We start from the raw sequence: 461,373 nt of genomic DNA, 5'->3' as shown, positions 1-461,373 counted from the left end.
AAGATAGGCGAGGGAGGATGTACGTTCTGTAACAACGGGGCGTTCACTCCCTCGTACTGCATACCGGCCAAAAGCATCGGACGGCAGATCGCCGAGGGGATCGAATTCCACGGCAGGCGCTACCGTGCGGCGTCGCGCTACCTGGTTTATTTCCAGTCTTTTTCGAATACATACGCCCCGCTCGAAAGGCTCAGGGCGCTCTACGGCGAGGCCCTCGCATATCCCGGCGTGGCGGGTATCGTCATCGGGACGCGCCCCGACTGCGTGGACGCCGAGAAGCTCGATTATCTGGCGGAGATAGCGCGCGACCGTTACGTGGCGGTCGAATTCGGCATCGAATCGACCTGCGACGAGACGCTGCGCGCCGTGAACCGCGGCCACGACTTCGCCTGCGCGCGCAGGGCCGTGGAGATGGCCGCCGAAAGGGGGTTGCACGTGGGGGCGCATTTCATCCTCGGGCTGCCGGGCGAGACCGACGAAATGCTGTTGGAACAGGTCGCAACGATCAATTCACTGCCGCTCACGACGGTGAAATTCCACCAGCTGCAGGTTTTCCGCGGCACGCCGATGGCCGCCCAGTACGATGCCGACCCCCGCAGGTTCCGTTTCTGGGAGGTCGGCCAGTACATCGACCTGTTCGTCGAGATACTGCGGCGGCTGAGGCCCGACCTGGTCGTCGAACGCTTTGCCAGCGAGGCGCCGCCCCGCTACCATTACGGCCGCAACTGGGGATTGATCCGCAACGAAACCCTGCTGGCGATGCTCGAAAAAAGATTGGAGGAGCGCGGTGCATACCAAGGCGAAATTTTTATACCTTTGTGCTCGAATCACTAATACCCGTCGCTATGAAACCCATCACTATGGAGCAGGTGCTGAAAACCTTCAAGGAGTACTTCCTGATGACGGTCGGCATGATGCTGTACTCTTTTGCATGGATCGGATGCATCATGCCCGCCGACGGTACCGGAGGCGGTGCCACGGGCCTTTCGCGCGTGCTGTGCCATGCCGTGGAACATTGGGCCGGCATAAGTATCCAGATCGGTACGATGGCTTTCTTGATCAACGGCGTGCTGCTGCTCGTGGCGGGGTTCATCATCGGATGGAACTTCGGCGTGAAGACCGTGTTCTGCGTATGCGTCATATCGCTGGGGCTGAATTTCTGGCAGTCGGTGCTGCCCGAGGGGGATTTCCTCCATCTGGAACGGATCCTTTCGGTGATCCTGGGCGGCATCCTGGCGGGTATCGGCGTGGCGATATGCTTCATGCAGGGCGGCTCGACGGGCGGCACGGACATCGCCGCCATGATTATCAACAAGTACCGCACGATCAGCTACGGCAAGATCGTCATCTATTCGGACTTCGTGATCATCGGCTCGTCGATGCTCGTGGGGTTCCATATCGACACGGTGATCTACGGCTACGTGATGACCGCGGTCTTCGGCTATACGGTCGACATGATCATGGCCGGGAACCAGCAGTCGAGCCAGGTATTCATCGTCACGCACGACTATGAGAAGATGGCGCAGGCCATCGTCGACAATATCCACCGCGGCGTGACGCTCATCGACTCGCAGGGGTGGTACACCAAAAAGGAGTCGAAGATCGTGATGGTGGTCTGCCGCAAGCGCGAGACCACGATGATCCTCAAGTTCGTGAAGACGATCGACCCCGAAGCCTTCATGACCGTGGGATCGGTGATGGGCGTCTACGGCAAGGGGTTCCAAGCCATCAGTAAACCCTGATGCCCCTCTATGCCGATATAGTCCTGCCGCTGGCGCAGCCCGCCTATACGTTCGCAGTGCCCGAAGGGATGCATGTCGAGGCGGGGCAGGCCGTGGCCGTACAGTTCGGCGCCCGCAAATTCTACACGGGGATCGTGTGGCGCGTGCATGACCGCCGCCCCCCGTTCAAAACCGTCAAATCCATACAGCGCGTCCTGTACGGCGCACCCCTGCTCTCGGCGCAGCAAATGGCCTTCTGGGAGTGGGTCGCCGCATACTACATGTGCACGCCGGGCGAGGTGATGCGCGTGGGGTTGCCGTCGCTGATGAAGCCTTCGGGCGACACGGAGGAGGAGTTCACCGAAGAGGAGTTCCGCCCCCGTACGGAGTGCTATGTGGCCCTGGCGCCCGGGCTGCACGACGAAGGACGGCTGCACGAAGCCTTCGAGAAGCTCGAAAGGCGTGCGCCCAGGCAGTACGAAGCGCTCCTCGAACTGGCCTCGGCCGGGGACGGGGAGCGGATCCCGACGGGCGAGGTGGCACGGCGCCTGCTGCGGGCCGACTATGCCGTGCTGCATGCCCTCGAACGCAAGGGGTACATCGTCTCGGCGGAGCGCGAACGCACCGTCGAGCGCGGCGGATCGGCATTCCGCCTGCCGGAGCTGACCCCGGCGCAGCTCGCGGCGCTGGAGTCGCTGCGGGGGCAGTTCGCCCGGAAGCCCGCGGCGTTGCTGCACGGCATTACGGGGTCGGGCAAGACCGAGGTATACATCCACCTGATCGCCGAAGTGCTGGCGCGGGGCGGCGACGTGCTGCTGCTGGTGCCCGAGATCGCCCTCACGGCGCAGCTGATCGAACGCATGGAGCGTATTTTCGGCAGCCGTGTGACCCCTTACCACTCGAAACTTACGAACCGCCGCCGCACGGAGACCTACCTGCGCCTGAACCGCTCCCAGGGGGGCGAGTTCGTGGTCGGCGTGCGCTCGTCGATATTCCTGCCGCTCAAGCGGCTGCAGCTGGTCGTCGTCGACGAGGAGCACGATGCCAGTTACAAGCAGGCCGACCCTGCGCCGCGTTACAACGCGCGCGACTGCGCCGTGGTGATGGCGCGGCTGTGGGGCGGGCGGACGCTGCTGGGAAGCGCCACGCCTTCGCTCGAGACATGGGTCAATGCCGGAAGCGGAAAGTACGGGTTCGCCTCCCTGACGGAGCGGTACGGGGAGGCCCGGCCGCCCGAAATATTCGTTTCGGATACGATCCGTGCCGCCAAACGCGGCGAACGGCATGCGCATTTCAACAAGTTGTTGCTCGACAAGATGGAAGCGGCGCTCGGGCGGGGCGAGCAGGTGATGCTGTTCCAGAACCGCCGCGGGTTCGCGCCCTATGTCGAGTGCTCGGAGTGCGGGTGGACGGCACGCTGTCCGCACTGCAACGTGACGCTCACCTACCACAAGGGAGGCGGGAAGCTCGTCTGCCATTACTGCGGCTATACGGCCCCCGTGCCGGCGAAATGCCCGTCGTGCAAGGTGACGGACGTGGTTCCGCGCGGCTTCGGCACCGAAAAGGTCGAGGAGGAGATCGCACGGCTGTTCCCCGCGGCGCGCGTGGCGCGGCTCGACCGCGACAGCGTGACTTCGGAGCGGGCGTTCAACGCCATCATCGCCGACTTCGAGGCCCGCAAGACCGACATCCTGGTCGGAACGCAGATGATTACCAAGGGGTTCGATTTCGGCGGCGTGTCGCTCGTGGGTATCCTCAATGCCGACAATCTGCTGAACAACCCCGATTTCAGGGCCGCGGAGCGGGCGTTCCAGCTGATGATGCAGGTCGCCGGCCGCGCCGGCCGCCGTTCGGACGGCGGGGAGGTGGTGATCCAGACTTCGGAGCCGGGGCATCCCGTGATCCGGCGGGTCGCCGCGGGCGATTACGACGGCATGGCGCGGGCACAGCTCGCCGAGCGCGAAGCCTTCTTTTACCCGCCTTACGCGCGGCTTACGTCGCTGACGCTGCGCCACCGCGACGTCGCCCTGCTGCGGCGCGGCATCACGGAGCTGGCGGCGCGCCTGCGCGGCCGTTTCGGCCGCCGTGTACTGGGGCCGATGACGCCCCCTGTTGACCGCATCCGCGGCGAATACCTCGCCGGGCTGCTGCTCAAGGTCGAAAGCGGCGCCTCGTCGGCGCGCGCCCGGGAGTTGTTGGGGGCGGAGCTGAAGGCTTTTTCGGAGGATCCCGAGTTCAGGAATATTACCGTCGTCGTCAATGTCGATCCTCAGTAGCCTGTTGCGTGACGTGGCGGCGCTCTTTTTTCCGCCTCGCTGCCCTGTGTGCGGCCGGATGCTGGCGCAGGGCGAGCACACGGTCTGTACGTTGTGCCGGGCGACGGCACCCCTGACGGGGTTTTGGCGCCAGGCCGACAACCCCGTGCTGGGGCGGTGCCGCGACATGCTGCCCGTGGAGCGGGCTTCGGGGCTGCTCTATTATGTCCACGGCAGCGGGTGGCGGGAGCTGATCCGGGGGTTCAAGTACCGCGGGGCATGGCGCACGGCGCGGGCGATGGGCGAGTGGTACGGCCGCTGCCTGAAGGAAAGCGGATTGTACGACGACGTGGAGGTGGTCGTGCCCCTGCCGCTGCACCCCGTCAAGCGCTGCCGCCGCGGGTACAACCAGTCCGAATATATCGCCGAAGGGATTGCCGCGCAGCTGGGCGTGGAGGTCGACCGCCGCAGCGTGCGCCGAAAACGCAATACGGAGAGCCAGGCCCTCAAGGCGCGCCGAGACCGGGCCCGCAATGTCGAGGATGCGTTCGCCGTCGGCCGTCCCGGGCGGCTTGCGGGGCGGCACGTCCTGCTGGTGGACGACGTGTTCACCACGGGCAGCACGATGCTTTCGTGCGCCGGGGAGATTCTGCGCTCGGCGCCCGGTTGCCGCATCAGCATCGCCGCACTCGCCGTCTCGCGGCACGCTCTGGGCGAGAAGGGGTAGGGTGCGGAAATTATTTTTCAACGGGCCGGACGTTCCCGCAGGGGCGGGTGCCGGGCCGAAACTATGTTAAAACATAGTTTTCGGCAGAATATCCCCCGGCGGGGTTTTGAATTCTCCCGGCTTATTGCTACTTTTGGCCTTTGAACGAAAGCGTATATCATGGCAAAAGATTATAACCCCTCCCGGCGCAACAGGGAGGCATTCGAGGCGCTCACCGAGACCCCGGGGAACGTACCCCCGCAGGCGGTCGAACTGGAGGAGGCCGTACTCGGCGCGCTGATGCTCGAAAAGGACAGCATCATCGCCGTGCAGGAGTATGTGACGCCCGATGCGTTCTACACGGAGGAGCACCGCACGATCTACAAGGCGATCGAGGAGCTGTCGATGGAGCTCAAACCGATCGACCTCTATACCGTGACCGAGCGGCTGAAAGGCAAGAAGGAGCTCAAGAAGGTGGGCGGGGCGTCGTACCTGGCGCAGCTCACGCAGAAGGTAGGCTCGGCGGCCAACGTCGAGTTCCATGCCAAGATCATCGCCCAGAAATACGTGCAGCGCGAGCTGATACGCTCGGCGACCGAGATACAGAAACGCTCGTACGACGAATCGACCGATGTGACGGAGCTGATCGGGTATGCCGAAGGCGAGATATTCAAGGTCGCCGAGGGGCATGTGAAGCGTTCGGTGCAGGTGTCGAAGGATATCCTGGCGCGGGCGCTGATGCAGATCGAGGAGGCGTCGAAGAACACGAGCGCCTTCAACGGCGTTCCGTCGGGTTTCATGGCCATAGACCGTGTGACGCTGGGCTGGCAGCTCTCCGATTTGATCATCATCGCAGCCCGCCCTTCGATGGGTAAGACGGCCTTCGTGCTCTCGATGGCGCGCAATATGGCCGTAGACCACGAGCAGGGCGTGGCGTTTTTCTCGCTCGAAATGTCCTCGGTGCAGCTGATGATGCGTCTGATCATCGCCGAGACGGGGCTCAACGGCAACGACGTGAAATCGGGCCGCCTGACGCCCGAGCAATGGCGCCACCTGGAGTCGGCGACCAAACCGCTGGGTGCGGCGCCTCTGTTCATCGACGATACGCCGGCGCTCTCGGTCTTCGAGTTCCGTTCGAAGGCGCGCCGCCTGAAGATACACAACGACATCAAGATCATTATCATCGACTACCTGCAGCTGATGACCGGCAACCAGGATTCGAAGGGGAACCGCGAGCAGGAGGTGGCCTTCATTTCGCGTACGCTCAAGGCCATCGCCAAGGAGCTGAACGTGCCGGTGATCGCCCTGTCGCAGCTGAGCCGTGCCACGGAGATGCGCGGCGGGTCGAAGCGCCCCCAGCTCTCCGACCTGCGTGAGTCGGGCGCCATCGAGCAGGACGCCGACATCGTGGCCTTCATCCACCGTCCGGAGTATTACGGCATCAACCAGGACGAGAACGGAATGCCTACGGCCGGCATGGCCGAAATCATCATCGCCAAGCACCGTAACGGCGCCGTGTGCGACGTGAACCTGCGCTTCCTGAAGGAGCAGGCGCGTTTCGCCGACATGGACGATTCGATGCTGCCGCCCGCGCAGGCTTCGGACAGTCAGCAGGCCTACGACGATTACGCCAGCGGTTCGAACGGCGCCACGGGGGCTGCCGCCGCGCTGGGTTCGGGGATCGGCGGCGGGGAGTTCGACCTGACGCCCCGGGCGCTGGACGAAGAGGCGCCGTTCTGAGTGGCGGCACGATGCGGCCGAAAGGGAGCTCCCGCCACGCCGGAAGACGGGCGGGGATTATGTGAAACGAACAGTTAAATTTCCGATATATGTTTGTCCGGACTTATGCGGGTGCGATCGTGGGGATCGACGCCGCGGCGGTGGCCGTCGAGGTCAACATCGCGGGCGGGGGCCTCGGCATGTACCTGGTGGGGCTGCCGGACAATGCCGTCAAGGAGAGCGAGCAGCGCATACGTGCGGCGTTCGAGAACTCGGGGGAGCGGATGTCCGGCCGTAAGGTGGTCGTGAGCCTCGCCCCGGCCGACCTGCGCAAGGAAGGCGCTTCGTTCGACCTGCCGATCGCCGTGGGGATACTCGCGGCGATGGGGCGCGTGGATGCCGGGGCGCTCGGCGGGACGATGTTCGCGGGCGAGCTGTCGCTCGACGGGACGCTGAAACCCGTGCGGGGCGTGCTGCCGATGGCCGTGCGGGCCCGCGACGAAGGGTTGCGGAGGCTGGTGCTGCCGGCGGTCAATGCCCGGGAGGCGGCCGTGGTGGAGGGCATCGACGTGCTGGGCGCCGGGAGCCTGAAGGAGGTGATGGCGCTGCTGAACGGCGAGGCGCAGATCGAGCCCGCCGTGCCCGGGGCGGCGGAGCCGTTCGAAGTCGCCGCGGGGCGTTACGAGGAGGATTTCGCCGACGTGAAGGGGCAGGCGCTCGCCAAGCGGGCGCTGGAGATCGCCGCGGCGGGAGGGCACAACGTGCTGATGATCGGCGCACCGGGTTCGGGAAAGACGATGCTGGCGCGGCGTATGCCGACGATCCTGCCGCCTCTGTCGCCCGGGGAGGCGCTGGAGACGACCAAGATACACTCCGTGGCCGGGAAGGCAGGGGCTGCCGGCGGACTGATGGTGCGCAGGCCCTACAGGGCTCCGCACCACACCATTTCGCAGGTGGCGCTGATCGGCGGCGGGCAGTCGCCGCGGCCGGGCGAGGTGTCGCTGGCGCACAACGGGGTGCTGTTCCTCGACGAACTGCCCGAGTTCGGGCGCAGCGTGCTGGAGGTGCTGCGACAGCCGTTGGAGGAGAAGAAAATAACCGTGTCGCGGGCCAAATACAGCGTGGAATACCCGGCGAACTTTACGCTCGTGGCGGCGATGAACCCCTGTCCGTGCGGGTATTATAACCACCCGGCCCGGGAGTGCGTCTGCTCGCCGGGGTCGGTGCACCGCTACATGAGCCGGATTTCGGGGCCGCTGATGGACAGGATCGACATGCATGTCGAGGTGACGCCCGTCTGCGCGGCGGAGCTTTCGGCGGCGGCGCCCGGGGAGTCCAGCGCTACGATCCGTGCGCGGGTCGTGCGGGCGCGGGAGGTGCAGGCCGTGCGGTTCCGCGGTGCGCAGGGGGTACATACCAATGCGATGATGAACGCGGCCATGCTGCGCGAATACTGCCGCCCGGATGCCGCTTCGGCGGCGCTGCTGGAGCGCGCGATGGAGCGGCTGAACCTTTCGGCGCGGGCTTACGACCGTATCCTGAAGGTGGCGCGCACGATCGCCGACCTGGCGGGGCGCGACACGGTCGCGGCGGCCGACGTGGCCGAGGCGATCAATTACCGGTCGCTGGATCGGGGTAACTGGGGACGGTGATGAAAAAATGGCTGAAGACAATGGCATGGGCGGCCGCCGCCGGGGCGGTGCTGGCTACTGTGGCGGTATCCGCCGCCGGGTATGCCGTGCAGCGGGCGACAGACGGCCGGGTATACGCCTCGCCCGGGGAGGTGCCCGCCAACCGGGCGGGGTTGCTGCTCGGGACTTCGCGGACGGTGCGTTCGGGACGTCCGAATGCGTATTTCTACAACCGGGTCGATGCGGCCGCGGCACTGTACCATGCCGGCAAAGTGGAGTACTTGGTCATCAGCGGCGACAACGGCCGCAAGGGTTACAACGAGCCGCAGGACATGAAGGAGGCGCTCGTCGGACGGGGCGTGCCGGCGGAGGCGATATACCTCGACTATGCCGGGTTCCGGACGTACGATTCGGTCGTTCGCATGGAAAAGGTATTCGGGCAGGAGAGCTTCACGGTAATCTCACAGGAGTTCCATAACCGCCGTGCGGTTTACATTGCGCAGGCGTTGGGGCTCGATGCCGTAGGGTACAATGCCGCAGACGTGGCGGCGTACGGTGGCATGAAGACCAGGCTCCGGGAAAAGCTGGCGCGGGTCAGGATGTTCATGGATTTATGGACGGGAAAAAACCGAAATTCCTCGGAGAACCCGTCGAAATAGGAAAATAACGGGATATGAAGAAGATCATACTTTCGGGCGGCGGAACGGGCGGACATATCTATCCGGCCGTGGCGGTTGCCGAGGCGCTCGAGCGGCGGTTCGGCGACGATGTGGAACTGCTGTTCGTCGGCGCCGAGGGCAAAATGGAGATGGAGAAGGTGCCGGCGCTGGGCTACCGCATCGTCGGGCTGCCGATTGCGGGGTTGCAGCGGCGCATGGACTGGCACAACCTCGCGGTGCCGCTGAAGGTGCTCCGGAGCATCCGGATGGCGAAAAAGACCATCCGCGATTTCGGGGCCGATGCGGTGGTGGGCTTCGGGGGCTACGCCAGCGCCCCGGTGTTGTGGGCTGCACAGCGGCTGGGGGTGCCGACGGTGATTCAGGAGCAGAACTCCTATGCCGGGCTGACCAACAAGATACTGTCCAGGCGGGCGAAGCGGATCTGCGTCGCCTACGAGGGCATGGAACGCTTTTTCCCGGCCGACAGGATCACGATGACGGGCAATCCCCTGCGGGGCCGCTTCTCGAAAGAGGGAGCCGACCGGGGCGAGGCGTTGGCCTATTACGGCTTTAGAGCGGAGCTCCCGGTGGTGCTGGTCGTGGGCGGGTCGCTCGGGACGCGGTCGCTCAACGAGATGATGAAGGCGTGGATACTCTCGCTCGGAGGCGCCGACGCCCCGGTGCAGGTGATCTGGCAGACGGGGAAATACTACGAGCGCGAGATGCAGGCGTTCCTGGCGGCGCACCCGACGGGGAATATCTGGCAGGGAGCTTTCATCGACCGCATGGACTACGCCTATGCGGCGGCCGATCTGGTCGTGTCGCGCAGCGGCGCCGGAACGGTCTCGGAGCTGTGCCTGGTGGCCAGGCCCGTGTTGTTCGTGCCTTCGCCCAACGTGGCCGAGGATCACCAGACGAAGAATGCCCGGGCGCTGGAGGCCAAAGGGGCTGCGGTGGTGGTGCCCGATGCCGAGGCCCGCACGCGGGCGATGGCGCGGGCGATGGCGCTGCTCGCCGACGGGGAGGCGCTGCGCAGGATGAGCGAAAACCTCGAGAAGCTGGCGCGACCCGACGCGGCGGAGCGGATTGTGGATGAAATCGAAAAGGTAATGAAGTGACCGCACGGCCGTGAAGCCGTAGGGCGCAGGCGGCACCTGTCTTCACGGGACGGGCTGCACCTGCACGGCGGGCGGCGGTATGAAAATCAAGAATCGAGCAGATGGAGTTTCAAAAAGTATATTTTCTGGGTATCGGCGGCATCGGCATGAGCGCCCTGGCCCGCTATTTCCTGCACGAGGGTAAAAAGGTGGCCGGTTACGACCGTACGCCTTCGCACCTGACGGACGAGTTGTCGGCCGAGGGGGCGGCGATCCATTTCGAGGACGACGTGCGGCTGATCCCCGCGGAGTTCCTCGACCCGGCGGCGACGATGGTGGTTTATACCCCGGCCGTGCCGCAGGAGCACGGCGAGTACCGCTATTTCGCCGACCACGGGTTCCGTATCGAGAAGCGCTCGCAGATGTTGGGGCACCTCGCCGAAGGCAAGTACGTGATGGCCGTGGCGGGGACGCACGGCAAGACTACGACGTCGACGCTCGTGGCATGGCTGAACCGCGCCCTGACGGGTGGCGGCAGTGCTTTTCTGGGCGGTATCTCGAAGAATTTCGGCGGCAACCTGGTGCTGGACGGCTGCGGGGGGCAGGGGATGCGCCCGCCCGCGGGGGAGGGATGCGCCGCTGCCGGATCCCGCCTTTCGGGCGGGCGGCTGGCCGTCGAGGCCGACGAGTTCGACCGTTCGTTCCTGCGGCTCTATCCCGATGTGGCGGTGGTCACGTCGGCCGACGCCGACCACCTCGACATTTACGGGACGCACGAGGCGGTGAAGGAGGCTTTCGCGCAGTTCGTGCGGCAGATACGCCCCGGCGGGTTCCTCGTCATCAAGCAAGGGACGGACATCGTGGTGGACAATCCGCAGATTACGGTGTACCGCTATTCGTACGACGTGCCGTGCGACTTCTATGCCCGTAACGTGCAGTTGCTCGAGGGAGGCCATTACAGGTATGACATCGTAGTGCCGGGCGGTGCGATCGAAGGCTGCACGCTGGGCATTCCGGGCTGGGTCAACATCGAAAATTCGGTGGCGGCCGTGGCCTCGGTATGGTGCGCGGCCAGGGCCGAAGGGGTTGCGTTGGATGCGGACGCCCTGCGCGGGGCGCTGGCGTCGTTCTCGGGCGTGAAGCGCCGTTTCGAATTCTATGTCAACACCCCCAGGCAGGTCTACATGGACGATTACGCGCACCATCCGCGCGAACTGGCAGCGACGCTGACCTCCGTGCGGAAGATGTTCCCGGGACGGCGCATTACGGCGCTGTTCCAGCCCCACCTCTACACCCGCACGCGCGACCTTTACGAAGAGTTCGCCGAGTCGCTGTCGCATGCCGACGAGGTGGTGCTGCTGCCGATCTACCCGGCGCGCGAGGAGCCGATCCCCGGCGTCACGTCGGAGCTCATCGCCCGGCGCGTAGCCGTGCCGTGCCGCATCGTCGGCAGGGAGGCGCTGGCCGATACGGTCGCGGCGATGGATACGGACGTGGTGGTGAGCTTCGGGGCGGGCAATATCGACGCCTGCTGCGGGGCGCTGGCCGAAAAACTCGAAGCTAAAAGCTGACGCGCGATGAACCGCTACCTCCGATACGCATTGCTGGCCCTTTTGTGGGGCGCTGTGGCCGCATATATCCTCTATGCGGGCACCACGGCGCAGCGTCTGCGTGCCGCGAGGACGGTCGGGAAGGTCGAGATTGAGGTCGTCGACAGCTCGTCGATGGGCTATCTGGTGTCGGGGCGCATGGTGCGCGGGTGGATCGCGCACAGCGGGATCAAGACGAAAGGCACGGCAGTTGATAAGGTGCCCTTGACGCAGATCGAGGAGATGATCGCCAGGAACGGGTTCGTGGAGCGGGTGGACGCCTATGTCACCTATGACGGGGTGCTGCACGTGGATATCAGCCAGCGAAGGCCGCTCGTGCGGCTGCTGGTGGACGGCGTGGATTCGTACGTCACGGCGGAGGACTATGTGTTCGCCGCGCCGCGGGCATCGTCGCTTTACGTGCCGGTCGTGACGGGCAGCTACCGCCCGCCGTTTCCCGCGGGGTATGCCGGTTCCGTGCGGGCGCATATCGACACCGAGTCGGCGAAGGTGGACAAACGGATCGCGGAGCTGGAGCGGGAGAAGTACCCGCTTTACAGGCGCGAACTGCAGAACGACCGCAACCTGTCGGCGCTGCGCCGTATGCGGGTCAAGAAACAGTGGTGGCGGCTGGAAAGCTCGGCCGAGTTCGACAAACGGGTCGGCGAACTGCGCCGCCACAAGGTCGAAATGCGCCGCAAATACCGCTACGAGGCGCGTATGATCCAGGAGGGGATCGACCGTATCGCTCGGCAGCAGGAGGCCGAGCGGCTGAAACAAAAAAAGTTGGAGAAAAGCTACGAAGATTTCATGAAACTCCTTACCTTTGTAGAGTTCGTCGAAGAGGACGACTTCTGGAGGTCGGAAGTGGTGCAGATTGCGGCCCGGACGACCCCCAGCGGAGCGTTGGAGGTGGAACTGGTGCCGCGAAGCGGACGCCACACCATTCTTTTCGGGCGCATCGAGCAGGTGGAGCGTAAGTTCGACAAGTTGATGCGCTTCTACCGCAGCGGGTTGCAGAACATCGGCTGGGATGCGTACAGGACGATAGATATCAGATACAAGGATCAGGTGGTTTGCAAGAAATAAAAAGGAAATATACCGTGGAAAGAAAGAATTATACCGTTGCCGTCGACCTGGGCTCGTCGAACGTCGTGGTGGCTGTCGGCGAGAAGGTCGCCGAAGGCCGGATGGATGTGGCGTCGATCGTGTCGAAGCCCGTCGAGGGCGTCAATGCGGGCAAGATCGAGAATATCGAACTGGTGAGCCGTGCCATCCGCGAAGCCATGTCCGAAGCCGAAGAGCAGCTGGGTATCCGGATCACGGAGGCCTATGCCGGTATTTCGGGCGATTTCGTGCGCTGTGCGCGCCATACGGATCATGTCTTCGTCTACGATCCCCAGAACGGTGTCAACCAGAAGGACGTCGACGCGCTGTTCGACCGCATGCGGAACGTGCAGGCGCCCGACGACGAGACCATCATGGAGCGTGTGCCCCAGAACTATGTGGTCGACGACAACCAGGAGGTCAAGAACCCCGTGGGGTCGTTCGGCAAGAAACTCTCGTCGACGTTCAATTTCATCCTTTGCCTGCGCACGCCGATGCAGCGGCTCGACATGGCGCTCAAGCGGCTCGGCATAAAGATGCTGGGCGTGACGTCGAATGCCATCGCCACGGCCGAGGCCGTGCTGCTGCCCGACGAGAAGGAGGAGGGCGTAGCGGTGGTCGACATCGGCGGCGGCGTGACGGACGTGGCGGTTTATTACCGCAACGTGGTGCGTTATATCGCCACGATCCCGATGGGGGCCATGGCCATCAACCGCGACATCCGCACGATGAGCGTGCCCGAGAAACATGTGGAAAGCCTCAAACAGAAATACGGTTCGGCGGTGGCCGACCTGGCCCCGGAGGACAAACTGATCCGCGTCAACGGCCGCACGGCCCGCGAAGCGAAGGACATCCTGCTGCGCAACCTGGCGACGGTGATCGAAGCCCGTGCCACGGATATTGCAGAGTTCGTATTGCAGGAGATCCGGGATTCGGGGTATGCCGGCAAGCTGGCCTACGGCATTGTCCTGACGGGAGGTTCGGCCAAGCTGAAGGATGTGGACGAGTTGTTCCGCCGCGTGACGGGCATGGACGTGCGCATCGCATCGGCCGAGACCGGCGTTGCGGAGGAGTCGAAGGAGAAGGTCGCAGACCCGGCCTATGCCACGGCGGTCGGTATTTTGCTCAAGGGCGCCGAGCAGGGTGCCTGCGCGGTGATCGAGCGTCCGGCCTCGCCGGCGTCCCGGCCTGCGGAACCCCGCCCGGGATTCCAGCCCCAGCAGCCCCAGGCCGCACCCGAGTTCCGCCATACGCCGCGGTTCCAGCAGCCCGCACAGGGGCCGGCTTCCGCGGCGGCACAGCCTGCGCCCGATGAGGATGCCGCGGCAAGGGGGCAGGAGCGGGAAGATGAGCAGCTGAAGGCCCCCGTGATCGAACCCAAGCGCAAGCGCGACTGGGGGTCGATCTTCCAGAAGACCTTCGACAAGATCAACAAGAGCTTTACGGCCGCCGAGGACGAGGAGATCTGATGCTGAGGGCTGCAACCGGTTCTTTAGGCGGCCGGGCGTGAGGAGGATTTGCGGGTGTTAGCCCCGCGTGGGAATTAATCAGAAGAAAGGAGTAAAGAGATATGACAGACGAATTGATGTCGGAAATCAAAGCCCCGAAAACGGACGGGTCGATCATTATGGTGGTCGGTGTCGGCGGTGCCGGCGGGAATGCCGTGAACCATATGTGGAACCTGGGTATACGGGGCGTGACGTTCATGGTTTGCAATACCGACCAGCAGGCGTTGGATAAGAGCCCCGTGGAGCTGAAGATACGCCTCGGCGCCGAGGGCCTCGGTGCGGGGAACGACCCGGAGAACGGCCGCCGTGCCGCAGTCGAGTCGCTGCCCGAAATCCGCCAGCACCTCGAAGAGGCCGGGACTCGGATGCTGTTCATCACGGCCGGCATGGGCGGCGGTACGGGTACGGGCGCTTCGCCCGTCATCGCCAAGCTGGCCAAGGAGATGGGGCTGCTGACTGTGGCGATCGTCACCTCGCCGCTGGCCGTCGAGGGTAAGATCCGCTACGAACAGGCTTTCCGCGGGATCGAGGAACTGCGCCAGAATGTCGATTCGCTGCTGATTATCAACAACGAGAATATCCTCGAAATATACGGGCGCCTGTCGCTCAAGCAGGCGTTCGGCAAGGCCGACGACATTCTGTGTTCGGCGGCGAAGGGCATCGCCGAGATCATCACGGTCGAGAGCGACCTGGTGAACGTCGACTTCGCCGATGTGTCGAAGGTGATGCGCGACAGCGGCCGCGCGCACATGGCCGTGGCTACGGCCGAAGGCGACAACCGCGCCGAGACTGCTGCCGAGGCTTCGCTGCGTTCGCCGCTTCTGGATCACAACCTGATCTCGGGTGCGAAGAATATCCTGCTGAACATTTCGGTGTCGAACGCCGACTCGCTGATGTACGAGGAGGTGGTGCGCATCCTGGAGTATATCCAGGCGCATGCCAGCGTGCAGGACGACAACGGCGTGATACACAACGCCAATATCATCTGGGGTACGAGCGAGAAGCCCCAGCTGGGCAACGCCATCGAACTGGTGGTGGTGGCCACGGGGTTCTCGGGCGATGCGTCCGTCGACGTGATGAAGCAGATCATCCCCCCGGCGCGTATCACGGAACCGGTGAAGGAGCCTGTGGCTCCCGTGCTGGAGCCGATCAAGCCCGTTGCGCCGCCGCAGCGGCCGCCCGAGCAGGTGATGCTCGGCGCCAAGTCGACCCGCTACAACAACATCGAACTGCTGCTGGCCAAACCGGCCTACCAGTCGCGCAACTCGAAGTTCATCGTGCAGATGCCCGGCGGACGCAAGGAGGTGCTGCGCGAGGAGTCCGAAAACAGCCAGCAGGCTGCCGATTCGCAGGGCGGATCGCTTTTTGACTAACTAAATCCGCGCAAGTTTGGAGAGTACCGCTTCATGGATCGCATTCAACGGGTTTTCGGGCCATATCGCCGTGCTGTGCGCGGTGACGTTGGGACTGCTGTGCGTTTCAGCGCTCGTATCGGGGGCTGAAACTTCGTTTTTCTCCCTGTCGCATAAGGATATCCGCCGCCTGCAGACGCGCACGACTGCTTCGGCGGAGGCGGTGTTGCACTTGCTGACGAATGTCGACGTGCTGCTGGCGACGATTCTGGTGGTCAACAACCTGGTGAATATCTGCATCGTCATCCTCGTGTCGGGTATCATCGACTCGGTTTTTACGTTCCTGCGTTTCGAGTTCCTGTTCAAGACCGTACTGGTGACTTTCCTGCTGCTGCTGTTCGGCGAGATACTGCCCAAAGTATTGGCGCAGACCATGCCGGTGCGTTTCGCGCAGTTCGCGGCACGGCCGCTCAGGGTGTTGCGGTGGATTTTCTATCCGCTCTCCTACATCCTGGTGCGCACGAGCAGCCGCATCAGCGAAAAGGCGGCGCACAAGAGCGAGATTTCGCTCGACGAACTGGCCGACGCCGTGGATATGACCCAGAGTTCGAGCCCCGAGGAGCATGTGATGCTGTCGGGGATCGTCAACTTCGTGAATACCGAGGTGCAGGAGATCATGAAACCCCGCGTGGACATTACGGCGCTCTCGGTGACGGACGATTACGAGACCGTCAAGCAGACGATCATCCGGTCGGGTTTTTCGCGTATCCCGGTATACGAAGAGGATATCGACAATATCAGGGGGACGCTCTATGTCAAGGATCTGCTCCCCTATATCAACCACGGCAACGAATTCGGCTGGCAGCAGTTGGTGCGCAAGCCCTATTTCGTGCCCGAGCATAAGAAGATCAACGACCTGCTGGGCGACTTCCAGTCGAACAAGGTGCACATGGCGATCGTCGTCGACGAGTACGGTTCGACGCTGGGGCTGGTGTCGCTGGAAGATATCATCGAGGAGATCGTGGGCGAGATTTCGGACGAAAGCGATGCCGACGAGAGTTTCTTCACGCGTCTCGACGAGAAGAGTTACCTCTTCGACGGCAAGAGCCACCTGGGCGATTTCGAACGGGTGCTGGGAATCGACGAGGAGACCTTTGCCGACGTGAAGGGCGATGCCGAGACCCTCGCCGGGCTGATGCTCGAACTCAAACGCGACTTCCCCCGCAAGGGCGATGTCTTTACGTCGCACGACATCCGTTTTACGGTGCAGGAGATGGACGGGCACCGTGTCGATAAAATCCGTGTGGACTTGCAGTGAACGATGGGAAAGGCACTCTTCATAGAGCCGCCGATGGACGAGGCCGGGGTAGCCGGGTGGGTGACATCCGACGAATTGGCCGAGGCCCGGCGTTTTGTGCGGGAGGGCCGGCGCCGGGAATACCTCACGTGGCGAGCCGTCGTCCGCCGGGAACTGGGGGCAGATGTGCGGATTGCCTATGATGCCGCCGGGGCCCCGGTCGTCGACAGGGACGGGGTGTACGTCGGGGTTTCGCATTGCAGGGGGCGTGTGGCCGTCTGTCTGTCCGATGTCCCCTGCGCGGTCGACATCGAGCCCGAGACGCGGGATTTCAGCCGTGCCGCGCCGCGTTACATGTCCCCCTCCGAGCTGGCGCTGTCCGGCGATCCGTTGCTGCCTGCCGCCGTTTGGTGCGCCAAGGAGGCGCTCTACAAATATGCCCGGCGCCCGGGGCTGGACTTGCTGCACGACCTGCGGGTGGAGGCGGTGGATTTTGCGGCCGGAACCGTTGTCGGGCGCATCGGCGGCGGGGAGGCGATCCGGCTCACGCTGCATCGTGCCGACGGGTTTATCACGGTATATACGGTATAGTCCCGACGGGATTACCGCATGGGAAAGCCCCTCCCGAGGAGGGGCTTTCCCATATGTGTCCTGTTCGCGCGGCGCAGGCTCTTAGAAGGCTTCGGAGGCCGTGAAGAGGAAGGCCGAGGAGCGTTTGCGATCCCACGGCAGGTTTTGGTTGCCGTAGACGCCCCAGCCGTAGTCGAGGCGGATGTTCATCCGGTTCTTGAACTCGAACCGGTAGCCGCAGCCGAAGCTGTAAAGGGTGTTGTCCCAGCGGAATTTGTCGGTGCCCCAGACCTGTCCGCCGCCGATCCAGGCTACGACGCCGTGGCGGCGGTAGATTTTCTGGCGCAGCTCGATCTGCGTCTCGACGAGCCTTTTGTCGCGGTAGCGCCCTTCGTAGTAGCCGCGCATGCGTTCCATGCCGCCCATCTTGGCGTACATGTGCCACGAAGGGGTGCCGGCCGTGAAGTCGGCGTAGAGGTCGTAGGCGAAGATGGCGCCTTTCCAGAGTTTCCGGTAGAAGTCGAAGGTCAGGGTGAAGCGTCCGAAGTTGCGGCGCGTATTGCCCAGCCATTCGGGGTACCACTTGGCTTCGGCCTTGATGAAGATACCCCTCGAAGCGTTGAATGTCACGTCGCGCGTGTCGTATTGGGCGAAGAGGCCGAGGCTGGTGTTGAAGGCGTTCGGATTGTCGCCCGATTCGGTAATGTAATTCGAGAAGGGATCCTGCTTGGCCGGGTCGTAGCGCCCCTCCTGCCAGAGGGTGTAGAGTTCGCCCATCCTGCCGCCCGGAACCGGCTTCCCGGCGTCTACGTCGGCTTTGACATTATTCATATAGGCGACCATGCCCGTGTCTTTGTACTTCGCCCCGGTGTAGTCGATGCCCCCGCTGACGCCGATGTAAAAGCGTCCGGCGAGCGCCGTGCAGTAGGAGATGCGGAAGATGCCCATCGTGGTGGTGAGCTCCTGTGCGTAGCCCTCCGCGCCGGCGTTGTAGCCCACGCCGTAGAATGCACCCGGAAAATAGACGAAGGCCCCGGCGTAGCTCAGGCGTTGTTTGTTGTGGTTGAAGATGTTGTCGCCCGAGAAGCGGAGCAGGACGAATTTTTCGGTCGTGACGTTGCCGTAGATCGAGATATTCGACGGGGCGGTCACGGAGTCCGTGCGGTCTATCCGGTAAAGCCCCGCCACGAGGAACCCGATGCCGAAGCCGACATCCGACGAATAGTTCGGGCCGGGGGCGATGCTCCAGTCGATTTTCTTTTCGAACGTACGGTCGATATTCGAACGGCTGTAATAGTCGATGATGCGGCGTATGAAGCCTTTGCGTTGGGCAGGCGATGTGAGGGCTGCGGTGTCGGCAGGCTGTTTCGGGGAGCGGGCTGCGGCGCTTCCGATCTGGGACAGGGCTTCCTCGGTCGAGGGGAAGGCGTCCATGTCCTTCTCGGGTTGCTGCCCCGCGGCGGTATATGCTATCAACAGCATACAGGCCGTCAAAATGGTTCTGTATCCCTTTTTCATGAATCGTTCGGGTGAAAGGCGACCCAAAGATAGGAATTATTTTCCGTATGCGCAAAACGGCGCGAGCGTGGCGGAGAAGGGCGCGGCCTTCCGGGATAAATTCTTACCTTTGCTGCGGCGACCCTTCCGTACGCGGCTTTGCAGGCGGGGATACGGGTGGCCGTTTACTGAACTTAAAGATGCAGATAACCAGACCAGTCCCGGCCGCCGATCCCGTGGAACATACCGATGGCAGGGCGTTGACCGAAGGCGAAGAGATTGCCGGAGGCATTTTCCGCAGCATTGTTTTCCCGCACCTTGACCGGGAACATATCTGGGTGCAGTCGTGCCTTTTCGCGGGCTGCCTTTTCCCGGCGTGCACGCTGCGCGGATCGCATTTCACGGATGTGACCTTCCGGAACTGCGACCTGTCGAACGCCGACCTGACGGGGTGCAGTTTCCAGCGGGTGGAGTTCCTGGATTGCAAGCTCATGGGGACGAACCTCTCCGAAGCGACGATGCAGCATGTGGCCTTCGAGCGCTGCAAGGCGGAATTCGCCAATTTCGCACTGGGGCGCTTGCGTTTCGTGGCGCACGGGCAGGGAGTCATGCGGGGTGCCGTGTTCGACGAGTGCCGCCTGGAGAAGGTCGCCTTTTCGCGCTGCGACCTGACGCAGGGCGAATTCCGCGGCACGCGCCTGCGCGGGCTTTCGTTCGCCGATTCCGACATCCGCGGCATGCGGGTCGGCGAGGTCGGTTCGTTTGAATTAAAGGGTTTGAAGATCAATGCATTGCAGGCGGTTGACCTGGTGCGGCTGCTGGGGGTAGAGGTGGAGGAATAGAGGGTTTATTCAAAAAATTTACATATTTCTTAAAAAATCTTAATAAAATATTTGGAAGTTTGCTTTTGCCGTAGTACTTTTGCCTTGTCTTAAATGATAAAATATTTTAAGAATTATTTAAAATTATTTAGTATGAAAGCAAGGATCAATGAGTGGTTACGCACCGCCCTGATTATGTTGGGAGAGAGCATCAAGCTGCGCGAGATGTAATATCTCCCTTTTATTTTCGGAAAAGAGTTAAAACTTCGATATACGAAAGCGGCCCGACTGTCAAAGTCGGGCCGCTTTTCATTTCGGGCTCCCTGCCGCCATGCGGCTGAGGCTTCTCAGGGGCGGTCGTTACGCCCGGGTTATTTGATGCCCAGTTTCTTGGCGATCTCCTTGGGCAGGGCGTGCTTGTTGACCATGACCGAGGTTGTCTTGTAAGCGACGAACGGGCGCGAGAAATACCAGAATCCGTCGTAGGGCGGACGTACGTCCCATGAATTCTGCACCTTGTAGTAGTGGTTGCCTGCCTGGTCGGTGGCCGTACCCATGATGACCATGCCGTGGTCGTCGGTGGTTTCGTAGTTGTCGAAAGCCACCTGACGCATCTCCTGGGTGATGTCGAGCTCCTTGCCCGGCTTGTCGAACTTGTAGAGTGCGTCGTCCTTCTCCTTCTGCGTCAGTTTGCCCCAGCGCTCGGCTTCGGTGCCGCCCATGCCTTCGAGGTCGGCGGCCGGTACGATGCCGATCGCCTTGGTGCGGCTGAATCCCTTTTCGCTTACGTCAGTGCCCCACGCGACGGGATAACCGTTCTCCAGTGCGTTGTCCACGACGGCCATCATTTCGTCGAGCGGAAGGTTGTAGACCGTGCCCCACATCCAGTTATCGGGCACCTCGATGATGAATTGCGTATAGAAGGGGTGGTGTGTGAACGAACTGATGTCGATATAGTCGTCGATGTCGATCGGCAGCGAGGCGGCGAACGTCCGGGGCGTGTATTCCTTGCCCTGATAGGTGAAGGTCTCGGGCATCGGGCCGAAATATTCGTTCAGAATGGCGTTGAAACCCCGTTTCCAAGCCGTCGAGAGCGGCTTGTTCGAAGATTTGGTGCTGGCCTCCATCACTGCGTCGAGGTAGGCTTTCAGCACGCGCGAGAGTTCGTGGAAATCGGCTTTCTCGGTGCCGTAGTTGAAGCCCGGGTAGGCTTCGAACGGGACGATGCCGTAGTTGCGGATGCCTTCCGTCACGTCGCGCGAGGCCCCGCCTTCGGCGAAGTTGATCTCGCCGTGCATGCGGATGTATTTCACGGCTTTCTCCATGAACGTATGGCGGACGATCCACATTTCGGAGAGGTGCACGGGGGCGCCTCCCGCACGCAGGATTTCACCTTCGAGGAACGAAAGGGTCGAGTAGCACCAGCAGGTGCCGCTACGGCTCTGATCCTTGACCGGGGTCATGGGGATCAGTTTGACGTCGGTGAACCGGTAGCCTTCGGCGGCGGTCGTGTCGGGGGCCTGTGCCGCAGCCGTAAATGCGGCGCAGAAGGCAACGAGGGTCAGCAGGAGTTTCTTCATTGCGTTACAGTTTAGTTATAGGTTCTGTTATTTCTTCGAGTCGGCGACGATCTTCAGGCAGTCGTCGAGCGTGAGTTCTTCGGGTTTGCTGCCCTTGGGCAGGCGGTAGTTCTTGCCCTTGTAGGCGATGTAGGCCCCGTAACGGCCGTTCTTGACCAGCATGTCGGGCTCTTCGGGGAAGCTCCGCAGCGGAGTGTTGGCCGCGGCGGCCGCAGCCTTCTGGGCATGGACGATCTCTACGGCCCGCTCGTAGGTGAGCGTGTAGGGGTCGTCGCCCTTTTGCAGCGATGCGAACGATTTGCCGTGGCGCACGTAGGGCCCGTACTTGCCGATGCCCACCGAGAGTTCCTCGCCGTCGAGCTGGCCCAGGTCGCGGGGCAGCGCGAAGAGCGCCAACGCCTCCTCGAGCGTGATCGACTCGATCAGCTGGCCCTTTTTGAGCGAGGCGAAGCGCCCTTTCTGGCCCTCTTCGCCTTCGATCTCGACCATCGGGCCGTAACGGCCGATGCGGGCCTTGACGATATGTCCCGTTTTGGGGTCGTTGCCCAGGATGCGTGCCTGGCTCTTCTTGTCGGTCTGCGTGCCGATGGCCGTGTCGACCATCTGGTGGAAGGGGCCGTAGAAATCGTGGATCATCTTCACCCACGTGATGTCGCCGTCGGCGATGCGGTCGAATTCCTTTTCGACGCTGGCCGTGAAGTTATAGTCCATGATCGGCTTGAACTGCGTTTCGAGGTAGTCGTTGACGACCATGCCGATGTCCGTCGGCGAAAGGCGGTTCTTCTCCTTGCCGTAGCTTTCCGAGAGGTTTTTCGTGGCGAGCTTGTCGCCCGTGAGGGTCATCTGTACGTAGCTGCGTTTCTGCCCCTCCTTGTTTTGCTTGACCACGTAGCCGCGGTTGATGATCGTCGTGATGGTCGGCGCATAGGTCGAGGGGCGTCCGATGCCCAGTTCTTCGAGGCGCTTGACCAGCGAGGCTTCGTTGTAACGCGCCGGGGCCTGCGTGAAGCGTTCCGTGGCGGTGATCTGCGTCGAAAGCAGTTCGTCGCCCTGGGCCATCTTCGGGAGCAGCCCTTCGCCGCTTTCGGCGGCCTGGTCGTCGTCCGTGGATTCGGAGTAGAGGCGCAGGAAGCCGTCGAAGCGGACGACTTCGCCCGTGGCGACGAATTGCTGCGACGACCCCGACATGTCGATCACGATGGTCGTGCGGTCGAGTTCGGCGCAGACCATCTGCGAAGCTACGGTGCGCTTCCAGATCAGGTCGTAGAGTTTCTTTTCGGCCGGGGTGCCTTCGATCGACTGGCGGTCGATATACGACGGGCGGATGGCCTCGTGCGCCTCCTGGGCCCCCTTGGTCTTGGTCTTATAGTTATGCCATGACGAATATTTTTCGCCGTAGAGTTTCGTGATCTCCTCCTTGCACTGGGCCAGTGCCTGTTGCGAGAGGTTTACGGAGTCGGTACGCATGTAGGTGATGAGACCCTGCTCGTAGAGGTGCTGGGCGACGGACATCGTCTGCGAAACGGACATGCCCAGCTTGCGGCCCGCCTCCTGCTGGAGCGTCGAGGTCGTGAACGGAGGTGCCGGGAAACGCTGTGCGGGTTTCTCTTCGGCTTTCGACACGGTGAATGTGGCGCCGATGCAACTGCGGAGGAATGCCTCGGCCTCGGCCTGCGTTTCGAAGCGCGACGGGAGTTCGGCCTTGAAGATGGTCTTTTCGGGGTCGTTGGCCGCGTAGAACTGTGCCACGACGCGGAAATAGGGTGCCGAGCGGAAGGCGATGATCTCGCGCTCGCGCTCGACGATCAGCCGTACGGCGACGCTCTGCACGCGGCCGGCCGAAAGCGACGGCCGCACTTTCTTCCACAGCACGGGCGAAAGCTCGAAGCCGACCAGGCGGTCGAGGATACGGCGTGCCTGCTGTGCATTGACCAGATCCATGTTGACCGTGCGGGGGTTCTCGATGGCTTCGAGAATCGCCCGCTTGGTGATTTCGTGGAAGACGATGCGCTTGGTCTGGTCGACGGGGAGCCCCAACACTTCGGTCAGGTGCCATGCGATGGCTTCTCCTTCGCGGTCTTCATCGGACGCCAGCCATACGGTCTTGCTCTTGGCAAGTTTGGTCAGTTCGTCCACCACTTTCTTCTTGTCGCCCGGGATTTCATAGACGGGCTTGAACTCGTCGTCGATATTGATGCCCAGGTCTTTTTTCGACAGGTCGCGGATGTGTCCGAAACTCGACTTGACGATATAGTCCTTGCCGAGGAACTTCTCGATGGTTTTGGCCTTGGCGGGGGACTCGACGATTACTAAATTTTCCTGCATGCGTTCTTTATGGCTTTTCTGAAATGCGAAAACCTAAGCATGAGTACTTAGGTTTCGCATTCCGTGCTGTTGATCCTTTATTTGACCAGGGTATAGGCGATGTCGATCTTGATCGGGGCATCCTCCTTGGTCAGCGACCCGTCCGAGGGCGTCATACCCTGCATCACACTGTAATTCTGGGTGTAGAGGCCGTATGCCTCGGGCCCCATGTACATAGTCCTGGTTTTGATTCTCTCCGCGATCTCTTCCCACGGGGCGTTCTCGCCCAGCTCCTTCACGGCCTCCTGGTAGTAGTTCCACATGCTCTGCACGTGGCCCGTGATGTCCATCACGTAGCAGCCCCGGCTGCGGTTGATGTAACCGCCGTAGGTCAGCGTCGTGCTGTAGGTCTTCTCGTAGGCATAGGCGTAGTCGGTGATGCCCGAGAGCTTTTTGTAATTGGTATAGAGGCCCAGGCGGCTCTGCGAGGCGTCCATCTGCTCGATCATGTGCTTCACGTCGGTCAGGTTCTGCCAGTCGTAGTTGCTGCCCGCGAAATAGACCGACATCCGGGCCTGGTTGATGGCCAGGGTGTTGAACTCCTTGGCGGAAGCGGCGTTCTCGTCCTTGATGATCTGCGCCAGCTGCCTGAAGAACTCCTCGGTGAAGGTCATTTCCGTTACGACGCCGCCCATGCCCTCGACGTAGACCTGCTTGCTGAGCGGACGGTTCTCGTTGGTCTCGACCGCATCCGCAATGTCGAACCTCTGCGGAGAAGTGGCTTTCGAGTAGTCGTGGCGGATGGTGTTGACCGACACGTTGCCGTAGTCGACCGAAGAGTCGTAGAAAATGTAGGGGATCGAAATCGTGTCGGCGATCAGCGTAGGGTCGCTCTCCAGGCGGTTACGCCCGTAGATCGCGAAGCCCGAAGCGTCGAGCGACGTGGCGTAGATGTTGCCCTTGTTGGGGGTCGTCTGGTCGACGGCCGGGACGATGTAAAGCCCCTTGAACTCGGCGACCCACTGTTCGAGGCTGTCGAGGCTGTAAATCGAATAGTCGCCCTTGTACGTGCCCTCCTGAAGCATCAGGCGGTTGATGAATTCCCGTCCCTTTGGGGTCGGTTTCATGGTGGTGTACGTGGTGGCAGGGCCTGTCGTCTTTCCGTCGGGGAAGGTGAACGTGAAGAGCACGTCGTCGCCTACGACACCCGCCTTGACGGGGTCGAAATTGAGGTAGAAGGTCGTGTCGCGCTCGGACTTTCCGCTTTCGACGGGTTTCTCGGTCAGGTATTTGTTGCTGACGACCTCGTATACGTTGTACTCCTGCGAGGTGAGCGTGTCGCTGCCGTAGCTGGAGATGGAAAGCAGGATGATCGCCGAGTCGAGGATCGGGCGGAACCCGAAATAGCCCGAGTCGATTTCATAGGGGACGTATTGCGTGAGGAACCCTGCCGTGCGCAGTCCGAACGTATCGCTGAGCATCGAACCCATGTACCCGTAGGTGAGGTTCGACGTGATGAGCGAGTCGGTCTGGTAAAGCCGCGTCTCGACATAGCGCCTGGGGTTGAGATCCCCCGTCAGCGTCAGGGCGCCGAATGTCTGGTAACCCGCTTTCATCTGCTGGTTGTCCGGCACGAGGTTCGACCCCAGTGTGTCGTCGACCTTGGTGCAGCCCGCGAATGTCATCGCAGCGACGGCCGTCACGACGGCGGCGGCGCGGAGCAAACGGCGGAAATTATTGAATCGCTTCATAGAATCGGTTGTAATTATCGAAAAAGTCCGCTGCCTCGGGCGACTGGTATTCGAGCATCGGTTTCCCGCTCGCACGGGCGATCTCCAATACCTTGGGGTCGGCATCTGCGGAAGCTGCGACCACACCGTCGGCATATTCCATAACGAAGCGGCAGAGGTTTTCGTATGACGGGACGTCGAGAATTGCGAGATTTTTATCCTTGACCCCCTCGCCGGCGATCTTCGCGGCGAAGCCCTTGTCCAGTTCCCCGGGGAAGCCGTCGGCGTAGAGCGAGACGACGACTTTCACGTCGCGGAAAATCGGGTCGTCGGCGAAGACACGTTTCAGGTAGACCGGGATCACTCCCGAGAACCAGCCGTGGCAATGGACTATGGTCGGCGTCCAGCGCAGTTTTTTGACCGTTTCCAGCACGCCGCGGGCAAAGAAGATGGCCCGTTCGTCGTTGTCGGGGAATTCCGCCCCTTCGCTGTCGGTCAGCACGGCCTTGCGCGAGAAATAGTCGTCGTTGTCGATGAAATAGATCTGCACGCGCGCCGCGGGGATAGAGGCCACCTTGATGATGAGCTGGTGGTCGTTGTCGTCGATGATGAGGTTCATGCCCGAAAGACGTATTACCTCGTGGAGCTGGTGCCGGCGTTCGTTGATACAGCCGTAGCGCGGCATGAAGGTACGGATTTCGTTCCCACGCTCCTGCATCGCCTGCGTGAGAGCGCGGCAAAGTCCGGAAGCCTCCGTCTCTGGAAGATAGGGTGTAATCTCCTGACAGACGTACAGAATCTTATTTGCCATGGTTCGAGTATTTGATCTTTCGCGGTCTATTGTGCAAAGATAGTGAAAAAATCTTAAAGAATGAGCATCGCGTCCCCGTAAGTGCCGAATCGGTACCCTTCTTCCTTGGCTATCTTATAGGCGTTCATGATCGTTTCGTAGCCGCCGAACGCCGCAACCATCATCAGCTGGGTGGAGTAAGGCAGATGGAAATTGGTCACCATGGCGTCGGCCACCGTGAACTCGTAGGGCGCGAAGATGAACTTGTTCGTCCATCCTTCCATCGGCTTGATCATGCCGTTGGTCGAGACCGCCGTTTCGAGGGTGCGCATGACGGTCGTGCCGATGGCTGCGACCTTGCGCCCGTTGCGCTTGGCCTCGTTCACCGCCCCGGCAGCCTCTTCGGTCACGAAGAACTGTTCGGAGTCCATCTTGTGCTTCGAGAGGTCTTCGACGTCGACCGTACGGAAGTTGCCCAGCCCGACGTGCAGCGTGACGAACGCACGGTCGATGCCCTTGATCTCCATGCGCTTCATCAGGTGCTTCGAGAAGTGCATGCCGGCCGTCGGGGCGGCAACGGCGCCTTCGTGCTCGGCGAAGATCGTCTGGTAGCGCTCGGCGTCCTCGGGTTCGACCTTGTCGCGCACCCATTTGGGCAGCGGTGTCTCGCCCAGGCTGAAAAGCGTCTGCTTGAACTCCTCGTAGGAGCCGTCGAACAGGAAGCGCAGCGTGCGCCCGCGCGAGGTCGTATTGTCGATCACCTCGGCCACCAGCAGGTCGTCGTCGCCGAAGTAGAGCTTGTTGCCGATGCGGATCTTGCGGGCCGGGTCGACCAGCACGTCCCAGAGCCGCAGTTCGCGGTTCAGTTCGCGCAGCAGGAAGATCTCGATCTCGGCACCCGTCTTCTCCTTGTTGCCGTAGAGGCGTGCCGGGAAGACTTTGGTGTCGTTGAATACGAAGAGGTCTTTTTCGTCGAAGTATTCGATGATGTCTTTGAAAATACGGTGTTCGATGGTGCCTTTGGCGCGGTCGATGACCATCAGGCGTGAATCGTCCCGGTTTTCCGTCGGGTGTTTCGCCAGCATTTCGGGGGCGAAATCATACCCGTATTGCGATAATTTCATAGGTGGAATACTCTATTTTACGTTCGAAATAAACAACACAGATTAATTTCTATACGCAAAAAAGCCTATTTTGTTTCAAGTTCCTGCAATTTTTTTAGAAAATCATCGAGACTGTGGGCGTTTTCGACCCTGAAGCCGCCGCTGCGCGTCCGGCAAAGGGAAGTCAGGTGCGCGCCGCTTTCGAGCGCCTGCCCGATTTCGTGGGCCAGCGAACGGATGTAGGTGCCCTTGCTGCATCGTACGCGGATGCGGATGCGCGGCAGGTCGTACTCTTCGAGCTGCATTTCGTAGATGTGGACGAGCGCCTTGCGCATTTCGACCTCCTCGCCCGCGCGAGCCAGTTCGTAGGCGCGCATGCCGTCGATCTTTTTGGCCGAATAGACCGGCGGCGACTGGAGGCGTTCGCCCGAGAGTGCGGCGAGGGCTTCGAGTACCTTCCCGCGCGTGATGTGCTGCGTGGGGAAGGTCGCGTCGACGGGATGCTCGAGGTCGTAGCTGGGGGTCGTGGCACCCAGCATGACGTCGGCCACGTACTCCTTCTCCTCGGCCTGCAGGGCGTCGACCATCTTGGTGGCGCGGCCGATGCAGACCAAAAGGACGCCCGTGGCCAGCGGGTCGAGCGTGCCCGCGTGGCCGACCTTGATCTTGCGGTAGCCGAGCCTGCGGAGCGCGGACTTGATCTTGCGTACGACGTCGGTGGACGTCCAGCTCAGGGGCTTGTCGATGACGGCGATGTAGCCCTCCTCGAAGTTGATGCCCCGCAGGTCGAGTGTCTCCTTCATCAGCAGAAATAGCTTAGGATGGATACCAGGCCGGCCAGCGCGCAGTAGAGCGAGAACCAGATGAGCTTGCCCCGCTTGACGATCTCGATCATGAATTTGCAGGCCAGGCACCCCGTGACGAACGAGGCTGCGAACCCGGCGGCGAGCGTGCCCGTGGCGATGCCGGCCGTGAGGTCGCCGCTTGCGGCTTCGAGCAGCGTTTCGCCCAGGATCGGCGCCAGCACCATCAGGAACGAGAATTGTGCCACGGCGGCCTTTTTGTTGCCCAGCAACAGTCCGGTGGCGATGGTCGTCCCCGAACGCGATAGCCCCGGCATGGCGGCGCAGGCCTGCGCCAGGCCGATGATCAGGGCGTCGCGGTAGGAGATGGTCTCCTTCTGGCGCGGCTTGGCGTAGTAGGCGAAGGCCAGCAGCGTCGCGGTAAGCAGCAGCATGGCGCCCACGATCACCAGGATGTAGGGGGCGTCGAGCATGGCGTTGATCCGGTCTTTGAAGAGGAAGCCGATGACCCCGATGGGGATCATCGAAAGTACGAGCTTCAGCACGTAGGCCTGCTCGGCGTTGAAGCGGCGCGAAAAGAGCCCCTTCAGGAGGCGCCAGACCTCGCTCCAGAGCACCACGATAGTGCTCAGTACGGTGGCGGCGTGGAGCGCCACGTCGAACGTGAGGTTTTCTTCCAGTTCCACGCCGAGCAGCTCCTTGGCGATCTGCAGGTGGCCGCTGCTCGACACGGGCAGGAATTCCGTAATGCCCTGCACGATACCGAGCAGGATGGCTTGTAAGGTGTCCATAACTGATTTAAGCGGGTATATCTCCTGTGCCGTCGCGCCGCACCGGGAGTCCCGGTGCGGGGGCGCGCTGTGCCTCGGCCGGAACGGGCCGCCGGAGGCCGGGCGCCGGGACGGCCGGGCGGATTATTTTTCGAAGCGTTTCATGATGGCGTAGATCTCGATGACGAAACCGCCGATGACCAGGATCGGGGCCAGCGTGATGCGGCGCCACGAGAACATGGCGTAGTTGAATTCGTCGGGCGAATCGCTGCCGCCGCCGGCCATCAGCACGAAGCCCAGGAGGATGACGGCGAACCCGACGGCCAGCAGAATGTAGTTGCGGCGGGTCAGGGGCATACGGGGATTTTCCTGTTCCGGAGGGGTGTTATTGGCTTTTTTCATTTAATAAAGGTATATCTTGTTCGACTTCATGTTGATGAATTTGTTCAGCGCGAGGATCGTGAAAAGCCCCGAGATTACGATGCCCCCGGCAATCATCGCGCCGAGGATGATGGCGACCTTGCCCGCCTCGGCGATCGTCAGCAGTTCGGGGACGGCTTCGTTGAGCCCGTAGACCGAAAGCCCGAACAGCAGCGAGGCTCCCAGTCCGGCCAGGATGCCCTGCGTGATGCTGCTGCCGAGGAAGGGCTTCATGATGAACCACTTGGTGGCGCCGACGAGTTTCATGGTATTGATCAGGTAGCGCTTCGAGAAGATGGCCAGCCGGATGGTGTTGCCCAGCAGGATCAGCGAAATGACGAGCAGCGCCCCGCCGAAGAGCACCAGCACCAGCCGGATTTTGCCTACCGTGGCGTGCAGCCGTTCGGCCATCAGCGCCGGGTAGCTCACCCGTTCGACCCCCGCGATCTTCGAGATGCCGGCGATGAAGCCGTCGAGCAGCTCCTTGTCGGCCGAGGCGGCCGTGAGGGTCAGCTCGAACGAGTCGAGCAGCGGGTTTTCGTCCAGGATTTCCTCGAATTCGCTGGCGAACATCTTGCGGAACTCGGCGTCCTCGATCTTCTCCTCCTTGCCGACGTAGGCGATCGTCGCCACGAGGTCTTCGGCCGTGAGCTGCCGGTTGACTGCGTCCTTCTGTTCGTCCGAAAGCCCGTTTTCCAGCTCCACGGTCACGGCGATGCTCTCCTGCAGGGTGTCGGCGACCTTCATCGCCGCGACCATCAGGTAGCCCACCGAGCCCAGCAGGAACAACACGAGGGTGATGCTCACCGTCGATACGATGTAGGAGTTGCGGACTTTTCTCTTTAGCCTTTTATCGTCTTTCATTTTCGAACGTCTGTTTTTTATTGTGGAAAGGGCCGCCGCCCGATCCTGAAATGAAGCCTATCGGCAATCCTTCGGAACCACCCTTCGAAACGGGGGACTTCATTGCCCGGAATTCCGGCCGCGTCTTCATTTGTTTTTGAATGTCTGCTCTTATGATGACAATCGGGTTTGTGGCTTTGCTTTTTTCACTCTTTTTATTCCTCCCCGTTCCCTCTTTTCTCTCTCTTCCTGAATCTGAAACAGCAGACCGCCGCAGCGATGGCGCCGAGCAGGATCGTGAGCGACGAGACGAGCGTCACGGCTTCGGCCGCCTTCCAGCCCGGGGCGCGGAATTTCCATTCGACGGTATGTTGCCCGGCAGGCAGCCTCATGGCGCGGAGCACGTAGTCGGCCCGGAAACAGGGGGCTTCCGCGCCGTCGACGTAGGCCGTCCAGCCGTAGGGATAGAAGATTTCGGAGAATACCGCCACGCCCTCTGCGGGGGCGGTGTATTCGTACCTGAGGTAGTTGGGACGGTATTCCGTGAGGGCGATGGTGCGTTGGGCCGCCGTGTCGGCGGGATTCGCCGTCCAGCCTTCTGTGTACGGCTTGTCTTTTTCTGCGATTACGGCGGTTCGTTTCAGGTCGGTTTCCCCGAGCAGGTCGATCTCCTGTTGCGGACTCCCCGCCACGGCGACCGCGTCGACGAACCAGGCGGCGCCGTTGGCCGTCGGGCGGAGCACCGCTTCGGGCTGTCCGCCGTCGCCCGGCACGATCAGGTAGCGCGTGTTGAGCATGTCCAGAACGGCGTCGTTGCGGTAGCTCAGGTAGCGGTCGATCAGATCCTGGTAACGGGCCAGCTTGGCGCCGTGGTAGCCGCCCACGGAGCGGTGGAAATAGGAGGTCGTAGCGTCCTGGAAGGGGCTGACCGTGAGGTTGAAGACGCGGAACCCCGGCTCCTTGTCGGCCATGATCGCCTTGTCGGCGGCCGTGGCCGTGACCTGGTTCCGGCGCGCCGAAATGAAGTTGTCGTGCGAAATGAACCGCAGGTCGACCGGCACCAGGTCGAGCAGCATCACGGCGGCGAGCAGTGCCGTGAGCACGTATTTGTTGATCCGGCGCAGGGCGAACAGCGCCACGCCGCCCGCTGCGAGCAGGATCATCAGCAGCGAGCGCCATGCGTCGGCCTGCATCATGGAGGCGCGTTCGGCAGCCATGGCATTGCCCGTGGCGATGCCCATTTCGGCATCCATGCCGCGCTGGAGGTAATCCTGCATGTTGTTGGCCTCGAACAACTGGCGGAACTGTTCGGTCATCATCCCGGTGCTTTCCGCGCGGCCGAAATCGAAGAACGCGCTGCCGGCGACGGCCAGCAGCAGGCAGAGCCCGCCCGTGACGCCCGCGGCCCATGCCAGTGCCCGCAGCAGCCTCTGGCGCGGGATTTCCCCGCGCCACAGCCGCATGAGTGCCAGTGCTCCCAGCAGCGGCACGGCCCATTGGACGACGACGAGCGCCATCGAGACGGTGCGGAACTTGTTATAGCCGGGCAGCAGGTCGAAGGCCAGTTCGGTGAACCACATCAGGTTGCGTCCCCATGCCAGCAGGAGCATCAGCACCGAGACGGCGACGATCCACCATTTGTTGCGTCCGCGTGCCAGGGCGATGCCCAGCGCTGCGAGGAAAATGGCCGCGGCGCCCAGGTAGGTCGGGCCGCCGGTGTAGGGCTGGCTGCCCCAGTAGGCCGGCAGCTGCTGTGCGGCGCCGCGCAGCCCGTATTCGTTCAGCACGGCCGCCACCTCGCCGTCGGGCGAGAAGGTCGTGGCCGATTCGCGCCCCATGAAGTCGGGGATCAGCAGGTTCAGGCTCTCCGTGCGGCCGTAGCTCCAGGCCGTGGCGTAGTCGAGCGCCAGCCCGTCCTGCGAAGTCTCGGAGGTCGAGGCCAGTTCGGAGCCGCCGCGCATGGTCTCTTTGGAGTGGCTGGCGGTGTACCACAGGGGCGAGAAATTCGACCCTGCGGCGAGTATGCCTGCGGCGGCGAGTACCGCCGTGCGTTTCCAGAAGTCCCCGAGGCGTTTGTCCCGCAGGGCCGCGATGCCCTCGCTGATCCAGAAGGCGGCCATGGCCAGGAGGAAATAGTAGGTGATCTGCGGGTGGTTGGCGCCGATTTCGAGCGACGCCGTGAGTGCCGTGAGCGCCCCGCCCGCCCACATGTTTCCCCGCAGGGTCATCCACGCACCGCCCATCATCAGCGGGGCATAGACCAGCGCCCACATCTTGGTGATGTGCCCGGCGCCTATGATCAGCAGGAAATAGGTCGAGAGCCCGTAGGCCAGCGCCGGGACGATGCCGACCCAGGGGTCGACGCCGAAGACGAGCAGCATCAGCCACATGGCCGTCATGGCGAAGAAGAGGAACGCCGCGGGCGTGTCGATGAGTTTCACGACCTGCCCCACGGTGCGTTTGACGATCTGCGCGGGGTAGGCCACGTTGATCAGGAAGGCGGGCATGCCGCCGAACATGCCGCCCGTCCACTGGGGGTCTTCGCCCGTGGTCGCGCGCATGTCGCTGATGTCCTTGGCCATGCCTTCGTACTGCACCACGTCGTGCTGGGGCAGTACTTCGCCGCGGAATTGCGGGGCGAAATAGGCCGCGCTCACTACGAAGAAGACGACGAGCGCCGCCGCAGCCGGCGCCAGCCGGCGTATGATCGTTTTCGAAAAATCCATTTTCCCTGTCGTTAACCGTTGCCAAGGATAGTGCAGGGCGGGAGGAATGTCGAACCTGTTCCGCGCATTCCCGGGCCGCAGCCTATCCAAACCGAAGTTTCTTTTGCGGTAAAGATAGTGCAGGGCGAAAGGAGTACCAAACTTGTTCCGTGTATTCCCGGGCCGAGCCTATCCGAGCGAAATATCCAAGTTTCGCAAAGGTACGAAAAAACATTTACTTGACGAGTCGTGATTGCGAAAAATCACTATCTTTGCCAAAGATATGCGGCGACCCGGTGTGCGGGATGTCCGGATTATCCGGGCCCGTCCCGGGCGATGTTGCGTCCGTTGCCGCTGGGTTAAGTTTGTTTTTATGATTACACTCGATACGATCCGCAAACCTGTGACTGCGGAACTGGAGGCGTTCGACGAGTTCGTCGACCGTCAGTTTACGGCCGAAGGGGAATTGCTTGCCGACATGTTGCGTTATGCGCTTTCCTCGCGCGGAAAAGGCATACGCCCGCTGTTGGTGATGCTGTCGGCGGCGATGAACTCCCCGGTGGAGGGCGCGGCCAAAGGGCGGAGGGTGCATCTGGCCGCGATGCTCGTGGAGATGATCCACGTGGCGTCGCTGATCCACGACGACGTGATCGACGAGTCGGATACGCGGCGGGGCCGCCCGTCGGCCAATGCCCGCTGGCAGTCGCACAAGGCGGTGATACTGGGCGATTTCATCCTTGCGAGGAACATGAATATCGGTCTTTCGAGCGGCCAGTTCGACCTGGTGACGCATGTATGCGGTTCGATGGCGGCGTTGTGCGAGGGCGAGGTGTTGCAGAGCGAGTGTGCCGAGAAGCACACCATGACGCGCCAGGCGTACCTCGACATTATTTATAAGAAGACCGCATGTCTGATCGGGGTCAGCGCATCGGCCGGGGCGATGGCCGTGGGTGCCCCGCGCGAAAAGGTGGCGCTGATGCGCCGTTTCGGCGAGGCGGTCGGCATGGCGTTCCAGATACAGGACGACATCCTCGACTACATGCGTACGGCGCATACGGGAAAGCCCGCCAACAACGACCTGCGCGAGGGGAAGATCACCCTGCCGCTGTTAGCGGTGCTGGACAAGGCCGAGCCCGAACGCCGAGAGGAACTGCTCGGGCGGCTGGCCCGCTGCCACGACGACGAGGAGTCGGTGGAGTACCTGCAGGACGCGGTCGAGACCGGGGGCGGACTGACTTTCGCCGCCGAGGTGTTGCGCAGCTACGTCGCACGGGCCGTCGACATGCTCTCCGAATACGAGCCCTCGGAGTACCGTACGGCGCTTGCCAACCTCTGCGCCTACATCGCCGAAAGGGACAGATAACCGGGAAACTCATTAACCTAAATTTAGATAAAATCGTATGGAACAGAAAAAAAATTACACGCTGCCCATCATCATGATGTTCTTGCTCTTCGCAATGATCTCATTCGTGACGGGGCTTTCGAATCCGTTGGGCGTAATCGTCAAGAACCAGTTCGCCGTGGCGAACTGGATGTCGCAGCTGGGCAACTTCGCCAACTTCATCGCCTATGCGGTGATGGGTATTCCGGCCGGTATAATGCTCAAGCGCATCGGCTACAAGAAGACGGCGCTTGCGGCCGTGGCTATCGGGTTCGTCGGCGTGGGTATCCAGTACCTCTCGGGCGAGGCCGGCAGCTTCCCGATCTACCTGGTCGGCGCATTCATTTCGGGTTTCTCGATGTGTATGCTCAACACGGTGGTCAACCCGATGCTCAATACGCTCGGAGGCGGCGGCAAGAAGGGTAACCAGTTGATCCAGTTCGGCGGTTCGCTCAACTCGATTTCCGCGACGATCGTTCCGGTGCTGGTGGGTTACCTGATGGGCAACGCGGCCAACGCCACGATCAGCGACGCGGCTCCCGCACTGTGGATCGCAATGGGCATCTTCGCCGTGGTATTCGTCGTGCTCTACATGGTCAACATTCCCGAGCCGTTCGCCATCCAGGAGAAGAAAGCCGAGGTCAAGGACAAGCACAGCGCCCTTTCGTTCCGCCATTTCCTGCTGGGTACGATCGCCATCTTCATTTACGTAGGTGTCGAGGTCGGTATTCCCAACTTCATGAATCTGTTCCTGACGTCGGCCCCCGATGCTGCGACGAGCGGTATGGGCATGGCGGCGGCCGCTGCCGGCTCGCTGGTGGGTACCTACTGGTTCCTGATGATGTGCGGCCGTCTGCTGGGCGGCCTGCTGGGCGGTAAGATTTCGAGCAAGGGACAGCTTTCGTTCGTCGCCTCGCTGGCGCTGATCTTCGTGCTCGTGGGCATCTTCGCCCCGACGGACGTGAAGGGCGCGATGCCCGTGTTCACCGGAACCGGCTTCGGCATGGTGGAAGTGCCCGTCGGCGTGATCTTCTTCACCCTTTGCGGCCTCTGCACCTCGGTGATGTGGGGTACGATCTTCAACCTCGCGGTCGAAGGCCTCGGCAAGTATACCTCGATGGGTTCGGGGATCTTCATGGTGATGGTTTGCGGCGGCGGTATCCTCCCGCTGATCCAGGGCGGCGTAGCCGACTTCGCAGGTTACCTCTCGAGCTACTGGGTGGTTGTCGCAGGTCTGGCCTACATGCTCTTCTACGCGCTGGTAGGTTCGAAGAACGTCAACAAGGACATTCCGGTCGAAGAGTAATCCGCAGAACCGGTTGCGAGTTACGGGAAACCCGGCGTTCGGAGAACGCCGGGTTTCTTGCGGCATGTTGTCAGCGGCGCTTCATGACGGGATGCCCAATAATTCGAGGTTCCGCCCGCCGTCTTTCCCGGTTTTGCCGGATCGTGCGGCGGAGAACCTGCGCCGGGAGGGGAGTTCGGGGCGGCGGGCCTGTAAGCGCGGACGGCAGGCTGGCGCGGGCCGCGGCCGGGGCGGAATTCCGGGCCGGAACTTCTGTTGCTGTCGAAACAGGCCGTCGAAGATGGCCGCCTGTACGGGCCGTTATCCGGGCGGCGGGGGTTTTCCGGGGCGGGCACAAAAAAACAGGAAGGGGAACCTTCCTGTTTTTTCTTGCTGACGGCCCGGACTATTTCTTGTCCGCGCTGGTCATGCGCTTCTCCTTGATGCGGGCCTTCTTGCCGGTCAGGTCGCGCAGGTAGTAGATGCGTGCACGACGTACGACACCGATCTTGTTGACCTCGATCTTGTCGATGTGGGGCGAATAGAGGGGGAAGATACGCTCGACACCCACGCCGTTCGAAACCTTGCGGATCGTGAACATCTTGGTCTTGCCCGAACCCTTGATCTGGATAACCACGCCGCGGAAACTCTGTACGCGCTCCTTGTTACCCTCGATGATTTTGTAGGATACGGTGATCGTGTCACCGGCCTTGAACGACGGTACATCGGCATCCGTCTTTGCCCACATCTGCTCGTTGACGAGCTTGATGATTGCGTCTTTGTTCATTGTTGCAACAAATTTAATGTGTTTCGCACCCAACATTCCCGCTGCGCCCGCCGTACCATACGGATACCCTGATCCGTAATCCCGCGTTCCCGGCACGCCGGACGGGCTGTGCCGTCCTATGTCCCCGCAACTGCGTAGCGCCCAATGAAAGAGGTTGATATACGCCCCGTAAGGGACTGCAAATATACGAAGTTTTTTTCATTCGGTGCAAGTGCGGCATGAAAATATCTTCCGTGAGCGTGATTTATTGTTATCTTTGCAGGTAAAATACCGACTATGAAAGAAGAAAAACTGATACTCGTAACCAATGACGACGGGTACGATTCGAAGGGGCTGGCGGCGGCCGTCGAGGTCGCGCGGGCCTTCGGCCGCGTGGTGGTCGTGGCACCCGAGACGACGCAGAGCGGCATGAGCCAGGCCATCACCATGTACAATCCCCTCTACCTGCGCTGCGTGCGGAAGGAGGAAGGGCTGGAAGTGTATTCCTTTTCCGGTACGCCGGTCGACTGCGTGAAGATGGCCTTCGACTACCTGTTGCGTGACGAGCGCGTCGACCTGGTGATTTCGGGCATCAACCACGGTTCCAATTCGGCCGTGAACGTGCTCTACTCGGGGACGATGGGGGCGGCTATCGAAGGCAGTTTCTACGATTGCCCGTCGGTCGGGCTGTCGCTCGACGACCACGGCGCAGACGCCGATTTCGAGGCGGCGGTGGTCTACGGGAAGCGGATCGTGCGCAGCGTCCTGGAAAAGAAGGTCGAACTCCCGTTGTGCCTCAATGTGAACGTCCCCGTAGGCAAGCCCGGCGAACTGCACGGCATCCGCCTCTGCCGCCAGAACCGCGGGTTCTGGCGCGAGGAGTTTTACCGCCACGAAGACCCGCGGGGCCGTGCGTATTTCTGGCTCACGGGCGATTTCGTCAACGGCGAGCCCGGGGCGGAGGATACCGACGAGTGGGCGCTCGCGCACGGCTATGTTTCGGTCGTGCCGGTGCAGGTCGACCTGACGGATTACCGCCAGCTCGCAGCCCTTGCCAATGTGCTGGAATAATACTATATTTGTAAAAAACCGGGACGCCTATGTTGATTAAGATACTGCTTGTCATCGCCATCCTCATCCAGTCGGTCGCGACGGCATATGCCCTCAAACTGGTGCGGGCTACCAAGTACAATTCGGTATGGATTCTCTTCATCGTGGGCTTTTCGCTGCTCTCGGTCGAGCGGTTCGTGCAGCTGCTGATGGCCAGCGGGCAGTATGTCCCCCGGTGGTGGTTCGCCTATCTGGGGATCGTGATCTCGATCTGTCTGTCGATCGGCGTGATGTACGCCCACAAGCTCTTCAAGTACATCGGCAGGCTCAACCGCCAGCGGCAATTGCTCAACAAACGCATCCTCACGGCCGTGCTCCGCACCGAGGAGAAGGCGCGTTCGCGTTTCTCGAAGGAACTGCACGACGGGCTGGGGCCGCTGCTCTCGTCGGCGAGGATGTCGCTTTCGGCACTGGCACGCGACGAACGCAGCCCCGAGCAGAAGGAGATCATCGACAATACGACCTATGTGATCGACGAGGCGATCCGTTCGCTGCGCGAGATTTCGAACAACCTTTCGCCCCACGTGCTCAACGATTTCGGGCTGGCGCGGGGCGTGCAGAACTTCATCGACAAGAGCGCCGCGATGCACGACGTGAAAATCCGCTTCACGACCAACCTCCGTGCGGAGCGGTTCGATACGGACGTCGAGGTGATCCTCTACCGGGTGATCTGCGAGCTGATCAACAATTCGCTCAAGCACGCCGCATGTTCGTCGATCAACCTTTCGCTGTCGCAGAACGGGACGGAACTGGCACTGGACTATACGGACGACGGGCGGGGGTTCAATCCGCAGGCCATGATGGACTGCGGCATGGGGCTTTCGAACATCTCGTCGCGCATCAATTCGCTGGGCGGCGTGTTCGACATCGCCAGCGCCAAGGGCCGGGGGATGCGCGCCGCGATCCGTGTCAATACGCAGGAGGAGCAGGCATCGCAGAGGCTTCGCCGCCGCAAACGCAAATGATATGGAACGCACGATAGTACTTGTAGACGACCATTCGCTTTTCCGCAACGGGCTCAGGGGGCTGCTGGAGCATTGCGCCGGGTGCCGCGTGGTGGGCGAGGCGGCCAGCGGCGAGGAGTTCCTCGCCATGCTGCCGGAGTTGGAGGCCGACATCGTTTTCATGGATTTCGCCATGCCCGGTATCGACGGCGCGCAGGCCACCGAGCGGGCGCTGGCGCGGCGTCCCGACCTGAGGATCATCACCCTTTCGATGTTCGGCGAGGAGAGCTACTATACGCGCATGGTGCAGGCCGGGGCACGGGGTTTCCTGCTCAAGGACTCGGACATCGGCGACGTGGTCGAGGCCATCGACACGGTGATGGCGGGGGGCAGCTATTTCAGCCCGCAGCTCCTGTCGTCGCTCGCGGGGCGTATGCGTACGCGCGAGGACGTCCCCGACGAGGAGCTTTCGGCCCGCGAACGCGAAATCCTGGTGGCCGTATGCCGCGGCCTGTCGAACCAGGAGATCGCCGACGAACTGTTCATCTCGAAACGTACGGTCGACAAGCACCGCGCCAATATCCTCGAAAAGACCGGCTGTAAAAACACCGCCAGCCTGGTCGTCTATGCCATCCGCAAGGGGATCGTGGAGATCTGACACCCAACCTAAACCCCATACCGATGAAAAAAATCCTTTGCCTTGCCATGTGCGCCGTGTTTGCCGCGGCGCTGCCTGCCCGTGCGCAGTCGGACGAATACCGCGATGCGGTCGCCGAGATGATGGAGCTGACCGGGGCGCTCCGGAATGCCGATGTGGTCGTGACCCAGATGATCGGGTACCTGAAGACCTCCGCCCCGTCGGTTTCGGAAGCCGTCTGGGAGAAGATAATCTCGAAATTCAATGAGAAGATGCGCGCCCGCATGGTCGATATCTATGTGCCGATCTATTCCAAATACCTGACGCTCGCCGATCTGCGTGAGCTGAATGCCCTTTACGCCAAGCCGGTCATGCGGAAGGCGGTCGGTGCGACCCCTGCGATCATGCAGGAGAGCATGTCCGCCGGTGCGGCGCTGGGACAGGAGATCATGACCGAATTGCAGCGGGAACTGCAGGCCGAAGGATACGAATAGCCGCCGTGCGGCATGTGGAAAAGGGGCTGCCTGCGACTTGCCGGGCAGCCTCATTTTATTCGCACAGCTTGCGGGCGTGTTCCCGGATATGCGATTCGCGGTGGGTGAAAGACTTGGCAGGCATCCTCTCTTTTGTTTGGCGGCGGAGGGCGGACGATTGGCGGGAACGGGCGGCCTTGTCGGCAGGCAGGGGCGGCCGGCCGCGTCGGAAATTTACAGCAGCGGCGAAAAGACGCGCATAAGCGATTCCGCGACGCGGCGGGTGCGCGGGCGGGTGAACCATTCGCCGGGGGTGACGGTATGGCAGTGTGCCAGGTCGTCTTCGAATATGGCGGCCATGCGGCTTGCGAATTCGCGGTCGTAGACGAAGGCGTTGATCTCGAAATTGTGCTCGAAGCTGCGGAAATCCATGTTCGCGGAGCCGATCACCGAGAGCATGTCGTCGATGATCAGCAGTTTGGAGTGCAGGAACCCCGGGGTGTAGAACGAAATTTTCACCCCCGCCTTCATCATGTCGTCCAGGTAGGAGTGGGTCGCAAGGTCGACGACTTTCGAGTCGGAACGGGCCGGGAGCATCAGGTGTACGTCGATGCCTGCGAGCGCAGCCTCGTGCAGTGCCGTGTTGAGTACGTCCGAAGGCAGGTAGTAGGGGGTTTGGATCCAGATCCGCTGCCGGGCGCGGGCGATGGCGTAACTGTCGGCCTGCAGCAGGGCGCGCCACTTGCCGAACGGGCCGCTGGGGGCGATTTGCAGGATGTCGTCGGTGAAGTGTCCGGCGGGCGGGTAGTAGTCCGGCCCCGAAATATGCGTTTTCGTAGTCGCCGACCAGTCGCTCAGAAACGAGGCCTGGAGCCCGGCGGCACCGCTGCCTTCGATGCGGAAATGGGTGTCGCGCCATGTGCCCCATTGCGTGCCGCGGACATAGCGGTCGGCGATGTTCATGCCGCCGATGAATCCGACGCGGCCGTCTATCACGACGATCTTGCGGTGGTTGCGGTAATTGACCTTGCTGGTGAAGAGCGGAAATTTGACGTGCAGGAAGGCGTATACTTCGATCCCGGCGTCGCGCATCCCTTTGAAAAAGGAGTTCTTTGCACCCCGGCTGCCTACGTCGTCGTAGAGGATGCGAACCCGGACGCCCTCGCGCGCCTTTGCGACCAGGGCATCCCGCAGGCGGCAACCCGTCTGGTCGTCGTTGAGGATGTAATACTGGATATGGATGTGGTGCCGTGCGCGGGCGATCTCCTCCATCAGCGCCTCCATCTTCGACTTTCCGTCGGTATAGACGGCGATGCGACTGCCGTAGAGCGGTACGGAGTGCAGCGTATTGAGCAGCAGCGAGGCGAGCGGCCGGTAGCGGGGCGGGATGCCGGGGCCTTCGGTGTGTTCGGGCTCTTCGAGCTGCATGGTGATGCGCTTGCGGGTGCGGCGCGAAATGATGCGCTGCTTGGAGAGGTTCTGCCCGAAGAAGAAATAGAAGACCAGCCCGACCACGGGGGCCAGTACCAGTACGATGATCCACGGCAGGGTCTTCAGCGGATTCCGGTTTTCGGTGATGATGACCAGAATGATGCCGAGGATCGTGATCGAGTATACAACCAGGAAGAAGTATGTCAGTATTTGTTGCATACGGGTTTCTCCTTCGGTGCGAACCGCTGCCGGGCGGGCTCTATTGCCGCTGCTCTTCCTGCGGGGCTTCCGCGGCGGGGAATTTTACCAGGTAGAGCAGGTGCTCCACGCCGCGCATGTAATTGCGTTTGGGGTTTTTGGGCGAGTAGATGTAGCAGTCGAGCGTGAAGACGCGGTTGGTCGCCGTGTCGACGGTCGTGTAGCTTACGAACGGGCCGCCCATGAAATCGCCGTGCACGTCCCAGAAGCCGCGCATCTCGCACCAGAGGCGCCCCTCCATGCGGAACATGCGGAAATCGGGCGCGAAGGCGTCGGAGGTGGTCATGTATGAACCGTCCGACGGGCCGGGAATGCGGGCGGCGAACTTGTTGCGGGCGGCGAGCAGCGCCCCGGGCGAAAGCGACTCCTTGCCCTCGTAGGGGTAAGAGTAGATGAAGAAGCCCTGGCTGGCCGTGGGGTATTCGTAGCGCGCCCACAGGAAATCGGGTTCGTTCGCAGCCAGCGCATAGCCTTTCGGTACGTTCATCTCGACCCCGAAGTTTTTCAGGACGGCGTCGTGTATGCCCTTCTCGTTGAATTTCTCCGCGTATTTGATGGCGCGGTCGCGCTCGGCATTTTCGAGGGCGAGGACGATGTTCCCGCGGTTGGCCGAGAGGAACGCCGTGATCGACTTGTCGTTGGGCCCCATGAGCGTCATCACGATCTGGGGGTCGGACGTCACGTTGTACTGGACGGCGACGCTGGACTCGGTGAGCGTGGGGTCTTTGAGTACCTTGAGGATGTTGCGGTGGTCGGCGACCATGCCCGTGAACCCGCGTTCGGTGACGCGCAGCACGTCGAACAACGGTTCGGTCTGGTTGAGGTAGGGGATCGGTGCCGTGAATATCGCGCGCAGCGTATCGCCCACCTCGCCTGTCCACTCCTGCTGCGGGCAGACGACGATCAGCTCGTAGGGGGCGCCTTGTGCGGTTTTGAGCCGCGAATCGGTCAGTGTCCTGAATGCTTTGCAACCTGCCATCGTTGCGACGACGGCCGCGGCCAGCGCGATACGGAAGATAGTTTTCATAGCCGGTCTGGAATTGAATCTACTACAAATATAGTTATATTTTTCGGAAAAGCGCGGAATTTCACTATTTTTGCCTGGAATAAGCAGCCATGCGTTTAAAACCACCGAAAATAATCCGGCGCCTGATGCCGGATCTGATCTGGGAGATCGACGACCAGGACGGCGTGTTCCTCACCTTTGACGACGGCCCCACGCCCGGTGTCACGGAGTGGATACTCTCCACGCTGGACAAGTACGATGCCAAAGCCACGTTCTTCGTGCTGGGCAAGAATGTCGAAATGTACCCCGACCTTTACCAGCGCATCCTCGATGCCGGGCACAGGGTCGGCAACCACACCTACTCGCACCAGAAGGGATGGGGGATGAGCCTCGAACGCTACACGGAGGATGTGGATTTTGCCAACGATCTGGTTCACAGCGAACTGTTCCGGCCTCCGTATGCGCGGATCACCCCGGCGCAGGCGCGTTTCCTGGGGCAGCGCTACAAGCTGGTGATGTGGGACATCATCTCGCGCGACTACAACCGTAAGCTCTCGCCCCGCACCTGCCTGCGGAACGTGACTAAATACCTTGCCCCGGGGGCCATCGTGGTATTCCACGACAGCGAAAAAGCGTTCCGCAACATGCGTTACGCCCTGCCCCGCACGCTGGAGAAGATCCGGCAGATGGGGCTCAAATGCAAAGCCATCGAATTCTGACATGAGGTTCGTCGTCGCCATAACCGCCGCCAGCGGCGCCATCTATGCCCGCCTGACGATAGAACGGCTGCTCGCCTCGCCGTGCGTGTCGGAGATCGCGCTCGTGTGCAGCCGCCACGCCCGCGAGGTGATGGCGCACGAGGGAGTGTCGCTGCCCGTGGACGCGCGCATCCGCGAATATGCGAACGACGACATGTTCGCCCCTCCGGCGAGCGGCTCGGCGCGTTACGACGGCATGGCGGTCGTGCCGTCGACGGTAGGTACCGTGGGGCGTGTGGCCGCCGGTACGGCGCAGAGCCTGATCGAGCGGGCCGCCGACGTGATGCTCAAGGAGCGGCGCCGGCTGGTGTTCGTCGTACGCGAAACGCCCCTGTCGCTCATACACCTGCGCAACATGGCGGCGCTGACCGAGGCCGGGGCGGTGATCCTGCCCGCATCGCCGTCGTTCTATGCCGCGCCGCAGGGCATCGAGGAGCTGTGCGGTACGGTCGCCGACCGCGCCGCAGCATTGCTCGGGGTCGATATACAGCGCTATGAATGGGGGAAATAGGATATTCCGGATTTTTTTCATAACTTTGCGCCCACGAAAAAATCAATTCAAAACAATACCTTATGGCAACTACAGCTGACATCAAGATCGGTATGTGCATCGAAATGGATGGCAAGACCTTTCAAATCGTGGATTTCCAGCATGTGAAGCCGGGCAAAGGCCCCGCTTTCGTACGAACCAAACTCAAGAACCTCGAATCAGGCCGCGTGCTGGACAATACGTTCTCGGCAGGGGCGAAGATCGAACCCGTACGCGTGGAACGCCGTCCCTACCAGTTCACCTACGAGGATGACCTGGGGGCGCATTTCATGCACACCGAGACTTTCGAGGAGATCAACATCGACAAGAACCTGATCACCAACTACGACCTGATGGCCGACGGCCAGATCGTGGAGGTGATGTTCCACACCGAGAAGGAGACCGTGCTTTCGGCCGAGCTTCCCCCGATCGTGGACATGGAGGTGACCTATACCGAGCCGGGCATAAAGGGGGACACCGCTTCGACCAACTCGCTCAAACCCGCTACGGTCAACACCGGTGCGACGGTTCGCGTGCCTCTGTTCATCAACACGGGCGACAAGATCCGCGTCGACACCCGCACCCGCGAGTATTACGAGCGCATCAAGTAAATTGAATTGCTCGGGCAATCGGTTCCAAAGCCGGAAATGCTCGGATCGAAAAGAAACGGAGACTGCTTTCGAAAGCAGTCTCCGTTTCTTTCTTTGCGCGGCGGTCAGTCGCCGACTTTGTACATGACGTAAAACAGTTCCGTCGAACTGCGCCACATGTTGTCGTAGAACGAATCACGTCCCGGTTCTCCGGCGGCGCTGGGCAGCAGGAAGCGGAAAAGCCTGTTGCTGCCTTCCGTGCCGAAGATCATGGTGGAAGAGACGTTGTTCTGCGTGATTTTCATCTGGTTCGTGGTCAGGTCGAGAGTCCACTGCGATTCGCCCGGCGGAAGCAGGTGACGCAGACGCGGGTTCATGTCCAGCGGGGATTCGACGCTGTAAGGGGCGTAGACACCCCAGAAATTGCCGTATGCCCCGTCGTCGCCGGCCGAATGGACGAGCGTTCCGGTGAGTTCGTTGTCGGAAATCTCGCCGAGCGTGATCGTCACCCGGTCGTCGTATTCGGGAAGTCCGTAGGTGCCGAACTCGCCGCTGCTGAGCTGCGTCGTCCAAGCTCCGTCGCCGACGCCGCTGACCCGCTGGTTGCACGCCAGCTTGACATCGACGATGCGCCATGTGCCGAGGAAGAACGGATCGTAGGTTTCGAGATAGATCCACCAGTCGAGCGTGTGTCCCGACTGTGAGGTCACGGTGATGCGGGCACGGCGTTCGGGGTTACTGAAATTGAGCACGTCGCCGATCCCTACGCTGGCACTGGCGCCGTTCGATACGACGATTCCTTTGACAGGTACCCGGTCGTAGGCGAAGCCGGGAGTTTCGAGGATATAGACCGTTGCGGTGGCCCGGCTGCCGTCGCGGTCGATGATGGCGGTTCCCATCTGTCCTTCGACACGCAGTTCGAGCAGTGAGCGTTCGTTGCCGGAAAGGTCTTCGTCGATGGTCTTCGTACACGACGATAGGGCCATGATAAACAGAAGGGCGGTCGGTATGAGGTAGTTTTTCATCTTCGTAGTGTCTATTTAACGTTCGGATTCAAATCGAGTTCGCGCTGCGGGATCGGGTAGAAGGCCGCCTGCTCTTCGGAGAGTTTCGTGGCCTCGGGAACCGTAGTGGTGACCGATGCCGTGCGGCGCAGGTCGTAGAGACGGTTGCCTTCGAACGCCAGTTCGAGGGTGCGCTCCTGAATCACGGCTTTGCGGAATTCGGAAAGACTCATCCCTTCCGGCAGATCCGGGATTCCGGCGCGCCGGCGGATTTCGTTGACCAGAGCCAGTCCTTCGTCGGGACCTGCCGCTTCGGCGAAGACGAGTGCGATATCCGAGTAGCGGATCAGGAAGGGACGGGCGCTGGTACGTTCGCCGATGAAGTCGGGATCGACGTATTTGGCCGAAAAGTAGCCGCGTACCGGGGAGGGGGTGACGAGTTTGCCGGTTTGGTCGTAAATGTCCTTGTGGATCAGTTCAGTGCGTCGTTTGTCCGTGGCAAGGAACGTCTTCTCGACGAAGTTGTCCTCGATCAGGAAAACGCCCCAGCCGTTGCCGTTGCCCTTCTGGAGGCTTCCGTCGCTGTAGCGAATGTAGATCGGCGCGGAGCCGTTGTTGGGCAGGAACTGGAGCGGGATTTTCGAATACATGCCTTCGTGCGTGCCGCTGCGGTCGATACCCATGATGAAGATGTGTTCCGGCCCGTCGGGTTTCGTAACGTCGTAGATGCTGCGCAGGTCGTTGTCGAAGTTGTACGTCTCCTTATAGTCGAATACCACCTTACGCGACCAGTAGGCGGCCTGCGTGTACATTTCGTCGGGATTGTGCGGCGCCGAGGCGTAACCGGGCGCTTCGCTTGCGATGCTCGATGCGAGCGTCAGGTAGACTTTCGAGAGCAGGGCCTGCGCACCGACCTTGTCGATGCGGCCGAACACCTTGTTTACTGTGAGCATCTTTTCAGCCGCAATCAGATCCTCCAGAATACGTTCGTAGATCTTGTCGATAGATGCGGCCATTTGGGGCGTAGTCTGGTCGAGCGATGCGATCGGTTCGGTGTAGAGCGGAACCCGGCCGTATGCCCGGACGAGGTTGAAATAGTTCCACGCCCTCAGAAACAGGGCCTCGCCGACCACGCGGTTTTTCACCGTCTCGTTCAGATTGCCTCCCGAAACGCGGTCGATGACCGTATTGGCGCGGTTGATGCCTATGTAGCAGTATTTGAAGTAGTACATCGTCAGTTCTGTTTCCGAATTGACGGTCCATTGTTGCAGCATGTGAATGTCGCCCGGCTCGTCCGATTTGGGATACATCGTTTCGGTCGGGATGTCGCCCAGATACCAGATTCCGCGGAGGTATTCGAGGTAGTTCAACGCATTGTAGGCGTACATAAGGCCCGATTCGGCATCCTCTTCCGTTTTGTAGAAGTTGTCGCTCGAATAGAAGCCGTAGGGGGTCTCGTCCAGAGAGCAGGCCGAAAGCATGCAAACCGCAGCGAGCGTGAATATGATCTTTTTCATGGCTTGTCTGAATTAGAAGTTAAGGTCGATTCCGACGGTGTATTTGCGGAGTTTAGGATATCCGCCCCAGTAAATGCCGTCGAGTCCCACTTCGGGGTCGTACCCGTCGAATTTGCTGAAGGTGTGTACGTTGTCTATGTTGGCGTAGATGCGCATGCCCTTGAGGATCCTGCGGTTGAAATGGAGATTGTAACCGAGGGTGATGTTCTGGATGCGCAGGAACGAGCCGTCCTGAAGGAAGTAGTCCGACAGCCAGTATTGCCGGGCGTTGTTCAGCCGCGGGAAATCGTTGGTCGGATTGTCCGGAGTCCACCGTTTGGCCTTGACGCGCGGGCTGAACGTATAGTTGTTGTACAGCACGTCGTTGCCGTAGACGCCGTAGAGGAATACGGAGAGGTCGAGGTTCTTCCAGCGCAGCGAGAGGTTCAGACTGGCCGTGAAATCGGGATTCGGGTCGCCGATAATGCACCGATCCTCGGGGGTGATGGCATAGTCGCCCGTCAGGTCTACGTATTTCAGCTCGCCGGGGCGGTCTTTCAGCCCGTCGGGGTCGATGAATCCGGGATCCTGTCCCTCCTGAATGATTCCGTCGACACGGTAGCCGTAGAATACGTTCATCGGGTGGCCCACCGCATAGATGCTGGCGTTCTGGTTGAACATGGAGACCGGCTGTCCGGTCACTTCGTAGTACATACCCGTCAGGTAATCCTGCGAGAGACCGCTCGAAATGGCATCGCCCAAGCTTACGACCTTGTTGCGGTTCATCGAGTAGATGAATGTGGCCGAGAAACTCCAGTCCCTAGTGTGGACGATGTCGCCTTCGAGGCTCACTTCGAAACCTTTATTCGTCACTTCGCCGTCGTTGACCCATATTTTGTCGTAGCTCGACGACAGGGGCAGGTATTTTTCACGCAGCAGGTCGGTGGTCTTTTTGTAATAGACGTCGGCGGTCAGCCGCAGGCGCCGGTCGAAGGCTGCGAAATCGACGCCGAAATCGAGCTGCGAGGTCGATTCCCATTTCAGATCCGGATTGGCGATGCCGCCCCATACCATGTACCGGTCGTTTGCGCCGGTGCGTCCTACCTCGTAGCCGGGACCAATCACGGTCGCCCACTCGCCGTTGTGCCAGAATTTTTCCATGCCGTAGCGGTCGAGGGTCTGATAGCTGCTGATACCTTGATTACCAGAGGCTCCGTAGCTCAACCGCAGCTTCAGTTCGCTCAGCCAGCGCGATTGTTTGAGCCACGGCTCGTTGTGCATTTTCCAACTGACAGCGCCCGAAGGGAAGTAGCCCCACTTGTTGTTTTTGCCGAATTTCGTCGAGCCGTCGGCGCGCATCGTGGCCGTCAGCAGGTATTTGTCCTTGAGCGAGTAGTTAATACGCCCGTAGAAGGAGAGCAGTTTGCTCAGGTAATACCCGTCGTTGTATATCTGGCGCAGGTTGGGGTTGCCGGCGTTCATGTTTTCGTTCTTGAGAACGTCGTTGACGAATCCACGGGCGGTCGTGTAGAGTCCGCGGCCCGTGTCCCAGTTGTAGGAATGGCCGGCCATGACAGTCAGAGAGTGATTCTCGTTGAACGTACGGCTGAACGTCAGGTAGGTTTCCGACATGAGGTTCTGGTTGAACGAATTGTTGATCTGGGCGATGCCGCCGTTGTCGTTGGCATCCTGCGAAGTATTACTGGCGCGGTACACGTCGCCGACCGAGGTCTGGTAGCGGTAGTCCAGCTGCGAGTGGATCGTCAGCCCCTTGACCAGTTCCCAGTCTACGGCCAGCGAGGTGACGAAGTCCCGGCCGGTGGTTTTGTTCAGCACGTTATCCAGAATGACCAGCGGATGGCCGAAGTCCTGCGCCCCGGCAAGATAGTAGTTGCCTTCCTTGTCGTAGACGGGCCAAAGGGGATTGCGGCCGTATTCGAGTCCGTTGCTGATGTTGCGGTTGGTGATGGAGAGGACGTTGTAGGAGGTCAGTTTCAGGTTCTTGTAGAGGTTGTAGGTGACACCGAGGTTGGCATTGATACGCTCGTAGGAATCTTTTTTGTACAATCCCTGATTGTTGTGGTAGTTGACGTTGAGGTTGATCGAGGCGCGGTCGTTGGCGCTGCTGATGGCTGCCGTCGTGCTGTTCAGGACGGGGGTTCTCAGGCAGAGGTCGCGCCAATTGGTATTGGCCCATTCGCCATTCTGTATTTCGAGCAGCGAGGGATAATAGATGCCGCCTATGGTCTGCCCGATGTAAATGGGGTTGAGTCCGGCGTTTACCTGCTCCTCGTTGGTGACCTGAGCCATGAGCATCGGGTCGTACCAGATGTCGAGCGGGTCGGAGAGCTGGCTGATGACCGTCTGGTGCTTGACCGAAATGTTGGTCTGTCCTTTCGCGGCCGACTTGGTCGTGACGAGGATCACGCCGTTGGCACCCCGCGATCCGTAGATTGCCGATGCCGAAGCGTCCTTCAGAATCTCGATCGATTCGATGTCCGAGACGTTGATCTGCGAGAGGTTGCCCGCATCGCCCATCGGGAAGCCGTTGACTACGACAAGCGGAGTGTTGGAACCTTCGAGCGAGCTGTTGCCGCGGATACGGACGATCGCTCCCGCACCCGGATCCTGCGAGGTATTCAGCACCTGAAGACCTGCGGCCCGGCCCTGAAGCAGGCCGTCGACCGAAGTGGAGGAGAGGTTGTCGAGCGCGCCCATTTTGACGGAAGCCACCGAACCGGTGAGGTCGCTTTTCTTTACGGCACCGTAGCCGACCACGACCACCTCGTCCACGAGTTTCGAATCGTCTTCGAGCGTGATCGGATAGAAGGTCGCCGTGGTGACGTCCTTTTCCGCCGTTTTGTAGCCGAGCATCGTAATTTGCAGGGTAGTCCCTTTTGCGGCGTTGAGTTCGAACGTTCCGTCGGCTTTGGCGGAGGTGCCGTTGGTCGTCCCTTTGACGATGACGCTGGCCCCCACAACGGGCTGCCCGGACGAATCCGTGATTTTTCCCCGGATGTTCTGGGGCTGGGCCCAGACCGTCCCGGTGGCCAGGAGTAGAATGGTTCCCAGCAGGAACCGGCCCAAGTTGGTTCGTAAGTTTGGTTTCATAGGGTTGTTATTTTGTTGGTTGTCAGTAGCTCATGTATTCTGTGGGCAGCGGGTCGGGCTGCATCTCCCCGGCCAGATAGTCATCCAGACAGATGAAGGTGCCGGCGGTCCAGCCCAGCATCGCGGGCATCTCGTATTCGTTGCTGACATCGGTAGTTCCCGTTTCCACGTTGTACTTTTCCCACAGGTTGCCTGTCGTTTTGAACGATTCGGTGACCGCTTTCATCCATTTGACGGCGATGCGTTCGGCCTCCTCGCCGTATCCGTAGCGTGCCAATCCCATTACCGTATAGAAGCAGACCGGGGGCCACGTGTTGGGATAAGACCACTGATAGGGATAGTCGTAGGGTTTGTCCTCGCAGGCGGCGATGCCGTAGGGGAATTCGAGCCGTAGGAGTACCTGCACGATGTGTCCGGCATATTCTCGGGGTACGGCACCTGAGTAGAGGAGCGCGAAGACTGCTCCCGAAAGCACGTCGGATCGTCGGCCGTTGACATAGTCGTAGTCGTAGAACTGTTTCGCTTCGGGGTCGTAGCAGTATTCGAGTATCCGTGCCCGGCGAAGCTCTGCTTTTGCGATCCATTCCCGCATCTCTTCCGTCCGGCCCAGCTCCTGCGCGAAACGGGCGAAGTTCACTTCGTACATGAACAGGTTGGCGTTAAGATCCAACGGACAGAAATCCGTGCACCGGCGGTCGTAGCGCGGGTTGAAGTCCCATCCGGATTCGGCTTCGGCGACGAAGTCGAGACCCAGTTTGTGCAGCCGTTCGGGGGTGTAACCTTTGTCGAAGAGATCGGTTCCGAGGCGTTTGCTGCCGGTGACCAGAAATTCGTCGACCAAAGCGTCCGATGCGGAACTTCCGTAGCGGTTCAGCCCGGTGGGTGTCAGGCGTTCCCGCATCCAGAATCCGTATTCGTCCTTCAGGGTTTCGTATGCGTCGGCAAGCCACTGCTTGTCGCCGGTCAATCGGTAGATACGATCGACCATCATGGAGAGATAGGGCGTCTGCGACCGCGCTTCGTAATAAGTTCGGCTGCCGTTGTAGACCTTGCCGAAACGGCGAACCATATGGAGCAGGTTGTCGGTATTACCTTTGGCCAGCTCGGGATGGCCGTCCCGGACGAGTCCTTCGTTGGTGAAGAAGGTATCCCAATAGTACATCTCACGGAACATTGCTCCGGCCGTGGGAACCGTGTAGGGATGAGGCAGGCCGATGAGGGTGGCGGTGTCGGTCGTGCAGTGCTGGACGGTCGTGTGCCAGTTGTTGCGGATAAACTCCCGCACGGCCGGCACATCGGGGTTCTGCGGACGGCAGCTGGCGAGGCCTGCGGCGACTGACATGACGATAAGTATCTTTTTCATGGGGATATGTTTTTCGGGGTTAATAGGTGTCGGCCAGCGACATCGATTTCAGGCGTCGCGCGAGTTCTTTGGCGTTCAGTTTCGATGCCACGCGGACGGTGCGTGTTTCGCCCGGCATGAGGTCGAAGAAGTTGTCGGAGAAGTGCACCGTTTCTCCTTCGACCGACAGGTAAACGCCCCGGGCGAAATTATCCGATCGGACGGTGACGTCGTATCCCGTGCCGATCCGGGCGATCTTGCAATGCAGGGTCGTTTTCGGATAATTCATCATTTTCTGCTGTACGAGGAAGTAGTTATTGCGGTATGTTTTCCCCGCAGCGGTAAATGTTGCCTGAATGACGACGTCCTCCGGAGCGGCTCCGTTCAACAGCGCCTGCGTGTCGATGGATGCGACTTTCGTGCTGGCGTTGGCCGGGATCGTGATTTCCTGTTCGAAATCTCCGGTTGGGCCACCCGTGAGACGCACCGTCCGGATGCACAAGGTGCCCTTTTCCGGGGAGAGCAGGTCGGAAACGGCGTAGATGTCGAGCCGTCCGCCGTCGAGAATCGGGGATATCAGTATGTCCGCGAATGCGTAGCGGGCGAAATAGTGCTGCGCCTTCCATACGCCGTACCAGTCGCGGCTCGACCACGAAGCTACCGGCCAGCAGTCGTTATGCTGCCAGTAGAGCGATCCCCAACAGTAGCCTTTGTCGCGCCGGTGCGCTTCGATCGCCGTTTTGATGGCGTCGCCCTGCAATATCTGGGAGGCGTAGAGGAACGATTCGAAATCGCGCGGTTCGTGGTATTCGTTCAGCAGGTAGCTTTTTATCAGGTTGTTGGCGTGTTCGCCGCCCCGCTGGTGGGACATCATGACTTCCGATGAGATATCTTGGTCTTCGGGCAGCGGTGCGTAGCGCTTCACCGTTTCGAAACACGGGAACGACTGGAAACCGTATTCGCTGAAGAAACGGCTGCGCTGGCGGTTGTACTCGGCGATGGGCTTTTTTGCGTGCCATACTTCCCAGTAGTGTCGGTCGCCCTCGTGGTCGTTGCTCATCGCTCCGTAGTCAGAGAAGGGCGAGGTAGGCTGGTAACCCATGCCGGGCGCATATTCGGCAACCACCTTGGCCAGCATGCGGTAATACTGCTCCTCGTACTGTTTCCAGATGATGCCGGAATATTTCGGATCGACTTTGTCGACGTCGTACTTCCAGCCGCTCAGCCACGAATCCTGATTCTCGTTGTTGCCGCACCAGTAGACCACGCAGGGGTGGTTGCGCAGACGCTTGACGTTGTCGATGGCTTCCATGCGCATGTTCTCCAGCAACGCCCCTTCGGCCGGGTAGACCGCACAGGCGTACATGAAATCCTGCCAGATCAGGATGCCCTGACGGTCGCAAAGCTCATAGAAATAGTCGTCTTCGTAGATGCCGCCGCCCCAGACCCGGAGCATGTTCATATTGACGTCGACCGCGTCCTGGATCGTGCGCTCGTAGGTTTCGGGAGTGATGCGGGGCAGGAAGCAGTCGCAGGGTATGTAGTTGGCGCCTTTGCAGAAGACGGGTTCGCCGTTGAGCAGGAACCGCAGGCTGCGTCCGTAGGCGTCGGGTTTCTTTTCGACGGTGACGGAGCGCAGTCCGACCTGTGTGCTGTGTTCGGCCAGCACGCGGCCGCCCTGCTCTACGGCGGTACGGAAAGTATAGAGGTCCGATTCGCCCATGCCACGGCACCACCATAGTTTGGGGTTGTCGATTGTGAACGGCACGCTGACCCGATTCATGCCGACGTGAAGTTGCACGCTGCGCGAACCGAGCACCCGTTTGCCGTCGGAGACGGTGATGACAGCGTTTTCGACGGGTGCCGCCGCTTCGATCTCCACCTGTGTCTCCACACGGGCGGTTTCCTGCGAGACTTCGTGCTGGTGATGGAATACGTCTTCCAGACGCAGGCTGTTCCAACCCTGCAGTTTTACCGGACGCCAGATGCCCGATGTAACCAGCCGCGGCCCCCAGTCCCAGCCGTAATGATAGCCCGCCTTCCGGGTGAAAGGGCTGAGCTTTTTCCCGGCAAGTCCCCCGTTGTCCGCCTGATCGTTCCAAGCCTCGTAACGGTAGGGGAGGGATTCGTACTGCGGCAGGGCCTTTTTGATCGGGGAGTGGAAATAGATGCGCAGCACGTTGCCACGCTCCTTGAGCAGGGGTTTGACTTCTGCGGCCCAGCGGCGGAACATGTTGTCCGCCGTCAGTATCTGCGTTTCGTTCAGGAAGACGTCGGCATAGGTGTCCAGACCGAGGAATTCCAGCCGGATGTGTTCGTAGCCGCGCGTCAGTGCGCCGGCGTCGAAGGAGACTTCATAGATCCAGTCTTCCTTGTCGATCCATTGCAGGGAACGTTCGTTGAGCCGGTAGTAGGGATCCTCGATCAGCCCGTTGTCCATCAGGTCGGTGTGTACTACGCCCGGTACTGTCGCTGGATGCCATTCGCTGTGGCCCGCCTGTCTGAACTTCCAGCCGGAGTGAAGCAGCATCGTGTCATTGCCGGCCAATCCGATTGTCGCCGATCCCGAAAAGAGTAATGCCATAATTGCCTTGAGAGTTTGTTTGTACATGACTAATTCTCTTTAGTGAGGGTAAGGGTCATCGTGTTCAGGTTCAGGTTGATGGTGTAGGTGCCCGACGTATACCCGAAGCGCGACGGATAGAACTGCGGGTCGCCCTTGGCATCGCTTGCGGCCTGATCTTCGATGCGGATCACCGTGCCGAACGGTGCGTCGGGGGTCTGTCCGTACCAAGGCCACCAGCCGTCGGACGAAGCGAATATCTTGAATCCCTTGTAATCGCCGTCGAAATTCATGGCGATACCCGTGGCTTCCCATTCGTTATCGCCCTTCTTGGGCAGGTACGTGCGGCTGTCCCAACCGCCCGGAGTGGCTTCGCCGGTCATCGAATAGGCGGTCGAGTAGTCGATGCTTTTCGAGGTGAGGGTCATCTTCATTGTGTTGAGGTTTACCTCGATGTCGTATACGCCCTTGCCGTAGCCGAGTTTGCCGGGGTATACCTGCGGCGCATCTGTATCGGTAACCAGCTGCAGCGAGATGTCATCGGCAGTCGCATCGTCGGTCATGGCGTAGTAGACGCTCCAATTGTCGCGTTCGGTGAACATCTTGAAGCCCACATCGCCGTTGTCGCCGAACGTCATGTCGATATTCTGACCGCGGTAGATTCCCTCCTCGGCTTTGGTGAGCTGTGTGCCGTCCCACGTCCAGCCCCATGTGAAGCAGTCGCCGAGCAGGTACAGCTGTTCGGGGAACGGCGTTTCGGGCAGGTCGCCCGTGCGGGTGAGGGTGAGCATCTTCGTGTTGAGGTTTACTTCAATGTCGTACATGCCGTTCTCGTAGCCGAATGATCCCGGCTGGAACTGCGCCTCTCCGCTTTTATATACGGCGATCTTTCCGAACGTCTCCGCCGAAAGATCCTGTGCGGCGAAACGGGGGTCGTCCGTGTCGTTGATATTGCGCGAGAAGTAGAACTTGAAGCCGTTGTTCAGACTCATGGGCTGCACGTGCAGTTCGACATCCGATGCCAGATACAGGCGGGAGCCTTCGCTGCTCTCGGGCAGTTCGAGACCTGCGTTCAGATCCCATTGCCACGGAGTGGCTGCGCCCACCATGATCAGCGAGGGCGGGAAGTTCGGATAGGTCGTCTTCGGCGTTATTTCGCAGCTCCTGATCTCCGACAGCTGTGCGTCGAACTCTTCGTCCGCGTTTTTCGCATATACGGCGAACCGCACCGGCACTTCGGTGCCGGCTTCAAGATCGAAGGTGTTGAGAAGCAGCTGATTCAGCTCGCCGTGTGTGAAGTCGTGCGTCAGGGCCGTGCCCTTGTCGATGATGACCGGATCGGAGAACATGTCGCGGTCGGTCAGGTTGACGTAAAGCGTGTAGGCGACCTCTGTTTGCTCGTCATCGGTCGCGGCGGTCCATTCGGCATGCAGGGCGAGCTGGTCGGAATGCTCCGGGTCAATTCGCACGGCGTCGGCCGAGAGGGTCAGTGCGGGGGCTGTCAGGGTTGCGGGTTCCGGTACAGGCTTTTCGGCCGGGTCATCGGAACTGCAGGCAACGGTTAAAAGGAGGGCGGCGGCGAGGCCTGCGGTCAGATAGTAGAGTTTTCTTCGCATATAGGTTGGTTTTTGATTGGATTGATCGGGTGTCGTATATGCCGAAAACAAAATTATTGTTTTGTCCGAGCCTGCAATAGAAAGGTTCGAAAAGCAAAAAAGTTTGATCGAATCGTATTAATTCGACGCTTTTTCCAGGCATGAAAAAGCCCTGAAAAGTGTGTTGTCTGAATCTTAAATATTATTAAAAATGATGAAATGGAATATGTATGGATTGATTTGCTGGTATTGTGTGATCTTTTTATTGTATTATTCGATTGAATTGTGTTGTAGCTCTTGGAAAATACTTTCCCGCGATGTAATTTTACATAAAACCATGTAGCCGAATATATAATAAGATGATAATCATGAATATAACCTAAAATCTATAGGCCTATGAGAAATTTCTCCCTGTTTTTTCTGCTTCTGGTTCTGCTACCGGGTGCCGTTTTGTGTCGGGATAAAACTTATACGATTCAATCACCCGATTGTTCGTTGACCGTCACGATCGGATGTGGTGATCGAATCGTATATTCCGTTCGATCGGATACAAATCAGATTTTGACACCTTCGCCCTTGGCTGTCAGGCTCGTTTCCGGTGAATGCTGGGGCGAACGGAGCCGGGTGGCCGGAGTGAGGCGCTACCGGATCGACGCGGTACACGATGCACCTATTTATAAAAAGCGGAAGGTAGAAGATCGCTGCAATGGGATCGAGATCGATTTCCGGGAGGGATTTTCGCTGGAGTTCCGGGCCTATGACGATGCGGTGGCCTACCGCTTCGTCGCGCGGCAATCCGGCGAAGTGCTCGTCGCGGGTGAAGAGGCCCGGTTCCGGTTCGCCCCGGGGGCCGTCGCATTCGTGCCCTATGTGCGCGACACCCCTTACAGACACGATGGCCTGGCTTTCGGCGAGCAGTTCATGCAATCGTTCGAGAATACCTATACCCGGACGCCGCTATGCGAAATGGACTCCGCCCGCTTGGCGTTCCTGCCGCTGCTCGTACAGACGGCCGGGGGAATGAACGTCTGCATTACGGAGGCCGACCTCGAGTCCTATCCGGGCATGTTCCTGCACCGAAGCGGTGCGGATGAACTCGAAGGTGTTTTCGCACCTTGTCCGCGGAAGGTCGTACCAGGCGGTTACGACCGCATGCAAGGAGTGGTCGAAGAATATGAGCCGTTCATAGCATCCGTCGCGCCGGGATGCCGGCTGCCTTGGCGGGCGCTCAGTATCGTGCGGTAGGATACCCGGCTGGCCGATAACGATCTGGTATGGAAACTCGCTTCTCCCTGCCGGCTCGACGATATTTCGTGGATCGAACCCGGCAAGGCCGCGTGGGAGTGGTGGAACGACTGGGGACTTTCCGGTGTGGACTTCGCGGCGGGAATCAACCAGCCCACCTATGAGCATTACATCGATTTCGCATCCCGCAACGGGCTGCGCTACCTCGTTCTGGATGACGGTTGGAGCCGAGATCACCATTCGCCGCTGGAGACCGCCCCCGGACTCGACCTGCCGGCATTGGTGAAGTACGGGGAAGAACGGGGTGTCGGACTGATCCTCTGGCTCGGTTACCTTCCCTTTGCCGAACATATGGAAGAGCTTTGCGAACACTATTCCGAAATGGGCATCAAGGGATTCAAAGTCGATTTCATGGACAGGGACGATCAGCAGATGGTTCGGTTCGTTTACGATGCCGCCTGTACGGCCGCACGGTATAAATTGCTGCTCGACCTGCACGGCATATTCAAGCCTGCGGGAATTCAGCGGACGTATCCCAACGTCATCAATTTCGAAGGCGTGCACGGGCTGGAACAAGTCAAATGGTCGCCCGTCGAGGTCGATCAGGTCACCTATGACGTGACGGTTCCCTTCATACGGATGATGGCCGGGCCGATGGATTACACGCAGGGCGCCATGCGCAATGCCGCGAAAGCGAATTTCCGGCCGGTGAATTCCGAGCCGATGAGTCAGGGAACCCGCTGCCGGCAGCTGGCGGAGTATGTCGTGTTCGATGCTCCGCTCGCGATGCTGTGCGATTCCCCGTCGGCTTACGAACGGGAGCCCGAATGCCTGCGCTTCATCTCCGGCGTGCCTACTGTCTGGGATGCGACGGAGGTGCTGTCCGGCGAGGTCGGCGACCATATCGTGACGATGCGCCGTTCCGGCGACGTGTGGTATGTCGGGGGACTTGCCGGCTGGGACGGACGTTCGATCCGGGTCGATCTCTCGTTGCTGCCCGAAGGGACGTATGCGGTGGAGCTGTTCCGCGACGGAGAGAATGCGGCGCGCATCGCCCGGGACTTTGTCCGGGAAGAGTTCCTGCTGGCTCCCGGTAAATCGTTCGATGTGAAGATGTTCCCCGGAGACGGTTTCGCTGCCCGGATAACCAAACGATAGCGTATGGCCATGCGTCTTGGGGAAAAGATTGGTTACGGACTCGGCGATACGGCGTCTTCGATGCTGTGGAAGCTCTTCAGCGTCTACCTGATGTTCTTCTATACGGACATCAGCGGCATCGACGCATGGGTGGTCGGCGTCCTGTTTTTAGTGACGCGGATCTGGGATTCACTGCTCGATCCCGTCGTCGGGCTTCTGTGTGACCGCACACACAGCCGTTGGGGAACCTTTCGGCCGTGGTTGCTGTGGGGTGCCCTGCCTTTCGGGGTATTGGGCATCCTGACTTTCTATATGCCGGAGTGGAGTTCCGGCGGAAAGGTGGTCTATGCGACCGTGACCTATTCGCTGATGATGATCGTCTATTCGTCGGTCAACGTGCCCTATGCCGCACTGCTCGGTGTCATGTCGGCAGATCCGCACGAACGCACGGTGCTCGCCGCGTTCAGGATGGCCTTTGCCGCCGCAGGCAGTATGGTGGTCGTGCTGGCAGTCGAAGCGCTGGTGAAGGCTTTCCGGCCGTGGGCGGGTTCATCGGGGAGCTGGACCGCGGCGGTCGCCGTCGTGGCCGTTGTGGCCGTCTTGCTGTTCTTTGTGACGTTCGCGACGACGCGGGAGCGGATCCGGCCCGTGCGGACGGAACGGCATCCGGTATTGGGCTCGCTGCGCGACCTGCTACACAACAAGCCGTGGCTGATCCTTGCCGGTGCTGCCGTATGCCTTCAGGTGTTCAATGCGTTCCGGGAGAGCGGTACGATCTATTTCTTCAAGTATTGCGTGGCTGGCGAAACTGTCGGGACGATGTCGTTCGCAGGGGTTGCCCTGACCGGATCGGCTCTGTTCCTCGCTGTGGGGCAGCTTTTCAATATTGCGGGCATCGTGCTGATTCCCTTCGCTGCGGATCGGTTCGGCCGCCGGCGGACGCTGGTATGCGCTTTGCTGCTCACGGCCGTTTTTAGTTTCGCCTTCTATTTCGTGCGTCAGGGAGGTTATTCCCTGCTGTTTCTGGCGCAGGCGCTCATCAGCCTGAGTGTCGGCGGGGTACTTCCGCTGCTCTGGGCCATGTCCGCCGATACGGCGGACTATGCCGAACAGCGTTCGGGCCGTCGGGATACGGGGCTGATATTCTCCTCCTATTCGATGGCGCAGAAGATGGGCTGGGCGGTCGGAAGCGCCGCTACGGCGTGGATACTGTCGCTGTCTGGATTCGAAGCGAATACCGTTCAGTCGCCGGCTGCGCTTACAGTTATTGGCTGTCTGCAAAGCATCTTCCCGGCTTTGGCCGCTCTGGGGACATGCGTCTTTATTCTGTTTTATCCGCTGGCCGATTCCCGGCCGAAATAAAGATTCGTTATGCCCAATCCTGACATATTGACCGAGATACCGCCTATTTCAGGGCAAGATTGCTTCGTCGTGTTCGACCGTTACAAACGCGAATTCTGCTTCCCCGTACATATCCACAAGGAGTACGAGCTGAACCTTGTGTGCGGGGCACGGGGGGCGACCCGCATCGTGGGCGACTCCGTCCGTGAAATATCCGACAAGGATCTGGTTCTGATCACGGGTTCCTACCTTGAGCACGCATGGCTGAACGGCAATTTTTCGAGGAATGCCGATATCCATGAAATTTGCGTGCAGTTTTCTCCCAATCTGTTCGAATCGGGGTTTATCGACAGGAAACAATTCTATCCGATCAAGAAGATGTTCGAGTATGCACGCCGCGGTATCGCATTCTCCGAAGAGACGGTCTCCCGTGTCGAGCCGATCATAGAAAACCTGATACGCAGCGGAGACCGGTTCGATTCGGTGCTTAACTTCCTGATGCTTCTCAACTGTCTGGCACGGGAGAGCGATTACCATATCCTCGCCCAGCGTTCCGTGTCGATAGAGAACAACGTCAACTATGACATGCCGCGCATCCAGAAGGTGATGCAGTACCTGAACGATAATTTCCACCGGGATATATCCGTTGCGGAGGTCAAGGCCCTCGTGAACATGAGCGAACCAACGTTCAGGCGTTTCATCAAACGGCACTCCGGAAAGAGCTTCGTGAATCTGCTCAACGATATCCGGTTGGGAGCGGCTTCGCGCATGCTGATCGAAAACCCGACCAAAAACATTTCGGAGATCGCCTACAAATGCGGATTCAATAACCTTTCGAACTTCAACCGGATATTCAAGAAGGGAAAGGGTTTGACTCCCAGTGTGTTCAAGACGTTCTACACCCAGAAGAAAATATCCGTATAAATTCAACCTAAAACTCAAAACGACATGAAAAAGAATTTGCTGTTCTCTGCGTGCGCCTGCATGGCTGTTGTCCTCAGTCTCGGATGTTCCGAGGTGAACGGTGTGCCGAGCCGCGCTCCTTCGGGATATCCCGAAGGGCCTAAGACCATGGTCGATGCCGGTGCCACGGCCATTACCAGGACTCTTTACGAAAATCTGTTCGTGCTGGCCGAGCGGGGAACGATGTTCGGTCATCAGATACCGACCCTGTACGGTCTGGATAACAACAGGAAGTGGTGGGCCGGTGACGACACCGACCTTTCCGACACGAAATACCTGACGGGAAGCCATCCGGCAGTCTGCGGCTGGGAACTTTCCAACATCGAGCTGGACATGGAGACCAATATCGACGGCGAGCTGTTCACCGAAGTACGCAAGCACATCATCGCGGCTTTCGGACGCGGAGCCGTCAATACGATTTCGTGGCATTGTGCCAATCCCGTCTCGGGCGGAAACTCATGGGATGGGACGCGTGCTGTCTATTCGATCATCCCGGGCGGCGAGAACCATGAAAAGTTCAAAGGCTGGCTCGACAAGGTCGCCGATTTCATGCTGAGCCTGAAATCGCCCGAAGGCGAACCCATTCCGCTGATCTTCCGTCCGTGGCATGAGCATACCGGCTCGGGTTTCTGGTGGGGCAAGGGAAATGCGACGGCGCAGGAGTTCATCGCCCTGTGGCAGTTTACGATTTCGTACCTGCGGGATGAAAAGGGGCTGCATAATCTGATTTGGGCCTATTCGCCCGATATGATCCATCTCAATTCGCGCGACGCTTATCTCGAATACTGGCCCGGTGACGAATGGGTCGATATTCTGGGACTCGATGCTTACGACCGCAACGGTGCGGATTACGACCATAAGGGATTGCAGATGATCCGCCTGATGAAGAATATCGCCTATACGAAGAACAAGCCGTTGGCGCTGACCGAAACGGGACTTGAGAACAACAACCCCGAGGATTCGGACTACTACAATAAGAAATGGTGGACGTCGATGCTCTACAAGATTATCGAGAATGAGCCTGTTTCGTTTGTGCTGTTGTGGCGCAACGGCGATTTCCCTGCAAACGGCGGCCACTATTTCAGCGCTTTCCGCGGATGCTATTCCGAAAAGGATTTTCTGGATTTTTCCCGAAAGGATAAGGTTCTTTTCGAGGACGACCTGCCGGATATGTATAAGCCTCTTGAGTAGCGGATCGGTGAATGAAAAAAGGATGCCTTTCGGGCATCCTTTTTTCGGTATGGCAGGGCAGTCCGGTTATTCGAATTCGGACATCACGCGCTCCATCTTCCGGCGGATTTGGGCGGTGCAGAGGTTGCCGATGCTGCCTTCGTGGGTGTGGTGAACCTCGCGCGTCGGACGGTACCGGCCGTGTTGTACGGCCATGCCCACCTGCTTGTAGGCTTCGCGGAACGGGACGCCTGCGAGTACGAGGCGGTTGACGTCCTCGACCGTGAAGAGGTAGTCGTATTTCCGCTCGTTGAGGATGTCGGTGTTGACCTTCAGGTGCGCGAGCATGAAGTCGCACATCGAGAGGGTGCGTTTGATTTCGGTCGTCGCCGGGAACAGGATGTCCTTGAGCAACTGCATGTCGCGGTGGTAGCCGACGGGAAGGTTCGCCGTGAGCAGGGCGATCTCGTTCGGTACGGATTGCAGGCGGTTGCAGCGTCCGCGCATGATCTCGAAGACGTCGGGGTTCTTCTTGTGGGGCATGATGCTCGACCCCGTGGTGAGGTTGTCGGGCAGCGATACGAAGCCGAAGTTCTGGCTCATGAACAGGCAGACGTCCATCGCCATGCGGCCGATGGTCGCAGCGACGGCCGCGATGGCGTTGGCGGCGGTGCGTTCGCTTTTGCCGCGGCTCATCTGTGCCGCCACGACGTTGTAGTGTAGCGCTTCGAAACCCAGCAGGCGCGTGGTCATCTCACGGTCGAGCGGGAACGACGAGCCGTACCCGGCGGCCGAGCCGAGGGGGTTCTGGTTGGCGATGTGCCATGCCGCGGCGAAGAGCCGCATGTCGTCCACCAGCGTTTCGGCATAGGCGCCGAACCACAGGCCGAACGACGAAGGCATGGCGATCTGAAGGTGGGTGTATCCCGGCATCAGTATCTCCTTGTACTGTTCGCTGAGCGTTTGCAGGCGGTCGAAGACCGTTTTTACGGCTTCGGCGGTCTGGCGCAGTTCGTCGCGCAGGAACAGTTTGAGGTCGACCAGCACCTGGTCGTTGCGCGAGCGGCCCGAGTGGATTTTCTTGCCGGCATCGCCCAGGCGGCGGGTGAGCATCAGCTCCACCTGCGAGTGGACATCCTCGGTGCCGGGTTCGATTTCGAAGCGCCCGGCCTCGATCTCGGCGGCGATCTCTTTCAGTCCCGCCGTCAGCTTTTCCAGTTCGCCGGCCGTCAGCAGCCCGATCGTTTCGAGCATGGCGATATGCGCCAGCGAGCCCTGGACGTCGTAGCGCGCAAGCCGCATGTCCAGTTCGCGGTCGTTGCCGACGGTATATTCCTCGATCATCTTGTCGGGCTCGAAGCCCTTGTCCCAAAGTTTCGTTGCCATATTGTGTATATTCGTTTCTCTCTTTGTTCCGGCTCCCTATTGCCGTCGGCCGTCGGCTTGCGGCGGTGCGCCGCGTTTGCCGGGCTGCCATCTGCCTCGGAGGGGGTTCTTTCGCAGCGGGGTTGCAGCCTCCTGCCGCGGGCATCAGAGGATTTCAGCCAGTTGTTTTATGAATTTTTCGTAAATTCCGATGCCCTCTTCGATCTCCGAAAGCAACACGAATTCGTCGGCCGTATGCGAGCGCGAGGATTGCCCCGGCCCCATCTTGAGCGACGGGAAAGGCATCAGCGCCATGTCCGACGTGGTGGGCGATACGTAGCTTTCGCGCCCCGTGGCGGCGGTCGCCCGTGCGAGCGGATGGGCGGCGTTGAGCGCCGAGGCACGGATGCGTGTCGAGCGGGGCGTCACCTCGCTGCGCAGTGCCCGACGCAGGATTTCGACCGTTTCCTCGTTGGTGTAGGCATCCGTGGTGCGGACGTCGGCCACGAAACGGCAGGTGTCGGGAACGACGTTATGCTGCGTGCCGGCCGCGATCTGCGTCACGGCGATGCCGATGGGGCCCAGCAGGTCGGAGCGGCGGTCGAAGCGGAAGTCGCGCAGGCGGGCGATGTCGTCGAGTGCGATATAGAGCGCGTTGACGCCCTCGTTGCGGGCCGCATGGCCGCTTTTGCCGCGGGCTTCGCAGTCGAGGACGACCAGCCCCCGTTCGCCGACGGCGGCCTGCATCCCCGTGGGCTCGCCCACGATTGCCATGTCGATCCGTCCCAGCTGCGGCAGCAGGGTGCGCATACCGTGCTCGCCCATGCACTCCTCTTCGGCCGAAAGCGCCAGCAGGAGGTTGAACGGCAGGGGGCGTGTGCGCTGCGTCAGGAAAGTCTGCGTGAGGCTCACCGCCGAAGCCCCGGCGTCGTTGCTCCCCAGGCCGTAGAGGCGGTCGCCTTCGACGGTCGGGGCATACGGGTCGCGGGTGTAGCTGGCTGCGGGGCGTACCGTGTCGTGGTGGGAGTTCAGGAGCAGCGTCGGGCGCGCCGGGTCGAAGCCTGCGGAGCGGGCGAAGACGTTGTTGTGCAGTCTTTCGGGTACCGCGCCGTGTTCCGCCAGGTAGGCGAAGATGAGGTCGGCCGTGCGGCTTTCGTCGCGCGACGGGGAGGGCGTTGCGATCAGCGTCCTGAGCAGGTCGATGGCTTCCTTGGTTTTTGCATCCATGTCGTTTGTGAGCTGGCTGTCCGTTTCCCTGTGGCCGTGCGGCCACAAGGATCGGGCGTATTACCTGATTACCGTTCCGGTGTCGTTCAGCAGGTTCTCCGAGTGTTTGATCGTGACGCTCCGCACGCCGTTGGCAACGGCTTTCAGTGCGTTCTCGACCTTGGGGATCATCCCTTTGCTGACGATGCCGCCGGCTTTGAGCGCGGCGTACGACTCGGCCGTGATTTCGCGGATGAGCGTCGTCTCGTCGTCCGGGTCGTGCAGCACGCCGTTTTTTTCGAAGCAGAAGACCAGCTCCGTGGGGGCGATCCGGGCGGCGCCGAGTGCCACGGACGAAGCCACGCTGTCGGCGTTGCAGTTGAGCAGCGTGCCCTGCCCGTCGTGCATGATGGCGCAGAATACGGGCGTGACGCCTGCCCCGAGAAGTTCCCCGAGCAGCGTGTGGTTGACACTTTCGATGTCGCCCACGAAGCCGTAGTCGATCGGTTCGGGTGCGCGGCGGCGCGCCATGACGGCGTTGCCGTCGGCGCCCGACAGCCCGAGTGCATTGCATCCGGCCGCCTGGAGCCCGGCGACGAGCTGTTTGTTGACCAGCCCGGCGTAGACCATCGTCACGATGTCGAGCGTGCCCTTGTCGGTGATGCGGCGCCCGTCGACCATCTGCACCTGCAGTTCGAGTTTCTGGGCGAGGCGCGTGGCGAGCTTGCCGCCTCCGTGGACGAGGATCTTCGCCCCGGGCAGCGAGGCGAAGTCCGCGAGGAAGCCTCGCAGGGCCGCGGGGTCGTCGATGACGTTGCCCCCGATCTTTACTACCGTGATTTTTTCCATCACTTCAACCCCTCCAGCAACCTTTTGAGTACTACCTGTGCCGAGATCTCGCGGTTGGCGGCCTCGGGGATCACCAGCGAGCGCGGCGATTCGATCACTTCGTCCGTGACGATCATGTTGCGCCGCACGGGCAGGCAGTGCATGAAATAGGCGTCGTGGGTGAGCGCCATCTTTTCGGCGTCCACCGTCCAGCTCCGGTCGCGGCTGAGCACCTTCCCGTAATCGGGGTCGGCATAGGCCGCCCAGTTCTTGGCATAGACGAAATCCGCCCCTTCGAGCGCTTTGCGCTGGTCGTATTCGACGCGGGCGTTGCCGACGAACTGCGGGGCGAGCTCGTAGCCTTCGGGATGGGTGATGACGAAGTCGTAGCCGGCGGCGTTCATCCACTCGGCGAATGAGTTGGGCACGGCCTGCGGCAGGGCGTTGGGGTGCGGTGCCCAGGTCATCACGACCTTCGGGCGCTCCGTGGTCTTGTACTCCTCGATGGTAATCAGGTCGGCGAAGCTTTGCAGCGGGTGCCGCGTGGCGGCCTCCATCGAGAATACGGGGCGCCCCGAGTAGCGGATGAACTGTTCCAGTACGCGTTCCTCGTAGTCTTCGGCCTTGTCGTGGAAGCGGGCGAACGACCGTACGCCGATCACGTCGCAGTACGATCCCATGACGGGGATGGCTTCGAGCAGGTGTTCGGCCTTGTCGCCGTCCATCACCACGCCGCGCTCGGTTTCGAGCCTCCAGGCGCCCTGGTTGACGTCCAATACCATGACGTTCATGCCGAGGTTCATCGCCGCCTTCTGCGTCGAGAGCCGCGTGCGGAGGCTCGAATTGAAGAACAGCATCAGCAGGGTTTTGTTGCGGCCGAGCCCCGTGAATTGGAACCGGTCGCGTTTGATCTCCATGGCTTCGGCGACGGCTGTCGGCAGGTCGCCGATGTCTGCTACGCAGGTAAATTTATGCATGTCGTTTTTGTTTTGGCTTTAGTTTGTTTTATCCGTCGTGTTGCTTGCGGGGGCTTTCGTCCGCGGCGGAACACCGCGTGTACGAGTCTGCCCTCCGCTGAATCCCCTCCGCTAAGGGGTCTTGCCGCGATGGGGAGCGGGATTACTCATTTCCCGCGGAGCGTCGCATCGAATGCGTCGAGGAACCGGTCTGCATGTTCGCGCGTGAGGCACAGTGCCGGCAGCAGCCGCACGGTCGAGGCGCCTGCCCCGCCCGTGAAGACATGTTTCCCGAAAAGCAGCCGCTTGCGGAACTCCGCGCCGGAACCGTCGATTTCGATGCCGATCATCAGTCCGCGGCCGCGGACTTCTTTCAGCCCGCCGGTCTTATGCAGTTCCCCGAGCAGGTATTCGCCGACCGTGGCGGCGTTCTCGACGAGCCCGTCGCGCTCCATCACGTCGAGTACGGCGATGGCCGCCGCGCAGGCGAGGTGGTTGCCGCCGAAGGTCGTGCCCAGCAGCCCGGGGCGCGCCTCGAAATGGGGCGCGATCAGCACGCCGCCGATCGGGAAGCCGTTGCCCATGCCTTTGGCCGTGGTGATCAGATCGGGGCGGATGCCGGCTGCCTGGTGGGCGAAGAAGTGTCCCGTGCGTCCGTAGCCCGACTGTATCTCGTCGAGGATAAGCTGCGTGCCGGTTTCGGTCGCCGCCTTGCGCAGTCCGCGCAGGAAATCGTCCGTGGGACAGTGGATGCCGGCCACGCCCTGGATGCCTTCGATGATGACGGCTGCGAACTCGCCCATGGCGAGTTTCGCGCGCGCGGCAGCGAGGTCGTTCAGCGGTACGAATTCCACGTTGGCCGTGCGGTTGAAGGGGGCGCAGATCGCGGGGTTGTCCGTTGCGGCGACGGCGCCTGCGGTACGGCCGTGGAATGCCTTGGAAAAGGCCAGCACCTTCGTGCGGCCGGTGTGGAACGAGGCCAGTTTCAGGGCGTTCTCGTTCGCCTCCGCTCCCGAGTTGCAGAGGAAGAGGCTGTAATCGTCATAGCCCGATGCGCGGCCCAGCTTTTCGGCCAGCGTGGTCTGGAGCGAGTTTTCGACCGAGTTGGAATAGAACCCCAGCCGTGCGGCCTGCTCGGAGATTGCCCGTACGTAGTCGGGCTGGGCATGGCCGATCGAGATGACGGCATGTCCGCCGTAGAGGTCGAGGTATTCGGTGCCTGCCGCGTCGTAGACCAGGCAGCCCTTGCCCCGGACGGGCTCTACGGGATATAAGGAATATACGTTGAATAGTGTCATTGTGTAAAGTTTTTATCCGCATGTCGTTCTCTGCGGGGCGGCAGGAAGGCTGCGCTAAAACGGGCGCCTTCGCGGGCTTGCGGGCAAACCGCCCCCCCCCGCTTTTTTTGACGCCCGGCCTTTATCCCGCCGGGTTCCCTCCTCGAACGGCAACGCGGAATTGCCTGTCGTTTTTTGCCGCAAAAAGGCGGCTTTGGGTGCAAGGCGCTTTTTAAAAGGCGCTTGCCTTCAGTCGCAACCCTGCGGTTTCGTCGAGCCCGAACATCAGGTTCATGTTCTGCACGGCCTGTCCCGAAGCGCCTTTGAGCAGGTTGTCGATCACCGAGACGATGTGCAGCTTGTCGCCGTATTTCGACACGCCCACGAGCGCCTTGTTGGTGTTGACGACCTGTTTGAGGTCGATGTTGCGCGTCGTGGCGTGCGTGAAGGCTGCCGCGGCGTAATAGTCGGCGTAGAGTTTGCGCGCAGCCTCTTCATCGAGCGGACAGGCGGTGTAGACGCTTGCCAGGATGCCCCGCGTGAAATCGCCGCGCATTGGCACGAAGTTCACCGCCTGGTCGAACGAGGGTTCCAGCTGCCGCAGGTTGCGTCCGATTTCCACGAGGTGCTGGTGCGTGAAGGCTTTGTAGACCGAGATGTTGTCCGAACGCCAGCTGAAATGGGTCGTGGCCGAGGGCTTCACCCCCGCGCCCGTCGAGCCGGTCACGGCCGTCACATGCACCTCGTCCGTCAATAGTCCCGCCGCTGCGAGCGGGAGCAGTGCCAGCTGGATCGCCGTGGCGAAGCAGCCCGGGTTGGCGACGCGCTGTGCCGTGCGGATACGGTCGCGGTTCAGCTCGGGGAGCCCGTAGACGAACCCGTCGCTCTCGTCGCGGAAATCCTGCGCGAGGTCGATGACCTTCACGCCTGCGGGTACTGTGTTCGCCTCCATCCATTTGCGGCTCTCGCCGTGTGCCGAACAGAGGAACAGCACGTCGATGGCCCGGAGGTCGTATGCGTCGCTCAGACGCATTTCGGTGTCGCCCTCCAGTCCCCCGTGTACGTCGGCCAGGCGGTTGCCCGCGTTGCTCGTGCTGTGGACGAAGACGATTCGGGCCTGCGGGTGGGCGAGCAGCAGGCGGATCAGTTCGCCGGCGGTATACCCGGCGCCTCCGATGATGCCGATCCGGATCATTTCTTGTTGCGTTTCTGGACGTTGTGGTAAATCTTGATCTGGTTGCCGAGGATCTTCGTGAAGCCCTTCACGTCGTCGGCCGTCCAGGCCTTGTTGACCTCGCCGTATTCGCCGAAGTCGGTCTTCATCAGGTCAAAGGTCGAATCGACGCCCACGAGCGTGTAGCTGTACGGACGCAGGATCAGCTCGACCGTACCCGTGACGTTGCGCTGCGAGGAGGCGAGCATCGCTTCGATGTCGCGCATCACCGGTTCGAGGTATTGCGCCTCGTGCAGGAACATGCCGTACCAGTTGGCGACCTGCTCTTTCCAGTAGATCTGCCATTTGGTCTGGGTGTGTTTCTCAAGCATCCTGTGTGCGGCGATGATGAGCATCGGGGCGGCGGCCTCGAAGCCTACGCGGCCCTTGATGCCGATGATCGTGTCGCCGATGTGCATGTCGCGGCCGATGCCGAATTTCGAACCGATGGCCTCGACGGCGCGGATGGCCTCGACCTTGTCGGCGTAGGGCTTGCCGTTCACGGCGGCGATCTCACCCTCGTGGAAGGTGATCTTCAGGCGCTCCTCGGCGTGGGCCGTAACCTGGCTCGGGTAGGCCTGCTCGGGCAGCGTCTGCTCCGAGCGGAGCGTCTCCTTGCCGCCGATCGACGTGCCCCAGAGCCCCTTGTTGATCGAGTATTCCATCTTCTTGAAGTCGGCCTCGAAGCCGTGCTCGCGGAGGTAGTTGATCTCGTATTCGCGCGTCAGGGTCATGTCGCGCGTCGGGGTGATGATCTCGATTTCGGGAGCGAGCACCTGGAACGTCAGGTCGAAGCGCACCTGGTCGTTGCCGGCGCCCGTCGAGCCGTGGGCCACGCAGTCGGCGCCGATCGACTTGGCGTATTCGATGATGGCGATGGCCTGGAAAATACGCTCCGAGCTGACCGAAATGGGGTAGGTGCCGTTGCGCAGGATGTCGCCGTAGATCATGTATTTGATGCTCTTTTCGTAGTATTCCTGCTCGATGTCGAGCGTGGCGTGCTTCACGGCGCCCAGCGCCAGGGCGCGTTTTTCGATGTTCGCAAGCTCCTCCTTCGAGAAGCCGCCCGTGTTGGCGATGGCCGTATAGACATCGTACCCTTTATCCTCGGAGAGGTATTTCACGCAGAACGAGGTGTCGAGACCTCCGCTGAATGCCAGAACTACTTTTTGCTTTCCCATTTTCTTATATCGTTTTGTTTATTTCAGGTGGAATAATTTTTTGAACTTGTTTTTGAAGAACATGACGTAGGGCGCCATGCGCGACTGTACCTGCGGGGGTTCCTTGGCAGGGTCGTAGAGCATACCCGTGCAGAGGCACATGCGCCGGTTGTTGCGTTGCAGGATGTCGTAGTTGCAGCACCCCTGGCAACCCCGCCAGAACTCCTCGTCCTCGGTGAGCTCGGAAAAGGTTACCGGAGTGTAGCCCATGCGCGAATTGAGTTTCATCACGGGCAGCGACGTCGTAATACTGAATAACTTGGCGTACGGGAATCGTCGTCGGGCCAGCTCGAATGTTCGTCGCTTGATCTGCTCCGCGAGTCCCATATGGCGGTACTCCGGGTCGACGATAAGTCCCGAGGTCGCGACGAAATCGCCGTGTCCCCAACACTCGATGTAGCTGAAACCGATAAGTTTCTCACCGTCCAGCGCCACGACGGCCTTGCCACCGGTCATTTTTGCGGCGATGTATTCGGGCGAACGCTTGGCGATGCCCGTGCCACGCTGCAATGCCGACTCGTAGATCAGATCGCAGATACGCTGGGCGTAGTGCGCGTGTGACGAGTCGGCAAATACGACGCTGATAGAGTTGTTATTCATTTACTTTTATGTGGGTAAAATTGTGGTATGAATCAGTTGTTGATACGGAAGGCGCGCTGCACGCCCTTGATCCGCATGATGGAGTGGATGAGCGTGTCCACGACGCCCGCGCCGGGCACCTCGACGCTCACCGTGCCCCCGATGCACCCGTTGGCGAGCGATGAGAAGTTGATCGAGCGGATGTTGAGCTTCAGGTCGCGGCTGATGACCTCGGTGATGTGGTTGGCCATGCCCGTCGTGTCGGCCGCCACGATGCGGATCGAGACGCGGAAGGCACCCTCGGCTGTCGAACGCCAGCGCGCTTCGATAACCCGGTAGGGGTAGTTCTCGCGCATGCGCTTGGCATTGGGGCAGTCGTTGCGGTGGATCGTGATGCCCGAGTTGATCGTCACGAACCCGAAAACGTCGTCGCCCTTGATCGGGTTGCAGCATTTGGCCAGCTTGTACTGGATCTTCGAGATGTCGTCGTCGATCACCAGCGCGTCCTGCGGCGCGGTGCTCTCCTTGACGTTGTGCACCTTGTTGCGCTCGGCTTCGGCCGCGGCGGCACGGCGCTGTTCGTCGGCCTCACCCGAAATATGGCGGGCGAGGATCTCCTTGATCGTGCCCAAGTCGACTTTCTGCGTGGCGATCAGTGCGTAAACCTCCGTGCCGGTGCGAACCTTGAAGTATTTGACCAGGTAGGCCACCGCCTCGTCGATGGTCAGCGTGAATTTCCAGTTCTTGAGCTTGCGTTCGAGCTCTTCGCGTCCCATGCGCGTATGTTTGGCCTGCTCTTCGCGCAGGTAGGACTTGATCTTGTTGCGGGCCTTCGACGTGACTACGAAGTTGAGCCAGTCGGACTTGGGCGTCTGGTTCTTCTGGGTCAGGATTTCGACGATGTCGCCGTTGTGGAGCTGTTCGCGGATCGAGACCGCCCGGTTGTTGACCTTGCCCCCCACGCACGTGGAACCCAGCGAGGTGTGGATGTCGAACGCGAAGTCCAGGAGCGAAGCCCCCTCGGGCAATTTCCGCAGGTCGCCGTTGGGCGTGAAGACGAAGATCTCGCCCGAGGCCGGCTTGGCGTCGAAGCGCTGCGCCAGCGAATGCGTGGTGTCCTCGAGCAGTTCGCGCAGGCGTCCCAGCCACATTTCGCTGGTTTGGGCTCCCTGGTTGACCCCCTTGTAGCGCCAGTGCGCCGCGATGCCGCGTTCGGCCACGGCGTCCATGCGTTCGGTGCGGATCTGCACCTCGACCCACCGGCCGCCGGCCGACACGGTGGTGTGCAGCGATTCGTACCCGTTGGATTTCGGGATCGAGATCCAGTCGCGCATGCGGTTGGGGTTGGGCGTGTAGAAATCCGTGACGATGGAATAGGCCGTCCAGCACTGCTGTTTCTCCTGTTCCTTGTCGCAGTCGATGATGATGCGGATGGCGAAGATGTCGTAGACCCCTTCGAACGGGACGTTCTGCTTGTGCATCTTCGTCCAGATCGAGAAAATCGACTTGGTGCGGCTCTTGATGTGGTATTTGATGCCCAGCTTGCCGAGCCTCTCCTCGATGGGCACCAGGAACCGCGCGATGAAAGCCCTGCGCTCCTCGGCGCTCTCTTCGAGCTTGGTGACGATATGTTCGTAGTCCTTGGGTTCGAGGTATTTCAGTGCGATGTCCTCCAGTTCGCTCTTGAGGCTGTAAAGACCCAGTTTATGGGCGATCTGGGCGTAGAGGTTCATCGACTCCCAGCTCTTCTTGCGCCATTTTTCACGCGGGAACATTTCGAGCGAGCGCATCACTTCGAGCCGGTCGGCCAGCTTGATGAGGATCACGCGCGGGTCTTCCGAATAGGAAACCAGCAGGTCGCGGAAATTGTCGGCCTGTTCCTTGGCGACCTTCAGTTTCAGTTCGGAGATGTTCGCAAGGCCCATTGTGAGGCCGACGACCTGTTCGCCGAAGCGGTCGCGGATGTCGGCGGTCAGGGCGAGGAACTCTTCGGCGGGGAGCTGCTTGTGGGCCAGGCGCACCACGTCGTGCAGGATGGCCGAGACCGTGGAGTTGCGGCCGAGGCCCACTTCCGAGATTACGACCATAGCCACGGCTACGGCATGGTCGAGCAGCGGCGTGCCGTCATAGCGGCACAGGCCCGTGAGCTTCCCGTCGGCGTAGACGAGCGCCTCGTCGACGAGGGCCCGGGTCTGCTCCGAGAAGTTCGCGCGCACGAGCGTGCGGAGATTTTCATACCGTGAAAAGTCCATTTTTGCCTAACCGCTTAACCTTGCTGGCAAAGATATGAAAAAATTTCATAAATTTGGCACGTCAGACCAATACACAGCGTTATGGCAAATAAAAAGGATGTTTATATTCCGACCGTGGGCGAGGAGATCGCCAACACGGTTACGCACGGAGTGATGTCGCTCGTGGCTCTCGTGGCGCTCCCGTTTGCCGCCGTGTGGGCCTACGTGCATGACCCCAACCCGGTTACGGCATCGGTTTCGGTGAGCATTTTCGTGATCTCGATCTTCCTGATGTTCCTTGCCTCGACGCTCTACCATTCGATGAACCCGGCGTCGAAGCACAAGGCCGTTTTCCATATCCTCGACCATATCTTCATCTATGTGGCGATCGCCGGCAGTTACACCCCGATCGCCTTGTCGGTCATCGGCGGCTGGCAGGGGATATTCATCACCATCCTGCAGTGGGCGATGGTGCTGTTCGGCATCTTTTACAAGTCGTTGTCGCGCAACTCGATCCCGGCCATCAGCCTGACGATTTATCTGGTGATGGGGTGGACGATCATCTTCTTCCTGCCGCTTTTCGTGCGGCAGGCCTCGACGGCGCTGCTGGTGCTGATCGCAGGGGGCGGCGTGCTCTACACGCTCGGCGCCTGGTTCTATGCCCGGCAGGGGTTTCGCTACCACCACATGGTATGGCATCTGCTGATCAACCTTGCGGTCGTGGCGCATTTCATCGGGATCGTGTTTTTCCTCTACTGACGGGGCCCGCATTGCCGTGCGTTTCGGCCTAAGCAGGGAACCCCGGAAAATATTCCGGACACCTCGGACACCTCGGACACTTCAGACACCCCGGGCGTCCCAGGCTGCCGGGCGAGGCTGCGGGCACCGTGTCCGGTTGCCGGGTCAGTGCTTATAGACGGCGTAGATGTGATCCGCGGGCAGGGCGTACAGTTTCCGCTCTGCGTCGGTGAAGCTCGCGGCGTAGTCGATATCCGCGGCCTCGAAGCCCGCGGCGCGCAGCCGGTCTGTGTAGTCCGCGCCGTAGATGCGGCGGTGGTCGTATTGCCCGAAGATGCGCGTGCGCTCGTCGGGGTCGGTGATCGTGTCATCCTCGAAGGTCTGTTCGTAATCCGCCTCCACGGGCGAGAGCAGGATGCCCCAGCCGCCGGGTTTGAGGATGCGGTAGAGTTCGCCGAGCGCCTTGCGGTCGTCGGCGACGTGTTCGAGCAGGTGGTTGCAGAGGATGACGTCGACCGAATCGTCGGCCAGCGGGATTTGCTGTACGTCGAAATGCAGGTCGGCCAGCGGGCTTTCGAGGTCGGCCGTGACGTATTGCCCCGGATGCCCCGCAAAATGGGGTTTCAGGTGGCGCATGATGCAGACCTCGGGCGCGATGTGGAGCGTGCGGGGATAGCATTTGAGCAGGTCAGTCTCGCGCGTGAGGTAGAGCCACAGCAGCCGGTGGCGTTCCAGTGACAGGCATTTGGGGCAGAGTGCATTGGCGCGTGTATGCACGTAGCCGTAGGGCAGGAATTTCCGGTATTTGGCTCCGCATACGGGGCACTCGGCGCCGCGTCCCCTGTAAAACAGGCCCGCCATCGGCACGGCCCAGCCCGCGATGCGTTGCAGGAGCGGCCGTGGCACGTGGTTAAGCGTCCATTTGATCAGTTTTTTCATCGTCATTCCAGAATCTTCGATACTTCCTCTTCGGCCTTGTGCAGGCGCGCTTTGCAGCTTGCGATCAGCTCCGTGGCGCGTTTCACCTCGGCGGCGAGGCTGTCCACATCCATCTCTTCGCTGCGGAAGCGGGCGAGGATTTTCTCGATCTCGGCGATCGCCTCGGCGTAGGCCGGTTCTTTTTTCTTTGCCATATCTCTCGTGGTTTAACAACTGTTTCTCATCGTGCCCTTACCGTGCAGCCTTAGTTCCCTGCCCGAACAGGATTTCGCGGTAGCGGGCGATGTCCAGCCCGTCGTCGAACTTGCGGGCGAAAAGCGGGGAATTTCCCCCCCCCTCGACTTGAGCACGGACAGTTGGGACAAGTCGCTTGTGGACAATGTTTTCGGGTGTGCCCCGGGGTGCGACCAGTCGGCATGGACAAGCGAATAATTCGCGTTGTACCCGGCAAATGGGGAGTCGCCGAGCAGCGTATGGAAGAACATTTCATCGGCTGCATGGCTGTACCGAAATGCAGGGATAAAGTCCGGGTGTGCAGCGAGGTAATCGAAGATGAAATCGCGCATACGATCCGTAATCGCAATCCACTGGCTGCCTTTCTCCAGCGGCGGGAGCCGGTCGAAAAAAGGGTTGTCCGCACGCATGGTGCATTTCATGGCGATCCGCAGCAAGCGGCGGGCGAAGGTCGATTTGTCGGGGCAGAACCTCCTCCGGCGTATCCGGTCGGCCTCTTCGGGGGTGATGGACGGATTGGCCGAAATGAACTGCCGTCCCCGGGCATAGGCTTCCCGGAGTACCGTACGTATCGTTTCGGCAGGGTATAACGGCAGGGTGTCGCCCGAAATCAGGACGACGTAACGGAAACCCCCGTCGCGTGTCGCCGAGAAAAGCCGGAGCGTACTTTCTACCATGCCGAATCCGCCCCAGTAGACTTTCGTACGCGGTTCGACGAAACAAACGCGCCCGGTCTTGCCGAGTGCGGCGAAGGCCCCGATGTCCGCCTTGCCGTCCACATGGATGAACAGCCCGTTGCCGGGTGCATCGAGCTGGTGCACGAGTTCCGCCAGCACGGGCGTGTACTTGTGGCACAGCACGCAGAACGCGATCCGGAAAGGGGTGTCCTCTTTCATGGCGGGGTCATTTCGTTTCGGTGTATTGAACGGTGCCCTCGATGCGGCCGTCGGCGACCTCGATGTCGAGCGTGTCGCCTTTTCCGACTTGTGCGGCGGAGAAAACGGCTTTGCCGTCCGTGCGGACGATGGCGAAGCCCAGCCGCAGGATACGCTCCGGGGAGCGTCCGGCGACCAGTTCGGCCGCATTGCCGAGCCGGGACGCCTGGCGTGCGAGGAAATTCCCGGCACTGGCCGCGAGGGTTTCGCGCATCTGCTCCAGGGCCATCCCCCGTTGTCTGAGCAGCCCCTTGGCATGGAAGAGCAGGTGGCTGGACAGCTCCTGAAGCCGCAGTTCCTGTGCCCGCGAGGTGACCAGTACGTTGTCGCGCAGTTGCAGGGCGGCGTTGTCGAGCCATGCGTCGATCGTGTCCATCCGCTCCACCAGCCACCCGGCCACCGCCGTCGGGGTTTTGAGCGCCGTATGCGCCACCATGTCCGCCACGCTCGTATCCTTGTCATGGCCGATACCCGTCAGCACCGGCAGCGGGAACTGCGCCACGTGGGTGCAGAGCCGGTAGGCATTGAAGCAGTTGAGGTCGCTGGCCGAACCGCCGCCGCGGATGATGACCACGGCGTCGAACTCCTCCATGCGGTCGGCCACGGCGCACAGCGCCGCAACGATCGACTCCTCGGCCGCCGCACCCTGCATGAACGCATCGAAGAGCGTGAGACGGAACCGGTAGGGGCTTTTGCCGATCTCCTTGCAGAAATCTTGGTAGCCGGCGGCATTGGCGCTCGAAACGATGGCTATGCGCTGTACGACGGCGGGCATCCCGACCTCGCGGTTCATGTCCCACACGCCCTCCTTGCGCAGGCAGTCGATGGTCTGCTGCCGCTGCCGCTGCATGTCGCCCAGCGTGTAGGCAGGGTCGATGTCGGTGATCTGGAGCGAGAATCCGTAGAGTTCGTGGTAGTTGACGGCGACTTTGGCCAGGATCTTGATCCCTGCGGCGAGCCGCTGCCCGGTTTCTGCTTCGAAATAACCCGCAATGCGGGAATAGGCCGTGCGCCAGATCACGGCGCGCGACTGTGCCAGCGGCACGCCGTTATCGCCTCCTTTCTCGACGAGTTCCAGGTAGCAGTGCCCCGAATAGTTGACTTTGACCTCGGAGATCTCGGCGCTCACCCAGACGGGCAAGGCAAAACGCTCGTGGAGGGTCTCCTTCACGAGCCGTTGTAATTCCGACAGGGTGATATGGGCGTGCGGCAGCATGGGTCAGCGCCAAACCAGTTCTACGGGACGGGGCATCCGCTTGCCCTTGGGGAGCTGGATGTGCAGCACCCCTTCGCTTGCGACGGCGACGCCGTTTTTCTGCGCCGGGTGCCAGTGCGGGGCTTCGGAGAGTGCCTTCAGCACGCGCCGCTTGAGGCGGTTGTCCGTCGATTCGAGTTCCTGCGCCAGGACGGCCTTGCCTTCGGGAGTTACGGTGTAGCGCAGTATGATGCGGGCTGCCGGTTCGTCGTCGTCCCATTTGACCTGCCCGGCGATGTACTCGTCGAAGGTCGTGCCGGCCTCGAAGATAGCGGGTTTGTCGTAGCGGAGCGAGATGAGTATTACCCCGTTGGCGGCTTTCTCCCCGTATCGGGCGATGGTTTCCTCGTCGGCCGGCAGGGATTCGATATTTTCGATGTCGTCGGGCGGGATCGATTCGATCTCTTCGGTTTCGACGCCGTTGACGATATACAGGGGACGCTGCGCCACGGCGGAGAGTGTCGCGGCGAAGAGGGCGGATAGGATCAGGATGTATCTTTTCATGCGGTGCTTTTTCCCGATAAACGCATCCCCGGCGGGGAATATTGCCCGCCGCAGTATGTCCGGAGCGTATGCGGGATGATGCGAAGATAACGGTTTTGGTGCGGAATGCCAAATTTTTTCCGGCGATATGTTGCCGCGGCCTGCCGGGCGATCGTGTCCGGCGGGGTGGGGCGAATGCCCTTCCCGGCGGGGCTCCCGGTGCTCTCCCCGGCTGTGCCGGATATGGGTGCCGTGCGGTTTACAGGATTTCCTCCCACATGAAGCGGGCGATGTCGGCGCAGCCGTTGGCCTTGAAGCGGACGCCTTCCTTTTCGAGCAGCTCCCGCTGCCGGGGCCAGCCGGGGGCGGTGCGCCCGGCGCTGTTGACCACGCGGTGGCAGGGGAGCCCTGCCGGGGCGGAGGCCATGGCGCGGCCTACGCGGCGGGCGTGGTCGGGCATGCCGATCAGCCGGGCGATCTGCTTGTAGGAAACGATCTTCCCGGCGGGGATTTGCGCCACGACGGCATATACCTCGTCGTCGAATGCCCGGCCTGTCAGTTTGTCGGTTTGCAATGGTTTTCGGTCGATAGCGGTTTGCGACAGGTTCCCCGTCCAAGCCCCGTTGGCCATGGAAGGCCGGGGTTGCCCCGATGCTGCCGGCCCGGGGGCAGTACGCATGCGGGGATGGGGGCTCCCATGGGGGCAGTTTTACAACTCGCTTTCCTTCAGGCGCTCGGCGTTCTCCGCCACGATCAGGTGGTCGATCACGTCCTGAATGTCACCGTCCATGAAGGCCGAGAGGTTGTAGATCGTATAGTTGATGCGGTGGTCGGTGATGCGTCCCTGTGGATAGTTGTAGGTGCGGATCTTGGCCGAGCGGTCACCCGTCGAGACCATCGTCTTGCGCTTCGAGGCGATCTCGTCGAGGTATTTCGAGTATTCGAGGTTGAATACGCGCGTACGCAGTTCCTCGAAGGCCTTGTCGAAGTTCTTGAGCTGTGATTTCTGATCCTGGCACTGTACGACGATGCCCGTGGGGATGTGCGTCAGGCGGATGGCCGAATAGGTCGTGTTGACCGACTGCCCGCCGGGCCCCGAGGCGCAGAAGATGTCCTTGCGGATGTCGTTCATCGAGATCTCGACGTCGAATTCCTCGGCTTCGGGCAGTACGGCCACCGAGGCGGCCGATGTGTGGACGCGGCCCTGCGTCTCGGTCTGTGGCACGCGCTGTACGCGGTGTACGCCCGATTCGTATTTGAGCGTGCCGTAGACGTTCTGCCCCGTGACTTTGAGGACGACCTCCTTGTAGCCTCCCGCAGCACCGTCCGAGAACGATGTCATTTCGTAGCGCCAGCCCTTCGACTCGATGTATTTGGTATACATGCGCAGCAGGTCGCCGGCGAAGATGGCCGCCTCGTCGCCGCCCGTGCCGCCGCGGATCTCCATGATGGCGTTCTTCGAGTCCTGCGGGTCTTTGGGGATCAGCAGCAGTTTGATCTGCTCTTCCATCTGCTCGATGGCCGGCTCCAGTTCTGTGATCTCGCCGCGAGCCATTTCGCGCATCTCCTCGTCCTTGTCGTTGGAGAGGATGTCCTTGGCTTCGGCCAGGTTGGCCAGCGCCGTGCGGTAGCGTTCCGAGGTTTCGATGATCGGCTCCAGCTCCTTGTACTCCTTGTTGAGCTGCACGAACTGTTTGACGTCGGCGATGACTTCGGGGTCGGTGAGTTTCTGCCCCGTCTCCTCGTATTTGAGTTTCAGGCCGTCGAGACGGCTCAAAATGCTGTTGTCTGCCATAAATCCTTATTTTGTCGGCAAAGATACGCAATAATCGTCAAACGGCAATGCGCGGTCTGAAAAAACGGGACTGCGCCTCTCCGTGGGGAGATTATTGCCCCGCAGGCCAATCCGACTCCCGGCGGGAACGCACCTGTTGGCCGAACTCCTGTACGGCTGCCTGCACTACGGCTTCCGCGAGTTCCCTCCCTGCGCTTTTGCGGCTTGTGGCCGGTCGTATCCCGACATCCACGCAGCCGGGCAGGCCGGGCTGCCGCAGGAGCACGGAAGCAGTATTGCGATCATCGTTCAGCTCTTTCAGCCAGTCCAGCGTTGCCTGTTGCCACTGTTCCTTGTATTTGAAGCGGTCGCGGATGCCCCAGCCGTGTCCGCCGGTGGGGTAGATGTGCATGGAGGCTTTTACGCCGTGCTCCTTGAGGGCGTTGTAATAGAGGATGCCGTTGACGGGCGGCACGACCTTGTCGTCGTCCGAAAGCAGCAGCAGCGTCGGCGGGGTCTGTGCCGTCACGCGGTTCTGGAGCGAATACCACGTGTCGCTCTCCGCATTGCGGCTGCCGCCCAGCAGGGCGTTGAACGACCCCTGGTGCCCTTTGCCCTTTTCGGCCGTGATGACCGGGTAGAAAAGGATCGAGAAGGCGGGCTTGGTCTCGGCCAACGTCGAGGCCGAGGCCGCGAGGTGCCCGCCTGCCGAGCTGCCCACGATGCCGACCTTGCCGGCCGTGAACCCGGTGGCGCCCGCTTCGAGCCCCATCATGATGCGCAGCGCCTGTTCGACGTCCTCCAGCGGCACCTCGGGGTGGCCGTTGGGCATGCGGTATTTGAGTACGGCGGCCGTGATGCCGTTGGCGGCGAACCACTTGGCCATGTCGTAACCTTCGTAGTCTATGCACAGTTTCACGTAGCCCCCGCCCGGGCAGATCACGACGGCCTGCCCCGTCGCTTTTGCGGGGTCGGCCGGGAAGATGTAGAGCACGGCCTGCGAAACGTCGGCAATCCGGTTCGGCTCGGGTTCCCGTTCGGGCGTGGCGATGCCGTTGCTGTGGGGCGCCGTCGTGTTGTCCCAGATTTTCAGCGTCGCAGCTTGTCCGTAGTCCTGTGCGGCCGCCGTGCCTGCGGCGAGCAGGAGGGCGGCGAGCAGTGTGTGTGGTCGTCTCATGGTCTTATCGTTTTTGTCCCCGCAGGGCGGGGCGGGTTGTCCGGGAATGCGGGCGCGGATTCGACCGCATCCGCCGTGTCGGGGGCGTCGGTGGCGCCTTGCGCCGGGGTGCGTCAGATCACGATGTTGATGATCTTGCCCGGGACGACGATGACTTTCTTCGGGGCCTTGCCTTCGAGCCATTTCTGCGCCTCGGGCTGCGTCACGACGTCGGCCTGGATCTGGGCGGGCGTCATCGACGTGGCGTACTCCTTCTTGAAACGGAGTTTGCCGTTGACCGAAACCGGGTATTCGAAGGCGCTCTGCGCGAGGTGTTTCTCATCGTAGGCGGGGTAGCTTGCCGTGCAGACCGAGGTCGTGTGTCCCAGCGCTTCCCACAGTTCCTCGGCGATATGCGGAGCGAAGGGTGCCAGCAGGACGGTCAGCGGCTCAAGCACCTCGCGCTTGTTGCATTCGCCCAATTCGTTGAGGCAGATCATGAAGGCGGCGACGGAGGTGTTGAACGAGAAGTTCTCGATGTCCTCGCTGACCTTCTTGATCGTTTTGTGCAGCGTGCGGAGCTCCTTTTCGGTCGCCTTTTCGTCGGTGACCGCCAGTTTGCCGTCGCGGTCGTAGAACAGGCGCCAGAAACGGCGCAGGAACTTGTAGACGCCGTCGATGCCGTTCGTGTCCCAGGGTTTGGACTGTTCGAGCGGGCCGAGGAACATTTCGTACATGCGCAGCGTGTCGGCGCCGTAGTTGTCGACGATGTAGTCGGGGTTCACGACGTTGTAGAACGACTTGGACATCTTCTCGATGGCCCAGCCGCAGACGTACCTGCCGTCTTCGAGGATGAATTCCGCGTCCTTGTATTCGGGCATCCAGGCGCGGAAGGCGTCCAGGTCGAGGATGTCGTTGCGGACGATGTTCACGTCGACATAGAGCGCCTGGGTCTGGTATTGGTCTTTCAGGCCGAGCGACACGAATTTGTTGGTGCCGACGATACGGTATACGAAATTCGAGCGCCCCTGGATCATGCCCTGGTTGACGAGTTTGCGGAACGGCTCCTCTTCGCAGACGACGCCCAGGTCGTAGAGGAACATGTTCCAGAACCGTGAGTACATGAGGTGTCCCGTGGCGTGCTCGATGCCGCCCACGTAGAGGTCGACGTTGCGCCAGTATTCGTCGGCTTCACGGCCGACGAGCGCCTCGTCGTTGTGCGGATCCATGTAACGCAGGTAGTAGGCCGACGACCCGGCGAATCCGGGCATGGTCGACAGTTCGTAGGGATAGCCCTTCGGCGTCGCCCAATTCGCGGCGCGCGCCAGCGGCGGCTCGCCCTGCTCCGTGGGGCCGAAGTCGGCGATCGGAGGCAGCTCGAGCGGCAGTTTGTCCTCTGCGAGCGGGCAGGCCACGTCGCCCTTATAATAGATCGGGAACGGCTCGCCCCAGTAGCGCTGGCGCGAGAAGATGGCGTCGCGCAGGCGGTAGTTGATGCGTTTGCGGCCCAATCCGCGCCGCTCGATTTGGTCGAACATGATCCCGATCGCCTCCTTTACATCCTTGCCGTCGAGGAAATCCGAGTTGATTACTTTGCCCGATTTGGCGTCGTACGACTCCTGTGAAATGTCGCCGCCTTCGACTACCGGGACGATCTCCAGCCCGAAATGGCGGGCGAAGGCGTAGTCGCGCGAGTCGTGGGCGGGGACAGCCATGATGGCCCCCGTCCCGTAGCCGGCCAGCACGTAGTCCGAGATGTAGATCGGGATGGCCTTGCCGGTGAAGGGATTGATGGCGTAAGATCCTGTCGCCACGCCGCTTACGCGTTTGGTCTCGGCGATGCGCTCACGCTCGGAGCGTTTCTTGGCCTGGCAGATGTACTCCTCGACGGCCGCCTTGTTGTCGGGCGTGGTCAGTTCGCCCACCCACTCGTGTTCGGGGGCGATGACCATGAACGTCACGCCGAAGATCGTGTCGGGGCGGGTGGTGAATATTTCGAGTTTGCGCGCCGAATCCTTTATGTCGAAGAAGACCTGGGCCCCCTCCGAACGGCCGATCCAGTTGCGCTGGATCTCCTTCAGGGAGTCGCTCCAGGCGAGCCTGTCCAGCCCGTCGAGCATGCGCTGGGCGTAGGCCGTCACGCGCAGGAGCCACTGTTTCATCCGTTTCTGTTCGACCGGATGGCCGCCGCGTACCGAAAGCCCGTCGTGCACTTCGTCGTTGGCGAGCACGGTTCCCAGCTTCGGGCACCAGTTGACCATCGTGTCGGCACGGAACGCGAGGCGGTAGTTCTGGAGCGTCCGTTCCTTCTCCTCCTCCGGCATGGCGCGCCATTCTTCGGCCGTGAAATGCAGTTCCTGCGTGCAGGCCACGTTCAGCCCCTGGGTGCCGCCCTGCTCGAAGGCCGCGGTCAGCTCTTCGATCGGGCGCGCCTGCTGCTTGTCATAGCAGTAATAGGAGCCGAACATCTTGAGGAACGCCCACTGCGTCCATTTGTAATAGGCGGGGTCGCATGTGCGCACCTCGCGGTCCCAGTCGAACGAGAATCCGATCTTGTCGAGCTGCTCGCGGTAGCGGGCGATGTTCCGCTCGGTGGTCACGGCCGGGTGCTGGCCGGTCTGGATGGCGTACTGCTCGGCGGGCAGGCCGAAAGCGTCGTAGCCCATCGGGTGCAGGACGTTGAACCCTTTCTGGCGTTTGTAGCGCGAGTAGATGTCCGAGGCGATATAGCCCAGCGGGTGACCCACGTGCAGGCCGGCGCCCGACGGATAGGGGAACATGTCGAGCACGTAGAATTTGGGCCGCGACGGGTCGGTCTCGACCTTGTAGGTTTTATTTTCCTGCCAGCGGCGCTGCCACTTGGGCTCGATCTCCTTGAAATTGTACTCCATAGCTCTTCGTAACGGTTTGTTTCGGATTTTCCTGCAAAAATAGCAAAAGTTTCTTGTTTTGTCGTCTTTTTTGGCTGCGCAGCGGCATAAAAAACGGGACGCAGCCGTTTTGGCCGTGTCCCGTCGCTGTTTTGGCGCTGTTGCCGGTCAGTCGTAGCGCGGTACGACGTACATCGAATAGGCTTCGCCGTGGCCGCTGCCGTCGGTGAGCGTGTAACGGATATCCTCCCCGTGCCATACGACCGCCGTGCGCGTGGTGCCGAAGAGGGTGCCGGCCGTGAAGATATCGCCGCCATAGACGGCGATCGCATAGGGCTGGCAGCCGCTGGCCTGTCCGTCGGAGAGGTCGAACAATTCCTGCCCGTTTTTCCAGACCACGCCCTCTTCCTTGAACCCGTCCATGTAGTAGCCTGCGGCGTACAGGCTGTTTCCGGTGCGGAACAGGGCGGTCGCTTCGGCGTAGGAACTGCCGTCGGTGAGCGTGTAGAGCAGGTCGCCGTCCCGCCATACGAGGGCTTTGCTGCCGCCGCTGCCGGCGGCGTAGAGGGCCCGTCCGTCGTGGCAGAGCGCATTGGCCCCGGCAGCGGATTTGCCGTCGCTGAGCGTGAAGTGCGCCTTGTCGTTTTTCCAGATTTGGGCGGTCGGCTCCGACGTGCCGCTGCTCAGGCTGCCGGCGGCAAATAGGTCGCTGCCCGTGGCGGCGATGGCCTTGGCCTGCGAGGTGGCGGGGCTCACCGAATAGGCGTAGAGCTCCGTGCCGTCCTTCCAGACCTTGGCCGTCAGGGCGCCGCCGTCCTCTTCGCTGCCGGCCGTATAGACACTGCCCCGGACGGCGGTGACCGCATAGGCATAGGAGTTGCCGCCGCCGCTTCCGAGGGTGTATTTCAGGGTGCCGTTCTCCCATAGTTTCGCCACGACCCCGTCGGGTTGTTGTTCGTAGCCTGCCACGTAGACCGTGCCGTCGGCCACGCAGACCGAGCGCGCCCAGGCGTCGTTCGTGCCGTCGGTGAGCGTGTAGAGTTCCGTGCCGTTTTTCCAGACCGTCGCCACGGCTTTCCCGCCCGGTGTTTTGTAGCCTGCGGTGTAGATGTCGTAGCCCGTGGGCGTCGGCCGGGTTCCGCCATCGTCGTCGGAACTGCACGACGGGGCGAGGAGCGTCGCCGCGAGCAGCAGCGGCAAAATGCTGTGTGATAGGTATTTCATGGTATTTGTCGTTTTTTCGCGGCACGAATTGCCGCGGGTTGTCATGTCCTGCCCCCGGACGGGCGGTGGCCGCCGCGGAGATCCGCATCCGCTATGCGGGGCAAAGTCCGTGCCGCTCTTCCCTGCTGTCTGCGAAGCCGCTATCGTGCTGATGGAAAACCGGTTGTTGAATTTTGCATAACCGATGTTTATTGTTTTGTGAATTGTATAAGCAAAAAGAATCGCAAGCCGGCTAAAATGCTGGAAAAAGGCGAAAAAAGATGTGCATATATATTGTATTTCCGAAAAATTGCGTACCTTTGCAGTCCATTTTGGACAATGGAGATAGATTTTTTAACAATTAAAGGACAGTTTAAGAAATGCCAACTATTCAACAGTTAGTGAGAAACGGTCGAGTGAGCATGGAGGACAAGAGCAAGTCCCCGGCACTCGCAGCGTGTCCCCAGCGCCGAGGCGTATGTACCCGTGTGTACACTACGACCCCGAAGAAGCCTAACTCGGCTATGCGTAAGGTTGCGCGTGTAAGATTGACCAACGGCAAGGAGGTCAACGCCTACATCCCCGGTGAAGGCCACAACTTGCAGGAGCACTCCATCGTGCTCGTCCGCGGCGGTCGTGTGAAAGACCTCCCCGGTGTACGTTACCACCTCGTGCGCGGTGCGCTCGACTCGGCAGGTGTCGACGGTCGTCGCCAGCGCCGTTCGAAATACGGTGCGAAACGCCCCAAGGCAGGTAAATAATCACGAGAAACATTAATTAGACAATTTTCGAATAAACAATGAGAAAAGCTAAGCCAAAAAAGCGAATTCTACTTCCGGATCCCAAGTTCGGCGACGTGGCTGTGACCCGTTTCGTCAACAACCTTATGTTGGACGGTAAGAAGAGTATTGCCTACACCATTTTCTACGATGCGTTGGAACTGGTGGGCAAGAAGATGAAGGATGCTGATAAATCTCCCCTGGAAATCTGGAAACAGGCCCTGGAGAACATCACACCCCAAGTCGAAGTGAAATCGAAGCGTATCGGAGGTGCGACGTTCCAGGTTCCTATGGAGGTTCGTCCGGAGCGCAAGATTTCTATTTCCATGAAAAACCTTGTCCTCTATTCTCGCAAGCGCGCCGGAAAGACGATGGCAGATAGGCTCTCAGCAGAGATAATGGATGCCTTCAACCAGCAGGGTGCCGCCTTCAAACGCAAGGAGGAGATGCACCGCATGGCCGAGGCCAACAAGGCATTCGCACACTTTAGATTCTAATAAGGAGACCGAACAGATGGCAACCAGAGATTTACATTACACTCGCAATATCGGTATCATGGCACACATCGATGCCGGTAAGACCACCACGTCGGAGCGTATCCTTTTTTACACGGGTAAAACCCACAAGATCGGTGAGGTACACGAAGGCGGCGCTACGATGGACTGGATGGTTCAGGAGCAGGAGCGCGGTATCACCATTACCTCGGCCGCTACCACCGCATTCTGGAACTATAAGGACAAACAGTACCAGATCAACCTGATCGACACCCCGGGACACGTCGACTTTACGGTCGAGGTGGAGCGTTCGCTCCGCGTGCTGGACGGCGCCGTTGCGACGTTCTGTGCCGTAGGCGGCGTAGAGCCCCAGTCGGAGACCGTATGGCGCCAGGCGGACAAGTACAATGTCCCCCGTATCGGCTACGTCAACAAGATGGACCGTACGGGCGCCGATTTCCTGGCAGTCTGCGCACAGATCAAGGAGCACTTCGGTGCTACGGCCCTTCCGGTCGTCCTGCCGATCGGTGCCGAGGACAAGTTCGAAGGATTGGTAGACCTTATATATAATAACGCGATCTATTACTACGACGACAAGTCCGTCCGCGATAACTTCGAACTGAAGGAGATTCCCGCCTCGATGGCCGAGGAGGCTGCCGAATGGCGTGCGAAACTCATCGAGGAGGTCGCTTCGACCGACGAGGCGCTGATGGAGAAGTTCTTCGAGGATCCCGATTCGATCACCCCCGAGGAGCTGCTCGCAGCCATCCGCAAGGCTACGATCTCGATGCAGGTCGTTCCGATGCTCTGCGGTTCGTCGTTCCACAACAAAGGCGTACAGAAACTGCTCGACTATGTCATTGCGTTCCTGCCCTCGCCGCTGGATGTGCCCGCCGTGACGGGTATCAACCCCAAGACCGAGCAGGAAGAGGTGCGCCATGCATCGGAGAACGATCCGTTCTGCGGTCTCGCATTCAAGATCGCCACCGACCCCTTCGTAGGCCGCCTGTGCTTCGTGCGTATCTATTCGGGTAAGCTCGACGCAGGTTCGTACGTGCTCAACTCCCGCAGCGGCAAGCGCGAGCGTATCAGCCGTATTTACCAGATGCACGCCAACAAGCAGAACCCCATGGAGACCGTATCGGCCGGCGACATCTGCGCTGCCGTAGGTTTCAAGGAGATCCATACGGGCGACACGCTCTGCGCCGAGAACGCACCGATCGTTCTGGAGCAGATGACCTTCCCCGAACCGGTGATCGGCCTGGCCGTCGAGCCCAAGACCCAGAAGGATCTGGACAAGCTCGGCATCGCCCTGTCGAAACTGGCTGAGGAAGACCCCACCTTTACGGTTCACACCGACGAGGATTCGGGCCAGACCGTCATCAGCGGTATGGGTGAGCTGCACCTCGACATCATCGTCGACCGTCTGCGCCGTGAGTTCGGTGTCGAAATCAACCAGGGTGCCCCTCAGGTCAACTACAAGGAGTCGCTTACCAAGACGGTTCAGCACCGCGAGGTGTTCAAGAAGCAGACCGGTGGCCGTGGTAAGTTCGCTGACATCATCTTCGAGATCGGCCCTGCCGACGACGGTGCGATGGGCCTTACGTTCGTTGACCAGGTCAAGGGCGGTAATATTCCCAAGGAGTTCATCCCTGCGGTGCAGAAGGGCTTTGCTTCGGCGATGACCAACGGTGCGCTGGCCGGTTACAAGATGGACTCGATGAAGATTACGCTGCTCGACGGTTCGTTCCACCCCGTGGACTCCGACCAGCTGTCGTTCGAAATCGCTGCCCGCAACGGTTATCGCAACGCTGCCCCCAAGGCCGGCTCGGTGATTATGGAGCCCATCATGTCCGTGGAGGTCGTGACCCCCGAGGAGAACATGGGCGACATTATCGGCGACCTGAACAAGCGCCGCGGCCAGATCACCGGCATGGAGTCGAAAGGCACCGCCCGCGTGGTGAAAGCCAAGGTTCCCCTGTCGGAGATGTTCGGCTATGTGACCGTACTGCGTACGATCTCGTCGGGCCGTGCAACCTCGTCTATGGAGTTCTCGCACTTCGAGGAGGTTCCTGCCAACCTGGCTAAGGAGATCATCGAGAAAGCGAGTGGTAAACGTAAGGATATAGAATAAGCAAACATATGAACCAGAAGATTAGAATCAAGTTAAAGTCATTCGATCACAATCTCGTGGACAAGTCGGCCGAGAAGATTGTGAAGACCGTGAAGAGCACGGGCGCCGTTGTAAGCGGCCCGGTGCCCCTTCCCACGCGCAAGCAGATTTTCACGGTGAACCGCTCGACTTTCGTCAACAAGAAAGCCCGCGAGCAGTTCCAGCTCTGCACCTTCAAGCGTATCCTCGACATCTATTCGTCGACGCCCAAGACGATCGACGCACTGATGAAGCTGGAACTCCCCTCGGGTGTGGAGGTCGAAATCAAAGTGTGATAACGGAAGGCTTGTACCTATATTAGTATAGCACGAAAGATCACTTTATTTATAACAAACAATCGACAACAAATGTCAGGACTTATTGGAAAGAAAATCGGAATGACTTCCGTTTACAGTGCCGAGGGTAAGAATATACCATGCACTGTCATTGAGGCTGGGCCGTGCGTTGTTACGCAAATCAAGACCGTGGAGAAGGATACCTACGAAGCGGTACAGATTGCCTATGACGAGAAAAGTGAAAAGCACACCAGCAGCAGTTTGTTAGGTCACTTCAAGAAAGCCGGCACTACCCCCAAGCGCAAGATGGCTGAATTCAAGGGTATGCCCGAAGTGAATCTCGGCGACACGCTCACCGTAGACCTCTTCTCGGAGGAAGACTGGGTCGACGTGACCGGGATATCGAAAGGTAAAGGCTTCCAGGGCGTTGTGAAACGCCACGGTTTCGGCGGCGTGGGCGGCCAGACCCACGGCCAGCACAACCGTCAGCGCAAACCCGGTTCGCTGGGTGCGTCGTCCTATCCCTCGCGTGTCTTCAAGGGCAAGCGTTTGCCCGGCCAGATGGGTGGCGAGCAGGTCAAGGTTTTGAACCTGCGTGTTTTGAAAGTTATTCCCGAAAGCAACCTTATCCTCGTGAAAGGTTCGATCCCGGGTGCAAAAGGTGCTTATTTAACAATTGAGAAGTAGTATGGAATTAGCTGTTTTAAACACACAAGGAAAGGAAACGGGTCGTAAGGTAGTCCTTTCGGATGCCGTTTTCGGCGTGGAGGCTAATGACCACGCTATCTACCTGGACGTGAAGCAGTATCTCGCTGACCAGCGCCAGGGTACGCACAAGTCGAAGCAGCGCAACGAGGTTGCCGGTTCGACGCGTAAGCTCAAGCGCCAGAAAGGCACCGGCGGTGCCCGTGCCGGCAGCATCAAGTCCCCCCTCTTCCCGGGCGGCGGACGCATCTTCGGCCCCCAGCCCCGCGATTACAGCTTCAAGCTCAACAAGAAGCTCAAGCAGCTGGCCCGCCGCAGCGCACTGACCTACAAGGCACAGGCCGGCGTCATCAGCGTAGTGGAGCCCATCTCGATGGATGCCCCCAAGACCAAGGCCGTCGTTGCCCTGGCCGATGCGCTGAAAGTAGCCGACAAAAAGGTGCTGCTGGTTCTCCCGGAGTCCAATGCAAACCTTCAGCTCTCGTGCCGCAACCTCCCCTACGTACAGCCCGTGCTGGCGCAGAACGTCTGCACGTACGACGTGATGAACGCTTCGGCGATCGTGATGGTGGAAGGCGCTGAGAATGTATTGAATACGATGTTAGCTTAAAAACGCAAGACACACAATGGAAATTATTATTAAGCCGGTTTTGACCGAGAAAATGACGATTCAGGGCGAAAAGTTGAATCGCTACGGTTTTATCGTTGACGTGAGGGCTAACAAGCTGCAGATTCGCAATGCCGTAGAACAGATGTACAACGTCGTCGTGACGGATGTGAACACCGTGAACTACATGGGCAAACTCAAGAGCCGCTACACCAAGGCCGGTCTCTTGGAGGGTCGCGCTAACAACTTCAAGAAGGCTATCGTCACCTTGAAGGACGGAGATAAGATAGATTTTTACAGTAATATCTAACGGAGATGGCAGTAAAAAAATTTAAACCTGTTACCGCAGGTACGAGACATAAGATTATCGGTACGTTCGAGGAAATCACGACGAACAAGCCTGAGAAATCGTTGCTCAGCCCCAAGAAGAGCTCGGGTGGACGTAACAACTCTGGTAAGATGACGGTTCGCTATATCGGCGGCGGTCACAAGCAGATGTATCGTAACATCGACTTCAAGCGCACGAAGGACGGCATTGCTGCAACTGTAAAATCTGTCGAGTACGACCCCAATCGTACTGCACGTATTGCACTTCTGGTATACGCCGACGGTGAGAAAAGCTACATCATCGCACCGAACGGCCTCCAGGTGGGCCAGACCGTAATGAGCGGCGCAGGCGTTGCTCCCGAGGTCGGAAACACGCTCTTCCTGAGCGAGATTCCGCTGGGTACGGTCATCCACAATATCGAACTCTACCCCGGCCAGGGAGCCGCCATGGCTCGTTCCGCCGGTTCTTACGCCCAGTTGCTGGCTCGTGAGGGCAAATTCGCCATCATCAAGCTGCCCTCGGGCGAGACTCGTATGGTACTCGTAACTTGCCGTGCTACGGTAGGCGTCGTGTCGAATGTCGACCACAGCCTCGAAAGCTCCGGCAAGGCAGGTCGTGAGCGTTGGCTCGGCCGCCGTCCGCGCAACCGCGGCGTGGTGATGAACCCCGTGGATCACCCGATGGGTGGTGGTGAAGGCCGTGCATCCGGTGGTCACCCCCGTTCGCGCAAGGGTCTGCTGGCTAAGGGTTACAAGACTCGCAACCCGAAGAAGACGACCTCGAAGTTTATTATTTCCAAGAAGAAAAAATAATTAAATAAGAGTACATAATGAGCCGTTCATTAAAAAAAGGACCGTTTATCGACCCCAAGCTCGAAGCGAAAGTAGTCGCCCAGGCGGAAGGCAACAAAAAGTCGGTCATCAAAACTTGGTCGCGTGCAAGTATGATCTCGCCTGATTTCGTAGGTCAGACGATCGCTGTCCACAACGGAAACAAGTTTATTCCGGTGTATGTAACAGAGAACATGGTAGGGCACAAGCTCGGTGAGTTTGCCCCCACCCGTAACTTCCGCGGTCACGCAGGTAACAAGAAAAAATAGGTAGAAAATGGGTGCAAGAAAAGCAATAAAAGCCGAGAAAATCAAGGCTGAAAAGAAGCAGAAGGCAATCGCTATTCTGCGTGATTGCCCGACCTCTCCCCGCAAGATGCGCCTGGTGGCCGACATCATCCGCGGCGTGGAGATCAACAAGGCATTGGGCATCCTTCGTTTTTCGAAGAAGGAGGCGTCGATCCGCATGGAGAAACTTCTCAAGTCGGCAATCGCCAACTGGGAGGCCAAGAACGAGAACGAGCGTCTGGAAGACACGAAACTGTGTGTAAAAGAGGTGTTCGTAGACGGCGGCCGCATGCTGAAGCGTATTCAGGCTGCGCCCCAGGGCCGCGCTCACCGAATCCGCAAGCGTTCGAACCACGTGACGATCGTAGTTGACAAAATGGTAACCGTAGAAAACAAGTAATCAGATGGGACAGAAAGTTAATCCGATAGCAAATCGTCTTGGTATCATCCGCGGTTGGGATTCCAACTGGTTCGGCGGCAAGGACTTCTCCGAGAAGCTGGTCGAGGACGCCAAGATCCGCAAATACCTGAATGTCCGTCTGGCCAAGGCAAGCATCTCGAAGATCATCATCGAGCGTACGCTGAAGCTGGTTACGGTGACCATTTCCACCGCTCGTCCGGGTATCATCATCGGCAAGGGCGGCCAGGAGGTCGACAAACTGAAGGAAGAGTTGAAGAAGCTCACCGGCAAGGAGATCCAGATCAACATCTTCGAGGTGAAGCGCCCCGAGGTGGATGCCGTGATCGTCGGCCAGAACATCGCCCGCCAGCTGGAGGGCCGCGTATCGTTCCGCCGCGCCGTGAAGACGGCCGTAGCGTCGACCATGCGCATGGGTGCCGAGGGTATCAAGATCCAGGTTTCCGGCCGTGTAGGCGGCGCCGAAATGGCCCGCAGCGAAACTATAAAGGAGGGTCGTATTCCGCTGCACACGTTCCGTGCCGACGTGGATTTCTGCCTGACCGAGGCGCTCACCAAAGTGGGTATCCTGGGTGTGAAGGTCTGGATCTGCCAGGGCATCGTGTACGGCAAGCGCGACCTGTTCGAAATCGCAGGCGCATCGGCGCAGGCTCCCTCGGGCGACCGCGGTGAGCGTGGCGACCGCGGCGACCGTCGTGGCCGCGGCGACCGTCGCGGAGACCGGCGTGACCGCGGCGATCGTGGCGGTGACCGTCGTCGCAACAACAATAATAAGTAAGTCGGACCTTTTTAAAGCAAAACAACAATGTTACAGCCGAAAAAGACCAAATTTAGGAGAATGCAGAAAGGTCGCATGAAGGGTATTGCTCAGAGAGGAAACCAACTTGCAACCGGTTCGTTCGCAATCAAAGCACTTGAATCCGCATGGATCACAGGTCGTCAGATAGAGGCGGCGCGTCAGGCCATCACCCGTTACATGAAGCGTGAAGGCCAGCTCTGGATCCGCATCTTCCCCGATAAACCCATCACGAAGAAGCCCGCCGAGGTGCGTATGGGTAAGGGTAAGGGTAATCCCGAAGGGTTCGTGGCGCCCGTTACTCCCGGCCGTATTCTCTTCGAGGCAGAGGGCGTGCCCCTGGAAGTGGCGCAGGAAGCGCTCCGCCTGGGTGCCCAGAAACTGCCCATTACCACCAAGTTTATCGTAAGGCGTGACTACGTCGAAACCACAATCTAACGAGACGACAAGATGAAAAGTGCAGAAATCAAGGATATTTCGATCAAAGACCTGCAGGAGCGCATCGAGACTGAGAAGGCTCAGCTTGCAAAGCTGAAGGTGCAGCACGCGGTGTCCCCCGTCGAGAACCCTTCTATCATTAAGAAAAACCGCAGAGATATAGCTCGTATGCTGACAATCCTGCGTCAAAAAAACGCCTAATAAGGAATAGCTATGGAAAGAAATCTTAGAAAAGAGCGTATTGGGGTGGTTGTCAGCAACAAGATGGAGAAAACCATTGTGGTTGCAGTAGCACGTAAGGTGAAGCATCCGATCTACGGCAAGTTCGTCAACAAGACGACGAAGTTCGTCGCCGAGTCACTCGACGAGACCTGCAAGGAAGGCGACACCGTCCGTATCATGGAGACCCGCCCGCTGAGCAAAACGAAGCGTTGGAGATTAGTACAAATTATTGAAAGAGCTAAGTAATTATGATACAGCAGGAAAGTAGACTCGTAGTAGCTGATAACAGCGGTGCAAAGGAAGTTCTCTGCATCCGGGTGCTGGGCGGTACCAAACGCCGCTACGCATCTATCGGCGATAAGATTGTGGTGGCTGTCAAGAGCGCGACTCCTTCGGGCGATGTCAAGAAGGGTGCCGTGTCGAAAGCAGTCGTCGTAAGGACGACCAAGGAAATCAGACGTGCCAACGGTTCGTACATTCGTTTCGACGACAACGCCGTGGTGCTGCTTAACAACCAGGGTGAAATGCGCGGTACTCGTATATTCGGCCCCGTAGCTCGTGAGCTGCGCGACCAGTATATGAAGATTATCTCCCTCGCACCCGAAGTATTGTAATCATAAAAACAATTTCGGATATGTCAGTGAAATTACATATTAAGAAAGGGGATATGGTGCAGGTCATCGCCGGTGACAACAAGGGCCAGCAGGGCAAAGTCCTGAAGGTCGAAGCTGAAAAGCAGCGTGCCATCGTCGAGGGGGTGAACCTTTGCAAGAAGGCCACCAAACCCAATGCGCAGAACCCCCAGGGTGGTATCGTCGAGAAAGAAGCGCCGATCCACGTATCGAACCTGCAGGTGCTCGACCCCAAAGGCGGTAAACCCACCAAAGTCGGTCGCAGGCTCAATGCAAAAGGTAAATTAGTCCGTTACGCTAAAAAGTCAGGGGAGGAGATCAAATAATGGCATACGTACCTACACTCAAGACACAGTATAAGGAGCAGATCGTAGCTGCCCTTATGAAGGAGTTCGGTTACTCGAGCGTTATGCAGTGCCCGAAGCTCACGAAGATCGTTATCAACCAGGGTATGGGACAGGCTGTCGCCGATAAGAAACTCATCGACGTGGCCGAGGCCGAGCTGACGCAGATCACGGGTCAGAAAGCCGTGCAGACGCGTTCGCGCAAGGACATCTCCAACTTCAAGCTGCGCAAGGGCATGCCGATCGGCGTGCGCGTGACGCTGCGCGATACGAAGATGTACGAATTCCTCCAGCGCCTGATCGCCGTGGCACTTCCCCGTATCCGCGATTTCAAGGGTATCAATGAGAAGTTCGACGGCCAGGGTAACTATACCCTCGGCATCACCGAGCAGATCATCTTCCCGGAGATCGACATCGATAAGATCACCAAGATCTTCGGTATGGAGATTACGTTCGTTACCACGGCCAAGACCGACGAGGAGGCGTATGCCCTGCTCCGCGAATTCGGCCTCCCTTTCAAAAACGCTAAAAAGAATCAATAAGCTATGGCAAAAGAGTCAATGAAGGCACGCGAGGTAAAACGCGTGAAACTCGCAAACCGCTATGCTCACAAGCGCGAGGAGATTGCTGCCAAGGTGAAGAGCGGTGAGATGGATCACGAGGAGGCTTGGATCGCACTGTCGAAACTGCCCCGCAACTCGAACCCCATCCGCCAGCACAACCGCTGCAAGATCACGGGCCGTCCCAAAGGCTACATCCGCCTGTTCGGCATCAGCCGTATCCAGTTCCGCGAGATGGCTTCGAAGGGCCTGATTCCCGGCGTGAAGAAAGCAAGCTGGTAATATTTTCGGATGCCGGGAATCCCGGTATCCGAAAATCCGTTTTTCTGCCGGGAGGCGAGTCCGTGGCCGCAGGGCTGCGGCCGGCGCAGGAGGTGCGGGTGCGCCGACCTGCGCGGCGGCGGAGAATCCCGGAAACGAGTCTGGATGCTGAGGGCGTATGCCCGTGGGAAAAGGCCGGACAGGAGCAGTTCCTGTACCGGGCGGTGAAATGCCGGGACGATGGTGCGGCCGCCGGGCTGCCTGCCGTTCCCTCTTTCCGAAGGAATCGGGGCTTATATGGGTGCAGAACCCGAGTAGTTACGTCGCAATGTCGAGGAAAGTGCCGCCGCAAGCGGTAACTTCTCGGCGGCGGGGCGGAAATCGAGGGGTTAGGCATTTGGTTACAAATTTCTCGACCGAAGGGCCGGGGAGGGGTATCGCCGATTGCGGCGGCTCTCTTCCGAAGGGTCATCGGCAGCATTGCCGAACGGGGATTTGTACGGGTTATGTTAGCAACGCATCCGTGCTAACATTGTCCGTATTCCGGGGCCGGGGCCTAAAAACGCCGAAAACAGGGCGTTAGCTTGGTTTTTTGAGAAATTATACGTATATTTGCGCGCTTTATACCCCGGGCGTAACCCCCGTGCGAAGGGCGCGAAGGCGCTGGGAATGAGGCGCAAAACAATGAAACATCCGAGGCGGCGGTGAATCCGGGTGGATTCCAAGGTGCTGAAGAACAAATAATTAACTTATTACTTTAATTTTTAACTTCTATTCGTTATGACTGATCCTATTGCGGACTTTCTGACCAGAATTAGAAACGCAGTGAAAGCCAACCACAAGGTGGTTGAAGCTCCTGGCTCAAAAATTAAGCAGGAAATCACTAAGATTCTTTACGAGCAGGGTTACATCCTCGCTTACAAATTCGACACCGACGAGAAAGGTCACCCGTCGATCAAAATCGCGCTCAAGTGGGACGCTGCCACCAAGGGCAACGCCATCAAAGACCTGAAGCGCGTGAGCCGTCCCGGCCTTCGCCAGTATGTCTCGGTGGGGGATATGCCCCGCGTGCTGAACGGCCTGGGCATCGCTATCCTGTCGACTTCGAAAGGCATCATGACCGACGCCAAGGCCCGCAAGGAAAACGTGGGCGGCGAGGTGCTGTGCTACATCTACTAACGGAAATTTTTAAACGCAAGAACAATGTCAAGAATTGGTAAATTACCTGTAAACCTGCCCGCCGGCGTTACCGTAGAGGTTTCGGCCGACAATGTGGTAAGCGTGAAAGGGCCACTCGGGACGCTGAGCCAGAAAGTTGACTCGGACATCAAGGTAGAGGTCGGCACGCACAAGGACGTTCACACGGGCAACGAGGCTCCCGCCGTGCTCGTATCGCGTCCTACCAACCAGCCCCGCCACCGTTCGCTGCACGGCCTGTACCGTGCGCTGATCAACAACATGGTCGTCGGTGTGTCGAAGGGTTATGAAATCAAACAGGAGCTCGTGGGCGTCGGTTTCAAGGCCGAAGTCAAGGGCCAGATCCTCGAAATGAGCCTCGGTTATTCGCACGATACGCATTTCATGCTTCCCAAGGAGGTTACCGCTACGGCCGTGACGGAGAAGAAGGGCAACCCGATCGTAACGCTGAAGAGCATGGACAAGCAGCTCGTCGGCCAGGTCGCTGCCAAGATCCGTTCGCTGCGCAAGCCGGAGCCGTACAAGGGCAAGGGTATCAAGTTCGTCGGCGAACAGCTGCGTCGCAAGGCGGGTAAATCAGCAGGTGCTAAATAGTAAATAGTTTAGAGTTATGTCACTGAACAAGATAGAAAGAAGAGAGAGGATCAAGATGCGTATCCGCAAGATCGTGAGCGGTACGCCCGAACAGCCTCGCATGACTGTATATCGTAGCAACAAGCAGATCTACGTGCAGTTTATTGATGACCTCGCAGGTGTGACCCTGGCCACGGCATCCTCGCTGGACAAGGAGGTGGCGGAAGCCGCCGCCGGCAAGAACAAGTGCGACGTGGCCGCCCTGGTGGGTAAACTGGCCGCCGAGCGCGCTGCCGCCAAAGGCATTTCTACCGTAGCGTTCGACCGCAACGGCTACCTGTATCACGGAAGAGTTAAACAGCTGGCCGAAGCAGCACGCGAAGGCGGTCTTAAATTCTAAGCGATTATGTCAAATACCAACATAAAGAAAGTACGCACCAGCGACCTCGAGCTTAAGGACAGACTCGTAAGCATTCAGCGTGTTACCAAGGTAACCAAGGGAGGTCGCACATTCAGTTTCTCGGCCATTGTCGTCGTAGGTAACGAGGACGGTGTCGTGGGCTACGGCCTGGGCAAGGCTTCGGAGGTTCAGTCGGCCATCGCCAAGGGCGTGGAGGACGCAAAGAAGAACCTGGTGAAGATCCCCGTTATCAACGGTACGATTCCCCATAAGCAGGAGCTCCGTTACGGCGGTTCGCTCGTCATGATCCGCCCGGCCGCCCCCGGTACGGGTATCATCGCCGGCGGTGCCATGCGTGCCGTGCTGGAGTCGGTGGGCGTGAAGAACGTGCTTGCCAAGAGCAAGGGTTCGTCGAACCCCCACAACCTGGTGAAGGCAACCATCGGCGCCCTGTGCGAACTGCGTGATGCACACAGCATCGCCCGTCTGCGCGGCATCTCGATGGACAAGGTGTTTAACGGTTAATTTTGTAGAGACAAATGGCAAGATTGAAAATCACCCAGGTCAAAAGCCGCATCGGCGCTACCGAGCGCCAGTGCAAGAACCTCGACGCGCTGGGGCTGAAGAAGATCAACGCGAGCGTCGAGCACGACGACTCGGCGATCATCAAGGGTATGATCGAGCGCGTGAAGCACCTCGTCAAAGTAGAGGAGGTAGCCGTAAAGAAGGCTGCAGCACCCAAGGCCAAGAAAGCCGAAGCTGCCGAGGCCGCAGAATAAGTTTAACAGCTAAGAAGTAATTTTTACGATGGAACTCAATAATCTCAAACCTGCAAAGGGTTCAACGCACCACGACAAGCGAATCGGTCGCGGTGCAGGTTCGGGTCACGGTGGCACGGCCACGCGTGGCCATAAGGGTGCGCAGTCGCGCTCGGGTTACTCGCGTAAACTGGGCTTCGAGGGCGGTCAGATGCCTCTTCAGCGTCGTCTTCCCAAGTTCGGTTTCACCAACCTGAAGCGCGTCGAATTCAAGGCTATCAACCTCTCGACGCTCGAGGAGCTGGCAGCCAAGAAGTCGCTCTCCGAGATCACGGTCGACACGCTCGTGGCCGCAGGTTTCATCTCGTCGAACGACAAGGTGAAAATCCTCGGTAACGGTGCGGTTACCAAGGCGCTGAGCGTAAAGGCTCACGCATTCTCGAAGAGCGCCGAGGCGGCTATCGTGGCAGCCGGCGGCAGCGTCGAAAAACTGTAAGAACCCTAGAAACCGAAAATTATGAATCAGTATCTCGTTGTTGGTATCGTCTTTTTAGTGGTAATCGCTCTTTTGGCGACCAACAAGAAATTGGTTGAAACGCTCAAGAATATCTACAAGATCGAGGAGCTGCGCAAACGTGTGATCTACACGATCGGGCTGCTGCTGGTCTACCGCTTGGGTAGTTTCGTGGTGATTCCGGGTATCAACCCCAACGCCCTGGGCGAGGGGTCGGCGCTTGCCAGCCAGCTCGACGGCAACGGACTTCTGGGTCTGTTGAACGTCTTTTCCGGCGGTGCATTCGGCAATGCGGCCATCTTTGCACTCGGAGTCATGCCGTACATCACCGCCTCCATCATCATCCAGCTCATGGGTATGATGATCCCGTATTTCCAGAAGATGCAGAAGGAAGGTGAAAGCGGCCGCCGCAAAATGAATCAGTGGACGCGCTTCCTTACCATCGGCGTGCTGATCCTCCAGGGCCCGGCGTACATCGCCAACCTGTACCATCAGGTGCCCTCTGCATTCGTTTACGGCAACTCGTTCGGCTTCGTAGCCTATGCGACGACGATCCTCATCGCCGGTACCATGTTCATTATGTGGCTCGGCGAGAAGATCACGGACAAGGGTATCGGCAACGGTATCTCGCTGATAATCATGATCGGTATCGTGGCCCGTCTGCCCCACGCCCTGTTGGCCGAGGTCAACGCGCGTTTCCAGACCGCCAGCGGTAGCGCCATCATGCTTATCCTCGAGCTGGTGTTGCTGTTCCTGGTCTTCATGGCTACGATCGCCCTGGTACAGGCTGTCCGCAAGGTGCCTGTACAGTATGCAAAGCGTATCGTCGGTAACAAACAGTACGGCGGTGTACGTCAGTACATCCCCCTGAAGATGAATGCTGCGAATGTGATGCCCATCATCTTCGCGCAGGCTCTGATGTTTATCCCGGCGTTGTTCTCCGGTACGGCCTTCGCAGCTGCTTTCAGCTCGATGACCGGTTTCTGGTACAACTTCACGCTTGCAGTGCTGGTAATCGCGTTCACCTACTTCTACACCGCGATTATCATCAACCCCCAAATGATGGCCGATGACATGAAGCGAAACGGCGGCTTTATCCCGGGTGTGAAACCGGGTAAGCAGACCGTGAACTACATCGACACCATCATGACGCGTATCACGCTCCCCGGCTCGTTCTTCCTGGCCATCGTGGCGATCCTGCCCGCGCTGGCGATGAAGTTCCTGGGCATCCAGCAGGCGTTCGCCTACTTCTACGGAGGTACGTCGCTGCTGATCATGGTCGGCGTGGTGCTCGACACTCTGAAGCAGATCGAGAGCTACCTGCTGATGCGTCATTACGATGGTCTGATGAAGACCGGACGTATCCAGGGTCGTCATTAGGAGTTTTTCCCGAAGAGTTCTTAACGAAGAGAATGATATATTTAAAGACAGGCGAGGAGATAGAGCTGCTCCGCGAGAACAACATCCTGGTGTCGAAGACACTGGCGGAAGTGGGTCGCCACATCCGGCCGGGTGTCACCACCAAGTTTTTGGACTCGGTTGCCGAGGATTTTATCCGCGCACACGGAGCAGTTCCCGCCTTCCTCGGGTATCAGGGATTTCCCGCTTCGTTGTGTATATCGGTAAACGAACAGGTAGTTCACGGTATCCCATCCTCGAAATGCGTCCTCAGAGAGGGCGACATCGTTTCGGTCGATTGCGGTACGTTTATGAAGGGGTTTGTTGGTGATTCGGCGTATACGTTCGCCGTTGGAGAGGTTGCCGGGGAAGTTAGGCAGCTGATGGAGGTCACCAAAGAGGCTCTTTATAAAGGTACGGCACAGGCTAAGGCCGGCAACCGCGTAGGCGACGTGTCGGCAGCCGTGCAAGAGTACGCCGAAAGTTTCGGCTACGGTGTGGTGCGGGAATTGGAAGGACATGGGTTGGGTCGGAAAATGCACGAAGACCCCGGTGTCCCCAATTACGGAGCACGCGGCAGGGGGCCGCTCCTCAAGGAAGGAATGGTCATCTGTATCGAGCCCATGATAAATATGGGTACCAAAGCGGTGGTTTTTGAAAGGGATGGCTGGACAGTCCGCACGCGCGACCATAAACCCGCGGCGCACTACGAGTTCGCCGTTGCGGTTCGTAAGGACGGGCCCGACGTGCTGACGGACTTTAGTATCATCGAACAGGCAATAAACAAGTAAGACTCTATGGCAAAACAGGCTGCTATTGAAAGGGACGGTACGATTATCGAAGCCTTGTCCAACGCGATGTTCCGCGTCGAGCTGGACAACGGCCACGTGCTCACCGCCCACATCTCGGGGAAGATGCGTATGCACTACATCAAGATCCTTCCCGGAGATAAGGTAAAAGTGGAGATGACGCCCTATGACCTGACGAAGGGGCGTATATCTTTCCGGTACAAATAACATTAGATTGCTTGAAAATCATGAAAGTAAAAGCATCCATCAAGAAAAGAAGCGAGGATTGCAAGATTGTGAAGCGTAAGGGGAAACTCTACGTCATTTGCAAGAAGAATCCCAAGTTTAAAATGCGCCAAGGGTAATGTTTAAACGGTTTAGTAAAAAAGAAAAAGATTTTATATGGCACGTATAGTCGGTGTAGATTTACCAAAAAATAAAAGGGGCGAGATCGGCCTGACCTATATCTACGGTATCGGTCGTTCGACGGCCCGCAAGATTCTCGAGGTCGCTGGCATCAGCTACGACCTCAAAGTCCAGGATTGGTCGGACGACCAGGTCGGTGCGATCCGTTCGACGATCGCTGACCTGGGTATCAAAGTCGAGGGCGAATGCCGTTCGGCCGTCCAGCTCAACATCAAGCGTCTGATGGATATCGGCTGCTACCGCGGCATCCGTCACCGCCTGGGTCTTCCCGTTCGCGGTCAGTCGACCAAGAACAACGCACGTACCCGTAAGGGCCGCAAGAAGACTGTCGCAAACAAGAAAAAGGCAACAAAGTAATCTTTAGAGAATTATGGCAAAGAAAACTGGAACAGTTAAGAAAAAGGTTGTTAAGGTCGGTGCCGTTGGCAATGCCTACGTTCACTCCACTTTCAACAACGTAATCATCACCATCACCAACGAGGTGGGTGACGTCATCAGCTGGTCGTCGGCCGGTAAGATGGGTTTCCGTGGTTCGAAGAAGAATACTCCGTATGCAGCACAGACCGCTTCGGCCGACTGCGCAAAGGTCGCTTACGACATGGGCCTGCGCAAGGTGAAAGTGTATGTCAAGGGCCCGGGCGCCGGACGTGAGTCGGCCGTGCGCACCATCCACGGCGCCGGTATCGAGGTGATGGAGATCATCGACGTTACGCCGCTGCCGCATAACGGTTGCCGTGCTCCTAACCGCCGCCGCGTATAATTTGCGTCGTGGTAAGGAATATTTCTAAGGTTTTAAAAAAGTCAAAACAATGGGAAAATACATAGGACCAAAATCGAAGATCGCCAGAAAGTTCGGCGAAGCTATTTACGGGGCGGACAAGGTGCTTGAGAAACGCAACTTTCCTCCCGGACAGCACGGTCTGGCGCGCAAGCGCAAGAAGGTGTCGGAGTACGGCACGCAGTTGAGCGAGAAGCAGAAGGCAAAGTATACGTACGGCCTGCTCGAAAAGCAGTTCGCACGCACCTACGACCAGGCTGCGCGTATGGGCGGTATCACGGGCGAGAACCTGCTGAAGCTGCTCGAATGCCGCCTGGACAATGTTGTTTACCGCTTGGGTATCGCCCCGACGCGTGCAGCTGCCCGCCAGCTCGTTTCGCACTGCCACATCTGCGTGAATGGCAGCGTCGTGAACATCCCCTCGTACTCGCTGCGTGCGGGTGACGTGGTGTCCGTTCGCGAGAAGTCGAAGAGCCTGGAAGTGATCTCGGCATCTCTGGCCGGCGGTTCGAAGAGCCGCTATGCTTGGCTTGAGTGGGACAATGCCTCGATGAGCGGCAAGTTCCTGCAGAAGCCTGAGCGCGAGGAGATCCCCGAGAACATCAAGGAGCAGCTCATCGTCGAGTTGTACTCGAAGTAGTAATCAAACAAACTGAATATATTATGGCAATATTAGCATTCCAGAAACCTGAAAAGGTTATTATGCTTGAATCCACTTCGTCGTTCGGGAAATTCGAATTCCGACCGCTGGAGCCCGGATTCGGTATGACTGTCGGTAACGCTTTGCGTCGTATTCTGCTCTCCTCGCTCGAGGGTTACGCGATCACGACTGTCAAGGTAGCCGGTGTCGACCACGAGTTTGCCGCTATCCCCGGCGTGATGGAGGATATGTTGAACATCATCCTCAATCTGAAGCAGGTTCGTTTTATCCGCACAGTCGATAATCAGGATGCCGAGAAGGTTTCCATTAACGTTGCGGGTGTGACGGAGCTGACTGCCGGATATATTTCAAATTACCTTTCGTTCTTCAAGGTGTTGAACCCCGATCTGGTGATCTGCCACCTCGCGCCCGGCACGAAGCTGCAGATGACCCTCACGATCGGTAAGGGGCGCGGTTACGTTTCGGCAGAGGAGAATACCCCCGCCGAGTGCGAGTTCGGCACCCTTCCGATCGACTCGATCTTCACGCCGATCAAGAACGTAAAGTATTCCATCGACAACTACCGTGTCGAGCAGAAGACCGACTACGAGAAGTTGAACCTGGAGATTACTACCGACGGGTCGATTCACCCCAAAGAGGCTCTGAAAGAGGCTGCAAAGATCCTTATCCAGCACTTCATGCTCTTCTCCGACGAGAAGATCACCGTCAACATGGAGGATACCAACGGTACCGAAGAGTTCGATGAGGATGTACTCCACATGCGCCAGCTGCTGAAGACCAAGCTTTCGGATCAGGATCTGAGCGTCCGTGCCCTGAACTGCCTGAAAGCCGCAGATGTGGACACCGTGGGAGACCTCGTGAAGCTCAACCGCAATGACCTGCTGAAGTTCCGCAACTTCGGTAAGAAATCGCTGACGGAGCTCGACGAGCTGCTGACCTCGCTCAACCTGAAGTTCGGTATGGACGTATCAATCTACAAACTTGACAAAGATTAATTATGAGACACAATAAGAATTTCAACCACCTTGGCCGCCAGGCAGGACACCGTAAAGCGTTGATGTCGAATATGGCTTCGTCGCTCATCCTGCACAAGCGTATCGAGACCACCGTTGCCAAAGCCAAGGCCGTTCGCCAGTTCATCGAACCGCTGGTGACCAAGTCGAAGGACGACTCGACGCACTCGCGCCGCATCGTCTTCTCGTACCTCAAGCAGAAAGAGGCCGTAACCGAGTTGTTCCGCACTATCGCTCCGAAGATCGCCGAGCGTCCGGGCGGCTATACTCGCATCCTGAAGACCGGCTTCCGCCTGGGCGATGCTGCCGACATGTGCATCATCGAGTTCGTTGACTTCAACGACGCTTACACGCTGGGCATCGCTCCCGCAGCAGCTGCCGAAGCCAAGCCCAAGACGCGCCGTTCGCGCAAGCCCGCAGCCAAGAAGACCGACGCGGTCGAGGAGGCTACGGTCGTGGAAGGCGAAGCCAAGAAGGCCGCACCGAAAAAGGCTGCCGCTCCGAAGGCTGCAAAACCCGCGGCTCCGAAGGCTGCCAAGGTTGCAGCCCCGAAGGTTGCCAAGAAAACCAACGTAGGCAAGAAGATGTAAATTCGCGTCTGCAGTCAGAAAAAGGGACGCCCCACATCGGGGGCGTCCCTTTTTTTTGTCCGGGATGCCGGGTCTTGCCGTGAGCCCTGCTTTTTGGCCGGGCATCGGTTGCTTGTTTGCCGGGGAGGGCGGTTGCCTGCCGGTTCGGACGGACGACCGGGGCTTTTCGATCCCGTAGTCGACCGGCATCTTTATGTTTTCGACCTTGGGTATCTGTGCCCGGAGGTGCGGGAGTACCGGGCGGAGCAGATAGACTTGGGCAAGGGTGCCCTTATCGGGACTTTCCGCTTTCATGTCCCTCTTCCGGCTTCGTGCGGGCCAATAGTTTTCAAGGAAAGTTTGAAAAAATCCCCGGAACTTGCAACGTTCCGGGGATTCGTTCTGTGTGTCGGAGTCGGTTTATTTTGCGAAGCCTTTGCCGATGCCGAGGAAATCTTCTGCCTTGAGGGCTGCGCCGCCGATCAGGCCGCCGTCGACGTCTTCCTTGGCGAAGAGCTCCGGTGCGTTCGAGGGCTTGCACGAACCACCGTAGAGGATGGCGGTATCCTGTGCTGCTGCGCCGAATTTGGCTGCCAGCACCTGGCGGATGTAAGCGTGGATTTCCTGTGCCTGCTCGGCCGAGGCGGTCTTGCCGGTGCCGATAGCCCATACGGGCTCGTATGCGATCACGAGGTTCTTGTACTCCTCTTCGGTGAGGTTGTAAACCACCTCCTCGATCTGGGCCTTCACCACGTCGAAGTGTTTGCCGGCCTCGCGCTCTTCGAGGTTCTCGCCTACGCAGTAGATCGGGGTCAGGCCGTTGGCGTAAGCCTGCGCCATCTTCTTGTTAAGCGTAGCGGAGGTTTCGCCGTAGTACTGGCGGCGCTCCGAGTGGCCGAGGATCACGTATTTGCAACCCAGCGCCGCGATCATCGATGCGGCGATCTCGCCCGTATAGGCGCCTTTGGCCTCCGTGGCGCAGTCCTGTGCCCCGAGGGCGATGTCCGAACCCTTGAGTGCTTCGGCGACCTGCGAAAGGTGCGTGAAGGGGGGGCACACGATGAAGTTGACGCACGAGCACACCTCGCCGCGGCCGGCTACGATGCCTTTGGCCAGTTCTACACCTTCGGCGGGAAGCGTATTCATCTTCCAGTTGCCGGCAACAATTTTCTTTCTCATTTTCTTAGGTTTTTATTGTTAAAATCCGAATTGTCACGTTATTCCTCGCACCATCTTTTGACCTCTTCGATCGAGGGGGCCTTCAGGCCGAGCTTGTTCTTTTTGTTGAAGCCGCACAGGTCGTTGAAGAACTTGCCCGGGGCGAGTTTCTTCAGTGCCTCGACCGTGATGTAACCCATTTTCTGGATGACGGGCACCCACTCTTCGGGGATGCCGGCGGCGGTGTATTTCTCCACGGGGTCGTTCACGACCTTTTTTTCGGGGCGCATCTGCGGGAAGAAGAGCACGTCCTGGATCGAAGCCTGGTCGGTCATGAACATCGTGAGGCGGTCGATGCCTATGCCCATGCCCGAGCACGACGGCATGCCGTATTCCAGTGCGCGTACGAAATCCATGTCGATGAACATGGCCTCGTCGTCGCCCTTTTCGCTCAGCCGCAGCTGCTCCTGGAAGCGTTCCAGCTGGTCGATCGGGTCGTTGAGCTCCGAGTAGGCGTTGCACAGCTCCTTGCCGTTCACGAACAGTTCGAAACGTTCCGTGAGGTCGGGGTTCGAGCGGTGACGCTTGCATAGCGGCGACATTTCGCGCGGGTAATCGCACACGAACGTGGGCTGGATCAACTCCTCCTCGCAGTACTGCCCGAAGATGGCGTCGATCAGCTTGCCCTTGCCCATCGTGTCGTCGATTTCGACGCCGAGGCGCTTGCAGGCTTCGCGGAGCTGCTCCTCGCTCTGCCCCGTGATGTCGTAGCCCGTTTTCTCGCGGATGGCGTCGGTCATCGTCAGGCGGCGGAACGGTGCCTTGAACGAGATCTGCTTGCCGTCGAGCGTCAGCTCCGTCGTGCCGTTCACGGCCACGGCCACCCGTTCGAGCATCTGCTCGGTGAACTCCATCATCCAGAGGTAGTCCTTGTAGGCCACGTAAATCTCCATGACGGTGAATTCGGGGTTGTGCGTGCGATCCATGCCCTCGTTGCGGAAATTCTTGCCAAACTCGTATACGCCGTCGAATCCGCCGACGATCAGTTTCTTGAGGTACAGCTCACTGGCGATGCGCAGGTACTGGTCGATGTCGAGCGCATTGTGGTGCGTGATGAACGGGCGTGCCGAGGCGCCGCCCGGAATCGGCTGCAGGATCGGGGTCTCCACCTCGACGTAGCCGCGCTCGTTGAAGAACTGGCGCATCGTGGCGACGATCTTGGCGCGCCGGACGAATACGTCGCGCACCTGCGGGTTCACCACCAGGTCGACGTAGCGCTGGCGGTAGCGGACTTCGGGGTCGGTGAAGGCGTCGAACGTCTGGCCGTCCTTGGCCTTGACGACGGGCAGCGGGCGGATCGACTTCGAGAGCACCGTGAACTTGCGGCAGTGCACCGACAGTTCGCCCGTGTTGGTGTGGAACGCGAAGCCCTCGACGCCGATGAAATCGCCGATGTCGAGCAGTTTCTTGAACACCGTGTTGTATAGCGTGGGGTCTCCTTCGGGGCAGACGTCGTCGCGGCGGATGTAGACCTGGATGCGGCCCGTGTGATCCTGCAATTCGAAGAACGAGGCGCTGCCCATGATGCGGCGCGACATGATGCGGCCTGCGATGCGGACGTCCTGGTAGTTGCCTCGGGCCTCGTCGTAGTTGTCGGCGATCTCCCGTGCCGTGGCCGTCACCTCATAGCGGGCGGCGGGATAGGGGTCGATGCCGAGCTCGCGCAGGGCTGCAAGCGACTGCCTCCGGAGCTGTTCCTGTTCACTGAGTTCGATACTCATATCCTGTGTTTTTGAATGTTTGGACTATTGACCGTGCAAAGTTAATAAATTCTGCGCAAATATGCTTCACCGGGGGTGGGTGAATCGTCTGTTCCGGCTCTGTGCCAGCCTGCGGTAGCCCCGCAGGGCGGCGTAGCCCAGTACGGAGCCCACGAGCGTGCCCCATACGAGATCCATCGGGAAATGCTTGCCCAGGTAGATGCGCGAATAGCAGATGACGACGGTGCAGACGACCATCAGGGCGGTGAACCACTTGCGGCGGATTGCGCCGCATGAAAGCACGGCCACCGCGACGATCGTGGCCGCGTGTGCCGAGACGGTGCCGTACATGCCGCTTACGGCCTCGGGCGGGACGTGTACCGCCCAGTCGTGCGGCACTGCCGCACTGCGAAGGGCGCGCAGCGAGTCGGGCGTGATCTCCAGCCCTTCGAGCGTGGGGGTGAACATCGGCCGCGGCCGCGGTTCGAGCTGCGGCAACAAGTCGCCCAGCAGGCCGTTGTGCTTGAAGATGCCCGAGACTATGTCCGACAGCCCCAGGGCGAGGAGCATCAGCACCAGGAAAACCGACATGCCCCGCCAGCCGCTGCGGCGCCATACCAGCCACAGGATCAATGCATAGAGCGGCAGCCACATCGCCGTGCCCGAGACGGTGAGCATTACGCGGTCGAACAGGGGGCCGCCGTCGAAATTGAGGGCCATGAACAGGCCGTGGTCGAAAGTATACATGGGTCGATGGATTTGTCGTAAATGGCTGTGGGTTGTTTTTGCCGCATTGCGGGAAGCCCTCTCTCGGCAGGGGCTTGGGGTGGGGTCAGACTTGCAAACACGGCCGTCGGCCGCGGGAAGAACATACCGGGATGCAAGGCGGCCGTCATACGCATTTTAAAACTGAAAGTATATGAACGGTTGTATGTCGCTCGATTTGATCTGCATCACGCACCAGATCATCGCGGCGGCCATCACGATCTGCAACACCAGCGGGGCGTTGGCTACCAGGCGCTGTGCCGCGCGGTCGACGCAGCCCGGCATGAGGTGGAGCAGGTAGCCCGCACCGATCAGGGCGAAGACACCCGCGTAGCCCGCGATGACCTGCGGGATCATCGGGACGTTGAAGTTGGAGAAGATCTGGTGCAGCATCAGTTCGACGGTCTGCATCGACTCGGCGCGGAACATCAGCCAGCCCAGGCAGACGAGGTTGAACGTGAAGAAGACGCCCGCCGCACGGCTCCACCAGTGCATCTGCGCCCCGGTGGCCTTGGCCCCCGGGACGACGGCCATCCACAGTTTATGCAGCGCCAGCGCTACGCCATGCAGCGTGCCCCAGAGGATGAAACGGATCGCCGCACCGTGCCACAACCCACCCAGCACCATCGTGACGAGCAGGTTGCCGTAGGTGCGCAGTTTGCCTTTGCGGTTGCCGCCCAGCGAGATGTAGAGGTAATCGCGCAGCCACGAGGAGAGCGAGATATGCCACCTGCGCCAGAATTCGGTGATGGTGGCCGACTTGTACGGGGCGTCGAAGTTCTTGGGAAAGCGGAAGCCCAGCAGCAGGGCGATGCCGATCGCCATGTCGGAATAGCCCGAGAAATCGCAGTAGATCTGCAAGGCATAGCCGTAGATGCCCGCCAGGCACTCGAAGCCCGAATAGAGCAGCGGCTCGTCGAAGATGCGGTCGACGAAATTGAGCGAGATGTAGTCCGAAATGATCGCCTTTTTGAAGAGTCCCGTAAGGATCAGGAAGACTCCCGTGCCGAACATTTCGCGCGTCACGACGACCGGGTTGCGGCGGATCTGGGGGATGAAGTCCCGGGCCCGGACGATCGGGCCTGCGACCAGCTGGGGGAAGAACGAGAGATAGAACAGGTAGTCGCACCAGTTGCCGAGCGGTTTGAGCTGCCCGCGGTAGATGTCGATCGTGTAGCTCATCGACTGGAACACGAAGAACGAGATGCCGACCGGCAGGAAGATGTTCTGGAATTGGAGGAACCCCTGCCCGAACATCTGGTTGGCGATGTCGACCAGGAAGTTGGTGTATTTGAAATATCCCAGCATCCCGAGGTTCACCATGACGCTCAGTACGACGAGCCACCGTTTCGCGGCGCGGCTCCGCACGCGGTAGATGCCCTGCGCTATGAGGAAGTCGCTCGTGGCGGCGAAGATGAGCAGCAGGAAATAGATGCCGCTCGATTTGTAGTAGAAATAGAGCGAAAAGAGGATGACATAGACGATGCGGGCCATCGGCGCACGGCGGAAGGCATTGTATATGAGCATGAACCCGGCGAAGAGGAACAGGAACAACCCGCTGCTGAAAATCAGCGGCGAAGAGGCGTCGTACGAGAGCAGCGCCTGCAGTTTTTCCATGATGCCGTCCGTTGCGGGGAGTGTCATTTCCGGGGTGCGTTGAGGTTTTCGATTGCACGGACGGGCAGCATCTCCCGGTCGATCTTCAGCAGCCTGGTGCTGTCGAGTACGGCCTGCTCGGCCTGGCGGCGGATGCGTGCGGCTTCAGCGGCGGCATGGGCTTCGTACGTCCCGGCGTTGATCGCATCGACGAGCGACCAGGCCACGCGGCGCCCGCCGGCGTAGTTGATGTGCGTGTAGTCCTTGCCGGCCCAGCCGTTGGCGACGAACTGTTCCATGCCGCCCAGCGAACGCATGGCATCGCACGTGGGCCAGAATGCCGCGCCCGTGTTTTCCGCAGCCCCGCGCTGGTAGTCGAGCATGTAGGGGATGGCATCCATGGGTTCGAAGCCTGCGTCGGTCTTCACCGAACGGTCGCTCACGCCCAGTACCAGCACGGCCGCCGTGGGGAAGCACTGCTGCACGTAGACGACCATTTTCTCGATCTGTCGGGCGTAGTTGGTGTAGTTGTGTACCCCCGTCTGCATGATGTTGAGCCCGTATTGCAGGATTACCAGGTCGTAACCCGCGTGGGCGTTGATCTGCGCATTGACCGACGGGTTTGTCCAGAACATCGCCTGCCCGTTGTTGCTGCGCACCGAGTAGTTGTCGACCACGACGCCGTCGGCTTCGAAGACGGCGCCGTAGCCGATGAACCCTTCCGTCCCGGAGTTCACCTTGAATGCCAGCGAACGGATATGGGGCGCCGTGACCGTGACCTGCCGGACGGCGGCGGCTCCTTCGACCTCGAATTCGCGGCGGAGCGAATCGTTGAGCGTCAGTTCGATGCGGCTGTCGCCGGGGCTGATGAAGAACACCCGTGCCGCGGTGCAGGAGTCGAGCCGCTGCCGGTAGTCGGTGTTTTCCCACCGCGTGGAGGCGCCCTCCGAGGGCTGGCACACCCAGCCCGAGACGAAGAAGTGCCCGCGCAGGTTCTGGGGCGCCGCTTTGCGCTGCATGATGTTGTATGCCGTCCAGCCTTTCGACTGGGTTTTGATCGTGCGCCGGAAGGCCGTCAGGGGCGATGCCATCGGGGCGAAGCCCGCGCCGCCCCCGCCGTAGGCCTGTTGCAGTTTCTCGCGCAGGTCGGCCGTGAGGATGTCGCCTTCGATGAACGAGTCGCCCAGTACGGCGATGCGCACCGGACGGCGGGCATAGAGCAGCGTGTCGTAGAATGCCCTGAGACGTCCCGAATCGGCCGGGGCGAACTGCTCGATCGCCACGAGCGCCGGGTTGAGCCGCACCGTGTCGGGGACTACCGCCCTGCGGCCGGAGCTGTCCTGTCGCAGCAGCCATTCGAAGGTGGTTTGCACGGGGCGGGGCGCTGTGTCCGCTTCGATGCGCTCGGCCTCGATGCGCCGGGCGACCTGTGCCATGTCGACGTGGAAATCGTCCTCGTCGAAGAGCGCCGGTTCGGCGGCTTCCGCCGCGGCGTCCTCGAACGACAGGATGTCCGACAGGATGTTGGCCCGGCGGAGCTTGACGCCGCCGAGGCTTTGCGGGGGGATAAAACTCACGGCCCCAAGCACTGCGATCAGCGCCAGGGCCGCGATCCATCCCCGGTGGGAGTAGTCTTTTTCGGGGGTATTCATCGGCCGTTTAGTCGCGTCGTCCGAGGATCAGGAAGACGTAGTAAAGCACCGAGGCGATGGCGCTGAGGGCTGCTACGAGGTAGGTGCGCGCTGCCCACGAGAGGGCTTCCCGGGCTTGTGCGAGCTGTGCGCCCTGCATCGTGCGGCTGACCTGCAGCCATTCCAGCGCGCGTGCCGAGGCGTTGTATTCGACGGGAAGCGTCACCAGCGAGAAGACCGCCGACATGGCGATCAGCCCCACGCCGATCCAGCACAGCAGTTCGTTCTGCGTCGTGGCGAGGATCACCAGTCCGAGGATGATGACCCACGTGGCGGCGGTCGAGGAGAACTGCACGATGGGTACCAGCTGCGAGCGCAGCGTCAGGGGGGCGTAGCCCCGGGCATGTTGCACGGCGTGCCCGCACTCGTGCGCCGCCACGGCTGCCGCTGCGACGCTCGTCGACGAATAGACGCTGTCGCTCAGGTTGACGGTCATCGTCTGCGGGTTGAAGTGGTCGGTCAGGTTGCCGCCCACGTGCGTCACTTTGACGTTATGGATGTTGTTGTCGCGGAGCATCTTCTCGGCCACCTCGGCGCCCGTGAGGCCGCCGGGGAACTGCACCTTCGAATATTTGCGGAATACCGATTGCAGGCGTGCCTGCACGGCGTAGCCGGCGATACCGATGACGATGATCAGGACGAACATTCCCATCGTCGCCGCCGAATAGTGTGCCGCACCGGAGGCCGGTTCGGCGTAGTATCCTGCCTGGAGCAGGGTGAAAAGCATGTGTGTCATAGTCATTTAGTTTTTTCTGTGTGTGTAATATGCGCCCGCCTGCTGCGAGGGCATCAGTACCATTTCATTAACGGTCATATGGGCCGGTAATTGTGCCGCCCATGCGATCGCCTCGGCGATGTCATCGCCGGTGAGCGGCTCGACGCCGTCGTAAACCCGGTCGGCGCGCTCCTTGTCGCCGTGGAAGCGCACCTCGGAGAACTCTGTCTCGACCATGCCTGGACGGATCTCCGTCACCTTGATGCCGCTGGCGAGCAGGTCGGCGCGCATGGCCTGCGAGATGGCGTGCACGGCGTGCTTCGAAGCGCAGTATACGGCGCCGTTCTCGTAGGGTTCCGTGCCGGCGATCGACCCGATGTTGAAGACGTGCCCGCCGCCTGCGGCCACCATCTTGGGGGTGATGACGCGCGTGACATAGAGCAGCCCCTTGACGTTGGTGTCGATCATGGCGTCCCAGTCGGCCGTGTCCCCCTTGTCGATGTGTTCGAGCCCGGCCGCAAGCCCGGCGTTGTTGACCAGCAGGTCGACGCGCCCGAGCGGTTCGAGATTGCGGCGCACGGCCTCTTCGCTGCGGACGTCGAACGTGAGCGTCGTGCAGCGGCCGCCTGCCGCCTCGATTTCGCGGCGGAGCGATTCGAGCCTTTCGCTACGCCGTCCCGTCGCTATGATGTCGTAGCCTTCCGCCGCGAGCCGGAGCGCCGTGGCGCGTCCGATGCCCGATGTGGCCCCTGTGACCAAAGCCTGTTTTTTCATCCGAATAACGTGAATATGTTTGTGTCGCCCCATGTCGGAAGCCGTCCCTCGGGGGGCGGTTTGCCCCCGGCTGTTTCCGGAACTGCAGGGTTTCGTGTCCGTACCCCCCCCCGGATCCCGCCTGCACGAAGCGGAGCTTCCAATTTAATTGGGTTATTTCGGACAAAAATACGAAATAATTGTGTTTCTTTGCATAAATTTTCCAGCAAAATCAGCAGCCGTGAACCTCGCCTTTTTCATCGCCCGCCGGACGGCGCAGCACACCCCGGATAACAAACCCGGGGTGATGGAGCGTATCGCCGTGATTTCCGTGGCGTTGAGCGTGGCGGTAATGATCCTGGCCATGGCCGTGATCATGGGGTTCAAGCACGAGGTGGCACGCAAGGTAACGGCCTTTGTGGCGCATGCCGTCGTGACCGACGTGCGGGGTGTCGGGACGCTCGATTCGGAGCCCGTGCACCGCAGCGCCCGCACCGAAGGGCTGATCCGCTCGACCCGGGGATTCGCTTCGATGGCTCCGTACGCCGTCAAGGGCGGCATCGTCCGTACGGCCGACGCCGTGGGAGAGGTGATGCTCAAGGGGGTGGATACGGCCTACGACTGGTCGGCCTTCCGCGGATGGCTCGTCGACGGGGATTTGCCCCGCGTGGGGGATTCGATCCGCACGAAGGACATCCTGCTTTCGCGCAGCCTGGCCGACCGGCTGATGCTCGGCGTGGGCGACCGCGTGGAGATGCTCTTCGTCGAGGCCGGCGACACGCCGCGCCGCGACCGGTTCAAGGTGGCGGGGATTTACTCGTCGGGGATGGACGAGATGGACAACACGGTCATCCTGACCGATCTGCGCAACGTGCAGCGCCTCTCGGACTGGGCGCCGGACGAGATTTCGGGATACGAGGTCTTTACCGACGACCTGGCCGGGGCGGACGATTTCGCCCGCAGGCTGGGGCATACGCTCCTCTACGACGAGGACGACGCCACGGCGAACCTGGCCGTCACGAGCGTGACGGAACTTTATGCCAGCATCTTCGACTGGCTCAAGGCGCACGACGTGAATGCCGCCGTGATAATCGTCATCATGCTCGTGGTGGCTTTTTTCAACATGACCTCGGCGCTGCTGATCCTCGTGCTCGAACGCACGCGGATGATCGGCCTGCTCAAGGCCTTCGGCATGCGCAACGGCCAGCTGCGGCAGGTGTTCCTGTGGCGGGCGTCGTTCATCACCCTGCGCGGCCTGGCGTGGGGGAATGCCGTGGGGCTGGGGCTGTGCTTCGTGCAGCGGTATTTCCATGTCGTGCGGCTCAGTTCCGAGGGGTACCTGCTCTCCGAAGTCCCTATTTCGCTGGGGTGGGGCTGGTGGCTGGCGCTGAATGCCGGTGCCGTGGCGGCGATCGTCGCGCTGCTCGTGGTGCCGACCTATATAGTATCGACCGTGAAACCCGACGAATCAATCCGTTACGAATGACCGTGAAACCCTATAACACCGGACAGACCAAGAAGGAGGAGGTGCGCGAAATGTTCGACAACTTAGCACCCAAATACGACCTGCTGAACCATACGCTCTCGATGAACATCGACCGCATCTGGCGCCGCCGCGTGGTGCGCATCGTGCGCCGCAGCCGCCCGCACCGTATCCTGGACGTGGCGACCGGTACGGGCGACCTGGCGATCGAGATGGCACGCCGCATACGGGACGTGCATGTGCTGGGCGTCGACCTCTCGGAAAAGATGCTCGACGTGGCGCGCTGCAAGGTCGCCGCCCGCGGCCTCGACGAGCGGGTCGTGCTCGATGTGGGCGACGCGGAGCACCTGCGAGTCTCGGACGCTTCGGTCGACGTGGTGACCGTAGCGTTCGGCGTGCGCAACTTCGGCGACCTGGAGGCCGGCCTGCGCGAGATGGCCCGCACAATAAAACCCGGGGGCAAGGTCGTTATACTGGAGTTCTCGCGTCCCCGCAACCGGCTGTTCCGGGTGCTGTACGAGTTCTATACCTATAAGATACTGCCGCGCATCGGCGGCATGGTGTCGAAGGATAAGCGTGCCTACGAATACCTGCCTGCCTCGGTCGGGGAGTTCCCTGCGCCCGCGGAGTTCATGTCCATGATGGAGCGGGCGGGGTTCCGCGGCTGCCGGGCCCGGAGCCAGAGTTTCGGGATCGCGCAGATATATACCGGCCAGCGATGAGGAAATGGTTATACTGCATATTGCTCACGGCGATGGTGCTGCCGATGGTTTCGTGCCGCCGGGCGGTCGAGAAGGCCCGGCGCAATATCCGTCTGGAAGCGGTCGAAAAGGTCGAACGCAAGGGGATGGGCGGCGCCGAGGCCGTAGTGCGCGTGAAGAACGGCACGGGGTACAAACTGGTGCTGGAGCGTGCGAAGGTCGATCTCTTCTACGCCGGGAGCCGCGTGATGAGCATCACCCTCCACGGCCGTGTCGAGGTGCCGCGCCGGACGACCGGCAGTTTCACGTCGCTGTGGCGCGTGAGGACTACCGACCCGATGGCCTATTACGTGATGGTGAAAAAAATCCGCGAGGACGATATTTCGCAGGTCGCCGTTTCGTTTGCGGTCGAGGGGCGCGGGGGGCCGGCTTCGGTAAAAAATTCGGAAGAGATGGTGCCGTTGTCGGAATTTTTGAATATCTTTGGGCTGTCCTTGCAGGACGTGAAAAACTATCTGGACGAGTAATGCGCAGACTGACGACTTTCATAGCGGTGATTTTCGCCGCAGCGGCTTTCGCTCCGCTGCGGGCGCAGTCGCTCGATGCCTTCAAGGAGCGCCTGGCCGCCCCGGTGGTCTCCGACGCTGCGTTCGGCACGGCCAGGGTCACCGTCACCGAGTACGGCGATGCGGAGAAGGCCGTCGACGACGCTTCGCGCGTGGGGCAGCGCCTGCGGCTGCGCGGTTACAGGGTCTGCATCTTCTTCGATAACGGGCAGGATGCCCGCGCCGGGGCCTTTGCCGCGGAAGCCCTCTTCAAGGAGACCTATCCCGGGATCATGGTATACCCGGTGTACGAGAATCCCTATTTCAAGGTCGCGGTGGGAAACTGCCTGACGGCCGAGGAGGCCATCATCCTGAAAGGCAAGATAGCATCGACTTTCCCCAAGGCCTTCGTCAAGAGCGAGGAGTTCTCCATGGCAGACCTTTTGAACTGAAAAGTTGAATTCCCTTCTTCGTTTTCTGCGCCTGGCATAGTCTGCAGGCAGCCGCTGTCCCGGCTTGTCGAAAACATGCGAACACCTTGAAAATATTGAAATTTTTTATTTGCAATATTCTTGCGAATATATATCTTTGCGACGTTACGGAATAACTAATTATTAAACCTTTGACGCTATGAAAAAGATCTTTTCCTTTATTGTCGTAATGGCTGCCGTTGCAATGGTAAGCTGCTGCGGTAATTCGAACAAGAAGGCTGCCCAGGGCGAGGCTGCCGCCGTTGCGACCGAAGCTTCGGCTTGTGCCGGCTGCGACGCGAAGTGCGATGCCGAGGCATGTGACTCGTCCAAATCCTGCTGTGCCGAGAAGTGCGATTCGACCAAGTCGTGCTGCGCCGAGAAAGCCGAAGGAGCGTGCTGCAACAAATAATTTTGTCGGGCATGAGAGTGAGGGAGATTCTTGCGGGAATCCCCTTTTTTTGTGCCCGGTTTTCCCGTCCCGGCCGGAACCCTGCGAAAGGACGGCAGTGCCTTGCAACCGCTTCTGACGACAGGCGGCTGCGGCTTGTTTATTATTTCTGACATGGGATCGTGTTTTTTCATAATTATGGTTATATTTGTGTAATTTTGATTTTTACGGGTTTTAATTGTGCGTCGGCTTAATCTCAAATTTAGAATTATGAAAAAACTGATCGGCATCGTCGCCGCGCTGGCGGTGTTTTTCGCCCAACAGGCGTGCAGCGAGGGCGACGACCCCGCTCCCGGAATACGGTTATCTACGGAAACCCTTGATTTCCCGGCCGGGAAATCGACCCTCGACCTGGTGGTTTCCAGCCCGCAGCAATGGCGCCTCCGGGTCAGTGCCGAGTGGTGCTACGTGCTGGGCGCGGATGTCCTGAACGAGCCGTGCGAGGGAAAGACCTTCAGGGTCGGCGTGGATGGCAACAACGCCCTCAAGGGGCGCGAGGCGCTAATCACGTTGACGGGGGCGGACGGGACGGTGAAAACCGTTACGGTGACGCAGGGGGCCGCGGAAGAACTCTCGCCCGTCATCAAGTCGTTCCGGTTCCTGACGGCGGCGAATGCGGCGAAATTGCCGCAGGATGTGGTGCTGGAGGTCGGTGACGGCATTATTTCCGGCAGGACTTCATTCGTGGTGGAGAACAAGGTGCTCGTCCCCGAGTTCGAATTCGAAGGCGAGGGGGTTTATATGGGGTCGCAGGAGATCGCCAGCGGAGAAACCGAGGTGGATTTTTCGGGCCCGGTCGTGCTGACGGTCAGGAACAAAGGCGGCGAGGAGCGGGAATACAGGGTCAGCCTGGTCAGCTTCACGGGGCTGCCCGTGGTTTATATCGACACCGGCGGAATACCGGTCGTCTCGAAGGAGGAATATGTGGCCGCGTCGCTTAAAGTCGTGGATAACAACGGGCTCCGTCCGCCGGGCGTTTTCAGGGGCGATGTCAATATCAAAGGGCGCGGGAACAGTACGTGGGGCATGCCGAAGAAACCTTACCGGCTGAAATTCGACAAGAAACAGTCCCTGTTGGGCGAACCCAAGGACAAGTCGTGGGTGCTGCTGGCCAACTATATGGACAACGCCTGCGGGATACGCAATGCGACGGCCTATGCGATCGGCCGCCTGAGCTGTCTGGAGTTTACGCCGACGACCCATTTCGTCGATGTTTTCCTCAATGACCGTTACAACGGCACCTACCAGCTTTGCGAGCACATGAAGATCTCCGAAGACCGGGTGAACGTGACCGACGAGGGATACCTGCTCGAGGCCGACCAGCTCGACCGCCTGGATCCGGACGACGTTTATTTCCGCACGGAGCGTATCCTGATGAATATCAAAGACCCCGATGTGGAGCCCGGGAGCCCGCAATACGAATGGATCAGGAATTACGTCAACGAAGCGGAGAATGCCCTCTACGGTGCGGATTTCGCCGATCCCGAAACGGGGTATGCCAAGTACCTGAACGTCGATACGTATGTGGACTGGTACGTGATCAGCGAGATCACCAAGACCAACGACGCGTCGCTCTATACGAGCTGCTATATGAATATCGCGCCCGGCGGGAAGCTGAACATGGGGCCGATCTGGGATTTCGACATCTGCATGGGCAATACGAAGTGGAACGGTACGGACGGGCGCGGCCCCGAAGGGTACTGGAACCGCGAATCGCCGTGGTTCGAGCGGATGCTGCAGGATCCGGCCTTCGTGCGGAAAGTCAAGGAACGCATCGGCTATTTCAAGTCCAACCTCGCCGTCATCCTGGCGCAGGTGGACGGCGAGGCCGCCTATGCCGAGGCTTCGGTCGTCGAAGATAACCGGCTGTGGCATAACCTGAAACCGGAGGGAGCGGCGGACAGCGAGGTGAAAACCGCGTTCCGGCAGGAGGTTCGGGCGATGAAGGAGTGGCTGACGGCGCGCCTCGACTGGCTCGACCGGGCCTCTTTCCAGGATTAGGGCAACGGACAGGGCGGCACAGGATGCCGCCCTGTTTTTCCCGGGGCATCCCGGCTGCGGATTGCTGCCTGTGGAGCTCCTCCCCTCCCGATGCGCAGGGTGCGATATGCCGGGCGCATTCCGGGCGGGGAATCCCCTCCGGCAGGGAACATGCAGCGGTGTAAGTTATGCCAAAAAAAAAACTATCTTTGCATGGACACAAACATTACCACTATGAACGTATTGCTTATAAACGGCAGCCCCCACAGGGAGGGGAACACTTTTATCGCCTTGTCCGAGGTTGCCCGGACGCTCGAAGCCCAAGGCATCGGGACGGAGATCGTCCACATCGGGACGAGGGCCATGCAGGGTTGTATCGCCTGCGGGAAATGTGCGGAACTGGGGCATTGCGTCTTTTCCGATGCCGTGTATACCGCCGTGCGGGAGAAGCTTGCCGAGGCCGACGGCCTTGTGGTCGGCTCGCCGGTCTATTATGCTGGGCCGAACGGTTCGCTTTGCGCGCTGCTCGACCGCGTGTTTTATTCGTGCGGCCGCGATCTGGCCTACAAGCCTGCCGCTGCCGTGGCTGTCTGCCGCCGTGGCGGGGCGAGCGCGACGTTCGACCGCCTGAACAAGTATTTTACGATTTCGAATATGCCCGTCGTGCCGTCGCAGTATTGGAACAGCGTACACGGACGGGTGCCGGGCGAGGCGCACGAAGATGCCGAAGGCTTGCAGACGATGCGGGTGCTGGCGAGGAACATGGCGCAACTGCTGAAGGCCGGCGTCGGCCCCCGTCTGGCCCCGGAACCCGAAGAACGGGTGTGGACGCATTTCATCCGCTGACCGCCGCGGGGCTGGATTTCAGGATGGAGCAGAGTGCACAGAAAAGGGAATTGGCAACGACCGTTAGTCGTTGCCAATTCCCTTTTTTATGATATAGTTGTCGAGGATTTCCTGGCCGGCAATGTCGGCTCCCATCTGCTAATAGGCGGTTATGACCCGGCTCGTTTCGCTCGTCGTCGTACCTCCGGCACCCGTGGCTCGGCACTTTACGTAATAGGTCGTCCCGGCTTTCAGTCCGCTGATCGTCGCTTTGATGAGGGTGCCGTTTACCGAGGCGTTCTTACCCGTTGTGGGGTTGGAGGAGGTGCCGTAATATATCTTGGCGTCCGAAACCTTCGCTTCATCCTTGTTGTAAATCTTATAGGTTACGGTTACCGAGGTTTTGGTCGCCGTAAAATCGTAAAACCCGATATCGGGCTTTTCTGCCGGGGAGCCCGGATCCGATCCGCTTCCGGAAGTTGACACATAATAGAAATAGTTGCTATGCGTGTCGTAGTCGGCTATCATTACCAGTTCCGAGTCCGTCATTTTTCCGATGCGGCTGTGTCCGAAGCCGAAGGCCATGCTGTATGCTCCGTTCGTCTTGGGGTCTCCCGTGTCCCATTGGCAACGGATCATTTCCCCGTCGATCCACCACCAGCCTGAATGGGTGTTGTTCAGGTACAGGTAGTGCCATGCACGGTCGGTTTCGCCCGAAAATGTTATTGTATTCAATACGTAGGGGTTATTCAGAACTTTTTCAGTGCCGTCTTCTACTTTGGTTTCCCTGGCCAGTTTCCAATGTGTGTCCAGGAGTTGCCGTTCGAGTTCCTGGCCGGTTGCCTGCGGCCCATTGCCGCTTTCTCCACCTTCGTCGCTGCTGCACGATACAAGCATGACGTATCCGATTACCAATATGGATCTGGCAATATTGATTAGTTTCATCGGTTCCGTTTGTTTATGATTTCCGGGGTGTTTGAGTCGTTGGGATTTCGGCTTTCGATAAATTGTTACATTGTTTCGGAGCTTCGACCCGGGATTATTCCCCTGCCGCTTCCGGGGGCGGCAGGGGATGAGGCCAAACATCCGGCTGTTGTCGTACGTATCAGAAATAGTAATTGAATGCGATCGTCGCACCGACGTTCAGGCCGAGCGAGAAGTCCCGGTTGGATACTTTGTTGTCGCCGTCTTGTTTGATGACGGTAGTCTGATAGCCCAGATCGCCTGCGTTGAACATGATGCCGATGCGGTCGGCCGGTCGGAATTCGAAGTTGAGAGCTGAAATTCCGACCCGGAACCGCGACGCGTCTTCTTCGGAGACCTCTTTACTGGTGAGTTCCGATTTGTTTTTGCCAAAGCCAAAGCCGATGTAGAAGCGGGGTACATAGTAGAATTTCTTGCCCAGTGGAATGTAATAGCTGGCCACCGGTTGGAAATAGAACAATCCCTTCTTGTCGAAGAGTTGTTCGTCGTCGCCACCGGTTCGTCCGTTCGGGTCTTTTTCGAGCGAGTAACCGATTCCCAAACCTACGGAGAGCTTGTTGATCACGAAATAGTGGAACTGGGGTGCGAATTCGAAGCTTCGAGAGCCTTTCGTTGTTTCCGAAGTGGAGGAAACGGTGGTTTTCGTACTGGACGAACTCCACGAAAGCGATCCGGAAACGAGCATGTCGCCGCGTTCTTGTGCACATAGTGTCGATGCCATTCCCACCAGTGCGAAACAAAGAAATAGTTTTTTCATAATAAACTGAATTTAGGTAGATAATGGATGTTTTTGTTTGCGATGCTAATATATTGTTTATCCGTTCGTTTGGAACGGAGGGTTTTCTGTTCATTTCAGGTTGCCGTATGTTTTTTGTGCGGGAACGACGTCGGACGGATCGGTAGTCTGACAGGTCTGAAATGAAAAATCGCCTCTATTACAGATGATAGAAATCTGTAATAGAGGCGATTTTATAAAAGCACAGACTTGCCGGTCGGTCTTTGTCTGTCGATCCTGCGGTCAGGCGGATCATCCTGCGGAGAGGAGGGGATTCGAACCCCTGAAACCCTTTAGGGGTTTACTCGCTTTCCAGGCGGGCCAGTTCAACCACTCCTGCACCTCTCCTTTCGGTTCGCAAAGGTAATAATTATTTTCAGATTTTACCAAAAATTGCCGTTTTTCCTTCGGCGGGACGGGCGGCCTGTCCCTGGGTGGGTGCAATGCGGCGGTTTGCCCGCAGCCGGCCGGGTTATTGCTGCCAGACGGTCTGGAGCAGTATCCAGAATGAAAACCGGAGGAAGGAGCCGGCCAGCGCCAGGAGTGCCGTCGTCCGGGGGCGTACCTTGTATACCCCCAGGGCGATCATGCAGACCATGCCGATGAAGGGGGCCCAAAAGACCATCGCAAGCCATACGCCGTATTTGTCGACCCGTTCCTGCTGCCTGCGGAGCGTGTCGGGCTTTATCCTGAACCATTTTTCGAGCCATTCCCACTTGGCATACCATCCGAGCCAGTAGGAAGTCATCGCTCCCAGCCAATTTCCGACGGCCGCCACGGGCAGGCATATCAGGGGGGCGGCTTTTGCCGCGAGCATCCCGACAAGCAGTATGTCCGAGCTGAGCGGCAGCACCGTGCCGGCCAGGAAGGTGCCGAGAAACAGCCCCAGGTATCCTAAGTTGAGCAGCCAGTCCATAACCGTGTTTGCGAGGTTCCGTTCTTTATCCCCGGCAAAGATCGTCATTTTAAACCGTATCTGCAATATTTATCCGGGCAGGGTTCGTCAGGGCCGGGTGAATGAAAACGGGACTGCCTAAAACATGTTAGGCAGTCCCTTGCGACACACTATCGAAGAACAAATTGCATTGTTAGCGATTGTCCTGCGATTTTTTCGTGTACTGGTTATGGCCTTCGGGATTGTTGCTGCGCGAAGTGCGCCCTGAACCGGACGACTGGCTGCTTGCGGTTCCCCGGCTCGCCGAGCTGGTGCGCGAAGTGGTCGTACGCGACGACTTTTCCGCCGATTTGCTTTGTCCGGACTGTGTATGGCCGGAGGTTTTGTTGTTAGACTCTTTCATGACTTTTAAAGAATTAAGTGAGACATAAATGCTGCCCGCCAGCCGAAGGGCCGAAGCCATGCGGTTGAAAGCCAGCCTGTACCGCATCTCCCCGCCGGGATGTACGGTATAGCTGACAACACAAAATAGATACCGAATATTTACGGAATATTTACCGGAGCCCGAAGTGGATGATGCTCAGCCGGGAAATGCTATGCGAATCAATCCTTTTTTCGTACCCAAACGGCTAATTTGCCTCCGTGTACTTTGAAAAGGGCCTTCCCGTCGTCGCCGATGGTCAGTTCGTCGTCGTAGCTTCCGGTGATCTCATGCCACGTTTCGTTGGCATGCATTACGCCTACGGACATCACTTTTTCGCCGTCCTCGCCGTTGGAAAGGAGCAGTGCCAGGCCGGAATCCGGATGTTGTGCGTCGCCCGAGCGGGTGAAACCTACCGTATTGGGATGGTCGAAATAATCCGTCTGTTCGCCGAAGGCGCGGGAGCGACGGGCATCGAGCAGAATATCGAGGATGGGACGGTGGGGCGACCCTTCGCCTTTCATGCTGTAATAATCGCCGTAGAAGACGCAGGGGTACCCCTCTTTCATCAGCAGGATCAGTCCGTACGCCAGCGGTTTGAACCACGATTTGACCTGCGATTCGAGCGAGCTGCCGCGCTGCGAGTCGTGGTTGTCCACGAACGTCACGGCCAGCGTGGGGTATTTCTGCACGAGCGTGTCGTCGAGCAGCGTCCGCATGTCGAAGTCGAGGCCCTGCTGCGATGCCGTGAAAAGTTTGAAGTGAAGCGGCGCGTCGAACAGGTCGATCTGGTGGTCTACGGCGTCGAGGTAGGCCTCCAGCGACTCGAAATCGCCGCTCCAGTACTCACCGACGGCGTAGAACTCTTTGCCCCGCGAAGCCCGGACGTTGTGCATGAAGTCGGCGATGAAGGCATTCTTGATGTGTTTGAGCGCGTCGAGGCGCATGCCGTCCGCGTCGAGCGTTTGGGCGATCCATACGCCCCAGCGTTTCATTTCTTCGGTCACTTCGGGATGGTCGAAGTCCACGTCGTTGAAGATCAGGAAATCGTAGTTCCCGTTCTCGCCGTCGACGCCTTCGCTCCACTTCTTGCCTTCGCCCTGGATGAGGTAGATGGCCCGTTTGCCGGTCTCGTAAACCTGGTCGGTTCCCGAGAAGTGGTACCAGTGCCATTTGAAGGGAGAATATTTGTCGCCGCGTCCCGGAAAGGAGTATCCCGTCCACCCCTCGACTTCGACGGGCGCGCCGATCACCTGCTCGCGGTTCTCGGGATCAACCTCGCAGGCCATGAATTTCTCGGTATAGTCGGCACCTGTCTTCTGGTTCATCACCGTGTCGAGGTAGACTGCTATCCCGTTCTCGTGGAGCGCCGCGACCGCTTCTTCCAGTTCGTGCCGCGTGCCGTACTTGGTGCGGACAGTCCCTTTCTGGTCGAACTCCCCCAAATCGTACAGGTCGTACACGGCGTATCCCTCGTCCTGTTGTTCGTCGGCCTTGTAGGCCGGCGGTATCCAGACCGACGTGATGCCGATGTCGTGCAGGTGTTTGGCATCCTCTTTCAGGTGCACCCATAATTTACCGTCGTTGGGCAGATTCCATTCGAAATACTGCATCATTACTCCGTTTTTCATAAAGCCGATATATGTTTAATGTTTACGCGTTTTCGTTGCAAAGGACATGCTAAACAGGATGAACGCCCCGGGGAAATTCCGGGGCGCTCTCACCTGCAGGCCGGCGGGGGCGTCACTCCTGCCCGACCGGCTGGCGCCGGGGTGCCTTGGCGTCCTGCGAACCGTACTGGCTCCACTGGAGGTTTTTCTCCGGCGTCGCCTTGCGGATTTCGCTGCTGCGCTGCCTGCTGAGCTTCTTGTCCGCGCTGCGCACCGAAGCCTCCGTGCGGGGCGTGCCCTGCGGTTCGAGGTCGGTGAGCCCGTCGGTTTCGAGTACTTGCTGGCGCGGATTTTCGACATACAGCCACTCTTCGCCCAGGCCGGTGCTTTCGCCTTCGTTCCACGGCCCGCGGGCATCCTCGCCCATCGAGTGGTTGGAGTAGATGTTGCTGTAACGCGGGTCGCTTTGCAGCACACCGGGCGGGAAATTGGGCTGGATGGTGTCCAGTGCCGCCTCGAACTGCTGGAAATGCGCCACTTCGCGTGTCATCAGGAAATTGAGTGTCGCGAGCACGTCCTTGTCGTCGGTGAACTGCATCAGGTATTCGTAGACGATCTTGGCGCGCGATTCGGCGGCGATGTCCGAACGCAGGTCGACCGTCAGGTCGCTGTTGGCATTGACATAGGAGCCTTGCCAGGGGACGCCGTTGCTGTCGGTGAGGCGCGGCCCGCCGCCCGTCAGCACGCCGAACTGAGGGTTGACCGAAAAGGCCGAATGGATGAAGTCGTCCTTCGAAATGCCTTCGCCGAAGACGTCGTTTCGCTCGGCCGCATCTTTGAGGTTGCCGTTTACGCCTGCGAGGAGCATCTGGATCGTGGCCCCGACGATTTCGAGGTGTCCCAGCTCTTCGGTGGCGATATCCATCAGCATATCGTACTTGTCCGGATAGGGATTGTGGCAGGCGAAGGCCTGCACGAAGTACTGCATCGCAGCTTTCAGCTCGCCGTTGCCGCCGCCGAATTGTTCGAGCAGCAGCCGTGCGAAGCGGGGATCGGGTTTCGATACCCGCGCTTTGAACTGGAGTTCTTTGGAGTGGTAAAACATAGATTCGTTGTTTTAAGTTGAACATGTCGGATGCCGGGTTTCCCCGGGAGGGGCGTCGCAGCCCCCCCCCCTCCCCGGTTGCCTTTCTCCGGGAGGGGAGGGCCTTCTGCGAGCGTCCCGTTCCTGCCGGCCGCATTGCCGGCGTAACTACTGCCGTTTGTCCGGATCCTGTTCGTTCATCCGGTTTTCGGCGCTATGCTCCCTGTCGGAACCTTTTTCTTCCCAGTACGAGCCTGTCTTGGATCCGTATTGCGACGGATTCTCCGGCTGCTGCCGCTGATAGGAACTCCCTGCGGTGCCGCCAGCGTGCATGCCGCTGTTGTCGCCGCTGTTGCTCCGGCTGTCCAGATCGTTCGTGTTGGCGTTGGTTCTCGAATTGTTCTGCATTTCGTTTTTCTGCTCACGGCTCTCGCCGTAGATGTTGTCATTCTTATTCATAATCGTAATATTTTAGTGATTCGGTTTGATAGGTGTTTCGGTTGCGGATCCGTCGTGCCCTTCGGTCTTGACGACCTTGTTGTAAAGCCCCATGATCAGCAGCGGGGCGGCCCACTGCCCGACCAGCAGCGCGGTGGATTTCCGGCCGCGGCACATCATGCAGGCAGAGGCAGCCAATGCGCTCAGACCGGCACACAGATAGACCATCGAGGGGATTTTGGACGTCTTTTTTTCTACGGCAACAGTGGCGTTGCCTTCTTGCGGTTTATTGTTCGACATGGTTTTGCGGGTTTAAAAACCGGAGCAGGGAACTGCTCCGGATGTAATTGACACACACGACGATCCTTTAATAGATCGTTATCTTGACGATCCCGTCCACGGCGGGAACCGGGAAGGTATCGCCCACAGCGCTGATGGCTTTGTCCTCGGGCATCCGGGTTCCGCCGAATACGAACTGGGCGTTGCCGGCTCCGGGATACTGGCTTACGGCCGTACCGTCGTCAAGCAGGACGGTCTTGCTCGTCACCTCGCCTTTGGTCAGGGCGTTGAGTTCGGGGCCGTTGGCAAAGAACCAGTCGTTCGAATAGCCGAACATCGTTGCGAACGCCACTTTTTCGTTGGCCGCAGCCTCATAGGTGCATTCCATGCTCTTGCCCGGCAGGACGGTGTCCGTAAGCGTGTAGATCTTGCGTACCTGCGGGACTTTTTCGAGCGAAGCTTTCAGCTGCGCCGGATCGCCGCGCTGTGCGAGCGCTGAGAGACCCAGCTGCGCATCCTTCTGCCCCAACTGGTAGATCGGGTTGGTGTTGCCCGTGTAAACCACTACGATGGCACCGTGCAGCGTGGTGATGATTCCCGTCTGGTCGGCGACAAGCGATTTGAGGGGATCGACATTGCCCGCTTCGGCCAGTTTGGTCAGCTCCACGCTCGACTTTTGGTCGACGCTGAAGAACGGCTTGTCCATCACCAGGTCGCCGTCGAGCAGGTTCGATACGACGAATACGCCGCCCGAGAACGGGGTTTCATTCGCCGTGCCGGCCGAAATATTGGAGATCGTACAGGTGAACAGCGACTGTGCGGCATCGAAAGTCAGGCTCACCTGGAGCAGGCTCGATGCGGCCGGATAGTTGTGTCCCTCGGAGTCCGTGCCCTTTACTTCGGTCACTACGCCGGCCTGGGCTACGCCCGGATGATTGACATTGGGGCCGGGCTGTTCGTTTACGCGGGTTCCGTTGTCCCAGAGTTTCACGGCATCGGCAATGATGCCGGTATAAGGCACTCCCGAATCGTTGAAGAGCTGGATGCCCGGATTCTCCGGGGCGAAGAACAGGTCGTTGGAATTGGAATACATGGCGGCGAACATCAGGCGCTGCCCTTTGGCGGCGTAGAAGGTGAACGACGTCGTTTTCCCGGGGGCGACGGCGGCAAAGCTGCCACTCTGGACGTAATTCTTCGTCGGGATGACGTTCTCGAACTTGATTGTCGGCTTTGTGCCGGGGGCGCTGTTGTCGTCATCGTCGTCGCAAGCGGTAAAGGCGAATCCTGCGAAAAGCAAAGCCGCAGCGAATGCGGGGTAAAAGTACTTTTTTTTCATAGTGGAATTGATGATTAAATTAAGTTAATACTCGGTTAAACCGTTATTGTTCTTTTATATTAAGGTATATGCTCGTATTTGTTGCCGGGCACCCTTTCCAATGCAGTTCCGTGCATCATTTATGCCATGAAAAATACTTTTGGATGGATTGAAAAAGCGGGAGGATGGATATTCCTGCAAAACACGCAGTAAGGCGGGGATGGATTTTTTTTCGACCCCGTCCGTCGAGGTAAAACCTTCTTCCTGCGGAGGTTCGGACGCTGTTTCGGCAAATTTTTTGCGGATTGGGGGACTGTGAAGCCCGCCACTCCGCAGCGCCGGAGGCTTTGGGCGGAATTACCCCGCAAATATGGATGCAATGGCAAAAAACCTTTTGAACCTTCAACGGGACGAGAGCACCTTGTGCGAAGTCTACCGCCGGCTGGCCGAACTGGAAAAGGATCCCCATCGCCGGCAGACCCTGATGCGTATCATGCACGACGAAAAACGGCATTGCGCGATCCTGGAAAGCAGGACGGGACGCGAAATGGCTCCCGATCCGAAGCGGGTTTTCTGGTATGTGGGGATAATGCGGGTGCTGGGGCCGGCTTTTGTCGTCCGGCAGATGGAGTCGTGTGAGAAGGGTACGGAGGCGGGGTATTCCCTGTACGCCGAGGGGGAGGAGTTCATTCAGATCGCTTCGGAGGAAAAGCGTCACGGGGAGGAGCTGACCAACCTGGCCGGCGCAATGCGGCTGTCCTATATGAGTTCGGTGATATTGGGCCTGAACGATGCTCTGGTCGAATTCACGGGGGCGCTGGCCGGGTTCACGCTTGCGCTGAACGAACCGCGGCTCGTGGCGCTTACGGGCAGCATCACAGGTGTCGCCGCCGCCCTTTCGATGGCCGCTTCCGAATACCTTTCGACCAAATCGGACGCTGCCCGGGAGAAGCATCCGCTGCGGGCCGCCCTCTGTACCGGAACCGCCTACCTCGTGACAGTCGCCATTCTGATAATTCCCTATCTGCTCTTTTCGAATGCCGTCATGGCACTGGGCGTTATGCTTCTGGCCGCATTGACCGTGATCGCGCTGTTTAATTACTATTACGCCGTGGTGCGCAGCGAAAGTTTCAGGCAGCGTTTTTTTGAAATGGCACTTTTGAGTTTCGGCATCGCCGGGATCAGTTTTCTGATCGGCTATGGGCTCAAATATTTTACGGGCATAGACATTTAGAATAATCGGCCGTGCGGGAAAAACCGGCCCGCCGATCCGGATCCAGGGTGTCCGGCTGCACGGCGGGGGCCATTAAGTATTTGATTCCCAATATGGAGATTATTTTTTTAATGAATTCATCCTCAATGGAATATCGTTTGCAGGTAGTCCGTATGTCAATCATCACTTAAATTCTTTATACTATGAAAAAAATTCTTTTACTCATCGCATCGGCGGCTATCGCTTTGGCCGTGAATGCAGCTCCCCAGAAGGTGGATTTCGGTAAGTTGCCGAAGAATTCGCAGGAATTCATCCAGAAAAATTTCCCGGGCGAAAAAGTGAAGGCCGTGGAAATGGACCGCGAGGCGTCGTGGGACAAGTACACCGTCTATTTCAACAGCGGTAACCAGGTTTCCTTCGAAGGCGGCAGCGGAGATTGCAGCCAGATTATCATGAAGAACGGTTCGGTTCCGATGTCCGTGATTCCCGCCAAGGTCAAGACCTACGCAGGCAACACTTATCCGGGGCAGCGAATCGTCATGATGGAGACGACTGCCGACGGCTACAAAGTAGCGCTTTCGGACAAGACGGTTCTCGATTTCGACAAGGACGGTAACTTCACGAAGGCAACGAAATAACTTTTGCAGTGTGAAAATCGCAGGGAGTGGCCGCAGTTGTGCTCCCTGCTTTTTTTTGCTGTCGGCCCGGCGGGGCCGTAACAGGATAAACCAGTGTGTCATGTGTTATCATATCTCCCTTGCCGCCGGGGCCGAAGAACTGGCCCGGCGTTTCGACCGTAAAACCGATCTGATCAGAAAATTCCGGCCTGCATACCATGTCTGTGCATTTTCACACCTCCCGTACCCGGTCGTCACCAGGGACGAACAGATACAGTATTTCCGCTGGGGGCTGATCCCGTATTGGATCGGGAAAGCCGCCCAGACCGTGACGGTCCGTAACCAGACGGTCATCGCCCGTGCGGAAACTATTTTTGAAAACGCTTCGTTCCGTGTCCCGATCCGCCGGAGGAGGTGCCTGATCCCCGTGAGCGGGTTTTTCGGTTGGCGCCACGGGCAGGCGCAGAAGACCCCCTACTACGTGACGGTAAGGGATCGGCCTATTGTCGCCCTTGCGGGCGTTTTCGACTGCTGGATCGACCGGGAGTCGGACGAGGTCGTGATGACGTATTCGGTCATAACCACCGAAGCGAATCCGATGATGCGCCATATCAACAACCGGGATTGCCGGATGCCGGTTATTCTGCAAGACGGCGACGAAGAGTGCTGGCTGCACCCCGAGCTGTCCGACAGCCAGATCGCCGCGTTGCTGAAACCCTATCCGGAGCAGGCGATGGACTGCGAACCCGCACAGCCCGATTTCATGCGCAAAGTCCCCGGCGATCCGGGCATCCTCATGCCGGCATAGGTTCCCGGTGGCGGCCTTTCCCCGAAATATTGCGGCAAAAAAAAGAGAAGTCTCAGACTTCTCTTTTTCGATGTCGGGCCATCGGGCTCAGTGCACCTTCTCCTTGATCCGGTTGGAGGCTTGCGTGGCCGTCTCCTTTACTTTGTGTGCGGCTTTGGTCATGCCCTCTTTGGTCGCATTTTTGGCCTTCGTGCCGGCCTCTTCGATTTTGCCGGCCATTTTGCGGACACCCGTCCTTGCCTCATTTTTCGCCTCGATGGCGGTCTCCTGGGCGTCGTCCTTCAGCTTCTGCATGTTTTCCTGCAGGTCGTGCCTGGCCTTTTGGCCGTGTTCTTCCGCCTTGTGGACTGCTTTTTCCTCATGTTCCCGGAGCGTGCCGGGCTCTTCTTTCGAGTAATTTTCCATAATTATAATGTTTTAACGGTTTTGCGCCGTGTGAACAGCGATACGATCCACAGCAGCACGATAGCCCCGATGACCGAAGCTATGAAGGTGCCGAAAGTACCTGTCGGTACCCAGCCGAACAGCGAAACGAGCCAGCCGCCCAAAAAGCCGCCGACAAGGCCGACGATCAGATTGACCAGCAATCCGGAGCCGCTGCCTTTAAAGATCAGGCTGGCGATCCATCCGGCCGCCAGGCCAATGAGTAAATACCATAAGAAATACATATGTTTTTTAATTTTGGTTGACAATCAGGATAATACAAATTCTGTACCCGGGAGGATGAACTGCCCGGAAATTATTCGCGGTATGCGATAATGGCCGAGGAGGCCGCTATACGGGTGTTGCCGCCGGGCAGGCGGTCGCGGCTGTCGGGGTCGATCCGGCCGTCGCGGCAGACTACGATCCAATCCGCTTCGGGAATGTGGAACTCGGCTTGGTGGCGGTTGCCGTTATAGGCCACCAGGATCTCTTTCCACGCATCGCCGTTCGCATATTCTCCCAGCGTATAGGCGATCACTCCGGAGTCGCCCGTGTCAAGGAAATGAAGCCCCTGCTGCAGCCCCTCTGCCGTCGGGATCCGGAATGCCGGATGTGCTTTCCGAAGTGCGATCAGCCCCCGGACATAATCGAACAGATCCCGGTTTTTGGCTTTCAAGGCCCAGTCGATCCTGTTGACGGCGTCGGGCGAACGGAAACTGTTCGGTTCCCCCTGTTTGTCCTGCATCATCTCTTCGCCGGCGCGGATGAAAGGAACCCCCTGTGCCGTGAGCAGAATGGTGTGTACCAGTTTGTCGATAGGCGGCAGCTCGTCGTCGGCATGGTCGCCCTTGACGGAAAATCTCAGTTTGTCGATCACCGTGTAACCGTCGTGGCTGGCGACGAAATTGACTGCCTGCGAAGGGGCGGATGCGTATGGCACAGAGCTGTATAACAGTCCGTTATAATCCACTTGCGGATGCTGCGTGGCGCCGGCGATCCCGAATTTTACGGGTTCGTAATGCCCGACGATATTCCCGGAGGCATAACCGGCGGCCTGTTCGTCGAACGTGCTGCCGCGCACGGCGTCGCGGAAATCGTCGCAGAAAACGGCGATGCCCTCCATTTCACCGACGTGATCCCGTACCGCCCGTTTTTCCGGAGGCAGGGGAGAGTCGGCCGCAAGCCATCCTTCGCCGTATATGAAGATCGTAGGGTCGATCTTCGTCAGTTCTTCCCGGATGCGGTTCATCGTGTCGATATCGTGTATTCCCATCAGGTCGAACCGGAACCCGTCGATATGGTACTCCTGTACCCAGAATTTGACGGATTCGACGATGTAATGCCGTACCATTTCGCGTTCCGAAGCCGTTTCATTGCCGCAGCCCGAGGCGTCCGAGTAGGAACCGTCGGCATTCTGGCGGTAAAAGTAGCCCGGGACGGTAAGGTTGAAGTTCGAACGATCGACCGAGGCGGTGTGGTTGTAGACGACGTCGAGGACGATGCGCATCCCGTTCTGATGCAGGCTTTTCACCATTTCCTTAAACTCGCGGATGCGCGTCACGGGGTTGGCCGGGTCGGTGGAGTAACTGCCTTCCGGAACGTTGTAGTTCTTCGGGTCGTATCCCCAGTTGTAGGTCTTGTCCGCCAGCCTTGTCTCGTCCACCGTCGCATAGTCGAAGGAGGGGAGGATGTGTATATGCGTTACGCCCAGTTCCTTGAGGTGATCCAGACCGGATGCCTCGCCTTCGGGGGTTTTGGTGCCGGTTTCGGTCAGGGCCAGAAATTTGCCCTTGTTGCGGATTCCGGAATCCGGGGCGATGCTGAAATCGCGGTGGTGCAGTTCGTAGAGAATAATGTCGGAATACATTTTCAATTCGGGCGCACGATCCGATTCCCAGCCTTCCGGATTGGTCTGGTTCCAGTCGATCACGGCCGCCCGATCGCCGTTTATGCCGACCGCCTTCGCCCAGATGCCGGGTGTTTCGGCGAGCCATTTCCCCTCTTTTTCTATCTGGAAGGTATAGAAGGAGCCATTCAGGTCGCGTTCGACGGCAATGCGCCAGGTTCCGTCGTCCGAGGGCTCCATTTCCAATTGCTCCTCCGGATTGCCTCCCTCGCCCGAGGAGTAGATATTGAGCCGGGTTTTGCTCGCGGTGGGCGCCCAGAGCGTAAAGACGGAGCGTTGGGGCGTATACGCCAGTTCGAGGTCTTGGCCGTAGTACGGCGGATATTTGTCGAACGAATCCAACTGGTCGGGTGCGGGGTGGTTTTTGATATTATCCATGGTGGTCGTATTTTATGAATTGGGCGTTTGCGGGGCGTTTCCGGGGACGGATTCGTCTCCGGATCCGGCGTCCTCCCCGCCCCGTTGCACGAGCAGCGTGCGTGTCGGGAAGGCGAAATTGAGCCCGGCCTTGTTGAAGGCGGCCAGTATGGCCAGGTTCATGTCCGAGGTCACTTTCAGAATATCCCCCTGTTTTTCGATGTAATAGTAAAATGTGATGACCAGCGCCGAATCGGTGTAGTCCGAAAAGTAGGCCGTTATGTCCGACGGATTTTCGGAAACGTTCTTTACCTTCGCCGGGAGGCCCCTCAAAATATCCAGCGCCTCGTTCATCTTGTCTGCGCCGGTGTCGTAGGTCAGCCCCACCTTAACCATGGCGCGGCGCATCGGTTCCGACGAGATGTTGACGATCGAGGCGTCCGTAATTTTGTAATTCGGATAACTGGTGATGCGCCGGTCGTAACCCATGATTCGCGTACTGCGCATGCCCACGTCGACCACCGTCCCTTCGAAGCCGTTCACGTTGATCGTGTCGCCGATGCCGAAGGGCTTGTCCGTGAAGATGGTGAACGCGCCGAAGATATTCTTCACGGTATCCTGCGCCGCCAGGGCGAAGGCGATACCGCCGATGCCCAGCGTGCCCCATAACGCATTGATGTCGACCCCTACATTGCTCAGGGCTGTTACCAGACCGACGATCCAGATCAGAACCAGGATCGTCCGCCTGACTACCGGCATCATTTTCAGCGCATGGCCGTCCGACCGCTGCCCCCAATATTGCTGGAGCAGGGCCGTGGAGAGGCGGGCCAGAACCCAGGTGATGTCGAGTATGATCAGTATGCTGTAGGCATTGTCGACGTATTTTACCAGATGATCCGGGTAGACCAGCCGATGGATGGCGATCCAGATGCCCAGCAGCATCACGGCGAATTTCAGGGGCGACTCCAGGGAATAGTATATGATGTCGTCCACCCGGTTGCTTGTGCGCCCGATAAAGGGTTTTATAACCTTCCTGCCCAGCAGGGACAGCAGTTTCACGACGATAAACGCTCCTGCTATGATGAGTAGGGAGACGATCCATGTCTGGACGCTGTTTCCCCAGATTTCGTAATTTAACATTTTTCGGCTGTTTTTTAATTATACATTTGTTATTTGTGTTTCCTCTTTTGCCATCCGGTTTTTAACATCGGCGCATAATGCACGGTTTTTTTCTTATCCCGGCTTTCAAATTCTATGCCTTTGGAGAAGAATTTGCACGATCCCGAAATGAAAAATCAGGTTGAGGATGAAGATGATAGTGCATAAATCCAGGAAAAAGGCAGTGTGTATCACCGTCGCCGGGTTCCTTGCGGGGATTGCCGGCGGCCTTATCCTGTACTGTGTCCGCGATGTCGTTCTGGGATGGTGTTTCGTGGCGACGGCGGGTTTTACCCTGTTGTACGGTATCGGCTCGCTGTACGACCGCCGACCCTATATCGTCCTTACCGAAGACGGCATCACCGAGATGTTCACGATCCGCGGGCAGATCGAATGGGAGGCCATCCTTTACGCGGACGATTTCTATTTCCGGGGACAATACTGGGTGCGGTTGCTGCTCGAGAGCAACTACAAGCCGCAGCTCATACGGCCGGCCTGGTTCTGGCGGTTCGACCGCCTTTACGAATCGAAGGGCGTAAAGGCGGTTTATCTGCGCACGATGGGGCTGGAGATCGATTCCATGCAGCTGGTCGCCCTGATCCGGCGGATGAAGGAAGCGGATGTGCCCGGGAGGATCGAGCTGCTGAACGGCTGCCTGTTGAAATAAAATCCGCCGCAGGAGCGCCGCGCCCCGGCATTCCGTCCGCGGCCGTCGGAGAACGTACCGCCCGTGCCTTTCCCGGGGTAAGGACAGCGCCCGTCCGCACGGGATGGGCGGGCAGGCTGGGGATCTGCTCCCCGTCATCGTATGATTTCGCCCCCGCCTTCGTTGGCTCCGTCCCATGTCGTGTCGACGTCGACCGAGAACTCGATTTCTCCCCGGAAATCGCCCTCTTCAAAACGTGCCGTAAGGTCGATCAACTGGTTGCATTCGATCCGCAGGGTGTCGGTGACTACCCGGTCGTAGAGCGGTGCGTCGTCCTCGCCGTAGAGTCTGAGCCGCCACGATGTCCTTTCGCCCGGCAGCGTGCAGAACGTGCCGAGCGTGAACGACCCGGCGGCGCGTGCCCTCAGCTGCGCTGCGGTGACGCGTTTGGAAACCTCGCACCCCTGGTCGGGTTCCCCGCAGAGCGGCATACGCTGGCCGACGTTGTCGAGCACCACCTCGACGGAGGCGATTTGGGCGGGAATATTCTCGAACCGGAAGCGGGTTATGCCGTGTACGCGCTGAAGGACGGCTTCGAATTCATTGCGGCAGGGGCAGGTCACTTCGAACGGCACGTCGGCGCGGAAATGGTCGTCACCGTTCTTTTCTCCCTGGTAAACGATGTAACGTGCCTCCGGAGCATCGGTCGTCCCCGTCATCATGCGCGCCGCAGCGTTGGCCACGAACGCCAGCCGGTACGTTCCGAACGGAAGCGTGCCCATGCGGAAGAGGCAGTCCCCGCCGGCAGCGGTCTGTAGGTCGTCCGCGCGGCCTTGCCCGATCAGCTGCCCGTCGGCATAGAGCAGGTAGTCGAGCGAATGGATGCGTTTCCCGAATTCCTGTTCGAAATCCGACGGACGGTAGGGCGGCCGGGCCTGGAATTTCTCGACCCGGAGTGCGACCGTAACTTCTCCTCCCTGGGGTGGACACGGGTCGAGTTTCTCTTCGATGCACGACATTGCCGACAGCAGGCACAGGAACGCGAACGGTATGTAAAGTGATTTTTTCATGACTTCGTAATTTTAGTAGGGCGAGGCGTTCCACTCGAAAAAGGAGTCGAAGAGCGCCGCCGCATTTTCGGGGTTTCCCGCGTCGTCCGTCGCCTCGACGACATCGATCCGGATTTGCGACGAGGAGTCGTCATAGGTGTCGGTGGTTTCGAAAACGATGCCGGAGATTTTGCTTGCGGTGAGCGTGCGTGCGAACGTCTGGTCGGTTTTATACGTATATCCGCCGCTGGCGCCGGAAATGTCGATATCCACGATCCCGATAGGCAGTTCCGAGGCCGGGTCGGCGAAGACGAAGGGCGAAAAGACCGTCGAATTGGTTTGGCACATCTGGTAGCGCTCCGTACCCGAGGAATGGAAATCTCCCATCGTCGACATGCAACACGGCAGTTCATAGAGTGCGGGATCGCCGTAATACATTCCTCCGAGTGCGTCGATGCCTTCGGCAAAAGGTTCGGTCTTGGACGTGAGAAGCATCTGGACGGTATGGGCTGTCATGTCGAACGAAAAACCGTTGACGGGCGAAGGTTTGTCTTTGAGCAGCACGCGGAACTTCGCCACACGCCGTTCGGCCCGCAGGGTTACCGGCGGAACGCCTGCCGAATGGAGATCGCCGCTTTTGGGCACCGGGAAATCGGCCACGGCAACAAAAACTTCGCGGCTCAGCTGCCGGTAACCGTTGTTCATCCAGTGCGTCGAGATCGTGTAGGTAAGCAGCGGCGGCGTGCGCAGCGAGCCGTCGGTCTCATCGGAGACGACTTTCCCCGGAACCAGATCGTTGTTCCAGTCGGCCGACCCCCAGTTGATTACGGCTACGATCCGGTAATCGCCCGGCCGCAGTTCGAGATTGAACGGGCACGGCGGAAGATCCCCGGCGATCTTCAGTTCGGCCCATGGCCCCGACTGTGCGTCGAGCAGGACGGTTTGCGTCGTGTCCACGATCCAGCGGGTGTCCGCCTTTTTCAGGATCAGCAGCCGGGCCGTGTTCCTGAACCACTGCGTGTAGGAGGTGGCGCGCGTCATGGGTACGAGCGAGACGTCCGTGCCGACGGCTTCCAGCCGGAACGAGACTTCGACGCGTTTTTCCCTCTCCGCGGACGGGTGCCCGAAGGGTTCCCCTTCCGAGCAGCCGCCCGTCAGGAAGGCCGCCATTACGAATAAGACTGAAAGCTTTCTCATAATCGTACGTTTTTGCCGTTTCACAACCAGTCGAAATTCGTTTCGATGCCCCCTCTGACCGGAATGTCGATGATCCGGTCGCAGTGCAGTCCCGCCCGGTTGACCGTGAAGCAATTTGCAGCCACCGGAAGCCCCGTCGCGGCATCGGCCGCCGGAAGGGCGAGGGTCAGCTGCCGCTGCGGGAAACAGGCTGCGGAATGGACATCCGTGTGGCCGTTGCCGCAGGCAGGCGTCGTGTCGTAGTATGTGAAGAGCAGTTTCACCCGCAGTTTCGAATCGGACGGCAGCAGGAAAGCTCCTTTCATGCGCAGGCTGCCGCGCACCCCGTCGTCGTATATGCCGAGTCCCTTGTCCGTCTGGGGGAGTGGAACCTTGAAATCCGTCATCTGTGGCAGAATGCTTTGCACCAGCGGTTCCGAAGCATACGCTGCGGGAACCAGTGTCCCGTTTTCATCGAACCGCAGTTCGGTGGTCGGATTCTCATAGGAGATTTCGATCCGTGCGATCCGGTCGATCACCGACTCCACATCGGGCGATAGGATGCTTTCGGGCTGCGAGAGCGAGCTTCCCGTGCGGTAGATGTCGAAGAGCACCTGCCCTGCGACGCGTGTCAGCGTGAGGCGGATTTTGCCGTCGAGGAGAATAGCTTCGCCGCTCAAGTCTGTATAGCCGCTGTAACCGTCCGGCGCAGCCGCCCCCGAGGCGCATCCCAGCCGCAGGTCTTCCCATGCGACCCCCGGGACGAACTGTGTCCCGGCCGCTGTGGACAGCGACAGCCGTTGCGCGTCGCCGGGCTGGGCGACCATCAGAAAACGGTAGTCGTAGGCTTTCAGCTCGGCGAGCGGAAGTTTCAGTGTCTCACCGTCGGCGACCGAAGTGTAACTGCGGTCGAAAACATATCCGTCCTGCGTTCGCGCCGCCCGGCGGAAAAGGTAGAGCGGGGTTGGGTATCCCGATACGGGAAGCGTGCCCTCCAGGCGAAGTTCGGTGTAGCGGAACTTATTGCCGGGAAAGATCTCCTCCTGCGCCTCCAGCCCGCAGGCTGCGGAGAGGGCAGGCAAAAACAGCATTCCGAAAATTCGATATAGGTATTTTCTTTTCATCACGTTCAATCTTTTATTCCCAAATGCCCGTATCGCCGTCCTGTTCCTCGGTGATCGGGGCCGTTTGTATTTCTACTCCGATAACGGGGTAATCCGACGTGATCCAGAGCGTAATTTCGAGTTGCCTGTTACGTTCGGCTTTACCCGTCAGGCGCAGCTGCGCCGGTTGCAGGGCGGCTCCCGCCGCGGGTACGACCGAGATGTCCAGGCCTATCTCCCCGACGTCGGCGGGCGGAATGACGAAGGGCCCTTCGAACCGGACAAATCCCGCGTCGGTAAGTTCTGCATAATCCGCCGCCGCGAGTGTCGCCGTCACCGTGGCCGTTCCGCTGCTTCCGTCGGGATTCACGCGCTGGCCCGTGTGGTCGGCCGAGAGTTCGATGCGCCCGATCTGGCCGAGCACGGATTGCGGTTTGGCATAGGGAACCTCGACATATCGCGTGCCGTCGTGGTAGCCCCGCTTGACAATGACGGCGATTCGGCAGACAGCGCGCGTGAGCCGGGCGCGAACCGTTTGTGCCGCGCCGTCGATCGTGTAGACCGTATTGGCACCGGATGCGGGATATTGCAGGAACAGTTCATCGGCCGGGAAACAGGTTCCGGGCACGGCTGCGTTTTCACGCAAGACGAAGGCCGCCTCTTCCCATGAAGTTTGCCGCGTTAACGGGGCGGGTTGCAGGGCGATCCGGTCGGCCGCTCCGCTGGCGAACAGGAATTTGTAGTGCCCGTTCGGCAGGCGCACCGACAGTTTGCCGTCGGGTGTCCATCCTTCGCGAAACAGCGTGTCGAAAAGGAAAACCGCTCCCTCCCGGCGAAAGGCGTAAACTGAGACATCCGCGGCCCCTTCGCGCACCAGCATGATCCGCGAGGTCTCCGTGACCGGAGCGATATCTGCTCGCTCCGACCCCGAACAGGCTGCGAAAGCGGCTGCTGCCAGGATGATGGTCGTATGAATCCGATTATTCATGATTCTGTCTCCCTGGCTTTTGTCAGTCGATTTCCCCGTCCACGAAGTTCGATCCGTCCCAGACGGTATCGACCTCGACTTCGAAATCGACACCCGTGGTGAAGACGTTTTCGCCCAATACGTAAATCCGGATCAGTGTCGCCTTGTTGCGTTCGACGGGTATTTTGTCCCGCAGGGCGATGGTGCGTGCCGATCCTTCGCCCGAGGTGAGCTGCATCGAAAATCCGGTCGTGGCCGTATTGTCGGGATTGGGGATCAGGTAGGTGCCTTTCAGATGCGCGGAACCGGAGATGATGTCGGCGGGCTGTACGTTCTCGAAATCATATTTGTCGGCACCGACGACCGTCGATTCGCCCGTGCCTATCGTGACCACGTCCGCAGGGGTGCCGATCGTGTGGGACACGTCGGAAAGACCGGACACTTTCTCGCCCGAAAGTCCCAGACGGCTGTTGGCGCCGGTATAGGCCAGGTTCACCCCGGCCAGTTTCTCGGGGCCGAAAACGTCAGCGCCCGGCTTTTCGGTATAGACGCCCGTTGCGGCATCCTTCTCTGCGCGGATGAAGAGCACGTCCACGCGCGAAACGGCGCGGCGGAGCGTGGCGCTTACCGTCTGTTTCGGGCCGTCGAGGGACACCGTGTAGGCGGGAACCGCATCGAGCGGTGTGTTGAGCATGAACGCCGCCGGGAAATTCTCCCCGGTATGGGTTACGTAGAGTGCATCGGAGAGGGTGGCGTCCGTGAAGTCCGGCCACGTGTAGTTGCCCGGCGTTACCAGCCCGTAGGAGGGCAGGAACTTGTAGTCGCCGGCGGGAAACTGAACCGTGCCGGTGAGCGCCGTGCCGTCGAAATTCATGCCGGCGAGCGGAATGTCCTGCATATAGACATAGTCCGTGCCGGTTTTTTTGAATGCCAGGATCCGGAAGTCCCCGGTGCGGTAGACCGGCCCGCGGCCTGCCGCCGCCTGGGGTGTCCGCATGATGATTTGCAGGTTCCCGGCGGCAGGGCCGGCAACATCCGTTTTCTCTTCGTCGCTGGAGCAAGCTGCGAGGCCGGCGGCAAGAACCGTAAATAAGAGCAAGTTGTAGATTTTTTTCATGGTTTTATTTTTTTTACAGTATTTGGAATGAGAAGTCGTTTTTACCATTTGCAACCCAATTCGTCGAAATGCGCCAGGTTGTATGTCCCCTCCCCGGAGCCGTATTCCGCGGCGAGCGAGAAGCAGTAGCGCGCCTTCTCCGAATCGCCGTCGATCAGGCACAGGATGCCGAGGTTGTTCAGTGTGCAGGGATCCCCGGCGCAGCGGTTCAGGCATTGACGGGCCGTTTGTATGTCGCCGCAGCGCAGGGCCAGTGCCGCCATGTTGTTGCAGGCGTACGGATCGTCGGGGTAAAACTCCAGCGCGGTTGCACAGACATAGGCTCTTTCGGGTGAGTCGACGGGATAGCATTCCGCCAGCCGGCACATTTCGCCCAGGCTCAGCCATTCGGGACGGGAAGCGATCAGTTCGCGGCTCTGTCCCACGGTGAACGGGGGCAGGGTATAACTGATGCGGTAATCCACGCGCCGCAGCTGCGGATAAACTTCACGCAGCAGCCGGAGGTAGGTTGCGCCGTTGTCGATTTGCCGGATGCCGGCATCGCGGGCATCGGGATCGGACACGGTGTCGATCACGGCCAGCACCTCGTTCCTTGCGGGCAGGTCGGACAGGACGACCCAACGCCGCAGGCTGTCCCAGTCCTCCGGCTCGGTCGCGGTGATGAAGACCGCGCTGTCCAGTCCGAAGTTCTCTTGCAGGTAGTTGCGGATCGACCGTACGCGGTTTGCGGAAAGACGGGTGTTATAGGGATAGGTGTCCTCGGGCGAGGCATATCCTTTCAGGTAGACGGTCTCTACCGAAAGGCTGTCGTTTCCCAGCAACCGTGCAGTCAGGCTGTCGATACGCGCCAGTTGGCTGCTATTGTCGGCGAACCCGCGCAACAGCACCGAACGGCCCTGCGGGAAGTGTATGACAGCCGTGAGCTGTTCGCTGTGTCGTTTGGGTTCGTCTACGGGAACGAGGAACGACAGCCGTGGTTGTACGGCAGGGGCGATCTCGGCGGCGACCAGCGGCGGAAGGGCCGTCCGGTGTCCGGCACATCCCTCCAGGTCGCGGTAAAGGACGATTCGTCCGCCCGCCATCCACGGCTCGTAAGGAATATCACCTTCGAAAAGAACCGCATTTGCCGACGGATTTTTCCGGCTGCGGCGGATGACCGTATTGCTGAAAACGCCTTCGGGAACAGCCGGTATGCCGTAAAGCCGTTCCCGGCGTTCGTCGACTTTCTCCCGGATGCGTCCCGTGAAAACGACGGGAGCCAGAAGTATTTGGTTTTCGCCGTTGCTGACGACCGGCGTGACGGTCAGCTGTCCGTTGGCCGGGAGGTCGATGCCGGCGGTGATCGGGAGCCTTACGCAAAGCCGGTCGCCCTCCCTGTAAGCGGCCGGATTCCCCTCGCGACCGTAGACTGCCGCGGTGAAGGTCAGGCATACGGCCAGTAAGCCGGTTATGCGTTGCTTTGTATGGCGTTTCATATCCTGCTGTATTATTTGATGATAAAGATGAGTGCCAGGCCGATTTTGGTCGGCCCGAAATAGTTGCGTGAGCGGGTGCGGATCACTTCGCCGCATTCGGCGATCGGATATTTCCGATCCCACAAACGGGCGTACCCCAGGCCGACTGTGGCTTCGAGGTTCCACCGCTTGCCGATCAGCCACTGATAACCGTAGGATAAACCCGCACCGTAGAGGTGCCCCTGATAGCGGTTGCGGTGGAAATCGGCGTTGAAATTGATCCCTCCCGCATTGTATTCGGCGTAATGGGCGTGCAATCCGAAAAAGTGGCCGTTGAAGCTCTCGCAAAGCCAGTAGCGTACTTCGGGTTGTATCAGCCAATGTTTCCACCGGGCGTCGCCGAACTCCCACGGATTGTAGTTGCCCGATATGTCCAGCGTTACGCGGGGGCCGAGCGCCGCTTCGACACCCAGGTTGATCGTAGCGGTGGCATCGTAGAGCAAGTTGCTCTTGACGGCCCATTTCTGGGCCAGGGATGAATTTACCGATGCCAGCAGGATTGCCAGCATGAAATAAATTTTATTCATTACCATATCTTTTTATTGTCCCGAAAGTGCCCGGATGAAATTGATACGTCCGGTGTCCGCCTTGAAGAGGATGGTACTCAAAAGGCGCGGCTATGGCTCGTGCGTGCAAATGATTTGCCAGAAATGGATGAATTCTTAACGCTTAGGTTCAACGGGTTGTATTATAATATGATAAAAAATATAGCAGAGACGGGTGGAGGATGGGAGATAGTTGGGTATTCATCGCCTAATCAGGTGCGGCGGACAGACCGCAGCCGACCTGCGCTACATTGCTTTTCAATGCCTCTGGTCTAAATGCACGAAACCCCGCAAATGTTTAATTTGCAGGGTTTTGCTGTTTTATTCGTCGTGCTTTGGCGGAGAGAGAGGCTTCATAACCCATAATTCACATTGATTTGGATTAATTGATAAATAGTACTGTATTAAAACGATTTGCATTTGCATTGTTCAGAATAATTTTTTGTAGTTTATCGTGTTTTACGGGAAAGTGTGCTTATATTTGTGCGTAACTATTTCGTGTAGAATATGGCGGTAAACTTTTATCTGAACAGCAGAGGCGATAAACACGGGGATTTCCCGATACGTGTTTCCATAGCCATCGGCGGAATAAGGCTTCTTACGTCCGTGGGGTACAGTATCAACCCTGCGAAATGGGACAGTTCCAAGCAGAAGGTCAGGCAGGGGGCGTCCAATGCGAAGGGAATAACGTACAACGTCATCAATTCCCACCTCAATAATATCGTTCAGCAGAGTATTGATTTCGAGAATAAATGCCTGACTGAAAAACTGAAGGTTACCAAGGAGCTGATTCAGCAAAATATCAGCACCAACAAAAACAAACTGGATGAGGTGGGGGAGATACGTGAAAAAACGCTGTTCGATGTCTTCGACGAGTTCATTAAGGAGATAGGAAATATAAACGGGTGGACGCACGGCACGTATGAAAAATACATCGCCCTGCGGAATCATCTGTATATCTTCTCGCCAAACTTGTCGTTCGACGATCTGACGGAAAAGGGGCTTGCGGATTTCATTACTCATCTTCGGGACGAAAAAGGGCTTCGCAACAGCACGATAGGAAAGCAGTTGGGGTTCTTAAAATGGTTTCTGAAATGGTCTGCGAACAATGGTTACCACAAGAATATGGCTTACCTCTCCTTTAAGCCCAAATTGAAAACGACCGAGAAACGTATCATTTTCCTCACTTGGGATGAACTGATGACCGTTTACAACTTTTCGATACCGGAGAGTAAGAAATATTTGGATCGGGTTCGGGATGTGTTCTGCTTTTGTTGTTTCACTTCGCTGCGTTATTCGGATGTCTATAATCTGAAACGGTTTGATATCAAAAATGGGGCACTTCATATTACAACGGTAAAAACAGCGGACAGCCTTACAATCGACCTGAATAAATACAGTCAAGCAATACTCGATAAATACGACGGGGTTCCGTTTGAGGATAATAAGGCATTGCCCGTAATATCGAATCAAAAGATGAACGATTATATCAAGGAACTCGGCCAATTGTGCGGTCTGGATCAACCCGAAACGGTTACCTATTATGTAGGGAACGAACGGGTCGATGAGGTTTATCCGAAATACGAACTGATGGGTACACATACGGGGCGGCGGACATTTATAAGCAATGCAATTATGATGGGCATACCCCCGCAAGTGGTGATGAAATGGACGGGGCACAGCGACTATAAAGCGATGAAGCCCTATATAGCCATTGCGGATTCGGCAAAAGCCGAGGCGATGAAATTGTTTAATGAGAAATAGTTAGGATATGGATGATAAAATTTATTTCATCAGGGATAACGAACAGCAAATACCTGTTTATGATTTTATTAAAGCGATGAATCCGGATGCTCCGATAAATCCAACTCATAATTTTGAGCTTTTGAAAGCACACCGTCTGAAAATGTACGATAAGGCGGAGCAAGAATATATTGCAGAACGAACTATAAATCGGGTGGAAGCTGGCGATCTGGAGAAATCCGTACTCTATTATGGGTGGTTGAAGAATGAACTTCAAATTATCGCGCAATGGTTATCGGACACCTATCCGAACGGAGAGAAGAAACGAATTAAAACATCGTCAGCTATTCAGATGGAAATAATTAAATACGAGCGATATGTGAAAAAAGAGATGGAGCTGATTGAGGAGTTCGTGAAAGGTCGTTCCGATGAAAGTATTTCAACAAATGCAGGAATACCACCGCATTTGTTAGAATTAGATCCTGCCCAATGTCAATATTTATATGGGAAACTAACTAAAGACGGGCACTTCCTGCCGGAGAAAACGAATCAAACGCATTTTAACTATGTGTTCGGCGGCGGTCTGTATCCAAAAGATTTCAAGCCGCTACGCTGGAATAGAAGCAAGCAAGCTATCGGTGAATTAATCATACTACTTTTAGGGGTAACCTCTGTTCCCCGAAAAAAGAAACGAGATACCGGGGGACTTTTTTTAATTAATAATAAACCTGTTGGAGTGTTATCTAATCCAAAGAAAAGCGAACCGACAAAAGATTATGGAATCTTGGAAGAGATAGCGAAAAGCATAAATACTCACTCGGTGTAAATGCTTTATTTTCAGACGCTTGCTCGCTACCCGCCCATTGGAAGATGGGTGGGTAGTTTGTTTTGAATCAGTTGATTCAAGATTTATCATTGTGTAGTTTTGTTTCCGCAGAGCAGTATACTGGCCAGATACAGCGATGCAAAAATTAAAAAAAATTATACAATGATACACCAACTATTAAAGAAACCGGTGTGGCAGATGAACGGGGAGGAACTTTTGGAACTCCAACGGTTAGCTGCGCCCCCAAGAGTTGATTCCGCCGAGGTGAAGGAGCCTCGATTGGTCTATGGTCTGCGTGGGTTGTGCGAACTACTCGGCTGTTCGCGCACTACTGCGAATAAGATTAAGCACGATCCTCGTTTGCGGGGATGCTACTCGCAGGCAGGGAAGAAAATCGTATTCGATGCCGAAAAGGTACTTAAAGCGTTAGGAAGGGAATAAGTATGGGAACGATTAATTATGCAGAACTACAACAGGATATACTGAATACCTTGGTGAAACAGGTAACTCCTGTCAATTTCAAGAATTTGGCTTACCCCGAAGCGAAGCTGCTCCAAAAACAGCTTGCCGGATGCGCCCCTGACAGCGATGTGGCGCAGAGCATTCAGAAGAAACTGTTGAAAATGAAAGTCAATGAGAAACACTACGTGATTTTCACCATTGAGGAAATTGCGAGGTTGGCCGAGAAAAACGATTGGGGGCTGTGCCGCAATCAGAACGAAATATACCTGTATAACGGGATGTTCTGGTCGAGGCTCGATGTCGATGCCTTCCAGAAATTTCTGTTGAAAGCCTCGGAGCGGATGGGCGTTCCTATCGTATCGTCCAAATACTACCAATTCGGGAAGAAGCTGTTCGAACAGTTTATGATGCAGTCCTATTTGCAAAGCCCGGCGGCCAATTCCAATGTGGTGCTTATAAACCTTCTGAACGGAACGTATGAGATTCGAAACGGTCAGGGGAAACTGCGGAAATTCTGCAAGGACGATTTTCTGACGCATCAGCTCCCTTTTGAATACAATCCAGATGCGGCGGCTCCTCTATTCGACAAATACCTGTCCAAAGTACAGCCGGACGAATCCGCCCGAAAGGTGCTGGCCGAATACATCGGCTACCTCTTTATAAAGACGGGCAATACGATTCTGAAAGAGGAAAAGGCATTGATGCTCTACGGCGGTGGCGCGAACGGTAAGTCTGTGTTCTTCGAAATTGTAAACGCGCTGCTCGGCGCTGAAAATGTCATCTGCCATTCGTTGCAGGATTTGACCGATGGGAGTGGATATTACCGGGCGCAGTTAGCGAATAAACTGGTGAACTATGCGAGTGAAATCAATGGCAAATTGGAATCGTCCATATTTAAACAACTTGTTTCCGGTGAGCCTGTGTCGGCCCGGTTGCCCTATGGCAAGCCGTTTCATCTTACGCAGTATGCCCGGCTTGTTTTTAACTGTAATGAACTTCCGAGAGGTAACGAGTTTACGGATGCTTATTTCCGTCGGTTTCTGATTGTCCCGTTCGATGTAACGATTCCGCCCGAAGAACAGATTAAGGACTTACATAGCCGGATTATCGAAAACGAGCTTGCCGGAGTATTCAATTGGGTGCTTCGCGGACTTGCAAGACTTCTGAAACAGAATGGATTTACCGAATGTATTGCTGCGCGTAGAGCCGTTGAAGATTACAGATTGCAGTCCGACAGTTTGAGACAGTTCCTCAACGACGAAAGGTATAAATCGGATGTCAATGTGAAAACAAAAATTGTCGATTTATATATCGAATATAAATGCTATTGTCAGGAAAACGGGTTTTACCATTTGACCAAGCCCAATTTCATCAAGCGGCTTAAATCATACGGCATTCAGGTTTCGACGATAAACGTGGGTAATGTTGCGTATTTGAAGAAACATAACTCCGATGAGGAATAAATTTCATTCTAAATCTTCATAAAATTAACCTTCTTAACCATTCGGCCCAACCTTGTGCCGAAGTATTAAAAGTTATCGGTATGAAAAACAGACTGGATGTAGCTGTCAGCTACTACGAGCACATCTATACAAAATTCCCGGTAAGAGCGACCCTAATCGATCTCTTGACCACAAATCGCTACAAATCCCGTGTTCTGGCTGTCCGGACAGAATCAGACGCAAGGAAGAAAAAAGAGTTGAAAACTAGACTGCCTGCATTCACCCCGTCCGGTTTGTTTCGGGGCGGGGCGGCAAACACGTTGCTGAAACTCACCGGACTGATTTGTATTGACATCGATAGGAAAGATAATCTGCAGGTCGAGGGGTATGATAGGTTGAAAGATCAGCTCGGTAGACTGCCCTATGTTGCATTTTGCGGACGGTCTGCCGGCGGTGAAGGATACTATGCGATTGTCCCCATAGCGCAGCCTAACAAGCTACTGTTGCATTTCCGGAGTTTGCAGACCGAGTTTTCTGCGATGGGGATTACCATAGATCCGTCCTGCTGTGATGTCTCCCGAAAACGATTCGTGTCTTATGACCCGGAGCCGTATATCAACCAAGAGGCGGAAATATACGAGGGATTGGCGGACGGGGACATTACCGGGAACGCAACTCTATCCGGAACGGACAGCGAAGACGAACCGCTGAAAGAGGTGCTCAAGTATATCCAGATAATCGAGCAGAAAAAGGTAGATATTACCGCAGGTTATGCAAATTGGCTACGGATAGGCTATGCGTTGCATAACGCCTTCGGGGATTTCGGTCGAGAGTTATTTCATCGGGTCAGCAACTTCCATCCCCGATACAGCTATGTCGAAACGGATAGGTTATTTAGCGGCCTTTCGAAAGGGAACTGCGCGAATCAGGTAACCATTCGCACATTCTTTTATTATACCCGTCGGTATGGATTGGAAACAGTGGCTGACTTTTGGGAAGAATTGTGAGAAAGGTTAAAAATATGAGCCTGTCGATAATAGATTTAATTTTCATTCTTTCATTGAATAGGCCATAAATGCGCATTTTTAATGGTCAGGTAATGGATTTCTTTGGGTTGAAGTGTTTTGTTGTCCTATAATGAAAGAAAATGGCCATTTCGCATGGGGTATGATATCTTTTCGGAATAGGGTTTGATAAAAGGTGCATAAAGACCATAATCTGTACGTGGAATTGTCGCGCGCAGCGCTGACGCGCGCGCGATGTCCTGCGAATACAGTTGAAGGACTGGGCTTTTATCTGTCGGAATTTTCACTATCTTTGCAATTACATAGCGTTACGCTATTGTTGCTCGCAGAAAAACGACCAATTTTTTAAGGCAACTGAATAGACGATAATAGATGGAAACGCCTTCGCTTGGCGCGGGCTTTTCTTATTCTATTCAGGGTGCTTGGTCGTACCTTCTGCAGATAGGATTAGACCTGCGCCTTTTTTATTGGTGCGGTTCGACTCCAATTACAAGGAAAGACCAAGCCAATATGGATTACAGCCGCTGCAAGCAGATACTACACGACTTCTATTCCGAGAATGGAATAATTGACCATTTCGAAAGGGACAACCTCTATTTGGAAAAAGCTTTTCACGAGATTAACGAAATGTGGTTTCGGAATCTGGAGTGTATAAAAGAGGTCAAATACCTAATGATAGCCGAAGCCCCTTTATGGGGTAAGGATAAAAGCTATATCTACAATCCCGAAACGAAAAATACACAGTTTTTTCAGAAGAAAGATTTAGAACGTGTAATCGGTTTAAATGTTTACAATAAATTGGATTTTTTAAATTATTGTAATAAGATGGGGTTGCTTATAATTGATATTTCGCCCTTTGCATTTAATACAGAGGACACAATAATTAATTATCGCAACAAAACTTCAAATAATCCATATGGTCTTACGAAATATCAATATCGTGGGCTCATTGAACAGACACTTACGACGTTTTTTGATATAAAAATACAAGCGATATCATTAAAAAAATCAAGAAATATTAAGATTTTTTATCGTTATCGTCGTGTGATGATACAATTTAATGATTTGATATATAATAGTTTTGTCAAATATGATTTTGCGATTAATGAAAATGAATTATCCGATATTTCAAAACGAGGGGGTGGTATAGATGGATTCAAATTCCGTCAAATTATTTTTTAATTTGATTAAACGACACTTAGTTCGAGCATATTTCAAATCAACTAATTTTGGATATGGCATATCCAATTATTCCAAGCAACATAAGAATGAGCATTACAATGGCTATCCATTTTATATTACGGTCAGAAAGCAATTGAAATACCTTTAAAATTAGAAGAAATATAATGAGAATTGTCCCTAATATTCCGATATTCCACAAAGCTTCTTGGGTGGATAATGTTTTGGATGAGAATACTGGGATGCTAGCAAACAAGAAAGTAATAATTGCCATAAAGATGCCCATATATTCAAATGTCTTATTCTCTTTTTTGCTTATTCTATCTTGGATTTGAATGATGGTTTCTCTCTCTTTTGATAGTTCATTTTGGCTATCATAAAATTTTCGTTTCAATTCTAAGTCTTGTAATTTGGAATTGAGCCGATTGTAATTTATTGGCCTACAGAAAGATGATGCAATAAATAAAGAAATATCGGTATCTTTATATTGAACCACACATTCATTTGAAATCAACTGAAACGGATAGTATCTATTTCGGTAACACCATTTTAGGTTGTGCTTGAATTTTTCAAGTAGCTCATCGAAAAAAAGCAAGAGTTCTTGGATTGAATCTCTATTGCTTTTGGTTGCAAATGTATTCTCCGTTCTTTTGCTTAAAAAAGTTAATGCTTTATAATATGGAAAGTAGTTATAAATTCTCGTTTCGTTTTGAATGTCATTAATTTCTAATAAGTCCGTTTTTAAGTTTTCAATAGTATACTCTGGGTTCTCTAAATTTATAGATAACTTGCAATTATATAAATAATTCTTAATAGAATTAAGCGCGACTATATCAAATTTTCTCTTGATCTTAGTTGCATATATTGATTTGTAAAGGGCATCAAATGATTGTAGCAAGTTCTTAACCTGTCTAGAAGAACAATTATCTTTCTGATAGTGCTTCATAAGCAATATCAATTCAGATGCTTTGGAGTGCCTGCTAATACATTTTTCTTGATATTTCGTAATCTGTTCTTTGTATAATCCTTTATCGAAACTTGAATTAAACATGAAATTATATCTGTTGAAGGTTTCCTTGAGAGAACTTTCTGAAAACTCAATTTCATCAACAGAATGCTTTTTAAAATTCAAACTATAGTTCCTTCCGATAATCGGATCATAGAACATTTTAACAAGTAATAAATTGCATTTATCTAATAGAGCTGAATAAATGTCTTTAAGATCTTTGTTTTCTACTTTTTTGCGGTTTTCTAATTCTTCCCGAAGTATGACGAGTATTTCTCGGTTGTCATTATCGGCGATTAGGAAATGATCAATTGAGGCTAATTTAAGAACAATTGATATAAAATCGGATAAGAATTCATTATTTATATTCTTATCATCCGATTTAAATGCGCTAAAGAAGAATTCTTCGTCAGAATTCTTAATTTTATCTTCGATATTAATTAGAAACCCTACATAGTGTTTTAGGATACATTTGAGCCCCAAACTTAGATCTGAAAACCGTTGAGTAAAATAAGTATCGATATTGCCTATTTCCATAGCAATATCGGCTTCAAAAGCATCCAAAGCTTTTCTATAGTTCGGATCAAATATATACTCTCCGGATAAAACTGCCTTTGAAAGAAGAATAAATACAGATTTGTAATATTCATCTATACGGGCACTACCTTCTAGCTGAATATTAATATCTTCCTCACTATATTTTTTTAGGTTGGCAGCTGAAAAAGTTGAAATATATAATTCTCGTGCCTGTTTAATGAACAAGCTCATTATTTATATGATAAAATATTTATCGCTATTTATAATCAAATTATCCGGAATAGAAATGCTCCCCTTGTTTATTTGACGAGCATAACTATAAGTTGTACGCCAACAACTCCATTTGTGAGATAAGTCTACTAAATCAAATGCAGAATACAATACAAGTCGATTATTAATCTTCCTTAGTGCATCAACAGATTCATTAATTTGTTCAATTATTGTCGGAGATAATTTATCCTCGTTGTTTTCTGTTGAAACTTCTTGAATCTTTAGCTCTTTATCTGATATGCAATATTTTCCTATAGCTGATTGATTCATCTTATTGTAGATATCGCTCTCAACAGGGCCAAAGGGCATAGCTACAAACTTATTAAACGTTCCTAATAAATTATGATCTTCGTTATTGGCATTTACTGCTGATGCAAAAAACAATAATTTGATTACTTTGAGCTTTGTAAATGAATAATGAAATGAATTGTCATTTTTTATTGATTTATACCAATCAATAAAACAATCCATTAAATACTCAAATGCTAATTCTTTTGTTGTCATAGCGCGGATATATTTCCCTTAGTATATACAAATATAGTACATTATTCTCACAATCAGCCTATATTCTGAAAAATTAAATCTGAATTCGGTTTATTAGTGTGGTAATGGTAAAAAGCGCACAGTTTTTACGTTTGTGTGCGTAAAACTGTGCGCTTTTTCTGTAATTGATTGATAATCAATCTTTACTGCGGAGAGAGAGGGATTCGAACCCCCGGTACAGTTGCCCGTACACCGCATTTCGAGTGCGGCCCGATCGACCACTCCGGCATCTCTCCAGTATATTCCGCACGGAAAAACCTTCCGTTTGGGACTGCAAATATAGACATATTTTTTGTTTCTCGGCATTTTCGTGCGAAAATTTTTTCTTCCGGTAGGGAAAAAGCGGCTATATCCGGCTCTTTTCGTGCTTTTCCCAAATAATTCCTATCTTTGTATCTGGAGGAGGAATGCAGTATCGGCCCCGCCTGTCCGTTTATATAGATGAGAAACGATACTAAATTCGGTACGGTTTTCGTTTACTAATGTAAGAGGAACTAACGCAAACACACTGTGCGCTATGAAAAAGTTGAAAATTTTAATCGGAACCCTTGTCCTGGCTGCGGGGCTGGCCGGCTGTTCGTCGGCCTACTACGCATCGTCGGGATACGCCAACGACGATTTGTATTCGCTGCACGATAAGACTGCCATCGCCCGGAAACAACAGGCGAAGGCCGAAGCCGAAAAGGCCGCCGCCGAGGCCCGCCGGGCCGAATGGGAGGCGCGTATCGCGGAGGCGCAGGCCGCCGCTGCGGAGAACCAATATTACGAATACAATTCGAACCCCTACGAGGATATCGTAGCCGATACGTACGAAAGCGCCTATGCACGGCGCCTGCGGGGCTTCGAATCGCCGACATACAGGATGCCGTCGAGTTACTATAACTTCCGCTATGGCGGCAGTTTCACCTATGCTACGGCCTACGACCCGGCATTCTACAACATCATCATTTCCGGTGACCAGGTCTGGGTGGAACCCAAGTACATCACTTCGATGTTCGGGACATGGGGCGGATCGGTTTACGTTGACCCGTGGTATTACGGCTGGACACGTCCCTACTGGGGTGCGTGGGGCCCGTCGTTCTCGTTCGGTAGCTGGGGCTGGAGCTTCGGCTTCAACGGCTGGTACAATCCCTGGTATGACCCGTGGTGGGGGCCGGGCTGGGGGCCCGGATGGCACGGCGGACACCACTGGGCATACAGGCCGCATAATTACCGCCTCGACGGCGGCGGGCGCCCTTCGCGCTACGTGCCGGGGAGCGTGGCTTCCGGAAGCCGGTACCGCGGAACCGCCAATTCGGGTTACAGGAACGGTACGACCACTTCGCGCGGGGGCAACTCGGGCAGCGGCAGGACGTATTACCAGAGCGGCGGACGCAATAACCGCAACAGTTCGGTTTACAACGGCGGCAGCAACCGCAATAACAACAATAACTCCTGGAACAACAACTCGTGGAATAACAACCGCAACAACAGCAACTCGGGGCGTTCGTCCTACGACAGCGGGTCGCGCAGCAGCAGCAGTTACAACAGCGGCAGCAGCTTCGGCGGGTCGCGCGGCGGTTCGTCGGGGGGCGGTTACAGCGGTGGCGGCGGGTCGCGCGGCGGCAGTTCGTCGGGTGGAAGCCGCGGTTACGGCGGGCGTTAGTCAACGATAAAACAGAGATAGTCTATGAAACGTAAGATCATGATATGGCTTGCGGCCTGTGTGGCCGCAGCGCCGTTGCAGGCTCAGAACCTCGAATTCGGGGGCCTGACGTACAACAATGACCTGATGATGTCCACCGATTTCGCCGCGCTTTCCCGGTCGCATCCGTTCGGTACGGCGCGCGTGATGGGGATGGGCGGGGCTTTCACTTCGCTGGGCGCCGACCTTTCGTCGATGTCGATCAATCCGGCCGGGTTGGGTATGTTCCGCCGCAACGAGTTCTCACTCACGCCGCTGCTGTCGGTCGCCCATGGCCAAACGCAGGGCGCGCCGTCGTGGGTGGGCAATAACAAGACCCGCTTCGCTTTTGCCAACGTCGGTGTGGCGCTCAATGTTTTCGAGAGTCCGGCCAGCCCGCTCACGAGCCTTACGCTCGGTATCGGCATGAACCGTATCGCGGATTTCAATACCCGCTATTCGTTCTTCTCGGAGTCGCGTTACGACCCTTCGAAGCCCGACCAGCTGATGCCGACCATCGCCGATGTCTTCGGGCAGCAGCTCGGGCAGGACGGGATTTTCCCGGATAAGGACGGTAATCTGGGCTACAATTATAATCCCTGGTACTGGCCGGCCATCCTCGGCTATAACGGCTACCTGATCAGCGACGTCGGCGGGCAGTGGGTGCCCGACTGCATCGGCCGCAACGCTTCGGTACGGCACTCGATGGATGTCGTGAGCCAGGGCTCGATCAACGAATTCGCCGTTTCGATGGGGGCCAATTTCAACAATATCGTCTATGTCGGAGCCACGATCGGCATACGCAGCGTCTACAAGAAGGTGGGCATGACCTATCAGGAAGAGTACGGTTATTTCGATGCCGCCGGAAATTCTGCGAATGCGGTCGACAAGAACGGCACTCCGCTCAATGCGCAGCTCGATTACATGAGCCTCTATCAGGAATCGAAGATCGACGGCAGCGGCGTGGATTTCAAACTGGGTGTCATCGTGCGCCCCGTGGCCGGCCTGCGTGTGGGTGTGGCGTTCCATACGCCGACCTACTACTGGCTCGACCGCAGTTACCGTGCCGACATCGAATCGCACCTGATCAATAATAAAACGGAAGACGACCAGTATAATTTCGATTCTACGCCGCGGCAGGACGATATCGGCGGCAACAGCTGGGATTTCGTGTCGCCTTCGCGGCTGTTGTTCGGCGCTTCGTACACGTTCGGCAACTTCGCCATCGTGTCGGTCGACTATGAACGCGAGTGGTACAACGGCATCCGTGTGAAGAACGTGCCCGAAGGCGCCGATTTCCACCCCGAAGCGTACAAGGCCGAGTTCAAGAATAATTACAAAGGTACGAATACCCTGCGGGCAGGCGTCGAAGTGCGTCCCCTGCCGATCTTTGCCGTGCGCCTGGGCGGCGGTTACACCGATTCGATGTTCAAGGACAGGCAGCAGTATTACAATTCGCCGAGCGTCTACGAGAGCTACTACATTACGGGCGGCCTCGGGATCAACCTCGGGCGTAATACGGTGCTGGACGTGGCCTACCAGAACGTGACCGAGAAACAGACGCCCTACGAGCTTTTCTTCAGCAAATACCAGAACGGCGGCGAGATGAAGACTTACAGCGGCCTGTACGATACCAAACAGACGCGTCATTATATCTCGATGACGCTCGGCTTCCGCTTCTGAGGCTTTGCCTGCCAATATAAAGGTTCGTCACACGGACGAACCTTTATTTTTTTATTATATTTGCAGGCTGATACAAAATAAAAAACAAAGATATATGGCAAAGGAACTCAAAGACCTCACGAAGTCGGACGAGAACTACTCGCAATGGTACAACGACCTGGTCGTGAAGGCCGGGCTGGCCGAAAACTCGGCCGTACGCGGATGTATGGTCATCAAACCCTACGGCTATGCCATTTGGGAGAAGATGCACGACGCGCTGGACAAGATGTTCAAGGATACGGGGCATCAGAACGCCTATTTCCCGCTGTTCATCCCCAAGTCCTTCTTCTCGAAGGAGGCGCACCATGTCGAGGGCTTTGCCAAGGAGTGCGCCGTGGTGACGCACTACCGCCTGAAGAACGATCCCGAAGGCAAAGGCGTCGTGGTAGACCCCGATGCCAAGCTCGAAGAGGAGCTGATCGTGCGTCCCACGTCGGAGACCATCATCTGGAACACCTATAAAAACTGGATCCAGTCGTACCGCGACCTGCCGATCCTCTGCAACCAGTGGGCGAACGTCGTGCGCTGGGAGATGCGTACGCGCCTGTTCCTGCGTACCGCCGAGTTCCTGTGGCAGGAGGGCCATACGGCGCATGCCACGCGCGAGGAGGCCGTCGAGGAGGCCGAAAAGATGATCCACGTATATCAGAAATTCGCCGAAGAGTGGATGTCGGTTCCCGTCATCGTCGGCCACAAGTCGCCCAACGAGCGTTTCGCGGGTGCCGAGGATACGCTGACCATCGAGGCGCTGATGCAGGACGGCAAGGCGTTGCAGAGCGGTACGTCGCATTTCCTGGGGCAGAATTTCGCCAAGGCGTTCGACGTGCAGTATGTCAACAAGGAGGGCAAGCTCGAATATGTTTGGGCCACCTCGTGGGGCGTTTCGACCCGGCTGATGGGGGCGCTCATCATGGCCCATTCGGACAACAACGGTCTGGTGCTGCCGCCGAAGCTGGCGCCGATCCAGGTGGTGATGGTGCCCATTTACAAGGGCGAAGACCAGCTGGCCGAAATCCGTACGCGCTTCGGGGCCATTGCGGAGCAACTCAAGGCCAGGGGTATCAGCGTGAAGGTCGATGACCGTGACAACGTGCGCTCGGGTTTCAAGTTCGCGGAGTACGAACTGAAGGGCGTCCCCGTGCGTCTGGCGATGGGGCCGCGCGATATGGAGAACGGTACGATCGAATTGGTGCGCCGGGACACGCTCGAGAAGGAGACCGTCCCGCAGGAGGGGCTCGTGGAGCGCATCGAAGGACTGATGGCCGAAATCCAGCAAAATATTTTCAGCAAGGCGCTGGCTTACCGCGAGTCGATGATTACCAGGGTCGACACGTGGGAGGAGTTCAAGGAGGTGCTCGACAAAAAAGGCGGTTTCGTGCTTGCGCATTGGGACGGGACGGTCGAAACCGAGGTGGCGATCAAGGATGCCACGAAGGCTACGATCCGTTGCATCCCGTTCGATGCGCCCGATGAGGAGGGTAAATGTATCTTCTCGGGCAAGCCGTCGCACCGCCGGGTGCTCTTCGCCCGCAGTTATTAGGGCCGGATTCGGACGGGCGTCTCCGCCGGTAACGGGCGAATGGGTGCCGAGGCAGTCCGTTCGCCTTTTTTTGTGCCTTTCCCCGAAGCGGGCGGGCTTCCGTTATTTTGTGGGGCGTGCCCCGGGTAATACTATAAATGATTGGACGTATGCGATATTCTGTATGTTTGTGCGCGGTGTGGCTGCTGGGCGTCTGTGCCGCCGTATGCCCGGCCTATGCCGGGGACGGGGATCATTTGCTGCCGGTTGCGGGTACCCAGTGGAAGGGACGGAAAGTCGCTTTCATGGGCGATTCGATCACCGACAAGGCGCATGTCGGCACGACGAAGAACTATTGGCAGTATTTGCAGGAGATGCTCGGCCTCGTGCCGTTCGTTTACGGGATCAACGGCCAGCAGTGGCGGGACGTGCCGGGGCAGTGCGAAAGACTCAGGGCCGAGCGCGGCGGCGATATCGATGCGATCCTGATCTTTGCCGGGACGAACGATTACAATTCCGGGACGCCTCTGGGGGAGTGGTATACGACCGGTGAGGTGCCTGTCGAGGTGTCCGGCTCCCGGTCGGAGATCCGGACGAGGAGGACGTTGTCGATGGACGGGGATACTTTCCGCGGCCGTATCAATATCGCGATGTCCTACCTGAAGGCGAATTTCCCGGACAAGCAGGTGATCCTGCTGACCCCGATCCACCGGGGATACGCCCGTTTCGGGGACAACAACATCCAGCCCGACGAATCCTATCCCAACAGCCTCGGCCTCTATGCGGATGCCTATGTGGATGCGGTCAAGGAAGCTGCGAACGTCTGGGCCGTCCCCGTCATCGACCTGAACAGCATCTGCGGGCTTTATCCCAATGCGGATTCCCATACCCGCTATTTCCATGACGCGCAGAGCGACCGTCTCCATCCCAATGCCGAGGGGCATTACCGGATGGCGAAGGCACTGGCATACCAGTTGTCGTCTTATCCTGCAAATTTCGAATAGTGCCATGTCCTGTGAAGCCGAAGCACGCAAGCGCGTGATTTACCGCGTGACCTTCGTCGGATTCGTGGTCAACCTCGTCCTTACGGCGATGAAGTTCGCGGCGGGCATTGCGGGCCGAAGCGGGGCGATGGTCGCCGACGCGGTGCACTCCTGTTCCGACATGCTTACCGACATAGTGGTGATCGCCTTCGCAAAGGTCTCCGCCAAACCCAGGGACGACGGGCACGACTACGGGCACGGGAAATACGAGACGCTGGCCACGATCATCATCAGCCTGGCGCTGGCGGCCGTGGGCGCCGGTATCCTGCTCAGCAGCATCCGGGCCATCCGCATCGTCGTCGATGGCGGGGAGTTGCCCCGTCCGGGCGCCGTGGCTCTGGCCGCCGCGGCTGTGTCGATCGTCGTCAAAGAGATATTATACCGATATACGGTGCGCGAAGGGCGCCGGGTCGAAAGCCCGAGCATGGTCGCCAATGCCTGGCATCACCGCAGCGACGCCCTTTCGTCGCTGGGGACGCTGGCGGGCATCGGATGTGCCTATTTCCTCGGGCAGCGGTGGCGCATCGCCGATCCCATCGCAGCATTGGTCGTGGCGGTCTTTATTTTCAAGATTGCTTTCGACCTGATCCGCACGGGGCTCGGGGAACTGCTCGAGCGTTCGTTGCCCGACGAGACGGAGCGGGAGATACTGGGGATCGTCACGGCCGATCCCCGGGTCGGGGAGCCGCACAACCTGCGAACGCGCCGCATCGGAGCCGCGATTGCCGTCGAAGTGCATGTCCGTGTGGACGGGGCGATGAGTGTCGCCCGTTCGCACGAACTGACGGTCGATATCGAACGCCGCCTGCGGGCGCGTTTCGGCGAGGGGACGATCATCTCGATCCATGTGGAACCCGCTAAATGTCCCTCCGGGGCCGAAATCCCGGGCGTCGATCCGCCTTCCTGCCCCTGACGGCACCGGAAAAACACCTCTCCTGCCTGCGGGTTTTCCTTGTCATTCCGCTTTTGCCGCTGATAACGAACGGGATGCGCCGGCGGCCGATTCCGGCACGGAATTTGCATGTTCAGCAACCGGAAAAACAGCCGGGATTTCCCCGGCGGAGTAGAAAGAAATTTGGTTTTTCGGAAAAAAGTACTTATCTTGCCATCGTGAAGGCTCCGGAAACCATCGTTTCAAAAGCCCGAACAAACGAAACTGACGACACATACAACATTAAAAGGATAGCCTATCGGGAAAAATTCTACTCTTTATAACTGTAATTAGGAGAAAAGAGTATGAACGTACAAGCATTAAGTGACCAGGTATTGCTTAATCACTACCTTTCAGGTGACCAGAGTGCCATATCCAAGCTCATCGAGCGCCACAGCCGCCGTGTGCGGGACTACATCAATATGATGGTCAAAGACCGTGACGTTGCCGAGGACATCTTTCAGGAAACATTCATCAAAGCCGTGCGGGTTATCGACGACGGCCGTTATACGGACAACGGGAAATTCCTCTCGTGGATACTCCGTATTGCGCATAACCAGGTGATCGACCACTTCCGCGCCCAGCGGCAGAACAAGACCGTCACCGAAGCCGAGGCGGGTTATGACGTGCTGGGGTCGCTGCGTTTCGCCGAACGGAACGTGGAGGACGCGATGGTCAGCGAGCAGATCGAGCGCGATGTGCGCGCTCTGGTCGAACTGCTGCCTTCGGAACAGCGCGAGGTGGTGATGATGCGGTACTTTGCCGGTCTGAGTTTCAAGGATATCGCGGAACAAACCGACGTGAGTATAAATACCGCGCTGGGGCGTATGCGCTATGCGCTTATCAACCTGCGACGGATGATCAAAGAAAAAAATATGGTTTTGTGCTGACCTCCGCACAATATTTCCATGGGGCCGGCGTTTAGTTAGTACAAAGCAAAATTAATAAATAGATGCCTATGGAGGATATTGACAAAAACGAGGTTTCAGACGAAGGCATCTCTGAAGACGAAGATCTTATGATGCGGGAGGTTGTCCAGGGTGACGCAGATCTTTGCTTTTTACACCACTACCTCTCGGAGGTTTTCCGAAATGGAGATAATTTTTAAGGGTTAATTTTTGATGGGGAAGGGCGCCGGGAGGCGCCCTTCATTTTGCCCTCCCCTCACCGATCCCGGAATATTTTTTGCTGCATCCTGATAAAAACCGATCGTTATGACACGGATACGTATCAAGCGGGTTTACGAACCCGAGGCCCCGGAGGACGGCTACCGGGTGCTGGTCGATAAGTTGTGGCCCCGGGGCATCCGCAAGGAGGCGCTCCGCTATGACCTGTGGGCGAAGGAGATCGCTCCGACCCCCGGGCTGCGTACATGGTTCCATGCCGCCCCCGGGGAGCGGTGGGAGGAATTCCGCCGCAGGTATACCGCGGAACTGCGCTCCTCGCCGGCCGTGCGCGACTTCGTCCGCCGGATCGCCGGTAAGGGTACGGTTACGCTGTTGTATGCTTCGAAGAGTGCGGCCGGAAACCATGCGCTGATCCTGCAGGAATACCTCGCGCACGCTACGGCTGCGGAGGAGGTTACAAACGCCCGCTACTCGTAATGCGGGTTTCACCCTGCCCGGGCAGCGGCCGGTAGACGGTGTCTTCCTGCCTTGGAAGCCTGCGGATCACGGGTGGCGGGCATGGCGGTTCCGTCCGGGCGATGGTTCGTGTCCGCTACGGATGAAAAAAGCACCTCGACGGTGCTTTTTCACGTGGCTCTGCCCGTGTTCCCGGAGCTTCTATACCGCTCTTATTTGCGGCCGATCTCCATCCTGAATTTCGGATTGGCGGGTTCGGTATGCGAGGCCGAAACGAACTGCCACATCCGGTCGATAATCTCGGGATGCTGTGCGGCAAGATCGTGCTCTTCGCGCGGGTCGTCTCTCAGGTTGAATAATTCAAAGCGGTCGTTGCCTTCCTTCACACGGCGCAGTAAACCTTTCCATTCGCCCCAGCGGACGGCTACCCAGCCTTTGCTGCCGGGGAACTCCCAATAGAGATATTCGTGCTGCGGTTGCCTGCGCCCTTCGAGGGTCGGCAGGAACGAAATGCCGTCGGTCGCGGGGGGCTCGACGCCGGCCAATTCGCAGAGAGTCGGCATTACATCGGGGAAATAGCCGATATGGTCGCTTACCTGCGGGCGGAGTTTGCCGCCCCACGCCACGATGAAGGGCATCCGGATGCCGCCCTCGCGCAACGACGACTTGCCCCAGCCCTTGCCGCTGCGAAACGGGTGGGCGCTGTCGAACCACTCGCTCGACGAGCAGGAGTTCGACGCCGGGCCGTTGTCGCTCGTAATGACGATTACCGTATTTTCCCAAATGCCGAGCCGTTTGAGTTCGGCGACCAGCCCGCCTATCTGGCGGTCGAAGTAGGTGATCATCGCTGCATAGGTCGCCCGCGGCCACCGCGAGGGGAAATAGCCCTTGCCCTCGATGGGCTGTTCGTCGCCGAATTTACGCACGTAGTATTGTACGTCGGCATCGGGCGCCTGCATCGGGCTGTGGGGGATCGGCGTCGTCCACATCAGGAAGAACGGCCGCTCCTTGTTGGCATTCACGAACCCGAGCACCTGGTCGTACATGGCATCGGGGCTGTATGTGCGCTGCGTGTATTTGTCGTAGCTGCGCGGGTCGTAGGGGTCGGCCCCTGCGTCGAGCGGCGTTCCCGGCGGCAGCAGTTCGTTGTCGAGGTAGACGCGCCGGTCGTTCTGCCACAGGAAGGGCGGGTAGTAGGTGTGCGCTTGCCGCTGGCAAATGCAGCCGTAATAGGTGCCGAAGCCCATTTTATTGGGCGTCCCCTCCGTCGCGGGGCCTCCGACGCCCCATTTGCCGATCATGGCCGTGGCGTATCCGGCCTGCTGCATGACCGAGCCGAGCGTCGGAGTGCCGGCTTCGAGCGGGGCCTGTCCTTCGAGCGTCGAATCGCGCAGCATCGCCTCGTGGTTCCAGACGTCGCCCCGCCATTCCATCTCGTCGTTGGCGCGGATCTGCGCATGGCCGGCGTGCCGCCCCGTCAGCAGGCCGCAGCGTGCCGGCGAAGAGAGCGGTGCCGCAGAGTACATGTCCGTGAAGCGGACGCCGCATTCGCTCAACGCGTCGATGTTGGGAGTCTCGATCTTTTGCTGCCCGTAGCAACCGAAGTCGCCGTAGCCTGCGTCGTCCATCAGGATGAAGATCACGTTGGGACGCGGAGCCGGATTTTCCGTACATCCGGCTGCGGCCAGTGCGGGAATTGCCGTAAGCAATGTCCGGGGGATTGATGTTTTCATGGATTTCTTTTTGGGTTGGTTTTTTGCTGTTAGATGCAAAAATAATAAAATAAGAATAAAAAAAGATTGTAAAAAGAAAGTTTTTTGCGATCTATCTCTGGTCGAAGAAACTCCCCTTTGTTTATCGGGGCGGTCGGGGAGGGGTGTTTTCGGGCGGCGATCGGCTGCCCTGTTCCCTTTGGTGTTTCAGGATTTTGCAGGGCCGGGTACGGAAAAGCCCCTGCCGCGGCAGGGGCTTTTGGGTGATATGTCGTGGCCGCTTTAGCGGTCGCCGAGGCAGCGGTGCGCCCGGTGGAGCTGGAGCGAGAGCGAGCAGGCGGCGACCCCGGCAAAGAGCAGCGAAATGCCGACCCATACGATGACGGCCGTGGTGCCGAATACGAGCGGCTGGAAAAGGATCCAGAGCGAACAGAGCAGCAGCAGGATGCCGCTGAAAATAGTCCAGCCCGACCCGGCGATCTGCATGGCGCCCATGTCGCTGCCGAGCCCGATGGCACCGAACGCACGCAACATGAGCCAGAACCCGAGGAATATCGGGAGCGTAGCGGCCGAAAGCGCGACGTTGAAGATCAGGATGATGCCCAGCACGATCTCGATGATGCCGCCCGCCAGCATCCAGCCGCGTCCGGTGATGAAATGTTTGTTGACCGATGAGAGTACGACTTCGAGGATGCCCGAAATCAGCATCAGCCACCCGAACAGGAGCGACATGCCCAGGTAACTTTGTGTGGGGTAGACGAATACGAGGATGCCGACTACGAACAGGGCGATGCCGATGATAAGCAGCAGCCACCAATAGCGCACGGCGCGTTTCGAATTTTCGATCAGGGTTGAGAAATTTTCCATAGCATACGGATTTTCCCTCCCTGACAGCAATTTACATACCAGAGTTCCCGACGGTTCGATTGGCGGACGGTTGGGCTGGGGTGTACGCCGTACATCCCTTTCGCGGCAGGCGGGCACCTGTCTGCGGGGCTGGGCTGGATGCCCTGCCCCGCGCCCCGGGTGTAGATGCCCGGTGCCGGCCGGAATGCCGGGCTCCGGTTGCCGGGCTCAGGGTACGGGGACGGCTGCGGGTGCATTCCGCAACGGGACTACTTCGCCGATCTCGGGGCGCAGTACATGCAGTGCGGTGTCTGCGGCCAGTGCCGCTTCGGTCGCCAGGGGTTCGTCCCAACGGTGTCTGGCGAGGGCGAACTTGGAGTGGTGGACGGTCATGATCTGCTTGGCACCCAGTTCTTTGGCCGCCAGGGAAAGTTGGTCGGGCATCGTGTGGATGTATTTCCATGCTTCGTTGTACTGTCCGTTTTCGAGGATCGCCAGGTCAATGCCGGGGAACTGCCGGCCGATCTGCGCGAAATGCTTGCCGTAACCGCCGTCTCCGCCCATGTAGACCTGCCGTGCCGGGGTTTCCAGCAGGAACGAGGCCCACAACGTCCGGTTGGGATTGAGTCCGCGTCCCGAAAAGTGCCGCGACGGCAGGCAGTGCACCGCGAACCCGTCGCCGAGCGCAGCCGTTTCGTGCCAGTCGAGTTCGATGATTTTCTCCGGCTCGAAACCCCAGTATTCGAAATGCTCCCCGACGCCGAGCGGGCAGACGACCTTCCCGATCCGGGATTTGAGTTCGGTGACCGTACGGTAGTCGAGGTGATCCCAGTGGTCATGCGTGATGACGAGCAAATCCACGTCGGGCATGTCGCCGGGACGGTAGATGTCGGTGCCCTTGAAAGGCCTGTTGAGGAAGGAGAACGGTGCGGCGGCCCGGAATACGGGGTCGACGAGCACACGCCGCCCTTCGGCTTGGAGCAGGTAGGAGGAGTGCCCGAACCACACCAGCAGGTTGCTGTCCCGATCCAGTGCGCGCAGGTCGGTCTTGAGGGCCGGGACGGCCGCGTCGGGGCGCAGCCCCTCCTTTTTTCGGAACAGGAATTCGAGGATGCCGCTCAGGCGGCTTTTGTCGCCCGTCATCATCGGGCTTGCTTCCAGGTTGCGGAACTGCCCGTCGCGGTAGTTCGGCGATTGCAGGATGCGTTCGAGCCGGCTGCCCCGCGGCAGGCGTCCGAAGGCCGGGAGGTTGAGGATTATCAGGCCGGCGATCGCGGCGGCGAGTATTATTCCTGTCAGGATTCCCATTGTGCGTCTTATTTTCGTGCTGGACATATCGTTTCCCACTGGTTGTACGGTGCAAAGATACCGTTTCCTGCGGAATTGCGGTTATACGGATTACGGTTTGGGTTACCATAATCCCCGAAATCTTCGCCGGCACCCGGAGGGCATCCTGGAAATGCCCCGCTGCATTTTGTCGTGCAAAGGGGGATTCCGGGCTGTTTTGAATGCCGGATAGTCGGAATAGTTGCTAAAATTTCCATTTATTATACGATTTATATGCCAATTTTTATAATTTTGTACTTAATTGTTCCATAATAGTGATGCCTTTTACGTATTGTCTGAGAAAATTGTGGCCGCTGCACAGGGGATGGAAGTGCATGGCGGCCCTGCTTGCCTGCCTGTGCCTGTTGCCGGACATGGCGGCGCATGCCCAGTCCCCGCCCCGGAAGGTGGTTGTCAACGGCCGTGTCGCCGATGAATCGGGCGATCCCGTCGCCGGGGCTACCATTGTCGAACGGGGTACCTCGAACGGGGTCGCGACCCTTTCCGAAGGCGAATTCTCGATCGCCGTCCTGCCCGGTGCCGTGCTCGATGTCTCGTGTCTGGGGTATATCGACCAGAGTATCGGGACGGGAACCCGTACCGAATTCGAAATCGTGTTGCAGGAGGATGTGAAGGCGATCGCCGAGGTGATCGTGACGGCGCTGGGGCTCGAACGCAACTATGCCGACCTGACCTATTCGGCCGATAAGATCAGGGGGTCGCAGCTCACGGCGGTGAAGGATCCCAACTTGATCCTGTCGCTTTCGGGCAAGTCGGCCGGCGTGCAGGTGAACAAGAACTCGTCGGGTGCGGGCGCTTCGGCCAAGGTAAGCATCCGCGGCGTGCGGTCGGTCGCCAGCGACAACCAGCCGCTCTATGTGGTCGACGGTATGCCCATTCTCAATTCGACCCCCGAGCAGGCCTACTCGGCCATAGGCGGTGTGGCCGATGCCGGGAACCGCGACGGCGGCGACGGCATCTCGAATCTCAATGCCGAGGATATCGAGAGCGTCTCGATCCTCAAGGGTGCCCCGGCCGCCGCCTTGTACGGCAGTCAGGCCGCCAACGGCGTGATCCTCATTACGACCAAAAAGGGCAATGCCCGCAAACAGCAACCCGTGACGTTCACTTCGAACCTTACGCTCCAGTCCCCCTTCAGCCTGCCTGCGTTCCAGAACCGCTACGGGGTGAGCGGCGGGGTGGAAAGCTGGGGCGCCCGTGCGCGGATGAAGACCTACGACAATGCGGGCGACTTTTTCCGGACGGGGATCACGGCGATGAATGCGGTCTCGGTTTCCTCCGGGTCGGAACAGGTGCAGAACTATTTTTCCTATGCCAATACGGCCGAGCGGGGAATCACGGGTTCGAACCGCCTGATGCGCCATAACTTCAACCTGCGCACCACGACCGGGCTTTTCCGGCAACGGCTCAAGCTCGACGGGAATATCAGCTTCATGCGCCAGGTGGTCGAGGACAAACCCGTGCCGGGCGGTTTCTATATGAACCCGCTGGTCGGGCTTTACCGCTTCCCCCGCGGGGTGGATATCACGCCTTACCGGGAGCATTTCGAGGTCTATGACGCCGGCCGCAAACTCAATGTCCAGGATTGGATCGCCCCGAGCGACGATTTCGAGCAGAACCCCTACTGGGTTGTCAACCGCATCCGCAGCAGGAGCCTGCGCAACCGGGTCATGGCCTCGTTTACGGCCGACTGGAAGGTGAACGGCTGGCTGCGGCTCAAGGCGCGCGGCAATGTGGACTATGTGAATGACAAGGTGCGGCAGAAATTCTATGCTTCGACGGCGCCTGCGCTGGCCGGTGCCAACGGACGCTATATCGAGAGCAGCTACTCGGAAACCCTGTTCAACGGCGAAGTGCTGGCGATGTTCGACAAACGCCTCTCCCCGGACTGGGAGTTCAGCGCGACCGCAGGTGCGGGGCTGAACGACCGGACGGTCAATTCGCTGCGCATCGATTCCAAGACGGCGTCGCTCTATTTCCCCAATGTGTTCAACGTCGCCAATATCGTCATGAACGGTTCGGCCTATGTCGACGAACAGATCGATGCGCGGCGCCAGACGCAGTCGCTTTTCGCCACGGCGTCGTTCAAGTATGCCGGAAGCCTCAATTTCGAAGTCACGGGACGCAACGACTGGGCATCGACGCTCGCCTACACCTCCCACGAAGGCAGCGGGTTCTTCTATTATTCGGCAGGCGCATCGTGGGTGATCGACAAGATGTTCGAACTGCCCCAGTGGATCTCGTTCGCCAAGGTTCGCCTGACATGGAGCCGCGTGGGGAACGACATCCCCATGTTCATCACCAACCCCAAATCGCACGTTACGGCCGGCGGGGGCATCAATGCCGCCGACGCCGCCCCCGGCACCGACCTCAAACCGGAGATGACCAACGCCCTCGAGGCGGGGCTCGAATGGCGGTTCCTCGACGACAGGCTGGGCATCAACCTGACCTACTACAAGACCAATACGCACAATCAGTTCTTCAAACTTCCGGCCCTTTCGGGCGAGGCGTACGCCTACCGTTACGAGAATGCGGGCAATATCGAGAACCAGGGGGTCGAAGTGTCGCTGAGTGCCTACCCGGTCTACGGCGGTGCGCTGACCTGGCAGTCGACGGTGAATTTCGCACATAACAGGAACCGCGTGATAAAACTCCACGACGAGCTGCGCGAATATGTCTACGGCCCGTCGAGTTTTTCATCGTCCTATGCCATGAAACTCATCGAGGGCGGTTCGATCGGCGATATTTACGGGCGGGCGTTCGAGCGCGACGCAATGGGGAGGATCGTCTACGAGGCCGAAGGCGATTCCGCAGGGTTGCCCCGCACCGTGGGCGACGGCAATACGGTGAAGGTCGGCAATGCCAATCCCGTGTTCTCGCTCTCCTGGGGCAACACGTTCTCTTATAAGGGGATGTCGCTGTCCGTGCTGCTGGACTGCCGCTATGGCGGACGGCTCTTGTCACAGACGATGGCCGACATGGATTCCTACGGGGTGTCGGCCGCGACGGCCGATGCCCGCGACCGGGGCTGCGTGATGCTCGAAGGGCAGCGGATCGACGACGTGAAGGGTTTTTACAAACTGGTCGGCGGCCGCGCAGGCGTGACCGAGTATTACATGTACGATGCGACGAATATCCGGCTCCGCGAACTGGCGGTGTCCTACGCGTTGCCGCAGCGCCTGATGCGCCGCACACGGGTATTCAGCGGCATGACCGTGTCGCTGGTGGCGCGCAACCTTTTCTTTATCTACAACGCCGCGCCGTTCGATCCCGACCTCGTCCTTTCGACGGGCAACGACAACCAGGGGATCGACGTCTACGGCATGCCGACCGTACGGAGCATCGGCTTCAACATAAAACTGGAGTTCTGAGTATCATGAAGCGTTTTTACATATATCTGTTCGCCGGATTCTGCACAGCCTTTTGGGGGGCCTGCACGGGAAATTTCCGGGATATGAACGACGACCTCTCGGGGATTTCGGATGAGGATCTCGAGGCCGACGACAACGGCTTCGGATACCGCCTGCAGATCGTACAGCAGGGGATTTATTTCAACTACGATTTCGGCAAGGGCAAGAACTGGCCGTTCCAGATGACGCAGAACCTCAATGCCGATATGTTCTCGGGCTATATGCACGATCCCAAACCGTTGCAGGGCGGCAGCCACAACTCCGATTACAACCTGCAGGACGGCTGGAACAGCGCCATGTGGCAGTTCACCTACTCCTACGTCATGCCCCAGATTTACCAGTTGGAGCAGACGACACGCGAAAAGTTGCCGCCGTTCTATGCCATAACGAAGATACTCAAAGTCCTGGCCATGCACCGCGTGACGGACTACTACGGGCCGGTGATATACAGCCATTTTGCCGACCGCGGCAACGAATACGTGCCCGACAGCCAGCAGCAGGTCTACGGTTGTTTCTTCGACGACCTGGACGAGGCGGCGGACATTCTTGCGGCATGGGTCGAGGAGCAGCCCGAGGCCGGCGGGTTTTCCAGGTTCGACCTGCTGCTCGACGGCAGCTATACGGCCTGGCTCCGTTTTGCCAACTCCCTGCGCATGCGCCTTGCCGTGCGTATCGCCGTTGCTGCGCCCGAAAAGGCCCGTGCGGAATTCCGGAAGGCGGCGCAGGCGGCCGGAGGGGTGATCGAGACCAGTATGGAGAATGTCGCCGTGAAGACCTCGGGTACCTATTCCAATCCGCTGGGCGAGATCAACCTGAACTGGAACGAGGCGGCCATGAACGCTTCGATGGAATCCGTCCTGACCGGGTACGGGGATCCGCGGCTGCCAAAGTTTTTCAAGCCCTGCGGCAGCGACGTGGTCATTGCCGGCGATGCGGGCGACGGGACGGTCGCCCTGAAGGGGCAATACCATGGAATCCGTCAGGGGACGGGTTTCTCGCATAATTATTACGCGGCATTTTCCCGCCTTACGGTGGATACGGATACCGATGCCGTCCTGATGACGGCGGCCGAGGTGTGGTTCCTGCGTGCCGAAGCGGCATTGCGCGGCTGGACGGACGAAGATGCGGAGCTCTGTTACCGCAACGGCGTTGCGGCATCGTTCACGCAATGGCAGCTGTCCGGGGCCGAACACTATCTGGAGAGCGACGCCATGGCGGCCGATTACCACGATCCGGTAGACCCGGGGAACGACATTGCCGCCCGGTGCCGCGTGTCGCCCCACTGGGATGCGACGGCGGACGACGAACTGAAGCTCGAGCGGATCATCACCCAAAAATGGATTGCCATGTATCCCGAAGGGTGCGAGGCCTGGGCCGAACAGCGGCGGACGGGATATCCTCGCCTGTTCCCCGTGCGTCTGAACCACAGCAAGGGCTATATAGATACCGAAACGATGATCCGCCGGCTGCCGTTCCCGGCCGCGCTGGCGACGTCCGATCCCGAGCAGTATGCGGCGCTCGTCGCGGAACTCGGCGGCGGAGACCACGGTGGGACGCGCCTGTGGTGGGACGCGGGGCGCAATTTCTGATCCGGAAGCCCCGGACTGGCCCGGGCGTTGCGTCGTGCGGCGGTTGTCAGAATTTCCAGCTTGCGCCCAGCAGGATATTGCGCGGGCGGATGGCATAGCGGTAGGAGCCCGAGCTTACTCCGTCGAAGGTCGTATAGGCATATTCTTCGCGGCCGAAAAGGTTTGCGGCGGTCGCCGTAGCTTCCCATTTCCCGTTTATTTTCCAGCGCAGCGATGCGTCGGCCAGTAGCAGATGCTTGCTCCGGTCGGCCGAAAGCTGCGAGTAATAGTGCTCCGCCGTGAATTGGATTACCCATTTCTTCGACGGTACGAGGTTTACGGTCAGCCGCTGGTTGAAATCGTGCCGCCCGTCGGGCTCCCGGCCGCGGATGGAGAGTGTTGTATAGCGGTATTCCAGCCAGTATTCGGTGTTTACCCAGGCGGCGAACCGGAAGTTGAAACGCGGCGCGACGGTCAGGGTGGAATTTTCATAGGAGGTCGGCACCTCTTCCAGCAGCAGTTCCGTGCCGCTGAGGTTGTAGCCGACGTTCAGGCCTGCCTGACCGTTGAGGGCGTCGATATTCTGGCTGACGTCGCCCGACAGGTACCATGACCGCACGCGGTTCGAGCTGCGCACGTAGTAGTTTACGATATAGTCGCCGTCGAAGCGCTGCGCAGGCAGGAACGGCAGGTCGTTCCACGAACGTACCGCGAGCAGGCTGGCGAAGAACCCGCCGATCGGGTTCTTGTAGGCGATGCCTGCCGAGAGGCTGCGTTGCAGCGCCTGCCGGTATTCGTTTACGCCGCAGAGCACCGAACGGTAGTTGCGCAGGACGGCGCCGTTGCCTATGCGGCTGTCGTCCGCCGCGTCGCGGCCGACCGTACCCGATGCCGAAAGCGAAAGGTGTCCCGTGGGGCTCCATTTCACCGCGAAGCGGGGCTTCCAGGTGAAAATGCCCGCCGGGGTTCGGCTGCCGTCGATCCTGTCGTGCAGTCCATAGCGGCGGTAACCTGCCGGCAGGTCGAGCGTCAGCCGCAGCCGCTGCGAGCGGTAGGTGATGCCCGGCTGGAGGTAGACGCCCGCGTAGCCGGCCGAAAGGGCGTTCGCGGTGCCTGTCCCGAGTCCGGTGCCCGTCAGGTCTGTTACGAGCCCCCGGAAGAGTGCCGAAACTCCGCCTTTGAAGGCGAAGGCGAACCGCCCGGCCTGCGTGCCGAATGCCGCGTTGTGGTTCATGTAAAAAGCGCGGTCGGCGATCGTCTGCCGCTGGCTGCCCGTTTCGCGCACCACATCGAGCGACTGGGGGCGGGTAAGGTATTTCAGGTAGGAGGTGACGGTGAGCGAACGTGTGCCGGTGCGCCGGATATATTTCAGGTCGTTTTCGATGCCGTAGGCCGGGGCCACGGCACGCTGGCGGTTGGGGTAGCTGCCCGAGAGCACGGCACGGATGTCGTTCCATGCCAGCGAAGCTTCGAGTTTTTCCTGCATGTAGAACCGCTCGGTGTTGGCTTTCAGTGCGATGCGTGCCGAAAGCTGTTGCCGGCACGAAGCGGCCGACTCCTGCTCGGTGTCCACGCGCGTGCCGTCCGCCAGGTACCAGCTTTGCCGGGCGGCGCGATCCGAGGCCAGGCGGTCGTAACCCCAAGTGAGCGAGCTGCTGAGCTGGTAGTCCTCGGAGAGTTTGCGCAGGTTGTTCAGCCCGGCCATGTGCGAGCGGTTGAAGCGCGTGCGTGTATCGTCGAGCGGCGCGGACGAAGTGCCGACCGAAAGGTGTGCGGCGGGATTGTAGTCGTTGGCTCCGCCGTTGAGGATGTCCTCGACCGAAAGCCGTTCGGTCTCGGCCGAGGGGTTTTGCCCTGTGTTGTCGGTTTTGAGGTTGACCATCGACTGCCCCCGGGCACCGATGCGCATGGCGAAGAGCGCGCCGTTCCACAACGCCGGCGACCAGCCCGCACCGCCGCGCAGCGTCCCCGTCCAGCGGGCTTTGGCATGCGGTTTCAGCCGGAGGTTGATGGCTGCGCGGTCGCTGAATACGATGTCCTTGAGCGCCTTGATCGGCTGGTGGTTCTCCATCACTTCGACGCTCGCCACGTCCTGCGGCGCGATGTTGTTGGTCGCCTGTCCGTAACGGCCGTCGAGCATGTCCAGCCCTTCGATGTAAAAGTTGTTGATCGGCTGGCCGTTGTAGCGTATCTCGCCCGATTTCGCCACCTCGATGCCCGGCATCTTGCGCAGTACGTCGGCGATCGAGCGGTCTTGCGCCTCGGTGAAGCGCGACACGTTGTAGCTTACGGTGTCGCCCCGGAAGCTCAGCCGCGGGGCGCGGATCGTCACCTCGCGGATGTCGGTCGTCTCGGGCGTCAGCAGCACGAGCATCCGCCCGGCGTTGGCCGGAACCGACTGCCGGCGGTAGCCCATCGTCGAGAAGTCGAGCTGCGCGGTTGTCCCGTCCCCGCGCGGCCTGAGCACGAAATCGCCCGAGGCCGAGGTAGTCGTGTAACCCAGCGGCTTGCCCAGGGAGTCCCGCGCCGTGACGATGGCCCCGGCGACGGGCGCCCCGTCCTCCTTGTCGGCCACGTGGCCCGTGTACTCCTGGGCCTGGGCGGTGATTGCGCCCAGCAACCAAAGCAGGGTCAGCAGGTACTTCATCGCGCCGCGGGGCTATTCTGTTTCCAGCGGATTGTATTCGCGGAGCAGGTCGGCACCCTCGCGCGGCGTCCCGTCCTCGTTCCTTACCGTGATCCTGATGTTCGAATTGGCCTGCATGTAGCCGATCGGGTCGGTCATGAATTTGCGCTCGGTGGCCATGAATTTTTTGCGTGAGGTCGTCAGGTAGTTCAGGTCGGCCATCGTCACCGGAACTTCGGCGCGGCGGATCCCGGTCGCCTCGAAGCGGATGATGCCCCCGTCGTCGCCCGTGTCGTTCACGGCCAGGATCAGTCCGGGCAGCCCGCGGAATTTCCAGGGGCCGGTGGCGAGCGGGAGCTCCTCGGTGTACCAGGCTTCGTAATCGCGCCCGCGGAAGCGGCAGGTCGCACGGCGGCAGTCGTAACCGATGACCTCGCGCGTCCCGTCGCGGAGCGTCCACTCGATTTCGGGCAGCGGCTCGGTGTAGAGCATGTTGTCCCGTGAGATCTTGTCGGTGCAGGTCATCTCGCCTGCGGGGTAGTTCTGGAATACGACGGCCTCCAGGCCGCCCTTGAAGTTGCCCACGTTGGCCAGCACCTGCTCGGCCGGGGTGATGCGCAGCAGCGAGTCCCGCTGGAGCGTCTTGTAGGAGAAGAATTTCGTAACCTTCCCGCCGGCCTGCAACAGCAGCAGATCCTGCATCGGCTTCTCTCTGTCGGGGCGCCGCAGCCACTCCATGCGGTAGCTCACTTCGAGCGTGGCGGTGTCCAGCACGGTCTGTGGTATGTCGCCCGTTTCGAGGGCCTGTGCCCCGCCGTCGGTCGAGTAGGAGATGACGGTCTGCGCCCGTCCTGCGGTTGCGGCTGCCAGCGCGGCGGCGATGATAAGGAAGGTGAGTTTTGTTTTCATGGCTTCGGTGTGTTGGTTTACGGTGCAATATTACCCCGAAAAACGAAGGGCGATGGTTAATGCCGCGTTAAGAAGTGTTAAATAATGTTAACGCCGGCGGCAGGAGTGTTTTTATTCGTATTTTTGCGGTATAAACCCCTCGGCCGTGGATAAGAACCGTTTCAGAAATATCTCGTTCTGCGCGATCGGCGCCCTGCTGGCGCTGGCCCTCGTGCAGGCGTGGAGCCTGTGGCGGATGTATGCCGACCGTGCGGAGGAGTTTTCGCGCAAGGTGACGCTCGCCATGAACCGCGCGGCGTACGACGACCTGCTGATAGGTAACCGGCGCCGGACGTCGCAGACCCGGACGTCGGTCGTGACGACGGGCAATATCGACTCCGTGAGGACGGATATGATCGGTGCGATCTCGGTGGAGAACCTCGGAACTGCCGGCAAGGTGATCTCCCTCAGGCCGAAGGTCGACACGGTGCGGACGAATATCGCCCTGCGCCGCGGCGACAAGACCCGTTATATTTATCAGGAGGTGTATATGCCTTCGTTCACGGCCCTCCAGTTCAACCTGTCCCGCTACGACTCCCTGCTGACGCGTTACCTGGCCGATGCCGGCATCGGCCTGCCCTACAGCGTCGACGTGATCCGCGGCCGGGACGGCGGCGATGTTGCCGAAATCCGGCTCGACAGCCTGGCGGCGCGGACAACGGGGGCGGAACGGGAGGAGGCGGTCATCGCTTCGCAGAAGGATGCTCCGCAGATACGGAATCCGAAGGTGTTCACCTCGCGCGTTACCACGGACGACAAGCTGCTTTTCCGGGTGAAGATCGAAAACCCCCACCGGGAACTGCTGCGCGAGCTGTTCGGCATTATTCTCACCTCGGTGCTCATGCTGCTCGTCGTCGCGTTCGTGGTCATCTACCTGTTGCGGACGCTGTTCCGGCAGAAGACGCTCGAGGAGATGAGGATGGATTTCACGCACAATATCACCCATGAGCTGAAGACCCCGATCGCCGTGGCCTATGCGGCCAACGACGCGCTGGAGAATTTCGGGGCGGCCGACGATGGGGTGCGGCGTGCGAAGTACCTGGGTGTGATCCGCAGCCAGCTGACGGCTTTGTCGGAGATGGTCGAGCGCATCCTCACCATGTCGCGCGAGGAACGCGAGGATTTCACGCTCCGCTGCGAGCGGATCCCCCTGGCCGGGATGCTCGGGGTGCTGGCCGAGAAGTTCCGGATGCAGGCGGCCAAACCCGCACGGGTTACGGTGGATGTTTCACCCGAAGGGCTGACTGCCTTCGCCGACCGCTTCCACCTCTCGCATGCCCTGGACAACCTGGTCGACAATGCCCTGAAATATTCCGGCGAGGAGGTGCATATCCGCATTTCGGCCGGGCGGGACGGCGGCCGGGTCGTCCTGCGCGTCGCCGACGACGGCGTGGGCATCCCGCGTGCTGCGCAGGCGCATATCTTCGATAAGTTCTACCGCGTGCCTACGGGCGACATTCACAATGTCAAGGGCTTCGGCCTCGGGCTGTATTACGTCGGGCTGATCGCCGCCAAACACGGCGGCTCGGTCGCAGTGGAGAGCACCGAGGGGCGCGGTACGACTTTCACCCTGATACTTCCGGACGATGGGCGATAAGATCAGACTGCTGCTCGTAGAGGACGAGCAAACCCTCGCGGGGATCATTGCCGATACCCTTTCCGAAAAGGGGTTCGAGGTGACGGTCGCCCATGACGGCGAGGCCGGGTTGCGGGCGTTCCGCGGGTCGCGCCCCGATGTGGTCGTGTCGGATGTCATGATGCCTTGTATGGACGGGTTCACCTTCGTCGGGCGTCTGCGCCGCGAGGCGCCCGGGGTGCCTGTGCTTTTCCTTTCGGCGCGCTCGGCGGCCGAGGACGTGGTGCAGGGATTCGAGACCGGGGGCAACGATTACCTGCGCAAGCCCTTTGCCATGAGCGAGCTGATCGTGCGGGTCAGGGCGCTTGCCGGGCGTGCGGGCGTCGGGAAAGCGCGTACGGAACGTCTGTTCGAACTGGGGCGTATGCGTTTCGATGCCGAGCGCCAGCGGCTCTCGTGCGACGGCGTGGTGACGGAACTTTCGGCCCGCGAATCCGAAGTGCTGCAATACCTCTGCCGGAATGCAGGCGAGATCGTGCCGATGAAAACCCTGCTGGTGAATATCTGGGGCGACGATTCGTTTTTCAATGCCCGCAGCCTGCATGTCTTCATCACCCGCCTGCGCCACCGCCTTGCGGCCGACCCGTCGATCCGGTTGGTGAACGTGCGGGGAGTGGGGTATAAGCTGCTGATGCGCTGAGGCGGGGATTGCCGCACTGTATTGAAACCGGAATTTATTCCCTCTCCGGTTGCCTTTTCCGAAGGGATCCGGTTTACGGCAATGCAAATTCTATGACTAAATTTCCAACCTGATTGTTGGATAGTTTATTTGTGGTGAACCCTAAAGGCGTGATATTCAGCGAGCCGATCTCGTTCACGAATCTTCCGATCAGTTCGCTGCCGCCCGTAACCGTTTGCGGGTTGTTGCCTTTGTCGAAATAGACATAATAGACGAGAAGATCGGCTTTAACCTGAATGTCATCCGCACTCAACTTTTCCTTTTTGATAATTTTATCAACAACGCTTATTGCCTTCGTATATTCCTGGTCTGTCTCAACGAAAAGCAAAGACATTCGGCCAAAGGTCATGTGGGTAATATAGGACATATCGGGCAGTTGTTCCTCGCTGATTGTTTCTCGGATTAATTTATCAGGATAGTCCATCATAATAGTAAACATTTCCCGGGAATAGTTATAGAAAAACCCCGTCCGTTTCCCCATTTCTTTTTCGGTGTAGGGTTTCCCGCTTAGCAGTTCATCGAGGTTGAGGCCCAGGTTGCCTACCCCCAGCAGGTGCAGATGCCTGTGTGAGTGGTATTGCAAAGGGCCGATATAGTTGAATTGCTGACTTTGAGCTGGTAATTCGGAGGTTATTTGCTGCACCATTTCATTCATACCGTCGAACGTGGGCAGCATTTCCTTTTCATAAAACTTCCCATTGATAGAGGCGCTGATGTTAATCGGGTTGTAAGTATATTGGTCGTAGACCGTCAATGTCCGGTTGTCAGTATGGCAGTTAATCAAATGTCCCGGATAAACCTGCGTCCTGAACGCCGGGTTTACAAATGACTGTTCGGCCGAAAGCCGGTATTTGCGCGTGACATTGTCCGGCAGGAGGTCGTATTTGTTATCGTTGAATTTATTAACTGCGAACGTGTGCCACTGCAAAGGGTCGTATTCCGGTTTTTTTTGCCCGGCTTGGGAAACGAACAGGTCGGCGGTTGTCAGTTTGTACCTGTCATGCGGGCAGGCAAGCGTTATTGTTGCCTCGCGCGGATTTTCCGTGTCGTTCGGCAACACCTCTATATCCAGATACTCAGCGTTATCCGCAACGGCCTTTTCGATAATGCACCATTGCGGAATATTTCGGATAGTCCAGTCGCAGTTGGCCGAAACTGCTATACGTTGCTGAATCCCGGAATAATCTGCCCTGATTTCATCTTCATCGAGGGTGATGTAATACTTCTGCTCCGGTTCATCGTCGTGACAGGCTGCGCAGCAGAGTGCCAAAAAGAAAAGACCCCAATGTTTCATCCTAAAAAGTGTTTTAGTTAAACGATTGGGGGAAGAGGCAGATTGAAAATATGCGTATCCCTGTGCGGTGTTGCCCGCATCGGTCATAAGGGTTGGTTTCAGTTTCCCCCCCCCTCGGATTTCGATTTAAAGGTATGAAATAAACACGCATTTGCAAAATAAATCTGCAATTTCCGCCCAATACGGGGATGGAAGGCTTCTGGGGTTTATCGGCTTGCGATTCGCATTTGTCCGGCCTGCCGCCCGCAAAAAAGTCTCCCAGGGAGAAGACTTCGATGTGCGGATAAAGGAAAACACCGCATGGCTTTTCAGCAGCCTGACTGTCAATCTATGTGTTATTTATCTTTTTCGGCAAATGCAGTCCGTCAGGTGATCGTCGATAAATCCTGCCGCCTGCAGGTGGGCGTAACAAATCGTGCTGCCGAAGAATTTGAATCCCCGTTTTTTCATGTCTTTGCTCATGGCATCGGATTGGGGCGAGGATACCGGAATCTCGCTCAACGACCGGAAGGTGTTGGTAATCGGCTTCCGGTCGGGAAAGAACGACAGGGTGTAGTTGTAGAAACTGCCGAACTCTTCCTGTATGGCGAGGAATAGCCTTGCGTTTGTGATTGTGGATTTGATTTTCAACCGGTTTCTTACAATGCCGTCGAACCGCATCAGCCGTTCGACGTCGTGGTCGGTCATTTGTGCCACCCGTCCGGCGTCGAAATCGCAGAAGGCCTTGCGATACCCCTCACGCTTTCTGAGTATCGTTATCCAACTCAACCCGGCCTGGGCGCTCTCCAGGACAAGAAATTCGAACAACGTCTTGTCGTCGGTCACCAATTTCCCCCACTCCTGGTCATGGTATTTCACATACAGCTCGTCGGTTCCGCACCAGCCGCACCGTCCGTTTATCATGTCCTGCATAGTCATAATGTTTACAATTCGAAGTAAAGATAACCGATTCCCGGCTTCGTGCCAAATTTTAAGCTCGCTTCGACCCGTTATGGGTTGTCATATTGCAAACGTTGCGATGAAAAGAATCCGAATTGGCAGGAGCGAAACGTGCTTTTATCGGAACAGCTTTGCTCCGAAGGAAGATCGTAAATTCGATTGTAAGGTGTTGATATACAGATTAAAATTTTCTTGTTTGCGCAAATTCGCTCACAAAAAAAGTCTCCCAAAGGAGACTGAAAAGTGCGGATAAAGGTGCTCCTGCACATTTGTAAGCCTAATGTATATCAACGGTTTGCAACGGTTTTCTATGCTTTATTCCCGCGTCGCCTACCGTCTTTTTGCATGGTCTTGCGCCCGCCTGCCCGTTTCGCCTGCGCCGTCGCCGTATCTCCTTGCATGACAGTACAAATATAGCGATTTTCGGCGAAAAAACCAAATGCGAAGACTTTTGGAGATGCAGGCGGATTTTTATCGTCAAATTGAGCATTATTCGTATTGTTAATATTATGCATTAATAGTTGGTTGTTTGAATGAAATTATGTGAATCGTATCAAGCTCGATTTATGTTCGATATCGATTTTATAAATGAAAAAATAATTTGCGTCATAAGATGACATAAATAAACATTATCTTTGTATTCATAATATAGTCTTAGTCATCACTTAAAACTTTACAATATGGACAGGCTGGGGTATAGTCAGATAAATTTTTTGTTCATTCTAACTTTAATACAAAGAGACGATGGACAAAAGAAACAAACTTTGGAGGAGAGAACAACAGAACCGGGTGTTTAAAGCTCGCATGGTTTATCATGCCGCTTGCGGGTGTGGAATCAAGAAAGCGGATGGTAACTGGAATAGACATCCTCATTGGTTCGAGTTGGCAAGGGTGAAATGGATGCAGATCTACAAAAAAACAGGAACGCCATGCAGTTGTTGGTTGTGCCGAGGAGAGAAGTATGATCGCAGGGGATATGTAAAGGAAACATTGCGGATTATAGCCGAAGCATAGACAGATTCGTATGCGTCACTTTGAAATTTAGTATTGTCAATATGTTGAATAATTTAATATTTAGAGCCTCATAAGTGTTTAATCGACTCGTAGAAAGTTACGGGTCAAACCTTATGAGATCATGAGCAGAAGCAGGAAACGAACACCCGTCAGCACGATCGCGTGTTGCAAGTCGCAGAAAAAGGACAAGCAGTTATGTAACCGTCTTTTTCGTAGCCGATCCAAACGATTTATCCGGGACGGTAAGGAGCTGCCGCTTCGGCTTCGGGAAGTAATGGATATTTGGGATTTTGCCGGTGACGGCAAATGCTATTGGGGCTATGATTGCAAGTATTTCGAGAAGTTGATGAGAAAGTAGCAGTACGCTCTCCTTTACTTTTGGGTAAGGGAGAGCGAATTGTATTTGGGTGGCTGTAAAATAATCGCTTCGACGGATTTTCGATATTTCAGGCTTATTCGTATCTTTAATGCAGTGGGGAATAATTGCTTGACTGCCGGCGATATGGGAAAATCATCGTGAAAAAAGGCAATGGATAAGTAAGACGTAAAGTGCGTTAGATCACTTCATTTTCACGATTTCAAACAACTCGTTATATCAACATTGCAAAAGTAATCCTTTTTAGGGAATCCGCAACATTATAACGAATTTATTTATCTTCTTCTGCCGCTTCGATTTGCTCGGCTTGCTTGGCCACTAAAACTTGTTTGGCATTGAGCCGCGAAACCACCTTTTTGCCGGTGCGTGCTTCGAGTGTCTTGCGGGCTGCCGCCGCAACTGAGCCGCCCTCGGCCGCGACTTTGCGGTTCTGGGCTGCCGTGCGGGGTTTCTTCTCTTTGGAAATCTCGGTCGTCGACGCCTCGGCAAGCATATTGAGCACCAATTCGAGGTTGGTCATGTTGTCGCGCAGGCTCTCTGTTTTCAGTCCTTTGTACTGTTTGTATTGGCGTGTCGTCATGCCCGACCAGCCCTGCGTGATGATGTCGGTCAGCGTCGCGTACTCCGCACCCTTTTTCACACCGCGGCGCTCCCATTCATCGGTCAGTTCCTTGCGCACCTCGATGGATTTCAAACGCTGGTTGATCCAATTCTCCGAATAGCCCTTGCGGTGGTAATACTCCAGCATGCGGTCAATGCCGATTTCGGGGTCGTCCATCTCCTCCATCCGCTCGCGGCCCAGCGAAGCCAGCCACAGCTTGAACGGCTCGGCTTTAGGCGAAGGAATGGATTGCACAAGCCGGAAAAGCTGCTCGGTGTCTGCGACATCGGTTTTGTAATATTTGCCGTCGACAGCAAGCATTTTCAGTTGACTACAATTTGTAGCCAACTCGCTGCCTTCTTTTTTAAGGCGTGTTTTCAATACGCTCCAATATTTGCGAGGATTGGGACTGTCGGTCAGGACGGCCACCACGTCGACGATGGAACAATACCACTTTTGGGTTTCGTCGTCCCACACGGTGCGCACCTTGCGCTGCTCGAAAAGCTGTATGGCTTGCTTCTGGGTCATGACTGTTTCTCGATTTGGCTCTCGTAATAGGCGATACGTTCGCGGCAGACCTTTTCCACGATGTCGCGGAGCCGCTCGACTTTGGGAATCAAAGCGTCGATGTCCGCTTTCGTAATCTCGAAGTCGGGATTGTAGCGCGATTCGATATAAGCGCGCTGCAACAGATCGAACAGCCGTTTCTCCTCCTCCGTGTCGCGCGGGAAAGCCTTGAAAATATCTGTCGTGTGTTTTTTCGCGGCATTCATCAACTCCGACAGGTCGTGGCTCTTGTGACCGTAGAGAATGAATGCCATTGGAATCGTCCGCAGAAAATTCTCGACAGACTGATGGAGATGGAACGATGCCATCCTACAATCTCCGTCTTCACAATAAAAGGTAACGCCTTTCAAAAATTGATTGGCCCGCCCGAACTTATCGCCGAAATACTTCTGCGCCCGATCGCGGATTTCGGTATAATCGAGCTTTCGCCGCCTCGCCAACTTGTACGCCCCCGAATCGAACAGCACCACTCCGTCCCGCTTGATTTCCGTCTCGAAGTAATGCGCTTTGGTAAGTGCGTAGTTAAAGTCCTCGATTCCGTAGTTGATGAATTGAGGATGCGTATGAAACGGTCGGTTCTTGTCCTCGAAAAAGCGGTCCTTGATTTTCTCGTACAACGAATATTCGACTGCTCCGATTGGCTTGCGCGTCAGAATCACGATGTCGTAATCGCTCATGTAGTAGGTCGGCGTCCCGAACTCGATGCGCTGGTCGTAGTCGACGTATTTGTTCTTGGCATAGCTGCCGAACAGCACGATCATTTCGACCTGCTTGATCTGCTCGCGGATAAGCGCGGTCAGTTGTTGCAAATCCTGTCTTTTGCGCGGCGGTAAAAATCGGGTGCTTCGTTTCATAACGACAAAATTATGAAAAAATCCGACAATGCGTTTTGCAAAACCCATAAAAACAGCTATATTTGCCTATCGTTCTGCAAATAGTCTGCAAAAGGTTTCCGACAGAGGCGGCAGGGGCCGCTTAAAAGAAACAATGCGGATTATGAAACGGACAATCGACGATTCGGCATAGCCGACGGACATAATTAAAGAGCAGCAACTCTTTATACCAAGTCAGAAAAATTAGGAACTTTTCGTAATCAAGGTATAAATGTTGCCAGCCCTTGTTTTTGTTCCGTCCGAAAGGACGGGACTTGCAAGGGCGCGGTACATTTCTGATTACAGGTTTCCTAATACCTTCTGACTGGAATGTTATCGCGTCCCTTGCTTTTTTTATGATCTTTCGGGGCGCAATCACCAACTACCAACCCAATGTTATGCGCCGCCGGTTTACAGCTACAAGACACCATACGGATTGCACCTGCCGAGGGATCTTCGGCCGGCGGAATCGGTATGTACCTTCGGTGCAAATGATTCCCGACCGGAACGCCCGCCGGAACGCCGTACATGAAGACCGGACACTCGGCCACGGCGGTGCGTTCCGCTTTTCATACCTGATTCCCACAACACATTTACCATACGGACGCAGGGCCGCCGAATTCTTCATAGTATATTCGAAAAAAAGCGTCACTTTTTGTGCCCTGCGTCCGTTTTTAACGCATTTTAATATCACAGACTATGCCTTTCGATCCTACACTTCCCCATCCGCTACCCGAAATCGACCCGCAGCTCTTCGCCGAACTGCTCGGCGAATCCGAGCGCTTCGTCGACCGATGCGACTACCGGGTCATGTCCGACGAACTGCCGACACGCTTCCTGGACTTCTGGCTCATGCCCGTCGGACGCACCGACGAAGAGACCGAACGATACCGGGAACTTTACAGGTCGGACGAGAAGGGCGTACTGCTGCAACTGCCGCTTCACCTTTTCAACTACGTCTACCACCAGCGCATCGACCCGACAAACGATTCTGCCGAAGCTGAAACGGATGCAACCGAGGATGTGAAAGCCGAAGCCTTGCATCGCTACGGCTCCGATCCCGAATTTCGGGCCGACATCAAGCTATTCATCAAGAGGCTGCATCAATTCCACGTACTGCTGCAATATATCCGCATCATGTACGAAACAGGCATGGTGCATCAGATGCACCGTTTCGATCTGTTCGATGTCGATGCTTACGAAGATGTGCTGACCTGTATCGCAGGGGATCTGACCGAAACGGCCATCAATATACTGGATCGGGTCGCTGAAGCGGAATGTTCGAAAACCTGAATGCGGAAAATATGCCGAAATCATTTTGTCAATCAAACAATGCCGAGGCTTCTGACGCGAACTTACATCCATCGCTCCCGTCAGAAGCAAGACCGCCTGACATCCCCGGCATTGTTTTTCTCAATCCATACGCCTTGCTTGCCCACCGCAGTTCCCGAAAAGGTCTGCATCTTCGAAATAAACAGCAGCAATCGCAAGGCTTTTCATACGCACGGCTCTCACCGCTTGTATCGAGCGGCCGGAAGCACGTGCGTCTTTTTTATTTAACGGTAACTTGATATTAACCTATGAAAATGCGTCGGGGATGGCCGGAAAATATGCCGGCTGAAAAAATCACGGAATTGCAACATATTCTCGGGTGTCTGCAAATGCAGATGCAATTCGAAATGGCAGTCCTATACGGTCGTTGTGCCGGAGGGGCGATGCAGAGCAAAATGGGAGGCTACGAACTGCTTCTCGTCACGCCGAACGATCCCGAATCGGACGGTTGGCGATTGGAGGAGTATCTGGAGGCCGAATATCCGGCCGAAGCCCGTGCCGAACCGATGATCCATATCGAAACGGTCAATATATACTACCTGAACAATATCAACACGACCAACTGGTTCTTCTGGAATATCCGGATGGAGGGAACGATCGTCTACGACTGCGGCAATGCGGTACACGGTTTTTTCAAAAGTGTCGTGTTCAAACATCTGCTCGCCTATCGGGCGGCACGACGTTCCTACGACTATTTCTTCACGAACGGCTGCCGGATGCTGGACGATGCCGAGCGGATGTGGGCGGAGAAGAAACGGCCGCAGGTCGCTTTCATGCTCTCTTATGCCGCCCTGTTTCTGCTGCGGGCCGAGGAGACGGTATTTTTCGGATACCTTATCCGCACAGGGAATATGCAGAAGATTTTCCGCCGGGCGCGGCATTTCTCCAAAGCGCTCGCCGAGGAGTTCGAATCGACGGACCGGTGCGATGCGGAATTTCTCGACAAACTCCACAATCTTCGTCATGCCCCGCGCAATCACGAAGATTTCAAACTGTCCGAATCCCGATACCGGTTCTATCTCGAACGCTTGCGCAAAATGCAGGCGATCGTTCGGGACTCCTGCCAACGGCATCTGTCTTATCTCGAACACAGCAATACGAAGAAACAATGGATGGATTTGAGCCATCTGGACGTTGAGTCGTCGGAACCCATACAGGAGAGTCCGGATTCCATTCCGATTCCGGAGCCGGCTCCAGCGACGACGCCGGATTCGATTCCGGCTCCAACGACGGATTCGACTTCAGCAGAAACAGAAACACATGCAGAACCCGAAGATGCGCAGAAAACGGAACCCACCCATCGGATAACCGTCGAGGTCGATCCGACGATCGCCGTCATTGCGCTTGGGCTTGCCAAAGGGAGTTTGCCGAGCTTGATCGAACAACTCGAAGCGCGCAGCGGGCTGCGCATGGATAGCGACCGGCGGCAGCAGATGATCGACACGCTGGACGCGATCTACGACCGCTGCATCGAAAAGGCCGATCTTCGGGAGGTCGTCGGTCTTTTCATGCGTCTGAAACGGGACGACATCTTATCATAAACGAAATATTTTGTCCTATTCATAGCATTCACCGGATAATTCACCGGATCGTAATCGGATTACCACCGCTGTTTGAACTCTTCCGACAGCGCGACGATCCGTGAGTTGATCTCGACGAGTTGCAGGGTCGCTTTTTCCAGCTTGCAGAGCAGCGACAATGCTTTTCGTTCGGAAAAGCGGATACGCAATTCTTTGACGACTTGATTGTAGTTGACTCCGATCGCCCGATATTGAGCGTGCAGTTGCGTCAGTTTGGCCACGTATTCCAGCGTTCCGCGGTCGGTTTTTATAACCCGAAAGACGTCGCCGAAGACTCGCGCTTTGATGAAAGCCGCCTTCGACAACAGCCCCGATCGTTCGTACATCGTCAGAAATCGGGCGTGTTCCACGGCGGAAAAGTTTACCGAGAAGCGGTAAATCGCCGGATTATCTTTCGCAGGGCGTCCTCCTTGACCCTTGCGGGGCGGGCTGGTTTTCTCCATAATTGAAGTTTTTAAGGTGAGGCCGTCGCCTCGCCGGTTGCTGAAAATTACGATTCGCTCGTGGCGGAGCCGCCTGTCGAAAAGCGCCGACTTCGGAGGTGCGTTCATCCCCTTGCGGGCAAGCTGTTTCCCGCTGCAAAAAACTTTTTGTGCAGCAGAAAACACAGCTTGCTATTTGCCTTTTGCAAATACGTTGGCTTGCGCCGTCGTTTTCTCGCCATGGCAGAGCCGTGCGAGCACGGCTCTGCTCATTTGGCTTATCGAAAACGTTCCGTCCGCTCGCCGGACGGACTATCGAACCGGCCGCCGTAAAAACGGGCAAGGCGGCTACCATCTACGTCGGAATCGTTACAACGGCAAAGATACCGACCGGTTCTGCCATTCGGTTCATCGAAGACAACGCCGCTTGCTGCCACTTCGACACCACAAGCGACAAAGGTATTTAGCTTTTCAATGCGATTGATTAGCTGACTGAATAGCTGAATGTTGAAATATGGGTTGTATGTTTGATTGAATAGATAAATACACAATCGACTGCACAAATAACCACGCGATCGCACGCACGCGTGTATGACCGATCAAACGTATGACTGTATGGTTAGCTGACTGAATAGTCATATGTTTGTTCATGCAACAGCATACGTATAGCGTACCGACAAACAATATTCCTGCTCTATTTATGCCAAGTGGAAGGGTGGAGGATTTCTGTTATTTCATATTGAAACTGGCCGATCGGACAGAGAATCGCCGACGAAGCGTTAAGATGCTTATGCCGTAGCGGAGCCGGTATGGATGGAATCTGTTTCGGTAGCTTAAAAGGTTCGGGGTTAGCTCATGACAAGATTTTTGCGGAAAATACGCTTCGCCCGAAAGGCGCAAGGAAGATTTTCCGCAAAACCGCACGGCGGCCCGATCTTGCACGAGCGTGAAGCCCGAGAATACATTTGCTACTGCAACAGATTCATCCGCTATGTCCCGGCCCACATAGGATTTAGAAATCCGAGGAGAAGATTAGAGAATGAGGAGCGCAGAAAAAATATTGTACGGCGATTGGAATTTTCACAGTTGCCGTACCCGAGTAGAATGAAGCAACACAAGATCGTATGGCAATAACGTCTTTTGCTGCCACATCGAAGCCAATTGTATGCCGGGCCAAATGACGAGTTGCTTCAGTAAACATCCTATTTGAGAATCTGGAAATCAAAGGTGTTCAGTAATGAAATTTCAAAATTCCATTTTCTCAATCTTCGTCCGTTTATCCTCTTTGATCGACATCTCTTGGTATTCGGCACTCAAATTATCGAATATTCCGGCAATGACCGGATATGAGAATCTAACCTTGTCTGCATATCGTTTGTATTTCATGGACTCCATTTTCTCTAAATTCCCGCCTTCTCCTGCTGGTCGAACAGTTACCCCTCGTTTATTGAATGTTCTCGTCCTAAAACCGCTATTTACATTCGGGTTATTTAGATCCTCAATGATCTCGCAAATAGCCTTCGGAGGGTATTCCTCTATTTCAGGGTAATTGGCAAGCAATTCTCCTATGGTAGTATCGATAGGTCCCATTTTATGGGCTTTTTCACCCAATTCCCGCAATTCCTGAATATATTTTTTCAAATTGTCTTCGTCTATAGTACACGCTTGATCGACGCACGGGGTTCGTCGCAGGTCCCATAACAAGTCGAATGCAAGCCGAGCGTAGATTTGCTCTTCATTCTGTTTGACCTTTTTCAATTCGATCTCTCGTTCAACCGGATCAGAAGAGAGATACATAAAATTCAAGATATCCATCAAACTACGGGGATGAGACATAAGTTCGTCGATCAATCGAATGTCTGAAGAATGGCCATAGTGCTTTAATAAGTTATAAAAAATGAATTCTAAGAAAAATAGCTTCTCCATATCGACATCCGTCCTTTTATCTAAGGCGATAATAATCTTTGCTAATTCATATTGGTATCCGATACCGCGAGCCGGAGGATAAGATACTATGCCCAAGATTGTATCTACAATAAATTGGGATGGAATCGATTGGGATTTCAAAGAATGATATATGATATGTATGGATCGATCAAACCGATGTATGCCATTCAATTTGTTAATCAGGAAAATATTGGCTTCCGACGTTTCACCGAGACCAGTCGGTACATGTTTCCAATAATACGATTTCGTATCTTCGGGAAGTGATTCGACATATTGCCATACCGTCTTCGATGCAGGTATGGAAGTCAGGGCTTCTCGAATGCCATCCTCAAAATCGCAGAACTCTAAGGACTTGATTTTATCAATAAACTTTTGGGAACCGAAACGATTCGCATAGCCACAGAAGAACCCTTTTGTAAACTGGCACAAAGAATCCGAAGCCGATTTGACTATATTCGCTATTTCTCGGAAATCGTTTTGCCGACATATGTGTGCATATGTTTCACCGACAATTAGTGGGCATTCGACCAATTGAACAAATTCGTAGATCCCGGCTATCCCATGAATGTCATAAATTTCCCGAAGCGCATTGCTTCGGATTTTTAGCTCTTCTCTATAAATTTGCGGAAAATCATAATTTTTTCGATCTATTTCCAGAGATTCCAAATAGTGGTCTTTGAAGATCCATCGATATTTCTGGATAGGGTCTTTTGCCTCGATATCTTGTAACAGACATTCCCATTCACTTATTTCTTTCGGGCTTAAAGCCCATTGGGTATCGGAATATAACTTGTGGCGGTATATCGTATGGCGTATTTGATTCGTTATCGCATAGCTGCCAACAAAATGGGCTTTTTTTTCTCGGATATGGTTGAATAATAATATCCGGTTGGCCTCTCCAATGGATATTTGGTCGGCAATATCGAGCATCTCGCAAACTTGCTCATCGGACAAATCGCAAATATCGGTCATCAGTCGGCAGATGTGATTGATCGCGGTAATCAAGTCGTTCGGCGTTGCTTTAGGCCTCTCTTGTCCGAATCTTCGCCAACGCATAGGATATGTGGAGCATGATGTACTCCTGTCAAAACGATCGACAAGAGCCTTACATAATTTGAATGTCTGTTTGGAATATTTCTTCGACAAACTGGTTAATATTTCAAGTCTCTGTTCAAGTATTGCATACGTTTGGGGATACCAAACTGTATATGTCATCTGTAATGAATTGATAGGCTTGTCTGTCGTATTTAAATTATTCTCTATGGAAGACAATTCCATGATAATCCGACTGACAAGCAGTAGTAGATCAGGCTCCCATGAAAGCATAGTTAGCGATCGGAGAATTTCTGTATAATTTTCTCCCGAACCGAAAATATCGATTGTGTCGCTTTTGGGTACAAATAACCTTCTTACAATGGAATCATTTTTTGCCAGGTCATTTTTTATATAATCGACATAGCAGCGAGGTGCAGCTTCTGCGATTAAATGCAACACACGTTTATTGGAATACCACCATTCTATGGTGGAATGGTCGAGAATATTTCGAATCAAAGAGTCGATCCATATTTTTCCATGTGTTGGAGTTTGTAATGTCGTGTTTTCACTGATTAAAGAGATCAATATCGCACTTTGAAATATTCCTTCCTTTAGCCATCCGGAGTAAGATTGTTTATTTTCCCTAAATCGAAATGATGTCGAAACAAGTTTCTCGGCCGCATCTGGATCATTATCCGCAGCTATTTGGTTGAGTGCATCTGCGTAATTACAGAAATCAGTAGCTGAAATATAATTGCAGGCATACAAAAAAACGTCGTATGGAGATATAATTCTCCAAGCACCATCTACGGTAACCAATGGAGAGTCGTTGCTGTTGAGCCATCGTTGTAGCTTGACCGAATATTTATCATATGGTTCGCCTGCCAATTTGGCGATCACTTCCTTATCTCCTTCACTTCTGTCATGCCACCGCCCGATAAGTATCGCAGGAATCAACTCTCGGATATTTTCGGGTTTTGCCCATTCGGGACATGTAAAGTCGAATTTTAATCTTCTTCTCAGAATCGTTATATTACGAACGGTTTCTTTGGATAATTGGTCTGCGTATTCGCCTTGTATGCCACTCGCTTTTAATGCGGCAATGAATTTTTCGCGATCAATTTCCGGCAGGGAGATCAGTTCATTTACTTTCGGAACCTCGGCTATACTGGTTACGTAAATGATTCGATGTCCCTTCTGCGTGGCATAGATATGATTTTTATTGCCGACATTTGCGATAAAGATCAAATTATCATATTCCTCAATCAAACGCTCCAAAATATCTTCATCCTCGACAATGAGGCATTTATCTTTGAGATCTGTCGCTTGTGGATGACGCAGCATGCATGCGACAGCGAAAGCCAACGATTCTTCCTGAGACATGGACTGAATGATGGATACGGACGGTTGTTGCAGGATTTGATATATTTTCTCCTGTTCTGTTTCCCGTCCGCCAAGAAGTATATCCGGTGTTAAGTTTATTTCCGGCCCCGTTGCCCACTTATTCCAAAAAGTATCGATCGTACGAACTTTATTAAAAGGTTGACGGTGGAGATGTTCGGTAAACCATAAGGCAACAGCGGGGCAGAACGACAACCAGTCTTCCAATTCGACGGCCGTTAAAACAACGATCTTTTTCCAGACATGCGTACTGTTTTTTTCTTGTGCCCACTTTCCTGCTCCATCCCAGATGCGAGGAGTTACGAAAACAAAGGTCGCAGACCGTTTCTCAAAACCTAAAGAGTCTTTCGTCCTTTTGTCATAATCTTCGTTGGCCTTGTTTTTTGTGTTTGCATTTGTTCCGCATTCCCATAAAGACAATCCGGATTCGATGTTATAAATGTCTTCTGATGATTCAAGAATCCCATCCCATCCTGTTAGGTGCACGGCATCTCCTGACGGAAATCGGATTTGAGTTATATTCGATGTCGTTGCCCGAATTAGTCGAGTAACCAGCTCCGGTAAAACGCTTTGAGCATCCCGTCTATCTGCCCATTGTTTGATATCTGTCGAGTTGATCCACTTCATATCTAAAATCATGGTCATTTTTAGCTCACAACGAATTTTGTTCGCCGTATAGCCGATTTATCCACATGGCAAAAAGTTTGTCCGTCACGGAAAATACCTTGTTGATTTCGGTTATGAAGTCCTTTTCGAGCAGTTTCTTCATTGCCGACTGAACGGAACTCGCCGACGCCAAACTATGTCGCTTGATAAACGCTGCCGAGGTAATCCGTTCCGCTTCGCTCTCTTTGGCAATGGCATAGAGCAACTCTTTCTGCTTTTCAGGGATGTTCGACAGAATTTCGCGGAAAATCGTATCGTTCGAGGCAATCATGTTGTCGATTGCCGCGCGGAGGGTTTCGAGCATACACTCCTCGCCTTCGGGAGTGTCGGCGAATGCCTCGTTGAACGTTTTCTGAACGTAGTAGGTATGCCCCTTGAACAGATTGTAAACTCGTTTTACATCGTCGGACGCAATCCGTCTGTTCCGTTTCTCGAAATGGCCAACGATGAATGGAATATATATTTCTGGAGTAATCGCCTTCAGCTCCAGCATATCCGCACTATGGTAAAACGGACGTGCCGCCGACGTGAACATCTCCTGCATCATGTGGCGCTCGCTGCCGGCGAAGATGAAGTTGCAGTTGCGCAACTTTTGAATATGGGTTCGCAACTGTGCTTCGATATTCTTCTCGGGATATTTGGCGATTTGCTGGAACTCGTCGATCGCTACGATGCACGGCTTATCCGCATGGGCAAGGTATTGGAAAATTTCATCCAGCGTATATTCAGGACGGTCGATGTCACCCAGCTCCACGTTGAAAGTCGGCATGCCCGTAATAGGGTCGAATCCGAATTTGCCACTGATGGACTTGATAGTCTGGATAAACAGGCCGGCCATCTTGCGACTGCGCGGCAGAAGGGTTTCGTATATTTCACGTCCCAGCAAATAGGTAAATTCCCGCAGGCTCGACGTATGCAGGATATCTATGAAGAACGTATAGTATTCATCAGCTATTTCGGGTTTGTCGTAGCAAAACCGAATCAGTCCCGTTTTGCCCATACGGCGCGGAGAGATGATTACCATGTTGTTTCCGTTCGTAATGGATTTGACGAGCCTTGCCGATTCCGTAATGCGATCGCAGAAATATTCAGAGGCTATTTTTCCCGTTACGATGAAGGGATTCATTGCTTTTGCCATACAGTTGTTCTTTTTGCAAAGATAATTATTCATCATAAATTATGCAAATAGAATAATCTGTGATTTATTAAGCCGATAGAGCTGCTTTTTTATCTGAAGTTCAGTTTAGTCTGGTGTTGTTCGTCGGCATCATCCACACGACCTCGGGCGTGGTCGCCCGCTCTATGATCCATCGTCTGAAAACCGAGGCCTCTCGCGAATCGAGCCGAAAAGCCAATGCCGCAATCATTTCGAGCGAGTAAATCTCGACGGAGCTGCCGTCTTTGTAGCGTTTCATACGGCAAGCTGCGTCTTCGCACAGAACGCCGCTATTGCGGATAGAGCGGATATTGGCTCCGACGGCCGATACGAAGACCCCGAATAAGTCGGCGATCTGGTGCTGCGTCAGCCATACGCCGCCGCTCGTCGGACGAATGGTCACTCGGTCGTTTTCGATGGTTATGGGTTTCGTAGTCATCTTCATGTTTTTTAGCGTTGAAATATAGTTAATTATTCGTTCTTCTGCAACTGCGGCGTATGGGGCGTACCGGTTTCCCGGTCGGCTGTTCGTCGCAAAGTTCGAGCGGACGGCTGCTCATGTCGCTTTTCAAGCGGCGCATGTCCTCCTCCACCTTCCTGTCGGTCACGTGGGCGTAGATTTGCGTGGTGACGATGCGCTTGTGCCCCATCATGCGGCTGACCGTTTCGATCGGCACGCCCAGCGACAGCGTAATGTGCGTTCCGAAGTTGTGCCGCGCCATGTGAAAGGTCAGCTTGCGGTCGATGCCGCAGAGGGCGGCGATCGCTTTCAAGGCAGCGTTAATCGCGCTGTTGCAGTACATCGGCAGCAGCTTGTCGTCCGGCGCGAGGCCGTCGTACTTGTCCAGAATCCGAACCGGCAGGTCGAGCAGCAGTATCTCGAACCCGACGCCGGTCTTCTCGCGGGTCGCACGGATGCGCATTCCGCCCTCCGCGGTACGTTCCAAATTGGCAGTCGTCAAACGGCTCATATCCACATAGGCGATGCCCGTATAGCAGGAGAAGAGAAACAGGTCGCGGACAAGACGCAGGCTCGGCGACGGAAGCGGCGTAGTCATCAACCGATGCAGCTCCTCGCGGGTCAGGTATCGCTGCTGGCGACGCGGACGCTGCGGTTCGTATTCGGCGAACGGGTCGGACGTGACGATTCCCGAGGCGACGGCCTTGCCGATGACCGTTTTCAATCGGGACATGAGCAGAACGATCGTAGACGGAGCCAAACGCTGCTCCGAACGCAGATACAGATCGAATCGTTCGATCAACGACCTGTCTAAAGCCCCGAACGGCAAATCCGTCAGATTGAACTTCGCCGACAAAAAGCGGGACAGGTGTTTAAAAGTATTCTTGTAGCACGCTGCGGACTTCGCAGAGCGATCGACCCCGACATGCTTCTCGAAGCGCTCGATAAACCGTCTGAAATAACCCAGCAGCGCCTCCTGCCCCGATGCCATACCCAGTAGCCGGCATTTGACCTCCTCGGCTGTTACCCGTTCACGAGCAGCCGACAGCTCGCGGCAGATGCCGATAGCCGAGGCGCGCAACTCATCCAGCCGGCGGTTGATTCCGATAGCCGCAGCGCTTTTGCCCTTCATGCGTCCCGACGTCCACAATGACCACGGTGCCGTGAGCTTCGTGCCGAAGACGCACGTCGAGCCTCCCACGGCAAGACGAGCCATTACGGGGCAATGCCCCGCGGCGCCCGATTCGTTCACTTTCGTGCACCTTTTCTCGCCTCGGCAAAGTGCGAACGAGTTCGCCTCTGCCCTCGGCTTACCGAAAACGTTCTTTTTAAGGTAGAACGAGACCTTTACTTCCTCCTGTTTCATAACCCTGATACCTGTTTGCAAAATTAACTGATATAGAGCTATTTGAAACCATGAAAAATGCAGCCGAATATAGAAACAAAACCCTCATTCGGTGCTTCGTCCCCGTCTTTTTACTCCCGAACCGAAAAAAAGCTACTTTTGTAATCGGGATGCGAGGAGAATCGACGGCGCAGCGATGCAGTGATAGAATCAGGCAGCAGACGGTCGGCGAAACGGGCGTTATCCGACCCTTGAAAAGGGCAACGGATAAGTAGCTTTCAGTCGTTCCATGTTCGGATTCCGGACTCTTTTTCGGGGTTAACCCGTCTGCGAAGCCTATAGCCGAATAAAGCTGCCAAATTCTGACTTACAACACGTTAACAATATTTGCCTTACCGTTGCACTGCTCTCGGATTTTCTTCGTATCTTTGTTTCTATGGACAGAGGGGAGATTATCATTTACCAGACGGCAGACGGCGAGACCCGCTTGGACGTTCGCATGGAGAACGACAGCGTGTGGCTGACGCAGGCGCAGATTGCGCATTTGTTCGGAGTTGACAGAACGGTTATTGTCAGACATGTCAACAACATTTATAAGTCGTCCGAATTGGAGCGGGACGTAACATGTGCAAAAATTGCACATGTTCAGCATGAGGGGCAACGGCAAGTGCGACGTATGATTCCATTTTATAACCTCGATATGATTCTATCGGTGGGCTATCGCGTCAATTCCAAAAATGCCACTCAATTTCGTATCTGGGCAAATAAGGTCTTGAAAGAGTATCTAATAAAAGGCTATGCAGTCAATAGCCAGTCCAAGGCCGAGCAGTTGGAGGAGCTGAAACAAACCGTTCATCTGCTCTCGAACGTGTTGTCGGCAAAGGATGTTACGAAATCCGAGGCAATCGGGTTGCTGCGCGTGATTACGGACTATACTTACGGTCTCGATACGCTCGACCGCTACGATTATCAGCAGTTGGAAGTGTCGGCTACTACGACCGAGGAGCCGTTTCATGCGACCTATGAAAATGCGATGGAGGCGTTACAGGTGTTACGCGACAAGTTCGGAGGCAGCGAGCTGTTCGCCCACGAGAAGGACGAGTCGTTCAAAAGCACGATGGGCGCAATTTACCAGACTTTCGGCGGGCGGGACCTCTATCCGAGCGTTGAGGAGAAGGCGGCTAATCTGCTCTATCTGACGGTTAAAAACCATTCGTTCAGCGACGGTAACAAGCGTATCGCCGCTTTCCTGTTCCTTTGGTTCTTGGAAAACAATCGGATTCTTTACCGTGCTGACGGTTCGCGCCTTTTGGATAACAATACACTGGTCGCCCTGACGCTGATGATTGCCGAGAGCCGCACGGAGGAAAAAGACGTGATGACGAAGGTTGTGGTGAATCTGATCAATAAGAACAATTGACACGATAACAGCGTGTCGGATATCGGAAAAGTGATGAAACCTATGAAGCCTAGTCATTTTATGAACCGAGTTTTATTGTTTGTATTGTTGCTAGTGGTAGGCAAAGGTGCTTTGTCGCAGGAGCGGATAGATACACTCTACTATAGCCGTTCGGGGATGACGGTGCGAAATCCGGTTTTTGCCGATTATTATCGACTGGCGCTTTATCCTGCGGATGCGGCGGGGCTCAAAATGTTCAAGGATTTTTATATTTCGGGAGAATTGCGGAGAGAAGGGCGTTTTCAGACAATCGATACGCTTGATGATCGCCGGACGGTGTTTGACGGAGATGTTGTTTCCTATTTCAAGAATGGTCGCATGTCGGAAAAATCATATTATTCGGAAGGATTGTTGGAAGGCGAATATCGGCAATACGACGAGAATGGAACGTTGAAAACACGTGCGTCGTATGCCGGCGGCGAATTGTCCGGGATGTACGAGGCATACAACGGAGACGGCTCCTGCCGAATGGTGGAATATCGTGCAGGGCTGCCGGTTCATGATTATTATTTGCTGGCGGACGGCAGCGGGAACACGCTTAAATTCCGCATTGCGGACGACATGCCGGTATGGGAATCTCCGGTCATAACGGAGCGTTCGGTCGATTATCGGGACGGTGTGCCCTGGGAGGTCTATTTCAAAAACGGATTGACGATCGCCTTGACGGATGCCATCGTCCGGGATTACGGCAAGTGGCACCGGGTCGATCTGATTATCTCCAATAATTCATTGACGCCGGTCGAATTCAATCCGGAGACCGATATGACGGCCTATTCCGTAGACGAACACGATGTCGCCACCGATCTGCAGGTCTGGTCTTGCGATAGCTATCTGAAGAAAGTGAACCGATCGCAGACCTGGGCCGCTGTTTTGATGGGCGTCAGCGAAGGAATGGCTTCTGCCGGCGCAGGGTATTCGACCTCCACGACGACCGGTTACAGCAGCTACGGCGGTTATTCGTCTTATACGACTACGACTTATAATCCCTCTGCAGCCTATCAGGCCAACATGGCCTCACAGCAGCGGATCGCTGATTTCGGTCAGGCCTTGCAGGACGAACAACAGGTCAAAAAGCTGGGATATTTGAAGAAAAACACGATATATCCCGGAGAATCCGTATCCGGATTTGTTCATGTAGCATGGATTAAAGGGGAGCGTGTTGTGTTCATTATCCGGATTGAAGGTGCCGAATACATTTATGAGTGGGGATTTGACAAGAAAAATGCGTTTTTATTGAATAAGAACAACTAAGCTGTATCATTTTTTCTAAAATTTAGTTGAGGAAATAATATCCGCAAGGTCCTGCAAATCGCTATGTGAGCCTTGCGGATATTGTTTTTAAGGTTTATTCCTTTGCGGGAAAGCGAAAAAATGGGAAGATTTTGTACCTTTACCTAAAATATTCTATACAATGGCAGCGATGAATACAGCCGACATCGGCTTTGAAAAGGAAATATGGAAGGCGGCGGATAAGATGCGCGGAAATATTGATGCATCGGAATATAAATCCGTTGTATTGGGACTTATTTTCCTGAAATACATCTCGGACAAATTCGAAGCTAAATATCAACAGCTTGTTGCCGAAGGAGAGGGCTTTGAGGAAGACAAGGATGAGTATTTGAGTAATAAAAATGAGAAGGGTAGTTATGATCCGGTTTTCTATGTCCCTGCGGAAGCCCGTTGGGAAGCTATTGCCATCCATGCACACTCTCCTGAAATTGGAACGATCATCGACAATGCGATGCGGGCAATTGAGAAGGAGAATAAGCGTCTGAAAGATATTCTTCCGAAAAACTTTGCGCGTCCCGAGCTCGACAAACGCCGCTTGGGTGAAGTTGTCGATTTGTTTACAAATATTCGGATGCATGAGCACGGCGATTCGAAGGATATTTTGGGTCGTGCTTACGAATATTGTCTTTCGAAGTTTGCTGAGGCCGAAGGAAAATTGGCAGGTGAATTTTATACTCCGGCTTGTATCGTTAAGACGTTGGTGAACGTATTACAACCTTATAAAGGTCGTGTTTACGATCCTTGCTGCGGTTCGGGTGGTATGTTTGTACAGTCTGCACAATTCATCGAGAACCACTCTGGAAATATCAATAATATATCAGTCTATGGTCAGGATTCCAATCCTACGACATGGAAAATGGCGCAGATGAACTTGGCGATTCGCGGTATCGAGGCCGATCTCGGGCGATATAATGCGGATACCTTTTTCAATGATTGCCATCCGACTCTGAAGGCCGATTTCGTGATGGCCAATCCTCCGTTCAATCTGAGCGATTGGGGGGCGGATAAGCTGGCGGATGATGTGCGTTGGAAATACGGTACACCGCCCAATGGCAATGCCAACTTTGCGTGGATTCAGCATATCATCCACCACCTTGCCCCGACGGGACGTGCGGGCGTTGTGCTGGCCAACGGCTCGCTGTCGAGCCAGAGTGGCGGTGAGGGCGAGATTCGGCGTAAATTGGTAGAGGCTGATTTGGTGGATTGTGTTATCGCTATGCCGCCGCAGTTGTTCTATACTACACAAATTCCCGTGTCGATTTGGTTTTTCAATAAAAACAAGCAACAAAAGGGCAAAACGCTCTTTATCGATGCTCGCAACTTAGGTACAATGGTAACGCGCAAACTGCGCGAATTGACCGATAGTGACACGGTCGATCCGATAAAGCGCGGCGATATTCAGCGCATTGCCGACACCTATAATGCCTATGTTGCTGGAAAATTGGAGAATGAAAAAGGATTTTGTGCGGTTACCTCTGTCGCAGAAATTGCCAAGCAGGATTTTATTCTCACGCCCGGTCGCTATGTGGGCATTGCTGCGCAAGAGGAGGACACCGAACCGTTTGAGGAGAAAATGACACGCTTGACGGGCGAGCTTTCTGGACTATTTGAAAAGTCGCACGAGCTGGAGGCAGAGATCAAAAAACAGTTAGGTAGTATTGGGTATAAATTGTAGCAAATATGGGCTTAATTCTTAATGACTTAAAAAATGCATGTGAATTAGAACATGTATGTGACTATGTAAATAATCGCACAACGAGTAGTATGAATTATATCTCTACGGAAAATATGTTACCCAATAAAGGTGGTATAAGTGAATCTACAATAATACCGCCTGGAACCACAACTGAATATAAAATCGGAGATATTTTGATCTCTAATATTCGGCCATATTTCCAAAAAATATGGTGTGCTGATAGGTGCGGTGGGTGCTCTGCGGATGTTTTGTGTATTCGTGCAAAAGAAAATACAGATAGCAAATATTTATACTATCTGTTGAGCCAGCAAGCGTTTTTCGATTACGTAATGTCGGGAGCAAAAGGGTGTAAAATGCCTCGAGGGGACAAAAAACAGATTATGCAATGGCCTGTAAATATCCCCGCAATAGATGTGCAGAAAAAAGTTGTAGCTATATTATCTTCTCTCGATAATAAGATCAGACTCAATCGACGGATAAATGATAATTTAGAGGAGCAGGCCAAAGCGTTGTTTAAGTCGTGGTTTGTGGATTTCGATCGAAACGAATGGGTTCACTGTGAATTAGGAGATATCACACTTATTACTGCTGGAGGTGATAGGCCTTCAAAATATACTAATAAAAAGACTATTGAGTGTCATGTTCCTATATATTCTAATGGAATAGATAATGAAGGATTATATGGTTATACAAATGTTGCAAAAATTCACGAGGAAAGTATAACTATTTCTGCAAGAGGAACTATAGGTTATGTCTGTTTGAGATTAGAACCATATGTTCCTATTGTCCGGCTAATTTCAATAATCCCTAATAAAAAAGAGTTGTCTGCAAAATATTTATACTTGTGGGCATTAACTCAGAATATTACAGGAACGGGGACGACTCAGCAACAATTGACTGTTCCGATTTTCAGAAAAACTCCAATATCAATACCCTCTGACACTAAATTGAAGCAATTTAACTCTATTGCTGATCCTTTATTTAGTCAAATTGAATCTAATAAAAAAGAAAACATAAAATTATCCACTCTCCGTGATACCCTTCTACCCAAACTCATGTCCGGCGAGCTCTCCGTCGAGGAGGTTTCCTTCGATTAGCTTGCTAAATTATCATTTATACGCTTATTGGTCTCTATTTTTTCGTCAATTGAAGAAAGAATAGAGACTATTTTTTGTTGAGTTTTAATATCAGGAATTGATATATCTTGTTCCTGAATAAAACTGTTGAAATCTAAATTCTTAATGCCGGTTGTGCCATTCTCATAGGGGAACATAGCATCTTTATTGTACAGATAAAGCCAGTAATTAAAAAGATATTCAGGTTGGATGCCCGTTGCTGTGATGGCTTTACAGAAGTTAGAACATATCAAAGGCTTACTATATCGGGATAATATTTTATCGGATATTAGCGCAATGCGCCCCGTTGACTGCGTTGGACTCCCGCCGGATATTTCAATTATTAAATTATTAGCAGATAAAATCTTTGATGTCGCTTTTTTATTATGGATAAAACGTTGTGGCATTTTGCCGACATTGCCTTTGCAAAGTTCGGGAATGTCAGCCCCTCTCACACATAATACTTCTGTTGTATAGTTCTCTGTGGGGGAGCCTTTGCCCCAATCACCACTTTTGACTTCTGATATTATATCCTTTATTTTGCAGGTTACTCGTGTCATACCTAATTTATATATTTCCGATGTGAGATTTTGACATTGCTTTGATTAACCATTGCATAGTGCATTGTGGTGTCGATCTTGACGTGTCCCAATAGCTTCTGCACCTGTTCGATCGGCATTCCTTTGTCGATGGCCATTGTGGCAAGTGTCCGGCGGAATTTATGCGGATGAACTTTGTGAATCGAAACTTTGCGACCGAGTTGGCGGAGGCGCAACTCCACTCCGCTAATTTTAAGTCGATTATGTGGCTTGGCGATGGATACGAAGAGTGCCGGATTGTCATCTGTCCGGCTTTCGAGGTATTGTTTCAGATGAATTTTTGTGCGGGCGTTGAAATAGACTTCTCGTTCTTTGTTGCCTTTGCCGAAAACGACGCATTCGCGTTCGTGAAAGTCTATATCTTCTCGATTAATTTTTACCAGTTCGCCGACGCGGATGCCGGTAGACGATAGCATATCTACGATTGCCAGATCTCGTATATGGGTGCAGTTGTCACGCAAAATTTCGAGATTTTCATCGGATAGCACCTCTTTAATTAAGGAGCCGGTTTTAACTTTATGGATGCGTCTCACCGGGCTTTTAAGAATATAATCTTCGTCTTCGAGCCATGCGAAAAAGCTTGAGAAAATTCTGCGGATATTGTCTATGGTAACTTTTGACGATTGGTTATTCGATTGGTATGATGCAAGATAACATCGTAGATCGGTCGTTGTTATATCGACGATATTCTTGTCGATCTGCCGTAACATATATTCAATAGTCGAAGCATAATATTTTAATGTTTTCTCAGAGCATCCCTCGACGCGTTTGGCTGATATAAATAGCGTTTGCAGTTGAGAATTAGCCTTGACTCGCGCTTCGCTATCCGGAAGCTTTTCTGCGATGACAATATTTTGCAATGTGCGATTCAGCACGTTACATAAGATGCTCATTTGATCTGCCGTAATGACGGTACGCATCGCGGTTTTAATTTCGTCAATTAGTTTTTCTTTCATGGCTGCGTTTGTATTATTGAAATTGATAAAGTTACGCAGTCCATTGAAATACACACAAAGATAACCGATAAATGATAATTTAGAGGAGCAGGCCAAAGCGCTGTTTAATCATTACTTTATTCAAAATACAGAGAATTTAGGAGAATGGCAAGACGGGGTTTTGACTGACATTGCCCAATACCTTAATGGATTGGCTATGCAAAAATATCCAGCGATGCCTAATGAGGCAGGATTGCCAGTTTTAAAGATTAAAGAACTTGGACAAGGACAATGTGACACCAACAGTGATCGTTGCTCATCTTTAATAAAACCTGAATATATAATTTCTGATGGAACCATTATATTTTCTTGGTCAGGAACCCTACTTGTAGATATTTGGTGTGGTGGAAAATGTGGGCTCAACCAACATTTATTTAAGGTATCTTCGGCAAAGTATCCTCAATGGTTTGTTTTTTATTGGACAAAGCATCATTTGAATAAATTTATTCGCATTGCGAAAGACAAAGCGGTTACTATGGGGCATATCAAACGATGTGATTTAGAAATATCAAAAGTAAAAATCCCAAGTAAGCAGGCTTTGGTTAATTTAGATAAGTTATTTTCTCCCATCTTTAATAGAATGGTTACTTGTCGAATTGAAAATAGGAAATTATCATCTCTCCGCGATACCCTTCTACCCAAACTCATGTCCGGTGAGATCTCCGTTGAGGAGGTTTCCCTCGATTAGCTTGCTAAATTATCATTTATCAAAGTTACTATTGTAATTTCTATTTTTGTTATATTTGTATTAAACTGGGATTTCTAATGGAATTAGATCTTAATATTGATTCAAATGGCAATGTAATCGTCAATACATTGTCGGAATATGTTGCATATATTTCTCAGTTGCAAGCTGCCAATGAAGGTAGCAATGAGCGATTCTTTTTCAGGGGCCAATCCAATAAAAATTGGGATGTGCGCCCGTGTTTATTTAGAGAGAATAACCTGACGATTGAATCCGATATTATATCCGAGGCTTGTGCTCGTGCTCCTTTTGAATTTGGCGGCCGAAGTGCATTTGAACGACTGACAAAATTACAACATTATGGACTGCCAACCAGAATGTTGGATGTAACGCTAAATCCTTTAGTCGCGTTGTATTTTGCGTGTGCGAAATGTGAAGATAAAGAAAACTACGACAAGAATTATAAAGAATCTGATACTATTGATGTCGACTCCGATCATTCATTTGATAATGAATATGATGTCGATGGGGCTGTTTATTATAGACGGGCTTATGGACATAAGCATAATTCAGATGATATTGATCTGTTGGCCCGAATCGCGGAAATGGATTTCAGCGGAGATATTGTATTGCATCAATTGGTCGAGAAATTAGGACTACGCAGTCAAATAAAACAAGCCGAGGATTTTGAGGAACTGGCAAAGGTGATGCAAAATGCTTACTTTGTTATATCGACATTCAACAATGAACGTTTGATTCGGCAGAGCGGAGCTTTTTTGCTTTCTGGTAGCATTAATATTCAACTCAATAAATCTGATTACGGCGCCAGTCGGATCGAGAAGAGCAGTTGTTCTTTAAATAGCCAGTTTGCGAGCGAAAGGATAATCATACCGGCCGGAAGCAAGGAAAGCCTTTTAGAAGAATTGAATTTCTACAATATAAACCAAGGGGCTTTATTTCCGGAGTTGGAGCATCAGATGGCATATATCAAATATAGTATGTGTAAATCTAATGTCAGAAGCGCTTCATCTTTTGAAAAGATAGATTTTGATGCAATAAAAGCTGAAGAATCTAAGGAAAGTGTTGAGATAGCTGAATCCGTAGTGAGAGAAGAGTTAGTTGATAAGGCTATTTATGATATCATATCACAATATATTTCAGATGATGCTATAAAACAGAATGTTCTTCGAATTATTACACGGCAAACCGAATATATAGATTGGGCCAATAAGGAAGCGACCATTAGTGATTTGAGGCGTAAAATCAAACGAAGCCTGTCTTTACAATCTATTAGTTCTGATGTCGCAACGCAATCTGCGCGTAATATGGTATCACAACTTGTTAACTTGTATGTGAAAAAATAACAATTATATGCACTTCACCGAAGATGATTTTGAAAACGCTATTCTCGAGTTGTTTCGAGAGCAATTAGGCTATGATTATGTGTACGGTCCCAATGTAATGCGCGACTATGCAGAACCGCTTTACGTGGAGGTGCTGGAGGCTGTGTTGCCGCAGATCAATCGTGGACTGCCACAGGCCGCTATTGACGAAGCTATGGTGAAAATTCGGACCTATGAGGGCGGAACGTTGGTACAGAAGAATGAATTGTTCACGGATTATTTGCAAAATGGCGTAGCTGTCAATTATTTCGATGGCCGCGAGCAATGTTCCGCAAATGTCCGGCTTGTCGATTACGATTCACCGTTACATAATCGGTTTACGATCGCTAATCAATGGACGGTCGATGGGCACTCGGTAAGGCGTGCGGATATGATCGTATTTGTCAATGGATTGCCGCTGGTGGTGGTCGAACTCAAATCGCCATCGCGTGAGAATACAGACGTGTCGGAAGCTTATGCACAATTGCGTAACTATATGCAGGAGATTCCGTCACTCTTTATCTATAACGCTTTTTGTGTGATGAGCGATCAGGCGATGACTAAGGCGGGGACGATCACAGCGGGTGAAGACCGTTTTATGCAGTGGAAAACGGTAGATGGGAGTTATGAAGATACCCATAGCGCGAATTTCGATGTGCTTTTCGCGGGAATGTTCGAAAAAACGCGGTTTGTTGAATTGTTGCGGAATTTTGTTTGTTATTCGAAAGACGGTAAACAGGATATTAAGATATTAAGTGCCTATCATCAGTTTTATGCCGTACACAAGGCTGTGCTTTCGACGGTTAAAGCAGCTGAGACAGATGGTCGGGGTGGCGTGTTTTGGCATACGCAGGGCAGCGGAAAGTCATTGTCGATGGTCTTTTTCGCCAAGCAGTTGCAGCAGGCGATGTCGTCGCCGACTATCGTCGTGCTGACAGACCGTAACGATTTGGACGGTCAGTTGTACCGGCAGTTCGCTTGTTGCAGGGATTTTTTGCGTCAGACACCCGTGCAGGCCGAAAGTCGGGCTCATCTTCGGGAATTATTGGCGGGACGCGAAGCGAACGGTATCTTTTTCTCGACGATGCAGAAATTCGAAGAGAGCGAAGAACCTCTTTCGACGCGACGAAATATAGTTGTTATGGCCGACGAGGCGCATCGCAGTCAATACGGATTGGAGGAGAGGGTCAGGATGGTTACGGATGCTGACGGGGTAACGCAAGCCAAAGTTGTAATCGGCGCGGCGCGTCTGGTGCGTAATGCGTTGCCGAATGCTACCTATATCGGGTTTACCGGAACGCCTATTTCGCAAAAAGATCGGTCGACACGCGAAGTGTTTGGAGATTACATCGACGTGTACGATATGACGCAGTCGGTGGAGGACGGTGCGACACGGCCGGTATTTTACGAGAGCCGTGTAATCAATCTGAAACTCGACGAGCAGTCCTTGCGGCGTATTGATGCGGAGTATGATGCGATGGCTGAGGAGGCGGAAGAGTATGTCATTGAGAAAAGCAAGCGTGAATTGGGGCGGCTCGACTCGATCCTTGGAGCTGACGCGACGGTGGCATCATTGTGCGAGGACATCGTAAAACACTATGAGGAATTCCGGCAATACGAGCAGACGGGTAAGGCGATGATAGTAGCCTATTCGCGGCCAATAGCGATCAAGATTTACCGTCGGATTCTCGAAATGCGTCCGGTGTGGAGTGACAAGCTGGCTGTTGTGATGACTTCCGGTAATAAAGATCCGGAAGACTGGCGGGCGATTATTGGAAATGATTCCCACAAGAAAGAGTTGGAGAAGCGGTTCAAAGACAACGATAGCTCGTTGAAAATCGTCATCGTAGTTGATATGTGGCTTACGGGTTTCGACGTACCTTCGCTTTCGACGATGTATGTCTATAAACCGATGTCCGGACACAATCTAATGCAGGCTATTGCTCGTGTGAATCGTGTGTTTGGGGATAAACAAGGTGGTTTGGTTGTGGATTATGTGGGTATCGCTTCGGCGTTGAAGACGGCGATGAACGATTATACATACCGTGACCGCAAAAATTATGGTGATACGGATGTGGCTAAAACCGCCTATCCGGAGTTTCAGAAGAAACTGGACGTTTGCCGTGATCTGATGTATGGATTCGATTATGGTGCTTTCTTCGGTAAGTCTGATTTGGAGCGGGCGAAAGCCATCAGCGGAGGTGTCGATTTCATGCAGTCCCCCGAGCGGATGGAAACGAAAAAACTCTATATCAAAGAGGCGCTGCTGCTGCGGCAGGCATTGTCGCTTTGTCAGAGTTTACTGAATTATGAGCAACGTATCGAAGCTGCCTATTTTGAGGCGGTTCGCACATTACTGACGCGCGTGGAAGCCAAGGGCAAGATTTCGTTCCGTGAGATTAACGGGCGTATTAATGAATTGCTCAAGCAGAGTATCAAGAGCGAAGGGGTAATTAATCTTTTCTCCGATATCAAGGAGGAGTTCTCTTTGTTCGATTCGAAATTCCTGGAAGAGGTTGCCCGGATGAAGGAACGGAACTTCGCCGTAGAATTATTGCGTAGGTTGATTGCAGAGCAGGTACAACTATATCAGCGAACGAATACGGTACGAGCCGAGAAGTTTTCGGAAATTCTGGCCGATGCCATGAGCCGCTATTTGAAAGGGATGCTGACGAACGAAGAGGTTATCGAAGAACTGCTGAAAATAGCCCGTGAGATCGTTCACGGCGAAAAGGCCGGCAAGTCGCTTAATCTGAACAGCGAAGAACTTGCCTTTTATGATGCGTTGACCAAGCCTGAGGCTGTAAAAGATTTCTATTCCAACGATCAGTTGGTCGCTATTACGCGAGAGTTGACAGATGCGCTTCGGCGAAACAAGACGATTGACTGGAATATGAAGGAGAGTGCTCGTGCCGGAATGCGGCGTATTGTCAAACGATTGTTGAAAAAGTATAATTATCCGCCTGCTGGGCAGGAAGATGCTTTGAATACGATTATGGAGCAGTGTAAGAAGTGGAACGAAAATAATTGAATGAGATAGCTATGGGTAAGTTGGAAGAGTCAGTCGTATAATGATTTTGCAAGATATAGTAATAGGCAGTGTCCATAATTTTGTGTAAATGGGAGAATAGGATTCAGTTTGAGTTACGCTCCCCTCGATCCCGGAATATCGTCATCTCTTTCCGCCGGCAGGGAATTAAACGCCGGAGATGGAAATACGCAAGGCCATGCGAATCGCCCGAAGGGCGAGCCTTGCGTATTTCCATCTTTGGCGTTTTGCTGGTCGCATGTAGATTTGCAGCGTGATGTAATCACAGGTAATTTCGATATGGAGTCGCAGTGAACCGGGGCTTGTCGTAAGCTTTGAGGCTTGGCGGTAGATTTGGACTGCGACTCCATTAACCAGAGAGAATGGCTGTTTAGAATTGTAGGTTTGAAGACCTGGTACATGTGATAGCATACGACTCTCACAAAACTAACAAGTTATGCACTATTTGTATTATGTAGGTCTGGATGTGTCGAAAGAGACTTTCGATGCGTCTTTGGTCGCCTTCGAGGATGCAAACGAGATGGCTCACCGCAAATTCGCCAACTCCCGAAAAGGGATCTGCTCGTGTCTGCACTGGGTTGAGAAGCGGCATGGTATTCTGCTCGACGATGTGATTTTCTGCGCCGAGGATGTGGGGAGCTACATATCCGAGATGGCGGTTTGTGCTTCCGACAGGACGCTGACTTTCAATTTTTCACTGATCTCGCCGTTGGTAATCAAGTATTCGATGGGTATTGCCCGTGGCAAAACAGACAGAGTGGATGCCCGGCGTATCGCCGAGTATGCGATCACTCACTATCGGAAGATAGCCCTTTATCTGCCGGCAGAGAAGGAACTGTGTCAGTTGCGCACATGGCTGATCTTAAGGGCTTATCTGGCAAAACAACGTGTAGCGAAACTGGTGTTGCTCGAAAAATTAGACTACAAAGAGAAATTCGCGGATGTATCTATTCAACGTTCCATGCTCCAGGAGGAGATCGCGTATGCAGAAACTCATATGAAAACCATCGAACGGGAAATGAAGGAATTGATAGCCGCCGACAGCAACATTTGCCGGAACTACAAGCTGCTGACCAGCATCAAAGGTGTAGGGCCGATCACGGCCATTGTGATGCTCTGTTCGACGCTTAATTTCACCAAAATCACAGACCACCGCAAGTTTGCCTGCTATTGCGGGCTGGCTCCGTTCGAACATAGCTCCGGCACAAGCGTTCGCGGGGGATGCCACACATCGAGCATGGCGAATCGAGACATTAAAGTACAACTGAACCGCAGTGCACTGATTGCCATCAGGTGTGATCCGCAACTAAAGGCATATTACGAACGCAAAGTGGCTGAAGGTAAACATAAATTCAGCGTCCTGAATGCTGTGAGGGCCAAAATCGCCGCCAGATGCTTTGCCGTCGTAAGGCGTGGAACACCATATGTAGCGTTGCAGATATAATCCGGCATACATATCTGCCATTCGATAAGATTTTGAGATCATTCAAAATCTCAAAATCTTATTGTCGGAACAGTCCGTCTAATTGGGAGCCGAACCTACTCATAATTAATGTATTGTCATTTCCGTACTCCGCAAATTAACGATTCTGACTATGGGATGCAAGGCTATACAAGCGCTTCGCGGCCTTGCATCCCATAGCCAGAATCATTTTGCTAAACGCTACGACAAAAAATGACAATTTCCGGGCATGAAACTTTTTGCAGCTTTTATTTGGTTTTATCTTAGAATTCTACCGTCGGAAAAGACGACATTCTGCGGCTCCTAACGATCCGGTTCCGATGTTCAGCCGCGATCGGCCTGCCCGTTCGACGGCCCCCTCCCGTCCTGCTATCTGCCGTCGAAATACCCCGCTTTTTCAAAACGGCCGTCTGTTGTTCTTCTTCTCGTGGAGATAATTCAACTCGTCGCTGTAAATGTCCATGACGAACCGCAGCATATTGTCGGCCAATGCCGTAAGCCTTGTCGTATCGTCTCCCAGCAGGTGGAGGATTGCCGACACTTTGCACTTGGTTTGGGTACTGACATAGATCGCAGAGCGATTACGGCAATCCACCGGAGCGAAGAACGTGCGTTCGAAATCCGGCAGCGCGATCTTTTTACGCCGGAATCCGGCCGACTCCTTTCCAGTAGTCGTTTGGGTGTCGACGTCTGTTTTCTCAGCAGTCGGTGCCGATGCTCCGGATACCGTTTCCGATGTGTTTCCCTCGGGAGTGTCCGTATCTTCCTCTTCCGGTTCGGGAATCCTGCGGACGACTTTCGAGTCCAAAGGGGCTTGTCCGGCGATCATCTGACGCATCAGTTCCTCGTCGACTTCGATACGGGGACGCTTAGCAGGATTGGGTGCGGGGTTGTCTTTTTCCTTTAATGAATCCATGGTGCAACGTTTTTGAGATTGATTGTCAGCCATACGGGCATAGAGCATGTATGTCTGGTTTATTGGGTTAAACCATTCAAAATGCCGTTTTCCGTTTCATGCGGTTTGTATCGGAATAATGAACGGAATAAGAAAACCTGCCTTTCATGATGCAAGATACAATCGACTGAAATGCCTCGATTCCGATGTCCGCTCACGTCCGTTCCAGTCCGTTCGGCGGGCTTTTTTTCATCTCCAGACGGTTGTAATATTGCACCGGGAAAGACCCGCCCTCGGAGGCTTTTCAAAGTTTTCACAAAAAATTTTCCGCCGCGGATTTTGTTATCGCCAGATAACAGCGAGCTGTACCTTTGTATGCCGAAAAATTTTTCGGCATACAAAGGTGCTCGCTCTGCGAGGCCGGGTGGCGTTCCCGAGTCACGCCACTTAAACTACCAGCTTGATGACAACCACGAAAAAGAGGATCGGACGCCCGACAACGACAGATCCCAGAGTTCACAGGTATAATTTCAAACTCACCACCGAAGAGAATATCCGCTTTAAGCAGATGCTTTGTGAGGCAGGATTGGAGCATAACCGTAGCCGTTTTATCGTCAAAAGGCTCTTTGCCGAGGAGTTTGTCGTCATCAAACGCGATCCGTCGAAGACGCAATTCGTCGCCCGGCTGAATGATTTTTATTTCCAATTCCAGAAACTTGCGAACAACTACAACCAGATTGTAAAGGCTGTCAATTCGCACTTTTCCAACGTTGCTATCCCGCATCAGATCGCTGCATTGGAGCAACGGACCCGCGAGCTGAAAGCCCTGAGTATCGAGATTCTCAACCTCGCAAAACAGGCTAAGGAATGGTTGCGAATATAAGATCGGGCTCCTCGCCCGGCGGAGCCTTGTACTACAACAAGGAGAAAGTGGATAAGAATGAGGCCGAAGTGCTCCTCTGGCAGAAGATGCTCGAACCCTTCAATAAACACGGGCGAATGGATATCGATGCCTGCATGGAGAGCTTCCGGCCCTACCTCGAAGCTAACAGAAGGACGACCAATACGGTCTTCCATGTCTCGCTGAATCCTTCGCCGGAAGACAGACTGACAGACGAACGGCTCCGGGACATTGCCCGCGAGTACATGGAGCGCATGGGTTACGGCGAACAGCCCTATATCGTTTTCAAGCACAAGGACATTTCCAGAGAGCATCTCCATATCGTGTCGCTGCGGGTCGATGAGCAGGGCCGCAAACTCCCGCACGATTTCGAGGCCCGGCGCTCGATGGAAATTCTGCGTGATTTGGAGCGGAAATACGGTCTGCATCCGAGTATCAAAGGCGAGGAACAAGCAGACAGGCTCGGCTTGCGCAAAGTAAACTATAAAGAGGGCAATGTCAAACAGCAGATATCGTCCGTCGTGCGGTCGTGCTTGTGCAATTACAAATGTTCGTCCTACGGAGAGTTTCGCACCCTGCTGGAACGTTTCAATGTCTCAGTTGAAGAACGTACGGGAACCATCGACGGCAGGGATTATGCCGGAGTGATCTACGGGCCCTGACCGATGACGGCTATGGCATCGGTACTCCGTTTAAATCGAGCCGTATCGGCCGGGATGTCGGCTACAAGGCTCTTCAAAAGTATTACGAGCGGTCGAAGAGTGCGCTGAAGCAGGACGGAACGCTCGACCGACTTCGGCAAACAGTCAAAGACGCCATGAGCCCACACAATACACGGGACGAGTTCCGGCGACTGCTCAAAGCGGAGAATATCGACACGATTTTCCGCATTAACCCGGTCGGCAGAATCTATGGTGTGACTTTCATTGACCATAACGACGGCATCGTTGCCCGCAGGTCGGTACTGGGAAAAGAGTTTTCGGCAAATGTTTTCAATGAACTCTATCCGGCACCGAAAAACGACAAGCAGGTTCCAGAACAACACACAGCACCGTAACACGAAATACAAAACCATATCGCCAATCCTATTTCTGGCATTGTCGATACGCTATTGGACCTGACCGACACGCAGGCCTATGAAGAACAGCAGCGGCAGATGCAACGATTTCGAAAGAGGAGGTGACATTTTTTTGATATGAAGACTGATACTTACTGTACGAAGGATCTTTCGCGGGTGGGAAGATGTTTGATTCATAGGACATTATGTTGCTTTTCAGATAAGAAGTATATCGCTTATAGAGTAAAAAACGTAATTGTAAACGAGGTTTCGGTGTCCAAAGCGTTACCTCGTTGACTTTTGCTTAGAAATTGTGTATTGTGTTGAATTAGATCATGTTAATGCGTTGTTCGTCTTGGCGGCCGACTCTGCCGAAATTATTTTTGTAACCCTCAAGAGGCGTGTGCAGTATGTTGACGCTGTGGCATGTTGTCAGACAAGACGAACTGTTTATAGAGTGATTCTCTGGCCGACTATAATATTTATAACAAAAGTCCTATGTTCGTATATAGGACTTTTGTCATTTTGTACATTCAAGCGTATAGATGTCATCCGGAAATGTCGCAATTCGGTTTCCGTTCAGGTATTCAGCCGTGCATGGTCTGCGAGGAACTTCTCCAGCCCGCTGTTCGTCATCGGATGTCTGAGCAACCCTTCGATTGCCGCAAGGGGGCATGTCGCCACATCGGCTCCCGCATCGAGGCACTGGATAATATGCTGCGTATGACGGATCGAAGCGGCCAGCACCTGCGTTTTGTAACCATAGGTGCGGTAGACCTTCACGATGTGGGCTACCAATGCCACGCCGTCTTCGGAGATGTCGTCGAGACGTCCCACGAACGGAGACACGTAGGTCGCTCCGGCCTTTGCGGCGAGCAACGCCTGTCCCACGGAGAATACCAGCGTGCAGTTCGTCCGGATATCCTTGGCGGCAAAATATTTTACGGCCCGGATTCCTGCGGCCGTGCAGGGCAGTTTCACGACGATGCGGGGATGCAGCGCCGCCAGCGCCTCACCCTCTCGCACCATTCCTTCGAAGTCTGTGGCTATGACCTCGGCGCTCACGTCTGCAGATTTCAACATAATGACGGTTGCAGTTTTCCGTACCCCGGATGTTCTCTTTGGCCATCAGCGATGGGTTGGTCGTTACGCCGTCCAGGACGCCCAGTTCATGCGCCTTGCGGATTTGTTCCAGATTGGCCGTGTCGATAAAGAATTTCATGGCTCAAATAGTTTTTACGGTTTCTTAAAGATACGAAGAAAATTCCAGACTACAGAAATCGTAGAGCGAATAACGTTAGAGTGTTGTCAGTTATGATCTATCAGCTTTGCTCGGTTGTGGGATTCGTAAAGGAGGCCGTCAAAAAAAAATCATGTTGTTCTGCCAAGTATAGGTGTCGGTGCAACTGCCTCGGTATGCGTTGGCAGAGTAGCCTTTTAATTGACGCTAAAAGAGGTATTTTACAGAATACTTGACTTTAAAGCATATTAAAATTTTTGGTTTTGATATGCTTTGATGAGTTTTTGTGCTATCTTTGGATATTCATTTAATATAGAATTTGCCTCTTCTTTGAAAAAAAGAAAGGTAGATAAGCATTGTAAATACCCGGGCTAAATTTTTACTCGCAGATGATAAAAAAACTGTTTTTTACATTGCTTTGCACTGCTGTCTGCCGAACGATATCGGCACAGGTGGTTGATCCTTATGTCCCGGCGCCCGAAAACCTTCGGGCTCGGACGGAGTTTCAGGATGCCAAATTCGGCATTTTCCTTCATTGGGGGCTCTACTCGCTGCTCGGCACGGGCGAATGGACTATGACCAACCGCAATATCAATTATCAGGAGTACGCCAAGCTGGCCAATGCGTTTTATCCACATGATTTCGATGCCGCGGAGTGGGTCTCGGCCATCAAATCCTCGGGTGCGGGGTACGTCTGCTTCACGACGCGCCACCACGACGGCTTTTCGATGTGGGACACCGCGCAGACGGACTACGACATCGTGGACGCCACGCCGTATAAACAGGATGTCGTGAAAGCGCTCTCCGACGAGTGCTCCCGTCAGGGCATCCGCCTGCACCTCTATTATTCGCTGATCGACTGGTACCGCGACGACTGCCCGCGCGGGCGGACGGGGCTTGGGACGGGGCGTCCCGGAACGGGGATCGACTATGCGCACTATTACGACTTCATGAAACGCCAGCTCACGGAACTGCTGACGGGTTACGGTTCGGTGGGCGCCGTGTGGTTCGACGGGGTGTGGGACCAGGACCAGAACCTGGATTTCGACTGGAAACTCCGCGGGCTGTACGACTATATCCATGCCATCAGGCCGGCCTGTCTGGTGGGTAACAACCACCACCTTGTGCCGTTCGAGGGCGAGGATATCCAGATTTTCGAGCGCGACCTTCCGGGCGAGAACACCGCCGGACTTTCGGGGCAGGAGATCGGCCGCCTGCCGCTCGAAACGTGCCAGACGATGAACGGCATGTGGGGCTACAAGATCACCGACCTCGACTACAAATCGTCGAAGACGCTGATCCACTACCTCGTGCGGGCTGCGGGCCGCAACGGAAACTTGCTGCTCAACATCGGTCCCCAACCCGACGGAAAACTGCCTGCGACGGCCGTCGAACGGCTGCGGGAGATGGGCGAATGGCTCGCCCGGTACGGCGAAAGCATCTACGGAACCCGCGGCGGCGACATCCCGCCCCACGACTGGGGCGTGACGACGCGCAAGGGCGACAAACTTTACGTGCATGTGCTCGATTTGCAGGACGATGCGCTGTACCTGCCGCTTGCGGAAAAAGTCGGGGAAGCCCGGTGCCTGAACAACGGCGAGCGGGTGAAGTTCGACACGCTCCGGGGAAAAGGGATCGTCCTGAATCTGGAGCATGTTCCCGAGGATACCGACCGAATCATAGAACTCACTTTACGATGAAAAAAACGACACAGCTATTCGCCGGCCTGCTTATGCTCACGGGCGTGTTGTCGGCGTGCTCCCCGGCCGGCAACGAGGGTTTCATGCGGCGCGTGGAGACCGATTTCCGGCACAAACAGGAGCTGCTCCCCCGGGGCGATCTGTTCGGGATATTCGACGAACCGATGACGCCGCAGGAACGCGATGCAATGACGTTTCTCTATGCCTATATGCCCGTGGGGGACATTACCGACTATCTGGGCGATTTTTATCTGGAAAACGTGCGCTGTGCGCTGTCTGTCCGGCAGGAGATGCCTTGGGGCAGGAGCGTCTCCGACGAGTTGTTCCGGCATTTCGTGCTGCCCGTGCGGGTCAACAACGAGTGTCTCGATGATTCGCGCCGGGTATTTCACGATGAACTCAAACCCCGCGTCGAGGGGCTGTCGATGTATGACGCCATCCTCGAAGTGAACCACTGGTGTCACGAGAAGGCCAACTACCAGCCGTCGGATGCGCGAACTAGTTCGCCGCTGGCCACCGTGCGCACGGCTTACGGCCGCTGCGGCGAGGAGTCCACGCTGCTCGTTGCGGCCCTGCGGTCGGTGGGCATCCCGGCCCGGCAGGTCTACACGCCCCGCTGGGCGCACACCGACGACAACCACGCCTGGGTAGAGGCCTGGGCCGACGGACGGTGGCATTTCCTCGGGGCCTGCGAGCCGGAACCGGTGCTCGACCTGGGGTGGTTCAACGCCCCGGCCAGCCGCGGGATGCTGATGCATACCAAGGTCTTCGGCTATTACGACGGTTCGGAGGAGGTGATGAAAACCACGGCCAACTACACCGAGATCAATGTGATCTCGAACTATGCCGCGTGCGCCCCGCTCACCGTGACGGTCACCGACACGGCGGGCAGTCCCGTGGAGGGTGCGACCGTGGAGTTCAAACTTTACAATTACGCCGAGTTCTACACCGTATCGCGCAAAACGACCGACGTCCGGGGGCGGGCGTCGCTGTCGGCGGGTCTGGGCGATATGCTTGTCACGGCTGTCTGTGATGGCCGGTTTGGGGTTCGGAAGGTTTCTTTCGGGAGGGAGACGGAGGCGACGGTGGTGCTGGAGCATGCGATCGGCGACGAATTCTCCTTCCCCGTCGACATCGTTCCTCCGGCCGAGAGCGCGAATTTGCCGGAGGTGACGGCCGCTCAGCGTGCGGAGAACGACCGTCGCTTCAACCGCGAAGACTCCATCCGCAACGCCTATATCGCCACGTTCCCGGCGAAACCCGCCGTTGCGGAGTTTGCACGTTCTGTCGGCATGAAGCCGGACGATGTGGCCGGATTTATCGCCGCTTCGAGAGGCAATCACGCCGAAATTATGGATTTCCTGCGCGGCGCGAGCCGGAAAGGATGCACCGGGCGGGCGCTGCAACTGCTCGCCACGCTGTCGGAAAAGGATCTGCGCGATACGCCGTCGGCGGTGCTCGCGGATCATCTTTATAATACGGACAAGAATGCCGACGCCGCGACCGTGCTGGCCCCGCGTGTGGCCGATGAGATGCTCACGCCCTACCGGTCGTTCCTGCAGCGGGAAATTCCGGCCGCCGATGCCGCCGCGTTCCGCCGTGACCCGCAGCGTCTGGTGGCGTGGTGCCGCGACAGCTTGACCCTGCGTCCGGAACTCTGCACCGTCTCCACGACCATCTCGCCCGAAGGCGTGTGGCGTAGCCGGACGGCCGACAAACTCTCGCGGGCTATCTTCTTCGTTGCCGCGGCTCGTTCGCTCGGCATCCCGGCGTGGATCGACCGCGTGACGGGCAACCTCTTCTACCGCCATGCCGGGAAGGATGTGCCCGTCGATTTCGACGCGGCCGGGAACCGGGAACTGGAGACCGGGCGGCTGCAATTGAACTATGCGCCGATTCCGCGTCTCGACGATCCGGAGTATTTCCGGCACTTCTCCCTTTCGCGCTTCGACGGGCAGTCGTTCTCCCTGCTGAACTATCCTGATTTCGAGCGGTGGAGCGAGCTGTTCCGGGCTCCCGCCGATCTGGAAACCGGTTATTATATGCTTGTGACGGGCAGCCGGCTCGCCAGCGGCAGCGTGCTGGGGAACGTGTCGTTCTTCAACGTCCGTCCGGACAGTACGACCGAAACGAACCTGACGATGCGCGACAATTCGGAGGCGGTTCGCGTGATCGGGAGTTTCGATTCGGAGTCGAAATTCACTGACGCCGCGACGGGAGCCGAAACGTCGGTCCTCACGACTGCGGGACGTGGTTATTTCGTGATCGGATTGCTGTGCGTCGGACAGGAGCCTACAGATCATGCGCTGAAGGATATCGCGGCCAAAGCCGCGGAGCTTGAAGCGTGGGGACGCTCGCTGATCCTGCTCTTCCCCGACGAGGGGGCGTACCGGAAATACACGGCGTCGCCCGCGGCCCCGCTGCCGGCGACCGTCACCTTTGGCATCGACCGCGACGGCTCGGTTCGCAGGCGGATTCTCGAAGCGATGCAGCTGCCGGGGAACGTTTCGCTTCCGGTCTTTCTGATCGGCGATACGTTCAACCGTGTCGTGTTCGAATCCCACGGCTATACGATTGGCCTCGGCGACCGTCTTTTGTACACCATACACCAATTATGACCGGAATTTATGACGACTGAACTTTGCGCCTATACCTGCGATGCGTGCGATATAGCCCGGCGGACAGGCGTCACGCGCATCGAGCTTTGTGCCGCGCCCTTCGAAGGGGGTACGACCCCTTCCGCCGGGCTGATCCGCTACGCCCGGAGTCTACCGGGCCTGCGGCTGAGCGTGATGATACGCCCTCGGGGCGGGGATTTTTGCTATACGGATGCCGAAACGGCGCTGATGGCCGAAGAGATTCGCTTCGCCCGTGCCTGCGGAGCCGACGGGGTGGTCCTCGGCGTGCTGACCCCCGACGGAGAGGTGGACGAGACGCGCACGGCGCAGCTTGTCCGCGAGGCTGAGGGGATGGAGGTGACGTTCCACCGCGCGTTCGACATGACGCGCGATCCCCGGCAGGCGCTCGAAGCGGTCATTCGCACCGGATGCCGCCGGGTGCTCACCTCCGGAGGCCGCAATACGGCGCAGGAGGGTGTCGGGACGCTGCGAGCCTTGGCGGCGCAGGCGGCCGGCCGCATCGAAATCATGGCCGGAAGCGGCGTCAATCCGTCGAACGCCCGCCTGCTGGCCGCCACAGGGGTCGATGCCCTGCACTTCAGCGCCCGCCGGGAACGTGAGGGCGCGATGCGCTTCCGCAATCCGCAGGTTTCGATGGGCGGGTGTGCCGGTGTTCCGGAATACTCCGTGACCGATGCCGACGAAACTCTCGTCCGGAAACTGTTGGCCAAGCTGGAATAACAACGATTGATTTCAGCTCGGAGGGTGTGGTGCTCGGATGTGGCAGCCAGACGGTTGTCACTGTGTATATTTCACCCCGACTATCGGGATAAGGTAATGTGAGGTTTGCAGGACGCGGGCGTGGTATATCCACTCATCTGGAAAGAGATCATATTTATATATAGTATATTTTATTCCATCCTTGTTTTTGGTTTGGCGGAGCAGTTTCGAAGCGGTCGATCTGCCCGATTTCGCCGTCGGTCTGAAGTGCGAATCTGTTCTTAAAATGCGCATTTTGCAAGACTTTTTTATGCATTTGGAGCGTAATTGCTGATGATTTTTTTGCGAAAAATTAATTAGGATAAAATCTTTTTATTATTTTTGCAACAGAGAGAATCCTCTTTCCTCGTCAAATCGCGAGGGGGGGGGATTTTTCCTTAGCACCGTTCTCGTGCCAAGTCGATAAAATCCCGAAACTCGAATAAGTAATTTTTTGGAATCCGTCCAGGGTTTCATTATGTAGATTGTATCGACTGTTTTAAGTATGGCATTTCATTATGCTTATCACATCCGAAAGCCAAACCGGGAAGCCGGTTCATTAAATCTCATCCTATGAAAAAGTTGTACCTATTCTTTCTGGCCATGCTCTGCATGGCAGGAGCGTCCGTACTGAATTCATGTTCGGACGACGATTCCACTCCATCCGGCAACCCCGATATGCCAGAAAGCGGGAATGCCCTGATCTGCAACGGTGTCGTGCGGGAAATCAAATCCGCCGTCTACACGGTCGAGACTCCCGGAAACGGCGAAAAGGCAGATGCTTCGGAAGCTGCCTCCGTCTATACGATCTATCTCTCGCCGACGGCAGGGCTTGTGGATGTGGACGGCATGCTGATCGCCGACGATGCCGTCAAAATTACCGTCAAACAACCTTCCGGAGCCGTCGATTTTGCGGTTGCCGGCAACGGAATCGCCTATGGGGAGATCGACGTAAACTCCTCGAACGTCGGAGAAGCCTCGAAAGCGGATCTCTCGGTCGAGTTCCTCTCGGCCCGCGTCGCTCGTATTTCCGCCGAAATCGAAACCGGCGGAAAAACGCTGACGGTTGCCTATTACGGACTGTGCAAGAATTCCGACGCTTCGGAGGTGGGAGATGACGCAGACAAGGTGTTGCTGGATAAAGTTCCGCTGTCGTGGTACCTCGGCCCGGTCAAGGGCGTGGAGTCGCACAACTATTATATGGCCTTCACGGATGCCGAGCATACCGTATCCAAAGGGCGGGTGACGCTCAAAGAGGCGGGTTACCTTTTCGTGGCCGACCTCTATGCGGTTCCGGGCGAAGATGCCTACACGCTTCCCGAGGGTGAATATATGGCCAGCCAGCTCAACGAGGATCACACGTTCACGTCCCAATATACCGGTGTTCAGTATATCGACGCCGAAGGCAATAAGACCCAGTTGTCGCTGGTTTCGGGAGAGCCGTTGAAAGTCTCCCACGAGGGTGACGTCTGGAGCGTTTCGCTTCGTTTCGTCGATACGGACGGTTCCGAAAAGAGCATCGTCTACGAGGGACAGCTCCAGATCGTCGATCAGCCGGAGGACGGCGGCTTCTACCTGCCGCAGATCGGACGCGACGTGGAAGTGGTCGGATTCAGCGCCACCGCGACCTATTACGGCAACATGCTCGAAGCAGGTACCGGCATGATGCAGATCAACATTTACGACGAAACCTACGACACGGAGGAGGGGCAGGGCGGTCTCGCCGCTGCGCTCGTCGTATTCAACGACCTGTTCGGCAATCCGAAGGAAGCCGTGATCAAGCCCCACGAATATCTGGCCAACACCTCGTTCCAATGGGGGTCGTGGATGCCCGCCGTGGAAATTCCGATGGAGGGGCTGGTATTCCCGCTCGGCACTTATGTCCAGTTGGACGACGGAACCTCTTTCGGACAATTTTCCTACGGAAAGGAGGGCATCATCAAGATCGAGGCCGCCGGTACGGCCCAAGGCGAAGACGGCAAAATAGAACCGGTATACAAGATCGAGTTCAACCTTACCTCGAAGGACGGCTTTACCCTCAAGGGCTCGTACACCGGAGTCATTCCGATCACCGACGCATCCGACGACAAGTCCGATGACGACGGCACCTCGACGCTCGAGCGTGACTACGACATGGATCTGTCGAAGATCAAAAAGGCGCATTACTATACTTCGGATCAGGTCTATATCCAAGGCATCGGCTACAAACCGATCAGTTCCTACGGATGCGGTCTGCAATTCATCAATATCGGTATCGAATGGGTAGGAGACCATCTCGAAGACTTCGTGGATCGCGAGCCGGGCGGTGACATCGTCCGTGTGGAACTTACCACCGAGCCGGGCAAGGAGAACGAAATCACTCCGGGAACCTACGAGGTGACCGAACAGCGCTGGCCGGCATACATCAAACCCGGCGTCATGATGCGCGGCATTATGCTGGACGGCGGTCTGCATGGCAGCCGGTGGATGCACCAGACTTATTCGATGTGGGGAGATGACAACAAGATCTTCGAATACATGGACGGACACGCCCTGCTCTACGACGGTCAGGTTACGATCACCAAGGTCGAGGGCGAAGGCAAGGAGAACTGGTACCGGTTCGAGGTCGACGGCATCTGCGTGCGCAAGCATCATGTGCGCGGAACGTGGGAAGGCCCTGTCGTAAGCCAAACGGGGCGTGCTGCGGCCGAAAAGGATCATCTCGAACCGCCCAGACTGCTTCGCCGCCTGCCGGCTCCGTCGGTTCCGATGAGCCGTCTGGCCGAAGAACTGCCGGGCATCATGTTCCGCAAGGCCGGAATGACCGAATGACAACAGAAAAACCGGATAGCGCGGGGTTTTCCCGAACCCCGCGCTATTAAAAACAATCGTTATGAAAAACTCGACCCATTACAGACTGCGCGCGCTGGCGTGCGCGTTGCTCGCATCGGCAGCCATGCTGGGTGCATGCGATGACGACGATCCCAACGACGACCCCGACCCCGGGAAGAAGCCTCCTGTAACTCTGACCGATCAAATCCAGTACGACGGAGGCGATCTCGTCGGCATCAAGTCGGCAATCTATGTCGCTGAAGAAGACGGCAGCCACACCTTTTATCTCTCGCCGACCGAGGGGCTGATCAATGCCGAGCAGATGAAACAGGCCGACGATTATCTGCGCGTGATGGTGGAGAGCCCCAAGGGCACCGTGAACACGGCCTCCGATCCGTTCGAAATCGAATACAAGGATATTTCGGTGAAAAAGACGACGATGAACGACGTCGCGAGCGTAGAACTCTCCGCCGATCTGGTGACGGAAACCCGGCTCAATCTCTATACCTACGTCGAATTGAAGAGCGGCAAGACGCTGATCGCCCGTTACCAGAATACCTGTACGGAAGAGCGTGACGTCGAACTGACGAACCAATACGAGATCGACAATCGGATCGCCGCCGTCGGAAGCGTCGTCGAGTGGCGCAATGTCCGCGAAGGCAACCGCCGCTTCTGCCTCTACGAGCAAGAGGGCCTGGCCGCTCCCGAGGAGGGGGCTGCGGGCGTGGAGATTCTGCTTGCCGAGGAGCTGTTCGGAACGGAGGAAATCGACCTTGCGACAGCTGATCCCGCGAAGGTGCAGATTCGCTGCGGTGAATTCGCAACGGGCGCCGGGACGACCGGAACGCTGACGGCGAAGTACCTGACGGATAAATTCGGCACGATCGAGGGGCTCATCGTCGCGCTTGACGCTTCGAAAGACGGGAAGCGCCTGCGTGCCGCCTACGAAGGCACGTTCGCCGGAGGCTATGCGGCCACCAATACGATCAAGGTGACGGAGCCGGCAGCCGGAGGCGAGGCTGCGGCCGCAGCCGAGGCCCCGATCGCCGCGCTCTTCTCGCAGGAGCCGCAGGTCGGCAGCTACGTATTCGCTTTGGGCGATGCCGAAACGGCCGCAGCCCCGGCTGATCTTGCCAAAGGTCATTGGGCTGCGTATGTGCGGGTGCTGGCGGCCAAGTTCGACGGCGTGATCGACGTTGCGGCGCAGACCTCCGATTACTGGTTCCGGCTCTACGACCACAAGACCTATCAGACCTACTACGGCGAGGATGCGGGACTGACCGGTACGATCGAGACCCATCCCAATCCCGCTGGCGGCAAGGAGATTTATCTGCGGGTAAATCTGACGCTGAAAAACGGCATCGGGGTCGAAGCCGAATACTACGGTGTGCCGACGGCTGCGACGGCCGACGCAATGGATGAAGAAACATTGAAGCCCGTCAAACCGTTCGAGCCCTATATCAAATTCCTGGACAAGGATAACAAGGACATGCTGTATTGGCCCGTTACGGCGATGGAGGTGCGGCACGACCCGGCTTATCGGGATAGTTATACCGGCGATCTGCTATCGGGATATTGCTTCTATTTCCGGAATGCTTTCACCGAGAGTATCGATGCGGATAATACTACTCCGATGTTTTTCCTGCCGGACAGCTACCTCGACCATGAAGGAGAGATCGACCTGCCTGCGGAAGGCACGAATTGCAAATGGAACCTCAGGTTCCAGTATATGTATCTGTCCTCATATAACGGGTACGGATATTCCGACAAGGCTAAGTACTGCATGCGGTGTCCCGAGAAGGCGGCAGTGACCGTCAAGCAGGAGAACAAGGAGTGGATCTTCAAATTCTCGATGGTCGATTGGGGAGTATTCAGTACATGGAACCCTGATCCGACCGGAACCGGAAACACCTTGATCATCGAATTCCGGGGCAAGGCTGACAAGTATTCGGGCTCGAAGCCGAACGACCTTGCAGACGATTTCTACGAATAGGCTGCGATCCGGCCGGTTCGGTGACCGGACAGGCGGATGACATCCCCCCCCCTCCGGGCTTCCGGAAGGGGAGGAGGAATGTTTCGGCTCCGCGCCGGGACACGAAGACGGCAAATTTTCTACAATCATTTTTTTACCAGCGTTAAAATGGCGCATTTATGACCAAAAAAATCTTTCTATCATTGATGGCTGTTCTCGGCCTGTTCTTGTCCGCCCATGCGCAGGAACGGGAAATTACGGGTTCGGTCAAAGATCATGCGGGGGCCGGCATCGTCGGCGCCACCATTCTGGTCGAAGGCACTACGAAGGGTACGACCTCCGGTGCGGACGGCAGCTTTTCGATCAAAGCCGCACCGGACAATGTGCTGGTCGTATCGTTCATGGGTTATCAGTCCCACACGATCAAGGTGGGAACGCAAACCCGGATCGACGTCGTGCTGAAAGAGAACACACAGGCTATCGACGACGTGATCGTCGTGGCGTTCGGTACGGCAAAAAAGGAGGCTTTCACCGGTTCGGCGACCGTCATCAAATCGGACGACATCGCCAAGTCGCAGCAGTCGAACGTAGCGCAGGCTCTGGCCGGAAAGGTCGCGGGCGTGCAGCTGACCAACACCTCAGGACAGCCGGGAGAGAGTCCGACGATCCGCATCCGCGGTTTCAGTTCGCTCAACGCCGGCAACGATCCGCTCTGGATCGTGGACGGCATGCCTTACTCGGGAGACCTGAACAACCTCAACCCGAGTGACATCGAATCGATGACTGTGTTGAAGGACGCCGCCTCGAACTCGCTGTACGGCGCCCGCGGCGCCAACGGCGTAGTGATGATCACCACCAAAAAGGCCAAGTCGCAGGAGGCTCACGTGACAATCGACGCCAAGTGGGGCGTCAATTCGCGCGCCGTCCAGGATTATGCGTACATTACCAACCCGGCGCAATTTTACGAACTGCATTACAGTGCGCTGAAAAACTACTATGTCAATTCGGGAATGAGTATCGGCGAGGCCCATTTGCGCGCCAATACGAATTTGACGGCCAATGCGAATGACGGAGGTCTGGGCTATATGGTCTATACGGTTCCTTCCGGGCAGGAGTTCATCGGCATCAACGGTAAGGTCAATCCCGCTGCGACTCTCGGCCGCCGTCTCGTCTATGAGGGCAAGGAGTACTACATCCGTCCCGACGACTGGACCGATGCGGCTTTCCGCTCGTCCCTGCGTCAGGAGTACAACGCTTCGATCTCCGGCCAGACCGGGAACGCCTCGATCTACGGATCGTTCGGCTATTTGAACAACGAAGGTATCGCCTACAACTCGGACATGGATCGTTATACGGCCCGTCTGCGCGTGGACTATCAGGCCAAGAAGTGGCTCAAGTTCGGCGCCAATGCCAACTACACGCATTTCCGCTACAACCAGATCGACGACAGCGGCGCCGGTAACTCGTCGGGCAACGTTTTCGCTTATACGACGGCCGTCGGTCCGATCTATCCGCTCTACATCCGCGACGGCGAGGGTAATGTCATGTACAACGAGGACGGCATCAAGCTCTACGACTACGGCAACGGCGACAATGCCGGTATGGAGCGTTCGCTCTTCCCCAACAGCAACGCCCTCTCGGATTCGCGTCTCAACAAACAGGAAGCCGAAGGCAATGCTTTCAACGGTACGGGATATATCGACGTCACCTTCCTCAAGGATTTCAAATTCACGTTCAACGCCGGCGTTTCGCTCGACGAAACCCGCTCCACCTCGGTTACGAATCCCTGGTTCGGACAGTTCGCCAGCGAAAAAGGCATGGTCTCGAAGGGCCATCAACGGAATTTCGACCTCAACCTACAGCAGATTCTCAACTACACCAAGCAGATAGGCTCGCACAACATCAACGTGATGCTGGGCCACGAGTCCTACCAGAACCGCATTTACACGCTGTCGGCCACGAAAAGCAATATGCTGACGCAGGAAAACGACGAGCTTGCCGGGGCGATCATCGACAAACAGGGAGCCGGCTCTTACCGGGTTGAGTACAACAACGAGGGTTATTTCGCCCGTGTCATGTACGATTACGCAGGCAAATATTTCGCCTCGGCCTCCTACCGCCGCGACGCTTCTTCGCGCTTCCACCCCGACCACCGCTGGGGCAACTTCTGGTCGCTGGGCGGCGCATGGATCATTTCGAAAGAAAATTTCATGGAGAGCACCTATGAATGGCTCGACAATCTCAAGCTGAAGGCCTCGATCGGCTCGCAGGGTAACGACAACATCGGTAACTTCCGCTACACGAACACCTACACGATCGAAAACGCCAACGGAAAGGTCTCGACCGTCTTCAACGCCAAAGGATCCGAGAACATCACCTGGGAGACCAACTCCAACTTCAACGCCGGTGTGGAGTTCAGCTTCCTGCGCGGTACGGTTTCCGGAGGCGTCGAATATTTCCTCCGCAAGACGACCGACATGCTGCTGTCGTTCCCGGTAGCTCCGTCGCTGGGCTATTCGTCCTACTACGCCAACGTGGGCGACATGCGCAACAGCGGCGTCGAAATCGAGCTGAACTTTACGCCGATCCGACGGGAGCATGTCCAGTGGGACATCAACCTCAACATGACGCACCTGCGCAACAAGATCACCATGCTGCCTTCTGAACGACGAACCAAACAGGTCGATGGCTACTCCGGTTACGTGAGCGGCTCCACTTTCTTCGGAGAAGGGCTTCCGATGTACACTTTCTACATGAGGAAATATGCCGGTGTTTCGGACGAGGGCCTTTCGATGTGGTACATGAACGAAACCGACGACAAGGGCAACCCGACGGGCAAGCGCGTTACGACGACTGAATATGCCAAGGCGTCGGACTATCTCTGCGGCGACCCGATTCCCGATCTCTACGGTGGTTTCGGCACGAGTGTCAATTTCCGGGGCTTCGACCTGAGCGTGGCCTTCACCTACCAGATCGGCGGTCTGGCTTACGACTCGGGATACTCCGCGGCGATGTACTCGCCGGCCAACAAGACGACGGGTATGAACTGGCACAAGGACATCCTCAATGCATGGTCGGCGGACAATGCGTCGTCGAACATCCCGCGCCTGCAGTATGAAGACAAGGATCAGAACGGTATGTCTGATCGTTTCCTTACGGACGCCAGCTACCTGAACCTACAGAACATCAACTTCGGCTACACGCTGCCGTCGAATTTCACCAAGAAGGTCGGAATCGAGAAGGTGCGCGTCTACCTTGCCTGCGAGAATGTCTGGTACTGGTCCAAACGTCAGGGATTCGATCCCCGCTACTCTTATTCGGGATCGACGAGCCAGGCCACCTATTCGCCTGTAAGGACGATTTCGGGCGGCATCAACATTCAATTCTAATCGGCCTCAAACACTTTACGACAAACGACATGCATATGAAAAAAGCGACAAACATAACGCTCGCGACGCTGGCGGCAGCTTTGCTGGCAAGCAGCTGCATCAAAGAAGCCGACCCCTATGAAATAGCTACCGAGGATCAGGTCACCCTCGAAACGCTGATAGAAGGCATTCCGGCCTCGCTCGTACAGGCCGGTTCCGCAGGCTATGCAAGCGAAGGCCAAGCCTGGGATTTTGCCCTGCCGGCCATCCATATCGCCACGGAATCCATGACGGGCGACGTCGCCATTGGCGGCAATATCGGCTACGACTGGTTCGCACAGTGGGGAACCAACGAAGCGCTCGGCGCCGACTATGCCGTGGGTGCGCTCACGTGGAACAACTACTATGCGTGGATCATGGCGACCAACAACGTCATCAAACAGATCGACGCCTCGGATTTCGCGACGCTCGACGCCACGCAGAAGTCCTATCTGGGCTTCGCCTACGCCTATCGGGCCATGTTCTACCTCGATCTGGTGCGTCTGTACGAGTTCAAGGAGAACAATTACACTGAAGCGCCCGGGGTTCTCGGGCTGGGCGTGCCCATCGTACTGCCCGAGACTACCGAGGCCGAGGCCAAGAACAACCCCCGTGCCAAGGTCGACGACATCTACGATCAAGTGATCTTCCCCGACCTGGACAAGGCCGAAGAACTATTGAGCGGCTTTACTGCTCCCGACAAGTATACGATCAGTCCGGCGCTGGTCTACGGCCTGAAAGCTCGGGCCTGGCTTGAGCGCGGTACGGCCAAGAACGACGCCGAAGCCTATGTTTCCGCCGCCGAGTACGCCCGCTTGGCCATTAACGCCAGCGGCTGTACGCCCCTGACGCAGGAGCAGTGGGAAGACCCCTCGAACGGCTTCAACAGCGCCACGGCGAACAATGCCTGGATCTGGGGCCTCGCCCTGCCGAGCGAAAGCGTTGCCAACCTGTTCTGCTTCACGGCGCACATGAGCACGGAGAATGCGTGGAGTGCCTACGGAAACGACGCCTGCCGCTGCATCAACAGCAACCTTTACAACAGTATCGACCTGCGCGACTTCCGCCGCCATTCGTGGCTCGATCCCGACCGCAAAGACCCGGAGAAGGAGTCCTACGACTACAAAAGCTGCCGCAAAGAGGGGAAGGAATACTTCAATGAACTGCCCGATTACGCGAACATCAAGTTCCGTCCGGCGCAGGGCGCTTATGAGGATTTCAAGGTCGGCGGAGCCGCAGACCATCCCTACATGCGCGTCGAGGAGATGTACTTCATCGAGGCCGAGGCCAAGGCGCATGAAAATCTTGGCGAAGGAATTCGGCTGCTCAATGAGTTCATGAACAACTACCGCATTGTGGGCGGAGGTTACGACTGTACGAACATGTCGTCGTCGGTTGAAAATTTCACCAACGAGCTGATGCTTCAGAAGCGCATCGAGTTCTGGGGCGAAGGCATCGTCATGTTCGACATGAAGCGGCTCGACATGTCCACCCGACGGGGCTATGTGGGAACCAACTCTCCTGCCTCGTACCGGCTGAATACGGAAGGCCGTGCACCCTACTGGAACTTCGTGATCTCGCGCGGTGAGACGCAGAACAACCCCGTCATCGCCACGCAGAACAATCCCGATCCTTCGCAAACGGTCAAGCCGTGGAACGGGTGATGACCATCTGCGATCAAGCTGTCAAATCTAAAAGCAAATTACCGTGAAGACATTCAAGCATATATTACCGTTCCTGCTGGCACTTCTTGTCCTTGCCGGCTGCGAGGACGACGTGAACTATACGCAGGGAACCGCGGAGAATCCCGATTGCTACGGTGTCTACTTCCCGAAGAAGCAGGCTACTCGGACCGATCTGGAGTTCGAACCGGGAACCCAGACCGAAGCGACCTATACGGTCAAACGGCGCAACACCGTGGATCCGATCGTCGTTCCGGTCGTCGTGAAGTCCAACGTCGAGGATATTTTCGTCGTCGAGCCGATCGCATTCGATGCCGGAGAGGACGAGACGACCTTTACGATCAGTTTCCCCAAGGCCCAAATGGGTACGACCTACACTTGCGATATCAACATCGAAGATCCGCGCTACGCTTCGATCTACGGTGCCGATAAGGTGAACCTTTCGATATCGCTCGTGCTGGCCAAATGGGAATTGGTCACCGACGAAAAGACCGGTGAGACCAAAGGCCGCTACCGCGACGACATTCTGGGCAACTTCGCGTCGATAGACAACCCCAATGCTAATCCGAACCCCGAAATCGAACTCGAAATCTACGAGCGTTCGGACAAGAAGGGCTATTACCGCATGAAAGCCTACACTCCGGAGCTGATGAACATCTTCGCCGGAGGACAGGTAAACCACGAGAACCGCAACGTCTGGACCTATGTCGATGCCTCGGATCCGAACAAGGTCTATTATCCCTACCAATCGACCGGTCTGACCCTCTTTTCCGATATGGGTGAGTGGTACATCGCATCGCAGACACCGGAAAATTTCGCCATGGACGAATCAGCCGGACAATATGGCACGCTCAATAACGGCGTGATTACCTTCCCGGCGCAGGGTATCGTGCTCGAACCGAGCGAAGGTGAATATGCCGGAAAATTCTTCTATGCCAACGCAAACGGTCTGCAGCGGATCATGCTTCCCGGAGCCAGGGTCTACGATTACTCGGTGGCCCTCACCAAAAGCGAACCCGCAGACGGTGTCGTCGAAATCGGCGCCACCCTCTCCGAGGACACCCGAGAGTTCCGCTATGCGATCTTCACGGGCAATTTGAGCGACGGCGAGGCGAGCCTCAAGGCACAGGAGATGGCCGATGGCAAGATCGCCGCGGAACTCATCAAGACGATCACTGTTTCGGGGACGATTTCCGTTCAGGATCTGGAAGGCGGCACCGGCAAGTACACGCTTGTAGGCTGCATCTACGGTTCGGACGAAGAGGCGAATCCGGAGGGCGGCGAAACGGCGTCGCAGAATCTGAAAATGCAGGGCTACGCCTCCATTCCGTTCGGATATATCGCCAAGGGCGACGAGGACAAGGTTTCCGTCATTCTCAACATCGGGCTCGAAGCCACGAACGAATTCGCGGGACAAGGCATTACGACGGACAATGCGGCGAAATTCTGGGCCTACGGCGAGGAAATAGAATCCGTCAAATACGGTGTCTTCAAGACGAAAGCCATCCAGGGACTGGACATGACGGCTTTCCTCCAGCAGATGGGCAAGGATTTCACCAAAGAGCAGCTCGATGCCATCAACGGCGGACATTACAGCATCATGCTCACGGGGCTGAACGGCGACACGGAGTATACGTTCGCCGGACTGGCTTACAACGGATATGTCCGCAAACTCGTCACGGCATCCATCAAGACTACCGGCAAATACAACCCGGGATTGGAGAGCGAGTTCCTCTACTCGGACTTCCTGCCGCAGAAAGAACAACCCTCGAAGGAGTATCTCATTTCGACCGAATGGAACTATTATGCCATCAACGTCATGGATGAAAAGCAGATGCGCCGGAAGATCGGTACGGTAACCATTGAAGACGACCCGACGCCAGACAGTTCGGTCGATCTGCTGACCATTACTGGGCTTACCGGTCTCACATTCGACGAAGGCGGTCGGATTCCGGCGGTCTACGTTCCCTCCACTGCTCCGCTCGCAGGCATAACCGGCGCTATCTCCCCGCTTCTTTCGCAAACGCCGATCGGTGTCATCAACGGAGAGGACATCCTCGCCGGCTGCGTCTCGGAGGAGAACCCCGGAGCCCTCTATGCGGTCAATTATCCGTTCATCGGAGGCGCCGTGGCCGACGGTTACATCTATTTCGTGCCCACCCCGAACTATGTCGAGCAGGGAGCCACGTTCCGTTATCTGTATACGTTGAGTGCGACGACCCCCTATTCGATCCTTACGGACATGCTGCTCGTCGATCCCGCCAAGGATATGGGCGGCATTCCCGAACTGGCGGCAGAGCGGATCGCAGAATTGCGCCAGATGGCCGCAGAGCTCCGGCAGCCACGGAATTACGTCGAACGGCTTGAATTCTCCGTTTCCACAGGACGCGGTTCCGTCAAAACCGTACCGACCGACTATGCGAAAGGATTCCTGCCCGCATCGGCTCCTGAAACGAAAGCCGTAAGGGCTACGGTCGGATTCAGCGACGCTGTGCAGCGTGCGAACGGTTCGGGATCGGAACTCCGCTTCCGGAAAACGGCCGTTGCCGAAATCACGCTCAAGTAATATTGGATCGGGAGAGGCCGGTCGTCCGGCAAGTGCCGGCCTCTCCCTTCTTTCCAAGCCAAAAACAACCTGCCGGACTCAAAAATCAGCATGATATATGCATAACAAAACGAAACTCCTGATTTTCGCTTCCCTGCTGCTGGCCGCCTGCTCGACGGATCCCATGCAGGAGATACCGAACCGCGGGGATTCCGCTCCCGAAATCGAGACTTCGGGCAAAATCTGCAATACGTCGGACGACGCCGTGGCCGGTTCGCTCATCGTAAAATTCGGCGAAGAAGCCATTCCCAGTCTCGAACAGAATGCGTTGAATGCGGCCAAGACCCGTTCGGCGCTGACCCGTTCGGGCATCGAATCCGTCGATGACATCCTGAACGACCTGCATGTCACCTCGCTGGAGCGCGTCTTCCCCGAAGCCGGCGAACACGAGGCCCGCACCCGTGCGGCAGGGCTTCACAGATGGTATGTGCTCCGGTTCGCATCGGAGGAGGATCTCGACAAGGCGGCGGAGAGACTCGCGGGTGTCGCCGAAATCTCGAAAGTACAGTTCCGCACCCGTCTCTACCGGGCTTCCGACTGCAAAACCTATCCGTTCCAAGCAACGGCGAACGGCCAGACCCGCGCTTTGGTTACAGCGGATTTCAACGACCCGAATCTTTTCTGGCAGTGGCATTACATCAACAATGCCGACCAGGCCGTTGCCACTACATCGGTGGCCGGAGCCGACATCAATGTGGCCGACGCATGGAAGCTCACGGCAGGTAATCCCGAAGTCATCGTCGCCATCGTGGACGAAGGGGTGAAATACACTCATCCGGATCTGGCGGCCAACATGTGGATCAATCCGAACCCTTCGCCCGAATACAAGAACCAGGACATTCACGGATGGAACTTCGCTGCCGACGGTCCCATTTCATGGGGTCAGAAGGGCGATTCGGGACACGGAACGCACGTTGCGGGCACGGTAGCCGCCGTCAATAACAACGGCATCGGCGTCTGCGGCGTGGCCGGAGGTACGGGCAAGGGAGACGGTGTGCGTCTCATGTCGTGCCAGATCTTCTCGGGAGACCTGACGGGTGACGCCCTCGTGTCGAGCCGTGCCGTAAAATACGCCGCGGATCACGGTGCCTCCATCCTCCAGTGCTCGTGGGGCATCAAGGCTGGAATATACACGTCGGACAACATGTTCATCAAACAATCGCCGATGGATTACGAGGCGCTTCAGTACTTCGCCGCCCAGAAGAACTGCGAGGCCCTCGACGGCGGACTGATCATTTTTTCCGCCGGCAACGAATCGACAGCCATGTCCGGCTATCCGGCAGGCTATCGTGATTATATCTCCGTCACCTCGTTCTCGCCCGACTACCTGCCAGCCAATTATACCAACTACGGTTCCGGCTGTAATATCGCGGCTCCCGGCGGCGAAACGAGCGGTTTGAGCGGTGGGGAGAAAGCCGGCGTCCTTTCGACGCTCTGCTCCGAAACGAGCAACGGAGCGGATTACGGCTACATGCAGGGAACCTCGATGGCTTGCCCGCACGTCTCGGGCGTAGCCGCACTCGGCCTCTCCTATGCCCTGGAGAAAGGGAAGAGATACTCGCTCGACGAATTCAAGACCATGCTGCTCACCTCGGTCAATGAAATCGACTCCCGGCTGGGCGAAGGCTCGAAAGCTACGATCGCCGACGTGTCGATTTACCGCGGCAAAATGGGCACCGGCATTACCGATGCCTATCAGCTGCTCATGCAGATTGAAGGAACGCCTTGTCTGCAGGTCGCATTGGGCGAGGTGCAGCTCATTCCGCTGACGCAGCATTTCGGACAGGGTGCCGAAGACCTTACCTATACCGATATCCAGATGTCGGCCAAGGATATGGAAAAGCTTGGCATCAAGGCGGCTCCTAAAATGTATAATGGAAAACTGATGATCAAATGCACGAAACCCGGATCGGCCAAAATCAAGGTTTCGGCGATAGCCGGCGGTACGAAACCTGGAACGGGCGTCGTGATGGGCGGCATGGTCATCACCAAGGAATTCGCCGTCATCGCCCGTTCGGCCGGCGCAGCAAACGGAGGTTGGTTATAAAAACAGTGCTTGCAATGAAAAAACATCTTTATCATCTGCTCGTTTTCTCCCTGCTCGGCATTTTCGCCGCAAGCTGTTCGGATGACGACGATGCCCCCAACATTCAGTCGGAAATCGTAGGCGAATGGCGCCTTACTTCTTGGTCAGAGAATGCTCCCGAAGGATTTGAGGTATACGTAGAATTCACTTCGGCAGCGACATTCGGACTTTATCAGAAGGTCGAAACATCGAACTACACCAAATACACCGGGCGTTATTCGATCGACGGATCCCGGCTGACCGGAGTGTACGACGACGGCGAGAGCTGGGGCAACGGCTACGATTTCGAGTTGACGAATGGCGGGAACACCCTGACGATGACCACCCGAACCGAGCCGGCCGAAACCAGCGTATATTCCCGGACGATCATTCCGGATGACGTGCGCAATGCCCGAACATCCCGTGCCGAGTTTTCTCTGGAAATGAGGCGAATGCTATAATCTGTAATATTCGTGCCGCTCCGGCATTAAGTGTAAGGTAAGGACAAGAAGATGTGGTTGAAACGCTAATAACGGTCAGACCAGTAACGCTTCAAAGTGTGGAAGGCATTTGTCAACCGACAAATAATTTCGAGTGAAAATCTCTTATCTATAATGTGTTAAAACATTAAAATAAAAAGTTCAAAATTACGAGATTGCTCACTGGGATAGGATGGTTAAAACCATCCTATCTTTTTTTAGAATATTTCTACGAGAACTGCAATATAAGCATTCAGACAATTGCATGTTTTAGCAAGATTTATTGAAATTTAATGTTTTAAATGTATCAATCTGAAATAAAAATCTTTGATATTTGAGTGATGATTTACGTTTTCTGCCGACTGGCATATTTGCCCCCGTGGACATTTGTCTGTTGTCCCTGAACGCAATTCCTGTCATGTAATCCCGTAATAATGCACGATCCGCGTCCGGCGGCGCTTGTCGCGCTTTGGGAAGGAGCCGTCTCACATCTGGAATTTGAGATGCGGATGGTCCATCTGCGTATCGAGCATTCTGCGGTCATGAACCGGTTGCGGGAACCCGAAAAACCCCGCTCGGCGCTCTATCTGGCCGAGCCGTTCACGCCGACGGATCTCATGGAGCTGATTACGGCGTTGCATACTGCCGGCGTGGGACGGCGTATCGACGGTACCCGTGCCAATGTGGAACAGTTGGTCGAGCTGTTCTCGTGGATGTTCAATGTCCGTATCAACAATCCCATCCAGTGCCGCCGTGGGGTCATCAACCGCAAGTTGCGGCTGACACGGTTTCTGGATCTGCTGCGCAACTCTCTGATTGAAGAGAGCCAGCGATAGGCGTCGGCGCCCCTCATCCGAGGGGCGCTTTTGGCCGAATCCTTTCAGGTATCAAGTAGCCGACGCCAGCCGCTCGCCGAACGCTTCCATCTCGCGGCCGATGACCGTCTCGGAGAATTTGGCGTAGTGGCGCGTCATGTTGGTGTTCGAGTGGCCGAGAATCTTGGCCAGCACATCGATCGGCATGCCGTACTCGACGGCCATGCAGGCGAAGGTGTGGCGTGCGCAGTGGGTGGTCAGCACCTTGTCGATGCCGCACACGGCCGCGATCTCCTTCATGTAGGCGTTCATCTTCTGGTTGCTCGGCGTGGGGAGCACCCGTGATCGTGCGACGCATACTTCGTCGTGCTCGTAGCGGCGCAGGATTTCGAGCGTGGCCGGAAGCAGCGGGATGCGGCTCATCACGGAGGTTTTCTCGCGGGGTTTGTGAATCCACCAGCGCCCCTCGTCGTCCTGCGAGAGGTGCTCGCGCCGCAGGTGGTCGGCGTCGGCGAATGCCAGCCCCGTCAGGCAGCAGAAGACGAAGACGTCGCGGATGCGGGCCAACCGGCGGTCGAGCTCCTTGCGGGTCAGCAGTTCCAGTTCATGCGCCGTGAGGTGCTCTTTGGCCTGCACCTCGTCCTCTTTGAGTTTGTAGTAGCGGAACGGGTTTTTCGTAATCCACTCGTTGCGCAGGCAGTAGAGGACAAAGTTGCGCAGACAGTCCATCACGGCGACCGCCCCGTTGTGGCGGCAGCGGTGGGCGGTTTGCAGGAAGAGGTTGAAGCCGTCCAGAAACTCGTAGTTCATCCGTTCGACGGGAATGTCCTCGGCTTTGCCGCGTTGGGCGAGATACTGTTTGAGATAGCGCAGCAGCCGCTCGTATTTGTCTGCCGTGCGCTGCGTGATGCGCACGCCCACTTCGGCCTGCCGCCGCTTCACATAGTCGGTAAGGCCCGCAATGAGCATCATCGTGTTGCACGTCGGGTTCAGGTAGCGCTGTTTGATCTGCGCGGCATTGGCCGCATAGCCCTCGGCCAGCAGTTTGGAGCGGATGTCGATGATTTTTACGCGGAAATCGTTCAGTCGTTCGTTGACCTGAATGGCCAGCTTGTTCGTTCCCATCGCGCGTTCCTTGTGCTGGTTCCACGTTTCGGGATTGCTGTCGCACTGGGTGTAGACCTCCTGCCGGAGCCCTCCGGTCGTAATGCGTGCGAAGATGGGCGCGAGCCCGTTCTTTTTCGGCCGCCCTTTCCGCATCAGGAAAAGAATGGCAAATGTCTCTTGTCTCATGACGTTGAAATTTTGGGGTTAACAAAACGCCTGCAAGAGAGAATTATTACGGTGTAAAACGTAGAAAAACAACGCATTGTATCTATATTCGGGAGCAAATTTCGCTGAGCGGCCCGTTTTTCGGCTCCGTTCCCTTTCGTGCTCCCGCGAGTTTGCCGCGAACTGCTTTCCGCTTCCGGTTCGGGGAATCGGTCAAAGCCTTTGCAAAATGGTGATATACAGTTGGTTTTCCTCTTTTTGCAACCGGGCGGGGCAACAAAAAAGGAGCCTCGGAAAAAGGCTCCTTTGTGCGGATAAAGGGACTCGAACCCCCACGCCGGTAAGGCATCAGATCCTAAGTCTGACGTGGCTACCAATTACACCATATCCGCTCGCTATGTGCAAAGGTATATAAAAATTCACAATTCACAATCCGGAGCGGGGGATTATAAGCCTTTTTTATTTACTTTTGTAGGCAATTTATCCGCTTATGCCGCAGAATGTCGCACTCGTTTTAACGCCCCGCCAGGCTGCCGACGCGAAGTATTACACTTCGCTTGCCGCGCGGCGTCTGGGTGTGCCGGAGCACGATATTGCCTTGGTGAGGGTCGTCAAACGCTCGATCGACGCCCGGCAGCGGCAACCGAAGGTCAACCTGACGCTGGAGGTCTATGTCGACCAGGAGCCGCAGCCCGCACCCGTGCATTTCGATTATCCCGACGTGTCGGGACATACCGAGGTCGTAGTCGTGGGGTCGGGCCCGGCAGGGCTTTTCGCGGCGCTGCGGCTGATCGAGCTGGGACTGAAGCCCGTTATCCTGGAGCGGGGGCGCGACGTTTCAGCGCGCAAGGTCGACATTGCGCAGATCAACCGCAACGGGGCGGTCGATCCCGATTCGAACTACGCTTTCGGCGAGGGCGGTGCGGGGACTTTTTCGGACGGCAAACTCTTCACACGCAGCAAGAAGCGCGGTGATTATAACAAGGCGTTGCAGACGCTGGTGTTCCATGGCGCCACGCCCGAAATCCTCTATGAAGCTCATCCGCATATCGGAACCGACAAGTTGCCGCGCATCATGCAAAATATCCGGCAGACGATCCTTGGCTCGGGCGGCCAGTTCGTGTTCGGTAGCCGCGTTACGGATCTTGAAATCCGCAACGGCCGTATCCGGGGCGTGCGGTGCGGCGACACGTTTGTCGAAGGGGCGGCCGTGGTTTTGGCCACGGGACATTCGGCACGCGATATTTACGAGCTGCTTTACCGCAGGGGCGTGCGCGTCGAGGCGAAGGCCTTTGCCATGGGCGTGCGTATCGAGCATCCGCAGGCGTTGATCGACTCGATCCAGTACCACTGCCCGACGCGGGGCGAATACCTTCCGGCGGCGGCTTATTCGCTGGTGAGCCAGGAGGCCGGCCGCGGGGTCTACTCGTTTTGCATGTGCCCCGGCGGGTTCATCGTTCCGGCCATGACCGATGCCGCGCAGTCGGTGGTCAACGGCATGTCGCCCAGCGGCCGCACGTCACCCTATGCCAATTCGGGCATGGTGACCGAAGTGCGGCCCGCGGATTTCGAGCACCTGCGTGCGGAATGGGGCGAGCTGGCCGGGTTAAAGTTCCAGCAGCAGTTCGAAGAGCTGGCCCGGCAGCACGGCGGCGAGCATCAGGTCGCCCCGGCGCAGCGCGTCGCCGATTTCGTAGCCGGACGCCCCAGCGCGGCTTTGCCCAAGACCTCCTATATCCCCGGTATTATCCCTTCGCGGCTCGACGAGTGGATGCCCTCGTTTATCGGCGAGGGGCTGCGCCGGGGGATCGCCACCTTCGGGCGGCGGATGCGGGGATTTGTGACGAACGAAGCCATCGTGGTGGGCGTCGAGTCGCGCACCTCGTCGCCCGTCCGGGTTCCGCGCGACCCCGTGACGCTCATGCATCCCCAAACCGCGGGGCTCTTCCCCGCAGGTGAAGGTGCCGGTTACGCCGGGGGCATCATCTCTGCCGCCCTGGACGGCGAACGTATCGCAGAAGCAGTAACAAACTACATAAAATAAATGAACGAATCTTTAAGCAAGTTACCCTCTCCCGAGGTCTCTGTAATCATCCCCGCTTACAATCTGGAAGGGTATCTCGATACGTGCCTGCAATCGGTTTTGGCGCAGACACTCGGGAATTTCGAGGCCATCGTCGTGGACGACGGTTCCACGGATGGTACGCCCGGGCTTCTGCGTCGCTATGCTGAGCGCGATCCGCGGATCATCGTGGTGAGCACCCCGAACCGGGGCGTTGCGCGTGCCCGCGAGACGGGTATTGCCCGGGCGCAGGGAAAATACATCGCTTTCCTCGACGGCGACGATTTTTGGGAGCCGCGCATGTTGGAGGAGATGACCGCCTCGATCGGGCAGAATGGCGGGTACGATATCGTATGCTGTAATTTCAAGCGGGTCTGCAAGACCTACCAGGCGATCTACCGTGAATCCCGGACGGAGGATATGGAAGGGCTCGAGTTCCTCGAGGCGACGCTTCGCCATTCGATCTGGGTGACCCTCTGGGGCAAACTCTATCGGCGGGAACTTTTCGATAACGGACTGAACCACCATCCGTTGCGGCTGGGGCAGGATACGATGATCAACATCCAGATCGCCTGCCGCCTTCCCCGCGTTCATTTCATCGATTACGTCGGATATGATTACGTACAGCGGCCGTCGTCGTCCAATCACCGAAGTTTCGATTTTGATTACTGCTGCTTATTTTGTAGTATTGTGGAACGGGAGTTACAACGGCACGGCGAATCGCTTCGGGGGCAGGCCGAATTTTATGCGCTGCTGAATAAGGTGCGCTGGTATTCGGTCTATGTCTGCAAAAGCCGCAGCCCGTGGGTCGGGAACCGGCCGTTTGTCTGCGACCTGCGCGAATCGGCCGGCCGTTACCGGGACGAGCTCAGGGCGCGCTATTCGCGGGCACGGATGCTTTTGCTGGATCTCGACCGTTACCGGGTCATGCGCCCGGTCGTCGTCATGCTGACGACAGGATTGCGCTGGCGTACCAGTTTGCGGCGGCGTCTGGCACGATAAAGGGATATTATACAGAAACATGGATTTTTACGACGGAGCCGGCAGCCGGATCGTGAAAGCGATAAATTGGATTGCATAGATGGAGGAAAGGGAAAAATCAAAGCCCGCGGTATCGGTCATTATTCCGGTTTACAACCTGGAAAACTATCTCGATACCTGCCTCGATTCGGTCGGACGGCAAACGTACGGGGATTTCGAGGCTATCGTCGTCGATGACGGGTCGACGGACGGTTCGCAGGCCGTGGCACGCCGCCACGCGGAGCGCGACGCGCGCATCGTCGTCGTAAGGACTGTCAACCAGGGAACTGCCAGGGCCCGTGAGACGGGTATCCGCCATGCGCAGGGCGACTACATCTGTTTTCTCGACGGCGACGACGTCTGGGACTCCCGCATGCTGGAGAAACTGGTGGCGGCCATCGGGGAAAACGGTGGGTACGATATCGTATGCTGCGATTACAAACGTATCTGCAAGACCTACGAAGCGCCCAGGCGCGAGATGCGCACATCGGACATGCAAGGGCTGGATTTCCTCGTTGCGTCGCTCTACCATGCCATTTCCGTGACCGTGTGGGGGCGGCTCTATCGCCGGGCGTTGTTCGAAAAGGAGCTGCGCCATTATCCGCTGCGGCTGGGGGAAGACAGCCTGCTCAACATCCAGATCGGCTGCCAGCAGCCGCGCGTCCGGTTTATCGACTACGTGGGCTACGGGTATGTGCAGCGCGGCGGGTCGGCCAACCGTTCGCCGCTCGATATCGGCTACTGCGTTAAATTCAGCGAGGCGGTGCGTGCCGAGCTGGTGCGGCACCGGGATATCCTCGGCGACCGGCTGGAGTTCTACCTGCTGCTCAACAAAATGCGCTGGTACCTGGTCTACCTGCGCAAGAGCCACAACCCGTGGGCCGGCGGTACGGAGTTTGCCCGCGGGATCAATGCGGAGGCCGGACGCTACCGCGCGGAGTTGGGAGGGTTCTTCAGCCGTTGCGACCGGTTGCTGCTGAGAATGGACAGGCGGCGGTGGATGCGCCCCGGGGTGCTCGCCGTCTCGACCCTGATGCGCTGGGGAAAGAGCCTGAAGCGGCGGCTGGCGCACTGAACCGCTGAATGTTGTAACCTAAACCTGGAACGATGAAAAGATACCTGTTGTACGTTACTTTGCCTTATGCCTATTCGATCCTGAGGCCTTTGGAACATGAAATCCGCCGCCGCGGAGGCGAGGCGGCCTGGTTTATCGAAGAGGGGTGTCCCGTCGTGCTCGAAGAAGGCGAGGTGCGGTTGGGGACAATCCGGGAGGCGGTCGCTTATAACCCGGTCGCGGTTTTTGCACCGGGCAATTATATCCCCGATTTTATCCCGGGCGTGAAGGTGGCGCTTTTCCACGGCTATGCGATTCAGAAGCGGATCGAGGCCGTCGACGACCACTTCACGGTGCGCGGATGGTTCGACATCTATTGTACGCAGGGGCCGAGCAGCACGCCTTATTTCAAGGAACTGGAAAAGAAATACGGCTTCTTCCGGGTCTACGAGACCGGCTGGCCCAAAGCCGACACCTATTTCTCGCCCGAAGTGCAGCGCAAACCGCAGAATGACCATCCGGTGATTCTTTACCCCCCGACCTTCACGCGCAATGTCTGTTCGGCGCCCCATCTGATGACGGAGATCGACCGTCTGGCCAAAACCCATCCGTGGGACTGGGTCATTACGTTCCATCCCAAGCTGACCGACCCCGGGATCATAGCCGGCTATAAACGTATTGCGGAGGAGAACGAGAACGTCATATTTTATGAGGGTTCCGACAAGATGCCGCTTCTGCAGCAGGCCGACGTGATGTTGTGCGACAGCTCGTCGATCATCCTCGAATTCATGTTCCTCGACAAGCCGGTCGTGACGTTCCGCAATTCGCATCCGGGGCCCCATCTGATCGACGTCGATACGCCGGAGGCCGTCGGCCCGGCCATCGAGCGTGCCCTGACGCGGCCGGAGGGGTTGATGGGGGAGATCCGCAGCTACACCATGCACCACGAACCGCACCGCGACTGCCGCTGTTCGGCGCGGGTGCTCGATGCCGTGGACGATTATATCGTGCGGGGGCATGCGGGGCTGAAACGCAAGCCCCTGAACCTGGTGCGCAAATGGAAACTGCGTCGGCAGTTGCATTATTATCCCCTGCTGGAAAAATTCCGCCGCCGATAGAAAACGTCAGTGCCGCCCCGACCGGGGCGGTACTGACGTTTATGGATGCCGTTTCCAGAGCCGGATGTTTCTGTCCCGGGCTCAATGGCCCGTGCCGGCGGGAACGGGGATTTTTACCTCGGTTTCGGGGACGCGGGTCTGTTCCGTTGTTGCCAAGTGGCGTGCAAGCCCGGTTTCGCAGCGGGTGCGGTGTTCACGGATGGTTTGCTGGTAACGTTCCTCGTTGGCCGAGAGGCTGTTGCGCTCGCATTTGCCGTGGTGGAGGTGGAAGACCACGCCGCGAAACTTCATGCACCGCTGGCGCACGCCGCTGTTGTCGAGGCGGATCGCCAGTTCGGAATCTTCGCGTCCCCAGCCGCAGAACGATTCGTCGTAACCGTTGACGCGGATCAGGTCGTTGCGCCAGAAGGCCATGTTGCAGCCTTTGACGAAGCGGGTGGGGCCCAGCGTCCGGTAGAGGAATGCCATGAGCGGGATGCGGATGACGTTGTTGCTGTTGCGTACGCCCCGCATCAGCGGCGTGAGCGAGGTGATCTCCCCGCTGAGCACCTTGCGGGTGAGCATTTCGGTGATGATGCCCCGCGACCCGGTGACGTAGCAGCCCCGTTGTGCGAAGATCATGTGATCCTGGATGAAGTTGCGTTGCAGGATCAGGTCGCCGTCGATCTGTATGATGTATTCGCAGCGGCTCGCCGCGATGGCTTTGTTGCGGATCATGGCAAGGCGGAACCCCTTGTCCTCGTGCCAGATATGCCGGATGGGGACGGGCGACACCGCCTCGAAATGGCGGACGACATCGCGGGTGCTGATACCCGAGCCGTCGTCGGCGATCAGGATTTCCGTGGGCATGGCCGTTTGTTGCATTACGCTGTCCAGGCACAGGTAGAGGGCCCGCGGCCAGTTGTAGGTGGAGATGATCAGTGATACCGTCATTGGTAAATTAGGGTTTTAGACGTCGTTGTCGCTGCGGCCGTACGCAACCGGCCGCAAAATTCCTGCCGCGGCATCCCGCTGCCGGGATGCTGTATTCTCACGTTCAGGGTAACGCGTAGCTTCTTGTCCATCGTACAAAGGTAGTGATTTATCCCCGCTCAGGGTATGTGCACTCCATTTTTATCGTGTTCCGTTTTATATAAATGTGCGCCGGAGGGGAATACTGCGCAGAATATGAAAAAATATTTTCGATCACCCGGGATGGGCGGTACCCGGCTATCTTGCATGTTTACATGTTATTAGATAACTGAATGTAAGCGACTTATTAAAAAATATCAAAAAATTCGAAAATTTTTTTAATAAAAACTTGCACGGCATGTTTTTTCACCTTATCTTTGCAGTGAAGTTTTAAGGTTCATTTAGGTTAGTAGTTTTAGGTTGGTGAGGAAACTGTGGTATTCCATCGGAATACCGGGTTTCCTTTTTTTTGTGCCCTTCCCCTCCCGGCCGACGGTGCGGATTTTAGAATTTTGTCAGCATCGGGAGCATGGTGCTCTACCTGAAATAAGCTTTTCCAAACCCCGGTTTTTTGTCGCCGAAGGGCGTTCCGTTATCTTTAACATTCTGCCCGAATGCTTCCTGGAAGCCTCCTGAGCCCTTTTTGACGGGCTAATGTTATCAAATTGTTAAATATATTTAATATATTCGTAAAATATTTGCATAATTCAAAAATGGCACGTATCTTTGTAGTGAAGTTTTAAGGTTCATTTAGGTTAGTAGTTTTAGGTTGGTTGAGGAAATCGGCAGGTTGTAGCGGCAATCCGTTACTAAGACTCGAAGGGCGGTGCTCGTCCGAAAGTCGAATACCTCCGATTGTACCTCATTTTTGAAGGGGGTGGTTCCCCGACAAAAGAAAAAGGTCTGAGTCGTGAGACTCCGGCCTTTTTTTATTGTCCCGGGGTGCGGGTTCCGGGAATGTAGGAGGCGTGAGCCCGGATACGCCGGGGCGGCGTCCCGCCCGGATGTCAGAACTGCTCCAGCTCCTCGCGGCCTATCGCCACTTCGACGGCCCCGAGTGCATAGCATCCGATCGCGTAAGGGTTGTAATAGAAGGTGATGCCTTCGGGAGTGATCTGGAAATTTTCCGTCAGGGCGATGTATTCCGGGAAGAAGCCCTGTTCGGCCAGCCCTTCGTCGTTGTCCGTCCCGTATTGGGCGTAGAGTTTCTCGCGGAGCAGTTTCTCCATGCCGAGCAATTGCGGGGCCGTGAACAGGTCTGCCAGCGAGAGTTCGTATCCGTCTGTGATCGAATAGGTATGGTATTCGATGCCGTACATGCCGTGCGCTCCGCCCGTGAAACTCCACCGGGAGATCGAGTAGGTAACGAGCGTGTCCTGCACGGAGCCTTCGCTTTCGACGGAGATTTCGTAGGCGCCTATGCCCTGTGACATCCCTTCGGGCAGTACGATGTCCGCGGCGACCTGCAGGATGGCCGAGTCCGCGGCCTGGCGTGCCGTACCGGCGAACTCCTCCAACTCGAAGAAATATTCGATATTCGCTTTTTCGATGGCCTCCAGTGCCGCCGATTTTCCGGCATTGCCGATCGTGGCAAAGCGGTATTCTATGTTGCAGCCGTTGTCTTGTGTGCCGAGCAGCGTGTCGATCGGCAACATGCCGAATTCCGGAACGACGGGCTTCCTGTTGCAGGCCGTGACTGCCACCGCTGCTGTTGCGAGCAGGATTGCTGTTTTGATGCGTTTCATTTGTCGGGACGTGTTGTATTTCGTGTAAAGATAGCTAAAATGCGTGTAGCTGTGTGCATTATGAAAAAAAATCATAGTTTTTGCAGGAAAATTTTGCAGTTTTCAAAGAAGGCGTTATCTTTGCACCACAAAACCGACACGGTGGATTCATCTAAGGGTTAGGATACGTGCCTCTCACGCACGACATAGGGGTTCGAATCCCCTATCCACTACAAGGCTTCCGAACGGCCGCACGCAAGTGCGGCCGTTTCCTGTTTCCGGCTGCCGTCCGTTTGCAGTCTTGTGTGGGGGGGGCGGTGCAGGACAGTCGGCCGGGGCTGGCAAATTGCCGGAGCAGGAAGCCGCCGGTCGGAAATTGCCGGGCGGGCATCTGGGAGAGACGGCGGTATGTTGCCGCTGATGAACAGCCGGGCCGGAGGCTCTCTAAGACAAGCCGGCAGAAAGTGCAGGACGGCATGCCGCCGGGCGGAAATCGTCAGCAGGAACCCGTCAGCCGGAGTTGCGCCCGCTGCAAACCGCCGGGCTGAAAATTACCGCAGCCGCCTCATGAGGGGCGGCTGCGGCTTCGTTTTAGGTTATTGGTTGGTTGGTGGGGTTACTTTTCCAGTTTGCCTTTGAATTTGTCCAGCTGGCGCTTGATGGCATCGATCGCCTCGTCCACCGATTCTTCGAACGATCTGGACTGGTGGCATGCCACCAGGTCTTCGCCCGGCATGTGGAGTGTGACCGTTGCTATCTTGTTTCCCTTTTCAAAGTCTTTATCGAGTCTGAGAATGACCTCGGCACCCGTCGAACGCTCTGCGAAGCGGTCGAGTTTGTCCATCTTGTTCTCGACGAATTCGACCAGCCGTTTGTCGGCGTCGAATTTCACGGATTGAATCTGTACGTTCATAGCCTTACAGTTTATAAAAGTTAATCACTTCCCTCCCTTTTCCCGGGGATGGGCCTTTGCGTATATCTCCCGGAGCCTGGCGATGCTGTTGTGCGTATAGACCTGCGTGGCCTGTAACGAAGCGTGTCCCAGAAGCTCCTGGATCTCGCGCATATCGGCTCCGCCGTTCAGCAGGTGCGTCGCAAACGTATGGCGGAGCACATGGGGGCTTTTCTTGCCCTGTACGCCCGCACGGGTCAGTTCCGCCCGTACCATGCGGTAAACGACGCTCCGCGATATGCGCTTTCCTTTGTGTGTTAAAAATAGTGCTTTTTCCTCAGAATTGCAAATATTTTGCCTCGCAATTAGGTCGAGGTAACTTAAAATCTTTTCGCGTACGAATTCGAGGATCGGTACCATCCGCTGCTTGTCTCCCTTGCCCCGTACCCGCAGCGAGGCGTAGTCGGCCGAGAAGTCGTCGCGGTCGATGCCGACCAGCTCGGCAAGGCGCAGGCCGCAGGCGTAGAACATCAGGATGACGAGCGAGTTGCGTGCCGTTTCGAAATCCCCGTCCGCCTCTTCGCATTCGCTGACGATGGCCGTCATGCGGCTCTCGGGGATGAAGGCCGGCAGGCGGCGCGAGGTCTTGAGCGAGGGGATTGTTCGGCAGATGTCTTTTTCGATGGCCCCCGTGCGGAGCAGCCACCGGAAGAGGGTGCGGATTGAGGCGATTTCGCGGTTCATCGACGCCGCGCCGATCTTGCCTTCCTCCGTGCGGTGGATGATCCATTCGCGCACTTGGTCTGTGGTGATGCTGCGCGGGTCGGAGCGCGCCTCGTCGAAATCCAGCCATGCCAGGAACTGCCCGACGTCGTGTTTGTAATTGCGGACGGTGAGCGGGGAGTAACGCCGTTCGGCGCTGAGGTATCGGATGAATTCCGTTAGCATATGGCAAAGATACGTTTTTTTCGTATTTTTGCCTTCACTAAACCCATATACCATGAAACGGATTTTTATTTTTACTTTTTTGCTGTTGCTGGCGGTGCGGGTCGTTTCTGCGGCTACGGTCGACACGCTTGCCGTGCACAGTCCCTCGATGGATCGTGACGTACCCGTCGTGGCGATCGTGCCCGAGGGCGCATCCGCCGCTGAGCCCTGTCCGGTGGTCTACCTGCTGCACGGCTACTCGGGCGATGAGACGGCATGGCTGAAGATCAAGCCTTCGCTGCCCGCAATCGCCGACCGCGAGAGGATCGCCTTCATCTGTCCCGGCGTGGGGAACAGTTGGTACCTCGACAGCAAGGTGCGTGAGAAGAGCCTCTACGAAACCTTCATGATACGCGAGTTGCTGCCCGCCGTCGAAGCGCGTTATCCCGTAGTCCGTGACCGCTCGGGACGCGCGATCACGGGCCTGAGCATGGGCGGTTTCGGGGCCATGTCGCTCGCCATAAAGCACAAGGGGCTGTTCGGTGCCGCAGGCAGCACGAGCGGCGGGCTCGACATACGTCCTTTCCCGCAGAACTGGGAGATTCCGCAGTTGCTGGGCGAGATTACGGAGCATCCCGAAGCCTGGGAAGAGGCTACGCCCATCAACCTCATCCCGCAGCTCGGGAACGGCGACCTGGCGATCGTCTTCGACTGCGGCTACGACGATTTCTTCTTCGAGGTAAACAACGATTTCCACGACGAGTTGCTGCGCCGGGGCATCATGCACGATTTCTATGTACGCCCCGGCGGGCATACCGGTGCCTATTGGGGCAATGCCATCGACTTTCAGATCGTATTCTTCCGCAATTTCTTTGCGAAGGCTAACTGACGCCGCCGATGAAGGAGAGCTGGAAACCCGGGACGCTGATCTATCCGCTGCCGGCCGTGCTGGTGAGCTGCGGTGCGACGCCCGAAGAGTATAACCTGCTGACCGTGGCGTGGACGGGCACGGTATGCACCAACCCGCCGATGTGCTACATTTCGGTACGCCCCGAACGCCACTCCTACGAAATAATCCGCCGCACGGGGGAGTTCGTCATCAACCTCACGACCCGCGACCTGGCCCGCGCCGCCGACTGGTGCGGGGTGCGGTCGGGGCGCGACTACGACAAATTCCGCGAAATGGGGCTCACGCCCGGGAAGGCCTTGCAGGTCGCGGCGCCGATCGTCGAAGAGGCACCCGTAAGCATCGAGTGCCGCGTGCGGCAGGTGATGCCCCTCGGTTCGCACGACATGTTCCTGGCCGAGGTGGTCGCCGTGCAGGTCGATGCCGCCTATATCGACCCTGTTACGGGGCGTTTCTGCCTCGAACGCGCCTACCCGATCGTTTACTCCCACGGCGAATATTTCGCCCTGGGCGAGGCCATCGGCCACTTCGGCTGGTCGGTGCGCAAGAAGCCGCGCCGGACGGTGGGCGCTGCCCCCGCAGTCCCCGCACCTGCCGCAGGGAATATCCCGGCTGCGGAAGTTTCCGAAGCACCCGGGGCAGACCCCGGGGACGGGAAGCCCGCCGCAAAACGTGTCCCTGCGCGAAAACCCGTGGCACCTGCCGCCCGCCGCTCCCGCCGCAAACCCGACGCGAAGAAGCCGCGGCGCTGATGCCGGGCGCGGGGCTGTCCGGCCACTCAGGGCGCAAGAAATCGCTCCGGTCACAGGTATCTGTGGCCGGGGCGATGCCGTTTAAGAATTCCGATCCGATAAAGGAAGGCCCCTGCCGAAGCAGGGGCCTTACCGGGTTCAGTCGGTTTCGGGTCGGTGGGTGTCGTGTGTCAGGTCGGTGTTGTGCACGCCCAGCACGGCGCGCCCCGACGGTTCGTTCATGTCGCGGAACGCCTTGTCCCAGGCCAGCGCTTCGGCGGTGCTGCACGCTACGGACGGTACCGACGGTACGCACTGCGCTGCCGTATGCGACGGGAAGTGTTCCTCGAAGATCGTACGGTAATAGTACTCCTCCTTGTTGCGGGGCGGGTTGATCGGGAAACGCTCCGCAGCGTGTTCCATCTCGCGGTCGGAGACCGCCTCTGCGGTCAGCTGCTTGAGCGTGTCGATCCAGTTGTAGCCTACGCCGTCGGAGAACTGCTCTTTCTGACGCCATACGATCTCGGAGGGGAGCATGTCCTCGAACGCCTTGCGCAGGATCCATTTTTCGATATGCCCGTCCTTGGCCATTTTCGCCGCCGGGTTGATGCGCATCGCCACGTCGAGGAACTCTTTGTCGAGGAACGGCACGCGCCCCTCGACACCCCATGCCGAGAGCGACTTGTTGGCGCGCAGGCAGTCGTAGAGGTGCAGCTTACTGATCTTGCGCACGGTCTCCTCGTGGAAGGCACGGGCGTCGGGCGCCTTGTGGAAATAGAGGTAGCCGCCGAAAACCTCGTCGGCACCCTCGCCCGAGAGCACCATCTTGATGCCCATCGACTTGATGACGCGCGCCAGCAGGTACATCGGCGTCGAGGCGCGTACGGTCGTCACGTCGTAGGTCTCGATATAATAGATCACGTCGCGCACGGCATCCAGCCCCTCCTGTACGGTGTAGTTGATTTCGTGGTGTACGGTGCCGATATGGTCGGCGACCTTGCGTGCCGCCGCCAGGTCGGGCGCCCCTTTCAGTCCGATGGCGAACGAGTGGAGCTGCGGCCACCAGGCCCGGTCGCGGTCGTTCGATTCGACGCGCCGGTCGGCGTATTTCTTGGCGACGGCCGAGATGATCGACGAGTCGAGGCCGCCCGACAGCAGTACGCCGTAGGGTACGTCCGACATGAGCTGCCGCTTGACGGCCGATTCCAGCGCCTCGCGCAGCGCCTGTATGTCGGCGCCGTTGTCCTTCACGGCGTCGTACTCGAACCAGTCGCGCTTGTACCAGCGCACCATTTTCCCCTCGCGGCTCGACCAGTAGTGCCCGGGCAGGAACGGCCGGATGGTGCTGCATATCCCTTCGAGGGCTTTCTGTTCCGATGCGACGTAGAATTGCTCGTCGCTGTCCCAGCCGATGTAGAGCGGGATGACGCCGACCGGGTCGCGGGCGATCAGGTATTCGTCCTTTTCGATGTCGTACAGCGCAAAGGCGAAGATGCCGCTGATTTTTTCCAGCAGCCCGACGCCCAGTTTGCGGTAGAGAGGCAGGATCACCTCGCAGTCCGAGCCTGTCTGGAAATCGTATTCGCCGGCCAGCTCGGCGCGGATCTCCTGATGGTTGTATATCTCGCCGTTCACGGCCAGCACCTGTTTCCCGTCGCAGCTGAACAGGGGTTGACCGCCCGACTGGGGGTCGACGATCGAAAGCCGCTCGTGCGAAAGGATCGCCCGCTCGCTGCAGTAGACACCCGACCAGTCGGGGCCCCGGTGCCGTATCTGCTTCGACATTTTCAGTACCTGCCCACGCAGCGCATCCGATTTCCGGCGGATGTCAAATAGTCCTACGAAACCACACATAGATTGATTGTTGTTGTATATTACGTTACAAAACTGTTAATTGCCGGCCGCCTGTGTCCCGCTGCGGGAATCCCGCAGCGTCGCCGCCTCTCAAGTCCCCGCCGGGGCGGGGGCTCGGGGAAGGCCGGATTTACAAGCGGTGCCGGAGGCGGCGGACACGACCCGCCGGAGCGCGAAACAATCTGAAAAATTGCAAGGCCTCCCGGGGGATCAGTTGTTCTCCGGGCGGAGCTTGCGCACCACGGCACCTGTCTGCCACATCTCGCTTTCACGCATCTCGCGCAGCTCCTCGTTGAGTTTCTCGCGGTAGTCGGGTTTGCTGTTCAGGTCGATCGAGCGCTGCGCCTCGTTGCCGGCGGCCACTTCGCCGTAAAGCTCTTCGAAGACGGGTTTGGTGGCATCGCGGAAACGTTTCCACCAGTCCAACGCACCGCGTTGTGCCGTGGTCGAGCAGTTGGCGTACATCCAGTCCATGCCGTTCTCGGCCACCAACGGCATGAGCGACTGGGTCAGCTCCTCGACCGTTTCGTTGAAAGCCTCCGAAGGGGTGTGCCCGTGGGCGCGCAGCGTGTCGTACTGGGCCGCGAAAATACCCTGGATGGCACCCATCAGCGTGCCGCGCTCGCCCGTCAGGTCGGAGTAAACCTCCCGCTTGAAGTCGGTTTCGAACAGGTAGCCCGAACCTACGCCGATGCCCAGCGCCACCACGCGTTCGAATGCGCGCCCCGTGGCGTCCTGGAATACGGCGTAGCTCGAATTCAGGCCGCGGCCCTCGATGAACATGCGGCGCAGCGAAGTCCCCGAGCCTTTCGGGGCGACCAGGATCACGTCTACGTCGGCCGGCGGCACGATGCCCGTGCGCTCCTTGTAGGTGATGCCGAAGCCGTGCGAGAAGTAGAGCGCCTTGCCCGGCGCGAGGTGTTTCTCGATCGTCGGCCATGCGGCGATCTGCCCGGCGTCGGAGAGCAGGTACTGGATGATCGTTGCGCGCCGGGCGGCCTCTTCGATCCCGAAGAGCGTCTTGCCCGGTACCCAGCCGTCGGCGACGGCCTTGTCCCAGCTTTTCGAGCCTTCGCGCTGTCCGACGATGACGTTGAACCCGTTGTCCTTGAGGTTGAGCGACTGCCCCGGCCCCTGTACGCCGTAGCCGATTACGGCGATGGTTTCGTCCCTGAGGACTTCGCGTGCTTTTTCCAGGGGAAACTCTTCGCGGGTAACGACCTTCTCTTCTACTCCGCCGAAATTGATCTGTGCCATAGTTGTATGAGTTTTAAAAGTTAAAATGAATCCGTTCTTTGTCTGTTCCTCTCGAGTTCTTCGAGGTATTCGTTGAGCAGCTCGCGCCGCGATTTGATGATGGCCACCGTGCCGCTGCGCACGAACTGTTGCACGCCGAAGGGTTGCAGCAGGCGGAACAGTGCCTGCGTCTCGGCCTTATGGCCGGTTTTTTCGACGACGATGTAGTCGTCGTCGATCTCCAGGATGCGGACATTGTGCTCGCGTACGAGTTTCTCGACGTTGCGGCTGCGCGTGACTTTATAAAGGGCGATCTCCTGCTGCACGACTTCGTCCGAGGTGTAGACGAAGACCTTGAGCACGTCGATCTTCTTCTCGACCTGCCGCGCGAGCTTCTCGACCCGGTCGGGGCCGGTGCGGACGACGATCGTGAATTTATGGATGCCCGCGAGCGCCGACTCGGAAGTCGTCAGGCTTTCGATGTTGACATTGCGGCACGTGAAGACCGTCGTGATCTGGCTCAGCAGCCCGACCTTGTTCTCCGAAAATACGGTGATGATATACTCTTGTTCCATACCTCGTTCGGTTTATTCGAGCCGGATCGCCGACACGGGGGCGCCGGCCGGCACCATCGGGAATACGTTTTCTTCGCTTTCGACGCGCACCTCCAATAGGTAGGCGCCTTTGCAGGCTTTCATCTCGGCCACCGCCCCGGCCAGCTCCTCGCGCCGCTCCACGCAGCGGTAGGCGATGCCGTTGCCGCGGGCGATCAGCCCGAAGTCGGGGTTCGCCAGTTCGGTGAACGAGTAGCGGCGGTCGTAGAAGAGTTCCTGCCACTGCCGTACCATGCCCAGATAGGAGTTGTTGAGCAATACGATCTTTACGGCGACCTGCGACTGGAAGATCGTCCCCAGCTCCTGGATGGTCATCTGCAGCCCGCCGTCGCCCGCGAAGAGGCATACCTCGCGGTCGGGGGCGCCCAGTTTGGCGCCGATGGCGGCCGGAAGCCCGAAGCCCATCGTGCCCAGACCGCCCGAAGTTACCAGGCTGCGGCTGCGGCGGAACCCGAAATAGCGCGCCGCGAACATCTGCTGCTGCCCGACGTCGGTCACCAGCACCGCGTCGTTGTCGTAGGCATGCGCTACGGTGTCGACGACCTCGCCCATGCGGATGCGGCCGCCTTCCGGGCGGATCGCCTTGCGGACGACCGCCTCGTATTCGACTTTGTCGCAGGCGCGGAACCCTTCGATCCAGGCCTTGTGCGCGGCGGGGCGGATCCTTTGGGTGAGCAGCGGGAGCGTCTGTTTCACGTCGCCGATGACGGCCACGTCGGCGTGTACGATCTTGTCGATCTCGGCGGGGTCGATCTCCAGGTGGATTACCTTGGCATTCGCCCCGAAACATTTGGGGTTGCCCGTCACGCGGTCGTCGAAACGCATCCCCACGGCGATGAGCAGGTCGCACTCCTGGTTGCGGATGTTGGGGCCGTAGTTGCCGTGCATGCCCAGCATGCCGACATACTGCGGCGAGGAGGTCGGCACGGCCGACAGCCCCAGCAGGGTCGAGGCGACCGGTATGCCGCTCTTTGCGAGGAAGGCCTGCAATTCTTCTTCGGCGTTTCCGAGCATCACGCCCTGTCCCGCCATCAGCAGCGGCCGTTGTGCGGCATCGATCAGCCGTACCGCCTCGGCGATGCACTCCTCGGCGGGCGCGGGTGCGGGGACGTAGCTGCGGATGGACGTCAGCCTCTCGTAGCGGAACGGGGCCGTCCCGCACTGGGCGTCCTTGGTGATGTCCACCACCACAGGGCCCGGACGCCCCGAACGGGCGATATAGAACGCCTTGGCAATCGCCCCGGGAATGTCTTCGGTACGCTTGACCTGGCTGTTCCATTTGGTTACGGCCTGCGTGATGCCCACGAAGTTGGTTTCCTGGAAGGCGTCGGTGCCCAGCAATGACGAACCCACCTGTCCGGTCACCAGTACCAGCGGCGTGGAGTCCATCAGCGCGTCGGCCAGTCCGGTCACGGTGTTCGTCGCCCCCGGGCCCGAGGTGACCAGGCAAACCCCTACGCGGCCGCTGACGCGGGCGTAGCCCTGCGCGGCATGTACGGCGCCCTGTTCATGGCGGACAAGGATGTGGCGCAGCCGGTCGCGGTAGTCGAAAAGCGCATCGTAAACGGGGATGATGGCTCCTCCGGGATACCCGAAAAGCGTGTCCACACCCTCGCGCAGGAACGATTCGAGCAGGGCCTGCGACCCTGTGATACAAGGGCCGGGCTGTTGTCCTTCGGTTCTGGTTGTCGTGTTCGTATTCATGGTGTTGTCCGGTTTTATTCTTCTTCGACGATGCGTACGGCCCCTTTGTCGGCCGAGCTGACCAGCTTGGCATAGGCCCTTAGCGACGCGGGTATGCGGCGGTCGCGTGCCGCGGGGCGGAAATGCTGCTGTGCGGCCATGCGCGCGGCGATTTCGTCGTCGCCGGCCATGAGGCGGATCGAGCGCCGCGGGATGTCGATCTCGATCTCGTCGCCCGTGCGGATGACGGCGATCTCCCCGCCCGAAGCCGCTTCGGGCGAGACGTGACCGATCGACAACCCCGACGTTCCGCCCGAGAAGCGGCCGTCGGTAATCAGCGCGCAGGCTTTGTCGAGGTGTCTGGATTTGAGGTACGACGTGGGGTAGAGCATCTCCTGCATCCCGGGGCCGCCCTTGGGGCCTTCATAGCGTATGACAACAACGTCGCCGGCCTGCACCTCGCCGCCGAGGATGCCGCCGATGGCCTGCTCCTGCGATTCGTAGACGCGGGCGCGCCCGCGGAAGACAAACAGCGACGCGTCGACGCCGGCCGTCTTGACGATGCAGCCCCGGCGGGCGATGTTGCCCGTCAGTACGGCCAGCCCGCCGTCGCGGAAATAGGCGTGTTCCAGATCGCGGATGCAGCCTGCCGTGCGGTCGGTGTCCGGTGTGTCGTAATAAGTCCGTTGTGTGCCCAGTTCCCGGCTGTAAAGGCCGGCCGGGGCGCTCAGGTAGCGCTGTTTGGCTTCGCTGCTCGCCGTTTCGCTCCGCAGGTCGAAGGCCGCGATGGCCTGGCCGAGCGTGCGCCCGTCGACCCTCCCGGCCGAGGTGTCGAGCAGTCCGCCGCGGGCGAGTTCGCCCAGGATCGAGAGGATGCCGCCCGCACGGTTGACATCCTGGATATGGTAATGCGAATTGGGGGCGACCTTGCACAGTACGGGCACCCGGCGCGAAAGGCGGTCGATATCCTGCATCGTGAAATCCACCCCGGCCTCGTGGGCCACGGCCAGCAGGTGCAGCACCGTATTGGTCGAGCCGCCCATGGCGATGTCGAGCGACATGGCATTCTCGAAGGCTGCCTTCGTGGCCACCGAGCGCGGGAGCACCGAGTCGTCGCCCTCGAAGTAATAGCGTTCGGCATTGCGGACGATCAGCGCTGCGGCCTCTTCGAACAGGCGGCGGCGGTTGACATGCGTGGCCACGACGGTGCCGTTGCCCGGGAGCGAGAGCCCGAGCGCTTCGGTCAGGCAGTTCATCGAGTTGGCGGTGAACATCCCCGAGCACGAACCGCAGCCGGGGCATGCGGCGCGTTCGACGCGAGCCACCTGTTCGTCGCTGCAATTTTCGTCGGCAGCCATTACCATGGCGTCGATCAGGTCGAGCGCCCGCTCGCCGAGATGCCCCGCCTCCATCGGCCCGCCCGATACGAAGACAGTCGGGATGTCGAGCCGCATGGCGGCCATCAGCATGCCCGGGGTGATCTTGTCGCAGTTCGAGATGCAGACCAGTGCGTCGACCTTGTGGGCGTTGGCCATATATTCGACGCTGTCGGCAATGATCTCGCGCGAGGGCAGCGAATAAAGCATGCCGTCGTGCCCCATGGCGATGCCGTCGTCGATGGCGATGGTGTTGAATTCCGCGGCGAAACAGCCGAGCGCTTCGATCCGCTGCTTGACGTATTGTCCGATCTCGTGCAGGTGCACGTGTCCCGGAACCAGCTGGGTGAACGAGTTGGCGATGCCGATGACCGGACGGCCGAACTGCTCTTCGCGCATGCCGTTGGCACGCCACAGGCTCCTGGCTCCGGCCATGCGCCGGCCCGTCGTCGTGACGGCACTTCTGAGTGGGTGTTTCATCTTCTTCTTGTTTTCTGCATATTGTGCCTTTGCCATCTGCCCGGATAATAAAAAACCTTTCTCCATCGGGAGAAAGGCCTTTTTATCATCTTTCGGATATACACATCACCTTTCTCCCGTTATCTTGCCAAAGACGACGAGCAGCAGATTAATGACGTTATTATTCGAATGGTTCTGGGCGTTCATGTCCGGAATTTCCGTATTTGTTCCGTTTCAAAGATAGGGATATAAAATCGTTTCGTCAAAATAATTTTGCAAAAAATTTAATAATGTGATAATCCGGAACCTATATCCCCTCTTGCGCTTTATGACGACCCGGATAGAAGCTTTTTATCTTACAGTTTGAAACCGTATTTTTTGGCCTTTTAACCCCTTTTAGCCCGATTCGGAGGAAAGCAGGCCTTCCGGGAACCCCTAATATCTTACGGTTTGTCGTCAATGCCGATGTTTTCTGCCTTTCCGGAATGCTCCTATATATATAAAGCGGCCGCCGGTGCTTTTTAGGGCGGCTTACGATTTGTTACCCGGATTTGGATATTAAATTTTTTTGTTTTATATTTGTCCCCGATGGATATGAAACGGAACCATACGATGACCGGGGGATGCGGGGTAGCCTGCAGCCCGGTGGCGTGCGCCGTTTCTTTCACCGTCCTTATCTCCGCTACCGCCACTACAACGATGACGACAACGACAACCCCTGTGGGGGTGTAGTTGTTATTTTTCCGTCACGAGCATACCCGTTATGCATTTTCCGGCCAAGGCTGCCGGAACGGAAAGCCCGGTTCGATCAAAGGTGGTTTCATTCAAAAGGAGATTTTATCATGCGATATATCAAAGTTTTCGCCCCGGGAACGGTGGCGAACCTGGGTTGCGGCTTCGATGTGATGGGGCTGACGCTCGACGGCGTGGGCGACCTGCTGGAGGTCGGCATCGAAGAAGGTGCCGGGGGGCTCGTTATCCGCAACCGCAGCGGGAAGGAACTTCCCGCCAAAAACGAGGACAACGTGATTACCCCGGCGGTGATGGCACTGCTCGGGGCATACGAAAAACCCGTGCGGGTCGAGGTTACGATCCTCGAAAAGATCGCTCCCGGCAGCGGCATCGGGTCGAGTGCGGCTTCGTCGGCCGCAGCGGTTTGGGGCGTGAACGAACTGTTGGGACGTCCCTTTTCAGGGGAGCGGCTCGTGGAATTTGCGATGATGGGCGAGGCGCTCATCGGCGGTACGCCCCATGCCGACAACGTGGGCCCTGCCGTGCTGGGCGGCGTGGTGCTGATCCGGGGGTACGAACCGCTGGACATCGTGCGTCTGCCCGTCCCCGAGGGCTTTTTCTACGCCGTGGTGCATCCCGACATCGTGGTCAGCACCAAGGAGGCGCGCGAAGTGCTTCCCCGCGAGGTACCCCTGCACGATGCCGTGACGCAGTGGGGCAATGTCGGCGGGCTGGTGGCCGGGTTCGCCCTGGGCGACGTGGCGCTGATCGGCCGGTCGATGCACGACGTGGTGGCGGAGCCTTACCGCAAGGGGTTCATTCCGGGTTACGACCAACTGAAGGAAGGGGTGCTCGCCGAAGGCGCCCTGGCGTTGAACATTGCCGGGTCGGGGCCTTCGATCTTCGCCCTGGCCGCCGATGAGGCCGTCGCGCAGCGGGTCGCGCAGCGGATGCGGGCGCATTTCGCCCGCCCCGGTATCGGCTGCAAGATATATGCGGGCCGCGTGTCGAACTGCGGGGCAAGGATTGTGGAATAGTATAAAACGACAAACAGATGAAATATTACAGCACGAAAGACAAAGCATGCGCACGCGCCTTTTCGCTTCGCGAGGCCGTGCAGGCGGGGCTGGCACCCGACGGCGGGTTGTTCGTTCCGGAACGTATCCCGCAGGCCGATATGGCCGTCGCGGAGCGGCTGGCCGGGGAGTCCTATGCCGCGCTGGCCGGATACCTGGCGGAACTTTTTTTCGGTGACGACATCGACCCCGGCCTCCTGCGGCGGGAGATGGAGCGGATCTACGACTTTCCGCTGCCGCTTCGCCGTGTCGGCAGCCGCTATACGCTGGAGCTGTTCCACGGCCCGACGTTCGCATTCAAGGATTACGGTGCGGGCTTCATGGGGCGGATGATCGGCCTGATGGGCGGTGCCGGCGAAAAACTGGTGATCCTGACGGCTACGTCGGGCGACACGGGCAGCGCCGTGGCGCACGGGTTTTACGGCGTGCCGGGCGTCGAGGTGGTGCTGCTCTATCCCGAAGGGAAGATCAGCCGGCTGCAGGAGTGCCAGATGACCACGCTCGGCGGCAATATCCACCCGCTGCGTGTGGCCGGGACGTTCGACGACTGCCAGCGGCTGGTCAAGGAGCTGTTTGCCGACGCAAAATTCCGTGCGGGGCACCGCGTGTCGTCGGCCAATTCGATCAACCTGCTGCGCTGGATACCGCAGGCATTCTATTATTTCTACGGCTATTGCCTGTGGCGGCAGCAGACGGGCGGCGGGCGGCCTGTGGTCGTGGTGCCGAGCGGTAACTACGGAAACCTCTCGGCCGGGATGCTCGCCCGCCGCATGGGGCTCCCCCTCGGCGGATTCGTCGCGGCTTCGAACAGCAACGACGTGGTGCCCGAATTCCTGCGCAGCGGCGAGTACCGTCCGAGGCCGTCGGTGCGGACGCTGGCCAATGCGATGGACGTCGGGGCGCCGAGCAATTTCGAACGTATGCTGTGGCTCTGCGGCGGTGAGCCGGATGCCCTGCGTAACGAACTGGAGGGATTCCGCTGCGACGATGCCATGATCCGCCGTACGATCGACGGGCTGCACCGCAATTACGGATACCTTTCCGATCCGCACAGCGCCATCGGATATGCCGCTTCCGTAGCGTGCGGGAAACCGGGATTTTACCTCTCTACGGCGCATCCCGCCAAATTCGGGGAGGTCATCTCCCCTGTCACGGGGGCTGCGGTTCCGCTGCCGCCGCGGCTGGCCCGGCTCGCCCGCCTGCCCCGGGTTTCGGAGCCGATGGCGGCCGACCTGGGGGCACTCGAGCAATTCGTGGCCGGGATATAAACCGGCTGTTGGGCCGTGGCGTTGCTGTCCGGGCGGGGTGCGCCTCGTGGCCTGCACGGAAAAAGGGGTTGCAACCTTTGCGGTTGCAACCCCTTTTTTGCGGATAGGAGCCCCCGGAGCGGGGCGTGCCTAAATATGCGCGGCGATGAAGTCCCCGACCTCGGAGGTCGAGTAGCGGCGTTCGCCCTGTGCGGCGAGGTCTTCGGTGACGACGCCTTCGGTGAGCGCCTTGTCTACGGCGGCCCGCACGGCGCTGCCTTCCCTGTCGAGCCCCAGGTGTTCGAGCAGCATGGCGGCCGAGAGGATCGTGGCCATCGGGTTGGCGATGTTCTTCCCCGCAGCCTGCGGATAGGAGCCGTGGATCGGCTCGAAGAGCGCCACTTCCGACCCGACGCTCGCCGAGGGGAGCATGCCGAGCGAGCCGCTGATGACGCTGGCCTCGTCGGTGAGGATGTCGCCGAACATGTTCTCGGTGACGATCACGTCGAAATGGGTCGGCTGGCGTACGATCTGCATCGCGGCGTTGTCCACGAACATGAATTCCAGCTCCACTTCGGGGTACCGGGGCGCCATATCCTGCGCGACCTCCCGCCACAGGCGCGAGGTTTCGAGCACGTTGGCCTTGTCCACGACCGTCAGGCGCCGCTGGCGGCTCATGGCGAGCCGGAATGCGACGTCCAGCACACGTTCGATCTCCGTGCGCGTGTAGGTGCAGGTGTCGAAAGCCTCCGTCCCGGCTTCGTTGCGCCCCTGCGGTCGGCCGAAATAGATGCCGCTCGTCAGTTCGCGCACGCAGATGAAATCGGTGCCGCGCACCACCTCTGCCTTGAGCGGCGAGCGGCTGGCCAGCGTGTCGAACAATGCGATGGGGCGCAGGTTGGCGAACAGTCCCAGCGATTTGCGCATGCGCAGCAGTCCCTGCTCGGGACGTACCGGGGCCTTGGGGTCGTTGTCGTACTTGGGGTCGCCGATGGCACCGAACAATACGGCGTCGGCAGCCTGGCAGATGGCGTGCGTCTCGTCGGGATAGGGGTCGCCCGTGGCGTCGATGGCGCAGGCGCCCACTAACGCCTCGCGGTAGTCGAATCGGTGTCCGAATTTCGCCGCCACGCGGTCGAGTACTTTCGTGGCCTCGGCAATGATTTCGGGGCCGATGCCGTCGCCGGCTAAAAGGGCTATGTTAACATCCATGGTCGTTGTATGTTGGTTCGATTATGTTCAGCATTTTGATCGTCGCCTTGATGGCGGCTTCGGTCTGGTCGGCATCCAGTCCGCGGGTCTTGAACTCCTTGCCGCCCGTCTCCCACGTGATGATCGTCTGCACGAAGGCATCGGTTCGTCCGCCGGGCGGGATCGAGACGGTGTAGTTGCGCAGCATCGGGAACTCGCGGCCGAGCTGGTGCTTGTAGATCTGCCTGAGCGCCCGCATGAAGGCGTCGTACTGGCCGTCGCCGACCGAGGTCTGCTCGTATTCGCAGCCGTTGATCTCGATCTTGAGCGTAGCGGCCGGGTGCAGCCCCTGTGCCAGCGACAGGCTGTAATTGAGTATCCGCACGGGGTTTTCGACCTGGTCGTAGCGCAGTACGTCGGCGATGATGTAGGGCAGGTCTTCGGCCGTCACCAGCTCCTTCTTGTCGCTCAGCTCGACCACCCGTTCGGTTACCTTGCGCATCGAGGCTTCGTCGAGCTCGATGCCCAGCGCTTCGAGGTTCTTCAGGATGTTGGCCTTGCCCGAGGTCTTGCCCAGAGCGTATTCGCGTACGCGTCCGAAGCGTTCGGGCAGCAGCTCGTTGAAATAGAGGTTGTTCTTGTTGTCGCCGTCGGCATGGATGCCGGCACACTGCGTAAAGACGTTCTCGCCGACGATCGGGCGGTTGCCCGGGATACGGATGCCCGTGTAGGTCTCGACCATGCGGCTGACGTGGTTGATCTTCGTTTCGTCGATGCCCGTGAGGCAGTGAAGCCGGTCGTGCAGCACGGCCACCGTGCTCGACAGGGGTGCGTTTCCTGCGCGTTCGCCCAGCCCGTTTATGGTTACGTGAACCCCGTGGAACCCGGCTTTCACCGCAGCTGCGGTGTTGGCCACGGCCAGGTCGTAATCGTTATGGGCATGGAAGTCGAACCTAAGCTGCGGATAGCGTGTCACCATGTCGCGGCAAAACCGTTCGGTGGCATAGGGGTCGAGGATACCCAGCGTGTCGGGGCACATGAAGCGCTGCACGGGGGCGTCGGCCAGCCCGTCGAGTATCGTGTAGACGTACCCGGGCGAATCCTGCATACCGTTCGACCAGTCTTCGAGGTAGACGTTCACCTTCATGCCCCGCGCGACGGCCCCGCCGATCGTGGCGCGGATGTCGCAGAGGTGCTCCTGCGGGGTGCGGCGCAGCTGTTCGCGGCAGTGTTTGAGCGACCCCTTCGCCAGCAGGTTCACCACGCGGCACCCGGCTTGGCCGAGCCAGTCGAGCGACACGCCGCCGTCGATGAATCCCAACGCCTCGATGCGGTCGGTATAACCCTTCGCGGCAGCCCATTCGGCGATGCGGCGCACGGCCTCCTGCTCGCCCTGCGAAACCCGCGCCGAGGCGATCTCGATGCGGCTCACGCACAGTTCTTCCAGCAACAGCCGGGCGATGGAGAGTTTTTCGCGGGCGTTGAACGAAACCCCCGACGTCTGCTCGCCGTCGCGCAGCGTGGTATCCATTATCTCTACGCGGGGATACATTGCGCTGCTATTTATGCGCCTGTTCGAACGCTTCGATCTGGGGCGCGATGCTGCGCAGATAGTCCACGTCGTCGTAGCCGTTCAGCAGGCACCGCTTCTTGTATGCGTCGATCTCGAAGCGCTCGCTGCGGCCCGTGGCGCAGATCGTCAGCGTCTGGTTGTCCAGGTCTACGGTGAATTGCGTCGCAGGGTCGCCGTCGATCGCCGCGAAGACCGCCGCGAGGAACTCTCCGCTTACCGTGATCGGCAGCAGCCCGTTGTTGAGGGCATTGTTGCGGAAGATGTCGGCGAAGAAGCTCGACACCACGACGCGGAACCCGTAGTCGGCGATGGCCCATGCGGCGTGCTCGCGCGAACTGCCGCAGCCGAAGTTGCGGCCTGCGACGAGGATTTTGCCCCCATAACGGCTGTCGTTGAGCGGGAACGAGGCGATCCGCTGCCCCCGGGCGTCGTAGCGCCAGTCGCGGAAGAGGTTGTCGCCGAATCCTTTGCGCTGGGTGGCTTTCAGGAAACGTGCCGGGATGATCTGGTCGGTATCTATGTTCTCCGTGCTCACGGGCACGGCCCCCGAGGTGAAGGTTTCGAATTTGGGTATGGACATATTGGTTTTGTTTTTTCCGGCATTCGGCAGCGGCCATTTTGCCGCAAAGCGGCATGTAAGCCCCTGCCTGAGGCGGGGGTTTGGGGGTGGGCCGGAATTATAAACGACGCCGAAGGCGGCGGCAACGACCGGCCGATCCAAACCGAAGTTAAAAATTTTTACATTTCAAACACCTTGCGCGGATCCTCGATCCTGCCGCATACCGCGGCCGCGGCGGCTACCGCAATGCCTGCAAGCATGGTGCGCGCACCGGGCCCCTGGCGCCCTTCGAAGTTGCGGTTCGAGGTCGAAACGCTGTATTTGCCTGCCGGGATCTTGTCGGCGTTCATCGCCAGGCACGCCGAGCAGCCCGGCTGTCGGAGCTCGAACCCGGCGGCGGCGAGCACTTTGTCGAGCCCTTCGGCCCGTGCGGCGGCTTCGACGCCTTTCGAACCGGGGACGATCCATGCCGTCACGCCCTGGGCCTTGCGCCGGCCTTCGACCAGCTTGGCGAAGCGCCGCAGGTCTTCGATGCGGCCGTTGGTGCAGCTGCCCACGAAGACATAGTCGACGGGTTTGCCGAGCAGCTTTTCCCCGGCTTTGAATCCCATGTACTCCAATGCCTTGGGGTCGGCCTCGGCCGGGATCTCCGCATCGACGGCCATGCCCATGCCGGGGTTGGTGCCGTAGGTAATCATCGGGGCGATGTCGGCGGCATCGAACCGGTACTCCTTGTCGAATACGGCGTCGGCATCGCTGTAAAGCGCTTCCCAGCGGGCGACGGCCTGGTCGAACGCCGCTCCCTGCGGCGCACGTTCGCGCCCGCGCAGGTAGTCGAACGTCGTCCGGTCGGGGGCGATCATGCCGCCCCGCGCACCGCACTCGATGCTCATGTTGCAGACGGTCATGCGCCCCTCCATCGAGAGCGAACGGATCGCTTCGCCGGCGAACTCGATGAAGTAGCCCGTGCCGCCCGAAGCGGTGAGCTGCGAGATGATGTAGAGCACGACATCTTTGGCTTCGACGCCCGGGCGCAGTGTCCCGTCGACCGTGATGCGCATGCTCCGCGGCTTGGACTGGATGATGCACTGGCTGGCGAAGACCATCTCGACCTCCGAAGTGCCAACGCCGAATGCCACGGCGCCCAGTGCCCCGTGCGTCGAGGTGTGGCTGTCGCCGCAGACGATGGTCATGCCCGGCTGTGTGAATCCCAGTTCGGGGCCGATGATGTGCACGATGCCCTGGCGCGGGTTTCCCACGCCGAAATGTTCGATGCCGAATTTGGCGCAGTTGGCCTCCAGCGCCTCGACCTGGCGCCGCGATTCGGCCTCGGCGATCGGCAGGTGCTGGTCGACGGTCGGGATGTTGTGGTCGGCCGTGGCGGTGATTTGTGCCGGGCGTGCCACGCCGATGCCGCGCCGTTCCAGGCCTGCGAAAGCCACGGGCGACGTCACCTCGTGGATGTACTGGCGGTCGATGTAGAGCACCGAACGTCCGCCGTCTTCGGTGCGCACGGTGTGCGCATCCCATATCTTGTCCAGAAGTGTCCTGCCCATCTTACTCCTCCTTTTCCTTGCGTTCGGTTACGTTCAGTACGCGCAGCGCGTCGAGGAACGCCTCGATCGACGCCCGTGTGGTGTCGGTGTGCGCGGCGAAGCCGTGGACGGTGCGGCTGCCGCACTGTACCTGTACGTGTACGCGCCCCACGTCGTTCGAACCTTTGGTGATGGCCTGCATGAGGAACTCCATGAGCACGACCTTCTCGTTGATCAGGGTCTTGATCGCCGACACGGCGGCATCCACCGGGCCGTTGCCTGTGGCGATGGCCATGCGCTCGTGGTCGCCGAACTTCAGCACCACGGTCGCCGTCGGGACGAGCGTGCCGGTGGTCACCTGCAGGAATTTGAGCGATACGGACTGCTGTTTCATGCGGTCGATGTCGCCCACCAGATATAGCAGGTCGTAGTCGTGGATCTCCTTTTTCTTGTCGGCAAGCTCGAGGAACTTGCCGTATGTGTCGTCCAGCTCTTCCTGCGTGAGGTCGTAGCCGAGCAGTTCGAGCCTGTGTACGAGCGCCGCGCGGCCGCTGCGGGCCGTCAGGGCGATGACCGACTCGTTGAGGCCGATGTCCTGCGGGTCGATGATCTCGTAGGTCTGGCGGTCTTTCAGCACGCCGTCCTGGTGGATGCCCGACGAGTGGGCGAAGGCGTTGCGGCCGACGATCGCCTTGTTGGGCTGCACGGGCATGTTCATCAGGCTCGACACCAGGTGCGAGGCTTTGGTGATCAGGCGTGCGTCGATGCCGGTGTCGACGGCGATCTCCTTGTGGCAGCGCAGCGTCATCACCACCTCTTCGAGCGAGGTGTTGCCCGCGCGTTCGCCGATGCCGTTGATCGTCACCTCGGCCTGTCGCGCACCGTTGAGGATGCCGCTCAGGGTGTTGGCCGTAGCCATGCCCAGGTCGTTGTGGCAGTGGGTCGAGATGATCGCCTTGTCGATGTTGGATACGTGGTCGACCAGGTATTTGATCTTCGCGCCGTATTCGTGGGGCAGGCAGTAGCCCGTGGTGTCGGGAATGTTGACCACCGTAGCCCCGGCCGCAATGGCGGCCTCGACCACGCGGGCGAGGTATTGAGGATCGGCGCGCCCGGCGTCTTCGGCGTAGAACTCCACGTCCTCGACATAGCTTTTGGCGTATTTCACGGCTTCGACGGCCTGTTCGAGGATTTTCTCGGGCGTCGAGCGCAGTTTGTCGTAAATGTGCTGGGGCGAAACGCCTATACCCGTGTGGATGCGTTTGTGTCTGGCCAGTCGCAGGGCATCGGCGGCGACGTCGATGTCTTTTTTCACGGCGCGGGTCAGCGCACAAATCGTCGGGGCCGAAACGGCCTTCGAAATCTCGAGTACGGAGTTGAAGTCTCCGGGGCTGGAAATCGGGAACCCCGCTTCGATGACGTCCACGCCGAGGCTTTCCAGCAACTTGGCGACTTCGATCTTCTCGGTGGTGTTCAATTGGCAGCCCGGCACCTGCTCGCCATCACGGAGCGTGGTGTCGAAAATAAACAGTTTCTCGCACATAATATGACTAATCTAACTAACCTTGGCAACAAATATATTAAAAATATTTTCTAAATTCCTATTTTACCGGAGGAAAGTGCCTCTTATACCCGAATTTAGCAGCGTTTTCCCTCCGGGAGTACGAATCCGGAAATAAAAACGGCTCCGGATGCCCGAAGCCGTTTTCCCATATATTTTCAGGTGTCGCCGGGATCTTTTGCCGGTTACGCTGCGTTTTCCCGGCTGCCGGGGCGGCATTAATCGACCACCTCGACCCACTGTCCCTTTTTCAGGGCGCGGACGGCGTTGTCGTACATCGCCTCGCAGTAGACCGAAGGCAGGTAGTAGCGCCCCTTGTAGGTTGCCGTCAGCTTGACGGGGATCTCCTTGCTTTCGCCCCTGCTCAGGTCGAAGTAGCTCAGCACCCGGTCGTCGCGGATATCCTGGTAGGTGAGCGACGACAAGTCCCGTTCGGAGGTGATCTCCCATCCTGCCGGGAAGATGTGGGTCAGCGCAAGGTCGGCGTACCGTTCGTAGCCGCTCTTGTTCGAAACGGTCACGATGGCGTAGAAATCGGTCGATACCCGGATCGAGGCAGGGTCGATGGCGGCACCGTCCATATTCGTGTAACGAACGTCGATCCGGATGCCGTTCGCAGCTTCGGTCTCCTCGCCCTTGCCGGGGGTATAACTCTGGCTGACGACCGCGTACAGGCTGCCCGAACCGTTGTTCCTCACCTCAGTCGGTGCGGCCAGGGGCATGCTCTCGATGGATTTGTCGGTCTTGACGATCTCCCTGCCCGCTGTGGCGTCGATGCCGGTCTGTCCCGCTACGGCGAAATTGGAAAGGGTGCTGAGCATCCATGCCGTCGACTGGGTGCTGAGCCACCTGTCCTTCTTGAGGATGTCCGACATCTTCAGCGCCATGCGGAAAGCCTCTTCGCGGCGTCCGAGTATCGTGAGCGTCATGAGCGAGATCGACATCCGGCGTTCGTCGCTGTTGTAGGTGCCGTCGTAGGAGTTGGCCTTTTCCGCGTTGTCCCCGCAGAGCGAGATCAGCCCTTCGGCGACTTTCCTGTTGCCGTCCAAAGCGTATGCCGCCGCCAGCAGCCACTTGGCGTCGCTACTCAGCGAGGCGGCCTTTTCCCGGAGCTGGTTCATGGCACCCCGGGTCGGAGTCCCGTTCAGCGCCAGCACATACTGGGTATAGGCCTGGGTCAGGTAGTAGTCCGAGGGGTTGCCGCGCAGGTATTTGAGCGCCCGGTCGAGCATCGCCCTGTCCACGCCGTAGCCGTGTTTCGCAGCCTCGATCAGGAAGTGCGTCGCATAGACCGTCCCCCATTCCGAACCCGACGTGTTGCCGCTCCAGTAGGCGAATGCGCCGTCGGAGAGCTGGTAGCTGCCCAGGCGTGAAAGCACGCTCTTGACGTTGCGGTCGATGTCCTGCAGCATGTTCGCGTCGCACTCCACGACCGAGGGCAGGTAGAGCTGCGGGAAGGCGCCCGAGGTGATCTGCTCGATGCAGCCGTGGGGATACCTCACCAGGTATTCGAGGCGCCGCGAAAGGTCTAAGGGCGGGATCGACGAAAGTTCCAGCTTGGCCTCGCCGTTCTCCTTGAGGGGCCTTATCTCGGCCGTCTTGCCCGGGTCGATGACATAGTCCTTCGACAGGGTCACATAGGGGTTCGGCTCCCGGACGTCCAGTTCGATTTCCGACGCGGAGCTGTCGCCCGACGACGTAGCCGTGACCCGCACCTTTCCGATGCCGGTTCTGGTGTTGACCTTCAGGCGGAACGATACGACCTCCTCGCCGCTCCGGCCGAGCGTGATGCTCTTGCTGGACGGCCCGACGGTCGAGAACGATTCGTTCGCGGCGATCTTTACGTCGACTTTCCCGACCCCGTCTTCGAGGGCGAAGACCGTGACCGGCACCTCGACTTCCTCGTCGGTGGAAACTACGCGGGGCATGGTGGCCTGCACCAGCAGCGGTTTTTTCACTGCGACATCCTTTTCCGCGGCGCCGAATGCCCGGCCGTTCGAGGCGACCACCATCACCCGAACCTCGCCGAAGTAGGGCGGGAGCGTGATTTTGTGCGTGTTCGTCTTCCCGGCTCCCAGCTTCTGTGCGTCGATGAACCGTACGACGGGCTTGAACCGCTGTGCCTTGAGCGCCCCCGTGTTGGGCTGCTCGGCGTCGCCGCCGATGGCGAACATCTGTTCGATCCTGCCGCCATAGGCGCCGATGACATAGTCGAACATGTCCCACGTGCGGACGCCCAGTGCCTCGGTCGCGTTGAAATAACCGTAAGGGTCGGGGGTTTTGAAGCGCGTCAGTCCCAGCAGCCCCTCGTCGACGAGCGCCAGCACGTAGCTCATTTTCCGGCCGTTTTTCTCCCGGACTTTTATCGTCACCTCCGATTCGGGTTTTACCGTTTCGGGCATCTCGACCACGGGGGTGAGCCTTCGCGTGGCGTCCTCGACGTCGAGCCGCGTCACGCCGAACAGGCGGATCGGTGCGTCGTTGAGCGTCGAGTTATGGGGCTGGACGAGCGTTACCGAGACATAGATGTTGGGGGCCATCCCCTCCTTGACGGGGATCTCGATGTCGGTTTGCTTGCCGGTGCACTCCACCCAGAAGCTTTCCCGCACGACGCTGCCGCTTTCGATGCCGACCAGCGCCCGTGCGCCCGGCGACGAGGGGATGGTGACCCTGGCCTTGTCCCCCGGGACGTATTTGGCCTTGTCGCGGGTGAGGGCGAGCCGCGTGGCGGCATCCGGCACCGAAGTGACGTCGCCCCGCCAATCGGACGAGGATACGCATACGATCCGGGTCGCCGAGTGTGCCCGGTTCGGGCTCGTGACGCGGATCATGTAATAGCCGTAATCGCCCGTGCTCCAGCGCATCGTGGCCTGCCCCGTGCCGTTCGAAAGGGTTGCCTGGAGGGTCTTGTAATTCGAGTTGAGCGCATTTTTGGCGTAGTGCGCCTGGGAATTGGGCGTTGAGGCGTCCCACCACCAGTAGGAATCCATTTTGTAGACCGATACGAGCACGTTTTCACTGCCGGGTTCGGGCTTGCCCTTGGCGTCGAGCATCACGACCTTTATGATATGCTCCTTCCTGCTGTCGAGGTATTCGTCGCCCCAGTCGCTTTTCTGGGTGGCGACCCCGATCCCGAAATAGGTGTCATAGGGCGATACGGTCGCGACCTGCTGGTCGACGCTGAAGTCGCCGCTCTTTTCGAAGACCTTCACCGTGAATTTGCCGCTCAGCATACCGGGGCTCAGCCCTTCCAGCGAGGAGAGTTCGTCGGTCGAGAGCGACAGCGACCCCTGGGCGTCGGTGGTGCCGGTGACGATTTCCCGCTCCTCGGTGCCAAAGTATTTCGAGGCGTCGTCGAACGAATAGCCCTCGTAGCCCTTGAAGCGAGTGGCGGTCTGTGACAACTGCGCCTGGAGCACCGCCTTGGCTTCGGCCGCAGGGGCGCCGTGCAGCCACCGGGCGGTCAGGCTGCCCGTGAAATGCGCGGCGTCGACCAGTTGCCCGTCCCCGAGTTTCAGCTCGATTTTCATCCGGTTGGGCTTGATCGCGTCCACCCGGACGGATTTTTCGAACTGTGCGCCGCCGAAGGTGATCTTGGCCCGCCATAGCCCTGTCGGCGACGCCGGCGTCGTCCCCAGGCTGAACGTGTAGATGCCGTCCGAGGAGCTGTTGTTCACGAGCGACTGCACCAACTGCCCGTTCGGGTTGAAGAATTCCAGCGATGCCGGGTGGCTTTCGGGCAGCGGATTGTCCGAGGTGACGATGAACGTGAGGTGTATGTCGTCGCCCGGGCGCCATACGCCGCGTTCGCCGAAGATATAGCCTTTTATCCCCTTGGGATTTGCCGTGCCGCCCACGTCGAAATTACTCAGCGACAGGGCTGTGCCCGGTTCTACCTTCACGAAGGTGACGTCCCCTCCGGCTTCGGCCGTGACGATGTAAGGCTCGTCCTTCGTCCTCAGCACGGCCCGCCCTTCGGAATCGGTGCTCGCTTCGGCCAGCACCTGGTTCTGCCGGTCGTAGGCCCTGACTTTGCAGCCCCCTTTGGGGCGGGCGGAGACCAGGTCGGTCGTGTAGACGACGTACTGGTCGCTGCCGCTGCTCTTGCAGATGAGGCCGATGTCGGACTGCACGACCACTTTCGACCGCTCCTTGTAAGTCCTGTAATCCCCGAAATAATAGTCGTAGTCGTATTCGTCGTCGACGGGCGTAAGCGGGTCGACACCCCGGATTTCGAGCAGGTACATCGACTTGCGGCTGTCGGTGATCAGGCGGCTCAGGTCGAGCGAATAGGTATTGCCCTGGTCGAGCCTGGTCGAAGACCTGGCCCCCAGGTCAATGGTCGTGTCGCGGACGACGCGCGACACGTAATCCATGGATGAATAGTACTGGTCGTCGTAGTAGTTCTGCTGGAAGAATTGCAGCAGGTTGTTGGCGAATATCTTTCGTACCCGCACCCGGGCTTTCTGATAGTTCACCGCCTCGAACAGCAGCGACATGTCGTTCGACGAGGGAAGGATCGAGCCTTTGCCCGTGAAGCGGATCGAGGGGGTGCGCGACGGCAGCGTAGCCGTGAACGAATAGCTCTCCTTGAGCTTCTGCCCGTTCTTGCTCACTACGTCGCGGCCGATCGTGACACTATGCGCTCCCGTGGGGCGTGCTTCGGGATAGATGTAGAGCCTGTTTTTGTCGACCGAAGTCCGGAACTTGGTGTCGAAGCGGATCAGGTTTTTCAGATCCTGGTTCTGCCGGATGGGTTCGGAGAAGGTGACCACGATGGCGAGCGGTTCCGGATTTACGCTGTGGTCGATGACCGCGTATTCGTCCTTGCGGGGGACTTCCACCCGGAGGGTTTGCTTTTCGTCGTAATTGAAATCGAGCGTCAGCGTATAGCCCTCATCGCCCCGGGGGACGATGTTGCCCACGGTGTATTGGTGCGTGAGCCCGTCTTCCGAATGCGTCCATTTGACGTCGGTACCCGCCGCGCCGCTTATTTTGAGGTTCCGTTCCATGTAGCTGCCGTCGGCATAGTCCGACGAGACGATCTCGCCGATGAGCACATAGCCGGTCATCTCGTCGTTCTGCTGCAGCCAGCTGTCGTTGTAGGTAAACCGCAGTTTGGGGGTCGCAAACCTGAACTCCGCGATGCCCTTGTGCTGCCGGCCGGTGAGTTTCGCGGCGTCGATGGCCACCTTGTACTGCGTGTCGTATTGCAGCGGGGATTTGGGGACGATGCGGATCATGCGCATCCCCGACAGGTAGGCGTCGAAACCGACGGCCGGGGTGATTGATATGGCATCCTGCATGGCGCTTTCCTCGACTTGTACGTTTTCGACGAACGTCACGTGGAGAGGCATCCTGACGCCCGTCACTCCGTTGGTCGACCATTCGATGATGTCGGACGTCTGCTTGCTGCACGAGGCGATGAGCAGGGCGGACAGCGCAAACAAAGCATGGCATATTGTTTTCATAATGGGGGATTTTAGGTAACTTTGCCAAAGATACGTAAAAATATGGCAAAAAAACCGGCTAAAAAGAGAATATGTTTTTTCGCGATGCTGGTCGTTGCCATGCTCGCCGCGGGGTATTGTTTGTTCCTGCCCCGGACGCTCTTCGACGAGCCTTTTTCGGCGACCGTGTGGAGCCGCGACGGCCGCCTGATGTCGGCCAAGGTCGCCTCCGACGGCCAGTGGCGTTTCTTTCCCACGGACAGCGTCCCCGAAAAGTTCCGGGTCGCCATCACGACCTACGAGGACAAACGTTTTTACCGCCATTTCGGGGTGGATCCGCTGGCGCTGGGGCGTGCCGTGCGGCAGAACCTTGCGGCCGGGCGGATCACGAGCGGGGCGAGTACGCTCACCATGCAGACCATCCGCCTGAGCCGCGGCGGGAAACCCCGCACGTTCCGGGAAAAGTTCGTCGAGATGGTGCTCGCCACGCGCCTCGAACTGCGTTGCTGCAAGGATGAAATCCTGGCCCTCTATGCTTCCCATGCGCCTTTCGGAGGCAACGTGGTCGGGCTGGAAAGTGCCGCGTGGTACTATTTCGGCCGCAGTGCGGCACAGCTTTCGTGGGCCGAATGCGCCATGCTCGCCGTACTGCCCAACTCTCCGTCGCTGATCCATATCCGCCGCAACCGCGAACGGCTGCGGGAGAAGCGTGACGGGCTGCTCGACCGGATTTGGCACGACGGCCGTATCGACTCGCTGACATGCGCCCTCGCAAAACAGGAGCATCTGCCCGACGCCCCCGAACCGATGCCGATGGAGGCGATGTACCTGCTGGGTAAAATGCGCGAAGGGTCGCTCCGCTCGACGCTCGACTACGACCTGCAAAGCCGGGTCAACGACCTCGCCCGGCGCTACAACAAGCGTTACCGGGGAAATAAGATCAACAACATGGCCATCGTCGTCATGGACGTGGGGAGCGGCGAAGTGCTCGCCTACGTAGGGAACGTGTACGACCCCGCCGACCGCACCGAGGGTACGAGCGTCGATGTGATTCCCGCCCCGCGCAGCAGCGGCAGCGTGCTCAAGCCCCTGCTCTATGCTGCGATGCTGGACAACGGGACGGCATTGCCTGCGATGCTTTTCCCCGACGTGCCGACCTATTACAGGGACTTCACACCCCACAATTACAACCGTACCTTCGACGGGGCGGTGCCTGCCGACCGGGTGGTCGAGCGTTCGCTCAACGTCCCTTCGGTGAGGATGCTCGACAAGTACGGGAAGGAGAACTTCCTTGCGCTGGTGCGTGCCCTGGGCTTCGGGACGATCGACCGGAGCGCCGCCCATTACGGGCTTTCGCTGATTCTGGGCGGCGCAGAGATTTCGTTGTGGGATCTGACCTCGGCCTACATGAAATTGGCGGCCAAACTCAACGGCCGGCAGACGATACGCACCCCGCATTACGACCCCGATGGCGGTACGGCGGTCGATGCCGGGGATATTCCCCTCTCACGGGGTGCGATATGGCTGATGGCCAATTCGATCAGCCACGTGGCCCGTCCCGAGGAGGAGGGCGAATGGCAGTATTTCTCGTCGTCGAAGAAGATCGGCTGGAAGACGGGTACCAGCTACGGCAACCGCGATGCGTGGGCTGTCGGCATGACCCCCGACTATGCCGTCGGGGTCTGGGTGGGGAACTGCACGGGCGAGGGACGCCCGCTGATGACGGGCGTGGGGTATGCCGCGCCTGTCCTGTTCGAGGTCTTCGGCCTGCTGCCCAAAGGGGAGTGGTTCGCGGAGCCCGTCGGCGACCTGGAACCCGCCGTGGTCTGCCGCCAGAGCGGCTATCTGGCGTCCCATATCTGCCCCGACCGCGATACGGTGATGATTCCCCGTGCGGCCGCCCTCGGGGAGGTGTGCCCCTACCACCGGATCGTCAACCTGAGCGCCGACCTGAAATACCGTGTGACGGCGGATTGCTATGACCCGGCCAGGATCGTCCGCATGCCGATGTTTATCCTCCCGCCTGCGCAGGAGTGGTATTACCGCCGGCAGCATCCCGACTACCGACCGCTGCCCCCGCTGCATCCCGGCCTGCCGGGTAACCGGGCCGAAAACAATCCCATCGACATCATCTACCCGCAGCCGGGGCGTGTGCTGGTCGCCCCGAGGTCGCTCGAAGGGGAACAGCAGAGCCTTGTCTTTACGGCCGTGCACCGCGACCGCAATGCCGTGCTGTTCTGGCATATCGACGACGACTATATCGGTTCGACCTCTTTCGAACATAAGGTCTCCGTCCGCCCGGCGCCGGGGAAGCACCGCCTGACCGTGATCGACGAACACGGCGCTTCGCAGAGCGTCGTGTTCAGTTGCCGCTGATCCCTTCCGGCTCCGGATTGCCCGGCTCCGCCCTTGTCCGGCTGCTTACCCGTCTATCCGTAGTCGTGTATCCGGGCTATTCCCCCTCGTCCTGTCGTTTGTGCCCGGTACGCAGCGCGTTCAGCCTGCGTCCTGTTTCCGCGACCTGCTTCTCGCCCAGCGGATAGCAGCATATGAACACGACCGAAAGAATCGTCCCGGCCGCCGGCAGCAGGCTCATCATGGCACGTATGCCGTTTTGTACCGCGATGCCCTGCACGGCATTGGCTTCGAAACCGTAATGCCCCAGCAGCCAACCTGTCAGGGCACCCCCGAGCGTCCATCCGAATTTCTGGGACATCGACGAGGAGGAGAAGATCAGCCCCGTGGCGCGGCGTCCCGTCTTCAGTTCCGAGTAGTCCGCGATGTCGGCGTACATCGACCACAGCAGCGGGAAGATGCTGCCCGCACACATGCTTATCAGCACCTGCAGGAGCATCATGGCCCAGATGTCGCGGGCACCCGGAAGCCAGAAGGCAGCACTCAGCACCGTTGCCGCCGCCATTGCTCCGAGATAGGTGTTTTTCTTGCCGATGCGGTTCGAAACGGGTGTCACGAGCAGGATGCCCGCGATGTTGGCGGCCTGCCCCAGTACGAGGAAGAGCGTGGTGAGCGAAAGCGTCGTGCCGGTGCTTTCGGCGGGGGCTGCGGCCTGGACATAGTATTTGAAATAATAGACGGCGGCCCCGTCGCGGATCGAGTTGAAGATGAGAGCTGCGATACCGGCTCCGAGCAGGATCCACCACGGCCGGTTGTGCAACAGGTCTTTCAGGTCTTCGCGCAACGGATGGCGTTCGGCATGTACGGGTTGCACCCGCTCGCGTGTCCAGCCGTACGTACAGAAGAAAAATGCGACCGCTATCGCCGCCAGTACGGCCGTGGCCGCCTGCCAGCCCGTCTGCGGGTCGCTGCCCCGGCTGAACCATCCCACCAGCGGTTCGATGGTCAGCAGTGCCAGGATGCTGCCGCCGAAGGCGAAGATCATCCGGTAGGAGGAGAGTGCCGTGCGGGACTTGGGGTTGTCGGAGATGACTCCCAGCAGCGAAGCGTAGGGGACGTTGATGAGCGAGTAGATCATCATCATCACTCCGTAGGTAATATAGGCGTAGACCAGCTTCCCGGCCATCCCGAAGCCCGGAGTAGTGAAAGTCAGTACGCCCGCCATGCCGAAGGGGACGGCGAACCACAGCAGGTAGGGCCTGAATTTCCCCCGGCGGCTTTGTGTCCGGTCGGCCAGTATCCCGACGACCGGATCGACGAACGAGTCCCAGAAACGGGTGATGAGGAACATCGTGCCGACGGCCGCGGCCGGGAGCCCGAAGATGTCCGTGTAGAAGAAGAGCAGGTAGAACCCGAAAAGTTTCCAGAACATCGAGGAAGCGGCATCGCCGAGCCCGTAGCCGACCTTTTCGCGGAATTTGATTTGTGTATCCATACTGTCTGTGCATTTATTGTGCGAACCCGGCGTCGTCCCATGTGTCCGTGCGGAACGGGAAGGCCGGCAGCCCGATGGTGTTGGTCAGGTTGACTCTCTCCACGACGTTGCGGAAAGCGTAACGAACGGCGACAGGTTCTGCCACGGCGTCGGAGCGGACTTCGACCTGGCGGCTGAAATCGTAATCCCGGTGTATTACGAAAGCTTCCGCCGGATGGAATATACGATCTTTTCCCGCGATTTCAAACCCTTGCAGCGGAGTGTCCGTCGGGATCAGCGTCGAATTGCTCCTGAAGGTTACCACCGCGCGCCCGTCGCCGAAATCGGCACGCTCGAACAACGGGCCCCGGCTGTCGATCCCCTCGCATCCGTAAGTCCCCGTGAGAGCGAGCAGGGCCAGCCGCTGCCCTACGAGGTCTTTGCGCGGAGGGTGTATCTGGGTCGCATCCCCCAGGTCGGTGTTTACCGCCATGCCCGTATTGGGGATCAGGTCGAGGGCCCGGATCTGCGCTTCGACCATCAGTGGCAGCAGGATCGGATTTTCCTCGCCCCGGAAGCGGTGCATCGGGATGTCGTAGTCGAACGGTGCAAGTTGTACGTAGTAGAACGGCATTTGCTCACCGCCTCCCCATGCCGCCCGCCAGTTAGCCGCCAGCGCCGCCATGTCGTACGGGTATTTGGCATGGTATCCCTTGTTCGACTCGCCCTGGTACCAGATGAACCCCCGCAGCGTATAGGGGGTGAGCGGCCGGATCATGGCGTTGTAAAGCGCTGCTACCCGGTTCTGGGCGTCGTATGCCGCGTCGGTCGCAAGTATCTTTTCGTCGACGCTCTGTGCCGCTCCGGCGCTCATCCATGCCTCGATGCGCGTAGCGCCCCAGTCGCTTTCGATCAGCCCGACGGGAATCCCGAGGGCACGGTGCAGCCAGAGCCCGAAGTAATAGCCGACAGCGCTGAATCCCGAGGCCGGACGCATGGACGAGGTTTCCCATTTCCCGGTGCAGTCCTGCTGCGGCTCGGACGCGGTAGCGCGGGCTACCTGGAAGAGCCGTATCCCGGGATAGCCGCCCGCGCGCATCGCCGCATCGAGCCCTCCGTGTACGGGTTGCGAATCGAAGCCTTTGAGGGGCATCTCCATGTTCGATTGTCCGGAACAAAGCCAGACTTCGCCGATGAGAATGTCGTCGAGCGTGACCCTTTCCCCGTCGTCGATAGTCAGCGTATACGGGCCCCCGGCTCCGGGCGTCCGGAGCCGTACGTCCCAGCGTCCTTCCCCGTCGGCGCGCACGTTGTGCGTTTGCGTATCCCACGAAGCGGTGAGTTTTATCCGCGCATCCGGCGCGGCCCATCCCCAGATGCGGGCTTCGCAGTCGCGTTGGAGCACCATGCCGCTGCCGATGAGCGAAGGCAGCCGTACCCGCCCCGTTCCCGGTTGGGCGAGGCATAACGCGAGCAGCAGGAATAAGATGCGTTTCATCGTTTTATTCGGTTATGTTCATCGGTGCCGTGCCCGCCTGTTTGCAGGCGGCGCGGCGGTAGGCCAGCGTGTAGCAGGCATCCATTTCCGGATGGCCTTCGACGGTGATTTCGACCCGGAAACGGTCTGTGTCCCATGCCGGGAGTGCCGCGCGCGCCGTGGGGCCAGCGACGTTGCGGTTCTGCCCGGCGGCAGGGCTTTCCCAGCGGAGTATCTCGACGGTCTGTCCGGCAGCCCGGAGCGTCACGGTAAAGGAGAAGGGCCCGGCGGCTGCGAAACGGTCGTTGAGGAGCCATACCTCCGCTTCGAACAGCTCGCCTTCCGTCCAGTCGAACTTCGCGATGCGGGCGCTGGCGCAGAGCGGCCGGCAGGCGCGGCGCACCTGGTCGAGCGCAGGCTTGGGGACGGAGGGGTAGGCCACCAGCGAATTGTTGGCGGCCGCGGGCCACGGCTCGTCGAAACACCAGTTGAGCGCCATCGCACAATAGGGTTTCTGGCGGCGGGCTTCCTCGAAAACGGCTTTGTATCCTTCGCCCTGCATGAGCGAGCTGCGCTCGATCAGCTGGTCGAGTGTTTGTGCCCGTCCGAAATACCGCTCTATCGTCGGCTCCCCGAGCCATGTCGCGGGGCTGCCATCCCAGGCGCCGAAGGCATGGTGCTCCTCCCAGGCCGTCCCGGGGCGGGGCGGGAAGAGCTCCTCGGGCGGAATGATCTTTTCGAGGACTTTGCGCGGCGAAATGCCCGGGACGCCGAACTCGGTGTAGGCCGTAAAGTGGCTGTCGTTAATCAGCTGGAAAATATCGCGGCCCTCCCAGTAAAAAAGGTAGTTGCCGTGTGCCATGCCGTTCAGGGGCGATGTGGCGTTGAAGGGTATTTCCGGCGATAACCGGTAACAGAGTGCATTCAGCAGGCGCAGTGCGAGCGACTGGTCTGTCATGCCCGACCAGTTGTTGAACAGTTCGTTGCCCCCGCACCAGATCGCCAGCGACGGGTGGCGGCGCAGGCGGCGTATGATCGCCGTAGCCTCCTGCTCCAGCGTGGCGAGGTAATGCGGGTCATCGGGGTAGCAGTTGCATGCCAGCGGGAACTCCTGCCAAACGAGAATGCCCCTGCGGTCGCAGTATTCGAAGAAGCAGTCTTTGTTGACGATGCCTCCGCCCCACGAACGCAGGATGTTGAAATTGGTTGCTACGGCAATGTCTATCAGTTCTTTGCAGCGCTCTTCCCCGACTGTGCCGGGGAAAAGTTCGGGGCAGACCCAGTTGGAGCCTTTGGCGAAGATTCGGCGGCCGTTCAGTTCGATCTGCGCCGGGGCGGCGCTCCGCGTTTTCGGGAAACCCTTGGGTTCGCTCCATGCCCCTTCGTTCATTACGAGCCTTATCCGGCGGAAGCCGATCTGCTGTCCCACGCATTCGAGTTCCTTGCCTTGTGCGTCGAGCAGGCGGTAGCGCGAAGTGTATAGCACGGGTTCCCCGTGGTCATGCGTCCACCACAACCGGGGGTGTTCCACCCGGGCGGTAAGGCGCTTCCCGGCCGGGCCCCGGGCCCTGGCGGCCGGATGCCCTTCGGGGTCGAGCAGTTCCCAGTCGCTCTGGCACCCTCCGCACTCGCGACCTTCGGCTTCGATGCGAAGGTCGGCCCCCTGCAGGTCGTCGTCGAGTGTGTAGCCGACATGCAGCTCCGCCACGTGGGATTCGTTGCGAACCTGCAATCCGGTGTCATCCCAGATTCCCAGCGGTACCAGGCGCGGATGCCAGTCCCAGCCATATCCTACGGCAGGTTTCACGACGTCGGACGCTTGCGTGCGGTCGGCAGGCTCGGGGTGGCGCTTGGGGATGGGGAAGATCACGACTTCGAGCCGGTTGCTGGGCTCCAGGTATTCCGTTAGGTCGATTTCCACGGGGGAGAACATCCCTTCCCCTGCTGCGAGCAGGTGCCCGTTGAAGCGGATCTCGTATTGGTAATCGATCCCTTTCGAGACGAACCACAACCGCTGCCCCTGCCCGAGCCGCGGGGGCTCGAATTCCGTGCGGTAGGTGAAGAAGCGGTCTTCCATCCACGTCATGCGGCGGTAGTTGCCGGCGTAGTTGTAGTCGGGGTATCCTTCGGCGCGTGCTAAGTCGAGCTGGACAGCCCCCGGGACAGCCGCCGGACAGAAAGTTCCGGGTATGGTTTCCTTGTCCGGGGCGTGTCCCAGTTCCCAGGCAAGGGGCGATATGTCACGGTTTCGGATCATTTTTGGAGAGAGTATTCGTTACAGAGCAGGTATTCGGCCGCTTCGTCCTCCTCGATTTGCGGATAACGTCCCAGCGGTTCGTGGAAACGGTTGTCGGCGGTGTCGTCGTTGACCGTCGAGACTTCGCCCGCCAGGCAGTCTCCTCCCTCGGCCCAGAACGTGTGGTACATGTAAGGTTCGAAAGTAATGCTCTGGCCCGGCCTCAGACGCAAAATTTCTCCGGCGCGCAGGGTCGTCGTGATCCCGTCGACCTGGAACGTGCAGGGGGTTTCGGTCATGCGTTCTTTCTGGTCTGCCTTCCATAATTTCATGCAGAGGTCGCCTCCGCCGCGGTTGATGATATCCTCCATCTTATGCCAGTGGAAATGGATCGGCGTAACCTGGCCTTCGCGTACGAACATAATTTTTTCGCAATAGGTCTTGCGGTCGCGGGCGGGGTTCCCGTTGCGTATCGTAAAGAGCGTCAGCCCTTCCCGGCTGAAGTTTCCCTTGCCGAAATCGGTGACGTCCCACCCGAGGGCGTTGTCGCGTATTTCACGGCACTCTTCGCCGTGCCTGTTCCACATCGGGGGAGTCCATGTCGCCCACTCGGGTAGCGGGAAACGGTGCTCGGCTAAAAAATCCAGTGCTTCGCGGATTGATCGGTTTATTTCGGAGCGTTTCATTGGGTTTGGTAATTTAATCGGATGAATTCGGTTAACAGTTCTAAAGTCGGGGCGCCCCCGGTGCTGGTGGCGCTGAAGAGGTTGAAGCGGGCCGATGCGTTGGCCAGCCGGAGGGCGTCGCGCAGCGGCATCCGCTCGTGCTGGGCATAGAGCATCCCGGCGCAGAAGGCATCGCCGGCGCCTACCGACGAAACGATTGCTTTTGCCGCGACCGGGATGGCGTCGCACCAGCAGGTGTCGCCTTCCCGTGTGAGGGCGTAGCCGCCCTCGGGGAAATGGATGGCGCAAAGACGGCCGATTCCGCGGTGCATCAGTGTTTCGGCCGCCGCTTCCACCCGGTCGCGGAGCAGTACGCCTTCCGGGCTGCGAAGCTGCGTGCCGCAGACGGCTCCGGCCTCGATTTCGTTGACGATGAAATAGTCGATATGGGGAAGGCAGGGCTCCACGATGCTGCGGAACCGTCCGCCCTCTTCGGAAACCACGTCGACCGATGTCTCGTAGCCTTTCGCCTGTAATTCCTTCAGTACGCGGGCGGCGACGACGCCGTGTTGGGGGTCGGGTTTGTCCAGTTCGTCCAGCAGCAACAGGTACCCCAGGTGAAAAATCCGTGCGGGGGACTCCATTTGCAGGATATGCTCCGCGCTGAGGCGTGCGTTGGCTCCCCGGAAGTGGAAGAAGGTGCGCGAGCCCCCGTCGTATTCCGACATGACGTCGGTGTACGAGGTCGCGGCATCGGCGAGCGGGAGCATGTTGCCCGCGTCGATGCCGAGCCGTTCGATTTCACGCTCTATGTAGCTGCCGAAGGCGTCCCGGCCGATGCAGCCGCCGGCGTACAGCGGTAATGCGGCGCCGAGCCCCAGCCCTGCCAGGTCGGCCAGCACGTTGTGCGAGCAGCCGCCCAGCCCCGTTTCTACGCGGGTGATCGTCGTCAGGTTCCCCCGTGCGGGATATTGCCCGATTATTTTTACGTTGTCGACCAGCCATGTGCCGGCCGAGATGATTCCTCGTCTGTCCATAGTCGGGGCGGTTTAGGCTTTGCCGTCGCTCTCGAAGAGGCGGATATGTGCCGCGACGACCTTTTTAGAGGCTTCGGTGATGCGGCTTTTCAGGTCGATGTAATTCGGGGCGCCGTCGGCGGCGAGGTAACTGCGTATTTCATCCGTCGCCTCCAACTGGATCGCCGTGGCCACGTTGATCTTGCAGATGCCGTTGCGGATGCAGGCTTTGAAATCCTCTTCGCTCGTGCCGCTGCCGCCGTGCAGAACAAGCGGAATACCGTTGCGGGCGTTGATTTCGCGCAGCCGGCCGATGTTGAGGCGCGGGGTGGCGGTGTAACGGCCGTGCAGGTTGCCGATGGCGATGGCCAGCGCATCCGTACCGGTTTCGGCGATGAAGCGGGCCGACTCTTCGACATCGGTGAAGATGTCCGCCGTCGTCGCGTCGCCCGTGCCCTCGCCTCCGGATCCGGTGTCGCCCACGCGCCCCAGCTCGGCTTCGACATCGACGCCTGCGGCATGGGCGAGCCTTGCGACGAGGCGGGTCTGGGCGATATTTTCTTCCAGCGGCAGGCCGGCACCGTCGAACATCACCGAACTGAAGCCCGCGCGGATGGCGCGGATGCAGGTTTCGGGGCTTTGCCCGTGGTCGAGGTGCACGGCGACCGGGATTTTCGCATCGCGTGCGGCCTGCAGGAAAACGGGGGCCATCAGTTCCATGGGCGCCCCGGGGAATTGCACTTCCGCAAGTTGCAGGATGACGGGCGCCCGCAACTCTTCGGCTGCGGCTATGGCTCCCATGACATTCTCGACGCTCAGGCAGTTGAATGCCCCGACGGCATAATGGCGTCGATGGGCATCCCGTATGATTTCTCGGAAAGGGGTTAGCATAATTAAATTAATTTAAAAATTTAAGCCGAATAATGGAAATTTCGATAGTCAAAGATAGCGTGTTCGTACGGGATAATCTGGTGAAATATCTGCATATGTATGTATTATTTTGACATTATCGTGCAATAATTTGGAATGCCAAAACACTCCTTATTTTATAAATATTCTTTTTATTGCTATTTGAGGCTGTTTTTGCGTGAGGGTAAAATTTCATACTGTGAAAATATTGTTATTTTTTGTCAAAATATCACCATGTATATGTTTTTCTTTCGTCTATATTTGTAATAGTCGATTCGGACGTATTTATTAAAAAAATCGGTCGGACGACACCTATTTTATTATAGCCGGATTCGAGAAACCAAAACCTAAACAACTAACCTGTTCGCAAAATGATTAAAAACAAACTATTCATGCTATTGATTCCCTTGCTGCTGTGCGGCACCGGCCTGTTTGCCCAGAACGCGGCCGTACGGGGGATCGTGACGGGAAGCCCCGACGGGAAACCTATTGCGGGAGCATCGGTAGTGGTCAAAGGCTCCGTGAGGGGCACGACGACGGATGCTTCGGGGGCCTATACGGTCGCTGCGGGTACGGGGGACGTGCTTGTCATATCGTTCCTCGGCTACAAACCGCAGGAGGTGCCCGTTGCCGGCCGCACGGCGGTCGATGTGGAACTCCAGGAAGATGCCGAACTGGTCGAGGAAGTGATCGTGATCGGTTACGGTACGATGAAGAAGAGCGACCTGACGGGCAGCGTGGCTTCCGTGAAGGCTTCGGACGTGACACAAGTCTCGGCGGGGTCGATCGACAAACTCTTGCAGGGCCGTGTGGCGGGCCTGACGGTAATCGACAATTCGAACGACAGCCCCGAGGGGAGCGTGACGATGCGCGTGCGCGGAATCAGCTCCATCAACGGTTCCAATTCGCCGTTGGTGGTGGTAGACGGCGTGCCGATGGGCGATGCCGGTAATCTGACGAGTGTGAACCCCAATATCATCGAATCCGTCGAGGTGCTCAAGGATGCTTCGGCGACCGCTATTTACGGTTCGCGCGGCGCCAACGGCGTCATCATGATTACGACCAAGAACGGACAGAAAGACCACCGGAACGTCTGGTTCTCGGGGAAGGTCGGGGTCGGCGTTTTCAGCGACAGGCTCGACTACTGGCGCGATCCCGTGCAGATGGCGCGGCTGGAAAACGAGGCCTATGAGAACGGGGGCGCCGAAGGGCCGTATACCGGGAAGATCTGGTCGGACGGAACCTATTATCCTTCTATCGCCGAGATCGAAAGCGGGGCGTGGCCTTTCCGCACCAAATGGGCAGACCATGTGTTCCGCACCTCCGTCACGCAGGATTACAGCGTCGGGATCGAGGGCAGCGGCGAAAAGAACCGCTACTACGTGAGCCTGGGTTATTACGACGGCGAAGGCATGCAGTACAAGGACGACTTCGAAAAATATACGGTCGACATGTCCTATGACCACCAGGTCGCCCGCAATATCAACCTGAAGACCAAAGCGGGCTTCGTGCGCGGCTTCCGCACCTATAACAACGGAACGAGCTACGGGCGCAATCCCCTCTGGCCGGTTTATAACGGGGACGGCTCCTATTTCAAAAGCCAGCCCAAGGATTACGGGAACCCCGTGATGGTAAACAACGAGATCAAGAACGAGTCGGACAACATGTCGGGTTATGCACTCGTCAAAGCCGACTGGACGATCATCCCGGGACTGATCATGTCGGTGTCGGGCAACGCCCGCGCCGAGCAGCGCCGGTCGGCCTATTTCAATCCCCCGCTCTATACCCTTGCCGGGGATAACTACAATGGCGAAGGGGGGAACAGCGAATCGACCTATGTCAACCTGACGGGGGATGCCTACCTCACCTACAACAAAACTATCGGCGACCATACCTTTTCCGCCATGCTGGGCGGAAGCTACGAGAACAGCGTAAGCCGCGGTTCGAGCATTACCGGTCGCGGGTTCTCCAACGCGGCGCTCAAGGACGAGGTCGTTTCCGGCGCGGATAAGGTCATAACTTCGACGTCGCGCAGCCAGGAGATCCTCGCTTCGGGGTTCACCCGCCTGAACTATACGTTCAAGAACCGTTATCTGGTGACTTTCACGGCACGAGCCGACGGCGCTTCGAAATTCGCCAAGGGACACCGCTGGGGCTTTTTCCCGTCGGGTGCGGTAAGCTGGAAGCTGGAGGAGGAGCCCTGGATCAAGTCGCTCGGATTCTTCGACCAGCTCAAGCTGCGCGCCAGTTACGGGGTCTCGGGTAACCAGGGGATCTCCCCGTACCAGACCTTCGAGCGCTTCGGGTTCGATTACTACTGGTCGGGAGGCAAGGAGTACACCGTTTACGGCATCGGTTACCAGGATGGCCGCGAAGGGTTGGGCAACCGCTTCGTGACCTATGCGGGCATGGCCAACCACGAACTGACGTGGGAGAAGACCGCGCAGATGGATATCGGCCTCGACCTCTCGATCTTCAGGGGACGCCTGAATGTCACGCTCGACTATTACATTAAGAAAACGACCGACCTGCTGCGCAAACAGTACCTGCCTCCCAGCACCGGTTTCGATACGGTATGGGTCAATGACGGGGAGATCCGGAACAAGGGTTTCGAGGTCGCCGTCACGGGGCGCATCGTCTCGACCAAGGACTGGAATTTCTCGGCGACGGGAATCTTCAGCCTCAACCGCAACAAGGTGGTTTCGATCGGCACGGCCGAGAATTCGGGGGCTACGGTCGATGCCAACGGCATTTGCTATACGCAGTACGGCGGCAGCGTCTATAACGATGCTTTCCTCAACGTGTTGGCTATCGGCTATCCTGTCAATTCGTTCTACGGCTATATGGTCAACGGCATTATCCAGACTCCGCAGGGGGACGGGTCGAGTCCCAATACCCGCCCGGGCGAACTGAATTACGTCGGGCTGAATGCCGACGGCACGCTCGACCCCAATGAACGCGTGATTATCGGCAATCCGAATCCCAAGTTTACCTCGAGCCTTTCGCTCTCGCTTTCGCACCGTTGCGGCCTCGACCTGTCGGTGATGATGTACGCCGTCTACGGCAACGACATCTTCTCCTACCGCAAACTCGAGTCCCCGGCGCTGAAGGCGGGGCGGTGGACGGCCGAGAATCCCAACAACGAACGGCCCAGCCTGCGTTACAACCGGCAGTACCACGCTTCGTCGTGGTCGGTCGAGGACGGGTCGTTCCTGCGTATCTCCAACATCACGCTCGGCTATACGCTGCCTGCCGGAAAGTTGAATTGGATCAGGAACCTGCGTGTTTATGTGAGCGCCAGCAACCCCTTTACCTTCTCGAAGGTCAGCGAATACGACCCCGAAGTCGGGGAGAACGGTATCGGCAATGTGGCCTATCCCAAGGTATGCGTCATCACCGCGGGCGCGGAGTTCAAATTCTAACCAATAGTAAACCTGAATATGAAACAGATATTCCTCTATTTTGCAATGCTGGGGACGCTCGCCGGGTTGAGTTCGTGTCTCGACGAGGTACCGTACGGCACCTATTCGAACCAGACCTTCTACAATACGGAGGCTGATGCCGAATCCGCGTTGATGTATGCCTATGTACCCCTCAACTATATTGATTACTGCGGCCGTTTCCTCTTCTACCTGGGCGATGTGCCGACTAACCAGTACAAATCCTACGGCAAGGCTGACGAAAGTCCGCTTTTCCAGTGGGATATCACCCCGACCAGCGACGAGGCCATCTATTTCTTCAAGTCGGCCTATGTAAGCCTTGCCCGTACCAATTCGGTGCTGGACAATGTCGCCCGGATGTCCGATATTTCGGCTGCGGCACGGAACAAGATCCTTGGCGAAGCCCATTTCCTGCGCGCTTTCAACCACTTCATGCTGGTCATCAATTACGGCAGCGTGCCCATCCGTTCGAAGACCGTCTCCTCGACGTCGGACTCCTATAAGGATTTTTCCCCGATCTCGGATGTTTACGCCTTCATCATCGGGGAGTTAGAGGATGCCATCGGCCTGCTGCCGGTGAACAAGGTGCAGGGGCGTGCCGACAAGGTCGCCGCACAGGCGCTGCTCGCGCGTGTTTACCTGTACCTCGCGTCGGCAAAGGCTTCGGGGGCGCCGGGCTACGACTGGGTGTCGGACGCCGATGAAATGTACTCCCTGGCGGCCCGGTATGCCGGCGACGTGCTCAATAACCAGACGGTCTACCGGCTCGATCCCGACCTGGGCAATGTCTATGACGTCGAGCACCAGGCCGACGGCGTGGAGCACATCTTCATGACCTCGATGAACCGCGAGGCCAGCGGCATGGAGGGTACTTATTCGCAATTGCCCCAGATGTTCAGCATCCAGACCGGGAGCATCGTCTATATCTCCTCGTCGCTGGGTAAGAACAGCCGCGAGGTGATGAAATTCCTGGATTACGAGTCGGGCTATCAGGTGATGCGCGTGGACAACGATTTCCGCAACACCTATGACGATGACGACCTGCGCAAGCAGTTGATGGTTACGACCATCTACAACGAGGACGGCAGCGTGCTGGCTACCTACGATCCCTCCAACCTCACCAGCAGCGACAATATCAGGAACAAGTTCTTCTATCCTTTCTGCCGCAAGTATACCGACCCCAAGTCGAAGGCCAACCGGACGTCGGCCAACCTTTACCTGATCCGTTTCGCGGAGGTGGCGCTTACCTATGCCGAGGCGGTGGGCCCGACCGACGAGGGGTATAAATGGGTGAACGAGGTTCGCAAACGTGCCGGGCTGGAAGCACTGCCCGAAGGGCTCCCGATCGAAGATTTCCGTGAGGCGGTGATCGAGGAGCGGACGAAGGAGCTGGCTTTCGAGGGGCACGGCATCTATGACCTGCGCCGCCTGAACCGCGTCGACGAGCAGCATATCACCAACAAGGCCTTCAAGCCTACCTATGCCTATTTCTATCCTGCGCCCCAGCGCGAGCTGGATCTCAACCCGCAGAAATAACCGACTTAAAATCCGCAGACCATGAAACTATTTCACAGATACCTGCTTTCGGCCGCCGCACTGTTCTGCTGCGCGGGGCTGGCCGCGTGCAGCGAAGATACGACCGATCCCGCGAACCCGTACAGCGGGAATTACACGCTGTCCACACAGGCCGAAGTCGATGCCTTCCCCGCACGCCGGACTGCCAACAGCATCACCGTCACTGGGGCCGGTATTACGGACATTTCGTCGCTCGACGTCGCAGCCGTCGGTACGCTCGTCATCCGCAATACGGGGATCGTCTCGCTCGCACTGCCCCATACGACGTCGGTTGCGACCATGCTCGAGATTTCGGGCAACGAATCCCTTACGGATGTCGCCGACCTCGGCGTGAAGTTCGTCATCGGCGATATCCATATCGAGGATAACCCGCAGCTGACCGACATCAGCGGCATGCTGGGGATCAAGAAGATGACCGGTAAACTTTATGTTACGGGCAACTCCTCGCTGGGCGAAGACAAACCCGACGAACCGGACAGCTATGGCTTCAATGTCATCAAATACCTGATCTCCAATTCGGTGCTCGATGCGGAGAGCGTGACCCTGTCGAACAACCATCCGCTGGCCGTGACCGATCCGTCGCTCATCGGCCAGGGCGGCGAATCGGGCGGCGTTTACAGCTATACGATCAAGTCCGATGCCGAGGCCGCTGCCTTCAGCCCCGGCGGGAAGGAGGTCAAGAACCTGACGGTCACCGGGCCGAATGTCTCGGACGACGGTATGGCGTTGCTGGCTTCGAAGATCTCCGTCGTGCAGGGTACGCTGACTGTCGACGGCGCATCGCTCAAAACGACCGAAACATTCTTCGGCAAGGTCGACTGCCAGGGTAGCATCATCCTGCGCAATATCACCACGTACGATGAGAGCGGCAGTAATAAATTCTTCAATACCAACGGCTTCAAGAATATCACCCGTATTTACGGCGATCTTGTCCTCGAAAATATACCTTATCTGATCCACTGGGGCCGCGGCAGCGGGTTCGCCCAGATCACCGAGATCGACGGCGATTTGACGGTGCGCAGCTGCGGTATGCAGCAGATGGCTTTCGCTTCGCTGAACAAAGTCGGGGGCGACCTGACCCTTGCCGACAACTGCATCGAGCTCTATACGGGATTCTTCTGGAACCTGGCCACCGACCTCCGTCATGTGGGCGGCAGCCTTACGCTCACGGACAATGACCACCAGAACGGCCTGGGCGGCTTCGAAAAGGTCGAGTATATCGGCGGTGACATTACCATTACCGGCAACGGCACGGCGCCGGGCGCATCGGGCGGCATCCCGTATGCCTCGAAAGCCGGACAGGTGGGCTTCGACCTGGTGGAAAGCTGGATTACGGGCGGTATCGTACAGCCCGGCGCTACGATCGACTGCCGCTATGCGGACGGGACGCCCGTCGAATTCTCGGAGATACCCCAACCCGGCGAATATAAGAGCTATACGATCACGGACAGGGACGAATTGCTGGCCTTTGCCCCGCAGGACGGTTCCGCGGTGAAGGAGACGGTGCAGGATCTGACGATCGTGGACACAGGCAATACGATGTCGGACAACGACCTGTCCTTCGTCAAGACCCGCGTGGAAAAGGTAGTGGGTACATTGACGCTCGAAGGGAGCAGCCTCACCTCGACGGAGCTGTTTTTCCTGAACGGCGGCTTTACGGTCGAAGGCGGCATCGTCTTCCGCAACTGTGCCGAGCTGTTCAACCTGAACGGGATGAAGGATATGACTGCCATCGGCGGCGACCTTGTCTTCGAGAACTGCCCGAAGATCGCCACGGACTGGGGCGCAGGGAACTGTCTTTCGCAGATCGTGAGCGTGGCGGGCAGCGTAAGGCTGACGGGCGTGACGACGCCGATGCGCGGTGTGACGTTCAATTCGCTGAAGAGTGTGGGCGGCGATTTCATCGTTACGGGCTGCAACGGCAACTTCTGGAATTTCGACGTGATGAAGCTCGAAACCATCGGCGGTAACCTGGTCATAACCGATAACGCGAAGCTCAACGGTCTGGGCGGCTTTGCATTCGTAACTTCCGTCGGCGGTGATGTCACCATTACGGGTAACGGTACTGCGAACGGTGGAATTCCCTACGACAGTACATCGGATCAGGTTGGCTTCGACCTCGTAGCTGGTTGGCTCGGGTCGGGGGTGGTGGCTCCGGCTGCGACTGTGACCTGTAAATACGCCGACGGTTCGGCGGTCGAATTCCCGGTGCCGAGTCCCTATAAGAGCTATACGATCACGGGCTGGGACGAATTGCTGGCCTTTGCCCCGCAGGACGGTTCCGCAGTGAAGGAGACGGTGCAGGATCTGACGATCGTGGACACAGGCAATACGATGTCGGACAACGACCTGTCCTTCGTCAAGACCCGCGTGGAAAAGGTCATGGGCACGTTGACGCTCGAAGGGAGCAGCCTCACCTCGACGGAGCTGTTTTTCCTGAACGGCGGCTTTACGGTCGAAGGCGGCATCGTCTTCCGCAACTGTGCCGAGCTGTTTAACCTAAACGGGATGAAGGATATGACTGAGATCGGTGGCGACCTTGTCTTCGAGAACTGTCCGAAGATCGCCACAGACTGGGGCGCAGGGAACTGTCTTTCGCAGATCGTGAGCGTGGCGGGCAGCGTAAGGCTGACGGGCGTGACGACGCCGATGCGCGGTGTGACGTTCAATTCGCTGAAGAGTGTGGGCGGCGATTTCATCGTTACGGGCTGCAACGGCAACTTCTGGAATTTCGACGTGATGAAGCTCGAGACTATCGGCGGTAGTCTTGTGCTCTCCGATAATGCACGGTTCAACGGCCTGGGCGGCTTCGAGGCGCTTAAAAGCGTGGGCGGCGACCTGACGGTTACGGGGAACGGCACCTCGGAGGGAGGTATCCCGGTGGTTTCGACATCCAATAAAGTCGGATTGGATCTGCTCGGAAAACTTTACCGGGACGGCGTATTCGCGGACGGTGCGGTCTTTACGATCGAATCCGGAGGGATTACCTATAAGATCGACGAATTGTAACGGAATGTGAACGGAGCTCCGGCCGGTTGCGGGCCGGCCGGGGTTTTAAACTTGAAATACGATGAAAACCTTTAAAATGATACTTTGCGCCGCAGCCGTTGTGCTCACGGCTGCAGGGTGCGAAAAAGAGTGGGATAAAAGCCAGTGGCCCGAGATCCCCCGGCGGCCAGATGCCGTACCCAACACGGGCAACTACCAGTTTTCGGACGGTGTGATGTCCGAAGAAGTGTTGCATAACTACCTTTCGCGGGCCATTACCCAGACCGAGTTCCTGTCCGGCCCCGAGACCTCGACCGACGGCGTCTACGGGACGGAGGACGATGAACGGATGTTGCTCAACGTCGGTGCCAAATTCATCGGGCGTGCGATGTACCAGTGGAATAAGGAGGGCTATTTCATGAACGATGCCTGGTTTGCGGATGCCAAAGCCAGGATCGCCCGGATGCACCAGCAGGATCCCGACCTGATTTTCCAGGGGGCTATGTTCGAGACGGTTTCTACCCGGGTCAACGACATTCCCGTCCCCGAGTGGGTGTTCCGGGCATTCGGCAAGGAACCCGAGGAGCGGAATTTCCGTTTCGACGACATCCGTGACGAGGGCGGCCTTTATCTGGGACAGTGGGGTGAGAATACCTGTGTGCCCGACATGTCGCGCGAGGAGGCGCAGATGTGGTTCTACTTCATGGCCGTGAAATACATGGAAGCCGGAATCGAGGCGTTCCACTGCGGGCAGGTGCGGTTGATGGCTTCGATGGGCGATTCGGACAACGGTTATGCGGGCTACCGGAACCTGTTGTCCAAGATCCGGGAGGCAGCCAAGACCAAGGCGGCGCGCGGGACGGTTATCATGGACGCCCACCTGGCCAACGGCGGTATCGTGGTCGACGGCCGGCACCTGTTCGATTTCGTGTCGTTCCCCTTGCGTCCGAAGGAGATTGTCGGCGAGCCTATCAAGGCGAAGCTCGAAAAGGGCTACCTCGATTCCGTGATCGGATATACGCAGGGTGGGGAGACGCCGAGCGGCTGGACAGCCGACCGTATCCCGTATATCCTCGAATTCGATAACTTCGGGGAGAGCAGCCATCCGGGGTCGTACAACTGGGGAGACAATTTCGTCTGGGGCTACGACGAGATTTCGTGGTTCAGCCTGTGCGACGACGAATATGCCCGTTACTGGCTCGAATATGCCGTGGACTACATGAACCGCGTCGATCCCGTCGGATATATCCAGATGCCGGGTTGCCGCGTATCGGTTTCCGCAGCCACGCGCTTTTACCGGTGCAATACGCAGAGTGAAGCCACCCCGACGGGGCGTTCGACCGAAGAGACCATCAAAAAAATATGGAGCAACCAATGATTCCGATTATGAAAAAACTGATTTTATCGCTGGCTTTGGCCCTTTTGTGCGTGGCCGGTTCGTGCAGCCGCACCGAAACCCCTTATTATTTCGACGGTTCGGTTTCGCAGGCCGTGCTGGAACGCTATCTGGCCCGTGCCGTCACCATGTCGGAGTTCCTTACGGTGGATCCCTATTGCAACGACGGGACTTATCCGGACAAGGCGGCCGACGTGGCGTTTATCCGGAATACGGGTGCAAAGTTCATCGGGCGGGCTATTTATCGCTGGGGCGATGAGAAAGTGCTCACGGAGCCGGGATTCTGGGCCGGTGCCGAAGCATTGGTCGGGGAGGTACATGCCTTCGACCCCGACGTGATCTTCCAGGCTGCGGCCTTCGAGGCCGTTTACCGCGACGTGAACGAAGTCCCCGTGCCGGCCTGGGCGTTCGAGGCGCTGGGGTTGCCCGTCGAGGAGCGGAATTTCGACTATTCGCAGATGCTCTCGCCCGACGGCAAGTATGTCGACCTGTGGGGGCCGGGCGGCAGCGTGCCCGATATCACGCGCGTCGAGACGCAGCTGTGGCTGATGTACCTGATCGGCTCCTATGTGGATATCGGTGTTGAGGCCGTACACCTGGGGCAGGTCTACCTGATGGGCATGAACGACCACGAGTGGCAGTCGTGGGACAGTTTCCTGAAGAAAGTCCGCGCATGGGTTTATCCGCGTGCCCGCCGCCACTTCGTGCTTTTCGACGCCCATGCGGGCAGCCAGGGCATGATGGTCGGCGAGCGGAGTCTTCTCGATTTCAACTCATACCCGCTGCGCATCAAGGAAGTTCCCGAAGAGCCGATGCGGTGCGTGCTGGAAAAGGGGCATCTCAATGCCATTTTCGGCAAGAGCCCTGCCTGTGTCACCCCGAGCGGCTGGCGGTGCGATGCCTTGCCCTATCTGGTCGAGTTCGATAATTTCGGGGTCAGCGACCACCCCGGGGTGGCTGATCTCAACGACCATTACGTGTGGGGATATGACGAGATCACCTGGTTCTATATGCAGGATGTCCCCGCGCGCCGGGCATGGCTGCGCTATGCCTATGACTGGCTGCGCGAAAACGATCCGCACGGCCATCTCGAGATGCCCGGTGCGCGCGTCGTATCGCTCACGGCCGGCGGATCGGTATTCCTGAGCCGAGCCGTCGCCAAAAGCGACAAGATCCCCTACGGCATGGACATCGAACAGACCATCAAAGAGTTGTGGAACGGCGAATAGCCCGGATTTCCCTTGACCCGGAATAGAGACCGTACGCCCGGGCGGTGCCTGTGGCGTACGGCGGTTCCGGTGTAATTGCCGGGTGAGCGCGGTGCCGGAGGTCAGCGGTCGGGGATGATCGACTCCTTGAATTTGTTGCGGTAGTCGCTCGGCGTCGTGCCGATCCGCTCCCGGAATACGCGGTTGAAGTTGGAGATATTGTTGAACCCGCAGGCATAGCTGATTTCCGAGATGGTGTGCTCGGTTTCGATCATCATTTGTGCGGCGCGGTCGATGCGGAACCCGTTGAGATAGTCCCAGAAATTGTGGCGGGTGCGTTGTTTGAAAAAGCGGCTCACCGATGAGGCGGACATGCCGACCAGTTCGCCGACGTCTTCCAGCGAGATTTTGTGGTGGTAGTTCTTCTCGACGAACTGTACGATCTTGTTGATGCGGCGGCTGTGCGGAAGGGTACTGTCGCTGCTCTGGACTCCGATCAGCTCAACCTGTGTGCGGTCGGCGCAGGCCAGTTCGTGGAGTATCCCGAAAAACAGCTGAACGGCCTCGAACCCCTCGGTTCGGGGCAGGCGCAGCAATCGCTCCCGGACGGCTTCGGCCGTCTCTTCCGAGAACTTGAGCCCCGGGGCAGGCTGGCAGAGCAGGTTGCGGATGTTCCGCAGTTGGTCGGTGTCGAAAATGCCCCACGAGGGAAGCTCTTTGGGAAACTGGATCACGACGACCTCACAGCGGACGTTGAGAAAGGCGTCGTCGCGTTTGTAGCAGTGGAGTACGTTGGGAGTGGTGATGACCAGGTCTTTTTCGGTGAAATCCTCGACCAGGTTACCCAGGATGCGTTTCCCGCGCACGTTGAGCGTCAGGCACAATTCGTAGTCCTCGTGGAAATGGAGGGGAAAATCCATCTGGTTGTCGGGCCAGTAGTTTGCGATGAACAGGTCGTTTTTTCCCAGCGGGGTGATCTCCTTCAGAATGTACTTCATGGCTTATGGCTTACTTAACAAATATAGGGATTTTTGCCCGTAATTCCCGCTCCCGGAACCGATTTTTTACGAATTTTCTTATCTGATAAAAACATAGAATAATGCTGAAACCGCGAATTTTACTCCTGGCCTTTTCCGCGGGCCTCGCTGCCGCCCTGGCCGCCTGCCGCGACGAGGGCGTGGGCCGTTGGGTCGATCCCAATATCGGCGGCGTGGCCCCTTTGCTGACGACCGTCACCCCGCAGGTGCACCGGCCCCATTCCATGGTGCGGATCTACCCCGTAACCGAGCCCGGGCTCAATGACCGCTATTTTTCCGACCGGATATACGGCATCGCCCTCAATATGCCCCGCTACCGGAGCGGGATCGCCGGTTCGGTCATGCCCACGGCGGGCGACATCTCGTTCGACCCGGCGCGCTCCTCTTCGTGGTACGACCATGACCTGGAGGAACTGCATCCCTGGTCGCACCGGGTGTGGCTGGAGGATTTCGGGATATGGGCCGAGTGGACGACCGCCGAGCGGACGGCCCTTTACGAATTCGACTTCACGGATGCAGGGCGGCAGGCGAACGTGCTTTTCCGGCTCACTTCCGAAGGCGAGGTCGATGTCTGCGGTGACCGGGTCGTTTCGGGCTGGGAAGCGGTCGATTATGCCCGCCAATATTTCTATGCCGTCGCCGACCGGCCTTTCGATAGCTCCGGCACGCGTTGCGGGGAGCGGCTTTCCGCGGAGGGATCGGCGTCGGGCCGCGATGTCGGCGCCTGGTTCTCTGCCCCGGCAGGGTTCGGCAAGGTGTGCTTCCGGGTAGGTATCTCCTATATCAGCGTGGAACAGGCGCGTGCCAACCTCGAAGCCGAAACCGGGGGACTTGCTTTCGGTGCGGTTAAGAAGCGGAGCCGGGACATTTGGGAAAAGGCGCTCGGGCGCATACGCGTGGAGGGCGGAACCGACCGGGAACGCCGGATATTCTATACCTCGCTTTACCGTACGTATGAACGGATGGTCGACCAGTCGGAATACGGGCGGTATTACAGCGGCTTCGACCGCTGTGTCCACGAAGATGCGCGGCCGTTTTACAACGATGACTGGATGTGGGATACCTACCGGAACCTCCATGCGCTGGGTATCCTGCTTGATCCTGCGCGCAAGGCCGACGAGCTGCAGTCGTATGCCCGCATCTACGAGCAGTGGGGGTGGGTGCCCTCTTTTCCCGAACTGACGGAGTGGGGCGGCGACTGGTTCGAAGGCGGCGGCCCCGACTGGCACGGGGATCCGATGATCGGCAACCATGTGGCCTCGTTCGCAGCCGAGGCCATCCGCAAGGGAATCACGGGGTTCGATGTGGAAAAACTTTACGAGGGGCTCCGCAAGAATGCGCTGGAAGGTACGATGATCCCCTGGCGTGCGGGGGCGGCGCGCGAGCCCGACAGGTTTTATTCCGAACACGGTTATTTCCCGGCATTGGCTCCCGGAGAGCCGGAGAAATATCCGTATGTCGACGACGGCTGGGAAAAGAGGCAGGCGGTTTCCGTGACGCTCGAACACAGCTACGACGACTGGTGCCTGGCGCAGGTCGCGCGTTACTTGGGGCGCATGGACGATTATGAACTGTTGCTGCGGCGTTCGCGCAACTATCTGAATCTCTGGAATCCGGCGATCGGTTATTTCGCCCCCAGAAACGAGCGGGGTGAATGGGTCGAGCCGTTCGACCCGCAGTTGTGCGATGGCTTCGGAGCCCGGAGTTACTTCGCCGAGGTCAATGCCTGCGTCCATGTCTTCCATGTGCAGCACGATATTCCGCAACTGATCGCCCTGATGGGTGGAGAGGAGGCTTTCGTCCGCCGTCTCGACGAGGCTTATAACCGGGGGCCGGAGATCGACAAGTGGAAATTCATGGGGCGGATGCCCGACGCTACTGGGTTGCAGGGGCTCATGCCGGCGGGCAACGAGCCGGCGTTCCATGTCCCGTGGCTCTACAATTACGCCGGGGCTGCGTGGAAAACCCAGCATCGTGTCCGGCAGATTGCCGACATCTGGTTCGACGACCGCCCGACCGGGCTGAGCGGCGACGAGGACGGCGGTGCGCTCACGGCGTGGTATGTCTTTGCGGCGATGGGTTTTTATCCGGTCAATCCGGCCTCGGGGGAATATGCCCTGGGTTCTCCGATCTTCGAACGGGTGGAAATCGCCCTGCCCGGAGGCCGCAGTTTTGTCATCAAATCCCCGGGGGCGTCGAAAGTGAACAAGTATATCCGTGCGGCACGGCTCAACGGCGAGCGGCTCACCCGTCCTTTCATCACGCACGAACAGATCGTGCAGGGCGGTGTGCTCGAATTCGAACTTGTGCCGCGCCCCTGTCCGGAGTGTTTCGATTGAACATCCGGGGGTGCCCTCGCCCCCGGATTCGGGAGCTGGAATGCGGAAGGCCAAGGGGCGCTTTCCGCATTCCTGTTTTTGTGCCGGGAGTGCGAAATATCCGCGTCGTTTGTGCTTTTTTACGAATTATGTCAAAAGGTCATACTAATATGTCATTTAAAAATATTTTTTGCGGGGCGTTTCCGGCTAATTTTGGAACCCGATACGGATATAAAATTCCTTAACCCAGAAATAGTTTAATCCAACCAGCCCATGAAACGCATTTTATTATTGTTAATGTCGGTGTTTATCGCCGCAGCGGTTTTTTCACAGGATAGAGTTCGGGCCTATTTAGTCTCGAACGCCCATTTTGATTCCCAGTGGAACTGGGATGTGCAGCGTTCGATCCGTGAGTACATTCCAAAGACGCTGGATCAGAACCTGTTCCTCTTGGGCACCTACCCGGATTATGTATTCAATTTCGAAGGGGGCATCAAGTACCAGTGGATGAAGGAGTACTACCCCCACCAGTACGAGTTGATCAAGCGTTACATCCGCGAGGGGCGCTGGCATGTCACGGGCAGCACGTGGGACGCGACGGATCCGAACATCCCTTCTGCGGAGTCCTTCACGCGCAATATCCTGTACGGGCAGCACTTCTACCGCCGGGAATTCGGGGTCGAAGGCACGGACATCTTCCTTCCGGACTGCTTCGGTTTCGGGTGGACGCTTCCGACGATCGCGGCCCACAGCGGTCTTATCGGTTTCTCGACTCAGAAACTCATGTGGCGGCACCGCCCGTTCCACGGTACGAGCAAGATTCCGTTCGAGATCGGCTTGTGGCAGGGCGTCGACGGCTCCCGTATCATGGCCGTGATGGACGCGCACAACTATACGACCAAGTGGCGTTACGAAGACCTCAGCCACAGCAAGTACCTGCAGGACATCGCCCAGAGCAACCCTCTGAATGCCGTTTACCATTACTATGGTACGGGGGACACGGGCGGCGCCCCGACCATCGAGTCGGTTCGGGCTTTGGAACTGGGACTGCAGGGCGACGGGCCGGTGGAGATCATCAGCGCCACGAGCGACCGCCTTTACAAGGACTATCTTCCCTATTCCTCCCACCCGGAGCTTCCGGTGTGGAACGGGGAGTTGCTGATGGACGTGCATGCCACGGGTTGCTATACCTCGCAGGCCGCGATGAAGCTCTACAACCGCCGTAACGAGCAGCTTGCGGACGCTGCCGAGCGCAGCGCCGTTGCCGCCGACTGGCTCGGGGCCGTGCCCTACCCGCGCGAGGTTCTCACCGAGGCCTGGAAACGCTTTATCTGGCACCAGTTTCACGACGACCTTACGGGTACGAGCCTCCCCCGTGCCTACGAGTTCTCGTGGAACGACGAGCTGATCTCGCTCAAACAGTTCGGGGACGTACTCACGACCTCGGTTGGCGCGGTTTCGCGGGGTCTGGATACCGATGTCAAAGGGCTCCCCGTGGTGCTCTACAACGCTGCGGGGTTCGAGGTCTCGGACGTGGTGGAGGTTACGCTTCCGCTCGAAGGCAGCAAGTTCACGGTCTACGACGACAAGGGCGTCCGGGTTCCCTCGCAGGTGCTGGGCACGCAGCAGGGGCAGACGCGGCTGCTGGTCGAGGCCACCGTCCCGGCTGCGGGGTATGCCGTCTACGACATCCGCAAGGGCGGGCAGCCGAAGGCCCCGGCGATAAAGGCCGGCGCATGGGGGCTGGAGAACAGCGTCTATAAACTTACGCTGGACGCCAACGGCGACATCTCGTCGATCGTCGACAAGCGTCATGGCCGCGAACTGGTGGCCGCCGGCAAGTCCATCCGCCTTGCGTTCTTCCCGCAGAACGAGTCTTACAGCTGGCCGGCCTGGGAGATCCTCAAGAAGACCGTGGACGCATCGCCGCAGGCCATCACGGGCGAGGTGAAGGTCACCGTGGCCGAAGAGGGGCCCCTGCGCGCCTCGGTATGCGTGGAACGCACGCTGGGGGATTCCCGCTTCCGGCAGTGGATCACGCTGCGCGAAGGCGCCCAGGCCGACAGGATCGACCTTGTGAACGACATCGACTGGCAGTCGTCCAATGCGCTGCTGAAGGCCGAGTTCCCGCTTTCGGTCTCGAACCCCGAGGCGGTCTATGACCTTGGCGTGGGCTCCGTGGCGCGGGGCAACAACACCGCGACCGCCTACGAGGTCTATGCGCAGCAGTGGGCCGACCTCACCGACGCGGACGGCAGCTACGGGGTCTCGGTGCTCAACGACAGCAAGTACGGCTGGGACAAACCCGCGGACAACACGCTGCGCCTTACGCTGCTGCATACGCCTGCGACCAAGGGCGGCTACGCCTACCAGAACAAGCAGGACTTCGGACACCATACGTTCACCTACTCGATCGTAGGGCACGCGGGCGATTACCGCGCGGGAGGTGCCGTGCGCAAGGCCGAGGTGCTCAACCAGCCGCTTCGGGCATTCGTCGCGCCTCGCCATGGCGGGGTGCTGGGCCGCAGCTTCTCGCTGGCCTCCTCGCAGAACCCCAATGTGGCGCTGCGGGCGCTCAAACAGGCCGAGGATTCGGACGAATATGTGGTTCGTTTCTACGAGACCTCGGGTCTCGGGTCGCAGCAGGCCGTGGTGGGCTTCGCGGCGCAGATCGTCGACGCCCGGGAGCTCAACGGCGTGGAGGATGTCGTGGGCGACGCGGAGTTCTGCGGCCGCGAGCTGCGCTTCGAGGTCGGGCCCTTCGGCATGAAGACTTTCCGCGTGAAACTCGCCAAGCCCGTCCGGGCGCTCACGCCCGCCGCGGAGGCGGCGGTGGAGCTGCCTTACAACGTCAAAACGGCCTCTTACAACCCGTTCCGCTCGGACGCCAACTTCGACGGCAAGGGCTGCTCCTACGCCGCCGAGCTGCTGCCGTCCCGCATCGTGTACGGGGGTGTCGGCTTCGAGATGGGGGATCCCGCCGCGGAGAACGGCGTCAAATGCCGCCGCGACACCATCGACCTGCCCCGCGGGCGCTATGGCAAGCTCTACCTGCTGGCCGCCTCGACCATGAACGACACGCAGGCCGTATTCACCGTCGACGGAAAGGAGCACACGGCACTGGTACCCTATTATGGCGGCTTCATCGGACAGTGGGGCCATACGGGGCATACCGAGCCCTACCTCAAGGATGCGCAGGTGGCCTTCGTGGGCACGCACAAGCATGATATGATCCGCAACGAGGACAGGCCCTACGAATTCACCTACATGTTCCGCATCGGCCTCGACATCCCCGAGGGGGCACGGCAGCTGGTACTGCCCGACGACCCGCGCATCGTGGTGTTCGCGGCGACGGTGGCCGAAGACCCCGCCGGAGGTATCGGTGCGGCCTGCGACCTGCTGCGCGTGCAGCTGCCCGTGAAAGGCGCCGACGCCTCGCAGGCCGGGCGGCGAAACCTGCTCTACGGCAAACCCGTCGTGGAAAGGTCGGGGGAGGTCAACGCCTCCGAGAGGGCCGAGTGCGCCACCGACGAGGACGTATCCACCAAGTGGTGCGATTACAGCGATGCTAAACCCAAGCTGCTGGGGGTGGATCTCGGACGGGAGACCACGATCCGGGGTTGGTATGTCATGCACGCTGCGCTCGAAGCCCTGGACTACATCACAAAGGAGTACTCCCTGCAGGTGCGCCGGAGCCCCGGCGAAGAGTGGAAAACGGTGGACACGGTTTACGACAACACGGCCCTCGAAACCGACAGGGTTCTTCCGCAGCCCGTAACCGCCCGATACGTGAGGCTCGTGGTCTCAAAACCTGACCAAAGCGAAGGAAATACCGCCAGAATCTATGAATTCGAGGTGTATTGACGGATGACGGTAAGATTGGGCGGGGCGGAGGCTGTAACGGCTCCGCCCCTGCCTTTTCCGGGCGGAAGCGGAATTCCGGCCCTTTCCCTTCTGGCAATTCCTTTCCCGAAGACTCCTGTGCCGAAACCGCTTTCGTCAGATGGCCGAATCCCGTTCGGTCAAAATACACAGGCTAAAAATCAATTTATCCGCCTGCCGTTTTGAAAATAAGGGGCAATTTTGTAATACGGAAAAAACGGTTCCCGATGCACGGCCTGCGGTTGCCTGCCGCTCGGCCGGAACCGCAAACTTTTTAGATGGAATACGAATCCCAAACCCGAACCGATATGAATGCTGAAATTCCGGCCGGATATCTGTCCCGGCCCGCCAGGGCTGCCGCCCTCGTTTTGTGTGCAGCCCTGTTGCCGCTTTCGCATCCTGCGTATGCGGCCAGGAAAATAGACCGCAAAGCGGTCGTAACGCGCCATAACCCCGAAATCCGGGAGGGCAATCTGCGCGGGCCGATGCAGGTCGGCAACGGGGAGTTCGCCTTCGGGTTCGATATCAGCGGTATGCAGACCTTTTCGGACAATGCCAATACGATGTCGAACTGGGGCTGGTACCGTTTCCCGCTGCCGCAGGGGCAGCGCCCCGAAGATTTTAGGGGCGCGGAATGGGAGGCGCAGGGCCGTATGGTGCGCTATGACATTCCCAATCCCGAGCAGGGGGCGTTGCGCGACTGGATGGTGCGCAACCCGCAGCGGATCAACCTGGGGCGCATCGGGCTGGTGTTGATAAAGGACGACGGCTCGCGGGCCGGGATCGGGGATTTGACCGATCCCGTGCAGCGGCTCGACCTGTGGACGGGGACGGCGACGAGCCGTTATAGCATCGACGGCCGGGAGGTGGTCGTAACGACTGTCGGGCATCCGGAGAAGGACGCCGTGGCCGTGAGGATCGAGTCGGAAAAAGTGGCCGACGGAACGGTCGGCATCTCGTTGCGGTTTCCTTTCCCGTCGAACACGGAATTCGGCAGTGCCGCCGACTGGGACAGCCCCGGAAGGCACCTTACGGAGCTTTCGCCCGGGACACATATGGCCAGCTTCCACAGGCAGCTCGACGATACGAATTACGATGTCCACGTGCAGTGGGACGCCGGGGCAGTGCTCCGCCGGACGCAGGAGCACTGTTACGAACTGATTCCCGCCACCGATGCGCGGGAGATCAGTTTTGTGGTTTGCTTCGACAAGATCGTGGGCAATGCCGCCGTGCCGACCTTCGCCCAGACCCGAAGCGCCAGCGCCCGGCACTGGCGCGAGTTCTGGGAGGGCGGCGGTGCCATCGACCTCTCGGGGAGTTCCGATCCCCGCTGGCACGAGCTGGAACGGCGGGTCGTGCTCTCCCAATACGTGATGGCCGTCAACGAGGCCGGATCCCTCCCGCCGCAGGAGAGCGGCCTTGTCAATAACGGCTGGTACGGCAAGTACCACCACGAGATGATCTGGTGGCACTGCACCCACTATGCCCTGTGGGGCCGTTGGAAGATGGCTTCCGGGATGATGGAGGTCTTTGCGGACAATCTTGCCACGTACAGGCGCAAAGCCGCCATGCAGGGATACGATGGCGCTCGCTGGCCCAAGACTATCGGCGACCATGCGTGGTGGGAGTGGCCGCTGGAAACCACGGCGCTGCTCATCTGGCAACAGCCGCACCCGATTTTCTACGCCGAACTCGAATATCGGCAGCATCCCACGCGCGAAACGCTGGAAAAATGGCGTGACGTGGTCTTCGAAACCGCTGATTTCATGGCTTCCTATGCGCATTACGATGCGGCGGCGGATCGCTATGTCCTGGGGTACCCGTTGCAGGTCGTAGGCGAGAATGCCGACCCGCGGACGACCGTCAACCCGACATTCGAACTGAGCTATTGGCTCACCGGGCTGCGGATCGCCGGCCTGTGGCGCGAGCGGCTGGGCCTGCCGGCAAAGGCGGAGTACGGACGGGTCTGCGATAAATTGTCGCCGCTTCCCGTGCAGCAGGGCGTATACGTTTCGTGGGAGAATATCGACGGGATGTGGACGCGCTACAACTGGGAGCACCCGGCGCTTATCGGCGCCTACGGTATGCTGCCCGGTGACGGGGTGGATATCCCCACGATGGAGCGGACGCTGATGAAGGTGCACCGCGAATGGAAGCTGCACGAGACCTGGGGCTGGGATTTCCCCATGCTCGCCATGTGCGCCGCCCGGCTCGGGAAACCCGAAATGGCGGTCGATTACCTGTTGGATTACCCGGCCTTCGACTTCGATGCCTGCGGGCTGGTCGGCGGCGGACGTGCGCCGTTCCCCTATTTTCCGGGCAACGGCGGGCTGCTCTATGCCGTGGCGATGATGGCTGCCGGCTGGGACGGTGCGCCGTCGGGCAATGCCCCCGGATTTCCCTCGAAAGGATGGGTGGTCAAACACGAGGGGTTGCACAAGGCCCTCTGACAGACGGATGAGCCATAACCTGAAATTACCGATGATATGCGTTTTTTACCGATTGTTTTTTTCCTCTCCCTGATTGCCGGGCAGCGTGCCGCGGCGCAGGCCGATTTCAGCCTGGCGCCCGTAACGAAGGTTTCGCCCGGGGAACTGGCCGAAAAATTCGCTTCGCCTCCCGGCGAGGCCGGGATGTCGTGTTACTGGTGGTGGCTCAACGGGGTCGCCACCGAGGCGTCGATCACCCGCGACCTCGAAGAGATGAAGGCCAAAGGCTACGGGTCGGCCTCGCTGATCGACGCCGGGGGATTCAACCAGGTGACCGGAAAGCCCGGGCCGGGCAACGTGTTCCTCTCGCCCGGCTGGATGGCGCTTTACCGCCATGCGGTGCGCGAGGCCGACCGGCTGGGGATCGCCCTCGCCGTCAACGTGACCAGCGGCTGGAATCCCGGCGGGCCGTATATCACGCCCGAACTGGCCTTGAAAAAACTGACCTGGTCGGAAACCGACGTCGCCGGAGGACGCCGGGTCGAATTGGAACTGCCGCAGCCGCCGACATGGTATATGTATGAGGATGTCCGTGTGCAGGCCGTGAAAAAGGCTCCGGAGGGCACTCCGATGCGCGATGAGGCCATCCCGAACTGGTCGGCCAAGGCGTTTTTCAGCGGACTGGGTTTCCAGGAGATGTTTCCGCTCGAAAGATTGAGCGCCGACTTTTATTACGATTCCGGTGCCGAGCCCCTCCCCCGGGAGGAGATACTCGACCTGACGGCGCTTTACGACGGCAAGACGCTCGAATGGGACGCCCCGGCAGGGGAGTGGACGGTGATCCGCTACGGCTGGACATGCACCGGAGCCCATACCTCGACTTCGAGCGACGGATGGGCGGGCTTGTCGCTCGACCACCTGAATCCCGACGCCTTCGATGCGTTCCGCGAGCATGTGCTGCAACCGCTGGTCGGGACTGCGCGGGAAGAGGGGAACAGCGTTAAGTTCCTGCTGACCGACAGCTGGGAAATGGGGCTCGTCAACTGGACGAACCGTTTTCCCGAAGAGTTCCGGAAATTCCGGGGCTACGATCTCTGGGCCTACCTGCCGGTGATGACCGGCCGTGTCGTCGACAGCCCCGAGGTGTCGAACCGTTTTCTGCAGGACATCCGCCGGACGGTCAGCGACTGCATCCTCAACTACCACTATAAGCCTTTCCGGGAGTTCGCCAACGCGAACGGCATGCTGATAGACCCCGAGGCCGGGGGGCCCTGTTACACACCGGTCGATGCTCTGGAGGTCATGGGCGCATGCGATATTCCCCACGGTGAATACTGGGCGCGCTCCACTTCGCACGTCGCCTCCGAGCAGGCGCGCCTGTCGGTGCGGCAAAGCGCCTGTGCGGCGCATACCAACGGCAAGCGGTTCGTCGAAGCCGAAGGCCCGACCAGCATCGGCCCGCACTGGGAACGGTCGCCCCGTGACCTGAAAGGACTGATCGACCGGATATTCTGTTCGGGCGTCAACCGCCTGGTATGGCACACCTTCACTACTTCGCCCGGGGAGTACGGCAAGCCCGGCATCGAGTATTTCGCCGGTACGCATCTCAACCCCAACGTGACGTGGTGGGAGCAGGCCGGGGATTTCGTGGGGTATATCGGCCGCTGTTCGTACTTGCTCCAACAAGGGTTGTTCGTCGCCGATGCGCTCTATTACAACGGCGATGACGTCCCCAACATGGTCTTCCTGAAAGAGGAGGTGACCGACCTGGGCCCCGGTTACGACTGGGACAAATGTTCGAAGGACGTGATCCTGAACCGCCTTTCGGTCGAGGACGGGCGCCTCGTGCTGCCCGACGGCATGTCGTACCGGGTGCTGGTGCTGCCCCGCCTCGAACAGATCGACCTCGACGTGATGCGCAGGATCGAGCGCCTGGTGCTGGACGGCATGGTGCTCGTCGGCGAGCCGCCCCGGCGGACGACGGGCTTGTCCCGCTATCCGGATGGGGACAGGGAACTGAACGACATTGTGAACCGTATGTGGCGGTGCAATGCGGGCAGCTGGCTGGACGGCGTCAACCGCACCGAGAACCTCTACGGCAAAGGGCGCGTCATCCGCGGGCAGAAGTTGAGCCATGTGCTCAGGTCGCTTTCGGCACCACCCGATTTCTCGTATGTCTCCGATAACTCGGCGACGAAGCTCGACTATATCCACCGCGCCACGGATCGGCAGGATATCTATTTCGTGGCAAATCGTTTCGCCCTGAACGGCATAGACGACTATTACTACCGTTACACGCCCGTCGCTTACGACCGCTTCGAGGATGTCGAATGCCGCTTCAGGGTTACGGGGCGGACTCCCGAGTTCTGGGATCCGCTCACGGGCAGGATCAGCCCGGTGGCCTATTATTACGAGAAGGACGGATACACGCATATCCCGATGCACTTTGCCCCCGAAGGAGCCGTGTTCGTAGTGTTCACCGAAGGCGGCGGGCAGGCGGAGCACATCGTGCGGGTCGACCGCAGCGGTTTTCCGCTTTCCGCGGCGCAGTCCTCCTCGCCCCGTTATCCGCAGGTCGGGTTCGAATATGCGGGGACGGATGTCTATGCCGCCGTTTACGACCCGGGACACTACACGGTGTACTGGTCGAACGGAAGCACCTCGGTCGTGGAGGCGAAACGCCTGCCGTCGGAAATCACCGTCGGCGGCGACTGGAGCGTGCGCTTCGACCCCGACTGGGGCCCGAAAGAGGCCGTTGTCTTCCCGGAACTGATCTCGTGGACGGAATCCCCGGAGCCCCTGATCCGCTATTATTCCGGAAAGGCGGTCTATGAAAACGCTTTCGATCTGGATAAAGATCAGATCCGAGGGCGGAAGGTGCTGCTCGACCTGGGAAATGTGCAGGATGTGGCCGTGATCCGGGTGAACGGACATGAATTCCCCGTTTCGTGGTGCTCGCCCTATGAGGTCGACATCACTCCGTATGTCCGTGCCGGGCGCAACCGCCTGTCGGTCGACGTCGTCAACCTTTGGCCTAACCGGCTCATCGGAGACGGCAAGCTGCCCCCGGGGGAACGGATGACCCGAAGCAACATCAGCAAATACGACGCCCCGGATGCGGAGAAGTACATGCGGGTTTCCGGCCTGCTGGGGCCGGTACGGGTCAAATTCTTCGAACGGGTGAAAATTACTCCGCAGGATAAAAATTGAGAGGACATGAAATATCTGAAAATATATATGATGCTGGCGCTCGCCTTTGCGCCTGCCGCCGGGTTCGCGGGCGGCGAAGATTCCGGGGCGCCTTTTGCGCACAACCGGGCGCCGTTGGCGCCCAAAGCCTATGCCGAGCTGCCGCTGGGTGCGATCCGGGCGCAGGGCTGGCTGCTCGAAATGCTGGAACGCCAGCGTTCCGGGGCGACCGGACAGATGGACAGGCTCTATCCCGAGGTCATGGGCCCGCGTAACGGCTGGCTGGGCGGTGACGGCGACCAGTGGGAGCGCGGCCCCTATTGGATCGACGGGCTGCTGCCGCTGGCCTATATCCTGGATGACGGACAGCTCAAGGCAAAAGTGCAGCCCTGGGTCGAATGGGCGTTGCAAAGCCAGCGCGAAGACGGTTATTTCGGCCCGGCACAGGACTATCCTTACGAGGCGGGCCTGCAACGCGACAACTCGGCCGACTGGTGGCCGAGGATGGTGGTGCTGAAGATACTCCAGCAGTACTATTCCGCGACGGGCGACCGGCGCGTCGTCGATTTCATGACCCGCTATTTCCGGTACCAGTTGAAAACCCTGCCCGAAAAACCGCTGGGCCACTGGACATTCTGGGCACGCTACCGGGTGTGCGACAATCTGCAGGCCGTCTATTGGCTTTACAACCTGACCGGTGACGGATTCCTGCTGGAACTGGGCGACCTGCTCCACAGCCAGGGGCATGATTTCACCCGTATGTTCCTTCGCTCGGACGACCTCAAACGCTTCGGCTCCATCCACTGCGTAAACCTGGCGCAGGGGCTCAAGGAACCGGTTATCTATTACCAGCAGCATCCCGACCGGGAGTATATCGACGCCGTGAAAAAGGGGCTGTCCGATATCCGGCTGTTGCACGGCCAGCCCCAGGGAATGTTCGGCGGGGACGAGGGGCTGCACGGGAATAACCCTACGCAGGGCTCGGAGCTGTGTTCGGCCGTCGAGCTGATGTATTCGCTCGAAAAGATGACCGAAATCACGGGCGACGTCGCCTTTGCCGACCACCTCGAACGCATCGCGTTCAATGCCCTGCCGACGCAGGTCACCGACGACTTCATGCACAAGCAGTATTTCCAGCAGCCCAACCAGGTGATGGCGACCCGCCATACGCATAATTTCTACGAGGACGCCAACCACGCCCGCACGGACATCGTTTTCGGGACACTTTCGGGATACCCCTGCTGTTTCTCGAACATGCACCAGGGATGGCCCAAGTTCACGCAGAACCTGTGGTATGCCGCGCCCGGCGGCGGTGTGGCGGCGATGCTCTATTCGCCTTCCGAAGTTTCGCTGAAGGTCGGCGGCGGGCATGCGGTCACGATCGGCGAAGATACGGCCTATCCCATGGAGGACGAAATCCGCTTCACGATCCGGATGTCCGGTAAAAAAGCCTGCAAATTCCCGTTCCACCTGCGCATTCCCGCCTGGTGCCGCAACGCCGAGGTCTGCCTGAACGGGACGGTGATCGGGAATCCCCGCGGCGGGAGCATGGCCGTCTTCGACCGGGAGTGGCGCGACGGCGACCGGCTCGTGCTGCGCCTGCCGATGGAAGTGACCACGAGCCGCTGGTACGAAAACTCCGTGGCCGTCGAGCGCGGCCCGCTGGTGTATGCCCTCGCCATGCGGGAGACTTGGGAGAAAAAACCGTTCGGCGACGGCGAGACAGCCCAGTTCGGCGACGAATATTACGAGGTGACCTCCGCCGACAAGTGGAATTACGGGATACTTGCGCGTGCCGCGGAACAACCCGAAAAACATTTTTCCGTATCTTTGGACAAGGAAAAACAGCAGGGACGCTTTTTCTGGAATCCCGAAAATGCACCCGTCAGGATACGGGTCAGGGCGCGCGAGATCCCGACTTGGACGCTGTATAACGAAATGGCCGGGCCCCTGCCGTACTCGGTTTGCGCAAGCCCCTGCCCCGAGGAGGAGATCGAACTGATACCCTACGGTTGTACGACGCTGCGCATCTCGGAATTCCCCCTGGTACGCTAACCCTTCCGTAACGTGTTGTTTGCTAATACCCGGACTTATGAGAATCATCTATAAAACCTGCTTTTTATTGCTCTCCGTCATGGCCGCCCGCGCGGCCTTCGGCCAGGTGGCGGCCGTGCCCGATGCGGAAGAGCTGCGCCGTCCCTTCGGGGCGGACGATATTTCCAATTTCCGGACGCCGCCCCGGATCAACTATCCTCAGACGTGGTTCCATTTCATCGGCGGCAACGTATCGGCCGAGGGAATTACCGAAGACCTCGAGGCGATTGCCGGAGCGGGGATTTCGGGCGTGCAGCTGTTCCACGGGCAGTTCGGCGGCCCGTGGCCGGGCGTCGAACCCCAGATCACGGCGCTGAGCCCGATGTGGGACGACGTGGTGAAGCATGCCGCAAAAGAGGCGCACCGGCTGGGGCTGCGCTTTACGATGCAGAACTGCTCGGGATGGGCGACCTCGGGCGGCCCGTGGATCGAACCGTCGAATGCGATGCGCCATCTGGCCTGGAGCCGCACGGATGCTTCGGCAGGGGACAGGGGCGTGGTGCTGCCCCTTCCGCAGACGGGGCGGGAGGCATGGCGCGATTACCGCGACATTGCCGTGCTGGCCTTTCCCACGCCGCTGGACGATACCGGCGATTTCCTGAAGCCCCTCTCGGCCGAAGGGAACCGCGACCTGCCGTGGAAGGAGGTGCTCTCCGGTACGAACCGCAGCCCGGTGCACCTGCCGCCGTGCGGCGACGGCGAACCCGTGCGGATCGAGGTCACGTTCCCCGAGGCAGTCACGATCCGCACCATCGAACTGCCGAGCATGAACAGCATCAACCATCCCCGCTGTTACGAGCCTGGCATCACCCTCAGCGTCGAAGCCATAGCCCCTAACGGGCATGCCACGCGGGTCATGCACGGTGCGGTGCCCTCGGCCAATTCGCAGGATAATACCCCGGTCTCGTTCGCCTGTGCCGACGGCGGTGCAACCGCCAGGTACCGTATTACGATCGAAAACAAATACGACATGACGCTCTGGTCGCTCAAACTGTATACGGCAGCCCGGAAAAACTGCTGGGAGTCCGAGGCGGGATGGACGCTCCGCAACCTGGAGCGGGCGAACGCCCACCCGCAGCAGAACCCTGCCGCATATGTTGCCCGGGATCGGATCGTGGATATCACGGATGCGATGCGCGAAGACGGTACGCTGGAGTGGACGGTGCCCGAGGGGCGCTGGACGATCCTGCGCATCGGCCATGTCAATACCGGCCGGCGGAATTCACCGGCCCCTCCCGAAGGAACCGGGTGGGAGTGCAATAAATTGTCGCCCGACGGGGCCCGGGCGCAGTTCGCCGGCTACATCGGACGCCTGCACGACGGCCCTTTGTCCGGCGGGCTGCTCGATGGCATGCTGCTCGACAGCTGGGAATGCGAGACCCAGACCTGGACGGACGATATGGAGGCCGAGTTCGCCGGGCGTAACGACTATGCGCTGCGCAGCTGGCTTCCGGCCGTCATGGGCTTCGTGGTCGACGACCAGGAGACCACGGCGCGGTTCCTGCGCGACTGGCGTGCGACGATTTCGAAACTTTTTTCCGAGAATTTCTACGGGACGATGGCTGCGCTCGCCCGGGAGAAGGGCCTGACTATTTCGTATGAAACGGCCGCCGGCGACGTTTTCCCGGCCGACATCCTCGAATATTACAAATATGCCGATGTCCCGATGTGCGAATTCTGGCAGCCTTTCACCGACGGCTTCGTCGGGTCGCTGAATTTCAAGCCCATAAAACCGGCCGCTTCGGCCGCCCGTTTCTACGGCAAGCCGCGGGTTTCGGCCGAAGCCTTTACCTCGTTCACCCATACGTGGGACGAACAGTGGAGTATGCTCAAGGAGGTCGCCAATACCAACCTGGCCGAGGGCGTCACGCACCTCATATACCATACCTATACGCATAACCCGCAACGACCGTTCCTGCCTCCCGGGACATCGTTCGGCGGGCCGGGTATCGGCACCCCTTTCCTGCGCGGGCAGACCTGGTGGAAACACATGCCCGTCATCAACGATTATTTCGCCCGTTGCAGCTATATGATGGAGCGGGGGCGCCCCGTTTCCGACATCATCTGGTATCTGGGTGACGAACTGAGCCCCAAGCCCGACCAGGATCCCGCCTTCCTGCAAGGCTACAAATACGACTATTGCAATCCCGATATCCTGATGAACCGCCTCCGCGTGGAGGAGGGAATGTTCGTGACGCCCGATGGTATCCGTTACAGCGTGCTGTGGCTGCCCGACAACTGCCGGATGCTGCCCGCAACACTCGAGAAGATCCTCGCCTTCGTCCGGGCAGGCGCCACCGTTATCGGCGAGGCCCCCGAGGGGTTGGCGACGCTCAGCGGCGGGATGCAGGCGCAACGGCGTTTCGACAAAGCCGTAAAGGCGATTTGGGGAAGGCGTACCGCAGGCGTGCGGAAAGTCGGCAGGGGTCGTGTGATTTCGGGGCTGGCGATTCCTGAGGCGCTCGCTGCCGCCGGCATAACGCCCGACGTCCGGGGCGATGTGCTTTGGGCGCACCGCCGTACGGAAGGGGCGGACTGGTATTTCGTGTGTCCTCCGAAAGGTGCGGGCTTCGCCGGAACGCTGGATTTCCGTTGCAGCGGCATCGTCGAAGTGTGGGATCCCGCGACGGGCGGCAGAACGCGGGCACAGGCCGTCGCCTGCGGGAATCGCACCCGCGTGTCGCTCGAACTGCCGCAGTCAGGGTCGTGCTACGTCGTATTCCGGAGGGATGTCCCGGAGTCCGATCTGCCGCAGCCGCACGTCGCCGCGGGGGCGCAAGCCGCCGCGATCCCCCTGCGGGATTGGACGCTTCGTTTCCCGGCGGGTTGGGGTGCCCCCGAAAGGCTGGAACTGTCGGAACTGAAGCCCTGGAAAGACCTCGGCCTGTCCGAAGAGGGGCGGGCGTTCTCCGGCACGGCGGTTTACGAAACGACGTTCGAAGCCCGGGAGCCGGGTGCCACATATACGCTCGACCTGGGGCGTGTCGGGATGATTGCGGCGGTGACGGTGAACGGCCGCCCTGTGCAGACGCTTTGGGCGCCGCCTTACCGTACGGACATCAGCGATTATGTCCGTCCCGGAACCAATGCGGTTGTGGTCGAAGTGACCGGGAGCTGGTTCAACAGGCTGGTCTACGATGCGGCGCAGAAGCCCGCGGCACGCAAAACCTGGGTGATCCGCTGGCCCTTGGCCGATGAACCGCTGCGGGAAAGCGGACTTCTCGGGCCTGTGCATATAAATGTCGGAAAGGAATTGTAACCAGTGCTTTGTGCAATTTTGGGCGTGGCGCGAGCCGGCCGATTGTGCGGAAATATCTGACAATATAATGGAAAGGTTCCGGCAGCTATGGCTGCCGGAACCTTTTTTCCGTATTTGCCGGGGAGGGTTATTCGAGCCGAATGATGAGGCCTGTATTTTTCGTTTCGTCCCATAGCCAGACCTTGCCCTGAGATATTTTCAGGACTAAGGCTTGCAATTCCTGCGAGGGGATACTCGATATTCCCTGTGTTTCCACCGTCACCTTGACGTATCGGTCGACCACGGGGGCCGTTTCCAGCATGCACGCCATGAAACGGCTTTGGGAGGTATTCTGTATCCGGAAACTGTGCCGGCTGGTGTTGTAGGCGTATTGGTAGAGGTCGTTGTCGTAGATGAACAGGCTGTTTTCGTTTTCGTATACACCCGGCACATCCTTTTGTAACAGGGCGTACGAATGGCCCGATTTGTCGGTGTCGCTCTTGCTGCAGGCCGTAACCACGGCGAAGAGCATGGTGAGGATGAGGATTCTTCTGAGCATGGCCGTCTCTTTTTATTTCGTGATTTCCAATTCTTTGATTAATACGTCGGTCGTGCCGTCATCGAACGTGACCTCGGCACGCAACTCGCAGGTGCCGGGTTCTGCGAATACGTGTTCGTCCCCGTCGAGCGTCGTGCCGTTCAGTTTCCAGGTGATTGTGTAGTCGTCGCAGGCGATGTTCGAGACGACCAGCGGTGCGGCCTCCCCGACGGCAAACCTTTTTTTGTCGAGGGCGATTACGGCATACTTCGATGTTAGAGGCTTCGTCGAGAATACAAACTCGACGGGCGTGGCTTCCTCGCTGTCGGAGGATGAGATGCTCCCTTCGTACTCTGTGTCGGGTTGTAGCCCTCTGATATAGAGCGAGGTCTCGGTCTGCGCGGGTGCCGAGGCGTAATCCTCGCCTCCTTTCTGCCGCCAGCTTACCAGCCATCGGTAGTCGGGGTTGTAGCCCGGCCAGGATAATTTCACTTCCCGCTGGTAGGGAATGATGTCGACCATGTCGGAACTCATTTTCACATGAACCCGGCACTCGCCGTATACCTCGGGGTTTTGTACCGAGGTCGCCGTGATGACGGCATTGCCCGTGGCAAGCGCCTTTAGTTTCCCGGTCGCATCGACCGATACGACGGCCTCGTCGCTGCTCTCCCAGGTCACTTTGCGGTTGGCGACTTCGAGGGGCCGGACGTTTGCATGCAGGGTCATTTCATCACCCACGGCCAGTTCGATCTCGGGTTCGTCGAATCCGACGCTTTCCACGGGAACGTCGACCTCTTCGTGCAGGACGATCGAGATTACCCAATTGACCCCAAGGTCGTTCGACAGGTACCAGGTCTTGCCATTGTCGGTCGAGATAAGGCCGCCCTTGCCGTCAACCTGCGGGCCGCCGTCGGCCGTCGAAGGCCAGTCCGCGGCAGAATGCAGCAGGTAGCCCGTCTTGAGGCTTCGGCCCGCTTCGATGACGATATTTTCGGCCGAGAGGTCTATGGTCGTCACGCCATTCGCGACGATATTTTCCATGGGTTTGCAGTATACGATCTGGTCATCGACGAAGACGTACAGGTCGGCGACATTGTTGTCTCCGCCCAACTGGATATTTACTTTCCGGAGGGTCTGTCCCACATACGGGGAGAGATCGCTGCTGTCCCAGCCCGCCGCCCGGATCTGTCCCGGGACGAAAAATATGCCTTGCAGGTTTTGTCCCGTATGCCATTTGAGCTCCGTCCCGCCGGCCTCCTCGACTGCCTGCAAAGTGATTTCGCAGGTATTGTCACCCTGCATTACTTCTACGTATCCGGAGTATATCAGGTAGCCTTCCTTGTCCGCTTCGATCCGGTATTTGCCTGTGGGTATCTCTGCAAACAGGCATATCCCGCTCAGTCCCGTGTCTCCGGTTATTTTCTTTCCGGAGGCTACCAGGCTCCGGGTGACCATGACCGATTGACGCTCGACCTCGTCGACGGGCGTGAGGCTGATGTAGGTGTTGGTTTGCAATTTCCCTGCGCTGTTTTTTACTGTCACGCTGAGCGATGCCGCGTCGGATTTCTTCACCGTGAAAGTGATGTTGCCGTCGGCTTGCTGCCGGATGTCGTCGATTTCGATCCCGACCGGAAGCCCGGCCCAGGTCTTGAATTCCGCATGAGTCTGTGAACTGAGCTTTGTGACCTGCCGGGTGCCCGGGAAATACATGCCGGCGCGGTAGGATGACGGGTTGTTGTCGTTGTCCGCCTCTATCAGCTCGTGGCAGGGGTGTGAAGGCGAGCCGTTCGGGGCGTTCATGCCCCACATGCCCATGGCGGTATTCGAGTGTGTGCCGCTGCCGTCCGACCAGGTCACGATGTTTTGGGAGCGGTCGATGTGCCACACCAGCATTCCCCCGTATTTGAAATAGGAGTCCCACGGGGTGATGTCGCCGCTGTTGCTCCGGTTTTCGAAGAGGAAATATTCGTCCGGGTTGTTGGTCTTCAGCAGCAACCCCTTGTTTTTAGCCAGCGGTTCGAGCGTATATTCGCCCTCCCGGTCGATCACCTCGTAGTCGAGCCAGCCGAGCATCAATCGCTCCATGGCGTTGAAGTTGACCGGGATGATCCCGCCGTTGAACGTTCCGTCACAGTAGATCGAGAAGCGTCCCAGGCGGCCCGAATAATCGTCCGTGAGCCCTAACGTATGTCCGAATTCATGGAGGAAGGTGGTATAACCGCCCCGGATCGTTTCGGACGCCATCTCTTGCGAGATCGCATAACTGTCGACCAGCTTTCCATCGAGCACCAGGCCGCCACCGGCTACGCCCGACGCATGCGGCCACGGGGTGGGAATCGTGGTATCGTTGGGCCCCGAGTAGAAGAGGTATACGTTGTCGACTTTGTTGTCGTTGTTGTAGTCGAACTGGGAGAAGTCTATGCCGTGCAGTTCCTTGGCCATCTTGCACGCTTCGATGACCATCTTGCCTACGTCGCCGTCGTTTCCCTCGCCGGGCTGGGGCTTCCCTCCGTAATATCCCATGGATTTCGACAGCGTGAGGGGGCCTACGACGATGAATTCAGGGCTGAATTTCCCGCCGGAGTTGTCGATCAGGAACTGCCGCGCGCTGCCTGCGCAGCCGAGGCCCGTATAGTTCTCGCCGTTGAGCATCCGGTCGTACTCTTCATTGGCGTTGGGTGTGTAAAACGGCCTCTCTTTCGTTTCCACGAGCAGGATGAGCCGTTTGGCGTTCCCTTGCCAGACCACCTGGTTGATGGTCGGTTCCCAGGGGACGGCGGGGCATGTCTGCCCGATGCCGAGGAAAAATAGCAGCAGGACGAGGATTCTGCCTGTCAAGTCGATGATTTTCATGTTGGTTGATAGTTTGGGTGAATCTGAAATGAGGTGGGACGATAAATCGTCATGCCGTCGGGGGAATCCGACGGCTGTCCGGCAGCGCTCCGTTGGTCTGAGGCAAATTTAGAGGCTAAATCCATTATGGATAGCATAGAATTTGGGATTAACTTATAGTAAATTGATATTCGCGCGCCTTTTTAAAATATCATTTTCTTATTCATTACGATCATTTGACCTGCGTGGCCGCCGGGCATTTGGATTTAATTTTGTATACAACAACCAACTACTTTAAAATCAGATGCCTATGACCTATTACCTATTATAATAAGCTTTGTTCCCGGAAGCGTTCCCGGTTGTGTCTGTCTGTTTTACAACTAACCTATTTAATTACTAACCCTTATCAATGTTATGTTTAAAAATCGCATTTATGGTGAAAGGTTTACGAATATTGGTATGATTTTCCGCCCGGCAGATTGTGCCTGGGGCAAACGGGCACTCCTATTGCTTGCCTCGTTCGCTTTTGGCCTGACCGCTGCGTTCGCGGCCGCCACCCCGTTTGAAAAAATGTCTGCAAACCCGCTTCCCGACATTTCCGGTGCGGGTTTCGCAAATGCACCTTCCCCGCAAAAGGGGTTTCCCATTTCGGGCTCGGTCGTGGATGAAGACGGCAACCCGGTTTCTGGTGTGACCGTTGTCGAGAAGGCGAACCCGGCCAACGGCACCGTTTCGAACAGTAACGGTGAGTTTTCGATCCATGTTCCCGACCAGAATTCCGTGCTCGCATTCTCGTTCCTGGGCTACGAACCCCAGGAACTGGTCGTCGGAGACCGCCGTATCCTTTCCATTATGCTCAAAACGGCTGCACAGGAGATGGAGGATGTCGTGGTTGTAGGCTTCGGCACCCAGAAGAAGGAGAGTCTCGTCAGTGCCATCGCCACGGTCAAGCCTTCGGAGCTGAAAGGCCCGACGAGCAACCTTACGACGATGATCGGCGGTCAGGTCGCCGGTATGATCTCCTATCAGCGCAGCGGTGAACCCGGGCAGGACAATGCCGAGTTCTTCATTCGTGGCGTAGGTTCGTTCGGTGCCGGTAAGGTCAATCCGCTGATCCTGATCGACGGCATCGAATCGTCATCGACCGACCTGGCCCGTCTCCAGCCGGACGACATCGCCGACTTCTCGGTGCTGAAGGATGCAACGGCCTCGGCGGTTTACGGTGCCCGGGGTGCCAACGGCGTGGTGCTGGTCAATACCAAGAGCGGCCGCGAGGGGAAGACGCAGTTCAACTTCCGCGCCGAGAACTCCATTTCGACCAATACCCGCAATTTCCGTTTCGCCGACAACATTACCTACATGCAACTGGCCAACGAGGCCGTGCTGACGCGTAACCCGCAGTCGCCGCTGACCTATTCGAAGGATAAGATCGAACATACCCGCCGTGGGGACAACCCGGTGCTCTACCCGAACAACGACTGGATCGACCAGCTGATCAAACCCTCGACCATGAACCAGCGGTTCAATGCGAATATCTCGGGCGGCGGGCGTGTCGCACGCTTCTACCTGGCCGGTACGTTCAACATCGACAACGGTGTGTTGCGGAACGACAACGGAAACGATTTCAAGAATAACATCAGCCTGAAGAACTATTCGATCCGTTCGAATACGGATTTGCAGCTGACCAAAACCACGGTGGCGACAGTGCGCGTCTATGCGCAGTTCGACGACTATCACGGCCCGATCGGCGGAGGTGAAAAAATCTTCAATTCAGCCATGGCCGCCAACCCGGTGGCCTTCCCGGCCGTCTATCCGCAGAGCTATTCGCCGACGACCACGCACCCGATGTTCGGCAGCGCGCTGACCCCCAATTCGACGGGCCAGCTTTACACGAACCCCTATGCGCAGATGGTTTCGGGCTACCAGGTTAACAATGCCTCGACCATCAATGCCCAGATCGAGTTCAAGCAGGACTTCGGGTTCTGGGTGCCCGGACTTACGGCACGCGCCATGGGATATACCCAGCGGTACTCCTTCTTCTCGACTACCCGCCAGTACAATCCTTTCTATTACAAGGCAGACCTCACGTCGCAGGGCGTCGTGCTGACCCCGTTCAACGATGGCGGGAACGCTTCGATCGGGACGCCGGGTACCGAATACCTCAATTACAACGAAGGCGAAAAGAAGGTCAGCACGGCCTATTACGGCGAAGCCGTCATCAATTACGACCGCACCTTCGCCGACAAGCACCAGGTGACGGGTATGCTCATCGGGACGATCCGCCATTCGATTGTCGGTAATGCCGGCACGCTCGAAGGGTCGCTGCCGTCGCGCAACCTGGGGCTCTCGGGGCGTTTCACTTACGGCTTCGACTCCCGCTACCTGCTGGAGTTTAACTTCGGTTACAACGGCTCCGAGCGTTTTTCGAGCAACAAGCGGTGGGGTTTCTTCCCCTCGATCGGCGGCGGTTGGGTCGTCTCCAACGAAAAATTCTTCGCCCCGCTCAAGAAGGTCATCTCCGACATGAAACTGCGTGTTTCCTACGGTTTGATCGGTAACGACCAGATCGGCGATGTGAACGACCGTTTCTTCTACCTTTCGAACGTGAACCTGAACCAGACGGGCGACCGCTCGCAGGTCTTCGGCGAGAACTTCCTCTACGGGCGTCCCGGTGTGGAAACGACGCGTTACGCTAATTACGACATCGGCTGGGAAGAGTCGCGCCAGTTGAACCTCGGTTTGGATATGAAGATCGGTGGTGTGAATATCATCGTCGAGCCTTACTGGCAGGAACGTTCCAACATCCTGCTGGATCGCACCTATATTCCTGCGACGATGGGTTTGTCGGCGAAGGTGAAAGCCAATACGGGCAAGGCCAAGTCGCACGGCGTCGATGTGTCGGTCGATTACAACAAGTTCTTCCGGAGCGGCCTTTGGACGACGCTGCGCGGGAATTTTACCTATGCTACCAACGAGATCACAGTGTATGACGAGCCCAATTATCCCGCCAACGAATACTACCGTTCGCGCTTGGGCTATCCCTTCGCCCAGACCTGGGGCTACGTGGCCGAACGCCTTTTCGTCGATGACGAGGAGGTTGCCAACTCGCCGTCGCAGAAATTCGGGGATATCCCGGTGGCTGCCGGTGACATCAAGTACCGTGACATCAACGGCGACGGGCAGATCACGGAGGCCGACAAGATTCCCATCGGTTTCCCCACGACACCCGAGATCAACTATGGTTTCGGCGGTACGATCGGCTACAAGAATTTTGACCTGAGCCTTTTCTTCCAGGGATCCGCCCGTTCATCGATCTTCATCGATGCCGGGGCCATTTCGCCGTTCGTGATGAAGACCGATCAGCCCGGCAATCAGAACGGCCTGCTGCGCGTGGTCGCGAACGACCACTGGTCGGAGGACAACCGTAACCTTTACGCTTTCTGGCCGCGTCTGAGCGACCGCGCCAACGAGAACAACACGCAGGTCTCGACATGGTGGATGCGTAACGGCGCGATGTTGCGCCTCAAGTCTCTGGAACTCGGTTACAACCTGCCGGAAAAGGCCGCCCGCAAGATCGGTATGACCAAGCTGCGCGTCTATGTGAACGCATCGAACCTCTTTGTCATCAGCAATTTCAAGTTGTGGGATCCCGAAATGGGCGCCAACGGCCTGGGATACCCGTTGCAACGCGTATTCAATATCGGCCTTTCTATCGGATTATAAATGGGAATTTAAAACTGAGCGAACTATGAAAAAATACAAGTTTCCCGTTTGGAGGAAAATAAAGATCGGAGGCTGGGTCGCATGCTGCGCTTTGTTGTCCGCATCGTGCAACAGCTTCCTGGATATCGTACCCGACAATGTCGCCGTCATCGACCATGCCTTTTCGAATGCGATGGAGGCGGAGAAATACCTGTTTACGTGTTACTCTTACTTGCCGGGCACCGGTGAGCCGTCGGGCAATATCGGCATGACGGCCGGCGATGAGATATGGCTGAATATGCCTAACCACGTGCCTTCGCCCGCCTGGGATTATATCGCCAAGGGCGTGCGCAGTGCCGACAGGTCGCAGCCGGACTGGTGGAAGGGTAGCGATTATGCCTTTTCGCTGTTCATGGGGATCCGTGACTGCAATACATTCCTCGAAAACATCGAGGATACCTCGAAGGTGGCCGACCTGACGGTGGACAAGCGTGCACGCTGGATCGCCGAGGCCAAGTTCCTGAAAGCCTATTATCATTACTATCTGCTGCGCACGTACGGCCCGATCCCGATCGTCGACAAAAACCTGCCGGTGTCGGCATCGCCCGAGGCGGTGCAGGTGAAGCGCCAGCCGTTCGACGATTGCGTGAAGTATATCGTCGGCCTGCTCGACGAATGTAACCCGGGCCTGCCCGCCGTGATATCCAACCGGCAGTCCGAGCTGGGACGCATCACCAAGCCGATCAACCGGGCGGTTAAGGCGCAGGTGTTGTTGCTGGCGGCCAGTCCGCTCTTCAACGGCAACAGCGATTTCTCCAATTTCCGGGATAACGACGGCGTACTGCTTTTCAATTCCGAATACGATGCCGGCAAGTGGGCTTTGGCGGCAGATGCCGCGAAGGAGGCGATCGAAAGCGCCGAAGGTGCAGGGCACGAGCTCTTCTATTACGATGACGCCCCGTTCGAAATCTCCGAGACGACTAAGACCCAGTTGAGCATTCGCCAGGCAGTGTGCGAACGGTGGAACGACGAGGTTGTATGGGGACGTTCCGGTGGCCGCGGCCGCGCCGGGGCAATGCTCCAGCAGGGATGTATGCCGCTGCTCGACGCCGGGATGAACATCAATACCGTACGCGGTTGTGTGGCGCCGACCCTGGCCGTCGTCAAGGAGTTTTATTCGAAGAACGGTGTGCCCATCGACGAGGACAAGACGCTCGACTTTTCGGAAATCAACGAGCTGCGCGTGGCGACGGCCGACGAGCGGTATAATTTCCAGGAGGGGTATACGTCGGCGCGTATCAACTTCGACCGTGAGAACCGCTTCTATGCCGACATCGGGTTCGACGGGGGAAAATGGATCATGGAGTATCATCCCTCGCGTTCAGACGTCGATACATACGTGTTGCAGGCCAAGAAAGGGCAACTGGGAGCCGGACAAGTGCAGGGGGCGACCTCTTCGACCGGTTATTTCACCAAAAAACTCGTCCACTGGGAGTCGGGTTTCGGTAATACGACAACCGGGGTAGTGGAATATGCATGGCCGGAAATCCGCCTTGCGGAGGTCTACCTGATGTACGTCGAGGCGCTCAACGAGGCCGAAGGCCCCGTTTCGGACGTACACCACTACCTGAACGAGATCCGGAAGCGAGCCGGGTTGGGTACGGTCGAGGATTCGTGGAAGAAGTATTCCAAGAACCCGGCCAAGCCCGATACCAAGGAGGGCATGCGTGAGATCATCCGGCGCGAGCGGCTGATCGAACTGGCGCTCGAAGGTCACCGTTACTGGGACATATTGCGTTGGAAACTTGCGCCCGATTATTTCAATCAGCCGATCTCGGGGTGGGACGTTTCGCAGTCCGATGCGGCGGCATACTACCAGGTGAGGACGATTTACAACCGGTCGTTCGTGGCACCGCGTGATTATTTCAATCCGATTCCGAACAGCGAAATGAATGTGAACAGCAACCTGGTTCAGAATCCGGGGTGGTAATTGTCTGGGAAAATCGATTAAACAGTATGAAAACGAATATCTTTGGAATTATACTTTTGGCAATCCTGTTTATGGGTTGCAAGGAAGACCGGCTGGAACCGATGGGGCACGACTCGACCCCTCCCGGCCAGGTTTCCAACGTCGGGGTCGAGAGCCTGCCGGGCAAGGTAAAACTGACCTATACATTGCCCGGAGACCCGAATTTGCTCTATGTCAAGGCGGTGTACCGGCTCAACTCGGGCGCGATGCGCGAGATCAAGGCCTCGTATTACACCAATACGATGACTCTGGACGGTTTTGGGGACACGAATGTCCACGACGTGCAGGTCTATGCGGTCAACCGAAGCGAGGTCGCCTCTGACCCGGTGACCGTACAGGTGCAGCCGCAGGAGAACCCGATCTGGGACGTGCGGCGGAGCATGGTCGTGTCGAACGATTTTTCGGGTGTCCATGTCAAGGCCGAGAATCCGGCGCGGGAGACCGTCGCCATCGAGATTATGCGTAAGGATTCGCTCGGCAACTGGCAGAACGTCGAGGGTTACGAGACGAGCAGCCCTACTATCGAATTCGCCAAACGCGGGCTGGATACGCTGGAATACGAATTCCGGTTTACGGTGCGCGACCGTTTCCTGAATTACACCGATACGCTTTACACCACGGTCAAGCCCCTCTTCGAACGGATGCTCGACAAGTCCAAGTTCAAGGCCTATAACCTGCCGGGCGATGCGACGGCCGAGCAGCCCGGGTGGCTGGAGATGGATCGTATGTGGAACAACATTTACACCTACACCAACCATGAACGCTGGCTGATTGCCACGCCGATCGGGGAGAATGCGGGCAAACCCCAGATCAGTACGTTCGATATCGGCACGCCCTCCAGGCTGAGCCGTCTTACGCTCTTCAATTGGGGATATGAAATGTCGTACGGCAGCGGTGCGGGTGATCGTCTATTCTATACGGGCGAGCATATGCGGCGCTTCGAGATATGGGGTACGATGAGCCCCGACCCGGACGGTAGCCTCGACAGCTGGATCAAGCTGGCGACCTTCGAAAACAAAAAACCCTCGCAGCTGCCCTATGGGCAGCAGTCGCAGGAGGATTTCGATACGGCGGTCGCCGGGTTCGATTTCCTCTTCCCGGTCAGCGAGGACATTCCGAAAGTCCGGTATGTGCGAATCCGGAACCTGGAAAGCTGGGACGGCACGACGAAATTCGGCATCGAGGAGATCGACCTCTTCGGCGACCCGAGGTGAAATCCCAATGAAACCGGTAATTATTATCTAACAATGTGATTGACATGAAAAAGAATACTGTGATATCCGTTTTGCTGTCGGGCTGCATCGCATGCGGGATGTTGGCCTGCACGGATATGGATGAATACAAGAAGATCTCCGGCGACGAGGAGATCGTCTATCCCGGTAAAATCGAGGAGGCGATCGTGTATACCGGTGACGGACGGGTCGTCGTGGAGGGACTCTGCAAATCGGATCCCAAGATCGTGAGCTGCCGTGTTTACTGGGGGCTCGGCAGCGAATATGTCGAAGTGCCGGTGGATATGTCCGGCGGCCCGTTCCGGGTTCGGCGGGAAATCGCACTGCCTGAAAATTCCTACAATTTCGACATCTACACTTATGATGCCGAGGGCAACCGCTCCATTCCGGTCAATGTGACGGGTAAAAGTTACGGCGAACAATACAAGGCATCGCTCACGAACCGCCTGGTAAAGTCGTTTACCCTACAGGACGGTCAGGCCGTCATCGAATGGTGGGATATCGACGCGACGCAGGGCCCCTATGCGACCGAGGTGGTATATACCGACAAGCAGCATGCCGTCGTGGAAAAACTGGTTCCCGTCGAGGAGAAAAAGACGGTGCTCGAGGATTACGACATGGCTACGGCTGTGGAATATACTACGCTCTACAGGCCCGATACGCTATGCGTGGATGTCTTCAGGTCTGTGCCCGATCGGGTGAAGCTGGAATAGGCTTCTTTCGCCGGGCCTCCGGATGCCGGCCGCGGATTCCCCGCGGCCGGCTTTTTTGATCGCTGCACAGCCGTTTGCCGAGCCGGGGTTCCGGCCCGTATCCATTGTGAAGGTTCGTGCTGGTTGACGTTCGTTTGCGTGTGTCGGCTCCGGTTTGCTTCCGGATGCACCTGTTTGCAGGCATGTGCCGGTTTGCGCAGTTCGTACCGGGGGGGCGGAAAAAATTATCCCCGGGAGCATTCAAAACTCCCGGGGATGAACAAGCCGGGCGGGAGGATTACTCGATCACCGCCGCCCAGCCGCCGTTGCGGGCTATCTTCAGGGTGGCTTTCCCTGTGCTGTCGACCCTGCGCTGCGTTTTGCGGTAATCCATCGCCTGCCGGAATGCGTTGATTCCGTCTTCGAAGCCGGTCATCGTATAGTTTTTGCCCGGCGTGAGGAAGTCGAGCGGAATTTCGAGTTCGATTCCCTCGTTGCTGCCGTTTATGGCGCCGACATACCATTTGTCGCCTTTCCGTTTGGCGACGACGGCAAATTTTCCGGCGACGGCTTTCAGTGCTCGGGTTTCATCCCATGTGACGGGTACCCGGCTGATGAACCGCGTACATTCATCGTTGCGGTAATAGAGGGTCGGGTTGTCGGCCAGCATCTGCAATCCGGTCTCGAACAAGACGAAGAGTGCCATCTGGTAGGCGCGCGTGCCGATGCTGGCTGCATTGGGCCGGTTGCCGCAGTACGATTCGGGCTGCATGCTGAGCATGGCGCCGGGCGTATAGTCCATCGGGCCGACGGCGTTGCGGATGAACGGGAACCAGACCGAATTGGCCGGGGTGCAGCCGCCCATGTTCTCCATGCCCCGTACGCCTTCGTAGGCCAGCATATTCGGGTATTTGTATTCCAGCCCGGCGGGTTTGAACGAGCCGTGGAACGCGACGACCATCTTGTGCCGGGCCGCTTCGGCCGCCACCCGTTCGTAGTAGTTGACCATCCACTGGTCGCTGCGATCCATGAAGTCGATCTTCACGCCTTTGACGCCCCATTTGCTCAGTTCTTCGAACATTTCGAAATGGTTTTCGACGACGAGCCATGTCATCCACAGGATGATGCCCACGCCTTTCTCCCTGCCGTAACGGATAAGTTCGTGCACGTCGACGGCCGGGTTGGGGGTGTAGGGGTCGCGGGTGCTGCGGGCCCAGCCTTCGTCCATGATGATGTACGGGATGCCGTACTCGGCGGCGAAGTCGATGTAGTATTTGTAAGTCGCCGTGTTGAATCCGGCGACGAAATCCACGTCGGGGCCGTAGGGCGATGCGGCGTTCCAGAATTCCCAGCTGACCTGCCCGGGCTCGATCCACGAGGTATCGGCGATGGCCTGCTGTTCGGCGAGGCGTGCGGTCATCGTATTCTCGATGAGCTGTCCGTCGTCTTTCGCAATGACGAAATAGCGCCAGGGAAATGCCCGCGTGCCTTTTGTACGGGCGATGTAATCGGCTTCCTGCAGGATGCGCATGCTCCTGTCGCCCGACTCTTCATAGGCCAGGGGAACCTTCGGGAAGGTGCCCTTCATGCCGTTGGCGCCGTCCCCTTCGAGGAACATGCAGGGGTAGTCGGACAGCGCCGATTCGCTCAGCAGGAGTTTGTAGCCCTGCCGAGTGTCGATAAGCACAGGCAGGACGGACATCGGATCGCCCGGTTTCCACCCGTTGGTCTCGATGAGGCTGTACGGCTCTTCATAAGCGGTCTTGAAACCGCCCGGCTGCTGCACCACTGCGGTGTAGTCATTCGGGAAGCGGATGGCCACCTTTTCGGAAAGCACCTCGATGTCGTGCCCGAGGGCGGTGACGAAGCGGTATGCCATGCCGTCGTCGTAGGCACGGAATTCCACGGCCCAGCCACCCCGGAAGTCGAGGCGGAGCATGTTGCACCGGTCGCGGATCTCTTCGAACTTGAATGCCACGACGGGGCGGAAGGTACGGTTTACAGGGCTTGCCTTATGACCGGTGAGGTGCGGCTTCTCGCCCAAGGTGCCCTCCCGCAGGCAAAGCGCCAGCGAACTGTCCGTCAGGAGCGGCTTGCCGCCTCCGTAAACCGAATAACGTATTTGTTCCCCGATGTCGACGGTGACGGAGACCTCCCCGGACGGAGATTTTAATTCGAAGGATTTTGCCGCCATGGCATTCGCCCACAGCACCCCGATCATTACGATAACGATTCTTCGCATAGTTAGTTTTATTGGTTTGGGTTATTGTGCTACAAATGTGCCTTTTAATTGCGGATTGCAGCCTGTGGGATTTGATTTTTCGGCATGGCATTCTGATCGGACTGCGGACATGAAACGCCGCATTGTTCCCGATGTGCCGATAATGTCAATTTGCCATGTTGTTAGAACAATTTTTATTACGGGCGGGGGCATACGTTATTGTAATTTCGTAACATAAGAACGAGCGGCGAATAACCTAAAATGATATTGTATGGACTATTGGAAAAGATTGTTCTTCACCCTTGCATTTCTCCTTCCGGTCGCATTGCCCGGGATGTCTGCTGTTACCCGAGACGTGAAACTGCTGGGCCTGACATGTAATTATGTGGAAGAGCCCATCGGTATGGGAGACAAGAAGCCTCTGCTGGGCTGGCGTATCGATACCGACCGGGCCGGATACCTCCAGGGATCTTACAGGGTATTGGTCGCTTCGGACAAGGCGTTGTTGGACGCGGATTGCGGCGATATATGGGACTCGGGGATTGTTGCGGATGGTAAAAGCCAGCATGTGAAATTTGCAGGAACCCCGCTGTTGCCCTGTTGCGATTACTATTGGAAAGTGAAGGTATGGGATGTGTCCGGCCTCGAATCGGATTGGAGCCCCGTTGCATCGTGGAGAACCGGACTGTTCGAGGAATTCGACTGGGAAGGGGAATGGGTTTCGTCCAAATTCGCAGAACTGCTTCCGCACCGCAGGTATAAATCGAACCGGCGGGTCGAGCATGAAAATTGGTTTATGGAGGACAGCGCTGCCGTGTATATGCGCCGGGAGGTGGAGATACCGGTGCCGGTTCGCAAGGCGACTGCATTCATATGCGGCCTGGGGTATTACGAATTGTATATCAATGGCCGCAAAGTCGGCGACAGGGTGATGGATCCGTTGTTTACCGATTACGATAAAAGGGTCGTGTATGCGACCTACGATGTGACGGATTACTTTTCAACCGGAAGCAATGCCTTTGGTATCCTGTTGGGGAACGGCTGGTACAGCCTGCCGACACGGGATGTTTTCGGGATGCACGATGCGAATTGGCATACGCCGCCGAAAGTCCGGCTCAATGTCGTCGTCGAATACGAATCGGGAGCGCGCGACGTGATCGTGACGGATAGGACGTGGAAATGGGGGCATGGTGAAATCGTCTATAACAGCGTCCGCTCGGGGGAAACGATCGACCATACCAAGTCCGTGCACGGTTGGAACGAACCGGGTTTCTGCGATAGCCTGTGGCGCAATGTCTGCCATGTCCCCGCGCCTCTGGGTAAATTGACGGCGGATCCGATGCCTCCGATGCGTGTGGTGAAGGAACTGAAACCCGTGGGGATTACGGAAACGGGCCCCGGTGTCTATCTGGTGGATTTCGGTGAAAACCTTACCGGCTGGGTCGAAACGCGTGTACGGGGCAGCAGGGGGCAGACCGTGGAGCTCCAGTTCAACGAAGTGCTTAAAGCCGACGGCTCCCTGGATACGCAGAACAGTACATGGCATACGCGCGGGCGCTATCAGACCGAGTTGCTGATACTGGGCGGCGACGGAGAGGAAACATTCGAACCCCGGTTCACCTACCACGGATTCCGGTATATGCAGGTTCGGGGACTTGACTATAAGCCGGCCCCGGAAGATTTTACGGCCAAATGCGTCCATACCGATTTGCAGCGCGCAGGGAATTTCAGTTGTTCCATGGATAAACTGAATGATCTCAATGCTGCGGTTTGCCGCACGCTGCTCAATGCCGTCCATGGCATCCCCGGCGAGGAACCTACCCGGGAAAAGATGGGCTGGACGCTCGATGCTGCGGTCGTCATGGAATCTTACCTGTATAATTTCGACGCGCTCAATACGTATAAAAAGGCCCTTCGGGATTTTCAGGATTCCCAGTCCCCGGCGGGGCATATTCCGTCGACAGTGCCGTCGGTGGGGTGGGGATATGTCCATGAAGACGGAAGCCTCGATTATTGGGACGATCCGTGGTGGGGCGGATCCATATTTTTGTTGGCCGATAAATTATACCTTTACACCGGGGATGCCGGCGTGCTGGAGTCTGCGTTTCCCTCACTCAAAGCATATGTGGATTTTTTAAGCTCGACGGCCGAGGATCATATCATCTCGTGGTCTTTGGGGGATTGGCTCGATCTCAATCCCGATCCCAACAGCCAGGCTTCGAATCTGACGCCTGTCGCGCAGACATCGACTGCCGGCTATTATTGGATGAGCCGGAAGCTGGCCGATTATGCGCAAATCCTCGGTTATGACAAGAGGTTGTTGGAGCATTACAGGGAACTCGCCGACAGCATAAAGGATAAATTCAACCGTGAGTTTCTCGATTATGAAACCGGAATCTATGCGGAAAATTCGCAGACGGCACAAGCACTGCCATTGGCGCTCGGGCTGGTTCCCGATGAAATGGAAGAGAAAGTCCGGCAACGGTTGCTCGATGCGATAGATATGAGAAACGGACATATTAGCGCCGGGTTTATCGGCGGTAATTTTACGATGGACTACCTGCCCGGCAACGGATATTTCGACGTGGCTTATAAAATGCTGACCCAACCCGAAAGCCCCGGCTGGCTCCATATGGTACGGAGTTCCAAGAGCACGATGTCCGAATCCATAAACCTGAACGGGCCGGGTAGCGGCCACCATCCCTACGGTGCATATATCGGTTTTTGGCTCTATAAATATCTCGGGGGAATCCGGGCCGATGAAGACAAGCCGGGTTTCCGGGAATTTATCATAGAACCGGGATTGGGCTCCGGGCTCGAAGAAGCCTGTACATCCTATCATTCGCTCTACGGGGAGATCGTATCGGCATGGAAAAAACGGGGCGATCGAATAACCCTGACGATCCGGGTTCCGGCTAACTCTGTGGCCGAACTGATTCTTCCGTCGGAAATGATCGGGGGGAACCTCCGGGTGAATAATACCCGTATTCGGAATATTCCGGCAATTTCGCTGATCACGGTCGGCAATGGCAAAACGCATTATTCGGTAGGGTCGGGAACCTATGAATTCAGGTTCTGACAATCCGATTTGTCAAACAGGAAATAGCAGTCGATGACGTATTCGGCTGCTATTTTTTTATGCGGCTTTTATCTGTCTCGGAGCGGCGGCCCTATTATAACTGTATTATCTGAAATGAGCGGGGTCTGGCTTTTGCAAAAGATTCTGTTATTTCAGATAGCTCACTATTCTGAAAAAATGTTTACCTTTATCTGGAATTTTAACATTTTAAATCGGGATCTGCGATAAAAATATACGGATATGTCGCAACAACAGGCATCGTTCAAATACATGGTATGCAGTGACCAGGATAAGTCCTGGGGAATAACCGTTGACAACGTCGGGGAGTACTATATCGAACCCGATTACAGCTTTTACCCCCCCCCTCAGCAGGACATCCTGCTGATTACTACTTTAATACGCGAAATGGACGCGTGTTGGACAATTACCAACTGATTTACATATCGAAAGGGCGGGGCTGGTACCACGAGTCGCCGGAAAAGCGCGTCGAGATCAAAGGCGGAACCATGCTCATCATTCCGCCCTATACGTGGCACAGCTATTACCCCGACAAGAAGAGCGGCTGGCAGGAATATTGGATCGGTTTCCGCGGGGCGCATATCGACAGCCGTTATAACAACGGCTTTTTCGTCCGTAACAAGGTCATCCATCCTATCGGTTTCCGGGAGCACATTATCGACCGGTATAAGGAGGCGCTGGAGATCGCCTTCAAGGAAAAGACCGGCTGCCAGCAGGTGCTGGCGTCGATTGCGAACAGTATCCTGGCCTACGTGATCTACTACGACAGCAACGATTACTCTTCCAACGATGCGGTGGCCGAGAAAATCGACCAGGCCCGCAGCATTATGCGCGAGAATATGCTGACCGACATCACGCCCGAGCAGGTGGCCGACAAGATCAACATGAGTTATTCGTGGTTTCGCAAGACATTCAAGGAGTATACCAACGTCTCGCCTGCGCATTATATCACCCAGCTGAAGCTGCAAAAGGCAAAGTTGATGTTACTGAACTCACCCCTGAGCATCAAGGAGATCGCGTTTTACCTCAAGTACGAGGATGCGGCCTATTTTTCAGCGATCTTCAGGAAATACGTCGGATGCCCGCCGTCCGAATACCGGGTCGCGTGCTGCGACGTGCCGTCCGGCTCCGAGTAATTCCGGCGGCTATTCCATGTAAAATACTTCCGGCAGATCGACCGAGACGGGCGAGTTGTCCGGGTTGACGTCGATTATATCCGCCATATAATCCCACCACCTGCGCACCAGTTCGTTGGCGCCCATCTGCTGGGATCCGGTTTCCCCTCTGTTCTTCTGCACGCCTACCAGCGTGTTGGTGTCCCGATCCAGGAAGATCGAATAGTCGTATATGCCTTCCTGCCTCAACTGCCGTTCCAGCTCCGGCCATATCTTTTCATGCCGTCTGCGGTACTCCTCTTCCATGCCCGGTTTCAGATACATTTTAAAGGCTTTTGATCTCATGACGTCGAATCTTTTAAACAAAAATAATCCAAATACAGGCTCCCATGCGTGGGTGAAATGATACTAAGATAGGGGTAAATGACCCATATGCGGAGCCGGTTTGAACCTGTGCGTTCCCAGCGTTTCCCGCCGGAGCCGGAGCCTTCGGGGCCGGTGATGCGGCTTGTAGCGCGGGGATGGATTTTCAAGCGGGCCTGTCGGTGGCATTGTAAAAATCATATGATTCTTTTCCAACACCGACTTTTGAGCTTTGTCCCGAACGGATTTTTGGAGTATGTAATACGCCTGGCGATACCTATGACGAAATCTTCCGGAACGAACCCTAAATAGCGGCAATCCTTAGAATTGACTACATTGTCGCCGCAGAAGAAATAATAGTTTTTCCGGAATTCGTATGTCGAGACCGCTTCGCCGTTGAGCCGCGGGAGGTTCCCGTCGCAGGTCAGCTCCCCGCCTGTTTCATATTCCACGACAAGTCGGTACAGCTCATAGTTCAGTGAGTCGAGTTCGATCCTGTCGCCGGCACGGGGAATATATAGAGGTCCCATATTTTTGATCGTCCACCCGTAGCGCCGGTCATCGAAAGGGAAGGCGCGCAGTACATTGGGCGGTAACGACGAATCCGGCATCGCAGCCAGCCGTCCCTGTTCTCCGGCATCGCCGATAATCCCCTTGTAGCGATTATTGCAAAAATACCCGTTCCGGATGGCAATGCTGTCGCCGGGTGTCCCGACACAACGTTTGGCATAGACATAGTTGATCCGGAACTCTATGCGATCCCGGTCGTACCCGTGCGGGGCATTGAAGACCACCACGTCATTGACATGCACCCCTCTGAGGCCGGGTATGCGGAACGAACGGAGCGGAACACCCTGCCGGAACTCGAGTTTGCTGTAAATGCGGCTCCCGGCGAGCAGTTTATTGACCAGGATCCGATCCCCGGGCAACAAGGTCGGCATCATCGATTCCGACGGGACGACGAACTGGTCGCAGATGAAAATCCGCAGGAGCAGCCATCCCGCGAAAAGCATGCAGGCGCTTGCGGATATCCAAAAGATATAGTTGAAAACCCGTCGCATATTACTCCCGTATTTCGTCCGCAGGGGACATGCCGAACAATTTGAGCAGCTCTGCCTGCATCTCCCGTGTTTGCACCGATTCGACCTTGGGCTTATGCGCAACGACCCGGCGTGCCGCGGCGTATGCCTTTTCCGTCTGTCCGTCTGCGAGGTAGAGTTTGGCAAGCAGATAGAGCGGATAAACCCGATCCGGAATCATATGGTGCGCATGCAGGTAAGCTTCCTCGGCTGCCGCGACATCCCCCAGCATTTCGTAATTCCGCCCCGCGATATTCCAGAACATCGGGTCGCTGCTGATCCGCATGCCCTCGCAGAGAATTTCGTTGCTCTGCCGGTAGTCGCCCGTTTTGTGCAGCGCATAGCCATAGTCGTATAAAAACCGGAAGTCGCCCTGCAGGGCGTCATGGTGACGGGGCCCGTCTTCGACCAGGTAGTCGTACCTCCCTGAATTCGGCCAGACGCGAACCTCGCTCCATTGCCGCCGGGCTTCCACACGGCGGGCATAGCGGCTGTACAATCCCGTCCAGCATACGAGACATCCCGCAAGTGCCAGCAACACGACGACATGCCCCCGCCCGGGGATCGGGACAACCCGTTTCGAGCACGTCCCGGCAAGCAATACGACGAACAGCAGCCGCAATGGCAACACGTCCCACGGATAGGAGAAGCAGGCGAAAACTGCCGCTGCCAGCAGCCCGTAACCGAAGGGCGCGCCGCGCCTGAGCTGGCTCACGATTGCGCTTCCCGTTATCAGCAACAGCAACACAAGGCCTACTGCCCCAGTTTCCGCCCCGGTCTGCAGGAATTCGTTGAATCCCGCTTCGGGGCATCCGGCGACCTGGGTCTCGGCTTTCGAACGCTCTTCCGAGGCGAAGTAACGTGCCTGCTCTTCGCCGAATGCGCCTGCGAAATTTCCGATCCCGGCCCCGCAGAGCGGATGGCGGAGCATGATCCGCGTATCGATTTTCCACATCAGCAGGCGTCCCTCGGCCGAAGGACGCTTGATATGGTATGCCCCGGCGCCGATGCCCGCAAGGAGCAGTACAGCCAGACCCGAAAGCACCCCCACGCGCAATGGATGCGCACGGGATATGCGTCGGAAGCGATCCCTGACATTCCACTCCCGGAATGCGAACGCCCCGCAGCCCGCGGCGACGGCGATCAGCGCGGCCCTGCTCATCGACGCCGGGAGGACTACGACCGTCATGAGCGCCGCGCCCCAGCCGAGCAGGTAAGGCGCCACGCCCCAGCCGAGCAGGTAAGGCGCCACGCCCCACAGCAGGACGCCCGAACGCAGGCGCCGCAGCGAGCCCCACGTTCGCAATGCCCGTTCGGCGAACCGGTATCTGGCGACACAAGCCGCGGCGCATACGAATACGGGGGCGATGAACCCCGCATAGGGGCCCGGGTTGAAAAGCGTGCCGGTTATTTTGAACAGTCCGTGGTTCGACTGCGCGAATCCGTAGATCTGGCGTATGCCGACCCATGCCTCGTAGATGCCCAGCAGGCACAATAGCAGGAGCAGGAGCGTCGTCGTCCGCCGTTCGGCCGTAAAGACAATCCGCAAGGCGACATAGATCATCGCGGCCTGCAACAGCTCGTCATACCTGACCGCCGAAGCCAACCCGGGCCACAGGAACCGGCCTGCCGTGACCCAACCCAGGTATAAGACTGCATATATATCCGTACGGTTCACATACAGACGAGGCCGGTAGCACAGACAGTAGCAGGCCGCCAGGGCCGTCAGGGCCGCGGTTGCCCGCAGGGACGGGAGGATATTTCCGTGCAACTCCTGTACGGGCATGTCGAGCGCCGGGACGAGCAGGAACCAGCAGGCGGCCGCCAACAGAAACGCCAGCAGACAACGCAGGAACGGATGGGGGCGCCGTATCATGACAGGTTGCCGGTTTTACGACCCATCGGCAGGAAGATCGGCAGATAGACGACCAGCGCTACGATCGAGAACAACGTCCCGCTGATGGCGGCCATGGCGAATGCGAACCAGAAAACCTCCTCGGGGCCGTCGTACAGGAAGGGCACCAAGCCCAGCACGGTCGACACGATGGTGAGCATGATGGGAATGATCTTGTGGTTATACGCCTTCAGGTAGAGCCGGATCCCGTGCTGGTGCGAAACATCGGCCCAGTTGTTCTGCTCGTTGATCAGGTAGATGCCGGCGTTGACGACAATGCCGCACAAGAGGACGAAAGCGGCGAACCCGCCCTGGTCGAAGACGAAATCCGACCAGCCGAACGTGAGGAACACCCCGATGAACGAGATGGGGATCATCAGGATGATTACGACGGGTTTGCGCAGGGATTCGAAGATGACGGCGCACATGCTGTATATTATCGCCACGACCAGCAGGATGAGCCACACCTGCTGTTGTTTCTCCTCCTGCCAGAATCCGGACGACGGCGAGTCGGCCCGGAACCCGATGGGCAGGATCTCCTCGTTGAATTGCTTGACGGTACGTTCGATCAGCCGTCGCCCCAGTTCGTACGAGCCGATGAAATCGTACCCGACCAATATCTGGTACGACTGCCTGTCGCGGCGGATGGAGACGCCCGTACGCTGTTTTTCGATGGAACCGACTGCCGAGAGCTTCGTTTGCCGCGAGCCGAGGCGCACCTGGGCATTGGCCACATGCCAGCGGTCGAAGCGGTCGCGGTCGCCCGATTCGAGCACGACCTGCTGGAGTTCCTCGCCGGTATAAACCGGCGACAGCCGCTCTTTGAAGAGCATCGTGCTGAGAATCCCGTAATAGTCGGCCACATCGAGCCCTGCGGCGGCGATTCGCTCGCCGTCGTAGCGGATGTTGAATTCGTTGTGGGGCAGCGACCAGGCGTTACCGTCCATTATTTCGGGGTTGGAGACGCGGCGGTTGCGGGACAGGGAGTCGATCAGGGCATCGGCATAGGCCGACAGCTGGTCGTAATTGTAGCCTTTGAGCCGAAACTGGTTCGAGCGGTAGTTGTTGACGACGTTGTTGTTGAACGAGTTGTCGTCGATGCCCCGGATGTACCAGGTCGCACCGCCGAAATTGATCGCCGCGGAGGTGAGCTCCTGTTTGAGCATCGCCGGGAACGGGCCGTTTTCGAATTCGGGTTTGAACGTGATCTCGATTTGCGCATTGTCGTAGGAGGTAATGCGCGTGCGGAACATGTCGACCTGGTCGAAACGGCTGATGTAGTTTTCCATATGCCGCACAACCTCGTTGAGCTGCTGGACGGTACACCCTTCGGCCATTCCCGCGTTGACATAAAGGCGTTTTTGTTCCGGCGTGCGGAAATTATTGTACCGGTTGGTCGCGGTGCGGAACAGGTGCAGCGACGACCCGAAGACTTTGTCGATCTGGAGCCGGTGCTCGGAGACAGCCTGGCTTCCCATGACGCTGTTGTAGGCGTTGGCCCATGCCGAGGGCTTCCCGTCCTTGCCTTCGGCGATCTTGTCCGGCAGCAGGAATGTCGGGATGCCGAACCCCCAGACCAGTGCCGCGATGAAGATCCAGCGGTGCCTGCGCCCCCAGGCGATGAACCGCCCATACCCGTGTGAAAACCGCACGATGAGCCTTCGCCGGCGCACGGACGACACCGTCATGCTGCGCCTCAGCGGAAATTTATCGAGCAACGACGGCACGAACAGCAGCGCGATGAGCAGGGATACGGCCAGGTTGACGACGATCACCAGTGAAAAGTCAGTCAGGTTGGCCTGCTGCTCTTCGGGCAGCAGCCAGACGATTCCCAACGCGCCGATTGTCGTCAGCAGCGCTCCGAGGATGGAGACGAATACCCGGCGGTCGCGGTAGTAGCTGTAATGGTCGACCATGATGATCGACGTGTCGATGATGATACCCAGCGAGACTGTAATCCCGGCGAGCGTATAGATATGGATGTCCAGCCGGAGCAGGTTATAGAAAACCACGGCGATCAGGATATTGACCACGAGCGTTACCGTGATGATCAGCAGGTAGCGGAAATCCCGGCTGACCAGATAGACGAACAACAGCAGGATGGCTACGCAGAGCAGCGTGCGGAGGTAGATTTTATGCAGTTCCCCCGAGACGTACTGCGAAGCGTCGTAGGTCAGCGTCGCGGACAGTTCGGCCGGGAAGGAGGCTTGAAGGCGCTGCATCTCCGCCTTGACCGAAGAGGCGACCTGAAGGATGTTCGTGTGAGGCTCGCCGACCACCGAGAGGTTGATCGTATTGAGGCCGTTGATGCGGAAATAGCTCGCCGGGAGCGCTTCGCGCCAGCGTGCAGTGGCGAAATCGCGCAGGTAGTAGATGCGGCCGTTGCGGTGCGCGACGGGAATATCCCCGAAGTCGAGCCCGGCACGGTTGCGGAGCTTCAGTACGACGCTCCGCTCGCTGCCGTCGGCTTGCGGGAGCGTCGTCATCCCGACCACGTCGCTGCGGAAATAATTCCGGAATGCCAGGGCGAGATCCGTGGCCGTGATCCCGGCGGCCTCCATTGCCTTGGGGTCGAACGTGACGACCCATTCGAAGGGGGTGACACCCGACAACACGACCCGCCCGACCCCCTCGACCTGCGACAGCGGGGTCGAGACGTGGGCCGTCACATACTCTTCGATGCGTTCGGAGGGCAGGTCGGCCTTGATCGTATAGACCAGCGTCTCGGATTCGCGGCTGCCGGAGGCGGCGAGTGAAATATAGGGATAGGAGATTTCCTGCGGCAATTTGGCATAGAGATTCCGGATCGCCGATGCGACCTCGAAGCGGGCGGCTTCCATATCCGTTCCCTTGCGGAATGCGACCGAGATGTTGCCGTAGCCTTTGGCCGAACGGGAAGAGACGTTCTCGCACCCCGCGACGGTCGACATGGCGCCTTCGATACGCGAGGTGGCGCTCTGCTCGATCAGGCGTGCCGAGGCATCCGGCCATGAGAAATAGAGGTCGATCCTCCGCTCGGCTGCCGACGGCGTATACTGGATATTGAGCATGGGCAGCATGGCCGCCCCGATGACCGCCAGCGCCGCCATGATCAGCAGCACCGAAAATGCGGGGATCCCTCTCCGCGACGGGGATATGGGGCGCGGGACGTTCATCGGCGGGGTCTGTAAATCTCGTAATAGGCCAGCGGGATGAAGAATACGCTCACCAGCGTACCCACAATCATGCCGCTGATGATGGTCAGCGACATCGGGAGCTGTAGGTCGGAACCCATGTCGCCGTGGGACAGGAACGGCGCTACGGCCAGGATCGTCGTGAGCGAGGTCATGACGATGGCTTTCAGGCGCCGCCGCCCGGCCTCCATGATGGCGTGTTTGAGCGCCATGCCCTCCCGTCGCAGCGTATTGATGGTGTCGATCTTGAGGATCGAGTCGTTGATCACGATGCCGCAGACCACGATCAGCCCGATCATCGACATCAGGTTGAGCGTCTGCCCGAATACCCAGAGGACGACGAGTGCCCCGAAAAGGTCGATGACGATTTCCGAGAGGATGATCCATGGCTGGACGAGCGATTCGAACTGTGCAGCCAGGATGAAGAAAAGCAGCAGCAGGGCCACGGCAAGCACCCCGATGAGCTGCCCCACCATGCCGCGGTTCGAGAAATAGCTGCCGCTGAAGCTCACCTCGAAATGTTCGTCTTCCGCCACACAGCCCCGGATCGCGCCGATGACGGCCGGGACATCCTTGGCCCGGGGTGCGAGGTCGAGCGGGTAATAGTTACCCTCGGCTCCGGCCACAACGTGCTTCAGGTCGCGGGTCATTGTCTGGCGCATCAGGATGCCGACCGGGATTTCGGCCTCGGTGGTGCGGATGAACGTATTGCCGAGCAGATCGTCCAGACTGCGCAGGTCGTTGCCGATCACCACCGGCAGCGATTCATCGCCCGTAGTGACCGTGAAGAGCGTATTCTCGTTGAGCGCATTGCGCAGCGTGGCTATGAGGTCGTTGTAGGTCACGCCGTACAACGCCATCTGTTCGGGTTGTGCGATGTAGAGGATGTCCTCCTGCATGGCGACCGGCGGGATTTCCTGCCCGGGCAGCGTATCCTGTATGCGGTCGAGCAGCTGCTGCAACTGTTCCGGGTCGGCACTGTGCCCGGTCGTCGAGCGCAGGCGTGCGGTGAGCACGGCTTCACGCTCGGCGAAGATCATGTCGAAGACGTTGCCCGAAACGCCGAACGAACAGCGGGCCACAGGGGCGTTCTCCGCCAGATAGCCGCGGATGGCATCCTGAACGGGTGCCACGTCGTCCGGTTCATGGCACTTGAGGTAGACCGTCGCCTCGGCCACTCCGTTCTCCTCGGTGTGCGAAAGGACAAACTGCTGGACGCCCGCCATGACCGTGGATTGGAGAATGCGGTCACCCAGCGAGGCGACGAGGTTTTCCGTCCTGCGTGCATTCTCTTCGGCCGAGATGCGGTCGTTCCAGTCGATGCGGACTAACATGTCGCTGTAGGTCATCGCCGGCAGCCGCTCCTTGTCGATGCTCCGGAAGAGGAGTGCAAGCCCCAGTATCGAGATCGCATAAATACCCCACATCAGCCCGCGGCGGCGGAAAAACCATTTCAGGATGGCGTCGTACCCGTCGATGACCCGGTCGAAGGAGAAGAACGCGAGCCACGGCGTAGGCCGGAAAGCCTGCTGCCGGCTGTACCACCAGCGGTAATAAACCGGCAGTAACGTGACGGAGACCCCGTAGGCGACGAACAGCGTGATGGCTACGGCCATGGCCTGGTCGTAGAAGAGCGCCCCGGCCATGCCGTTGAGGAAGATCAGCGGGACGAATACCGCGCAGGTCGTCAGCACGGACGACAGCATAGGAACCATGACTTCCTTGGTGCCCTGCGTGACGGCCCCGGCCAGCTGCTCCCCGCGTATCCAGCGGGCTGTGATGTTGTCGATGACGATGATCGAATTGTCGACCATCATACCGATGCCCAGCACCAGTCCCGACAGGGAGATGATGTTGATCGAGATATGCAACAGGTAGAAAACCAGGATCGAGATGATCAGCGTCACGGGAATGGTCAGGATCACCAGCATCGGCGACTTCATGTCGCGCATGAAAAAGAAGATGATGACGCAGGCCAGCAATGCCCCCGTGATGATGTTGTTTATCAGGTTCGAAATCGAATAGTCGAGCAGTTCGGTCTGGTCGCGCGTGACGGTGAACTCCACGTCCGGATAGTCGTAGCGGAACTGCCGGAGTTGCTTGTCGAGCTCGTCCTTGAGCTTCGACATGCGGGCATCCGCCTGCTTGACGACCGCCAGCGACACGGTGTTGCGGCCGTCCGAAAATACCATGCCCTGCCGTTTGCGGGGGTGCTCGACGATCGTGGCCAGTTCTTTGAGGCGGAACAACCGGCCGTTGATTTTCAGAAAAATATCCTCTATATCCTTCCGGCCGTTTATCGCCGACTGGAATTTCACGTTGTACTGGTATTCCCCGTCCCGGATGACAAGGCTCCCCAGCGTTACGTTCGCCCGGCGCAGCGCCCCCTCGACGGCGGCCATGGTGATGCCCGCCTGGCGGAGTTTCGCCTCGTCGGGGATAACCAGCAGTTCCGGGGCAACGGTGCCGCTCAGGTCGACCATGGCTACCTCGGGCAACTGCTCGATGCGTTTGGTGATGACCTGCGAGGCAAAACGGCTCAGCGCCGCGAACCGGTCGGATACGGGATGCCGTTCGTCCCGGTGCCCGGTCGGTTGATCCCCCCGTACGGTGAGGTTGATATAGAAGGCCGGGATGTCGGTGACGCTCGCCTTGATTACCTTCGGGCGCTCCACGTCGCGGGGCAGGGAGGTCGTCGAACGGTCGATCTTCTCGTTCACTTCGATGAACAGGTAGTCGATGTCCGAGCCCTGTTCGAAGGTCAGGCGGATAATGCCGTTTCCTTCGCGGGCCTCGCTGCGCAGGTCGGTCAACTGCGACAACTGGATGAGTTGTTGCCGCAGCGGGGTGATGACGGTTTCATCCAGCTGCCGGGCCGAAAGCCCCTGTGCGGGGATCTGCACCGTGATATACGGCGCGTCGACGTCCGGCACGAGCGACACAGGCAGCAGGCGGCTGCTGACAATGCCCAGGATGAGCAGGACGACGGCGATCATCGTCACGGCGATAGGCCGGTCGAGAAGTTTGCGTAACATGGGTGCGGTGTTATTGTTCCCTGCCGAGCGAGACCTCCGAGCCGTCGGCCAGATTCAGGTTCCCCGAGACGATCACCAGGTCGCCGGGGTTGAGCTCCGCCCCGCGATCCAGATTCGCTTCGACCACATACTCCCGGCTGTTGGCCAGCGAAGTATGTACGTAAGTCCATTGCGCCCGGCCGTCTTTGTAGCGGAAGAGTACCTCGAGATTGTCGCGGATGACCACCGCGCTCTTCGGCACGACCAGTTGCCCAGGCACCTTTTGCCGCACAGCCACCCGGACGTTCATCCCGTCGGCCAGCGTGCCGTCGTTGACGACCTCGGCATCGACCTGCACCTGTCCGTGCACATCGACCGAAGGGTTGATCGCCGTAATGCGTCCTTTCACCTCCTTGCGCAGGTCGGCGAACGGGCTGACGCCGATCTCCTGCCCCGGGCTGAGCAGCCCGTATTCGGATTCGAGGACAGAGAAGCGGACGTTCAGCCGGCTGTCGTCCAACAGGGTGCAGAATTCGCCTTTCGATTTCTCATAGACCTGTTGTTCCACATCGGCGACCTTTCCCGCAAAGGGAGCCCGCAGGGTACAGTGAGCCAGGCTGCGGCGGGCGCTGAGCAGCGATGCCGTGGCATCGGCATACCCCGAGCGGATGCGTGCCAGCTGCATGACCCCGGCCGGAGGGGTGACCGTGTCGCCGGCCTGATACCCCTGTCCGACCAATACGTCGTAAAACCCCAGCCGCGCCTTGTCCAATGCCAGCTGCGCCTTGTGCAGCTGAAGGGCGTAGTCGCTCGTATCGATGCGGGCGATCGGCTCCCCGGCGCCTACGCGGGATCCGTTCTTCGCATCGATCGCCGCGATTGTCCCCGAAACCTCGAAGGAGAGCGTGCTGCGCTTCGAGGCTGCCAGCCGTCCGTTGCTGATCAGCTCCCGCATGAAGTCGCGCCTTTGCAGCGTATCCACCGTGACTTCGTTGTGTTCGATACGGTGCTGCATGCGATCCTGTGCCGCATCGGTCTTTGCGTTCTTCGTTTTGCCGCAGCCCGCGAGGAGCGCTGCACAAAGCAGATAAAGGTAGTGTTGTTTCATGGCAAGGGTTATTCTTCGATGAGGCGGTCGAACTCGACGCTGATATCGGTGTGGGAAATGAAGTCGTAGAGGGTTTTGCGGCGCAGCGAGTAGTAGTAGTTCCAGAAATCGGCCAGCGCCGACACGTAGGTCTGGCTGGCCTGGTCTTTTTCGGTCTGCGCCGTATTCATGTCCGTAACCGACACCGTGCCCCGCCGGAAATTCTCCATCGCCATGGCATAGCGGCTTTCAGCGACCTCCCGTGCCCGGGCGGCCACGACGCATTGGTTCCGCTGGTTGTGGAATTGTTCGATGAGCGTATAGATTGTGTGCCGGTAATCGGTTTCGTCCTGCTCGATCTGGTTGCGCACCATGTCGGCCCTCGCCTTGGCCATGCGGACGCGGCCCTTGCCCATGCCCCAGTCGAAAAGCGGGATGGAAAACTGAAGTCCGATGACCTCCTGGTCGAGCAGGTTCGAATAGGCCGTCCGGAACTCTTCGCCGGTTTGGGACAACCCGAACCGGGCATTTATCGTGGCCGTAGCGCCCCGTTCGGCCTTGGCCTGGGCGATGCCTGCCTCGGCGTTGAGCGCTCGCAGTTGGTTGCCGGCATTGAACGACGAGTTTTCCAGCGCCTTGTCCAGTACGGTCACATAGTCGATCTCGATGGCGGGGATTTGCTCGTCGAGCACCGGGTCTATATCGACGTTCTCGCTGTAACGCAGGTAAGAGTTGAACCTCATGCGCTGCTCGCGGACTGCCAGTGCCGTGTCGTTGATCGCCAGGCTGTCGTTGAGCATGCGCAGTTGCAACTGGAGCAGCTCGTCGTTGGTGATGCTCCCCAGTTTGAGCCGTTCTTCGGCTATGGAATAGAGGGATTTGGTATTGCCGTAGTTCTTGACGGCGATGGTATGCCTGGTTTTGCTCAGCAGCAAGCTGAAATAGTAGCTCACGGCCTGCACCGTAATGTCCTCCATGGCTTCGATGTAGGTGCGTTTGGCCAGTTCGTACTCTTTCGGGGCGATCTTCTTATTCCATTTGAAGCTGTTGTAGGCAAAGAGAGGCTGGGTGTAGGAAAGCGTGATGGGCTGTGAATAATAGGATTTAGACTCCTTGGGGGCGAACTGGTCGAGGCGGTTGAGCGACGAGTAAAGCCTGAGGGTGCCGCCCGTCAGGGTGATATTCTGCTGGATGGCAAGCCCCAGTGTGTTTTGCAGGTTGTAGTTCTCCAGATAACGCATCTCCCCGGTGTCGTAATCCTGCAACAGGCGCAGCGAACGGTCGAAACTCAGCACCTCGCCGCTCAGGTTGAGCGACGGAAGCCGGCTTGCCTGGTAGGAACGGAACGACCAGTACGAGGAGAGAAACGTATATTTGGCGACCATCGCGGCGATCGAATGGTTTTGCGCCGAATAGATCGCCTTGTCGAGCGTCAGGCGGAGTTGTATCTGCTGCGATTCCTGTGGCGCAATTGCCGAACTCTGCGACCGTGCCGCTGCGGGGAGTATGGTTCCTGCGACGACGATTAATATCTTTCGTATGATCTCCGGTATCATAGGCTTGTTTTGGTGTTAGGAGATGGATCGAGTTGCGGAATTTCAGGGGGCATATGTCACTGTCCCGGAAAGGAGTGGGAACGACGCTCTGCAGTGTCGCGGGGCGGAGTATTCAAGTTCGAAGTGTGAATAACTGTTTCCAGCGACTTGCAGACGGATCCTTATCTCGGACGATGGTTTCGGCAACAGGTATGCAAAGGGTGGCAAACATGGGCTGTTTGTTTAAATTGGAGAGATGATTTCATTAATTTATTTACTATATAAAGTGGGTGTCGGTTATCAAATTTAAGCAGAATAATATTATTTGACAAATATTTTCTTAATTATTATCGTGTAACCTTTTTTAATTGTCGTGTCATAAGAAATATAGTTGTTGCTATAGTCATTTCAACGTATACGCAACCACGATCGGGTTGTCGCTCTCCTTCGAACACTCCAGCAGGCTTTTGATCTTGGGGCTCAGGTTTTTCCTGTATTCTTCGGGGATTTGCGGCGAACAGGTGCCGAAAAACGTATCGCCGTAGACGGCTATCGGTTGTCGGATAATTTCATGGACAATTGCATCTTCATCCACATTGGCAGTATCCCATGCAAACACTATGTCGGTTCTTTTATCCCAAAAATAAGGTCTGGGGGTAATATATTCCTCCCATTTGTGGGCTATTTCAAAAGAAGCATAACTTTCCCCATCAAGAAATTTACCCGCATATCTTGTGTAGTTGTTCTGCTTGATTAACTTATCTACTTCCAGAGGGGGTATTTTTTGGTTATAAAGATTCCATATGCTCTTCTTTTGGTGGATCACATATTTAGGTGATACTATGGATACAGACATAAATTGGTAAACAGTATCGGAGTAGACTGGAGTAAACAAAAGCTTTCCATCGCAGTCATAAGTGAAACTGTTGACTGCAAAATTGTTGTCTTGCAGAGGTGTCGGGGCGAATCCTTTGTAAAGGACGGAGTCTTTGTCGGAAACGAGAATCGCCCAGTTTTCGTCGTCGTTGAAATCCTGTCCGGGAATTTGAAGGTTTATGGATAGGCTGTCGATACGTGCCAAATAGCAGTTCGCTATTCCCTTTTCCCTCCGTAGGAATGTCCCGTCATCGGTGGAATAATAAAGGTAGGAGCGGGCCAGCGCGTCATTTACAAGTATTTCATTCCGGATGGTGTCGACTTGCATATCCCAGATACTAATGTATTCTTTGGGCCCCCGGCCTTTGTTCTTGATGCGGAACAACAATTTGCCTGTTTTGTCGAATACAAAAATTTGCTGAGCCGCAAAAGAATCCATTATGAAGATTTTATCGTTTGTAACGATCATTTTGTCTATTACACCGACGGGCTCGGATGAATCCAGTTTTATGTAGTCGATCGATTTGACCATATCGAGCATTTCATCCATGCCGATAACTCTGGCATTATCGGCCCGAATCGGGTGCGGAGTGTCGTGGGTGATTTTAATAATTTTCGTGTCGGACAGTTCTAATGCCCTGCTGTCGTTTTGTGGCTGGGCTCCGCATGCCCAGATCAAGGCGGTTAAAATAATGGCGGTTAGTTGTTTCATGTGGTTTTCTAATAATATGGAACCAAGAGTTTCTGCGGCTATTTCAGCGTATACAAAGCTAATATGGGGTTATCGCCCTCGTTCGAATTGTCCAGTAATTTTTTGAGTCGGGGATTAAATAGGTATCTGTATTCTTTTGGTATTCCTACTGTGGGGGAGATGCTGACGAATGTGTTCCCGTAAACGGCCTTCGGATGGCCGATAAGATCTCGTATTGGCGACGGGATACCTTCATCCCATTTGTAAATGATATTATTCCGTTTATCCCAAAAATGGGGTTTCACTCCAACATACTCTTTATACTTACTATCGAGAGTAAAGAACACATGGGTTCCCGTCGCAATAAAATCGGTACCACTTCTCGTGTAATTGTTTTCTTTAATCCGCTGACGTATTTCCAATGCCGTTAATTTTTCATTATAAAGTTTCCATATGCTTTTCTCCTGGCATATCACATATTTCGCATAGGCAGTTGCCGGGGACGTGAACTGGTAAATGGTATCGGAGTAGACCGGAGTATATAGTAGGCTTCCGTCATTATCCCTGTAAAAACTGTTGACTATATAATCGCCTTCCTGGATCGGTTTAAATTCGAACCCTTTATAGATTACCGAATCTTTATCGGTAATGAGTATCGCCCAGTTTTCCTCATCATTAAAATCTTGTCCGTTGTTTTGGAGATTTACGTATAGGCTGTCGATACGTGCTACATAACAATTTGCAATGCCTTTTTCCCTGCGGATAAACTGTCCGTCATCGGCGGAAAAATAGAGATACGATCGCGCAAGGGCGTCGTTCAGCAGGATTTCATTCCGAATTGTGTCGACCTGCATATCCCAGATACTAATGTATTCCTTCGGCCCCCGGCCTTTATTTTTGATACGGAATAATAACTTACCGGTTTTGTTAAATACAAAGATTTGCTGTGCAATGTGAGCATCCAGTATAAAAATTTTGTCTCTGGTTACGACCATTTTTGAGATTTCACCGATGGGTTCGGATGAATCCAACTTTAAGTAATCGACCTGTCCGACCATATTGAGCAACTCAGCCGTGCTGATGATTTTGGCATTGTCGGCCCGGATCAGGTGCGGAGTGCCGGGCATGATATGAATTGAGTCTACATCAGACAGTTCCAATGCCGGGCTGTTTTTTAGTTGCGTGGTTCCGCAGGCGGCGCAGAATAGGGCGGCTATAATTGTGGCTGTTAGTTGCTTCATATGCTTTCTTATTTGGTCTTCTGCTTGGGTGTTTTTACGATTATTTCAACGTATACGCAACCACGATCGGGTTGTCGCTCTCCTTCGAACACTCCAGCAGGCTTTTGATCTTAGGGCTCAGGTTTTTCCTGTATTCTTCGGGGATTTGCGGCGAACAGGTGCCGAAAAACGTATCGCCGTAGACGGCTATCGGTTGTCGGATAATTTCATGGACAATTGCATCTTCATCCACATTGGCAGTGTCCCATGCAAACACTATGTCGGTTCTTTTATCCCAAAAATAAGGTCTGGGGGTAATATATTCCTCCCATTTGTGGGCTATTTCAAAAGAAGCATAATTTCCCCCATCAAGAAATTTACCCGCATATCTTGTGTAGTTGTTCTGTTTGATTAACTTATCTACTTCCAGAGGGGGTATTTTTTGGTTATAAAGATTCCATATGCTCTTCTTTTGGTGGATCACATATTTAGGTGATACTATGGATATAGACATAAATTGGTAAACAGTATCGGAGTAGACTGGAGTAAACAAAAGCTTTCCATCGCAGTCATAAGTAAAGCTATTGTTAATAAAATTATCATTTTGAAGCGGTGTAGGCTCGAAGCCCTTGTAGAGAATGGAGTCTTTGTCGGAAACGAGAATCGCCCAATTCTCATTGTCGTTAAAATCCTGTTCTGGGGCTTGATAATTTATATACAAACTGTCGATATGCGCCAGATAACAGTTCGCCACTCCCGTTTCCTTACGGAGAAACGCTCCGTCATCGGTGGAGAAATAAAGATAGGAGCGAGCCAACGCGTCATTTACAAGTATTTCATTCCGGATGGTGTCGACCTGCATATCTCTGATGCTCTGATATTCTTTCGGCCCCCGGCCTTTATTTTTGATACGGTATAACAGCTTGCCCATTTTACTAAATACGAAGATCTGTTGGGCAACATAGGCATCCAGTATGAATATTTTATCTTTTGTTACGATCATTTTGTTGATTACACCGACGGGCTCGGATGAATCCAGTTTTATGTAGTCAATTGATTTGACCCTATCGAGCATTTCATCCATGCCGATAATTCTGGCATTATCGGCCCGAATCGGGTGCGGAGTGTCGTAGGTGATTTTAATAATTTTCGTGTCGGACAGTTCTAATGCCATGCTATTGCTTTGTGGCTGGGTGTCGCAAGCACAGAACAGGATGGAGGCTAAAACAGCTGCGGTTAATTGTTTCATTTATAAAATTTATTAGTTAGATAGTATATTATAGATTGGTAGCATGTAACGGTTGATGCAATTACAACCAAAGCTGATAAATACACCAACCGTTACTGAATTAATTATGAGTTTGTACAATCGGTGCCATTGAAGCAATTTCCAGCCCCAATTTCACAGACTACCTGTTTCCCGTAAAAAGGTTTACCCAACCAATTGGTTGTAACGCACTCTTTCAGCGAAGGTAGCCAACGTTCACCAAACCAATGATCGGAGTTTTCGTTCCATGATTGTCCATTCCACTCAAACTCTGCCAATGCATCCACATTGGCCTGGATCATTGCGGACAGGTCGTCCTTGGCAATGCTCTTCATAAATACGGCCGAGGCTGCCACCATGGCGAATGCCACCAAGCCGAACGTAATTTTCTTTTTCATAGCGTTTTTCTTTTTCTGTTCGTTCACAGTTTACTCGATGCGTTGTGTCTATCCTTTCAACAACGGCTAACCCGCTTGGGGTTTGGGATCAATTGACTATTTTTGCACAACCTCCTTTCCTTTTCCGGGATTTGGCGGCCGGGCGGAGAAAACGTGTCTTTTCCCGAGGCAATTCTCCGCCCTCGTTTTTCCCGATAATTATTCCTCTACCATACCGATGATCTTCAGCGAAGTGCTGCCGGCGGACGTATTGCAGAAGACCCGCAATGTCTTGTCGAAAGCCCCGGCCTTGTCGGGGATTATCTCCACTTTGATTTCGGATTTCTCTCCGGGCATGACGGGGCTCCGGTTCCATGACGGTTTCGTACACCCGCAGGAGGCGTCGATGTGGGTTATTACCAGCGGTTTGTTCCCCGTGTTTTCCAGGACGAAGGCCGCCTGTGCCGTGCTGCCGATCCTCAAATCCGGAACCTCGATTTCCAGTCGGGCGATACGGATGTCGGTCGTGGGAACTTTGTCCGCCTTCTTCCCGGATATTATCTCCTTATACAGCTCCCAAAGCCGCGGCTTATGCGTCGGGTTGCCGACCAATAGAACCTTGTTGGTGCTGTCGAGGAGAAAACATTGGCAGGCCTGGTTCTTCGGAAAGCCATTCAGCCTGTCGATTTCATTTTTACGGTCGATATAAAACGGCAGTTCGAACCCGTCGGCTCGTAATATCAACCCGAGTTCCCGCTCGTTCTGCGGGTGGAAATAGAACAGGAAATCGACCTTGTCGGCCAGCGTCGTGTCGATTTCCCTCACATAAGCGTTCCAGGTCAACAATTTCAGCTTGCAGGAGGTGCAGCCTATCGAATCGGTGAAATTCAGTATCCTGAATGGTTTTTTCGATTTCGCGGGGTCGTAAACCGTGTCGCAGGAATACGAAGTCGGTTGTATATCCTGCGGCAGCAGTACCGTTTTCCCGATCCATTCCTTTACGATCTTCTGGATTTCTTTCCTGGGATTATTGTCATTGCACGAGGTGCACCACAGCGGGATGATGATGATTCCGGTCATCAAATAGCAGAATTTGGCCATATAATTTTATTTTAAGAACACAAAATAAAGACGCAATCATTATATAGTTAATCAAGATATTTGATTATCTACTACAAAATAAAACAAAAATATTAATATTGGTTCAAAATAATGTAAAAATATTTTGTTTTTGATGTTTTAAAAAGTATCTTCACAGAAGATATCACCCCGCTTGATCAATCTTGTTATGATAACAGCTTTGCCGATTGTCGTATTGAAAAACATGGTAATCGTTGACTGGATAAATAAAATCCGGGATGGGTTGCGTGGGTACCCCCCCCCATCCGGGGTGGATAGTAACTGGAAGGGAAGAATAGATGTAAAAGTGTTTCGATCATGAAAAATTTTGACCGTACTGCCGTCAGGCTGATCTTATCGTTCGGTTTGGCATGGATATGCGCCGGTTGTGAATCCCGGCTGGAGGCGGCTTTGGAACTTGCGGGCGAAAACCGTCCGGAACTGGAAGCGGTTCTGCAACATTACAGCACGGACAAGGCCGATTCGCTGAAATACCGGGCGGCCCGGTTCCTGATCGAGAACCTTCCGCTCCATTACGGCTATGCGGGAAAGGGACTGGAGGATTTCAAATGCGATTATGATTCCCTTTTCTGTGATAAGGATATCCCCAGGCAGGTGCTGAGGGGCAGGGCGAAGAATTATAATCCCGATTTTACGAACGTACATCCGGCATTCGACCTTTCAGAACTCAGCCGCGATTTTTTGATCCGGCATATCGACAATGCTTTTGCGACGCTGGACTACCCGTGGACAAAGGGGCTGTCGTTCGGCGATTTCTGTGAATATGTCCTGCCTTACCGGATCGAGAACGAACTGGCGGAGGACTGGATGCCTCATTACAGGGATTTCCTCGCTGAAATAATCCGCCCCCTGCAGCAGGCTGGGGCGGATCGTTACATTGCGGCCAGGACGATCCAGGACAGCCTGCGCAGAATGGATTACGAGGTCATCGACGAATCGGTCATGAGGATGGCATTGAGGCCGTCGGATTACCTGCGGGCGGCAGGCGGTGCATGCCCCGAGATCACGAGCCTGATGTGGTATGCGCTGAGGAGCGTCGGGCTGCCTGTAAATTACGACTACATTATCCAGTGGGCCAACCGGAGCCAGTCGCACAGCTGGAATTCGCTGCGGGTCGATAGCGTGCTCTACTCTTTCGGGATGAGCGACCCGGAATTCGGCAAGCATTTCGAATCCCGGCCGCAGGAGCGTGTCGGGAAGGTTTACCGCAAGATGTTCAGTTTCCAGCCCCAGAGCCTGCCCAACCAAAGGGGAGCCCTGGCGGAGGGAATTCCGCCGGCCTTCCGATCCCCCTTCATAAAGGACGTTTCGGAATCGTATTTCGACGGCATCGACCTTGCCATGAAACTGACGATCCCGATCGCGGCCAAAAAGAAATTCGCCTACCTGGTCGTTTTCGACAACCGGAACTGGGTGCCTGTCGCCTGGAGCCGGATAAAGCGCGGGCGGGTGGCGTTCGATCATGTCGAAAAGGGCTGCGCCTATATGGTCATGTATTATGACCGGGGGCTCCTTCTTCCGGCAACGGATCCGTTTACGGTCTCGAAAGAGGGCGGGGTGGCGGTGCGTAAACCCGACGGGGCCGAGGTTTCCGTCACACTGAAGCGGAAATACCCGGTTTTCTTTGAGCTGGAGTTTATCCTCAACCGGGTGAAAAACGGCCGGTTCCAGGTTGCGGACAGTCCCGATTTCCGGGATGCCCGGACTGTCTACGTTACGCCCGAGGTGCCGGAAGCCAGGCCGTATTACGCGCAACTGGGGGACAGCATAACCTTCCGGTATATACGTTATCTCTCCCCGAGCGGTGCATTCGTGAATATGGCCGAGGTCGGGTTCTATGCCCCGTCGGGGGAAAAGCTCGTCGGGGAGATAATCGGAACCGAAGGCAGCTACGGGAATTCGGGCGACGACAAATACAAATTATTCGACGGGGATCCGCTCACCTATTTCAATGCCCCGCAGGAATCCCGCTGCTGGGGCGGCATGGCTTTCGACCGGCCTCAGACCCTGGGTAGCGTGATGTTCCTGCCGCGCAATGACGATAATTTCATACAGGCGGACGAGCTTTACGAGTTGTTCTATTGCCGCGATGGCCGGTTCGTATCCCTCGGCAGGCGCATCGGGGATCGGACGCATGTTTTACACTACGACAATGTCCCCGGGAATGCCCTGTTGCTTTTGAGGAACCATACCAAGGGCAAGGAGGAACGTATTTTTACGTACGAGAACGACGAACAAATATGGTGGTAGCCGTGCCGTGCCGGCAAACTGAGATTCAGGGAACGAAAAGGGCGGGGTCGCTGCCGAATCGTGCAAATTCATGCGCAGCGATCTCCGCCCCGGGCTCCCTTCAAAAAGAAAGGAGGTGCTGTTTATTTATGTAAGATAACGGATATAGACCGAAGACTATTGCCTTCCCACTGTTTAGTAGGCTGGCCCGGCCTGACGGGCGACAAACTGGATTCGGAAATAACGCCGACGGAGCGTTGCCGGATCGCAGGTATCAATCGAGAATTTAAAAAACAAAAACATGAAAAAATTTATTTTTATACTCTGTGCTGCATTTCTGACTTTCGCCTTGGTGCTGGGTTTTATCACTTACAATAAAACTACCCAGGCACTGCTGTCTGTCAATATCGAAGCTTTGACGAATAATGAAAATGAGGAGACAAGTAACAATGAAGGAAGTAATAACAAAGGTGATGGCTCAAAATTCTATTATGAACATTTACAGGGAAAACCTAAGACCTGTATTCTGTTTCGCAATGTGAGCTTAAATGGAGAGATATCTTTTTCAAGCGAAAAGCAGACCGGAACGTTGGGGTATACGTCTGTTAAAGTGGAAGGAATTATGGAAATATGCGACAAAGGCGGTTCCGGGTGTACTGCGTATTCATGCCAGACTACAAATTAAAAAATAAAATCTTTGCACACTCATCAGAGTGTGCAAAGAAAAAAACGATAATAATTAAAATTATGAAAAAAATCACGTTACATATTATTTGTATAATCAGTTTCTTCGCAACAGCTTGTTCCTCGAATAATGCGGAAGTGGCAGGCAATGTGAAAAGTATTGTTTTCAATTCGGAGGAAAGTGTGACGAACTCCGATTTCAACAAAATACTCGATACCACCTTCCGGGTCATTCCCCTTGCGACGAATGACGAGTGCTTAATATCCAATATCGATAGATTGGAAATCGTGGACGGAAAGTTTTATATCATGGATCATATGTCGCAGTCGGTCTATGTTTTCAATCCGGACGGGAGTTATGCCGGAAAAATCCATAAGCACGGGCGCGGCCCGGGTGAGTATACCAATCTTTCCTATATGACGGTTACAGATCGTAATATTATTGTAATAGACCATTTTGCAGGAAAACAGGTGTTCTATGATCGTCTGACCTTACAACCTGTTTCGGACGACTATGATTTATTCAAACGTCTCAGGTGTACAGAATTATTTGCCATTGGGGATATTATTTATTATATGAACGATTGGAGTAATTCTGCGATTGGTAAATACCGGCTTTTTTCGAACGCTCGGGATGGGGATGGCTATTCCAAATATCTGCCTTTTAAAAAAGATCCCGATGTTCTGGGAATAAACGGCCCCCAATACGGAATAGCAGGAAACGAAGCCCTGATGATTTATTCGGGAGACGATCATATCTATAAGGTTTCCAAAGACAGTGTCTGTGTGCAATACCGTATGGAGTTCAAAGACCCCAAAGCCAAATACACTTCGGGGCGACCCGAAAAAGTTTTCGAGGATAACCGGGGGCGAAATGCCGTATTGGGGATAAACCGGATTCAGCAATCGGAACGGTATATTTTTGCGGAGGTGACTTTTACGGGTGAAAAGGATTATTATTTCTTATATGACAAGGAGGACGATAAAATGTCGATCTATGAATTTGCTACCGATAGTAATTTTTCGGATAAATTCTTTTTCAGCGTAAAACGTGTAATCGGCAACGAGGTAATATATTGGATTAACGCAAATACTTTCGCACACGGATATAAAAACATATCGGACAGAACACCGAAAACCGGGTTTGAAAAAGAGTTGTACGGATTGCTGGATAAACTGTCCGAGAACGATAACCCGGTATTGTTCGTATTCGACATAAAACAGGAGGAATAGCCATGCCCAAACAGAAGCCGCATGTCCTCCTGCTTTCAGCGGGTTTGGTGCTCCTTTTCGGGTTCACGGCCTGTGTCATGGCAAAAACATATATCGCCTATTCGAAGCAGTTGAACAGAATGGCGGTAATTCAGACCGCATTCGAGAATATGGCTTTTTGCAGGCCCTATGAGCTCTCCTCGGAAGGGTTTTGCCTTTCCCCCACGACGGTGCTGACTGACGCGGAGGGCAATAAGTCACCTTTGTCGGAGGTCGTGTCCGCGCATGGCAGAACGCTGGTCTATCGTTTCAGCAGAATGAATTGCCTGCCCTGTATTGCGATGCACTTCAAGCTGTTGAAATCGATCCTCGATGACCGTGCCCAAATGGGGCTGATCATACTGTGCGATTATCACAATGCAAGGGACTTGAGGATACTCAGGAACACGTATGAAGTCTCCTGCGGGCTGTATAGCGTTGACCGACTCGGAATTCCGATAGAAGATGTCAACAATCCCTATTTCTTTATCCTTACACAAGATATGAGATGCGAGGGTTTCTTTACCGCATTTAAAGAAACATCGCAGCAAACTGAAAATTTCCTTCGGGCGCTGCTGGAAAAATTGTAGCTTCTCTATGACCCGATATTGAAGCTGTCCTGTGGTTTCGTTCATCAATAATATGGGGCTCTGTCGAAGATGGATAAAAAAAATAGTCAGGTATTCAGTGCGGTCGCGGTGCCGATGTCCGTAGCCGTGGTCGTGGTTGTGGTTATGGTCGTGGCCGCGGGAATCATGTGCTTCGTGGCAAATGGCGGAGAGGGGGCGGCCGACGGGCTGCTACCCACTCCGGCACTGATCGGTACAGATCGGGAACACGCCGGCCTTGCCGGCAGCGATACGCTTTTCCGGTTCGAATCCCGGGTTGCAAACCTGGGGCGGATAAGGGTGGGACATAAGAAAAAAATCGTATTCCGCTTCACCAACGTCAGTTCGTGCCCTGTCTTAATCACCAAAGTAATGACCACCTGCGAATGCACTTCGGCTGTCTGGGACAAGGCGCCCCTGCTGCCCGGCCGGCGGTCGCGGATCGAAGTGACCTATGAAGCCGAACGGGATGGAGTGTTCTTCCGGAAGTTGTTTATCTACCATGCGGGCGCCGCTTCGCCTTTCGAGATCGCGATTGAGGGGGTGGGCGAGGAATAGCTTCGACCGGTCGGGCATGCATTGCGGGCTGCGGGGGCGTTCGGTGCGGAATCGCTGTTTTGTCCCGTGTCCGATCCCGGGCAGTGCCCTTGCATGGGTGTGGAGGACGGTTATACTGAAAACTAAAAAAGCCCCGTAATCAAAGATTACGAGGCTTAACCAAGTGCCCAGGACAGGAATCACAAAATGCAATTTCTTTCAAATGGGCAAAAATACAAATGATTTATAATATATTGAAATACAATGATATAGTTTGCATTTAGATTGTTTTTTATTGATTGTGTTTTTGATTGTTTTTGTGGGTTAGTGTCAAAATAGTGTCAAATTTTATTGGTGAATATCAGTATTTTATATATCTTTGAGATAAGAAAATACCTTTTTTATGGCAAAGACGACATATAGTTTAGCAAAGTCTAAAAACAATTTGGGTGAGGCGCAAATTATAATTCGGATGTATGTTCGGATGGGTTACTTTGTGCGTATTAAGTCAAATATATGGGTCGATGAAAAACGCTGGGGTAAGAAAAATAATATTACGATTCCGACTATTCCGGGTGAAGAACAAACTGCGTTACTGAATAAAAAAGAATTGTTGCGTCAATTAACCTTATATGTCGAAGAAGCTATATTAAATGCGGATGATAAAAACATTATTGATAAGATTTGGGCGGAAAAAATTGTTGCTCGATTCTATAAAAAGTCCAAAGAGCCGAAGAATAAATCCGAGAAAACACCTGCGGATAATTTCTTTTCTTTATTTGACGGATATATAAAGAAGCGTAAATTTTCAGAGGCGCGTATAAAGCATTTAAGCGTTTTGCGTCGCTGTTTGCAGCGGTTTGAAATGTATAAACAGCTTGGGAATCGGCGCTACAAACTGGATATTGCGAAACTTACCCATGAGGATTTATCCGAAATAGAACATTTTTTATTCCATGAGAGGGAATTTTTTCTGCAATATCCGCAAATATATGAAGCTGTACCTTATTCGTTGAAAGTTCCGAAAAAATCGGTAAGAAAGGTCAAGCCTTATTTGGATGCGACCGGAAACCCGCGACCGAAAGGGATGCCTGTTGTACGCGGTCAGAATACGGTTACAGATATTATGACAAGGTTTCGATCATTTATGATTTGGGCTATTGAAGAGGGATATGCGCAAAAGAATCCTTTTAAGGAGTATCGGATCAACGAAAGTGTTTATGGGAAACCGATCTATATTTCGGTTGCTGAACGAAAAAAGATACATGAAACTGATATGTCTGATGATCCGGTATTGGAACAGCAAAAAAATGTTTTTGTTCTTCAATGTCTGATCGGTTGTAGGGTAGGAGATTATTATAATATGACGTATGATAATCTTATAGGAAATGCTATCGAATATATCCCGTCCAAAACCCGGAATGATCGCGTAAATACGATAAGGGTTCCTTTGACGGAAACGGCATTGGAAATAATAAACCGTTATCGGAATCTGGAGCGTAAAACAATTATGCCGTTTGTCGCGCAACAAACTTATAATGTATATATTAAAAAAGTTTTTTTGCGCGCCGGCATTACTCGGACTGTTACTGTGATTAATCAACAGACCCGTCAAGAGGAACAGCGACCGATTTATGAAATTGCATCGTCGCACATGGCTCGTAGGACATTTATCGGTAATATCTATAAAAATGTTAAGGATCCTAATTTGGTAGGAGCATTGAGCGGTCATAAAGAGGGTAGCAAGGCGTTTGCCCGCTATCGGGATATTGACGAGGATATGAAAAAAGAATTGGTAAATATGTTGGAGTAAAAAAGAGGTAGGTGAAAGCCTACCTCTCATTTTTCCCTGTTCTGATATTTTCGACATCTTCCTCCAGATAGCGTTTCCTGCCGCCGAAAGGCATAGATTTGATATATCCTGCCCGTTCCCAGTTTCATAAGGTCGAGGAATCTATACCGAGCCTTTGCAGCGTTTCTTTACGTGTCAATGTTCGAGGGCTTTCTTCCAGTGCAGTTATCGGCGCTGTATTGCGGGCTATTTCGGAGAATAGCTGCCGCAGGTCATCCAGGCTCACTGTTACGCTTATGCCGTTGGTATTCCGCAATAATTCATCAATAGACATAAGGCGTTCGATTTAGTTGTCGGGCTGGTCGTCCCAGCCGGGAATGATTACCGTGTCGATTACAACGTCGGGACACGGTATTACGTCGATATTTTCGACCTCTGCCAGCTTGCAGCGGGTCAGGCCGAGCAGGGTCAGCAGTACGATCAAGATGCTTACGAATGTTTTTCTTTTCATAATCTTATTTTTTGTAGTTTTTGAAATCCACGGTGTGAAATATCGCTTTGTGGTTGCACCAGCGGGCCAGTCGCCGCTGTTCGGGTGTGGGGTGTATCTTGCTCTCAAAGTCGCGGTAAGGCTGTGCAAAGGGCTGGCATCCCAGCGCACGCAGTTCTTCGATGCGGCCCAGCGCGTCATCCACGTCCCGAACGAGGACATAGAAAAACATCTTTGCGGGCTTCACGCCGCATTTTTTCAGCCTTTCTATTGCCCTGTGAACGTTGTCCCGGACGGCGGAGCTGTCATATGCCATGCGAATATACTTCGACCACTTCACGCGGGAGAGCAGTTCTGCGATTTCGGTATTCCGGGCGATTTGCCGGGCATCAAGACCCTGGTTGAAGTCCACCCGCACCCCTAACCGGATGATCTTCTCGATCTGCTCCAGTCCCCACCCGGACGCAAGTACGTTGTTGTCGAGCAGTACGGCGTTGCGGCGTCCGCCTAAAAATTCCTCAATGTCGGCATTTGCCCGGATTGCCCCCTCTTTACGGGGGACTACGCACCACGGGCAGCGGTTCACGCATCCGCGGGTCAGGAAACCTACTGCCGCAGGATAATCATACAACCCGTAATCGGGGCAGGAGTGTTCCACTTCTTCGGGCAGGACCCGCGCATAATCCCGATACCCGGTTCCGCCTTTCACGACTTCGCAGGGGAAAACGTGGGGATAGTCGGGAGTGAACGTAAACACCTTTGCCATATACACCCGGTCATACTGCCCGAACATGGGGTCGGCGAACTCCACGCTGTCGCCGTGGACTTTGTGTCATGCGGACAACTTCATCAGCGCGAGGTTCGGGAAGTGGTGGCCGTCTACGTCTATCAGTCCTATTTTCATGGTTTATTGTTTTAAAAGTTCGGTTATTTCGGGATCGAGATTCCCGCGGTACTGCATCCGCTCGTCCATACCGCAGGCGGTCAGGAAATGTTCGCGGCCCTCTGCCTTGCGACCCAGCCGAGAACAAGCGACGGCTTTCAGGTATTCGGTCGTCGCGGACTTCTCCAGCCCAGCGAGGATTTCCAACGCCTGTGCATCATGGCCGAGCGAAAGGAGGGTTACGACGGTGTTCCGATCCCGGTATTCAAGCAGGTTGTAAAGGGCTTTCGCGTACCTGCGCTTTTGCAGCAGGTCTACACCCCGCATGTAAGCTGTATCGACCTCGCGGGTGTGAATAGTGTCGCGGATCATCCCCCTGCGTCGCAGGTCGTATCGCATTGTCACGGCCCGAAGCCACGGATATACGTTTTCTTTGATGTTCTGATACTCCGCCGGGTATCGTTCGCGGATCACCTGCTCCCGTCGGTCAGGGTCTTTTTCGGCGGCGATTAACTCCAATATTTCGGCGCGTTGCGGCAGGCTTTCGTCACCACGGATGCGGGCGGCCAGTTCGGGCCAGTCCTCCGCCACCCACCGCACGCGGACGAGGGTATCTACTTGGGGACCGATGCGCTCCTGCAGGTAACCTTTGAGTGCGTGGGCGCGACCTTGTGCCAATGTGCGGTTACGGTTAAAACGGCCCTCCGGGGATGCCGAAGCCGTAAGTACGACGCTATCGACGTAAAATTCCTGCTGGGCGATCAGTTCGGCCATGCGCGCCTGAATCTTACCGAGCTGTGCGGCGTTTTTGCCGAGGGTGTCGAGTACGCGGGTGTCGTTCACCAAAAACTGAATGTAGTTGCGGTCCTGCACGGTTGCGTACTTACTGATGACCTTTATTTTGTAGCGGGTCGTGGTATCGACGAATGAGAGCATCGACGAAACATGATAGGTCAGCGTGTCGGACGGCGGCAGCGTGTAGCTGCTGTCATCGAGCGCCACAACGCGGCCCTGCAACGTGACGAGCATTGTTTTCGACGTTTCATCCGTCGGCACTTCCTGCGAATAGTAGTACGAGATATGGCCGGGATGTGCGGCCACGCTGTCGAGCCGCACACCCTGGGGGTAGGGATATTTCACGAACCGGGCAAATGCGTGGGCTTCGGCGTTGCTGTCGGGTGCGAATACCCGGACATATTTGTCGAACTGCCAGTAGTCGCGCTGCTGTACCCGCGAGAACAGCCCGCCCCGAATGGTGATGTCCTGTAAAGGATGTGCTTCGCCGTATTTGTGCAAATACGGGGTTACTACGACGCTTCGGCACGTGCCCTGCAACTGCCGGGGCATGTCGATCACAAAGTCGATAGTGACTTTTCCAAGCCGTTCGGGGAGTGTCCGGGCGCGGGCGCGGATCGTTACCTCTTGAATCTGCATCGCCATGATACGTTTGCCGTTCTCCTGCACTTCGGTCGGTACGAGGTAGAAGCGGTTGCTGTCGCGCTCGATCTTCAATACGGGCGGCTGGTAGGCCTGCTGCTCGCGTTCGCGCTGTTCGCGGCTGACATGCAGCACGTCGGCGCGGTATTGCCGCCGCTCCAGATGCCCCGTTATGGAACAGCCGCAAAAAAGAACCATGCAGCAGACCCCGGTTACTATTCTGTTTTTGTTCATTCTATTGTAGTTTGTATTCGACCATACCGTTCAATGAAACCGGAGTGTCGGATTCCATAGTGTACGAAACAATGGAAATGTCATATCGGCCTTGCAGGTCGAGATATACATAGCCTGTTCCCCGTGAGCGCTCGGCTTCGAAAAACACGTCGAACGTATAATCCTGCATTCTTGTATATCCGCCCGAATAGACGATCTTTACGGAGGCCGTAACCGTGATCTTCAAATCTTCGCTGACGGGATAAGACGATTCCATGACAATATCGAGCGCTCCGGTCATCAGCCTGAAATCGAGCGAAAAATTCGCTGTCGTTTTCACGCCTTTCACGGAAGATTCGAAAAAAGTACTGTTTCCCTGCTCGTCGGTGATGGTTACGGTAAAGGGGATTTCGCCTACGGCTTCTGGTTTTATGCGCAGTTCATAAGTTCCGTTTCCCTCGTATAAGGTCAGTTCTGTTTTCGGAATATCTGCACTGTAATGTCCCTGAAAGAATGTCGCACCCTCACCGTTCAAGCGGGCTTTATACCTGCCCGTATAACCGGGTTGGGACACGGTAAACGTAACATAGGCCCTGTCCATTGCGGCCAACTCATACCCTTCTTGGGTATAGGTCGCGGTTATTGGCGGGTTCTTGTAGGTGGTAGTCAGGATGCGCTCCATGCTGATCCCGTGTTTATCCGTGACGGTCAGGCGCAGGCGCACGTCGCCGGAGACCTCTTGTGTATAGGCGATGCCAGCCGTCGCCGTGCCGTTTCCGGAGAGCAGCGGATAAGGTGTGCCTGCCGTACGGCGCTCCCCGTCGATGGTGACGATGCCCTGTCCCGCGTCGAGGTGGTACGAGAGGTAATAATCATTCTCCGCATCGTTCGTGGACACGAGTTCCAACCTCGCAGCGGCGGATGCGCCGGGCCTGTAACTTTCGGCCAAAGGCGTAACGGCTACTTCGGCTGTCGATACGCGCCAGTCCACGGTGTTCATACCGAGAATACGTGCATTGATGTTGTAAACCCGGTTGCGAACGACGTTAAAATCCGTGGTGTTATTCTCGCCGAGGTATATGCGGTACACGACCTTAACATTTGCGGCTTTGCCCTCTATGGCTATGTAAGTCGCATATTCCGGGGCATGGGCTTCGTCTTTCTGCTGTTGGGAACCGATTCCCGCGACCTGTCCCTGACGGTTTTCCAGCAGGTAGTAGGTTGCGTTGTATTCAGTTCCCGTCGCTGATACCTTTTCCATGTCTGCCACTTCCCCGGCGGCATTGGCCCGGCTGGAGCCTAAAAGGGCTGCGGTGAGCGGGACGCTGCGAAGCTGCACGGACTTCACACGAAAAGACTTTGCGAAATCGGCGGCTACCGTGTAGCTGAAATTGACCTTTGCCACGGCGCGAACCAAGGACACGGCGATCTGCGTGTCGCCGCGCACGGTAACAGCCTGCTGTGCGGACATGGGAAAGGGTGCATCCGCGAGGGCCAAAGGATCCCGTTCGACGCGCAGCGTGCGAACGAAATCCTCCGCCCGGTCGCCTGTATCGCGGGCGAGGTTTGCGATGGCATAAAGCGTATAGTCCCCTTTGGGCAGTTCGAGTACGACCGACTGCACGGGGGCGATGTATATGTGCCGGGCCGGGCCGCCATTCACAGGGAACAGGTACAGGTTGATGTCGTCGATGCGGGTGTCGCTCGATGCACTGCGTGTCGGGGACATTTCGCCGCATCGGAACGTCATGGTGATCTGCTGTGCCTGCGTCGTCGGATTAGGATTTATGTCCGCATCCGAGCAGGCGCAGCAAAAAAGCATCATGCAGATCGGAATATAAAATATCTTTTTCATAGGGTTAGAATAAGTAGTTAAAACTTACCTCTGCGCGTGAGGGGCCGACCACCCATCGCTTATAGTGGTGAATGATGATGGATTCGTATTCGGGCAATGTGCGGTCGCGGCGGGTATCTTTCATGTAAAAGACTCCGACGCCGATTTCGGCTGTGATGTTCCACCGCTTCGAGAGTAGCCAGGCATAGCCATAGCTGAACCCCAGCCCGGCCATATTGCCCTTGTAGTAGTGCCGTGAGCCGCCGTACAGGTAATTTCCGTAGGTAAGCTGGCCACTGATGAAATGTCCTACGAAAGCCTCGTACAGCCAGCGTTTCGTGCCGATCTGTGCGGCGTACAGGCGGCAACTGAACGAATCGGAATTAATCGGGTTCCAGTAGCCGGATACGTCGAGCGTCCATTTATCGGCGACGGCCGCGTCGAGGCCGACGTTCACCGTTCCGGTGAGTGCGGCCAGTGCGTTTACTTTGGCGCTGAAAAACTGCGCTGCGGCCCGATGAGGTTTGCCCCACAAAGCCAGCAGGCAGAGCATTAAGGTGATGATGTGTCTTTTCTTCATGGTTGTAATTCTTTCTGTCTATTCCCGAATACAGCGGATAGGATTTGCGGCATAGCGGTAATAATCTGTTGTGTCGATAAATGAGGGTACGGAACCCGTCGAGAAAATAATCGAGGTGCAGGAAATATCGCCATACCGACAGCCATACGTTCCCCAGAACATATAGTAGGGCGCATTGGTGTAAAGTCGTCCGAGTTGTCCGTTATTCATAAAGCGTGTATCGACGAAAGTCCCTCCGATCGGAATATTCGTAGTGCGATTACCGTTGTAATGAATCGTTACATAATAGGGCGACGACTGACTTACCCGCTCGATTCCGACAAAATCTTCGGGGCTGGGAACTTTCCAACCAACGGGACACGGATCATAGATAGATTTGTAGCTTATCTTGCTGATATTGCTGTTGCTCGTCGTGATATTACCCCAAAGATTCGGATGATGATTGTAAAGCCAATCCACAACAGATGCCCACTCTTCCCAATCTTCGTACATGGCATCGCTCATAAAGGTTGTTGGATGAGCAATCGACCACTCTACGGTCATTACGTCATAAGGGCTTTCAGTCCTGGCGTTTCGGGGATAGCTGACATTAAATGCGAATCCTTCGGTATAGACCACTCTTTCAGGTTCATAGCTGGTGCAATTTGCCGGATGGATGAACGGGTCTTTGCGGCCCCATTGGTAGTAAAGCCCGCGGGATGCGGGATGCGTGCAGTCGGTAGAAATCGCTCCCAGGTTTCGATCCATAAAAACGGCTCCGGAAACATAGGTCTGTGCTGTGGTTGCCGGGTCGTAATCGACCGACCAAATATGCCATGACCAGATGCAATTATCCGTAACGTCGAACAATCCGATTACGGCGTTCCCCCGCGCGTTCCCCGTCGAGAACGAGATACGGTTGTCTGCATACAATACATTTTCAACAACTTTGCTATCCGATTCCCAAAGCATACGAGCGGAAGTTCCGTTAAGATTTTGGGCCCAAATATTTCTCGTGTTTTTGCCGTTACCCTGAACGGTCGCGTTAAACGAATAGCGGGTATTCAGGGTTGGGGCTATGTAGCAGTTTGCCGTTCCCTTGCTGTCGAGCGGAGTGTCTACGGCACGGAACCGGGCATAGATGTCGGCGTACAGATCGCGGGGAATGTAGGTATAGCTCTCCGACGACGAAAGAAGCCGGGTATATGCGGCGTCGGCATACCAGCCGTCGAATAAGTAGTAACCCGTCGCCGTGGCGGTCAGTCGGCAGCCGTCCTCGTGGCATAACGCCGCGGTGCGCTTCCCGCTGCCCTCGGTCGCGGTTTGGGCGTAAAGGCATTTGTCTGCCGTGACGCTTCCGCCCGTGGAAGTATGGACGTAGACTACATTTGCCATCGTATGTTTGAAATCGTAAGACTGTGCGAATCCGTATTCGTCGGTCAGGGTCACACGGTATGCCAGTTGCGAATTGTCTTTTGTAAAGATCGGCGGGCGGTAATCGAGGTAAAAGTAATTGCCGCCTTTGGGGTTATAGATTTCAAATTCGAAGCTGCTATTGCAGTCGTTACGGTCAAATTCGAAATAATCGCTGTCGCCTTGTGTTACCTCTAACCGCCCGCTGATAGCGAGCGAGCTGTTTTCATTCACCATATCGACATGCAGGCTGTAATCCGGGTCATACACGCAGTAGCTGCCGATATTGCCGTCATCGAAATCGTCGTACACGGTCGCAGTATATGACGCAATGCGAGTGTCTGCGGTGTTGTCGTTCAGCAGGGTTATATTGAGCGTGTAATGGCTGTTGGCCCGGACGTTGAAATCGGACGTATTGTTTTCGCCCAGATAGACCGAGTAGGCCAGCACCTTACTGCCCCGTGTGGCACGGATGAGCAGCCACGATGCGCAAGCGGGTGCATTGTCGGCGTTCTTCTGTTTCTGGTCGGTAATCGAAGTATTCACCCCTTGTCTGTTGGGCAGCATGTAGTAAGAACCTGCGGCCCGCTGTCCCGTCAGGGTTGTTTCGGGACTGTCGGTATAGTCGTCGGGATTATCGGCCGCCGTGCCGTCTGGGGCGAACACCACCGCAGTGCGGGGGATGGAAATAAGCTGCACCGATTTGAGTTCCATGTCCGCAGGCTTGGCGGTAAGGTTATAAGAGATTTTCGATACAACCCGCTTTACGGTTATGGGCGGCAACTGCACCACGCCGTCGGAGGATAATGAGATCGTTGTTTTCTGTTCGCAGAACATCGGCAGCATGTTGTAATGCTCTTGGTATGTCACCTTGTATTGGAACAGATCGGCTGTTTCGCCCAGACTGCGCCCGACGTTCGCGGCAATGCGTACGAGGTAGTCGCCCGGCAGACATTCGAAACGTAGTGTCGTTGCGGTGAGGTAGCGATATAGGACGACTGCGCCTTTTCTGTCTATGAGGTAGAAATTCAGGTCGCGGATCGCTGCTTCGTCGGTCGTGCGGGTCGTCGTGGTCATGGGGTCGGGCCTGACGGTCAGTTCTACCGTCACTTTCGACCGGGCGTCCGGCTCGCGGTCGGAAATGCAGCCCCAGCAAAGAGCGAGGGTGAGCAAAAAAAATATAGTGTGTTTCATCGGGAGTTATGATAACCGCCCGCGCCCCGAAAGGTGCGGGCGGTGGTTAATAAATAGGTTGTTTATGCGCCCAGATCGACGGACTGCGTTACGGGTGTTTCCCACTCGGCGACCGACACGCTGACTTGGCAATCCTGTCCCACGAGACCCGTAATGTTGGCGGCCACACGGTAGTAGCCGTTGCGGGCGATTTCACCCCCGGCCTTGCCCGTGAGGGGAACGGTGTAGATGACTTCCATGCGGTCGGCCGTTGTCGAAGCGTTCCCGTCGGCGTCATAGGTCGCGGTGATCTCCAACGCTACGCGGCTCGCTTCGGCCAAAGCTCCGTTTTCGAAGATGTAAAAAAGATTGTTATTCTTGCCGGATGCCGTTGCCGGGGCCTGCGTATGGGTGTAGGTCATGGCTCCGGGCGTCGGTGTGGCCGGAGCGATGATCGGCGTGTGGCTGGCGGCGCGCAGCAGCTTCGTTCCCGTTACGGTCAGCGTTCCGGAATACTTGCTATTGAACGACGCATCGACGGAGGTCTGCACGGCGATTTTGGCGACGGTGCGTTTGAGTGTCAGGGCTATGGATGTCGTGCCGCCCTCGGCGATGGCCTTGCTCACTCCGGCCGTCATTACGAAGCCGCCGCTGCGCTTGGCTTGGGTGCTCACCTCTGCGAATGTGCCGTTATAGTCTGCGGCGGATGTTTCCAGCTTTGCCAGCAGCGCGGATTTCGTGGTGACGCCCGACAGGGACATGTTGGCTACGGCGTAGAAGTCGCAGGTCGTTCCGGCTGTGGCGTGCGGCAGGGCGAACGTCGCGGTGCGGGCCGTGAGTTCCGAAGCGGTGAAGTCGCGCAGGGTGATAAGGTCGCCTTTGGCGTTGAACACGTACACGGAGAGCGAGGAAAGGGATTTCTCCCACGCTTCGGCGGCCGCGGCTTCGGCAAAGAACGCACGGGTCGGGGTTTCGTCGGTGAACCTCATGGCGACGATTGCGCCGTCGGGGGTGTGGTCGATGTCGGGAATGATAGTCGTTGCGTCGTCTTTGTTGCAGGCGATCATCGAAAGTGCGGCAAAGGCCGCGAAAAGAATCTTTTTCATGTTAAGTCGGTGTAATTTAAATGTAAGTTGCTGTAAATTAAAGTTTTGATACTGTGTTTGTTGTCTGCGGCAGGGCCGCGCCGTCCTGTCCCGGTCCGCACCCTCGGTGCTCTCCGGGCGAAAATCATCACTTTCGCATATTTTAGGATTTAGGAGGTTATTCTTCCCAGCCGTAACCGAGGACTTCGAAACGCACGTTTTTGTCGCAGTCCTCGGTCAGTCGAAGCGTGCCGTCCAGTTTTATAGTCACGTCCGCGAGGGTTAGCGTCAGGGGAATTACGGGTGTCGTGCCGCCCTCCAGCAGCAATTCCAGAAAACCGTATTCTTTGAGCATCCGGCGACTTATGCCGCGCTTGGCGGCGGCTACCCAGTCGATAGCCGATTCATCGAATCTTTCCATAGCGCTAAACGTGTTGACCTGTTTTCCGCTGTGCTTTGGGAGCGGGCGTCGCTACTTCCGGACGCGGTGATTTCTGCCCGGCTCCCGGCTGTTTCTGACCTTGCGGGGATGTCTGGCCCTGCACCGGGGTTTTGCCTTGCGTGGTTTTGCCTGCTCCGAAAAGGTCAGGTGCGGGAGTTTGTCCCTGTCCGGCCGTTTCGGCGGCCTGCCCCTGCTGGTTCTGCTCCGGCACGGCTGCGGGTGCTTGTCCCTGTCCGGCGGTCTCGGCGGTCTGTTCTGCCGACTGCTTGGGGGCCTGCGGGTATTGGGTCCGCCCGTCGGCGGTTTCGGGCATCGAGGAAATAATACGCTCCATGTCGCGTTGCTCGCGCAGTTTGGTTGCCAGCGCATTCCGCTGCTCAATGGTCAATACCTCCATAGGTTTGCGGAAAACCGCGTTGTACTGGTAGGGCACGATGTTCACGCTGCCGTCCCTGTTTACTATCGCTATTTCGCGCACTTCACCGTGGCGGAAGCTGTTGATGTCCTCCTGTGTGAGTTCCGTTCCGCGGATGTATCGGGGAACAAAAGCATTTTCAGCGTTCGTGTAATCCAACTGCCGCGTATCGAAGTCCCGCGACACGAGCAGAGGACCCTCGGACGTTTCCAGCACGCGGCCGAGGTTGCCGTACATTTCGAGGTTCTTCATATCCGCATTGGTGAATTTCTGATCGAAAAGTCCCTCGTCGAGAATCCGGGCATAGCTTTTCACATCGACTTTGTATCCGTTTCCACTCTTTTTGAGCCGGAATTTACCTTCGCCGATATAGTTGATTATATCGTCATGGTATTTGAGTTTGTGCATCCCCGTCTGTTCGTAATTCTGCAACTTTTGGAGATAGTTCACCTTTTCCAGCCCGCCGAAACTGTACCCCATGCGGTTAAGTGTGTCCCACGGCATTTCGTCAATGGGGATGCCGCGGGTTTTCATCTTGCACTCGAATTGTCCGTCAGGACGCATTTTGTAGTTGTAATACAGCTTTACGTCGTCGCGGGAGGTATTTTTCCAGTACCGTTTAAGCGCATCTTTCATGCGTTCGAGCGCACGCCGGGGAACGACGTAAATGTTAATCGTGGGGTTGTTGTGATATTTCTTCAAATTCTTGTAGAAGTTCAGCGGAATGTTCTTGTCCATGACAAAAAACAGGCTTTCATTCTCCGGTGTCGGGTCCACCGTACCGATACTCCCGTCAGGGTTCTGGGAAAAGACCTTTGTCTGGTCTTTCTCCTTGTCATAGAGCATACCGATACTCGGTTCGTTCAATGTGTTGTCGATGGGCTGTTCGTCAGCTCCGAGCGACTGTCTTTGTTCTTCTGCCATAATTTAAATTTTAAGTTATTTTGTGAAACTGTCTGTGCTGCGAATGTATGGCGGGGATTGACGAAATGATACTGCAACGGACACGAACGGACATGAACGGATAAAAACGGACTATTGCGCGTTGCCTTTAAACAGGTGTTGTAGCTTCGGATCGGCAGCTATACGTCGCAGTTCGTCCTCTACGATCTGGGCCGCTTCCTGCTTTATGCGGTAGTAGTTGGCTTCGACAACTTCGGCCATTCGATCTTTACCGTTTTCGTCGGTGAAGTCGGAAAGCACGGGAATCGGGCGATACTGTTTTTCTTCGGCTTTGATCTTTTCGGTATCGACGATGATTCGGGCGTGAAACATTTTTTGCGACATATTATCCCCGAAGTTATCGGCTACGGCCCCGACGAACTCGCCCTGTGAAAGATTGCTGATCTTGGACGCGGGGATCACGTTGTCGAGCTGGGTATTTATACCCGTGGATTTATCTTCTCGGTTGATGTTGAGCGACTGCCGCTGCTGCACGATCTTCCCGAATCGCTCGGAGAGGATGCGGGCTGTGTCGCCCACGACCTGCCCTGAAATGATGTTGCCGACGATATTTTGTATGACCTTGCTTTCCTGTTCGCCATAGTCGCGCGTAAGCTGGGAAAAGTCCTGCATGCCCAGGCACACGGCGACGCGGTTGCTTCGGGCCGTGGCGACCAACTGGTCCAGACCTTTGAAAAAAATGGTCGGCAATTCATCGACTATGACCCCGCATTTCTGCTGCCCTTTGCGGTTTATCATCTTCACGATGCGGGAATTATAGAGGGATAGGGCTGCGCCGTATATCGCCACGCGCTCCGGGTTGTTGCCGACGCATAGGATTTTCGGGGCTTTCGGGTTGTTGATGTCGAGCGAAAAATCGTCCCCGGACATAACCCAGTAGAGCGACGGCGAGATAATCCGCGAAAGTGCGATCTTTGTACTTGCGACCTGCCCGGCAAGCTGCTCCACGGCCCCGGACTTCCAAGCATCCACAAAGGCGCTGACATATCCCTCCAGTTCCGGCCGGGCCATGAGGATAGTAAATACTTCTTCGTACTTCTGCATCAGCAGTTCGACGGCGTGCGGAAAGGTGCAGTATTTCCCGTTTTCGTAGATTTTCAGAAACCAGATGATCGCGGCAAACAGAATGACCGAACTTTCGATAAAAAAATCGCCCTGCTTTTGCGACCATGAACGGTTCAGGCCCAGCATGGTTACATTGGCCGCTTCGTAAGAATCGGCGATGTCGGTCAGAAATTCCGCTTTGAGGGGGTTGCAGCGGTGCGAGTGGCGGGGATCGTCGAAGTTTATCACGCAGAACTGGGGCGTTACCTCGTACCTGTCTTTGTAGCGCAGCAGGTGATTGTAGGCCAGCGTACTCAAATCCGGATATTTGAAATCGTAAATATAAAGGCAGAACGACTTTTCGATAAATTGACGTATAAAGTTGTTTATCACGGTAAAACTCTTGCCGCTGCCTGGCGATCCGATAACGGCGACCGCGCGAAATACGGCTGGTATATTCAGCCAGCCTTGCCATGTACGGCCCTGGTAGCGGAACAGCGTCGGCAGGTTCACCGAATATTCGTTCTCGATCAGGCGTGTTTCCTGCATGAAGGATTCGTTTTCGTCGTTGAAAACGTCGTCCAGCAGGTTGTGCCGCAGAAGTCGCCACATCCATATTCCGGCTGTGAGCATCAGCAGATAGCCCGCGAACAGGGTTGCGGCATACCAGGCTACACACACACCGGGCGACGCGGGGATGCGTAGCAGGGAGCCGTTGAAAAAGTAGAGGATAAAACCCGTGAGACCTACCGCAATGATATGCGTCCAGCCGATTTTCTGCGACTTAATACCCCGTGAACCCAGACAAGCGATCAGGAGCAGCAGAAAGGCGAACAGTTTTGAGTAGAGGGGTGAGGAATAGAATCCCGTCGTCTGCTGGAATCCCCGCAGAATACGGTCTATAATCCCGAATGTTCAGCCGTTGTCGGCCAGTCATTGATAACAGAACCAATAAATGTTGGAGGCATTACAAATAATGCCTACGGCCTGAATAAAGGTGATAATCTTTGCCAGCGCCCGTAAATCGTCCTCGTTTTGCATAATTTATCAATGGGTTAGGGCGCAAAAATAGATTTTGCGGGGCTTATTCCTTTTCCAACGGACACGAACGGACATGAACGGAGCAAAACAGACATTCTTTCAGCACATAGATTTCCGCCAGTTTTTTGGTACAAACCTCTGGGCATGAGAAATTACTCTGTTGGTGTCATATATTTTCGATAATAAAAAGGCTGTATCGTGCTGGCAACTATCTTCTGGTAATCTTGCGCTGCATGATGTTCCGCGATTCCAATTCCTCTTTCAGAACAAAGCCAGGATGAACCGCTATCGAGGGCATTGATTCTTTTTTCAGAGCAAACATAGTCGATTATTTATAGTGGTTCCGTTCATTGTGTTGCGATATTTTCGCGTTGATCTTTATCCGCGGCGGGATTGGCCCGTGTCGAAAGGTTCCTTGTCGTAAGGCTATAGCTCAATAATCATTCAAGCGGCGTAATGTTCTGCTGTAAACTGAAAACCTCTTTCTGGCGTTCGATCTCTTTGCGCAGTTCCTCCTCACTCGGCAGATAGGTAAGATATTTCGCCGTGAACAACTGCGGATTCTCATGCAAGACCGAGTACCGGGCAATATCGCGGCTTGTTTCCGAACAAAGAATCAGCCCGATAGTCGGATTATCTCCGTCCGTGCGTTTCATTTCATCGTACATGCGGACGTACATATCCATTTGGCCGACATCCTGATGCGAAATCTGGGTAGTTTTCAGGTCGATGAGCAGGAAGCATTTGAGAATGAAATTGTAGAATACAAGGTCGATGTAATAATCACCCGCATCGGTTGAGATATGCTGTTGCCGGGCAACGAAAGCGTAACCTTTACCCATTTCCATGATGAATTTCTGCAAATGCGTGAGGATGGCACTTTCAAGTTTGGATTCGGTGAAGTCCATATTGGATGCCAGGCCCAGAAATTCCGCCACCATTGGATTCTTGATAAACTCCAACTTATCCCGCTCATATGCCGCTGTCAGGGATTTCATTTCCGATACGACCTTTTCCTTCGCCGGAGATTGCAACAGCCGATGATAGTACTGCGACGATATATTCCGGTCAAGTGTGCGAACGCTCCACATTTCCTGTGCAGCTTCATTCAAATACCAGATGCGGGCCGCATCGTCCGTAACCCGCAATAAGGTTCGAATATGCGACCATGTAAGATTTGGTACACGCGTGTGCCAAATCTCAACATGCGGAAAGGATAGATAGAATTGCCTGTAATTTCGCAAATTGCGAGCCGAGAAGCCTTTACCGAATGCCGCGGACAATTCGCCGGAGAGTACTTTCAGCAACTGCGTCCCGTATTCTGCACGGCTTTTGCCCTGCTGCTCCTGCTTGACGATCCGCTTGCCGATATTCCAATAAGTTTCCAGCATCACGGCGTTGATGGCGGCATAGGTATTCAGACGGGCATCCTCTATCAGACGTTTGATGTCGTCGATAAAAGTGCGTTCTAAAACGGGTACGTCCATATTGTGCTTGATAAAGTTTGGTAAACGATTAAGCAAATGTAGCAAATAATCTCCGAATTAAACTACATTTCCAAATCCCGGAAGAACTTGGTCTGGGTGATGCCGTAATAGCGGCAGAAGAGGTCGAGATTATTTCTTACTCTCTGATATTTTGTACCCGATGGGCCGGGGCAGTTTGCGGGCCTGCGGAACCTTGACCGGGAGGGCGGCAATAGCCTCATAAATATTGTCCAATTCTTTGCGCATATCTTCGGAAAGATCGTTGATCACCTTGGCATTATCCTCGTCGGCCCGCTCCAGCAGGGAGAGCTTCGAACGGATTTCAGAAAGTTCTACGGAAATTACATGTTGATTGGTCAGATAATTTCGCATGGCAACAAATGCCCTCATAATCTCTATGTACACATTGACTGCGACAGGACTGCGTAATACCCCGGATAACGAAGCGACGCCTTCTTGAGTAAAAGCAAAAGGCATATATCTCGTGCCTCCTTTGTTTGAGGTCACAATTTGTGACCTCAAACTGTCTTTCAATGAGTTATACTCATCTATGGTTATTTCAAACATGAAATCCGCGGGGAATCGTTCGATATTACGGCGTACCGCCTGTTTCAAAACTTTTGTTTGAACTTGGTACAGTGGTGCCAGGTCGAAGTCGAGCATCACGCGCAGGCCGCGGATTTCGTAGATTTTATTTTGGATAACGGTTATATCATTCATAAGTTCGGGTTGTGGGGGCTGATTCTGGTGTCGGCAGTTATTCGAATTTTTCTAATAACTCGATTTGCCGCCGACTTCCGGGCGTTATTTCTCGCTCTGCTGCGCATAGTAGCTGATCTGCGCCGTGCAGACCCGTTCCACGATGTCGCGCAGACGTTCGACTTTCGGCAGCAGCGCGTCGATGTCCTCTTTGGTGATTTCGAAGTCGGGATTATACCGGGATTCGACATAAGCCCTTTGCAAGAGGTCGAAAAGCCGTTCTTCTTCCGGTGTGTCGCGCGGGAATGCTTTGAATATTTTGGTCGTGAACCGCTTACAGCGGTCCATAAATTCGGCCAAATCGTGTTCCTTTGGGCTATATAATGTAAATACTAATTCTATAGTGCGCAAAAAGTGTTCTGCTGCCTGATGGAGCATGAATGACGACAATTTATATTCGCTATCTCCGTAATAAAATTTAACGCCTTTTAAAAATTTAATGGCAGTTGAAAATTTATCATCATAATATTTCTGCGCCCTTTTTGCAATTTCGTCGAAATCCAATTTACGGCGACGTTCCAATTTATATTCTCCGGAATCATACAGGATAATTCCCTCGCGTTTTATCTCTGTTTCGAAATAATGCCCCTTTGTCAATGCATAATTATAATCATCTATCCCGTAATTGATAAATTGGGGCTTCGTGTGAAACGGGCGGTTTTTATCTTCGAAAAATTGATTTTTGATTTTGGAATAAAGTGAGTGTTGAATCGCCCCGATTGGCTTGCGCGTCAGAATCACTATGTCGTAATCGCTCATAAAGTAGGTCGGTACGCCGAACTCAATGCGCTGGTCGTAATCGACATAGGTGTTCCGGGCATAGCTGCCGTATAGGATAACCATACCGACATCCTTTATGTTCCGGCGAACCAGATCGACAAGCTGTTTCAGGTCGGATTGTTTCTTTTCAGGTAAGAAGTTGACGCTCTTTTTCATAACTACAAAATTATGAAAAAAGTTGGTAAACCGCTTTGACCTGTCCATATTTTCCGTATATTTGCTTAACAATCCTGCAAATAGTCTGCAAAAGTTTCCTACGGGGGTAGCGGGTGCTACTTAAAAGAAACCAAAACAGACCATTATGCGGAATTATCACAACTCGGCATAGCCGACGGACATAACTATAAAGGGTAAACAACTCTTTATGCCATACGCAAACATAGGAGCCTCTTTCGGGAGGGTTTGAAATTGGTATAATGGTTGTCAGTCCTTGTTATGTCCCGCTTATTTTTTGGCGGGACACGACAGGGGCGCAGGACAGCTACCAATTTCGGGTTTCCTATGATCTGCGTATGGGGCTGACACCGCGCCCCCCTTTTTTATGCCTATCCGGGGCGCATATTTCCAACAATCCCATGAAGTTATGGAACCCCGTCGCGCTCGAAATGCAATAAATTATACGGATTGCCCCGCCCCCCTGCTTGGGAGCGGGCGGAATCGGTATGTTCCGGTGGCAAGCGCCTGCCGGGGTTCAATGATAAACAGGTATGCGCGCGTACCTGCGGGAGCAGCCGAGCGAGATAAGTTAACTTGGCATAGTTATTATCCGGCTGCTCCTTTTTTCGGTCTATTCAGTCAATTTCACTATTATAATCGAAAAGTTATATCTTTACACCGTCATTCAGCAAACGGCAAGGTACGTTTATTGCGTTCCTGTGAATTGATACGCCCAAAATTGTTATGCCCATTCGTCGAATTTCATAAGGCAATATTTGGGGTAGGGGGATGGGACCCGTACTCCCTCCCCCGTTTTTCGAATCTTCTCCGCTCATCATATAAACAGCCCCGGCATGCCGGTAAGGAAACCGGGGCTGATGCTTCCGCCGTATCGCTGTATGCGGCGGTACGCTCGTTTGTCCCTATGTTAGTCCGGCCTTTCGGGCACGGACGCAATCGGGATGTTTCGACAGGTTATGCCGCGCAAAATAACAATCCCCGTCTTTCGGATGTAGCTAATAAATCCTGCCTGAAAGGTCGGCCCCTTAAAATCTGGTCTTGCTGTCCTGCTCCGTATGGAAACGGGCAGCCTGTTTGCGCGGCATCTACGGGTGGGCGGGTTTCCCGACCTGCTCCGGGGGCGGTTTCTGCATTGGATTCTTCATTAAGTGGAGTTGCGTCACTGTGTTCAATCGGAACCGCCCTTTTCTGTTAGCGTGAAATACCCTGCTTCTTGCGGCGTTTGTGTTTGCGTGAAAGGTTTCGGCGCATGGCTTCGAACTCCTCCTGCGACATGGGGCCGTCTTCGGTGAGCTGTTCCAGCAGGTCGCCCGCTGCATGGAACAGGCTTTCGCCCATGCTGCGGGGTGCGGGCTGCGCCGGGCGCGGAGATAATCCGCGCGGGGACGTGCGGATCTTCTCCGTCTGCCGCGGAGATGTCGGGGCGGGCTTGGGCGGCTGTTCTGCCGTCTGACCTACGGGCGGCACGACGCGCGGCGGTGCGGCTGTTTCGGAACGCTGCGGTTTGGCTTGTTCGTCCGCCTGCTGCCGGGGTGCTGCCGGAGCCGGGGCCGTGAGCTTCGGCAACAGCGATGCCCGATCCGCATGGGGATTGTTGAACAACTCCTGAAAGACATTGGCCGAATAACTCTTACCGAGCCGGGAGCCGTTCAGCACGGTTTTCGTCCGGTGGTCTATGAACGTCGCTCCCGTAATGCGGCCTGTGGCGTTCTGCCGAAAAACGGCGTCTATACCGTCGGCTTTGAGCAGGCGCACGAACTCGTCCTGTGTCCGGGCGCGGTGCATGGCGCGGGCCACGGCCGCGCGGATAGGGCCTTTTATTTGCTCGGATTTGATGTCGGCATCGTTTCTGGCGATCTGCTTTTGCAAGAACTTATAGCCTCCTTTCAGGGTCAGGGCCGAGGATTTGATCGGTGTGCCGACCCACGCGCCCCGTTCGTCGGTCGCGGTGTAGACGATGCCGTTCCACCGCTTGCCGTCGGCTTCGCCCCTGCGTTCTTCCAAATCGACATTATAGAGGTTCAGCAGCGTTCGGAACTCGGAAATCGAGCCGAAACGGTATTGCTCGGCCAGAAGCCGTACGGCGGACTTCATCTGCTGTTTAAGGTTGTCGCGCCCGTACTCGACCCGGCGGGCGGTGTCGAACTCCCGCTGCTCCTGTCCTTTGACGGCGGGCCGCAGGCCGTACCTGCGTTCGATGTCCTGCAAAATCGCTTTCGACCGGGGCCTGTCCTGACTGTCCGATATGATCGACCCGTCATCGCGCAGGCGTACCGAAACGATATGAATGTGTTCGCGGTCGATGTCGCGGTGTTTGAATACGTAGTAGGGCTGCTGGCCGAAGCCCATGCGCTCCATGTACTCGCGGGCGATCTCCGTAAGTTGGGCATCGGTCAGACAGTCGGTAATGTCGGGATTCAGCGATACATGGAATACGGGGTCTTTGATCTTCCGGGTATCGAGGTAGGGCTGAAAACTCAACAGGGCACGCCGCATATCGAACGTGTCGGATTGCTCGCAGTCGCCTAAAACCAGATTTCCGTACAAAACGGTAGCTTCGCCATTGCGCACTTTCCCGGCGTTGTACTCCAGTACGCCGCGAATGGATGCGCCTTTCGTTATTCGACCGACCATCTGCGATTAAATTCTTCGGTCAGGCGGACGACCTGTCCAAACAAGACCGTCAATTCCTGGGTGTGCTTCTCCAGCCGTGCCAGTAAAGCCACGGCCCGGCGGTCGTTGAAATTGGAGTGGATGGCTTTGACGGTCTGATTGTAATTGACCCCGACGGCCCGGATTTGGGCGTAAAGATTCGTCAGGCGCAGGTAGTAGTCGTGCGCGTCCTTGTTGGTCTGAACGACCCGGAACGGTCAGCCGAAGATGCGGGAGAGGATAAATTTCGACTGGCTGCGCTGGCCCGCCTTTAACATCATTTTTTCAAACTGTACCTGTTGCTGTTCATTCAACCGGAACGTGTGCATGTAGCTTTTGGGGTCTATGACCCGTTTCTGTTTTTCCATAAACTGATATTTTAAGGTTAATCGACTTGGGAGATTGACCAGCACGGTTTTTCGGTTCTTCGTTATTGTAATACAAAAGGCACTTTGTATTACAATAACATATCTTGCTATTTGCTCTACGCAAATAAAATCCGTCCCCACGGGACGAAAAGGAGTTGCCGCGGGCAACGACGTCAATCCTTTAAACCTCTATACCGAATAGGTAATCTTCCCGCTGCAAAGGTAAGGGCAAAATCTTTACGTTGGATAGTCCATTTTTGTCCGTTCGTGTCCGTTTATGTCCGTCGAGGTATCTTTCAGCCGGTTTCACCCTTTTATTTGTGCCGGGTTCTGGCAGTAACAGCATTAAAATATTGCAAGACATAGGGTCGAGCAAGACGCAAGAGCCGAAAAGACGCCGGGTTTTGTAAGACGCAGGGTCGGGCAAGATGCAAGAGCCGGAAAGATGCCGGGTTCTGTGAGACGCAGGGTCGGGCAGGATGCAAGAGCCGGAAAGATGCCGGGTTCTGTGAGACGCAGGGTCGGGCAAGATGCAAGAGCCGGAAAGATGCCGGGTTCTGTGAGACGCAGGGTCGGGCAAGATGCAAGAGCCGGAAAGATGCCGGGTTTTGTAAGACGCAGGGTCAGGCAAGATGCAAGAGCCGAAAAGATGGCGGATTCTGTAAGACGCAGGGTCAGGCAAGACGCAAGAGCCGGAAAGATGCTGGGTTTGGGAAGATGCAAGGCCGACTGAATATGAGAAACAAACAGAATTTAACCAAAGTAAAATTATGGACAAGAAACCTATTTCTATTTCATTTGCCAACCAAAAAGGCGGTATTGGCAAATCGACCCTCACGATTCTGGCCGCTTCTTGGCTGCGCTATGTCCGGGGCCTGAATGTGCTGGTCGTGGATTGTGACTTTCCACAAAACAGTATCGTCGAATTACGGGAGCGCGAAAAAAAGGCTGTTATGAAAAACGATGCCTATAAGCTCATGCTTCAACGGCAATTCGAACGGCTCCAAAAGAAAGCCTACCCAGTGATACGCTCAACGCCGGAAAACGCGGAGAACGACGTGCAGGTATTCCTCGCCAGCGAATCGGAACCCTATGACGTGGTGCTTTATGATCTGCCGGGCACTATGGGCACAAAGGGCGTAATCTATACGATTTCGTTGCTGAACTATCTCTTTATCCCTATGCGGGCCGACCGCCTTGTGATGCAAAGTACGCTGAACTTCGCGCAGACGGTTTACGATAAATTCGTTGAAAATCCAGCTACGAACATTCAAGAGGTCTTTCTGTTCTGGAACATGGAGGACCGCCGGGAACGGACGAATATCTATACCCTTTACGAAAGGATATTGGCTACACTCGATATGAAAGTTTATATCTCCCGGATTCAGATGCGTTCGAAGTTCAGCCGAGAGTTGGCAGATGCGGACGGCACGGTGTACCGCTCAACGTTGTTTCGCTCGGACGGAACTTTCCTCCGCGAAAGCGGAATGGCCGCCCTAATGGATGAAATATGTACGACAATCGGCATATAAGCTATGGCAAAGAAACAGGGACGCTATGAGCCGATTGACGAGGATATGATTCGCAACTTGATCGGTGGGGTTGATGCACCGCCGCGGTTGGTTCCGAAACAAGCGCCAGCGGCTCCGCCACCGGAAACTCCTCCACCGGAAATGCAGACGGAATCCCAAATCACACGGTCGGCACAAGTTATCGTTAGGCAATCCGAAACAAACGCAGGACATAATAAAGGGAAAGATTGCGGTAACGAATACAAACGTATTTTCTTGTGTCCTCAAAACTGCTTGCCGGACACCTCTTGCCGGATAAAACGGAGTACACGGGAAAAATTGGCATGGATTGTCCGGATGCTCGGATCTGATGATATGTCCGTGAAAGCCTATGTAAATAATATTTTGGACAATCATCTGGAACAATACCGGGACGAGATAAACGAACTAATTGAAACCACAAAAAAATTCAAGTTATGACAAAAAAACACATGAACAAACGAATGCGGCGGGGACTGCTGCGAATCGCCTTTTTCACGGGACGCAAAGAGAAAAGGCTGCCCGATGCGCGGGACGAGGGATGTACCTGTATCGACATGCAGGTAGTGCATAATGTTCCGGAATACGCTGCGAAGTTCCTGCGGCCGCACAACCTGAAAAACCGGGTTTCGGTCTACATGGAGCGCGAAGTGCGGGATGCCTTGCAGGTTATCGTGAAGCGTATCGGCGGCAGGGAACTTACCACTGCCGGATATATCGACAATATCCTGCGTGAACATCTGGAAGCACACAAGGACCGGATTAACGAAATAAGCCGCAGCCATGCCGATATTCTGTAAAGCGATGATAGCCCTGTGACTGGCCTATTCGGTATATATGCTGCTGGACCGCCACATATACCGGGGACGTTTAAATTACCTGCTTTTCGGGCGTCGGATTGAAAAGGTGAAAGGCTGGCTGCATCGTATAACCGCTCCGGCGGTGAAAGCGGAGCCGGAAGCGCAGCCGACGGAAGATATTGCGTTACACCGGAGTTATCAGTACGATCCGCCGCCTGTACCTGCACCTGCACCTGAACCGACACCGCCGCCGGAACCTGCAAAACCGCCGGAAGCGGAAGCACCGCCGACTGCGCCCCCGGAAGCTGACGCTCCGGACGGCTCGGCTCCTGCCGTTTCGCACCCGACACCGCCGCCGGAGAGCGACAATTACAACGAGGACGAGGAATATATGCGTCACATGGCAAATACCGACGAGGGGCCGCAGCCGGGTGCTGTCGATGCTGACGACCTGCTGGTTCTACTCTCGGTTTTCTCGAAAGGCAAGAGTGCCACGCAGCAGGAGATCGCCACGGCACGGCGGGCCATGCGGGCCGTTTCGGGTTCGCAGATCGAGCAGTCGATTTTAGACCAGCTCAATGGAAAGGACGGGTATGTCGCGGTCATGCTCGACATGATTACAAAGGACCTGCACGCGGAGGACGATACACCCCCGCGGGAGAATAAAAAATCTGACCGGGTTTTTCGTCTGGAAGATTTTGTATAACGGATGTCTAACTTAAAACAAATGCCTATGGGAAAGGATTTTTTTGATTCCGGCTGACGACGGAAGTGCCGTTTATGAACGGCGAAAATACGTCAGACAACATTTTCCATAAATCGCTGCCGGCCGTCATGGGCGGTCGGCAGTTTTTCACCGAAACGAAAGCAAATTATCTATGAAAAGTAAAAACAGAATATTTTTGAATACTCCGCTCAATCCGGCCCGGCCTCCGTACCGCAAACGTCTTACCGCTCTGTTCTTCGCGGCTTGGGGCATGCTGTGAACGTTGGCAGCTACGGCGCAGACGGGCGACGGCTCGGCGGGCATCCGTCAGGCTGCGCAAATGGTAAACGGCTATTTCGAACCTGCCGTGAAGCTGATTTACGCAATTGGGGCCGTCGTGGGGTTGATCGGAGCCGTAAAAGTCTACGGCAAATTCAGTTCCGGCGACCCGGACACGGCAAAGACCTGCGCCAGTTGGATGGGGGCGTGCGTCTTTCTGATCGTCTGCGCCACGGTCTTAAAATCATTTTTCGGCACAACGTATTAGTATATGACAACATTCGAAATTCATAAGGGCGTGGATGCGCCCGTCGAATTTAAAGGACTGCGAAGCCAGTACCTTTTCATCTGCGCCGGGGGACTTATCGGGGCATTCCTGATCGTCGTCGTCTTGTATATGTGCGGCGTGGGTCAATTCCTCTGCCTGGGTGTCGGTGGCGCTCTGGCCGCCGGGGTCGTGATGCTGACATACAGGCTGAATGAGAAATACGGCACGTATGGGCTTATGAAAGCGTTGGCCGTAAAGCTGCATCCCCGCCGTATCACCAACCGTCGCCGTGTGAAGCGCCTAATCCGTTCGAGCCATGTATAGCACGCTGAAAACTACCACGCTGGAGCGGAAATTTCCGCTGCTGGCTGTCGAACAGGGCTGCATCGTCAGCAAAGAAGCCGACATTACGGTAGCGTTTCGTGTCGAATTGCCGGAACTGTTCACCGTTGCGGGCGAGGATTACGAAGCCATGCACGCGACATGAGCAAAGGCAATCCGGGTACTACCGGATTTTACGGTCGTGCATAAACAGGACTGGTTTATTTCCGAGCGGTATGTACCCCAGATTACGGAGGACATGAGTTTTTTAAGCCGCAGCTATGAACGTCATTTCAACGAACGTCCGTACCTGAACCACACCTGCTACCTGTTCATCACCAAAACCACACGGGAGCGCACGCGGCAGCAATCGACGTTCAACACCCTCTGCCGGGGCTACCTGACCCCGAAAGAGGTGCGGGATAAGGATGCCGTGGGGCTGTTTCTGGATGCCGTGAGCCAGGCGGAAAGCATCATCAACGAAAGCGGGCTTTTCAAGGTCGAACGGCTCACGGAAGCGGAGATCGTCGGCACGCCGGAAAAGGCCGGGATTCTGGAAAAGTACTTCGCACTCACGCAGGACGACACGGCCACGTTGCAGGACATGCGGCTGGACCCCGGACGGATGCAGGTCGGCGACAATACGCTGTGCCTGCACACGCTGTCGGATTTGGACGACCTGCCGCAAAAAGTTTCGACGGACAGCCGTTTCGAACGGCTCTCGACGGACCGGAGCGACTGCCGCCTGTCGTTCGCGGCTCCGGTGGGTCTGCTGCTGTCGTGCGACCATATCTATAATCAGTATGTGCGACAAGAGGTCGTGTAAGTAATTGTTTAACAATCAAATGAAGTAACAAATATCATTCAGATCAGATTAAACCTATTGTTCCGTCAATAGTAGCCTACGGTCACGTGCGTCGCTCAAAAGGCGGGGTGCGAAGCTGGCCGGACAAAGTAGCCCTTCCGCAAGGAGAAGCCCGAACCGCGAGGGAACGGCAACTGCTCTTAGCACAAAAGAGTCGGGGAGCGAGGCTGGGCGGTATGGTTAGCACAAGCGAACTGTTATAAGCGTCGTAATGTACGAACAAGCCAAAGTTGCTGAGAGGCTTGAACCAAAAGGTAACGCAGTCGGATAACCCTTTGTATTGTGGGGTTACACGGACAAAGCACTGCCGGCGCAACGGACAGAACCTAACCCGCTCATTTGTTACTTACGCGAAACTTGGTAAACCCGTATCTCTCCTGCCTTCGGGCAGGTAAGCCGACCGCAAGGAAAGCCGAATGAGGTGCGGGTATGGGAACGCAGAAAAAGCGAATGCCGTCCTGTAACGGGGCGGATAGGAGTTTCAACGTCACTCCGCCGCGAAAGCGGGCAGACTTCTGCGAGGTGACTCTTTACAAGAAACTATGTAGAACTTTCTAAAAGAAGGAATGCAAATGAACGAGATTAATTTATCGTGTGCGCCTGCTGACCGTAGGCAGTGGAACAACTGGACCGACATTGATTGGGTCAGATGCGAAGCTGCGGTTCAGAAGCTGCAAGGACGTATTGTAAAGGCTCAGAAAGAGGGTCGTCCGGGCAAGGTAAAAGCCCTGCAATGGACATTGACCCACTCGTTTTACGCCAAAGCGTTGGCGGTCAAACGAGTTACCTCTAACAAAGGTAAGAACACGGCGGGAGTGGATAAAGTTCTCTGGACTACTCCCAACGCAAAAATGGGTGCTGTCGCCGATCTGAAAAGACGTGGCTACAACCCGCAACCGTTACGAAGGGTACATATCAAGAAGAGTAACGGCAAACTCCGTCCGTTAGGAATACCTACAATGAAAGACAGGGCCATGCAGGCATTATACCTCATGGCTCTGAACCCGGTAGCAGAAACTACCGCCGACAGACACTCTTACGGCTTCCGTAGGGAAAGGTGTACGGTCGATGCGATAGTACAATGCCATACGATACTTTCAAAAGAGGTATCTCCGCAATGGATACTCGAAGGGGACATCAAAGGTTGTTTCGACCACATCAGCCATCAATGGTTACTCGACTATATCCCTATGGATAAGGTCATGCTCCGTAAATGGCTGGAAAGTGGATTCGTATTCAACCGGCAACTGTTTCCCACCGAGGAAGGTGCGCCGCAGGGCGGTATCATATCGCCGACACTCGCGAATATGGCACTCGACGGCCTGCAAGCAATGCTTGCAGAAAATTTCAAACTGAGACGTACCAAAATGGGATATTTCAATCCTATGGTAAATCTTGTGCGATACGCAGATGATTTCATTATTACCTGTTCCGACAGGGAAATTTTGGAATCGCAAATCAAACCCGCAGTCAGCGAGTTTCTTCAAGCACGGGGGCTTACCCTATCAGAAGAAAAGACGAAGATTACTCACATTGATGAAGGATTTGACTTTCTGGGTTTCAACATCAGGAAATACAAAGGTACGCTGCTTATCAAACCGTCAAAGAAGAACGTCAAGGAGTTCCTTGCCAAAATTAAAAGTATTGTTCGTAAGAACCAAGCTATTAGGCAGGACAAACTTATCGGACTTCTAAACCCCGTCATAACCGGTTGGGGCAACTATTACAAGGGTTGCGTAGCCGCCAAAACCTTCAAGAACGCAGACGCACAAATCTTCTACAAACTGTGGGCGTGGGCATTACGCCGCCACCGCCACAAGGGTAAGAAGTGGGTTTACAACAGGTATTTTCTGTCGAAGAAAGGCCGGGCGTGGACATTCGGTACGATGCTGAAGAACAACGGGAAACCATTTCCGTACACACTGAAGTATCTATCCGATATTGATACGAAGACCAAGCCTATCAAAATCCGCAGCAAAGCCAACCCATTCGACCCGGAATGGCGACCATACTTTGAGATGCGTAACAGGATGAAAATGTTAAGCTCTCTCAAAGGCAAACAGGGCTTTCTCAGAATGTGGGAGAAACAAAATCAGCGTTGTCCGTTGTGCGGCGAGATAATCGACGCGGATAAAATCTGGACTATTGCGGAGTTATCCGACAAGTCCGGCAAATCCAAAATCATCGCCCATGACAGATGCAGTCGTACACTTACCCGTAAAATTAGAGCTTATGAGCCGGTTTCATAATAGAAACTTTGAGTTGCTTGAGCCGTATGATGCGAAAGTATCACGTACGGTTCTTAGAGGGGAAGGGAGCAGTAATGCTCCCGACCTACTCGACATTTTTCTGGACAATCCTGCCGAAACATTCCAGCAGTTCGAGAAACGTACCCGGAACCTGCAATCGCTCTCGCGGTATAGCCGCGCCAATCAGATCAACAAGGAATGGCTCGATCAGTTTTTGAACGAGGGACATAGCCGGGGTCTTACGCCCGTGCGGTGTCATTGTAATGTCTTGGCGTGGTCGGACGATGCGGAGCAGTTGAAACGCATTAAGGCAGATGTGGGGTCGCAGCTTGCGACGATGGAGTGTAAGCCGCGGCATAACACGGTCGATGTTCCGGCGCTGTTCTGGGCGGGTATTCCCGGCAATGAAAGCGACTTCCCGGCAGAGGAAAGTTTCTATACCTACCTGGAACAAGCCCTGTGCTTTTTCGTGGAGGAAACGAATTACCGGGATTCGCCGTCGCCGTTCGGAATAAAAATGGTGGACCGGATTACGGGTAAACCCCTGCATCTGGACATATCCGACGAGCCGATGAAACGGGGTGTAATCTGCAACAGGAATCGTATCGTCATTTCAGGATCGGGAGGTGGCAAATCTTTCTTTGTCAATCACTTGGTTCGTCAGTACTACGAACAGGGCACACACGTTGTCCTGGTCGATGTGGGAAACAGCTACAAAGGGCTGTGTGCATTAATCAACCATCGCACGGGCGGTCAGGACGGAATTTATTTTACCTATACCGAGGACAATCCGATCAGTTTCAACCCGTTTTTCAGCGACGATAATATCTACGACGTTGAGAAGCGCGAAAGTATCAAGACGCTGATTCTTACCCTGTGGAAACGGGACAACGAACCCCCGCGCCGCTCCGAGGAAGTCGCGCTGTCGAACGCTGTGAGCCTGTATATTCAGCAAATTCAGAACCGTGACGACCTGCGCCCGTCGTTCGACACGTTCTATGAATTTATCGACAAGGAGTATCGCGGATTGCTCGAACGCAAGCGGGTTCGGGAAAAGGATTTCGACATCGAGAATTTCCTGAACGTCCTGGAACCCTACTATAAGGGCGGCGAATACGATTACCTGCTCAACTCGGAACAGAACATCGACCTGCTGAACAAACGCTTTATCGTGTTCGAACTGGACAATATCAAGGACCACCCGATACTGTTGCCCGTTACGACGCTGATTATCATGGAGTGTTTTATTTCCAAAATGCGACGGCTGCAAGGCGTTCGCAAACTGATCGTGATCGAAGAATGTTGGAAAGCCCTGACAAGCGCATCTATGAGCCAGTACATCAAGTATTTATTCAAAACGATTCGCAAATTTTTCGGCGAAATCCTCGTCGTAACACAAGAGATCGACGATATTGTTTCCTCGCCGATTGTAAAGGAGGCGATCATCAACAACTCCGACACGAAAATCCTGCTGGACATGCGCAAGTACATGAATAAGTTCGACGCAATCCAAAACCTGCTGGGGCTGACCGATAAGGAGAAATCGCAAATCTTGTCTATCAACCTTGCGAACGACCCGAAGCGCAAGTATAAGGAGGTCTGGATAGGAATGGGCGGCGTTCAGTCTGCGGTCTACGCTACGGAGGTCAGCGCGGCCGAGTACTACACCTACACCACGGAAGAAAGGGAGAAAATGGAATTGTTCACGCTCACCGACAAGCTGGACGGGGACATCGAACTGGCGATCAAACAACTCGCCGAAAACAAAGAAAAACACGAACCTAAAAATTAAAATTATGTTTAAGAGTAAGAAAAAAAGAGCAATCGAATCGGCCATAGAACATCTTTCGGCGACGCTTCGCCATGCTGCCGAAAGCCTTGCCGCCGTCGCCGACGACGTGCGGGTGAGCCGTGCGGAAATCCGCAGGGATTACATCTGCGGCGGTTGGACGACCCCGGACCTTAACCGGGGACTTATTATCTCCAAGCTGCCGGAGGGATTCAATGCGGCAATTTACGCCCCGCCGTTGAACCGCAAGCGGACGCGCCTGCTGCGGGTCTTTGTCCGCGTGGACGGCGACATGCTGAAAGCCTGTTACGACGGTGTGGAGCATACGATCACCACGAACCCGCTGCATGACAGCATTACGTTTCCCGGCTACGGGACATTCCTGCGGGACGATCAAATTTTCGGATAGCCATGCGCAGAATCCTTTTATCCTTTCTCTCCGCACTGCTCCTGTCGGGAGTGGCGCGGGCGCAGATTCCGGTGACGGATGCGGCCAACATTACACAAAGCATTGTCAATTCCGTTACGGAGCTGGTGCAGACTTCGACCACGGCGGAGAATATGATCGGCAACTTCAAGGAAACCATGAAAATCTACCGTCAGGGCAAGGAGTATTACGACCGCCTGCGCAATGTCACGCACCTTGTCCGGGACGCCCGTAAGGTTCAGCAGTCCATTCTATTGGTCGGGGAACTCTCGGACATCTACGTAACAAGTTACGACAAAATGCTCACGGACGATAATTTTTCGTCCGCGGAACTTTCGGCCATTGCCGCGGGGTATAATAAACTTCTGGAAAGGGGCATGAACTCCCTGAAAGACCTGAAAGAAATCGTCAATCCGACGGATTACTCCATGACCGATAAGGAACGGCTGGACCGTATCGACCAAGCGCACGGCGAACTCACGCACACGCGCGATCTGATGGTCTACTACACGCGCAAAAACATCTCCGTTTCGTACCTGCGTTCGCAGCGGAAAAACGACACGCAGCGGGTGTTGGATTTATACGGTTCGCCGGACGAAAAATATTGGTAGCTATGGTAATGCCTTTATCTGACGGGATGGATATTCATTTCACCAGCCTGCACAAAATTCTTCGCAACCTCTACGATCAGATGACGCCCCTAACGGACGATATTGCCACGTTCGCTACGGCCGTCGCCGGATTGGGGGCGCTGCTGTATATCAGCTACCGGGTCTGGCAGGCCCTTGCGCGGGCCGAAGCCATCGACGTATTCAGTCTGTTGCGGCCGTTCGTTATCGGCTTGTGCATTATCTCTTTCCGGCCCATCGTTATCAATTCGATCAACGGAATTTTAAAACCGCTGGTCGTTGGCACAAATCATATCCTGAAAGATCAACTGCTGGATATGAAAGAACTTCAAAAGAAGAAAGACCGTTTGGAATGGGAGGAAGCTGTACGCCGCAAGACATACGGCGTAATAGACCCGAATGAGGATTATGATGCGGAATTGCGGGCGCTGGGGCTGGATGTTCCGACGCAAAGTGTCATGGATGCGCTGTATGAGGTAACGCATATTTTCAGTACGAAATATTGGGTACTTCAATTATTCCGGTGGCTGCTGGAAATCCTGTTCGGGGCTGCGGCGTTGGTGATCGACACCCTGCGGACATTCTATCTGGTGATCCTTACGATTCTGGGGCCGATTGCTTTTGCAATCAGCATCTACGACGGGTTTCAATCGACCTTGACCTATTGGTTTTCGCGCTATATCTCGGTCTATCTTTGGTTGCCTATCGCCGACCTGTTCAGCGCCATGCTTGCGAAGATTCAGGTTTTGTCGCTGGATCGGGACATCGAATTGATCGGCGATCACTCGTTTCTGCCGGATTCTGCGAACTCGGTCTACCTGATTTTCCTGCTTATCTCGATTATCGGCTATTTCACGATTCCGACCGTTGCAAGCTGGATTGTGCAGTCCGCAGGGACCAGGGCCTACAACAAAAAGGTTACGGGTGTTTTCGGCGGAGCTACAAACGTCGCCGCCGGAGCTGCCGGAGCCGCCACGGGCAATGTGTCCGGGGGCCTGATGAAATAATAACACTTGTAAAACATGGAATTTAAAGCATTAAAAAACATCGAAACAGCCTACCAGCAGTTACGTCGTTATTCGATGGCGTTTCTAGGGTTGTGTGCCCTGATTACGGTCGTCGCCGTATGGAGGTCGTACAGCTACGCCGAAAAGCAGCGTCAGAAGATTTACGTGCTGGACAACGGCAAAAGCCTGATGCTGGCCCTGTCGCAGGACCTTTGGCAGAACCGCCCCGTCGAAGCGCGGGAACATGTCAAACGGTTTCACGAACTGTTCTTCACGCTCGCCCCGGATAAGGCGGCCATCGAAAGCAACGTCAACCGTGCCATGATGCTGGCCGACAAGTCGGCGATTGCGTACTACCGGGACCTCTCGGAAAAGGGGTTCTTCAACCGCCTGATCGCGGGCAACGTCAGCCAGCGCATTGTGGTAGACAGCATCGCCGGGAACTTCAACGACTATCCCTATGAACTTCGAACCTATGCCCGGCAGCAGATCATCCGCGAAAGCTATATCACCGAGCGCAGCCTTGTCACCTCCTGCCAGCTTATCAACACCGTTCGTTCGGACAACAACCCGCAGGGCTTCATCATCGAACGGTTCACGGTATTGGAAAACAAAGACCTGAATCGCTATGAAAGGTAAGCACATTCTCAAACCTCTGTGCGAGGTGAAAGATCGGGCGTTGGGGCGTTTGAAGAACTATCTGGAGCAACGCACCCCGCGCCAGCGGTTGTATATCGTCCTTACCGCGCTGCTGCTGTTCGCAGCCGTGGATATATGGATGATCGTCAGCAGCCTTTCGGGGCACTCCGAACCGCTGCCTGCACAACACATCGAAGTATCAGTACCATTAAAACCGTAAACTATGTTAGGTAAGACCAAGAATCCGGGCGGACAATCCGCCCCGCAGAAAAACAAATATCTCGTCATTGCGCTGCTGTGCCTGCCGTTCGTGCTGTGCCTGTACCTGATCTTCGGCGGCAGCGGGGAGCAAGCCCCCGCCACGGTCGGCGGGTTGAATTTCAACATCCCGGACGGCCGGACACAGAATATCGAGGGCAACAAGCAGAAAGCAATGGAGCGCGAGCAGATGAACGAACAGCACGACGCCCGTGTGCGGACGCTGGCCGAAAGTACTTTCTCGCTGTCGGGCGACACGGTGCAGGCCCCGAAGCGCGAGCAGGCCCAGCCCGACCAGATTGCGCAGTCGCGCAACACCTACCGGGACCTGACGCGGGAAATGAACTCGTTTTATGCCACGCCCCGCACCGACCCGCAGATCGCGGCGCTGAAAAAGCAGGTCGCGGAACTCTCCGCCGAACTGGAACAGTCGCGCGAAAAGCCCGACCCGCTGGACTACATGGAACGCAGCTACGCCCTTGCGTCCAAGTATCTGGGCGGCCAGCCGCAGGCGCAACCGCAACCGGGCGCAACCTCCGAGAAGTCGAAAGACCGCGCGGCATGAGCGCACCGCACGGTGGAAAACCCCGTGTCGGGGTTGTCGCAGCCTGTTAGCGATTCGGCGTTCATGGCGCAATACGGCAAGCCCCGTAATTACGGATTCAACACCGCCGTCGGGGAGGGTGTCGCGGAGAACCGCAATGCGATTCGCGCGGCTATCGACGCCGATCAGGTCATAACGGCGGGGGCCGTTGTCCGGCTGCGGCTGCTGGAGCCGATGCAGGTTGCACGTTATGTCCTGCCGACCAATACGGTCGTGTTCGGCGTGGCGGCCATCGAGGGGCAGCGGCTTTCTATCACCGTGAAAAGCATCGAAAGCGGGGGCAGCATCATCCCCGTACAACTCACGGCGCACGACACGGACGGACAACCGGGGCTTAATATCCCGAACTCGTTAGAGCGCGAAGCGGCCAAAGAAGCCGTGGCAAGCGTCGGTTCGTCGGGCATATCGAGCATATCGGTTACGCACAACGCCGGGCAGCAGGCCGCAATGGACCTTGTGCGGGGTGCAATGTCTGCGGGCAGCCAATACCTGAACGCAAAGATGCGGGAAGTAAAAATCAACCTCAAAGCAGGTTATCAGTTATTATTAATTTCAAAAGAGTAAAGCAAACATGAAAAATCTTATTATGACATTCGCGGCAGCCGTGGGCCTGTCGCTTGGCAGCTTCGCACAAAGTGTAAGCACCGAATCAAAAGCATTCCGCTCCAGCCAGATCGTCGCACCTTACGACATCGAAGTAACGTATAACAAAACCGTGCATGTCCTGTTTCCGGCGGCTGTGCAGTATGTCGATTTGGGCAGCAACGACATCATTGCGGGCCGTGCCAGCGGTGCGGAGAATGTCGTGCGCATCAAATCCGCCGTCGCCGGATTTACGGGCGAAACGAATTTCTCGGTCATAACCGCCGACGGGTGTTTCTACACGTTCAATGTAACCTACGCCGACGAGCCGGGCCAGCTATCCGTGGAAATGGACGACTGGCTGCGCAAGAACCCCACGGCGGAGTATGCCAACGACCGACTGTTCGTGCGGCTCTCGGAGCTGGGCGGCGAAACGCCCGTGCTGGTAAACCGCATCATGTATTCGATCTACAAGAAAAACGCTTCGGACATCAAGTCCGTCGGCTCCAAGCAGTTCGGGATTCAAACCCTCCTGAAAGGGGTCTACATTCATAAGGACCTCATGTATTTCCATATCGCCGTGCGCAACATGTCGAATGTGTCCTACGACATAGATTTCATCCGTTTCAAGGTCGTGGATAAGAAAGTCGCCAAACGAACCGCTGTTCAGGAAACCTATGTGAATCCGGTGCGGGTGTTCAGCCAGCAGAACACCGTGGACGGAAAAGCGACCGTTCGCAACGTGTTCGTGTTCCCGAAAATGACACTCCCGGACGACAAGGTGCTGACGGTCGAAATCTTCGAAAAGGGCGGCGGACGGCATCAGTCGTTCAACATCGCTAATGGGGAACTGGTCGGAGCGAAACTCATTAACGATCTGAAAACCCGGTAGCCATGCGAAAGTACGTCATCATAGCATTCGCGGCGGTGTGCCTTTCCGGGCTGTGGCCCGGCGAGGTACACGCGCAGCGGGGGCTTCCCAAACAAAAGGGAATTCAGATCACGGCGGGCTGGGTGGACGGTTTTTCGTTCGTGAAAGCCGGACGGCGGGCCAACTTCTACGGTAGTGTGGCGTTCTCCAGATATAACCGCAATTCGACGCGCTGGCTCGTGGGGCTGGAATATCTGCAAAAGGATTACACCTACCGGGGCGAAGTCGTGCCTAAAGCGCAGTTCACGGGCGAAGCCGGATATTTTGTTCCGCTTGCAGCAGACCGGGGCCGAAACGTCGTGCTGTCGGTGGGGTTCTCGGCGCTGACCGGGTACGAATCTTCGAATTGGGGCAACAAACTGCTGCATGACGGGGCGCGGCTCCGGGATGCCGATTGTTTCCTGTACGGCGGGGCGCTTACGGCCGAAGTCGAAACCTATCTGTGCGATAAGGTCGTGTTCTTGGTGAGCGTCCGGGAACGGGCTTTGGCCGGGTCCACGGTCGGGACCTTTCACACGCAGTTCGGGTTCGGGTTCAAATTCATCATCAATTAACCGCGCATGAATTTACTGGAATTATTTTCAGGCATCGGGGGTTTCTCGCTGGGGCTTCATCAAGCGGGATTTACCTTTGATAAGGTCTATTTTTCGGAGATAGACCGTCATGCCATTGCTAACTTCAAACACAATTTTCCAAATGCACAACACGTCGGATCAGTCTGCGATATTACAAGAGCTTCCATTGAACGTCCCGATATTATCACTTTCGGATCGCCTTGCCAGAATTTCAGCGCTGCTGGAAACGGCCTTGGACTGCAGGGAGCAGAAAGTTCACTCATACGGTACGCGATTGAGGCCATTGACTACTTTAGACCTGACATTTTTATCTGGGAAAATGTTAAGGGCGTCCTCTTCGAACGACATTGCCGGGATTTTTGGGCAATCGTCAAGGCCTTTGCCGACATTGGGCTTTATCAGATCGAATGGCAACTGCTTAATACTGCATGGGTATTACCCCAAAATCGAGAGAGAATCTACCTTGTCGGGCGTCTTGCAGAAAAATGCCGGGACAAAGTATTTCCTGTCTGCGAAAGTGTTTTCTCGCCTGAAAAGGAATCTGGAAACAACAGGGAAAGCAAAGATTGTTGTGGTACGCTTATAAAAACCTATGGCCGGACTGCGAATTGGGTTACCTACGTATTGCAGCTCCAACGGGGAGAACAATTCGACGGCAAGCTCCGGGCGATCCACGAGGGACAGTTGCGGCTGCTGACCGAAACGGAGTGCGAGCGGTTACAGGGCTTTCCGGACGGTTTTACGCGCTATGGCGTCTATGACGGAGAGGTGCGGGAGATTTCCCGCACGCAGCGGTATTCGTTGCTGGGAAATGCTGTCAGCCCGCCTATTGTAGAAAGGGTGGCTGCGAGAATCAAACAAACGACATTGTTGTAATTTATTATCTCAATTTATGAAAGAAGCAACAAGAAAAACAATGTTTTCATCCGTTCGGATGGACTGGGCTACGCCTATGGATTTTTTCAATGCGCTCGACGCGGAATTTCACTTCACACTTGATCCTTGTGCAAGTCCTGAAAATGCAAAGTGCAAGAAATACTATACAGAGCGGACAAACGGATTATTACAGAGCTGAAAGGGCGAAACGGTGTTTTGTAATCCTCCTTACGGTCGTAATATCGCGGCGTGGGTTATCAAGTGCTGGCAGGAAGCGAAACAACCGGGAACAATTGTCGTAATGCTGATTCCGGCCCGCACGGATACGCGCTATTTTCACGATTTTATTTACCACCAGGCAACAGAAATACGGTTTATTAAGGGCCGTCTGAAATTCGGAGGTCAGAATAATCCCGCACCGTTTCCGAGCATGGTAGTAGTTTTCAAGGGATATAATAAATAAAATGAACAGTTATGCGAAAAATAAAAATCTGCGGCATTTTTGCCGCGCTGCTGTCGCTGTTCTCGTGTAACGATAAGATCGACGTGCAGCAAGCCTATGATTTCGGTATAACGACCTGGTATCTTCAAAAAACGATCAAACCGGGCCAACCCGTCGAAATACGGTTCTATCTGACCCGTGAGGGGTATTATGCCGATGCGGAGTTCTCAATCGGCTATGTTCAGATCGAAGGTGACGGCGTGGTGTATGATACCGGAAACTCACGGCTTATAAATCGGGAGTTCTGTGCCTTGCAGGAAATATCCGACCTGCAGGACGGGGTTTTCACGCTCTATTACCGGAGCCTGTCGGACAAAAATTCAACGCTGAAATTCATCGTCATGGATAACTTCGGCCAGACACGAGAATTGCAGATCGAATTTGAAAGTGAAATATAAGGGAAAAGGCGGCCGGTATGAAGTGCACCCCAAAGATTGGCCGGATTAATATTAATTTAGATAGCATGAGTTCGGTACTGCACCGGGCTCATGTTGTTTAAAGCCCTCTTTATTCGTTTGTTGCCCTTTGAATATTGCCGTTGATTTGTCATAGCGCATAATCGAGGTGGTATTTAATATATTCAAATTGAAAATCACCACATTCGGCACGGGGTAGCCGGAGGTGGGCTACACGAGGATTGTATTTATATTTATTAGTAAGATATTCCACCATTTTTTCATAAGCATCGTAGCCACTTTTGGCAAAAAAGTTTCCCTTATACAATTCTATTCCTTTGATCGTGCCGCGTTCATTCGTGTATACTGTCAAATAGAAATAATATCGTACAGCATATATTCCCTCCCGGATTTCGGATAACTCCTGCCGACGCTTGTTTACTAATTCCTTATTCTGTTCGAATCGTTCCAGATTTATTTTTTCGAGTTGTGTCTGATAAAGCCGGTTGTGTTCTTCCAGAGTGTCGGCCAATGCCGGGTAATAGTTTATGTGCGTTGAACCTGTGCCCGTTGTTTGGAGCATGTTCAATCCCGAATATTTTTTGGTTTTATAAATGAAATAATCGACGGTTCCGGCTTCGTTTCCCACGATTTCGCCAAAGAAAATAGCGTATATCCGACACTCTGCTGTTTCGCTGCATTTCAGTTGTTTCGCACTTCTCGGATTTATAAGGGAATTGATGAAATAGATAGCTTGTTCCGGTGTGCTGCATAGTTCAATTCTATTGAAGTACACGAACACATATTTTCTTTTGAGATTCATACGTTACAAGTTTTATGAAAAAGAGAAAGCAGTATAACAAATATAGCTTTTATTTGTTGAATTTCAAATACCTGTGATATGTTTGAGGACTGAATTTTTTTCGTGCATGGCTCGAATAATATAAAAATGTGTCAGAGTGATTTTAAAAGCCAATGATAACAAGAAAGGACGGCTATCTTTGCCGTTCTTCTCCTATTTTCTTCACGTGCATTGTTTCCGGGGTGTAATTACGGTCAGTTGCCGTAATCTTTGGGGTAAGTTACTCCGGTATGTGTACAGGTCAGGTCGAATGCCCACGCTACGGCATTGAATGTTGAAAGGCGCGTAGGTTCCATACGCAAATCATAAATACCGATACCCCCGGCATTGGCTCGCATTGATTGTATCGTGCGAACTTTGACCGCACTATCACTTAATGGGCCTCTTAAATCTATACTGAACGGAAGATAGTGTGATACCGGGAACATTGAAGATAGGTAATAACCGTTCAATGAACCTTGGTGCGTCAGGTCGATACATGCTACGGCTTCGGGTGAAAGCGTATTGGTATTTCCCCAATCCAGCAGGGTAATTATTTTGTCGGTTTTGTTTCGCAATTTCAGAATAACATTGCTGAATGAGGTTGAATTTGCCGGTGGCCAGCCGCGGGTTCCGTATTCCGACCATTCATCGTCGAGGAAATAGCCGTCCACACCGGCGGCCTCCCCGACCTCGATAATCTGGTTGCAGAACGATTCTGCTTGTTGATTCGTGAGGTTTGCGAACCCGGCTCCGGTATGGTCGCCCAGATAGCCGAGCAGGACTTTGATACCTTTTGCCTGGAGCGGTTTGATATATTTGTCGGGATCGGCGAGAATAGCTGCGTTATTGGGATTGTTGTAGGCATAAACATTCCCGTTGGCATCTCCACGGATGTTGGACGAATAGATCACCACATGGGTAAAGAACGGTTCGCCGTTGGAAAGGTAATACTCTCCGGCATTGAGGATATTTACATCGTTGACTTCCACGATCAGATGCCGGGCGAAGTTTTCTATTGTCGCCGCGCGGGTCATGGGGGTAGTTTGTCCGTCCGGTTGGGCTATGACGGGTTCTTCTGCACTATTGCAGGCTGTAAATGTAAATGTGTATGCCGCTGCTGCGACAACATACACGTTATCATTGTCTTTTTCATGGCTGTTGTTTGTTTCGGATGAAAAACCGCGCACCACTTTCGCGGTGCGCGGACACTTTAATCACAACCTATTTCTTCTCATTTCGCGTAAAACATTAATTGCCATAGTCTTTCGAGTAGGTCTTTCCGGTGTGCGAAACGGTTTCCCCGAAAGCCTGGGCTGCTGCGTTAAACGACGAAAGGCGATAGGACGACATCGGCAGGTTGAAGAACGCGACACCGCGGGCATTGGCATTCTTGGCCGCCGTCGTATAGGACTTGATCTGGTTGTCCGAAAGCGGGCCGGTCAGGTCTACGAACAAGGGCAGATATTGACCTTTTGCGAACGACGAATTGAACCCGTAGCCGTTCAGCGTACCCTGGCAGCCCCAATCGAGGTGACTGATAGCAGTGGACGAGAGCGTACCGGTATTACCCCAATCGAATACGCTGATCGACTTGTTGGTCTTGCCTGCCAGCGCGATAATCATGTTGCTGTACGAAGTGCTGTTAGCATAGGGATAGCCGCGGGTTCCGTACTCCGCCCACTCGTCGTCAAAATCGTAGCCGTCTACGATATTGTCGTAGGCAACCAGATCATCCGTGTAAGTACCGATTTGTGCTGCGGTAGGTTGGCGAATCCGGCACCGGTGTGGTCGCCGAGGTTGCCCATGATGACCTTGATACCTTTTGCCTGGAGCGGCGCGATGTACTTGGCGGGATTTGCGAGGATTGCGGCGTTGTTCGGGTTGTTGTAGTTGTGGACATTGCCCGATGCGTCGCCGCGGATGTTGGATGCAAAGAGAATGACGTGCGTAAAGAACGGAGTGCCGTCCGACAGGAGATATTCTCCTGCGTTGAGCGGATTGACGTCGTTTACTTCGACGTAAACAACGCGGTAGAAGTTGCCGAGCGTTGCCGCGCGGGTCATCGGGCCGGCCTGATCGGTCGGGTCGTTTGCGATGGGTTCCTCGGCCTGCTGGCACGAGGTCATCAACAATGCGGATGCAGCGAACAAGGTGCAGGCTGCGAATAAGATTTGTTTTTTCATAAGGCAAATTTTAGTTAAAAGGTTGAGGTTTGAGAATTATAGGTTGTAGTTAAAGTGTTTTTTACCAGTCTTTAGTGAAATTGCCGTAATTTCGATCATCCCAGGTTACGTTTATCAGTAGTATCATTCCGTCGTATTCCCAATCCCAATCGGTAACTGCGTCTGCCACTATATTGAAAGCACTTTTGGGGCCTTCTTCGTATCCTGCCGAGTTTGTCGGCATATCCCAGAATGCGAATACGTTCCCCGATTGGGTTTCGCGGTAGAGGGATTTAATAAGGGGAGTTAAAATGGGGTTTAGTTGTGCGCTTTCCTGCGTATTATTCGTTTTCAGCAGCGCGCCGCCGTATTTGGATTGCTCCAGCCCGGCGATGGGTTTGAGTTCCGCGCCGTCGGCATAGGCATCTACGACCTTATCGAAAATTCCCGACCAGGCATAGTCGATGTATTTTCCGGCTTCGATGCCGTCGTGTGCCGTAGCGAGCAGGTCGGTGCTCTCCGCGTCGCAGGCCACGGTGACGAGTTTGTCGTCGCCCAATGCTTCCTTTGTCGCCTTTATCAGTTTGGCGTAGGATGCGGGATTTACACCGGGCATACCGTCTTTGCCGTAGGACGCTTCGATGTCGAAGTAGTTTACGCCGTCCAACTTATATGTTTCCACGACATATTTAAGCTGGAAAACAAAATCAGCGGTCTGCTCGTCGGTCATATTGCAGAATCCAAGTCCCGTATTTCCGCCTGTGATGCAAATAAGCACCTTACGACTGCTTTTCTGCAAGGGCATGAGGTATTTGTCGCGGTTGCTCAAGACGTATTGCAGATCCGGTCCGATGTCGAGCATGGCCCGCCGTGTCGTCTTGTCGAATTTTAGCGCCGCGGGGCGGAGTACTTCGATATCGATCCACGTTTGGGTTATCGTATTGAAATCGGGGTCAAATGTTTCTGCATAAAATTTGGTTCCCATCAGCGGGTTCATTTCCTCGGTATTGACATATCCCACGATTTTGAAAGCATAGGCATCGAGCTGCGTTTCAGGTACGATCTCCCCGACCAGGATCCGGTAGTAGATTACCTGGTCTTTTTCGGACGGGGACATGTCGTTATTGGCAACGGTCGCCCGCAGGGGCAGCAGATAGGCGCCTTTTTCGACCCCTTCGCGGCTCAACGTGACGGTAAGAGCAGGAGAGGTTTTCTCTCCCCTCTTGACCGTCAGCGTTTTGCCTCCTTCGAAAGTCACATTTTCCAACGGAAACAGCGTCAGTTTTGCGTCACCTTGTTTGTCTTTGTTGTATTCGTCCACAAGCGTTGCGTCCGCATCGACCGTAACCGTTACGTCTGCGGCTGCGGGCTGGGTCAGTTGGTAGAACACGGCGTCTGTGGTCGTCTGTTCTTCGCTGAGTTTGAGTGCCGAAATCTGATCGGGCGTTTTTTCCCGGCGCAGCACTCCGCCGACGTTTGCAAGGTCGTCCTTGCCGGGAATATCCCCGGCCGTGCGGGTAAAGTCCTCGGCGTCGCACGCGGCCATCGCTGCGAGCGTAAGGCAAAGTGCCGAAGTGCGCAGCAGACCTGTTATTTTATTCATGTTTTTCATAGTTCAAGATTTACGGTTTATTCTTGCTTGTTGAGCTGCGGAATTTCCACCGAGGTATTCCATTTCAGATCGGTATGCGCTACGGCATCGTTTCCGTACTGCGACCAGTCTTTGATGATGTTTCCCGACCCCTCGTTGAATTTCCAATAAGCGCGTAATTCGGGCTTCTCGGCCGGGTTTTCCACGTCGTACATGTCGCGCCAGATGTCGGCCTGCGTACGTGCGACGGACCATATGCGCACCTCTGAAATATCGCCGCAGAGCTGGCGGAAAGCGTCGTAGCTGTACCCGATGAAGAACTGCCGGGCGTCCGTTTCCGGATCGGGGTCTATGGCCCGCAGTCCGAGGTTTATGACCTTTACGGTCGGCGCTACCTGCGTCTGGCTTTGGAGTTGTCCGTTTACGTAGATGCAGGCGATACCGGTTTCCAGGTCGTATGTGAAAGCGACATGATACCACTCCTCGAGCGACAGAAGTTTACCCTTGTTCTTTTCGGGGAATTTGCCCAGGCTTACGCCCGATCCGTCTACCTGGAGCTGGTCGGCATAGAAATTCGTGTCGCCGATACGCAGCAGCAGGTGTTGTTCCACACCCATGATCGTAGAGAGCTTTTCTTCGATGTAGGACGAGGTGGGACCTGCATAGTGGAAGTCGTGGACGCGGACGATGGCTTCATAGGTCACGGCTGTCAATCCGTTTACGCAGTCGGCGGTTCCGGCTTTGTCGAACGCGGGCACGTCTATCCAGTTGTCGGTGAGTACGGCGGCGGTCGTGATGGCCGAAGAACGGCGCACAAGATAATAGACGGTTTGGGAACCGGAGAGGGTCGAAAGTCCTCCCCCCGCAGAAACGATAGTTACCGGAAGCAACTGTGTTGCATCTATATCGAGCTGGTCGAGGTTCTTAAAATGGATGGTCAGAGGTTCCGATACGGATTTCCCGGCTTCTACGGTTGCCGTCCGTTCGGGGAACTCGTAGTAACTTTCATCGAGTACCGCATATTTCGTGTCGTGTTTGGCGTTGTAGGTGGCCGCGAGCGACGGGTCGATGCCAAATGTCACCTCGATATTCTCTTTTGCCGGGGAGATCAGCACGGCGGAGAGTTCGCGGTCGAGCTGCGTAACAGTCTTTTTAAAAGTTACGTTGTTGTCGCTCGACGTTTCGGCTGCGTCGATATATGCTGCGTTGTCGAACGGGTAACGGTTTTCATAGTCCGATTCACACCCGGCCAGCAGGATAAAGGCAGCCGATACAAAATACAGATATATTCTTCTCAATTTCATAAGGCGCATTATTTAGGGTTTGCCGGATTCAGCAGGCCGATGGCATGCTTGGTCTGTTTGTAATTTATGTAAGCGTCGTAGTAATCGTCCCCAATGTTGTAAATACCCAGCCCGGCTAACGGCCCCATTGTAATTACGCTTTTTGCCGCTTCGGCGATTGCGGGTTGCTGCACAAGGTTTTCATCCGTGAGTTTCCCGCCCGGCTCGGCCGTGATGATGATTTTTTCGAGCGCAATGCCGGCATAATCGGTCGCGTATGCAAGCTGGCTGCGGATATTGAACGTATTGACGGCATCCGTAGTCGTGAGTACGAAATAGGTTACGGCACTATGATTCTCCTTTGCGATAAAGAGCGGGTTACCCTCCGCCATGAGAATTTTTCCGGTCAGGGACGACAGTTTGCTGACAATCGTTGCAGCGGCTTGGGTCGCTGCGGCATCCATAGCGCCGCCGTAACGTACCGTTACGCCGTCGAACTTATACCGGTTTACGACCTCGATCACCTTGTCGAGATATGTCCCCAGCGCTGCGGCGTCCGTAGATTCCGCGAGTGTGTTGTAATCTACGGTATAGAGGATTTTCGTGCCCTTGGCCTGCGCCTGGGGTATATCCTCGATGTCGTATTCGGTCAGGTTACCGGCGTTTTCAAGTGCCACGATGTCGAGTGAATCGGGCAGTGAGCGCAGAAATGCCTTTTCCGAACCCGGTACGGCCGGAGCATTTGCCAGGCTTGCGTAAACGACGTAGTGTTCGCTTGCCTTATACGCTTTGAGGGCTGCCAGATATGCGGCATACTGTGCCGGGTCTTGCTGGTCGGGTTTTATGATCTGCTGGTCTATCGGCTCTATGTCCGTGTCGCAGGCCGTGAAACAATAGGCCGCGGGAATGAGCAGCGCCAGAATCAGGTATTTTATAGTCTGTTTCATAGCTTCGGTTTAATTTAAGGGTTTGCAATCCCACCATGTGCGCGTACCGCCGTTGTCGGGGCCGCCGAGCGAAGTTATCGCCGCTTCGACATTTGTGCGGTTCTCGGAATATTCCTCGGATGGGTAGGGAAGTCTGCGCATGCCGTACTTGGAGTTCACCGTTCCACCGGATTTATTGTCTTTGGCCGGCATCAGTTTCGGATAGCCCGTGCGCCGGTATTCCGCCCACGCTTCATTTCCGAGCGGGAAAATCGCAATCCATTTCTGGGTGATGATGCGTTCGAGGTTTTCTTCGAACTGTGCATCTTCTTTCCATTTGATCGTGATGCGGCTTTGCGGTAATGCGGTGTTGTTTTCGATAACGCCGAGAGGGTCGGTGTAGGCTTCGGGGACGTTCGCTTCGTCGGCGATATAATCCTCTGCTCCGGCTACGCCGCGTTCCTCGAATGAAAGCCGAATGCCTTGTTCGTAGAAACTCTGTGCCGATACCGCACTTCCCCAGCGTAGTTCATATTCGGAGCGCAGGAACGCGATTTCCGCTGCGTTCATCCATAAAATAGGGTCGGTGTCGGTAATGAGCATCGAGGAACATGCCGTTACGGCCTTGGACTTGTTGGCCGGTGTCGTGCCGATGCGCAGGCCGTAATAGCCTTTCACTGCGGCATCGCCCTCTCCGACGGTTCCCTGTGTGAACATCTTTGCCCGGCGCGGGTCTTTGTAGCCGTTCATGTAGCAGAGGATGTCGGCTCCGATGGCGTGGTCCTGCCAACTGTTCCAAAGCAATGTCGTGCGGTTGAGTTCGGGCTGAAGCTTCGCATTGTCGGCATTCTCGGTGATGACCCCGGCGGCGATGGCTTCCGCAGCTTTTGCCTTTGCGGTCTGCTCGTCGATATAGGAAAGGCGCATCGCCATACGCAGTTTAAGCGAATTGGCGTATTTGATCCACTTTTTAAGGTTGCCGTTGTAAACCTGGTCGTATTCGCCGAAGGCTTCCGTACTCAAATCCCGGTTGCGCTCCAGCGCTTCCAGCGCGGTGTCCAGTTCTTTGAACATCTGCGTATATGCTTCCTGTTGCGTGTCATAGGGGACGGTCAGGCGTTCTTTTTTGTCCTCTACGATCTTGGAGTAGGGTATCGAGCCGTAAGCGTCGGCCAGGCGGTTCATAATCGCCACGCGCAGGACGTTGGCCAGGGCTACCGCCACTTCGTCGTCGGTTTTGTTGATGATGCCGCGGTAAGCGGGGTAAGTTTCGGTGATGACATCCACAAACGGCGCTTTGAGCCAGTCGGTGGTGGGATTGAACGTTGAGAATTTCGTTTCCCAGCTGTCTACCGTCGCTTCGACGTAGCCGCCGTAGCTGCCGCCTTCGAGTGCTTCGACAAATTGGTATAGGTGTTCTTCCGAGGGGATCACCATATTTTGCAGTTTGGTGAGTTTCGACCCCACGAGGTAGTTGTCGCGTTCCAGTTCGTCGTCTGTCGCTTCGTTCGGATTACGGTTGTAATCTTCGAAGTTGTCAAGGCATCCCGTCGATGCGCTTACTACTGCGATAAGAGCAACGGCACGAATTATTGTCTTTATTTTGTTCATAGCCGTTAGAATTTAATGTTAATATTGAATCCCAGGTTACGTGTCGAGGGCATCATGAAATAGTCCATTCCCTGATAGAAATTGTTTGTCGATGCCACGGCTTCGGGGTCGAACGGCGCTTTACAATACATCATCCACAAGTTGCGGCCTACGAACGATACGGTGATCGAACATACGTTGTGCAGCCATTTGCGGGGAATCGTGTAGCCCAGTGAAAGTTCCTGGAGGCGGACGTTGGTTGCCGAGTAGGTGTAATATTGGGGTATTCCGCCCTGCGACGCTATGGCCGTATACCAGGTTTCCGGGTTTACCAGGCTGCGGCCGTTTACCAAAGCACCTCCGGCATCGCGCGCGGCAGCCGTTGCTTCGGACACGCCGAATAGGTCCATGTTGGCTTGCGTGAGTGAATTGACGATGCCGCCGATGCGTGCCGTTACGAGGAATCCGAGGTTCAGGTTCTTCCACGATACGCTGTTGCGCCATGCGAGGTTATAGTCCGGGAATACGGAACCGAGTTTCATGTCGGGCAGGTTGTCCTCTACGACGACGTTGCCGCCCTCGTCGATCTCGATGTTGCCTTTGTCGTCGCGCCGCAGGTCGGTCGTGGAATAAAGGTCGCCCATCGAACCGCCCTCTTTGAGAATAAATTTAGCGCGCCCCAGCTTACTGATCTGGAGCCTATTCATGCTGATTGTTTCCTCGGTGATCGGGTTGTACCACTCCTTGCAAAGTTCGATGATCTTGTTTTTGTTCCAGGAGAAAGTAAACTGCGAGTTCCAATTCCAGTTTTTCCATTGGTGGTTGTAACCCAGGCTTGCCTCGACACCCGTATTGCGCACGTGGCCGGTCTGAATATAAATGTCGGAGTAGCCGGACGATGCGGACAGATTCGGGTTGAAAGTCTGGTTATAGGTGTCGGCGCGATACCACGATGCCGTGAGTGTGAATCCATTGAGGAACCGGGCGTCGAATCCTAATTCCCATGTTTTCGTCCGCTCCGGGTAAAGCTGGCCGATGGGGTAGTTCGATTTGTCGTCCCAACCGGAAATGGTGTCGTCGTAGGGGTGTGTGGCGATTGTCAGTTCCCGCGGAAAGGGGTTTGCTACCGAAGCCCACGAAGCGCGGATTTTCAGGTAGTTAAACTTCTCCGGGAAATTGAATGTACTGCTGGGCAGCCACGATACGCCGACCGAGGGGTAGAAAAACGACTTTTGGGGTGAGTTGGCAAGCTGCGACGCCCAGTCGTTACGTCCGGTCGTCGTTACGAACAGTTGCGACTTCCAGCCCAGTTCCAGGGAGTAGAAAAACGACTGCGTTTGCTCGTGCCAGCCGGTTTTCGGCGTTTTCTTCTGGCTCTTATCGAGGTTCACGACATTGAAGATGTTGGGAGCGCCGGCAATGGGGCCATATACCGAGAGTTCGTCGAAGCGGTTGTCTTTGATCGACGCGCCGATATGTGCGTCGAGCGCGAATTTCTCTTTGAACGTTTTGCTGATGTTGAGCATTACGTCGCCGTAGGTCTGACGTTCTTCGCCGCGGGTTTCGGTATATTTACCTTTTTTGCTGTTCTCCAGCAGCGTGGGGTTCGATGTTGCGTACAGTTTTTCCGTATATAAACTATTGGTGTTATCGATGCGGATACGTCCTGCGACATTCATCCAGTCGGTGATTTTATAGGTAATGCCGCCCGTAAATATATAGCGCTTGCGGCTGTTTTCGCGAGGATTGCGGTAGGCGATCCAATAGGGATTCTGCATGCGCAGGTCGCCGCCCTCGCCCTGCGGCCAGAACTGTGCATAGATTTTGCGTGCTGGGTTCCAGCGCTCGAATGCCTTTACGAGCGAAAAATCATCGCCGCGGGGAAAGAGATAAGCCGATACGAGCGGGTTTGAGTACACGCCCTGGTTTATCATGTTGCGGTCTTTCTGGATGATGTAGCTTCCGCTTACGTCCAGTATCAAACGGTCGTTCAGCAGGTGCGACGTATTGCGGAATGTAAAGTTATAACGATTGTACTTGTTGTTGGGGACAAGTCCTTTGGAGTTTACTGCTGCGGTCGAGAAATAGATTTGGTTTTTCTCCGTACCCCCGGACAGTGTTACGGAGTTTGTCAGTATGTGACCTGTTTGCAGGAAATCTTCGGGCGAGTAGTTGTAACGTGCCGCTTGGTTGAGCGGTGCGCCCCAGCTATGGATTGTCGAACCGCTGGCTTTGCCTTTACGCCCCGTGCCGTAGCGGGTCTGGAAGTCCGGCAGGCGCAGCGGGTTCATAAATTCCGTGTTACTCGAAACCTGTATCTGTGTTGCTCCGGCCTTACCTTTTTTGGTGGTAATGAGCATTGCGCCGTTCGCGGCGTCAGAACCGTACAATGCCGCGGCTGCGGCTCCGGTCATAACGGATATAGATTCAATGTCATCGGGGTTCATATCGGCGATGGATTCCGTTGTGCCGCGTGATCCGAACTCCATGCTGCCGTCGCTGGTGAAGTTGTGCATAGGAATACCGTCAATCACATACAGTACGTTCGAGGTCTGCATAATCGACTTCATACCGCGCATAATGACTTTGGCCGAACCGCCCACGCCGGACGAACTGGTATTGATAACGGCTCCGGCGACTTTACCTGCGAGGCTGTTCACGAAGTTCGCGGATTTTACGGTTGTTACGGCTTCGGACTTCACTTGCTGCACGGTGTAGGCCAGTGCCTTTTCCGAGCGTTTGATACCCAGGGCCGTGATCACCACGTCTTCAATCTGCTCTGCTGCTTCTTTGAGTGTTATGGCAAAAAAGGTTTGTGTGCCGATTTTTACTGTTACGGGGTCATAGCCGATGAAATTGACATACAATTCAGCGGTTTGGGCAGGTGCGGGGACTTGGAGCGAGAAAGCGCCGTCAAGTCCGGAACTTGTGCCGATGGTCGTTCCCTTTACGACCACCGATGCCCCGACAACGGGTGTCCCTTTGGTGTCGCGCACGACACCGCTGACCTTTGTGGAGCCGTTGTTTGCGGCTTTCTTGTCCGAGGATACGGAAAGATAAATGTTTTGCTGGTAGATTTTGTACTCGGTTTTCGTTCCTGCGACCATCGCCTGTAACGCTATGCCGAGCGGTTTATCGGCGACATTGATACTGATGGTTCTGTTAATATCTACGCCTTTGTTTACGATGAAGAAATAGCTGGTCTGTTTTTCTATTTCATTCATAACCTGCTCCATGCGAACATTGTCCATCTGCAATGTTACTTTCGCGGTCTGGGCATACGCTCCCCATGCGGAGAACGTGGAGCAAATTATGAATAGAAAAGTAAACCAGCATTTAATTTGCTGAATAAATTTATTATTCATAGATTTGTAGATTAGTGGTTGTTAGATTGGTTCAAATTCTATTAGCCGCTATGCCTGCGGGTGGTTGCTACACCTGCGGGCTTTTTTTGCGACTTTGAAAATTCATAGTCTTATCTCATAGGCATTGTCGGTTTTTGTTAGATAATCTCGTCATAGTTATTTTATGTGGATTACATTGTTTTCGTCTTTCTCATATTGGAACGGGGTTATTTTCTGCAAGGCCCTTAGCGCATAGTCCAGCCCCATATTGACGGGGATTTTTCCGCGGATAACGTCGATCTGCGGAAGTTCGGCCGTTTGGATCTGGATTTTCACACCGTATGTTTTCTCCATTTTGGCGATGATGTCGGCAAACGGGTGTCCAACGAGATTCAGAATACCCTCCGTCCATAAATAGTCGTCCGTATTCTCAATCCTGGTCAATACCAGACGATTCCCGTTTAGGCATACCTTTTCGTTCGGGTCTAATATAATCTGGTCGCCGCTTGCCAGTTTGTTGGTTACTTTGACTTTTCCCCTCAATAATGCAGTCGTGAAGTCGTGTGTCAGTTCGTTTGCCGTTACATTGAATTTCGTGCCCAGCACTTCCACGTCGCAGGCGAAAGTTTCCACGATGAAGGGACGGGCGGCATCATGCTCTACGTTGAACATGGCCTCGCCGGAGAGTTTCACACGGCGATTCCTATTGAACCGTATCGGATATTCCAGTTTTGCCCCGCTGTTCAGGCAAACGCTGGTTCCGTCCTGGAGTGTAATGTCTATACGTTGTCCTGCCGGTGCGGCAACGGACAGATATTGTTTTGCGGTATCTTCGATAATGACGGTTCTGGAAGCGTACCAACTGCCAGCGACCAATAGTAATACTGCGGCAGCCTGGGTACAGATACGAATAAAGCGCTGGCGATACCATTTCGGGCGTCTGGTCGGCAGGTGCAGATGGGGGTGGTGCGGATAAGGAGCATTTGCGATAATCGCGTCCTGCATAGACCATAAAGCATTTAATTCTTTCTGGTTATTGGGGTCGGCATCGAGCCAGTCTACAATCGTTTTTTCTTCCTGCTCGGAAGTTTGGCCGTTTATGTACTTATATAATAATTCTTTGTCCATTTTTTTACATAGTGTGGCGAGTGCATTATGAATTTGGGCCGCCCGCAGCGAATCCATAATTTTTCCCTTGGTAATTTTTCCCGATAACGAAATTATGCTTTGTCTGTTTACAACTATATGGTGCGTGGGCGCACGACATTTACATCGAAAAAGTGCGTTTTTCGTTAAATAAATTTTCTTAAAAAAATGGTAATTTTTTTAATTATCGTATAACGCTGGAATACAGGACGATAATTAAAATGATGAGATAGTCGTTCAGTGCGATTCGCATGATGGCCAAAGCCCGTTGGATATTGGCTGTGACGTTGCGCACATTGATTCCTGTAATTTCGGCGATTTCTTGGTAAGTCTTGCCCTCGAAGCGGTTGTAAAGGAAGATTTGCCGCATGGGTTCGGGCATTTTGTTGATCTGGCTTTCGATGATGGATTTTATTTCCGCCGTAAAGGATGCTTCGGGGTTGGTACTTTCCAAAACGGTGATTTTGGCTTTGATGCTGCGGTAAGCCGTCGTATGTATTTGTTGCTGGATTTTGAGTCTGTTTTTCTGGTTGCGCAGCCATTCAAGACAGCCATGTTTCACGGATCCTAAAATATATGCCTGGATAGTCGTAGTAATATTCAGCTTGTCCTTGTTTTCCCAAAAATAAAGGAAGCTGTCGGTAACGATGTCCTCCGCGGCCATATTGTTGCGGATGTATGACCGGGCGATAATGATAAAACGAGGCTTATACTCGGAGTATAATCGTTCGAAATTTTCGAGCGTGATATGTTTATCCAGTTCTGACATGCATGTAGATTGATTCAAAGGTAAACTTTTTTATCAAAATTCAAAAATTTGTAGAATGTCCGTTAATATGGGGTGATGTGAAATATTGGGTTTATCTCTTTGATGCGGAACGAATCGGAGAAAGAAGTGAGGTTTAGATAATATCGTTATGGATAACTTCGGTCAGACGCGGGAATTGCAGATCGAGTTCGAAAGTAGGCCGGGGCCGCAGCCCCGGCGCTGCTCACTCACTCCGGGGTTTGGGTTGCTCGGTTACGATTTCGGGCTTACTGTAAAACGATGTTGTGCAGCGGGTCTTAAACCCGACAATGCTATTATCTTCCACCCGGATAAATCGGAATAGCCGCGTATATACATAGTTCATCATCGCATAAGCATAGGGGTCGGGGGCTTTCACGTTCTTCCATCCGGGAGCTATGTCGTCGAGGGTGGGGAAACGTTTTTTGAACTGCGCTTTGAGTTTTTCTTTCAAAAGGGCCACTTGTTCGGGCCGTGTTGTCGGTTGTTCTTCGAAATATTTTTGCATGGTTAAAATGTTTATGGTTTAAAATAGGGTTTGCTCAATGCCAGGAGATGCGGGATAAACGATGCTGTTCCGTGCCCGTTGAAGGTTCACTTTATCCAGCGCAGCGGCTGCCCGTTCCGCGTCGATGGCCCGCAGTTCCTCGTTTATCCATTCCTCGTACTGGAGTATCGAGGCGTATATCCGGGCGGCTTTCTGCATTTCCTCGCGGTATTGGCGGCAAAGTTCGGCGTAACGGTCTGGGTTGATTTCTCCCTGCTCGTCGATCATCACCTCGTAATGACCGCCCAGCCGAGGATCGTCCACCATAACGCGCATACGCTCGGCCATGGCTCCGATGTGCTTTGCATACCCGTACTGCCCTAAAAAGTTCTCTTTTTCTATCCCGACCATGTTTTCGAAGTGCCGGATGTTTATACGATGGGGATTCGTTTCGCAGATGTCCCCGGCATTGTCGCGGGGTTCCTCGTGCAAAAAGCGATAATAGGCTTTGTATAACGCAAGAGCGTCTATTTGCTGATCTTTCATCGGCCTAAATTATGAATTTGGGGAGTAAATATTTTTTGTCGGTTGCCGTGCCGTATTGGTCGATGAAGTGTCGCACCGCGTTGTATTTATCTTCAAGATCGCTATCGTCCCAAGCAAAGGACGAATAATCGTAATTATGGAAAGGGGACGCTTCTGTTTGGCAGATTCGCAGAATGTCGTTCAATTCCGCCCAGAATATACGTGTGCCGTTATCCTCCAGCCGATACATTTTCAGAAACAGCCGCCGCAGGGTGTACGCCGAATATAGGCGTACACTCTTGTCGGTTATGGTATTCAAACGGTTGCGGCTACCTTTCCCCAAGTTTCCTGCGCAGACAAAACCGAGGTTGCGAGCTTGCGCTTCGGTGCGGGCTTTATAGTCGGCGAATCGCTTTTCTGCGCGGTCTACTGACCGAGTGAAGTAGGGGATTTCTTTCATTTTCATAAATTGGGTGGATTACAAGTTAAAATAATTGTTGTTGTGTAGCATGTTCGGGCTGTGTTTCTGCCGATGGGACGGGCGAGATGCGCCCGGATAGGTAAGCATGTAAGGTGTTTAGAAACTGCTCCCGATATACCGGGTCGATACGGCACTTGTCATATTGTTCCCGATGGTCGGTAATTGCTCCGTCTTTTTCGGCTGCTTCAATCGCTTTCGGGAATCTGCTGCCGCCCTGCATCATCCCGGAAAAATAGTCGAAAAGGATTTCCATTTCTACGGCCTTGCGGCCTTTCTCCCGCAAAATCGCAGTTAGTCTTTCCGATTTAGCTTCCCGATATTCCAACGGCCAAACGTTACTGGTTGCGCTGTCGATAAATACCTCTGTTCCAATTATGGAAATGCGCTTTACTTTTTCGTGCGACATAGTTGCAAATTTTAAGTTAATACGATTGACTGCCCCGGCCTGCGTTGAGCAGGTATTTTTCGTGCAGGGCTTGTTCTGTGGTTTTTCCGCTCAGTTTCTCGATGCGGGCGACACGGCGAGCGATTCGCGCCATATCTTTCTGCCAGCGGTTTATAAGGTCGAAATCGGCCAGAAACGCCGGATTCTCGTTGTCGATGCCGGGGCGGAACCCGCGGCGATACATGCCGCCGAAAACCTCGTCTATCGCTTTGGAATAGCGGTCGCGCTGCTCGTCGAGTTGGCATAGCTTCCGTGCGGCAGGATTCTGCGGGTATCGTACCCGCAAAATCCTGCGCTCGGCAGCGGCATAGCGGTTGTTCTGCTTTTGCCTACTTGTCATATTCTGAATATTTGAGGAACGGATGTTTTTTCGTTGGACGGAATTTCCACAAGTCGGCCAGATATTTTAGGAATGTCTGCGGATCGAAATGCTCGCCCGTGGCGCAGGAACGACACTCCGGAGCATCGAACCGGATTACAGCCATATCGAAAAATGGATTTTTCCCTACGCTCCATTTTCCGTTGAAAATCCGAATATCCACGGCGTTGATGTGGCCCTCGAAATCGAAAAAAGTTGTGTATTTCCCGGATGCGTTCAACTTGGTAAGTTCTTCAAATATTTCAATAAATATTTTGTCCATAATAGTTTGGTGTTGTAGGCGGGGACGATGCCCCGCCCGGATTTATGCTTTTTGGCTGATGTAACGAATAAGTTTCTTTTCGTTGGTGTAGTCGAGTGTGTCCAACAGAAATTGAATGCTGCCCGTTCGCATGGCCCGCCATAGTCTATTGTATAGGCTTGGATCGCTTTCGGGAGTTTGGCCGAAAATTTCTTCCATGTAGTTTTCCGGCATGTGGGTACGGATACGCCAGTCGAGGGCTGCGGTTGCTCGTATTATTTCTTCGTATGATTTCATTTTTTGGGGATATTGTGGGCGGACGCCCCCGCCCGTTATTATTCTGTTTATGCTGCTGTTTCGTCGGGTTTAGCGTTGCTTTCTTCCACACGGTCGGCGATCATCGTGGCGGCCTTGTTCGCGTCGATAAGGATGTCGAACAGGTATTCGGGTTTCTCTTTCAGCCCCCGCAGCCAGCTTGCGAGATAGGCGGCGTTTTCCTGCTGCGGAGTTGTTGCAAGCCCGAACCGTATGCCGCAAAGTGCGGCGGTCATTTCGGCGATCAGTTCCTCGCGGGCATAGCTGGGCGAACCAAAAAAACCGGACATATCCCGGTTGAGCCGCGACGGGTGGCCCGTGCTGTGGGCGACCTCGTGCAGCAGCGTCGAATAATAATCCGCACCTTTGGGGAATTGTGTTTTCTGCGGGCATACGATTACATCGGCGCTGGGACGATAAAATGCGCTGTCGGATTCCAATACTTCGATCCTGCAATACCATTTCCCGGCATCGACCATGTGATCGACTTCGGCGCAGGTCGTTCCGTCCGTCTGCGGCATCCCTGCGGCCTGCTCCAACAGCCGTGCATAGCGTTCGGGGTTCTTCTCCGGCATATCGGTTTGGTCGATATTGAATACCGAATAATAGCGCAGCAGGGGCAACAACTTGTAAGCCTTTTTCTGCTCGTCTGACAAACGGGCGTATTTCTCGTATGGCATGCCTTTTCCGTCTTTTTGGTCTTTGGGAATGGCGTACAAATACCAGAAATAAACCGGAAACGATTTTTCGCCTTTCTTCACGTTGATTTCTTCATCCTGCGCTTGCTTGTAGGTTAGGAAAATAGGCGTTTTGTAGCGCTTGTATTCGGTCAGCAGCAGAAGCATGAACAGGTTTCCGCCGTTGTAATACCGCCCGGCCAGATTGCGGGGACATCCCTGTGCCATCGAAACCCACGGCTTGTTCCAACCCGTTTTAAGGTTTTGTATCTTCTCTATCATCAGCGCCGTAAATGCGGGCGCGATTGCTGCGATGATTTTATCGTTGTTCATGGTATTATCGTTTTGTAGTTGTTCTGGTTATCTGCATTGGATTTCTATTTGGCCGCTGCTTGTGCGGCGTCCTCGTTCTGTTGCGTTCTGTTTTTCAACTTTCCGCGCCGGGTTTCTTTGCTCCTTTCTTTTCCCGCCGTTACGAAAGAAAGGAGGGCAGCCGATTTCCCCGGAAAAGAACCTGTTAAGGTCTATCCCTATGGGCAATTTGAAATACCAGCGGGGCCGGGTTGCCCCGCTGGTAGGTTGTTGCTTATCGCAATTTGATATTCAACAGACGTTTCGCGGTATCTTCCGCATTGCGAGTAAGTTGGCGTTGCCATGCCCCGAAGCGGGGCGACCAGCGGAACCCGGAGTGTTTGAGTGTACCGATCATTCCCGCGTCGGGTTTTTCGTTGAACAGGATTTGCAGCCGATCTTCGGCGAAATTATAGCGGACGATTCCCCCGTCGAACGGCACGTCTTTATCCGTCTTTTCCGCCGTTACCGCCCGTCGCCCCCGGATTGCCGCGGCGAGTTCAGCCAATTTAAAAAACTTGTGCCGCTCGGTGTATATCGGACGTTTGCGACCTTTGTTGAGTTCCCGCACATAGTCGATTGCCCGCTGCATTAATTCTACCTCGCCTTTCCGGGCTATGGTCTCCAGCCGGTTGTATAGGTTAGTCGAACATAAATTCCAATCGACAAAACGGTCTATATCCTCCTTTACGCGCTCCCACGCTTCGGCGGTTTTCTGCTCCTGGGGTTTGGCCGCTTCGATGCGGCGGGCTGCTGCCGCCTGCACGCGCTCACGCCAGCTTTGAAACTCCGCAACGGCTGATTCGTATGAATTATTGGCTTTGCGGTTCCTCTCGGTGGGGAACCTCGCCGGGCCTGTAATTGCCGCACTCATTATCCGGGAATGTTTGGCGAAAAGGGTTGCTACCCACTCTTTGAATTTGGCAATATATTGCCCCTGCTCGTCCTGTGGGATTTCTTTCAGATCATCGAGCAGCAATTTTTCATATTCCCGGATATATTGCGCCGCACGTTTTTCGGGGTCGAAACTCGTTGCGGAAAATGCCCTGCGTGCGGCCTCCCAAAGTTCCGCCATGTTGGTTTCGTATTTCCATGTCAGCACTTCCCAGAATTTCATGTCGTTGTCATTATCAGAAATGACGGTGGCGTTTCCGAAACAGGGTTTTGATGCGATATGCGCATATTCCGTATAAAAAGCGTTTCCGCCTAACTTCTGGCCGCGCCACTCGAATTTCCAGACCCCATATTCGGGGTTTGCGATCTGCTGTACTGTTGCTGCACGGTGGCAGTTCTTCATGCTCAAAATTTCGTGCTTTTCCATGTCTTTGATTTTTTAAATTGGTTTTCTGTTGTTGTTTTATTGGGTTCCGATTCTTATTTTCTTGCGGTTTTCGTGGCGTCGGCGTTCTGTTGTGTCGTGTTTTCAGATTCTATCCCAGCGGCTAATCCTGCCCCTGATTCTTTCCGATCATTTTTCTGTATGTTCTTTTTGGTTGCCATGACTTTTTTTTTAATCATCCCGTGCGTAGCACCCACCGCCTGAACTTTCCGTACTCAAAACCCTGCGCCGTCCCACACTTGGAAGCGGGGTTGTTCAAAAAAATACGACCCGGTAAACACGGCTCCCGGAGGGACCTTTGCGGGGTGGAGATTTTTTTGAAGAATCCTGCTGTGCGCTGCGGCCGGGCCTGATCGTGTCCGATTTCAGCGGCAGGCCCGGCCGCAGCGAGGCGCTACCTTTGAGTACGGAAAGTTCAGGCGGTGGATGCTATGTACACCGATTTCTAAAAAAGAGGAATGGCAACAAAAAAGGGCGCAATACAGAAAACTCCCCCTGTCCCGCGCGAAGCGCGGGACACCGCTTCCCGGTTTTAGACTTCATTGCAATATGCTGCACATATATATTATAAAAGCCGCGCAATCAACGCGCGGCTTTTATTTTAAAAGTTCTTTTTGGATGTAGGGGATAACTTCTTCAATCTTTGAGGCCTTGATGTGATTTCTGCTATGCCTGCCATCGTTTCAAGGGTGTAAACTCGTCCGCCGCTCCAGGATGTCGATTTGGGTGCGGTTTTTAGTAGAGCCTTTTTAAATGCAGTATAGTCGATCCCCAAGATTTCGCATACGTCCTCTGGTGTCAGGACGTACTTTATTTTCTTGGCGTAACATATTGCACCTAAAAGTGTCAGCATATATTCCAGTCGGCATTGCCTGTTTAGCAATTTGATGAATTTTTTACGGTCAATTACGACATTATCGGTATTTTCTAACCCGTTCGTAGCACTGTTTTCCATAGCTTCTATCTCCTTTGTTTATGTGTTCTTCGATAAATTTCTTCACGGCAGACTTTCGGAAAAAGACACGATTTTGGATGATTACGGCTTCGATAAGTTTTTTCTTGCGATACTCGATTATTTGCTTTGTTCTGACATCGAGAATTTCGGCAAGCTGACGGTTTGGAATTAATGGATCATCCGCACCATCATTACCGCATTGTTTCAGCAATTTTATTGCGCTCCGGGTTTCCTGTATCAGATTCAGAATGAGGTCAAGCTGCCGAAACATTCGCTGTATATCTGCATCATTCATAAACTGCTAATATTTAATGGTTTTTCCGCTTTTGTGCTGTATATATTGCTGTACCTTCGGGCGGGGCATCAGCTTGCGAAATTCGGTTGCCGTGTGTCCCAGACGGAAGTAGTCGGATATATCCTTTTCCTGTTTGGTTCCGGGCAGCGGAAGTTCCAGACGGCCGACATTGTAGGCCCGAAGTTCCTGCTGTAATGCGAGGGCGTGCTTCTTGCCCGTTGCGTCCATATCATATAGCAGTACAATGTTTCGGAACCGCTGCGTCAGTTCTTCTATCTGTTTGTGCGGTATGCGGGCTGTTTCGCTGCCAAAACAGATCGCCGGGAATCCGTGCGCTGCCAGCGAAAGCACGTCCTTTTCTCCGCCTGTAATAATCAGCGTGTTACCCGCGACGGGTAGTTGCTCCAGTCCGAAACAGTAGTAACCGTTAAAGTTGCCTCCGAACAGAAACCGAGATTGCGATTTGGGACGGTAAATCTTTATCCCGCTCTGCCGGACATATCCGAACATGGGTTCGGACGGCGACGACCGAAGCGTAAAAGTGTGGCCCGAATTGCTGATGCCGCAATATTCCGCCAGCGATACGACCCCGTACCGATTGAGGGTTTCTGCGTCAATGCCGTATTGCTTCCAATGTGCTAACTCCTCTGCAGGAAAGGGTTGTCTCTGATATTTATAGGGTAAAGGTTCTTGGGGCTTTGGGGGTGGAGCTGGTGGTTTTGGTAAGATTCGGGGACTTGTAGTCGGCGAGGCATCCTCTATTCCCAGATTTAACTCACGGTCGATGATGCGGAGTATTTCGATAAAGTTCTCGGTATTTCGGCACGACAGGTTGTGGAGCGTTGCTACCAGGTCGAAGCAATCGCCGGAATAATCCTCGTTCCCGAAGTCCTTGTATTTGTAAATCCCGCGTTGGCTGTCGAAGTATAAACTACATGATGGGTGTGTGTCCTCATAAAAGGGGTTGCGGAACTTACGTCTGGTACTGATACCGTTTCCGAAGTAATGGCGAAATACATTTAGTCCACCGTTTGTCAGGGATAGGACCGTCTGCTTATCAATCATATTGCAATGTTTTTCGACTGCAATATTCGGAAACTTACGGATAAAAAAATAGGGGCAGAACCCGTTCTACCCCTAAAGATTTTTTGTAATCGCTTATTTGCCAGAGTTTAAATCTGTGATGTTTTTTAGATATGTCGATTTAAGCTGGTCTAATAGCGGTGTAGGGTTTCGCTTTCTGGCGGAAAGCTGGCTCCGCTTATCGAAAAGTTTTTTGAGTTTGATGTTGAAAAATTCCTCGAAGCAACGGACGAATCCTGTATATGATAATTCCAAACCGGGGTCTGCCCCGATTTTGGCACTATACCAAAGTGAATTGATAAGCTCCAGCAGTTCGTTTGCTTTTGTCAGCCAATGCAAAGGCGATACGTTGTTTTTCGCCGGAGACTTCTCGGACACCGAAAGGTTTTTAGAGCAAAGCGTAATCTCTATTGACAGCCAGGCCGTCAATGTTTGGGTTGTGTTTTTGGAGAATGAAGGGTTTTTTTCTTCGATTGAGAGTAATTGATGCAACTGCTCCAAAGCCCGTAATATTTTCAACGAGTTCGTTTCCTCGTCTTTTAATTCAAGGAGATGGGATAGCAGGATATTCCAGTAATTTAAGGTTTCTTTAAGGTTTAGTGGGGAATGTTTGCTGGTACACTCTATCTGTTCCGCAATATCTAAAAAGCGGAATTGAAATTCGGAGATATTCATAGTTAGTAATCTTTAAAGTTAAGGTTAAATAACTATGCCAAGAATATTTGCCGAAGATTGTGGACGAAAGTACAAAAATATGGTCAGAAATATATTCTAAAAAGGCATCTTTTGAAATGCCAAAGATCGTTTTTACTGGGTTAGTGTCAAATTAGTGTCAAAATAAAACAAAAACCCCGTTAGAGTTTCCTCTAACGGGGTTCCCAGTGCCCAGGACAGGAATCGAACCTGCACGCCTTGCGGCACACGCACCTGAAACGTGCGCGTCTACCTATTCCGCCACCTGGGCTTTTGGAAATTGTGGTGTGCAAAAGTAATACTTTTTTCTCATTCACCAACTATTTTTACGAAAAAAATCTACTTGCTCAGGAATTTGTACTGAAACAGAAGCAGATAGATGACGGCGACGGAGATATAGGCATCGGCCAGGTTGAAGATGGCCCCGAAAAAGTAGTTGTTGCTGTCCACCAGGAAGTTCAGGAACCGCGGTACGCCGTTCCACTGGAAGAGCGGGAAATAGAACATGTCGACGACCTTGCCCATCATGAACCCGGCGTAGTGTCCGCCGAAATGTGCGACCGTATAGGGCGTCGACTCCGAGAAGAGCAGCCCGTAGAACGCGCTGTCGATGATGTTGCCGAGCGCTCCCGCCATGACCAGCGCCAGGCCGACGATGACTCCCTTGGGGGTGTCTTTGCGTTTGTTGAGAAGGTGGTGCATCAGCCAGCCGATGACCCCGACCATCACGATCCGGAAAATCCCGAGCAGGAGTTTCCCCCAGTCGAACCCGCCTTTGGTGGCGATGTGCATCCCGAAGGCCGCGCCGTTATTCTCGATGAAGCGCAATTGGAACCAGTCCGGGAAGACGACGATCGATTCGTCGAGGTGCATGTGGGTCTTGACCCAGATCTTGAGTGCCTGATCCGCGATGAGCAGGATCTGCACGAGCAGTGATATTTTTCTGAAATTCATATCGGTCGGATAATCTGACGCAAAAATAGTAAAAAATCTCAGTTTTGCAGGACTCGACCCGAATTTACTCGCTGCGGTCTTTTCCATGGAAGCCCTCGGCCCCGCAGGTCGGCTTCCCGGTTGCGGCGATGTGTGGCCCGGGCTTCATAAGGGCTGGCCGACTAATTCTTCTTTAATAAAATATAGGTGTATACCTCAGATTTGAAGAAATTTTAACTTTCATGCAAAAAATATGCGAAAATATTTGCAGGTTCGAAAAAAGTCGCTACCTTTGCATCCGCGTTTGAGAAAAACGGTTGTTCTTACGAAGGCTGAAAGTTTACAATAAAGGAGCTCAAAGCTCTGTGTAAGCCCGATTTCCCGAGACGCGAAGTTCTTAAAAAGATTTTTGAAAAAAGATTTGCAGGATTCAAAAAGTTACTCTATCTTTGCAGTCCTTTCGCATTGTAAAATGCGATTTTTTCAAACTGGTTCTTTGAATTACTGGTTATATTTTGAGAGAAAAGAAATGTAGTATTTATCTGTCAATTTCCTTTTATAAAGGATAAACGAATAGTCAGGACTCTAACAAAACATTTATAATTTTATACAATGGAGAGTTTGATCCTGGCTCAGGATGAACGCTAGCGGCAGGCCTAACACATGCAAGTCGAGGGGCATCGGGATTGAAGCTTGCTTCAATTGCCGGCGACCGGCGCACGGGTGCGTAACGCGTATGTAACCTACCTATAACAGGGGCATAACACTGAGAAATTGGTACTAATTCCCCATAATATTCGGAGAGGCATCTCTCCGGGTTGAAAACTCCGGTGGTTATAGATGGACATGCGTTGTATTAGCTAGTTGGTGAGGTAACGGCTCACCAAGGCAACGATACATAGGGGGACTGAGAGGTTAACCCCCCACACTGGTACTGAGACACGGACCAGACTCCTACGGGAGGCAGCAGTGAGGAATATTGGTCAATGGACGCAAGTCTGAACCAGCCATGCCGCGTGCAGGAAGACGGCTCTATGAGTTGTAAACTGCTTTTGTACGAGGGTAAACTCACCTACGTGTAGGTGACTGAAAGTATCGTACGAATAAGGATCGGCTAACTCCGTGCCAGCAGCCGCGGTAATACGGAGGATTCAAGCGTTATCCGGATTTATTGGGTTTAAAGGGTGCGTAGGCGGTTTGATAAGTTAGAGGTGAAATCCCGGGGCTTAACTCCGGAACTGCCTCTAATACTGTTAGACTAGAGAGTAGTTGCGGTAGGCGGAATGTATGGTGTAGCGGTGAAATGCTTAGAGATCATACAGAACACCGATTGCGAAGGCAGCTTACCAAACTATATCTGACGTTGAGGCACGAAAGCGTGGGGAGCAAACAGGATTAGATACCCTGGTAGTCCACGCAGTAAACGATGATAACTCGTTGTCGGCGATACACAGTCGGTGACTAAGCGAAAGCGATAAGTTATCCACCTGGGGAGTACGTTCGCAAGAATGAAACTCAAAGGAATTGACGGGGGCCCGCACAAGCGGAGGAACATGTGGTTTAATTCGATGATACGCGAGGAACCTTACCCGGGCTTGAAAGTTACTGACGATTCTGGAAACAGGATTTCCCTTCGGGGCAGGAAACTAGGTGCTGCATGGTTGTCGTCAGCTCGTGCCGTGAGGTGTCGGGTTAAGTCCCATAACGAGCGCAACCCCTACCGTTAGTTGCCATCAGGTCAAGCTGGGCACTCTGGCGGGACTGCCGGTGTAAGCCGAGAGGAAGGTGGGGATGACGTCAAATCAGCACGGCCCTTACGTCCGGGGCTACACACGTGTTACAATGGTAGGTACAGAGGGTCGCTACCCCGCGAGGGGATGCCAATCTCGAAAGCCTATCTCAGTTCGGATTGGAGGCTGAAACCCGCCTCCATGAAGTTGGATTCGCTAGTAATCGCGCATCAGCCATGGCGCGGTGAATACGTTCCCGGGCCTTGTACACACCGCCCGTCAAGCCATGGAAGCTGGGGGTGCCTGAAGTTCGTGACCGCAAGGAGCGACCTAGGGCAAAACCGGTAACTGGGGCTAAGTCGTAACAAGGTAGCCGTACCGGAAGGTGCGGCTGGAACACCTCCTTTCTGGAGAGTGTGACTATTTCGTCAACAGATAAGTCTCATTCTTTTCTCTCGAATTAACCTGTAATTTTTATGTTATACCGAGTGGGGTCTTCCCGCGGATACAGTCCCGTAGCTCAGTTGGTTAGAGCACTACACTGATAATGTAGGGGTCTGCGGTTCAAGTCCGCACGGGACTACACCGAACTCGGGGGATTAGCTCAGTTGGCTAGAGCACCTGCTTTGCAAGCAGGGGGTCAAGGGTTCGACTCCCTTATCCTCCACTCAGGTCGAGGATTCGACCAGCGTTCATTGACATATTTAAGGAGATGAGATAAAGTTCCGATAGCTACAATAGGGGTTATCGGAAATGTAAGAAAGTAATAAAGGGCGTATGGGGGATGCCTAGGCTCTTGGAGGCGAAGAAAGACGTGGTAAGCTGCGATAAGCCTCGGGGATTTGCAAACGAGAATTGATCCGAGGATTTCTGAATGGGACAACCCGGCAGGCAGAAGGCCTGTCACACGAAAGTGGGCCAACCCTCTGAACTGAAACATCTTAGTAGGAGGAGGAAAAGAAAGAAACATCGATTTCCTAAGTAGCGGCGAGCGAACGGGAAACAGCCTAAACCACAATTGTTACGGCAACTGTGGGGTTGTAGGACTGCAATATTCAAATGACTGTGAACTGGAATGTTCTGGAAAGTTCATCCGTAGAGAGTGAAAGACTCGTACAGGTAAGCACGTCAGGCGATAGCAGTATCCTGAGTAGGGCGGGACACGAGGAATCCTGTCTGAATCCGCCGGGACCACCCGGTAAGGCTAAATACTCCCAAGAGACCGATAGTGAACCAGTACCGTGAGGGAAAGGTGAAAAGAACCCCGAACAGGGGAGTGAAATAGAACCTGAAACCATACGCTTACAACCTGTCGGAGCGGCTTCGTGCCGTGACGGCGTGCCTATTGAATAATGAGCCTACGAGTTACTAATCACTGGCAAGGTTAAGTGCACGGATGCACGGAGCCGAAGCGAAAGCGAGTCTGAACAGGGCGTTTAGTCAGTGGTTGTAGACGCGAAACCTTGCGATCTACCCTTGAGCAGGTTGAAGGTTGGGTAAAACCAACTGGAGGACCGAACGAATAAGCGTTGAAAAGCTTCTCGATGACTTGAGGGTAGGGGTGAAAGGCTAATCAAGCTGGGAAATAGCTCGTACTCCCCGAAATGCCTTTAGGGGCAGCGTTGTAATTGAGAGTCTACTGGAGGTAGAGCTACTGATTGGATGCGGGGGCTTCACCGCCTACCAAATCCTGACAAACTCCGAATGCCAGTAGTATGATTTACAGCAGTGAGCGACCGGGTGCTAATGTCCGGTTACGAGAGTGGAACAACACAGACCAGCAACTAAGGTCCCCAAGAGTATACTAAGTTGATCTAACGATGTTTTGCTGCAGAGACAGCTAGGATGTTAGCTTGGAAGCAGCTATTCATTCAAAGAGTGCGTAACAGCTCACTAGTCGAGCGGCAAAGCGTGGATAATAAACGGGCATCAAGTATACCACCGAAGTTCTGGGCACGAAAGTGCGGTAGGGGAGCATTCCATTCCGCGTTGAAGCCGAACCGTGAGGTTTGGTGGAGTGTATGGAAAAGCAAATGTAGGCATGAGTAACGATAATGCGGGAGAGTAACCCGCACACCGCAAGACCAAGGTTTCCTGATCAACGCTAATCGGATCAGGGTTAGTCGGGTCCTAAGGGTAAGCCGAACGGTGATCTCGATGGATAATCGGTTAATATTCCGATACTGACATATACCTCGATGGAGAGACGAAGGAACGTAAGTGCCGCCACCTGACGGAATAGGTGGTTAAAGGGCTTAGGTATAGGGGCAGATTAAGAGTTAGTCCTTGCTGAAACCTGACAGTACAGAGAGCTTACGGGCAATTTGATAGTGCACCCAAGTCGACTTCCGAGAAAATCTTCTAAGTTATAGTATATGTCACCCGTACCGTAAACCGACACAGGTGGTCGAGGAGAGTATCCTAAGGTGCTCGAGTGAATCACGGTTAAGGAACTAGGCAAATTAACCCCGTAACTTCGGGAAAAGGGGTCCCATCGCGAGGTGGGCGCAGCGAAGAGGTCCAGGCGACTGTTTATCAAAAACACAGGGCTCTGCAAATTCGAAAGAAGACGTATAGGGCCTGACACCTGCCCGGTGCTGGAAGGTTAAGAGGGGATGTCATCGCAAGAGAAGCATTGAATCGAAGCCCCAGTAAACGGCGGCCGTAACTATAACGGTCCTAAGGTAGCGAAATTCCTTGTCGGGTAAGTTCCGACCTGCACGAATGGTGTAACGATCTGGACACTGTCTCAACCGTGAGCTCGGTGAAATTGTAGTCCCGGTGATGATGCCGGGTACCCGCAACGGGACGAAAAGACCCCGTGAACCTTTACTATAGCTTAACGCTGAATTTGGGTACACAATGTGTAGGATAGGCAGGAGACTACGAAGCGGGCACGCCAGTGTTCGTGGAGTCGACGTTGAAATACTGCCCTTTGTGTACTTGAGTTCTAACCCTCGAGAGGGGACACCGTTTGGTGGGTAGTTTGACTGGGGTGGTCGCCTCCAAAAGAGTAACGGAGGCTTCCCAAGGTACCCTCAGCACGAATGGTAACCGTGCGTAGAGTGCAATAGCATAAGGGTGCTTGACTGTGAGACCAACAAGTCGATCAGGTGCGAAAGCAGGGTATAGTGATCCGGTGGTTCTGTGTGGACTGGCCATCGCTCAAAGGATAAAAGGTACTCCGGGGATAACAGGCTGATCGCCGCCAAGAGCTCATATCGACGCGGCGGTTTGGCACCTCGATGTCGGCTCGTCACATCCTGGGGCTGGAGAAGGTCCCAAGGGTTCGGCTGTTCGCCGATTAAAGTGGCACGCGAGCTGGGTTCAGAACGTCGTGAGACAGTTCGGTCTCTATCTGTTGCGGGCGTAGGAAGATTGAGGGGTTCTGACTTTAGTACGAGAGGACCGAGTTGGACGAACCTCCGGTGTATCGGTTATGCTGCCAAGTGTACCGCCGAGTAGCCGCGTTCGGTCTGGATAAGCGCTGAAAGCATCTAAGCGCGAAGCCATCCCCAAGATAAGTCTTCCCTTGAGGGGCGTAGGAGACGACTACGTTGATAGGCTGCAGGTGTAAAGACAGTAATGTCAAAGCCGAGCAGTACTAATTACCCGAGAGGCTTTTTTACAAGATTCTTTATCTCATCTCCGAAGTATGTCAACTTATACCGGGTGCGACGGATTGCAGCGACTAAAAGGCTGCTCGCACTACTTCGATAGCATGGAGCATGTTGGACTTCGTCCTTCTTTTTCTCCACACGACAAAACAAACTGATTTGCTTTGTCCCGGTTTATCGAAAACGTTCTTTTAGGTGGTTATAGCAGTGAGGTTCCACCTCTTCCCATTCCGAACAGAGAAGTTAAGCTCACTAACGCCGATGGTACTGCGGTTTTCCCGTGGGAGAGTAGGTAGCCGCCTCTTCAAGGTCAGATCGTAAGGTCTGACCTTTTTTTATGCCCTTTTCCGCGTGGGGTAATTGCTCGCCTTGCGCCCAGGCTTGTCCCTTTCCCTATGCCTTCCTGTGCCTTATTCTTCCGTGTGGCGCGGGGTGTTCTGTTGGGATGCCTGGCACAGCCCTCCCATTGCGAAGGAGCCCCCGTTTGAGCGTGGTGTCTTTTTCGGATCTTCCGGGCGCTTGGGCTTCTGCTGCCCGCCCTTCCTGGTATGGCTGGCCGACGACGGAACCGGCTGACGGAAAAAACGGGGGCTTCGGAGATGAGATAAAGAATCTTGTAAATCGGTGGCTTGCCCCGAATAGGCTTGGTGCTTGGAATCTTTTTACTATCTTTACTCCAAAGCACAGACTATGATAGAGATACCCGAGTCCCGCACCTTGGCGAAGCAGGCGGCCGATGTATTGGCCGGCCGGACGGTTACCGATGTTTTCAACGCTACCCACCCGCATAAATTTACATGGTATACCGGTGACCCGGCTGCATACAAGGAGTTGCTCGCAGGAAAGAAAGTCCTGTCTGCCGCAGGCTACGGTGCATTTGCCGACTTGCTGTTGGAAGACAAGGTGCATGTTGCGCTTTCGGACGGGGTGCACATGCGTTACTGTCCGGCCGGTGCGGACATCCCGCCCAAATACCAGTTGCTGATAACATTCGATGATGACAGTTTCCTGGTCTTCACGGTGGCCATGTATGGCGGGATCAATGCTTTCCGGGGTAAACTGGACAATCCCTACTACCTTGGTGCCTTGTCGAAGCCTTCCCCGCTCGACGACCGGTTTGATTCCGCTTATTTCGACCGTTTGGTGGCCGGAGCCAAGCCTAATCTTTCCGCCAAAGCGTTCCTCGCCACGGAACAACGGATTCCCGGCTTGGGAAACGGCGTCCTGCAGGATATTCTTTTCAATGCACGGATCCATCCTAAACGGAAGATGGCTGCGTTGGGCGGGCGTGGGTTGGACGCGTTGTTCGGTGCAGTGAAATCTACGCTGGCGGAAATGGCGGCAGCAGGTGGCCGGGATACGGAAAAGGATCTTTTCGGCAATCCCGGCGGGTACAAGGTTGTGCTCTCGAAAAATACATATACGGATCCGTGCCCTGTATGCGGAGGTGTGATCGTCAAGGAAGCCTATCTGGGCGGGGCGGTTTACTATTGTCCGCATTGCCAGCCGTTGAAATAGCACCGGGTTTACCGGGGGCTGTCTTTCAAAGATGTCCGGCCTGCGGTTCCGCCGAAAGGATGAACGGCAAAAGCCGGGGATTTCCCCGGCTTTTGCGTAATTGTGCGGCAGATAGATTATTGGCCGCATTGGCGGTCGGATAACTGTGCGGACTCTCCCTGTGCGACCCTGCCCCGGGAGCCCGTATTATTCGGTGTAACTTCTGCTGTTGTTGCGCAGCCACGCGTGCGTTGGCGGCTTTCTCTTTCATCCGGGCGGCGCGCTTCTCGCTGTCGGGGTGCGATGAAAACATCTTCTGTACGGTCGATGCCTTGACGCCCTTCGGAAGTCCTGCCAGTTTGTTCAGCGAATTGCCCGTCGCATAGAGGCTGAAACCGTGTTTTACGGAGAATTGAAATCCGTATTTATCCGGCTTCCTGCTCCTGTTTCTGCGAGAATTGCGCCGCGGTGAACGTTACGAGTTCGCCCAGCTGCGAGCCGCTCAGCTTGGCCAGCGTGCTCCCCTCCGCAGCCCGGCGTCATTGCGGGCAGCGGATGCCAGACAGGCGTTTTCCATCGCATGCTTTGTGTCCGCATGGATCCGGGCGGAGATCGGGCGTGCCGTGTCGTTCGCGGAAAATCGGGAGTCTGTTATTTTTCCGACTTTACGAAATCGAGGATCGCCCGGGCCGTGGTTTCCGGCTCTTCGAGGAAGCCCATGTGTCCCGAGTGTTCGAGCCACACGACCCCGGCCTGGGGATGCTCGGCAACCATCTTTTCGGCGGCCTCGGGCGGGATGTAGCCATCCTTTTTTCCGAGGATGAACAGTTGCGGAACATCCGACGAGCGCAACATCGCGTTCTGGTCTTTGCGGGTGACCATGCCTCCCAGCAGTGCGACGATCCCTTCGTCTTCGGTAAGGAAAACCTGCTCGGTCAGGTCTTCGATATACGCTTGCATCCGCGTGCGGTTCTCCTCGGCAAAGCCTGCTGCCGGAGCTACCCGGGCGAGCATGTCCTTCTTGCCTGCCTTTACGAGGACGATCTCCCTGCGGCGGTTTTCGGCCTTTTCGGGAGTATCGGGGTTGGGGGTGGAACTGAGCAGGACGAGCCCGTCGAGCATCCCGGGATGACGCTCGCAGAATGCCAGTGCCACGTAGCCTCCCATGGAGTGCCCTACGAGCGTACAGCGCCCGATGCCCAGAGCCGTGAGGGCGTCGGCTACCGTGTCGGCCAGGAAATCCATCGTATGCACTTCGCCTGTGACGACCGAAATGCCGTGACCCGGCAGGTCGAGCGTCACTACGCGTACCTCTTTATATAGGTAGGGGACGAAATCCTCCCATACCAATGCCGATTCGAGATAGCCGTGCAGCAGCACGACACACTTGTCACCGACCTGCGAATCGCAGACATGCAGGGCCGTAGACCCTGCCATTATAAATTTTTCGGTCATGTTCCGGGAATTATTCCTCCTCGTCATCCCCTTCGTCGAGGTAGTCGAGTACGGATTCGCGCCGCGTCGTGCCGAGGAGATCCTCGTCGTCCTCTTCGTCGATCGAACGGTAGAGCGAGTGCCGCTCTTTGCCGCTCTTGCGTATCGGATCGAGGCGTTTTGCCTTTCGAAGTTCGTCCGCGTCGTGTTCGCGGATTCCCTTGGGTGTTTTCATGGGTGGGAGAGGATTGGTTTTAGAAATTGTCGGTTTCGAATACCCCGCTGAAAACCCTGCGGGCAGGGCCCGTGAGCCTGATATTCGTATAATTCTGTGTCCCGGCCTCGTGCGTGAAGCCCACGATCAGCTCTCCGCCGGGAACCTGTATCCGGTATTTTGTCGTTCCGTGCTGCAAAGCATAGTTGGTTATGATCGCTGCAGCCGTGGCACCCGTGCCGCAGGCCAGCGTCTCGTGCTCGACGCCCCGTTCATAGGTGCGCATACGGATCGCTCCGTTGCCCGTGACCTCGACGAAATTGACGTTCGTACCCTGCGGGAACCGCCCCGTATCGTAACGGATACCCCTGCCGCGCCCGTTTACGTCGATGCCGTCGACAGCATGTACCATTTCCACGTAGTGGGGAACCCCCGTATTGAGGAACCACCAGCCGTCGCCGCTGCGGATTTCCGATACATTTATCATGCCCAACTCGATTTCGCCCGCGGGGCCCTGCGCACGCCGGATGTGTGCCGTATGCACGCCGTCCGTCGCGTCGAAAAATTTGGTTTCCCCGCCGATGCCCAGATGTTCGGCGAAGAGCGCGAAGCAGCGGGCGCCGTTGCCGCACATCTCCCCTGCCGACCCGTCGGCGTTGTAGTAACGCATCGAGCAGTCCAGCTCGGCGCTGCGGCGCAGGGTCATCAGCCCGTCGGCACCGATGCCGAAATGACGGTCGCACAGGGCGGCGATACGCCTGGCACCCGGCCGGAATACCTCTCCGCGATCGTCGATCAGGATGAAATCGTTGCCTGCCCCCTCGTATTTGACGAATTTTACCAGCACTTCCGATAGTGGTTATATCATCGCAAAAATAATAAAACTTCTAAAAGTTTTACTACTTTTGTGGAAAATATGCGTATTCGCCGGTACCGGCAGGCGCCCGTATTGTTTTTACAGAAAACCTATAAATACAATTCCCATGAAAAGTGTGCTTTTCAAGCATCGTTCGATACGTAAGTTCCGTTCCACCCCTATTCCCGAGGATGTGCTGCACGAGATACTCGAAGCGGCATCGCGTGCTTCGACATGCGGTAACATGCAGCTCTATTCACTGGTCGTGACCCGCGATGCCGCTTTGCGCGGGAGGCTCGCCCCGTGCCACTTCAACCAGCCGATGGTAACGCAGGCCCCGTGCGTGGTGACGGTCTGCGCCGATGTGCACCGGTTCTCGATGTGGTGCCGGCAGCGCGATGCAGATCCGGCCTATGACAATTTCGCGTGGTTCCTCAATGCCGCGACCGATGCCCTGCTCGCTGCCCAGAACCTGTGCGTCGAGGCTGAACTGAAGGGGCTGGGCATTTGCTATCTCGGAACGACGATCTATACTGCCGGCGAGATTGCCGACATCCTCGAACTGCCCAAGGGCGTCATTCCGCTGACGACCGTCGTGGTGGGGTATCCCGACGAGTCGCCCGAACTGACCGACCGCCTGCCGCTCGAAGGTGTGGTGCACTATGAGAAATATACCGACTATACGGCCGCCGAGATCGACGAGTTGTGGGCCGAGCGCGAAGAGTCGGAGCTCACCAAACGCCTCCTCGAGGAGAACGGTCTGCCCAACCTGGCGCAGGTCTTCACGCAGCGCCGCTACGTTCGCAAGGACAACCTCGCGATTTCGAACTCCTATTTCGCGCTGTTGAAGGAAAAAGGGTTCTTTAACAACTGACGCTGGGGTGCGGGGGGCCTGTCGTATATTCGTTGCCGCCATGCTGGGCCTGATCTGCTCGGCATGCAGCGTCACACGCAAAATCCCCGAAGGCCAGTACCTGCTGCAGAAGGTGAAGATCGACGCCGACAAGTCGACGCCCCGCAAGGAGCGCATCACTGCGGCCGATTTCGAGAAATATGTGCGCCAGACCCCGAACAAACGCTTTCTGGGTACCAATTTCTATGTCTGGCTCTACGAGCAGGCCAACCCCGGCAAGCAGAACTGGTGGAACAACTGGAAGCGCAGGATCGGGCAGGAGCCCGTGTTGCTGGACATGGGCCTGACGGATCGGAGTGCCCAGAACCTGAAGATCTTTATGGATTCGAAGGGCTTCCGCGCATCGCAGGTGACCTTCGAGGTGGACACCACCTCGCGGCGCAAACGCGCCAGGGTCACTTACCGAACCCGGCAGGGCGAGCCTTACCGGATCGACTCCGTGTCCTATGAGTTCCAGGACAAGTTCCTCGAACAGATCATCCTGCCCGATACCGCCAATACGCTGCTCCGCAAGGGCGGCATCTTCGACATCACAGTACTCGACCGCGAGCGCGAGCGTATTGCGGCCTACCTCAAGGAGCGGGGTTATTACAACTTTACGGTCAACAATATCGAGTATGTGGCCGATACGCTGGGCGGGGGCCATAAGGTCGGGCTCGAACTGGTCGTCAAGCAGAACCTTACGGGATATAACGAGCGCGGCCTTCCGGTCATGGACAACAACATGGTCTACCGTATCGACCAGATCAACGTCTTCCCCAATTACGACCCTACGGTAGCCCGAACCGATTCGACGTTCCTGCAGCGGCTCGACACGCTCTATTACCGCGGCTTGAATATCGTCTATGAGAAACGCCCCAACCTGCGACCCGCGATCCTGCGGCAGGCGGTACCGCTCTACCCGAACTATGTCTACAATTCGGCGCAGGTGAACCGTGCCTATACCGACCTGATGTCGCTCGGGTATTTCAAGAGCGCCAAGATCGAATTCGTGGAGCAGCCCCAGAGTGCCGAGGTCACCAACTACGTCTCCTTTATCGGGGCGTCGGCCGATTCCACGCAGACCCGTTATACGCGGGAAGGGTACCTGAAATGCAATATCCTCTGTACCCCGACCCTGAAACAGAGTTTCAAGGTCGATCTGGAAGGAAGCACCACGTCGAGCTTCTACGGACTGAAAGCCACCGTCGGCTACCAGAACCGTAATATCTTCCGGGGTGCCGAGGCGTTCGACGTTTCGTTCACGGCCGGCTATGAGTTTATGAAGGCGCCCGATGCCAGGAAGAAGCGGGCCACGGAATTCGGCATCACGACCGGGTTGACTTTCCCGCGCTTCCTGATGCCCTGGCGCACGCGGCGGTTCCGTTCGGTCAACCAGCCCAAGACCAAGGTCGAGTTGTCGGTCAATTTCCAGGATCGCCCCTATTACCGGCGCACGCTATCCAGTGCGGGCATCACCTACCAGTGGACGAACAACCGTTACTCGACGTTCTCGCTGCGGCCCATCGACATCAATGTGGTCGATGTCAACAACCTCGACGAATCGTTCCTGATGATAAACAAGACCGATTCCGCGGGGCAGCAGGAGCTCACACCCAACAAGTACCTGCTCGAGAGTTTCCGCACGCAGTTCATCGGCGGGCTGACGTTCGGCTATTCGTATAACAACCAGCGTAAGAACCTCGGGGGCAATGCGACCAATATCCGGTTCAATTTCGAGACGGCGGGCAACCTGATCGACGCCGTAGACCGCTTGTTCTATGCGCGTCCCAAAGACGGAAGCCCGGCCAAGATTTTCGGGATCGAATACTCGCAGTATTTCCGTACCGACCTGAGCATCAGCCGCAAGATCATGCTGGGGGGAGCCACGGCGCTCGTCGGCCGCATCTATGGCGGCGTGGCGATGGCTTACGGCAATTCGACCTCCGTCCCGTTCGACCGCCAGTTCTATTGCGGCGGCAGCAACGGTATGCGCGGCTGGGCGCCCCGTACGCTGGGGCAGGGTTCGGTGCCCGACCCCCACAGTTCCTTCCCCATACAGACGGGCGATGTGAAGCTGGAGGCCAACCTCGAACTGCGTTTCCCGATATGGGGCATGGTGCATGGCGCGACCTTCTTCGACCTGGGTAACATCTGGTATATCCGGCAGAACTCCGACTACTCCGATGATGCGGTCTTTCATTTCGACAAGTTTTACAAGCAGTTGGGGTTCAATACGGGCATCGGCCTGCGGCTGGACATCAAGTTCGCGGTGCTCCGTCTCGACTGGGGCGTGCAGCTCCATAATCCGAACAATCCCTCCGGCGAAAAGTGGATACACAACCTGCGCTGGAAAAATACGGCGCTCAATTTCGGCGTGGGGTACCCCTTCTGATTCCCGCCCCTTCCCTTTTTGCCGTCGGAGGATTATCCCCGGGGCACGCGCATAAAGCCTCCCCGGCCAAGCGGCCGGGGAGGCTTTGTTGTCTGCGGCAATGCCGTGCCGTCAGTTCTGTGCCTTGTACTGCGAGGGCGACATGCCCGTATTGCGTTTGAAGTAGCTGCCGAAGAACGATTGGTTCGGGAAATTGAGGTAGTAGGCGATCTCCTGAATGCTCATGTGGGAATATTTGAGCAGAGTCTTGGCTTCGATGATCACGTAGTTGTCGATCCACTCCGAAACCGACAGCCCGCTGATCCGTTTGATGAGCGTCGTGAGGTATTTGGGCGTGATGCAGAGTTGGCGGGCATAGAATCCCACGCTGCGTTCGGTGCGGTAGTGCTCGCCCAACAGGTGCGTGAACTGCTTGAAGTACTCCTCGGCCCGGTTGTGTATCGGGTTCTGTACTTCGGGATGCTCCGAGAGGTAGTTGTAGAGGACGTCCCCGACCTTGTAGATCGTCGCGGCGATCAGCCCGTTGATGATGTCGTGCGTGAAATGGGTCTCCTTGCCCCGGGTTTCACGCTCGATCTGCGCGATGAAACTGCGTATCGAGTGGCTTTCCTCGTGCGTGAGCGTCAGGCAGGGGTTGGCCGCGAATTGCAGGAAAAGCTGGAGCAGGTTTTTTGTGTCGATGTTGATGCGGCGCAGGAAATCGGGCGAAACGACGATTACGTCGGCCCTGAAATACTCCTCCGACTTGACCTGGAGGATATTCTTCGGGCTGAAGATGAAGATCGAATTTTTCTTCAGCCGGTATTCGTGCAGGTTGAGCGATACGCTGGTCTCCCCTTCCGTGCCGACGCCGATGACGAAGGCGTCGATGCGGCACGGGAACCGGAAAATTTCCATACGGTTGTCGCTGCTGGCCGTGAAGCACTCCCTCATCAGGCCCTGGCGGTTGTCCCCGGACATTTCGATGAGTTGCGACAGCGTGAATGAGTTGATCATAGTTTCTGTGTGGTTTCTGTTCATTTCATCCTTTATAATCGGGCGAAATATAGCAATAAAATGGTAATTTAAGTTCGTTATGTTCGATATTCGAACGAAATGAACAATTTAAACTCCTTTCCGTATTTTCCCGGTCGCAATGCCCGGTCTGGATATGAAAAAAGTGCCGGAACCCCGGCACTTTTCAAGTCTTTATTTTTTGGAGTTTATTCGCCACTCCTTATTTTGCAGCAGGAGCAGCGGCTGCGGCAGGCGCGGCTGCCGGGGCGTCCGTGATACCCAGCTCCTTCTTCACGGCCGGGGCGAGGTCGGTCAGCATGGCCTCATCGAAATAGGCCAGCGACCCCGTCGAGGTATCGAAGACTGCCAAGTAGCTGCCAGCGCTTGCGACCTTGTCGATAGCAGCCTTGGCCTTGTCGATGATCGGGGCCAGCAACTCGTTGTAACGCTTCTGGAGATCCTGCTGTGCAACCTGTTCGAAATCGTTGCGGCGCTGGATGAGGTCATTCAGTTCCTTCTCTTTGAGCTGGCGTACGGCGTCCGACATGGTCGAGAAATTCTTGTTGAACTCCTGGTACTTGTTATTGTATTCGACGACAATGTTCTCCATGCTCTCCTGAAGATCCTTACTGTAAGCTTCGATGTTGGTCTGCATCTCCTTCATTTCCGGCATCACCGAGATAACTTCCTGGGTGTTGATGCGCCCGAATTTCTGTGCGAAGAGCGATGTGGCGCCCATCACGAATACAACCGCAAGGGTTAGTTTGATTGCTTTTTTCATAAATTATCAGTTAATGTTTTGATGATCCTATTTTTTGAGGACGTCGATAACCTGCTGCGTACGGTCTACGCTGGGGTTCGAGTAGAGCAGTGTCGGGTTATTGGCCGAATCGAGCACCACGTCGGCACCTACCTGCTTGGCATAGGCTTCGATCGCGGAGAATACCTGTTTCTGGATCGGCTCGATCATTTCGACACGCTTTTTCATCAGGGTGCCGTCATTGCCGAAGAGTGTTTCCTGATACTCCTGTGCCGCTTTTTCTTTGGCCAGGATGTCGTTTTCCCGAGTTTGGCGCGTCGCGGCCGTGAGCGAGGCTTTCTGGTTCATGTAATTGTTGTAGAGCGTCTCCACCTCGGCGAACTTCGCGTCTACCATATCCTGATATTGTTCGGCCAGTTTGTCCAGCGTGGAAAGCGCAGTGTTGTAGGCGTCGATGGACTTGAAGACCTTTTCGCTGTTTACGATTATGTAGTTCTGGGCAGCCAGTGTGCCAGCCGAGAGAACGAATGCCGCTATTAAAATCAGACGTTTCATAATCCTTTGTGTTTTAAGTTAATATTCAGCCGGTTTCCCGGAACGGTGCTATAAATATAACTATTTTCTTTCAAATTTATTGCCACACTGCGCTTTATTTGCGCTTCCCGTATGTTTGCCCGGAAAGCCGGCTGGGGAGTTGCCCTCCCGCTGGCCGCCCGCCGTGCCGCGGTTTAGAACTGCTGCCCCAGTACGAAGTGGAACTGGCTGCCGCTCTTCTTGGTCGAACCTGCCGGGGCGTCGAATCCGTAACCCCAGTCGATACCCAGCATACCCACCACCGGCAGGTAGAGGCGGACGCCGAAGCCGGCCGAACGCTTGATCTTGAAGGGCGAGAACTTCTTCCACGATTCGAACGCATTACCGCCTTCGAGGAAGCCCAGTACATAGATCTGCGACGAGGGTTTCAGGATGACCGGGTAGCGCAACTCGGCCGTGTATTTGTTGTAGCCGACCGAATAGTCGCTCGTGGGGTCGAGTGCCCCGTCTTCGTAACCGCGCATCGAGATGATGTCGATACCGTATATATTATACCCCGACATACCGTCGCCGCCGACCTCGAAACGCTCGAAAGGCGAAACCTTGTGTTTATTGTAGTTGCCCAGGTAACCCATCTCGGCCTTGAGCATCAGCACCAGGTTCGAGTTTTTCGTCAGCGCCTGGAACCACTGAGCCTTGAACTGCCATTTGTGGAACTCTACCCAGCGGTAACGCTCCTGGTTGGCCTTGTCGGCGGTCGTGCTGTTCGTGCTGTTGGCCAGTTGTTCGAGTTTCTTGTAATCCTTGCCGTCCCAGAGCGAGTAGGGGGGCGTGAACTGCACCGAAGCGCTGAACTCCGAACCGCGGCGCGGATAGATCGGCTGGTCGACCGAGTTGCGGGCGAATACGAGTTTGAGCGAAAGCAGGTTGGCCGCACCGTTGGTCATGCCGAACGTGTTCCAGTTCTTGAGCGAGAAACGTTCGTAGCTGGCCTCGCCGTAGAGCGTGAAGTAGGGGTCGGGCCAGTTCAGACGCTTACCCAGACCGGCTGCAACGCCGTACGTGCGGAAATACTGCGTACTCTTCTGCCATACGTAGTAGGCGTTGTTCTGCTCGGAGAAATGCGCCGAGATCGTGAACGAGTTGGGCTTCTTGCCGCCGAGCCACGGGTCGGTGAAACTCAGGGCGAAGGCCTTGTAATAGGTACCGTTGGTCTGGGCCGATAACGACAGACGCTGATTCTGTCCCATCGGGTAGGGGCGCCATGCGCCTTTTTTGAAGAAATTTTTGACCGAGAGGTTGTTGAGCGTGATGCCGACCGAACCCACGAACGTACCGGAACCCCAGCCGCCCGCGATGTTGAACTGGTCGGATGCCTGCTCCTCGAGCGGCCAGTTGACGTTGACAAGCCGGTCGGATACCGGTTTGATGTCGGGCATGATCGTTTCGGGGTTGAAATGCCCCATCGAACCGAGCGTGCGGATGGTCTGCATCAGCAGCGAGCGGTCGTAGAGTTCGCCCGGGAAGGTGCGCAGCTCGCGGCGGATGACCTCGTCGTCGACGCGCTGGTTGCCCGTGATGCCCACCTCGTTGATCTGGAACTGCTTGCCCTCGAATACCTTGACCTCGATGTCGATCGAGTCCGGGCCGATGATCGTCTCGGCGGGTTCGATCTGCGACATCAGGTAGCCGTTGTTCTGGTAGAGCGACGAGACGGACATCGCCTCGGGGTCGGTTTCCTTGCCGATGCCCAGTCGTTTGTGCATCGACTTTTTGTCGTAGGTGTCGCCCTTGCTCACGCCGAACATCTGCTGCAGGTCGTTGGTTTCGTAGACCGAGTTGCCGACCCACGATACGTTGCGGATGTAGTATTTGTTGCCTTCCGAGACTTCGAGGTCGATGCCCAGCCGCTTGTCGTTGATCGGATAGATCGAATCGCGTACGATCGTGGCGTTACGGTAACCGCGCGAGTTGTAGAAGTCGATCAGGAGGTCTTTGTCCTCTTCGTAATCGTTTTCGTTGAGCTTCGCCCCGCGGAAAATGTTGATGCTCTTCTGGTGGGTCTTCTTGAAGGTACGGCGCAGACGTTTGTCCTTGAACTGTTCGTTGCCCGTGAAATTGATCTTGCCGATCTTGACCTTGTTCTTGCGGTCGATGAGGAACGTGACGTTCACCATCTGCGGGCGCAGCGTGTCGTTGGTGATGCGCACGTCCACCTCCGTATTGCGGAAGGCTTTTTCCGACCAGTAGGCCTTGATGAGTTTTTTGTTCTTGTCGATGATATAATCCGACAATTCGCTGCCCCGCTTGAGTTTGAGCTTCTCCAGCAGGTCTTTCTTCTTGCCCTTCGAGATGCCTTCGAAATCCCAGTTGTTGACACGGGGACGCTCCTTGAGGAAAACCTCCAGGTCGAGGCTGTCGCCTTCGATCTGGGCACCGATCTTCACGTCGGAGAAGAACCGCTGGCTCCACAGGCGCGAAATGGCATTGGCGATGAAATTGCTGGGCAGGTAGATCGAGTCGCCTGCGATCAGTCCGGCCGAGGATTTGAGGATGTCGGAATTGAGGTACTGCACACCGTGGATATTGATGTCGCGGATGTAGTAGAGCTTCTGGGGGTCATCCTGCCGCATCATGGGGGCGTTTTCCGGGAATGCGGGCTTCGACGAGGCCGCGGTGTCTGCAGGATTCTGTTCCTGGGCGAATATATTCGTGCAGCATAACACGAAGGTCACGGCTGCCGTGAATATCTTACCGAAATAATTCATCTATTTTAATCTAATCTTTACTTCATCTATTTAACCAGCCCGAAACGTCGGTCGCGGCGGGCGTATTCCTCCATTGCCCGGTCGAACTCCTCTTCGGTGAAATCGGGCCACAGCACCTCCGGAAAATAAAGTTCGGCATAGGATGCCTGCCAGAGCAGGAAATTGCTCAACCTGCATTCGCCGCTGGTGCGGACGACCAGATCGGGGTTCGGGTAGGGCGCCGTGTCGAGCGAAGCGCTGACCGTCCCCTCGGAGATCTCCTCCGGGGCGAGCTCTCCGGCTGCGACCCGTGCGGCGATGCGCTGCACGGCGCGCGTGATCTCGCTGCGCGACGAATAGTTGAGCGCAAGGATCAGCGTCAGCGTCTTGCCCCCGGCCGTCCGTTGCTCGGCCTCGCAGAGGTAGCGCTGCACCTTCTCCGAAAATCGTGTGCGGTCACCGATCATCCGGATCTCCACCCCCTGGCGGATCAGTTCCGGGGTCTCGTTGACCACGCTCTTGCAGAAAAGCTCCATCAGCGCGTCGACTTCCTGTGCGGGACGCCCCCAGTTTTCGGTCGAGAACGCATAGAGCGTCAGGTACTTGACTCCCCAGCGTGCCGCTGCGCGCAACGATGCCCGGACAGGTTCCACACCTGCAACATGGCCTTCGTAACGCTCCTTGCCGCGCAGCTCGGCCCAGCGGCCGTTGCCGTCCATGATGATGGCGACGTGTTGCGGTATGCGATTCTGCTCGCTCATATTAGGGCACAAATATAGGGAATTAAAATGAAAATCTACCTACTTTACTGAACAACTTTACACCGATTTGAGACAGGGGCTTCAACTGCGGATGTCGATGCCCCACATCATTTTATTCCGTAACGTGTCATAAAATGATATATTGTGCGGTACGGCCAAAAAAATCTTCTGTTCGGCGCGTTTTATCGTGAATGCCGCCTCCTGTCCGATGGCGTATACGCGGCTGTCGAGGGTGACGAATGCGTCGGAGCGCCGGGCGTCGATGCGGAGCGTGATCGTGGCCGAGTCGGGGATGACCACGGGGCGCATCGTGAGGTTGTGCGGGGCCAGGGGGGAAATCACCAGGCAGGCGCATGTCGGGGCTACGACGGGGCCGCCGGCGCTGAGCGAGTAGGCCGTCGACCCCGTGGGGGTCGAGACGATCACGCCGTCGCCGTGGTAGGTGGCCACCATCTGCTCGTCGACGTAGGTTTCGACCGAGATCATGCCGGCGCCGTGGCGCTGTACGGTGAATTCGTTGAGCCCCAGCTCCGTGTCGGGCTGCTCGGCATAGTCGCCCGTGGCTTCGATCATCGAGCGGGGCTCGGTGGTGAGGCGCCCTGCCGCGACCTCTTCGAAGATCAGGTTCAGCCCGGCGCTCGGGGCGCTGGTCAGGAACCCGAGGTGCCCGGCGTTGATGCCCATGATGGGGATCGGGGCGCCGCAGAGACGGTGTACGCCTTCGAGCAGCGTGCCGTCGCCGCCGTAACAGACCATCAGGCTGTCGGCGGGCTGCCGGCCTACGCAGTGCCCGTAGACCTTTTCGGGCGGGATCTGCATGCCCGTGAGTTCGGTGACGAGGGGGGCGAACTCCTCGTTGACGGCGTAGTCGAACCCGAAAAGGCACAGTGCATCGAACAATTGGCATATCTCGGCTGCGGTGTGGGAGAGCTGCCTGCGGGAAAAAAGTATGATTTTCATCGGCGGAGTTTCGAAAAAATAAGTAACTTTACCACGTCAAGACGACATCCGGGAGCCGTTCGTGCCCCCGTGCGGATCGGCCGGCGCGGTCGGGTTCAACATCGGGACGGCATGGTTCGTGCTCCGCCTGGGGCTTTATACAAGCGGCTTGTGCCGTCATTACGTGCAAATATAGCGAATTTTATGACAAAGTTAAGTGTAAACATCAATAAGATTGCCGTGGTGCGCAATTCGCGGGGCGGCAACATGCCCGATGTGGTTCGCGCAGCCCTTGATATCGAGCGTTTCGGCGCCGACGGCATCACGGTGCATCCGCGTCCCGACGCCCGGCATATCCGTTACGACGACGTCCGCGACTTGAAGCGTGTGCTAACCACCGAACTCAACGTCGAGGGCAACCCCATTCCGAGTTTCGTCGACCTCGTGCTGGAGGTCGTCCCGGCCCAGGTGACCCTGGTGCCCGACGCGCATGACGCCATTACGTCGAATGCCGGGTGGGATACGCTCGCCAACCGGGATTTCCTGACCGGGATCGCGGCGCGGTTCCACGAAAAGGGTATCCGTGTTTCGGTCTTCGTCGATCCCGACCCTGCGATGGTCGCCGGTGCGAAGGCTTGCGGCGCCGACCGCGTGGAGCTGTATACCGAAGCCTATGCGCGCGAGTACCCTGCGGGTGCCGATGCTGCGCTGGCACCCTACCTGGCTGCTGCCGAAGAGGCGCGCCGCCAGGGGCTGGGGCTCAACGCCGGGCATGACCTCAGCCTGGAAAACCTGCGCTTCTTCGTCGGGCGCATCCCGTGGACGGACGAGGTGTCGATCGGCCATGCGCTGATCTGCGATGCGCTCTACTACGGGCTGGAAAACACCGTGCAGCTTTATAAACGTGAACTCAAATATTAATAATAAATAGAAGCCGGATATGAAAAAAGTCATCCTCCTTGCCGCGGCTTTGTTCGTCGCGGTCGCATCGTTCGCCCAAAACGAATACAACTATCAGAAACGCAGTCTTTTCGAACAGTTGCCGATCCGGGGTAACGACATCGTTTTCCTCGGGAACAGCATCACCGACGGCTGCGAGTGGGCCGAGTTGTTCAACAACCGCCATATCAAGAACCGCGGTATCAGCGCCGACCGTTCAGGGTGGCTGCTCGACCGCCTCGACCCGATCGTCAACGGCCATCCCAAGAAACTGTTCCTGATGATCGGCACCAACGACCTGGCGGCCGGTGTGTCGCCCGAGGAGGTAGCCGCCAACATCGGAAAATTACTCGACCGCTTCGCCGAGGAGTCGCCCTGGACGAAGATCTACGTACAGAGCATTCTCCCCGTGAACGGCGTGGATACCAAGGCCAAAGCCAAGAATCACTGGAAAAAGGGTGCCGAGATCATCGAGGCCAACAAACTGATCGAAGCGCTTTGCGAAGGCCGCAAGAATGTGCTCTACATCGACGTCTATTCGGCCTTGGTCGACCAAAAGGGGATGCTCGACAAACGCTATACGAACGACGGGCTGCACCTGATGGGCGAGGGGTATCTCGCCTGGAAAGAGGTCATCGAGAAATACGTGAAATAGCCGCGTGCCGCTGTCGAACCCCATATTCCGGAAAATTTCGCGTATCGCCGGCGAGCAGGGTGTGCGGGCCTTTGTCGTCGGCGGTTACGTGCGCGACCACTACCTTCGCCGCCCTTCGACCGACATCGACGTGGTCGTCGTGGGGAGCGGGATCGCCCTGGCCGAAGCGTTGGGGCGCGAGTTGCATACCAAAGTGTCCGTTTTCAAGACTTTCGGCACGGCGATGCTCCGTGCCGGGGGAATCGAGGTCGAATTCGTGGGCGCCCGCAAGGAGTCTTACACGCACGATTCGCGCAAGCCGCAGGTCGAGGCCGGGACGCTGGAAGACGACCAGCGCCGCCGTGACTTTACGATCAATGCGATGGCGTGGTCGCTCGATGCCGATTCGTTCGGCGAGTTGGTAGACCCGTTCAACGGGATGTACGACCTGGAGGAGTGCATCATCCGTACGCCGTGCGACCCCGACATCACCTTCTCGGACGACCCCCTGCGCATGATGCGGGCCGTGCGTTTCGCCTCGCAGCTGGGCTTCACGATCGAGGAGGAGACCTTCGATGCCATCCGCCGCAATGCGCCGCGGATCGGGATCGTATCCCGGGAGCGCATTGCCGCCGAACTCAACAAGATCGTCCTGTCACCCGTCCCGTCGATCGGCTTCGAACTGCTGGAGGCGACCGGGTTGCTGGAGCGGATATTCCCCGAGCTGCATAACCTCAAAGGGGTCGAGAAACGCGGCGCCCATGCGCATAAGGACAACTTCGTCCATACGCTCAAGGTGCTGGACAACGTCGCCCGGCACAGCGACGACCTGTGGCTGCGCTGGGCCGCCGTGCTGCACGACATCGCCAAGCCGCTGACCAAGACCTACGACCCGAAGGCCGGCTGGACGTTCCACGGGCACGAGGTCGTGGGATCGAAGATGGTGCCCGGTATTTTCCGGCAGTTGAAACTGCCCCTGAACGAGCATATGAAATTCGTGCAGAAGATGGTTTTCCTGCACCTGCGGCCGATCATCCTTTCGGAGGATATGGTCACCGACTCGGCCGTGCGCAGGCTGCTGTTCGAAGCCGGGGACGATGTGGAAAAGCTGATGACCCTGTGCGAGGCCGACATCACGTCGGGCATCGACGCCAAGGTGAAGCGCTACCTGGCCAATTTCGGCCTGGTACGCCGCAAGATGAAAGACCTCGAGGAGCGTGACCGTATCCGCAACTTCCAGCCTCCGATCACGGGCGAGGTCATCATGCAGACCTACGGCATCGGGCCGTGCCGTGCGATCGGCGACATCAAGGAGGTCATCAAGAACGCAATCCTCGACGGGGAAATTCCCAACGACTACGACGCGGCCTATGCCCTGATGGAGCGGCTGGCCGCGGAAAAGGGATTGACCAAAGCCGCGGCCCGGAACTCGTAGGAACGCTGCCGCCCCGTCGTTGTATTAAAATAAAAAAGGTCGAGTTTTCCGCTCGGCCTTTTTTATTCGCCGGATTATATTTTGGCTGCCGGGTCGTAAGCCCCGGTGGCGATTATTTCGAGGGCTTTTTCCAGGATTTCGTCGCGTCCGGCCTGTAAGCCCGGGACTGTGGCATAAACCGGGACGTCGATCCGAACGCCTGCGCGCTGGGTGTTCGTGCCGTCGGGATAGAGGACGCCCAGCCCGGAGAAATATCCGAAATCGCCCCCGGGCATTACGAGTGCCGAAATGTTGCCGTCGGCGCCTGCCGTTTGCGTGCCGACGACCGTGCAGCGCGGTGTGGCCTGGAATGCCATGGCAGTATATTCCGCCTGGCTTTGGGTCGATAAGTCTACCAGCACGATGACGCGCCCCTTGTAGTAATCGGGATTCTCCGCGACGGCGGGATTGTCCGGGTTTACGAAGAGGGAGTCCTGCAACTCATGGAATACTCCGGGCAGTGCGCCGGTCGGCGCAAGCCAGATGACGTGCGGCGACGTACGGGGCATGAAGTAGCGGCCGATGAAGTCGAAGATCATGAACTCGCGGGGATAGCAGCGCAGATCGACGATCAGGGCCTTCGTATCCCGGAATTTTTCCATAATCCGGGCGCCGTCCGCTTTGGTGTAGTTAACCCCCGTCATGTAACCTATGCCGTCGGCGAGCAGGCGTATGTTGGCGGTGTCGAGCATGCGCTCCGTGATGTAGGGGCTCCAATCCATGACACTGCGAGTCGCAATCCGTTCCGTCAGCCGCCGGCCGTCGCGCACCAGCTCCACGGCGGCCGTATCCCGGTGGGAACAGACCATACACATGGCGGTCATGTAGTTGCGGTTCTCGGCGTTGGATGCAGCTTCGAAACGGGCAAGCCCGTCGTGCGTGCTTTTCCATCCGCGGCCGTCGATTGAGAGGATTTCGTCGCCTTTGCGCAGCGGGCCGTCGGCGATTACGAAGACCCGGTCTTCGGCGTTGCGCACCTCCGCCGGAACGGTGTTGTAACCGAACATATTGTATCTGACCGAGGCTGAATGCGAATCGCACAGCTCCCGCAGGAGCATGGCCTGGTTCGGGTTGCCGGGTGTTTGCCCGGGTATGAAAAGCGGAATGTATTTTTCCGGGATTTCGTCCCACGGGGTGTCGGTAAGGTTCCGGTTGGGGGAGAAATATTCGATGACGTTCCAGAAGCGGAACAGGAACAGCATCCGGTAACCGCAGTCATCGGATGACCCGGCAGTGCTTTCGTTTCGCATTACGAAATTTCCTGCGTTTGCTGTAAAATCCGTGTAGCGGTTTGCTTCGCGTTTGGCGTAGCGCAATTCCCGCAGGAGGCGCGGGAGGACGTTGCCTAACCGTGCCGTGTCGTCCATCCAGAGCAGGTCGGCTGTCCGGGTGCATTTCACGGTTTTCAGGGCTTCGTCGTATTCCGCCTTGTCGGTGCTGAACCGTCCGAGCCCCTTTACCCATTCGGAAAGGACTTTGTTGCGTTTGGCCGGGGTGGCTTTGGCGACTTGCGGCAAGAGTCCGAAAAGCTCGTAATCGACATTGAGGGTCGAATCGGCGAAAACAGGATGGTGGTACTTGACGTAACCCCATACACGGCAGGTGACACCGAGGTTTTCGATGACCTGCGGATCCCGGGCGTCGAGGGAGTCGAGTGCGAAGCCCGAAGAGACCGAATAGTCGGGGTAGTGTTTGGGCTGCACGCAAGAGCAGCATGCACAACAGATCGTTGCGGCGAGGAGCAGGAGGGATTTCATGTCAGTGAGAGGTCGGTTTCCTGCAAAACGGGAACAATCTGTAATTTAGTATTTTCGGCAGTCGGTTTTTTATGCCCGGGGCCGATTTTCCGGAGCCTGTTCCGCCGCGGCCCTCTCCGCATCCAGTTGTGCCCGCGATTTCGACTTGGTAACCAGCCATACCCCGGCGAAGACGCACAGGGCGGCGACGCCTTTCGTAAAGCCGAAGGTGTCGAGCCCGACGGCGACGGTGAACAGCACCGCCACCAGGGGCTGCACGTAGTTGTACATCGACACGACGGTCGGGCGCAGGTAACGCTGTCCGATCGGCACCATAAAATAGGAGAGAAAGGTCGAGCAGACCACCACATAGCCGATGCCTGCCCAGGTGCGGGGTGCAAGCGCGGCGTAGTCCACCCCTGCGAGCGGCCGGTAGTAGATCGCCACGGCGGCGACGGCGGCGAAGAGGAACATCCATTTCATCGTCGTCACGGGGGAATACTTGACGATCACGTTGCGGAATGCCGTGAGGTAGGTGGCATAGCTGACAGCGCTGATGACGCACAGTACGTCGCCCGCCACGCTCGACGTGCCGCCCGTGCCGTGCCTGCTGACGAGGATCAGCAGCAGCGCCCCGCCGCAGCCGAGCAGTACGCCGCCCGCCTTGAGCCAGGTGATCGGCTCGCGCAAGAACAGCGTCGCCAGCACCATGGTGAGTACGGGGACGATGGTGGCGATGATCGAGGTGTCGATGGGCGAGGTGAGCGAAAGGCCCCAGAGGAAAAGCATCTGGTTGAGCTGGATGCCGAACACCGAGGCGAACAGCAGCAGCACGATGTCGCGCGGGGCGACTTTCTCCCTGGGCAGGAAGAGCGATACCGTCCAGAACAACAGGCAGGCGCCCAGCATACGGTATACGCTCAGTGCGAACGGACTGACTCCCTGCGGGTGCGTTTCCGACCAGAGTACGCTTTTACCGATCGGTGCGTTGAGGCCCCAGATGATATTCGCGACCCAAAGGGCCGCATGCCCTTTCAGTTTTCCGTCCATACGTTTGCGGGATTGACGCGGCAAATATAGGTAAAATTTGGTGTAATAATTGCCCGGATGGATCTTTGTGAGTAAAACGCGCTATAATCTCGACCTGGTATTTGCCAACATCTTTTTCGGGGCGAACTTTTCATTCTATGTCTCGCTCACGCGCAATTATCTCGATTTCCAGCAGATATTCATGTTGCAGGTGCTTTCGGGCGCGATTTTCTTCATCCCGTTCGCCCTTTTTTCGAAGCAGTCTTTCCGCATCCGGTGGCGCGACGCGGGCAACATCCTGGTCGTCACCATGCTGATTGTCTACGGTTGGATGTACATGCTGCTCTGGGGATCCTCCTACACCTCGCCCATCGACGCCTCGATCATTTCGACGCTCGGCCCGGCCGTGACGCTGATCATGGATCACATCATGCACCCGCGCAAGTATATCCGGTTGCGGGTCGTGGGCGTCTTCTGCGCGCTGGCGGGGGCTGCGGTGCTGCTCTTCGACCACGGCTTCGTGCTCACGCACGGCAGCCGCGCCTACGGCAATGCGCTGGTGCTCGTCGCGGTGGTGGCGATCGCCATCAATACGGTCATTATCAAACCCCAGCTCGAACGGCTGGGAACGCTGGTCGTGATGGGATGGTATTACATCGTCGGGCTGGCCGTGACGGCGCCGTTCTTCTGGAAATACATCGACCATACGCAATTCCTGCGCCTGCCGTTGCAGGCACAGGCCGAACTGGCCTACATCCTGATCCTGGGGACGGTGTTGCCGATGTACCTGCTTTACCGGGGCACCGAGAAACTGACTTCGGTGCATACGGCCCTGTACCGCTATATCCAGCCCGTCATCGCCGGCATCCTGGCCCTCGTCCGCGGGCAGGCGGTGTTCGATGCCGCCAATATCGTGGCGCTGGCCTTCATCTTCGCGGGGGTCGTCCTGGTGGTGATCGGGTATAAATACTATGTCCGCCACGGGCTCCCGCCCGTGGGGCACGACGGGCGGCTGCGCGCTTAGTCCGCGAGCAGCCTCGTGCGCCATGTCTCGGGCACGGGCATGCTCACCTGCCTGGCGAAGTCGAAGGCGACCATCACCGAGCGGCTCTCGCTGCGCACCCGGCCGTCGACGACGAGCTGCTGGAACAGCGTGAGGCTTTTGTTGCCGATCTTCTCGCAGGTCGTGGTGACGCGCACCCGGTCGTGGAGGCGGATCTGCCCCATGTAGGAAGTCGTGGTCGAAACGGTGATGATGCGCAGGTCGCCCAGCAGCACTTCGTCGCCGAGCACCCGCTCGTAGTATTCCATCTTCCCCACGTCGAAATACATCTGCTGCGAGACGTTGTTGACGTGCTGGAACGGGTCTACGTCCGAAAACCGTTTCTGGATCTCTGTTTCGAGTACCTTTGCCATTTGTCGTTATTCGCGGATGATTTTCACTTCGCCGCCCTCGCCGAAGGCGATGATCGCCGAAGCCTTTTTCGTGGGCTTGCCTTCGAAACGGGGGTTGACGACGAAATCGACACCGTCGACCACCTCGCGCGACACCCCGGCGAGCCCCGCGGGCGTCGCTTCGCCCGAAATGTTGGCCGAGGTCGAAACGATCGGCCTGCCCAGCCCGCGGAGCATCCGCTGGCAGAAGGCGTGGTCGGGGATGCGCACGCCCAGTGTCCCTTCCTCGGGGATCAGGTTCCCGGCAACGCCCACGGCACCCGGGAGGATCGCCGTCAGGGGGCTGGTCGCCAGTTCCATCACCTCGAAGGCGATGCCCGGTGCCCGGTTGACGTAGCGCACGACCATGTCGGCCGAGGCGCACAGCACGAGCATCGACTTCTTGTTTTCGCTCCGCTTGAGTTTGTAGATGCGTTCCACGGCCTCGGCGTTGGTCGCGTCGCAGCCCAGTCCCCAGACCGTATCGGTCGGGTAGAGGATGATGCCGCCCTCTTTGAGCACGCGGACAGCCTCGTCGGCCTCGCGCTGCAATTCGTTGTTGTTCTGCATGTCGGTTATTTTGCGGGCAGTATTTCGATCCAGTAGTCGTCGGGGTCGTTGATGAAGTAGAGCCCCATCTCGTGGTTTTCGTAGCAGATGCAGTCCAGCGCACGGTGGTATTCGCGCACGGCGTCGTAGTCGCCCGCCACGCGCATGCACAGGTGGCTCTCGTTCTCCCCCAGTTCGTAGGCCCCGGTGTGGTCGCGCAGCCAGGTCAGTTCGAGGCTGAATCCCGTCTGCCCGTCGCCCAGGTAGACCAGTACGAAACTCCCGTCGGCAGCCTCCTTGCGGCCGGTCTCCTTCAGCCCCAGTGCCTTGCCGTAAAACTCCAGGCTCTTCGCGAGGTCGGTGACGTTGATGTTGAAATGGTCGAATCGGCTCTTGATTTCCATGGTTCCCAAATTTTGTACGCTGCAAAATTACACAATTATCGTGAAATCCGCATACGCCCCGCGTATATATAAATTTTATCTATAATTCTTATTTTTTAATGCTTAATTTTATACCTTTGCACCACGAATAAAATAATAACGAAAAATTCATATGGGAAGAGCATTTGAGTATCGCAAGGCGCGTAAACTGAAGCGCTGGGGACACATGGCCCGCGTGTTTACCAAGATCGGTAAGGAAATCGAGATCGCCGTCAAGGCCGGGGGCCCCGACCCTTCGGGCAATACCCGCCTGCGTATCCTGATGCAGAACGCCAAGGCCGAGAACATGCCCAAGGAGAACGTCGAGCGTGCCATCAAGCGTGCCACCGAGAAGGATGCCGCCGATTACAAGGAGGTGATCTACGAAGGCTACGGCTCGCACGGCATCGCCTTCCTCGTGGAGACTGCGACCGACAATACCAACCGCACGGTGGCCAACGTCCGCATGTATTTCAACAAGTGCGGCGGTACGCTGGGCAACAGCGGCAGCGTGGCTTTCATGTTCGACCATAAATGCGTCTTCAAGTTCCATGCGGCCGAAGGCGCCGACATGGAGGAGCTGGAGCTCGAAATGATCGACCTGGGTGTCGACGAGTTCTATCCCGAGGAGGACGGTGTGACGGTATACGCTCCTTACGAATCCTTCGGGGCGATCCAGAAGTGGCTCGACGACAAGGGCTACGAAATCGTGTCGGGCGAGTCGGTCTACCTGCCGACCGACACCAAGGAGCTCGATGCCGAAGGGCGCGAGTCGATCGAGAAACTCGTCGAGAAGCTCGAAGAGGACGACGACGTGACCAACGTATACCATAATATGAAAGAGGTGGACGAGGAGTAGCTGCCGTTTCATGCCCGATATCTTTTCGCCCCGGAAGCCTGTTTTTCCGGGGCGGATTTTTTTTCGCCGCCGCTTTATTTCCTACCTTTGCGCACGGGGAGGCCATAAACGGGCTCCCGGAATGAGATGGAAAACAGGATCGGTATGGATTTGCACATCCACTCCGCTTACAGCAGCGACGGCGAAATCCCGGCTGCTTGCATTGCGCAGCGATGTGCGGCTTCGGGAACGGCGACATTCTCGCTGACGGATCACAATTGCGTGCGGGGGCTGGACGAAGCCGCCGGGGGCGCGTCGAAGGCAGGGCTGGGGTTTGTGCCCGGCATCGAGGTCGATTGCAATTTCGAAGGCACCGACCTGCACCTGCTGGGATACGGCATCGACTGGCGTTCCCGGGATTTCGCGTCGTTGGAGGAGGACGTTGCGGCGAAGGTCACGGAGGCATTCGGGGAGACGGTGCACCGGCTCCGCAAGCTGGGGTTTGCGGTCGACGGCGCGGCGGTGCTTGCGGCTGCGGGCGGGAAGCTGCCCACGCTGGAACTGGTCGCCGAAGTGATGCTGTCGGATGCGGCGTACGACACGCCGTTGCTGGCTCCCTACCGCGAGGGCGGTGCGCGGGGCGATATGCCCTACATCAACTTTTACCTGGATTACGGGGCGCAGGGGCGGCCTGCGTTCGTGCCCGTCGATTTCATGGATTACCGGGATGCCGTCGCCCTGATCCGGGACAACGGCGGCGTGCCTGTGGTGGCACATCCCGGGCTTAATTTCCGTGGCAGGGAACGTGTGGCCGAGAGATTGCTCGACTTCGGGGCCGAGGGGCTGGAGGTCTTCAACAACTACCACGATACAACGCAGATCGGCTATTTCGCCCCGCTGGTTCAGCGGCGCGGTGCGCTTATGACGTGCGGAAGCGATTTCCACGGCAAGACCAAGCCGTTGATCGGCATCGGGCAGTTCAGGTTCGACGACCGGTTCGAATCTTACCTCCGGGCATCCGCCGCCCGGCTTCCGGTGCTTCCGTAAAGTGGCGGCAGCCCCTCCTTTCGTGGCTGTGCTGCGGTTCCGCCACGCCCCGGTGTCATTTGCGGTTCCGGCCTCCGGCTCCATCCTCCGGTGCCATCCCCCGCCTCCACTCCCCGATTCCATTCCCCCGATTCCATTCCCCCGGTTCCATCCCCCGGTTCCATCCCCCGGTTCCGTCGGCTGCGGTCGGTCGGCGCGGCATACCCCCCCCCATGTGCAACTCGCTGCCGGCCGTATAAGTGCCTGTATCACTCTCCGATGCGGACGAACTCCCGGCCGTCGGTCTGGCATTGCGGACAGAACGGGTCGCAATATTCCGCTGCATAGATATTCCCGCAGACGGGGCATATCCGGTAGCCGGCTTCATGCCCGGTCTCGCCTGTGGCAATATACCTCGCCATCAATGCCCTATGGCGTACATCCCCCGCCTTTGACCAGATCAGCACCCGGGCCGCATAGCGGTTGCCTGCGGCGAGTGCCCGGTCGATCTCCCCGGCGTGCAGCGCGTCGGGCGGACGGCGTTCGTAGTCGATGCTCCGTTGCAGGTTTTGGTCGGTCGTGCCGCGGAAAACCGTGACCTTCTCCGGCGGGGTGTAGCGGCCGCCGAGCCGCACGATCGCATTGGCGCAGTTGTATTCCTGGAGGCGTGCCGAGAAGGCCATTGCCCGGAACAGATGTTCCGCGCCGGGCCGCTGTTCCGTCCGGGCGGTCTCTGCGAAATGGTCGTACTGCCTCGATTTGATGTGTTTGTGGCGGCAGCAGGCATCCAGGTCGGCCAGCGTCTCCGTCCATTGCCGGCGATGCGGCGCCCGCTGCCCGCGCAGTGCCGCGAAGTATATCCAGACGAGGATGCCTGTCGATACCACGAACAGCAGCAGAATCAATAACGGACGTACTTTCATAATTTTACGGTGGGGGTGATGCCCGTACCGGGCTGATTGCCCGGGTGCATTTTTTATGCCATACCGTTCCTGCGTGCCCTCCCGTCCGGTTTCCGGGGGTAAAATAAAATGCGGAACCCCGTGCGGGGTTCCGCATTTCCATAATCCGGGGCTGTTTACAGCCGTGCTTTGATGGCTTTCGATGCCTCCTCGTAGCCCGGCTTGTCCAGCAGGGCGAACATATTTTTCTTGTACGCCTCCACACCGGGCTGGTCGAACGGGTTTACGCCGAGGATGTAACCGCTGATGCCGCAAGCCTTCTCGAAGAAGTAGAGCAGCGAACCGATGGCGTGTGCGTCGATTGCGGGAATTTCGATGCGGATGTTGGGCACCCCGCCGTCGACGTGTGCCAGCTGCACGCCCAGCTCGGCCATGCGGTTGACCTCCGAAATGCGTTTCCCTGCGAGGAAGTTGAGGCCGTCGAGGTTTTCGGCCTCGGCCTCGATAACCACTTCGTGGGCGGGCCCGGCAACCGAAATGATCGTTTCGAACAGCGTGCGTTCGCCGTCCTGGATGTACTGTCCCATCGAGTGCAGGTCGGCCGTCAGCGTGACGCTGGCCGGGAAGATGCCCTTGCCCTGCTTGCCTTCGCTCTCGCCGTAGAGCTGTTTCCACCACTCGTTGATATATTGCAGCTTGGGCTCATAGGAGCCGAGGATTTCGACCTTCTTGCCGCCGTTGTAAAGTTCGTTGCGCACGGCTGCATAGACCGCCGCCGGGTTCTGTCCGAAAGGCGTGCCGTCGGCCGTCGCACGCTCCATCTCCTGCGCACCGCGCACCAGTGCCGCGATGTCGACGCCGGCGGCGGCCAGGGGCAGCAGGCCTACGGGCGTGAGCACCGAGAAGCGGCCGCCCACGTCGTCCGGGATGACGAACGTCGGATACCCCTCGTTGGTGGCGAGCGTTTTCAGAGCGCCGCGCGCCTTGTCGGTGATTGCCACGATCCGTTCCGCAGCCTCCTTTTTGCCGTAGCGCTTTTCGATCTCGGCCTTTATCAGGCGGAAGGCGATGGCCGGTTCGGTCGTCGTGCCCGATTTCGAAATCACGATGGTGGCGATCGAGTGCTCCTTTACGGCTTCGAGCAGTTCGTAGGTGTAGTCTTCCGAAATATTCTGGCCTGCGAAGAGCACCACGGGAGCCGTCTGCTCCTTGTGCAGGAATCTGAACGGGTCGCTCATGGCTTCGAGCACGGCCTTGGCGCCCAGGTACGAACCCCCGATGCCGATGCAGATAATAACCTCGGCCTTTTCGCGGAGTTTCGCGGCTTGTTTTTCGATGGCTTCGATTTCTGCCGCCGAGATCGACGACGGGAGGTGTACCCAGCCGAGGAAGTCGTTGCCCGCGCCTTTGCCCGATTCGAGCAGGGCGTTGGCGGCCTGTGCTTTGGCCTGCATTTCGGCCGAGACCGCAATGCCGGTTTTGGAGATGTCTAATTTAATCGTTTCCATGTTATCGTCAGATTAATTTGGTTGTCAGTTCTTTCATGCACTTGCGGGCCGATGCGCCTTCGTAAAGGACTTTGTAGACCATGTCGGCGATCGGCATGTCGACCTTGTGGCGGGCGTTGATGTAGCGGATGCAGTCGGCCGCGAAGTAGCCTTCCGCCACCATCGTCATTTCGTTGAGGGCGCTTTTGACCGTGCATCCGTGGCCGATCAGGAGCCCCAGCCGCCGGTTGCGGCTGTATACCGAGTAGCAGGTCACCAGCAGGTCGCCCAGGTAGCCCGATACGAGCGTGTCGCGTTCCGCGGGGTAACTCTCCTCCAGGAACCGGCGCATCTCGCCCGCGCTGTTGGCGATCAGCACCGCCAGGAAGTTGTCTCCGTAGCCCAGTCCCACGGCGATGCCGACCGACAGGGCGTAGATGTTCTTCAGGATGGCGGCATATTCGATGCCGTAAAGGTCGGTGGAGTAGCTCAGGTGTATGTAGTCCGTGGCGAATTTTGCGCCTAACGACCGTGCGTTTCCGGGATCGGTGCAGACGACCGTCAGGTAGGAGAGCTTTCCGCGCGAAACCTCCTCGGCGTGCGACGGGCCCGTGAATATGCCTATCTGTTTGTAGGACAGCCCGTAATGGTCGTGGATATACTCGACGATGGTCTTGTAGTCGCCCGGGACGATGCCCTTGATGGCCGAAACGACGAACTTGTCCTTGAGCGGGACGGTCAGCGGTTCGAGGAAGGTCTTGAGGTAGGCCGAGGGGGTGGCCAGGATGAGGATGTCGGCTTCGCGGACGATCCCGTCCAGGTCGTCGGAGGGGGCGATGCGGTCGCGGTCGAACTCCATGTCGCTCAGGTACCGGGGGTTGCGGCCTTCGGTGAGCAGCCCTTCGAGCACTTCGGGATTGCGGACATACCAGCCTACGCGGGTTTCGTTGGCCGTGAGCAGTCCCACGATGGCCGTTGCCCAGCTGCCGTAGCCTATCACGGCGCAGCGGGCCTCATTTCCGATTTTATATTCCATGTGCGGATCGATTGTTTCGCAGGACAAATGTAATCAAAAAAAATAATAAAAAAATGTAAAAATATCCCTCGCTTTTTGCTACCTTTGTCCGGATATGTAACCTTTTCGCGCCGGTTCGGGCGGGGAGGGGTTTATGGAGTTGATTATAAAATGATTAGGAAAAATAATAGTTGGGTGTGACATTATGGGACTTTTTTCACTGACACAGGAGCTGGCCATTGACCTCGGAACGGCCAACACGCTGATAATCTATAACGGCAAGGTCGTTGTCGACGAACCGTCGATCGTGGCCCTCGACGTGCATACGGGCAAGGTGGTCGCCATCGGCCACCAGGCGCGCCAGATGCACGAAAAGACCAACCCGAACATCAAGACGATCCGGCCGCTGAAGGACGGCGTGATCGCCGATTTCAATGCCACGGAGCTGATGCTGCGCGGCATGATCAAGAAAGTCAAGACCTCGGGCAGCCTTTTCGCCCCCTCGCTGCGGATGGTGATCTGCATCCCGTCGGGATCGACCAACGTCGAGATACGTGCCGTGCGCGATTCGGCCGAGCACGCCGGAGGCCGCGAAGTCTACATGATCTACGAACCGATGGCCGCGGCGCTGGGTGCGGGCCTCGACGTCGAGGCGCCCGAAGGCAACATGGTCATCGACATCGGCGGCGGTACGTCGGAGATCGCCTGCATCTCGCTGGGCGGCATCGTCTGCTCCGAGTCGATCAATACGGCCGGCGACGTCTTTACCAACGACATCCAGAGCTATGTCCGCCAGCAGCACAACATCCGTATCGGCGAACGCACGGCCGAAGCCATCAAATGTTCGATCGGTGCCGCTGTCTCCGACCTGGAGGAGGAACCCGAGGATTTCGTGGTCACGGGGCCCAACATGCTGACGGCCTTGCCGCAGACTGTTTCGCTCAGTTACAGCGAGATCGCCTATGCGCTCGAGAAGTCGCTCACCAAGATCGACGCGGCGCTGATGAAGGTGCTCGAATCGATGCCCCCCGAGCTGTATGCCGACATTGTGAAGAACGGTATCTACCTGGCCGGCGGCGGCGCCCTGATCAAGGGGCTCGACCGGCGCCTGGGCGAAAAGACGGGCATCCCGTTCCACGTCGCGGAAGACCCGCTGCGCGCCATTGCGCGCGGTACGGGCATCGCGCTGAAGAATATCAACCGCTTCTCATTCTTAATGAAATAGTTGCGGCCTGTCCCCGCTTTGCCGGGACGGGAGTGTGTAGTCACATAACGGATTGCGGGCCCAGTGTCCGCAATCTCAAATTAACGAGAAACCTTGCGCAAGCTCTTAGAGTTTATCCGAAGCGTCTATGTCGTGGTGCTGTTCGTGGTGCTCGAGGCGATAGCCATCAGCTATTACGCCCACTCGACCTACTACACCCAGGCACGGTTGCTGGCACGTTCCAACCAGGTGATCGGGGGCGTCCACGGGTTGTTCGCGGGTGTCCGGCACTACTTTTCGCTCGGGCGCGAGAACCGCGAGCTGCTGGCGCATGTCGCCCGGATGAAGGAACGGCTGGCACTGTACGAAGAGGCCGAGACCGCGGCCCGGCTCGACGGCTACATGCAGGATATCGGGGTTTCGAAATACCGCATCATGACCGCCTCGGTGACATCCAATACGGTCAACCGGGCACAGAACCTGATCGTGCTCAACCGCGGCCGCCGCGACGGGGTCGCCGAAGAGATGGCCGTGCTGTCGTCCGACGGGGCCATGGCGGGGTATGTCGTCGACTGCACGGAGCGCTATGCCGTGGCGATGTCGGTACTCAACACCTCGTTCCGGGCCAGCGGCAAGCTCGCCGGCTCCGATTATTTCGGCTCGATCTACTGGGACGGGGGCGACCAGCATACGGTGGTACTGGACGAGTTGTCCAAGTATGCCGACCCGCAACCCGGGCAGGAGGTCGTGACGACCGGGTTTTCGCAGTATTTCCCGGCCGACGTGCTGATCGGCTGGGTCGAGAGCGCCCATCTGAACGAGACCCGTACGGCTTACAGGGTGCACGTGCGGCTGGCGGCCGAGATGACGCGCCTGACGGACGTGATCCTCGTCGAGAACCGCGACCTCACGGAGGTGCGCGAATTGCAGAACAGTGAGAAAGTAGAACAACATACCCGACAGAACAGATAGATGCACAGGACGCTCCCATATCTCGCACTCTTCGCCGTTGTGGTGCTCTTGCAGGTCTTCCTTTTCGACAACCTGTCCATCAGCATTTACCTCAATCCGCTCGTCTACGTGGCTTTCATCGCGCTGTTGCCGCTCGACACGCCGCCTATCGTGCTGCTGTTGTCGGGGCTGGCCACGGGCGTTACGATGGACTTGGCCATGGGGGCTGCCGGTGTGAACACCATCGCCACGCTGCTCATCGCCTTTGCCCGCCCGACGCTGCTCGGGCTGCTGTACCCCCGTGACGATATCCGGGAGGGAGGCATCCCCAGTACCGGACGGCTCGGGAACCGGGTCTTCCTGAATTACCTTATCGTGCTGGTGCTGGTGCACCATGCCGTATTTTTCTCGCTGGAAGCACTTTCGTGGGCGCATATCGTGCGCACGATAGTGCGTACCGTGGCGAGCGGTGCTGTGTCGGTGGCCTTCATCTGGGTCATCGCCCGCATCTTCACCGCCAAACTCCCCGTCCGCATATGAAAAGTTCCGAGGGTTTCGTGCGGATGCGTACCTTGCAGGGGGTGGTGCTTTTCATCTTCCTGCTGATCGCCGGCCGCCTGGCCTATATCCAGCTTGTCGATTCGAAATACAATGAACTGGCCAAGGCCAATGTGCTGCGCCATGTGGTGCAGTACCCGCCGCGCGGCGAGGTGTTCGACCGCAACGGCGAATATCTGGTGCAGAGCCGCGAGTGCTATGACCTGATGGTGATTTACAGCGAGATCGACAAGCATGGGTTCGATACGCTGCGCATGTGCGACGTGCTGGGGCTTTCGCGCGGGAAACTCGAAAAAGAGCTGGCCAATGCCCGGATGCGCCCCCGTGCGCCCCGCGTCGTGACCAACTACATTTCGAAAGAGGACAAACTCCGTTTCGACGAGTGCAATTTCCGCGGTTTCTATACGGTTTACCGCACCGTCCGCCGTTATCCGCGTAAAATCGGCGGTAACCTGCTGGGGTATGTGAGCGAGGTGAATGCCGATTACCTCAAGCGGAATCCCGAATATAAGATCGGCGATTACGTGGGCATGGGCGGCGTGGAGTCGGCCTACGAACCGTTGCTGAGGGGAACGAAGGGGGTGAAAATCCAGGAGATCGACACCCACGGGGCCATCAAGGGCTCCTACATGAACGGCGTTTACGATTCGCTGCCCGAGCCTGGCAAATATATCGTCAGCACCATCGACGCCCGCCTGCAACTGCTGGGCGAAGAACTCATGCGCGGCAAGGTCGGGGCGGCCGTGGCGATCGAACCTTCGACGGGGGAGATCCTGATGATGGTTTCCTCGCCGACGTACGATCCCGACGAACTGGTGGGGCGCGAGCGCGGTAACAACTACATGAAGATGCTGGGCAACAAACGCCAGCCCTTGTATAACCGTGCCGTGAGGGCCAAATACCCGCCGGGTTCGACCTTCAAGCTGGTGCAGGGCCTGATCGGTTTGCAGGAAGGGGTGCTCCGGCCTACGGATCTGCATGTCTGCCACGAGGGGTACCAGGCGGGGCGACGGCGTATGAAGTGCCATTCGCACGCTTCGCCGCTCGACCTGCGTTTTGCCGTGGCGACTTCTTGCAATGCCTATTTTTGCTATGTATTCCGCGATATCCTGGACAATCCCAAATACGGGAACGTCAAGGAAGGGTACGATGCCTGGAAAGAGTATGTCGAGAGCTTCGGTTTCGGCCGCAAGCTGGGTTCCGACTTCCTCGACGAGCGCGACGGGTATGTCCCCGACCGGGGCTGGTACGACCGCCAGTACCGCGGGTCGTGGAATTCGCTGACGGTCATTTCGCTCGCCATCGGGCAGGATGCGCTGGGCTGCACGCCCTTGCAGCTAGCCAACCTCGCGGCCATCGTCGCCAACCGCGGTTATTACTACATCCCGCATATCGTCAAGAAGGTCGAGGGGCGGGATTCGCTCGACCGCCGTTTCTACGAGCGCCATTATACGAAGGTCGACCCCAAGCATTTCGAGCCGATCGTCGAGGGCATGTGGCGGGGCGTCAACGTCGGCGGCACGTCGATGCTGGCCCGGCTCGAAGGGCTCGATGTCTGCGGTAAGACCGGTACGGCCGAGAACCCCCGCGGGCGCGACCACTCGACCTTCCTGTCGTTCGCACCGAAGGACAACCCGAAGATCGCCATTTCGGTCTATGTCGAGAACGGCGGGTTCGGCGCCTCGGCGGCGCTGCCCATCGCCAGCCTGCTGGAAGAGTATTACCTGACGGATACGATCCGCCGCCCGGCATTGCTGGATTATGTCAGGAACATGACCATAAATTACCCTGCGTATGACCGCTAACCGCCATAACAGTATCTTCTACGGTGTCGACCTCTGGACAGTCCTGCTGTATGTCCTGATCGTGATGGCGGGGTGGGTGTCGATCACTTCGGCCTCGTACGACGAGGGTATGGCCGATGTCTTCTCCTTTTCGCACTTCTACATGAAACAGCTGATGTGGATCGGCGTGGCATGGACTACGGCGGTCGTTGTGCTGTTGCTCGACGATCGGTTTTACCATATGTTCGCCTACCCGGCCTATTTCGCGGGCCTTGCGCTGTTGGTCGGTGCATTGCTGTTCGGCCGCGAGGTCAACGGGGCCAAGGCGTGGTTCGAGTTCGGGTCGTTCCGCATGCAGCCGGTCGAGTTCGTGAAGATCGCCACGGCATTGGCGCTCGCCCGCGTGATGAGCGCCTATTCGTTCTCGATCAACCGGCCGGGCGACCTGTTCAAGGTCGGGATGGTGATCTGCGTCCCGCTGTTTATCATCATCCTGCAGAACGATACCGGTTCGGGCATCGTGCTCGGGTCGTTCCTCTTCGTGCTCTACCGCGAAGGGCTCAACAAGTGGCTCTGCATTCCGGTGCTGCTGATCGCCGCGCTGTTCATCTTCTCGTTCCTGCTTTCGCCCATGACGATGCTCGTGTCGATCATTCTGGTCTGCACCCTTTCGCAGGCGATGATGAACGGCCACTGGCGCCAATGCCTCGTTTACCTTGCCGCACTGGCCCTGGGGAGCATCCTGCTCTGCATGGCGATGGGGCTTGTCGCGCCGGGCTTCATGGATCTGCATGCCTGCCTCTTGACCGTGACGCTGCTGTCGCTGGTCTGGGTGGTGGTTTATGCCTACCGCACCAATCTGAACAATATCTTCATTACGGTCGGGCTGTTCCTCTGCACGGTGGTTTTCCTGCCTACGACCAACTATATTTTCAATTCGATCCTCAAACCCCACCAGCAAGACCGTATCCTGAGCTTCCTGGGCATCATCAGCGACCCGCTGGGGACGGACTACAACGTCAACCAGTCGAAGATCGCCATCGGCTCCGGCGGCTTTCTGGGAAAGGGCTTTCTGCAGGGTACGCAGATCAAGTACGGGTTCGTGCCCGAGCGGCATACCGACTTCATCTTCTGTACCGTGGGCGAAGAGTGGGGCTTTGTGGGGACGATGGTCGTGCTGGCGCTGCTGTGCCTGCTGATCCTGCGCCTGATGCGCATGGGCGAGCGGCAGCAGGAACCTTTCGGCCGCATTTACTGCTATTGCGTGGCGGCCATCCTGCTGTTCCATGTGCTGGTGAACGTGGGGATGACCATCGGGCTGATGCCTGTCATGGGGATCCCGCTGCCGTTCATGAGCTATGGCGGCTCGTCGCTCATTGCCTTTACAATACTGTTGTTCATTGCCGTACGGCTCGATGCGTCGACGCGGCAATTCTCCCTGAATAATAAATTCTGACACACATGATCCGTTACAATCCCCGGGGTTTGTCTCCGAACGAGGTCGCCGAGAGCAGACGGCAGCACGGCGACAATGTCATTACGCCGCCGAAGGACGATTCGGTATGGAAACTGCTGGCCGATAAGTTCCGCGACCCGATCATCCGCATCCTTCTGCTGGCTGCGGTGCTCTCGCTCGCCATCGGTTTCGTGCATAAGGATTTCACCGAGTCCATTGGTATTATCTGTGCGATTATTTTAGCCACTTGCGTCGGTTTCTGGTTCGAGTGGGATGCCATGCGGCGTTTCCGGCGGCTGAACCAGGTCAACGACGATATTCCGGTCAAGGTGATGCGCGACGGTGCGATGCACGAAGTCCCGCGCCGCGACGTCGTGGTCGGGGATGTGGTTTACATCGAGAGCGGCGAGACGGTGCCTGTCGACGGCGAGTTGGTCGAGGCCGTGTCGCTGAGGATCAACGAATCCACGCTCACGGGCGAACTGGAAGTTGACAAAACGGTGGACGAGGCGCACTTCGACCCCGATGCCACCTATCCGTCGAACGTCGTGCTGCGCGGCACTACGGTCGCCGACGGTTACGGCGTGATGGTCTCGACGGCCGTGGGCGATGCGACCGAAGCCGGGCGCGTTACCGAACAGGCGACCGTCCAAAGCGAAGAGCAGACGCCGCTCAACCGCCAGCTGACACGTCTTTCGAAACTGATCGGCCGTGCAGGCATCGTGCTTTCCATCGCTATTTTCTGCGTCATGCTCGGCAAGGCGATCTTCATCAACGGGTTGCTCGAAGGCGACTGGCTCGCCATCTCGCAGCACGTGCTGCACATCTTCATGGTTTCGGTGGCGATCATCGTGATGGCCGTTCCCGAAGGGTTACCCATGAGCATCACGCTATCGCTGGCCATGTCCATGCGGCGGATGCTCAAGACCAATAACCTCGTGCGGCGCATGCATGCCTGCGAAACGATGGGGGCGGTGACGGTGATTTGTACCGACAAGACCGGTACGCTGACCCAGAACCGGATGCACGTGCAGGAGTTGGTGCGCTACGACGCGCTGCCGATGCACGATTTCGCCGAGATCGTAGCCGCCAATTCGACGGCCTTCCTCGATGTTTCGGGTGCCGTGATCGGCAATCCGACCGAAGGGGCGCTGCTCGAATGGCTGCACGCGCAGGGCGAGGACTACGAACCTCTGCGTGCGGGCGCGAAGATCGTCGACCGGCTGACCTTCTCCACCGAGCGCAAGTATATGGCGACGATTATTCAGAGCGGTATTTCGGGCCGCCGGATCGTTTGCGTGAAGGGTGCGCCCGAAATCGTGCGTGCGATGTGTGCGCCGGACGGGAAAGACGAGCAGGTGGCGGAACAGCTGCTCGGGTTCCAGGGGCGGGCGATGCGTACGCTGGCCGTGGCATGGGCCGAGACGGCCGAGGACGATTGCCAGCGGGCTGTCGCCGCGGCGCAGCTTCATTTTGCGGGTGTGGCGGCTATTTCCGACCCCGTGCGCGAGGATGTCCCCGAAGCCGTCGGGCGTTGCCTGAAGGCGGGGATCGACGTCAAGATCGTCACGGGCGACACCCCGGCTACGGCGCGTGAGATCGCCCGCCAGATCGGCCTGTGGAACGACGCCCGGGATACCGACCGCAACCACATGACCGGTACGGAATTCGCCGCGATGAGCGACGAGGAGCTGCTCGGCCGCGTACAGGAACTGAAGATCATGTCGCGTGCCCGGCCGCTCGACAAACAGCGGCTCGTGCGCCTGTTGCAACAGTGCGGCGAGGTGGTGGCCGTCACGGGCGACGGTACGAACGACGCCCCGGCGCTGAATTTCGCCAATGTCGGGCTTTCGATGGGTTCCGGGACGTCGGTGGCCAAGGATGCCAGTGACATCACGCTGCTCGACGACTCGTTCGCTTCGATCGCCACGGCTGTGATGTGGGGACGCTCGCTATACCGCAATATCCAGCGTTTCGTACTGTTCCAGCTCACGATCAACTTCGCGGCGATCCTGATCTGCTTCGTCGGCGCGGTGTTCGGTACGGACATGCCGCTTACGGTGGTGCAGATCCTGTGGGTGAACATCATCATGGATACCTTCGCCGCGATGGCCATGGCCTCGCTGCCGCCGAACCCCGAGGTGATGCTCGAAAAACCCCGTCCGCGCAATGAATTCATCATTACGCGCGCCATGGCGCGCACGCTTTTCACGTGCGGCATTATCATGGTCGCGGTATTGCTGGGCATGCTGTTCTGGTGGACGATCACGACCGGCGGGCTGACCGTGCGCCAGCTGACGGTCTTCTTCTCGACGTTCGTATTCCTGCAATTCTGGAATATGTTCAACGCCAAGGGTTTCGAAACACGCCATTCGGTCTTTTCCTGCCTGCGCGGGTGCCGTGAATTCTTCCTGATCCTGTTGGCCATCGCCGTGGGGCAGGTGCTCATCGTCGAATTCGGCGGCGAGGTTTTCCGAACCGAACCGCTGGCATGGCGGGAGTGGGCAGTCATCATCGGCAGTACGTCGCTGATTGCAATCGGCGGCGAGATCGTCCGGGCCATAGGCCGCAGGCGTTAAACGGATGCTCTGCCGCTCTTGCCGCAACTGAGGCTGACAGGGCCGTAAGCACTATGTTCTGAGTACTCAAACCTCGAAAAATAGAAGCGAATCTCCTTCAACAGAAGATTCGCTTTTTTGTTTTGGATATTTTTGTGTTTCGCGGAAAAAACGTATATCTATCCTGTGATCTGTCAGGATTGCACACATACGACCATGTGCCGAAAACCGGCTTATCTGTGAAAACCGTGGCGCGGAATATTTGGGTGCAGGAACGTAAAGTAATGGCGAAAAATGAAGAGACCGAAAATGAGAATCATTTTCGGTCTCTATTATAGAAAATTAATTTACAGGACGCCCTGTTCGACCATCGACTTGGCAACCTTCATGAAACCGGCGATATTGGCGCCCTTCATGTAGTTGATGTAACCGTCCTTCTCCGTGCCGTATTCGAGGCATGCGTGGTGGATGGACGACATGATCTGGTGCAGCTTGGCATCGACCTCCTCGGCCGTCCAGTTGAGTTTCTGTGCGTTCTGCGTCATTTCCAGGCCCGACGTGGCGACGCCGCCGGCATTCACGGCCTTGCCCGGGCCATAGGGAATCCTGGCTTCGATGAAAGCGTCGATCGCCTCGGGGCGGCAGCCCATGTTCGAAACTTCGGCCACGACCTTCACGCCGTTGGCCAGCAGTTTGCGGGCATCCTCGCCGTCGAGCTCGTTCTGCGTGGCGCACGGCATGGCGATGTCGACCTTGACTTCCCACGGCTTCTTGCCCGCAAAGAACTGGGATCCGGGGAATTTCTTGGCGTAGGGTTCCACGACGTCGTTGTTCGATGCGCGCAGTTCGAGCATATAGGCGATCTTTTCGGCGTCGAGGCCTGTGGGATCGTAGATGTAGCCGTCGGGGCCCGAAATCGTCACCACCTTGGCGCCCAGCTCCGTAGCCTTCGTCGCCGCGCCCCAGGCCACGTTGCCGAAGCCCGAGATGGCGATGGTCTGGCCCTTGATGTCCATGCCGGCTTTTTCGAGCATCTGGCGCAGGAAATAAACGGCACCGAACCCCGTGGCCTCGGGACGGATCAGCGAACCGCCGTAGGTCATGCCCTTGCCGGTCAGTACGCCCGTGTTCTCGCGTGCCAGTTTACGGTACATGCCGTAGAGGTATCCGATTTCGCGGCCGCCCACGCCGATGTCGCCCGCCGGGACGTCGGTCTGGGGCCCGATATGGCGCCACAGCTCGACCATGAAGGCCTGGCAGAAACGCATCACCTCACGGTCGGATTTGCCCTTGGGGTTGAAATCCGAGCCGCCTTTCGCACCGCCCATGGGCAGCGTCGTCAGCGCATTCTTGAAAATCTGTTCGAAACCGAGGAATTTCAGGATCGAGGGATTCACCGAGGGGTGGAAACGCAGGCCGCCCTTGTAGGGGCCTATTGCGTTATTGAACTGGATACGGTATCCGATGTTGACCTGGACATCGCCCTTGTCATCGACCCAGACCACCTTGAAGGTGAAGATACGGTCAGGCTCCACGATGCGTTCTGCAATGCGGTTGGCCTCGAATTCCGGATGCTGGTTGTAAGCCTCCTCTACCGTCATGAGAACTTCGCGCACGGCTTGCAGGTATTCGCTTTCGCCGGGGTGCTTGCGCTCAAGTTCCGCCATCAATTTGTTTACGTCCATATTGCCTGAAGTTTTAAAAGGTTGTTTCTTTATTACAAATATAATATTATTTCTTATAAATTGTAACTTCGGGGCGAATTTTTCCGCGGAATTATTATTTATCGCCCTCTTCCTTGACGATACCCTTGTTCGAGCGCCCGTCGATGCAGACCCACAGGGGTTTTTCGAAGCGCACCTGCCGCAGGAACGTCCCTTCGTAGACCGCGCGGCGGCCGTCGAGTTCCCCTTCGCGGAAAATACCGTCGCCGCGGAAGGGGTTGATCGTCAGGTAACCCACGCCCAGCGAGGTGACGTTCTGGAAAAAATGCGTGCCCTGCGACGGTTCCACCTCGAACTTCTCGATGCCGCATTCGACGATCACCTTTGCCTCCGAGATGTGGTTCCATTTCACGGGGACGCCCAGGAACGGGTCGGAAGAGCCCCAGCGGCCGGGGCCGACGAGGATGTAGGAGCGTTTTTCATCCTGCATACGGTTGTTGAATTCGAGCAGCTCTTCGGCGATCTTTTCGGTCGAGAGCGAGTCGAACGTGTCGCCCTTGATGTAGATGATGTCCGCGATGTCGCCCATCATGCCGATCCCGAGGGCGTTCTCGCCGTATATCAACGCGTCGGAGACATCCACCTTGCTCCAGTCGATCGGGCGGTTGTCCTGGTTGTCGATGATCGGGCGGATCTGGAGCAGGTTGAATATCTGTTGCTGTCCGGCCTGTACGTCCATGTTGACTGCGAATTCGACCTCTACGGGGCAACGCATCTCCTCGGCTCCCAGCCTCAGGATGTCGCTGATGATCTCTGCGAGCGGGAAGGTGTTGTACTTCAGTATGTTGTTGAACGTGATGACTTTGCGCCCCCGGTCGAACGGGCTGTCCGAGATGCGTTCGTTCTCGCGATCCCATACCGAGCAGACGAACCGCGCGTTGCGCAGGCCGGCGATCCGGGCGATGTCCAGCCTGTGCAGATTCACCGCGTCGTCGATCGACGTGCGGAATTCTTCGGGCTTGAGGCTGAGTGCCAGCACTTCGTTCTGTGTGTCGCGCAGCGCCAGTTCGGGGGTCGAGGTCTGGAGTACCTTCTGCGGGTAGCGGGGCGAGAAGCGCAGCGTACGGCCGCCGTCGACGACCAGTTTGCCCAGCCCCATGGCGATGTTGCAGACGCCGTCGGCCGGGGCCTCGTCGCCGATGGGGTAGTAGTTGATCGACCGGGCCACGCCCGAGAAGGTCGGGAAGAAGAGGCCGTCCTGCTCGGTGCCGCATACCTCCTGGATGATGACGGCCATTTTTTCCTCCGAGATCAGGTTTTGCGACGAGGAGAGGTAAGCCCTCGACGTGGCGAAATAGACCGAGGCGTAGACGCTCTTGACAGCCTTGAGCAGCAGTCGGAGCATCTGATCCCCGTTGTCCACGTAGGGGATCATGTAGGTGGAATAGATGCCTGCGAAGGGCTGGTAGTGCGAATCTTCCAACTTCGACGACGAACGTACGGCCAGCGGCGTGCGGACGGTCTGGATGTAGGCCTTCAGCTCCTGCTGCAACTTGGCCGGAACTGTCGAACTGACGAATTCCGAGAGTATCTCCTCGTCCGAGAACTCCTGCGAAATGATGTATTTGAGGCCGTTGAGGCGGATGAAGTCGTCGAAATAATCCGTGGCGATGACCACCGAGCGGGGGATCATGATGCGCACGTTGGCGTGCTTGTCGTAGAGCCGGTGCTTGAGGATCATCGAATTCATGAAGGCCAGCCCGCGGGCCTTGCCGCCGAGCGAGCCCTCGCCGATGCGTGCGAAGGCCACCGCGTCGCTGTAAGTTTCCGGGTCGAAACGCGCCACTACGCCCTGGCCGAGCAGCGTGCGGTAATCCTTGATGAGGTTGACGATGCGCTGGCGATGTTCCTGGGTCGAAGCGAACTGGCTCTTGTTGCCCCGGCGGATCGCCGCCGCCAGCGGGAACAGCCCCCGGGAATAGAGCCATTTCGAAAGGTGGTTTTGCGACGTGTGATATTCGAATGCCTTGTCGGGGATCGTGGCGATCATTTCCTGCATCTGCACCAGGTCTTTGGCCTTGCCGATGACGGCACCCGTGTCGGGGTCTTTGAAGAGGAATTCGCCGAAGGCAAACTCCTTGTCGATATATTCGTGCAACTGCGTGAGCAGCGTTTTGGAATTCTTGGCGATGAACCCCGCTCCGAGCTGGCGGGCCTGTACCTCGAACTCGGTCTGCGACGATTGCAGCAGGACGGGCATCAGCGGGTTGTCGGCCTTGATGCGGCGGCAGAGGTCGATGCCCGCGTCGCGTTTCTCGCTCTCGGGCGGGTCGTTGCGGTGCAACACGAACCCTACGTCGGAGATCACGCCCAGGATGTTCTTCTTGTAACGGTCGTAGAGTTCCACGGCCTCCTCGTAATTGGTGGCCAGCAGGATTTTCGGCCGGGCACGCTTGCGCAGAATCTGCTGTTGCTCGTTGAAGGCGTCCTTGAGGAATTCGGTGTTCTGCAGCAGGATCAGCTTGTAGAGCTCGGGCAGGTAGGTCGAGTAGAAACGTATCGAGTCCTCGACGAGCAGGATGGCCTGCACGCCGCCGTCGGTGATGTCCTCCTCGGCGTTCATTTTATCCTCGACCAGCTTGATGATGGCCATGATCAGGTCGGTATTGCCGTGCCAGCCGAAGATGTAGTCGAGCCCCGAGCGATCTTGCTCCTCCAAACGGCGGTAGATGTCCTTCGAGAAGGAGGTGAGCAGCGCGACCGGGATCTGGGCGTGGCGTTCCTTGACGATCTTGGCAAACGAGAATACGTCCAGTTCCCCGACGTTGTACATCGTCAGGATGAAGTCGAACGAGTCGTCGCGGCCGAGCAGCTCCAACGCTTCGCGTGTGGAGCTCACGCGCGTGAACGACGGCGGGTTCGACATGTTCAGGTCGAGGTATTCCTGGTTGATCTGCGATTCGATGTGTCCGTCCTCCTCGAGGATATACCCGTCGTAGCTGCAGCAGACCAGCAGGATCTTGTGGATTCGGTATTTCATGAACCGGTACTGGGCCTTGTTCCCGTCCGGCAGGTATTCTTCGAGATTCTTGTTCATCGCGACTTCGTTTATTTCAACAAAAATAGGAAAAAATCGCCAACTGGGAAAAAGAAACTTTCCGCCGGCAGGTATTGCCGGCGGACGAGGGGTGTTGCCGGGGGCGTCCGGGTTCAGACCCTGGCGCTGAAAACCATGTGGCGCCAGAGGTAGGGTATGCGTCCGGCGCCCGTGAAGGCCAGTTGGCGGTATCCCGCCTCCCTGAGCAGGATGGCGAGTGTCCGGCGCGACCAGAACTTGATGTGGCCGCCTTCCCACAGGGCGCTCAGGTGGTGATCCATCTTGTTGGCCGCCGCGATGGTGAGGTTTTTCAGGTAGCCGTGGTAGGGTGTCGTGACGATGAACTGGCCGCCGCCGCTGGCTTCGAGGATGCTGCGGATGAACAATACGAATGCCCGCGGTTGGTAGAGGTGTTCGATGACCTCCATCGAAATCACTGTTTTGAAGGGAATGCCGCGCAGTTCGGGCGGGAGTTCGCCCGAGGTTACATCACAGACGAAAAACCGCTCCGGATTTCCCCCCCCCCTCATTCGGTTGGCGATCGCTATGCCCTGTTCGGAGGCGTCGATGCCGTAGACGCAATAGCCTTTCTCAGCCAGGTAATTGGCGAAATAACCGTTCCCGCAGCCTACATCCAGAATCGGAGAACCGTCCGTAGGCAGTAACCGCTCGATGTATTTACCGAGCAGTTTGTGGTAGAACATCGGCTGGGCGTCGCGCCATCCGAATTCGTTGTAGCTGGATGCCGTCATGGTGTCGTGGGATTTGAATACGCAATAACGGACAAATGTAGGTATATTTTTCATCGCACGCAAGCGGAACGGCGTTTATTTACAGGGGCTTTCTTTTGCCTGTCAGCGACTTTCCGGGAGGGCCTGCGCGATTTTCGTTTTTTATTTCTATCTTTGTTCTGATAAAAAAACGATTCGCAATGAATACGGACAAATATATCCTTCAGGAAGTCACTACCTCCGCACAGGAGCGCGAATGGCTCGATTTACCCAAGAAGATTTACAAGGGCAACCGCAACTGGGTCTGCCCGCTGGATCAGGACATAACCGAGGTTTTCGACCCGGCGCGGAACGAACTCTTCGCCGAAGGCGAAGCCGTCCGGTGGGTGGTGCGCAACAGGGCCGGCGAGGTCGTGGGGCGTATCGCGGCGTTTTACAACCGCGAAAAGGCGGCCATCGAGGAACAGCCCACGGGCGGCTGCGGCTTCTTCGAGGCGATCGACGACCAGCAGGTCGCCGACATGATGTTCGATGCTTCGCGCATGTGGCTCGCCAGCCGCGGCATGGAGGCGATGGACGGGCCGATCAACTTCGGGCAGCGGCGCGACTGGTGGGGACTGCTGGTCGAAGGCTACGAATTCCAGCCGCTCTACAAGAATCCCTACAACCCTCCATATTATAAGGAGTTGTTCGAGAATTACGGCTTCAAAAACTATTTCAACCAGCACAGCTTTATCTGGCGTGCCAATGTCTCGGAGGCCAGCGAACGGATTTTCGACCGCGCCGAACGGCTCCTCTCTACGCCGGGGTATCATGTCGAGAATATTGACATGAACAATCTGGAGGACGCCGCCGAGAATTTCCGGCTGGTTTACAACAAGGCGTGGGCGCTCTTTTCGGGTGTCAGGCCCATGACACAGGAGGAGGCGATGCAGATGATGAAGGCCATGAAGCCGATTATCGACCCCGACATCATCTTTTTCGCCTATTTCAACGACGAACCGATCGGGTTCTTCATCACCGTGCCCGACCTGAACCGCATCATCGGGAAGTTCAACGGCAAATTCGGGCTGATCCAGAAGCTCCGCCTGATGTGGGAGCTGAAAGTCCGTAAATCCTGCGACCGCATCTTCGGCATCATCTTCGGCATCGCCCCCGAGTTCCACGGCAAGGGCGTGGAGTCGGCCATCATGGCACGTTACTGGCATTTCATGATGGGGCAGCAGAGCCGTTACAAGACGCTCGAGCTGGCATGGATCGGCGATTTCAACCCCGTGATGAACCGCATGATCGAGACTTATGTCTGCGCCACGCGCCATAAGATACACACCACCTACCGTTACCTCTTCGACCGGACGAAGGAGTTCCACCGCTGTCCGCGCCTGGGGGTGAAACGCCGCGAGTAAAACCTAAAACCGTACCTATATGAAAACCACAGCATTTACCAAGTACCACATTGCCGCGGGGGCCAAGATGGCCGAATTCGCGGGATATAATATGCCGATCGAGTTCACGGGGATCAACGACGAGCACATGGCCGTGCGCAACGGCGCCGGCGTATTCGACGTGAGCCACATGGGCGAAATCTGGGTCAAGGGGCCCAAGGCGCTCGACCTGCTGCAACGCATCACCACCAACGACGTGTCGAAACTCTTCGACGGCAAGGTGCAGTATTCGTGTATGCCCAACGGGCACGGCGGCATCGTGGATGACATCCTCGTCTACCGTGTCGATGCCGAAACTTATATGCTCTGTGTCAACGCCGCCAACATCGAAAAGGACTGGAACCACATCTGCGAACAAGGCCGGGCGTTGGGCATGGAAGCCGGCCACGGCAAGGAGCTTTACAACGCTTCGGACGAGATCTGCCAGCTGGCCGTACAGGGGCCCCTGGCGATGAAGGTCGTGCAGAAAATGTGCGCGGAGCCGGTCGAGGATATGGAATACTATACCTTTAAAAAGATGAAGGTCGCCGGCTGCGATGCCATCCTTTCGATCACGGGTTATACCGGATCGGGCGGCTGCGAGATCTATGTGGCCAACGAGGACGGCGACAAACTCTGGAAGGCGCTCTGGGAGGCCGGCGGGGAGTACGGGCTGAAGAACATCGGCCTCGGGGCCCGCGATACGCTGCGTCTGGAAAAGGGCTTCTGCCTCTACGGTAACGACATCGACGACACCACATCGCCCATCGAAGGCGGCCTGGGTTGGATCACCAAATTCGCCGAAGGAAAGGATTTCATCGACCGGGCGCTGATGGAAAAACAAAAGGCCGAGGGGGTTACGCGCAAGCTCGTCGGGTTCCGGATGATCGACCGCGGAATCCCGCGCCACGGCTATGCGATCGCAGCGCCGGACGGTACGCAGATCGGCCATGTTACGTCGGGTACGATGTCGCCCTGCCTGAAGGTCGGCTTCGGCCTGGGCTACGTGAAGCCCGAATATGCCAAACCGGGCACGGAGGTCGCCGTCGTTATCCGCGAGAAACCCCTGCGCGCCGAGGTGGTGAAGATCCCGTTCGTTTAACCTGCCCGGCCGGCTTGCACTCCGGCCCGCCCGGTTCGGGAATGTTTTGAAAATTAATGTAATTCTGTGATATGAAAGCAAAATACCTCGGACTCGACCTTTCGAGTCCCGTTGTGGTCAGCAGTTCGCCCTATACGGCGACTATGGCCAATATCGGACAGTGCGTTGCGAACGGCGCGGGCGCTGTCGTCTTGAAATCCATCTTCGAGGAGCAGATCATCCGCCATGCCGCCGCGCTGGATTACTCGTCGCAGGGCATGGGCGATTCGGGCGAATACCTCGAACGCTACATCGGCGATGCGTATAAGGGTGAATTCCTGAAGCTTGTCTCCGATGCCCGTACGACAGGGGTACCCGTCATCGCCAGCATCAACTGCATCGCGGCGGACGACGGGTGGACGGACTACGCCGTGGCCATGGAGGCTGCGGGGGCCGCAGCCCTGGAACTGAACATCTTTCTGCAACCGACCGACCGCCACCGTACGGCGCAGGAGTTGGAACAAGAGTACGCCGATGTCGTGCGCCGCGTGGCGGCTGCCGTGAAGATCCCGGTGTCGGTGAAGCTGCCGATGCGCCTGACCAATGTGCTTGCCGTCGCCGATTCGCTGCTGGCGCGCGGGGCGCGGGGCGTGGTGATGTTCAACCGCTTCTTCGAACCCGATATCGACGTGGAGCGCATGGCGTTCGTCAACGGCAACCCGTTCAGCGAACCTGCGGAATTGCGCAACGTCCTGCGCAGCGTGGCGCTTTGCTCTACGGCCCTCCCGCAACTCGATGTCGCCGTATCGACGGGTGTGCACGACGGCGAGGCTGCCGTGAAAGCGCTGTTATGCGGTGCCAATGCGGTGCAGGTCTGCTCGGCAATCCATGAGAAGGGCTTCGGGGTCATTGCCGACATCAACCGGTTCATCGACCAGTGGGCTGAGCGCCACGGTTTCGAATCCCTGGGCGAGTTCCGCGGCAGGATGAATTACGGCAATGCCGAAAGCGATGTTTACCAGCGCGTGCAGTATATGAAATATTTTCCGCACGACGCTGAATAGGCGCCGGCGCCTATTGGAGCGATACCCCGCAGGCCATCGGCCTGCGGGGTATCGCTTTTCCGGGTTACCTCGGCCGGTATCCTGTCTTTGCAGCCGGGTACCTCCGGGCGGGGCGTTGTCCCGGGGTGCGTGCGGCTGACCCCGATCCGGTTGTCAGTCCCGGCAAACCTCTCCCCAAATCCGCCCGAAGGTCTCGTGCAGCCGTGCCGTGTTGCGGATCAGCTCACGCAGTTCCGCCAATTTGCGGGCGTTGTCCGATTCCGGTATCCAGAGCCTCAGGTAGCCGCCTTCGGCATATTTTCGTTGCAGGTGTTCCACGCAACGGTCGAACTGCCCTTCGCGGCTGAGCGCAGGGTAGTGCGCCCTGCCGTATTGTATCGTGCGGCGGATTACGGTTTCGGGGTCGAGGCAGCGGTCTGCCTCGGCTACGATCCGTCCGTAAATCGTGCGCGGGGCGTGGTCGGACGAGGCCCGGTGGTCTTCGATGGCGTCGCGCATCACGGCCATCTGTTCCTCTGTGAACCGCTGCCGCATAAAAGAGTCCCCGAGCAGGATTTCTCCCGAGCGGATATGGTGCGACTCCCGTCCGTATGCCAGCCCCGTGTCGTGGTAGGCTGCGATCGCGTAGACCATGTCGGCATCCACCTCGTAATGCCCGGCAAGCACGAGGCTCTGCGCAATGACCGTGCGTACGTGGTCGGTGCGGTGTGCCGCATCGAACGCCCCGTAGCGGGGAATGATCTCGGCCTCGATGTAGGCCTTCAGTTCTTCGGATGGTTCCATGGTGCAAAAGTAATATATTTATCCGGATAGCTCGTTTGACCGGGAGAAACTGTAAAAAGAAACGGCCGACTGTTTCTGTCGACCGTTTCTTTTCTGTATAAGGATGCTATCCTTGTCGGTTTGTGCTGTTATTTGAACGAACGCGTGTGCTTGTAGTCTGCAGCGTACGTATTGTTCATGTAGATATGGAACGTCGCCTTTTTACCTAAACCTTCCGAGTCGTTTAGCGTTTTCCACGAATCATCCCATTCGCCCAGCTTCGAGTGGTCGAAGCGGTAAATGTTGTAGAAACGGGGTTCTCCGCCCGGATTGTTATTGTTACGGCAGTCGTCGCTGTAATACGCCCAACGCTCCTTAAAACCGTCGACATAGGTGCAGATGAAATAGTAGCGGGTATCTTTATTGGAGCCATCTGTGACGTACCATTCGTAGTCGGAGATACTCCACTCGCCCTTGCCTTCGTAGCTCATTTCCACAGTTTCGGAGAGTTTATTTCCGAACCAGGGCTTGTTCCAGAGTTCCACTTTCTCGATTTCGCGCATCTTGTAGGTCATGGCGTTGAAATCCAGGGCGACCCAGTAGATACCGGCTTTCGAAACGGTGTTCGTTGCCGGGTTTTCAGCGATGGCGAAGGTCATGTTGCTTGCGTCGAGCTTGTAGTAGCGGCCTTTGTCGTCGGTAATGCTGAAATCACCCGAAGACAATTGCGTGAAGCATTCGAAAATGCTCGCTTCACGGCCGACATTCAGATCGTCACTTCCCTTCGCAACCAAAACGGGCAGGGCTTTGTTCAGGGCGATGGCTTCCTGGTTCTCGGTGGCGGAACCCTGCATGTTGACTGCGAGGGGTACTCCGAGCGAACGCTCCAGCAGGAAGAGGTCGTCATCCGTATTGTTCATATGAACCCAGAACGAAACTTTCTTTCCGTAGCCTTCCCTTTCCTTTTCATTCACTTTCCAAGTGTTATCCCACTGGTTGCTGAATGTATGGCGGAAAATGTTGTAGAACAGCGGATTCTTTTCAGCCTCAGACTTCTCCGAGTCACGGCAGTCGTCTTCGAAATGTCCCCAGAACTCGGACGAGCCGTCGGCATAGGTACAGATGAACTTGTGGCGGGAGTCTGTGTTGCCGCCCTCTTTGACGTTCCATGCGTAGTCCATAATGCCCCATACGCCGTTGCCTTCGTACGTGAGTTCGGCCTTGTTGCCCGGACTGGAAATGAAGAGCTCGACTTTCGAGATTTCCTTGAACTTATAGGTCATATTGGAGAAGTTCACGTAGAGCCAGTAAATGCCGTCGTGCTCGACAGTTACGGCAGTCGTCGCTTCGTTGTCCTTGATGAGTTCCATCCTGTTCTTCTCGGCCAGCCTGAAGTTGCGGTTGAGGTCGTCGGTGATAATCAGTTCGCCTGCAGTCAGCTTCGTAAAGATTTCGTAAGCCCCGGCCTCGCGCTGATCCGTGTACTTGCCTTTCGCCGTGTGGATGACGCTGGCAGCGAACAGGGTGAGCTCCTTCTGTCCCTCGGTGATTCCTCCGGAAATCTTGATCTCCGAAGGCATCGGGTCTACGGAATTGATGCGGGTGAGGGATACCGTGCGTACTCCGGCTTCGCTGCCGTAAATCTCTGAGTTCAGGCCGCACCATGCGCGTACCGTCCATTTGACGGTGGCGGTTTCGCCCAAGTCTGCACCTGCCAGTGTGGCGACCGTATTTAAAGTAGAACTTGCGACCTTGGCCGAGGGTTCGTACCCGTTGTTGTCGCTGGTGAGGACATAGAGCGGCTGGCTGAAATCCCCGTCTACTTTATCGAACAGCAGTTCGTAGGTGATATAGCCGTTCTTGCTCGCTTTGGAAACCGCCCATTCGAAGTGGGTGGTGTTGCCGGTCTCCAGCATGATCGTCGCATTATTGCGCGGCAGGTAAAGCTGATCCGCGGGGGTGATATTGCCCGAAGGCGTCGTATCGTCGTCGCTGCAGGCGGCCAGGCCACATGCCATGGCGGCTCCGGCGACCAGCATCATGATAATCTTCTTCATAAATCGGTTGGTTTTGACGGGTTAGAACTTGACATCCTTGATCATCCACATGGATTCGATCGCCTGCGCAGCACTGGTATATGCACCCAGCGAACCGCCTACGTCGCCGTTCATCGACGAACGGGGCTGGTAGCACTTTACACCGAAATAAGCCTCGGGCCAACCTTCCGGCGTCTTGTCGATCGTCGCCCAGTAGTAGGAGGCATGACGGTAGAGGTAATTGTAGAGCTCCTTGCGGATTTTGCCGTCGAACGAGTCGACTTCCGTGTCGAGGATCATGCGCGTGAACCAGTGGAACATCACGGCGTGGAAGATCGAGTTGTTCTCGTCCGTCCCCTCGTCGCGCGATACCATTTCATAGTTGTAAACTTCGTTCATGCGGGTCGAGGTCATCTGGCCGCGGCCTGCCTGGATCGCCTTGCGCAGGTAACCCGTGTCGCCGGTCAGTTTCCAGATCAGACGGCCGGCTTCCATGCAGGTGCCCTGCGTGTAGCTCAGCGGGGTGGAGCCCAGCGTGCCGTCGGATGCCATCACGTCGATGTTCTGATCGAAGCAGGTGCAGGCCTGGTCGATGTATTCCTGGGCAGCCTCTTCGTTGCCTGCTGCGCGGCTGTACTGTGCCAGTGTCGCAGCTGCGATGGCTGCAGGGCCGTTCGTGCACTCGTTGGGCCCCAGATCCGACCATTTCCAAGGCAGCCAGCCGGACTGCGTCAACTCGTGACGGGGCCATACGCACTCGTCCCAGGTCTGTTTGGCGGCATTATAGTAGGTCTGATTGCCGGTCGCATCGTACATTTGGAGCAAGGCGATGATGATCCAGCAGGTGTCGTCGGTGAAATCGTTGCCAAAACCCGTCGAACCGCGCCAGCTCTGGTTGCCTTCGTAGTTGTTACCGCGCTTGTCGTACCATTTCTTGAAATAGCCTTCGATACGGGCTTTCTCCTCGGCATCGGTCGCCTTGATACGGTTGTAGTATTCTACCATGGCAGCCATGGCGTGTGCCTGCTGCCAGTAGTTGTTGAAATTGGCCCCGCCGGTTGCATTGTATTCCCTGTAAGAGAAGACGCCTTCGTAGCCATTGCGGTTTTCACTGCAGTAGAAGCGCTCGATGAAAGCCGTGGAGCAGGAGTCCGCCGCCTCAGTCCAATCGATCGTGTAGGGCGCGTACTGGGTGTTCCCCGTTACTTTTTCCGGCTTGGTAAGATCCTCGTATTCTTGTTCCGAGCAGGCGCCCGAGACGGCTGCTGCGGAAAGGGTCAGCATGGCAACAGTCCATCTGAATAGAGATTTTCTCATAATCTATAGGTTGATTTTAATTTTTATTCAATACTGTTTTGTTTCCGGATTCGCGTCCGAATCATTTCTCCGAATAGCTTTCCGCGCGTGCCGTCTTCCGGACTGCGCGGCAAAGGTTCCGGGCGGCCCCTCCCCGGAGGGAGGAACCGTCCGGTATCTTGTTGCTATTTGAAGATGTATTCGTGCCAGAATCCGCCTGCCTTGTTGTCTCCGTTCAGGTATAGGTAGCAGTCGAAATCACGGCCGCAATCCGAAAGGAGGAAATTATAGGTCTTGTTCCAGTCCTTGTCGCCATCGTTGTAAGTATAGATGTATACTCTCAGATAGTCGGTCGTGTAGGAAGAACCCAGCGAGGACGTCGTTCCGAGGAACCATTTATTGCCGTCGGCAGTCGTCATGTTGAAGCGGTGGCGCGTATCGTTGGAAGAGTTGACGGATATTTCGTTATCGTAGTCGAGCAACTCCCATACGCCCTTCCCTTTGTAGGTGAGGGTCTTGTAGACGGTCGACATCGAGTTGTCTGCCCACGATGCGGCATAGTATTCGATCATGCTGACCTGAACTGCGGTGTAGGTCATCGCACTGAAGTCGATCTTGATCCAGTAGATGCCGGCCTTCAGCGTGTTGGCAGTCGAAGAGCCGTCGACGATATGCTTGATGCGGCCGTTGCTCTTGAGCGAGTAGTAGCGATCCAGTTCGTCGACTACGGTGAATTCGCCCTCCGAGATTTTCGTGAAGCATTCGTATACACCGGAACCGACTGCTTTGCCGTCGAGGTACGCCGGGATCAGCTTGATGCCTGCGGCATCCTCCACGGCTTCACCCTTCAGCGTGACGGCCGTCGGCAGCGGATCGACCAGATTGATACGTGAAACGGTGAGCACATTGGCCTGCGTGTAGGTTTGGGAGAAGAGACCTTTGCCTGCACGTACCGTCCATTTGATCTGCCCGGTCTTGGCATTCTCGATGCCCGCCAGGGCGGCCACTTCGTTCAACTCTTTGGCCGAGATGCTCAGCGAAGCTTTGGAGCCGGTCATCTGGCTGGTCTTGATGGCAAGCGGTGCCGAGAAATCGCCGTCCGCTTTGTCGAACAACACTTCGTAAGTGATGTATCCGCCGTCTTCGGCAACGGAGGGGGCCCATTCGAAACTGGTATTCAAACCCTGATCCAGGTTGACCGATGCGTTGGCCGCGGGGGCGTAGAGCTCGTTGCCGGGCTGAATATTGAAATTCAGATCCTGGCCATCCTCCTCACAGGCGGTAAACCCGAGGGTGAGGGCTCCTGCGGCGAACAACATGATATTTTTCAATATGGTTTTCATGTGTTTTTCTTGATTGGTTAGTTAATCTCCTTTACAACTTGGCTGTTACCATCCCGGATTCTGCGGCAGGTTGGCGTTGATGTCACGCTCCTTCTGCGGAATGGGGAACCAGTATTTCATGCCGTAAGCATTCTGGCACTGGATGTTGCTGCCATCGTCGAGGAAGGGGGCACCCGTAGCGCGGGTCGTGAGATATGTGGCTCCCGTGCTCTTGAGCGACGGATTGTCGAGCAGGGCCCAACGGCGCAGGTCGAATGCACGGCGGCCTTCGAGGGCCAGCTCTACGCGGCGCTCGTCGCGGATAATCTGGCGCAGGTCGCTGCTGCCCGGATAGGAGCAGTATGCGGCGTCGAACCCGGCGCGTTCGCGCAGCGGTTTGATCGTCTTGTCCCAGATGTCGGATGTCATTTTGCTCTGCTCGTTCATCGATTCGGCATACATCAGCAATACGTCGGCGTAGCGGATCTCCATGAGCGATTTGTAGGTGTTGCCCTTGCTGTCGACCATGTCGGCGTTGTAGTTTTTCAGGGTGTAATACCCCGTAGCCGTGCGATCCTGCGTGCCGTTGTACGAGTCGAAACGTTCGTTGTCATTTTGCTTCTTTTCGTCCTCGGCTCTCGTATAGCAGGTGTAGGAGCCTTTGCCTTTGCCTTCGGAGCCGATGAGTCCCAGCCCTTTTGCGTCGGGAATATCCACGGTGCAGCCGTTGAAGGCGATGGTGGCTTCGAAACGCTTGTCGCGCTTCTCGTAGTCCGTGTCATCGGCGACGCTGCCGTCGAGTTTGCGGTAGGCATCGACCAATTCCTGCGTCGGCGACTGGGTGGTTACACCCTTGTTGCCGATGGACTGGGGAACGAAAGCATTGAAATTGTTCCAGGATCTGACGATGTTGTCAATGCCGCCGAGCGTGGCGAACTCGATCGTCATGATCGACTCGGGGCCGTAGCAGCACGACTGGTCGTGGAACAGTTTTTTATAATCCGATTCGAGGGCGTAGGTACCGTACTGCGTCGAGTTGATCAGCTTGTCGCACCAGATGGCGCAGTTCTCGAAATCGTTGTCGTAAAGGTATGCACGTGCATTGAGCGCCACGGCTGTGCCGCGCGTGTAACGTCCGTTTTCAGATTCCGGAATATCCGTGTTTTTCGGCAGGATCTCGGCTACCTCGGCAAGTTCCGAGTGGATGAACTCCTTGATCGTGGCGGCGGGCGTTACCTTGACGACGCGCGATTCGGGGAGCGTCGGGTTGGTCGTGAAGAACGGCACGTCGCCGAACCACGTTACCAGGCGCAGGTAGGTGAAGGCGCGCATCAGACGGAGTTCTGCAAGCATGCGCGTCTTGAACGTCTCGTCGATATTCATGCGATCCTGGGCGTCGAGTGCCGTGTGGATCGTACGCAGTTCCTGGTAGCACTTGTCCCATTCGTCCGAGAAGCGGCCGTTCGAGGTATTGGCCATACCCGTTACGATGCTGGTTTCGTTCGTCGAGTGGCGGCTGCCGTACACGTCGTCCGACAGGAGGTTATTGGCGAAATAGTAGTCTTGGTGCCAGCACTGGTTGTACCCCAGGTACAGGGCCGTGCGGACATTGTCCTCGATCGTCCAGAAGGTCTCGTCGGTATAGGAGGTCGTCGGGTATTGCTCAAGGCCTACGCAGCTGACCATACCGAGGGAGAGGACGGCTAATATATTTTTGATTTTCATATTCTTTCCGATTGTTTAATTGTTAGAAAGTCAAGTCGATACCTCCACCGAAGTAACGCAGGGTCGGGTAGTTGCGCACCGAGTTGTCCGCTCCGCCGCTCATGTTGTTGCCGAACGAGGTGGTCTCGGGGTCTACGAATCCGTTTTTGGTCCAGGTCAGCGGGTTCTGCGTGTCGAAATAGATGCGCAGTGCCTCGCAGCCGAATTTCTTCGTCCACTTCTTGGGAAGGGTGTAGCCCAGCTGGATGTTCTTGACACGCATGTATGCGCCCTCGAGCAACATCAGATCCGAGCCCGTGTGACCCCAGTTGTTCGTGTCGCTCACCGAGCCCGATACTCCCAGGCGCGGCCAGCGTGCGTCGCGGTTCTGCGGCGACCAGTAGTCGAGCTGGTGGTCGAACATGGTCATCGAGTAGTCGGCGTGGAACGGCTGCACGAGCTCGCCGCGAACCGGGTTCTCACGCTTCAGCACGCCCTGGAGCATGATGCTGAAGTCGATGCCTTTCCACTTGACATTGTAGGTGAAACCGTAGGTATAGCGCGGGAAGGCATAACCCAGGTAGGTGCGGTCGTTTTCGTCGATCTTGCCGTCGCTGTTCAGGTCGACATAGCGCACGTCGCCCGGACGGAGCTGCGAACGGTCGATGCCGGTCGGCAGGGCTGCATTCTGGATTTCATCGTAGTTCTGGAAGAAACCGTTCGTTTTCCAGCCGTAGAGGGCATTGATCGGCAGACCCTCCATGATGATGGTGCCGGCACTGTCGGCAGTTCTGATAGCCGGGGTTCCATAGCGGACTACCTCGTTCTGCGAGTCGGCGAGGTTGAGCGAGAAGTTGTGCTTCCAGTTGCCGCGCGAGAGGTTATAGTTGATGGTAAGTTCCCAGCCCTGGTTGTCGAGGATACCGCGGTTCTCCTTGGCGATCGAGGCGCCGAAGGTTCCGGGGACGATCGGGGAGAGGAGGATGTCTTCCGTACGCTTGTAGAAGTAGTCGAAGTTGACGCTCAGGGTATTCTTGAAGAACGTCGCATCCACACCGATGTTGAAGGTCTTGGCGGTCTCCCACGTCAGCAGTTCATTACCCATGGTGAACATCAGGCCCTGAACCGGGACGCCGTTGAAACCGTAAGCGTTGGCCCAAGTGCCGTAGGTGGTCATGAAATCGTAGTCGCCCACATCCTGCTGGTTACCGTTCAGACCGTACGAAGCACGGAGTTTCAGGTCGCCGACACGGTCGCGGTAAGTCTGCATGAAATTCTCCTGCGACATGCGCCAGCCCAGCGATACCGAAGGGAAGAAGGCGCCGTTGCGCTCCTTGAGGAACTTCGAAGACATATCGTAACGGGCGGTGAATTCGAAATAGTAGCGGTCGTCGTAGGAGTATCCGGCGCGGCCGAAGAACGACTGCAACGCACGGCGGTATTTGCTCTGCGATGAGAGCTTGGTGCCTTCCGTGGCAATCGAACCGTCACCCGGCTGGTCGATGCTGTTCATACCCTGGCGGGCGGCCGTGATGTCATAGCCGATCTCCGATTCGTCCGACCAACCGAACAGTCCGGTTACGTTGTGCTTCTCCTTGAACGTGCGGTTGTAATCCAGCATCAGCTGTGCGGTGACGAAAGTGACTTTCTTCGTCCAGTCGTCTGCTTCGCGCTTGGTGTTGCCGCCGGTCGTAGCGGTCGAGATATCCGAATGGGCTGCGCCGTTGTCCACGACATACTGGTAAGTCTTGTGGGAGGTGAAACGGTGCTCGTGGCGG

At 56.6% G+C, this 461,373-nt stretch carries 370 protein-coding genes, 7 tRNA genes, 3 rRNA genes and 10 pseudogenes (2 of these 390 cut by a window edge); 193 read left to right on the top strand and 197 right to left on the bottom strand.

Going from position 1 to position 461,373, the window contains the following annotated elements; translation table 11 throughout:
- The 14 genes and pseudogenes from mnmL to NQ559_RS05560 all read left to right on the top strand — a co-directional run.
- Window positions 1-834, top strand: partial view of a tRNA modification radical SAM protein MnmL/YtqA gene (gene mnmL, locus NQ559_RS05625; protein ID WP_018696541.1) — the 3' portion only. The gene continues 123 nt to the left of window position 1, outside the view; the window shows 834 of its 957 coding nt (coding positions 124-957); its start codon lies off the left edge, out of view; it ends in the stop codon at window positions 832-834.
- Window positions 835-845: 11 nt separating this feature from the next.
- The gene (locus tag NQ559_RS05620) at window positions 846-1,742 is read left to right on the top strand and encodes a YitT family protein (RefSeq protein WP_026318497.1); all 897 of its coding nucleotides are present in this window, start codon (window positions 846-848) and stop codon (window positions 1,740-1,742) included.
- The gene (priA, locus tag NQ559_RS05615) at window positions 1,742-3,997 is read left to right on the top strand and encodes a replication restart helicase PriA (RefSeq protein WP_018696539.1); all 2,256 of its coding nucleotides are present in this window, start codon (window positions 1,742-1,744) and stop codon (window positions 3,995-3,997) included. The genes NQ559_RS05620 and priA overlap by 1 nt, the downstream gene beginning before the upstream one ends.
- Window positions 3,981-4,703, top strand: coding sequence for a ComF family protein (locus NQ559_RS05610; RefSeq protein WP_018696538.1), 723 nt, complete (start codon window positions 3,981-3,983; stop codon window positions 4,701-4,703). The genes priA and NQ559_RS05610 overlap by 17 nt, the downstream gene beginning before the upstream one ends.
- Before the next feature lie 159 nt (window positions 4,704-4,862).
- Window positions 4,863-6,422: a replicative DNA helicase gene (gene dnaB / locus NQ559_RS05605; protein WP_018696537.1), complete on the top strand. Its 1,560-nt coding sequence runs from the start codon at window positions 4,863-4,865 to the stop codon at window positions 6,420-6,422.
- Window positions 6,423-6,511: 89 nt separating this feature from the next.
- Complete coding sequence (locus NQ559_RS05600; RefSeq protein ID WP_018696536.1) at window positions 6,512-8,053, top strand: YifB family Mg chelatase-like AAA ATPase; 1,542 nt, start codon at window positions 6,512-6,514, stop codon at window positions 8,051-8,053.
- Between the two features lie 20 nt (window positions 8,054-8,073).
- Window positions 8,074-8,699 (top strand): annotated as a pseudogene (locus NQ559_RS05595) (SanA/YdcF family protein).
- A 6-nt stretch (window positions 8,700-8,705) separates the two neighbouring features.
- On the top strand, window positions 8,706-9,809 hold the full coding sequence (murG, locus tag NQ559_RS05590) for an undecaprenyldiphospho-muramoylpentapeptide beta-N-acetylglucosaminyltransferase (RefSeq protein WP_018696535.1): 1,104 nt from the start codon (window positions 8,706-8,708) through the stop codon (window positions 9,807-9,809).
- Window positions 9,810-9,910: 101 nt separating this feature from the next.
- Complete coding sequence (locus NQ559_RS05585; RefSeq protein ID WP_018696534.1) at window positions 9,911-11,359, top strand: UDP-N-acetylmuramate--L-alanine ligase; 1,449 nt, start codon at window positions 9,911-9,913, stop codon at window positions 11,357-11,359.
- 6 nt (window positions 11,360-11,365) lie between these two features.
- Complete coding sequence (locus NQ559_RS05580) at window positions 11,366-12,466, top strand: POTRA-like domain-containing protein (RefSeq protein ID WP_018696533.1); 1,101 nt, start codon at window positions 11,366-11,368, stop codon at window positions 12,464-12,466.
- A gap of 14 nt (window positions 12,467-12,480) precedes the next feature.
- On the top strand, window positions 12,481-13,953 hold the full coding sequence (gene ftsA / locus NQ559_RS05575; RefSeq protein ID WP_018696532.1) for a cell division protein FtsA: 1,473 nt from the start codon (window positions 12,481-12,483) through the stop codon (window positions 13,951-13,953).
- A gap of 101 nt (window positions 13,954-14,054) precedes the next feature.
- Window positions 14,055-15,365 carry a cell division protein FtsZ gene (gene ftsZ, locus NQ559_RS05570; protein ID WP_018696531.1) on the top strand — a complete coding sequence of 437 codons (1,311 nt, stop codon included), beginning with the start codon at window positions 14,055-14,057 and terminating at the stop codon, window positions 15,363-15,365.
- Between the two features lie 16 nt (window positions 15,366-15,381).
- Window positions 15,382-16,662: a gliding motility-associated protein GldE gene (gene gldE, locus NQ559_RS05565; RefSeq protein ID WP_018696530.1), complete on the top strand. Its 1,281-nt coding sequence runs from the start codon at window positions 15,382-15,384 to the stop codon at window positions 16,660-16,662.
- A 3-nt stretch (window positions 16,663-16,665) separates the two neighbouring features.
- On the top strand, window positions 16,666-17,232 hold the full coding sequence (locus tag NQ559_RS05560; RefSeq protein ID WP_018696529.1) for a 4'-phosphopantetheinyl transferase family protein: 567 nt from the start codon (window positions 16,666-16,668) through the stop codon (window positions 17,230-17,232).
- 81 nt (window positions 17,233-17,313) lie between these two features.
- Here the strand turns inward: NQ559_RS05560 and NQ559_RS05555 are convergent, their stop codons facing one another.
- On the bottom strand, window positions 17,314-18,693 hold the full coding sequence (locus NQ559_RS05555; RefSeq protein WP_018696528.1) for a BamA/TamA family outer membrane protein: 1,380 nt from the start codon (window positions 18,691-18,693) through the stop codon (window positions 17,314-17,316).
- 215 nt (window positions 18,694-18,908) lie between these two features.
- Between NQ559_RS05555 and NQ559_RS05550 the strand changes: the two genes are divergently transcribed.
- A complete protein-coding gene (locus NQ559_RS05550) occupies window positions 18,909-19,550 on the top strand; it encodes a pentapeptide repeat-containing protein (protein ID WP_026318495.1) in 642 nt (213 codons plus the stop codon).
- A 350-nt stretch (window positions 19,551-19,900) separates the two neighbouring features.
- Here the strand turns inward: NQ559_RS05550 and NQ559_RS05545 are convergent, their stop codons facing one another.
- The 10 genes from NQ559_RS05545 to NQ559_RS05500 form a co-directional block, all read right to left on the bottom strand.
- Entirely contained in the window at window positions 19,901-21,109 is a 1,209-nt protein-coding gene (locus NQ559_RS05545; protein ID WP_018696525.1) for a C1 family peptidase, read from the bottom strand.
- Window positions 21,110-21,136: 27 nt separating this feature from the next.
- Window positions 21,137-23,434: a type I DNA topoisomerase gene (topA, locus tag NQ559_RS05540; RefSeq protein WP_018696524.1), complete on the bottom strand. Its 2,298-nt coding sequence runs from the start codon at window positions 23,432-23,434 to the stop codon at window positions 21,137-21,139.
- Window positions 23,435-23,511: 77 nt separating this feature from the next.
- A complete protein-coding gene (locus NQ559_RS05535; RefSeq protein WP_018696523.1) occupies window positions 23,512-25,164 on the bottom strand; it encodes a DUF4270 family protein in 1,653 nt (550 codons plus the stop codon).
- Window positions 25,148-25,954: a glycogen/starch synthase gene (locus tag NQ559_RS05530; RefSeq protein WP_022332093.1), complete on the bottom strand. Its 807-nt coding sequence runs from the start codon at window positions 25,952-25,954 to the stop codon at window positions 25,148-25,150. Before NQ559_RS05530 ends, NQ559_RS05535 begins: the two co-directional genes overlap by 17 nt.
- 53 nt (window positions 25,955-26,007) lie before the next feature.
- Window positions 26,008-27,057 (bottom strand): tRNA preQ1(34) S-adenosylmethionine ribosyltransferase-isomerase QueA, encoded by a 1,050-nt coding sequence (queA, locus tag NQ559_RS05525; protein WP_018696521.1) that lies wholly within the window; start codon window positions 27,055-27,057, stop codon window positions 26,008-26,010.
- Window positions 27,058-27,122: 65 nt separating this feature from the next.
- The gene (gene truB / locus NQ559_RS05520) at window positions 27,123-27,812 is read right to left on the bottom strand and encodes a tRNA pseudouridine(55) synthase TruB (RefSeq protein ID WP_026318494.1); all 690 of its coding nucleotides are present in this window, start codon (window positions 27,810-27,812) and stop codon (window positions 27,123-27,125) included.
- 26 nt (window positions 27,813-27,838) lie between these two features.
- Window positions 27,839-28,630, bottom strand: coding sequence for an undecaprenyl-diphosphate phosphatase (locus tag NQ559_RS05515; protein ID WP_018696519.1), 792 nt, complete (start codon window positions 28,628-28,630; stop codon window positions 27,839-27,841).
- A gap of 123 nt (window positions 28,631-28,753) precedes the next feature.
- Entirely contained in the window at window positions 28,754-29,011 is a 258-nt protein-coding gene (locus tag NQ559_RS05510; RefSeq protein ID WP_018696518.1) for a DUF3098 domain-containing protein, read from the bottom strand.
- Window positions 29,012-29,893 (bottom strand): cell division protein FtsX, encoded by an 882-nt coding sequence (locus NQ559_RS05505; RefSeq protein WP_018696517.1) that lies wholly within the window; start codon window positions 29,891-29,893, stop codon window positions 29,012-29,014. It abuts the gene before it with no gap.
- Window positions 29,894-30,087: 194 nt separating this feature from the next.
- On the bottom strand, window positions 30,088-32,598 hold the full coding sequence (locus NQ559_RS05500) for a YfhO family protein (RefSeq protein WP_018696516.1): 2,511 nt from the start codon (window positions 32,596-32,598) through the stop codon (window positions 30,088-30,090).
- A gap of 352 nt (window positions 32,599-32,950) precedes the next feature.
- On the opposite strand from NQ559_RS05500, the gene NQ559_RS05495 reads away from it, so the two are divergent.
- On the top strand, window positions 32,951-33,940 hold the full coding sequence (locus tag NQ559_RS05495; RefSeq protein WP_018696515.1) for a polyprenyl synthetase family protein: 990 nt from the start codon (window positions 32,951-32,953) through the stop codon (window positions 33,938-33,940).
- A 37-nt stretch (window positions 33,941-33,977) separates the two neighbouring features.
- Window positions 33,978-35,264: an MFS transporter gene (locus NQ559_RS05490; RefSeq protein ID WP_018696514.1), complete on the top strand. Its 1,287-nt coding sequence runs from the start codon at window positions 33,978-33,980 to the stop codon at window positions 35,262-35,264.
- 385 nt (window positions 35,265-35,649) lie between these two features.
- Here the strand turns inward: NQ559_RS05490 and rplS are convergent, their stop codons facing one another.
- Entirely contained in the window at window positions 35,650-36,030 is a 381-nt protein-coding gene (rplS, locus tag NQ559_RS05485) for a 50S ribosomal protein L19 (RefSeq protein ID WP_018696513.1), read from the bottom strand.
- Between the two features lie 276 nt (window positions 36,031-36,306).
- Here rplS and surE point away from each other — a divergent pair, with 276 nt between their 5' ends.
- From surE to NQ559_RS05465, 4 genes are read left to right on the top strand one after another with little or no spacing between them, the layout of a single operon-like run.
- A complete protein-coding gene (gene surE / locus NQ559_RS05480; RefSeq protein ID WP_018696512.1) occupies window positions 36,307-37,080 on the top strand; it encodes a 5'/3'-nucleotidase SurE in 774 nt (257 codons plus the stop codon).
- 29 nt (window positions 37,081-37,109) lie between these two features.
- Entirely contained in the window at window positions 37,110-38,084 is a 975-nt protein-coding gene (locus NQ559_RS05475) for a sensor histidine kinase (protein ID WP_018696511.1), read from the top strand.
- 1 nt (window position 38,085) lies between these two features.
- A complete protein-coding gene (locus NQ559_RS05470; RefSeq protein ID WP_018696510.1) occupies window positions 38,086-38,721 on the top strand; it encodes a response regulator in 636 nt (211 codons plus the stop codon).
- 23 nt (window positions 38,722-38,744) lie between these two features.
- The gene (locus NQ559_RS05465) at window positions 38,745-39,194 is read left to right on the top strand and encodes a DUF2059 domain-containing protein (protein WP_026318493.1); all 450 of its coding nucleotides are present in this window, start codon (window positions 38,745-38,747) and stop codon (window positions 39,192-39,194) included.
- Window positions 39,195-39,407: 213 nt separating this feature from the next.
- Here NQ559_RS05465 and cls read toward each other — a convergent pair whose 3' ends face one another.
- Together cls and NQ559_RS05455 are read right to left on the bottom strand one after the other, a co-directional pair.
- Window positions 39,408-40,823 (bottom strand): cardiolipin synthase, encoded by a 1,416-nt coding sequence (gene cls, locus NQ559_RS05460; protein WP_018696508.1) that lies wholly within the window; start codon window positions 40,821-40,823, stop codon window positions 39,408-39,410.
- A gap of 40 nt (window positions 40,824-40,863) precedes the next feature.
- Complete coding sequence (locus NQ559_RS05455) at window positions 40,864-41,889, bottom strand: DUF4837 family protein (RefSeq protein ID WP_018696507.1); 1,026 nt, start codon at window positions 41,887-41,889, stop codon at window positions 40,864-40,866.
- Window positions 41,890-42,014: 125 nt separating this feature from the next.
- On the opposite strand from NQ559_RS05455, the gene NQ559_RS05450 reads away from it, so the two are divergent.
- The 3 genes from NQ559_RS05450 to efp all read left to right on the top strand — a co-directional run bounded on the left by NQ559_RS05450 (window position 42,015) and on the right by efp (window position 43,766).
- The gene (locus NQ559_RS05450; protein WP_018696506.1) at window positions 42,015-42,587 is read left to right on the top strand and encodes a polysaccharide deacetylase family protein; all 573 of its coding nucleotides are present in this window, start codon (window positions 42,015-42,017) and stop codon (window positions 42,585-42,587) included.
- A gap of 1 nt (window position 42,588) precedes the next feature.
- The gene (locus NQ559_RS05445) at window positions 42,589-43,137 is read left to right on the top strand and encodes a UbiX family flavin prenyltransferase (protein WP_018696505.1); all 549 of its coding nucleotides are present in this window, start codon (window positions 42,589-42,591) and stop codon (window positions 43,135-43,137) included.
- 62 nt (window positions 43,138-43,199) lie between these two features.
- On the top strand, window positions 43,200-43,766 hold the full coding sequence (gene efp / locus NQ559_RS05440) for an elongation factor P (RefSeq protein ID WP_018696504.1): 567 nt from the start codon (window positions 43,200-43,202) through the stop codon (window positions 43,764-43,766).
- Between the two features lie 104 nt (window positions 43,767-43,870).
- On the opposite strand, the gene NQ559_RS05435 is transcribed toward efp, so the two are convergent.
- From NQ559_RS05435 to NQ559_RS05410, 6 genes are read right to left on the bottom strand one after another with little or no spacing between them, the layout of a single operon-like run.
- On the bottom strand, window positions 43,871-44,770 hold the full coding sequence (locus tag NQ559_RS05435) for a hypothetical protein (protein WP_026318491.1): 900 nt from the start codon (window positions 44,768-44,770) through the stop codon (window positions 43,871-43,873).
- Between the two features lie 11 nt (window positions 44,771-44,781).
- Complete coding sequence (locus NQ559_RS05430; RefSeq protein WP_026318490.1) at window positions 44,782-46,266, bottom strand: RagB/SusD family nutrient uptake outer membrane protein; 1,485 nt, start codon at window positions 46,264-46,266, stop codon at window positions 44,782-44,784.
- A 12-nt stretch (window positions 46,267-46,278) separates the two neighbouring features.
- Window positions 46,279-49,356, bottom strand: coding sequence for a SusC/RagA family TonB-linked outer membrane protein (locus tag NQ559_RS05425; RefSeq protein ID WP_026318489.1), 3,078 nt, complete (start codon window positions 49,354-49,356; stop codon window positions 46,279-46,281).
- A gap of 22 nt (window positions 49,357-49,378) precedes the next feature.
- Window positions 49,379-50,719, bottom strand: coding sequence for a trehalase family glycosidase (locus NQ559_RS05420; RefSeq protein WP_018696500.1), 1,341 nt, complete (start codon window positions 50,717-50,719; stop codon window positions 49,379-49,381).
- Window positions 50,720-50,738: 19 nt separating this feature from the next.
- The gene (locus tag NQ559_RS05415; protein WP_018696499.1) at window positions 50,739-53,282 is read right to left on the bottom strand and encodes a beta-mannosidase; all 2,544 of its coding nucleotides are present in this window, start codon (window positions 53,280-53,282) and stop codon (window positions 50,739-50,741) included.
- Between the two features lie 29 nt (window positions 53,283-53,311).
- Entirely contained in the window at window positions 53,312-54,877 is a 1,566-nt protein-coding gene (locus NQ559_RS05410; RefSeq protein WP_018696498.1) for a SusE domain-containing protein, read from the bottom strand.
- 375 nt (window positions 54,878-55,252) lie between these two features.
- Here NQ559_RS05410 and NQ559_RS16080 point away from each other — a divergent pair.
- The 4 genes and pseudogenes from NQ559_RS16080 to NQ559_RS05390 all read left to right on the top strand — a co-directional run bounded on the left by NQ559_RS16080 (window position 55,253) and on the right by NQ559_RS05390 (window position 60,733).
- Window positions 55,253-57,259: pseudogene (locus NQ559_RS16080) on the top strand (retaining alpha-galactosidase).
- 3 nt (window positions 57,260-57,262) lie between these two features.
- On the top strand, window positions 57,263-58,600 hold the full coding sequence (locus NQ559_RS05400; RefSeq protein ID WP_026318487.1) for an MFS transporter: 1,338 nt from the start codon (window positions 57,263-57,265) through the stop codon (window positions 58,598-58,600).
- A gap of 9 nt (window positions 58,601-58,609) precedes the next feature.
- Window positions 58,610-59,503 carry an AraC family transcriptional regulator gene (locus NQ559_RS05395; RefSeq protein ID WP_018696494.1) on the top strand — a complete coding sequence of 298 codons (894 nt, stop codon included), beginning with the start codon at window positions 58,610-58,612 and terminating at the stop codon, window positions 59,501-59,503.
- 24 nt (window positions 59,504-59,527) lie between these two features.
- Window positions 59,528-60,733 (top strand): glycoside hydrolase family 26 protein, encoded by a 1,206-nt coding sequence (locus NQ559_RS05390; protein ID WP_018696493.1) that lies wholly within the window; start codon window positions 59,528-59,530, stop codon window positions 60,731-60,733.
- Between the two features lie 66 nt (window positions 60,734-60,799).
- Here the strand turns inward: NQ559_RS05390 and argH are convergent, their stop codons facing one another.
- From argH to NQ559_RS05345, 9 genes are all read right to left on the bottom strand, one after another.
- The gene (argH, locus tag NQ559_RS05385) at window positions 60,800-62,098 is read right to left on the bottom strand and encodes an argininosuccinate lyase (RefSeq protein ID WP_018696492.1); all 1,299 of its coding nucleotides are present in this window, start codon (window positions 62,096-62,098) and stop codon (window positions 60,800-60,802) included.
- A gap of 144 nt (window positions 62,099-62,242) precedes the next feature.
- Entirely contained in the window at window positions 62,243-63,304 is a 1,062-nt protein-coding gene (locus NQ559_RS05380; protein WP_018696491.1) for a M20 family metallo-hydrolase, read from the bottom strand.
- A gap of 60 nt (window positions 63,305-63,364) precedes the next feature.
- Window positions 63,365-64,132, bottom strand: a complete 768-nt coding sequence (argB, locus tag NQ559_RS05375) for an acetylglutamate kinase (protein WP_018696490.1) — start codon at window positions 64,130-64,132, stop codon at window positions 63,365-63,367.
- Complete coding sequence (locus tag NQ559_RS05370; protein ID WP_018696489.1) at window positions 64,132-65,088, bottom strand: Rossmann-fold NAD(P)-binding domain-containing protein; 957 nt, start codon at window positions 65,086-65,088, stop codon at window positions 64,132-64,134. The genes argB and NQ559_RS05370 overlap by 1 nt, the downstream gene beginning before the upstream one ends.
- Before the next feature lie 146 nt (window positions 65,089-65,234).
- A complete protein-coding gene (locus NQ559_RS05365) occupies window positions 65,235-66,365 on the bottom strand; it encodes an aspartate aminotransferase family protein (protein ID WP_018696488.1) in 1,131 nt (376 codons plus the stop codon).
- Between the two features lie 211 nt (window positions 66,366-66,576).
- A complete protein-coding gene (gene argC / locus NQ559_RS05360; protein ID WP_018696487.1) occupies window positions 66,577-67,539 on the bottom strand; it encodes an N-acetyl-gamma-glutamyl-phosphate reductase in 963 nt (320 codons plus the stop codon).
- Window positions 67,536-68,738: an argininosuccinate synthase gene (gene argG, locus NQ559_RS05355; RefSeq protein ID WP_018696486.1), complete on the bottom strand. Its 1,203-nt coding sequence runs from the start codon at window positions 68,736-68,738 to the stop codon at window positions 67,536-67,538. Before argG ends, argC begins: the two co-directional genes overlap by 4 nt.
- A gap of 18 nt (window positions 68,739-68,756) precedes the next feature.
- A complete protein-coding gene (locus tag NQ559_RS05350; RefSeq protein WP_018696485.1) occupies window positions 68,757-69,377 on the bottom strand; it encodes a GNAT family N-acetyltransferase in 621 nt (206 codons plus the stop codon).
- A 32-nt stretch (window positions 69,378-69,409) separates the two neighbouring features.
- Window positions 69,410-71,608, bottom strand: a complete 2,199-nt coding sequence (locus NQ559_RS05345; protein WP_018696484.1) for a RelA/SpoT family protein — start codon at window positions 71,606-71,608, stop codon at window positions 69,410-69,412.
- Between the two features lie 81 nt (window positions 71,609-71,689).
- On the opposite strand from NQ559_RS05345, the gene trhA reads away from it, so the two are divergent.
- Window positions 71,690-72,346, top strand: a complete 657-nt coding sequence (gene trhA / locus NQ559_RS05340; RefSeq protein WP_018696483.1) for a PAQR family membrane homeostasis protein TrhA — start codon at window positions 71,690-71,692, stop codon at window positions 72,344-72,346.
- A gap of 144 nt (window positions 72,347-72,490) precedes the next feature.
- Here the strand turns inward: trhA and NQ559_RS05335 are convergent, their stop codons facing one another.
- The 10 genes and pseudogenes from NQ559_RS05335 to NQ559_RS05290 form a co-directional block, all read right to left on the bottom strand.
- Window positions 72,491-73,264, bottom strand: coding sequence for a class I SAM-dependent methyltransferase (locus tag NQ559_RS05335; protein WP_026318485.1), 774 nt, complete (start codon window positions 73,262-73,264; stop codon window positions 72,491-72,493).
- Window positions 73,265-73,266: 2 nt separating this feature from the next.
- A complete protein-coding gene (xseB, locus tag NQ559_RS05330; RefSeq protein ID WP_018696481.1) occupies window positions 73,267-73,458 on the bottom strand; it encodes an exodeoxyribonuclease VII small subunit in 192 nt (63 codons plus the stop codon).
- A 12-nt stretch (window positions 73,459-73,470) separates the two neighbouring features.
- On the bottom strand, window positions 73,471-74,394 hold the full coding sequence (locus NQ559_RS05325; RefSeq protein ID WP_022332110.1) for a beta-1,6-N-acetylglucosaminyltransferase: 924 nt from the start codon (window positions 74,392-74,394) through the stop codon (window positions 73,471-73,473).
- A 7-nt stretch (window positions 74,395-74,401) separates the two neighbouring features.
- Window positions 74,402-75,649, bottom strand: a complete 1,248-nt coding sequence (xseA, locus tag NQ559_RS05320) for an exodeoxyribonuclease VII large subunit (RefSeq protein ID WP_018696480.1) — start codon at window positions 75,647-75,649, stop codon at window positions 74,402-74,404.
- Between the two features lie 3 nt (window positions 75,650-75,652).
- Complete coding sequence (locus NQ559_RS05315) at window positions 75,653-76,192, bottom strand: TonB-dependent receptor plug domain-containing protein (protein ID WP_018696479.1); 540 nt, start codon at window positions 76,190-76,192, stop codon at window positions 75,653-75,655.
- 238 nt (window positions 76,193-76,430) lie between these two features.
- Complete coding sequence (locus tag NQ559_RS05310) at window positions 76,431-76,802, bottom strand: MGMT family protein (protein ID WP_081918663.1); 372 nt, start codon at window positions 76,800-76,802, stop codon at window positions 76,431-76,433.
- 78 nt (window positions 76,803-76,880) lie between these two features.
- Window positions 76,881-77,966 carry a peptide chain release factor 1 gene (prfA, locus tag NQ559_RS05305; protein ID WP_018696477.1) on the bottom strand — a complete coding sequence of 362 codons (1,086 nt, stop codon included), beginning with the start codon at window positions 77,964-77,966 and terminating at the stop codon, window positions 76,881-76,883.
- A 286-nt stretch (window positions 77,967-78,252) separates the two neighbouring features.
- Window positions 78,253-79,122: pseudogene (locus NQ559_RS05300) on the bottom strand (alpha/beta hydrolase); the annotation flags it as partial.
- A 113-nt stretch (window positions 79,123-79,235) separates the two neighbouring features.
- Window positions 79,236-81,992, bottom strand: coding sequence for a leucine--tRNA ligase (leuS, locus tag NQ559_RS05295; RefSeq protein ID WP_018696475.1), 2,757 nt, complete (start codon window positions 81,990-81,992; stop codon window positions 79,236-79,238).
- A 147-nt stretch (window positions 81,993-82,139) separates the two neighbouring features.
- The gene (locus NQ559_RS05290) at window positions 82,140-83,195 is read right to left on the bottom strand and encodes a hypothetical protein (RefSeq protein WP_018696474.1); all 1,056 of its coding nucleotides are present in this window, start codon (window positions 83,193-83,195) and stop codon (window positions 82,140-82,142) included.
- A gap of 359 nt (window positions 83,196-83,554) precedes the next feature.
- On the opposite strand from NQ559_RS05290, the gene rpsL reads away from it, so the two are divergent.
- The 33 genes from rpsL (at window position 83,555) to rplQ (ending at window position 102,419) form a co-directional block, all read left to right on the top strand.
- Window positions 83,555-83,935 (top strand): 30S ribosomal protein S12, encoded by a 381-nt coding sequence (gene rpsL, locus NQ559_RS05285; RefSeq protein ID WP_026318484.1) that lies wholly within the window; start codon window positions 83,555-83,557, stop codon window positions 83,933-83,935.
- 38 nt (window positions 83,936-83,973) lie between these two features.
- Window positions 83,974-84,450 (top strand): 30S ribosomal protein S7, encoded by a 477-nt coding sequence (rpsG, locus tag NQ559_RS05280; RefSeq protein ID WP_018696472.1) that lies wholly within the window; start codon window positions 83,974-83,976, stop codon window positions 84,448-84,450.
- Window positions 84,451-84,466: 16 nt separating this feature from the next.
- A complete protein-coding gene (fusA, locus tag NQ559_RS05275) occupies window positions 84,467-86,581 on the top strand; it encodes an elongation factor G (RefSeq protein ID WP_026318483.1) in 2,115 nt (704 codons plus the stop codon).
- A gap of 8 nt (window positions 86,582-86,589) precedes the next feature.
- Complete coding sequence (gene rpsJ / locus NQ559_RS05270) at window positions 86,590-86,895, top strand: 30S ribosomal protein S10 (RefSeq protein ID WP_018696470.1); 306 nt, start codon at window positions 86,590-86,592, stop codon at window positions 86,893-86,895.
- Window positions 86,896-86,967: 72 nt separating this feature from the next.
- On the top strand, window positions 86,968-87,582 hold the full coding sequence (rplC, locus tag NQ559_RS05265) for a 50S ribosomal protein L3 (protein WP_022332118.1): 615 nt from the start codon (window positions 86,968-86,970) through the stop codon (window positions 87,580-87,582).
- A 1-nt stretch (window position 87,583) separates the two neighbouring features.
- Window positions 87,584-88,210, top strand: coding sequence for a 50S ribosomal protein L4 (gene rplD / locus NQ559_RS05260; RefSeq protein ID WP_018696468.1), 627 nt, complete (start codon window positions 87,584-87,586; stop codon window positions 88,208-88,210).
- 16 nt (window positions 88,211-88,226) lie between these two features.
- On the top strand, window positions 88,227-88,517 hold the full coding sequence (gene rplW / locus NQ559_RS05255) for a 50S ribosomal protein L23 (protein WP_018696467.1): 291 nt from the start codon (window positions 88,227-88,229) through the stop codon (window positions 88,515-88,517).
- A 5-nt stretch (window positions 88,518-88,522) separates the two neighbouring features.
- Complete coding sequence (gene rplB, locus NQ559_RS05250; RefSeq protein ID WP_018696466.1) at window positions 88,523-89,347, top strand: 50S ribosomal protein L2; 825 nt, start codon at window positions 88,523-88,525, stop codon at window positions 89,345-89,347.
- Between the two features lie 17 nt (window positions 89,348-89,364).
- Window positions 89,365-89,634: a 30S ribosomal protein S19 gene (gene rpsS / locus NQ559_RS05245; protein ID WP_009597568.1), complete on the top strand. Its 270-nt coding sequence runs from the start codon at window positions 89,365-89,367 to the stop codon at window positions 89,632-89,634.
- Between the two features lie 7 nt (window positions 89,635-89,641).
- The gene (rplV, locus tag NQ559_RS05240; RefSeq protein ID WP_018696465.1) at window positions 89,642-90,052 is read left to right on the top strand and encodes a 50S ribosomal protein L22; all 411 of its coding nucleotides are present in this window, start codon (window positions 89,642-89,644) and stop codon (window positions 90,050-90,052) included.
- A 4-nt stretch (window positions 90,053-90,056) separates the two neighbouring features.
- Window positions 90,057-90,848, top strand: coding sequence for a 30S ribosomal protein S3 (rpsC, locus tag NQ559_RS05235; RefSeq protein WP_018696464.1), 792 nt, complete (start codon window positions 90,057-90,059; stop codon window positions 90,846-90,848).
- Between the two features lie 27 nt (window positions 90,849-90,875).
- A complete protein-coding gene (gene rplP / locus NQ559_RS05230) occupies window positions 90,876-91,304 on the top strand; it encodes a 50S ribosomal protein L16 (protein WP_022332120.1) in 429 nt (142 codons plus the stop codon).
- 12 nt (window positions 91,305-91,316) lie between these two features.
- Window positions 91,317-91,505, top strand: a complete 189-nt coding sequence (gene rpmC / locus NQ559_RS05225; RefSeq protein WP_009597619.1) for a 50S ribosomal protein L29 — start codon at window positions 91,317-91,319, stop codon at window positions 91,503-91,505.
- A gap of 12 nt (window positions 91,506-91,517) precedes the next feature.
- Window positions 91,518-91,772, top strand: a complete 255-nt coding sequence (gene rpsQ / locus NQ559_RS05220) for a 30S ribosomal protein S17 (RefSeq protein ID WP_009597655.1) — start codon at window positions 91,518-91,520, stop codon at window positions 91,770-91,772.
- Between the two features lie 2 nt (window positions 91,773-91,774).
- Window positions 91,775-92,140: a 50S ribosomal protein L14 gene (gene rplN, locus NQ559_RS05215; RefSeq protein ID WP_018696462.1), complete on the top strand. Its 366-nt coding sequence runs from the start codon at window positions 91,775-91,777 to the stop codon at window positions 92,138-92,140.
- Between the two features lie 20 nt (window positions 92,141-92,160).
- A complete protein-coding gene (rplX, locus tag NQ559_RS05210) occupies window positions 92,161-92,484 on the top strand; it encodes a 50S ribosomal protein L24 (RefSeq protein ID WP_022332121.1) in 324 nt (107 codons plus the stop codon).
- Window positions 92,484-93,044, top strand: coding sequence for a 50S ribosomal protein L5 (gene rplE / locus NQ559_RS05205; protein ID WP_018696460.1), 561 nt, complete (start codon window positions 92,484-92,486; stop codon window positions 93,042-93,044). The genes rplX and rplE overlap by 1 nt, the downstream gene beginning before the upstream one ends.
- Before the next feature lie 3 nt (window positions 93,045-93,047).
- On the top strand, window positions 93,048-93,344 hold the full coding sequence (gene rpsN, locus NQ559_RS05200; protein ID WP_022332123.1) for a 30S ribosomal protein S14: 297 nt from the start codon (window positions 93,048-93,050) through the stop codon (window positions 93,342-93,344).
- A gap of 759 nt (window positions 93,345-94,103) precedes the next feature.
- A complete protein-coding gene (gene rpsH, locus NQ559_RS05195; protein ID WP_022332125.1) occupies window positions 94,104-94,502 on the top strand; it encodes a 30S ribosomal protein S8 in 399 nt (132 codons plus the stop codon).
- A gap of 24 nt (window positions 94,503-94,526) precedes the next feature.
- Window positions 94,527-95,114, top strand: a complete 588-nt coding sequence (rplF, locus tag NQ559_RS05190; protein ID WP_022332126.1) for a 50S ribosomal protein L6 — start codon at window positions 94,527-94,529, stop codon at window positions 95,112-95,114.
- Window positions 95,115-95,130: 16 nt separating this feature from the next.
- On the top strand, window positions 95,131-95,493 hold the full coding sequence (rplR, locus tag NQ559_RS05185; protein ID WP_022332127.1) for a 50S ribosomal protein L18: 363 nt from the start codon (window positions 95,131-95,133) through the stop codon (window positions 95,491-95,493).
- Window positions 95,494-95,499: 6 nt separating this feature from the next.
- A complete protein-coding gene (gene rpsE / locus NQ559_RS05180) occupies window positions 95,500-96,018 on the top strand; it encodes a 30S ribosomal protein S5 (RefSeq protein ID WP_018696455.1) in 519 nt (172 codons plus the stop codon).
- Window positions 96,019-96,032: 14 nt separating this feature from the next.
- Window positions 96,033-96,272 (top strand): 50S ribosomal protein L30, encoded by a 240-nt coding sequence (rpmD, locus tag NQ559_RS05175; RefSeq protein ID WP_022332128.1) that lies wholly within the window; start codon window positions 96,033-96,035, stop codon window positions 96,270-96,272.
- Window positions 96,273-96,300: 28 nt separating this feature from the next.
- Window positions 96,301-96,747, top strand: coding sequence for a 50S ribosomal protein L15 (gene rplO / locus NQ559_RS05170; RefSeq protein ID WP_018696453.1), 447 nt, complete (start codon window positions 96,301-96,303; stop codon window positions 96,745-96,747).
- Between the two features lie 21 nt (window positions 96,748-96,768).
- Entirely contained in the window at window positions 96,769-98,145 is a 1,377-nt protein-coding gene (gene secY / locus NQ559_RS05165) for a preprotein translocase subunit SecY (RefSeq protein ID WP_018696452.1), read from the top strand.
- A gap of 32 nt (window positions 98,146-98,177) precedes the next feature.
- Complete coding sequence (gene map / locus NQ559_RS05160; protein ID WP_018696451.1) at window positions 98,178-98,954, top strand: type I methionyl aminopeptidase; 777 nt, start codon at window positions 98,178-98,180, stop codon at window positions 98,952-98,954.
- A 6-nt stretch (window positions 98,955-98,960) separates the two neighbouring features.
- Window positions 98,961-99,179, top strand: a complete 219-nt coding sequence (gene infA / locus NQ559_RS05155; RefSeq protein WP_009597667.1) for a translation initiation factor IF-1 — start codon at window positions 98,961-98,963, stop codon at window positions 99,177-99,179.
- Window positions 99,180-99,199: 20 nt separating this feature from the next.
- Window positions 99,200-99,316: a type B 50S ribosomal protein L36 gene (gene ykgO, locus NQ559_RS05150; RefSeq protein ID WP_010262443.1), complete on the top strand. Its 117-nt coding sequence runs from the start codon at window positions 99,200-99,202 to the stop codon at window positions 99,314-99,316.
- 37 nt (window positions 99,317-99,353) lie between these two features.
- Entirely contained in the window at window positions 99,354-99,734 is a 381-nt protein-coding gene (gene rpsM, locus NQ559_RS05145; RefSeq protein ID WP_018696450.1) for a 30S ribosomal protein S13, read from the top strand.
- Between the two features lie 13 nt (window positions 99,735-99,747).
- A complete protein-coding gene (gene rpsK, locus NQ559_RS05140; RefSeq protein ID WP_009597689.1) occupies window positions 99,748-100,137 on the top strand; it encodes a 30S ribosomal protein S11 in 390 nt (129 codons plus the stop codon).
- Between the two features lie 49 nt (window positions 100,138-100,186).
- On the top strand, window positions 100,187-100,795 hold the full coding sequence (gene rpsD / locus NQ559_RS05135) for a 30S ribosomal protein S4 (protein ID WP_018696449.1): 609 nt from the start codon (window positions 100,187-100,189) through the stop codon (window positions 100,793-100,795).
- 23 nt (window positions 100,796-100,818) lie between these two features.
- Window positions 100,819-101,811 (top strand): DNA-directed RNA polymerase subunit alpha, encoded by a 993-nt coding sequence (locus NQ559_RS05130; protein WP_026318482.1) that lies wholly within the window; start codon window positions 100,819-100,821, stop codon window positions 101,809-101,811.
- 2 nt (window positions 101,812-101,813) lie between these two features.
- Window positions 101,814-102,419, top strand: a complete 606-nt coding sequence (gene rplQ / locus NQ559_RS05125; protein ID WP_026318481.1) for a 50S ribosomal protein L17 — start codon at window positions 101,814-101,816, stop codon at window positions 102,417-102,419.
- 399 nt (window positions 102,420-102,818) lie between these two features.
- Here rplQ and tpiA read toward each other — a convergent pair whose 3' ends face one another.
- From tpiA to NQ559_RS05090, 7 genes are all read right to left on the bottom strand, one after another.
- Window positions 102,819-103,577, bottom strand: coding sequence for a triose-phosphate isomerase (gene tpiA, locus NQ559_RS05120; protein WP_026318480.1), 759 nt, complete (start codon window positions 103,575-103,577; stop codon window positions 102,819-102,821).
- Window positions 103,578-103,615: 38 nt separating this feature from the next.
- On the bottom strand, window positions 103,616-105,337 hold the full coding sequence (gene lysS, locus NQ559_RS05115; protein WP_018696445.1) for a lysine--tRNA ligase: 1,722 nt from the start codon (window positions 105,335-105,337) through the stop codon (window positions 103,616-103,618).
- A 66-nt stretch (window positions 105,338-105,403) separates the two neighbouring features.
- Window positions 105,404-106,063 carry a phosphatase PAP2 family protein gene (locus NQ559_RS05110; RefSeq protein WP_018696444.1) on the bottom strand — a complete coding sequence of 220 codons (660 nt, stop codon included), beginning with the start codon at window positions 106,061-106,063 and terminating at the stop codon, window positions 105,404-105,406.
- Between the two features lie 156 nt (window positions 106,064-106,219).
- Entirely contained in the window at window positions 106,220-107,725 is a 1,506-nt protein-coding gene (locus NQ559_RS05105) for an MBOAT family O-acyltransferase (RefSeq protein WP_018696443.1), read from the bottom strand.
- The gene (locus NQ559_RS05100; RefSeq protein WP_018696442.1) at window positions 107,722-109,329 is read right to left on the bottom strand and encodes an SGNH/GDSL hydrolase family protein; all 1,608 of its coding nucleotides are present in this window, start codon (window positions 109,327-109,329) and stop codon (window positions 107,722-107,724) included. Before NQ559_RS05100 ends, NQ559_RS05105 begins: the two co-directional genes overlap by 4 nt.
- Window positions 109,330-109,336: 7 nt before the next feature.
- On the bottom strand, window positions 109,337-110,104 hold the full coding sequence (locus NQ559_RS05095; protein ID WP_022332138.1) for a zinc metallopeptidase: 768 nt from the start codon (window positions 110,102-110,104) through the stop codon (window positions 109,337-109,339).
- 6 nt (window positions 110,105-110,110) lie between these two features.
- Complete coding sequence (locus tag NQ559_RS05090; RefSeq protein ID WP_026318479.1) at window positions 110,111-110,857, bottom strand: SDR family NAD(P)-dependent oxidoreductase; 747 nt, start codon at window positions 110,855-110,857, stop codon at window positions 110,111-110,113.
- 220 nt (window positions 110,858-111,077) lie between these two features.
- Between NQ559_RS05090 and NQ559_RS05085 the strand changes: the two genes are divergently transcribed.
- The 7 genes from NQ559_RS05085 to NQ559_RS05055 all read left to right on the top strand — a co-directional run bounded on the left by NQ559_RS05085 (window position 111,078) and on the right by NQ559_RS05055 (window position 117,312).
- Window positions 111,078-112,322, top strand: a complete 1,245-nt coding sequence (locus tag NQ559_RS05085; RefSeq protein WP_018696439.1) for an ABC transporter permease — start codon at window positions 111,078-111,080, stop codon at window positions 112,320-112,322.
- A 2-nt stretch (window positions 112,323-112,324) separates the two neighbouring features.
- The gene (ubiE, locus tag NQ559_RS05080) at window positions 112,325-113,041 is read left to right on the top strand and encodes a bifunctional demethylmenaquinone methyltransferase/2-methoxy-6-polyprenyl-1,4-benzoquinol methylase UbiE (RefSeq protein WP_026318478.1); all 717 of its coding nucleotides are present in this window, start codon (window positions 112,325-112,327) and stop codon (window positions 113,039-113,041) included.
- On the top strand, window positions 113,038-113,547 hold the full coding sequence (locus tag NQ559_RS05075) for a hypothetical protein (RefSeq protein WP_032134876.1): 510 nt from the start codon (window positions 113,038-113,040) through the stop codon (window positions 113,545-113,547). Before ubiE ends, NQ559_RS05075 begins: the two co-directional genes overlap by 4 nt.
- On the top strand, window positions 113,547-114,017 hold the full coding sequence (locus tag NQ559_RS05070; protein WP_018696436.1) for a hypothetical protein: 471 nt from the start codon (window positions 113,547-113,549) through the stop codon (window positions 114,015-114,017). The genes NQ559_RS05075 and NQ559_RS05070 overlap by 1 nt, the downstream gene beginning before the upstream one ends.
- Window positions 114,018-114,195: 178 nt before the next feature.
- Window positions 114,196-114,447 carry a hypothetical protein gene (locus NQ559_RS05065; RefSeq protein ID WP_026318477.1) on the top strand — a complete coding sequence of 84 codons (252 nt, stop codon included), beginning with the start codon at window positions 114,196-114,198 and terminating at the stop codon, window positions 114,445-114,447.
- Window positions 114,448-114,696: 249 nt separating this feature from the next.
- Window positions 114,697-116,487 carry a CotH kinase family protein gene (locus NQ559_RS05060; protein WP_018696434.1) on the top strand — a complete coding sequence of 597 codons (1,791 nt, stop codon included), beginning with the start codon at window positions 114,697-114,699 and terminating at the stop codon, window positions 116,485-116,487.
- Between the two features lie 213 nt (window positions 116,488-116,700).
- Window positions 116,701-117,312, top strand: a complete 612-nt coding sequence (locus NQ559_RS05055; RefSeq protein ID WP_018696433.1) for a flavodoxin family protein — start codon at window positions 116,701-116,703, stop codon at window positions 117,310-117,312.
- A gap of 138 nt (window positions 117,313-117,450) precedes the next feature.
- Here NQ559_RS05055 and NQ559_RS05050 read toward each other — a convergent pair whose 3' ends face one another.
- From NQ559_RS05050 to NQ559_RS05005, 10 genes are all read right to left on the bottom strand, one after another.
- Window positions 117,451-118,236, bottom strand: coding sequence for a fibronectin type III domain-containing protein (locus NQ559_RS05050; RefSeq protein ID WP_154654047.1), 786 nt, complete (start codon window positions 118,234-118,236; stop codon window positions 117,451-117,453).
- A 160-nt stretch (window positions 118,237-118,396) separates the two neighbouring features.
- Window positions 118,397-119,032: an outer membrane beta-barrel protein gene (locus NQ559_RS05045; RefSeq protein ID WP_083923870.1), complete on the bottom strand. Its 636-nt coding sequence runs from the start codon at window positions 119,030-119,032 to the stop codon at window positions 118,397-118,399.
- Between the two features lie 278 nt (window positions 119,033-119,310).
- A tRNA-Ser gene (locus NQ559_RS05040) sits at window positions 119,311-119,398 on the bottom strand.
- A 124-nt stretch (window positions 119,399-119,522) separates the two neighbouring features.
- On the bottom strand, window positions 119,523-120,014 hold the full coding sequence (locus NQ559_RS05035; RefSeq protein ID WP_018696430.1) for a YqaA family protein: 492 nt from the start codon (window positions 120,012-120,014) through the stop codon (window positions 119,523-119,525).
- 124 nt (window positions 120,015-120,138) lie between these two features.
- Entirely contained in the window at window positions 120,139-120,348 is a 210-nt protein-coding gene (locus NQ559_RS05030) for a hypothetical protein (protein WP_018696429.1), read from the bottom strand.
- Between the two features lie 200 nt (window positions 120,349-120,548).
- On the bottom strand, window positions 120,549-121,997 hold the full coding sequence (locus NQ559_RS05025) for an alpha-amylase (protein WP_026318475.1): 1,449 nt from the start codon (window positions 121,995-121,997) through the stop codon (window positions 120,549-120,551).
- Window positions 121,998-122,109: 112 nt separating this feature from the next.
- Window positions 122,110-123,081, bottom strand: a complete 972-nt coding sequence (locus NQ559_RS05020) for a manganese catalase family protein (RefSeq protein WP_018696427.1) — start codon at window positions 123,079-123,081, stop codon at window positions 122,110-122,112.
- A 147-nt stretch (window positions 123,082-123,228) separates the two neighbouring features.
- Entirely contained in the window at window positions 123,229-123,519 is a 291-nt protein-coding gene (locus NQ559_RS05015; RefSeq protein ID WP_018696426.1) for a hypothetical protein, read from the bottom strand.
- A gap of 12 nt (window positions 123,520-123,531) precedes the next feature.
- Window positions 123,532-123,798: a hypothetical protein gene (locus NQ559_RS05010; protein WP_018696425.1), complete on the bottom strand. Its 267-nt coding sequence runs from the start codon at window positions 123,796-123,798 to the stop codon at window positions 123,532-123,534.
- Between the two features lie 67 nt (window positions 123,799-123,865).
- Window positions 123,866-125,113 (bottom strand): spondin domain-containing protein, encoded by a 1,248-nt coding sequence (locus tag NQ559_RS05005; protein WP_026318474.1) that lies wholly within the window; start codon window positions 125,111-125,113, stop codon window positions 123,866-123,868.
- 358 nt (window positions 125,114-125,471) lie between these two features.
- Here NQ559_RS05005 and NQ559_RS05000 point away from each other — a divergent pair, with 358 nt between their 5' ends.
- The 3 genes from NQ559_RS05000 to NQ559_RS04990 all read left to right on the top strand — a co-directional run bounded on the left by NQ559_RS05000 (window position 125,472) and on the right by NQ559_RS04990 (window position 127,730).
- Entirely contained in the window at window positions 125,472-126,326 is an 855-nt protein-coding gene (locus tag NQ559_RS05000) for a VIT1/CCC1 transporter family protein (RefSeq protein WP_018696423.1), read from the top strand.
- Between the two features lie 182 nt (window positions 126,327-126,508).
- Window positions 126,509-126,943, top strand: coding sequence for a PepSY-like domain-containing protein (locus tag NQ559_RS04995; protein ID WP_022332401.1), 435 nt, complete (start codon window positions 126,509-126,511; stop codon window positions 126,941-126,943).
- Window positions 126,944-127,043: 100 nt separating this feature from the next.
- Window positions 127,044-127,730, top strand: a complete 687-nt coding sequence (locus NQ559_RS04990) for an SOS response-associated peptidase (protein WP_018696421.1) — start codon at window positions 127,044-127,046, stop codon at window positions 127,728-127,730.
- A gap of 87 nt (window positions 127,731-127,817) precedes the next feature.
- Here NQ559_RS04990 and NQ559_RS04985 read toward each other — a convergent pair whose 3' ends face one another.
- From NQ559_RS04985 to NQ559_RS04970, 4 genes are all read right to left on the bottom strand, one after another.
- A complete protein-coding gene (locus tag NQ559_RS04985) occupies window positions 127,818-128,135 on the bottom strand; it encodes a hypothetical protein (protein ID WP_018696420.1) in 318 nt (105 codons plus the stop codon).
- A 2-nt stretch (window positions 128,136-128,137) separates the two neighbouring features.
- On the bottom strand, window positions 128,138-128,398 hold the full coding sequence (locus tag NQ559_RS04980) for a GlsB/YeaQ/YmgE family stress response membrane protein (protein ID WP_018696419.1): 261 nt from the start codon (window positions 128,396-128,398) through the stop codon (window positions 128,138-128,140).
- Window positions 128,399-128,469: 71 nt separating this feature from the next.
- Complete coding sequence (pulA, locus tag NQ559_RS04975; protein WP_018696418.1) at window positions 128,470-130,437, bottom strand: type I pullulanase; 1,968 nt, start codon at window positions 130,435-130,437, stop codon at window positions 128,470-128,472.
- A 12-nt stretch (window positions 130,438-130,449) separates the two neighbouring features.
- Window positions 130,450-131,556 carry a mechanosensitive ion channel family protein gene (locus tag NQ559_RS04970; protein WP_018696417.1) on the bottom strand — a complete coding sequence of 369 codons (1,107 nt, stop codon included), beginning with the start codon at window positions 131,554-131,556 and terminating at the stop codon, window positions 130,450-130,452.
- A 166-nt stretch (window positions 131,557-131,722) separates the two neighbouring features.
- Here NQ559_RS04970 and NQ559_RS04965 point away from each other — a divergent pair, with 166 nt between their 5' ends.
- On the top strand, window positions 131,723-132,241 hold the full coding sequence (locus tag NQ559_RS04965; protein WP_018696416.1) for an STM3941 family protein: 519 nt from the start codon (window positions 131,723-131,725) through the stop codon (window positions 132,239-132,241).
- Window positions 132,242-132,375: 134 nt separating this feature from the next.
- Here the strand turns inward: NQ559_RS04965 and NQ559_RS04960 are convergent, their stop codons facing one another.
- From NQ559_RS04960 to NQ559_RS04930, 7 genes are read right to left on the bottom strand one after another with little or no spacing between them, the layout of a single operon-like run.
- Window positions 132,376-133,290: a FimB/Mfa2 family fimbrial subunit gene (locus NQ559_RS04960; protein WP_018696415.1), complete on the bottom strand. Its 915-nt coding sequence runs from the start codon at window positions 133,288-133,290 to the stop codon at window positions 132,376-132,378.
- A gap of 12 nt (window positions 133,291-133,302) precedes the next feature.
- Window positions 133,303-134,466: a hypothetical protein gene (locus NQ559_RS04955; RefSeq protein ID WP_033395257.1), complete on the bottom strand. Its 1,164-nt coding sequence runs from the start codon at window positions 134,464-134,466 to the stop codon at window positions 133,303-133,305.
- 20 nt (window positions 134,467-134,486) lie between these two features.
- Window positions 134,487-135,536, bottom strand: coding sequence for a DUF5031 domain-containing protein (locus tag NQ559_RS04950; RefSeq protein ID WP_018696413.1), 1,050 nt, complete (start codon window positions 135,534-135,536; stop codon window positions 134,487-134,489).
- A 46-nt stretch (window positions 135,537-135,582) separates the two neighbouring features.
- Window positions 135,583-136,536 carry a FimB/Mfa2 family fimbrial subunit gene (locus NQ559_RS04945; protein ID WP_018696412.1) on the bottom strand — a complete coding sequence of 318 codons (954 nt, stop codon included), beginning with the start codon at window positions 136,534-136,536 and terminating at the stop codon, window positions 135,583-135,585.
- A 22-nt stretch (window positions 136,537-136,558) separates the two neighbouring features.
- Complete coding sequence (locus NQ559_RS04940) at window positions 136,559-137,632, bottom strand: hypothetical protein (protein ID WP_018696411.1); 1,074 nt, start codon at window positions 137,630-137,632, stop codon at window positions 136,559-136,561.
- 41 nt (window positions 137,633-137,673) lie between these two features.
- On the bottom strand, window positions 137,674-139,107 hold the full coding sequence (locus NQ559_RS04935; protein ID WP_018696410.1) for an OmpA family protein: 1,434 nt from the start codon (window positions 139,105-139,107) through the stop codon (window positions 137,674-137,676).
- 11 nt (window positions 139,108-139,118) lie between these two features.
- Entirely contained in the window at window positions 139,119-139,673 is a 555-nt protein-coding gene (locus tag NQ559_RS04930; RefSeq protein ID WP_018696409.1) for a DUF3575 domain-containing protein, read from the bottom strand.
- A gap of 525 nt (window positions 139,674-140,198) precedes the next feature.
- Between NQ559_RS04930 and NQ559_RS04925 the strand changes: the two genes are divergently transcribed.
- The 6 genes from NQ559_RS04925 to NQ559_RS04900 all read left to right on the top strand — a co-directional run bounded on the left by NQ559_RS04925 (window position 140,199) and on the right by NQ559_RS04900 (window position 146,371).
- Window positions 140,199-141,455: a site-specific integrase gene (locus NQ559_RS04925; protein WP_018696408.1), complete on the top strand. Its 1,257-nt coding sequence runs from the start codon at window positions 140,199-140,201 to the stop codon at window positions 141,453-141,455.
- A gap of 7 nt (window positions 141,456-141,462) precedes the next feature.
- On the top strand, window positions 141,463-142,260 hold the full coding sequence (locus NQ559_RS04920; RefSeq protein WP_018696407.1) for a hypothetical protein: 798 nt from the start codon (window positions 141,463-141,465) through the stop codon (window positions 142,258-142,260).
- A gap of 162 nt (window positions 142,261-142,422) precedes the next feature.
- Window positions 142,423-142,701: a DUF3853 family protein gene (locus tag NQ559_RS04915; protein ID WP_018696406.1), complete on the top strand. Its 279-nt coding sequence runs from the start codon at window positions 142,423-142,425 to the stop codon at window positions 142,699-142,701.
- A 2-nt stretch (window positions 142,702-142,703) separates the two neighbouring features.
- Complete coding sequence (locus NQ559_RS04910; protein ID WP_018696405.1) at window positions 142,704-144,185, top strand: DNA primase family protein; 1,482 nt, start codon at window positions 142,704-142,706, stop codon at window positions 144,183-144,185.
- Between the two features lie 80 nt (window positions 144,186-144,265).
- Window positions 144,266-145,171: a BT4734/BF3469 family protein gene (locus tag NQ559_RS04905; protein ID WP_018696404.1), complete on the top strand. Its 906-nt coding sequence runs from the start codon at window positions 144,266-144,268 to the stop codon at window positions 145,169-145,171.
- Between the two features lie 390 nt (window positions 145,172-145,561).
- Window positions 145,562-146,371 (top strand): hypothetical protein, encoded by an 810-nt coding sequence (locus NQ559_RS04900; RefSeq protein WP_018696403.1) that lies wholly within the window; start codon window positions 145,562-145,564, stop codon window positions 146,369-146,371.
- Window positions 146,372-146,408: 37 nt separating this feature from the next.
- Here the strand turns inward: NQ559_RS04900 and NQ559_RS04895 are convergent, their stop codons facing one another.
- The 3 genes from NQ559_RS04895 to NQ559_RS04885 all read right to left on the bottom strand — a co-directional run bounded on the left by NQ559_RS04895 (window position 146,409) and on the right by NQ559_RS04885 (window position 148,960).
- The gene (locus tag NQ559_RS04895; RefSeq protein ID WP_018696402.1) at window positions 146,409-148,142 is read right to left on the bottom strand and encodes a hypothetical protein; all 1,734 of its coding nucleotides are present in this window, start codon (window positions 148,140-148,142) and stop codon (window positions 146,409-146,411) included.
- Window positions 148,143-148,145: 3 nt separating this feature from the next.
- On the bottom strand, window positions 148,146-148,685 hold the full coding sequence (locus NQ559_RS04890) for a Panacea domain-containing protein (RefSeq protein ID WP_083923869.1): 540 nt from the start codon (window positions 148,683-148,685) through the stop codon (window positions 148,146-148,148).
- 188 nt (window positions 148,686-148,873) lie between these two features.
- A tRNA-Ser gene (locus NQ559_RS04885) sits at window positions 148,874-148,960 on the bottom strand.
- 281 nt (window positions 148,961-149,241) lie between these two features.
- Between NQ559_RS04885 and NQ559_RS04880 the strand changes: the two genes are divergently transcribed.
- The 8 genes from NQ559_RS04880 to NQ559_RS04845 all read left to right on the top strand — a co-directional run bounded on the left by NQ559_RS04880 (window position 149,242) and on the right by NQ559_RS04845 (window position 157,206).
- Window positions 149,242-150,369: a hypothetical protein gene (locus NQ559_RS04880; protein ID WP_018696400.1), complete on the top strand. Its 1,128-nt coding sequence runs from the start codon at window positions 149,242-149,244 to the stop codon at window positions 150,367-150,369.
- Window positions 150,370-150,393: 24 nt separating this feature from the next.
- Entirely contained in the window at window positions 150,394-152,070 is a 1,677-nt protein-coding gene (locus NQ559_RS04875) for an OmpP1/FadL family transporter (RefSeq protein WP_018696399.1), read from the top strand.
- Between the two features lie 94 nt (window positions 152,071-152,164).
- On the top strand, window positions 152,165-153,649 hold the full coding sequence (gene proS, locus NQ559_RS04870) for a proline--tRNA ligase (RefSeq protein ID WP_018696398.1): 1,485 nt from the start codon (window positions 152,165-152,167) through the stop codon (window positions 153,647-153,649).
- Between the two features lie 149 nt (window positions 153,650-153,798).
- Window positions 153,799-154,632, top strand: a complete 834-nt coding sequence (locus NQ559_RS04865; RefSeq protein ID WP_033395256.1) for an SGNH/GDSL hydrolase family protein — start codon at window positions 153,799-153,801, stop codon at window positions 154,630-154,632.
- 4 nt (window positions 154,633-154,636) lie between these two features.
- A complete protein-coding gene (locus NQ559_RS04860; protein WP_018696396.1) occupies window positions 154,637-155,584 on the top strand; it encodes a cation diffusion facilitator family transporter in 948 nt (315 codons plus the stop codon).
- Window positions 155,585-155,907: 323 nt separating this feature from the next.
- Entirely contained in the window at window positions 155,908-156,492 is a 585-nt protein-coding gene (locus NQ559_RS04855; protein ID WP_026318471.1) for an RNA polymerase sigma factor, read from the top strand.
- A gap of 68 nt (window positions 156,493-156,560) precedes the next feature.
- Window positions 156,561-156,710 (top strand): hypothetical protein, encoded by a 150-nt coding sequence (locus NQ559_RS04850; RefSeq protein WP_162852193.1) that lies wholly within the window; start codon window positions 156,561-156,563, stop codon window positions 156,708-156,710.
- A gap of 106 nt (window positions 156,711-156,816) precedes the next feature.
- The gene (locus tag NQ559_RS04845) at window positions 156,817-157,206 is read left to right on the top strand and encodes a DUF488 domain-containing protein (RefSeq protein ID WP_018696393.1); all 390 of its coding nucleotides are present in this window, start codon (window positions 156,817-156,819) and stop codon (window positions 157,204-157,206) included.
- A gap of 191 nt (window positions 157,207-157,397) precedes the next feature.
- On the opposite strand, the gene NQ559_RS04840 is transcribed toward NQ559_RS04845, so the two are convergent.
- The 3 genes from NQ559_RS04840 to NQ559_RS04830 form a co-directional block, all read right to left on the bottom strand.
- Window positions 157,398-158,918, bottom strand: coding sequence for an arylsulfatase (locus tag NQ559_RS04840; RefSeq protein ID WP_026318470.1), 1,521 nt, complete (start codon window positions 158,916-158,918; stop codon window positions 157,398-157,400).
- Between the two features lie 261 nt (window positions 158,919-159,179).
- Complete coding sequence (locus NQ559_RS04835; protein WP_018696391.1) at window positions 159,180-159,764, bottom strand: HdeD family acid-resistance protein; 585 nt, start codon at window positions 159,762-159,764, stop codon at window positions 159,180-159,182.
- Between the two features lie 207 nt (window positions 159,765-159,971).
- Window positions 159,972-161,078, bottom strand: a complete 1,107-nt coding sequence (locus NQ559_RS04830; RefSeq protein ID WP_026318469.1) for an MBL fold metallo-hydrolase — start codon at window positions 161,076-161,078, stop codon at window positions 159,972-159,974.
- A gap of 326 nt (window positions 161,079-161,404) precedes the next feature.
- Here NQ559_RS04830 and NQ559_RS04825 point away from each other — a divergent pair, with 326 nt between their 5' ends.
- Window positions 161,405-164,461 carry a SusC/RagA family TonB-linked outer membrane protein gene (locus NQ559_RS04825; RefSeq protein WP_018696389.1) on the top strand — a complete coding sequence of 1,019 codons (3,057 nt, stop codon included), beginning with the start codon at window positions 161,405-161,407 and terminating at the stop codon, window positions 164,459-164,461.
- 5 nt (window positions 164,462-164,466) lie between these two features.
- Entirely contained in the window at window positions 164,467-166,089 is a 1,623-nt protein-coding gene (locus NQ559_RS04820; RefSeq protein WP_018696388.1) for a SusD/RagB family nutrient-binding outer membrane lipoprotein, read from the top strand.
- Between the two features lie 46 nt (window positions 166,090-166,135).
- Here NQ559_RS04820 and NQ559_RS04815 read toward each other — a convergent pair whose 3' ends face one another.
- Entirely contained in the window at window positions 166,136-168,715 is a 2,580-nt protein-coding gene (locus NQ559_RS04815; protein ID WP_018696387.1) for a TonB-dependent receptor, read from the bottom strand.
- 12 nt (window positions 168,716-168,727) lie between these two features.
- On the bottom strand, window positions 168,728-169,603 hold the full coding sequence (locus NQ559_RS04810) for a GLPGLI family protein (protein WP_018696386.1): 876 nt from the start codon (window positions 169,601-169,603) through the stop codon (window positions 168,728-168,730).
- A 145-nt stretch (window positions 169,604-169,748) separates the two neighbouring features.
- On the opposite strand from NQ559_RS04810, the gene NQ559_RS04805 reads away from it, so the two are divergent.
- Window positions 169,749-171,239, top strand: a complete 1,491-nt coding sequence (locus tag NQ559_RS04805; protein ID WP_018696385.1) for a sensor histidine kinase — start codon at window positions 169,749-169,751, stop codon at window positions 171,237-171,239.
- Window positions 171,229-171,918: a response regulator transcription factor gene (locus tag NQ559_RS04800; RefSeq protein ID WP_018696384.1), complete on the top strand. Its 690-nt coding sequence runs from the start codon at window positions 171,229-171,231 to the stop codon at window positions 171,916-171,918. The genes NQ559_RS04805 and NQ559_RS04800 overlap by 11 nt, the downstream gene beginning before the upstream one ends.
- 73 nt (window positions 171,919-171,991) lie before the next feature.
- Here the strand turns inward: NQ559_RS04800 and NQ559_RS04795 are convergent, their stop codons facing one another.
- The 3 genes from NQ559_RS04795 to NQ559_RS04785 form a co-directional block, all read right to left on the bottom strand.
- A complete protein-coding gene (locus NQ559_RS04795; RefSeq protein ID WP_026318468.1) occupies window positions 171,992-173,251 on the bottom strand; it encodes a BACON domain-containing protein in 1,260 nt (419 codons plus the stop codon).
- Between the two features lie 339 nt (window positions 173,252-173,590).
- On the bottom strand, window positions 173,591-174,163 hold the full coding sequence (locus tag NQ559_RS04790) for a DNA-3-methyladenine glycosylase I (protein ID WP_018696382.1): 573 nt from the start codon (window positions 174,161-174,163) through the stop codon (window positions 173,591-173,593).
- 335 nt (window positions 174,164-174,498) lie between these two features.
- Window positions 174,499-174,705: a hypothetical protein gene (locus NQ559_RS04785; RefSeq protein WP_130064584.1), complete on the bottom strand. Its 207-nt coding sequence runs from the start codon at window positions 174,703-174,705 to the stop codon at window positions 174,499-174,501.
- A 229-nt stretch (window positions 174,706-174,934) separates the two neighbouring features.
- Between NQ559_RS04785 and NQ559_RS16075 the strand changes: the two genes are divergently transcribed.
- Window positions 174,935-175,204: a hypothetical protein gene (locus tag NQ559_RS16075; protein WP_014775536.1), complete on the top strand. Its 270-nt coding sequence runs from the start codon at window positions 174,935-174,937 to the stop codon at window positions 175,202-175,204.
- Between the two features lie 647 nt (window positions 175,205-175,851).
- On the opposite strand, the gene NQ559_RS04780 is transcribed toward NQ559_RS16075, so the two are convergent.
- Together NQ559_RS04780 and NQ559_RS04775 are read right to left on the bottom strand one after the other, a co-directional pair.
- Window positions 175,852-176,709, bottom strand: a complete 858-nt coding sequence (locus tag NQ559_RS04780; protein ID WP_018696381.1) for a BRO-N domain-containing protein — start codon at window positions 176,707-176,709, stop codon at window positions 175,852-175,854.
- Window positions 176,706-177,602 carry a HEPN domain-containing protein gene (locus NQ559_RS04775; RefSeq protein WP_026318466.1) on the bottom strand — a complete coding sequence of 299 codons (897 nt, stop codon included), beginning with the start codon at window positions 177,600-177,602 and terminating at the stop codon, window positions 176,706-176,708. The genes NQ559_RS04780 and NQ559_RS04775 overlap by 4 nt, the downstream gene beginning before the upstream one ends.
- Before the next feature lie 717 nt (window positions 177,603-178,319).
- Between NQ559_RS04775 and NQ559_RS04770 the strand changes: the two genes are divergently transcribed.
- Both NQ559_RS04770 and NQ559_RS04765 read left to right on the top strand, forming a co-directional pair.
- A complete protein-coding gene (locus NQ559_RS04770) occupies window positions 178,320-178,913 on the top strand; it encodes a hypothetical protein (RefSeq protein WP_018696379.1) in 594 nt (197 codons plus the stop codon).
- A gap of 386 nt (window positions 178,914-179,299) precedes the next feature.
- A complete protein-coding gene (locus NQ559_RS04765) occupies window positions 179,300-180,493 on the top strand; it encodes a hypothetical protein (protein ID WP_154654045.1) in 1,194 nt (397 codons plus the stop codon).
- Between the two features lie 59 nt (window positions 180,494-180,552).
- On the opposite strand, the gene mobA is transcribed toward NQ559_RS04765, so the two are convergent.
- The 5 genes from mobA to NQ559_RS04740 form a co-directional block, all read right to left on the bottom strand.
- Complete coding sequence (mobA, locus tag NQ559_RS04760) at window positions 180,553-180,975, bottom strand: conjugal transfer protein MobA (RefSeq protein WP_018696376.1); 423 nt, start codon at window positions 180,973-180,975, stop codon at window positions 180,553-180,555.
- 1,224 nt (window positions 180,976-182,199) lie between these two features.
- Window positions 182,200-185,982, bottom strand: a complete 3,783-nt coding sequence (locus NQ559_RS04755; RefSeq protein ID WP_018696375.1) for a hypothetical protein — start codon at window positions 185,980-185,982, stop codon at window positions 182,200-182,202.
- 7 nt (window positions 185,983-185,989) lie between these two features.
- Window positions 185,990-187,141 (bottom strand): AAA family ATPase, encoded by a 1,152-nt coding sequence (locus NQ559_RS04750; protein ID WP_026318464.1) that lies wholly within the window; start codon window positions 187,139-187,141, stop codon window positions 185,990-185,992.
- Window positions 187,142-187,241: 100 nt separating this feature from the next.
- A complete protein-coding gene (locus tag NQ559_RS04745) occupies window positions 187,242-187,604 on the bottom strand; it encodes a virulence RhuM family protein (protein WP_018696373.1) in 363 nt (120 codons plus the stop codon).
- Window positions 187,605-187,626: 22 nt separating this feature from the next.
- The gene (locus NQ559_RS04740) at window positions 187,627-188,985 is read right to left on the bottom strand and encodes a site-specific integrase (RefSeq protein ID WP_018696372.1); all 1,359 of its coding nucleotides are present in this window, start codon (window positions 188,983-188,985) and stop codon (window positions 187,627-187,629) included.
- A 415-nt stretch (window positions 188,986-189,400) separates the two neighbouring features.
- On the opposite strand from NQ559_RS04740, the gene NQ559_RS04735 reads away from it, so the two are divergent.
- From NQ559_RS04735 to NQ559_RS04720, 4 genes are all read left to right on the top strand, one after another.
- Window positions 189,401-190,384 (top strand): virulence RhuM family protein/type II toxin-antitoxin system death-on-curing family toxin, encoded by a 984-nt coding sequence (locus tag NQ559_RS04735; RefSeq protein WP_014775538.1) that lies wholly within the window; start codon window positions 189,401-189,403, stop codon window positions 190,382-190,384.
- 42 nt (window positions 190,385-190,426) lie between these two features.
- Window positions 190,427-191,674: a toxin-antitoxin system YwqK family antitoxin gene (locus NQ559_RS04730; protein ID WP_022044330.1), complete on the top strand. Its 1,248-nt coding sequence runs from the start codon at window positions 190,427-190,429 to the stop codon at window positions 191,672-191,674.
- Between the two features lie 160 nt (window positions 191,675-191,834).
- Window positions 191,835-193,388, top strand: a complete 1,554-nt coding sequence (locus NQ559_RS04725; RefSeq protein ID WP_014775541.1) for a class I SAM-dependent DNA methyltransferase — start codon at window positions 191,835-191,837, stop codon at window positions 193,386-193,388.
- Between the two features lie 5 nt (window positions 193,389-193,393).
- A complete protein-coding gene (locus tag NQ559_RS04720; protein ID WP_014775542.1) occupies window positions 193,394-194,506 on the top strand; it encodes a restriction endonuclease subunit S in 1,113 nt (370 codons plus the stop codon).
- Here NQ559_RS04720 and NQ559_RS04715 read toward each other — a convergent pair.
- Both NQ559_RS04715 and xerA read right to left on the bottom strand, forming a co-directional pair.
- Window positions 194,503-195,084: a restriction endonuclease subunit S gene (locus tag NQ559_RS04715; protein WP_244061964.1), complete on the bottom strand. Its 582-nt coding sequence runs from the start codon at window positions 195,082-195,084 to the stop codon at window positions 194,503-194,505. The genes NQ559_RS04720 and NQ559_RS04715 overlap by 4 nt on opposite strands.
- A 2-nt stretch (window positions 195,085-195,086) precedes the next feature.
- The gene (gene xerA, locus NQ559_RS04710) at window positions 195,087-196,079 is read right to left on the bottom strand and encodes a site-specific tyrosine recombinase/integron integrase (RefSeq protein WP_026318462.1); all 993 of its coding nucleotides are present in this window, start codon (window positions 196,077-196,079) and stop codon (window positions 195,087-195,089) included.
- Window positions 196,080-196,275: 196 nt separating this feature from the next.
- Between xerA and NQ559_RS04705 the strand changes: the two genes are divergently transcribed.
- The 4 genes from NQ559_RS04705 (at window position 196,276) to NQ559_RS04690 (ending at window position 202,678) form a co-directional block, all read left to right on the top strand.
- The gene (locus tag NQ559_RS04705; RefSeq protein WP_232045663.1) at window positions 196,276-196,806 is read left to right on the top strand and encodes a restriction endonuclease subunit S domain-containing protein; all 531 of its coding nucleotides are present in this window, start codon (window positions 196,276-196,278) and stop codon (window positions 196,804-196,806) included.
- A 77-nt stretch (window positions 196,807-196,883) separates the two neighbouring features.
- Complete coding sequence (locus NQ559_RS04700; protein WP_014775544.1) at window positions 196,884-198,167, top strand: FRG domain-containing protein; 1,284 nt, start codon at window positions 196,884-196,886, stop codon at window positions 198,165-198,167.
- 7 nt (window positions 198,168-198,174) lie between these two features.
- Complete coding sequence (locus NQ559_RS04695) at window positions 198,175-201,216, top strand: type I restriction endonuclease subunit R (protein ID WP_014775545.1); 3,042 nt, start codon at window positions 198,175-198,177, stop codon at window positions 201,214-201,216.
- Window positions 201,217-201,670: 454 nt separating this feature from the next.
- Complete coding sequence (locus NQ559_RS04690) at window positions 201,671-202,678, top strand: IS110 family RNA-guided transposase (RefSeq protein ID WP_018696364.1); 1,008 nt, start codon at window positions 201,671-201,673, stop codon at window positions 202,676-202,678.
- Window positions 202,679-203,093: 415 nt separating this feature from the next.
- Here NQ559_RS04690 and NQ559_RS04685 read toward each other — a convergent pair whose 3' ends face one another.
- Complete coding sequence (locus tag NQ559_RS04685) at window positions 203,094-203,612, bottom strand: DUF3408 domain-containing protein (RefSeq protein WP_018696363.1); 519 nt, start codon at window positions 203,610-203,612, stop codon at window positions 203,094-203,096.
- A 442-nt stretch (window positions 203,613-204,054) separates the two neighbouring features.
- Between NQ559_RS04685 and NQ559_RS04680 the strand changes: the two genes are divergently transcribed.
- Both NQ559_RS04680 and mobB (NQ559_RS16070) read left to right on the top strand, forming a co-directional pair.
- Window positions 204,055-204,474 carry a plasmid mobilization protein gene (locus NQ559_RS04680; protein ID WP_014775548.1) on the top strand — a complete coding sequence of 140 codons (420 nt, stop codon included), beginning with the start codon at window positions 204,055-204,057 and terminating at the stop codon, window positions 204,472-204,474.
- Window positions 204,459-205,675 (top strand): annotated as a pseudogene (gene mobB / locus NQ559_RS16070) (conjugal transfer protein MobB). The gene NQ559_RS04680 and the pseudogene mobB (NQ559_RS16070) overlap by 16 nt, the downstream one beginning before the upstream one ends.
- Window positions 205,676-206,128: 453 nt before the next feature.
- Here mobB (NQ559_RS16070) and fsa read toward each other — a convergent pair.
- A pseudogene (gene fsa / locus NQ559_RS04665) lies at window positions 206,129-206,771 on the bottom strand (fructose-6-phosphate aldolase).
- Window positions 206,772-207,178: 407 nt separating this feature from the next.
- Here fsa and NQ559_RS04660 point away from each other — a divergent pair.
- The 11 genes from NQ559_RS04660 (at window position 207,179) to NQ559_RS04610 (ending at window position 227,723) form a co-directional block, all read left to right on the top strand.
- Window positions 207,179-208,489 carry an alpha-L-fucosidase gene (locus tag NQ559_RS04660; RefSeq protein ID WP_018696360.1) on the top strand — a complete coding sequence of 437 codons (1,311 nt, stop codon included), beginning with the start codon at window positions 207,179-207,181 and terminating at the stop codon, window positions 208,487-208,489.
- Window positions 208,486-211,107: a transglutaminase-like domain-containing protein gene (locus tag NQ559_RS04655; protein WP_014775550.1), complete on the top strand. Its 2,622-nt coding sequence runs from the start codon at window positions 208,486-208,488 to the stop codon at window positions 211,105-211,107. Before NQ559_RS04660 ends, NQ559_RS04655 begins: the two co-directional genes overlap by 4 nt.
- Before the next feature lie 9 nt (window positions 211,108-211,116).
- A complete protein-coding gene (locus NQ559_RS04650) occupies window positions 211,117-211,848 on the top strand; it encodes a copper homeostasis protein CutC (RefSeq protein WP_018696359.1) in 732 nt (243 codons plus the stop codon).
- A 591-nt stretch (window positions 211,849-212,439) separates the two neighbouring features.
- Complete coding sequence (locus NQ559_RS04645) at window positions 212,440-214,677, top strand: hypothetical protein (RefSeq protein ID WP_033395255.1); 2,238 nt, start codon at window positions 212,440-212,442, stop codon at window positions 214,675-214,677.
- Between the two features lie 61 nt (window positions 214,678-214,738).
- Window positions 214,739-216,670, top strand: a complete 1,932-nt coding sequence (locus NQ559_RS04640) for a hypothetical protein (protein ID WP_018696356.1) — start codon at window positions 214,739-214,741, stop codon at window positions 216,668-216,670.
- Between the two features lie 185 nt (window positions 216,671-216,855).
- The gene (locus NQ559_RS04635; RefSeq protein ID WP_018696355.1) at window positions 216,856-220,038 is read left to right on the top strand and encodes a SusC/RagA family TonB-linked outer membrane protein; all 3,183 of its coding nucleotides are present in this window, start codon (window positions 216,856-216,858) and stop codon (window positions 220,036-220,038) included.
- Between the two features lie 35 nt (window positions 220,039-220,073).
- A complete protein-coding gene (locus tag NQ559_RS04630; RefSeq protein WP_018696354.1) occupies window positions 220,074-221,720 on the top strand; it encodes a RagB/SusD family nutrient uptake outer membrane protein in 1,647 nt (548 codons plus the stop codon).
- A gap of 43 nt (window positions 221,721-221,763) precedes the next feature.
- Window positions 221,764-224,304, top strand: coding sequence for a hypothetical protein (locus NQ559_RS04625; protein WP_018696353.1), 2,541 nt, complete (start codon window positions 221,764-221,766; stop codon window positions 224,302-224,304).
- A 97-nt stretch (window positions 224,305-224,401) separates the two neighbouring features.
- A complete protein-coding gene (locus NQ559_RS04620; protein WP_018696352.1) occupies window positions 224,402-226,390 on the top strand; it encodes a S8 family peptidase in 1,989 nt (662 codons plus the stop codon).
- A 14-nt stretch (window positions 226,391-226,404) separates the two neighbouring features.
- Entirely contained in the window at window positions 226,405-226,869 is a 465-nt protein-coding gene (locus tag NQ559_RS04615) for a lipocalin-like domain-containing protein (RefSeq protein ID WP_014775559.1), read from the top strand.
- A gap of 521 nt (window positions 226,870-227,390) precedes the next feature.
- Entirely contained in the window at window positions 227,391-227,723 is a 333-nt protein-coding gene (locus NQ559_RS04610; RefSeq protein WP_229126874.1) for an RteC domain-containing protein, read from the top strand.
- 51 nt (window positions 227,724-227,774) lie between these two features.
- On the opposite strand, the gene NQ559_RS04605 is transcribed toward NQ559_RS04610, so the two are convergent.
- Together NQ559_RS04605 and NQ559_RS04600 are read right to left on the bottom strand one after the other, a co-directional pair.
- Window positions 227,775-228,995: a site-specific integrase gene (locus NQ559_RS04605; RefSeq protein ID WP_018696350.1), complete on the bottom strand. Its 1,221-nt coding sequence runs from the start codon at window positions 228,993-228,995 to the stop codon at window positions 227,775-227,777.
- Window positions 228,996-229,283: 288 nt separating this feature from the next.
- Window positions 229,284-229,366 (bottom strand) — tRNA-Leu (locus NQ559_RS04600).
- A gap of 98 nt (window positions 229,367-229,464) precedes the next feature.
- Between NQ559_RS04600 and NQ559_RS04595 the strand changes: the two genes are divergently transcribed.
- The 4 genes from NQ559_RS04595 (at window position 229,465) to NQ559_RS04580 (ending at window position 234,228) form a co-directional block, all read left to right on the top strand.
- Window positions 229,465-231,018 (top strand): NAD(P)/FAD-dependent oxidoreductase, encoded by a 1,554-nt coding sequence (locus tag NQ559_RS04595; protein ID WP_018696349.1) that lies wholly within the window; start codon window positions 229,465-229,467, stop codon window positions 231,016-231,018.
- A complete protein-coding gene (locus tag NQ559_RS04590; RefSeq protein ID WP_018696348.1) occupies window positions 231,019-232,038 on the top strand; it encodes a glycosyltransferase family 2 protein in 1,020 nt (339 codons plus the stop codon).
- 79 nt (window positions 232,039-232,117) lie between these two features.
- Complete coding sequence (locus tag NQ559_RS04585; RefSeq protein WP_018696347.1) at window positions 232,118-233,131, top strand: glycosyltransferase family 2 protein; 1,014 nt, start codon at window positions 232,118-232,120, stop codon at window positions 233,129-233,131.
- A 32-nt stretch (window positions 233,132-233,163) separates the two neighbouring features.
- Window positions 233,164-234,228 carry a CDP-glycerol glycerophosphotransferase family protein gene (locus tag NQ559_RS04580; protein WP_033395254.1) on the top strand — a complete coding sequence of 355 codons (1,065 nt, stop codon included), beginning with the start codon at window positions 233,164-233,166 and terminating at the stop codon, window positions 234,226-234,228.
- 81 nt (window positions 234,229-234,309) lie between these two features.
- On the opposite strand, the gene NQ559_RS04575 is transcribed toward NQ559_RS04580, so the two are convergent.
- Both NQ559_RS04575 and NQ559_RS04570 read right to left on the bottom strand, forming a co-directional pair.
- Window positions 234,310-235,161, bottom strand: coding sequence for a glycosyltransferase family 2 protein (locus NQ559_RS04575; RefSeq protein WP_018696345.1), 852 nt, complete (start codon window positions 235,159-235,161; stop codon window positions 234,310-234,312).
- A gap of 1,025 nt (window positions 235,162-236,186) precedes the next feature.
- Window positions 236,187-236,924, bottom strand: coding sequence for an RsiV family protein (locus tag NQ559_RS04570; protein ID WP_018696344.1), 738 nt, complete (start codon window positions 236,922-236,924; stop codon window positions 236,187-236,189).
- A 140-nt stretch (window positions 236,925-237,064) separates the two neighbouring features.
- Here NQ559_RS04570 and NQ559_RS04565 point away from each other — a divergent pair.
- A tRNA-Glu gene (locus NQ559_RS04565) sits at window positions 237,065-237,136 on the top strand.
- Between the two features lie 383 nt (window positions 237,137-237,519).
- On the opposite strand, the gene hpf is transcribed toward NQ559_RS04565, so the two are convergent.
- Window positions 237,520-237,816: a ribosome hibernation-promoting factor, HPF/YfiA family gene (hpf, locus tag NQ559_RS04560; RefSeq protein WP_018696343.1), complete on the bottom strand. Its 297-nt coding sequence runs from the start codon at window positions 237,814-237,816 to the stop codon at window positions 237,520-237,522.
- Between the two features lie 24 nt (window positions 237,817-237,840).
- Entirely contained in the window at window positions 237,841-238,743 is a 903-nt protein-coding gene (locus NQ559_RS04555; protein ID WP_018696342.1) for a tyrosine-type recombinase/integrase, read from the bottom strand.
- A 52-nt stretch (window positions 238,744-238,795) separates the two neighbouring features.
- Here NQ559_RS04555 and NQ559_RS04550 point away from each other — a divergent pair, with 52 nt between their 5' ends.
- A complete protein-coding gene (locus NQ559_RS04550; RefSeq protein ID WP_026318460.1) occupies window positions 238,796-239,611 on the top strand; it encodes an alpha/beta hydrolase in 816 nt (271 codons plus the stop codon).
- Window positions 239,612-239,619: 8 nt separating this feature from the next.
- Window positions 239,620-240,180 (top strand): annotated as a pseudogene (locus NQ559_RS04545) (flavin reductase family protein); the annotation flags it as partial.
- A gap of 339 nt (window positions 240,181-240,519) precedes the next feature.
- Here the strand turns inward: NQ559_RS04545 and asnB are convergent.
- From asnB to ilvD, 5 genes are all read right to left on the bottom strand, one after another.
- The gene (asnB, locus tag NQ559_RS04540) at window positions 240,520-242,214 is read right to left on the bottom strand and encodes an asparagine synthase B (protein WP_026318459.1); all 1,695 of its coding nucleotides are present in this window, start codon (window positions 242,212-242,214) and stop codon (window positions 240,520-240,522) included.
- 210 nt (window positions 242,215-242,424) lie between these two features.
- Window positions 242,425-243,471, bottom strand: coding sequence for a ketol-acid reductoisomerase (gene ilvC / locus NQ559_RS04535; RefSeq protein WP_018696338.1), 1,047 nt, complete (start codon window positions 243,469-243,471; stop codon window positions 242,425-242,427).
- A 20-nt stretch (window positions 243,472-243,491) separates the two neighbouring features.
- On the bottom strand, window positions 243,492-244,025 hold the full coding sequence (gene ilvN, locus NQ559_RS04530; RefSeq protein ID WP_018696337.1) for an acetolactate synthase small subunit: 534 nt from the start codon (window positions 244,023-244,025) through the stop codon (window positions 243,492-243,494).
- A 12-nt stretch (window positions 244,026-244,037) separates the two neighbouring features.
- Window positions 244,038-245,768, bottom strand: a complete 1,731-nt coding sequence (gene ilvB, locus NQ559_RS04525) for a biosynthetic-type acetolactate synthase large subunit (protein WP_018696336.1) — start codon at window positions 245,766-245,768, stop codon at window positions 244,038-244,040.
- A 14-nt stretch (window positions 245,769-245,782) separates the two neighbouring features.
- Complete coding sequence (ilvD, locus tag NQ559_RS04520) at window positions 245,783-247,603, bottom strand: dihydroxy-acid dehydratase (protein ID WP_026318458.1); 1,821 nt, start codon at window positions 247,601-247,603, stop codon at window positions 245,783-245,785.
- Between the two features lie 821 nt (window positions 247,604-248,424).
- Here ilvD and NQ559_RS04515 point away from each other — a divergent pair.
- On the top strand, window positions 248,425-249,351 hold the full coding sequence (locus NQ559_RS04515; RefSeq protein WP_018696334.1) for a homoserine kinase: 927 nt from the start codon (window positions 248,425-248,427) through the stop codon (window positions 249,349-249,351).
- 17 nt (window positions 249,352-249,368) lie between these two features.
- A complete protein-coding gene (gene thrC, locus NQ559_RS04510; protein WP_018696333.1) occupies window positions 249,369-250,658 on the top strand; it encodes a threonine synthase in 1,290 nt (429 codons plus the stop codon).
- 129 nt (window positions 250,659-250,787) lie between these two features.
- On the opposite strand, the gene leuB is transcribed toward thrC, so the two are convergent.
- The 6 genes from leuB to NQ559_RS04480 form a co-directional block, all read right to left on the bottom strand.
- On the bottom strand, window positions 250,788-251,849 hold the full coding sequence (gene leuB, locus NQ559_RS04505) for a 3-isopropylmalate dehydrogenase (RefSeq protein WP_018696332.1): 1,062 nt from the start codon (window positions 251,847-251,849) through the stop codon (window positions 250,788-250,790).
- On the bottom strand, window positions 251,839-253,380 hold the full coding sequence (locus tag NQ559_RS04500; RefSeq protein WP_018696331.1) for a hydroxymethylglutaryl-CoA lyase-like TIM-barrel protein: 1,542 nt from the start codon (window positions 253,378-253,380) through the stop codon (window positions 251,839-251,841). Before NQ559_RS04500 ends, leuB begins: the two co-directional genes overlap by 11 nt.
- A 7-nt stretch (window positions 253,381-253,387) precedes the next feature.
- On the bottom strand, window positions 253,388-253,981 hold the full coding sequence (gene leuD / locus NQ559_RS04495; RefSeq protein ID WP_018696330.1) for a 3-isopropylmalate dehydratase small subunit: 594 nt from the start codon (window positions 253,979-253,981) through the stop codon (window positions 253,388-253,390).
- Between the two features lie 158 nt (window positions 253,982-254,139).
- Window positions 254,140-255,516, bottom strand: coding sequence for a 3-isopropylmalate dehydratase large subunit (leuC, locus tag NQ559_RS04490; RefSeq protein ID WP_018696329.1), 1,377 nt, complete (start codon window positions 255,514-255,516; stop codon window positions 254,140-254,142).
- Window position 255,517: 1 nt separating this feature from the next.
- The gene (locus NQ559_RS04485; protein WP_018696328.1) at window positions 255,518-257,038 is read right to left on the bottom strand and encodes a 2-isopropylmalate synthase; all 1,521 of its coding nucleotides are present in this window, start codon (window positions 257,036-257,038) and stop codon (window positions 255,518-255,520) included.
- Between the two features lie 236 nt (window positions 257,039-257,274).
- Window positions 257,275-262,527, bottom strand: coding sequence for an alpha-2-macroglobulin family protein (locus NQ559_RS04480; RefSeq protein ID WP_026318457.1), 5,253 nt, complete (start codon window positions 262,525-262,527; stop codon window positions 257,275-257,277).
- Between the two features lie 42 nt (window positions 262,528-262,569).
- Between NQ559_RS04480 and pbpC the strand changes: the two genes are divergently transcribed.
- The gene (gene pbpC, locus NQ559_RS04475) at window positions 262,570-264,882 is read left to right on the top strand and encodes a penicillin-binding protein 1C (protein ID WP_026318456.1); all 2,313 of its coding nucleotides are present in this window, start codon (window positions 262,570-262,572) and stop codon (window positions 264,880-264,882) included.
- 76 nt (window positions 264,883-264,958) lie between these two features.
- Here pbpC and NQ559_RS04470 read toward each other — a convergent pair whose 3' ends face one another.
- The 6 genes from NQ559_RS04470 to NQ559_RS04445 are packed head-to-tail and all read right to left on the bottom strand — an operon-like array spanning window position 264,959 to window position 272,620.
- On the bottom strand, window positions 264,959-266,356 hold the full coding sequence (locus tag NQ559_RS04470; protein ID WP_018696325.1) for an MFS transporter: 1,398 nt from the start codon (window positions 266,354-266,356) through the stop codon (window positions 264,959-264,961).
- A 13-nt stretch (window positions 266,357-266,369) separates the two neighbouring features.
- Window positions 266,370-267,833 carry a sialate O-acetylesterase gene (locus NQ559_RS04465; RefSeq protein WP_018696324.1) on the bottom strand — a complete coding sequence of 488 codons (1,464 nt, stop codon included), beginning with the start codon at window positions 267,831-267,833 and terminating at the stop codon, window positions 266,370-266,372.
- Between the two features lie 4 nt (window positions 267,834-267,837).
- Window positions 267,838-270,069 (bottom strand): glycoside hydrolase family 2 protein, encoded by a 2,232-nt coding sequence (locus NQ559_RS04460; protein WP_018696323.1) that lies wholly within the window; start codon window positions 270,067-270,069, stop codon window positions 267,838-267,840.
- Window positions 270,066-270,734, bottom strand: coding sequence for a D-lyxose/D-mannose family sugar isomerase (locus NQ559_RS04455; RefSeq protein WP_026318454.1), 669 nt, complete (start codon window positions 270,732-270,734; stop codon window positions 270,066-270,068). Before NQ559_RS04455 ends, NQ559_RS04460 begins: the two co-directional genes overlap by 4 nt.
- Window positions 270,731-271,750: a carbohydrate kinase family protein gene (locus NQ559_RS04450; protein ID WP_018696321.1), complete on the bottom strand. Its 1,020-nt coding sequence runs from the start codon at window positions 271,748-271,750 to the stop codon at window positions 270,731-270,733. Before NQ559_RS04450 ends, NQ559_RS04455 begins: the two co-directional genes overlap by 4 nt.
- A 12-nt stretch (window positions 271,751-271,762) precedes the next feature.
- Window positions 271,763-272,620, bottom strand: a complete 858-nt coding sequence (locus NQ559_RS04445; RefSeq protein WP_026318453.1) for a class II fructose-bisphosphate aldolase — start codon at window positions 272,618-272,620, stop codon at window positions 271,763-271,765.
- Between the two features lie 389 nt (window positions 272,621-273,009).
- Here NQ559_RS04445 and NQ559_RS04440 point away from each other — a divergent pair, with 389 nt between their 5' ends.
- From NQ559_RS04440 to NQ559_RS04420, 5 genes are all read left to right on the top strand, one after another.
- Window positions 273,010-276,060 carry a SusC/RagA family TonB-linked outer membrane protein gene (locus tag NQ559_RS04440; RefSeq protein ID WP_083923865.1) on the top strand — a complete coding sequence of 1,017 codons (3,051 nt, stop codon included), beginning with the start codon at window positions 273,010-273,012 and terminating at the stop codon, window positions 276,058-276,060.
- 18 nt (window positions 276,061-276,078) lie between these two features.
- Window positions 276,079-277,614, top strand: a complete 1,536-nt coding sequence (locus tag NQ559_RS04435; RefSeq protein WP_018696317.1) for a RagB/SusD family nutrient uptake outer membrane protein — start codon at window positions 276,079-276,081, stop codon at window positions 277,612-277,614.
- 21 nt (window positions 277,615-277,635) lie between these two features.
- A complete protein-coding gene (locus tag NQ559_RS04430) occupies window positions 277,636-280,662 on the top strand; it encodes a hypothetical protein (protein ID WP_259805242.1) in 3,027 nt (1,008 codons plus the stop codon).
- A 61-nt stretch (window positions 280,663-280,723) separates the two neighbouring features.
- Window positions 280,724-282,019 (top strand): hypothetical protein, encoded by a 1,296-nt coding sequence (locus NQ559_RS04425; RefSeq protein WP_026318450.1) that lies wholly within the window; start codon window positions 280,724-280,726, stop codon window positions 282,017-282,019.
- Window positions 282,020-282,027: 8 nt separating this feature from the next.
- The gene (locus NQ559_RS04420) at window positions 282,028-283,266 is read left to right on the top strand and encodes a hypothetical protein (RefSeq protein WP_154654042.1); all 1,239 of its coding nucleotides are present in this window, start codon (window positions 282,028-282,030) and stop codon (window positions 283,264-283,266) included.
- 101 nt (window positions 283,267-283,367) lie between these two features.
- On the opposite strand, the gene NQ559_RS04415 is transcribed toward NQ559_RS04420, so the two are convergent.
- Window positions 283,368-284,243, bottom strand: coding sequence for a helix-turn-helix domain-containing protein (locus tag NQ559_RS04415; RefSeq protein WP_018696314.1), 876 nt, complete (start codon window positions 284,241-284,243; stop codon window positions 283,368-283,370).
- A 101-nt stretch (window positions 284,244-284,344) separates the two neighbouring features.
- Between NQ559_RS04415 and NQ559_RS04410 the strand changes: the two genes are divergently transcribed.
- The 6 genes from NQ559_RS04410 to NQ559_RS04385 all read left to right on the top strand — a co-directional run bounded on the left by NQ559_RS04410 (window position 284,345) and on the right by NQ559_RS04385 (window position 301,453).
- Window positions 284,345-286,621 (top strand): GH92 family glycosyl hydrolase, encoded by a 2,277-nt coding sequence (locus tag NQ559_RS04410; RefSeq protein ID WP_018696313.1) that lies wholly within the window; start codon window positions 284,345-284,347, stop codon window positions 286,619-286,621.
- Between the two features lie 252 nt (window positions 286,622-286,873).
- Window positions 286,874-290,464, top strand: coding sequence for a beta-sandwich domain-containing protein (locus tag NQ559_RS04405; protein ID WP_026318449.1), 3,591 nt, complete (start codon window positions 286,874-286,876; stop codon window positions 290,462-290,464).
- A gap of 326 nt (window positions 290,465-290,790) precedes the next feature.
- Entirely contained in the window at window positions 290,791-292,932 is a 2,142-nt protein-coding gene (locus NQ559_RS04400) for a glycoside hydrolase family 95 protein (RefSeq protein ID WP_244061970.1), read from the top strand.
- A gap of 36 nt (window positions 292,933-292,968) precedes the next feature.
- A complete protein-coding gene (locus NQ559_RS04395) occupies window positions 292,969-296,121 on the top strand; it encodes a glycosyl hydrolase (protein WP_018697470.1) in 3,153 nt (1,050 codons plus the stop codon).
- A 6-nt stretch (window positions 296,122-296,127) separates the two neighbouring features.
- The gene (locus NQ559_RS04390) at window positions 296,128-298,155 is read left to right on the top strand and encodes a beta-L-arabinofuranosidase domain-containing protein (protein WP_018697469.1); all 2,028 of its coding nucleotides are present in this window, start codon (window positions 296,128-296,130) and stop codon (window positions 298,153-298,155) included.
- 37 nt (window positions 298,156-298,192) lie between these two features.
- Window positions 298,193-301,453 carry a glycosyl hydrolase gene (locus tag NQ559_RS04385; protein WP_033395474.1) on the top strand — a complete coding sequence of 1,087 codons (3,261 nt, stop codon included), beginning with the start codon at window positions 298,193-298,195 and terminating at the stop codon, window positions 301,451-301,453.
- A gap of 127 nt (window positions 301,454-301,580) precedes the next feature.
- On the opposite strand, the gene NQ559_RS04380 is transcribed toward NQ559_RS04385, so the two are convergent.
- Window positions 301,581-301,991, bottom strand: a complete 411-nt coding sequence (locus tag NQ559_RS04380; RefSeq protein WP_018697467.1) for a hypothetical protein — start codon at window positions 301,989-301,991, stop codon at window positions 301,581-301,583.
- Between the two features lie 12 nt (window positions 301,992-302,003).
- Window positions 302,004-304,823: a M6 family metalloprotease domain-containing protein gene (locus NQ559_RS04375; RefSeq protein WP_083923904.1), complete on the bottom strand. Its 2,820-nt coding sequence runs from the start codon at window positions 304,821-304,823 to the stop codon at window positions 302,004-302,006.
- A 549-nt stretch (window positions 304,824-305,372) separates the two neighbouring features.
- On the opposite strand from NQ559_RS04375, the gene NQ559_RS04370 reads away from it, so the two are divergent.
- Genes NQ559_RS04370 through NQ559_RS04355 form a run of 4 tightly spaced genes read left to right on the top strand, consistent with a single transcriptional unit; the run spans window position 305,373 to window position 312,478 of the window.
- Window positions 305,373-308,525 carry a SusC/RagA family TonB-linked outer membrane protein gene (locus tag NQ559_RS04370; RefSeq protein WP_018697466.1) on the top strand — a complete coding sequence of 1,051 codons (3,153 nt, stop codon included), beginning with the start codon at window positions 305,373-305,375 and terminating at the stop codon, window positions 308,523-308,525.
- 25 nt (window positions 308,526-308,550) lie between these two features.
- Window positions 308,551-310,494, top strand: coding sequence for a RagB/SusD family nutrient uptake outer membrane protein (locus NQ559_RS04365; RefSeq protein ID WP_026318672.1), 1,944 nt, complete (start codon window positions 308,551-308,553; stop codon window positions 310,492-310,494).
- Between the two features lie 26 nt (window positions 310,495-310,520).
- Window positions 310,521-311,747 carry a DUF4959 domain-containing protein gene (locus NQ559_RS04360; RefSeq protein WP_018697464.1) on the top strand — a complete coding sequence of 409 codons (1,227 nt, stop codon included), beginning with the start codon at window positions 310,521-310,523 and terminating at the stop codon, window positions 311,745-311,747.
- A gap of 44 nt (window positions 311,748-311,791) precedes the next feature.
- Window positions 311,792-312,478, top strand: coding sequence for a DUF4998 domain-containing protein (locus tag NQ559_RS04355; RefSeq protein ID WP_026318671.1), 687 nt, complete (start codon window positions 311,792-311,794; stop codon window positions 312,476-312,478).
- A 277-nt stretch (window positions 312,479-312,755) separates the two neighbouring features.
- Here the strand turns inward: NQ559_RS04355 and NQ559_RS04350 are convergent, their stop codons facing one another.
- Window positions 312,756-314,699 carry a glycoside hydrolase family 97 protein gene (locus NQ559_RS04350; RefSeq protein WP_026318670.1) on the bottom strand — a complete coding sequence of 648 codons (1,944 nt, stop codon included), beginning with the start codon at window positions 314,697-314,699 and terminating at the stop codon, window positions 312,756-312,758.
- A gap of 250 nt (window positions 314,700-314,949) precedes the next feature.
- Between NQ559_RS04350 and NQ559_RS04345 the strand changes: the two genes are divergently transcribed.
- The 3 genes from NQ559_RS04345 (at window position 314,950) to NQ559_RS04335 (ending at window position 318,911) form a co-directional block, all read left to right on the top strand.
- On the top strand, window positions 314,950-317,757 hold the full coding sequence (locus NQ559_RS04345; protein WP_033395471.1) for an alpha-L-rhamnosidase: 2,808 nt from the start codon (window positions 314,950-314,952) through the stop codon (window positions 317,755-317,757).
- 240 nt (window positions 317,758-317,997) lie between these two features.
- The gene (locus NQ559_RS04340) at window positions 317,998-318,192 is read left to right on the top strand and encodes a hypothetical protein (RefSeq protein ID WP_018697459.1); all 195 of its coding nucleotides are present in this window, start codon (window positions 317,998-318,000) and stop codon (window positions 318,190-318,192) included.
- Entirely contained in the window at window positions 318,174-318,911 is a 738-nt protein-coding gene (locus tag NQ559_RS04335; protein WP_018697458.1) for an AraC family transcriptional regulator, read from the top strand. The genes NQ559_RS04340 and NQ559_RS04335 overlap by 19 nt, the downstream gene beginning before the upstream one ends.
- Window positions 318,912-318,920: 9 nt before the next feature.
- Here NQ559_RS04335 and rhaM read toward each other — a convergent pair whose 3' ends face one another.
- The 12 genes from rhaM to NQ559_RS04275 form a co-directional block, all read right to left on the bottom strand.
- The gene (gene rhaM / locus NQ559_RS04330) at window positions 318,921-319,235 is read right to left on the bottom strand and encodes an L-rhamnose mutarotase (protein ID WP_026318669.1); all 315 of its coding nucleotides are present in this window, start codon (window positions 319,233-319,235) and stop codon (window positions 318,921-318,923) included.
- A 215-nt stretch (window positions 319,236-319,450) separates the two neighbouring features.
- Window positions 319,451-320,314, bottom strand: coding sequence for a signal peptidase I (gene lepB / locus NQ559_RS04325; RefSeq protein ID WP_018697456.1), 864 nt, complete (start codon window positions 320,312-320,314; stop codon window positions 319,451-319,453).
- Between the two features lies 1 nt (window position 320,315).
- Window positions 320,316-322,208: an O-antigen ligase family protein gene (locus NQ559_RS04320; RefSeq protein WP_018697455.1), complete on the bottom strand. Its 1,893-nt coding sequence runs from the start codon at window positions 322,206-322,208 to the stop codon at window positions 320,316-320,318.
- Window positions 322,205-325,381 carry an efflux RND transporter permease subunit gene (locus NQ559_RS04315; RefSeq protein ID WP_018697454.1) on the bottom strand — a complete coding sequence of 1,059 codons (3,177 nt, stop codon included), beginning with the start codon at window positions 325,379-325,381 and terminating at the stop codon, window positions 322,205-322,207. The genes NQ559_RS04320 and NQ559_RS04315 overlap by 4 nt, the downstream gene beginning before the upstream one ends.
- Window positions 325,378-328,434 (bottom strand): efflux RND transporter permease subunit, encoded by a 3,057-nt coding sequence (locus tag NQ559_RS04310; protein ID WP_018697453.1) that lies wholly within the window; start codon window positions 328,432-328,434, stop codon window positions 325,378-325,380. The genes NQ559_RS04315 and NQ559_RS04310 overlap by 4 nt, the downstream gene beginning before the upstream one ends.
- 10 nt (window positions 328,435-328,444) lie before the next feature.
- Entirely contained in the window at window positions 328,445-329,521 is a 1,077-nt protein-coding gene (locus tag NQ559_RS04305; RefSeq protein ID WP_018697452.1) for an efflux RND transporter periplasmic adaptor subunit, read from the bottom strand.
- Between the two features lie 8 nt (window positions 329,522-329,529).
- Window positions 329,530-331,056 (bottom strand): TolC family protein, encoded by a 1,527-nt coding sequence (locus NQ559_RS04300; protein WP_018697451.1) that lies wholly within the window; start codon window positions 331,054-331,056, stop codon window positions 329,530-329,532.
- A gap of 382 nt (window positions 331,057-331,438) precedes the next feature.
- Window positions 331,439-332,623 (bottom strand): DUF4934 domain-containing protein, encoded by a 1,185-nt coding sequence (locus NQ559_RS04295; protein WP_259805241.1) that lies wholly within the window; start codon window positions 332,621-332,623, stop codon window positions 331,439-331,441.
- A gap of 38 nt (window positions 332,624-332,661) precedes the next feature.
- Window positions 332,662-333,843: a DUF4934 domain-containing protein gene (locus NQ559_RS04290; protein ID WP_018697577.1), complete on the bottom strand. Its 1,182-nt coding sequence runs from the start codon at window positions 333,841-333,843 to the stop codon at window positions 332,662-332,664.
- A 40-nt stretch (window positions 333,844-333,883) separates the two neighbouring features.
- A complete protein-coding gene (locus tag NQ559_RS04285; protein WP_046518003.1) occupies window positions 333,884-335,071 on the bottom strand; it encodes a DUF4934 domain-containing protein in 1,188 nt (395 codons plus the stop codon).
- Between the two features lie 104 nt (window positions 335,072-335,175).
- A complete protein-coding gene (locus NQ559_RS04280; RefSeq protein WP_018697473.1) occupies window positions 335,176-335,487 on the bottom strand; it encodes a hypothetical protein in 312 nt (103 codons plus the stop codon).
- A 198-nt stretch (window positions 335,488-335,685) separates the two neighbouring features.
- Window positions 335,686-336,567, bottom strand: a complete 882-nt coding sequence (locus tag NQ559_RS04275) for a DUF1573 domain-containing protein (RefSeq protein ID WP_018697474.1) — start codon at window positions 336,565-336,567, stop codon at window positions 335,686-335,688.
- 336 nt (window positions 336,568-336,903) lie between these two features.
- Between NQ559_RS04275 and NQ559_RS04270 the strand changes: the two genes are divergently transcribed.
- From NQ559_RS04270 to NQ559_RS04245, 6 genes are all read left to right on the top strand, one after another.
- Window positions 336,904-338,856, top strand: a complete 1,953-nt coding sequence (locus tag NQ559_RS04270) for a hypothetical protein (protein WP_018697475.1) — start codon at window positions 336,904-336,906, stop codon at window positions 338,854-338,856.
- 280 nt (window positions 338,857-339,136) lie between these two features.
- A complete protein-coding gene (locus NQ559_RS04265) occupies window positions 339,137-339,520 on the top strand; it encodes a hypothetical protein (RefSeq protein WP_018697476.1) in 384 nt (127 codons plus the stop codon).
- A gap of 62 nt (window positions 339,521-339,582) precedes the next feature.
- Entirely contained in the window at window positions 339,583-340,752 is a 1,170-nt protein-coding gene (locus tag NQ559_RS04260; RefSeq protein ID WP_018697477.1) for a DUF4934 domain-containing protein, read from the top strand.
- 2 nt (window positions 340,753-340,754) lie between these two features.
- Window positions 340,755-341,360 (top strand): hypothetical protein, encoded by a 606-nt coding sequence (locus NQ559_RS04255; protein ID WP_018697478.1) that lies wholly within the window; start codon window positions 340,755-340,757, stop codon window positions 341,358-341,360.
- Between the two features lie 69 nt (window positions 341,361-341,429).
- Entirely contained in the window at window positions 341,430-341,936 is a 507-nt protein-coding gene (locus NQ559_RS04250) for a DUF1573 domain-containing protein (protein ID WP_083923906.1), read from the top strand.
- A 382-nt stretch (window positions 341,937-342,318) separates the two neighbouring features.
- Window positions 342,319-343,728 carry a site-specific integrase gene (locus tag NQ559_RS04245; protein WP_018697480.1) on the top strand — a complete coding sequence of 470 codons (1,410 nt, stop codon included), beginning with the start codon at window positions 342,319-342,321 and terminating at the stop codon, window positions 343,726-343,728.
- A gap of 124 nt (window positions 343,729-343,852) precedes the next feature.
- On the opposite strand, the gene NQ559_RS04240 is transcribed toward NQ559_RS04245, so the two are convergent.
- The 17 genes and pseudogenes from NQ559_RS04240 to NQ559_RS04165 form a co-directional block, all read right to left on the bottom strand.
- Window positions 343,853-344,041 carry a hypothetical protein gene (locus NQ559_RS04240; RefSeq protein WP_195559210.1) on the bottom strand — a complete coding sequence of 63 codons (189 nt, stop codon included), beginning with the start codon at window positions 344,039-344,041 and terminating at the stop codon, window positions 343,853-343,855.
- Window positions 344,042-344,053: 12 nt separating this feature from the next.
- Window positions 344,054-344,218 (bottom strand): hypothetical protein, encoded by a 165-nt coding sequence (locus NQ559_RS04235; protein ID WP_018697481.1) that lies wholly within the window; start codon window positions 344,216-344,218, stop codon window positions 344,054-344,056.
- Window positions 344,219-344,222: 4 nt separating this feature from the next.
- Window positions 344,223-344,963, bottom strand: a complete 741-nt coding sequence (locus tag NQ559_RS04230; protein ID WP_227042932.1) for a radical SAM protein — start codon at window positions 344,961-344,963, stop codon at window positions 344,223-344,225.
- 141 nt (window positions 344,964-345,104) lie between these two features.
- The gene (locus NQ559_RS04225) at window positions 345,105-346,751 is read right to left on the bottom strand and encodes a hypothetical protein (RefSeq protein ID WP_033395484.1); all 1,647 of its coding nucleotides are present in this window, start codon (window positions 346,749-346,751) and stop codon (window positions 345,105-345,107) included.
- Window position 346,752: 1 nt separating this feature from the next.
- Window positions 346,753-348,585: a DUF4906 domain-containing protein gene (locus NQ559_RS04220; RefSeq protein ID WP_026318677.1), complete on the bottom strand. Its 1,833-nt coding sequence runs from the start codon at window positions 348,583-348,585 to the stop codon at window positions 346,753-346,755.
- A gap of 4 nt (window positions 348,586-348,589) precedes the next feature.
- Complete coding sequence (locus tag NQ559_RS04215; RefSeq protein WP_026318678.1) at window positions 348,590-349,144, bottom strand: DUF3575 domain-containing protein; 555 nt, start codon at window positions 349,142-349,144, stop codon at window positions 348,590-348,592.
- 18 nt (window positions 349,145-349,162) lie between these two features.
- Window positions 349,163-351,730, bottom strand: a complete 2,568-nt coding sequence (locus tag NQ559_RS04210) for a DUF4906 domain-containing protein (protein WP_026318679.1) — start codon at window positions 351,728-351,730, stop codon at window positions 349,163-349,165.
- 62 nt (window positions 351,731-351,792) lie between these two features.
- Window positions 351,793-352,815, bottom strand: a complete 1,023-nt coding sequence (locus NQ559_RS04205) for a fimbrial protein (RefSeq protein WP_018697487.1) — start codon at window positions 352,813-352,815, stop codon at window positions 351,793-351,795.
- Window positions 352,816-352,972: 157 nt separating this feature from the next.
- Window positions 352,973-353,215 carry a DUF4099 domain-containing protein gene (locus NQ559_RS04200; RefSeq protein ID WP_014776097.1) on the bottom strand — a complete coding sequence of 81 codons (243 nt, stop codon included), beginning with the start codon at window positions 353,213-353,215 and terminating at the stop codon, window positions 352,973-352,975.
- Window positions 353,216-353,219: 4 nt separating this feature from the next.
- A complete protein-coding gene (locus tag NQ559_RS04195) occupies window positions 353,220-354,575 on the bottom strand; it encodes a DUF4099 domain-containing protein (RefSeq protein ID WP_018697488.1) in 1,356 nt (451 codons plus the stop codon).
- 111 nt (window positions 354,576-354,686) lie between these two features.
- A pseudogene (gene mobC, locus NQ559_RS04190) lies at window positions 354,687-356,699 on the bottom strand (conjugal transfer protein MobC).
- Window positions 356,700-357,139: 440 nt separating this feature from the next.
- A complete protein-coding gene (locus NQ559_RS04185; protein WP_026318680.1) occupies window positions 357,140-358,186 on the bottom strand; it encodes a PDDEXK nuclease domain-containing protein in 1,047 nt (348 codons plus the stop codon).
- Between the two features lie 129 nt (window positions 358,187-358,315).
- Complete coding sequence (locus NQ559_RS04180; protein ID WP_018697493.1) at window positions 358,316-358,906, bottom strand: ORF6N domain-containing protein; 591 nt, start codon at window positions 358,904-358,906, stop codon at window positions 358,316-358,318.
- Window positions 358,907-358,990: 84 nt separating this feature from the next.
- Entirely contained in the window at window positions 358,991-359,881 is an 891-nt protein-coding gene (locus NQ559_RS04175) for a HEPN domain-containing protein (protein WP_026318681.1), read from the bottom strand.
- Window positions 359,882-361,093: 1,212 nt separating this feature from the next.
- Entirely contained in the window at window positions 361,094-362,536 is a 1,443-nt protein-coding gene (gene mobB / locus NQ559_RS04170; RefSeq protein ID WP_018697495.1) for a conjugal transfer protein MobB, read from the bottom strand.
- Complete coding sequence (locus NQ559_RS16065; protein ID WP_353887823.1) at window positions 362,521-362,721, bottom strand: plasmid mobilization protein; 201 nt, start codon at window positions 362,719-362,721, stop codon at window positions 362,521-362,523. Before NQ559_RS16065 ends, mobB (NQ559_RS04170) begins: the two co-directional genes overlap by 16 nt.
- A gap of 51 nt (window positions 362,722-362,772) precedes the next feature.
- Window positions 362,773-362,922: a plasmid mobilization protein gene (locus NQ559_RS04165; protein ID WP_169342446.1), complete on the bottom strand. Its 150-nt coding sequence runs from the start codon at window positions 362,920-362,922 to the stop codon at window positions 362,773-362,775.
- A gap of 770 nt (window positions 362,923-363,692) precedes the next feature.
- Between NQ559_RS04165 and NQ559_RS04160 the strand changes: the two genes are divergently transcribed.
- The 21 genes and pseudogenes from NQ559_RS04160 to NQ559_RS04065 all read left to right on the top strand — a co-directional run bounded on the left by NQ559_RS04160 (window position 363,693) and on the right by NQ559_RS04065 (window position 379,177).
- Complete coding sequence (locus NQ559_RS04160; protein WP_018697497.1) at window positions 363,693-364,454, top strand: ParA family protein; 762 nt, start codon at window positions 363,693-363,695, stop codon at window positions 364,452-364,454.
- Window positions 364,455-364,457: 3 nt separating this feature from the next.
- Complete coding sequence (locus tag NQ559_RS04155; RefSeq protein WP_083923907.1) at window positions 364,458-364,913, top strand: DUF3408 domain-containing protein; 456 nt, start codon at window positions 364,458-364,460, stop codon at window positions 364,911-364,913.
- On the top strand, window positions 364,910-365,272 hold the full coding sequence (locus NQ559_RS04150; RefSeq protein WP_018697499.1) for a DUF3408 domain-containing protein: 363 nt from the start codon (window positions 364,910-364,912) through the stop codon (window positions 365,270-365,272). The genes NQ559_RS04155 and NQ559_RS04150 overlap by 4 nt, the downstream gene beginning before the upstream one ends.
- A gap of 37 nt (window positions 365,273-365,309) precedes the next feature.
- A complete protein-coding gene (locus tag NQ559_RS04145) occupies window positions 365,310-365,978 on the top strand; it encodes a hypothetical protein (RefSeq protein ID WP_026318682.1) in 669 nt (222 codons plus the stop codon).
- A 283-nt stretch (window positions 365,979-366,261) separates the two neighbouring features.
- Entirely contained in the window at window positions 366,262-366,525 is a 264-nt protein-coding gene (locus tag NQ559_RS04140; RefSeq protein WP_018697501.1) for a DUF4134 domain-containing protein, read from the top strand.
- A gap of 3 nt (window positions 366,526-366,528) precedes the next feature.
- Entirely contained in the window at window positions 366,529-366,849 is a 321-nt protein-coding gene (locus NQ559_RS04135; protein WP_018697502.1) for a DUF4133 domain-containing protein, read from the top strand.
- A pseudogene (locus tag NQ559_RS04130) lies at window positions 366,842-367,654 on the top strand (TraG family conjugative transposon ATPase); the annotation flags it as partial. The gene NQ559_RS04135 and the pseudogene NQ559_RS04130, both read left to right, overlap by 8 nt.
- A 629-nt stretch (window positions 367,655-368,283) precedes the next feature.
- Window positions 368,284-369,960 carry a group II intron reverse transcriptase/maturase gene (ltrA, locus tag NQ559_RS04125; protein WP_026318569.1) on the top strand — a complete coding sequence of 559 codons (1,677 nt, stop codon included), beginning with the start codon at window positions 368,284-368,286 and terminating at the stop codon, window positions 369,958-369,960.
- Between the two features lie 94 nt (window positions 369,961-370,054).
- Window positions 370,055-371,752, top strand: a pseudogene (locus NQ559_RS04120) (TraG family conjugative transposon ATPase); the annotation flags it as partial.
- A 4-nt stretch (window positions 371,753-371,756) separates the two neighbouring features.
- The gene (locus tag NQ559_RS04115; protein WP_018697357.1) at window positions 371,757-372,158 is read left to right on the top strand and encodes a hypothetical protein; all 402 of its coding nucleotides are present in this window, start codon (window positions 371,757-371,759) and stop codon (window positions 372,156-372,158) included.
- A 2-nt stretch (window positions 372,159-372,160) separates the two neighbouring features.
- Entirely contained in the window at window positions 372,161-372,787 is a 627-nt protein-coding gene (locus tag NQ559_RS04110) for a DUF4141 domain-containing protein (RefSeq protein WP_018697358.1), read from the top strand.
- 26 nt (window positions 372,788-372,813) lie between these two features.
- The gene (traJ, locus tag NQ559_RS04105) at window positions 372,814-373,812 is read left to right on the top strand and encodes a conjugative transposon protein TraJ (RefSeq protein WP_018697359.1); all 999 of its coding nucleotides are present in this window, start codon (window positions 372,814-372,816) and stop codon (window positions 373,810-373,812) included.
- 15 nt (window positions 373,813-373,827) lie between these two features.
- Window positions 373,828-374,451, top strand: a complete 624-nt coding sequence (gene traK / locus NQ559_RS04100; protein WP_018697360.1) for a conjugative transposon protein TraK — start codon at window positions 373,828-373,830, stop codon at window positions 374,449-374,451.
- Window positions 374,441-374,671, top strand: coding sequence for a TraL conjugative transposon family protein (locus NQ559_RS04095; RefSeq protein ID WP_018697361.1), 231 nt, complete (start codon window positions 374,441-374,443; stop codon window positions 374,669-374,671). The genes traK and NQ559_RS04095 overlap by 11 nt, the downstream gene beginning before the upstream one ends.
- A gap of 3 nt (window positions 374,672-374,674) precedes the next feature.
- Window positions 374,675-375,274, top strand: coding sequence for a hypothetical protein (locus tag NQ559_RS04090; RefSeq protein ID WP_018697362.1), 600 nt, complete (start codon window positions 374,675-374,677; stop codon window positions 375,272-375,274).
- 12 nt (window positions 375,275-375,286) lie between these two features.
- Entirely contained in the window at window positions 375,287-375,877 is a 591-nt protein-coding gene (traM, locus tag NQ559_RS04085) for a conjugative transposon protein TraM (protein WP_154654080.1), read from the top strand.
- Between the two features lie 7 nt (window positions 375,878-375,884).
- On the top strand, window positions 375,885-376,787 hold the full coding sequence (traN, locus tag NQ559_RS04080) for a conjugative transposon protein TraN (RefSeq protein WP_026318646.1): 903 nt from the start codon (window positions 375,885-375,887) through the stop codon (window positions 376,785-376,787).
- A 2-nt stretch (window positions 376,788-376,789) separates the two neighbouring features.
- The gene (locus NQ559_RS04075) at window positions 376,790-377,380 is read left to right on the top strand and encodes a conjugal transfer protein TraO (protein WP_018697365.1); all 591 of its coding nucleotides are present in this window, start codon (window positions 376,790-376,792) and stop codon (window positions 377,378-377,380) included.
- A 6-nt stretch (window positions 377,381-377,386) separates the two neighbouring features.
- Complete coding sequence (locus NQ559_RS04070) at window positions 377,387-378,277, top strand: DNA cytosine methyltransferase (protein WP_018697366.1); 891 nt, start codon at window positions 377,387-377,389, stop codon at window positions 378,275-378,277.
- Between the two features lie 16 nt (window positions 378,278-378,293).
- Window positions 378,294-378,740 (top strand): annotated as a pseudogene (locus tag NQ559_RS16060) (DNA N-6-adenine-methyltransferase).
- 11 nt (window positions 378,741-378,751) lie between these two features.
- On the top strand, window positions 378,752-379,177 hold the full coding sequence (locus NQ559_RS04065; RefSeq protein WP_015546360.1) for a TraQ conjugal transfer family protein: 426 nt from the start codon (window positions 378,752-378,754) through the stop codon (window positions 379,175-379,177).
- 148 nt (window positions 379,178-379,325) lie between these two features.
- On the opposite strand, the gene NQ559_RS04060 is transcribed toward NQ559_RS04065, so the two are convergent.
- The 26 genes from NQ559_RS04060 to NQ559_RS03935 form a co-directional block, all read right to left on the bottom strand.
- Window positions 379,326-379,997, bottom strand: coding sequence for a hypothetical protein (locus NQ559_RS04060; protein WP_015546359.1), 672 nt, complete (start codon window positions 379,995-379,997; stop codon window positions 379,326-379,328).
- A gap of 233 nt (window positions 379,998-380,230) precedes the next feature.
- Entirely contained in the window at window positions 380,231-381,151 is a 921-nt protein-coding gene (locus NQ559_RS04055; protein WP_033395435.1) for a glycoside hydrolase family 18 protein, read from the bottom strand.
- 115 nt (window positions 381,152-381,266) lie between these two features.
- The gene (locus NQ559_RS04050) at window positions 381,267-381,641 is read right to left on the bottom strand and encodes a hypothetical protein (protein ID WP_018697368.1); all 375 of its coding nucleotides are present in this window, start codon (window positions 381,639-381,641) and stop codon (window positions 381,267-381,269) included.
- An 80-nt stretch (window positions 381,642-381,721) separates the two neighbouring features.
- Entirely contained in the window at window positions 381,722-382,201 is a 480-nt protein-coding gene (locus NQ559_RS04045; RefSeq protein ID WP_229107464.1) for a glycoside hydrolase family 18 protein, read from the bottom strand.
- Window positions 382,202-382,262: 61 nt separating this feature from the next.
- A complete protein-coding gene (locus NQ559_RS04040; RefSeq protein ID WP_248605653.1) occupies window positions 382,263-383,783 on the bottom strand; it encodes a BT_3987 domain-containing protein in 1,521 nt (506 codons plus the stop codon).
- A gap of 26 nt (window positions 383,784-383,809) precedes the next feature.
- Window positions 383,810-385,075: a DUF1735 and LamG domain-containing protein gene (locus NQ559_RS04035; RefSeq protein ID WP_026318648.1), complete on the bottom strand. Its 1,266-nt coding sequence runs from the start codon at window positions 385,073-385,075 to the stop codon at window positions 383,810-383,812.
- 8 nt (window positions 385,076-385,083) lie between these two features.
- Window positions 385,084-386,001: a glycoside hydrolase family 18 gene (locus NQ559_RS04030; RefSeq protein WP_015546353.1), complete on the bottom strand. Its 918-nt coding sequence runs from the start codon at window positions 385,999-386,001 to the stop codon at window positions 385,084-385,086.
- A 9-nt stretch (window positions 386,002-386,010) separates the two neighbouring features.
- The gene (locus tag NQ559_RS04025; RefSeq protein WP_015546352.1) at window positions 386,011-387,591 is read right to left on the bottom strand and encodes a SusD/RagB family nutrient-binding outer membrane lipoprotein; all 1,581 of its coding nucleotides are present in this window, start codon (window positions 387,589-387,591) and stop codon (window positions 386,011-386,013) included.
- A 5-nt stretch (window positions 387,592-387,596) separates the two neighbouring features.
- Entirely contained in the window at window positions 387,597-390,935 is a 3,339-nt protein-coding gene (locus NQ559_RS04020; protein WP_026318649.1) for a SusC/RagA family TonB-linked outer membrane protein, read from the bottom strand.
- A gap of 156 nt (window positions 390,936-391,091) precedes the next feature.
- Window positions 391,092-392,099, bottom strand: a complete 1,008-nt coding sequence (locus tag NQ559_RS04015) for a FecR family protein (RefSeq protein ID WP_018697373.1) — start codon at window positions 392,097-392,099, stop codon at window positions 391,092-391,094.
- Window positions 392,100-392,244: 145 nt separating this feature from the next.
- Window positions 392,245-392,829 (bottom strand): RNA polymerase sigma-70 factor, encoded by a 585-nt coding sequence (locus NQ559_RS04010; protein WP_018697374.1) that lies wholly within the window; start codon window positions 392,827-392,829, stop codon window positions 392,245-392,247.
- A gap of 223 nt (window positions 392,830-393,052) precedes the next feature.
- Complete coding sequence (locus NQ559_RS04005; protein WP_015546348.1) at window positions 393,053-393,355, bottom strand: hypothetical protein; 303 nt, start codon at window positions 393,353-393,355, stop codon at window positions 393,053-393,055.
- Window positions 393,356-393,373: 18 nt separating this feature from the next.
- Window positions 393,374-393,880: a hypothetical protein gene (locus NQ559_RS04000; RefSeq protein ID WP_015546347.1), complete on the bottom strand. Its 507-nt coding sequence runs from the start codon at window positions 393,878-393,880 to the stop codon at window positions 393,374-393,376.
- 4 nt (window positions 393,881-393,884) lie between these two features.
- Window positions 393,885-394,325 (bottom strand): hypothetical protein, encoded by a 441-nt coding sequence (locus NQ559_RS03995; protein ID WP_015546346.1) that lies wholly within the window; start codon window positions 394,323-394,325, stop codon window positions 393,885-393,887.
- A gap of 19 nt (window positions 394,326-394,344) precedes the next feature.
- Window positions 394,345-394,746, bottom strand: coding sequence for a hypothetical protein (locus tag NQ559_RS03990; RefSeq protein ID WP_018697375.1), 402 nt, complete (start codon window positions 394,744-394,746; stop codon window positions 394,345-394,347).
- 16 nt (window positions 394,747-394,762) lie between these two features.
- Window positions 394,763-395,125 carry a hypothetical protein gene (locus NQ559_RS03985; RefSeq protein WP_018697376.1) on the bottom strand — a complete coding sequence of 121 codons (363 nt, stop codon included), beginning with the start codon at window positions 395,123-395,125 and terminating at the stop codon, window positions 394,763-394,765.
- The gene (locus tag NQ559_RS03980; RefSeq protein WP_018697377.1) at window positions 395,115-395,426 is read right to left on the bottom strand and encodes a hypothetical protein; all 312 of its coding nucleotides are present in this window, start codon (window positions 395,424-395,426) and stop codon (window positions 395,115-395,117) included. Before NQ559_RS03980 ends, NQ559_RS03985 begins: the two co-directional genes overlap by 11 nt.
- 42 nt (window positions 395,427-395,468) lie before the next feature.
- Window positions 395,469-395,702 carry a hypothetical protein gene (locus NQ559_RS03975; RefSeq protein ID WP_026318651.1) on the bottom strand — a complete coding sequence of 78 codons (234 nt, stop codon included), beginning with the start codon at window positions 395,700-395,702 and terminating at the stop codon, window positions 395,469-395,471.
- Window positions 395,703-395,749: 47 nt separating this feature from the next.
- Window positions 395,750-396,730, bottom strand: a complete 981-nt coding sequence (locus NQ559_RS03970) for an ArdC family protein (protein ID WP_018697379.1) — start codon at window positions 396,728-396,730, stop codon at window positions 395,750-395,752.
- Window positions 396,731-396,983: 253 nt separating this feature from the next.
- Complete coding sequence (locus NQ559_RS03965) at window positions 396,984-398,069, bottom strand: hypothetical protein (RefSeq protein WP_018697380.1); 1,086 nt, start codon at window positions 398,067-398,069, stop codon at window positions 396,984-396,986.
- A 53-nt stretch (window positions 398,070-398,122) separates the two neighbouring features.
- Window positions 398,123-398,248 (bottom strand): hypothetical protein, encoded by a 126-nt coding sequence (locus NQ559_RS03960; RefSeq protein WP_259805229.1) that lies wholly within the window; start codon window positions 398,246-398,248, stop codon window positions 398,123-398,125.
- Between the two features lie 753 nt (window positions 398,249-399,001).
- Window positions 399,002-399,337: a helix-turn-helix domain-containing protein gene (locus NQ559_RS03955; protein ID WP_018697382.1), complete on the bottom strand. Its 336-nt coding sequence runs from the start codon at window positions 399,335-399,337 to the stop codon at window positions 399,002-399,004.
- Window positions 399,338-399,343: 6 nt separating this feature from the next.
- The gene (locus NQ559_RS03950; RefSeq protein WP_018697383.1) at window positions 399,344-400,402 is read right to left on the bottom strand and encodes a toprim domain-containing protein; all 1,059 of its coding nucleotides are present in this window, start codon (window positions 400,400-400,402) and stop codon (window positions 399,344-399,346) included.
- Window positions 400,403-400,495: 93 nt separating this feature from the next.
- On the bottom strand, window positions 400,496-401,095 hold the full coding sequence (locus NQ559_RS03945) for an RteC domain-containing protein (protein ID WP_018697384.1): 600 nt from the start codon (window positions 401,093-401,095) through the stop codon (window positions 400,496-400,498).
- 207 nt (window positions 401,096-401,302) lie between these two features.
- A tRNA-Leu gene (locus tag NQ559_RS03940) sits at window positions 401,303-401,384 on the bottom strand.
- 68 nt (window positions 401,385-401,452) lie between these two features.
- Entirely contained in the window at window positions 401,453-402,067 is a 615-nt protein-coding gene (locus tag NQ559_RS03935) for a signal peptidase II (protein ID WP_026318654.1), read from the bottom strand.
- A 588-nt stretch (window positions 402,068-402,655) separates the two neighbouring features.
- Here NQ559_RS03935 and NQ559_RS03930 point away from each other — a divergent pair.
- From NQ559_RS03930 to NQ559_RS03905, 6 genes are all read left to right on the top strand, one after another.
- Window positions 402,656-404,183: ribosomal RNA gene (locus NQ559_RS03930) — 16S ribosomal RNA — on the top strand.
- Window positions 404,184-404,285: 102 nt separating this feature from the next.
- Window positions 404,286-404,359, top strand: a tRNA-Ile gene (locus tag NQ559_RS03925).
- Window positions 404,360-404,369: 10 nt separating this feature from the next.
- Window positions 404,370-404,443: transfer RNA gene (locus tag NQ559_RS03920), tRNA-Ala, on the top strand.
- A gap of 90 nt (window positions 404,444-404,533) precedes the next feature.
- A 23S ribosomal RNA gene (locus tag NQ559_RS03915) occupies window positions 404,534-407,405 on the top strand.
- Window positions 407,406-407,584: 179 nt separating this feature from the next.
- Window positions 407,585-407,698, top strand: a 5S ribosomal RNA gene (rrf, locus tag NQ559_RS03910).
- Together the 16S, 23S and 5S rRNA genes with 2 tRNA genes alongside form the textbook arrangement of a ribosomal RNA operon.
- A 385-nt stretch (window positions 407,699-408,083) precedes the next feature.
- Window positions 408,084-408,911 carry a zinc finger domain-containing protein gene (locus tag NQ559_RS03905; protein ID WP_026318545.1) on the top strand — a complete coding sequence of 276 codons (828 nt, stop codon included), beginning with the start codon at window positions 408,084-408,086 and terminating at the stop codon, window positions 408,909-408,911.
- Window positions 408,912-409,541: 630 nt separating this feature from the next.
- Here the strand turns inward: NQ559_RS03905 and NQ559_RS03900 are convergent.
- Genes NQ559_RS03900 through dapF form a run of 3 tightly spaced genes read right to left on the bottom strand, consistent with a single transcriptional unit; the run spans window position 409,542 to window position 411,385 of the window.
- Window positions 409,542-410,345: an alpha/beta fold hydrolase gene (locus tag NQ559_RS03900; RefSeq protein ID WP_018696784.1), complete on the bottom strand. Its 804-nt coding sequence runs from the start codon at window positions 410,343-410,345 to the stop codon at window positions 409,542-409,544.
- A gap of 10 nt (window positions 410,346-410,355) precedes the next feature.
- Window positions 410,356-410,559, bottom strand: a complete 204-nt coding sequence (locus NQ559_RS03895; RefSeq protein ID WP_018696783.1) for a hypothetical protein — start codon at window positions 410,557-410,559, stop codon at window positions 410,356-410,358.
- A gap of 19 nt (window positions 410,560-410,578) precedes the next feature.
- Window positions 410,579-411,385: a diaminopimelate epimerase gene (gene dapF / locus NQ559_RS03890; RefSeq protein WP_018696782.1), complete on the bottom strand. Its 807-nt coding sequence runs from the start codon at window positions 411,383-411,385 to the stop codon at window positions 410,579-410,581.
- A 136-nt stretch (window positions 411,386-411,521) separates the two neighbouring features.
- Between dapF and NQ559_RS03885 the strand changes: the two genes are divergently transcribed.
- Both NQ559_RS03885 and tamL read left to right on the top strand, forming a co-directional pair.
- The gene (locus tag NQ559_RS03885) at window positions 411,522-412,268 is read left to right on the top strand and encodes a nitroreductase family protein (protein WP_018696781.1); all 747 of its coding nucleotides are present in this window, start codon (window positions 411,522-411,524) and stop codon (window positions 412,266-412,268) included.
- A gap of 40 nt (window positions 412,269-412,308) precedes the next feature.
- Window positions 412,309-414,681 (top strand): translocation and assembly module lipoprotein TamL, encoded by a 2,373-nt coding sequence (tamL, locus tag NQ559_RS03880; protein ID WP_193542636.1) that lies wholly within the window; start codon window positions 412,309-412,311, stop codon window positions 414,679-414,681.
- 111 nt (window positions 414,682-414,792) lie between these two features.
- On the opposite strand, the gene NQ559_RS03875 is transcribed toward tamL, so the two are convergent.
- The 6 genes from NQ559_RS03875 to NQ559_RS03850 all read right to left on the bottom strand — a co-directional run bounded on the left by NQ559_RS03875 (window position 414,793) and on the right by NQ559_RS03850 (window position 421,439).
- The gene (locus NQ559_RS03875) at window positions 414,793-415,677 is read right to left on the bottom strand and encodes a helix-turn-helix domain-containing protein (protein ID WP_018696779.1); all 885 of its coding nucleotides are present in this window, start codon (window positions 415,675-415,677) and stop codon (window positions 414,793-414,795) included.
- A gap of 220 nt (window positions 415,678-415,897) precedes the next feature.
- Window positions 415,898-416,458 (bottom strand): OmpH/Skp family outer membrane protein, encoded by a 561-nt coding sequence (locus NQ559_RS03870; protein WP_026318543.1) that lies wholly within the window; start codon window positions 416,456-416,458, stop codon window positions 415,898-415,900.
- A 27-nt stretch (window positions 416,459-416,485) separates the two neighbouring features.
- Window positions 416,486-416,992, bottom strand: coding sequence for an OmpH/Skp family outer membrane protein (locus tag NQ559_RS03865; RefSeq protein WP_018696777.1), 507 nt, complete (start codon window positions 416,990-416,992; stop codon window positions 416,486-416,488).
- Between the two features lie 173 nt (window positions 416,993-417,165).
- Window positions 417,166-419,739: a BamA/OMP85 family outer membrane protein gene (locus tag NQ559_RS03860; RefSeq protein WP_018696776.1), complete on the bottom strand. Its 2,574-nt coding sequence runs from the start codon at window positions 419,737-419,739 to the stop codon at window positions 417,166-417,168.
- Between the two features lie 26 nt (window positions 419,740-419,765).
- Window positions 419,766-420,479, bottom strand: a complete 714-nt coding sequence (uppS, locus tag NQ559_RS03855) for a polyprenyl diphosphate synthase (RefSeq protein WP_026318542.1) — start codon at window positions 420,477-420,479, stop codon at window positions 419,766-419,768.
- A gap of 81 nt (window positions 420,480-420,560) precedes the next feature.
- The gene (locus NQ559_RS03850; protein WP_018696774.1) at window positions 420,561-421,439 is read right to left on the bottom strand and encodes an NAD(+)/NADH kinase; all 879 of its coding nucleotides are present in this window, start codon (window positions 421,437-421,439) and stop codon (window positions 420,561-420,563) included.
- A gap of 183 nt (window positions 421,440-421,622) precedes the next feature.
- Between NQ559_RS03850 and NQ559_RS03845 the strand changes: the two genes are divergently transcribed.
- From NQ559_RS03845 to NQ559_RS03835, 3 genes are read left to right on the top strand one after another with little or no spacing between them, the layout of a single operon-like run.
- On the top strand, window positions 421,623-422,339 hold the full coding sequence (locus tag NQ559_RS03845; protein ID WP_018696773.1) for a pyridoxine 5'-phosphate synthase: 717 nt from the start codon (window positions 421,623-421,625) through the stop codon (window positions 422,337-422,339).
- A 19-nt stretch (window positions 422,340-422,358) separates the two neighbouring features.
- Complete coding sequence (locus tag NQ559_RS03840; RefSeq protein WP_018696772.1) at window positions 422,359-423,012, top strand: GDSL-type esterase/lipase family protein; 654 nt, start codon at window positions 422,359-422,361, stop codon at window positions 423,010-423,012.
- A 4-nt stretch (window positions 423,013-423,016) separates the two neighbouring features.
- The gene (locus tag NQ559_RS03835) at window positions 423,017-424,426 is read left to right on the top strand and encodes a CCA tRNA nucleotidyltransferase (RefSeq protein ID WP_018696771.1); all 1,410 of its coding nucleotides are present in this window, start codon (window positions 423,017-423,019) and stop codon (window positions 424,424-424,426) included.
- 74 nt (window positions 424,427-424,500) lie between these two features.
- Here the strand turns inward: NQ559_RS03835 and NQ559_RS03830 are convergent, their stop codons facing one another.
- On the bottom strand, window positions 424,501-426,222 hold the full coding sequence (locus NQ559_RS03830; protein ID WP_018696770.1) for a S41 family peptidase: 1,722 nt from the start codon (window positions 426,220-426,222) through the stop codon (window positions 424,501-424,503).
- A gap of 69 nt (window positions 426,223-426,291) precedes the next feature.
- On the bottom strand, window positions 426,292-427,251 hold the full coding sequence (locus tag NQ559_RS03825; RefSeq protein WP_018696769.1) for a DMT family transporter: 960 nt from the start codon (window positions 427,249-427,251) through the stop codon (window positions 426,292-426,294).
- A gap of 49 nt (window positions 427,252-427,300) precedes the next feature.
- Between NQ559_RS03825 and NQ559_RS03820 the strand changes: the two genes are divergently transcribed.
- Complete coding sequence (locus NQ559_RS03820) at window positions 427,301-428,254, top strand: DMT family transporter (protein WP_018696768.1); 954 nt, start codon at window positions 427,301-427,303, stop codon at window positions 428,252-428,254.
- On the opposite strand, the gene NQ559_RS03815 is transcribed toward NQ559_RS03820, so the two are convergent.
- Genes NQ559_RS03815 through NQ559_RS03805 form a run of 3 tightly spaced genes read right to left on the bottom strand, consistent with a single transcriptional unit; the run spans window position 428,251 to window position 429,617 of the window.
- On the bottom strand, window positions 428,251-428,646 hold the full coding sequence (locus NQ559_RS03815) for an acyl-CoA thioesterase (RefSeq protein WP_018696767.1): 396 nt from the start codon (window positions 428,644-428,646) through the stop codon (window positions 428,251-428,253). The two genes, NQ559_RS03820 and NQ559_RS03815, sit on opposite strands and share 4 nt — an antisense overlap.
- Window positions 428,647-428,652: 6 nt before the next feature.
- A complete protein-coding gene (locus NQ559_RS03810) occupies window positions 428,653-429,234 on the bottom strand; it encodes an L-threonylcarbamoyladenylate synthase (protein WP_018696766.1) in 582 nt (193 codons plus the stop codon).
- Between the two features lie 5 nt (window positions 429,235-429,239).
- Complete coding sequence (locus tag NQ559_RS03805) at window positions 429,240-429,617, bottom strand: VOC family protein (protein WP_018696765.1); 378 nt, start codon at window positions 429,615-429,617, stop codon at window positions 429,240-429,242.
- Between the two features lie 151 nt (window positions 429,618-429,768).
- Between NQ559_RS03805 and NQ559_RS03800 the strand changes: the two genes are divergently transcribed.
- Both NQ559_RS03800 and NQ559_RS03795 read left to right on the top strand, forming a co-directional pair.
- The gene (locus tag NQ559_RS03800) at window positions 429,769-430,494 is read left to right on the top strand and encodes a YebC/PmpR family DNA-binding transcriptional regulator (RefSeq protein ID WP_018696764.1); all 726 of its coding nucleotides are present in this window, start codon (window positions 429,769-429,771) and stop codon (window positions 430,492-430,494) included.
- A gap of 144 nt (window positions 430,495-430,638) precedes the next feature.
- Window positions 430,639-431,520, top strand: coding sequence for a PHP domain-containing protein (locus tag NQ559_RS03795; protein ID WP_018696763.1), 882 nt, complete (start codon window positions 430,639-430,641; stop codon window positions 431,518-431,520).
- A 248-nt stretch (window positions 431,521-431,768) separates the two neighbouring features.
- On the opposite strand, the gene NQ559_RS03790 is transcribed toward NQ559_RS03795, so the two are convergent.
- The 3 genes from NQ559_RS03790 to NQ559_RS03780 all read right to left on the bottom strand — a co-directional run bounded on the left by NQ559_RS03790 (window position 431,769) and on the right by NQ559_RS03780 (window position 434,924).
- Entirely contained in the window at window positions 431,769-432,422 is a 654-nt protein-coding gene (locus NQ559_RS03790) for a rubrerythrin family protein (RefSeq protein WP_026318540.1), read from the bottom strand.
- A gap of 155 nt (window positions 432,423-432,577) precedes the next feature.
- Window positions 432,578-433,909: a glucose-6-phosphate isomerase gene (locus NQ559_RS03785; protein ID WP_018696761.1), complete on the bottom strand. Its 1,332-nt coding sequence runs from the start codon at window positions 433,907-433,909 to the stop codon at window positions 432,578-432,580.
- A 7-nt stretch (window positions 433,910-433,916) separates the two neighbouring features.
- The gene (locus tag NQ559_RS03780) at window positions 433,917-434,924 is read right to left on the bottom strand and encodes an NAD(P)H-dependent glycerol-3-phosphate dehydrogenase (RefSeq protein ID WP_018696760.1); all 1,008 of its coding nucleotides are present in this window, start codon (window positions 434,922-434,924) and stop codon (window positions 433,917-433,919) included.
- A gap of 184 nt (window positions 434,925-435,108) precedes the next feature.
- Here NQ559_RS03780 and NQ559_RS03775 point away from each other — a divergent pair, with 184 nt between their 5' ends.
- The 6 genes from NQ559_RS03775 to NQ559_RS03750 all read left to right on the top strand — a co-directional run bounded on the left by NQ559_RS03775 (window position 435,109) and on the right by NQ559_RS03750 (window position 443,435).
- Complete coding sequence (locus NQ559_RS03775) at window positions 435,109-436,128, top strand: rod shape-determining protein (protein WP_018696759.1); 1,020 nt, start codon at window positions 435,109-435,111, stop codon at window positions 436,126-436,128.
- A gap of 93 nt (window positions 436,129-436,221) precedes the next feature.
- On the top strand, window positions 436,222-437,079 hold the full coding sequence (gene mreC / locus NQ559_RS03770) for a rod shape-determining protein MreC (protein WP_018696758.1): 858 nt from the start codon (window positions 436,222-436,224) through the stop codon (window positions 437,077-437,079).
- A complete protein-coding gene (locus NQ559_RS03765) occupies window positions 437,080-437,598 on the top strand; it encodes a hypothetical protein (protein WP_018696757.1) in 519 nt (172 codons plus the stop codon).
- Entirely contained in the window at window positions 437,595-439,421 is a 1,827-nt protein-coding gene (locus tag NQ559_RS03760; protein ID WP_018696756.1) for a peptidoglycan D,D-transpeptidase FtsI family protein, read from the top strand. Before NQ559_RS03765 ends, NQ559_RS03760 begins: the two co-directional genes overlap by 4 nt.
- On the top strand, window positions 439,411-440,856 hold the full coding sequence (gene rodA / locus NQ559_RS03755) for a rod shape-determining protein RodA (protein ID WP_018696755.1): 1,446 nt from the start codon (window positions 439,411-439,413) through the stop codon (window positions 440,854-440,856). Before NQ559_RS03760 ends, rodA begins: the two co-directional genes overlap by 11 nt.
- A 5-nt stretch (window positions 440,857-440,861) precedes the next feature.
- The gene (locus NQ559_RS03750; RefSeq protein ID WP_018696754.1) at window positions 440,862-443,435 is read left to right on the top strand and encodes a calcium-translocating P-type ATPase, PMCA-type; all 2,574 of its coding nucleotides are present in this window, start codon (window positions 440,862-440,864) and stop codon (window positions 443,433-443,435) included.
- Window positions 443,436-443,761: 326 nt separating this feature from the next.
- Here the strand turns inward: NQ559_RS03750 and gdhA are convergent, their stop codons facing one another.
- The 3 genes from gdhA to NQ559_RS03735 form a co-directional block, all read right to left on the bottom strand.
- A complete protein-coding gene (gdhA, locus tag NQ559_RS03745; RefSeq protein ID WP_018696753.1) occupies window positions 443,762-445,099 on the bottom strand; it encodes an NADP-specific glutamate dehydrogenase in 1,338 nt (445 codons plus the stop codon).
- A gap of 94 nt (window positions 445,100-445,193) precedes the next feature.
- Window positions 445,194-448,175, bottom strand: coding sequence for a PEP/pyruvate-binding domain-containing protein (locus NQ559_RS03740; protein ID WP_018696752.1), 2,982 nt, complete (start codon window positions 448,173-448,175; stop codon window positions 445,194-445,196).
- 113 nt (window positions 448,176-448,288) lie between these two features.
- A complete protein-coding gene (locus NQ559_RS03735; protein WP_026318539.1) occupies window positions 448,289-448,927 on the bottom strand; it encodes a class I SAM-dependent methyltransferase in 639 nt (212 codons plus the stop codon).
- A 179-nt stretch (window positions 448,928-449,106) separates the two neighbouring features.
- On the opposite strand from NQ559_RS03735, the gene NQ559_RS03730 reads away from it, so the two are divergent.
- From NQ559_RS03730 to NQ559_RS03720, 3 genes are all read left to right on the top strand, one after another.
- Window positions 449,107-450,312, top strand: a complete 1,206-nt coding sequence (locus NQ559_RS03730) for a hypothetical protein (RefSeq protein WP_018696750.1) — start codon at window positions 449,107-449,109, stop codon at window positions 450,310-450,312.
- A gap of 19 nt (window positions 450,313-450,331) precedes the next feature.
- Window positions 450,332-451,432: a glycine cleavage system aminomethyltransferase GcvT gene (gcvT, locus tag NQ559_RS03725; protein WP_018696749.1), complete on the top strand. Its 1,101-nt coding sequence runs from the start codon at window positions 450,332-450,334 to the stop codon at window positions 451,430-451,432.
- 71 nt (window positions 451,433-451,503) lie between these two features.
- Window positions 451,504-452,475, top strand: coding sequence for a dihydroorotate dehydrogenase-like protein (locus NQ559_RS03720; protein WP_018696748.1), 972 nt, complete (start codon window positions 451,504-451,506; stop codon window positions 452,473-452,475).
- 153 nt (window positions 452,476-452,628) lie between these two features.
- Here the strand turns inward: NQ559_RS03720 and NQ559_RS03715 are convergent, their stop codons facing one another.
- The 6 genes from NQ559_RS03715 to NQ559_RS03690 form a co-directional block, all read right to left on the bottom strand.
- Window positions 452,629-453,258 (bottom strand): HD domain-containing protein, encoded by a 630-nt coding sequence (locus NQ559_RS03715; RefSeq protein ID WP_018696747.1) that lies wholly within the window; start codon window positions 453,256-453,258, stop codon window positions 452,629-452,631.
- A 128-nt stretch (window positions 453,259-453,386) separates the two neighbouring features.
- Window positions 453,387-455,294, bottom strand: coding sequence for a SusE domain-containing protein (locus NQ559_RS03710; RefSeq protein ID WP_018696746.1), 1,908 nt, complete (start codon window positions 455,292-455,294; stop codon window positions 453,387-453,389).
- A gap of 21 nt (window positions 455,295-455,315) precedes the next feature.
- Window positions 455,316-456,590, bottom strand: coding sequence for a glycoside hydrolase family 76 protein (locus tag NQ559_RS03705; protein ID WP_083923878.1), 1,275 nt, complete (start codon window positions 456,588-456,590; stop codon window positions 455,316-455,318).
- 164 nt (window positions 456,591-456,754) lie between these two features.
- Window positions 456,755-457,912: a SusE domain-containing protein gene (locus NQ559_RS03700; protein ID WP_018696744.1), complete on the bottom strand. Its 1,158-nt coding sequence runs from the start codon at window positions 457,910-457,912 to the stop codon at window positions 456,755-456,757.
- 45 nt (window positions 457,913-457,957) lie between these two features.
- The gene (locus NQ559_RS03695; protein WP_083923877.1) at window positions 457,958-459,616 is read right to left on the bottom strand and encodes a RagB/SusD family nutrient uptake outer membrane protein; all 1,659 of its coding nucleotides are present in this window, start codon (window positions 459,614-459,616) and stop codon (window positions 457,958-457,960) included.
- A 22-nt stretch (window positions 459,617-459,638) separates the two neighbouring features.
- On the bottom strand, window positions 459,639-461,373 hold the 3' portion of the coding sequence (locus NQ559_RS03690; RefSeq protein ID WP_169342440.1) for a SusC/RagA family TonB-linked outer membrane protein. The gene runs 1,424 nt beyond the window's last position; only the last 1,735 of its 3,159 coding nucleotides appear in the window; its start codon lies beyond the right edge, outside the window; it ends in the stop codon at window positions 459,639-459,641.

This window comes from Alistipes onderdonkii, assembly GCF_025145285.1.
GTDB lineage: Bacteria > Bacteroidota > Bacteroidia > Bacteroidales > Rikenellaceae > Alistipes > Alistipes onderdonkii.
The sequence above is the reverse complement of the archived record's forward strand: the minus strand, read 5'-3'. Positions and strand labels throughout refer to the sequence as shown.

Excerpts from the sequence above, each read along its gene's own strand:
- NQ559_RS05620 (WP_026318497.1), top strand. The coding sequence starts at position 846 with ATGAAACCCATCACTATGGAGCAGGTGCTGAAAACCTTCAAGGAGTAC.
- priA (WP_018696539.1), top strand. The coding sequence starts at position 1,742 with ATGCCCCTCTATGCCGATATAGTCCTGCCGCTGGCGCAGCCCGCCTAT.
- NQ559_RS05610 (WP_018696538.1), top strand. The coding sequence starts at position 3,981 with ATGTCGATCCTCAGTAGCCTGTTGCGTGACGTGGCGGCGCTCTTTTTT.
- dnaB (WP_018696537.1), top strand. The coding sequence starts at position 4,863 with ATGGCAAAAGATTATAACCCCTCCCGGCGCAACAGGGAGGCATTCGAG.
- NQ559_RS05600 (WP_018696536.1), top strand. The coding sequence starts at position 6,512 with ATGTTTGTCCGGACTTATGCGGGTGCGATCGTGGGGATCGACGCCGCG.
- murG (WP_018696535.1), top strand. The coding sequence starts at position 8,706 with ATGAAGAAGATCATACTTTCGGGCGGCGGAACGGGCGGACATATCTAT.
- NQ559_RS05585 (WP_018696534.1), top strand. The coding sequence starts at position 9,911 with ATGGAGTTTCAAAAAGTATATTTTCTGGGTATCGGCGGCATCGGCATG.
- NQ559_RS05580 (WP_018696533.1), top strand. The coding sequence starts at position 11,366 with ATGAACCGCTACCTCCGATACGCATTGCTGGCCCTTTTGTGGGGCGCT.
- ftsZ (WP_018696531.1), top strand. The coding sequence starts at position 14,055 with ATGACAGACGAATTGATGTCGGAAATCAAAGCCCCGAAAACGGACGGG.
- NQ559_RS05560 (WP_018696529.1), top strand. The coding sequence starts at position 16,666 with ATGGGAAAGGCACTCTTCATAGAGCCGCCGATGGACGAGGCCGGGGTA.
- NQ559_RS05555 (WP_018696528.1), bottom strand. The coding sequence starts at position 18,693 with ATGCTGTTGATAGCATATACCGCCGCGGGGCAGCAACCCGAGAAGGAC.
- NQ559_RS05550 (WP_026318495.1), top strand. The coding sequence starts at position 18,909 with ATGCAGATAACCAGACCAGTCCCGGCCGCCGATCCCGTGGAACATACC.
- NQ559_RS05545 (WP_018696525.1), bottom strand. The coding sequence starts at position 21,109 with ATGAAGAAACTCCTGCTGACCCTCGTTGCCTTCTGCGCCGCATTTACG.
- topA (WP_018696524.1), bottom strand. The coding sequence starts at position 23,434 with ATGCAGGAAAATTTAGTAATCGTCGAGTCCCCCGCCAAGGCCAAAACC.
- NQ559_RS05535 (WP_018696523.1), bottom strand. The coding sequence starts at position 25,164 with ATGAAGCGATTCAATAATTTCCGCCGTTTGCTCCGCGCCGCCGCCGTC.
- NQ559_RS05530 (WP_022332093.1), bottom strand. The coding sequence starts at position 25,954 with ATGGCAAATAAGATTCTGTACGTCTGTCAGGAGATTACACCCTATCTT.
- queA (WP_018696521.1), bottom strand. The coding sequence starts at position 27,057 with ATGAAATTATCGCAATACGGGTATGATTTCGCCCCCGAAATGCTGGCG.
- NQ559_RS05515 (WP_018696519.1), bottom strand. The coding sequence starts at position 28,630 with ATGGACACCTTACAAGCCATCCTGCTCGGTATCGTGCAGGGCATTACG.
- NQ559_RS05510 (WP_018696518.1), bottom strand. The coding sequence starts at position 29,011 with ATGAAAAAAGCCAATAACACCCCTCCGGAACAGGAAAATCCCCGTATG.
- NQ559_RS05505 (WP_018696517.1), bottom strand. The coding sequence starts at position 29,893 with ATGAAAGACGATAAAAGGCTAAAGAGAAAAGTCCGCAACTCCTACATC.
- NQ559_RS05500 (WP_018696516.1), bottom strand. The coding sequence starts at position 32,598 with ATGGATTTTTCGAAAACGATCATACGCCGGCTGGCGCCGGCTGCGGCG.
- NQ559_RS05495 (WP_018696515.1), top strand. The coding sequence starts at position 32,951 with ATGATTACACTCGATACGATCCGCAAACCTGTGACTGCGGAACTGGAG.
- NQ559_RS05490 (WP_018696514.1), top strand. The coding sequence starts at position 33,978 with ATGGAACAGAAAAAAAATTACACGCTGCCCATCATCATGATGTTCTTG.
- rplS (WP_018696513.1), bottom strand. The coding sequence starts at position 36,030 with ATGAACAAAGACGCAATCATCAAGCTCGTCAACGAGCAGATGTGGGCA.
- surE (WP_018696512.1), top strand. The coding sequence starts at position 36,307 with ATGAAAGAAGAAAAACTGATACTCGTAACCAATGACGACGGGTACGAT.
- NQ559_RS05475 (WP_018696511.1), top strand. The coding sequence starts at position 37,110 with ATGTTGATTAAGATACTGCTTGTCATCGCCATCCTCATCCAGTCGGTC.
- NQ559_RS05470 (WP_018696510.1), top strand. The coding sequence starts at position 38,086 with ATGGAACGCACGATAGTACTTGTAGACGACCATTCGCTTTTCCGCAAC.
- NQ559_RS05465 (WP_026318493.1), top strand. The coding sequence starts at position 38,745 with ATGAAAAAAATCCTTTGCCTTGCCATGTGCGCCGTGTTTGCCGCGGCG.
- cls (WP_018696508.1), bottom strand. The coding sequence starts at position 40,823 with ATGCAACAAATACTGACATACTTCTTCCTGGTTGTATACTCGATCACG.
- NQ559_RS05455 (WP_018696507.1), bottom strand. The coding sequence starts at position 41,889 with ATGAAAACTATCTTCCGTATCGCGCTGGCCGCGGCCGTCGTCGCAACG.
- NQ559_RS05450 (WP_018696506.1), top strand. The coding sequence starts at position 42,015 with ATGCCGGATCTGATCTGGGAGATCGACGACCAGGACGGCGTGTTCCTC.
- NQ559_RS05445 (WP_018696505.1), top strand. The coding sequence starts at position 42,589 with ATGAGGTTCGTCGTCGCCATAACCGCCGCCAGCGGCGCCATCTATGCC.
- efp (WP_018696504.1), top strand. The coding sequence starts at position 43,200 with ATGGCAACTACAGCTGACATCAAGATCGGTATGTGCATCGAAATGGAT.
- NQ559_RS05435 (WP_026318491.1), bottom strand. The coding sequence starts at position 44,770 with ATGAAAAACTACCTCATACCGACCGCCCTTCTGTTTATCATGGCCCTA.
- NQ559_RS05430 (WP_026318490.1), bottom strand. The coding sequence starts at position 46,266 with ATGAAAAAGATCATATTCACGCTCGCTGCGGTTTGCATGCTTTCGGCC.
- NQ559_RS05425 (WP_026318489.1), bottom strand. The coding sequence starts at position 49,356 with ATGAAACCAAACTTACGAACCAACTTGGGCCGGTTCCTGCTGGGAACC.
- NQ559_RS05420 (WP_018696500.1), bottom strand. The coding sequence starts at position 50,719 with ATGAAAAAGATACTTATCGTCATGTCAGTCGCCGCAGGCCTCGCCAGC.
- NQ559_RS05415 (WP_018696499.1), bottom strand. The coding sequence starts at position 53,282 with ATGGCATTACTCTTTTCGGGATCGGCGACAATCGGATTGGCCGGCAAT.
- NQ559_RS05410 (WP_018696498.1), bottom strand. The coding sequence starts at position 54,877 with ATGCGAAGAAAACTCTACTATCTGACCGCAGGCCTCGCCGCCGCCCTC.
- NQ559_RS05400 (WP_026318487.1), top strand. The coding sequence starts at position 57,263 with ATGGCCATGCGTCTTGGGGAAAAGATTGGTTACGGACTCGGCGATACG.
- NQ559_RS05395 (WP_018696494.1), top strand. The coding sequence starts at position 58,610 with ATGCCCAATCCTGACATATTGACCGAGATACCGCCTATTTCAGGGCAA.
- NQ559_RS05390 (WP_018696493.1), top strand. The coding sequence starts at position 59,528 with ATGAAAAAGAATTTGCTGTTCTCTGCGTGCGCCTGCATGGCTGTTGTC.
- argH (WP_018696492.1), bottom strand. The coding sequence starts at position 62,098 with ATGGCAACGAAACTTTGGGACAAGGGCTTCGAGCCCGACAAGATGATC.
- NQ559_RS05380 (WP_018696491.1), bottom strand. The coding sequence starts at position 63,304 with ATGGATGCAAAAACCAAGGAAGCCATCGACCTGCTCAGGACGCTGATC.
- argB (WP_018696490.1), bottom strand. The coding sequence starts at position 64,132 with ATGGAAAAAATCACGGTAGTAAAGATCGGGGGCAACGTCATCGACGAC.
- NQ559_RS05370 (WP_018696489.1), bottom strand. The coding sequence starts at position 65,088 with ATGCATAAATTTACCTGCGTAGCAGACATCGGCGACCTGCCGACAGCC.
- NQ559_RS05365 (WP_018696488.1), bottom strand. The coding sequence starts at position 66,365 with ATGACACTATTCAACGTATATTCCTTATATCCCGTAGAGCCCGTCCGG.
- argC (WP_018696487.1), bottom strand. The coding sequence starts at position 67,539 with ATGATCCGGATCGGCATCATCGGAGGCGCCGGGTATACCGCCGGCGAA.
- argG (WP_018696486.1), bottom strand. The coding sequence starts at position 68,738 with ATGGGAAAGCAAAAAGTAGTTCTGGCATTCAGCGGAGGTCTCGACACC.
- NQ559_RS05350 (WP_018696485.1), bottom strand. The coding sequence starts at position 69,377 with ATGAATAACAACTCTATCAGCGTCGTATTTGCCGACTCGTCACACGCG.
- NQ559_RS05345 (WP_018696484.1), bottom strand. The coding sequence starts at position 71,608 with ATGGACTTTTCACGGTATGAAAATCTCCGCACGCTCGTGCGCGCGAAC.
- trhA (WP_018696483.1), top strand. The coding sequence starts at position 71,690 with ATGGCAAATAAAAAGGATGTTTATATTCCGACCGTGGGCGAGGAGATC.
- NQ559_RS05335 (WP_026318485.1), bottom strand. The coding sequence starts at position 73,264 with ATGAAAAAACTGATCAAATGGACGCTTAACCACGTGCCACGGCCGCTC.
- xseB (WP_018696481.1), bottom strand. The coding sequence starts at position 73,458 with ATGGCAAAGAAAAAAGAACCGGCCTACGCCGAGGCGATCGCCGAGATC.
- NQ559_RS05325 (WP_022332110.1), bottom strand. The coding sequence starts at position 74,394 with ATGAAAGAGGACACCCCTTTCCGGATCGCGTTCTGCGTGCTGTGCCAC.
- xseA (WP_018696480.1), bottom strand. The coding sequence starts at position 75,649 with ATGCTGCCGCACGCCCATATCACCCTGTCGGAATTACAACGGCTCGTG.
- NQ559_RS05315 (WP_018696479.1), bottom strand. The coding sequence starts at position 76,192 with ATGAAAAGATACATCCTGATCCTATCCGCCCTCTTCGCCGCGACACTC.
- NQ559_RS05310 (WP_081918663.1), bottom strand. The coding sequence starts at position 76,802 with ATGGCCAACGGGGCTTGGACGGGGAACCTGTCGCAAACCGCTATCGAC.
- prfA (WP_018696477.1), bottom strand. The coding sequence starts at position 77,966 with ATGGCAGACAACAGCATTTTGAGCCGTCTCGACGGCCTGAAACTCAAA.
- leuS (WP_018696475.1), bottom strand. The coding sequence starts at position 81,992 with ATGGAGTACAATTTCAAGGAGATCGAGCCCAAGTGGCAGCGCCGCTGG.
- NQ559_RS05290 (WP_018696474.1), bottom strand. The coding sequence starts at position 83,195 with ATGAAATACCTATCACACAGCATTTTGCCGCTGCTGCTCGCGGCGACG.
- rpsL (WP_026318484.1), top strand. The coding sequence starts at position 83,555 with ATGCCAACTATTCAACAGTTAGTGAGAAACGGTCGAGTGAGCATGGAG.
- rpsG (WP_018696472.1), top strand. The coding sequence starts at position 83,974 with ATGAGAAAAGCTAAGCCAAAAAAGCGAATTCTACTTCCGGATCCCAAG.
- fusA (WP_026318483.1), top strand. The coding sequence starts at position 84,467 with ATGGCAACCAGAGATTTACATTACACTCGCAATATCGGTATCATGGCA.
- rpsJ (WP_018696470.1), top strand. The coding sequence starts at position 86,590 with ATGAACCAGAAGATTAGAATCAAGTTAAAGTCATTCGATCACAATCTC.
- rplC (WP_022332118.1), top strand. The coding sequence starts at position 86,968 with ATGTCAGGACTTATTGGAAAGAAAATCGGAATGACTTCCGTTTACAGT.
- rplD (WP_018696468.1), top strand. The coding sequence starts at position 87,584 with ATGGAATTAGCTGTTTTAAACACACAAGGAAAGGAAACGGGTCGTAAG.
- rplW (WP_018696467.1), top strand. The coding sequence starts at position 88,227 with ATGGAAATTATTATTAAGCCGGTTTTGACCGAGAAAATGACGATTCAG.
- rplB (WP_018696466.1), top strand. The coding sequence starts at position 88,523 with ATGGCAGTAAAAAAATTTAAACCTGTTACCGCAGGTACGAGACATAAG.
- rpsS (WP_009597568.1), top strand. The coding sequence starts at position 89,365 with ATGAGCCGTTCATTAAAAAAAGGACCGTTTATCGACCCCAAGCTCGAA.
- rplV (WP_018696465.1), top strand. The coding sequence starts at position 89,642 with ATGGGTGCAAGAAAAGCAATAAAAGCCGAGAAAATCAAGGCTGAAAAG.
- rpsC (WP_018696464.1), top strand. The coding sequence starts at position 90,057 with ATGGGACAGAAAGTTAATCCGATAGCAAATCGTCTTGGTATCATCCGC.
- rplP (WP_022332120.1), top strand. The coding sequence starts at position 90,876 with ATGTTACAGCCGAAAAAGACCAAATTTAGGAGAATGCAGAAAGGTCGC.
- rpmC (WP_009597619.1), top strand. The coding sequence starts at position 91,317 with ATGAAAAGTGCAGAAATCAAGGATATTTCGATCAAAGACCTGCAGGAG.
- rpsQ (WP_009597655.1), top strand. The coding sequence starts at position 91,518 with ATGGAAAGAAATCTTAGAAAAGAGCGTATTGGGGTGGTTGTCAGCAAC.
- rplN (WP_018696462.1), top strand. The coding sequence starts at position 91,775 with ATGATACAGCAGGAAAGTAGACTCGTAGTAGCTGATAACAGCGGTGCA.
- rplX (WP_022332121.1), top strand. The coding sequence starts at position 92,161 with ATGTCAGTGAAATTACATATTAAGAAAGGGGATATGGTGCAGGTCATC.
- rplE (WP_018696460.1), top strand. The coding sequence starts at position 92,484 with ATGGCATACGTACCTACACTCAAGACACAGTATAAGGAGCAGATCGTA.
- rpsN (WP_022332123.1), top strand. The coding sequence starts at position 93,048 with ATGGCAAAAGAGTCAATGAAGGCACGCGAGGTAAAACGCGTGAAACTC.
- rpsH (WP_022332125.1), top strand. The coding sequence starts at position 94,104 with ATGACTGATCCTATTGCGGACTTTCTGACCAGAATTAGAAACGCAGTG.
- rplF (WP_022332126.1), top strand. The coding sequence starts at position 94,527 with ATGTCAAGAATTGGTAAATTACCTGTAAACCTGCCCGCCGGCGTTACC.
- rplR (WP_022332127.1), top strand. The coding sequence starts at position 95,131 with ATGTCACTGAACAAGATAGAAAGAAGAGAGAGGATCAAGATGCGTATC.
- rpsE (WP_018696455.1), top strand. The coding sequence starts at position 95,500 with ATGTCAAATACCAACATAAAGAAAGTACGCACCAGCGACCTCGAGCTT.
- rpmD (WP_022332128.1), top strand. The coding sequence starts at position 96,033 with ATGGCAAGATTGAAAATCACCCAGGTCAAAAGCCGCATCGGCGCTACC.
- rplO (WP_018696453.1), top strand. The coding sequence starts at position 96,301 with ATGGAACTCAATAATCTCAAACCTGCAAAGGGTTCAACGCACCACGAC.
- secY (WP_018696452.1), top strand. The coding sequence starts at position 96,769 with ATGAATCAGTATCTCGTTGTTGGTATCGTCTTTTTAGTGGTAATCGCT.
- map (WP_018696451.1), top strand. The coding sequence starts at position 98,178 with ATGATATATTTAAAGACAGGCGAGGAGATAGAGCTGCTCCGCGAGAAC.
- infA (WP_009597667.1), top strand. The coding sequence starts at position 98,961 with ATGGCAAAACAGGCTGCTATTGAAAGGGACGGTACGATTATCGAAGCC.
- ykgO (WP_010262443.1), top strand. The coding sequence starts at position 99,200 with ATGAAAGTAAAAGCATCCATCAAGAAAAGAAGCGAGGATTGCAAGATT.
- rpsM (WP_018696450.1), top strand. The coding sequence starts at position 99,354 with ATGGCACGTATAGTCGGTGTAGATTTACCAAAAAATAAAAGGGGCGAG.
- rpsK (WP_009597689.1), top strand. The coding sequence starts at position 99,748 with ATGGCAAAGAAAACTGGAACAGTTAAGAAAAAGGTTGTTAAGGTCGGT.
- rpsD (WP_018696449.1), top strand. The coding sequence starts at position 100,187 with ATGGGAAAATACATAGGACCAAAATCGAAGATCGCCAGAAAGTTCGGC.
- NQ559_RS05130 (WP_026318482.1), top strand. The coding sequence starts at position 100,819 with ATGGCAATATTAGCATTCCAGAAACCTGAAAAGGTTATTATGCTTGAA.
- rplQ (WP_026318481.1), top strand. The coding sequence starts at position 101,814 with ATGAGACACAATAAGAATTTCAACCACCTTGGCCGCCAGGCAGGACAC.
- tpiA (WP_026318480.1), bottom strand. The coding sequence starts at position 103,577 with ATGAGAAAGAAAATTGTTGCCGGCAACTGGAAGATGAATACGCTTCCC.
- lysS (WP_018696445.1), bottom strand. The coding sequence starts at position 105,337 with ATGAGTATCGAACTCAGTGAACAGGAACAGCTCCGGAGGCAGTCGCTT.
- NQ559_RS05110 (WP_018696444.1), bottom strand. The coding sequence starts at position 106,063 with ATGTATACTTTCGACCACGGCCTGTTCATGGCCCTCAATTTCGACGGC.
- NQ559_RS05105 (WP_018696443.1), bottom strand. The coding sequence starts at position 107,725 with ATGACACTCCCCGCAACGGACGGCATCATGGAAAAACTGCAGGCGCTG.
- NQ559_RS05100 (WP_018696442.1), bottom strand. The coding sequence starts at position 109,329 with ATGAATACCCCCGAAAAAGACTACTCCCACCGGGGATGGATCGCGGCC.
- NQ559_RS05095 (WP_022332138.1), bottom strand. The coding sequence starts at position 110,104 with ATGACACACATGCTTTTCACCCTGCTCCAGGCAGGATACTACGCCGAA.
- NQ559_RS05090 (WP_026318479.1), bottom strand. The coding sequence starts at position 110,857 with ATGAAAAAACAGGCTTTGGTCACAGGGGCCACATCGGGCATCGGACGC.
- NQ559_RS05075 (WP_032134876.1), top strand. The coding sequence starts at position 113,038 with ATGAGGAAATGGTTATACTGCATATTGCTCACGGCGATGGTGCTGCCG.
- NQ559_RS05070 (WP_018696436.1), top strand. The coding sequence starts at position 113,547 with ATGCGCAGACTGACGACTTTCATAGCGGTGATTTTCGCCGCAGCGGCT.
- NQ559_RS05065 (WP_026318477.1), top strand. The coding sequence starts at position 114,196 with ATGAAAAAGATCTTTTCCTTTATTGTCGTAATGGCTGCCGTTGCAATG.
- NQ559_RS05060 (WP_018696434.1), top strand. The coding sequence starts at position 114,697 with ATGAAAAAACTGATCGGCATCGTCGCCGCGCTGGCGGTGTTTTTCGCC.
- NQ559_RS05055 (WP_018696433.1), top strand. The coding sequence starts at position 116,701 with ATGAACGTATTGCTTATAAACGGCAGCCCCCACAGGGAGGGGAACACT.
- NQ559_RS05050 (WP_154654047.1), bottom strand. The coding sequence starts at position 118,236 with ATGAAACTAATCAATATTGCCAGATCCATATTGGTAATCGGATACGTC.
- NQ559_RS05045 (WP_083923870.1), bottom strand. The coding sequence starts at position 119,032 with ATGAAAAAACTATTTCTTTGTTTCGCACTGGTGGGAATGGCATCGACA.
- NQ559_RS05035 (WP_018696430.1), bottom strand. The coding sequence starts at position 120,014 with ATGACGATCTTTGCCGGGGATAAAGAACGGAACCTCGCAAACACGGTT.
- NQ559_RS05030 (WP_018696429.1), bottom strand. The coding sequence starts at position 120,348 with ATGAAAGAGTCTAACAACAAAACCTCCGGCCATACACAGTCCGGACAA.
- NQ559_RS05025 (WP_026318475.1), bottom strand. The coding sequence starts at position 121,997 with ATGAAAAACGGAGTAATGATGCAGTATTTCGAATGGAATCTGCCCAAC.
- NQ559_RS05020 (WP_018696427.1), bottom strand. The coding sequence starts at position 123,081 with ATGTTTTACCACTCCAAAGAACTCCAGTTCAAAGCGCGGGTATCGAAA.
- NQ559_RS05015 (WP_018696426.1), bottom strand. The coding sequence starts at position 123,519 with ATGAATAAGAATGACAACATCTACGGCGAGAGCCGTGAGCAGAAAAAC.
- NQ559_RS05010 (WP_018696425.1), bottom strand. The coding sequence starts at position 123,798 with ATGTCGAACAATAAACCGCAAGAAGGCAACGCCACTGTTGCCGTAGAA.
- NQ559_RS05005 (WP_026318474.1), bottom strand. The coding sequence starts at position 125,113 with ATGAAAAAAAAGTACTTTTACCCCGCATTCGCTGCGGCTTTGCTTTTC.
- NQ559_RS05000 (WP_018696423.1), top strand. The coding sequence starts at position 125,472 with ATGGCAAAAAACCTTTTGAACCTTCAACGGGACGAGAGCACCTTGTGC.
- NQ559_RS04995 (WP_022332401.1), top strand. The coding sequence starts at position 126,509 with ATGAAAAAAATTCTTTTACTCATCGCATCGGCGGCTATCGCTTTGGCC.
- NQ559_RS04990 (WP_018696421.1), top strand. The coding sequence starts at position 127,044 with ATGTGTTATCATATCTCCCTTGCCGCCGGGGCCGAAGAACTGGCCCGG.
- NQ559_RS04985 (WP_018696420.1), bottom strand. The coding sequence starts at position 128,135 with ATGGAAAATTACTCGAAAGAAGAGCCCGGCACGCTCCGGGAACATGAG.
- NQ559_RS04980 (WP_018696419.1), bottom strand. The coding sequence starts at position 128,398 with ATGTATTTCTTATGGTATTTACTCATTGGCCTGGCGGCCGGATGGATC.
- pulA (WP_018696418.1), bottom strand. The coding sequence starts at position 130,437 with ATGGATAATATCAAAAACCACCCCGCACCCGACCAGTTGGATTCGTTC.
- NQ559_RS04970 (WP_018696417.1), bottom strand. The coding sequence starts at position 131,556 with ATGTTAAATTACGAAATCTGGGGAAACAGCGTCCAGACATGGATCGTC.
- NQ559_RS04965 (WP_018696416.1), top strand. The coding sequence starts at position 131,723 with ATGAAGATGATAGTGCATAAATCCAGGAAAAAGGCAGTGTGTATCACC.
- NQ559_RS04960 (WP_018696415.1), bottom strand. The coding sequence starts at position 133,290 with ATGAAAAAATCACTTTACATACCGTTCGCGTTCCTGTGCCTGCTGTCG.
- NQ559_RS04955 (WP_033395257.1), bottom strand. The coding sequence starts at position 134,466 with ATGAGAAAGCTTTCAGTCTTATTCGTAATGGCGGCCTTCCTGACGGGC.
- NQ559_RS04950 (WP_018696413.1), bottom strand. The coding sequence starts at position 135,536 with ATGCTGTTTTTGCCTGCCCTCTCCGCAGCCTGCGGGCTGGAGGCGCAG.
- NQ559_RS04945 (WP_018696412.1), bottom strand. The coding sequence starts at position 136,536 with ATGAATAATCGGATTCATACGACCATCATCCTGGCAGCAGCCGCTTTC.
- NQ559_RS04940 (WP_018696411.1), bottom strand. The coding sequence starts at position 137,632 with ATGAAAAAAATCTACAACTTGCTCTTATTTACGGTTCTTGCCGCCGGC.
- NQ559_RS04935 (WP_018696410.1), bottom strand. The coding sequence starts at position 139,107 with ATGAAACGCCATACAAAGCAACGCATAACCGGCTTACTGGCCGTATGC.
- NQ559_RS04930 (WP_018696409.1), bottom strand. The coding sequence starts at position 139,673 with ATGAATAAAATTTATTTCATGCTGGCAATCCTGCTGGCATCGGTAAAT.
- NQ559_RS04925 (WP_018696408.1), top strand. The coding sequence starts at position 140,199 with ATGGCGGTAAACTTTTATCTGAACAGCAGAGGCGATAAACACGGGGAT.
- NQ559_RS04920 (WP_018696407.1), top strand. The coding sequence starts at position 141,463 with ATGGATGATAAAATTTATTTCATCAGGGATAACGAACAGCAAATACCT.
- NQ559_RS04915 (WP_018696406.1), top strand. The coding sequence starts at position 142,423 with ATGATACACCAACTATTAAAGAAACCGGTGTGGCAGATGAACGGGGAG.
- NQ559_RS04910 (WP_018696405.1), top strand. The coding sequence starts at position 142,704 with ATGGGAACGATTAATTATGCAGAACTACAACAGGATATACTGAATACC.
- NQ559_RS04905 (WP_018696404.1), top strand. The coding sequence starts at position 144,266 with ATGAAAAACAGACTGGATGTAGCTGTCAGCTACTACGAGCACATCTAT.
- NQ559_RS04900 (WP_018696403.1), top strand. The coding sequence starts at position 145,562 with ATGGAAACGCCTTCGCTTGGCGCGGGCTTTTCTTATTCTATTCAGGGT.
- NQ559_RS04895 (WP_018696402.1), bottom strand. The coding sequence starts at position 148,142 with ATGAGCTTGTTCATTAAACAGGCACGAGAATTATATATTTCAACTTTT.
- NQ559_RS04890 (WP_083923869.1), bottom strand. The coding sequence starts at position 148,685 with ATGACAACAAAAGAATTAGCATTTGAGTATTTAATGGATTGTTTTATT.
- NQ559_RS04880 (WP_018696400.1), top strand. The coding sequence starts at position 149,242 with ATGAAAAAGTTGAAAATTTTAATCGGAACCCTTGTCCTGGCTGCGGGG.
- NQ559_RS04875 (WP_018696399.1), top strand. The coding sequence starts at position 150,394 with ATGAAACGTAAGATCATGATATGGCTTGCGGCCTGTGTGGCCGCAGCG.
- proS (WP_018696398.1), top strand. The coding sequence starts at position 152,165 with ATGGCAAAGGAACTCAAAGACCTCACGAAGTCGGACGAGAACTACTCG.
- NQ559_RS04865 (WP_033395256.1), top strand. The coding sequence starts at position 153,799 with ATGCGATATTCTGTATGTTTGTGCGCGGTGTGGCTGCTGGGCGTCTGT.
- NQ559_RS04860 (WP_018696396.1), top strand. The coding sequence starts at position 154,637 with ATGTCCTGTGAAGCCGAAGCACGCAAGCGCGTGATTTACCGCGTGACC.
- NQ559_RS04855 (WP_026318471.1), top strand. The coding sequence starts at position 155,908 with ATGAACGTACAAGCATTAAGTGACCAGGTATTGCTTAATCACTACCTT.
- NQ559_RS04850 (WP_162852193.1), top strand. The coding sequence starts at position 156,561 with ATGGAGGATATTGACAAAAACGAGGTTTCAGACGAAGGCATCTCTGAA.
- NQ559_RS04845 (WP_018696393.1), top strand. The coding sequence starts at position 156,817 with ATGACACGGATACGTATCAAGCGGGTTTACGAACCCGAGGCCCCGGAG.
- NQ559_RS04840 (WP_026318470.1), bottom strand. The coding sequence starts at position 158,918 with ATGAAAACATCAATCCCCCGGACATTGCTTACGGCAATTCCCGCACTG.
- NQ559_RS04835 (WP_018696391.1), bottom strand. The coding sequence starts at position 159,764 with ATGGAAAATTTCTCAACCCTGATCGAAAATTCGAAACGCGCCGTGCGC.
- NQ559_RS04830 (WP_026318469.1), bottom strand. The coding sequence starts at position 161,078 with ATGTCCAGCACGAAAATAAGACGCACAATGGGAATCCTGACAGGAATA.
- NQ559_RS04825 (WP_018696389.1), top strand. The coding sequence starts at position 161,405 with ATGGCGGCCCTGCTTGCCTGCCTGTGCCTGTTGCCGGACATGGCGGCG.
- NQ559_RS04820 (WP_018696388.1), top strand. The coding sequence starts at position 164,467 with ATGAAGCGTTTTTACATATATCTGTTCGCCGGATTCTGCACAGCCTTT.
- NQ559_RS04815 (WP_018696387.1), bottom strand. The coding sequence starts at position 168,715 with ATGAAGTACCTGCTGACCCTGCTTTGGTTGCTGGGCGCAATCACCGCC.
- NQ559_RS04810 (WP_018696386.1), bottom strand. The coding sequence starts at position 169,603 with ATGAAAACAAAACTCACCTTCCTTATCATCGCCGCCGCGCTGGCAGCC.
- NQ559_RS04800 (WP_018696384.1), top strand. The coding sequence starts at position 171,229 with ATGGGCGATAAGATCAGACTGCTGCTCGTAGAGGACGAGCAAACCCTC.
- NQ559_RS04795 (WP_026318468.1), bottom strand. The coding sequence starts at position 173,251 with ATGAAACATTGGGGTCTTTTCTTTTTGGCACTCTGCTGCGCAGCCTGT.
- NQ559_RS04790 (WP_018696382.1), bottom strand. The coding sequence starts at position 174,163 with ATGCAGGACATGATAAACGGACGGTGCGGCTGGTGCGGAACCGACGAG.
- NQ559_RS04785 (WP_130064584.1), bottom strand. The coding sequence starts at position 174,705 with ATGCATAATATTAACAATACGAATAATGCTCAATTTGACGATAAAAAT.
- NQ559_RS16075 (WP_014775536.1), top strand. The coding sequence starts at position 174,935 with ATGGACAAAAGAAACAAACTTTGGAGGAGAGAACAACAGAACCGGGTG.
- NQ559_RS04780 (WP_018696381.1), bottom strand. The coding sequence starts at position 176,709 with ATGACCCAGAAGCAAGCCATACAGCTTTTCGAGCAGCGCAAGGTGCGC.
- NQ559_RS04775 (WP_026318466.1), bottom strand. The coding sequence starts at position 177,602 with ATGAAACGAAGCACCCGATTTTTACCGCCGCGCAAAAGACAGGATTTG.
- NQ559_RS04770 (WP_018696379.1), top strand. The coding sequence starts at position 178,320 with ATGCCTTTCGATCCTACACTTCCCCATCCGCTACCCGAAATCGACCCG.
- NQ559_RS04765 (WP_154654045.1), top strand. The coding sequence starts at position 179,300 with ATGGCAGTCCTATACGGTCGTTGTGCCGGAGGGGCGATGCAGAGCAAA.
- mobA (WP_018696376.1), bottom strand. The coding sequence starts at position 180,975 with ATGGAGAAAACCAGCCCGCCCCGCAAGGGTCAAGGAGGACGCCCTGCG.
- NQ559_RS04755 (WP_018696375.1), bottom strand. The coding sequence starts at position 185,982 with ATGACCATGATTTTAGATATGAAGTGGATCAACTCGACAGATATCAAA.
- NQ559_RS04750 (WP_026318464.1), bottom strand. The coding sequence starts at position 187,141 with ATGGCAAAAGCAATGAATCCCTTCATCGTAACGGGAAAAATAGCCTCT.
- NQ559_RS04745 (WP_018696373.1), bottom strand. The coding sequence starts at position 187,604 with ATGAAGATGACTACGAAACCCATAACCATCGAAAACGACCGAGTGACC.
- NQ559_RS04740 (WP_018696372.1), bottom strand. The coding sequence starts at position 188,985 with ATGAAACAGGAGGAAGTAAAGGTCTCGTTCTACCTTAAAAAGAACGTT.
- NQ559_RS04735 (WP_014775538.1), top strand. The coding sequence starts at position 189,401 with ATGGACAGAGGGGAGATTATCATTTACCAGACGGCAGACGGCGAGACC.
- NQ559_RS04730 (WP_022044330.1), top strand. The coding sequence starts at position 190,427 with ATGAAGCCTAGTCATTTTATGAACCGAGTTTTATTGTTTGTATTGTTG.
- NQ559_RS04725 (WP_014775541.1), top strand. The coding sequence starts at position 191,835 with ATGGCAGCGATGAATACAGCCGACATCGGCTTTGAAAAGGAAATATGG.
- NQ559_RS04720 (WP_014775542.1), top strand. The coding sequence starts at position 193,394 with ATGGGCTTAATTCTTAATGACTTAAAAAATGCATGTGAATTAGAACAT.
- NQ559_RS04715 (WP_244061964.1), bottom strand. The coding sequence starts at position 195,084 with ATGACACGAGTAACCTGCAAAATAAAGGATATAATATCAGAAGTCAAA.
- xerA (WP_026318462.1), bottom strand. The coding sequence starts at position 196,079 with ATGAAAGAAAAACTAATTGACGAAATTAAAACCGCGATGCGTACCGTC.
- NQ559_RS04705 (WP_232045663.1), top strand. The coding sequence starts at position 196,276 with ATGCAAAAATATCCAGCGATGCCTAATGAGGCAGGATTGCCAGTTTTA.
- NQ559_RS04700 (WP_014775544.1), top strand. The coding sequence starts at position 196,884 with ATGGAATTAGATCTTAATATTGATTCAAATGGCAATGTAATCGTCAAT.
- NQ559_RS04695 (WP_014775545.1), top strand. The coding sequence starts at position 198,175 with ATGCACTTCACCGAAGATGATTTTGAAAACGCTATTCTCGAGTTGTTT.
- NQ559_RS04690 (WP_018696364.1), top strand. The coding sequence starts at position 201,671 with ATGCACTATTTGTATTATGTAGGTCTGGATGTGTCGAAAGAGACTTTC.
- NQ559_RS04685 (WP_018696363.1), bottom strand. The coding sequence starts at position 203,612 with ATGGATTCATTAAAGGAAAAAGACAACCCCGCACCCAATCCTGCTAAG.
- NQ559_RS04680 (WP_014775548.1), top strand. The coding sequence starts at position 204,055 with ATGACAACCACGAAAAAGAGGATCGGACGCCCGACAACGACAGATCCC.
- NQ559_RS04660 (WP_018696360.1), top strand. The coding sequence starts at position 207,179 with ATGATAAAAAAACTGTTTTTTACATTGCTTTGCACTGCTGTCTGCCGA.
- NQ559_RS04655 (WP_014775550.1), top strand. The coding sequence starts at position 208,486 with ATGAAAAAAACGACACAGCTATTCGCCGGCCTGCTTATGCTCACGGGC.
- NQ559_RS04650 (WP_018696359.1), top strand. The coding sequence starts at position 211,117 with ATGACGACTGAACTTTGCGCCTATACCTGCGATGCGTGCGATATAGCC.
- NQ559_RS04645 (WP_033395255.1), top strand. The coding sequence starts at position 212,440 with ATGAAAAAGTTGTACCTATTCTTTCTGGCCATGCTCTGCATGGCAGGA.
- NQ559_RS04640 (WP_018696356.1), top strand. The coding sequence starts at position 214,739 with ATGAAAAACTCGACCCATTACAGACTGCGCGCGCTGGCGTGCGCGTTG.
- NQ559_RS04635 (WP_018696355.1), top strand. The coding sequence starts at position 216,856 with ATGGCTGTTCTCGGCCTGTTCTTGTCCGCCCATGCGCAGGAACGGGAA.
- NQ559_RS04630 (WP_018696354.1), top strand. The coding sequence starts at position 220,074 with ATGAAAAAAGCGACAAACATAACGCTCGCGACGCTGGCGGCAGCTTTG.
- NQ559_RS04620 (WP_018696352.1), top strand. The coding sequence starts at position 224,402 with ATGCATAACAAAACGAAACTCCTGATTTTCGCTTCCCTGCTGCTGGCC.
- NQ559_RS04615 (WP_014775559.1), top strand. The coding sequence starts at position 226,405 with ATGAAAAAACATCTTTATCATCTGCTCGTTTTCTCCCTGCTCGGCATT.
- NQ559_RS04610 (WP_229126874.1), top strand. The coding sequence starts at position 227,391 with ATGCGGATGGTCCATCTGCGTATCGAGCATTCTGCGGTCATGAACCGG.
- NQ559_RS04605 (WP_018696350.1), bottom strand. The coding sequence starts at position 228,995 with ATGAGACAAGAGACATTTGCCATTCTTTTCCTGATGCGGAAAGGGCGG.
- NQ559_RS04595 (WP_018696349.1), top strand. The coding sequence starts at position 229,465 with ATGCCGCAGAATGTCGCACTCGTTTTAACGCCCCGCCAGGCTGCCGAC.
- NQ559_RS04590 (WP_018696348.1), top strand. The coding sequence starts at position 231,019 with ATGAACGAATCTTTAAGCAAGTTACCCTCTCCCGAGGTCTCTGTAATC.
- NQ559_RS04585 (WP_018696347.1), top strand. The coding sequence starts at position 232,118 with ATGGAGGAAAGGGAAAAATCAAAGCCCGCGGTATCGGTCATTATTCCG.
- NQ559_RS04580 (WP_033395254.1), top strand. The coding sequence starts at position 233,164 with ATGAAAAGATACCTGTTGTACGTTACTTTGCCTTATGCCTATTCGATC.
- NQ559_RS04575 (WP_018696345.1), bottom strand. The coding sequence starts at position 235,161 with ATGACGGTATCACTGATCATCTCCACCTACAACTGGCCGCGGGCCCTC.
- NQ559_RS04570 (WP_018696344.1), bottom strand. The coding sequence starts at position 236,924 with ATGAAACGCATCAAAACAGCAATCCTGCTCGCAACAGCAGCGGTGGCA.
- hpf (WP_018696343.1), bottom strand. The coding sequence starts at position 237,816 with ATGAACGTACAGATTCAATCCGTGAAATTCGACGCCGACAAACGGCTG.
- NQ559_RS04555 (WP_018696342.1), bottom strand. The coding sequence starts at position 238,743 with ATGCTAACGGAATTCATCCGATACCTCAGCGCCGAACGGCGTTACTCC.
- NQ559_RS04550 (WP_026318460.1), top strand. The coding sequence starts at position 238,796 with ATGAAACGGATTTTTATTTTTACTTTTTTGCTGTTGCTGGCGGTGCGG.
- asnB (WP_026318459.1), bottom strand. The coding sequence starts at position 242,214 with ATGTGTGGTTTCGTAGGACTATTTGACATCCGCCGGAAATCGGATGCG.
- ilvC (WP_018696338.1), bottom strand. The coding sequence starts at position 243,471 with ATGGCACAGATCAATTTCGGCGGAGTAGAAGAGAAGGTCGTTACCCGC.
- ilvN (WP_018696337.1), bottom strand. The coding sequence starts at position 244,025 with ATGGAACAAGAGTATATCATCACCGTATTTTCGGAGAACAAGGTCGGG.
- ilvB (WP_018696336.1), bottom strand. The coding sequence starts at position 245,768 with ATGAATACGAACACGACAACCAGAACCGAAGGACAACAGCCCGGCCCT.
- ilvD (WP_026318458.1), bottom strand. The coding sequence starts at position 247,603 with ATGAAACACCCACTCAGAAGTGCCGTCACGACGACGGGCCGGCGCATG.
- NQ559_RS04515 (WP_018696334.1), top strand. The coding sequence starts at position 248,425 with ATGCGATATATCAAAGTTTTCGCCCCGGGAACGGTGGCGAACCTGGGT.
- thrC (WP_018696333.1), top strand. The coding sequence starts at position 249,369 with ATGAAATATTACAGCACGAAAGACAAAGCATGCGCACGCGCCTTTTCG.
- leuB (WP_018696332.1), bottom strand. The coding sequence starts at position 251,849 with ATGGATGTTAACATAGCCCTTTTAGCCGGCGACGGCATCGGCCCCGAA.
- NQ559_RS04500 (WP_018696331.1), bottom strand. The coding sequence starts at position 253,380 with ATGTATCCCCGCGTAGAGATAATGGATACCACGCTGCGCGACGGCGAG.
- leuD (WP_018696330.1), bottom strand. The coding sequence starts at position 253,981 with ATGTCCATACCCAAATTCGAAACCTTCACCTCGGGGGCCGTGCCCGTG.
- leuC (WP_018696329.1), bottom strand. The coding sequence starts at position 255,516 with ATGGGCAGGACACTTCTGGACAAGATATGGGATGCGCACACCGTGCGC.
- NQ559_RS04485 (WP_018696328.1), bottom strand. The coding sequence starts at position 257,038 with ATGTGCGAGAAACTGTTTATTTTCGACACCACGCTCCGTGATGGCGAG.
- NQ559_RS04480 (WP_026318457.1), bottom strand. The coding sequence starts at position 262,527 with ATGAAAACAATATGCCATGCTTTGTTTGCGCTGTCCGCCCTGCTCATC.
- pbpC (WP_026318456.1), top strand. The coding sequence starts at position 262,570 with ATGGCAAAAAAACCGGCTAAAAAGAGAATATGTTTTTTCGCGATGCTG.
- NQ559_RS04470 (WP_018696325.1), bottom strand. The coding sequence starts at position 266,356 with ATGGATACACAAATCAAATTCCGCGAAAAGGTCGGCTACGGGCTCGGC.
- NQ559_RS04465 (WP_018696324.1), bottom strand. The coding sequence starts at position 267,833 with ATGAAACGCATCTTATTCCTGCTGCTCGCGTTATGCCTCGCCCAACCG.
- NQ559_RS04460 (WP_018696323.1), bottom strand. The coding sequence starts at position 270,069 with ATGATCCGAAACCGTGACATATCGCCCCTTGCCTGGGAACTGGGACAC.
- NQ559_RS04455 (WP_026318454.1), bottom strand. The coding sequence starts at position 270,734 with ATGAAACGCTCCGAAATAAACCGATCAATCCGCGAAGCACTGGATTTT.
- NQ559_RS04450 (WP_018696321.1), bottom strand. The coding sequence starts at position 271,750 with ATGGACAGACGAGGAATCATCTCGGCCGGCACATGGCTGGTCGACAAC.
- NQ559_RS04445 (WP_026318453.1), bottom strand. The coding sequence starts at position 272,620 with ATGCTAACCCCTTTCCGAGAAATCATACGGGATGCCCATCGACGCCAT.
- NQ559_RS04440 (WP_083923865.1), top strand. The coding sequence starts at position 273,010 with ATGATTAAAAACAAACTATTCATGCTATTGATTCCCTTGCTGCTGTGC.
- NQ559_RS04435 (WP_018696317.1), top strand. The coding sequence starts at position 276,079 with ATGAAACAGATATTCCTCTATTTTGCAATGCTGGGGACGCTCGCCGGG.
- NQ559_RS04430 (WP_259805242.1), top strand. The coding sequence starts at position 277,636 with ATGAAACTATTTCACAGATACCTGCTTTCGGCCGCCGCACTGTTCTGC.
- NQ559_RS04425 (WP_026318450.1), top strand. The coding sequence starts at position 280,724 with ATGAAAACCTTTAAAATGATACTTTGCGCCGCAGCCGTTGTGCTCACG.
- NQ559_RS04420 (WP_154654042.1), top strand. The coding sequence starts at position 282,028 with ATGAAAAAACTGATTTTATCGCTGGCTTTGGCCCTTTTGTGCGTGGCC.
- NQ559_RS04415 (WP_018696314.1), bottom strand. The coding sequence starts at position 284,243 with ATGAAGTACATTCTGAAGGAGATCACCCCGCTGGGAAAAAACGACCTG.
- NQ559_RS04410 (WP_018696313.1), top strand. The coding sequence starts at position 284,345 with ATGCTGAAACCGCGAATTTTACTCCTGGCCTTTTCCGCGGGCCTCGCT.
- NQ559_RS04405 (WP_026318449.1), top strand. The coding sequence starts at position 286,874 with ATGAAACGCATTTTATTATTGTTAATGTCGGTGTTTATCGCCGCAGCG.
- NQ559_RS04400 (WP_244061970.1), top strand. The coding sequence starts at position 290,791 with ATGAATGCTGAAATTCCGGCCGGATATCTGTCCCGGCCCGCCAGGGCT.
- NQ559_RS04395 (WP_018697470.1), top strand. The coding sequence starts at position 292,969 with ATGCGTTTTTTACCGATTGTTTTTTTCCTCTCCCTGATTGCCGGGCAG.
- NQ559_RS04390 (WP_018697469.1), top strand. The coding sequence starts at position 296,128 with ATGAAATATCTGAAAATATATATGATGCTGGCGCTCGCCTTTGCGCCT.
- NQ559_RS04385 (WP_033395474.1), top strand. The coding sequence starts at position 298,193 with ATGAGAATCATCTATAAAACCTGCTTTTTATTGCTCTCCGTCATGGCC.
- NQ559_RS04380 (WP_018697467.1), bottom strand. The coding sequence starts at position 301,991 with ATGCTCAGAAGAATCCTCATCCTCACCATGCTCTTCGCCGTGGTTACG.
- NQ559_RS04375 (WP_083923904.1), bottom strand. The coding sequence starts at position 304,823 with ATGAAAATCATCGACTTGACAGGCAGAATCCTCGTCCTGCTGCTATTT.
- NQ559_RS04370 (WP_018697466.1), top strand. The coding sequence starts at position 305,373 with ATGTCTGCAAACCCGCTTCCCGACATTTCCGGTGCGGGTTTCGCAAAT.
- NQ559_RS04365 (WP_026318672.1), top strand. The coding sequence starts at position 308,551 with ATGAAAAAATACAAGTTTCCCGTTTGGAGGAAAATAAAGATCGGAGGC.
- NQ559_RS04360 (WP_018697464.1), top strand. The coding sequence starts at position 310,521 with ATGAAAACGAATATCTTTGGAATTATACTTTTGGCAATCCTGTTTATG.
- NQ559_RS04355 (WP_026318671.1), top strand. The coding sequence starts at position 311,792 with ATGAAAAAGAATACTGTGATATCCGTTTTGCTGTCGGGCTGCATCGCA.
- NQ559_RS04350 (WP_026318670.1), bottom strand. The coding sequence starts at position 314,699 with ATGCGAAGAATCGTTATCGTAATGATCGGGGTGCTGTGGGCGAATGCC.
- NQ559_RS04345 (WP_033395471.1), top strand. The coding sequence starts at position 314,950 with ATGGACTATTGGAAAAGATTGTTCTTCACCCTTGCATTTCTCCTTCCG.
- NQ559_RS04340 (WP_018697459.1), top strand. The coding sequence starts at position 317,998 with ATGTCGCAACAACAGGCATCGTTCAAATACATGGTATGCAGTGACCAG.
- rhaM (WP_026318669.1), bottom strand. The coding sequence starts at position 319,235 with ATGAGATCAAAAGCCTTTAAAATGTATCTGAAACCGGGCATGGAAGAG.
- lepB (WP_018697456.1), bottom strand. The coding sequence starts at position 320,314 with ATGCGACGGGTTTTCAACTATATCTTTTGGATATCCGCAAGCGCCTGC.
- NQ559_RS04320 (WP_018697455.1), bottom strand. The coding sequence starts at position 322,208 with ATGATACGGCGCCCCCATCCGTTCCTGCGTTGTCTGCTGGCGTTTCTG.
- NQ559_RS04315 (WP_018697454.1), bottom strand. The coding sequence starts at position 325,381 with ATGAACGTCCCGCGCCCCATATCCCCGTCGCGGAGAGGGATCCCCGCA.
- NQ559_RS04310 (WP_018697453.1), bottom strand. The coding sequence starts at position 328,434 with ATGTTACGCAAACTTCTCGACCGGCCTATCGCCGTGACGATGATCGCC.
- NQ559_RS04305 (WP_018697452.1), bottom strand. The coding sequence starts at position 329,521 with ATGAAACAACACTACCTTTATCTGCTTTGTGCAGCGCTCCTCGCGGGC.
- NQ559_RS04300 (WP_018697451.1), bottom strand. The coding sequence starts at position 331,056 with ATGATACCGGAGATCATACGAAAGATATTAATCGTCGTCGCAGGAACC.
- NQ559_RS04295 (WP_259805241.1), bottom strand. The coding sequence starts at position 332,623 with ATGAAACAACTAACCGCCATTATTTTAACCGCCTTGATCTGGGCATGC.
- NQ559_RS04290 (WP_018697577.1), bottom strand. The coding sequence starts at position 333,843 with ATGAAGCAACTAACAGCCACAATTATAGCCGCCCTATTCTGCGCCGCC.
- NQ559_RS04285 (WP_046518003.1), bottom strand. The coding sequence starts at position 335,071 with ATGAAACAATTAACCGCAGCTGTTTTAGCCTCCATCCTGTTCTGTGCT.
- NQ559_RS04280 (WP_018697473.1), bottom strand. The coding sequence starts at position 335,487 with ATGAAAAAGAAAATTACGTTCGGCTTGGTGGCATTCGCCATGGTGGCA.
- NQ559_RS04275 (WP_018697474.1), bottom strand. The coding sequence starts at position 336,567 with ATGGCCAAATTCTGCTATTTGATGACCGGAATCATCATCATCCCGCTG.
- NQ559_RS04270 (WP_018697475.1), top strand. The coding sequence starts at position 336,904 with ATGAAAAATTTTGACCGTACTGCCGTCAGGCTGATCTTATCGTTCGGT.
- NQ559_RS04265 (WP_018697476.1), top strand. The coding sequence starts at position 339,137 with ATGAAAAAATTTATTTTTATACTCTGTGCTGCATTTCTGACTTTCGCC.
- NQ559_RS04260 (WP_018697477.1), top strand. The coding sequence starts at position 339,583 with ATGAAAAAAATCACGTTACATATTATTTGTATAATCAGTTTCTTCGCA.
- NQ559_RS04255 (WP_018697478.1), top strand. The coding sequence starts at position 340,755 with ATGCCCAAACAGAAGCCGCATGTCCTCCTGCTTTCAGCGGGTTTGGTG.
- NQ559_RS04250 (WP_083923906.1), top strand. The coding sequence starts at position 341,430 with ATGGATAAAAAAAATAGTCAGGTATTCAGTGCGGTCGCGGTGCCGATG.
- NQ559_RS04245 (WP_018697480.1), top strand. The coding sequence starts at position 342,319 with ATGGCAAAGACGACATATAGTTTAGCAAAGTCTAAAAACAATTTGGGT.
- NQ559_RS04240 (WP_195559210.1), bottom strand. The coding sequence starts at position 344,041 with ATGTCTATTGATGAATTATTGCGGAATACCAACGGCATAAGCGTAACA.
- NQ559_RS04235 (WP_018697481.1), bottom strand. The coding sequence starts at position 344,218 with ATGAAAAGAAAAACATTCGTAAGCATCTTGATCGTACTGCTGACCCTG.
- NQ559_RS04230 (WP_227042932.1), bottom strand. The coding sequence starts at position 344,963 with ATGGCAAAGGTGTTTACGTTCACTCCCGACTATCCCCACGTTTTCCCC.
- NQ559_RS04225 (WP_033395484.1), bottom strand. The coding sequence starts at position 346,751 with ATGAACAAAAACAGAATAGTAACCGGGGTCTGCTGCATGGTTCTTTTT.
- NQ559_RS04220 (WP_026318677.1), bottom strand. The coding sequence starts at position 348,585 with ATGAAAAAGATATTTTATATTCCGATCTGCATGATGCTTTTTTGCTGC.
- NQ559_RS04215 (WP_026318678.1), bottom strand. The coding sequence starts at position 349,144 with ATGAAGAAAAGACACATCATCACCTTAATGCTCTGCCTGCTGGCTTTG.
- NQ559_RS04210 (WP_026318679.1), bottom strand. The coding sequence starts at position 351,730 with ATGAAACACACTATATTTTTTTTGCTCACCCTCGCTCTTTGCTGGGGC.
- NQ559_RS04205 (WP_018697487.1), bottom strand. The coding sequence starts at position 352,815 with ATGAAAAAGATTCTTTTCGCGGCCTTTGCCGCACTTTCGATGATCGCC.
- NQ559_RS04200 (WP_014776097.1), bottom strand. The coding sequence starts at position 353,215 with ATGGAAAGATTCGATGAATCGGCTATCGACTGGGTAGCCGCCGCCAAG.
- NQ559_RS04195 (WP_018697488.1), bottom strand. The coding sequence starts at position 354,575 with ATGGCAGAAGAACAAAGACAGTCGCTCGGAGCTGACGAACAGCCCATC.
- NQ559_RS04185 (WP_026318680.1), bottom strand. The coding sequence starts at position 358,186 with ATGGACGTACCCGTTTTAGAACGCACTTTTATCGACGACATCAAACGT.
- NQ559_RS04180 (WP_018697493.1), bottom strand. The coding sequence starts at position 358,906 with ATGAATGATATAACCGTTATCCAAAATAAAATCTACGAAATCCGCGGC.
- NQ559_RS04175 (WP_026318681.1), bottom strand. The coding sequence starts at position 359,881 with ATGAAAAAGAGCGTCAACTTCTTACCTGAAAAGAAACAATCCGACCTG.
- mobB (WP_018697495.1), bottom strand. The coding sequence starts at position 362,536 with ATGGTCGGTCGAATAACGAAAGGCGCATCCATTCGCGGCGTACTGGAG.
- NQ559_RS04165 (WP_169342446.1), bottom strand. The coding sequence starts at position 362,922 with ATGGAAAAACAGAAACGGGTCATAGACCCCAAAAGCTACATGCACACG.
- NQ559_RS04160 (WP_018697497.1), top strand. The coding sequence starts at position 363,693 with ATGGACAAGAAACCTATTTCTATTTCATTTGCCAACCAAAAAGGCGGT.
- NQ559_RS04155 (WP_083923907.1), top strand. The coding sequence starts at position 364,458 with ATGGCAAAGAAACAGGGACGCTATGAGCCGATTGACGAGGATATGATT.
- NQ559_RS04150 (WP_018697499.1), top strand. The coding sequence starts at position 364,910 with ATGACAAAAAAACACATGAACAAACGAATGCGGCGGGGACTGCTGCGA.
- NQ559_RS04145 (WP_026318682.1), top strand. The coding sequence starts at position 365,310 with ATGCTGCTGGACCGCCACATATACCGGGGACGTTTAAATTACCTGCTT.
- NQ559_RS04135 (WP_018697502.1), top strand. The coding sequence starts at position 366,529 with ATGACAACATTCGAAATTCATAAGGGCGTGGATGCGCCCGTCGAATTT.
- ltrA (WP_026318569.1), top strand. The coding sequence starts at position 368,284 with ATGAACGAGATTAATTTATCGTGTGCGCCTGCTGACCGTAGGCAGTGG.
- NQ559_RS04115 (WP_018697357.1), top strand. The coding sequence starts at position 371,757 with ATGTTTAAGAGTAAGAAAAAAAGAGCAATCGAATCGGCCATAGAACAT.
- NQ559_RS04110 (WP_018697358.1), top strand. The coding sequence starts at position 372,161 with ATGCGCAGAATCCTTTTATCCTTTCTCTCCGCACTGCTCCTGTCGGGA.
- traJ (WP_018697359.1), top strand. The coding sequence starts at position 372,814 with ATGGATATTCATTTCACCAGCCTGCACAAAATTCTTCGCAACCTCTAC.
- traK (WP_018697360.1), top strand. The coding sequence starts at position 373,828 with ATGGAATTTAAAGCATTAAAAAACATCGAAACAGCCTACCAGCAGTTA.
- NQ559_RS04095 (WP_018697361.1), top strand. The coding sequence starts at position 374,441 with ATGAAAGGTAAGCACATTCTCAAACCTCTGTGCGAGGTGAAAGATCGG.
- NQ559_RS04090 (WP_018697362.1), top strand. The coding sequence starts at position 374,675 with ATGTTAGGTAAGACCAAGAATCCGGGCGGACAATCCGCCCCGCAGAAA.
- traN (WP_026318646.1), top strand. The coding sequence starts at position 375,885 with ATGAAAAATCTTATTATGACATTCGCGGCAGCCGTGGGCCTGTCGCTT.
- NQ559_RS04075 (WP_018697365.1), top strand. The coding sequence starts at position 376,790 with ATGCGAAAGTACGTCATCATAGCATTCGCGGCGGTGTGCCTTTCCGGG.
- NQ559_RS04070 (WP_018697366.1), top strand. The coding sequence starts at position 377,387 with ATGAATTTACTGGAATTATTTTCAGGCATCGGGGGTTTCTCGCTGGGG.
- NQ559_RS04065 (WP_015546360.1), top strand. The coding sequence starts at position 378,752 with ATGCGAAAAATAAAAATCTGCGGCATTTTTGCCGCGCTGCTGTCGCTG.
- NQ559_RS04060 (WP_015546359.1), bottom strand. The coding sequence starts at position 379,997 with ATGAATCTCAAAAGAAAATATGTGTTCGTGTACTTCAATAGAATTGAA.
- NQ559_RS04050 (WP_018697368.1), bottom strand. The coding sequence starts at position 381,641 with ATGATTATCGCGCTGGCAGGCAAGACCAACAAGTCGATCAGCGTATTC.
- NQ559_RS04045 (WP_229107464.1), bottom strand. The coding sequence starts at position 382,201 with ATGAAAAAACAAATCTTATTCGCAGCCTGCACCTTGTTCGCTGCATCC.
- NQ559_RS04040 (WP_248605653.1), bottom strand. The coding sequence starts at position 383,783 with ATGAATAAAATAACAGGTCTGCTGCGCACTTCGGCACTTTGCCTTACG.
- NQ559_RS04035 (WP_026318648.1), bottom strand. The coding sequence starts at position 385,075 with ATGAAATTGAGAAGAATATATCTGTATTTTGTATCGGCTGCCTTTATC.
- NQ559_RS04030 (WP_015546353.1), bottom strand. The coding sequence starts at position 386,001 with ATGAAACAGACTATAAAATACCTGATTCTGGCGCTGCTCATTCCCGCG.
- NQ559_RS04025 (WP_015546352.1), bottom strand. The coding sequence starts at position 387,591 with ATGAACAAAATAAAGACAATAATTCGTGCCGTTGCTCTTATCGCAGTA.
- NQ559_RS04020 (WP_026318649.1), bottom strand. The coding sequence starts at position 390,935 with ATGAATAATAAATTTATTCAGCAAATTAAATGCTGGTTTACTTTTCTA.
- NQ559_RS04015 (WP_018697373.1), bottom strand. The coding sequence starts at position 392,099 with ATGGATTCGCTGCGGGCGGCCCAAATTCATAATGCACTCGCCACACTA.
- NQ559_RS04010 (WP_018697374.1), bottom strand. The coding sequence starts at position 392,829 with ATGTCAGAACTGGATAAACATATCACGCTCGAAAATTTCGAACGATTA.
- NQ559_RS04005 (WP_015546348.1), bottom strand. The coding sequence starts at position 393,355 with ATGCAAAAATATTTCGAAGAACAACCGACAACACGGCCCGAACAAGTG.
- NQ559_RS04000 (WP_015546347.1), bottom strand. The coding sequence starts at position 393,880 with ATGAAAGATCAGCAAATAGACGCTCTTGCGTTATACAAAGCCTATTAT.
- NQ559_RS03995 (WP_015546346.1), bottom strand. The coding sequence starts at position 394,325 with ATGAAAATGAAAGAAATCCCCTACTTCACTCGGTCAGTAGACCGCGCA.
- NQ559_RS03990 (WP_018697375.1), bottom strand. The coding sequence starts at position 394,746 with ATGTCGCACGAAAAAGTAAAGCGCATTTCCATAATTGGAACAGAGGTA.
- NQ559_RS03985 (WP_018697376.1), bottom strand. The coding sequence starts at position 395,125 with ATGACAAGTAGGCAAAAGCAGAACAACCGCTATGCCGCTGCCGAGCGC.
- NQ559_RS03980 (WP_018697377.1), bottom strand. The coding sequence starts at position 395,426 with ATGGACAAAATATTTATTGAAATATTTGAAGAACTTACCAAGTTGAAC.
- NQ559_RS03975 (WP_026318651.1), bottom strand. The coding sequence starts at position 395,702 with ATGAAATCATACGAAGAAATAATACGAGCAACCGCAGCCCTCGACTGG.
- NQ559_RS03970 (WP_018697379.1), bottom strand. The coding sequence starts at position 396,730 with ATGAACAACGATAAAATCATCGCAGCAATCGCGCCCGCATTTACGGCG.
- NQ559_RS03965 (WP_018697380.1), bottom strand. The coding sequence starts at position 398,069 with ATGGAAAAGCACGAAATTTTGAGCATGAAGAACTGCCACCGTGCAGCA.
- NQ559_RS03960 (WP_259805229.1), bottom strand. The coding sequence starts at position 398,248 with ATGGCAACCAAAAAGAACATACAGAAAAATGATCGGAAAGAATCAGGG.
- NQ559_RS03955 (WP_018697382.1), bottom strand. The coding sequence starts at position 399,337 with ATGAATGATGCAGATATACAGCGAATGTTTCGGCAGCTTGACCTCATT.
- NQ559_RS03950 (WP_018697383.1), bottom strand. The coding sequence starts at position 400,402 with ATGATTGATAAGCAGACGGTCCTATCCCTGACAAACGGTGGACTAAAT.
- NQ559_RS03945 (WP_018697384.1), bottom strand. The coding sequence starts at position 401,095 with ATGAATATCTCCGAATTTCAATTCCGCTTTTTAGATATTGCGGAACAG.
- NQ559_RS03935 (WP_026318654.1), bottom strand. The coding sequence starts at position 402,067 with ATGAATTTCAGAAAAATATCACTGCTCGTGCAGATCCTGCTCATCGCG.
- NQ559_RS03905 (WP_026318545.1), top strand. The coding sequence starts at position 408,084 with ATGATAGAGATACCCGAGTCCCGCACCTTGGCGAAGCAGGCGGCCGAT.
- NQ559_RS03900 (WP_018696784.1), bottom strand. The coding sequence starts at position 410,345 with ATGACCGAAAAATTTATAATGGCAGGGTCTACGGCCCTGCATGTCTGC.
- NQ559_RS03895 (WP_018696783.1), bottom strand. The coding sequence starts at position 410,559 with ATGAAAACACCCAAGGGAATCCGCGAACACGACGCGGACGAACTTCGA.
- NQ559_RS03885 (WP_018696781.1), top strand. The coding sequence starts at position 411,522 with ATGAAAAGTGTGCTTTTCAAGCATCGTTCGATACGTAAGTTCCGTTCC.
- tamL (WP_193542636.1), top strand. The coding sequence starts at position 412,309 with ATGCTGGGCCTGATCTGCTCGGCATGCAGCGTCACACGCAAAATCCCC.
- NQ559_RS03875 (WP_018696779.1), bottom strand. The coding sequence starts at position 415,677 with ATGATCAACTCATTCACGCTGTCGCAACTCATCGAAATGTCCGGGGAC.
- NQ559_RS03870 (WP_026318543.1), bottom strand. The coding sequence starts at position 416,458 with ATGAAAAAAGCAATCAAACTAACCCTTGCGGTTGTATTCGTGATGGGC.
- NQ559_RS03865 (WP_018696777.1), bottom strand. The coding sequence starts at position 416,992 with ATGAAACGTCTGATTTTAATAGCGGCATTCGTTCTCTCGGCTGGCACA.
- NQ559_RS03860 (WP_018696776.1), bottom strand. The coding sequence starts at position 419,739 with ATGAATTATTTCGGTAAGATATTCACGGCAGCCGTGACCTTCGTGTTA.
- uppS (WP_026318542.1), bottom strand. The coding sequence starts at position 420,479 with ATGAGCGAGCAGAATCGCATACCGCAACACGTCGCCATCATCATGGAC.
- NQ559_RS03850 (WP_018696774.1), bottom strand. The coding sequence starts at position 421,439 with ATGAAAATCATACTTTTTTCCCGCAGGCAGCTCTCCCACACCGCAGCC.
- NQ559_RS03845 (WP_018696773.1), top strand. The coding sequence starts at position 421,623 with ATGACAAAGTTAAGTGTAAACATCAATAAGATTGCCGTGGTGCGCAAT.
- NQ559_RS03840 (WP_018696772.1), top strand. The coding sequence starts at position 422,359 with ATGAAAAAAGTCATCCTCCTTGCCGCGGCTTTGTTCGTCGCGGTCGCA.
- NQ559_RS03830 (WP_018696770.1), bottom strand. The coding sequence starts at position 426,222 with ATGAAATCCCTCCTGCTCCTCGCCGCAACGATCTGTTGTGCATGCTGC.
- NQ559_RS03825 (WP_018696769.1), bottom strand. The coding sequence starts at position 427,251 with ATGGACGGAAAACTGAAAGGGCATGCGGCCCTTTGGGTCGCGAATATC.
- NQ559_RS03815 (WP_018696767.1), bottom strand. The coding sequence starts at position 428,646 with ATGGCAAAGGTACTCGAAACAGAGATCCAGAAACGGTTTTCGGACGTA.
- NQ559_RS03810 (WP_018696766.1), bottom strand. The coding sequence starts at position 429,234 with ATGCAGAACAACAACGAATTGCAGCGCGAGGCCGACGAGGCTGTCCGC.
- NQ559_RS03805 (WP_018696765.1), bottom strand. The coding sequence starts at position 429,617 with ATGGAAATCAAGAGCCGATTCGACCATTTCAACATCAACGTCACCGAC.
- NQ559_RS03800 (WP_018696764.1), top strand. The coding sequence starts at position 429,769 with ATGGGAAGAGCATTTGAGTATCGCAAGGCGCGTAAACTGAAGCGCTGG.
- NQ559_RS03795 (WP_018696763.1), top strand. The coding sequence starts at position 430,639 with ATGGATTTGCACATCCACTCCGCTTACAGCAGCGACGGCGAAATCCCG.
- NQ559_RS03790 (WP_026318540.1), bottom strand. The coding sequence starts at position 432,422 with ATGAAAGTACGTCCGTTATTGATTCTGCTGCTGTTCGTGGTATCGACA.
- NQ559_RS03785 (WP_018696761.1), bottom strand. The coding sequence starts at position 433,909 with ATGGAAACGATTAAATTAGACATCTCCAAAACCGGCATTGCGGTCTCG.
- NQ559_RS03780 (WP_018696760.1), bottom strand. The coding sequence starts at position 434,924 with ATGGAATATAAAATCGGAAATGAGGCCCGCTGCGCCGTGATAGGCTAC.
- NQ559_RS03775 (WP_018696759.1), top strand. The coding sequence starts at position 435,109 with ATGGGACTTTTTTCACTGACACAGGAGCTGGCCATTGACCTCGGAACG.
- NQ559_RS03765 (WP_018696757.1), top strand. The coding sequence starts at position 437,080 with ATGCACAGGACGCTCCCATATCTCGCACTCTTCGCCGTTGTGGTGCTC.
- NQ559_RS03760 (WP_018696756.1), top strand. The coding sequence starts at position 437,595 with ATGAAAAGTTCCGAGGGTTTCGTGCGGATGCGTACCTTGCAGGGGGTG.
- rodA (WP_018696755.1), top strand. The coding sequence starts at position 439,411 with ATGACCGCTAACCGCCATAACAGTATCTTCTACGGTGTCGACCTCTGG.
- NQ559_RS03750 (WP_018696754.1), top strand. The coding sequence starts at position 440,862 with ATGATCCGTTACAATCCCCGGGGTTTGTCTCCGAACGAGGTCGCCGAG.
- gdhA (WP_018696753.1), bottom strand. The coding sequence starts at position 445,099 with ATGGACGTAAACAAATTGATGGCGGAACTTGAGCGCAAGCACCCCGGC.
- NQ559_RS03740 (WP_018696752.1), bottom strand. The coding sequence starts at position 448,175 with ATGAACAAGAATCTCGAAGAATACCTGCCGGACGGGAACAAGGCCCAG.
- NQ559_RS03735 (WP_026318539.1), bottom strand. The coding sequence starts at position 448,927 with ATGACGGCATCCAGCTACAACGAATTCGGATGGCGCGACGCCCAGCCG.
- NQ559_RS03730 (WP_018696750.1), top strand. The coding sequence starts at position 449,107 with ATGAATACGGACAAATATATCCTTCAGGAAGTCACTACCTCCGCACAG.
- gcvT (WP_018696749.1), top strand. The coding sequence starts at position 450,332 with ATGAAAACCACAGCATTTACCAAGTACCACATTGCCGCGGGGGCCAAG.
- NQ559_RS03720 (WP_018696748.1), top strand. The coding sequence starts at position 451,504 with ATGAAAGCAAAATACCTCGGACTCGACCTTTCGAGTCCCGTTGTGGTC.
- NQ559_RS03715 (WP_018696747.1), bottom strand. The coding sequence starts at position 453,258 with ATGGAACCATCCGAAGAACTGAAGGCCTACATCGAGGCCGAGATCATT.
- NQ559_RS03710 (WP_018696746.1), bottom strand. The coding sequence starts at position 455,294 with ATGAAGAAGATTATCATGATGCTGGTCGCCGGAGCCGCCATGGCATGT.
- NQ559_RS03705 (WP_083923878.1), bottom strand. The coding sequence starts at position 456,590 with ATGAGAAAATCTCTATTCAGATGGACTGTTGCCATGCTGACCCTTTCC.
- NQ559_RS03700 (WP_018696744.1), bottom strand. The coding sequence starts at position 457,912 with ATGAAAACCATATTGAAAAATATCATGTTGTTCGCCGCAGGAGCCCTC.
- NQ559_RS03695 (WP_083923877.1), bottom strand. The coding sequence starts at position 459,616 with ATGAAAATCAAAAATATATTAGCCGTCCTCTCCCTCGGTATGGTCAGC.